Genomic DNA, 352,750 nt, shown 5'->3' on the forward strand with positions numbered 1-352,750 from the left:
CGACTTCTGGGCTTCGCACCACCGCCTAGACCAACATCGTGAACGCGCCATGGCACTGTTGGTCGACGTCGGCCTGGGGCAGTGGACCGACACTCCTGCCGCTGAGCTGCCCTATGGGCGCAAGCGAGCCCTGGAACTCGCCACCACCCTCGCGCTCGACCCCGAGGTAATGTTGCTCGACGAGCCGTTGGCCGGCATGGGCACAGAGGACGTGGGCCGCACCGCCGAGCTGATTCACCGCGTGGCCGAAGGACGCTCGGTGCTGATGGTGGAGCATAACCTGGGCGTGGTGGCCGAGCTCTGCGACCGCATCACCGTGCTGGCTCGCGGCGAGGTGTTGGTAGAGGGTGACTACGCTACCGTGTCGCGCGACCCACGCGTGATCGAATCCTACATCGGAGGGGCCCGCCATGACTGAAGCCGCCATGGAACACGCCCCCGAACCCATGCTGGCGATCCGCGACCTGCATGCCTGGTACGGTGAAAGCCACGTGCTGCACGGTATCGACCTGGAGGTACCGGCGGGACAAGTGATTACCCTGCTGGGCCGCAACGGTGCCGGCAAGTCCACGACACTGAAAGCAATCATGGGCATCGTCCCGCGGCGACGGGGCAGCATCCGGCTTGCCGGTGTCGAAACCATCAGCCTGCGCCCCTTCCATGTTGCCCGCCACGGCGTGGCCTTCTGCCCCGAGGATCGCGGCATCTACGCCACACTCGACGTCAGGGAGCACCTCGAGCTACCGACACGGATCGACGATAGCGGACTGAGCACTGAGCAGGTGCTCGATCTGTTTCCTCACCTGCGCGAGCGGCTTCACAGCCCGGGGACCAAACTTTCCGGTGGGGAGCAGCAAATGCTCGCCATAGGACGCACACTGCGCACCGGGGCCAGGTTGCTATTGCTCGACGAGCCTACCGAAGGGCTGGCGCCCAGTATCGTCGAGCATATCGGCGACACCATCCGCCTCCTCAAGACGCAGGGCTACACCATCCTGCTGGTGGAACAGAACCTGCACTTCGCCATGAGCGTGGCCGACCATTTCTATCTCATCGACCATGGCCAGGTGATGGCTCGCTACGACCGCAAGGGCATCGAGCAGGACGCTGACGCCCTACTGGCACGCCTAGGCGTCTAGCAATCTACGGACAGGTTCAACAGGTGACGAACTCAAGCGCGGGAGTGCAGGCGAAAGTGCGAGGGCGAGACGCCGTTCATGCGCTTGAAGGTCTTGGAGAAGGCAAAAGGACTGCGATAGCCCACCCGCTCGGCTATCTCCTCGATCGGCAGGTCGCTGGTCGCCAGCAGGTGGGTGGCGTGCTGCATTCGCAGCTGGGTGAGCTGCTGCATGGGACTGCGCCCGAACACCTTGCGGCTGATCCGCCGCAGGTGTTCGGTGCTGACATGGGCAATCTCGGCCATCTCCTCGATGGTCCAGTGCCGCTCTAGCGTCGGGATCACCGCATCGAAGACCGCCACGATGCGCGCATCGCGCCGCCAGGGGTCGGCGAAGCGTGAGATGTAGCGCTCGATAGTGTCGACCCACATCACGCAACTGGCCGGATCCCCCTCCCCGTGGAATACCTCGCTGTAGAGGCCCAGGATAGCGTGCTTCATCGGCTCGGGGTCGAAGTGCTGCATGATCGGGGCGATGGTTCCCACCACCGAGCGAGGTGCGCTGGGCAGGTAGCGCAGCCAGCAATACTGCCAGCGCTTTTCGGGCACGGCGTGGAAGGCGTGCAGCCCATGTGCGGGAGCGAAGGACATCATACCGCCGCGCATGGTGCACCAACGCCCATCGAGCAGCATGCGGCCCTCGCCACCCAGCGAGCCGTGGATGTAGGCGCCACTCAAGCGGGTACGCACGATGCGATAGGGCACCGCGGCATCGCCGAAGCCCACATGAGAAATATGCCGCTGCTCAAGGACGGTGCAGTCGCCGGCGCGCACGGTCCACTGCTGAGTATCGTCACCGACGATGTGGGTTTCGGATAGCTGTTCGTGCTCTGAAGCCATGGCGCATTTGCCCACGTTGGCTCTAACTATTAATGGCAGCAAGAAAACAAACCGTTCGAATAGAGCAAATTACAACAATAGCTCCCCATGAGAACAGGAGAAAAAACAATGCCAGCCACGAACTCCTTGAAAACCCTGGTGGTGTCTTCCGCCGTCCTGAGCCTGGGGGGCCTCTCCAGCGCCATGGCCAGCGATGGCTACAGTGACGGTGTGGTGCGAATCGGCGTGCTCACCGACATGTCCGGTATTTATACCGACCTTTCTGGAGAGGCAGCGGTGGAAGCCGTACGAATGGCTGTCGAGGATTTTGGCGGCGAGGTCAATGGCGTTCCCATCGAAGTCATCTACGGCGACCACCGTAACCGCGCCGACACCGGCGCCAGCCGTGCTCGCGAGTGGTACAACAACGAAGGCGTGGACATGATCAACGACTTGTCCAACTCGGGGGTCGCCCTGGCGGTGGCAGCCGTGGCCGACGAGCAAAAGCGCCACGCCATCGTCAACTCATCGTCCAACATCGGGCTGACCAACGACTATTGCTCGCCTTACGTGACCCACTACACCTACGACGCCCATTCGCTGGCGCAGGGTACCGGTCAGTCGATCGTCGAGGACGGCGGCGACACTTGGTTCTTCCTCACCGTGGATTTCGCCTTCGGCATCGGCCTTGAGGAGCAGGTATCGGACGTAGTGCGCGAAGCCGGGGGCCAGGTCGTCGGCGCCGCTCGCCACCCTCTCGACACCACCGACTTCTCCTCTTATGCCCTGCAAGCCCAAGCCTCCGGTGCAGAAATCATTGGCATCGCCTCCACCGGCGCCGATGCCATCAATGCGATCAATGCTCTGTCCGAGTTCGGCGTGACCCCCGAGCAGCGCCCGGCCGCATTGTTGCTGTGGTATGACGATATCGTCAGCCTGGGCTTGGAGACCGCCCAAGGCCTGATGCTGACCAATGCCTTCTACTGGGATGCCAACGACGAAGCCCGCGAGTTTTCCCAGCGCTTCTACGAACGTACCGGACGCATGCCCAACATGGCCCACGCCGGTAACTACTCCTCCACCATGCATTATCTGAACGCCATCGAGGCCGCCGGCAGCGACGATCCCGATGCGGTATCCGAGAAGATGCGCGAGCTGGAGATCAACGACTTCTTCGCCTCGGGCGGCTACATCCGGCCCAACGGCCGCATGGTCCACGATCAGTATCTGTGGGAAGTGAAGTCCCCCGACGAGTCGGAGTACGACTACGACTTCCTGCGCCTGGTGACCACCATTCCCGGCGAGGACGCTTTCCAACCGCTGAAAGCCAGTACCTGCCGTCTGCTCAACGGCAGCTGATGCCCTGTCGTTCGTGCCCGGCGATAGCCGGGCATGCGCCTCCCTCTTAGCCTGATGAGCAAGTGAACATGGATATATTCGGCATTCCTATTCAGGCCCTGCTGGGGCAACTCATGCTGGGCATCGTCAACGGCTCCTTCTATGCAGTGCTCAGCCTGGGGCTGGCGATCATTTTTGGCGTGCTCAAGATCGTCAACTTCGCCCATGGTGCCTTCTTCATGCTGGGCGCCTTTACCGCCTTCCTGCTGGCCCAGTACATGGGCGCCAACTATTGGGTGACGCTGGCCATCGCCCCACTGGTCGTGGCGCTGTTCGGCATGCTGTTCGAGTTCCTGTTCCTGCGCCGGCTGTACGGGCTCGACCCGATCTACGGCCTGCTGCTGACCTTCAGCCTGGTGCTGGTGCTGGAGGGAGGCTTCCGTGTCGCCTTCGGCTCCTCCGGGCAACCCTTCGCCACTCCGGAGTTGCTGCGTGGCACCATCAATCTAGGCTTCATGATTCTGCCGCTTTATCGCGGCTTCGTGATCGTCTCGGCGCTGCTGCTGTGTTTGTTGACCTGGTTCGTCATCGAGCGCACCTCGCTGGGCGCCAGCCTGCGCGCCGCCACGGAACGCTCGGAGCTGACCCAGGCCTTCGGCATCAACGTGCCGCGCCTGATCACCCTGACCTACGGCGTCGGTGTCGGCCTGGCGGCCTTCGCCGGGGTACTGGCCGCGCCCATCTTCCACGTCAATCCTTCCATGGGCTCCAGCCTGGTCATCATTATCTTCGCCGTGGTGGTGATCGGCGGGCTTGGCTCGATCATGGGCGCCATCGTCACCGGGTTGGGCCTGGGCGTGGTAGAAGGCTTCACCCGGGTGTTCTACTCGGAGTTCTCCTCCACCATCGTCTTCCTGGTCATGGTGCTGGTGCTGCTGCTGCGCCCGGCCGGCCTCTTCGGCAGGGAGGAGGGCTGACATGCGCACTCTGTCCAACACGGCCCTCGCCCTGCTAGTGCTGGCACTGCTGGTCGTTCCGTTCGTGCCCCAGCTCATCTACATCGTCTTCGTCATGAAGACGCTGTGCTTCGTGCTCTTCGCCTGCTCCTTCAACCTGCTGCTGGGGCATACCGGCATCCTCTCCTTCGGTCACGCTGCCTTCTTCGGCACGGGAGCCTACGTAACCGGACAGCTGGTCAAAGCGTACGGCGTACCCACCGACCTGGGCATCCTGGCCGGCGGCCTGGTGGCGGCCGTCCTGGGGGCGATAGTCGGAAGTCTGGCCATTCGCCGCAGCGGCATCTACCTGGCCATGATCACCCTGGCGCTGTCGCAACTGGTCTACTTCTTCTTCCTCCAGGCCCCGTTCACCGGCGCCGAGGACGGCCTGCAGCGGATTCCCCGCGGCACCTTCCTGGGGATGATCGACCTGCGCAGCGACACGGCGCTCTACTACGTGGTGCTGGGTATCGTCGCTGCCGGGCTATGGCTGGTATGGCGTACCGTCCATTCGCCGTTCGGCAACGTGCTGCGGGCCATCCGCGAGCATGAGCCGAGAGCGATCTCGCTGGGCTACCCCGTGGCTCGCTACAAGATCCTGGTGTTCACCATCTCTGCCGGTCTGGCCGGTATCGCCGGCTCGCTCAAGGCCATCGTATTCCAGTTGGCTGCCCTCTACGACGTGCACTGGCACACCTCGGGCGATGTGATCCTGATGACCTTGCTGGGCGGCATGAACACGGTATTCGGCCCTGCGGTAGGCGCTGCCCTGGTTTCCACGCTCAACCACTACATGGACCCTTTCGGCGCCTGGGTCACGGTCATCACCGGGCTGGTCTTCATGACCTGCGTGCTGACCTTCCGCCAGGGCGTGGTCGGCCAGCTCGGCCAATGGCTCCGCTCACGCCGCACCCCGTCACCTTCCGCCAAGGTTCAGCACCGCTCACATGCTCAGCAGCACTGACAAGGAGTACTTACATGCCCGTTTTCGAACGCAACACCCTCATGTCTCGCTTCCAGGAGATGGTCGCCCGCGGCCAGCCGATCATCGGCGGCGGCGCCGGTACCGGCATCTCAGCCAAGTGTGAGGAGGCCGGCGGCATCGATTTGATCGTGATCTACAACTCCGGCCGCTACCGCATGGCGGGCCGCGCCTCTTCCGCCGGCCTGCTGGCCTACGGCAACGCCAATCAAATCGTGCAGGAGATGGCGCTGGAGGTACTTCCCGTGGTCAAGCGCACCCCAGTACTGGCCGGGGTCAACGGCACCGATCCCTTCGTGATCATGCCCAAGCTGCTGCGCGAGCTTAAGGAACTGGGCTTCTCGGGAGTGCAGAACTTCCCCACCGTGGGCCTGATCGATGGCACCTTCCGCATCAGCCTGGAAGAGACCGGGATCACCTACGGCAGCGAAGTGGACATGATTCGCCAGGCTCATGAAATGGACATGCTGACTACGCCCTACGTGTTTTCGGCCGACGAGGCCGTGGCCATGACCGAGGCCGGCGCCGACATCATCGTGACGCACATGGGCGTTACCGTCGGTGGCACCATCGGCGCCGAATCCGCCAAGAGCCTCGACGAGTCGGTGCGGCTGATCGACGAGTGGGCCGAGGCGGCCAGGCGCGTGCGTCGGGACGTGCTCGTCCTGTGTCACGGCGGCCCCATTGCCACCCCCGAGGATGCCACTCACGTCATGCAGAAAAGCGAGCACTGCAACGGCTTCTATGGCGCCAGCAGCATGGAGCGCCTGCCCACCGAAGTGGCACTGACCGAGCAAATCCGCCGCTTCAAGGCCATTGCCTGACTACCGAGGAGACGCCACCATGACCAGGGTCTACGTCAGCGCCGTCATGCCCATCACGCTTGAGCAGGCCTGGAGCGTGCTACGCGATTTCAACGGCTTGCCGGACTACCATCCCTTCTTCGCCAGGAGCGAGATCGAGGCGGGCAAGCCCGCCGACCAGGTCGGCTGCGTGCGCCATTTCCACGATCACGACGGTAACTTCATCCGCGAGGAGCTGCTCACCCTCTCGGACCGCGAACATCGCTGCTGCTATCGCATTCTCGAGGCTCCGGCCCTGCCGGTACAGAACTACGTGGCCGAGATGCGCCTCAAGCCGATCACCACCAGCGGGCAGTGCTTCGGCGAATGGTGGGCGGAGTTCGAGGTGGCCGAGGCCGATCGCGAGGATGTCGTACAGCGAGTCTCGGATACCTTCCGGCTCGCCTTCGAAGGTGCCATCGAGCGGTTCGCACGCTGAAACCAGCATGACGGATAGCACCCCCTTGGCCGATCCATCCGACCAGGGGGCTTGCCTCCGCTAGACCGAGACGCCCAGATAGCGTCCTAGGATGGCTTCGTCAGACATCGACTCGCCGTCGGCGGTTTCGTGAACGATTCGGCCCTCGGCCATGAAGTAGGCGCGATCAGCTGCCAGCACGGCAGCCTTGACGTTCTGCTCGATCAAGAGCACCGCCACCCCTTCACGACTCAGCGCCTTCAAGCTCAGGGCGACATCCTCGACCACCGCCGGGGCCAGCCCTTCGGTGGGCTCGTCGAGAATCAGACAGCCCGGATTGGTGACCAGGGCGCGCCCGATGGCCAGCATCGAGCGCTCGCCCCCGGAGATCTGGTCGCCGTAAGCCCGGCGCCGGCGTCCCAGGGAAGGGAACAGCTCGAACACACGGCTGGTCGTCCACTGCTGGCCGGCCGGTCCCTTGCGGGTGTTGAGCTGCAGGTGCTCATCGACGCTGAGCGAGGGAAACAGTCGGCGCCCCTGGGGCACGTAGCCTACGCCCAGCCGCGCGATGCGATGCGGCGACCAGCCCAGCACCTGCTGGCCAAGCAGCTCCACCGAGCCACTCGCCTGGGGCGGATCGAGCCCCATCAGTGCCCTCGCCAGGGAGGTCTTGCCCACCCCGTTGCGCCCCATCACCGCCACGCACTCCCTGCCCACGTGAAGGTTGAGCTCCTGCAGCGCGTGTCCGAGGCCATAGTGGGCCTCGAGCCCCACCACGCGTATCATCTTTTCAGCCATTGGCACGCCCCAGGTAGATGTCGCGCACGCCTTCGTGGGCGGCGATTTCGTCAGGACTGCCCTCGGCGAACATCTCGCCCTGGTGCAGCACGGATATCTGGTCGCTGAGCGCCAGTACCATCTCCATGTCGTGTTCGATCATCAGCAGGGTCACCTCCTGAGGCAGGTCGCGCAGGACCCCTTGCAGCACCTGGCGCTCGGCATGGGAGAGGCCGGCGGCCGGCTCGTCGAGCAGCAGCAGGCGGGGCCGCTGCGCCATCACCATGGCGAGCTCCAGCTGACGCAGGGTGCCATACGACAGGTTGGCCACCGTCTCGTCGAGCACCGGCGTCAGGCCGAGCTGGTCGGCCGTGCTCATCAGGTCGTCGTCCAGGCGCGACTGCCAGGGCTGCCACAGCGACGGCAGGCGGCCGTTGCCCCGGGCCAGGGCCAGGTTCTCCCTGACCGTGACCGAGGGCACCAGGGTGGAGACCTGATAGGTGCGGCCAAGCCCCTTGAGGGTGCGCTGAATGACCGTGTCGTCACTGATGTCGTCACCGAAGAAGCGGATCGATCCGCGGTCGGGCTTGAGCTCGCCGGCGATCATGTTGAACAGGGTGGTCTTGCCGGCGCCGTTGACACCGATCAGCCCGCGCCGCTCGCCGGGCTGCACCCGCAGATTGACGTCGCTGGCCACCGTCAGCGAGCCGAAGGACTTGGCCAGGCCAGCGACCTCCAGCGCCGGCACCAGGCTCATCGAGGGCTGTACTTCAGTCATAGTAGGGATCCGAACAGTCGCCCGGGGGGAAGTCGCGGCTGTCGGGCTCTCCGGCGAGGTACTCCTCGGGGTCGAAGGGCCCGAACTGGCTGACCTCCTCGTAGGTCTTGATCGGCACATTGACCAGCCGGCCGTCCACTTCCTGAACCTCGTTGATGTAGATGTTCTGCACCGGATTGCCGTACTCGTCGAGGTAGAACGGACCGCGCGGCGCGTCGGGCATTTCGGTCTCGCGCAGGGCGGCAATCACCGCATCGCGATCCCCGCCGTTGGCGCTCTCGAAGGCATTCACCGCCATCTTGAAGGCGACATAGCCGTGCTCGGCCGGCGCCAGCGGCATGACGTCGTCACCGTGCATCTCCCAGAAAGCATCGCGGAAGGCCACGAACTCATCGGTCTCCAGCCCTTCGGCATACTGCAGCGCCGACAGCCCGCCGATGGCCTCCTCGCCCATTTCCGGCAGGTCGCCCACGGCAAAGAAGTTGGAGCCGCCGAGCAGCGGCATGCGCGCATCGATGCCGAAGTCGTGGTACTGCTGGAAGAACGCCAGGCCGTCGCTGCCGGCGCCGTTGTAGAGCACCGCATCGCCGTCCGGCAGGGTCGCCAGGATAGAGCTGTAGTCGGAGGTGCCGGTGGGGTGCCAGATGCGCTCCACCGACTCGCCGCCCGCGGCGCAGAAGCCTTTGAGGAAGCCGCCCAGCTGGTTGTAGGGGAAGGAGTAGTCCTGGCCCACCGCGATGATACGCTGGTGGCCCAGCTCCTCGGCCACGTACTGGCCGAAGGCGAACATCGGCTGCGCCCCGGTCCAGCCGGCCCGCACCACGTTTTCGGCGCGGTCACGCATGGTGATATCCTCGGGCGCCGAATAAGAAATCACCATCGGCATGCCCGACCCCTTGGCCCACTCCAGCCCAGCCAGGCCGGTGCCGCCCAGTACCGGGCCCACCACCAGGTCGATGTCGTCGCGCGACTGCATGGCCCGCAGGCGGTCCACGGTGGTCTCGGCATCGCCCTGGGAGTCATAGAACCGGACTTCCAGGTCGAGCGCCTCGAGGCGGTCGGCAAGCTCCTCCATGGCCAGCTCAACGCCCATGCGCTGCTGCTCACCGAAGAAGGAGAACACCCCGGTGGTGGGGCCGATCACCCCGACACGCAGGCCGTCGTCAGCCTGAAGTTGGGCGGCGGAGCCCACCGCCAGGGCGGACATGCCGCTGATGATGAGCGTCTTGGCGTGCTTCATGGCTCTTCTCCTCGGGTTGTTGTTGTCACGGAAGCCTGTGGCTTCGACTTGCGCTTGAAATACTGCTCGAACACCTCTGCCAGACCGCGCGGCATGAGGAGTATGGAGAGCAGCAGGACCAGACCGATCACCATCATGTGCCGGTCGGTGTACTGGGAGACCAGGGTCTCCAGGGCGATCAGCACGGCCACCCCCAGGGCGGGGCCCAGCAGGGTGCGGTAGCCGCCCAGCACCGCGGCTGTCAGCACCCACACGGCGTGTCCCAGCCCCAGCGGCGAAGGCGACATGATGCCCATGTCGTAGACTAGGAAGACCCCCGCCACGCCGCCGATCATCCCGGCCAGCACGAAGGCGATGAAGCGCGCCAGGTAGACGGGGTGGCCCAGGGCGCGCATGCGCTGTTCGTTCTCCTGGATGCCCAGCAGCAGCAGCCCGAAGGGCGAGCGATACAGCCGCCACACAGCGAGGAATATCGCCACCGTGACCGTGACCACCAGGATGTAGAAGACCCGGGTATCGTTGAGATCGACACCGCCGTAGACCGGCATGCGCACCCCGGCGATGCCGTTGTAGCCGCCGGTGATGTCGACCCACTGGAACGACAGCGCCCACACCATCTGCCCTAGCGCGAGCGTCAGCATCAGAAAACTCACCTGGCGCGAGCGCACGGTGAGCAGGCCGAAGATGACCGCGCTCACCGCGGTGAACAGCAACGCAAGGGTCACCACCAGCGGGAAGGGTAGGCCGTAGCGCACGCCGAGGATGGCGATGGTGTAGCCGCTGATGCCGGCGAAGGTGGTCTGGCACAGCGAGAACCAACCCAGCCGCCCCGCCAGCAGCGAGAAGCTCAGCGCCGCCAGGGCGTAGATCATCGCCCGGTTGGCCTGGGACACCGCATAGTTGCCCATCAGCAGCGGCCAGACCACCAGCGCGGCGACGATTGCCAGAATGATCAGGTGCTCACGTTTCATGCGGTCCTCCCGAACAGTCCCTGGGGCCGGAAGACCAGGATCAGCGTCATGGGTAGAAACAGGAAGAAGAGGGCGAACTGCGGCAGATAGCCGGTGGCGAAGCTCGACACCATGCCGGTGATCAGCGCCCCCACGGCCGCGCCCTTGAGCGAGCCCATGCCGCCGATGATGATCACCACCAGCGAGAGCATCAGGACCCGCACGTCCAGCCCCTGGGTCAGCGACATGTAGGAGGTGCCCACCACGCCGGCGATACCCGCCAGGAAACTGGCCACGGCGAAGACGCCGCCGAACAGCAGCGGCACGTTGATGCCCTGGGCCATGGCGGTCTCGCGGTCGTCGACCCCGGCGCGGATGGCCGCGCCGATGCGGGTGTAGGTCATCACCAGCCACAGCGCGATGCCCAGCAGCACAGCGAAGACCATGATCAGGACCCGGAAGTAGGGATACATCATGACGCCGAGGTCCACCGGCGCACGCAGCTCGCGGGGTAGCGGCAGGCTCACCGGTTGCCCGCCGTAGACCACCAGCAGCGCGTCGGCGATGATCAGGCCCACGGCGATGGTCAGCAGCGCCTCGGAGAGGTCCATGCCGCGCACCCGCTGCAACAGAAAGCGCTCCATCAGCAGCCCGCCTGCCAGGGCGGCGAGGCCGCCGGCCAGGATGCCCAGCGTCAGGCTGCCGGTGTCCCGAATCACCTGAACGCCGATATAGCCGCCCAGCAGATAAAAGGCGCCGTGAGCCAGGTTGACCACCCGCATCAGGCCGAAGGCCAGGGTCAAGCCGCTGGCCATGATGAATAGCAGCGCGGCCATGGTCAGGCCGTTGAGAGTGAGGAAGTAGAAGGTGTTCATGGTGTCACCTCCCGCCGGATGGCGTGTGGCGCCGACGTGCCGTTGTTGTCATTGGTGCACATGGCGGCTCAGCCTCGACGCACGTTCTTGAAGGCGCGGGTCTGCTCGGTCAGAGCGCGCTCCGTGGGCAGCCGCTCCATACTCGAGGCGCCGTAGAAGCCGTGGCAGTGCGAGCAGCGCGCCAGCACGTATTCGGCATCCTCGGGGTCGGCAATGGGCCCGCCATGGCAGAGCACGATGACATCCTCACGCACCGCCCGGGCCGCCGCCGCCCACTCGTTGATGGCCGCAACGCAGTCGTCCAAGCTCATGGCAGTCTCGGCGCCAATGCTGCCCCCGGTGGTAAGGCCCATGTGGCAGACGATGATGTCGGCACCGGCCTCGGTCATGGCCCGGGCATCCGCGGCACTGAAGACGTAGGGCGTGGTAAGCAGCCCGGCCTGACACGCCAGGCGGATCATCTCCACCTCCTGGGCGTAGCTCATGCCGGTCTCTTCGAGATTGGCGCGGAAAGTGCCGTCGATCAGGCCCACGGTGGGAAAGTTCTGCACCCCGGCAAAGCCCATCGCCTTGAGCTCGGCGAGAAACGGCTCCATGAAGACGAAGGGGTCGGTGCCGCAAACGCCCGCCAGCACCGGGGTCTTCCGGGTCACCGGGAGCACCTCCCGGGCCATCTCCTTGACGATCTCGTTGGCATTGCCATAGGGCATGATGCCGGCCAGCGAGCCACGCCCCGCCATACGATAGCGCCCCGAGTTGTAGATCACGATCAGGTCGATGCCACCGGCCTCCTCGCACTTGGCCGACAGCCCGGTACCGGCCCCGCCGCCCACGATCACCTCACCGCGCTCCACCATGGCGTGAAACTGCGCCATCAGTTCTTCTCGATTCCACTTTCTCAAGGATGCCTCCTGGGGTCTGTCGCTATGACTTCCTGAAAATGCTCGACCAGGGCGGCGGCAAATTCGGGATCGTTTATATGGAAGGGGTAACGGATCAGCTGACGCTCGGGGGTCTGCACCACGGTCTGCTCCAGCGCCTCGAACAGGGCGACATCGGCGGTTGGGTCGTGAAAGGGCTGGCCGGGCGCGTCGAGCATCGAGACACCGCCCTCCGGCAGCAAAAAGCGCACCGGCCCCTGGCAGCGGTTGAGCTTCTCGCCGATCCAGCGACCCATGCGCGCATTCTCTTCCGGCGTGGTGCGCATCAGCGTGATCTGGGGGTTATGCTCGTACAGCAGACGCTGACGATACGCGGCCGGCACCGTGTCCAGGGCACCGAAGTTGACCATGTCCAGTGCCCCAACCGAGCCCACATAGGGCACGGCGAAGCGGGCCACGGCGTCGAGTCTCTCCTCGCCGGCACTGAACACACCGCCCATGAACAGGTCGCAAATCTCGGTAGTGGTGACATCCAGCAAGCCGGTGATCATGCCGCTGGCGACCAGCTTCTCCATGGACTGCCCGCCGGTGCCGGTAGCATGAAAGACCAGGCAGTCGTACTCCGAAGCCAGCTCTCGCGTCACCTGAGTAATGCAGTCGGTGGTCACCCCGAACATGCTCAGGCCGATAGCCGGCTTGCCGCCTTCCCCTTCCGGAATGCGGCCCTGCAACATGCCAGCAAGGGCATTGGCCGCATTGCCGAGGACCCGTCGGGAAATCCGGTTGAGGCCGGCCACATCGGTGACCGAGTACATCATGGCGATATCGCTGGGACCGACATAGGGCCCCACGTTGCCGGACGCCACCGTCGAGACCATGACCTTGGGCACGCCGACATCCAGATCCCGCATGGCCGGGGTGATAAGCGCCGTCCCGCCCGAGCCGCCCAAGCCGATGACGCCGCCGACGTCGGGGCGGCTGGCAAGCAGCCGACGCAAGGCTTCGGACATGGCGGCGACCGCTCGACCGCGGTCGTTGACGAACACCTCTTCGGGTCCGTCGGGGTGGCTGGCCGCGACATCCGCGGCGCGTATATCGGCGGTATCGCTGTCTTCACCGCGGGTACTGACGTCGACCACCACGGTATCCAGGCCTGCCGCCTGGAGCAGACTGCGAACGTAGCGCAGCTCAGCGGCTTTCGTGTCGCAGGTACCGATGATGTAAGCTTTCGAACTCATGGCATGTCTCCTTTTTGCCGCCGTCGCTGCAGCGGTCTCCTTGTTTTCGTTTCATGACGTTGCAGTAAGCGTGCCAAGTTGGCTTAGTCCGCCCCGGCGCGGTTTTCTGCCCTATGGACACCTGACGAAACGGGTAATACTGAGTAGCCATTACCCGAAATGACACGACTTGACCCATGGGTACCCGATGATCTTGCCAAGCCCTGCTGTCTTCGGACGGTTGGTGGCCAGCCTCGAAGAGGCACGCCGCCACGACGATGTCGCCACGCTTTTGAGCCCCATCACCTCCCGCCTCCCGGCGCAGCTGGCCGACTTGGCCAGCAGCTTGCCGATCGGCGATGCCAACGGCGAGCTGCTGGAGGCGCTGCGTAGCCATGGCGACTTTCCCACGCGAACCGTTGCCGGGGTACTGGCCACCGACCCGTTTCGTCTCGCGGACGACCTGCTCGAGATGCTGCGCCAACGAGGCTGCAACCGGGTGGCCAACTGGCCTAGCACCGCCATGCTCGGGGGCGAGCTTGGGCAGGCGCTGGCCCATTCGGGGTTGGGCTATGCGGAGGAAATGGCGTTCTTGGCCCGGGCGCGTCAACAAGGCTTCGAGACCCTGGCGGTCATCACACAGGAGCAGCAGCTCGTTTCAGCCTTGGCGGCCCAGCCCTCACGGCTACTCATCGCCGTTGCGCTTGAGGCCGCCGAGGGCCCGTCGGAGCGGGAGAGCGCCCGCCTGGCGAGCTTGGCGGAAAGGATTCGGGACGCGGGCTACCCGCTGTGGCTTTATGAACATGACGAGGTAAAAGCCGTAACGGCGAGCCTCCACCACTGGGCGGAAGTCCTGATCCGTCACTCCGACAGGGCCGACGAGGGCAGCATGACGGCTCCCTTGTAGGCCCCACCTTGTAGGCCCCAGGCGCAGACGCCGTTCAGTCAGGCCTAGAGCAGGCCATAGCGCCGCATCTTGTTGTAGAGGGTTTTACGCGACAGTCCCAGCTCGACCGCCGTGGCCTGGCGGCGGAAACGATTGCGCCGCAGCGCGTCGAGAATCCATTCACGCTCGCTCTCGGGCATCGCAACCGCAGAGGCGGCATGCCCGGTGCCGGGCCGAGGACTCGGTGGTGGCGGCATGCGGCTGTCCAGCAGTGGCAGGTCGTCGACCGTGACCACAACGTCATCGCACATGACCACGGCGCGCTCGAGCACGTTGCGCAGCTCACGCACATTGCCCGGCCACGGGTGCTGCATCAACACCCGGTAAGCCGAGGCATCCATCTCGCGCACACGCGGGTTCACCTCATCGGCGATGCGCGGCAACAAGTGGCGCACCAGCAGTGGGATGTCCTCGATGCGCTCGCGCAATGGCGGCAGGCGTATCTCGACGCTATTGAGGCGGTACAGCAGGTCTTCACGGAAGCCCCCTTCGGCCACCATGGCGTGCAGGGAGCGATTGGTGGCACAGATCAGCCGGGCATCGGAGTGACGCGGCGTATTGCTGCCCAGCCGCTCAAAGCTACCATCTTCCAATACCCGTAACAGCTTGGCCTGCAGTGCCAGCTCAAGATCGCCGATCTCGTCAAGCATCAGAGAAGTGCCATGCGCCTGTTCGAAGCGTCCGATGCGGGCCTTGTGGGCTCCGGTGAAGGCGCCGGCTTCATGGCCGAACAGCTCGCTTTCGAGCAACTCCCGGGGAATCGCCGCGCAATTGACCGCCACCAGCCGCTGGTGGCGACGCGGGCTGCTGAGATGAATGGCGCGTGCCGCCAGCTCCTTGCCGGTGCCGTTCTCGCCGGTCACCAGCACCGAGATGTCGCTCTGGGCCACCTTGCGAATCATCTTCACCACTTCGGTGATGGCGGCGGAACGGCCAATCAGACCGAACTCATGGCCATCTCCCAGCCACTCGCTCTTGAGGTTGTGCAAGCGGTGCTGTAACTGGGCAACGGCCTTGTAGGCGGACGTCGTCTCGGCCACTGCCGCTTCGAGGGGGATGCGGTCGATGGTGGAGCCCCCGATGTAACCATTGGCCCCGGACACCTGCGCGACCTTCTTGGCCTCGTCGGGTGTGGTGATAGGCCCCCCCTCGACGGTACAGCGTACTGCCGGATGCCGGGCTCGCACGGCTTCACAGATCACACGGGCGTGTTCGGCCGCTTCGTCCAGGCTGAAACGGCTGGGCACGCCGCTGACGCCGCCAGCGTTCCAGCCGTAATTGATGCACAGCATGTCGACGCCGGCATCGGCCATCGCCAGCGCTTCGCCCAGCTCGCGTACGTAGCCGCAGGTCTTCAGCCCCACCTGCCGTGCGAGCTGGAGCAGGCGCACCTCCCTGGCCAGCCCCACCCCGTTGCGCTCGAGTCGGGCGCGCATGGCGCCGTCGAAATGGACCACGGTGGGGAAATTGCAGATGCCCTGAAAGCCGGCTTCTGCAACCTGCTGCACCAGCCTCTCGAGATCGCAGTCGGGGTCGAAGACGCAGGCGCCGAAATAGACCGGCAGCGCCACACGCGTGAGAATTTCCGCTCGTGAGAAGCTCATCACCGCGCGATTGTTATCGGCGAGCGGCAGCATGCATGAAATGGAGGGGCCGCCCTGCACACGCAGGCGGCCGGCGTTGAGTGCCAGCAGGAAGTCGGCGCCTCCTTGGGCGGCAGCCTTTGCCGTCATGCCGGTGCCAATGGCGGCGCCCACCAGGAAACGACGGTTGTCGAGAGTCGATGCGTTGGCCATGAGCGCCATTAGAGCCCGGCAGCGGCTCCTTCACAAGAGCGGCCCGAGGTCAACGCTCCGGCAGCCCCTCCCGGCGAGCGAACCAGCTCTCCAGGATCAGCACCGCTGCGATGCCATCGACGCCATCGTCGCGGTAGCTCTTGCGCGGGTTGCGCAGCAGCCCTGATTCGCGGGCGATCGCCTTGGCCTCGCGGGTAGAACCACGTTCGTCGACCAACTCGCAGGGCTTGCCGTAGCGGCCGTAGAGGCGCTTGCCGAACTTGCGCGCCCTGGCGCTCATCTCCGATTCGCTGCCGTCCATGTTGAGCGGCAGCCCAACCACGAACAGGTCCGGCTGCCACTCCTCAACCAGCCGCGTGACGACGTTCCAATCGGGGATGCCGTCGCGGGCCGGCAGCGGTTCGAGCTGGCGGGCGCTGGCGAGCAGCTCGTTGCCCACCGCCACGCCGATGCGGCGGGTGCCGAAGTCGAAGGCCAGGATCAGGCGCTCGCTGGACATAGCCCCTCCTCGGGCCGACATTCGATGCGGCAACGCGATGAACGAAGGTCAGATAGGGCGGGCAACGCAGTATGACCGAGTGCAGGCCGTTGCAGCGCGAATGTCAAGAATGTCCGGCCTCCCGCGACATTAGATTCAGGTCGACCCCCAGGATGCCGGCGGCGGCACTCAAGCGCTGCTCCGCCGGGACCCTGAACAGAATATCGCCCTGCGCCTCGACGGTGAGCCAGGCGTTGTCCTTGAGCTCCTGCTCGAGCTGACCCGCTTCCCAGCCGGCACAGCCCAGGCACACCAGAAACTCCTCGGGGCCACGACCGGCGGCCAGCGCCAGCAGGATGTCCATGGAGGTGGTCAGGGCGATGTCGTCGTCCACCTGAATGCTGGAATCCCACGGCGTACTGGAGCCACGATGCAGGATGAAGCCGCGGTCCTTGTGGGTCGGACCGCCGTAGTAGACCGGCGCGTTACGATGCGGGCTCTCCTCGCCGTCGAGTTCGAGCTGCTCGAACAGCGCCTCCAGGGTGATCTCCAGCGGCCGGTTGACGATCACGCCCATGGTGCCGTTCTCATCGTGGTCGCAGAGATAGCTGAGGGTGCCGGAAAAATTGGAATCCTCCAAGTGCGGCATCGCCAGCAGAAAATGATGTCTCAAGCCTAGGTTTTGCACGGATTGCATGGGACTCCCGGGCGGCGGCGAGATCCGAGGAAACGCGGTATGCGTCGTTCCCTTTAGCGCACGCCAAAATGATTACCTTGCCCGAACCGCCAGACGCGGGTGATGGAAAGGCTGTCCAGCCCACCCATGGCGCTGTCGAAGGGCCGGTAGGGCCCGGCTCCATGCACGGTATCGAGTGCCGCCTGATCGAGTTCGGTATGTCCTGAGGATTGTACCACCTCCGCCTGGCGAAGCTGACCATCTCGTCCGATCACTACGCGAATGCGCAGCTGTCCATGCAGATGGCTCGGAGCGGGATGAACCCGATTGCCGTAATCCTCGACACGGCGGGTCCAGTCATGGATATAGCGTGCCTCGGCGGCCCGCTGGGCGGCGGAACGCGGTGTGTCGTCGGCTTCGCCCGCGAGGTTGGCATCGAGCTGCTGACGGATGCTGCCGGTGGCCTGGGCCAGCAGGTCGCGCCCCGATGTCGAAGGTACATTGGCAGCCGACTCCGCCAGTGATTCCTCCGGTGGGAGGGTGCCTTGCGACTCCGCCTGTGGCTGGGCTTCGCTCTCCTCGGCGGCTTCGGCCGGCCCCTCCTCGGCCACCTCGGGTTCGTCAGCGGGCCGTTCGGCCGACGCCGCCGGTGCCGCACTACTATCCGGTGCCTCGAGGTGCGGCAGCTCGTCGAGCGGTACCGATCGCCCGGGAGTCTCCGCAGTCTCTTGGCCGGCGGCCTCCTGGTCCGTATCGGCAATGGTCTCCGCCTCGACCGGCGCCTCGGCAGGTCGGGTCACCAGCACCACGTCCAGGCTGGTGCGCTCCGCAGGCATCGGCGTGAACTGCCAGCTTGCCACTATCCCGATCAGCAGCAGGTGCAACAGCAGCGCAGCCAACAACGCCGACCAGCGCCGGTAGGGTCGCGTGACCGGAGCGCAGCGGATGGAGTCGCTGATCGAGGCCGCCATGAACGGAGCCCAACCTCCCCTTGCCCTATGCGTTACGAACGCTGCGCCAGGCGCCGCTCGATGGCATCCATCAGCAGGCCGGCAATGTCGGTGCCGCGCTGGTCATCGATCTCACGCACGCAGGTGGGGCTCGTCACGTTGATCTCGGTGATGTAGTCGCCGATCACGTCGAGCCCCACGAACATCAGCCCCTTCTCGCGGATCATCGGCTGCACCTGCGAGATCAGCCAGTGGTCGCGTTCGGTCAGCTCGCGGCTGACTCCGGTGCCGCCGGCAGCCAGGTTGCCACGGGTCTCACCGGCCATCGGCACCCGGGCCAGGCCGTAGGGTACCGGCTCGCCGTCCACCAGCAGGATACGGGTATCGCCGTCCTTGATCTCGGGGATGTAGCGCTGGGCCATGATCTGGCGCTGGCCGCGTTCGGTCAGCGTCTCGATGATGGCTCCCAGGTTCCGCCCCTCGGGCTGCACGTGGAAGATCCCGCTGCCGCCCATGCCGTCCAGCGGCTTGAAGATCACGTCCCGGTGCTCGGCATGGAAGGCGCGCAGTACCGACTCACTGCAAGAAACCACCGTCGGCGTGCAGCACTGCGGGAACTGCTGGGCGAACAGCTTCTCGTTGCATTCCAGCAGCGCCCGTGTGGGATTGACCACCAGCACGCCCTCGCGTTCCGCGAAGCCCAGCAGGTGCACGGCATTGAGGAAGTGCGCGTCGACCGGCGGGTCCTTGCGCATCAGGATCACGTCGAGCTCGGCCAGCGGACGCTCCTGAGGGGCCCCCAGCGCGTACCAGTCGTCGGGGTTGCGGAAGGCGGCGAGATCGCGCATGCGCGCGTGAGCCCGACCGTCACGCAGGTAGAGATCTTCCTGCTCCATGTAGTGCAGCGACCAGCCACGCTCCTGGGCCGCCCACAGCATGGCCAGGGTAGTGTCCTTCTTGTAGGTGAGGTGGGCGATGGAATCCATCACCACGCCCACGCGCAAGGGTCGTTCGCTCGTCTGTTGGCTCATCGGCAGCGTTCCATCGTGATACGGGAAATGAGCGCAGTATGACCCAGGGCTTCCGGCAACACCAAGGCAGCTTGACAGGGCACGCCAAGCCCCTCTATTTTAGTTTCAAATGAAACTAAAATAGAGGCTAAAAAAGCCCGCGCAGGACCCTGGCGCTCCTTCGGCCACCCTACGAGACCCACCATGATCGATATCCAGCAGATCCACCATGTCGCCTATCGCTGTCGCGACGCCAAGGAAACCGTTGAGTGGTACCAGGACAAGCTCAACATGGAGTTCCTGGTCGCCATCGCCGAGGATCGGGTGCCCTCCACCAAGGCACCCGATCCCTACATGCACCTGTTTCTGAATGCCGGCAACGGCAACATTCTGGCCTTCTTTGAGCTGCCCAACTCCCCCGAGATGGGCCGCGACCCCAACACCCCGGAGTGGGTGCAGCACATCGCCTTCCGGGTGGCCGACGAGGCCGCCCTGCTGTCGGCGAAGGAGCAGCTCGAAAGCAAGGGAGTGGAGGTGATCGGCCCCACCGAGCACGGCATCATCCGCTCGATCTACTTCTTCGATCCCAACGGCCATCGCCTGGAGCTGACTTACGTGAAGGGCACGCCGGAGCAGATGCGCCAGCTCAAGGAAGTGGCGCCGGCGATGATCGAAGAGTGGTCGAAGACCAAGCGCGCCCCCAAGCATGCCGCCTGGCTGCACGAGGAGGAGTTCAAGGCGCTCGACTGAGCGCCAGGATGATCTGCGCTTCGATATGTCGGTTACGCTCACCGCGAGACTGTACTCGCCATCTCAAGGCAAGTTCCGCTGGGTTGGCAATTGGCATGGTGATTGAGTCACGCTGTCACCCGAACAGGTGACAGTGTGAGTGCAAGGCCTACCTCGTCATCACATCGGGCCGGAGAGAGTCCACCCCGGTGCTGTAAACCTCGCGCGCAAAAGAAACCACCTCCATACCCCATATGAGCAGAGTGAAGCTTCACACATGGAGGTTCACCTCAGAGCTGATGGTCCATCTCGCTGAAAGGCACAATCCTCTCCCGTGAACGGGCAATATGATCTGCCATTGCCCACTTGGCATCCTCAGTCTTCCCATTCAGCAAGGCGTCAAGCAACACAATATGTTCGGACACCGCTTCGTGTGTGATTGTAAAGTGCTGACGGGAGCGGAATAGATGGGTATGGATTCGAAGACGGTCGAGAGTATCCACGATAAGTGAATTCCCCGAGGCTTCTGCAATAATGGCGTGAAACTCAGCATCGAAGCGAGCAAACTGGCTGTAATTTCTTTGAGCTATGTCATTTTCTAGTTCGCACATATGGTCATGTGCCTCCTGCAATCTTTCCGCTGTCTCCTGTGTCATATTGCGAGCCGCCAGCTCGGCGGCGGCTGGTTCAAGCAACATTCGCATCTCATAGATTTCTTCAAAGTGACGCGCATTGGGAACGGGCGCAGCACTGTAGCCTACGTTGTGCTTTTTTACGACGAGCCCTTCGGCTTCCAAGCGGATTAGCGCGGCTCGTATAGGAGTCTGTGATACTCCCAGCTCACGGGCAAGAGCGTCGACTGAAATCCGCTCCCGAGGGGCAATCTTAAGTGAAATGATCTGCGACAGCAGCACCTCGTAGACGTCCTCCCCCATTGCACTTCTAGCCTTTAGACGACTTTGTGCTGTCTCTCCTGAACCTAAAAATCGAGTCATCTCTGCTCTCCTTTACCCCTTGACCCCGAATCTTGTTGGAGCTAGGCTGGCCCAACAATATCAAATCCGATCGGAAATGTGAAATGTCACTGATACCTGTCGACAAGATTCGAAGCACGGCGGAAAAAGCGTTTATCCAAGCCGGTGTTTCGCCTAGCTTTGCGGCTGTTCAAGCCGATCTTCTCATCGAGGCCGAGCTGCGCGGCCACGCATCTCATGGCCTGCTGCGCCTCCCTCGGCTGGTTGCACGGATCAAGGCCGGTGTAGCGGATCCGGCAGCGACCGGGCAGCAGAGCTGGCGTGGAAGCGCCTTTCTTTCGGTCGAAGGGCAGAACGGACTTGGTCCAGTGGTTGCCATGTCTGCACTAGACGCTCTTTGCGACCGGGTAAGCGAGACCGGAGTAGCCCTCTCGGCGATCCGGAATTGCAACCACCTCGGTATGCTCGCGTGGTACGCCCGAAAGATTGCTGAGCGCGGCAAAGTTCTTATTGCGCTTACCACAAGCGAGGCGCTGGTACATCCCTGGGGCGGACGATATGCCATGATCGGCACTAACCCAATTGCCATCGGCGTGCCTGCCGATCCGCAACCCTTCGTGATGGACATGGCTACGAGTCAAGTCTCCATGGGTAAGCTGCATGACTATGCCAACCGTGGGAAATCCATCCCCGAGGGCTGGGCACTTGATGAAGCGGGTAACACCACCACCGATGCCGCCGCCGCGACGAAGGGTTCCATTGCCCCGTTCGGCGGCCCCAAGGGTTACGCCCTAGGACTGGGTTTCGAAGTGCTGGTAGGCGTGCTAACCGCCTCGGCACTCGGCACTGACGTGGAGGGCACGCTGGACGACGATATGGTCTGCAACAAGGGCGATATCTTTATAGTTATGGAACCTGCCTCTCGTGACTTCGCCTCCATCTCGGCCTATCTCGACACGATTCGCAACATGCCGGCCGCCGATCCTGACCGCCCGGTGGCCATCCCCGGAGACCGCGCTGGCGCGGAATACAATCGATGCCTAGAGACCGGACATGAGCCAGATCCAGAGATATGGCGGACGATCTGTGCCCTCGCTAACGATACTGTAACGGAGTTCTGAACATGCAATACGATTACGGGCTCACCCGATCACCAGGTCGTATCTTGTTTGGCGCAGGCCAGATCAATGCACTGCCTCATCTCGCTAGAGATTACGGGCGAAAGGCGCTGCTCTGCACCGACGAGCGACTTGTCGAATCCGGCATAGTGGCCGGGATCAAGACTGATCTACGGCGGGTGGGGGTTGAGGTGCGCGTGTTCGACGGCACTGAGCCCGAGCTCCCGGTATCCTGCGTCTACGCTTGCGCCGATGCACACCGTGATTTTGCTCCAAACGTTATCATTGGGCTCGGAGGTGGAAGTTGCCTGGACCTCGCTAAGCTGGTGAGTCTCGTCCTCAGCGGACATGACGACCTCGCCGCTCTTTATGGTGAATTCAAGGTAGAACGCCCAACCCTCCCCGTCATTGCGATCCCAACCACCTCGGGCACCGGCTCGGAAGTAACGCCCGTGGCCGTTCTCGGCGACAAAGGTCGCGATCTCAAAGTCGGTATATCGGATCCTGCGTTAATTCCCGATATCGCCATCTGCGATCCCCAATTGACGACCACCTGCCCGCCAAGACTTACCGCTGTGTCAGGGATTGATGCGATGGCTCATGCAATTGAGGCCTACACAGCGATCCGTCAGGACACCGGGCCGAGGGCCGCCTGCGAACGGGTATTCGTCGGCAAGAATGCACTTTCGGATCATCATGCGATCGGAGCAATTCGGCTAATTTACGCGCACCTAGCCGACGCGGTAGATAACGGCGAGGATGACACCGCCCGCGCCGCACTGATGTTAGGCTCGACTCTCGCCGGGCTCGCCTTCGGCAGCGCAGGCACCTCTGCAGCGCATGCGATCCAGTACCCCATCGGCGCGTTGACACACACCGCCCACGGACTCGGGATCGGGATTTTATTGCCGCATGTGATGCATTACAACGTGGTGGCAGCCGAGGACAGCTTTGCAGAGATTGCACGTGCCATCGGCATCGTTAGCAGTGACACCTCCAATGCCGAGGCCGCCCAGACCTTAGTCCAGGCGGTACAAGATCTAGTCATCCGAATCGGATTGCCGCGCGACCTGTCGGCGATCGGCGTACCCGCAGATAAGGTGCCTTGGATCGCGGAGCGCTCCCTCGATGCCACTCGCCTTGCCAACAATAATCCTCGCCCGCTAACCGCCAAAGGCGTTGCGACCATCCTACAGGCGGCACTCGGCGGCGCCGGAGATTCTACAGGAAAGGAAGTCACCCATGCTTGACGTGAGCAAACTAAGTACAAACCTCTTCATTGGCGGCAAGTGGGTCAACAGCGAGCGCGGCACCCCGATCGCCGTCTTCAACCCATCTACCGAGGAGCGGATCACAACAGTAGCCGACGCTTCCGAAGCCGACGCAACCCGCGCAGTCGATGCCGCCGCCGAGGCCGCGCTGGGCTGGGCCACCACCCCGGCCCGCGAGCGCGCCGAGATTCTGCGTCGGTGCTTCGAAGTGATAACCCGTGATACCGATCGACTGGCAGAGCTCATCTCGCTTGAGAACGGTAAATCACTGCGCGATGCAAGAAGCGAGGTTGCTTATGGCGCTGAGTTCTTCCGTTGGTTTGCAGAAGAGGCGGTGCGACCGTTCGGTGACATAGGAATTGCCCCCAGCGGCGCGAACCGAATCCTGGTGCAGTACCAGCCCATCGGAGTCTCAGTACTGATCACGCCATGGAATTTCCCTGCTGCCATGGCGACCCGGAAGATCGCACCAGCGCTGGCGGCAGGCTGCACCTGTGTCTTGAAACCGGCAACCGAAACGCCACTCACCGCCTACGCCATAGCAGAGCTTTTAGCCGAAGCCGGGGTGCCGGACGGGACGGTAAACGTAATCACTAGCTCGACCACTGCCCCAGTAGTCAATACTATGCTCGCCGATCCTCGTGTCCGTAAGCTGTCGTTCACTGGCTCTACAGAGGTCGGGCGCTTGCTGCTTCGGCAGGCGGCCAATCAGGTGATCCATTCTTCGATGGAACTGGGCGGAAATGCGCCTTTCGTGGTCTGCGCCGATGCCAATCTGGACGATGCCATCGAAGGCGCAATGATCGCCAAAATGCGCAATGGTGGTGAAGCCTGCACCGCAGCCAACCGCTTCATCGTGCATGAAAGCATCGCCGAAAATTTTACTACACGGCTTGCAGAGCGCATGTCGGCGCTCAGGATTGGTCCGGGCAACGCTCCCGATACCGATTGCGGGCCGCTCATCAATGAGACAACAGTTTCGAAAGTCAAGGCACTGGTCGACGAAGCGGTCGAAAAGGGGGCGCGCTTGGTCTGCGGCGGCGAACGACTGAACCAGCCCGGCTTTTACTACACTCCGACCGTAATCTCGAACGTCCCCCCAGAGGCACGCATCGCCCGAGAAGAGATCTTCGGCCCGGTCGCTCCAATCTATACCTTCCGCGACGAAGCAGACGCCATCGCCCATGCCAATGATACTGAGTACGGGCTGGTAGCCTATCTCTATACCTCCGACTTGTCTCGCGGGTTAAAACTCTCCGAACAACTCGAGGCGGGTATGATCGCACTCAACCGCGGCTTGGTCTCGGACCCAGCAGCTCCTTTCGGCGGCGTCAAACAATCCGGCCTCGGCCGCGAGGGCGCGCACCATGGGATGCTGGAATTCATGGAAGCAAAATACGTGGCGACCAGTTGGTAAGCCGAGGGGGAGACAGCATGGCGAAATACAATATCGCAACTATCTACGGTGATGGCATCGGACCGGAGGTCGCCCGATCGAGCGTCCGCGTTCTCAAGAACGCACTCGGCTCAGATGCGCTGCATTTCGAGGAACTCCCAGGCGGAGCCGAGCATTATGTAGATTCTGGTGAGGTGCTTCCAGAAGATACCTTCACCGCCTGCCGCGACATGGACGCGATTTTGCACGGTGCGGCAGGGCTTCCGGGCGTGACCTACGAAGATGGCACCGAAGTGGGCAACGACTTGCACCTACTGTTGCGCTTTAAGCTCGATCTCTACGCTAACATGCGTCCGGTCAAATTGCTCAAAGGCGTCACTTCGCCGCTAGCGGCGTTTCGGGACGGAGGGGCGATCGATTACATCATCGTTCGCGAGAACACAGAAGGGCTCTATGCCAGCCGCGGCGCTGGTGTGGTACTGCGTGGAGAGATCGCCAGCGACAGCCTGATCGTCACCCGCAAGGGGACAGAAAGGGTGGCGCGCTTCGCTCTCAATGTGGCGCGTAAGCGCAATGGTGCACCACGCGACGGAGTGAGTCGCCTGACGGTTTGCGACAAGGCCAATATCCTACGCAGCTTCGCATTTTTTCGTGGTATCTGCGATGAGGTGTCTACCGACTTCCCTGATGTCGAGATCGACTACGCCTACGCTGATGCGATGACTGTACATCTGGTAAAGAAGCCTGATTTCTATGATGTGATCGTAGCTGAGAATATGTTCGGCGATATCATCTCCGATCTCGGCGCAGTGACAGTAGGCGGGATGGGGGTCTCACCGTCAGGCGAAATCGGCGATAATCACGCCCTTTTTCAGGGCGCGCATGGCTCGGCCCCCGACATTGCCGGCCAGGATGGCGCGAGCCCCGTAGCCACCATTCTCTCGTCGGCCCTGATGCTCGACTGGCTCGGCGAGCGCCATGACGATACCAACCTCGTTGAGGGCGCAAACCGGATTAGAAACGCGGTCAACGCCGTTCTGTCTGCGGGAGAGTTTATTCCCCGGGATCTTGGCGGCTCTGCCCGCTGTAGCGAAATGACAGAAGCTATTTGCCGCGCGCTGGATTAGAGTGCGGCATTTACCCAGTGCCGGAATGCCGGCGCATTACAAATACACATAAGATGGGAGCATGCCAGTGAAACTTAATAGGCATAACTACAAGAGTAAAATTCTTGGCGCCGCGGTCGGTTTTGGCCTCGTCCTAGCCCTGCAACCCGCCTTCGCGCAGAGCGAAGACTATCCCAGCAAACCAGTGAACTACATCATAGTGTTCAATGCCGGTGGAGCCTCGGATATCGCAGCGCGGATGCAACAGAAATATTTCGAGGAAGAGAACGGCATGCCAGCTGTAGTGCAGTATATGCCCGGCGGCGGTGGCGCTCAGGGTTGGTCCCGACTCAATAATATGGAGCCTGACGGCTATACTATTATGGGAACTAATCTGCCACATAACGTGCTACAACCGATGGCGGGGGATGTAGGATACGAGACAGAAGATATCACCACCGTGAACTTCTTCCAGTATACACCCAACATTATTGCCGTCGCGGCTGATAGTGAATTCGAGACGTTACAGCAGCTTATTGATCATGCCAAAGAAAATCCGGGTGCCGTCACTTTCTCTGGATCTGGCTCGCGCAGTGGGGACGAGGTGATGAAAGCTCGCTTCGACCAAATCTCAGGCGTAACAACTACTTACATCCCATTCTCGGGAACTAGTCCTGCTAGCGCTGCACTCCTCGGCCACCAGGTTACCGCCTCGGTCACCTACACGACCGAAGCCGTAAACCAAAGCGACAACATCCGAGTGCTGGCGGTCGCCGCCGAGGAGCGCCTTTCCTCTCTTCCGGATGCGCCGACCTTTAAGGAACTTGGCTTCGATCTCGTTGGCGGGGCCTATCGCGGCGTGGGCGTCCCCAAGGATACACCTGAGGAGCTTCGTCAGGCTGTCTCTGATGCCATCTCGCGTATTAGTGCCAACGCAAAGTTTCGCTCTGAAATGAGTGAGGCGGGATTTGTGCCGATCGACATTCCCTACAGCAAGGTTGAAGCCTTCATTGTCGACCAGAAAGAAATTTACCAATCAGTCGAAGAGCCACTTGGGTTGACCTCTAACTGAGCTGCCTACCATGGCTCCGGCTGCAAGAGCGGCTGGAGCCCTTAATCCTAGGTGAGAGCCGAATCATGGAAATACTAGGGTATCTCCTCAACGCGCTGACTCCGAGCAATCTGATGCTCGCGCTCTGTGGCGTTGTCTTAGGAACAATCATCGGTGCCCTGCCGGGCCTTTCTGCGACCATGGCCGTTGCTGTGCTCGTGCCTTTTACTTTCACAATGGACCCAGCCTCTGGCCTCGTTATGCTAGGAGCAATCTATACCTCATCACTCTATGGAGGAGCCTTCGCGGCTATCTTGGTAAATACTCCCGGTACACCCTCTGCCATCGCCACCACTTTCGATGGATTTCCCATGGCACGGCGTGGTGATGGCGCGTTAGCCATCACCATTGCAACAATTGCATCAGTTGTCGGCGGCGTTGTGGGGGTGACGCTTCTGCTACTTCTTGCTCCGCCCTTGGCTAAGATCGCCCTTCAGTTTGGCCCAGCCGAATATTTCTGGCTGGCCATACTCGGATTAACTATCGTTTCGGCACTCTCTGCAGGCAACCAGCTCAAGGGCCTAACCGCGGCACTTCTAGGCCTTGCCCTGTCCTTAGTCGGGGTAGCCACAGTGGGTGGCGACGTTCGGCTAACCTTCGGCAATAGCAATCTGGTCAGTGGCGTCAACATCATAGCGGGGCTTATCGGTATTTATTGCATCCCAGTGTTGCTCGACCTCGTCATGTCCCGCGACCCACACCTACAACCGGCAACCGAGAGAGGAGGCTTCCGCCTATGCGAAGCAGGCTCTACGATCATTCGCGACAAGGTCAACCTGATCCGCAGCTCGATTCTTGGAACGCTGATAGGAATCCTACCGGGAGCGGGCGGCTCAATCGCCAGTCTGGTGACCTATGCTGAGGCACGCCGAGCTTCGAGCGACAGCAAGAGCTTTGGCAAGGGTAACCCTTCGGGCATCATCGCAACGGAGTCCGCCAACAACGCTACCGTAGGCGGCGGCTTTGTCCCGACCTTGGTCCTCGGGATACCCGGCACTCCACCAGACGCTATTATTCTTGGAGCGCTTATGGTGCAGGGGATTAAGGTAGGCCCGACCCTATTTGTCGAGCAAGCCCCGATTACCTATACCTTCATCTTCGGCCTGCTGATTGCAACCCTATTCATGCTGCCGGTCGGTCTTATTATAGGCCGCTTTGCCTTCCGGGCAATCTCTTCAATTCCCAAGGCGGCCCTTGTCCCTGCGATCGCTTTTCTAACTGTAGCAGGCAGCTACGCAATCCAGAACAGCATCAGCGATACCGTGATTATGTTTGTGCTGGGCTGCTTCGCCTGGGTGATGAAATCCTTCAGCTACCCTATCTCACCCATCGCGCTCGGCCTAGTGCTCGGCTCCATCGCTGAACAGGGATTCGTCCAGAGTTACCTGATAGGACAAGCACAAGGTGATGTTCTTGGCCGTTTCTTCCATGGCCCGATTTCTCTAGCACTGGTGGCACTCATCCTCCTAGGCCTGCTTTATCCGACTTTCAAGAAGTTGATTAATCGCCGTGGGAATACATCCCGGCAGGGGAACGATATATGAATGATCTGAAAATAAAAACCGCTTTTGGCTCCATATTTTTTATTTCTCTAGGCGCCATCGTTTGGTGGCAATCTCTCAATCTCAGTGTAATGGGGGCTGTATTTCCTCGGGTGGTTTCAATCACAATGATGCTGACCTCTGTGCTGATCATTCTTCGCATGTTACTTTCAAAGGCACCCCTTTGGAGTGAAGCGACGAGAGAAAAGCCCAAGAATATCTGGCGCGGTATTTTGCTTGTCATGACGATCGGGATCTGGCTCATGCTGTTTAGACCACTGGGGATGATACTGTCGAGCATACTCGCCTTCGCTGTACTCATGCTTATCGCTGAACAGGACGAGCTGCGCCCACTGCGTACGACTCTCATCCTGATTGGCGGTGCCATTGGTATCTTCGCAGTGACCCTAGCAATGACCGAAGTGCTTATGATCCCGGTGCCTAAGGGTATATTGTCATAACCTTGACCCTATGTACTTTCATGCTTCCCAGAGGAGAATTGGAGCTTTCTTTACATGTGGCACCCTACCTCTTAACCTATTACAATTTCTCGAAGTAGGCTGCACTAGCACGTGCCAGATGCTTACGCAGCCCCTAGGTCTCAAAAAAGTCGCTCATCCCATCCGGGCTATATTCCAAGCGGCGGTCAAGGCAGCACACAAGCGCCGCAGGGGAAGATCCTCTTGCTTGTCGAAGGTTTGGTCTTCGTAGGCATGGGTCGACACTTATCTAATCGGCATCGACTCGATCAGATCTAGCCCGGCTCGCTGGTGGCCCCCGGCACCAAGCGGATGCCGTGGGCCTCAATGACGATCAGGCGTCGCTTGTAGAGCCGCCCGATGGCCTGCTTGAAGGCGTTCTTGCTCACCCCCAGGCGCGCCTTGATCGCCGCAGCATCGCTGCTGTCGGAGAGCGGCAGGTAGCCACCGCTCTCGCGCAGCGCCTTGAGCACCTGCTCGCCCACCACGTCGAGACGTGCCGGCCCCGGCGGCAACAGCGAGAGGTCGAGCCGGCCGTCGTCGCGCACGCGCTTTACGTAGCCCTTGGCCCGCTGCCCACGGCGCAGCGGTCGGGTGACATCATCGCGGTAAAGCAGACCCCAGAAGCGATGATTGACCACCGCCTTGTAGCCGAGGTCGGTAGCGTCGGCGACGATCAGCTCCACCTCGTCACCCGGCGCCAGCCCCGTTGCCTCGTCCTGTACGAAGCGGTCGAGCTTCTGTGACGCCACCGGACGCCCTTGCTGGTCCTCGTAGAGCCGCACCAGCACCCGCTTGCCCGGCGTGGGGCGGAAGCGTTGCTCGCCGAAGGGCAGCAGCACGTCACGCACATGGCCCCAGTCGAGAAAGGCACCAGTCTCGTTCACCGTAACCACCTCCAGGTAAGCCACCTCGCCCATCTGGGCCTTGGGCGTTCGCGAGGCGCGTCCGCGACCACGGTCCGATGAGGGCCTTGGAGAATTTGGGCGACCCTGGCGACGGTCGTTGGGAGGAGAGGCCATGATAGCTCCGCAGGATATAGGAGCGTCCATTATGGCAAATCGTGGCGTAAAAGGCGGCCCGAAGGCCGCCAAAGGTTCCAGGGAGATGCCTGAGAGTGCTTGCGCCGGAATTCGGCGATGGTCTTGAAGTCCGGGGTCAATCGGTTGAGGAACGGCTCAGCGGCTTAGTTAGCGTCACCATCACTCGTGTAACCGGTGAGCGCCAGATATTCACTGCTGAGGTCGGTATTCGCTCCGGCATCGGCCTTGAAGAAAGTCTTCTCCAGCAGAGCTTCGCGCTCTTCCATCAGTGCCTGGGCTGCCTGCATATGGTCGCTGACGATCCGGCGTGCCGCAACGCCGTCTCGCCGGCGCAAGGCGTCGATCAACTGACGCTGATAGTGGTAACCGCGCTGGCGCAATTCCGGGTAGGGCTGGTCATAGATTCGCTGGCAGACAGTCATGCTCATCAGCAGCCGGATGGGAAATCGGCACATCAGGGCGAGCAGCGGGTTAGGGCAGTAGTCTACCAGGACGAGGTGGAACTCCAGTTCCTTGATACGCTGAATGCGCTCCTCATCGAGCGAAGTTGGAGGATGATCGTAATAACTCGTTACCGCTTCAAGTCGCGTGAAGGCTTCGTCGTCCAGAACGCCCTCAAGGCTGGTCACCAGCGCTGGCCAGAGCGCCTTGCGCACCTCATAGATATCATGGATGGTCGGCGGCCTGAAAAAAAAATAATTGCCTAGCAGCTCCATGGCTCGATCATCACTTACTTCGCTGATGAAGGCACCGCCACCCGGGCCCGTGCGGGTCTGGATAAGGCCCTGGGCTTCCAGGCCGCGCAGCGCCTCGCGAATGGTTCCCTTGGCAGCGCCTAGAGCTTCGATCAGCTCCGGTTCTTGAGGCAGGCGATCGCCGGGGCTGAGCCCGTGGCGGGCGATGTATTCCTTGACGGCATCACCGATGACCTCGGTACGCTTGCGTCGGCCTGGCTGGCGTGCTCGCTTCATGAGGCTCTCTATCACTGGTCTGCATGTTGTCAGCCGTGGGATCTCTGGCCGGGGTGGCCACGATGATCCACGGGCCTGGCTGAGATGTCCACCCTGCCATATTCGAAGGAAGGTTTTGTCAATGGCTGACTTGCTGACCTTCGAGGCGCTAGGCTATAGCTGGTGAATTTTATAATGATAAAAGATGCCGTTGCGCAGCCAAGTGAACCCCGGAAGCGAGACTCCCATGACCTTCAGCCTGATCGCCCTGGATATCGACTCAAAGACTCTCGGCGTAGCCTGCGCCACCGGAGGACCAGCGCTTGGCGGCTTCGTACCGCACTTGCTGCCTGATGTCGGCGCAGCTATTACCCAAGGCTTCAGCACCAGCGTGATGGCTGCCGAGAAGGGGCTCGCTTGGTTAGCCGAGGGCAAGAGTGTGGAGGCGGCCGTGACCGAACTTCGTCGGCAGGATCGAGGCGAGGCCTGGCGCCAGGTGGCGCTGATGAATAGGCAGGGGCGGGTTGCCGGCTGGACGGGAGAGCAGAACGTTCCCGTTGCAGGCATGCATCTTGAGCCGGGGCTGATAGTGGCCGGTAACATGCTTGCCAGCGACGAAGTGATACCCGCGATGATGGCTGCCTTCCGGCATGCTCGTAACGAGAGGGGGCTGACTGAGGCTCTACTTGCTGCCTTGCTGGCCGCCCAGCGCCATGGAGGAGATCGCCGGGGTACTCGCTCGGCTGCACTCAAGGTGCGAGCGCCCGGTGACCTGCCTCTCGACCTACGCATCGACCATGCGCAGGATGCTGTCACTGAGTTGCAGACGCTTCACCAACATATCCAGGATGACACCGAGTACCAAGCGTTCTTGGCCCGCCTGCCTACAGCAGACAACCCGCATCGTCATTAGCGACAGGCCATATGGGCCGTTTCAGGAACCAAGGCCTTTCCCTCGAAAAACCCCTCCCCGCCACTCCTTTCAACTGTCCCGCTCATGATGAGTTGACACATACCGAATGTGTCACCTAGCCTAATTTATCATCATAAATTAGGCGGAGCGTTCCAAAGACGCCCAAGCGACATTGAGGTGAGCATGACGCTATCCCTAGATCAGGCCGGCCGGCAGGCTTGGCAGTGGCTGGAAGCCGCAGCGGAATTCAGCGAGACCCGAGACGTAGATCACGAAGGGGTGACACGCCGGTGCGCCACTGGCGAGCACAGGAGAGTGCTGGAAGCCTTGACCGAGTGGATGGAAGCACTGGGCATGTCGGTGAGGCTTGACAATGCCGCAAACCTGATCGGGCGACATGCCAGCCACTCGCCAGATGCCCGGACGCTGCTGATCGGTTCGCACCAGGACACCGTACCCCATGGTGGCAAGTATGACGGCATGATGGGCGTGATCTTGCCCTTGGCCTTGGTCATGTATTTGCGCGGGAACGACATTTCACTGCCCTTCCACATCGATGTGGTGGCCTTCAGTGACGAGGAAGGCACACGTTTCAGCTCGACGCTGCTGGGCTCCAAGGTGCTGGCGGGAACCTTCGAACCCGAGATGCTCAAGACTACCGATGATCAGGGCGTAACGCTTCATGCGGCTTTGGAAGCCTTTGGCTGCGACCCGACACGTATCCCTCTCGATCGCTACTCCCCCGAAGAAGTCGTTGCCTTTCTCGAGGTGCATATCGAGCAGGGCCCTCAATTGGAACACGCTTCGCTGCCGGTCGGGGTAGTCAGCGCCATCACCGGTATCGAGCGGCACCAGGTCAAGATTCACGGTATGGCCGGCCATGCCGGTACCGTCCCGATGTCGCTACGCCGTGATGCCCTGGTTGGAGCTGCCGAGGTGATCCGCCTTGTCGATGTCCTGTGCAAGGAGACAAAGGATCTGGTCGGCGTGGTGGGCAAGATCGAGAACGCGCCCAATGGTGTCAATGTCATCCCTCAAACCACCACACTGAGCATCGAGCTGCGCTCCCCCCACGACGAGGTACGCCAACGGGCCAGGAAATATCTGATCGAACAGATTGGCGTCGCGCTCGAAACGCTCGACCTGGCTTTCGGCCATACCCTGACCTATGAGCAATCCGCCGTGCAGTGTTCGTCATGGTTGACCGCCACTCTGGAAGAGGCGGTACAGGACTGTGGCATCGAGCCGCTGGTGCTGTTCAGCGGTGCCGGCCATGACGGTCTGGCCATGGCAGACCTCTGCGATATCGGCATGCTCTTCGTGCGCTGCCGAGAAGGGGTCAGTCATCACCCCAGCGAAGCTATCGAACCCGAGGACCTGACGGCTGCCGTCGAGGTACTCGTCCATACATGCCAGCGCCTGGCTCGTCGCCAGCCACTGGCATGACGATTTTCACCCACCATTCCAACAAGATCGGATAACGACCAAGGGTTTACCATGAACCAACAACAGCAACAGACCAGCAAGGCAACCGCCTCGGCGGTGCGCAAGTGGTACCAGCAGGTGCCGGACCCCATGGTCCTGATCTTCCTGATTCTGGTGGCCGCATACTTGATGACTTTCGTCGTGCCCGCCGGCGAGTTCGAACGACAAACGGTCGATGGCCGCACGACGGTCGTGCCGGGTTCCTTCGAATACCTAGCAGATGTGGCGAATCTGCATGTCTTTCGGGTATTCGTCGCCATTCCCGAAGGGCTGATAAGTGCCTCCCAGTTCCTGTTCATCGTGTTCATCGCCGGCGGCCTGTTCCATATCCTGCAGCGCACCGGAGCCTTGGAGAATGCTATTGGGGTGGCTGTTCACAAGGTCGGCGCCGAGGACAGTGTGAAGAGCCGCAATCTCATCATTGCGGCTGGGACCTTCATCTACGGTTTCTTCGGCGTAGCCGTGGGGTTCGAGAACAATATTGCTCTGGTGCCCATCGGGGTGCTGATTGCCACGGCTATAGGCTGTTCACGCCTGGTGGGCGTGGTAATGGCGGTGGGCGGCATCGGCATCGGTTTTGCGCTCTCGCCTATCAACCCTTACACCGTAGGGGTGGCACAGGGTATCGGTGAGTTGCCGACCTTTTCCGGTTGGTGGCTGCGTACGCTGATGGTGCTGGCTTGCCTGGCAACGTTGACCGTATTCATCTGTCGTTACGTGGTGCATGTAGATTACCAGGACGATCAGCCGGCGGAGCTGACCAAGCAGCTCAAGGACTACACCCTGACCCGCGCCAATCTCATGACTTTGGGTATCTTCTTGATCGGCCTTGTAATCATGCTGGTGGGAGTCTTTACGCGCGGCTGGTACATCAATGAGATTGCCGCCATGTTCTTGCTCATGGCGATCGTAATCGGCTTTGCCAATGGCCTTGGGGCCAATGAGCTGGTGAAGCAGATGATGGAGGGGGCCGCCTCCGTCACCGCCGGTGCGCTGGTGATCGGTGTTGCCGCCTCGATCCAGGTGATTCTGGAGGATGCCCAGATCATCGATACCATCGTCAACTCGCTGAGCACCCTGGTGGGTGACATGCCAATTGCGCTGGCGGCCGTAGCATCGAGCGTTATCCAGGGTGTGATAAACCTGTTCGTGCCCAGTGGATCGGGGCAGGCGTTGGTGACCATGCCGATTCTCATCCCGCTGTCCGACCTCATCGGCATGAGTCGTCAACTGATGATCACCGCCTTTCAGGTAGGCGATGGTCTGACCAATCTCATCGTGCCGACCTCGGGCGGCACACTGGCCATGCTGGCGTTGGGCAAAGTCTCTTATGCGCAGTGGCTGCGCGTGATCATGCCTCTCATGGTGCTCATCTATGCGATGTGCTGGATTGCCTTGATAGCAGGACACTACCTGGGCTACTAAACTTGCTCGGTTATCGAGCTTAATCACCATTTTCGAAATGGCAGGCGAGACGCCGTGATCGAATAGCAGGGGCGGGTTCCCTCAACGGGACTCGCCCCTGTCGTGCTCGTTCCCGCCAATCATGCAAGGAGAGTTGCACCATGAGCTTCCTCGCTGACGGTGATACGTGTCGTGGCCAAGCCCTTGATGAGATCCATGCGGCAGTCATGGCACGGCCCTGTGACGGCAAGGTCGCCGATTATATTCCGGCCCTGGCCAGCGTGGATGCCAACCGTTGCGGTATCGCCTTCGCTACCCTGGACGGCGAGATGCATGCCGCCGGCGATGCCAACATCCCTTTCTCGATCCAGAGCATCTCCAAGGTGTTTGGCCTTGTTCTGGCGATGCAGCGCATGGGCGACGATATATGGCAGCGGGTGGGAATGGAGCCTTCCGGGCAACCATTCAATTCCATCGTCCAGTTGGAGTGGGAGCACGGCATCCCGCGCAATCCCTTCATCAATGCCGGTGCCATTCTGGTAGCTGACACCCTGGTGTCGCACTTTTCTTCCAGCCGCCAGGCTTTCCTCAGCTTTGTGCGACGCCTGGCCGGCTGCGAACGCTGCGACATCAACGAAGAAGTGCTTGCCTCGGAGAGCCGTCACGGCAGTCGTAACGCTGCCCTGGCCCATCTGATGAAGAGCTTCGGAAACATCGAGGCGGAAGTGGACGACGTGCTGTCCCACTACTTCTTTCAATGCTCTCTGGAGATGAGCTGCACCGAACTGGCACAAAGCCTGCTATTTCTGGCCAACCGCGGGGTGCACCCACTGAGCGCTGAGCGGGTCACCACGCCTCGAGATGCACATCGAGTCAATGCCATCCTCTCCACCAGTGGCATGTACGACCAGTCCGGCCAATTTGCCTTCTCCGTCGGGCTGCCCGCCAAGAGCGGTGTCGGCGGCGGTATCGTGGCCATCGTGCCGGGGCTGGGCGTCATCAGCGCCTGGAGCCCGGCGCTCAACAAGCATGGCAACTCCACCCGTGCGCTCACCATGATCACCGAGCTGGCGGGACGGTTGGGATTATCGATTTATTAGGCTGTTTTTCCAGTTCACTAGCGCTTGATCTCCCCCTCAGCTACGGCAGTTGACGTGAGCAGGACCTTGGTGTCGCGTACATCATGCCTCGCGTTTGCCGTCCACCAAACGAGACACACCCCAGGGGTTGCCGTCACGCAGCGGTTCCGGCAGCAGGCCTTCCGGCAGCGCCTGGTAGCACACCGGACGCAGGAAGCGGAAGATCGCCGCGCTGCCCACCGAGGTAGTGCGTGAGTCGGAGGTAGCCGGGAACGGGCCGCCGTGGACCATGGCGTGGCATACCTCGACCCCGGTGGGCCAGCCGTTAGCGAGGAGCCGCCCTGCCTTGCGCTCGAGGATCGGCAGCAGCGCTTTCGCCGCGTCCAGGTCGCCGTCGTCCATCTGCAGCGTGGCGGTGAGCTGGCCTTCGAGCTGGGCCGCGACCTGGCGCACTTGGGCCTGATCGGCGCACTCGATCACCAGCGAGGCGGCGCCGAACACCTCCTCCTGCAGCTCGGGCTCGGCGAGGAAGTCCTGGGCCGTAGTGACGAACAGTCCCGCCTGGCAAGGGTGGGCCGATTCGCCGACCTGGCCACGAGCCACTTCCCTGACCTTGTCATTGCTGGAAAGCCGGCCCACGCCCTGCTCGTAGGCGTCATGGATGCCCGGGGTGAGCATGGTCTGGGCGGCGCTGGCCTTCACCGCGTCACTTGCCGCCTCGACGAAGGCGTCGAGCTCGGGGCCCTTCACCGCAATGACCAGGCCCGGGTTGGTGCAGAACTGCCCGGCGCCCATGTTGAGCGAGGCGACGAAGCCCTCGGCGAGCTGGGCGCCGCGAGCACGCAGCGCCTCGGGCAGCAGAAACACCGGGTTGATCGAGCTCATCTCGGCGTAGACCGGGATCGGCTGGGGGCGGGCCTGGGCAGTCCTCATCAAGGCCGTGCCGCCGCCGCGGGAGCCGGTGAAGCCCACCGCCTGGATGCGCGGGTCGGCGACCAGGGCCTGGCCGATCTCGTTGCCCGAGCCGAACAGCAGCGAGAACACGCCTTCCGGCAAGCCACTTCTCTTGATCGCTTTCTGCACGGCACGACCGACCAGCTCGGAGGTGCCGGGGTGGGCGGAGTGGCCCTTGACGATCACCGGGCAGCCGGCAGCCAGTGCCGAGGCGGTATCGCCGCCGGCCACGGAGAAGGCCAGCGGGAAGTTCGAGGCGCCGAACACAGCGACGGGACCGAGCGGGATATGACGCTGGCGCAGGTCGGCGCGGGGCATCGGCTCGCGCTCGGGCAGGGCCGGGTCGATGCGTACGTCGAGCCACTCGCCGGCACGCACCACCGAGGCGAACAGGCGCAGTTGGCCGCAGGTGCGGCCGCGCTCGCCTTCGAGGCGCGCCCGGGGCAGGCCGGTCTCGGCCATGGCGCGCTCGATCAGGTCGTCGCCGATAGCCTCGATCTCGCTGGCAATCATCTCCAGGAACTTGGCCCGCAGCGTCGGTGCGGTATCGCGGTAGGCGTCGAAGGCCTGCCGGGCCAGTTCACAGGCTTGCGCCACCTCGGCGGCGGTGGCGCCCGGGTAGGCGGGCTCCAGGGCGATGCCGGTGGCGGGGTCGATGGCGCGTATCTCGCCGCCAGTGCCACGCACGTCCTGCCGGCCAATCAATGAAACGCCTCTTAGCGTCATGTCACTCCTCCTGGTCGCGATATTTCGCATACATGGTCTTCGCCCGGTTGAGATGTTGGAACATGGTTTCCCGTGCCGCCTCGGCATCCCGCGAGAGGATCGCCTCGAGAATGTAGGCATGCTCTTCCTGCACCCGCTCCAGGTAACGCACCGATGTTGCCGGGTTGATCTCGATACTGAGCAGCTTGGCGCGAGGAATCACGCCCTGGCTGAACTGCTCGAAGAAACGTTCGAAAAAGGGGTTGTGGGTCGCCTTGGCGATGGCGTGGTGGAAACGGTAGTCCTCCTCGCGTGCCTGGGATTTCGCTTCGCACGCCGTAATAAAGGTCTCCTGGGCATGCTCCAGCGCCCGCCGGTCCGCCGCGTCATGACGCAGGGCGGCCAGCTCCGCCGCCGCCGGCTCCAAAGTCAGGCGTAGCTCCAGCACATGCAGGATGTCCTCCACAGTGGTGGGGCTGATGCGCTCGGCGGGCTTGGCCTCGATGGTGGTGGCACGCAGCACGGTGGTACCCACGCCGCGCCGCGTCTCGACCAACCCCAGCGACTTGAGATGCGTGATCGCCTCGCGGATCACGGTACGGCTGACGCCGAACGACTCGCACAGGCGGTTCTCGGTGGGCAGCTTCTCGCCCACGGCCACCTTGCCTTGGGTAATCAGCGCTTCGAGCTGCTCTGCTACATGTATAGGGAGCCCTCCTTCACGCAAGTTTTTCTTGAATTCAAACATATTTTTTCCGTAAATTAATGAACACTGTTCAAAAGGCTAATTGCCGTCGAGAAATATTTGAACAACTCCTTTTCAACTTTCTATTACTATAGAGGCTTTCTCAAGACCTTGTCGAATAAAAGAAATATCACTCCCCATAAGAATCATGTTCACCCCCATATTTTTCAAAGTATTCAAAGACCTTGAGTCCAAGGGTGAGCATACAGCCATGACTTGAATATTTTTTCTATCGCACTTCTTTACAAGTATCTCAAGATGTTCTCTTACTAAAGAAGAGTCTATGCTATAGTCTACAGACACTCCTCGAGACAAAGCAAAGTCCGCAGGCCCAAAATGGACTGCATCAATTCCCTCCACATCCAATATTTCATCTATATTATCAAAAAACTCAAAGCTCTCCGCCATTGGAACTATAAATGTCGATTCATTCTCCCTTTCAGTATATTTTTTCCAATCAAATCCTCGACCACCAAAACCAGCAGATCTTACAGAGCTGTCTCCACCTCTTCTTCCTAATGGAGGGAATTTTGCAGCCTTAATAACATTTTTCATTTGATCCGCAGTGTGAATCTGTGGTATCAGAACCCCACTTGCTCCCAGTTCCAGTGCTTTTCTTATTTCACTCGGGCTGTCCCCCGTAACCCTCACCAGAGAGTCAATATTGGATGCTCTAGCCGAAAGAATCAGCTTCTCCATATTGCTATCTATAGCTATAGATGTATGCTCAGAATCTATGAACACAAAGTCAAAACCATATGCAGACGAAAGTTCAATTGCCATAGGGGAAAGGGTATATACGTTGATACCAAAGACCGCACTTCCCTTGATCAAGTTTTCTCTGATTTTATTCATTTATTCCCTTCCATATGCACTAGATAAGACTCTGGAATACGATCCCTAAACGGGTGAATTTCGTAAACCCCCGGGTAACGTATAATCGACTTTTTCCTTGCTTTTTCAACATCAACGTTCGAGATAATCAAATCTCCGTCAGAGTCGTATTCCAAAACACTTCCATCAGGGCCAACGATATGGCTCATCCCCATAAATTCAACATCATTTTCAGCATCTGCGCGATTTGCCGCAACTAAGTAGACAAAATTTTCAGCAGCACGTACCTTTGTGAAAACCTCTGGCAAGAGCTTCGCTTCATAAGGCCATGCTGCTAAAAGCAATACTATATCGGCTCCTTTTAGCGCTAAAGTTCTAACAACCTCAGGAAAGCGAATTTCATAACATATGGCTATGCCAATTTTTCCAAGTTCCGTATCATAAACTTTGGCCGGAGATTTATCCTCAGGAATATCGGAAAACCTATCCCCTATCATGAATGGCAAATGTCTTTTATAATAATAGTCTATTACCCCACCAGGGCCAATAAAAGCCGCACAATTTAATACTTTTCCATCCAGCTTTCTGTAAAACCCTATCGCCGTATACATGTTCTTATTTTTACATACTTCTATAATGGGGGATAGTGCCCCATTGTTTACATCTATTGCTGCTGCTTCCAAGCTCTCTCTATCATCAAAGCACCCACCCGTAAGAAAGCACTCAGGAAATACAACTAGCCTACCTCCTTTTTCAGCAGCGGATTTTAGCTCTCCCACTGCAACTGCTATGCTTTTCTGCAAATCACCTTTGACAGGGGCCGCCTGTGATATAGCAATCTTCATACAACATCCTCAAACCTTGATGAAATTAATTTTACCTAATTAAAAAATTATTCAGAACAATGTTATCTATACGAGCTGAGTATTTCTCGATAACCGGTTCCACAGCTTGTCTAAATTCCAGCACCTGTTCTTCATCTAGGTAATTCACGCTCATGCCCATAGAAGCGAGTGCATTCAAAGCTTCTTCATCCGCCTGTCGGGATACTTCACGTTGCTCTATTCGCGCATCAAAAGCCGCCTGCTGAATCAAATCCCTCTCACTTTCATTCAGCTTATTCCATGTAGGCTTCCCAATAAGAACCACTTGAGGGTTATAGTTATGTCTAGTTACTGTCAGGTACTCCTGGACTTCATTGAATTTAGCTGCCATTATCAGCGGTGCAGGATTTTCCTGTCCATCCACCGCACCTGTTTCCATGGCAGTATAAAGTTCCGTAAAGGCCATAGGTACAGGATTTGCCCCCAGAGCTGACCACATATCCATGAACAGGGGGGTCTCTTGGACTCTAATATTGAGACCACGAAGATCTTCTAAATCTTCTATTGGTCTGGAGCGGTTAGTCAAATAGCGAAATCCTTGTTCCCAGTATGCCAGCCCAACCAACTGATGATTTTCTAGTTTGGATAAAAGTAGGCTTCCAGTATCGCCATCTACAATTTCGTCTACCTCCTCTGCGTCATCAAATATGAAAGGAAAATCAAAAATTGCGAAATCAGGTACTATATTGCTTAAATTACCGGCATTCCAAACCATCATATCAATGATCCCCCCTTGTAGAGAGGATAGCACCTGACTATCTCCTCCTAATACACCATTAGGAAATAGCTGGATTTTAATATTACCTTCACTCCTGGTTTCTACCAGATCTTTGAAAACACTCATTCCTTCATATTGAGGTGTTCCCTGAGGACTGGTAGAAGCAAATCTCAGGGTCATGTTTCTTACATCTTGTGCCTGGATTTGCGCTGAGAAAATCATTGTCAACGCTGAGACCGCCATGAGTGTTTTACGCATGTCATTCAACTCCTTTTTTGATATTAGAGGTTATAGCCTCATGAGAGCCACGCCAATGGCAACGTGACAATTTGTGGAAGCAGAACAATCAACAAAAGCACGATTAGCTGCGCAAGAAAAAAGGGCAGGGTCCCTTTCACAAGCTCTTCATATCTCAGCTTTCCAACACCACTAACCACATTTAGAACAGTTCCTACTGGCGGTGTTATCAAGCTCAGTGAGCAACAGATGACAAAAACAACTCCAAAATACACTGAGTCAATACCCGCAGCCGAAACGATAGGAACGAGAACAGGGCCTAGCAGCAAAATTGTTGGTGTAAGGTCCATGGCTGTTCCAATAAGGATAATCAGCACAACAATAACCAGCATCAAAAAAACTGGATATTCCATAAGGGGCGAAATTAAATGAATAAGCTGCCCAGGTATGTCAGCTATAGTAATCATCCATGCTGGGATTGAGGCTGCAGCAACCAAGAACATAACTGCCGCCGTGGATTTTCCTGCAATATAAAACACATCCAACAAATCCAAGGGCTTTATTTCTCGGTATATAACCACAGATATAATTATTGCATAAACAGCAGCCACAGCTCCTGCTTCAGTTGGAGTCACCACTCCAAACCTAAGACCGACCACAATAATAATGGGTAGCATCAATGCCCACAAGCTGCTAACAAAAGCTTGAACCCTTTCTTTAAAGGAGCTTTTTTCGAATATTGGGCCAGGCTCTTTTCTCACAACAAAATACCAAGCAATACATATGCTTATTGCACACAAGATGCCTGGCACAATTCCTCCTAAGAAAAGACGAGTAATTGAAACTCCTGTTGTGACTCCAAACACAATAAAAGCAATACTTGGCGGTATAATGGGAGCTATTATAGAAGCAGAAGCGATCAACCCTCCTGCTCGATTTTTCTCATGCCCAGCAGCCACCATCATTGGCAATAGCAAGGCTGCCAATGTAGCAGCATCAGCTAACGCCGACCCAGACAAGCTAGCCAATATGACACCCGCAAAGATAGCGACATAGCCTAAACCACCTCTTTTATGTCCAACCAATGCCTGAGCTAATGCAATGATGCGCTTTGACAACCCACCTCTATTCATTACCTCACCGGCCAAAATGAATAGAGGAATAGCAAGTAGGGGAAAGCTACTAGCAGAATTCAGAATATTTTGCGCTACAATTTGTCCAGAAAACATATCCATATGCCACATTAATGCGACACCACATAGAATCAAAGCATATGCAATCGGCAAACCAATAGCGACAAAAAACAGCAGTGTTAAAACAAAAATCAAAACTGTCATAACTGCCTTTCCTCATTCTTCAAGACTTCTCCACCTCTTGAATACTTTAGCACCACCTCAAATGAAGCAATTATTTGCACCCAAATGCTGAGAACAGAAAATATTACACCGGTTAGATAAAAATACCCCATCGGCATGCCAACTGTCGGAGAAAGAGTACTCCAATTGAGCATCATCTGCTTCCAGCTACCATCTAAAAGCAAGACTCCAACGAAGATCATGCACAGCTTTGCCAAGATTACTACGCTAAGAGCCCCAAGTCTTGGCAGCTTTCTTACCAGGGCCTCTACTGCCACATGCCCATTCTCATGAAGTACTATTATTGCACCAGAAAACACCATCCAAACAAATAAGAATCTAGATAGCTCAACCGAGATATTTATCCCGCTATTAAATCCATAGCGCAGCACAACGTTAAGAAAAATTAGGCATACTATGCTTATAAGGCAAAAAACCAAAAAAAATTTTAGCGCATTAAAATATAATTGTATTAAAATCCGCATACTCTCCCCTTGTAATCTTTTCGTATAAGTCTATCCCACGAGGCCCAAGCTTAAACTTAACTTGGGCCTCATGTCTTAGCCTTATGCGTAGCTACGCTGTTTTACAACGCTCACCAGCTTTTCAAGCTGTCGGCACTCTTCAGCAGCAGGCATCTCCAGCGGCGCCCTCGCCGCCCCTGCCGGCCGGCCAATGATGGCGGCGCCGGCCTTGATCAGGCTGACCGCATAGCCCGGCTTGTTGTCGCGCAGCGCGACGAAGGGAATGAAGAAATCGTTGGTGATCCGCTTCACGGCTTCCTGGTTGCCCTTGCGCAGTTCCTTGTAGAACGTGACCGCCATCTCCGGCACGAAGTTGAACACCGCCGAGGAGTAGGTGTTCACGCCGATGGCGAGATACGCCTCGGCGAAGATCTCCGCCGTAGGCACGCCGCCCACGTAGGTCAACCGCTCACCGACCCGCTTGACGATGGTGTTGAGCAGTTGCATGTCGCCCTTGCCGTCCTTCAGACCGACCAGGTTGGGGCAGAGCATCGCCAGCTTGTGCGCCGACTCGGCGTTCAGTACCCCATTGGCGCGGTTGTAGTAGATGACAGCCAGGGAGGTCGAATCGCAGATCTGGCGGGCGTATTCCACCAGGCCGTCCTGGGGGCATTCGGTGAGATAGGGCGGCATCAGCAGGATGCCGTCCGCCCCCGCCTCTTCCGCCGCCCGGGCAAACGCCTTGCCACTCTCGACGCTGAGTCCAGCGCTGGCGATCACCGGCAGCTTGCCGTCCACTACTTCCACAGCGGTGGCCACCACCTCGCGAAACTCTTCCAGCGAGAGATTGAAGAACTCCCCGGTGCCTCCCGCCACGAACACGGCGGAAATCTCGTGGCTAATGAACCACTCGAGGCGACGGCGGTAGCTCTCGGCATCGAAGCGACCCGCGCTGTCGAAATCGGTGATGGGAAATGACAGCAGGCCATCGCCCACGGCTTGCTTCACAGCGGTTGGAGAAAACTTCACGGACTCATCCTCTCTGGTTTTGATGCTTTGTCATACATCATACAAATAACAACCTAAAGGAGCGGAAAGCGCCCGCGCAAGGGGAAATGGACCGACCTCGACTAAAGAACTAGGCGCAGCAACGGCGCGCCGGGAGGGCTCGTCGAGAAAGTACGGTGGCGGACGAGGCTCAGGCGGCGGGTGGCCCGAGGTCGCCGAAGCGATATTGCAACAGGGACAGCGCCACCACCGGCGCGGTCTCGGTGCGCAGGATGCGCGGCCCGAGGGAGAGAGGCAAAAAGTCGCTGGCCACGGCGGCCTCGACTTCACTGGTGGAAAAGCCGCCTTCGGGGCCTATCAGCAGTGCCACGGAGGCCGGGGCATCGCTACGCTCGAACGCGCCCGCAGTGCCGGGATGCAGCACCAGGCGCAGCGCCTCGCAGCGCTCGCCTAGCCACTCTGTCAGCGGCCTAGGCGAATGCACGGCAGGCACCACGGCGCGACCGCACTGTTCGCAGGCGCTGGCGGCCACCGCCTGCCAGTGGGCGAGCTTCTTCGCCTCGCGCTCGCCCTTGAGACGCACGTCGCCGTGCTCGGTGTAGAGCGGCGTGATGGCGGCGACACCCAGTTCGACGGCCTTCTGGATGGCATAGTCCATGCGATCCCCCTTGGAGATCGCCTGCCCCAGGTGCACCGGCAGCGGCGATTCGCCACGGCCCCCCTCCACCGCCTCGATGCGGGCCACCACGCGTTTGCGGCCGGCCTCGACGAGTACCGCCCGGGCCTCCAAGCCGGCGCCGTCGAACAGCCGTACCGGCGCGCCTTCACCCAGGCGAAGCACCCGGGCCACATGGCGTGCCGGCCCTTCGGGTAGAACGACGTCGCCGCCGACGGAGAAGTCGGCGGCGACGTGAATGCGCGGGCCGGTCGACACGCGACGCGCCCTTACTGGGTGGTTTGCTCGCCCTGCTGCTGGGCCTGCTCGGCCTCGCGCTTCTTCTTCTGGGCGAAGATCGCCTCGAAGTTGACCGGCGCCAGCATCAGGGGCGGGAAACCGCCGCGGTTGACCAGGTTGTCGATGCACTCCCGGGCGTAGGGGAACAGCACGTTGGGGCAGAAGGCGCCCAGGGTGTGCTCGAGCTGCGCCCCTTCGATGCCACTGATGCGGAACAGGCCGGCCTGCTCGATTTCGGCGAGGAAGGAAGTCTGACCGCTCTCACTGTGAGAGACCTGGGCGGTCACTTTCACCACCACCTCGTAGAGCCCCTCGCCAACCTGGGCGCTGGAAGTGTTCAGATCCAGGCCAACCTTGGGCTTGAACGGTTGCTGGAACACGGCGGGGGAGTTCGGCGCCTCGAAGGAGATGTCCTTGACGTAGATACGCTGAACGGCGAACTGGAGCTGTTGCTTGTTTTGCTGGCCCGCGGCGGCCTGGTTGCCGCCGGCGGCGTTCTGGCTGTTCTCATCGGCCATGGGAAGGTTCCTTTTGCGTCGTGCGTCTTGTGTATTGGCTATTTCTTGACCACCGGCAGACCGTCGGCCTGCCACTGCATCATGCCGCCCTTAAGCTTGAAGGCCCGCGTAAAGCCGGCCTTGGTCAGCTTGGCCATGGTAATGCCCGATGCCTGGCCGCTCTTGCAGACCACGATGATCGGCTTGTCCTTGACCTTCTCGAGTTCGCCCATGCGATCATCGATGCGGCTCTGGGGAATGTTGCGCGCGCCGGCGATATGGCCGGCCTTGAAGTCATTCGCCTCGCGGGTGTCCACCACCACGGCGTCCTCGCGGTTGATCAACTGGGTCGCCTGGCTGGAAGATACGCCGCTCGCGGCGCTGTTGCGAACCTCATAGGCGATCCAGGCGGTCAGCACCATGAGGAAGGCGCCCACCAGGAGCGGATGATTCTGCACGAATTCGAACAGTTGATCGATCATGGGTCCGGCACACTCTTGTCGGGAATAGCGGAAAGTCGTTGGGGCAAGTCACCCGGATGGCGGAGTATACACCATGAGGCATCCCCTGCGGCATGGTCTCCCGGCCATGCGCCAGGCCATGACGCTCGCCTGACCGTGCGTTATGATGCCGCAAGCCGACTCAAGTCGCGACCCCGTCGTCCAGGTGCTTGTCCCGTGCGGCCCTCGAGCGACTCAGAAAGACCCGCCGCCCATCGCCGCACAGGCGAATCGGCCGAGGACAGCCTCCCGGACGGCCCGATGTCGCGCCCATCATGCTCAAGAGGCCCATTGCTCCCATGACGACAGAGAACGCCCCGCGTCCCGTTGCCCTGATCATTCTGGATGGCTACGGCCATAATCCCGATCCCACCGATAACGCCGTCACCGCAGCGCACACGCCGAACATGGATCGGCTGTGGCAAGAGCACCCCCATGCCCTGCTGCACACCGACGGTAAGTACGTGGGCTTGCCCGAGGGGCAGATGGGCAACTCCGAGGTGGGGCACATGAACCTGGGCGCCGGCCGGGTCGTTTATCAGGAGCTCACCCGTATCTCCAAGGCCATCGAGGATGGCGATCTCGACCTCATTCCTGCCCTGACCGATGCCATCGATGCCGCCGTGAGCGCGGGCCGCGCCGTGCATCTGCTCGGCCTGCTCTCTCCCGGCGGCGTGCACAGTCACGAGGACCACATCCTGGCCATGGCCGAGCTGGCCGCCCGCCGTGGTGCCCAGTGCATCTACGTGCACGGCTTCCTCGATGGCCGCGACACCGCACCGCGCAGCGCCCTGGCCTCCATCGAGCGCACCAACGCCCGACTAGCCGAGCTGGTCGGGGCCGACCACGGCTTCGTCGCCTCTATCATCGGTCGCTATTTCGCCATGGATCGCGACAACCGCTGGGACCGCGTCGAGAAGGCCTATCGCCTGCTCACCGAGGGGGTGGGCGAGTACCAGGCCACCAGCGCCGAGCAGGGGCTGCGGGATGCGTACGAGCGCGGCGAGAACGACGAGTTCGTCTCGGCCACCGTGATCCAGACCGAACAGGGGCCTGCGTCCGTGGCAGACGGCGATGCCGCCATCTTCATGAACTTCCGCGCCGACCGTGCCCGCGAGCTGACCCGCGCCTTCGTCGAGGATGGCTTCAACGGCTTCGAGCGTCGCGTACGCCCGGCGCTGGCCGGTGGCAGCCTGGTCACCCTGACCCAATATGCCGCCGACATACCCGCCCCGGCCGCTTTCCCGCCGGCCGACCTGCACAATACCCTGGGCGAAGTGATGGAGAACCGCGGCCTGACTCAGCTGCGCATCGCCGAGACCGAGAAGTACGCTCATGTCACCTTCTTCTTCTCCGGCGGTCGCGAGGCCGAATTCGAGGGTGAGACCCGTGTGCTGGTGCCCTCGCCCCAGGACGTCAAGACCTACGACGAGAAGCCCGAGATGAGCGCCGAGGAAGTGACCGACCGCTTGGTGGAAGCGATCGACTCGGGCCGCTACGACCTGATCGTGTGCAACTACGCCAACGGCGACATGGTCGGCCATACCGGCGATTTCGACGCTGCGGTCAAGGCCATCGAGGCGGTTGACGCCTGCGTCGGCCGCGTGGTGGAGGCCATCGAGCGCGCCGGCGGCGCCTGCCTGATCACCGCCGACCACGGCAACGCCGAGCAGATGGTCAACCCCGACACCGGCGTGGCCCAGACCGCCCATACCACCTTCGAAGTACCGCTGATCCATGTCGGTCCCCGCGCCGTGAAACTGCTCGACGACGGTCGCCTGTGCGATATCGCGCCGACCCTGCTGACGATGATGGAGCAGCCGATTCCCGAGGAGATGACCGGCCGGGTGCTGATCGAGCCGGCATGACCAGCGCTTGCGAGCCCGTACAACCATGAATCGGCCTCGGTGGCGCCCCCCATTGAGAGCCCTGCTGGTGGCTCTCGCCATGCTGCCAGGGCTGGTCGGGTTGGGTTCGGCCAGTGCGCAAGCCCAGCCCAGCGAACGCGAAGCACGCGCGCGTCTCGATGCCATCGGCAGCGAGATTCAGGCGCTAGGTCGACGCCTGAGCCAGACCCGCGAGGCCCAGGACGAGGCCACCCGGGCGCTGCGCCAGGCGGAAACCGCTCTGGCCGAGACGCATGCCCGGCTGGACGCCATCCAGACCGACCGCCGCCGGCTCAGCGACGAGATCGAGACACTCGGATCTGCCCGCGAAGCACTACGGGCCGAACGTGCCGAGCAAGTCGAGGCGCTCAACGTGCAGTTGGATGCGCTTTATCGACTGGGCCTCTCCCCGCAGCTCAAACTGCTGCTCAATCAGGACGACCCGGCACGGCTCGACCGCCTGCAAACCTACCTCAACCACCTGGCCCGCGCCCGCAACGCGCGGCTGGACGAGATCGCCCGGCTCGATGCCCAGTTGAGCGAGAACCGCCGTGAGCTGCAGGCGCGCGGCGAGCGAATGGACGCCTTGGCCGACGAACTCGCCACGCGCAGCGCCGAGCTTGCCGAACATATGGCCGAGCGCGAACGTCTGGTCGCGGAGCTGGACGCACGCTATAGCGACGAGCAGTCGCGTCTGGCACGCCTCAACCGCGACCGCAGCGAAGCCGAGCAGGTGCTGGAGCGTGTCCGCGAGGAGCTCGCCCGGCTGCAGCGCCCGCCACCCTCCACTGCCATAGAGCGCACCCGGGGCGATCTGCCCTGGCCCGTACAGGGCAACGTGACCTCGAGCTATCGGCGCGGCGACGGAGTGCACTACAACGGCATCCTGATCGAGGCCCGGGAGGGCACACCGGTACAGGCGGTGCATGCCGGGCGGGTGGTCTTCGCCGACTGGATGCGCGGCTTCGGCAATTTGCTGATCATCGATCATGGCGACAATGTCATGACCCTTTATGCCCATCTGCAGCAGTTCGGCACTGGCGTCGGCCAGGCTGTCTCGCGAGGTGATACCCTGGGTACGGTGGGCAAGAGCGGAGGCCATACCACGCCGGCGCTTTATTTCGAAGTTCGTCGTAACGGCGACCCCATCGACCCTCAGGCCTGGATTGCACGGAGATGACAATGACAGGGATTTCACAAGCCCGGGGCCTCGGGCTATGCTGGTCAGCCTCGCCTCGTAACAGCGGAGTTCGCATGCCCTCACGTCCCGCCCGCCTACTGTCCGCTCCTCGACGATCGATGGCCGCTGTGCTGGCGACGACGCTGCTGGCACTGCCCCTCATCGCCCCGCCGGCCTACGCTCAGGCAACTCCGCCCGTCGACACGCTGCCGCTGGAAGACATCCAGACCTTCGCCGAGGTGTTCGAACGGATCAAGCGTGCCTATGTGGAGGAGGTCGACGACAGCACCCTGCTACGCAACGCCATGCGCGGCATGCTTAGCGAACTCGACCCGCATTCGGCTTACCTCGACCGCAGCGAGTTCCAGAGCCTGCGGGAGTCCACCGAGGGTGAGTTCGGCGGCATCGGCATCGAGGTCGGCCTCGAGGACGGCCGCCTCACGGTGATCACACCGATCGACGACACGCCCGCCTCGCGCGCCGGCCTGCAGGCCCGCGACGTCATCCTGGAGATCGACGGTACTCCCACCGAGGGCCTGTCGCTGCAGGAGTCCGTGACCCTGATGCGCGGCGAGTCCGGCAGCCGGATCCAACTGACCATCCTGCGCGGCGGCGAAGAGGCCCCGCTCGACATGACCCTGACCCGTGAGGTCATTCGCACCGAGAGCGTGCGCAGCGAGATGCTGGAGCCGGGCTACGGCTACCTCCGTGTCAGCCAGTTCCAGAGCCGTACCGGCGAGCAGGTCAACGCCGCCATCCGCCGCATGGAGCGTGACGGGGCGCTGCAGGGACTGGTGCTCGACCTGCGCAACAACCCAGGCGGCATACTACAGGCCGCCGTCGCCGTGGCCGACGCCTTTCTCGAAAGCGGCCTGGTGGTCTACACCGAGGGGCGCCTGCCCGATGCCCAGATGCGCTTCTCGGCCAGCCGCGAAACCGCGGCTCCCGACGTACCGCTGGTGGTCCTGATCAATGGCGGCAGTGCTTCCGCCGCGGAGATCGTCGCCGGCGCGCTCCAGGATCAGCGCCGCGGAGTAATCATGGGTACCGAGAGCTTCGGCAAGGGTTCGGTGCAGCAGGTCATGCCGCTGGGCAATGGCGAAGGGCTGAAGCTGACCACGGCGCTCTATTACACGCCCAATGGCCGTTCGATCCAGGCGCTGGGCATCGAGCCCGATGTCGCCGTGGTGCGCGGCCGGCTCGAGGTCACCGAAAGCAGCCGTCAGCTGCGCGAGGCCGATCTCGAGGGGCACCTGCGCTCACGCGGCGAACCGCGGCTTTCCACCGAGATGGCCGAACGCCTGCGCGAGGACTACCAGCTCGGCGAGGCGCTCAACCTGCTCAAGGCACTGAACGTGCTGGAGCGGCGGGATAGATGACCGCGCTTCGCACCCCGGCCGCTGACCAGCCGGGGCACGGCTCAGCGGCAGGATGCCGGTAGCTGGCCACGTTCGCCGATTGCCTGGCGCATGAGCAGTCGCTTGAGCGGCACCAGCCGGTCTACGCCGGCAAGCCCCAGGTTGCGTGCCAGTGTCAGTGCCGGGTGGCGGGTACCGAACAACAGGCGAAAGCCATCCATCAGCGCCAGCATGGCGGCGTTGTCGCCGCGACGGCGACGAGCGTAGCGCGCCAACATGCGCACCTCGCCCAAGGGTATGCTCCGCCGCCGCGCGACGAGCACCTCTTCGGCCAGCACCGCCACGTCCATCAGCCCCAGGTTGACGCCCTGTCCCGCCAGCGGGTGAATGCTATGCGCCGCATCGCCCACCAGGGCGAAGCCCGATGCTACGTAGTGCTCGGCATGACGCTGGGTCAACGGCACCGCCAGGGCACGATCGACCACTTCCACCACCCCCAGGCGCGCCTCGAAGGCCGCTTGCAGCTCGCGGGCCAGCCCCTCGGGAGCCAGCGCGACCAGCCGCTCGGCCTCTTCCGGCGAGGTCGACCACACGATGGAGCAGTAGCGCTCATCGCCATCTACCGTCAGCGGCAGGAAGGCCAGCGGACCGCTTTCCCGGAACACCTGACGCGCCACGCCGCCGTGCCCGTGCTCGGTGCGCACCGTGGTCACCACCGCCACATGGCCGGTATCGTGGGCGTGCACCGGAATGCCCACCATCTCACGCAGCGGCGAGAGCGCCCCATCGGCCGCCACTACCAATGGCGCCGAGAGGCGACGGCCATCGTCGAATTCCACCACGCGTCCCGCCGGCCCCGCTTCCAGCCCCGTCACTCGCGTGCCGAGCTGCACGTCAACCGTGGGCAGCTCGGCCAGCAAGCGCTCCAGTGCCGCCAGAATGACGTCGTTCTCGACGATGTGGCCCAGTAACGGCACGCCGGCCTGTTCCGCCGAGAAGCCCACTTCACCGCTACCCTCGCCATCCCACACCTGCATGAAGCGATAAGGCGTCACTCGGCGCTCCGTCATCCAGGACCAGGCTCCCAGGCCTTCTAGCAGCCGCTGGGATACCGGCGTCAAGGCGCTGACCCGCATCGCCGGTAAACCACGCCCCACCTGGTCGGCGGCGACCGGCTCGGGGCGGGCGTCGAGCAAGGCCACGGCCACCTCCGCCCGGCCCAATAACGCGGCCAGGGCGGCGCCTACCATGCCGCCCCCCACGATGATGACCTCATAGTGCGCCGTCGACCGTTGCGCCGTTTCCGTCATTGCTCACTCCCTCACCCATCCATCACCCGCCGAGATAACGGCAACGTGTCGCTGTCCATCCGTCGCGGCCTTGTTTCAACGTTCCAGCCCCATGGCTCGGCGCGCCAGCCCCCGGCGCAGCGGGCCGATGAGGTTGAGCCCCACCAGCCCAGCGGCGCGGGCATGGGCCAGCAGGCCGCTGTCGATACCGAACAGGCGTACCAAGCCATCGCTGAAACGAATCACCCGATGCCTATCGACGATACGCCTGGCCTCGAAGTCGCGCAGCGTCAGCATGCCGCCGAGCGGCTGGCCATCGGCGATGGCCAGCTCCAGAGCTGCGACCAGATCGGTCACGCCGCGCAGCGCCAGGTTGAACCCCTGACCGGCCACAGGATGCAGCGAGTGGGCGGCATTGCCCAGCACTGCCAGCCCCGGGCGGATGGTTTCCCGGGCGGTGACCAGGGTGAGCGGATAGGCATGGCGACTGCCGACGCGCCGAAAGCGTCCGGCCCGATCGCCGAAGGCACGCTGCAACTCGGTCAGGAAATCGCCGTCACCGAGCGCCAGCCGTGCCTGCTCACGTCCTGCGGGGTGAGTCCAGATCAGCGCCATTTGCTGGCCCGATAGCGGCAACAGGGCAATGGGGCCCTCGCGAGTGAAGCGCTCGTAGGCGACGCCGTCGTGCGGACGGCTGACCTCGACGTTGGCGATCAACGCGACCTGATCGTAAGGCGTCGCATCGCTGGCGATGCCGAGCTGCTCCTTGAGCCCCGAGCGACCGCCGTCAGCCAGCACCGTCAGACCGGCCTGCAGCGTACAACCGTCGGAAAGCGAGAGGCGATACCCTTCCTCCGCGGAGTCGATCGCCTCCACGCTGGCAGGGCAATGCCACTCGATGGGCAACTCGGCCAGGCGGCGGTGCAGTACGCGCCCCATCCAGGCATTGGGTATCACATAGCCCAGCGCCGGCTGGTCGAGCTCGGCGGCGGTGAGCCGGGTTACCCCCAGATGCCCCTTTTCGCTCACATGGATGCGATGGATGGCCGCGGCCTGTTCGGACATCGGCTCCCATAGCCCCATGGCACGAAAGCGCTCTGCCGACCCTTGGGCGATGGCACTGGAACGCGCATCGAAGCTGGGCTGCCAGGGCGTACTGGCACTATTGGCCAGGGGCGCGGCTTCCACTACCGCCACCTTGATGCCGTGGCGCTCGGTCAGTGGCGCCAGGGCGCAGGCCAGGCTGGCCCCCACCAGACCGCCGCCGACGATGGCGATATCCACCTGATGCGGACCGACCGCCGTCATGAGGCCAGACCTGGACTACAGTCCATCATTTCGTAACGTAAATTACGTAATGTCATGAAGAAAACATCCTTCGCTGGTTACTCGCTAGCCATCAATGCTTCGATATCCGCCACCCGCTTGGGTACGTCGGCGGTCAGCACCTCGTACCCCTCGGCGGTTACCGCCACGTCATCCTCGATACGGATACCGATACCGCGAAACTCGGGCGCGATGTCCTCGTCAGATGGGATATACAGGCCGGGTTCCACCGTTAGCACCATGCCCGGTTCCAGCGGTAGCGGCTCACCCTGGAGGCGATACTCCCCCACGTCGTGAACGTCGAGCCCCAGCCAGTGCGACGTCGAGTGCAGGTAGAAGCGCTTGTAGCTCTCGTCCGTGATGCGCGCCTCGACCTCGCCTTGCAGCAACCCCAGACGGATCAGGCCGGCAGTGAGATCGCCTACCACGCCGTCATGGATTTCGGCCAAGGTCGCGCCAGGACGAATCGCCTCCACAGCACGCTCCTGCGCCGCCAGCACCAGCTCGTAGAGGTCACGCTGGGCATCGCTGAATCGACCGTCGACAGGGAAGGTGCGGGTAATGTCCCCGGCATACAGCTCGAACTCGACCCCAGCGTCGATCAGCACTAGCTCACCCTCACGTAACGGCTTGTTATTCTCAATGTAGTGCAGCACACAAGCGTTCGCGCCGCCACCTACGATACTGGCGTAGGCCGGCCCGCTGCCGCCATGCCAGCGAAACTCGTGCTCGAGCTCCGCCTGGAGGTGGTATTCGGCAAGGCCGGGACGGGCGGTGCGCATCGCACGCAGGTGCGCCAGGGCCGAGATTCGTGCCGCATGGCGCATCAGGGTGAGTTCGTGTTCGCTCTTGATCAGCCGCTGTGCATGCAGCAGTGGCGCCAGGTCGGCATAGCTGCGCGGTGGAAGGGCACCGCGCCGTACCCGCGCGGCCAGGCGCCCGCGCACATCATCGGCCAGTGCCATGGCTTCAGCATCGTCGAGCATCAGGTAAAGCGTCGTGCGGCCGTCGAGCAGCGTCTCCAGACGCGCGTCGCGTTCGGCGTTCTCGTAAGCCTGATCGACACCATGCTTGCGCACGGCCCCCTCGGCCCCCAGTCGAATACCTGTCCAGGCTTCCAGGCTGGGGTTGCGCTCCTGGCAGAACAGCACACTTTCACCTTCGGTGCGTCCCGGCAGCAGCAGTAGCAGGGCATCGGGCTCGGGAAACCCGGTCAGGTAGTGAAAATCGCTATTCTGGCGAAAGGGGTAGTCGCTATCACGCGAGCGGGTGACGAGCCCGGCACCGAGCAGCAGCACGGCGCTGTTTTCCGGCAGTTGCCGCATCAGTGCCTTCCGGCGGGCACGGTATTCGTCGTTGCCGATAGGGGCGGGGCGGGGCAGGGGATCGGGCAGCATCATGGCTCCTTGCGTGCTATGGAAAAAGGAATCTCGGGCTTGGGCAAGGCCTGGACTTCCTAATGCTGGATGGGCTCGCCGCTCTCCACCTGCGGCTGACCGGGATGCTGCTCGGTGTACAGCAGCATGGCGGCCATGCGGGTATGCTCGGTCAGCGCGAACAGGTCGTTCTCGTTCTCCGTGCTGTCCTCGAGATCGGTCTCCATACCGCCCAGCGCCTCGAGGTCCTCGATGGCCTCGCGCAGCGCCGGCGACCAGCTTTGACGCGGCTTGTCGCCGGCATCCTCGATCACCTCGAGAAAACCGAGCGTCCACTCCTGCAGGCCCCGGGCCCGTTCGGCCAGCGAGAACAGATCGTCGGGCAGCAGCGGCTCGTAGTTGAGGGCGGCATCGGCAAGGGCATCCAGGGTCTGGCGGCGCCAGGCCAGCAGCGTCTCGCCGCTCTCGCGATCGCGGGGCTGCTCGATGCCGAGCCCATGACAGACCTCTTCCAGCCAGGCTTCGGCGGTGAGATCGTGAAGCGCCAGCTCGGCGCATAGGCGGCCGTCGAGAAAGGCGGGCGACTGCATGCTGCCGTGGGAGAGGAACAGATCGGCAATGGTGGAAAAGTCCGGGCGGTCTTCGGTCGTTGACATGCAAGAACCCCTAGGTCGGATTGCGGTGAATGTCCTCCTGCGAACGGCGCTGCGTTGACCGTCTGCGAAGGGCTCTCTTATAGTGAGTGACTGAATTGATCCGTCTTGTTTCACCCGATGTTAACGCATCGGGCCAACAAGCCGACACCGGAGCCCGCCATGAGCGAAGACGCCTCTCGCCCCACCGCCCAGGTGACCCTGCTGGGCCGGCACTACGTGTTCGCCTGCAATCCCGGCGAAGAGCGCAAGCTGGAGCGCGCCGCCCGCTACCTCGATCGCGCCATGCAAGGCATCCACTCCCAGAACAACCTGCTCGGCAACGAGCGCGTGGCGCTCATGGCGGCCCTGAACATCGCCCATGAGCTGCTGGAGGTGCTGGATACCCGCCGCCACGAGGAGCAGCAGCTCGACCAACTCAGCGAGCGTCTGGAGCAAGCCACGGCGGGCGCCTCATCACGCAGCCGAACTTCCGCCGAATGACGTTGGACCCGCCTGCCAGCTCTGGTACGATGAGGGTGTTCCCTGGGGTGTTGGCCAGTCGTTGAAGTCCCTCGAGCCTATGAGCAATACCCAGGGCGGCCATTAGCTAGCCGGACCCGTGTGCATGTCCGTGCGTCGGAAAGCCTGACGGTTCGGCTGCGGCCACCCACCTTGAACCAAGGGTTCAAGGGCCAGAACGACAGCGGCATTCTGGGGAACCCCACCGCATATCATGAGCGACCAGCACGACGCGCTTTCCTCTTTGACTTTCGCTTCCCGACGCCAACTGCGCCAGGAGCTGCGCCGCAGACGCCGAGCACTGAGCCCCCAGCAGCGACGCCAGGCCAATCGCGCGCTGTGCGACAGGTTGCGCCAGTTGCCCGAGGTGCGCCGCGCCAGGCGCGTGGCACTCTACCTGCCCAACGATGGCGAGGTCGATCCCCGTCCGCTGATTCCTTGGCTGGCCCGCCGCGGAGTCCGTGTCTACCTGCCGGTCTTGAAACCGCTGTCGGAAAACAGCCTGTGGTTCGTCCACTACCATCCGGGCACGCCCATGCGGCGTAACCGCTTCGGCATACCGGAGCCTCATACCCGCCACGGCGCTCATCGTGCTCGCCGCCTGGCGGCCTGGGCCCTGGACCTGATCCTGCTGCCGCTGGTGGGCTTCGACGATCAAGGCCAGCGCATGGGCATGGGGGGCGGCTTCTATGACCGCAGCCTGGCCTTCACCCGGCGCCCCGGCCCGCGCCCCACCCTGATCGGGCTGGCGCACGACTGTCAGCGGGTGGACCGCCTGCCCGTCGCCCCCTGGGACGTACCGCTGGACGCCATCGTCAGCGACGCACGGGTCGTGCGCCCCTGAGCGACGACGTGGCCGACAATGAAAAAAACCGGTCGAAGCAGGGCTCCGACCGGTTGCGAGATCATCTACTCATGGCACTGTCCGCCGACTCAGCCGCCTGTCAGCGCCTGGGCATAGCCGGTGACCACCACACCAATGCCAAACGCCAGCATCAGTGCCATGACCAGATCGGGCTTACGCTTCATTGTTACCTACTCCCTGACGTTCCCGTGGTTGAAGAGCATCGCTGACTATAGAGCTTGAGACGGTTTGATGACAACCGATTCAAACCGCGATTACAAAAAGAAACCCAAGCCAATTCGGCGCTTTGGCGTAAGTCAACGCTTACCTACCAAATCGCCGGGCATTCAGGCCATGAACAGGCGGTAGGCGTCGTTGTCCGACTCCTTCCAGTAGCGATAGCCGATCTCGTCGAAATGCTCCTCGACGTGGGCGCGATCGCCATTGGGCACCTGCATGCCGACCAGCACGCGACCGAAGGCAGCGCCGTGGTTGCGATAGTGGAATAGCGAGATGTTCCAGTCCTGGGGTAGGTGAGTGAGGAAGTTCATCAGCGCGCCGGGGCGCTCGGGAAACTCGAAGCGATAAACTTCTTCGGCGAAGTGCTCCCTGGGACGGCCGCCGCCAAGGTGGCGAATGTGCAGCTTGGCCAGTTCGTTGTCGGTCAAGTCGACCACCGGATAGCCGGCCTCGTGCAGCTTGTCGATCACCGCCTGGCGATCCTCGCCACCCGGCTTGACCTGAACGCCGACGAAGATATGTGCCTCCTCGGGGTCGGCGTAGCGGTAGTTGAACTCGGTCACCATGCGCTTGCCGATGGTGCGGCAGAACTTCTTGAAACTGCCGGGGCGCTCGGGAATGGTCACGGCCAGGATCGCCTCACGCTGCTCGCCCAGCTCGGTACGCTCGGCAATGTGCTGCAGGCGATCGAAGTTGGTATTGGCGCCCGAGTTGATGCACAGCAGGGCCTGGTTCTCGACACCGGTCTGCTGGATATATTTCTTCAGCCCGGCGAGCGATAGCGCCCCCGAGGTTTCCGCCACCGCCCGGGTATCATCGAAGATGTCCTTGACCGCAGCGCACATCTCGTCGGCGTTGACGGTGATGACATCGTCGACCAGATCGCGCACGACCTTGAACGGCACTTTGCCGATCTGCGCCACCGCCACACCCTCGGCAAACACGCCGACCTGATCGAGGGTCACGCGCTTGCCGGCCGCGAGCGCCGCCTTGAGACAGGCGCTGTCCTCGGCCTCGACGCCGATCACCTTGATATCGGGGCGCAGATACTTGACGTAGGCCGCCACGCCGGCGATCAGGCCGCCACCGCCCACCGGCACGAAGATCGCATCCAGCGGCCCGGTGTGCTGGCGCAGGATCTCCACGGCCACGGTACCCTGGCCGGCGATCACGTCGATGTCATCGAAGGGAGGAATGTAGGTATATCCGTGCTCGGCGATCAGCTCCTGAGCATGCTCGGCGGCGGCAGCGAAGGCATCGCCCTTGAGCACCACCTTGGCCCCCCGGGCACGTACCGCCTGGACCTTGATCTCCGGCGTGATGCGCGGCATGACGATGACCGCCTTGACTCCCATCAGCTTGGCTGCCATGGCCAGCCCCTGGGCATGGTTACCGGCCGAAGCGGCAATGACACCCTTGGCCTTCTGCTCCTCGGAGAGCTGCGCCATCTTGTTGTAGGCGCCACGAATCTTGAACGAGTGGACCGGCTGCAGATCCTCGCGCTTGATCAGGATCTGGTTGTTGAAGCGGCGTGACAGGAAGGGAGCCGGAGAGATTGGCGTTTCACGTGCGGCTTCGTAGACGTGAGCCTGGAGGATCTTCTTGACGGTGGCTTCGAGCATCCTGACGTTTCCAAGAGTGGCGCAGAGGGGGCGGCAGCCTGTGCTGCACTGCAGAGAACCCCTATAGGTAGCATTTCCGCTACCTTGTCGTCCAGCGGACGCGTCGGCAGCAAGCGCAACGTGGCCTATAATGGCGCGGCACCCGCCATCCACTGATACGAGCAAGACATGACCCAGGACGAACTGAAGGACGCCGTGGCCGCCGCCGCCATTGCCGAGATCGAACCGTGGCTCAAGCGCGATACCATCCTTGGCATCGGCACCGGCTCCACCGCCAACCTGTTCATCGACCGCCTGGCACGGCTACGCGACGACTTCAAGGGCGCCGTGGCCAGCTCCGAGGCCAGCGCCGAACGTCTGCGCCGCCATGGGATCGAGGTGTTCGAACTCAACAGCGTGGGCACGGTGCCTTTCTACATCGATGGCGCAGACGAAGTGAATGCTCACTTACACATGATCAAGGGAGGCGGCGCGGCACTCACCCGCGAGAAGATCGTGGCCGCCTGCGCCGAACGCTTCATCTGCATCGCCGACGCCTCGAAGCGCGTCGAGCGCCTGGGCGCCTTCCCGTTGCCCGTGGAGGTGATTCCCATGGCCCGCTCCTATGTCGCACGCGAGCTGGTCATGCTGGGTGCCGACCCGGTCTATCGCGAGGGTGTGGTCACCGATAACGGCAACCAGATCATCGACTGCTTCGAGTTCATGATCGACGACCCGGTGACCATGGAGGCACGCCTCAACGCCATCGTCGGGGTGGTCACCAACGGCCTGTTCGCCGCGCGCGGCGCCGACGTGCTGCTGCTGGGCACCGAGCAGGGCGTAGAGCGCCTTACTCCTGCCTGATCACCGCCAGAGGGGTAAGTAGAGGCTCACTCACTGGGCAGCAGGCGTTCCAATCCGGCCAGAGTGAGCGCCAGCGCGCCGCGATTGGCCGCCACCACCGCCAGGCCGGCCTCGGCCAAGCGGTGGCGCTCGGCCTCGTCGAGGAACAGGGTAACGAGAGTATCGGCCAGCATGGCGATACCACTCACTTCGACCAGCGCGCCGCCCTGGCGCAAGGTCTCGGCCACGTCGGCGAAGTTGGCCAGCTCGGGGCCGGTCAGTACCGGCACGCCCATCGCGGCCGGCTCGAGCAGGTTGTGTCCTCCCACCGGCACCAGGCTGCCGCCGACGAAGGCCAGGTCGGCAGCGCCGTACAGGGTGAGCAGTTCGCCCATGGTATCGCCCAGATACACCGCGGTACGCCCATCCGGCCATTCGCCACGGGCACGCCGCGCCAACGCCATGCCGCGCTCCTGGACGAGCTCGGCCACCGCCTCGAAGCGCTGCGGATGGCGCGGCACCAAGATCAACAGGGCATTGGGATAGTGCTGACGCAGGCGGGCATGGGCCTCAAGCAGTTGCTCGTCTTCGCCGGGGTGGGTCGAGCCAGCGACCCAGACGGGGCGTGAACCAAGGCGCGTGCACAGTAGCTTGCTGGCCTCGCTCGTCGCAGCGTCCGGCGTCAGGTCGTACTTGAGCGACCCTACCACGTCGATACGCGTCGTCGGCATGCCCAGCGCACGGAAGCGCTCGGCGTCACCGCGGGACTTGGCGGCCAGCCAGTCGAGCTGGGCCAGGGCCGACGCCATCAAGGGCCGCAGGCGGCGGTAGCTACGAAAAGCACGCGGCGATAGGCGGCCGTTGACCACCGCCGTGGGCACGCCGCGGCGGCGGCATGCCGTCAGCAGGTTAAGCCAGATTTCGGTCTCGAAGAAGATGGCGAGCTCGGGCTCCAGCCGCGCGACGAAGCGCTGCGCGGCACCAGGGAAGTCGAGCGGCAGGAAGCGATGCTTAATGCGTTCGGGCTCCCCGGCCAGGCGCTTTGCTTCCACCAGAGCCTGTACCCGCTCGGCGCCGGTGGCGGTCATGGTGGTGATCACCAGACGGCGATTCGGATAGTGCGCCAGCAGCGCCTCCACCAGCGGGCGGGCGGCTTGTACTTCGCCCACCGAGGCACAATGCAGCCATATACTGGGCATTCCGGCCGGCTGACGCGGTATCAGCCCCAACCGCTCACGCCTCAGGTTGGTGAGCGCATGCTCACGCCAGACCCGCTTCCAGATCAGAGGCGAGAGCAGATAGAGCGCCGCCGAGTAGAGCCAACGAGGCCAGCGGCTAGGGGGCCTGGGCATCAGCTCTCGCGATCGAGAATGGTAGCGATCATGGCAGTGGTGGAGACGCCGTCCTCGAAGCCCAGCACCTTCACTTCCCCCCCTGCGGCGCGCACCGCATCGCCACCGGCGATCTCGTCGGCACGGTAATCGCCGCCCTTCACCAGCACGTTGGGCAACACCGTCTCGATCAGGCGCTGCGGAGTGTCTTCGCTGAACGGTACCACCCAGTCCACCGCACCGAGGCCGGCCAGCACTTGCATGCGACGGGCGAGTGGATTGATCGGGCGCTTGGGTCCCTTGAGCCGGGCGATGGAGCCGTCGTCGTTGACCGCTACCACCAGCCGGTCGCCGAGTTGCCGGGCGTGCTCCAGGTAGGCTACGTGACCGGCATGCAGGATATCGAAGCAGCCGTTGGTCATCACCACCCGTTCGCCACGCAGTTGGGCGGCGCGCACCGCCTCGATCAGCGGCGTCTCCTCGATGACGCCGAACTCGGCCAGCTTGTCGCCATGCACCGCCGTGTAGAGTTCGGCGATGGAGAGCGTCGCGGTACCGGGCTTGGCCACCACCAGGCCGGCCGCCAGGTTGGCCAGGGTCATTGCCTCGGGGAAACCATGGCCGGCCGCCAGCGCCAGCCCCAGCACGCCGATCACGGTATCGCCGGCGCCGGTGACGTCGAACACTTCGCGCGCCCGGGTCGGCAGGTGCAACGGCTCGTGATCGCCACGAATCAGGGTCATGCCCCGCTCGCTGCGGGTAATCAGCAGCGCCTCTAGCTCGAGTTCGGCACACAGTGCCGCTCCCTTGGCGGCTAGTTCATCCTCATCGCGGCAGTGGCCGACCACCGCCTCGAATTCGGCCAGGTTGGGCGTGATCACGCTGGCGCCGCGATACTTGATGAAGTCGTTGCCCTTGGGGTCGATCAACACCCGCTTGCCCGCACCGCGCACCAGTGCGATCAGTTCCTCGACCCGGTTGAGGGTGCCCTTGCCGTAATCGGAGAGGATCACCAGGTTGCAGTCGGGCAGCCCCTGCTCGACCCGTGCCAACAGCCCATGGGTATCGAGTTCGCCCAGGCCATCCTCGAAGTCGAGCCGGATCAATTGCTGGTTGCGGCTCATCACCCGTAGCTTGGTGATGGTGGGAATGCCGGAGCTGCTCTCGAAGTAGGTGTCGACGCCAGCAGCCTCCATGCGCTCGACCAGCCGGCGGGCGTTGTCATCGTCGCCGACCATGCCGCTGAGCGCAGCGTGGGCGCCCAGTGAGGCGATGTTGAGCGCCACGTTGGCCGCTCCACCGGGGCGGTCCTCACACTCGTCCACCCGCACCACCGGCACCGGGGCTTCCGGGGAAATACGCGAGGTGGCGCCATGCCAATAACGGTCGAGCATCACGTCGCCCACCACCAGCACGTGCGCCTGCTCCAGCGCGGTCAGGTCAAGCTTCATCGGGTCGTTCCTCTTCCTTGCGATCGTCGTCCGAACGCATCAACAGCGCATCGAGCTGCTGAACGACGTCGTCAATGCGAATCAGTGACATGGCATCAGGGTGGCGCACGCGCTGTCCCCAGGTGATCCCGTCGAGCTCGCGATGCATGTAGGTCCGCACGGCGTCAGGGTAGCGGTTGACCACGAAATCGCGCCATAGATAGGGGGCCGCGCGATCCGGATTGGTCGTGGCAAACAGGCCTACCACCGGTGTGCCCATGGCATTGGCCATGTGCACCGGCCCGGAGTCGGGAGCGATCACTACCCGGGCACGGCCGATCAGGGCCAGCAGCCCCTTGAGCGAGGTGGCGCCAATGGCATCGATCACCGCCTCCGGACGTGACAATACAGCGATGCGCTCGCCCATCTCCCGCTCCTGCGTACTGCCACCGCCGGTGAGCACGGTCTTGAGGCCGTACTGCGCCCAGGCATGCTCGATGACGGCAGCGTAACCCTCGGCCGACCAGTTGCGGAAATTGCGCAGTCGAGGGTTGGCACATGGGCTCATCAGCAGATAGGCCGCGGCACCGGTCAGCGCCGCAGCCTCCTCAAAGGCCGCATCAGGCACCGGCAGGTCCCATGTCAGCGAGAGATCCTTCACCCCCAGCAGGCGGGCAAAGTCGAGAAACGACTCCAGCACATGGGCACGCGGATGTGGTGCCAGCTGGCGATGGGTGAACCAGTGCTGGGCATCCTTGGCGCGCGCCTTGTCGTAGCCCACCCTCACGTCGGCCTTGAACCCCAGCGAGAGCACACTGGCCCGCAGCGCCTGCTGCATGTGCAGCAGCACGTCGAAGCGAGTGTCGCCGAGCTCACGCCAGAGCCGGCGCATACCGGCAAGCCCCGAGGCCTTGTCGTAGACGACGAACTCGACCCCCGAGAGGCCGGCCAGTAGACTGTGTTCCGCCTTGCCGATGATCCAGGTGATACGAGCGTCGGGCCACTGGCGCTGCAGTGCGCGTACGGTGGGTACCAGATTGCACACGTCGCCGAGGGCGGAGAGTCGCAGCACGGCGATATGGCACGGTTGGGCAGGCAGAGGATGCTTCATGCACTTGGCAACATGTCGAACGGGAAAGGTTTTCATTCTATATGATGCGGACAGTGTATGTGACGCCGAGTCGGCGCCACAAATCGGACCCGCACTGTTCGAGCCCGACCATTGGCACCGCGCAGGAGGGGTAATCGGTGCCGCCCCCGGCCGCGGCAGCAGTCTGTTTCTCGATATTGGAGGCGAACAGTGGGTGCTGCGCCGCTATCGCCGCGGCGGGCTGATCGCCAAGGTGAGCGAGAGCCGCTATTTGTGGACAGGGCTCGAGCGCACCCGTGCCTTTCGCGAGCTGCGTCTCACCGCCCATCTCCACGCTCGGGGCCTGCCGGTGCCACGGCCGGTGGCGGCCAGCGTCACCCGTCATGGGCCGACCTACACGGCGGCGCTGATCACCGTGCGCATTCCCGGCGCCCGCACCCTGGCCGAGCACCTGGAAGGCATCGAGCCGTCGCTGCTCGAACGGGTCGGGGCCACCGTACGCCGTTTTCACGATGCCGGCCTCGACCACGTCGATCTCAATGCGCGCAACCTGCTTGTCGATGCTGCCGACACCGTCTGGCTGATCGATCTCGACCGCTGCCGGCTGCGCGCCCCCGGCCCGTGGCGCGAGACCAACCTCGAACGCCTCGCACGCTCGCTGGCCAAGTTCGGCGGCGCCGAGCACATGGCGGCGATCCGCCGCGGTTACGCTTCCGAAGAGACCGACTGACGCACCTTGCCACGCTCGGGCCGTTTCTAGCCTCTGCCAGAGTGCCCCTCTTCCGCAGCATACGCTTCGATCAAGGCTTTAACGTGTGTCGTCACATCGAAATGAAGTGAGGCCCTGGCACAGGCGGCCTGGCCCAACCGCTGCCGCAACGCCGCGTCCTGCCCCAGCTCAGCCAGGGCTTCGGCCCAGGCCACCGGGTCATGCGGCGCTGCCAGGCGCCCGCAGCCGGCCTCCAGCAGCTCGGGAATCGCCCCGCTGTCGGCACCGACGATCGCCTTGCCGGCGGCCATGGCTTCGACCACGGTAAGGCCGAAGGCCTCGTTGCGCGATGGCACGCAGACGATGTCCAGCGCTTCGAAGAGGCGCGGCAGATCGGGGCGGAAGCCGGTAAAGGTTACGTGCTCCACTAGCCCCAGTTCGACCACCCGCGCACGCAACCGTGCCACATAGACCTCATCGCTGCCCTCACGGGCCGTCAGGCCACCGATCAGTACGCCGTGCCAGCTCAAGGAGGGGGCGCATTCACGCAGCCGGGCAAGGCCTTCCAGCCATACCTCATGTCCCTTGCCATCGGTCAAGCGGCCCGGCAGGCCAATCGCCACCTGGCCAGTGGCCACGCCCAGTTCCTGGCGCAACGCCCTGCGTGCCACTTCGTCCAACTGTGGACCGTAGGGTGTCAGGTCGATGCCCAGGTAGAGCCGCCGAATCCGCTCGGACGGCAACGGAAAGGCCGCCAGGTTGCGCCGGCGCGTTGCCTCGCTGATGGCGAACAGTCGTGTGACGCGGCCATAGGCCCAGCGATGGTAGAAGTCCTTCTTCGGCCGAGTAACCCCCATGTGATCGGTAAAGAACAGCCTGAGCGTCGGTCGCAGGGTTGCCAGCAGCGCTCCCAGGCGCAGATCGCTGGACTTGTGGCAGTGCAACACCTCGATTCGATGGCCTCGAAGGTAGGCCAATATGCGCCCCGCCTGCAGCAAGGCCCGCCCCCGGGAAGGCATCGTCAGCGGCTCGATGCCAGCCGCCGCCAGGCTCTCGGCGACCCGAGAACCGGCCAGCGCCAGACCATGGGCCTCCCACCCCTGACGTTGCAGCTCGGGTATAATCCGCGCAGGATACATTTCGAGACCGCCCCAGCCATCCGAGAGGCAGATGTGCATGACCTTGTACGACAAGGCTGTCTCCTTCGTCGGTCAACCGGGGCTCGGGAGCCCAGATGACGTCTTCTTCCAGCGTGGCCGGTCGCCACGCAACGGATCAGTCGCCGCACATCCTGGTGGTGCGCAACGACAAACTCGGCGATTTCATGCTCGCCTGGCCGGCGCTCGCCTGCCTCAAGGCTGCCGCCCCGGAGGCGAGGATCAGTGCCCTGGTGCCGGCCTACACGGCACCGCTGGCCCAACAGTGCCCGTGGATCGACGCGACCATCATCGACCCCGGTGACGGAGCCGGGAAGGCGGCACAGCGCAAGCTGCTGGACCGGCTCCGCGACGAGCGCTTCACGGCCATGCTGACGCTGTTCTCCACCCCACGCGTCGGCTGGCTGGGCTGGCGCGCCGGCATTCCGCGTCGCGTGGCGCCCGCCACCAAGTGGGCGCAGCTATTCTACAACCATCGTATCGTCCAGCGCAGGTCGCGCTCGGCCAAGCCGGAGTACCTGTACAATATCGAGCTCGCCGAGGCCCTGCTCAAAGCCGTAGGACGCGCCCCGGCTCCCCGCCCGACCCCACCTTTCTGGCCACTGCCTCCCGCCACGGCAACCGCCCGGCGCGAGTCGATCGCCGCCGAGTTGGCCCTCGATACGCGCGTTCCCTGGCTGTTTCTGCATGCCGGCAGCGGCGGCTCGGCGGTCAACCTGACCCCGGCCCAGTACGCCGAGCTGGCGATGACCGTCGATTCGCGTCTTGCCGACCAGGACACCCGCCCGCAGTGGCTGCTCACGGCCGGCCCCGGGGAGGAGTCGGTCGCGCAGGAACTACGCGATTCGCTCGGCGCCAGGGGGCTCCAAGCCGTGGTGCTGCCGCCGCGCCAAGGCCTCGCCGACTTCGCCCTGGCGCTTGCCGCCGCTGACCTGTTCATCGCCGGCTCCACGGGGCCGCTGCATATCGCCGGCTGCCTGAACCTTCCCACGGCGGGCTTCTACCCGGCACGGCGCTCGGCCACGGCGCTGCGCTGGCAGACCTGCAACGACGAGTCACGCCGGCTCGCCTTCAGCCCTCCCGCAGCAGCCGGCGAAAGCGACATGGCAGCCATCGATCTCGAGGCCGCCGCCGCCGGGATCAGTGCCCTGGTGCATCGTCGGGTGGCGGCGGAGTCCGCGTCCTGATCCACAAATCGGCATACTTGGCGAAAGTGGAATGTGCCGAAAGCAACGCCAGCAATAGGCCTTGGCGACCATCGAGGAAACCCGCGCGCAGCAGGTACATGCGCAGGAAACAACCCAGGCCGTGTACGAGCCCGGCCGAGAGGCTGCCCTGCTTGCCACGCGCAGCGCGCTGCTCGGCCCAAGCCTGGGCGTAGTGGGCCGATTTCTCAAGGTAATGGCGCAGGTCGCGATAGGTATAGTGCAGCAGGTCACCTTCGAGCGCCTTGACCGGTAATCCGCCCGGGTTCTGCAGTTTTTCGTGGACCAGGGCATCATCGTAGCCCGCCTTGCCTCGGGGATAGAGGCGTGCGACCCGGTCGGGATACCAGCCGGAGTGGCGAATGAAATCGCCGAAGCACCAGGAGAGGCGCGGCAACGTGTGAATCGCCGGCTCGCCCTGGGCCACGGCGGCCTGGATGCTGTCGCGCAGTTCGGGCGTCACCCGTTCATCGGCATCGACCATCAGGATCCAGTCGCTCTCGACCATGGCCTCGGCACGCTGACGCTGCACACCGAAGCCCTGCCAGTCGGCATTCACCATGACCTTGCCAGTGAACTCGCGGGCAATGTCACAGGTCGTATCGACGCTGCCGGCATCCAACACCACGATCTCGTCGGCCCAGCGTAGCGTTTCCAGGCAGGCGCGCAGGTGGTCGGCCTCGTTCTTGACGATCAGTACGACAGCCAGGCTCATCGGCCATTCCTCGTCGGTTCGCGGCTGGCCAGTGTACTGTTGCAGCCATGAGAGCGGCAAACCGGCGGGTTGCCCATCGGCCTGACGATTCGTGGTACAAGTCGGGAGCGGCTTGTAAGCTGGGAGTCGAATTCAATGGAAGAATCCGCCACATGACGATTCCGTCTACCCTTCTCGAGCTGGCCCGCCCACGCTGGCTGTCGCTGCTGGTCATCGGGCTGTGTCTTGGCTATGCCATCATCGTGCTCACCCGGGTTCCCCAGTGGGGACTGCCCCTCCTGGCGCTGGCCTGGATAGGGCTGGGTATCGTCTTTCGCTGGGGAGCGCCAGACTCGGTATCGTATGCGTCCCCATCACGCCGATGGCCCTGGGCACTGCTGCCCATCGCCCTGTGGGGGCTCTACCTCTATCTTGCCGAGAGCTTCGGCATCGTCGATCTGAGTGCCGTGTTCTTCCACCTGCAGGCCGGCATGGCGGATCATGGCGGCGTCAGCCGAATCGGGGCAGCGTTTTTCTATACGCTGTCGATGGCCGCCCTGCTGGCTTCCTTCACCTGGCTGGTGCGCCACGATCATCGTTGGCGCCGCGGCGAGCCACTGCTCGCCCTGGTCCTGCTGGCAAGCAATCCCCTGCTGTATGGCGTGGGCCAGCGTGGCGCCGCCATCGTTACCAAGCCTGGGGCCTGGCTCGAACGCCAGTACGTCGAACCGATACTGCTCGAGACGCCCAGGGACCCGCCCAACCTGCTATTGATGTATCTGGAGAGCATCGAGCGTACCTACGCCGATCGCGACCGATTCGGCGACGCCTATGCCGACCTGGATGCCATCGGCGAACATGGCCTGGTCATCGAGGGTGTCCGTCAGGTCGACAACACCGGCTGGACCATGGCGGGAATGATCGCCAGCCAATGCGGCACTCCCCTGATGCCGGCCGGGCTGCTGCATGACCGGCAATTTTCGCCGCTGGAGAAAGTGGTACCCGGCGTCGACTGCCTCGGCGACCTGCTGTCGGAGCAGGGCTACCGGCTGACCTACATGGGTGGCGCAAGCGTCAACTTCGCCGGCAAGGGGCTGTTCTATCAGGGACACGGTTTCGATACCGTACTCGGTCGCGAAGAGCTGCAGCCTTTGCTCGACGACCCCGAGTACGTCAACAACTGGGGGCTCTATGATGATTCGCTCTACGAATTCAGCCTGGAGGAATTGCGTCGCCTCAACGCCGGGGATGCCCCCTGGGGCCTGGTCAGCCTGACGATTGCGGGGCACGCCCCTCACGGCTATCCCGCTCAGGCCTGCCTCGACCACCAGGGTGAGTTCGACGGCACTGACATCCTCTATTCGGTGGAGTGCTCGGCCTGGCTGGCGCGGGACTTCCTCGAGCGGGCCAGCGCCGAAGGCCTGCTCGACAATACCGTGGTGGTCATCGCCAGCGATCACCTGACTATGCGGGTCTCGGCCTGGGAGCAGTTGATCCAGGGCGAGCGTGACAATACCTTCATCCTGCTGGGCCCCGGCATCCCCCAGGGGCGCCAGCAGCGCGAAGCCGCCATGATGGATGCGTTCCCCACCATTCTCGAGGCAATGGGCTTCACCATCGACTGGCATCGTGCCGGCCTTGGGGTTTCGCTGCTGTCCGACGAGCCGACCCTGCTCGAGGAGCACGGCAAGGAGTTCTTCAACGCCCGCATGCGTGAGGAGATCGCGTTGCAGGAGCGCCTCTGGGAGGGGCTGGCACCGCCGCGCCAGGACCCCGAGCCGGAGCCCCAGGAACAGGTCGTGGAAACGCCCGAGGATGCCACTGGCGAGGAACCCGCCACGGTGCAGTAGGCAGCAGCCTCAGCCGTGCGCGAATACCACCGGAGAAGCGGCCAGTACGGCGGCCAGCACACGCTGGGGCGAGAGCTGCACCAGGCAGTTGGTATGTCCCAGCGGGCAATGGCGTTCGAAGCAGGGCGAACAATCCAGGCCCAGATAGTGGATCACGGCGTTATCGGTCAACGGTGGTGTATAGCCTGGCGAGGACGAACCGTAGAGCGCATGGACGCGTGTGCCCACCGCGGCGGCCACGTGCATCAGGCCGGAGTCGTTGGTCACCACCTGCCGGCAGTCGGCCAACAGGTCGACTGCATCGGCCAGACGCGTCTGGCCGCACAGATTATGCACCTGAGGCAGCCCTTCGGCGATCATCTCCCCGGCAGCGGCATCCTTGGGCCCGCCCAGCACGCGTATTTCGAAACCTTCGGCCACCAGGCGCTCGGCCAGTTCGCGAAAATGCCCCAACGGCCACTGCTTGGCCGGGCCGTATTCGGCGCCGGGCATCATGCCGATGGCCGGACGAGAAGTCAGTCCCAGGCGGATGCGCAGCTCGATCAGGTTGTCGGTATCGACCCTCAGCCACGGGCGGGGAATGGCAAACTCGCCATCCCGCACCTCTTCCGCCGCCAGGCCCAGTGCGACGAAGCGCTTGACGGTCTGGTCCAGCACCGTCTTGTCGAGTTCGCGCCTATCGTTGATCACGCCATAGCGCTGTTCGCCAGTGAACCCCGTACGCCGGGGTATACGGGCCAGGAACGGCACCAGTGCCGACTTCCACGAGCGCGGCAACACGATGGCCCTGTCGAAGCGTCCCCGCAACTGCCGCGCCAGGGCGCGCCGGGTTCCCCAGCCGAACTCACCGTGACCGACATCGAGGGTCGCCACCTCGTCGACCTCTTCCATGCGTTCGAGGATCGGCTGCGACCAACCTGGCGCCACGACACCGATGCGACACTCGGGCTGGCGCTGTTTCAGGCTCTTGAACAGGCTCTGCGCCATGACCATATCGCCGACCCAGGAAGGGCCGACGATCAGGATGCGAGATGTCGGCGTTGCCGCCTGTCTCATCCCTGCGCCCCGCTCAGCCACTCGAGATACGCCTTCACGCCTTCGGCAACGGTACGGAACTCGCGCGTGTAGCCCGCCTCACGCAGGCGCGAGATGTCCGCCCGGGTATAACTCTGGTAGCGCCCCTTGAGCTCCTCGGGAAAGTCGATGTACTCGATGCGACCACGGCCGTAGAAATCGATGACCGCCTCGCCGATGGCCTTGAACGGCTCGGCCCGGCCGGAGCCGAGGTTGAAGATACCCGATTTGCCGGGGTTGTCGAGGAACCACAGGTTGACGTCCACCACGTCGCCGACATAGACGAAGTCGCGACTCTGCATGCCTGCCTCATAGCCGTCCCAAGCACCGAACAGCCGGAGGTCCTGGCCTGCCCTGACCTGGGTGTGGTTGTGGTAGGCGACGCTCGACATCTTGCCCTTGTGCTGCTCGCGCGGGCCGTAGACGTTGAAGTAGCGGAACCCCACCACCTGGCTGGAGAACTCATCCCAGTGCTGGCGCACGTACTGGTCGAACAACAGCTTGGAGTAGCCGTAGACGTTCAGCGGCTTCTCGTACTCGGGCTCCTCGCGGAATACCTGGCTGCCGCCGTAGGTAGCCGCCGAGGAAGCATAGAGGAAGGGAATGCCCTGCTGCTGGCAGTAATGGAGCAGCACCTTGGAGTACACGAAGTTGTTGTCGAGCATGAAGCGCCCGTCCCACTCGGTGGTGTCCGAGCAGGCGCCTTCGTGGAAGATCGCCTCGATCGGTGGCAAGCGGGAAGGCTCGCCGCGCAGCGCTGCCTCGATTCGCGCACGAAAGTCGTCCTTGTCGAGATAGTCGCCCAGGGTGCAGTCCGCCAGGTTGACGAACTTGGTGCCGTCGCGCAGGTCATCGACGACCAGCACGTCATCCCGCCCGCGCTCATTGAGTGCCTTGACCAGATTCGAGCCGATGAAGCCGGCGCCACCTGTCACTACGATCATTGTGAACCTCGCTGAGGCGCAACCGTTGCGCCTATAACCGATGTGCCTGTGATTGTATACTTGACGCCCTGTGAATTCATGGCCAACGGTGCTTCCGCAATGACTCCCTCGTCAAACCCGTCGCAGACGCTCTCGACACCTTCGTCGACCTCGGCTCCAGGGTCGACGCCAGACGCGACCACATTTCAGGGCCTGATACTCGCCCTGCAACAGTACTGGGCCGAACAAGGCTGCGTGGTGCTCCAACCTCTGGACATGGAGGTCGGGGCCGGCACCTTCCACCCAGCCACCTTCCTGCGCTCCATCGGCCCGGAGACCTGGAATGCCGCCTACGTGCAGCCCTCCCGTCGCCCCACCGATGGCCGCTACGGCGAGAACCCCAACCGTCTGCAGCACTACTACCAGTTCCAGGTCGTCATGAAACCCTCTCCGGCCGACCTGCAGGAGCGCTTCCTCGGCTCGCTGGTGCGGCTGGGCATCGACCCGCTGGTACATGACATTCGCTTCGTCGAGGACAACTGGGAGTCGCCGACGCTGGGCGCCTGGGGCCTGGGCTGGGAGGTGTGGCTCAACGGCATGGAGGTGACGCAGTTCACCTACTTCCAACAGGCCGGCGGCCTGGAGTGTTACCCGGTCACCGGCGAGCTCACCTACGGTCTCGAACGCATCGCCATGTACCTGCAGAACGTCGACAGCGTTTACGACCTGGTATGGACCATCGCCCCGGACGGCACCAAGGTCACCTACGGCGATGTCTACCTGCAAAATGAGCGCGAGCAGTCGGCGTACAACTTCGAACATGCCGAGGTACCGGTCCTGTTCAACGCCTTCGACCACCACGAGCGCGAGTGCGCCAAGCTGCTTGAGGCGGGGCTGCCGCTGCCGGCCTATGAGCAGGTGCTCAAGGCCTCCCATACCTTCAACCTGCTGGATGCCCGCCACGCCATCTCGGTGACCGAACGGCAGCGCTTCATCCTGCGTGTGCGCACCATGGCCCGCGACGTGGCCCATGCCTATTACGCCTCGCGCAAGGCCGCCGGCTTCCCGCTGGCCCCCGAAGCCCTGCGCCAGGAGCTGCTGGCTCAGGACATGAACGCCGAACAGGGAGACGCGTAATGGCCACCAACACCTTCTTGATCGAACTAGGCGTCGAGGAACTGCCGCCAAGCGCCATCGACGCGCTCTCGGACGCGCTGGCCGAGGGCATCCGCCGTGGCCTGGACGATGCCGAAGTTGCCTTCAGCGACATTCGCGCCTATGCCACCCCGCGCCGCCTGGCGGTACAGGTCACCGAGCTGGCCGACAAGCAGCCGGACCGCGAAGTGGAGCGCCGCGGGCCGGCCCTCGCCGCCGCCTACAAGGATGGCCAGCCGACCAAGGCCGCCGAAGGCTTTGCCCGTTCCTGTGGCGTCGAAGTGACCGACCTGATCCACCTGGAAACCGACAAGGGCACCTGGCTCGGTTACCGCGAACAGCAGCAGGGCGAAGCCACCACACGACTGCTGCCGGCCATCGTCGGCAAGGCGATCTCCGCCCTGCCAGTACCCAAGAACATGCGCTGGGGCTCCTCGCGGGTCGAATTCTCGCGGCCGGTGCACTGGCTGGTGATGCTCTATGGCAGCGAGGTGGTCGAGGCCGAAGCACTGGGACTCAAGGCCGGCCGCACCACTCGCGGCCATCGCTTCCATGCCCCCGAGGCCATCGAACTGGCTCACGCCGACGACTATCTGACTGCCCTTGAGCAGGCCTGGGTGCTGGCCGATCGCGAGCTGCGCCGTGAGCGTATTCGCGAACAGGTACTGGCCGAGGCCGAGGTCCAGGACGCCCAGGCGGTGATCGACGAGGCCCTGCTCATCGAAGTGAGCGGCCTGGTGGAATGGCCGGTGGCACTGGCCGGCAGCTTCGACGAGCGTTTCCTCGAGGTCCCAGCGGAGTGCCTGATCTCCTCGATGAAGGCCAACCAGAAATACTTCCACCTGCTCGACGACCAGGGCCGGCTCAAGCCGCAGTTCATCACCATCTCGAACATCGACAGCCAGGATCCGCAGCAGGTGATCGAAGGCAATGAGAAGGTAATTCGACCGCGCCTGGCCGATGCTGCCTTCTTCTACGACACCGATCGCAAGCAGCCGTTGGCCTCACGCATCGGTGGCCTGGCCAACGTGGTGTTCCAACAGCAGCTCGGCACCCTGGCCGACAAGGCGCACCGCAGCGCCGCGGTGGCCGCCTTCATTGCCGGGCGTATCGGCGGCGATATGGCCAAAGCTCGCCGTGCCGCTGAACTCGCCAAGTGCGATCTCGTCACCGAGATGGTGCTCGAGTTCCCCGAGCTGCAGGGCATCATGGGACGTTACTACGCCACCCATGACGGCGAGCCCGCCGAAGTGGCCCAGGCCCTCGAAGAGCAGTACCTGCCGCGCTTCGCCGGTGATGAGATCCCGACCAGCCCTACCGGCCAGGCATTGGCGCTCGCCGACCGCCTGGACACCCTGACAGGCATTTTCGGTATCGGCCAGCGGCCCAGCGGCACCAAGGACCCGTTCGCCCTGCGTCGTGCCGCCATCGGTGTGCTCAACATCATGATCAAGGGCGAGCTGGACCTCGACCTGCGCGAGCTGCTCGAACTGGCCGCCGCACAGCATCAAGAGCTGCCCTATGCAGAGAACCTGGTCGAGGAAGTACTCGGCTACATGCTCGATCGCTTCCGCGCCTGGGGGCAGGACGAAGGCATCCCCGCCGAGGTCTACCTGGCGGTGCGGGCCCGCCCGGTGACCAAGCCGCTGGATTTCTCACGCCGCCTGCGTGCCGTGCATGCCTTCACTCAGCGCGAGGAAGCCGCTGCACTCGCGGCCGCCAACAAGCGGGTTTCCAACATCCTGGCCAAGCAGGCCGATGAGGTCGGCAACCAGGTCGACGCCAGCCAGTTGCAGGAAGCCGCCGAGCAGACCCTGTTCGATGCCGTCTCGTCGAGCCGCGAGCGCGTCATGCCACTGTTCGCCGAGGGGCGCTATCGTGAAGCGCTGGACATTCTTGCAGGGCTGCGCGCTCCAGTGGATGGCTTCTTCGATGATGTCATGGTCATGGCCGACGACGATGCCATTCGTCGTAACCGCCTGGCACTGCTGGCCCAGCTCCAAGGCCTGTTCCTCGAGGTTGCCGATATCGCCCTGCTGCAGCAATAAGACGCTTGGTACCCCCACCGGCCGAGGCATTTGCCCGGCCGGTTTTTTATTGCACTCATGACGTTTCACGTGAAACCCATCGCCGGAGACAGCGCTTTCAACGCCCTGCTTCCGATGCACATGAGGCAATGACTTGGCAGGAAGTGTTTCACGTGAAACACTTCCTCCTTCTTCTCCGACCCCTTAGCTTTTGGTGCGCGACATGCCCGATGCCTCCAGGCTCGTCATCCTCGACAGGGACGGCGTCATCAATCGAGACTCCGACGCCTACATCAAGTCACTGGACGAGTGGATCCCCTACCCCTCCTCAATCGAGGCCATTGCACGCCTGACGCGTGCCGGCTGGACGGTGGCCGTTGCCACCAACCAGTCCGGCATTTCCCGCGGCTACTACGATGAAGCAACGCTGGCAACGATGCATGCCGAACTCGAAAGACGGGTTGGCGATGCAGGAGGAAAGATCGCGCATATCGCTTACTGTCCGCATGGACCCGATGACGGCTGCACATGTCGCAAGCCATTACCAGGCCTGCTCGAGGAAGTTCGTGCCGCCTTGGGACTGGAGAGCCTCGCAGGCAGCTGGATGGTAGGCGACAGTCTGCGCGACCTTCAGGCCGGCGAACCCATGGGCTGCCGCCCGGTGCTGGTCAGAACCGGCAAGGGAAGCAAGACCGAAGCCAAGGGCGTGGGCCTAGAGGGTGCTTTGATTTTCGACGACCTGGCCGGCTTCGTCGACTGGCTGCTCGCAAGCCGCTGAGCGTACGAGCGCGTAGCGGGACTGGCCGTAGTGCAGCAGGTCTCACGCTGCGACAAAAAAGGGCCAGTTCAAATGAACCGGCCCTTTTCTTTTGAAGCGGTGTTTCACGTGAAACACCGCAGCGGCTCAGACGTCCAGATTGGCCACCAGCGCATTGCTCTCGATGAAGGCGCGACGCGGCTCGACCTCGTCGCCCATCAGCGTGTTGAACATCATGTCAGCGGCCACCGCGTCTTCGATCGAAACCCGTAGCAGGCGGCGGGTCTCGGGATCCATGGTGGTTTCCCACAGCTGGTCCGGGTTCATCTCACCCAGCCCCTTGTAACGCTGCACCGAAAGCCCCCGCTGTGCTTCGGCCATCAGCCACTCGAGAGCCTGGTAGAACGTGGTGACGTTCTTCTTGCGCTCGCCGCGGGCAATGTAGGCGCCCTCCTCGAGCAGGCCTTCCAGCGTTTCTCCCAACGCAGCCATGGCACGGTAATCGGCACTGGTGAAGAAGTCGATTCCCCAGACGTAGTCGGAGCTGACGCCGTGCGCCGTGAGCGTTACTGCCGGCAGGAAGAGTTCGCGCTCGCTGTCCTCCTCCAGGCGGAAGGTATAGCGAGGTCCACCCTCGTAAGCGACCAGGGCATCCATCTGCTCCTGCAGATAGGCGATCCAGTTCTGCATGGTGACACGATCCTTCAGGCTCGCTTCACCCTCGAGGCGTGCCGCATGCACGACCTTGCGCAGGACTTCGTTGGGATACACCCGCGAGAGTCGGTCGATGCGCTTCATCACATCGCGGTACTGCCCCACCAGCGCCTCGAGCTGCGCACCGGTGACGGGCGGGGCATCCGGATTGACGTAGAGCCTGGCGCCGTCCATTGCCGTGGTCGTCAGGTAGTCGATCAGCGCCTGTTCGTCCTTGAGGTAGGTCTCCTGCTTGCCACGCTTGATCTTGTAGAGCGGCGGCTGGGCGATAAATACGTGCCCACGCTCGATTAGCTGCGACATCTGGCGGAAGAAAAAGGTCAACAACAGCGTGCGGATGTGAGAGCCGTCGACGTCCGCATCAGTCATGATGATGATCGAGTGATAACGCAGCTTGTCGGGATTGAACTCCTCGCGGCCGATGCCACAACCCAGCGCCGTGATCAGCGTTCCCACCTCGGCAGACGACAGCATCTTGTCGAAGCGGGCCTTCTCGACGTTGAGGATCTTGCCCTTGAGCGGCAGGATCGCCTGGGTACGACGGTCACGGCCCTGCTTGGCACTGCCTCCGGCCGAGTCACCCTCGACCAGGAACAGCTCGGAGAGGCTCGGGTCCTTCTCCTGACAGTCAGCCAGTTTTCCGGGCAGGCCAGCGATGTCCAGCGCCCCCTTGCGGCGGGTCATGTCGCGCGCCTTACGCGCCGCCTCACGCGCACGGGCCGCGTCGAGCATCTTATTGACGATCGACTTGGCGTCGTTGGGATTCTCGATCAGATAGTCCGAGAACAAGCGGCCCATCTCCTGCTCCACCGCGGTCTTGACCTCGGAAGAAACCAGCTTGTCCTTGGTCTGGGAAGAGAACTTGGGATCCGGCACCTTGACCGAGATGATCGCCGTCAGGCCCTCGCGGGCATCGTCGCCCGACGTAGCCACCTTGGACTTCTTGAGCAGCCCTTCGGACTCGATGTAGCCGTTCAAGGTGCGAGTCAGCGCGGCACGGAAGCCAGCCAGGTGGGTACCGCCGTCACGCTGCGGTATGTTGTTGGTGTAACAGAAAATATTCTCGGAGAATGAGTCGCTCCACTGCATCGCCACTTCGACGACCACCCCATCTTCGCGCTCGGCTTCGAAGTGAAACACGGGGTTGAGCACGGTCTTGTTGCTGTTGAGGTGGTTGACGAAGGCCCTGAGCCCGCCCTCATAGTGGAACAGTTCCTCCTTGCCGCTACGCTCGTCGACAAGACGAATCGCCACGCCGGAGTTGAGGAACGAGAGTTCGCGCAGCCGCTTGGCCAGGATATCGTAGTGAAACTCGATATTGGCAAAGGTATTGGCAGAGGGCTTGAAATGTACCCGAGTGCCGGTCTTTTCCGTCTTTCCGACTACGCTGAGCGGTGCCTGGGGCACACCGTGGTGGTAAACCTGTTCATGAACCTGCCCGGCCCGCCAGATCGTCAGCTTGAGTTCCTCGGAAAGCGCGTTGACCACCGACACACCGACGCCATGCAGTCCGCCCGACACCTTGTAGGAGTTGTCGTCGAACTTACCGCCGGCGTGCAACACCGTCATGATGACTTCCGCCGCCGACACGCCCTCTTCCTCGTGGATGTCGGTAGGCACGCCGCGACCGTTGTCACTGACGGTGATGGACTCGTCCGGGTGAATAATGACGCGGATTTCGCTGCAGTACCCCGCCAAGGCTTCATCGATGGAGTTGTCCACCAGCTCGAACACCATGTGGTGAAGGCCTGTCCCGTCATCGGTATCGCCGATATACATGCCGGGACGCTTGCGCACGGCATCCAGTCCCTTGAGAACCTTGATGCTCGATGAGTCGTAAGCCTGCTCGCTCATTGACTACTCCGTCATGAAGTCTATCTGTGCCTGGGGCACTAGCTGCCCGGTTCCAACTGGCGACTGTTTCACGTGAAACATCGCGGCTGGCGTGTGGGACTCCCAGGGGCCCACCAGGGCATCGTGTTCGACACTTGTGATGAAAGCCTGGCAACGCATCGACTCCAGCAGCCGGCAAAAGACACGCCGATGCTTAGCGTCGAGTTCGGCCGGCAGATCATCGACCAGATAAAGACAGCTGCGGCCGGTCATCCGTTCCAGCAGTCTTCCTTGCGCCAGCTTGAGCGCGCTTACCACGAGCTTTTGCTGGCCCCGTGAAAGCACCTCGATGGCAGGGCGTCGACCCAGCCGAATTCGCAGGTCGGCGCGCTGCGGACCGTTCTGGGTAAATCCCATCTGGCGATCCGTCATGCGCCCCTGCTCAAGTACGTCGAGCAGTGAACGCTGCTTGTCCCAACCTCGGGAGTAACGCAAACTCAGCGCAGGCAGCTCAATCAACCTGCTCAGCGTTTCCTCGAAGACGGGAACGAACTGGGTCATCCATTCCAGCCGCAGGGCATCGATTCGCTCGCCCCATTGGGCCAGTTCCTGCTCCCAGGCGGCCATGCTATTGGCATCCATTCTATCATGCCTGAGGAGTGCATTCCGATGCTTCAGTGCACGTTTGGCGCGCCTCCAGGCATCGTAGAAGCCGTGTTTCACGTGAAACACTCCCCAGTCGAGAAATTCGCGCCGACCGGCAGGTGGCCCCTCGAGCAGTCGAAAAGCATCGGGGTTGACCAACTGCAACGGCAAGGCCTCGATCAATTGCGCCAGGCGCGGCACTCGTTCACCACCCATGCGCATCTCAAGCTCGACCGCCTCGCGTGACCGGCGTATGCCGATAGGCATGGGAGTCTCCCCGGCCAAACGGGCGAAAAGCGTCATCTCCGGGGCCTCGTGGGAAATGACGTGTTTCAGCTGCCGGGTGCGGAAGGAGCGCCCCATGCCGAGGATGTGCAGCCCCTCGAGGAGGCTGGTCTTACCGCTGCCGTTGGGCCCCACGATCAGGTTGATGCCAGGGCTCGGCGTGAGGTCGAGCGCCTCGAGGTTCCTCAGGCCGGTAAAAGCGAGGCGATCGATCAGCATGAAGCACTATGCAGCGTACGAACGTGTCCGACTGTATCGCACGACAGCCGGGCACGGTGAGAGATGAGACCCCTGGGTACTTCAGAGACGCATGGGCATGACGACATACAGAGCATCGCCCCCGCCGGGCTCTTCCATCAAGGCGCTGCTGTTCGAATCGGCAAGTGTCATCTGCACCCGATCCTCGCCAATAACACCAAGAACATCAATGAGATAACCAACATTGAAGCCTATCTCGAGGGTTTCCCCGCCATACTCGACCGCCACGTTCTCCTCAGCCTCTTCCTGCTCGGGGTTGTTGGCCATGACCTGAAGGTTACCCTCCTGAAGATGCAGCCGAACGCCACGATACTTCTCGTTGGAGAGAATGGAAGTCCGTGAGAGCACCTGGCGCAGTTCGGTGCGATCGGCGATGAAGACCTTGTCGCCACCACGCGGCACCACGCGCTCGTAGTCGGGGAATTTCCCATCGACCAGCTTCGAGGTGAAGGTGAAATCGCCGGTATGGGCACGCACGTGGCTGGCACTCAGTGTCAGGGTCACCGGCTCGTCGCTATCGTCGAGCAGGCGCACCAGCTCGAGCACGCCCTTGCGGGGCACGATGAGCTTGCGTGCCGGTTCGACCTGGATCTCTGCAGGGCGCGAACAGACGGCGAGGCGATGGCCGTCGGTCGCGACGGTGCGCACCAGGTTGGAGCGCAGCTCCAGCAACATACCGTTGAGGTAATAGCGCACGTCCTGCTGGGCCATGGCAAAGGAGGTGGAGTCGATCAGGTGCTTGAGCGTTCCACGCGGCAGGCTGAGTTCGACATCGCCAGCGCTGTCCTCGATATTAGGGAACTCGGCGACCGGCAGGGTCGACAGGGTGAAGCGGGAACGACCGCTACGCAGCACGGCACGCCCTTCCTCCAGGCTGAACTGAAGTTCGGCCTGGTCGGGCAGCGATTTGCAGATGTCCATCAGCTTGCGGGCAGGCACGGTAACGGCACCCGGCACCTCGACCTGAGAGGCGGCCGTGCGGCCGATCAGTTCGACCTCGAGATCGGTGCCGGTCAGGGCCACCTGATCCTGATCGACCTGGATCAGCACGTTGGATAGTACCGGCAGGGTCTGGCGCCGCTCCACCACGCCAGCCACCAGTGCCAGCGGCCGGAGCAGCGCTTCGCGGGTAATGGAAAATCTCATGTCGGCTCCACGTCTAGTCCTGTAATTGGGTGTCGGGCATTGGGTCAGCTGGTCAGCAACCGCAGCAGGTTCTTGTAATCCTCACGGATATCGGCACTTTCTTCTTGCAGCGCCTGAACCTTGCGACAGGCATGCAGCACCGTGGTGTGATCACGCCCACCGAAGGCATCGCCGATTTCCGGCAGGCTATGATTGGTCAGTTCCTTGGCCAGTGCCATGGCCACCTGCCGAGGCCGCGCCACCGAGCGCGAACGCCGCTTGGAGAGCAGGTCAGCCAGCTTGATCTTGTAGTACTCGGCAACGGTGCGCTGGATATTGTCAACGCCCACCTGCTTGTCCTGCAGCGCCAGCAGGTCCTTCAGCGACTCGCGGATGAAGTCCTGGGTGATCGGCTTGCCCATGAAGTGGGAGTCGGCGATGACTTTCTTCAGCGCCCCTTCGAGTTCGCGCACGTTGGAGCGGATCTTCTGGGCAATGAAGAAGGCGGCATCGTGCGGCAGATCCACCTTGGCCTGGTCCGCCTTCTTCATCAGGATGGCGACCCGGGTTTCCAGTTCAGGCGGTTCGATGGCCACGGTCAGCCCCCAGCCGAAGCGCGACTTGAGACGCTCCTCGACACCGCTGATCTCCTTGGGGTAGCGGTCCGAGGTGAGAATCATCTGCTGGCCACCCTCGAGCAGGGCATTGAAAGTATGGAAGAACTCCTCCTGGGAGCGCTCCTTGCCGGCAAAGAACTGGATGTCGTCGATCAGCAGCGCATCGACACTACGGTAGAAGCGCTTGAAGTCGTTGATGGCGTTGAGCTGCAGCGCCTTGACCATGTCCGCCACGAAACGCTCGGAATGCAGGTAAACGACACGAGCATTCTCGCGCCGCGCCGCCAGAGCGTTGCCCACGGCGTGCATCAGGTGGGTCTTGCCCAGGCCGACGCCACCATAGAGAAAGAGCGGGTTGTAGGCGCCGCCGGGGTTCTCGGAGACCTGTCGCGAGGCAGCCCGGGCCAACTGGTTGGACTTGCCCTCGACAAAGGTTTCGAAGGTGAAGCTGGGGTTGAGGCCGCTGTTGTGCTTCAAGCTGCCTTCGACTTGCACCTCACGTTCCGCGCCGGAGCGGCGTGACGAGGCCCCCTCCTCGCGCAGCTGGTCGATTTCGCGCTCGTCACCGATATCGCCACGCGGCGGCACCTGAACCGCTGGCGACAGGGGCGAGTGGGGGTTGGCCGAGACAGGAGCTCCCAGGTCGCGCGGCTGCGGCTTGACTGCCGCCGCCTGGCGGCTACCCACGGTCAGCACCACACGCGGCGGCTTGGCAGGTGACAGATCCCTGAGCAGCTCGTTGATACGCTTGGCATACTTGTCGCCAACCCAGTCGCGAACGAAGCGATTGGGTGCCAGCAGACGCAGCTCGTTGGCGCCCCCCTCCTCGGCTTGGAGCGGACGAATCCAAGTATTGAACTGCTGGGCGTTCAGCTCGTCCTGCAGGTAATCCAGACACTGTTGCCAGAGAGCAAGAGACACTCGACCTCACCATACCCGTTGATGCATGACCGGCCATTGTATCCTTCGGCCGGCGGGTTATCCACATGCCAGGCAATGCCGAACGCTCCTGTGGAAAACGTCATCACGACTGGCTACGGGTTCCCCTTGGCTTCGCTACACATGGGGGAAGCCGATTTCTCAAACCACCACCCAGCCAGCCCCACCCACTGCCTGGCCACTGTTTACAAAAGGCTTTTCCACATACCAAAATCCAATCTATCCTATTGTTTCAAATATGGTTTTATTACTTATCAACAGTTATCGCCCACAGTATTAACCACAATAACCCACAAAAAACAGGAAATTACGCCGTTCACCGGCCCCGCTTCCACTCGCGGCATGGAGCGTAACAATTGCGTCGGGCTGCCGAAGTCTCTACAATTTCCGGTCTTGAACCGAATCTGTCCTTGGTTCCTGTCGGGAGCCAGGGCGTTCCTGTAACGACGTACCGTCAAAAACCACGTGGGAATCGAGTGTTATGAAACGTACTTTTCAACCCAGCGTTCTGAAGCGCAAGCGTGTCCACGGCTTCCGTGCACGCATGGCTACCAAGAATGGTCGTGCCGTTCTGGCCCGCCGCCGCGCCAAGGGCCGCAAGCGTCTGAGCGCCTGATAGCGGATTGCGCGTGTCCGGTCATGGTTTCCCCAAGCAGTTGCGCTTGCTGACTGCCGGGAATTATCGATACGTTTTCGATCACGCTACATTCAAGGTACATGGCAAGGGGCTGATGGCCCTGGCGTGCCCCAATGGACTGGACCACCCCCGCCTTGGCCTGGTCATCAGCAAGAAGAACGTCCGCAGGGCCGTGGACCGCAACCGCCTCAAGCGGTTGACTCGTGAATCCATTCGTCTTCAGCAATGCTCGCTACCCGCTGTCGATATCGTCCTGCTGGCGCGGCGAGGCGCGAGCGAGCTGGACAAGGCCATGCTGCATCGCCAGCTTTTCGGCATGTGGCGGCGCCTGGAGCGTGATGCACGAAAAGCGATGACCTCCTGACCGGATGCGGTACTCGTCTCCGCCCTGATAGCCTGCTCGGCAGGCTATCGCCCTCTTTCACATGGCAGCGGATTTCGTTCCAGCGGCATGTTCACTACCCACCGGGCAGAACCCTCATGGACGTAAAACGACTCCTATTGCTGATTCCACTGGCCGTGCTCACCTATCTGTTGGTCGTGCAGTGGAACCAGGACTATGGCCAGGTTGCTCCTGAGCCCGAAGCTCCCACCATCACGGCACCGGCACCTGGTGAAGCGCAAGCGCCCGACGATGATGGCCTGGCGGTTCCCGCCGCTCCGCAAGCAGAGCGCGACGTGGCAAGCGAAATGCCAGCCGAGACGGAGCAGCCGAGCGGAACGCGCGACCTGATCGCCGTCGTGACCGACGTACTCGACGTTCGCATCGATCCCCAGGGCGGCGACATCGTCTATGCGGCCCTGCCGCAGCACCGCATGACGCTGGGTTCCGATCGTCCCTACGTGCTGCTCTCGGACAACGAGACTCGCAGCTACGTGGCCCGCTCCGGCCTGCAGGTGGATGGTCACGGAGGCCGCATCGCATTCACCCCGGAGTCCACCAGCTATCGGCTGGCCGACGGCGAAGGCCGCCTCGACGTCAATCTGCACGGCGAAGTGAACGGAGTCGACGTCATCAAGCGCTTCTCCTTCGCGCGCGGCAGCTACGCCGTCGACGTCAGCTACTACCTGGCCAATAACACCGAACAACCGGTCACCGCACGCTTCATCGGCCAACTGGCGCGGGACAACAGTCCCGACCCCTCCAGCGGCGTGGCCATGGGCATGAGCTCCTACCTGGGCGCCGCCTACTCGTCGCCGGACGAGCGCTACCAGAAAATCGGGTTCGACGACATCCAGCGCGGTCGCTTCAACAACCGTGATGTCCAGGGCGGTTGGGTCGCCATCATCCAGCACTATTTCGTCTCGGCCTGGGCACCGCCGCAGAACCAGCAGAACCTGCAGTACGCCACCACCGATTCGCGCAATCGCAACGTGGCGGCGTTCGCCGGCCCGGTGACCACGGTGGCGGCGGAAGGGGAAGCCCGCCTGGGCGCCACGCTCTACGTGGGCCCCAAGGTTCAGGACTACCTAGAACAAGTGGCGCCCCACCTGCGCCTGACCGTCGATTTCGGCTGGCTGTGGTTCATCGCCAACCCGCTGTTCTGGCTGCTCGACCAGATCCACAGCCTGATCGGCAACTGGGGCTGGTCCATCGTGCTGCTGACCGTTCTGGTCAAGCTGGCCATGTGGCCGCTCTCCGCCAAGGCCTACAAGTCCATGGCCCGCATGCGCAAGCTGGGCCCCGAGATGCAGCGCCTCAAGGAGCAGTACGGCGACGACCGTCAGAAGATGTCCCAGGAGATGATGAAGTTCTACCAGAAGGAGAAAATCAATCCTCTGGGCGGCTGTCTGCCGATTCTGGTGCAGATGCCGGTGTTCATCGCCCTGTACTGGATGCTTCTGGAATCGGTGGAGCTGCGCCATGCGCCCTTCATGTTCTGGATTCAGGACCTGTCGATGAAGGATCCCTACTTCATCCTGCCGATCCTGATGGGGGCTTCGATGTTCGTGCAGCAGTTGCTCAACCCGACACCGCCCGACCCCATGCAGGCGAAGATCATGAAGATGCTGCCGATCGTCTTCACCTTCTTCTTCCTTTGGTTCCCGGCCGGCCTGGTCATCTACTGGGTGGTCAACAACATCATCTCGATCGCCCAGCAGTATGTGATCACGCGCAAGATCGAGAACGACCCAAGCGTCGGCAAAGGGGTGAAGGCGAAGTAATCTCGCCCCCGAACGACACCAGACCCCTGCCTCGGCAGGGGTCTGGCGTTTGTGCCGTGTGAAACGGACAATGCCGCCATACCGCTGCAATCGAGAGGATGCCGCATGGCCGACAGGCTCTATCAGCAGGACACCATCGTCGCGCTGGCCACCCCGCCCGGGCGTGGTGGCGTCGGCATCATCCGCGTCTCGGGCCCTCTGTGCGCGGCGATCGCCGAAGCCGTGGTAGGTCATTGCCCCGAGCCGCGGCGCGCCCATTACGGCCCCTTCCGTGGCGTCTCGGTGACGATCGACGAGGGCATCGCCCTCTATTTCACCGGGCCCCACTCCTTCACCGGCGAGGACGTGCTGGAGCTACAAGGCCACGGCGGCCCGGTGATCATGGACCTGCTATTGGAGCGCTGCGTGCAGCTCGGTGCCCGCCTGGCCCAGCCGGGGGAATTCTCCGAGCGCGCCTTCCTCAACGACAAGCTCGACCTGGCCCAGGCCGAGGCCATCGCCGACCTGATCGAAGCCAGCTCGCGCGCCGCCGCCGAGAACGCCCTGCGCTCGCTTCAGGGGGAGTTCTCACGACGGGTGGAAGCGTTGGTGCAGCGGCTGATCGAGCTACGCATGTACGTAGAGGCGGCCATCGATTTCCCCGAAGAGGAGATCGACTTCCTCGCTGATGGCAAGGTGGCCGAGATGCTCGGCGCGGTCCAGACGGAACTCGTCGAAGTACGCGCCGCCGCCGGCCAGGGCGCGCTGATGCGCGAAGGGATGAGCGTGGTGATCGCGGGCCGCCCCAATGCCGGCAAGTCGAGCCTGCTCAATGCTCTCACTGAGCAGGAGACCGCCATCGTCACCGAGATCGCCGGTACTACCCGCGACGTGCTGCGCGAACACATCCATCTGGACGGCATGCCGCTACACGTGATCGATACCGCCGGACTGCGCGACACACCGGATGCGGTCGAGCGGATCGGTGTGGCCCGCGCCTGGGCCGAGATCGAGAAGGCCGACCGTGTGCTGCTGATGGTGGACGCCGCCACTACCGACGCCACCGATCCCATGGCGATCTGGCCCGAGTTCGTCGCGCGCTTGCCCGACCCCTCCCGCCTGACCCTGGTGCGCAACAAGATCGATGCCAGCCACGAGGCGCCGACGGCGGACTTGTCCACATCCCCGCCAGTGATTCGGCTCTCCGCGCGCACCGGAGAGGGTGTGGATAACCTGAAGGAGCATCTCAAGACGGTGATGGGCTACTCCGCCACCACCGAGGGACGCTTCTCGGCACGGCGAAGGCACCTCGATGCCCTCGACCGGGCGCAGCGCGCGCTCAGCAACGGCGAGGCGCAGTTGTCCGGTTATGGCGCCGGCGAACTGCTGGCGGAGGATTTGCGCGACGCCCAACAGGCGCTGGGCGAGATCACCGGTGAGTTCAGCGCCGACGACCTCTTGGGCGAGATCTTCGGCAGCTTCTGTATCGGCAAGTAGCCGGCCCTGTCAGCCCCTACTCCTCCACCCACCAGCCGCCGCCATAGCGGGTCGTCTCGCCCAGCAGCGGCGTGAGCCGCACCATGGCGGCGGCGAGGCGCTCTTCCAACCCCCAGGGCGGATTTACCACCAGCATGCCGCTGCCGTACATGCCGCGCTCCTCGCCCGGCTCGCGCAGCGTCAGTTCGCTGCGCCAGATCTTGCGCAGGCCGCCGTCGCGCAGCCGCTCGAGTAGCTCGAGGTGACGCGCCGCCGGTAGCAGCGGATACCACACCAGCACGGCGGCATGACGCACCTTGCGCATCGCCGCCAGCAGCGTCTCGGCGACTTCGCCATACTCCGCCTTGCGCTCGTAGCTGGGATCGACCAGCACGCACAGGCGTGGCGTGGCCACCGGCAGGCCGGCGAGCAGGCCGGCCAGACCGTCGGCATGGAGCCTCCTGACGTTGGCGGGAAGCCGCTGCAGGGCCAGACGCTCGTGCTCTCCCCGATGAAGCTCGAACAACTGCAACCGATCGTTCTGACGCAGCCGCTGGCCTAGCCACCAGGGCGAGCCGGGGTATTGCTCTAACCGGTGAGAATCGGGCTGCACGCTGGCGATCGCCTCGAGCCAGCTCGCCAGCAGCGGATCATCGGCCAGCCCTCGGCGCGCCTCCCAGAGCGGCAGCACACCCTGGCGGTATTCCCCTAGGCGCTGGGTCTCGCTGGCGTCCAGTGGGTAGAGGCCACGGCCGGCATGGGTATCGACGAAGGTGATCGGCGCTGCCTTGTGCAGCAGATGATCGACGACCGCATGCACGGTGAGATGCTTGTGGACATCGGCAAAGTTGCCGGCGTGATAGGCATGCTGGTAGGAGAGCATGTCGGGTCAACCGTCTGTCGTGAATAACGTGGAAAAGCCTGGGCCCGCCAGCGAGTGGCGGGCCCAGGCAGTAGCGTCGCGCAGCCGCTTACTGGAACTGCGACTCGATCGGCGACAGAGTGATCTCGACGCGACGGTTCTGGGCACGGCCCTCTTCCGTATTATTGCTGGCGATTGGCTGGCTGGGCCCGTAGCCGGTCATGTAGAGGCGGTTGCGCACCACCCCGGACTGGGCCAGGTAGTTACCGACCGACTCGGCCCGCCGCTCGGAGAGCTGCTGGTTGTAGCTGACGCTGCCGGTGCTGTCGGTATGGCCGGCGATGTTGACCCGGGTGTCGGTGTATTGGGTCAGCACGTTGGCCACGTCGTTGAGAGCATTGCGCGCCTGCACGGTCAGTTCGCTGGAGTCGAAGCCAAAGGTCACGCTGCTCGGCATGTTGAGCACGATGTCGTCACCACGCCGCTCCACCTCGACTCCTGTGCCGCGCATGCTCTCGCGCAGTTGTTGCTCCTGGCGATCCATGTAGACGCCAATGCCGGCACCTGCCGCTGCACCTACGGCCGCGCCGATCAGCGCACGGTCGCGACGGCTGGTGCTGCCGCTGCCGGAAAGTGCGCCGGCGGCGGCACCCACGGCCGCGCCGACGCCGGCACCGGTCATGGTGCTGGAACGCTGGGTCTGGCCCGAGTAAGGGTCGGTCGTGGCGCAGCCGGCCACCAGGATGGCAGCCGCCAGAGGAACAACGAGTCGGGAAGCTTTGAACATGGACACTCTCCAGGTCAGGGAAACGCGATCATTCTGCGCCGGACTCGCTCACGAGCGCCAGCAGCTCGTTCAAGAATAATAGACCTTGGGGCGAAGCCTGAAGCCTCTGCGCATCTTCCACGAGAAGTCCTTTATTCCGCGCCGTCTCGAGCCGCCGCTCCAGAACCGCAAGAGGCCGCGCCGTATGCGCCGGCCAGTCGCGCATGGCCACGCCTTCGACCAGGCGCAGTGCGTTCATGGCGAACTCCAGCGGCAGCTCGTCGTCGCCGACTTCGATGTGACCGGCGACGAAGCCGCGAGGATCATGGCGACGCCGCAAGTAGGCTTCGGGCTGGCGCGCCTTCCAGCGCCGTTCGATCCGCAGCCGTCCCGACTCGTCGAAGCCACTCAGCTTACCGTGACTGCCGGCACCGATGCCCAGGTAGTCGCCGAAGCACCAGTAGTTGAGGTTGTGCCGCGAACGCCGGCCCGGCCGCGCATAGGCAGAAATCTCGTAGCGCACGAAGCCCGCTGCCTCCAGCCGCTCGTGGCCCAGATCCTGGATGTCCCACAACATCTCCTCCTCCGGCAGCGCCGGTGGCCTGGAGTGGAACTCGGTGTTGGGCTCGAGCGTCAGTTGGTACCAGGAGAGATGCTCGGGTGCGAGCGCCAGAGCGCGCTCCAGGTCGTCCAGGGCCAGTTCGGGGGTCTGCTCTGGCAGGCCGTGCATCAGGTCGAGGTTGAGATTGTCGAAGCCGGCAGCACGCGCCTCTTCGATCGCCGCCACGGCGTCCTCACCGCTATGGATGCGGCCCAAGGCCGCCAGTTGGGTCGGCTGGAAGCTCTGTACGCCGAGCGACAAGCGATTGATACCGGCCCGACGATAGCCGGCAAAGCGCCCACGCTCCAGCGTGCCGGGATTGGCTTCCAGAGTGATCTCGATGTCCTCGGCAAGCGGCAGGCGCCGGACCAACCCATCGAGGAAGCGCTCGTAGAAGCCTGCCGACATCAGGCTCGGCGTGCCGCCACCGATGAAGATGCTGCCGAGCCGACGGCCAGCCGCCAGCGGTAAGTCGGCGTCGAGGTCGTCGAGCAAGGCCGCCAGATATTCGGCTTCCGGCAGTTCAGCGGCTCTGCCCACACCATGGGAATTGAAATCGCAGTAGGGACACTTACGCACGCACCAGGGTACATGCACGTAGAGCGCCAGCGGCGGCAGTGCCGATGCGTCTCGAGTCAGGCCGGTCATCAGCGTTGGGACGCCTCGCGCAGCGCAGCGACCATGGCCTCGAGAGCCCGGCCGCGGTGGCTCAGGCGATTCTTCTCCTCGGCCGCAAGCTCGGCGACGCTCAGGCCAAGCTCAGGCAGCCAGAACAGCGGATCGTAGCCGAACCCACCCTCACCACGAGGCCGCTCGAGGATCTCTCCTTCCCAACTGCGCTGAACGATCAGCGGCACCGGGTCGTCGGCATGACGCAGGTAGACGAGGGCACACCAATAGCGCGCGCTGCGCTGATGACCGGAAAGGCCATCCAGGGCCTCGAGCAGCTTGGCATTGTTGCGTACATCGCTCTTGGGCTCGCCAGCGTAGCGTGCCGAATAGATACCCGGCTGCCCCGACAGGGCATCGACCTCGAGTCCCGAATCGTCGGCCAAGGCGGGCAGGCCACTGCTGCGACTGGCCTCGCGCGCCTTGAGCAGAGCATTCTCGACAAAGGTGAGGCCGGTTTCCTCGACGTCGAACACGCCGTATTCCGATTGAGGCCGGATACGTAAGCCAAGGGCCGCGAAAAGCTGACTGAATTCCCGAATCTTGCCGGGGTTACCGCTGGCCAGTACCAGCTCATCGGTAGGGGACACGATGCCTCCTCGCTAAAAGAAGTACAGCAGGCAATCATTTTACACGAGCCGGGACCTGGGCTGAACCAATCTCTCTTCCGGCCCGTGGCTGGCGTTCCGCAATAGGAGGCCAGGAACAGGTGACAAAGCCAATACGGCACATTGGACGGGCAGGCTTGTTGTACGCATTTCTGTAACCTATCTTTACATCCAACCTCGAGGCGATGCCCTGCAGGACATCACTGCAAAATTGCCGTGATGCCAGGCACCGGAAGCGCACAAGCCTTCACGCAACCGCTGGACCAACGAGGTTACATCAAGCAATGACGTTTAATCAGTGAAGCCTGTATGGCCATGGCACAGGATTATCTAATTTAGAAAACGTATCGGCAACGTAAAGAAAAGATACCCAACGCTTGCTTTAATATCGAAGGTTTCGTAAAGGGACGAGCGATAATGGATAACAAGGCAAGACTCTTGATGGTCGGCTCGCTGGGCAACGACCAGCTAGAGTTCGTTGAGCGCATGGAAGAAAAAGGCTGGCACATCAGCACGGTAGATAGCCTGTTCCAGGCGGCGACTCGGCTCAACGAAACCGAACATGAAGCGGGCATTCTTTGCCTGCATGAAAGCCATGAAGACCTTGGCCAGATCGAGCGACTCGTCACTCGCTCGGACATGGAGTGGATGGCGCTATTGCGCGAACCGGCACTCGACGACCCGGTGCTGTGCAAGTTCCTGGGTAATGCCTTCATGGCTTTTCAGTCGGAGCCCATCGACATCAATCAGATTGATTGCCTCATGCAACATGCCACGGCCATGAAGCGGCTCAGGACCGAGAAGAACGCTGCCAAGCCCCAGGAGACGGAGTTCGAGATGGTGGGGACCGTACCCGCCATGCAGAAAGTGTTCGACACCATCCGGCGTGTCGCCTCCGTCGATGCACCCGTACTCATCAGCGGCGAATCAGGAACGGGTAAGGAGCTTGCCGCCCGTGCCATTCACGCCCGATCGATGCGCGCTTCGGCGCCCTTCGTCGCAGTAAACTGTGGCGCCTTGCCCAGCAACCTTATTCAGTCCAAGCTATTCGGACACGAAAAGGGCACTTTCACCGGAGCCAGCCAGCAGAAGATCGGGCAGATCGAGGCGGCGGCGGGGGGGATACTATTCCTGGATGAAATAGGGGATCTCTCCCTGGAGCTGCAGGTCAACCTACTAAGGTTTCTGGAGGAAAAAACCATCCAGCGCATCGGCGCCCTCGACGAGATCCATATCGACGTCCGTATTCTATCCGCCACCCACGTGAATCTCGAGAAAGCCGTGGAGGAAGGTCGCTTCCGTGAGGATCTCTATCATCGGCTCAACGTGCTTCAGGTCGATATTCCTCCGCTCAGGGAGCGCCAGGAGGATATCGAGATCCTGGCCAAGTTCTTCTTCGACAAGTTCATCACAGAAAAATCCATGATGGTTCGCGGCTTCCGCCAAGAGGCCCTGGCACTCATGCGTCAATATCACTGGCCAGGCAATATCCGCGAGCTGATCAACCGGGTGCGTCGTGCCATGATCATGTGCGAGCAGCGCCTGATCAAGCCCGCCGACCTAGGGCTGGAGCGACGAACCTTGAACCGATACCTCGTCACTCTCGAGGAGGTACGCAATAATGCGGAAAAGGAAGCATTGATCTGCGCCCTGCGGCGCAACAAGCACAAGGTCAAGAAGGCGGCCGATGAGCTGGGCGTGTCCCGTGTGACCCTCTACCGCCTCATGGAGAAGCATCAACTGACGCGTAATAGCGACACTTCCATTTCCCTCTCGTCCGCCTGACGCCTCCCCCAGGAGTTCCATGCTCCGTACCGTCGGTATATCCCGGTGCGGGTGTAGCCTCACATTAGATTCGGCTACGTCACATTTTCGGATTTAAAAAATAGTTAAATAAGAATTCATTGAAGGACTCGTCAGTAGAAAGAAGGGAAACAGCCATGCAACCAGCTGTTGTATATGTATTTCTCTCGTGCCGCATGAGTCTGTAAGAGTACTTCCATCAGCAGGCTGGTACCAGCAGGATGGAACCGATCAGCAAAAAATAGATCCAACGAGAATAAATACTGACTTCCATATGAAAAAGATATATTAACAACTTAGTCATTTATGATCGAGACTCCCATACGCAAGGGGTTTTTACATTTACAGATTCGAATAAAGGGAGGTGCGAGCATGACAACCACTGATTACCGAATTCTTCTCGTTACCGCCATAAACCCTCAATCGAAGCTGTTCATCGAACACCTGCAACATCAGATCGGCCATGAAATCATTGCTGTCGGCACCGAAGCCATGCCCTCCATGGCGGACGATGAGATGGTACTGGTGATTCTGGATCTGGATCACTTGAGCGAGGCGAGCATGCAGAAATGGCACAACGCCGCGGATGGCAAGGAAAACGCCAGCCTTGCCGCATTCAATGTCCGTGACGAAAGGCACGCCGTCGAACTGCTTTCCTTGCTCAATCTACAAGGTATCTTTTACCTAAATGACAGCGTCGAGCTGATCTGCAAGGGAATCGAAGCACTTCGCAGCGGGAACCTATGGATGTCTCGCACCTTGATGTCACGCATGATCCAGCTCCTGCGCCGGCAGCAGATGAATTCCTATCGTCCCGCATGCGGCTTGACGCAGCGCGAGCTGGAAATCATCGGTTTGCTCGGTACTGGAGCCACCAATTCGGAAATTGCCAAAAAACTATTCGTCAGTGAGCATACCGTAAAATCCCATCTCTACAATATCTTCAGAAAAATCAAGGTGCACAACCGTCTACAAGCCATGCACTGGGCAAGAAGGAACCTGTTCATCGTTCCCCCCAGCTACAAGCGGGAATCGAGGCACTGACCGGTCGGGAAAGCAGAAGCATGTTGAGTGCTCCTAACCATGACGCTCATGCACTTCGCTCGGATTGGTCCTAGAAAAACCGTTTCTTCTCGCCTTTTTATCTGTTGCACATGCAGAATCCATGGTCGCAGGATAGATGAATTTTTCTAGTCAAGGGACGGCTTTCCTGAGCAGGTTCATCAGAAAAAGTTTCGCCAATATTCCAACTATTTTCCAAGAACCCTCAACGCAAGGCACAAGCTATTCAATCCCATTGCTTTAAGCAAAAAAACATCAAGCAACCAATTGTTGCACTACAGCAAGACAGAAAAGTGTGGGAGATACCACTCTCTCAGACAACCTTGGACTAATAGCCTGCTTATGTTTCGCATGAAAATTTCAAAGCTTCACAAGTGTCAGCCATATGAAACATGTTCTAAGCAGAAAAGGCATTATTTCCAGCTATCACAGGGAGCTGCGACCATAGTCTGGTAGTGTATCCTTCGTGAAACAGAAGAGAGAAGTCGCAAGGAGGCTCCGTAGGCTTTACTTAAACTACCCTTTAAAAAATCGTAACAATTCGGCCTTTCAAGTGAATTTTATTCAAGAAGATTTCATTTTCTACGAAATGTATCGATCTTTCAAGAAACCCATTTCCTTTATACCTCATTGAAAAACATATTTTTATACTCATAAGGATGAGATATCTCATCCCACCCAACTAAAAAATACATGCCGAAACATAGCTTTACATAGTGACTCTAATTGAACCAAGCTATCCCGTGCTTTCCATGAGGTTTGAAGAAGATCACTCCAAGAAAAGCATACTTTTTAGGAGACAACGGCATGGAACTTGGAAGAGGGATTATCCTGCTAGCTACCGAAAGCAACCCACAAACTCAGCTCTTTGTCGGTTACGTTCATCAGCAATTGCAGCGTGACTTGTATATCGTATCACCAGAAACGCCTAGTGAAGCATTCGGCCTCGTTGGAGAAGACAGCGACTCGCGAACAGTCGTCCTATTGGACCTCGATCATCTCGAAGAGACGACCATGCAGGAATGGCAGGCACAGTATCACCAGCAGCCGGGCTGGATATTGACGGCCTTCAATCTCAGGAATGAAGACCATGCAGCTCAGCTGTTGAGTCTCATGCAGCTGAAAGGCGTCTTTTACCGTAGCGACAGCCTCGAGCTGATCTGCAAGGGCCTTCAGCTCCTGCTGGCTGGAGATTTCTGGCTGTCGCGCTCCCTGATGACACGCTTGATTGACTTTTATCGTCGTCAGCAGATCAACTGCTACCGTCCCGCTTGCGGCATTACGCAGCGCGAGCTGGAAATCATCGGCCTGCTTGGCTCCGGCGCTTCCAACACCGAAATTGCCGAACTCCTTTACGTAAGTGAACATACGGTGAAATCGCACCTCTATAACATCTTTCGCAAGATCAATGTCAACAACCGCATGCAGGCCGTGAACTGGGCCCGGCAGAACCTGGGACCTCCTCCCCCGCTGGCGCTCCAACGGTACGACAGAGTCTCACCCAGTCACTGATTCGAGAGCGAAGGACAATGGCTTTCTTTCGCAAGAAATCTCCAATGGCCCTTTTCCTAGTGGCACTTGGTTCCCTTTCCTTGGCCGAGGTGGAGACACCAAGTTCCAGCCTGCCCGCAGCCCCAAGGGAGCCGCAGATGTCTCAAGGCACAATCGAAGAGGAAGAAGCGCTGGAAGAGGGAGAGGCAACGGAAGAGCTGTCGCGTCAGTTCCGCCTGGGCGAGCCCGGATTGTCAGGTGTGATCGTCGATCGCACCATCACCATGATGGGCAAGACTTTCTACCGGAGTTTCAGCCAGTTGAGCTCAGAAAGCCACATTCTGTCCAGCACGACCCTGTCCGTGCACGAGCGCCCCGATGCGCGCTGGGGAAGTCAGGTCTGGGTCGCGGAGAACAATCGCATTCTCTTCCAGGCCGCGCTCCCACCCCGGCTGAGCGATATCGACCGATATGCCGAAGTAGCCGTGGAACAGGTGGAGCAGCTCCTCGTGCAACGCAGCATCATGCAGGCGCTCGAGAGCGACCCGGACCTGGCCGACGAGGAAATCTAGCGGAAAGGATGTACTAGAAGGAGAACACCATGAAGCATCCACGTTCACTACTGCTGAAGCTCTCTCTTGTCGGGTTGTTCCTATCCTGCTCGGTAGGTGCCCAGGCAGGGGAACTCATCTATCGTCCCATCAACCCTTCGTTCGGAGGGGACCCCCTGCTGGGCAACCACCTGCTCAACAAGGCTCAGGCACAGGATACGCACAAGGATCCCAACGCCCCGGACTTCGGTCGCTTCTCCGAGGTTGACTTCTTTCTTCAGGACCTGCGTGCCGACCTCATCAATCGCGCCATCGACGATGCCCTCGACCCCAACAACCCCGGGGGAAGCGAAAGCGTCATCGACAATTCTTCGCTCAACGTCAGGTTCGTCAATGTAGGTGGCGGCGCTTTCCAGATGGTGATCACCGACAAGAGAACGAACGAAGTGACACGCATCGATTTCGGAACGCCATTTTAAGGGGCCTGAACATGAAAGCACTCAGAATCGGTTGCTTGTCCGGGCTGATCTTCCTTGGCGGATGCGTCAGCATGGTCACCTCTCCCGAAGGGCTGGAGGGAGCACCGGCTACCCTCGTTCCTCGAGCAGGAACCTATCTCGACCTGACCAGCCTGCCACGCCCAGCGGCTCCGATATTCGCGGCCGTCTATGACTTCAGGGACCAGACCGGCCAGTACCGTCCCCAGCCTGCCAGCACCTTCTCGACAGCGGTGACCCAAGGCGGAGCCGCCATGCTTAGCTCCGCGCTAGCGGATTCGGGCTGGTTCGTGCCGCTGGAGCGAGTCGGGCTGCAGAACCTGCTCACGGAACGGCGCATCATACGCGCGAACCTGGAAAGAAACGGACGCGAACACGAGCTGGGCTCTCTCAACGCGGCCCGTATCCTGATGGAAGGGGGGATCATTGCCTACGACTCCAACATGAAGACGGGCGGCGTAGGTGCCGAGTATTTCGGCATCGGATCGTCCGGTCAGTATCAGGTCGACCAGGTTACCGTCAATCTTCGCGCCGTGGATATTGCCACCGGCGAAGTCCTGGCCAACGTAACCACCAGTAAGACGGTTTATTCCTATGAGGTTCGTGCCGGAGTATATCGTTTCGTCAGTTTTCGTCGCCTACTAGAGGCCGAGGCAGGGTATACGCACAATGAACCCGTACAAATGGCGGTAATGTCGGCCATCGAATCCGCCGTCATACATCTCGTTACGCAAGGAGTCGATCGAGGACTATGGAACCTGGCCAACCCCGGTGATCGCAATCATGAAGTGCTGATGACCTATCGCGAATCTGCTCCGCCCCTGCTGTGAAAACCCAAGAGCTTCAAGGCGCCATATTCTGGCGCCTTTTTTGTTTCATATCACTGAGGACAAAAGGTTTAATTTTTACGTCAGATAAGGTCATTCTTCAGCAGCGTACCAGGGACTAAAAAATCAATACTGAAATTGAAACTTATGAATTATGGAAGAAACTTTCACGCAATCCGACACTGCTGTTACTTAACGTAAAATCCAAAGAATGAGTCGCCATGAAAAACTACGGAATCGTTACACTTGTGATAGGGATGACTCTTCTGGCAAACGCCTCCAAGGCGACCGATCTCATGCCGGGATCTGAGCTCCACCCTGAGCCAGAAGATTCACTTTCTCAACAAAATTCAACGATTTATCAGACTGGCTACGGCAATGATTCCGTCATCGTACAGAGCGGTAGTTACAATAGCGCAAAAATCGTTCAGCAAGGCTCGGCCAATATCGCCAGCGCCAGGCAGTTGGGAACGGCAAATGAAGCTCGGATAGTACAGGCCGGCGCTAAGATGGAAGCTTCGATTCTGCAGAAGGGCCACGGACACGATGCCGAAATCGTGCAGGCCGGATACGGCAAGGAGGCCATCATCAACCAGCATGGCGTATATGGTAGTGCCGAAATTCACCAGTTGGGGACCCATCGTACCAGCCCCATTACTGTTACCCAGTTCTCACGTGGACAGGCCTCCGTGCAGGTCTATCGATATTAAGGCTTAGCTCGTGGCTCACGGGGAAGGTGCAGGAAGCATGACCAACGAAACAGGATGTAGAGACGCTTGAAACCGTAAATGGAAAACGGAAGTGATAGCCTGGCTATCGTTTCTCGAACTCCGCCCTGGAGGCATCGGCTCAACCAGGGATTTCAACGAGAGGGAATGAAAAATGAAGTTCAAGATGACTGTAATGGCAGCGGCTGTTGCCTTCTCAGGTACGGCTCTGGCCAATGGCAACGTATCGAATGTCGACCAGGTAGGTTACGACAACGATGTGAGCGTATCCCAGTACACCCAAGGCTGGGGTGGGAACAATACCTCGGGCGTCAGCCAGGACGGTGTCGGCAACGGTGCGACCGTTCATCAGCAGGGATGGTGGGGCCATAACGTATCGGATATCGAGCAGGAAGGCATGGCCAACAATGCCGACGTCTTTCAGGATGGTACGAACAACAGCGCCGCCGTTACCCAATCCGGCCAGTTCAACACATCCGATAGTCAGCAGATTGGAACGCAAAACGTCCTTCAGGTGAATCAGGAAGGCACCAAAAACAGTGCCTCCACCTACCAGAACGGATGGAACAACTTTGCCGATATCAGTCAGAGCGGCTTTGCCAACAGCTCCGATACGGTACAGGACGGCAGGAACAACATCGCGCAGGTGCGGCAGGATGGGGTCAAGAATGCCTCCGACATCACCCAGTCCGGCATCAACAACTATGCCGACGTCGATCAGGATGGCAGCTTCAACGACTCCACCATCGTACAGGCAGGTACCAGAAACGTTGCCGAAGTCCTTCAGCGAGACATGAAAAACACCGCCGACATCACCCAGGACGGCAAGTACAATACCGCTACTGTCGACCAGAGCAACTTCAACAACGATGCGCTCATCGTGCAGTCCGGCAGCCACAACACCTCCGAGGTGGTACAGAGCGGCTACAACGACCTGGCCGACTCCTTCCAGTCCGGCAATGGTCATTACTCTTCCATCACACAAGCAGCCTCATCCGGCTATCTTGGCGGCCTGATGAGTCTTGCCACCAACACAGCCACCCATGTGCAGATGGGCCACAACAACGCCGCAATCACCTCACAAGTGGGTGGCGCCAACACTGCCAACGTCTATCAGAACTGATAGCGCCCTGTGCCACCGGGCCCCGCGCTGCGGGGCCTTTTTGCGCCCCTTGTCACCGTTCCCGGAATCCGGCCGATGAAACTCACCCCCGCCGCCGTCTTGCTACTGTCGCTCGCATTGTCCCTCGCCGCCCATGGGCAAGCCCCCGTGGAAACGCGCCGCGAGGCCCTGGTGGGGCAAGCCGACGCCGGAGAGTTGTCCACGGCGATCGACGGCCTCGAAGCGTTGTATGCCGAAACCGGCGCCGCTTCGGTGCGTGCCGATCTCATCGCGCTGCTGATCCGGGCCCGGCGTCCCACGGCGGCGCTGGAAGTCTGTCCCGGGTGCCCGATCGATAGCTTGTCCGCCGGTGAGCTGCTCGACCTGGCCGGCGCAGCCCGCGACGCAGGAGAGCCGCGCCGCGCACTGGACTATTTCACGGCCTTGGGCCACCGCCACCCCGAACATGCGGAAGCCTGGCTGGGCCAGGCCCTGGTTTACGTCGACCAGGGCCGCTACGTGCTCGCCGAAAGCACACTGAAGCGCTACGAGATACTTGCCGGTCCCACGCTGGAAGCGATGGAGGCGAGAGGCTATCTGGCCGCCGAAACGAATAATGCCCTGGCCGAACTGCAGGCACGCCAAGCGCTGGTCGAACGCCAGCCGGAGCGCGTCAACGAAATACGCGCGCTCTACCGCCTCGCGGTGGGCCTCGGTGCCAGTGAGCCTGCCCGCGAACTGCTCGAACGCCAGCCCGGCCTATTCAATGCCAGCGACGCGCTATGGCTACATTACTACGAGGGGGTAAACGACATCCGCCTCGGGATTCATGTCGACGATCACCGAAGCATCGAACGGGGCCTTGGCCGGCTCGACCAGGTGCTGGAGTCGGAGGATGTGGACCACGATCTTGGCTTGCTGGCCGAGCGCGACAAGATCGTGGCGCTGGCGCAACTGCGCCGCTTCACCGAAGCCGAGGCAATGAGCCAGCGGCTGCTGCTGCAGTACGGCTCCCTGCCCAACTATGTGCTGCGGGCCAGGGCTCATGCCCTTAGCGGGCTGGGGCGCCCCGAACAAGCCATCCCGATCTACCAGGCCATTCTGCACGACGAGCCGCAGCGGGGCGACGACCTGAGCGATCCTCTCTACGAAGGGCTGTTCTTCAGTTATACGGATGCACGACGCCACCGTGAGGCACAGCGCCTGCTGGAAGCGTGGCGGCACGCCGAGCCTCTCTACCGCAGAGACTTTACCGGCACGACGCAGATCGAGAATCCCAACCTGCAGAAGGTGCTCCTGCTCGACACCATGCTCATGGCCTGGCGCGGTAATGAACGCGAGGCGCGCGCACAGGTCGATGCCTACCTCGCCGAAGCACCTGCCAACCCTTATCTGTGGCAGCTGAGGGGCGATATCAGCCGCTGGCGAGGCTGGCTCGAGCAGGCCCAGGCCGACTACCAGCGTGCCGCATCGCTGCTTGGCCCCGAGCAACGCGACACGGCGCGTCATGGCGAGCTGATCGCCAGGCTCCAGCAAGGCCGTTGGAGGGGCACGGTTGGACAGGTCCGCCATGAACTCGACAGCGCCAAGCCCAGCGTATCGAGGGACAACCTCGAACGAGAGTGGCGGGAGCAGCGCGCAGCGGAGCTAGCCCTCTCCGTGGAGCGCAGCGATGGGCAAGGCGGCGGTAGCACTCAGGCCTCACGGGAATGGCTCAGCGACATCGTGTTCCGCTCGCCACGCGACGACAACGGCTCGCGCTACTATGTGCAGCACCGCCACCAATACGGCACCTTCGAAGAGGAGTCGCTGCGGGCGGGATACGTCATCGCAGGCTATGAATGGAACCTGTTTCCCAGCCAACTGACGCTGTCAGCCGGGCATGGCATGCAGCGCAATGACGAGCCGCATTTCGGCGCCACATTGCGCCACGATTTCACCGATCACCTCGCCGTCACGCTTGGCGCCGAATACAACAGCCTCACCACTCCCCTGCGTGCCCTCAACGACGACGTCCACGCCGACCGTTATCGCGCCGCCGTGTCCTATCGTCATGACGAAAGGCGCACGCTAGGTACGGAGCTGAGCCTGACCGACTTCGACGATGGCAACCTGCGTCGCAGCATCCTCGGCTACTGGCAGGAGAGGCTGTACCAGCGCGACCGCTGGCTGCTCGCCGCAACGGGCTGGATCGGCGGAACGCGCAACGACGACGTGCAGGCCAGCTACTACAACCCCGAGCGCGACACCCACCTCAGCGGGGAGCTGCTGCTCGAGTACGCCCATCCCCTGGGTTACCGCCAAACCTTTACCCAGGGCGTCACGCTCGGTGCCGGTCGCTACTGGCAGCGTGGCGAAGCCAGCGAAGAAACCTGGAGTCTCGGCTATCACCAGCGCTGGGAGTTCCTGCCTAGCGTCTCCCTGGAGTACGGCATTGCCCGGGAGCGGGCCGTGTATGACGGTCAGGCGGAACACGACACGGTACTGACAGGAGCCTTGGTGTGGAGATTCCCATGAGCGCCAGATCGGCCCTTCTCTTCGGTTTGCTGGTCATCGCGAGCCTAATGCAGCCGGCTCTGGCGGCACGGGAGTCTGGCGATTACGTAGTGATCAGCTATCACGACGTGGTCGACCTGAGCGTATCGCCGGGGGTGGCCCTGCTGCCGCAGACGATCACCCGGACCCGCCTCATCGAACACTTCAACCTGATCCGCTCCCGCGGCTACCAGCCCGTTTCGTTCCAACAGGTGCTCGACGCCGAAGCCGGCATTGCTGCGCTGCCCGACAACGCAGTCCTGCTGGTCTTCGACGATGGTTACCGAAGCTTCTACGACATCGTCTACCCATTGCTCAAGCTGTATGGCTATCCCGCGATCACGGCCGTGGTGGGCAGTTGGATCGACGTGCCTGCAACAGGTTGGGTCCCCTACGGCGAAACCCTCCTCGAGCGCGATCGCTTCATGACCCGCGAACAGCTGCGGGCGCTGCACGACGACCCACTGGTCGAGATCGCCTCCCATACCTACGACCTCCACTACGGCCTGATGGGCAACCCGCAAGGCAACCAGCAGGCCGCCGCCGTCACCAGCCGCTGGCAATCCTCCGGCTACGAAAGCGAAGCGGACTATCTGCAGCGCATAAGCAACGACATGCGCAGGGCGAGTCACCAGTTGGAGGAGATTACCGGAACGGCGCCGCGCATCATGGTATGGCCCTATGGCGCCTACAGCCGAGCCACGCTGGACATCGCTGCCGAACATGGCATGCCCAACAGCTTCAGCCTGCTCAGCGAGCCCAACCGGATCGGCCAGGGGACAGCGGTCATGGGCCGCTATCTGATCGACCAGGAAACCAGCCTACAGACCTTCGAGGAGATACTCGGCAATCGCATCTGGGAGCGGGACGAGCTGAGGATCGTCCATGTCGATCTCGACTACGTCTACGATCCCGATCCCATCCAGCAGGAAGCCAACCTGGACCTGTTGGTCGACCGAATCTACCGCTTCGGCGTCACCACGGTCTATTTGCAGGCCTTTGCCGATCCCAACGGCAATGGGGTGGCCGAGGCCCTCTACTTTCCCAACCGCCATCTCCCCATGCGCGCGGACCTGTTCAACCGGGTCGCCTGGCAGTTGAAGAAGCGTGCCAACGTCAAGGTCTATGCCTGGATGCCGGTCCTCGCATTCGACCTGGGTCCAGGCCACGAATACGTGACGGATGCGCGAACCGGACGGGTCGCGAGCGAACATTACCTGCGCCTGTCACCCTATTCCGCAACCAACAGACGCATCATTGGTGAGATCTACCAGGATCTCGGCAGGCTGACCAAGTTCGACGGCCTGCTATTCCATGACGATGCCTATCTCACCGACTACGAAGATGCCGGCGAAGACGCCTTGGAAACCTATGAAACGGCGTGGCACCTGCCCCGCGATATCGACACGATGCGCCGGGACGCAACGCTAATGGACGATTGGACACGCAGGAAAACCGCTTTCCTGACGGATTTCACTCTCGAACTGGCGCAGTCGGCCGACTACTACCGCCAGGCGGACAACAAGCGATTCACGACGTCACGCAATATCTACGCGCTTCCCATCATCGAGCCGCAGAGCCAGGCGTGGTTCGCCCAATCCGCGGAGAATTTCGCCGCCGCCTACGATTATGTGGCGGTCATGGCGATGCCGTATATGGAAGAAGCGGACGACCCTCAGCGCTGGCTACAGGAACTGGCACAGGTCTCCCTGGCGAACGTGCCGGCCGATCAGCTCGTTTTCGAGCTGCAGACCCGAGACTGGCGCGACGCGAGCCCCATACCCAACGAGACCCTGACGAGCTGGATCGACACCATCAAGCATGCCGGCATCCAGCATATCGGCTACTACCCGGACGATTTCCATAACAATCAACCCGACATGAATGCCTTGCGGCCGCACTTTTCCATAGGACGAAGATTTGGAGTGAGCAAATGAACATCATCGACGCGCTCTCCATCTTCACCTTTTCCTACCCTAGCGTCATGGCGACGGTATGGATCTGTGGGGGAATCTATTTCTATCTCCACTGGGAGATAAAACAGCCATGGCCGGACAGTTTTCATTGGGATGCCGAATCTCCCAAGGTCACCATTCTGCTTCCGTGCTATAACGAAGGCGCCAACATAAACGAAACCGTAGGGCATCTGTTCCAGCAGAATTATCCCAACGTCGAAATCATCGCTATCAACGATGGGAGTACCGACGATACGGCAGACAAGCTGGAGGCTTTGAAAACGTTTTCCCAAAGCCTGCGGGTCATTCACCAGCTCAATAGAGGCAAGGCAAGCGCACTCAACCATGGCCTGTCCGAAGCTACAGGAGACATCATCGTAGGGATCGATGGCGATGCCATTCTCGACTACGACGCCATAGGCTACATGGTAAGTCATTTCGTTCAGAGTCCCCATGTCAGCGGCGTTACCGGTAATCCCAGAGTGCGCACACGCTCGACTGCGATTGGCAAGATACAAACGGGAGAGTTCTCCTCTATCATCGGCTTGATCAAGCGGGCCCAGCGAATCTACGGCATGGTCTTTACCATTTCCGGCGTCGTATGCGCCTTCCGTCGCAGCGCCCTCGAGGCCATCGAAGGCTGGAACACCGACATGGTGACGGAAGATATCGACATCAGCTGGCGGCTTCAGCTCGCAGGAGGCCAGGTCAGGTATGAACCGCGGGCCATCTGCTGGGTACTGATGCCGGAAACGCTGCGCGGCCTGTTTCGCCAGCGGCTACGCTGGGCCCAGGGTGGCGCGGAAGTCTTCCTGAGGTACTTTTCGCAAACGGTGAGGTGGAAGAACCGTCGTTTCTGGCCACTACTATTGGAATATATCGTGAGCGTAGCCTGGTGCTACTCCGCGTTCTTCATGATCTGTCTATGGCTGATTGCCCTGTCTTATGCTTCGCCATTGACGGACTACCCCAATCTTCTTTACTCATACTTTGGCGGTGCGCTCATACTGATTGGACTCACCCAGTTCATCGTCAGTTTCACGATAGACAGCAGATACGAGAGGGGAATGTTGCGCTGCGCTTACTGGTGCATTTGGTATCCCCTTGCCTACTGGATGCTGAACATGGCAACGGTGGTCATTGCCTTTCCCAAGGCCCTGAGAAGGCAAAAAGGTAGGTTTGCCACTTGGAAAAGTCCGGACAGAGGAGAAATCTTCCATGAATAAACTCGCTCCCGTCGTCATTCACAACCCCACCAAAAAGAGCCTGGTTTACAAGGCACGGGATGGGCTCATGGTTGCCCTTACCTTCTTTCTATGGGCCGGACTGTTTTTCAAATTCTACCTGACGATCTTCGAAGGAGAGATGCTGGCCCTGAGCATGATCACGGTGACGCTGGCCAAGCTCATCGTCGTGGGGTTCTTCGTGACCTTCCTCATCTTTCACTGCTGGGCGATCTACAACCGCTACCTCTACAACCAAAGCAGATAACGCGCTAGCCAGCCTTTAGGCTGGCCCGAAGGGCAAGCCGCCAGGGAGGGCGGAGCGCAGCAGTTCTTAGCGTACGCGTAGCCTCACCACACTACCCTGCCCGCTGGTACTGGAACGGCTGACGCTCCCTCCCTTGCGAACTTCCACCGTCAAAGCCCCCTCGCGACTCATCTGGCGCACGCTGGCTTCCAGCGCTTCTCCTTCGTAGATACGTTCGATGGGAACGGTTTCTTCCAACTCATGTGTCATCGAGCGATCTGCACCCTCTATCGTCAACGCGGCTTGAAACCTCGTGCCGGGTTCACCATCGAACCGCACCTGAATCGTGTTTGCCGAACCGCCGTGAGATTGATGCGCTTCCATTGACATCCGGTTCTCTCCTGCTGCGCCAAGGCCCGCGCTCATCCCTGCCAGTCCCGCCACAAGAAGCCATAAAGGTCGTTTCATGACGCTCCCTCAGCTGTAGCTCAGACTGACCCGTTTCTCGACCAACAGCGCCAAGGTATCGCCGACATGCTCGGCGGTGGTATCGATTCGCAATAGATGAGGACGCTCCTCGTCGCGGAATTCTTCGAATAGCGCCTGCTGCCGTTCGAGCACGTCAAGGCTCATGACCGGGTTGCTCCCCTGCCGCTTGGCGCGCTTGGCGATACGTGCCCGCAGGGTTTCCTCGTCGGCCTCGAAGCTGACGATGAGCACCGGCAGGCCGCGCGCCTCGCCCTGCTGCCGCAGCAGCTGCCGCTGGACATAGGTCAGGCAAGTGGCATCGATGCAGGTCGGAATGCCGGCGTTGAGCAGCAATCCGGCCAGGCTGGCCAGACGATGATAGGTACGCTCGGTCGTTTCCGCACTGAAGATATCCACAGCCGGATCTTGCACTACCGCCTGTGGAGAAAGTCCGAAGAGGCGCCGCCGCTCGGCATCCGAGCACAGTCTCACGGCGCCTAGCCGCTCGACGATCTCGGCCATGAAGCGGCTCTTGCCGCTGCCGGACACGCCAACACCGATGATCAGCGGAGGAAAGCGAAAATTGGAGACCCGCTCGGCCAGATCGAGATAGCGCCGACATTCGGTCATGATCTCGGCGACCCGAAACGCTGGCTTGCTCTCCGGCTCCCAGTGCTGCAGCGCTCGCCGGGCACCAGCAAGCGATCGGCATACCGCGAACACCGAGATGAGCCGGGTGAGCGCATAATCGCCCGAAAGCCGCAGGTAACGGTCAAGGGCATAATGGGCAAGCCGCGTCTCATCGCGCACGTACAGGCCCACCAGCAGCGATACCAGGTCGAAGCCCGGATCGAGGCAGCGCTTGGCCAGTGGATCCGTGGCTTCGAGATCGAGGGCATTGGCCATCACGAGTCGCTGCCGATCACACAGCGGCATGGCCTGGCGCCCCGCGACCCAGCTCGGGCGCGGTTCGCCGCGCTCTTCGAACCAGGGTTCGAGTCGCAGCATTTCCTGCTCCAGCCAGTCTCTCAGCCGCAACAGGCAGCGCCGATCCTCCTCGCCCGTCAGCCGTGCCTCTAGCGCGCTCACCTCGTCTTCGACCAGCGCGCGCGTGGCGGCCAGGCAAGCCGACGAGGCTACGTAGGGAAGATCGTCGACGAAGGTCCGATGGGACGCCACCAGCGAATCGATCAGTTCATCCACGCCGATGGCGCTCGATGAAGAGGTCGGGCAGGGTGCTGAAGTAGCGTCCATGTTCACTCCCGTTAACGGTTGAGCTTGGTCAAGGCCGACGTACCAGGGCAAAGGCCTTCTCGGCAGCGTCCAGCGTCCATTGAATGTCTTCCGGCGTATGGGCACTAGACATGAAGCCCGCCTCGTACGCGGAGGGTGCCAGGTAGACGCCTTCGTCCAGCATCGCTGCGAAGAAGCGACGGAAGGCATCGGCATCGCAAGCCGTGGCCTGAGCGAAGTTGTCGACCCGGGACTGCCCGGTGAAAAACAATCCGAACATTCCGCCGGCACGCTGGGTGATCATGTCAACGCCGGCGGCATCGGCACGCTCCTGCAGGCCATGGCAGAGCGTCTCGACGCGCTGCGCCAGGGCATCGTGGAAGCCGGGCTCGCGCAGCTTGGTCAACAGCGCGATGCCCGCCGCCATGGCCAGGGGATTGCCCGCAAGCGTCCCTGCCTGGTAAACCGGCCCCAGCGGTGAGATCTGCTCCATGATCTCACGCTTGCCACCGAAGGCACCCACCGGCATGCCGCCACCGACGATCTTACCCAGACAGGTCAGGTCGGGCTCGATGCCGTAATGCGCCTGGGCACCGCCCATGGCCACCCGAAAACCGGTCATCACCTCGTCAAAGATCAGCACACTCCCGTATTCGGTGCAAACTCGGCGCAGGGTTTCGAGGAAGCCGGGCTGCGGTGGGATGCAGTTCATGTTGCCGGCCACCGGCTCGACGATGATGCAGGCGATCTGGCTGCCGATCTCCTCGAAGCAGGCCTCCACTTCGTCGAGATCGTTGTAGGAGAGGGTGATGGTGTGCTCCGCCAGCGCAGCGGGCACGCCGGGCGAGCTGGGCTCGCCGTGGGTCAGGGCGCCGGAGCCGGCCTTGACCAGCAGCGAGTCCGAGTGGCCATGGTAATTGCCCTCGAACTTGACGATCTTGTCACGTCCGGTGAAGCCGCGTGCCAGTCGAATCGCCGACATGGTGGCCTCGGTACCCGAGTTGACCATGCGCACCAGGTCGATCGACGGGATCATGTCGCAGATCAGGTCGGCCATGGTGGTCTCGATCGCCGTCGGGGTGCCGAACGAAAGACCGTTGTCGAGCCGGCTGCGCACGGCACCCAACACATCGGGGTCGGCATGGCCAGTGATCATCGGGCCCCAGGAACCGACGTAATCGACGTAGCGTTTTCCTTCCACGTCGAACAGATAGGCCCCCTGCGCTCGCTCGATGAACACGGGCGGCCGCTGCAACCCCTTGAAGGCGCGCACCGGAGAGTTCACGCCGCCGGGAATATGACGGCAGGCCTGTTCGAAGAGCGTTGCGGATGTGGTCATGTGAGCCTCATTGCGGTCGCGAGTGTGATGGCGTTCCATGGCGGGAGGGACATCGCTTGCCACCTCCATGCTGTGGATAATTTCTTGGATAACCTTGGAGTGTGCGGTGAAGTTCCGGTGATTTTCGCTCATTGAGGGGGGTAGGGTCACGTCCTGCCCGATGCCATGCATCCCCCCCGTCACGGCAAGGCGGCGCGGCAACGATTGTGCCTTGCCCGGCTGCCAAGCGTGCGCCAGCGCCTGCCAGGCAAAGCGCTGGGCTCGCTCGCAGGCAAGCTGCAATGGATCGCCCACCGCCAGACGCGCAGCAAGCGCCGAGGCCAAGGTACAGCCCGAGCCGTGAAAACTCCCTTTCAGCCGCCTCCAGCGCCAGGCGAAGCGTCCGTCGGCGCTGTACAGCGCCAGCTCGACCTCGTCGCCGGGAACGCCGACATCGGGATCGTCACTGCCACTCACCAGTACGGCACGACAACCGAGCGAGAGCAGGCTCCGGGCTCGCTCACAGTCATCCTGGGCTTGCGGATCGGCCAGGCGCGCGAGTTCAAGGCGGTTAGGCGTCATGATATCCACAAAGGGAAGCAGCCGGGCGCGGAAGGCATCGACCAAGGCGGTTGTGGATAACTCCTTGCCGCCTCCTGCCTTGAGTACCGGGTCGACCACCACCGGCACCCCGGGATGCGCCTTGACGATGTCCACCACGGCATCGAGCGTCTCGAGACTAGCCACCAGGCCGACCTTGATCGCCGCCAGACGAAATTCACCGAGCCGCCGAGCCATGTCACCGATCAGATTGGCCGGTACCGGTATCACGCGATGCACGTCACGACAGTCCTGCACCGTCAATGCCGTAGGCACCGTCACTGCCCAACCACCGCAGGCGGCTATCGCCTCGCCATCGGCGGTGAGCCCCGCTCCACCGGTGGGGTCATGGCCAGCCAGCACCAGTACGACCGGGAGTTGTTCGTTCATTTCACTCGCCATGGTCAGAACGGCTTGAGCACGACCAGGATCACGATGACCAGCAAGGCAATCACAGGTAGTTCATTGAACCAGCGGAAGAACACATGAGAGCACTGGCAGCGACCCGCGGCGAACTGCTTTAGATAGACCAGACAGACATGGTGGTAGGCCACCAGCAACACTACCAGCAACAGCTTGACGTGCATCCAGCCCATGCCGAGCCAGTGGGGCATGAGGTAGAGCAGCCAGATCCCGAACGCGATCACGGCGATCATCGATGGGGTCATGATGCCCCGATAGAGTTTGCGTTCCATCACGAGGAAGGTGTCAGCAGCCTGCCGTTCCCCCTTGTCGCGCGCCATGGCATGGTAGACGAACAGGCGCGGCAGATAGAACAGCGCAGCAAACCAGGTCACCACGGACACGATGTGCAGGGCCTTGATCCACAAATACATGCTGGCTCCTCGGGCTGGTTTCTCAAGTAAAGTGGCGATGGCCGTCTGAATCGGCGGTGGCGATCGCGCAGAGAATCATTTCAGCGAATAGTAACGCTCAATGGCGCCGCGGGTGATGATACCCGAAATCCGCTTGTGCTTCGGGCGCCGGCCATACTCCACGTAGAGGGCGTCGACGGCCTGATCGTTGAGCCGCGTGAACGCCTCCGACAGGGTCGCCTGCAAATGAATAGGCGCCATCTCCAGGCGTAGCCCCGGCACTTCCAGCAGATCGATCAATGCCTCCTCGAAAGCGATCTCCTCGAGTTCCTGCTCGTCGATCAGGGCACGGGCCAGATCCGCGGCCTTGAGCGCCAGCGTCGGCTTGTCGTCGGTCGAGCGCAGGATCAGGATCCAGGCCGGCTTGGCATCGAGCAAGGCACGGGCCTGGTCGCGCGTCACCATACGCGGCGTGGTGACGAAACTGCGCTCCATTACCGCCGGTACTGAAACCCGCGAGAGCGCCTGCATCAGCGGCTGCTGCAGCGGATGCAGGCCGTGGCGGGTCATGCTGATGAAGAAACCGTCGCAACGGCACAACTGACGTGCCGTCAACCCCGACACCACCACTGCCAGCATGCCCGGTAGGATGATGTTGGGGTTGTGGGTCAGCTCCAGCAGCGCCATCAGCGCGGCCAGCGGTGCCTGCAGCACGGCCCCCATCATCGCCGCCATGCCGAGCATGGCATAGAAGCCGGGCTCTGAACCCAACTGCGGGAAGAGCCAGGCTCCCACCAGATCCGCCAAAGCTCCAGCGGCGGCACCGACCACCAGCACTGGACCGATGATGCCGATGGGAATGCCGCTGGCCACGGTGATGGCCGTCAGCAACAGCTTGGCCACTACCAGTGCCAGCAGTACGTCCACGGCCAGCTCGCCTGCCAGCGAGGCATCCAGGCTGTCGTAGCCGATGCCCTGCACGGCAGGATACCACCACGCTACCGCCGCGGTGGCTAGCGCCACCAACGCCAGGCGTGCCACCACCGGCAAGCCAGCGATGCGCTCGCTTCTGGCCACGTGGATGAAGAGTCCGGCCAGCAGACCGATGAACAGCGCGGTAATCACGATCCATGGTAAATTCGCCAGCGAACCGAGACTGACGCTAGGCACCTGGAAGGCCGGCTCCGAACCGTAGACCAGCATTGCCACCAGCGCGCCCATGGTGGAAGCCAGGATGACCGGCATGAAGCCGGCGATGGTATACTCCATCATCACCACTTCCATGGCGAAGATGACCCCAGCGATCGGCGTGTTGAACGATGCCGAGATTCCCGCTGCCGTACCGCAGGCCACCAGTACCCGTAAACTGTTGTGAGGCAGGCGCAACTGCTGGCCGAGGCCACTGGCCGCCGCCGCGCCAAGATGGATCGCCGGCCCTTCGCGACCGGCGGAGAGCCCGCCCAGCACCGTGGCCACCCCCACCCACCACTGGTTGATCCAGTTGCGCAGGGGGAAGCGCCCCTGGTGATACGTCAGGCGTTCGATGACATGGCCGACTCCCAACTTTCGGGTCGCCGCTGGCTGGCGCCACAGGAAAATGCCGATCAGGGTCACGGCTACCAGCGGCAGGCTCGAGCGCACCAGCGGCGCCAACCTCTCGAAGGCCTCATGATCGCCGCCGGGCATGAACAAGACTCCACCCAGTTCGAGCAGCAGCCGGAAGGCGACCATTACGGCACCGGTCAGCAGCCCCGACAGCACCCCCAGTACGCAGAGTTGCGGCAGGGCATCGACACTGGCCAGCTTGCGGCGAAAACCTTCCAGACTGAAGGTGGGAAACGAGAGGCGCGGCACGATTCGTTCCTGTGCTGATGATTCCTTGGACGCGATGGCAAGCGGTTGGGTCGCCAGCCTCTCTCTTGTGTATCATATCCGGACAGGGCGGTCCCGTTGACGATCGCCCCTGCCAGACCAACTTCGAAGGAGTCGCGTTGTGATCAAGGTCGGAATCGTCGGCGGTACCGGATACACCGGGGTCGAGCTGCTCAGACTGCTGGCCCAGCATCCCGAGGTCGAGATCGAAGCCATTACCTCGCGTTCGGAAGCCGGCGTTCGCGTCTGCGACATGTACCCTAACCTGCGCGGTCACTACGATACGCTTGCTTTCAGCGAGCCCGACCCCCGCCGCCTGGGCGCCTGCGATGCGGTCTTCTTCGCCACGCCGCACGGTGTCGCCCATGCCCTGGCCGGCGAGCTGCTCGCTCAGGGCACTCGGGTGATCGATCTCTCCGCCGATTTCCGCCTGCGTGATGCCGAAGAGTGGGCTCGCTGGTACGGCCAGCCACATGGCGCCCCGGAACTGCTCGACGAAGCCGTATACGGGCTGCCGGAAATGCATCGCGAGCGCATTCGCCAGGCGCGTCTGATCGCCGTACCCGGCTGCTATCCCACGGCGGTGCAATTGGGACTGCTGCCGCTGCTCGAGGCCGGGCTGATCGACGCCGGGCACATCATTGCCGACTGCAAGTCCGGCGTGACCGGCGCCGGCCGCGGCGCCAAGGTCCCTTCGCTGCTGGCCGAGGCCAGCGAATCGATGAAGGCCTATGGGGCCTCCGGACATCGCCATCTTCCGGAGATCCGCCAAGGCCTGGACGACGCTGCGGGAGGTTCAGTTGCCCTGACCTTCGTGCCGCACCTGACCCCGATGATCCGCGGCATCCATGCTACCCTCTACGGTCGCCTGAAGGGTGAACCGGGCGATCTCCAGGCGCTGTTCGAGCAGCGCTTCGCCGACGAGCCCTTCGTCGACGTGATGCCTGCCGGCAGTCACCCCGAGACCCGCAGCGTCAAGGGCGCCAACGTCTGCCGTCTGGCCGTACACCGCCCCGGCGATGGCGACACCGTGGTGGTACTGTCGGTAATCGACAACCTGGTCAAGGGTGCTTCGGGCCAGGCGATACAGAACCTCAACCTGATGTTCGGACTCGCCGAAAATGCCGGGCTTGCCGCTCCTGCCCTGATGCCCTGATGCCCTGAGGCAAAGAATTCCCATCCCCGGTAATAGTTGACCCTTTTACTGGGGATTAGGGATAATCCCCAGTTACCCATTCATTCAGCTCACGGGAGGAAACCCATGAGCGGCGCACAATCCTTCGTGCCCACTCCCATGATGCTCTCCGAGGCTGCCGGCAAGCGGCTCAAGGCGCTCATCAAGGAAGAAGGCAAACCCGACCTCAAGCTGCGCGTCTATGTGACGGGAGGCGGCTGTTCGGGTTTCCAGTACGGCTTCGACTTTGCCGAATCGGTCGGTGAAGACGATACCCTCATCGAGTTCGGCGAGGTCGCCCTGGTCGTCGACGAACTCTCCTATCAGTACCTCGTCGGTTCCACCGTCGACTACGAAGAGGGGCTGGCCGGTGCCCGCTTCCTGGTCCAGAACCCCAACGCGACGACCACCTGTGGCTGTGGCGCTTCCTTCATGGTGTGATTCTCTAGCTTACACCGCCAGAACAGCACAGAATCGGCCCAACTTGACGCTTCCCTGTAGACTCGCCATGGTTTAAAGGCGTAATGCCACAACAATTCACCATGGGGAAACGTATGAAACGACACGTGAAGACGGCCGCCCTAGTTACCGGCATCACCTGTGGACTGGGTCTTTCCAGCCTGGCTGTCGCCAATGAAACGCTCGACGTGGTCACCGACCCGAGCTTCGTGCCCTTCGAGATGATGGATCAGGAAACTGGCGAGATGGTCGGTTTCGACATGGACATCATTGCCGAGGTAGCCGAGCGGGCCGGCTTCGATTACGAACTGCAGACCATGGACTTCAACGGCATCATTCCCGCCGTCCAAACCGGCAACGTGGATATCGCCATCGCCGGTATCACCATCACCGAGGAGCGCGCCCAGATCGTCGACTTCTCGGATCCCTACTACGACAGCGGCCTGAAGATTCTGGTACGTGCCGACGAGGATGGCGTCGAAGAAATCAGCGACCTCGAGGGCAAGACCATCGCCACCAAGGTCGGCTCCACCAGCTACGACTTCCTTCAGGAAAATCTCGGCGACAGTGCCGATATCACGCCCTACCCCGGCAGCAGCGACATGTACATGGCCCTGCTCGGTGGCAGCGCGGACGCCGTCTTCTACGACGCTCCCAATGTCGCCTACTTCGCCCAGACCCGCGGCGAAGGCCGGACCAAGGTCGTCGGCCCGCTCTACGAGGGCCAGCAATACGGCATCGTCTTCGTCAAGGGCAGCGAATGGGTCGAGCCCGCCAACGAGGCCTTGGCCGCAATGCGCGAGGACGGCACCTACGATGACATCCATGCCAAGTGGTTCGGCGACACCGACGACGAGTGAGTCATACCGCGCATCGATATAGCGGGGCCGGCCGAGCAAGCCCGGCCCCGCCGCGCTGTCCCACTGTCCCGGGCGCTCTTGCCCTGCCAAGTCCCCCGACGGGAGAATCCACGTGGATGTCACCTTCCAATTCGACTGGGAGGCGGCCTTCGCCTCCATTCCCTTCCTGCTGAAAGGGATTCCCTACACCCTGCTGATCTCCTTCGGCGGTCTGGCCATTGGCTTTCTCATCGGCATTCTCTTCGGCCTGCTGCGCATCAGCCCGCTCGTCTGGCTACGGGTACCGGCGATCGCCTATATCGAGATCTTCCGCGGCACCCCGGTACTGGTACAGGTGCTCTTCATCTTCTATGGCCTGCCCCAACTTCTCGGCGGGCCGATCAATGCCCTGGTCGCCGGTATCGCCGCCATCGCGGTGAACTCCGGCGCTTACATCTCGGAGATCGTGCGCGGCGGCGTGCAATCGATCGAGCGTGGCCAGCGCGAGGCCAGCCTGTCGCTAGGGCTATCGCGGGTACAGTCGTTTCGCTACATCATCTGGCCCCAGGCCTTTCGCCGCATGATCCCGCCGCTTGGCAACCAGGGCATTATCAGTATCAAGGACACCTCGCTATTCTCGGTGATCGGGGTCGGCGAGCTGGTCCGCCAGGGCCAGGTCTACATCGCCACCACCTTCAACGCCCTGGAAGTCTACTTGATGGTCGCCCTCCTCTATCTGGCGATAACCCTGAGCCTGTCATTCGCCCTGCGCCTGCTCGAGCGCAAGGGCCTGGTCGGACAATAAGGAGCGCGACATGAGCCGAGACGATACACACGCCGACGCTGTCCCCATCGTGCGCCTTGACAGGGTCAACAAGCACTTCGGACAACTGCACGTGCTCAAGGACATCGTGATCGAGATCCAGCCTGGCGAGGTGGTGGTGGTGATCGGTGCCAGCGGCTCGGGTAAATCCACCCTGATCCGCTGCATCAATGGCCTTGAGGAGTTCCAGGCTGGCCACATCGAAGTCGATGGCAACGAGCTGCTACCGGACGGCAAGAGCGGTCGCGCGCTGCAGAGAATCCGCACCGAAGTCGGCATGGTGTTCCAGCAGTTCAACCTGTTTCCACATCTCAGCGTGCTCGATAACGTCACGCTGGCGCCCATGAAGGTGCGCGGCTGGAGCCGAGCCGATGCCACCGAGACTGCCTACCGCCTGCTCGAACGCGTCGGCATCGCCGACCAGGCGGACAAGTACCCATCCCAGCTCTCCGGCGGGCAGCAGCAGCGCGTCGCCCTGGCTAGAGCGCTGGCCATGGAACCGCGCCTGATGCTGTTCGACGAACCCACCTCGGCGCTCGATCCGGAAATGATCGGTGAAGTGCTCGATGCCATGCGTGAGCTCGCCCGCGAGGGTATGACCATGGTCATCGTTACCCACGAGATGGGATTCGCTCGGGAGGTCGCCGATCGCGTGGTCTTCATCGATCGCGGCGAGATTGTCGAGCAGGCTGCCCCAGACACCCTTTTCGACTCCCCGCAGCACGAGCGCACCCAGAGCTTTCTGTCGCGGGTGCTCAAGCACTGAGGGATCCACAGAAGGCCGCTGCTGTCCGCCCTGGCAGGCCCTGTCGCACTCGACAGGGTTTTTTCGGCCTGTGGATAAGAATTTTTCCTCTACCCTCGATTCGTTGCTCCAAGCGGCATGGTTGCCGCCTTTTCGTTGGCTTCGCGTGACTGTTCACAGTCACGGTGACAAGCCAGGTAGGCAACGGTGGAAAAAGGGTGTAGCGTCCTGGCTGTGGAAAACGTTAGGGTTCATCCACAGCCCCCACACTGGCAACTCTCAGCTCGTCACCCTCTTCTCCGCATAGAAGTTAACAAAGCAAATCGTTAACCCTGCTTGATTTTTTCTTCTTATCCACAAATATTGTCCACACCAGTAGTCACAACCACAGCAGAACTTCTTTCTTTTTAGATACTTTGTTTTGGTTATTTGGTAGGAAAGTGATCCTGCTGGCAGAGACGGTGTGGAAAACCCTGACGCTTACCCACAGGAGGTTTATACTGGCAGGCTGTTTTTCGTCACTGGCAACATCCGCGCACTAGCGCAACGAGGTGCACCTTGGAGTATCCCGACCGCTTTGACGTCATCGTCATCGGCGGCGGCCATGCGGGAACCGAAGCCGCTCTGGCCTCCGCCCGCATGGGCTGTCAGACCCTGCTGCTGACCCACAACATCGAGACCCTCGGGCAGATGTCGTGCAATCCCGCCATCGGTGGCATCGGCAAGAGCCATCTCGTCAAGGAGATCGATGCGCTGGGGGGAGCCATGGGCCTGGCCACCGATCTCGGCGGCATCCAGTTCCGCGTACTCAACGCTCGCAAGGGACCGGCCGTGCGGGCTACCCGTGCTCAGGCCGATCGCGTGCGCTACAAGGCCGCTATCCGCGGCATGCTGGAGAACCAGCCGAACCTGACGATCTTCCAGCAGGCGGCGGGAGATCTGCTGGTGGAAAACGACACGGTGCGTGGGGTAGTCACCGAGACCGGCATTCGCTTCCATGCTGAAACCGTGGTGCTGTGTACCGGCACTTTCCTCGGTGGGGTGATCCATATCGGCCTGGATCGGAGCCGCGGCGGTCGTGCCGGCGATCCTCCCTCCAATGCCCTGGCGGAGCGTCTGCGGGCGCTGCCGTTCCGGGTCGACCGGCTCAAGACCGGCACTCCGCCACGGCTGGATGCCAAGAGCGTGAATTTCGCCGTGCTCGAGGAGCAGCCGGGCGATAGCCCGACACCGGTAATGTCCTACCTGGGGCGTCGCGACATGCACCCACGCCAGGTGAGCTGCCACATTGCTCACACCAACGAGCGCACCCACGAGACCATCTTCGCCAACCTCGACCGCTCACCGATGTATTCGGGCGTGATCGAGGGCGTCGGACCGCGTTACTGTCCGTCGATCGAGGACAAGGTGCATCGCTTCGCCGACAAGGCGAGCCACCAGGTGTTCATCGAACCGGAAGGGCTCGATACCCATGAGCTCTACCCCAACGGCATCTCGACTTCGCTGCCCTTTGACGTGCAGCTGCAGGTGGTGCGCTCGATCAAGGGATTGGAGAATGCCCACATCACCCGGCCCGGCTACGCCATCGAGTACGATTTCTTCGATCCCCGCGATCTCAAGCACTCGCTGGAAACCAAATTTATCCACAACCTGTTTTTCGCCGGGCAGATCAACGGCACCACCGGCTATGAGGAGGCCGGCGCCCAGGGGCTGCTCGCAGGCCTCAATGCCGCGCGTCGCGCCAAGGGGCTCGAGGCCTGGTGGCCACGCCGCGACGAGGCCTACCTCGGCGTACTGGTCGACGACTTGATCACCTTGGGCACCAAGGAGCCCTACCGCATGTTCACTTCACGCGCCGAGTATCGGCTGTTGCTGCGTGAGGACAACGCCGACCTGCGTCTCACCGAGGCCGGTCGTGAGTTGGGCTTGGTGGACGAGGCACGCTGGGCTGCGTTCAGTACCAAGCGCGAGGCGATCGAGCGCGAGAGCGCCCGGCTCAAGGCCAGTTGGGTGCAGCCCGGCACTGCGGCAGCGGCAGCCATCGAGGAGAAGACCGGCAAGCCGCTGTCCCGCGAATACAGCCTGCTCGACCTGCTCAAGCGGCCCGAGTTCGGCTATGGCGACGTGGCGCACCTCACGGGCGAGCCCGTCGACGACGAAGCCGTGGCAGAACAGGTCCAGATCCAGGCCAAGTACCAGGGCTACATCGACCGTCAGCAGGACGAGATCGACAAGCTCAAGCGCCACGAGGCCACGCCGCTGCCGGCCGATCTCGATTACGCCCAGGTCGAAGGGCTCTCCCATGAGATTCGCCAGAAGCTCGCCGAAGCGCGGCCCGGGACCTTGGCGCAGGCCTCACGGATCTCCGGCGTGACGCCGGCGGCGGTGTCGATCCTGCTGATTCACCTGAAGAAACGTCGCCTGCTCGAGGACAATCGGGTGGCCAACGGATGAGCGATGCCATCACGTCACCGGTGACAGCACGGCTCGACCAAGGACTTGCTGCGCTTGGTCTCGATATCGACGGCACACAACGCGAACGGCTGCTGCGTCTGGTCGGGCTGTTGCACAAGTGGAATCGCGCCTATAACCTCACGGCGATACGCTCACCGGAAGAGATGGTGGCCAGACACGTGCTCGACAGTGCGACGGTTCTGCCTTTCGTCGTCGAAGGCGTGCTGCTCGACGTAGGCGCCGGTCCCGGTCTGCCCGGGCTGGTGCTGGCGATTCTTGAGCCGGGCCTCTCGGTTACACTGCTCGACAGCAACGGCAAAAAGGTGCGCTTCCAGCGTCAGGCGGTGTTGGAACTGGGGCTTGTCAACGCCACGCCGGTACAGGCTCGGGTCGAGGCCTTTGCAGCACCGGACGGCGGTTATGCCCAGGTGATCTCGCGGGCTTTCGCCAGCCTGGCGGACTTCACGCGGCTGACCGACCATCTGGTGGCGCCGGGCGGCCGCTGGCTGGCCATGAAAGGGCCGGCTGCCGACGAGGAACTGGCCGGCCTGGACGCCGGACTGGCCTTGCGCGAGCGCCACATGCTGGCGGTACCGTTCACTGTGGGGGAGCGTCAGTTGCTGATCGTCGAGCGAACCGATTCCAACCCAGGCCGCCTGTGAGCGTGCCTTCGACGCAAGGAAGTCGCCCGTGACCCAAATCATCGCCTTGACCAACCAGAAGGGCGGCGTGGGCAAGACCACCACCGCCGTCAACCTGGCCGCCAGCCTGGCAGCACTGGACCGCCGCGTGCTGTTGGTCGACCTCGATCCCCAGGGCCATGCCACGATGGGTAGCGGTGTCGACAAGCACTCGCTCGAGGGCAGCGTGCTCGACCTGTTGCTGGGCGAGAAGAGTGCGCCCGAGGTGATGTTGGATTGCCCCACCGCCGGTTATACCCTGCTGCCGGGCAATGGCGACCTGACCGCCGCCGAGGTGGAACTGCTCGACCGTGCCGAGGGGCGGGAGCGCAGTCTGACCGAGTCCCTGGCCAGCGTCGCCAGCGAATACGACGTGGTGTTGATCGACTGTCCGCCCTCACTCAACATGCTCACCGTCAACGCGCTGACCGCCGCTGACGGCGTGCTGATCCCGCTGCAGTGCGAGTTCTACGCCCTGGAAGGGCTCTCGGCACTGCTCGACACCGTGGAGCAGATCAAGGACAGCGTGAACCCGAACCTGGCGATTTATGGCATCCTGCGTACCATGTTCGATGGTCGCAACAGCCTGACGCGGGACGTTTCCAAGCAGCTGCGCGATTACTTCGGCGAAGCGCTGCTCAAGACCACAATACCGCGCAACGTGCGGGTGGCCGAGGCGCCGAGCCACGGCCTGCCGGTGACCAAATACGCCCGCTTCTCGCGTGGCAGCCAGGCCCACCGGGTGCTGGCCAAGGAACTGATTCGTCGCCTGTCGCTGTGACGCGACCGGTGAAAACCGCCTGTCGTGATCCGCTCGTTGTGATGAGGGAATGCTGATGACGCGTAAACGCGCCCTGGGCCGCGGCCTGGATGCCCTGATCGGTGCCGGCGCCCGTCGCCGCGAGACTCTCGAGCTGCCCGAGGTGGAAGGCCAGCCCGATGACGAAGACGAGGCCAGCGTCGCCCAGCCCGCTGCCGTCGAGGAGCGGCTCGAGCGCCTGCCGCTGGGCCAGCTCTCGCGTGGCAAGTACCAGCCGCGCCGCGACATCCAGCCCGAGGCGCTGGAGGAATTGGCCGACTCGATCCGTGCCCAGGGCGTCATGCAGCCCATCGTGGTACGGCCGGTCGGTGAATCGCGCTACGAGATCATTGCTGGCGAGCGCCGCTGGCGTGCCGCCCAACTGGCCGAACTCGACACCATCCCGGCAGTGATCCGCGAGGTCAGCGACGAAGTTGCCCTGGCGCTGGCGCTGATCGAGAACATTCAGCGCGAGAACCTCAATCCGGTGGAGGAGGCGCTGGCGCTGAAGCGCCTGATCGACGAGTTCGAACTCACCCAGCAGCAGGTCGCGGATGCCGTGGGTAAATCTCGCGCCCAGGTCACCAACCTGCTGCGCCTGCTGGCGCTCGACCCCGAGGTGCAGACGCTGCTCGAGCGCGGCGATCTCGACATGGGACACGCCCGCGCCCTGCTCGTGCTGCCCGCCGCCAAGCAGCGCCGCGCGGCGCATGAAGTGGTCAACAAGGATCTCACCGTGCGCGATACCGAGGCGCTGGTGAAGCGCCTCGCCCAGGGGGAGCCGAAGAAAGCCGCCGCCCCGGCGCCCAGCCCCGATGTGGCACGCCTCGAAACCCGTCTTGGCGAGCTGCTCGGGGCGCCGGTCAAGATCCAGCACGGTCGTGGTGGCAAGGGACGTGTGACCATACGCTACTCGAGTCTGGACGAGCTCGACGGTATTCTCGAGCACATTCGCTGAGTCGACCGGCCTGCTGCCGCTGTCGACAATTGCTCCGCCTTTGGTCGCAAAGCCGCGTCATTCGTACGTAAAAGCGCCTTGTTCGGTTGAACCGGTTGAGGTGCTTCCCTATAATCCGCCGTTGTTTGCCTGAGCGACACGCTCGATTCAGTCGGCGCTTGGCCGCCTCAAGTCAGGGCAGGACTGTCAACAGATGCACCGACACACTGCCAGAAGACGCGGAGGGGTTGCCATTGCCCGGCTGGTACAGGTGCAAGGGCTCGTCACGCTCGCGATGACAGGCATCGGCGCGTTGATGTCGGGTAGCGGCGCAGCGCTGTCAGCTCTGCTGGGCGGGCTGGTTAGCCTGATTCCCTCCCTTTACTTTGCTTGGCGCATCGGCTCGGTTCGTGGAGGCAGACAGGCACGTCGCTTCGTCTCGAATTTCTACCGGGCCGAGGCGGGAAAGTTCGGTTTGACGGTGGCACTGCTTGCCGCGGTGTTCGTGACAGCGCCTCCCTCAAACCCAATTTACTTCTTTGTCGCATATATGGCGGTTCTGCTCGCGCACTGGCTGGCTCCTTGGCTCATGCGTGACAAACCGGCTCCCTGAATCGAGGTAACGACAGCATGGCAGCAGGAAGCGAAGTCACGGCAACGTACTACATCCAGCACCACCTACAGAACCTGACCTTCGGCCGTCACCCCGAGAACGGCTGGTCGTTCGCCCACTCCTCGACCGAAGCACAGGAGATGGGGTTCTGGGCCATCCACGTGGACACCATGGGCTGGTCCATCGCCATGGGCCTGCTGTTCATCTGGCTGTTCCGCAAGGCCGGCAAGATGGCCACCACCGGCGTTCCCGGCGGCCTGCAGAACGCTGTCGAAATGGTCATCGAATTCATCGAGGGGCTGGTTCGCTCCGCCTTCCACGGCAAGAATCCCATCATCGCCCCGCTGGCGCTGACGCTGTTCGTGTGGATTCTGCTGATGAACACGCTCAAGATCATTCCGGTCGACTACTTCCCGGAGCTCTTCGCTCGTCTCGGCGTCGAGTACATGAAGATCGTACCCACTACCGACCCCAACGCCACGTTGGGCATGGCCCTGGGGGTCTTCATCCTCATTATCTACTACAGTCTCAAGGTCAAGGGCGCCAGCGGCTTCGCCAAGGAGCTGTCGCTGACCCCCTTCAATCACTGGCTGCTGATCCCCTTCAACCTGTTGCTGGAAGTGATCGGCCTGCTGGTCAAGCCTTTCAGCCTCGCCATGCGACTGTTCGGCAACATGTTCGCCGGCGAGGTGATCTTCATCCTGATTGCGCTGCTGCCGTTCTGGGCGATCTGGGTGCTGGACGTGCCGTGGGCCATCTTCCACATCCTGGTGGTCACCCTGCAGGCCTTCATTTTCACGGTGCTGACCATCGTGTACCTGAGTGCCGCCCACGAGCACCACTGAACCGAGCAACGCTTGAAACGCTTCAACCCCTAACCCGCTGAAACCTCAACTCAATACCAGGAGTAACATCATGGAAATGGTCTACATTGCAGCTGCCATCATCATCGGTCTGGGCGCTCTGGCCACCGGCATCGGCTTCGCCATCCTCGGTGGCAAGCTGCTCGAGTCCACTGCGCGTCAGCCCGAGCTGGGCGACCAGCTGCAGACCAAGACCTTCATCATGGCCGGCCTGCTCGACGCCGTGCCGATGATCGGCGTCGGTATCGCGATGTACCTGATCTTCGTCGTTGCCGGTTAACGACCTGCCGAGCGCCAAGGCGCTCGGTTTGCTCGTTTCCGGTCGCCACGAACCTGTCAGAGGTACATTCCCGTGAATATCAACATGACGCTAATCGGGCAGACGATCGCCTTTGCGATCTTTGTCTGGTTCTGTATCAAGTATGTGTGGCCGCCGATCAGCACCGCGCTTCACGAGCGCCAGAAGAAGATCGCCGATGGTCTCGATGCGGCCAGCCGGGCGTCACGTGACCTCGAGCTTGCTCAGGAGCAGGCGGCTCAGACGCTGCGTGAGAGCAAGGAGCAGGCTTCGCAGATTCTCGAGCAGGCCCACAAGCGCTCCAGCCAGATGATCGAGGAAGCCCGCGAACAGGCTCGCGCCGAAGGCGAACGTCTGGTCGCCAGCGCCCGCGCCGAGATCGACCAGGAGATCAATCGCGCCAAGGAAGAGCTTCGCGCCCAGGTGGCGACGCTTGCCATCACCGGTGCCGAGCGCGTCCTGGAAGCCTCCGTCGACGAGAAGGCACACCGCAAGCTGCTCGACAAGCTCGCTGCCGAACTGTGAGGGAGGTGATCCATGGCGGAACTGTCTACCGTCGCACGACCCTACGCCAGGGCAGCGTTCGAGTTCGCACGCGATCACCAGGCGCTGGAAAGCTGGTCTGACTGGTTGGGCAAGCTGGGAGCTGTCGTTGCCGTGCGCGACGTACAGAAGCTCCTCGCCAGCCCCAGTCTGACCACCGAGCGCAAGGTCGAGCTGATCGTCGAACTGGCCGAGGTCGAACTCGATGAAGCGTCACGACGCTTCATCGACACCCTGGGCGAGAGCGGACGACTGGCCACGCTGAGCGCCATTGCCGAGCACTTCGAGCAGCTGCGCGCCGAGCACGAAAAGCGTATCGAGGTCGTCGTCGTCTCGGCATACGAACTCGACGACAAGCAGCAGAACAAGCTCGCCGGCGCGCTCAAGAAGCGGCTGAATCGCGAAATCTCCATTACCACTCAGGTGGATCCGAAGCTTATCGGGGGCGCCATCCTGCGCGCCGGCGACACCGTCATCGACGGGTCGGTGCGCGGTCGACTGAACCGCCTCTCCGAAGCCCTTACCGCCTGAGTCTGAGGGACATGGCATGCAGCAACTGAATCCTTCCGAGATCAGCGACATCATCAAGCAGCGAATCGAAAAGCTGGATGTCGCATCCGAAGCCCGCAATCAGGGCACCATCGTCAGCGTCTCCGACGGCATCGTGAAAATCCACGGCCTCGAGGACGCGATGTTCGGTGAGATGATCGAATTCCCCGGCAGTATCTACGGCATGGTGCTCAACCTCGAGCGCGACTCCGTAGGCGCGGTGGTGCTGGGCGACTACCTGCAGCTGGAAGAGGGCATGACCGCCAGCTGTACCGGCCGCATCCTCGAGGTGCCGGTGGGCCCCGAGCTGGTCGGCCGCGTGGTCGATCCGCTGGGCAACCCCATCGATGGCAAGGGCGACGTGGGCGCCAAGCTGACCGACGCGGTGGAAAAGGTCGCGCCGGGCGTCATCACCCGCCAGTCGGTGGACCAGCCGATCCAGACCGGTCTCAAGGCGATCGACGCCATGGTGCCGATCGGCCGCGGCCAGCGCGAGCTGATCATCGGCGACCGTCAGATCGGTAAGTCGGCCATCGCCGTCGACACCATCATCAACCAGAAAGGCAAGGGCGTCATCTGCGTCTACGTGGCCATCGGCCAGAAGCAGTCGACCATCGCCAACGTGGTGCGCAAGCTCGAGGAGCACGGCGCGATGGAGCACACCATCGTGGTCGCTTCCGGCGCCGCCGATCCGGCCCCGATGCAGTTCCTGGCGCCCTATGCCGGCTGCACCATGGGCGAGTACTTCCGCGACCGTGGCCAGGACGCGCTGATCGTCTATGACGATCTGACCAAGCAGGCCTGGGCCTACCGTCAGGTCTCCCTGCTGCTGCGCCGTCCGCCGGGCCGTGAAGCCTACCCGGGTGACGTCTTCTATCTCCACTCGCGCCTGCTCGAGCGTGCCGCTCGCGTCAACGCCGACTACGTGGAGAAGTTCACCAACGGTGAGGTCAAGGGCAAGACCGGCTCGCTGACCGCGCTGCCGATCATCGAGACCCAGGGCGGCGACGTTTCCGCATTCGTTCCGACCAACGTGATCTCGATCACCGACGGTCAGATCTTCCTCGAGACCGACCAGTTCAACGCAGGTATCCGTCCGGCCATCAACGCCGGTCTGTCGGTATCCCGCGTGGGTGGTGCGGCCCAGACCAAGATCATCAAGAAGCTCGGCGGCGGCGTGCGTCTGGCACTCGCTCAGTACCGTGAGCTGGCGGCCTTCTCCCAGTTCGCCTCCGACCTGGACGAAGCCACCCGCAAGCAGTTGGAGCACGGTCAGCGCGTTACCGAGCTGATGAAGCAGAAGCAGTATTCGCCGCTGTCAGTGGCCGAGATGGGGGTGTCGCTGTATGCCGCCAACGAAGGCTTCCTGGATGACGTCGACGTGAGCAAGGTGCTGGACTTCGAGCGTGCCCTGCACGAGTACATGAGGTCCGAGCATGCCGAACTGCTCGACAAGATCAACCAGACCGGCGACTACAACGACGAGATCCAGCGAGGGCTGAAGCAGGGTCTCGAGCAGTTCAAGGCCACTCAGAGCTGGTAATTCCGCCGGCCCGCCCCGACGGGCGGGCCCTGGACATCTTCTGAGGGCCACGAACGAGGTAGATCGCTATGGCAGCTGCAAAAGAGATACGCACCCAGATCGGGAGCATCAAGAATACGCAGAAGATCACCAGCGCCATGGAAATGGTCGCTGCGTCGAAGATGCGTAAAGCGCAAGATCTGATGAAGGCCAGCCAGCCTTATGCCCGGCAGATCCGCAACGTGGCCAGCCACCTGGCCGACGCCAATCCCGAGTACAAGCACGACTACATGATCGAGCGCGGCGAGGTGAAGCGGGTCGGCTACATCGTGGTTTCCACCGACCGCGGCCTGTGCGGCGGCCTGAACGTCAACCTGTTCAAGGCCGTCATCAAGAGTGCCGTGGCATGGCGCAACGAAGGGGCGGAGCTCGATTTCTGCGCCCTGGGCAGCAAGGCCGGCGGCTTCTTTCGCAACTACGGCGGCAATCTGGTCGCCGCCAAGAGTGGCCTGGGCGAGTCGCCCGAAATGGAGGACCTGATCGGCAGCGTCAAGGTGATGCTCGATGCCTACGACGAGGGGCGGCTGGATCGTCTCTACGTGGTATACAACGAGTTCGTCAACACCATGACGCAACGCCCGGTGGTTCGCCAGCTGTTGCCGCTCGATCCCAACATGGGAATGGATGCGGAAGACGAGGACAACAAGCGTCCCGGTAGCTGGGACTACCTGTATGAGCCGGATGCCAAGGCGCTGTTGGATAGCCTGCTGGTTCGTTTTATCGAATCCCAGGTGTATCAGGCTGTGGTCGAGAACGGAGCCTGCGAACAGGCGGCCCGGATGATCGCCATGAAGAACGCCACCGACAACGCCGGCAGCCTCATCGACGATCTGGAGATGGTCTACAACAAGGCCCGTCAGGCCGCCATCACCCAGGAAATTTCCGAGATCGTCGGCGGCGCCGCTGCCGTATAGCGCCCGGGGAGAGCCCAAGGCTCTCTCGGCAAACAGGTTTCATTTGCAGGTATTTGAGAGGATCGCAAGATGAGCGGACGTATCGTACAAATCATCGGCGCGGTGATTGACGTCGAGTTTCCGCGGGACTCGGTTCCCAAGGTCTACGACGCGCTCAACGTCGCCGACTCCGAGACCGTGCTCGAAGTCCAGCAGCAGCTGGGTGACGGCGTGGTGCGTACCATCGCCATGGGCTCCACCGAGGGCCTCAAGCGCGGCCTGGAGGTCGTCAACACCGGAGCACCGATTTCCGTGCCGGTGGGCAAGGAGACCCTGGGTCGCATCATGGACGTGCTGGGCCGGCCGATCGACGAGGCCGGTGACATCGGTGAGCAGGAGCGCATGCCCATTCACCGTCCGGCACCCACCTATGCCGAGCAGGCGGCTTCCAACGAGCTGCTCGAGACCGGCATCAAGGTCATCGATCTGGTCTGCCCGTTCGCCAAGGGCGGCAAGGTCGGCCTGTTCGGCGGCGCCGGCGTGGGCAAGACCGTCAACATGATGGAGCTGATCCGCAACATCGCCATCGAGCACAGTGGTTACTCCGTGTTCGCCGGCGTGGGTGAGCGGACCCGTGAAGGTAACGACTTCTACCACGAGATGACCGAGTCGAACGTTATCGACAAGGTATCGCTGGTATACGGTCAGATGAACGAGCCGCCGGGCAACCGTCTGCGCGTGGCCCTGACCGGCCTCACCATCGCCGAGAAGTTCCGCGATGAAGGCCGCGACGTGTTGCTGTTCGTCGACAACATCTATCGTTACACCCTGGCTGGTACCGAGGTATCCGCACTGCTGGGCCGTATGCCCTCCGCGGTGGGCTACCAGCCGACCCTGGCCGAGGAGATGGGGGTGCTGCAGGAGCGTATCACCTCCACCAAGGTGGGCTCGATCACCTCCGTGCAGGCCGTCTACGTGCCCGCGGACGACCTGACCGACCCGTCGCCGGCCACCACCTTCGCCCACCTGGACGCCACCGTGGTATTGGCGCGTTCGATCGCCGAGCTGGGTATCTACCCGGCCATCGACCCGCTGGACTCCACCTCGCGCCAGCTCGATCCGCTGGTCGTCGGCGAGGAGCACTACGACACCGCCCGCCGCGTGCAGGGCGTGCTGCAGCGCTACAAGGAGCTCAAGGACATCATCGCGATCCTGGGCATGGACGAACTGTCCGACGAGGACAAGCAGACCGTGGCCCGCGCGCGTAAGATCCAGCGCTTCCTGTCGCAGCCGTTCTTCGTCGCCGAGGTGTTCACCGGCTCCCCGGGCAAGTACGTGTCGCTGAAGGACACCATCCGCGGTTTCCAGGGCATCCTCGACGGCGAGTACGACAACCTGCCGGAGCAGGCCTTCTACATGGTGGGTAGCATCGACGAGGCCGTCGAGAAAGCCAACCAGATGAAGTAATCCCGTCCATTGGGGGACTTCGCTATGGCGAAAAGCTTCACATGCAACATCGTCAGCGCCGAAGCCTCGATCTTCTCCGGTGAAGTCGAGCAGATCGTGGCCTCGGGCATCATGGGCGACCTGGGCATCCTGCCCGGGCACGCCCCGCTGCTGACCGAGCTCCAGCCGGGGCCGATTCGCGTGATCCATGACGGCGGGCAGGAAGAGAACTACTACGTTTCGGGCGGCTTCCTCGAAGTGCAGCCCGATGTGGTGACCATCCTGGCCGATGCGGCCTCCCGTGCCGGCGATCTCGACGAGGCCGCCGCCGAGGAAGCTCGCCAGCATGCGCTGAAGGCATTCAACGACAAGTCGTCGGAGCTGGACTACACCCGCGCCGCCGCCGAACTCGCTGAAGCCGTGGCTCAGTTGCGCACGATCCAGCAACTGCGCAAGAAGGGCGGCAAGGGCTGATTCCAGCCTGGCTGCCATGAAACGCCCCCCGAACGCTGTTCGGGGGGCGTTTTCGTCTCTGTTATCATGAGTGCGCTGGACCGGAAGTGCCCGAGCCATACTCATGCCGCCACGCGGGGTTTCTCATCCTTGCGTCAGGGTCTCAGGAGAATGCCATGTCGTTGAGCGAACAGCTGCAGGAACACAAGGAAACCCTGATTCTCGCCGTCGAGCAGGACGATCGAGAACGCCTCGACCAGTGGCTTCCTGAGCTGCGCGCGGCAGACCTCTCCGAGATTCTCGAGGAAATGGCCGAAGAGGACGGCGATCTTCCTACCGTACTCAAGCTGCTCGACTGCCTGCCGTTGGAGCGCCGCGCCAATGTCCTTGGCTATCTCACCGGCGAGGTACAGGTCGAGGTGGCGGCAGCCATGTCCGACGAGCTGCTGCTCTCGGTGCTGGAGGAGATGGGCTCGGATGAGCGAGCCGACCTTTTCAACCTGCTCGACGAGGATCGTCAGGAGACGCTGCTGCGGCGCATGGCGCGCCAGGAGCGCGAGGACCTGAAGCGGCTGGCCAGCTACGAGGAGGGCACCGCCGGGGCGATCATGACCTCCGATTACGTCGCCATACCCAGCGGTATGACGGTATCGCAGGCGATGATGCGGGTACGCCAGACGGCCCCCGACGCCGAAACGGTCTATCAGCTCTACATCATCGACCCGGAGGGCAAGCTGGCAGGCACGCTGTCGCTGCGCCAGTTGATGGTGGCGCGTCCTGGCGCCAAGGTCGACGACCTGATGATCAAGGACGTGATCAGCGTGCCGGTGGATGAGGCTCAGGAGGAGGTGGCCCGGCTGGTGGCCCGCTACGACATGCTGGCGGTACCTGTCATCGATCACGATGAGCGCCTGGTCGGCATCGTCACCCACGACGACGCCATGGACGTGGCCGAGGAGGAGGCCACCGAGGACTTCCACAAGGGGATGTCCATCGGCCAACTCGAGGACGGTGTCAGCCGGGTGCCGATCTGGAGCCTCTACCGCAAGCGCGTGACCTGGCTGGTACTGCTGGTGTTCGCCAACCTTTTCTCCGGTGCTGGCATTGCCTACTTCGAGGACACCATCGCCGCCCAGGTGGCATTGGTGTTCTTCCTGCCGCTGCTGATCGGCAGTGGCGGCAACGCCGGCGCCCAGGCTGCCACGCTCACGGTACGCGGCATGGCTACCGGCGATGTCGGTGTCAAGGACTGGGGCAAGCTGCTCGGCCGCGAGCTGCTGGTGGCCGGTTCCCTGGGCCTGACCATGGCCTTGGCGGTGGCGCCCATCGGCGTGATGCGTGGCGGCGAGGCGGTGGCCATGGTGGTGGCGGCAAGCATGGTGACCATCGTACTGTTCGGCAGCCTGCTCGGCATGTGCCTGCCGTTCATCCTCAATCGCGTGGGCTGGGACCCGGCCACTGCCTCGGCACCGCTGGTGACCACGCTGATCGATGCCAGCGGGGTGGTGATCTATTTCACCATTGCCACGGCGGTGTTGACGGGACTGTAAAGCACTCGTTCAGCGGGGCGGTAAGTCGCGTGACATACGCATCCCGACATGGCATTGGTCTTCTTGAGCAGGGTTTTTCGGATACTCGTGCTGTCATCGAGACGCGGCGGACAAGCGGCGAGCGTCCGTGTATCCTCTTCGCGTTCTGCCGTGCGTTTGCCGTCAGGCTGCGCATGTCCTCGCCATAGGAGATCGCCACATGGATTGGCTTCAGGTCGTCGTACTGTCAGTGGTCCAGGGACTGACCGAATTCCTGCCCATCTCGAGCTCGGCTCACCTTATTCTGGTGCCCGTGCTGACCGAGTGGACCGATCAGGGGCTGGTCTTCGACGTGGCGATGCACCTGGGCAGCCTGCTGGCGGTGGTGCTCTACTTCCGCCATGATTTGCGACGCATGAGCGTGAGTTGGGTAACATCGTTGCGTGGAGGCGCTACGGGACAGGCCGGGATCGATCGAGATGCCCGGCTGGCCTGGTGGGTGCTGCTGGCGACCATCCCGGTCTGTGCGGTCGGTTTCGCCTTTCACGACGTCATCGAAGTCAGCATGCGCTCACCGATCCTGATCGGCTCTTCCCTGATCGGCTTCGGTCTGCTGCTGGGCTATGCCGACTGGCATAAGCGTGAAGGGCGAAGTGAGTATCAACTTACCTTTCGTGATGCCATGTTGATCGGTCTTGCCCAGGTACTGGCACTGATCCCTGGCACGTCGCGCTCCGGGATTACCATTACCGCAGCGCTGCTGCTCGGCATGAGCCGCGAGGGAGCGGCGCGCTTCTCCTTCCTGCTGTCGATCCCGGTAACGGCCCTGGCCGCTGGCCTGGAGATCGTCGGGCTGGTGCAGATGCCGCGTGACATCGACTGGTCGGCGATGACGGCAGGTGTGGTACTGTCGGGGGTGAGCGCCTACCTCTGCATCCACTATTTCCTTGCCTTCATCAAACGGATCGGCATGCAGCCCTTCGTTGTCTATCGCATCGTGCTCGGGCTATGGCTGCTGTGGGCCTTCTGGTAGCCATGCAACACTCGTCGAGGAGTCCTGTTACCATGAATCCTGCCCTGCGTCCTGTGGTGACCTTCCTGCTGCTCTTGGGGCTGCTGCTGACCGGTTGTTCCGAAAATGATCGCCCGCTCGATTCGCCAGCCCAACTGGAGGGTGGCATCTTCGGCTCCTTCTACCAGGTGACCATCGCCGACAACCTGACCCAAGGCCGGGCGCGCGAGTTGGAGGAGGGATTGCTCGAGGTGCTGGAGCAGGTGGATGCCGCCATGTCGATCTATCGCGAAGACTCGGAGCTGATCGCCTTCAACCAGGCGCCGGTAGGCGAATGGCAACCGCTGTCCAACGAACTCATCGAGGTGCTGGCGATCAGCCAGTCCGTTGCCGAGGCGAGCGGCGGTGCCTTCGACATGACCGTCGGTGGGTTGGTCAACCTGTGGAGCTTCGGTTCCGAGGCACGTCCGCGCGAAGTGCCCGATGACGAGACCCTGCAGGCGCGCCTGGACGAGATCGGTCCCGGCAGCATAGAGGTCGACGAGAACGCGCTTCAGGCACGCCGGCTACGCGATGTATTCGTCGATCTCGGTGGCGTGGCCAAGGGGCACGCCACCGACCGGGTTGCTGCCTACCTCGACAGTGAGGGCATCGAGCATTACCTGGTCAATCTTGGCGGCGACCTGATCGTACGCGGTTACCGCGACAGAGAGGGCGAGCCTTGGCGCATCGGTATCGAGGCGCCGTTGGACGATCGCCAGGAAGCCACCCATATCGTGCCGCTGCACGACATCTCGGTGGCAACCTCCGGTGATTACCGCAACTATTTCGAAGAGAATGGACAACGCTTCTCGCACACCATCGACCCGCGTACTGGACATCCTATCGAGCATCGGGTGGCATCGGTGACGGTGGCGCATCCTTCCAACGCCTGGGCCGATGCCTGGGCCACGGCAATGATGGTGCTGGGTGAGGAGGGGCTGGCGCTGGCGCGCGAGCAGGACCTCAAGGTGCTTTTACTGGTGCGCGAGGATGAAGGCTGGAGCAATGTGGCGAGCCCCGGCTTTGCCGATTTTCTCGGCGGGGAACTGAGCGACGACATGGGCCTGGAGGTGCGCTGAGCCGCCATGGCGGAACGCTACCTCGTGCGAGGCGTCACTCGTACGGACGAGTTCCCTGGCCCCGATGACTGGAGCCATTCGAATGGACAAGGAGTCTTCGATGACCCTGGATGTGGTGATTCTTGCTGCCGGGCAGGGCACACGAATGCGATCGACCCTGCCCAAGGTGCTGCATCGCCTGGCCGGCAAGCCAATGGTGCGTCATGTGCTCGATACCGCGCGCAAGCTCGAGGCGGAACGCCTGCACGTGGTGGTCGGCCATGGCGCCGAGCGGGTGCGCGAGGCACTCGCCGACTATCCGGTGCGTTTTGCCCTGCAGGCCGAACAGAAGGGCACCGGGCACGCGGTAGCGCAGACGCTTGATGGCCTGGGCGAAGGCAAGGTGCTGGTACTGTATGGCGACGTGCCGCTGATTCGTCGCGAAACCCTGGCCAAGCTGCTGGAGGAAGTGGGCGAGTCGCGCATGGCGCTGCTCACCGTGACACTGGATGACCCGACCGGCTACGGGCGTATCCTGCGCAACGCCGATGGTCAGGCGGTGGCCATCGTCGAGCAGAAGGATGCCAGCGAGAACGAGCTGGCCATACGCGAATGCAATACCGGCATCATGGCCATGACCGCGGCCCAGCTCAAGCGCTGGCTGCCGCGGCTCTCCGCCGACAATGCCCAGGGCGAATACTACCTGACCGACGTCATCGCCATGGCCGCTGCCGAGGGGGTGGCCATCGCTACCGCCCAGCCTGCCGACCCGCTCGAGGTGGAAGGGGTCAACAACCGCCTGCAGATGGCACGCCTCGAGCGTGCGTATCAGGCGCGCATTGCCGATGAACTCATGGTGCAAGGGGTGGCGCTGCTGGATCCATCCCGCATCGACGTGCGCGGCCGCCTGACCTGCGGTCATGACGTGGAGATCGATGTCGGCTGCGTGTTCGAGGGCGATGTGGAACTGGGCGAAGGCGTGCGTATCGGCGCGCACTGCGTGGTTCGCAACAGCCATATTGGCGCCGAGAGCGTGATCGAACCCCACAGTGTGGTCGAGGGCGCCGTGGCGGCCGGTCATAACCGCGTCGGGCCCTTCGCCCGACTGCGTCCCGGCACTCGCCTGGCGGTGGGGGCCAAAGTGGGTAACTTCGTCGAGACCAAGAACGCCGAGGTGGGCGAAGGCAGCAAGATCAACCACCTGAGCTATGTCGGCGATGCGCGGTTGGGGCGTGAGGTCAACGTCGGGGCCGGCACCATCACCTGTAACTACGATGGTGCCAATAAGCATCGTACCGAGATTGGCGACGGCGCCTTCATCGGCTCCAATACCGCCCTGGTGGCCCCTGTCAGCGTCGGTCATGGCGCCACGGTCGGTGCCGGTTCGACCATCAGCAAGGACGTGCCCGACGAGGCTCTGGCCGTCTCCCGTGGACGCCAGATCAGCAAGACCGGCTGGGTGCGTCCGACCAAGAAGACTCGAGACTGATCGACAAGCGCGAGGAATCGTCATGTGTGGAATCGTCGGTGCCGTTGCCCAGCGCAACGTGGAAGGCATCCTGCTCGAGGGCCTCAAGCGGCTGGAATATCGCGGCTACGATTCGGCCGGGATGGCTGTGCTCAGCGCTGCCGGCGAGCTGCAGCGTCACCGGGCGGTGGGCAAGGTGGCTGCGCTGGAGGCCATGCTCGAGGAGGCCGCCCTACCGGGGCATTGTGGCATTGCCCATACTCGCTGGGCGACCCATGGCAAGCCCAGCAAGGAGAATGCCCACCCGCACCAATCGGGTAACCGGCTGGCGCTGGTTCATAACGGCATCATCGAAAATCATGAGCCGCTACGCCGTGAACTCGAGGCCGACGGCTACGCCTTTTCCTCGCAGACCGATACCGAGGTGGTAGCCCATCTGCTGGAGCGTGAATACCGTCATGGCGGCGGCCTGCTGGCCGCCGTGCAGCGAGGGCTCGCACAACTCGAAGGCGCCTATGCCCTGGCGGTGGTACACGCCGATGAACCCGATGTCGTCGTCGGTGCGCGCAAGGGCAGCCCGCTGGTCGTGGGGGCAGGCATCGACGAGGCCTTCCTGGGTTCCGATCCGCTGGCCTTGCTGCAGGTCACCGACCGCTTCATCTATCTTCAGGAAGGCGACGTGGTGCGCCTCGCCGGTGGAGGCAAGATCGAGGTCTTCGATGCCGGAGGTCAGGCCGTACAGCGCCCGATCCAGACTTTCGAGCACGGCGACGGCGCGGCCAGCAAGGGCGAGTATCGCCACTTCATGCAGAAGGAGATCTTCGAGCAGCCCGCTGTGATCGCGGCAGCCCTCGAGGGGCGGCTGGGTGAACGTAGCGTGCCTTCCGAGTGCTTCGGCCCCGACGCCGAAGCACTGTTCTCACGGGTCGAGCAACTGCATATCGTGGCTTGCGGCACCAGCTATCATGCCGGCTTGGTGGCCCGCTACTGGCTGGAGCGCTATGCCGGTATCCCGGTACAGGTGGAGGTGGCTTCCGAATACCGCTACCGCACCGTAGTGGTACCCGACAACACCCTGTTCGTGACCCTGTCGCAGTCCGGCGAGACCGCCGATACTCTCGCTGCGCTGCGCTTCGCCCGTGAGCAGGGCTATCTCGGCAGCCTGGCAATCTGCAACGTGCCGGGCAGCTCGCTGGTGCGTGAATCCGACCTTACCCTGATGACCCAGGCGGGGCCGGAGATTGGCGTCGCCTCCACCAAGGCCTTCACCACCCAGTTGACCGCACTGATGCTCTTCACCCTGGCGCTGGGGCGGGTCAAGGGGCTGGACGCCGAGACCCAGGCCGAAGTGGTCGCCGGCCTGCGTGGCCTGCCGCAACTGGTGAGCCGGGTCCTCGAGTTGGATGACGCCATCGAATCCCTGTCGACCGAATTCGCCGAGAAGCACCACGCGCTGTTCCTCGGGCGTGGCGCGCATTTCCCCATCGCCCTGGAGGGAGCCCTAAAGCTGAAGGAGATTTCCTACATTCACGCCGAGGCATATCCCGCCGGAGAGCTCAAACACGGGCCGCTGGCGCTGGTCGACAGCGAGATGCCGGTGGTGTCGGTCGCCCCTAACGACGAACTGCTCGACAAGCTCAAGTCCAACTTGCAGGAGGTCCGGGCGCGTGGCGGCGAACTCTTCGTTTTCGCCGATGAACGGGTTGGGATCGAAGCGCAGGAAGGCGTGCGCGTGCTGTCGCTGCCTCATGTTCACGATGCCCTGGCGCCTATCCTCTATACCGTCCCGCTGCAACTACTGAGCTATCACGTGGCGGTGCTCAAGGGCACCGATGTCGATCAGCCGCGCAATCTGGCCAAGTCGGTCACGGTGGAATGAAGCCGGGAATAACCCGTATTTCAATTAAGCGAAGAACGAGAAAAAGGACATCGCCGTGGGGAAGAGACAAAGTCGTCAGGGAAGCTTCCTGAAACGCTTGCTGGTGATTGCCGCGGGGCTTGCGCTTGTCGTGGGCCTGGGAGCTCCCTATTGGTTGGGTCAGCAGGCGGAAAAAAAGTACGCCGAGTATCTGCAGCAGTTGCAGAGTGTTGGCTATATCCAGGTCGAGAACCTGACTTATGAGCGTGGCTGGTTCGACGCACAGGCCAGTTATGAACTCGTTCTCGAGCCCGGGTTTGCCCAAGCGTACGAACAGCTCATCGCGACGAGTATCGGCGTGGAGTTCGAGGAAGAGCCGCTGCGGGTCTTCGTCAGCGACAGCATCACCCATGGCCCCTTCACGGGAGCCCTGGCCAGCCTCGATGGACGAATCGACGGTTCGGGTTGGTTGTTCGAGCAACTGATCCAACTGGAGGAGAGCGAAGCGATGTCTCGCTATACCGCCAGGGTAGGCTTCGACCAGGTGGTGACCGGAGAGTGGGCGCCTATGGCGATGACGCTGACGGCAGGGCCGATGCTCAGCGATATCGGTCTGGAGATGCGCTACGAAATCGACTACCTGGGCGGTGAATTCCGCTACGACCCGGCCGGGGGAGAATACCGCAGCACCAGCCGTTTGGGGCAGGCCCGGCTGGAGGAGCCCAGCGCCGTGCATACCTTCGAAGGCGCCACGTCGAGCCTCGTGGCCTCCTTCCCCCAGGGCGTACTGCGTGAGGTCACCTTCACCTCGGATGACGGTCCGATGCTGACGAAGAGTCGTGACCCGGCGCAGGCAGGCGATTCGCGGATCGATAGACAGAACATCGAGGTCCAGCTCGACTTCGATGAGCAGGGGCGTTTCGAACGCTTCGCGACCCGTTTTGCCATGCAGGGCTTCGAGACTGAGGAGCCTGAGCTGTTCCTGGCCCTGCAAGGTATCGAGGCCGACTTCACGGCGACTCGCCAGGGCGAGGCCAGTTGGTATGGGCAACTTGGGCTAAACCTCGATGGAATGACGATGCGCGAGCAGCATTCGCCAGGCTTCGAGGCGCAGAGCGTGAATTTCCGCCTGGGCCTGGAGCCGGAATCCGAGTCGCACCTGCGAGTCGCGCAACTGGTGGCCGCAAGCGATCTTCGCATTCAGGGCGTAAACGATCCGATCGCGTTCCATGTCGAGTCGAGCTATGGGCAACTTCCGCGTGAGGTGTACGACACGCTGTGGCAACTGGTCTACGAAGCGATCAATGTCTTCAGCCTGGACGACCCCGACGCCATGCTCCCCGTGTTCGAACGTATGGAGCAAGCGGGCGAGGCGCTAATGGCAGGTCGCTCTACGCTGATCCTCAAACCGGTCACGTTCAGCATGGGTGATGCTGGCCTCGATCTGGAACTGGAGGCCGATCTGGCGCTACAGGAGATGTCGAGCTTCGATGAAAGCAGTCTGCTCGCTCCCGAGAACCGCCTGGATCTCAACGTGGAGGCGTCTGCCATGCTGCTGCACCGGGTAGCCCGCGAGGCCCTGCGGCAGCAGTACAACGGGATGATCAGTGGCAACGAACTCGACGCCATGGCCAAGGAAGTGGTGGCAGGCAGCCTGGAACCAATGCTGGAACTTGGTGTGGTGAGTCGCGAAGAAGGCGAGCGTTATTCGCTCGTGGTGCAGCTACGCGATGGCCAGTTGCTGGTGAACGGCGAACCTGGCGAGTGGCTGCTGGGTCAGTTCTGACCTGCCGCAGCTGCCATTGATGCTGGGTGGGCGCTTAGCGCTCCACCCAGCCGCGGCGGATCAACGGAGCGAACAGCAGGCGATAGAGCCGCATGGCGACGTGATGATAGAACGGCAGGACCAGCCAGGTGCGGCTGGCGCCGACCAGCGAGGCCATGACGGCGGCCAGCAGCAGGGCGCCGAACATGTCCTGGGGGAAATGCACGCCAAGGAAGACCCGGGCCCAGGCCACCGGGATCGCCAGCAGCAACAGGTAGCGACCGATACGCCGCGTACCGGCATGCAGTAGCAGGCTGAAGGCCATGGTCAGCATGATCGTTGCGTGGTTGCTGGGGAATGCGGGAGTCGGGGCGTGCTCCAGGAACGTCTGGCCGACCGGGACCATGAAGGGGCGCGGGCTGGGCCAGAGGTGGCCAACCATCCAGCTTGCCGCCAGGGCGAGCAGGGTGGCGACGAACGCCTCCAGCAGAGGGCGTTTCAAGCGCTCGCTCCCCCGTAGCCAGCCGACGACCAGCAGGGCCGGCACCATCCAGATCAGGTACACGGCCAGCAGCTCGGCCATCCACAGCACGCGAGGATCGCTGTCGGGGGCGGCGTTCAGCCAGGCGAACAGGGCAAGATTCAGCGTGTTTTCCATGTGTCCTGGGCGCGTTGGGGCGCCGTTTCCTCGTGCATTCAAGCGGGAGGCTCATGCTGCCACTCGCCAAGCGGCGTTTCCGATGATTTTTGTTACAGGAGAATGACAAGGATGTCCAGACTGTATCTGGGTTTGCCCATGTGGGCCAACTCCGAGTGGTGTGGCTCCCTGTATCCACCATACGGAGGCCAGGAAAGCTGGCTGGCCGACTACGCCCAAGTCTTCTCTGCCGTGGAAGGCAACACGACCTTCTACAGTGGTGCGCCCAGGCCCGAGACGGTTGCTGCCTGGGCGCGGTTGGCGCCGCCAAACTTCCGCTTCTGTTTCAAGCTACCGGCGTCGCTGACCCACGAGCGGCGCCTCCAGAGCGTTGAAGCAGACTTTGATGCCTTCATCGATTCGCTTGCCCCGTTGCACGATCGGTTGGGCCCCCTGCTGGTTCAGTTGCCGCGCAATTTCGGTCTTGTCGAGCTGCCACGGCTCGAGGCGTTGTTGGCACGCTGGCCGCAGGGGGTCGCCTGTGCGGTTGAGGTGCGCCACCCTGAGTTTTTCCACAAGGGTACGGCCGAAGTGGCGCTGAACCGCCTGTTGATAACTCATGGTGCAAACCGCGTGATGCTCGATGTTCGCGCGCTGTTTTCGACCTCGGCCACGGGCAGCCCAGCCCTTGCACACGCTCAAAACGAAAAGCCAAGATGCCCATTACACGTGCTTTCCACGGGCGAGCAGCCGCTGATTCGCTTCATCGGGCACTTGGATGAGTCCATCAACCTGGATTATTTCCAACCTTGGGTGAAGCAGCTCAAGCTGTGGATAAAACAGGGGAAAACCCCTTTCTTGTTTGTGCATACCGCCAACAATCGCTACGCCCCTCAGCTGGCTAAGCGGATCCATCAGGTACTTGCCGACGAACTCGGCTTGCCGCCGCTGAATGAATTTGCCGGCGAATACCAGTCCCAGCTTTTCTAATACAGCTTTTGCAGAGCACGAAGCACTCCAGTTGCTGGCCTTCGAGCGTATGATCGGATAGATTTGCCGACATTCGAGCCAAAGACGAACCTATATTCTGTGTTTTTGCGCTTGAGACATATCAATAACCGGATACACAACAACAGGTGAACCATGTCTAAACTTGTTCATGCGCAATGGTCATCGAAGATGACCTTCGTGCTTGCGGCCGCCGGTTCGGCCGTGGGGCTGGGCAATATCTGGCGTTTTTCCTATATGGTGGGCGACAGTGGCGGTGCCGCCTTCGTACTCGTCTACCTGGCCTGCGTGGCAGTGGTCGGCCTTCCCATTCTGGTAGCCGAATGGCTGATCGGCCGGCGTGGCCAGAAGAACCCCATCAATGCCATGGCGGAGTTGGCCAAGGCCAACGGACAGCCGAAGGCCTGGGCACTGATCGGGGTCAGCGGGGTGCTGGCGGCGTTCCTGATTCTCTCCTTCTACAGCGTGATCGGCGGCTGGTCGCTCTCCTATACCCTGAATTCGGTCACCGGTACCTTCACCGGGCAGGATGCCGACGGGGTCGGCGCTATCTTCACGGGCTTGCTGGGCAGTCCAGGACTGCTGCTGTTGTGGCATACAGCGTTCATGGCCCTGGTGGTGTGGATCGTGGCGCGTGGCGTGACCAAGGGCCTGGAAGGTGCAGTTCGCACCATGATGCCGGCGCTGGTGGTATTGCTGGTGGTGCTGGTGGGCTACGGCATGACCACCGGTCACTTCGGTGAGGCGCTCGCCTTCATGTTCCGTCCCGACTGGAGTGCTCTGACGGGTGGTGTCGTGCTTGCCGCCATGGGCCAGGCTTTCTTCACCCTGTCGCTGGGCATGGGCATCATGATGGCTTACGGCTCCTACCTGGGCGAGGACGTCAACCTGCTGGGCACCGCGCGTACGGTGATCATCCTCGACACCACCATCGCCCTGCTGGCCGGCCTGGCGATCTTCCCCATCGTCTTTGCCAACGGCCTGAGTGCGGGTGAAGGGCCGGGGCTGATCTTCGTGACCCTGCCGCTGGCATTCGGCAACATGACCGGCGGCATGCTGCTGGGACTGATGTTCTTCCTGCTGCTGACCTTTGCTGCACTGACCTCTGCCATCTCCCTGCTCGAGCCGGTAGTGGAATTCGTCGAGGAACGTACGCCGCTGACACGTGTCATGGCCGCCTTGGTGAGTGCTGTGGCGGTGTGGCTGCTGGGCATTGCCGCGCTGATGTCATTCAACGTATGGCCCGAGCCGGTGATGTTCGGCCTCAACGTGTTCGATCTGCTGGATACCTTCACCAGCAAGATCCTGCTGCCGCTGACCGGATTGGGAGCAATCGTGTTCGTCGCCTGGTGCCTGGATCGTCGCAGCGTGGCCGCCGAACTCAATCTGAGTGGGAGCACCGAACAGCTGTGGCAGTTGGTGGCACGCTACCTGGCGCCGCTGGGGGTGATACTGGTGTTCGTCAACTCCCTGCTGGGATGACTTGTTGTGTGGCTACTCAGGTGACGAACCTAGAGTGACGAGCCCACCTGGCCCCGAAGTCGGGGCCGGATAGCGCCTTCTTTAAACGGCCGCCTGTGGGCGGCCTCTAGTGTCTCTCGTCGTCGGCCAGCACGGCGATGTCGCGCTCCAACTGCTTGAACTCCTGATGCAGTTCGATGCCGCGCCGGGCGCGCAGGTTGCGCTGTGCGGCGCTACGAGAGCGCTTCTCGTGTTCGGCGACGTTGATGCTCATGAAGATGTCGAGAAGTTCGTTCTTGACGGTAGTGACCCGTTCGACCTTACTCATGATCGACTCTCCCTCTTCTTTCTGTGCCTTATCTTCTCTAGAGAAACACTGCACAAATGCCTGCGCGAGCGAATTGCTGCGTTGCGCGGAATCCTCACATATACCGCATATGCTCCGGTTCTGTGCTCCGTGCGCCTTGCACTTCATCTCGCTCGTCGATTTGTTCAGCGTTTCCCCTAGTGCAAGATCAAATCACAGCATCTTTACTATACCCTACTTGACAGTTTCGTGACGAAGTGGGCCATTCCACGTTCGCACAGGGAAACTCCCCCAAGCGAGTCGGGATCAGGCATACTGACCTTCGCATTCGTCAACCAAGGAGTCCAGCGTGAGCCGCGCCCTGTTCGATGAAATGAGACGCCGCATGGAGCACTTCCGTCGCTCCGAGCAGAAAGTGGCGCGCTTCGTGCTGCGCAATCCCGACGAGGTCATCCACATGCGCATCGTCGACCTGGCCACCGAGGCCAAGGTCAGCGAGCCGACCGTGGTGCGCTTCTGCCGGGCCCTGGGCTGCAACGGCTTCCAGGACTTCAAGCTCAAGCTGGCGCAGATGCTGGCCTCGGGCAGCCAGTTCGCCCAGTTCTCGATGAACGACGATGACTCCGTTGCCGAATTCTCCCAGAGCATCTTCGACTCCACTGTGGGCACCCTGCTGTCGGTGCGCGACCGCCTCGACAACGATGCCCTGAGCCGGGCGATCCAGGCGCTGGCGATGGCCAACCGGGTCGAGTTCTACGGCTTCGGCGCTTCCGGTGCGGTGGCCTTCGATGCCCAGCACAAGTTCTTCCGCCTGCAGATATCCACCGCCGCCTATGCCGACCCCCACATGCAGAACATGTCGGCAGTAACCCTCAAGGAGGGCGACGTGGTGGTGGCGATCTCCCAGACCGGCCGCACCCGTGCCCTGGTGGCCAGCGTGCGCCTGGCTCGAGAGGCCGGGGCCACGGTGATCGGCCTGTGTCCCAGCGGTTCGCCGCTGGCCGAGGAGGTGACCCTGCCGCTGTACATCGACGTACATGAGGACACCGAGATCTATACGCCGATGAGTTCGCGCATCGCCCACCTGGTGCTGGTCGACGTACTCGCCGTGGGCGTGGCCAAGACCCGAGGGCCGAAGCTCGCCGAGCAGCTCAAGGCAGTCAAGAGGAGCCTGACGCCGTTACGATTTCCGGAGCAGGAAGGCAAACCCTGAGGAAAGGCTGATTTATTGCTGCGCTCCGGCGGCGACCAGCCTCTCATCGCTCGCGACATAAATCAGTTCTTTCCTATAGAGAACGGATTGTTTGCAGTTTGTCATGGGGCGCCGGCGGAACAGCCGCGAACGATGACTTCCGCCGTGTAGCGCTGCTCGTGTCGAGGATTGGACGGGCGGATATGCTAAGCTGGGCGCTCATTTTTCCAGCGGCAGACCCCTTCCATGGACGACGTCACGGCGATTCTCGATCAGTTGAACCCGGCCCAGCGCGAGGCGGTAAGCGCCCCCCAGGGCAACATGCTGGTGCTGGCCGGGGCCGGCTCGGGCAAGACCCGGGTGCTGGTGCATCGCATCGCCTGGCTGATGCAGGCCGAGGGGCTGTCGCCCTATGCCGTGCTGGCGGTGACCTTCACCAACAAGGCGGCGCGCGAGATGCGCACGCGCCTCGAGGCGTTGCTGGGGTTGTCGCTGCGTAACGTCTGGGTCGGTACCTTTCACTCCATCGCTCATCGCCTGCTGCGCACCCACTGGCAGGATGCTCGGCTGCCGCAGCATTTTCAGATCATCGATACCGACGACCAACTGCGCCTGATCAAGCGTTTGCTCAAGGATCACCAGATCGACGACGAGCGCTACCCGCCGCGCCAGGTGCAGTACTTCATCTCCGGTTGCAAGGAGGAGGGGCTGCGCCCGCATCAGGTCGACGTGCATGGCGATGCCTACATGGCTCAGATGGTCGAGCTCTACGAGCGCTACCAGCTCACCTGTGAACGCGGCGGCCTGGTCGACTTCGGTGAGCTGCTGCTCAGAAGCCTCGAGCTGCTGCGTGACACGCCGGCACTGCTGGCTCACTACCAGGAGCGCTTCGCCCACGTGCTGGTCGACGAATTCCAGGATACCAACACCCTGCAATACGCCTGGCTCAAGCTGCTCACCGGCATGAAGACGCCGATGACCGTGGTCGGCGACGACGACCAGTCGATCTATGGCTGGCGCGGAGCAAGGATCGAAAACATCCGCCGTTTCGAGCAGGAATTTCCGGGCACCCATACCGTGCGCCTGGAGCAGAATTACCGCTCTACCAGTGCCATTCTCGATGCCGCCAATGCCCTGATCAGCCACAACGCCGATCGCATGGGCAAGGAGCTGTGGACGGCCGGTGCCCGCGGCGAGCCGATCTCGGTGTATGCCGGTTTCAACGATCTGGACGAGGCGCGCTTCATCGTCGACACCATCAAGGAGAAGGTCGACGAGGGTTACCGACGCCGCGACGTGGCCATTCTCTACCGCTCCAATGCCCAGTCGCGGGTGCTCGAGGAGACCCTGATCCGCCAGGGCATGCCGTATCGCATCTACGGTGGCCAGCGCTTCTACGAGCGGCTGGAGATCAAGAACGCCCTGGCCTATCTGCGCCTACTGCTCAACCGCGACGACGATGCCTCGCTCGAGCGCATCATCAATGTGCCTCCGCGGGGTATCGGAACCCGTACCGTGGAGCAAGTGCGCGAGCGCGCCCGCCTGGCCGGTGTGTCATTGTGGCAAGCGCTGCACGACGGCCTCATGGACGGTGCGCTGAAGGGTCGTGCCGGTGCCGCGCTGCAGGCGTTTGCCGACCTCATCGAAGGGCTCGACAACGATACCGCCGGCATGTCGCTGCACGCGATCATCGATCATGTGAACGAGCGCTCCGGGCTGATCGAGCATCATCGCAACGAGAAGGGCGAGAAGGGGCAGGCCCGGGTCGAGAACCTGGAAGAGCTGATCAACGCCGCCCGCGCCTTCACCCAGAGCGAATCCTTCGATCCACCCGAGGCCGGCGAGGGCGCCGTGGCGTTGGAGGCCTTCCTCGCCGAGGCGGCGCTCAATGCCGGCGAGCACGAGGCCGATGAGTTCGAAGATAGCGTACAGCTGATGACCTTGCATTCGGCCAAGGGGCTGGAGTTCCCGGTAGTGTTCATCGCTGGTGTCGAGGAGGGACTGTTTCCGCACAAGATGTCGCTGGAGGAGCCTGGTCGCCTGGAGGAGGAGCGCCGCCTCTGCTACGTCGGCCTGACCCGCGCCATGCGCAAGCTCTACCTCACCCATTCGGAAATTCGTCGCCTGCACGGCAAGGAAACCTTCCAACGGCCGTCGCGCTTTTTGCGCGAGATACCCGCCGAGTACCTGGAAGAGGTGCGCCTGCGCGGCCAGATCTCGCGCCCGGTGACGGCCACGCGCCCGGCGGTGGGGCTCTCGCGTCAGACCTCGGTCGACGGCGGCGCTGACCTGCCCAGCCTGAGCCTGGGCCAGCGAGTGCAGCACCCGGTCTTCGGCGAGGGCGTGATCCTCAACGCCGAGGGCGAGGGACCCCGCGCCCGGGTACAGGTTAGCTTCGAGGGGGAAGGTGACAAGTGGTTGGTGCTTGGGTTTGCCAAGCTCACCCCTCTATAGGAATGGTGAGGGGGTACGTTGGCGTCTACGTCAAAAGGCGGCCTTGCTGCCCAAATGGTCATTAAGCATACTCACAGGCGGACACATCGCGTTTGATGAGGGAAGCGCTTCGCTCGCGCAGGCATTTGTACAGTGTTTCCTTAGACGCGACTCAGAATAACCACCCCGGAGTCATGCCATCCATGCAACGCCGTAAATTCCTTAAAACCGCCGGCCTGGGTGCCGTCGGTGTCGCCGCCGCGCCCTTCGTTTCCACTGCCAAGGCACAGGAAACCATCACCTGGGACATGGTCACCTCCTGGCCGACCAACTTCCCGGCCCTGGGTACCGGTGCCAACGATTTCGCCAAGCGTATCGAGCAGCTCTCCAACGGCCGCATGCGTATTCGCGTGCACGGTGCCGGCGAGCTGGTGCCGCCGCTGGAAGTGTTCGATGCGGTAGCTGCCGGCACTGCTGAGATGGGCCACTCCGCCTCCTACTACTGGCGCGGCAAGGTTGCCGCCTCGCAGTTCTTCACTGCCGTGCCCTTCGGCATGAACACCACCGAGACCAACGCCTGGCTCTACCACGGTGGCGGCCAGGAGCTGTGGGATGAGGTCTACGGCAAGCACAACCTCAAGCCGTTCGCCGTGGGCAACACCGGCGCTCAGATGGCCGGCTGGTTCAAGAAGGAGATCAATTCGCTCGAAGACATGCAGGGCCTCAAGCTGCGCCTGCCGGGCCTGGCCGGTGAGGCCATGAACGGCATCGGCGTGACCACAGTGAACATGCCGGGCGGCGAGATCTTTACCTCGATGCAGACTGGCGTGCTCGACGCTGCCGACTGGGTCGGCCCCTACAACGACATGGCCTTCGGCCTGCACCAGGTCGCCGACTACTACTACACCTCGCCGTGGAACGAGCCTTCCGCCGTGCTGGAAGGTACCGTCAATCTGGATGCCTGGAACGAACTGCCCGACGATCTCAAGGCGGTGGTGACCGAGGCAGCGCGTGCCTCCAACCTGGCGATGATCAGCGAGTTCGCCTATCGCAACGCCCAGGCATTGGCCACCCTGGTGGAGGAGCACGGTGTGCAGTTGCGCAGCTTCCCCGATGACGTCATGGAAGCGCTCTACGAGTCCTCGCAGCGCGTCATCCAGCAGCAGGTGGAGAGCGACCCCGACTCGGCCAAGGTCTACGAGTCCTACATGGCGTTCCAGCGCCTGGTGCGTCCGTTCAACGACGTGGGTGAGTTCCACTACCTCAAGACCCGGGAAAGCGTCGGCGTCTAAACGCCGAGTGAAAGCGAACAGGGGCGCCGCATGGCGCCCCTGTTGCATTCGAGTCGGGTCAACTGGCCTGATGCACCGCGCGGATGCGGCCCTTGTCGTCGAGCGCCACCATCACGAAGCGGGCTTCGGTGACCTTGTGCAGCTCGCTGGTATCGCGCTCGTGGGGCTGGCGAATCCACACCTCTACGTCGATCTTGATTGAGCTGTGGCCGATCTCACGCACGGCAGTGAAGATGTTGACCATCGAGCCGATGCGTACCGGACACAGGAAATCCATGGTCTCGATGGCGACGGTGGCGGTGCGGCCATGCGCCTCACGGCCTGCTGCCAGCTCGGCGGCCTGGTCCATGTGACGGACCAGCCAGCCACCGGGAATGTCGCCGTAGAGGTTGGTATCCTGACGATTGGCCAGTAACTTGAGAGTGAGTTGTCCCTGAGGTGCGGGAACGTCGTCGAGGTCGGTCATGGAATGTCGTAAGCTCGGCTTGTTGTTGTGGTGGCGATATTGCATTGCAGCGACTGCTGTGGGCCATCTTATACGCCAAGGCTTACCCTCACCAGAGCTGCGACAACCTGTCATCGTGAATGCCGTCAAGCGACGGCGCTTGCCCAGGCGGTATTGCAAGTCTTCACGAAACGCTCATTGTCTTCCTGTAAGCTCCGCCTGTTTCGACGGATGCCTCCTTGAGTCTGGCCCATGTTCGCCACGTTGTCGGCATTTCCCTTCATCACCTCGATATCTAGGAGTTCAACATGGTCTTCCTGCGTGAAGCGCTTGGTCAGGCCAGGCTACGCGTGGCGGGCCTGGCGGCACTGTTGGCACTGGTGTCGCTGACGGTCCAAGCGGACGAGCCGGTCGGCACGCTGGGGATCGTGGGTTCCGACACCATGGCGGGGCTGATGCTGCGCTGGGGAGAGCAGCTCGGTGAACGTCACCCTGGCATTCGCCTACAGCTGCAAACCAGCGGCTCGTCCAGCGCCCCGCCTGCCCTGGTGGCCGGCACCACCCGACTGGGCCCCATGTCACGGCCGATGAGCGAAGAGGAGCGGCGTGCCTTCGAGCAGCGTCACGGTTATGCCCCGGTCGAAGTGGAAGTGGCCCGGGACGCGTTGGCGATCATCGTCCATCGTCACCATGCATTGGAAGCGCTGCGCCTGGAGCAGGTCGATGCGATCTTTTCGCGCACGCGTCACTGTGGCGCCGAGAACGCTCTGGCCCGCTGGGAGCAGCTCGCCGGCGCTGGCCTCACGGGACGCATCGAGCTGCACGGGCGTAACCCCGCCTCGGGCAGCTACGAACTCTTCCGCCAACGTGCCCTGTGCGGCGGCGACTACCTGTCGCGTCTCAACGAACATCCCGGTTCGGCAGCCATCGTGGCGGCGGTTACGGAGAGCCGCGAGGCGATCGGCTATGCCGGTCTCAATCACCTGAACCCGGGAGTCAAGCCACTGGCCCTCGAGGATGCCGAAGGCAACCGGGTCCTGCCGGGGGCCGAGCAGGTCCGCCAGGGCGCCTACCCGCTGAGCCGGGCGCTGTTCCTGTACGCTAACTTGCCTCCCGGGCAGGTGCTGTCGGGGCCGGAGCGCGCGCTGCTCGAGCTCATTCTCTCCCCGGAGGGGCAGCGTACGGTCGGCGAACTGGGTTTCGTGGCGTTGGCGGAGGCGGACCTGGCGTTCCAGCGTGAACGGCTGGGATTGGACGTCTCGCCGCCGTGATGCTGTCATCCAACTGTCATCGAGTCGTTATACGCTGCCAATCATGATAGAGCCCTCTTCCGCTTCCTCCTCTCGGTCCCTGTGGCGTCGGCAGCGCGATCGGCTGGCTACCGCCCTGATCATGGCTGGAGGCATCGGTGTGATAGTGGCCGTGCTCGCCATAGGCGTGTTTCTGGTGCTGGAAGTCCTGCCGGCCCTGCTGGGGGGCGTCTTCGACCCGGCGCGCATTCGCCTGGAACTCACACCCATGGCCTGGGGCACGCTGAAGGCGGCCCTGTGGGCGATGCTGTTTGCCATTCCCCTGGCCTTGGGCGCCGCGATCCATTCGGCATTGTTCATGTCGCAACGGCTGCGCAGTCGCATGAAGCCCACCCTGGAGATGATGGAGGCGCTCCCCGGGGTGGTGATTGGCTTCGTTGCCGGACTGGTGCTGGCGCCCTGGGTGGAGCGACACCTGGCCGGCTCGTTGGCATTGCTGCTCGTACTGCCCTTGGGCGTGCTGCTGGCCGCCGCCATCTGGCGCCGGCTGCCTGCGGTCTGGCGGCGGCACTTTTCGCTGTCACGTGCCGGCCTGTGGCTGGTGCCCTGGCTGATGCTGCTGGTATTCGCCACCTTCTCGCTGGCGCCCGGGCTCGAGGCGCTGCTGTTCGACGGCAGTCTGCGCAACTGGCTGGACCGTGAACTGGGGCTCGACTATGCCACGCGCAACGCCATGATCGTGGGACTGGCCATGGGCTTCGCAGTGATGCCGAGCGTATACGCGCTGGCCGAGGATGCGCTCTCCGGCGTGCCGTCTCGGCTCGGCGAGGGCGCCCAAGCGCTGGGGGCCACTCGCTGGCAGACGCTGTGGCGGGTGGTGTTGCCGGCCGCGGCTCCCGGGATCTTCGCCGCGATGATGATCGGCACGGGGCGTGCCGTGGGTGAGACCATGATCGTGCTGATGGCCAGCGGCAATACCGCCCTGATGAGCCTGAGCCCCTTCGAGGGCATGCGCACCATGGCGGCAGGCATCGCGGTGGAGTTGCCCGAAGCGGTGCCGGGCAGCGAGGCCTATCTGCTGCTGATACTGGCGGCCCTGCTGCTGTTCCTGTTCACCTTCCTGGTCAATACATTGGCTGAGGTGGTAAGAAGTCGGCTCCGGCGCCGTTATCGCTGGCTCGACGGTGCGCCATGAAAGTGGCCCGCACCAAGCGTCGCCCAATCCGCTCGGAAGGACCCTGGGCCTGGCTGGCTGCTGGTAGCGTGGCATTGTCGCTGTTGATGCTGGGTGGGCTGCTGTTGCTCATCGCCACCCGCGGGCTGGGCCACTTCTGGCCAGCGATGGTAGCGCAGGTAGAGATGGCGGATGGCCGGCTGCTGGCCGGACGGGCGGTGCGTGAACTGCCGCTGGAGCAAAGCGCAGGGCGTGAGCGGCTCTATTTCACTGCCAACCGCGATCTCGATGGCCAAGCATGGCACTGGCTGCCGGTGAACGACATCGTCGCGAGCGAGACTCCACAGGACCTGATCGTGCTGGAGCGACGCCGGCACGGAGAGTTCATCGGTCGTCTGGTGGCACTGGGCGACGCCGAAAGCGTGCGGGAGCAGCAGGCACGGGAGGCGACCTGGGAGCGACTGCAGGCACGCCTGGCGACGCTACAGGAGCTGCGTGGCGAACGCGAACGGTTGCGTCGGGAGGTGCTCAGGCCGCTGATTCGACGGTTGGATGCCGACCCGAGCGATGCCCAGGCGAGGCAGGCGCTGGCCGAGGCCAACGACCGGGTGCGTGTCCTGCAGGAGGCGATGCGTGGCGAGGTGGCACTACTCGAGAACGTCGACGGGCGGCGCCTGGTACAGCCGCTGGAAGAGGTGCTGCGCGCCTGGCGACCCAACGCCATGTCGACGGTCGAAAAGCTGGGGATCTGGGGGCGTGGCGTATGGCGTTTTCTCGCCGAGGGGCCGCGTGATGGGAACGCAGCCGGTGGCGTATGGCCGGCCATCTTCGGCACCGTGCTGATGGTGCTGCTGATGTCGCTGCTGGTGACCCCCTTCGGCGTGCTGGCGGCGATCTACCTCAATGAGGTGGCGCATCAGGGCCGCTTGACCCACCTGGTACGCATTGCCGTGCGTAACCTGGCGGGGGTGCCGTCGATCGTCTATGGCGTGTTTGGCCTTGGCGTGTTCGTCTACGGCATTGGCGGCTCGCTGGACGAGTGGTTTTTCAACGATGCCCTGCCTTCGCCCACCTTCGGCACCGGAGGGCTGCTATGGGCCTCGCTGACTCTGGCACTGTTGACGCTGCCGGTGGTGATCGTGGCCACCGAGGAGGGGCTGGCGCGGATCCCCGTGCAGCAGCGCGAAGGCGCCCTGGCGCTGGGTGCCACGCGGCTGGAGACCCTGACCCGGGTGGTACTGCCGATGGCGGTACCGGCCATGCTTACCGGGGTGATCCTGGCGATCGCTCGCGCCGCCGGGGAGGTAGCGCCGCTGTTGCTGGTCGGAGTGGCCAAGCTGGCCCCCCAGGTACCGGTGGACGGTGAGTTTCCGTTCCTCCATCTTGAGCGCAAGTTCATGCACCTGGGCTATCACATCTACGACACCGCCTTTCACGGCAACGATGTGCAGGCGGCCATGCCGCTGGTCTATGCCACTGCGCTATTACTGGTACTGGTGGTTCTGGTGCTTAACCTGACTGCCATATTCCTGCGCCATTATTTCCGCGCGCGTCACGGCGTGCAGCCGCGCCCATGATGAGGAAATGTCCACCGATGACCATGCCGCCGCGCTTTCAGCCGTCTGCCACGGGTTCGATCATCGACTTCGCCCCCGAGGCCAGCTGCTTCCAGATAGAGGGGCTGGGCCTGGCTTATGGCGACAAGCGGGCGCTGCGCGATATTTCTCTGCGCGTCCCCCGGCATCGTGTCACGGCGTTCATCGGGCCGTCGGGTTGCGGCAAGTCGACCCTCCTGCGTGCACTCAACCGCCTGCACGATCTCAACGAGGAGGTGAGTCACGAGGGCAGGATACTGCTCGAAGGAGAGGACATCCACGCACCGCAAGTGGCCGTGGACGAATTGCGCCGACGCGTCGGCATGGTGTTCCAGGTACCCAACCCCTTCCCCATGTCGATCTACGACAACGTGGCCTTCGGTCTGCGTCTGGAGGGAGGACTGACGCGCCGGCGCATGGACGATATCGTCGAGTGGGCGTTGGATGCCGCAGCGCTGTGGGGGGAAGTGAAGGATCGCCTGCGCGCCTCGGCCTGGTCGCTTTCCGGTGGCCAGCAACAGCGCCTGGTGATCGCCCGCTCACTGGCGGTGCGCCCCGAGGTGCTGTTGCTCGATGAGCCGGCCTCGGCGCTGGACCCGATCTCGACGCTCAAGATCGAGGAACTGATTCGCGGATTGAAGTCGCAGCTGACCTTGATCCTGGTCACCCACAACATGCAGCAGGCGGCGCGAGTCTCCGACTACACCGCCTTCCTGCAGGATGGCGAACTGGTGGAGTACGCCCCCACCGACACCCTGTTCACCAACCCCAGCCTGCGCCGCACCGAGAACTACATCACCGGTCGCATGGCCTGAACGGGAACGTCTACCGCGACCCGAGGAGAGTACGATGGAAATCACCAGCGAAACTCATAGCCAACACATTTCCCGCCAGTTCAACCAGGAGCTGGAGGCGCTCAAGACCCAGCTGATGACCATGGGCGGGCTGGTCGAGCAGCAGGTCCAGGAGGCGATCCAGGCGCTGCTCGACAGCGACAGCCGCCTGGCCGAGAAGGTGCGCGACCGCGACCGCGACGTCAACGCCATGCAGCTCAAGATCGACGATGAGTGCACGCGGGTCCTGGCCCGGCGCCAGCCGGCCGCCTCCGACCTGCGCCTGGTGCTGGCGGTGATCCGTGCCACCGCCGACCTGGAGCGGATCGGCGACGAAGCAAGCAAGATCGCGCGCAACGCCCTGACGCTGATCGACAGCGGCAACAACGTGAGGGGTCTGGTCGAGGTGCGTCACATCAGCGAGCACGTGCGGCGCATGCTGCGCGATGCGCTGACGGCCTTCGCGCGCTTCGATACCGAGCTGGCGCTGCAGGTGGTGCACGAGGACGACTCGGTGGACGACGAGTACAGCAGCGCCATGCGCTCGCTGATGACCTTCATGATGGAGGACAATCGCGCCATCGGCCCGGTACTCAACGTGATGTGGATCTTGCGCGCGCTGGAGCGGGTCGGCGATCATGCCGACAACCTCGCCGAGTACGTCATCTACCTGGTCAAGGGGCTCGATATCCGCCACATGGACCCCGACCAGATCGATGAAGATGCGCTGACGCGCAAGGAGTGATGGGAAGAGGATTCCTATGCTGGATGCCTTCACGGCACTGACCCGCGGGACGCGGCTGGTCTACGGCCGCGGCCTGCGTCGCTACGTCTACGCCCCGATCGCCGTCAACCTGACGGTCTACTCGGCCATGCTCTACTACGTGGTCAGCCACTTCGGGGGTTGGCTGGAAAGTTGGATGGCCTTGGTGCCGGCCTGGCTCGGCTGGCTGGAATGGTTGATCTGGCCGCTGTTCGTGGTCAGCCTAGTGCTGATCGTGTTCTTCACCTTCACCTTGGTGACCCATCTGATCGCCGCGCCCTTCTATGGCTTCCTGGCGGCCAAGGTGGAAGTGCAGGCCACCGGCCGGCCGCCGCTCGACGATCGTGGCCTGGCGCGTACCGCGGTGGATGCCCTGGGGCGTGAGCTGGTCAAGCTCGGCTACATCCTGCCGCGGGCCCTGGCGCTGTTCATCCTCAGCTGGGTGCCGGCGCTCAACGTCGCCGCGCCCTTCCTGTGGGCACTGTTCTCGGCCTGGATGATGGCCATCACCTACCTCGACTACCCCATGGACAATAACAAGGTGAGCTTCGCCGACATGCGTCGTCGGCTCGCCTCGCGTTCCTGGCAGACCCTTACCTTCGGCGGCTGGGTGACGCTGATCACCTGGATCCCGCTGGCCAACCTCTTCCTGCTGCCCGGCGCCGTCGCTGGCGCCGTGCTGATGTGGGACCGCCACTATCGCGGTGAGCGTGACGTCGCCCCGACCTGAGCCAACCAGCCGGATCAGCCGGAACGATGCACAGCCCCGGCCGAGGTTTGAGCCGCCACCAGCCGTTCGACAGGGAACACGCAGCGGAACAGCGCGCCCTGGTCGGGGTGGGATTCGATTTCCAGGTAAGCGTCGTGGCGCAGCAGCACGTGCTTGACGATGGCGAGGCCCAGGCCGGTGCCGCCGGTCTCGCTGCTGCGGCCCTTGTCGACCCGGTAGAAGCGCTCGGTGAGCCGGGGGATATGCACCGGGTCGATGCCCTCGCCGTCGTCCTCCACCTCGAGGCAGGCGCCCTTGGGGTGCGATTTCCAGCGCAGCACGATGTGGCTGCCCTCGGGGGTGTAGCGCACCGAATTGGAGGCCAGGTTGGACAGCGCGCTGTGAATCTCGCTGTCGCTGCCTAGCAGGCGGCGCTCCTCCTCGAGCTCCACGCGAATCTGCTGGCGGCCGGCCGCCAGCGCCTCGGCGTCGCGGCGTACTTCTTCCAGCAGCGTGGCCATGGCCAGCGGCAAATGGTCCTCGCCGCCGCGGTCGATCTCCAGGCGTGACAGCAGCAGCAGGTCGTTGACCAGGTTTTGCATGCGGGTCGTCTGCTCCTGCATGCGGGAAAGCCCCTGAGCGAGCCGTGGCGGCAATTGCTCGGCATAGGTGACGTAGGTTTCGAGGTAGCCGGCCAATACCGTCAATGGCGTGCGCAGCTCATGGGAGACGTTGGCGACGAAATCGCGGCGCATCTCCTCCAGGCGGTGCAGTCGGGTGATGTCGCGTGCCATCACCAGGCGCTCGTCGTCGCCATAGAGCGTGATCTGGAACTGTAGCACCATGCGTTCGTCCACCGGCGAGGGGAGCGTCAACGGCTCGCGGTAATCGCGGGCGTTGAAGTAGGCAACGAAGCGCGGGTCGCGTACCAGGTTGGTGATGTGTTGGCCGCGGTCATGGGCAGCCTTGAGTCCCAGCATGCGCTCCGCGGCGCTGTTCCACCACTCGAGGTCGCCGTATTGGTCGAGCATTACCACGCTGTCGCGCATCGCTTCGGATGATTCCTGGATGCGCTTCAGGGTCGCCTGCAGGCGATGCTGGGTAAGCCGCTGGCCCTTCTGGTAGCGGTATAGCCGGTCGAACAGCTCGCCCCACAGTCCGGTGGCCGCGGGCGGTTCGCTATGGGGGTTGCGTGCGAGCCAGCGGCGCAGGGAGTGGAGCTGCTGCAGATGATAGGCCAGGCGCAAGGTGAGGCCGGCGGCGAGCCCGAGCCCGGGAGCGCCCAGCAGCCAGCCGAATAGGGCGCCGGCGGCGGCGAGCAGGCCGAGGCGCCAGAGTTCGTGGCTCCAGGGGCGCAACGTCAGACCTTGTTGGAGAAGCGATAGCCGGTGCCGCGCACGGTCTGGACCAGATGCTGGTGGGCATCGCCCAAGGCCTTGCGCAGGCGGCGGATATGCACGTCCACGGTGCGCTCCTCGACATAGACGTTGCCGCCCCATACCTGGTCGAGCAACTGGCTGCGAGTGTAGGCACGCTCCTGGTGCGTCATGAAGAACTGCAGCAGACGGTACTCGGTGGGTCCCATTTCCAGCGCCTTGCCATCGGCACTGACGCGATGGCTGACCGGGTCGAGTACCAGGCCATCCACCTCCACCGGCTCCTCGACTCCCTTGGGCGTGGTGCGCCGCAGTACCGCCTTGAGCCGGGCCACCAGTTCGCGCGGCGAGAAGGGTTTGGTGATGTAGTCGTCGGCGCCAGCCTCGAGGCCCTGGATCTTGTTGTCCTCTTCGCTCTTGGCGGTGAGCATGATGATGGGCAGTTCGCGGGTGGCTTCCTCGCGCTTGAGCCGGCGTGCCAGCTCGATGCCGCTGGTGCCGGGCATCATCCAGTCGAGCAACAGCAGGTCGGGCTGGTTGTCGACGATCATGCTGTGGGCGCTCTGCGCGTTGGCAGCTTCCAGCACCCGATAATCGGCCATCTCCAGCGCCACCGCGATCATTTCGCGGATTGGCGCTTCGTCATCGACGATCAGTACGGTCTTGGCGGTCATCCCGAAGCCTCGCGGTCAGTGACGGGTCGGTGACGATCTCACCACGTCATCATGACACTTGGATGACAATGCCGCCATAGCGAGGCTAGATCCCGACCGTGGGCCACAGGCTAAGGCAGATGCCGGCGAACACCAGCAGCCCCGCCCAGTGGTTGTTGAGGAAAGCCTGGAAGCAGCGATCACGCTCACGATGGCGAATCAGGAACTGCTGATAGAGAAAGGTCGCGGCCATGCCCGCCAGCCCCAGCCAGAAGAACACGCCCAGCTCGAGGCGCAGCCCAATCCAGCCCAGCAGGCCCAGGGTGACCAGCTGCAGCACTCCGATGGCCACCTTGTCGGCATGGCCCAACAACACGGCGGTGGACTTGATACCGATCTTGAGGTCGTCGTCGCGGTCGACCATGGCGTACTCGGTGTCGTAGGCCACCGTCCACGCCACGTTGGCGGCGAACAGCAGCCACGCCTCGAGGGGCACGTGTCCCAGCACCGCGCCGAAGGCCATCGGGATCGCCCAGGAGAAGGCGGCGCCGAGGAACAGCTGCGGCAGGTGGGTGTAGCGTTTCATGAATGGGTAGACGAAGGCCAGCGCTACCCCCACCAGCGAGAGCAGGATGGTGAACAGGTTGGTGAACAGCACCAGCACGAAGGCCGAGGCAACCAGGGTGGCGAACAGGACCCTGGCTTCGCGCTCGCTGATGCGTCCAGTCGCCAGAGGCCGGTTTCGGGTGCGCTTGACGTGGCCGTCGAAGTGACGGTCGGCGTAGTCGTTGATCACGCAGCCCGCGGCACGCATCAGGTAGACCCCAGCGACGAAGATCAGCAGCAGGTGGCGTTCGGGAACCCCGGCGGTAGCCACCCACAGCGCCCACAGTGTGGGCCACATCAGCAGCCAGGTGCCGATGGGGCGATCCAGCCGCATCAGGTGCAGGAAGTCCGGCAGGCGGGCAAGCCCCTTGGGGCGCATCAGGGAGCGATCCATCGTATTCTCCTCAAACGATCGCGCTCATCCTAACGCGATGGCAGCGCCAGATCATCCGCCATCTGGTCGAGGAAGAACTCCTGCACCAGTACCGCGAAACGGCCGTGACGAAACACCGAACGCCGCCCCCAGGGGCCATCCAGCGGATGGAAGGGGGCCGAAGCGGTGGTGACCTCGATGGGGCTACGCTCCAGGTCGGGTTGACGAAACAGCCAGTTGCCCAGCGAACGCTCGCCCAGCCGCTCGAGGCGTTGGCCGCGCAGCTGTGCCAGTGGCGCTACCGAGCGCGCCACCACCCAGGGGCGTTCGTCGAGACACAACGCCACTTCCCGCAGCCAGGCGAGACGGCCATGGGGCTGGCCCAAGGCCTTGGCTTCATCGAGACTTGGCTGGCCCAGACGCTGGGCGAGCAGGCGCACGCGGAAGGAGCGTTCCGCCCCGGCGTCGATCAGCCGGGCGGTGAGCGAATCCCGCGTGGCCACCCAGGCCCACCAGGCCGGACTCATCGCGGGTTGGCTTGCGGCCAAGGGGCGCCAGATGGGAGCGCGGGGGGGCTTGGCGTGGCGCTCCGTGTCGTTCCGGGTCACCGGCACCTCCGGGTCGAATGTGGGGCGCATAGTGTAACATGCGGTCCTGACGCACTTGCGTGCGTCATGCAGCGTTTCGCCCGTGGTACGGACAGCGTTTTCCAAGGAGGCCCATGAGCGCACCTCTCACTATCATCGGTTCCGGGATGGCAGGCATCGGCTTGCTCAAGCAGTTGCGCATGCTGGATGCCGACTGCCCCGTGACGCTGATCACGGCCGACAGTGGCGACGATTATTCCAAGCCGTTGCTCTCCACCGGTTTCGCCAAGCGCCTGGCCCCCGAGAAGCTGGCGGCACGCTCGGCGTTGGAGGTAGCCGCTCAGCTGGGTGCGGTGGTACGTACCCATACTCGGGTCGACGCCATCGACGTGCAGGAGCGTTGTCTGCACATCGGTGAAGAGCGTCTGGCCTACGGTGAACTGGTGCTGGCTACCGGTGCCGCCCCGAGCGCGCCATTTACCATCCCCGAGGCGCTTGGCGGCCGCGTGTTCAGCATCAACGACCTGGATGACTATCGCGACTTCCATACCGCGCTCGAGGCGTTCGGCCAGCGAGCCCGGGTAGTCATCATCGGCGCCGGCCTGGTGGGTTGCGAGTTTGCCAACGACCTGGCGGCGGGTGGCCACCGGGTCAGCCTGGTGGCGCCGGAGCAGGCGCCGCTGCCGCGTCTGCTGCCGGAGCCGTTGGGGCGGGCGCTGGGCGAAGCCTTCGCCGCGGCCGGCATCAGTCTGCGTCTGGGGCGCGGTGTGGAACGACTGGAGCGGGTCGGCAGCGATGTCGGCGTGGCGCTAGACGACGGCAGCCAGCTCGAGGCCGACCTGGTTCTGGTGGCAACGGGGCTGCGTCCCCGAATCGAGCTGGCGCAGGCTGCCGGACTGGCCGCGGGGCCAACGGGGATCCAGGTCGATCGTTACCTGCGAACGTCGGCACCCGGCATCCATGCGCTGGGCGACGTGGCCTGCGTGGCTGGGGTCAACGCCATGTACGTCCAGCCACTGCAGGCCAGCGCCAAGGTATTGGCGCGCACGCTTGCCGGTAGCCCTACCCAAGTGAGCTATGGCGCCTGGCCGGTACTGGTGAAGACCACCCTGCTGCCGGTGGTGGCCTTGCCGCCGCTGCAGACGCCGGCACGCTGGCGGGTCGAGGGTGAAGGAGGTGACCTGGTTGCCTTTGCCGAGGATGTAGACGAACGCTTGCTCGGCTTTGCGTTGACAGGAGCGTGCGTGAAGCGGAAAGTTGAGCTGGCGCGAGCGACGCCGCCATTGCTAGGCTAGTGACGTCATCGTTCCGGCCGGTTTTCCCGGTACGCCGAACGCATGTCATGCTACTTGGCGCTTCAAGAGCAAGGGACGAACCGGGCAAGGGGACGGTCTCTCCCGGAGGGAAGTGGCAGGCGGCATGAGCTTGAACCTTTGATGAATAACAAGTCACCGGTATCGTTGCCGGAACATAGCCAATACCAGGAGGGCTTTATGCGTAAGCCAGAACTTGCTGCGGCAATTGCCGAGCGCGCTGAACTTTCGAAAGACAAGGCCAGCCAGGTGCTCAACGTCATTCTTGACGAGATCACCGGCAGTGTGGCTCAGGGGCAGGACGTTTCGTTGATCGGGTTTGGTACCTTCACCGTGCGCGAGCGCGCCGCACGTACCGGCAAGAACCCTCAGACCGGCCAGCCGCTGGCCATTCCGGCCAGCAAGACCGTTGCCTTCAAGCCGGGCAAGGGGCTCAAGGACGCCGTCGGCAAGCGCTGATCCTGTCAGCGGTTCCTCTCGTGGCGCGGCCTGTCCCGTCAGGCCGCGATACCTCATTCCCTCGCTCGAATCGGACTCGACATGAAGCTGCGACTGATGCTGTGGCTGTTGGGGGTGATGCTCAAGCGAGCCCGGCGCCGCAAGCCGGGTTTCCGCCAGGCCCTCACCGACGCGCGGCGGCTCGATTGGGGGATCGCTACCGAAGATCTCTCCATCGCGCGGCACTACCGAATGTCGCCACAGGCAATCCAGACCGGAGCGGGACTGCCGGTGGATCTCGACCTCGAGCTGCGCTTCGCCGACACGGCCAGCGCCATTCGCGTGCTGCGCAAGCCGACCCAGCGGGCCTTCCTCGACGGCATGATGGCGGGCAAGGTCCGTCTGGTCGGCGATTCGGCCGATCTGCAGAAACTGCAAAAGCTGCTCAAGCAGCTTTGATGGACCCGACAGACCCTCCACATGGTATGACGTGACGTGGACATTCCCCACCAGCGGCTGGTCTACTTTCGAGTCACCCTCGAGTCCGGCTCGGTGCGTCAGGCTGCCGCGCGGCTCGACATTGCCCCCTCGGCGGTGAGCCGGCAACTCAATCTGCTCGAAGAGGCGCTAGGGGCCACTCTGCTGGAGCGCAAGCGTAGCGGCATCCGTCCTACGCCGGTGGGCGAGATGCTGCTGGAATACTGCGAGCGGCGTGGCGCCCTCGACGAGAGCTTCATCGCCTCGCTGGAGGCCTACCAACGGCTGGAGACCGGCACCGTGTCGCTGGTGGTGGGCGAGGGTTTCGTCGGCGACCTGATCGCCAAGCCGCTGCGCGAGTTTACCGAACGCTATACCGGTATCCAGCTCGACATTCATCTGGCCGGCACCTCCGGCATCATCGAGGCGATCATCGATGAACAGGCCCATATCGGCCTGATGTTTCATGAACGTACCCACCATCAGCTGCGCTTCTGGGTCTCGAGCCCGCAGCCGCTGATGGCGATACTCCCGCCCGAACACCCGCTGGCCGAAGAGGCGGAGCCCCTGACCCTGGCTCAACTGAGCGAGGAGCCGATGGCGATGTGGGATCCCAGCCACCAAGTGCGGCAGATGGTCGACCAGGCCTTTCACCAGGCGCGGCTGCGTCCGCGCATGAGCATGAATACCAACTCCATGGCGGTATTGGCGCAGTACGTGCGCAGCGGCATGGGCATCACCCTGCTGCCGGCCTTTGCCGTGGCCCGCGATCTCGAAGCGGGAACGCTGGTGGCGCGTCCGGTCGACGATCCCTTGTTCCTGCGTTCCCAGGCGCACATGGTCACGCGCATTGGGCGCCAGCAGCCCAAGGCCAGCGTGCTGCTGCTGCGCCATCTGCAACGCTGGATGCAGGCCTTCCGTGGCGCCGAAGCGCCTTCCCTCGAGAGCGCTCCGGCGGGCGGCGATCAGCCCACGCCGTTGCCGTAGCCCATCGCCACGCTGGCTTCGCCGGCGGTTTCCACCCACACGCTCTGGGGCAGGGTGTACTCACGCAGGCCGTCGAGGCCGCTGGAACGGCCGAAGCCGCTGTCGCCGAAGCCGCCGAAGGGCGACATCACGCTGATCGCCTTGTAGCCGTTGATCCACACCGTGCCGGCGCGCAGTTGGCCGGCCACCCGGTGAGCGCGGGCCGGGTCCTGGGTCCACACTGCGCCGGCGAGACCGAAGCGGGTGGCGTTGGCCAGGCGTACGGCGTCCGCCTCGTCGTCGAAGGGCATCGCCACCAGCACCGGGCCGAACACCTCCTCGCGGGCGATCTCCATCTCCGGGGTGACGTCGACCAGCACCGTGGGCGCCAGGAAGTAGCCCCGTGCCTCCTCGGGCAATCCTACCGGACGGTTGCCGCCGACGATCACCCTCGCCCCGGCGGCCACGGCGTCCTCGATCATGCGCGTCACGTGAGCGTACTGGCGGGCGTTCTGCAGCGGCCCCATGCGGGTCGCCTCGTCGCCGGGCAGGCCGACTTCGATCCCGGCCGCGGCGCGCGCCAGCCGCTCGGTCACCTCCACGAAGGCCTCGCGCTGAACCAGCAGTCGCGAGCCGGCCACGCAGCTCTGTCCCGCCGCGGCGAAGATCGCCGCCTGGGCGCCGGCCACGGCGTCGTCGAGCCTGGCGTCAGCGAAGACGATGTTGGCCGATTTGCCGCCCAGCTCCAGCACGCTCGGTACCAGCCGCCGCGCGCCGGCCTCGGCGATCAGCCGGCCGCTGTGGGGCGAGCCGACGAACACCAGCTTGCTGATGCCCTCGCTACCGGTGAGTGCAGCGCCGGTGCTTGGCCCCAGGCCGTTGACGATGTTGACCAGCCCCTTGGGCAGGCCGCCTTGCTCCAACAGCCGGGCGATTACCACCGAGGTGAAGGGGGTGAGTTCGGAAGGCTTGAGCACCACGCCGTTGCCGGCGGCGATGGCCGGGGCGAGTTGCCAGGCGCAGGTGAACATCGGCGCGTTCCACGGCGTGATCTGTCCCACCACTCCATAGGGCACGTGACGCACGTAGTTGAGGTGGCTGGTGGGTACCGGGATTACCTCGCCGTGCTGCTTGTCGCACCAGCCGGCATAGTACTCGAACATCTCGCGCACCTTGCCGACCTCGCCGCGGCAGTCGCGGATCGGCTTGCCGGCGACCACGCTCTCGAGCTGGGCCAGTGCTTCCTCGTGGCCTTCGAGGCCGCGTACGGCGGCGTTCATGCGCCGGCCGCGCTCGCTGGCGGTAAGTGCCATCCACGCCTGCTGTGCCCGGGTGGCGGCGGCAACGGCACGCTCGACCAGGGCCGGGCCGGCATCGCGGTAGTCGAGCAGCGCCTCGCCGGTGGCGGGATCGATCAGCGTGATCGTCTCGCCTTCGCCCGGGCAGGGCGCGCCGTCGATCCAGTTGGAGAGCGGTGTTTCGCCCTGCAGGCCGAAGCCATCCAGTAGCGTCGAGATCCATTCACGGGCCTGTTGGTTGAGACGATTCATGGCGCAGTCTCCTCGGCGGGGGTAGCAGCGGCCAGCAGCGCGCCGGCGATACGGTTGAAGTCGTCGCCATCGGCGGGGTGCTCGGGGTCGGCGTGCCACGCCTCGACCACGGCTTGGAGCAGGCCTGGCGGCATATCGAGGCGTTCGGCGGCGTCGCGGGCCAGGCGCAGGTCCTTGCGCATCAGGCCGGTAGTGAAACCGGAGTCGAAGCGCCCGGAGAGAATCCACTCGGGGAAGTTGACCTCGCTGACAGCGCTGCGCCCCGAGCCGCTGTTGAGTCCGGCCAGGCAGGCGGCGGGGTCGACCCCGGCGCGGGCGGCCATGGCCACCGCCTCGGCGGTGGTCAGCAGGTGCGCGGCGCACAGGTAGTTGTTGGCCAGCTTGACCACATGGCCGCTGCCCGGCCCGCCGACATGGGTGTAGCGGGCCGACATCGCCTCGAGCATCGGCGCCAGGCGCTCGATGGTGGCCGCCTCGCCGCCGAGCAGCATGCCGAGCTTGCCCGTCGCTGCCCCCTTGGGGCCGCCGCTGACCGGGGCGTCGAGCCACGCCAGCCCGACGGCCTGAACCTTGGCGGCCAGCTCCCGGCTGACCACCGGATCCGAGGTCGAGGTATCGACGATGACACTGCCCTTCGGCGCCAGGCCGAGCAGGCCGGGCGAGGTCTCGATCACCTCCAGGACCTGAGCCGAGGTGGGTAGCGACAGCAGGTAGACGTCGCTCGGTGGCAGTTCGTCGGGGGCGACCACAGGCAGCCCCCGTTCGGCCAGGCGCTGGCGGGCGCTCTCGAACAGGTCGCTGCCGGTGATGTCGAAGCCGGCGGCTTGCAGGGTCAGGGCCATGTTGCCGCCCATCTGACCGAGGCCGATAACGCAGATTCTCATGGTCGTTCCTCAAGAAGATGCAGGATGTCGTGTTTGGCAGGCGCGTCGATCCGGGCCGCAGCAGCGCTGCGGCCATGAAAGCCGTGGCGAAAAGCGCCGTCAGTCGTCGAGCAGGGTCTTGACCAGTGCCTGCCAGTACGCCACGCCGAGCGGGGCGATGGCGTCGTTGAAGTCGTAGTGCGGGTTGTGCAGTGCCGCGCTCTCCACGCCGTTACCGAGCCAGATGTAGGCGCCGGGACAGGCCTCGAGCATGAAGGCGAAGTCCTCCGAAGCCATGCTCGGCGGCAGGTCGCGATGCACGCGGGTGATGCCCGGCAGCGTTTCGAGCACCCCGGCGCAGCGCGCCGCATGCTCGGGCGCGTTGATCGTGGCGGGATAGCGCGACTGGTAGTCGAGTTCGACCTTGAGGTCGTGGAACCCGGCCAGTGCCTCGACGGCCTGACGAAAGCGTCGCTCCAGATAGGCGCGCAGCTCGCCATCGAAGCAGCGCAGGGTGCCGCGCAGCTCCACCGTTTCCGGAATCACGTTGAAGGCGTCGCCGGCGTGGAACTGTGTGATGCTGAGTACCGCGCTCTGGTGGGGCGGCGTCTCGCGGCTGATAAGCCCCTGCAACTGGCTGGCCAACTGACAGGCGGCCAGGATGGTGTCGCTGCCGAGGTGGGGCATGGCGGCATGGCAGCCGCGCCCGCTGAGTCTCAAGGTGAAGACGTCGAAGGCGGCCATTACCGCGCCATCGTGCACCGCCGCCTCGCCTACGGCGAGTCCCGGCCAATTGTGCAGGCCGTAAACGGCTTCCATGGGAAAGCGCTCGAAGAGCCCCTCCTCGACCATCACGCGGCCGCCGCCCTCGCTCTCCTCCGCCGGCTGGAAGATGAAGACCACCCTTCCGGCGAAATCGGGGTCGGCGGCCAGTGCGCAGGCCGCCCCCAGCAGCATGGTGGTGTGCCCATCGTGACCGCAGGCGTGCATCTTGCCCGGCATGAGGGAGGCGTGGTCGAAGCGATTGGCCTCCTCGACGTCGAGTGCATCAATGTCAGCCCGCAGCCCGATGGCACGCCCGGGGCCGCGCCTGCCGTCGAGAATCGCCACGACGCCGGTACCGCCGCCCAGCCCGGTCACGACCTCGAGCCCGGCCTGGCGCAGCAGCTCGGCGATGCGCCCGGCGGTACGATGCTCCTCGAAGGCGGTTTCCGGGTGGCGATGGAAGTCGTGGCGCCAGGCCGTGAGGCGCTCGGGTGTCGGCAGCAGGCGGTCATCCATGAGCGGCTCCTCAGATAATCAGGTGGGCGATGAACGCCGAGGCGACGAAGGTGCCGGTGAACACCAGCAGCGAGACGACCACCAGTTTCCAGCCGGTCTGGCGGAACATGGTGAACTCGCGGCCGGTCAGTGCCAGGCCGGCATAGGCCAGTACCGGCGTCACCACGGCGAGGAAATTCACATGGGCGAGCTGGCCGACGATCCAGCCGTTGCCGGGAAAGAAGGGCAGCGTCATGACGATGCTGACTAGCGAGACCCAGGCCACGCTGGGCAGGTAGAACGGGGCGAAGCGTCCGATGACCAAGCCGATCATGACCATGACGTAGAGCAGGATCATGCCGGGCAACGCCTGAAGCAGCGGGGCGCCGTTGATCATGTTCGAGAACCAGGCTGCTACGCACACCGCAGCCAGCAACAGGGCGGTCTTGCCGAGCTGCTGCTCGGGGCGCAGCTCCTCGAGAGCCTCGGCGTTCAGTGCGGAAGTGGTATCAGCTTTCATGGCGAACCTCCTGCAGGGGGGCGCCGCCCAGACGCTTGTAGAGCCATTCGGCCGCGGGCAGGGCGATGAACAGGGAGACGTAGAGACCGGTGGCGTAGGTCAGCAGGTTGCTGGCGCCGGAGAAGGCCAACAGTTCGTCGCGCAGATGGGGCGCGGCTTCGGCCAGGGCGCCGGAACAGGCCGCCACCATGCTGCCGCTACCCACGCCGCAGGCCATGGCCAGGGCGCGGATGTCGAGCACGTCCAGCGAGGCCAGGTAGCCGGCCATCAGCGCGAAGTAGAGGGTGCCGAACATGGTACCCACCACGTAGACCCCCATGATGCCAATTCCCTCGGGGCTTCTCAGGCCGTACTTGTCGGAGATGATGGCGATGTTGGGTTCGCGGGCGATGGAGTAAGTGGCGCCAATGGCCTCGCGTCCCATGCGCAGCACCAGCACGGCGAAAGGCAGCGCTAGCAGCATGGTACCGAGGTTGCCGAGCTCCTGCAGGATCAGCGCGGGGCCGGCGGCGATGATCTGCTCGATGGCCGGGCCGATGGTGGAGCCGAACTTGGCGATGAAGGGCAGGATGGAGATCATGATCAGCGGGCCGGCGGCGTTGCTGACCCGTTTGGGAATGATCCGCTGCATGCCCGAGAACAGGTGCGGATTGAGCAGCACGCCGATCAGGAAGGCGTAGAACAGCGGCAGTAGCAACAGCGTGCCGGGACCGAGAGGTATGCGCAGGATGCCGATTGCTTCGGCCAGCAGCGACGCCAGCACCACCGTCAGGTGCAGACGCCAGTCGAGTAGCAGTTTCATGTCCATGGAGTTGTCCTTGTCGTGGTATGGGACACCTCCGAGTATCGAAAGGAGAGTGTTCCAATGATAGGCGGCCTATGTTCTGATTTTTTGCACGTTCGTTGCGATGCCCGGCGTTCCAGGCCGGCGCGAGGTGCCCGGCGCCGGCAAAGGCGTTGGGCTTATACGAAAGTCGAGTGTCGAGTAGAATGATCGTGGCCATCCAACAATAAGCCGAGCATCCATGCCGACTTCGCTCTCCCTGTCGCTGCGGCGTCTGTGGACGCTGGACAAATTCGCCTACAGCCTGCGCGTGTTCCTCGCCTTCAGCGGCGCGCTGCTGCTGAGTTGGGCACTGGCCGACATCGGGCTGGTGATCCCGCTGTTCCTCGGCATCATCGCCAGCGCCCTGTCGGAGACCGACGACAGCTGGCAGGGGCGCCTGCAGGCGCTGGCGGTCACGCTGCTCTGCTTTGCCACTGCCTCTCTCGTCGTGCGCTGGCTGTTTCCCTGGCCGTGGCTGTTCGCCCTGGCCCTGGGAGGCGCAACCTTCGTGCTGATCATGCTGGGTGCCATCGGGCAGCGCTACGCCACCATTGCCTCCGGCACGCTGATCCTGTCGCTCTACACCATGATCACGATCGAGCACCATGGCGGCGTGCCGCAGCAGGACGACTGGAGCCAGACACTGCTGATTCTCTCGGGGGCGGCCTGGTACGGTGCGATCTCGGTAGTGTGGTGTGCGCTCTTCTCACGCCAGCCGGTCAAGCAAAGTATGGCCCGGCTCTACCGCGAGCTGGGCAAGTACCTGATTCTCAAGTCGACGCTGTTCGAGCCGCTGCGCGGTGTCGACGTCGAGGCGCAGCGCCTGGCGCTGGCGCGGCAGAATGGCCAGGTCGTGGAAGCGATGAACCAGGCCAAGGAGATGCTCTTCCGCCGGATCGAGGGGCAGCACGGCAGCAGCAAGCTCAATCGCTACCTGCGCATCTACTTCATCGCCCAGGACATCCACGAGCGGGCCAGCTCGTCGCACTACCCCTATGCCCAGTTGACCGAAGCCTTCTTCCACCACGACGTGCTGTTCCGCTGCCAGCGCTTGCTCGACCAGCAGGGCCAGGCGTGCAAGCGGCTGGGCAAGGCGCTGCTGCTCAACCGTCCGTTCGAACATGACCAGAGCGAGCTGGCACTCGCCGATCTGCGTGCCTCGATCGAGCACCTGCGGGCGATGCGCAACCCGGCCTGGCGCGAGCTGATGCATCCGCTCGCGGCCCTGGCCGACAACCTTGCCACCCTCGAAGGGCAGCTGGCCTCGGCCGACAACCCCGACACCGACGATGCGCCGGGCGACGTCAGCCTGTTCGATCGTTCGCCCGGCAGCATCAAGGATGCCTGGGAGCGCATTCGGCTCAACCTGACGGTGGCTTCGCCTACCTTCCGTCATGCCATTCGCCTGCCCATCGCCCTGCTGGCGGGCTACGGCCTGCTGCATCTGATTCACCCCACCCAGGGCTTCTGGATCCTATTGACCACGCTGTTCGTCTGTCGCCCCAACTTCGCCGCCACCCGGCGCTTCCTGACCCAGCGCATCGCCGGTACCGTGCTCGGGCTGGTAGTCGGCTGGGCGTCGATTACGCTGTTCCCGCACCCGCTATTGCAGACGCTGATTGCGGTGGCGGCCGGGGTGACCTTCTTCGCCATGCGCGAGAGGCATTACGTGATTGCTACCGCCGCCATCACCCTGCTGGTGCTGTGCAGCTTCAACCAGGTCGGTGACGGCTTCGACCTGATCTGGCCACGGCTCTTCGATACCCTGATCGGTGCGCTGATTGCCGGTGTGGCGGTATTCTTCATCCTGCCCGACTGGCAGGGCAGGCGCCTGCATCGCGAGGCGGCCAGCGCGCTCACCGCCAGCCGTCGCTATCTGGAGGAGATCCTGCAGCAGTACCAGAGCGGCAAGCAGGACGACCTCGCCTACCGGCTGGCGCGGCGTAACGCCCATAATGCCGACGCCGCGCTGTCGACGATGCTGGCCAACCTGCTGCAGGAGCCTGAACACTACCGCCGTCGCGATGCCGACGAAGGCTTCCGCTTCCTGGTGTCGTCCCACACCCTGCTGGGGTATCTCTCGGCGCTCGGCGCACATCGCCACCGGCTGGAAGACGCCGGAGCCGATCGGCTGCTGGGCGTTGCACAGCGCGTGGCGGACTATCTGGGCCAGCTGGCGGATTGCCTGGCTCGGCGCGAAGCGATGGGCGACGGGGAAGCGCTGCGCGCTGCGCTGACGCAGGAGCTTGAATTCGAGCCCCAAGTGCCGGAAGAGGGGGAAGAGGAGCGCTACTCGCCGCTGCGCACGCAGCTGCAGCTGCTCGTCCGCCAACTGGCGCCACTGACCGAGGCCGCCAATCGGCTGGTCGTCAGCGATGAACCTTCGACTGCTGCGGCGCCCGCGGCACCAACGCGATGACCCGGGCTCATACCTGCCCGTAGCGCCCCGCCTCCTCGCCCAGCCAGCGGCGGATCAACGGCCGGCTTGCCTCGGGATGGCGGGCCAGTAACGCCTCGGCCAACGGCGCGACGCGCTCGAGCAGATCGGCATCGCGCTCCAGGTCGGCGATCTTCATCTGAGCGAGCCCTGTCTGACGCGTGCCGAGCACCTCGCCGGGACCGCGCAGTTCGAGGTCCTTTTCGGCGATGCGGAAGCCGTCGGTGGTCTCGCGCATCACCGCCAGGCGCTCGCGGGAATGGGCCGACAGCGGCCCATGATAGAGCAGTACGCAGAAACTCTCGCTGGTGCCGCGGCCGACCCGGCCGCGTAGCTGATGCAGCTGCGAGAGCCCCAGCCGTTCGGGATTCTCGATGATCATCAGGCTGGCGTTGGGCACGTCGACCCCCACCTCGATCACCGTGGTGGCCACCAGCAGGTCGAGTTCGCCGGCCTTGAAGGCATCCATTACCGCGGCTTTCTCGGCCGCTTTCATGCGCCCGTGCACGAGGCCGATGGCAAGCTCCGGCAGTGCTTCGGTGAGCTCGTCGCGGGTCGCCTCGGCGGCCTGGCATTGCAGCGCATCGGACTCCTCGATCAGGGTGCAGACCCAGTAGGCCTGGCGGCCCTCGGCGCAGGCGTGGCGGATGCGCGCGACCACCTCGGGGCGGCGTTCGTCGGGTACCACCACCGTCTTCACCGGAGTGCGCCCTGGCGGTAACTCGTCGATGATCGAGACATCGAGGTCGGCGTAGGCGCTCATCGCCAGGGTGCGGGGAATCGGCGTGGCGGTCATCACCAGTTGGTGCGGTGTGAGCCCGCCGGCTTCGCCCTTCTCGCGCAGCGCCAGGCGCTGGTGCACGCCAAAGCGGTGCTGCTCATCGACGATGGCCAGCCCCAGGCGCTGGAAGTGCACGTCGTCCTGGAACAACGCATGGGTTCCCACCACCATCCGCGCGCGGCCGTCGAGAATGGCGGCCTTGGTGTCGAGCCGTGCCTTGCCCTTGAGCTTGCCAGCCAGCCACGCCACCTCGATGCCGAGCGGCGTGAACCACGCCTTGAGCATACGGTAGTGTTGCTCGGCCAGTATCTCGGTGGGCGCCATCATCGCCGCCTGGCAGTCGCCGGCAATCGCCGCCAGTGCCGCCATGGCGGCCACCACCGTCTTGCCCGAGCCGACGTCGCCCTGCACCAGCCGCAGCATGGGCACCTCGCGGGCCAGATCCGCCCCGATCTCGTCAAGCACACGGCGCTGGGCGCCGGTCAGCGAGAACGGTAGATGGGTCAGGAAGCGTGCCTGCAGTCCGCGCCCGCTGGGTAGCGCCGGGGCACCGTCCTCCTGAATCTTCAGGCGTACCTGCTGCAGGCTCAGGCGATGGGCCAGCAGTTCCTCCAGTGCCAGACGCCGCGTGGCCGGGTGCTTGCCGCTGGAGAGCCGGTCGGGGTCGGCGTCGGGGGGAGGCTGGTGGAGGACGTGCAGGCAGTGGTGCAACTCAGGCAAGCCGAAGCGCGTGCGCAGCGCTTCGCCGATCCAGTCGGGTAGCGCCTCGGGGGCCTCGTCAAGGCGGGCCAGTGCCTGTTCGATCAGTGCCCGCAGGCGCGCCTGATTGAGTCCCTCGGTGGTGGGATAGATCGGCGTCAGATGATCTTCCACCGGCGGGACGTCGACGCTCAGCAGGCGATACTCGGGATGATAGATCTCGAGCCCAGTGGCGCCGGCTCGTGCCTCGCCGAAGCAGCGCACTCGGGTGCCGGGGCGGAACTGCTGCTGCTGTGCCGGGGAGAAATGGAAGAAGCGCAGGCTGATGATGCCGGAGCCATCGCGCAGCCGCACCAGCAGGCTGCGACGACGCCCTTTCACCACGTCGCTGGCCGAGACCTCGCCCTCCACCACCGCCTCGTGGCCGGCCCGCAGGGTGCCGATCGGTGTGATGCGGGTGCGGTCCTGGTAGCGCAGCGGTAGATGAAAAAGCAGGTCGGCCACGGTTTCGACGCGCAGACGTGCCAGCTTCACGGCTACCGCTTCCCCGACGCCCTTCAGGGCGGTGACCGGCGCGTCGAGGTCGCTCATGCCGGCTCGGGAAGCGCCTCGTGACACTTGGTAATGGCATCCGTCACCGCATCGATCGCCTTGGGCCGTGGAAAGCTGGCGCGCCAGGCGATCGCCACGGTACGCGATGGGGCCGGTGCCTTGAACGGCCGGCTGGCGAGCAGCCCGCTTTCGTAGTGCCCGGTGCCGATGGCTGAGCGCGGCAGCACGGTGATGCCGAGCTTCGAGGCGACCATGTGGCGGATCGTCTCCAGCGAGCCGCCCTCGGCGGTGAGGGTGTTGCTCGGGCTGTTGAGCTGCTGGCTGATGGCGGGGCAGGCCTCGAGAATCTGATCGCGGAAGCAGTGACCTTCTCCCAGCAGCAGCAGGCGCTCCTTGAGCAGGTCTTCCTTGTCGATGAACTCGCGCTGGACCCAGGCGTGGTCGGCCGGCATCAACACCTCGAACTGCTCCTCGTAGAGGGGCTTGGTCACCACGTCGGTTTCGGTGAACGGCAACGCAATGATGATGGCGTCGAGTTCACCGCTGCGCAGCTTGCGCCGCAGGTTGGCGGTGAAGCCCTCTTCGATATAGAGCGGCATTTGCGGGGCGCTGCGTGTCAGCGCCGGCACCAGGTGCGGGAACAGGTAGGGGCCGATGGTATAGATCGCGCCAATGCGCAGGGGGCTCGCCAGCTGATCCTTGCCGGCATTGGCCAGTTCCTTGATCACGCTGCTTTGTTCCAGCACGCGCTGCGCCTGCTCGACGATCTTCTCGCCCAGCGGCGTGACCTGAACGGTCGACTTGGAGCGCTCGAACAGCGCCACGCCGAGCTCTTCCTCGAGCTTCTTGACCGCCACCGACAGGGTGGGCTGGGAAACGAAGCAGCGCTCGGCCGCCCGTCCGAAGTGGCGCTCTTGCGCCAAGGTTACGATGTAGCGAAGTTCTGTTAGAGTCATGTCTGGTGCCCTGTGGGCATCCTCTCGGACGATAGATGACTTTCAATAGGGACTTTTTATCAGGGGGCGAGAGAAAGTTGAAGAACACGATACTGATTCTGGGCTGTGGTGACATCGGAATGGTGCTGGGCCGAGAGCTGCTGGAGGCCGGCCATCGAGTGATTGGCGCGCGCCGCAGCGCCAAGGCGCTGGAGGGAAGCGGCATCGAGCCGCTGCCGCTGGACCTGCACGATGAAGAGGCCCTGGCAGCACTGCCCGACGTGGATTACGTGGTCTATATCCTGAGCGCCGATCGCTTCGACGAAGCCGCCTATCGGGCCGCCTATCCCGATGGCCTCAAGGCGGTGCTACGCACCTACGAGGGACGCAACGAGGCGCCGAAGCGGCTGCTCTTCGTTTCCTCCACCAGCGTCTATGGCCAGAAGGAGGGCGAGCGGGTCGACGAGGAGACCCCTGCGGAATCGGCGGGCTTCGCCGGGGCACTGATGCGCGAGGCCGAGCAGGCCCTCCAGCAGAGTTCGCTTCCCGGTACGGTCGTGCGTTTTTCCGGGATCTACGGACCGGGCCGGGATCGCCTGATCCGCCAGGTTCTGGAGGGCCGCATCGCGCCAAAAACGCCGCCCATGTACTCCAACCGCATTCACCGTGACGACTGTGCCGGCGTGCTGGCTCACCTGATCGGTCTCGATGCGTCTGGCCAGCCTCTCGATACGCTCTATCTGGCCAGCGACAGCGCGCCGGAACCGCTTTACGAAGTCATGGCGTGGCTGGCGACACAGCTCAAGGTGGAGCCCACCGAGGTGATCCAGGCGCCGCTGCGCAAGCGCTCGAGCAAGCGCTGCGACAACGCCCGCCTGCGTGCGACGGGCTATGCGTTCCGCTATCCCAGCTACCGTGAGGGATACGCTCAGGTGATGCAGGAGGGCGGCTACCTACCCGAATCGGTATGACCCCGGTGATGGCTCCGGCGTCGCGAGTCCGTCGCGCCGGAGCCATCGGTTGGGCACTGGCATGCAATCGCGGTCAATGTTGAGTCCATGGGCAATATCATCCATGTACACGCCGCAGGAATCTCCATGGCACTCGCTGGATCTCTCCGCGCAGCTGGGTTATCCGCTGATTCTTGAGATTCAAGGCTGGTACGGCCCCAGTCCCTTCGCCTGGAGAAGCGTCAGCGAAGGCGCCATCATCGCGGAAAGCCGCTTTCTCGAATCGCCCGGTCTTCCTCTGGAATTCCTGCTTGCCCAAGACGACGCCATCGACCAAAACGTACCGCCGGAACTCGTCTCCCTGGCCGATAACGCACCTTTCCTGCGTTATGCCCTCTACCAGGCCTGCGCCTGTCTGCCCGCCGCGCAACAACTGGCCGAGGATTGCCCGCTACTGCTGAGCCTCACCCTCGAGTGGGCGCAACGGGTGAATATTGAACAAGCCGAACTGGCGGCCTGGCTTGCCGGCAAGCGCGCCCGGCTGCTGGAAACCATCGGCCTGCCCGGCTCCGCTTCCCTTGCTCGGCTACTGCGTCGTATTCCGCTGACACCGCTCACGAGCTGGCAGCTGGACGCCGTGCGGCAATGCCTGCAACAGCCCGACGCCCTGGCACTACTGCGGCATCTCGACCGCCCCAGTCTCAATCATCTGTGGTTCCTGAACCGCTTTCCCGCCGCCTGGCCGAAGCTGCTGGAGATGATCGAGCCGGACACGCCATTGCACCAAATCGTCTGGCTACAGCGCATGGTGGTGGACATTCAACGCCTTGCGCCCAACGGCACCCAGCTCCACCGCGCCAGCGATCCCCAGGCATTGCAGCAACTACATGATGATGAGGTAAGACGTTTCAATGCCTTGAACCGGGGGAACCGCGCCGCTGCACTGGCCCTGCAATATGGCGACTATCCCGAGGCACCCATTCCCGGCAATGCCGATATCGTCGCGCTGGAAAGCTGGGACGCCCTGCTGGCCGAAGGCAAGCGAATGCATCACTGCATTGGCAGTTACGCGGCACAAGTCGCCGCACGCCAAGTGTTTGTTTACCACATGCAAGCGCCCGAAGCGCTGACCATCGCGCTGGCTCCGCAAGGCGGCCAATGGGGGCTGCAAGAAGCACGTGGTTATTGCAACGCCTCGCCAAGCGAGGCGTCATTGGCAGCGATACAGAAGTGGTTGGCAGCTCGCTAAGGATTTTTCGGGAAAGCGTTGTCATCCACCCACTTCGCCAAATCGCCCAGTGCCTGCATCGCGCCTGCTTTGGTGTACTCGCGGGGCCAAGCACTCAAAGCTAACCAGCGTCCTTTGATTTCGTACCAAGTGTCATTGTCATTGCCATCTCGGTACCCACCATCTCTGTACCAAGTATAATCCGGCTGTTTGGTGACAGGCGTTACCTTCAGAAAGGTCTGTTCGATTTCTTGCAGCCAAGGGTCGTGGCTTTCCTGACTTTCCAAATACGCCCGCACCTCGAAACCGATGCTTTCATCGCCTTCTGACTCTGCTGACGGGTAATAAATCAAGCACATCTGAGAGCCTTTACCATTATTTGCACCCCAAGTATGAGGGAAAAAGCGCCATACCCTTGTCTGCTCTCCCCAATCCTCCGGCTTTTTATTGGTGCCAAGCTCGCTGGTGTCTATCTGCAACGCAGCAGCAATAAGGCTTTTGCCTTCCGCCATCAACTCCTGCTCGAATTTATCCAGACGTTGAGAGGCTTCGTACAGGTCGTTGAAGTGCTTCAGCGAAAAATCCAGCTCTTCTTCCGTCATTGTCTTTGCTTCCTTCGGGTGGGCGATAGCTTCGAGATGCTGCAACAATTCCTGATAGAAGATTTGCCATTTCGTCTGATTGAATGCCGCGACATCTTGCCCATACAGTTCGTAAGCCGACTTCAATATTGTCGAGTAGGGAAGCACTACCCAACCTGCTTTTTTTGCATACTCTGGAACATCCTCCTCGGAATCGTCCGGGCGCAGGATGCACTTGTAGACTTGAGTCGCACGACGGTTCAGCAAGTCATCATAAACGTTGAACGGGTTATATTTCGCGGACGACCACACTTTATGCTCGATACCCAAAACGAAGTCGTTTCCCGAAACCACCAGGTCCAGGCGTTTCGTCGATTCGCTCTCGGCACTCCAGCTTCCCACTTCCCGCTCGGTAGTGACCGTTTCCCAGTTGATTCGCTGTAGATGTTCGTAATCGAAGCCACCTTGACGTACGAGTGCATGCAACACGGCCTTGGCCAACCAATGGGGCGAGCCGGGATAACCGCCCATAAAGAAGGCCATCAGGTCCGATAGGCGGTTCTCGTTCGTCCTCGGCCCCGCCTCGGAAAACAGATTGGGAGTAGGGGGCTTCGGCGGGGGAAGCAGTGCCAGTTTCTCGAAAAACCGCTCCAACGCCGCCAAATCGGTCGCTTCTGAAGACATCACGCAATGGCTCATATGTAGTGTGAGCCGTCATTTTGACGCAAAGCGTTTACATTGACACACAGAAAAGGCACCTTGCCACGTATCGTCGATCAGGTCAGCCTCCGCCGAGGGCTACTCACCATGCCCGGCAGACAACAGAAAAGCACCCGCAGGCGCTTTGTCATGGATATCAGTAGCTTGGCGATCGATATGACCCCGGTGATGGCTCCGGCGTCGCGAGTCCATCGCGTCGGAGCCATCAGCTGGCGTGGTCACAGCGCCAGCCGATAGCCCAGCGTCAGGGTTTCGAAACCGTCGTTGGGGCGCTTGATACTGGCATTGGAGTAGTGCGTCAGGCTCAGGGCGAGTTCGCCCGCTCCCAGCGGTGCCCCCAGGGCCAGGCGATCCTGGAACTGGAAGGCGCTGCCGAGTTCGCGCGATTCGAGACGCGACTCGAGGAACAGCGCCGCACCGACGCCGCCTTCGACGAATACGCCACGCTCACCGCCAAAGGTCCAGCGCAGCGCCGGTGTCACCAGCCAGGCTGCGTTGTGCTGCTCCTCGCGTCCCTGCAGCAACAGCAGGCCGGTGGCCAGGCGCAGGGTCAGCGGCGGTGGCAGGGGCTCGAAGGTGATGAACGTATCGAGTTCGAGGCGTGCGACGGCGGTCGATTCGCTGGTGATGCCGCCGTCGAGGTAGAGGTCGGCGAGTCCGGCAGGGCTGCCGATCAGCGCCAAGCCGGCCAGCAGTCCGGCAGCCACGTTCTTCCTGCGATTCAATGTGTTCCCCCTTTTTCTTTTGTGCCAATCTGGCGTTGGCTGACCTGATGCACCTTCATCCCTGAAGATCACCCCCGTGATACGGCCAGGGTCCGGTAGTGCGCGCCTTGCTCATTGATGGTCGATCTCATCAGCTCGATCTGATGATAAGTCCATGCCAAGTCCATGGCAGGAAGATCTTCCAGCAGTTGGCTGTCGGCGCGCCGCAGCAGGGTGACGTGCGGGATGTACCTGGCGGGGCGTGCCCCGAGGCCGTTTGCCTCGAGAACTCCCCAGAGCCTGCCGTGCAGTCGCTCTAGGGCGGGATCGGGCCGGCTGGCGCCGACCCAGACGATGCCGGGGCGGCGGAAGCCGCCCCAGCGGTCGATGTGCCACACGCTGGGTTCGAGGGTCAGGCCCTGCACCCACTCGACGAGTTCGGTGGCCTTTGCCTCCTCCATTTCGCCAAGGAAGGCGAGCGTGACATGCAGGCTTGCGCCGGGCATGCGGCGCCCGCCGCACTGGGCATGGGCGATATCCGCCAGCGACCCGAGCCGCTCTCGCAGCTCGGGCGGCGGGGTCAACGCCAGGAAGAGCCTCACGGCTCTTTAATCTCCAATTACCATGACCGCTTCGGCTTCGAACTGGGCGCCCTTGGGCAGCGCCTTGACGCCTACCGCGGCGCGGGCCGGGTAAGGCTTGGAGAAAAACTCCTCCATGACCTTGTTGACCACCGCGAAGTTGTCCAGGTCCACCAGGTAGAGGTTGAGCTTGACGATCTCGCCCAGCGAGCCGGCGGCTTCCTCGCATACGGCCTTGAGGTTGGTGAAGACCTGGCGGGCCTGGGCCTCGAAGTCGTCGGAGACGAGCTCCATGGTGGCCGGGTCGAGGGGGATCTGGCCGGAGAGGTAGATGGTGTTGCCGGCCTTGATGGCCTGGGAGTAAGGACCGATGGCGGCGGGTGCCTTTTCGGTGTTGATCACGGCCTTGTTGCTCATGACGGTCTCCTTGCGATGTCGATGCGTAACGAGGGTCAATGCAAGACCCATTCGCCGCGCCGGGGCGGCGAATGGGCCGGTAACGGTTCAATTGCCGACGCGAGTGATCTTGCCGACGTGCGAGAGGTTACGGATACGCTTGATGATGCGTGCCAGGTGCACCCGGTCGCGTACCGCCAGGGTCAGGTGCACGATGGAGAGCCGGGCATCGCGCTCCTCGATACCGATGCGTTCGATGTTGGCGTCGGCATCGGTGACCAGGCTGGCAAGCTCGGCCACCAGCCCACGGCGGCTTTCGATCTCGATGCGCAGGGCCACCGGGAAATCTTCGGTGATCTCGTCGGACCACTCCAGGGCGAACAGCTTGTCGGGGTCGCCCTTGAGTTCGTCGAGATTGCGGCACTCGCTGCGGTGCACCACGATGCCCTTGCCCACCGACAGATGGCCCACCACCGGGTCACCGGGCAGCGGATGGCAGCAGCGGGCGAACTTGATCACCATGCCCTCGGCGCCGCTGATCACGATCGGCCCCTGGGCGGCGAGGGCGCGTTCGCCGGCCTCGGTCGCGTCGCCGTGCAGCAGGTCGATCAGGCGCCGTGCCACCACGTGGGCTACCCGCGTGCCGAGGCCGATCGATTCCAGCAGGCTCTCCTCATTCTTTAGCGTGAGCTCGTTCAACAGCTCCGGCAGCACGTGTTCGGGCAGCTCTTCCAGGCTGGTCTCGAAGTCGGCTAGGGCCTTGTTGAGCAGGCGCCGGCCGAGCTGTACCGCCTCGGTTTGCTGTTGGTGCTTGAGCGCATGTCGGATCGCCGAGCGCGCCTTGGCGGTGACCACGAAGTTGAGCCAGGCCAGGTTGGGACGCGCCCCGGGGGCGGTGATGATCTCCAGCGTCTGGCCGCTCTCCAGGCGGGTCGAGAGCGGCGCCAGGTGACGGTCGATGCGACAGGCGATGCAGCTGTTGCCGATGTCGGTGTGCACGGCGTAAGCGAAGTCGATCACCGTGGCGCCCTGGGGTAGCTCCATGATGTCGCCGCGGGGCGTGAACACGTAGATGTCGTCGGGGAACAGGTCGTTCTTGACGTGCTCGATGAACTCCAGCGAGTCGCCGGCGTGGCGCTGCATCTCGAGCAACCCCTTGACCCATTCCCGCGCCCGGGCATGGCTGCCCTCGGCGATGGGATGCTCGGTCTGGCCCGCCTTGTAGAGCCAGTGGGCGGCGATGCCGTTGTTGGCCATGGCCTCCATCTCGCGGGTACGAATCTGTACCTCGATGGGCATGCCGCCGCTGCCGAACAGCGTGGTGTGCAGGCTCTGGTAGCCATTGGCCTTGGGGATGGCGATGTAATCCTTGAAGCGCCCCGGCACCGGCTTGTAGAGATTGTGCACCACGCCGAGGATGCGGTAGCAGCTGTCGACGTCCTCGGTGAGGATGCGGAAGCCGAACACGTCCATGATTTCGGCGAACGGCTTGCGCTGGTCGCGCATCTTCTTGTAGATCGACAGCAAGTGCTTCTGGCGGCCCACCACGGTGCCGGATAGGCCTTCGTCGTCGAGGCTCTTCTGCAGCGTGGTCTGGATCTGGCGGATCGCCGAGCGGCGATGGCCGCGGGCGCTGGAGACGGCGTGCTTGATGCGTTCGGCGCGCATTGGGTGAAGCGCCTGGAACGACAGGTCCTCGAGCTCGACGCGAATGGTGTTGATGCCCAGGCGGCTGGCGATGCGGGCGTAGATCTCCAGCGTCTCGCGGGCGATGCGGCGCTTCTTCTCCGGGCGCAGCGCGCCCAGGGTGCGCATGTTGTGCAGGCGGTCGGCGAGCTTGACGATGATGACGCGAATGTCCTTGGACATCGCCAGCACCATCTTCTGGAAATTCTCGGCCTGGGCGACGGCCTTGTCCTCGAAGGTGATCTGGGTCAGCTTCGAGACGCCGTCGACCAGCTCCGCCACCGGCTTGCCGAACTGATCGGCGAGGGCCTCCTTGGAAACCCCGGTATCCTCGATCACGTCGTGCAGCATGGCCGACATCAGACTCTGATGGTCCATGTGCATGTTGGCGAGGATGTTGGCCACCGCTAGCGGGTGGGTGACGTAGGGTTCACCGGAGCGCCGGCGCTGCCCGTCGTGGGCCTGCTCGGCGTAGTAGAAGGCGCGCTTGACCTGCTGGATCTCGTCGGGAGGAAGGTAGCCGCCGAGTCTGTCGGCCAGGTCGTCGATCGTGAACATTAGCGCGCCTTGAGTGACAGCCTTACTCCTCGATGGCCATGCCCGGTTCGCCTTCGCGGCGAATCCGGACCGGGGCCTCGATCGGCTCGTCCAGTACGCTGTGATCCACCAGACCGGCAGCGATCTCGCGCAGCGCCATCACGGTGGGCTTGTCATTCTCCCACGGCAGCTGGGCATCGCGAGAACCGCGCGACAGCTGACGCGCACGCTGGGTGGAGATCATCACCAGCTTGAAGCGGTTTTCGACGTTTTCCAGACAATCTTCGACGGTGACACGCGCCATATTGGGTACTTCCCGAAACTGTTAGGGGCCCCGGCCACGGCCGGAAAACCGAAATGGAACAGGACAGACTAGATTACTCGACGCCCGGCGGCTGTGACAAGCATTGGCAGCCAGGGCAGGCGCCTGCGGCTGGGCTCATGATAGCAGCGCCGCCAGCAGCGGGCCGTGGCTCTCCTGCACCCGGGCCAGGCTCAGGCGGCGGCTGATCACCAGAGCCTGTAGCTCGCGCAGGGCGGTGGTGAAGTCGTCGTTGATCACCAAGTAGTCATATTCGTCGTAGTGCGACATCTCGCTGACGGCGTCGCGCATGCGCCGGGCGATGGTGGCATGCTCGTCGGTACCGCGGCTGGCCAGGCGGCGTTCCAGTTCATCGCGCGACGGCGGCAGGATGAAGATCGACACCGCATCGGGCAGCTGTTCGCGCACTTGGCGTGCGCCCTGCCAGTCGATCTCGAGGATCACGTCCTGACCGGCCTCGAGCAGCGCCTTCACCGCTGGTCGCGAGGTGCCGTAGAAGTTGTCGAACACGCGTGCGTACTCGAAGAACTCGCCGCGTGCGATCATCGCCTCGAATTCGTCCACCGTCACGAAGTGGTAGTTGACGCCGTCCACCTCGCCACGGCGCTGGCCCCGGGTGGTATGCGACACCGAGACCTGGATGCCGTCGAGGCTCTCGATCAGCTCGCGCACCAGGGTGGTCTTGCCAGCGCCGGAAGGCGCGGAAATGATGAAAAGCGTACCTTGGGACATATAGGGCTCCGGATCGCAAATGCCCCCGTTCGCGCGAAGCGAAAGGGGGCGAGCGTCATGGCTGCGCATTCAGGCGGAACAGTATACCTGCCCGGCCAAGGGCGCGTCATGGGCGAGGTGCAAGCCGTATCCGTGCCTCATGCCATCGGGAGTGGGGTATCGAACTCTTCGGCCAGCAGCTCCAGGGCCGTACTAGGCGGTAACGGAGTTGCCGCTGTCATCGAGTGCCGAAGACCAGTGCAGACCGACAGGCGGTTCCAGAAAACGCGCCGTTGGATGCGCGTGCACACCACTGCTAGTTACAAAAAATTACAAAAAAGACACCAAGAAGCGTAAAGTTATACCACTTGACGCCGATATGCGGTCATCCTGACGGTTTGTGCGACATTGCAGTCCGTAAAATCATAAAAATATTGAACCGTGCCATCTTAAGGGTGCTGAGAATAGTCATGCAAGCCCAGAGGATAGCATTGCCATAACCAGGTGAAACGGGCATGTCGAAGAGTAAAAGAATGAAAAATCAGCTGTATATCAAAGAGGGGATTGTTGGTGGCCTTAAGTGTCATGGTATTGGTAGGACTGCCCACCAGCGGGTTGGGATCCTATAGCCAGCATGTCAATAACCAGCATTTGGTCGCCTGTACAACCTGGCCGTCGGCCGTGCGCCTTACATGAACCGTACTATATCGGTTGCTTGAATGTCGTTCACGGTTGGTTGAGAGAATACCAGGATATGCTCACCGCGAGAAATCAGCAGGAAGCGCAGCGGATGTAGTAACCGCCGGAAAAGCTGGCGGCAACATCGCTCGCGGTGTTCGTCATCCTTTTCGGAAGCAACAAATATTCACGTCCGGTTTCAAGAATATCATCGTAGGCCGATCAGGGCGGCTAGCGATTCAATCTACGCCGGGAAGGTTCGGCGGACATCAATTCCATAGGGGGAAGGAATGGGGAACATACTACGTAACCTTTCGGTCAAGGCCAGCTTGACGGTGGCTTTGATTGTCATGGCGGCCATGAGCATGGCCATCAGCGGCTTGGGCTTCTATGCCTCGGGCGAAAACGGCAAACAGACCGCCCAAATCCATAGCCTGGGGATCGAGGAGGGGCTCTCGCTGAACCGGGCGATCAACCGGGTAAGCGTGGCCAATTCCTGGCTGCGGGCCTATCGTGCTGCGCTGCGCAATGGCGACCAGGCTGAAGCGGCGCGGTTGAAGGCCGAAATCGAGGGCGTTCTGGAGCGTGCCGACGAGTCCTTCCAGGGATTCATGGCGGTGCCGAAACAGACCGCAGAGGGCGAGCAAATGGCCCAGCACCTGCAGCAGAGCTACATGGCCGCGTACGATGAACTGTTAGCCCTGTTGGCGGAAGGGTTGTCGGTCTCCAGCGAGGAGTACACGGATCGCGTTGCGCCTGTGATGGAGACCCTGATCCGCGCCTCGGGCGCATTCGCCGACCAAGTCCATGAGGTGGTAGAGCAAGTCGAGGCGGAAGCGGCTGCGACCGATCGCCTGCTCTTCACGCTGTCGGTAATGATGCTGGTGCTGATCGTCGTGGTGGCGCTCGTTGTCTACTTCGGCCTGATACGCGGCGTGGTCAAGCCGCTGGAAGAAGTCGTGGGCTATTTCGCCAACATTGCCAAGCTCGACCTGACCCACACGATCCCCGAGCGTGGCACCAATGAAATTGGCAAGTTGTTCAGCGCCATGCGGAATATGCAGCAAGGTTTGGTTGAATCGACATTCAAAGTTCAAGAAGCCAGCGATTCCATCAGTATTGGAAGCAATGAGATTGCGACCGGAAACGCGGATCTCTCTTCCCGTACCGAGCAGCAGGCTGCATCGCTTGAAGAGACGGCCTCGAGCATGGAAGAGCTGACCTCCACCGTGAGCCAGAATGCGGATAATGCACGTCAAGCGACCCAATTGGCGGCAGATGCCTCAGTGACAGCGGTACGCGGAGGCGATGTCATGCAGGAAGTCAGTGTGCGTATGCAGGACATTGCCAACAGCTCAACGAAAATCGCTGACATTACCAGCATGATCGATTCGATTGCTTTCCAGACCAACATTCTGGCGCTGAATGCCTCCGTAGAAGCGGCGCGCGCCGGTGAGCAGGGGCGTGGGTTTGCAGTAGTGGCGAGTGAAGTCCGCACGCTGGCTAGCCGCAGCGCGGATGCCGCTAAAGAGATCAAGGGGCTGATTGAAGCCTCAACGGTGCAGGTTCAGCAGGGAACGGAGCTGGTCGACAGTGCCAACGTCACCATCCAGGAGGTCGTTCAGGCGGTTAAGCGGGTAAGCGATATCATGGATGAGATATCTGCCGCATCGCAAGAGCAGAGCGATGGCATTGGGCAGGTCAATCAGGCCGTGGCACAAATGGATCAAGTAACGCAGCAAAATGCCTCGCTCGTGCAGGAAATCTCCAGTGCCGCTGCTTCGTTAGCCGAGCAGGCTAAGCGTTTGGATGGTGTGGTGAGGACGTTCCGCCTCCCCGAAAATGACGGTCTTCGTCATCAACCGGCCTTTGTTTCTAGGGCAGAGAGCCCCCAGGTGGCTAATAGCGCAGTCGGGGGGAATACGGATGTTAAAAGGCTGCCATCACCTGCCTACCGGCAAGCAATGGAAGATTGGGAAGAGTTTTAAGACAGGTACTGATGGAGGGAAAGCGATGGCCGTTGTCAGTGGCAACGGTAGGGATTGAAAACTCAACCGCCGAGCGTAGGCACGGCGGTTGAGGTAATCCAGATGAGTGGTTAGTTGGCGCAGGGCATCTTGCTATCCTTAACCTACTCTGGCAGGTGCTGATAGAGGTGCACGTCGCGTTGGGGGAAAGGTATAGTGATGCCCTCGCGGTCAAAGCGGCGCTTTATCTCTTCGGTGAGGTCCCAGTATACGTCCCAATAGTCTGCTGCATTAACCCAGGGCCGCACGATCCAGTCGATGCTGGAGTCGGCCATAGCATGCATGCGCACGGTAGGCGCTGGTTCTTGGAGGAGTCGTGAATCGTCGGCTAGGGTTTGCTCCAGCACCCGGCGTACCGTGTCTATATCATCATCGTGGCCAACGCTTACTACTAGATCGACTCTCCGCGTAGGGTGGGTGGAGTAGTTGACAATGGCACCACCGAGCATCTGTGAATTGGGCACTATGATGTGCTTGTTGTCTGGCGTCTTCAGCTCGGTATTGAAGATCTGCACACTATCTACTACGCCGGCGATGCCACCCGCTTCGACGTAATCGCCGATCTTGTAGGGGCGGAAAATAATCACCATGACACCGGCGGCGAAGTTAGCCAGTGAGCCTTGCAGGGCCAAGCCCACGGCCAGGCCGGCGGCACCCAGCACTGCTATCAGCGAGGCGGTCTGAATGCCGATGCGGTTGATTGCTGCCAGCACCACGAAGATCAGCAGCAGGGTGTAGAGGATGTTGCCCAGGAACTTGATCAGCAGCGGATCTACCTTGGCACGCTCCATGCCTTTGGTCGTGATGCCGAGCAAAATTTTGGCTACCCAGCGCCCAACAACGAAAATGATGACTGCTGCCACGACATTAATGGCAAAAGCAGCTCCGGATGTCTGCAGGTACAGCCAGAACGCGCTCACTTCTTCCATAATTGAAGCCCTTCTGTTTTTCTCGAATGTTAATGCTGTGACGCGCATCGTTGGTAGGCGCCTAGATGCAGATTTTATCATACCGCACAGCCCCGAGAGGTGGGTGACAATCAGTTTTGCTCTTGGGCACCTACGGGGTTGCTGCTGACGTGGCGGTCATTGAACTTGATAGCCCTGGCGCGGTTCGACGCTGAGCTATCCCGAGGCTGCCAACGGGCCCGGCGACGGCCGAGGCCGTATGCTCGAACGCACGCGATGACTGGACCCGCGCGATCGCTGAGCTCGAGCGAAGGATGCAGCGATGAAATGCTTACGGTCTGTCCATGGTGTGCCCGGGGTGCATCGTTTTCGTCGAGAGCTTCGGGGCTGATGCAAGGTCGGCAGCGGATTCATTTATTCACCTTCAGATACAAATTTCAACAAAAAGGTTGCGAAACAGTCTAAACTAACCTTTTCGCAATGCCGATAAGAGGAAAGCATCACTATTACATCATATTCAACCGATCATTAGTTAGCTGGCAAATAAATCGCGAGCTTACACTTGGCACGAGTAGAGCGGTCTCAACCTATGACATCTCGCTAAGCACACTGCTCGGTAGCCGAGTGGGGCCGCTTGGCGGTACAAGCCAAATCCACCTGAAAACGTCAAAAATCTATAAGAAGGCCATAAGGATCGTATGTGATGCACGCAGGAAGGTCCATCTTGGTCGTTGACGACGACCCGCAAACTCGAAAATTGCTACAGACCTACCTGAGCAACGTCGGCTTTCGGGTCCAGGCTGTCGCCAACGGCAAGGAGTTTCGTCGGACCCTGGAAAAGGCGGGAGCGGACCTGGCCATCCTGGACGTCACCCTGCCCGATGAAAGCGGTTTCAAGCTGTGCCAATGGATGCACGAGCATCCGGATTACCTCCATATCCCCATCATCATGCTGACAGCTCGCGTCGACGAGGGAAATCGCGTTCTCGGGCTGGAACTCGGTGCCGACGACTACCTGTGCAAGCCATTCAGCCTGCGCGAGCTGCTGGCCCGGATCAACGCCTTGCTACGCCGCACCAGCATTAGCCCGAAGTCGGCAATGGTTAGCGGCCAGGTACTGGCTTTTGCCGAATGGCAGCTGGACACCGTGAGCCGTCGTCTGACTCATCTGAGCGGAGAAGAGGTGATACTCACCGGTACCGACTTCACCTTGCTGAAGCTCTTCCTCGACCACCCACAACAGGCGCTTGGTCGAGACACCATCGGCAATGCCATTTATGGCCGCGACATGCTTCCGCACGAGCGCGGGATCGACACCGCTGTATATCGGTTACGTCAGCGCTTGTGCGACACCGCCAAGCCTCATCGGCTGATTCTCAACGTGAGAGGTAGAGGCTACCTTCTGGCGGCGGAAGTCACGATACGCAACCGGGCTTGAGCATCCTTCGTCAGGCTCCTTGTAGCGCGCTCTGCATTCGAGTGGCTCGGGGTGGGGGGATTCGACACGTCTTCAATCCGGCTGGTGGGCCTACTCCAACTCCGCTTCTTCCACCTCGATAGGCGCCACCACGATGCCGATCAGTCGCCATACCTCGTCGCGCACCTCGAAGGCGAAGTCGAAACGCACCGGCAGCGGCCGGGTGGGGAAGGTACCGGCGACCCGCAGCAGGCCATTCTCGTCGATGATCGGCATTTCGGCGATCTCCGGCTGCATCGCCGTGGTCGCCTGCAGATTGATTCCACGGCGACGAATGGCGGCGAAGCGCTCCGCCAGGTCGGCGGCGGTATTGCGCTCGCGGAAGCTCGGCGCGCCCAGGTCGCGCAGCACGGTGTAGTTGGCCACTAGAGATAAAAACTGGGAAATTCTAATCAACCTTAAATATTTAGGTGCCATCCCACCCTCCCTATGTGCTTTATTCAATTAGCGAAACCTCATTTACCCTTGTCGTCACTTCATGGCCAACGGAGTTACGGCATATGCAGTTGGCGATACAGGCTATTACAAGCTATAGATCACTGGGCCAGGGCGACACGTGATAGTAATCGGTTAGCCTTTACCTGTAGGGTTCCGGATGATCAAATGAGCCAAAGCCCATTGCAGCAACGAAAGAATGGCAGGCCAAGCGGCCTGAGCTACTTACCAAACGGGTAATAATAACCCGGAATCCGTCACGTAATAGTAAAACAAACAACATTTACTGAATTTAGCAATGACGCCGCTATTGTTTGTCTGAAAAGCTAAAGAGAAATAATCCGAACCCTTGCAGATTCAATACAGCCGTGCCTTGATGATCGGCTTGAGCAGGTAGCTCAGCAGGGTGCGCTTGCCGGTCTGGATATCCACCTGGGCGACCATGCCGGGGCGGATCGGCAGCACCTCGCCGTGACGCTCCAGGTGGGCCTGATCGGTGCGGATCAGCACTTCGTAAAATGCCTCCCGGCCACGCGGCGTCTCCTCCTCGATGGTGTCCTCGCTGATCTGTTCCACCACCCCCTCCAGGTCGCCGTAGATGGTGTAGTCGTAGGCGCTGATCTTGACGCTGGCAGGCATGCCGGGGGCGACGAAGGCGACGTCCTGGGGCCGCACGCGGGCCTCGATCAGCAGTTGGTCGTCGATGGGGGTGATCTCCATGATCGCCTCGCCGGGCTGGATCACCCCGCCCCGGGTGTTGACCATGATGTCGTTGACCCGACCGCGCACCGGCGAGTGGAGTTCGGTGCGCACGAGCTGGTCCCGGCGTTGCAGCAGGGTCTGTTCGAGGAAGTGCAGCTCCGCCTGCTTGTCGGACATTTCGGTGTAGGCATCCTGCACGTAGGTGTTGCGGATCTCCGCCAGGCGCCCGCTGAGGCTGGCGATGTCCTGCCCCAGACGCAGGGCTTCCATCTCGCTCACCGAGCGCGAGCGCACCAGCGGCTCCACTAGGGCGAGTTGCCGCCGCGCCAGCCCCACCTCTTCACCGATGGAGTGCTCCGCCTCGCGCAACCGTTCGCGGCGGGCGCGGAACAGTGACTCCTGCAGGCGGATCAGTTCCGTTTCGCCGTTGAGTTCCTCGGGGAACGCGATGTTTTCGGCTTCCAGCACCTCCGCTTCCAGCCGGGCGATGGCGGCGCGCAGTTCCTTGATCTGGGCGCTGGTCTCCAGGTAAGAGCTGCGGAAGCGGGTGTCATCCAGACGCACCAGCGGCTGGCCCGGCTCCACCTGCTCGCCGCGCCGCACCAGCAGTTCGGCGAGAATGCCGCCCTCCAGGCTCTGGATGGTCTGCATGCGGGTCAGCGGCACCACCCGTCCTTCGCCACGGGTCACTTCGTCCACTTCGGCCCAGGCTGCCCAGGCCACGAACGACAATAGTGCCAGCAGGCTGCACCAGAGAATCGGCCGCGCGGCACGGTGTTCGAGACCGCCACCGGGGTCGCCCAGTTCGCGCAGCACGTGTAACTCACGCCGGCCCGGCCGGTGCTGGGTCAGGCTACTCATGCGTCGGCCCTCCCCGCGACGGCTCCCCCGTCGCGGCAGCTGCCCGGCGCAGAGAGGGAGAGACCGCCTTCGCCGCTATTTTCGCCGCCGTGCCCGAAGCGCGTACCAGGTTGCCGTTGACCACCTTGTCCACCGGGCCATCCATCACCAGGCGTCCGTCGCGCAACACCAGCGCCCGTTCGGTGAGGGCGAGCAGCGCTTTCTTGTGGGTGGCAAGCACCAGGGTACGCCCGGCCATCCAGCCGCGCAGGTAGCTCAGTACGCGGCGCTCGCTGGTCTGGTCGAAGGCGGCGGTGGGTTCGTCCAGCAGCACGATGTGCGGATCCTGAAGCAGCAGCCGGGCCAGGCCGATGGCCTGGCGCTGGCCGCCGGAGACGCTGCCGCTGCCCTGGATCGGCAGATCCAGCCCCAGCGGGTGACGGCGCACGAAGGGCGCCAGTCCCACGGCGTCCAACGCTTCGAACAGCGCCGCGTCGTCGTGGGCGGCGCCATCCAGCAGCAGGTTGGCCCTCAACGAGCCGTAGAACAGCGCGCCGTCCTGGGGCAGGTAGCCGATGGCGCGGCGGCGGTCCGCCGGCTCTATCTGAGCCAGGCTGACATCGTCCAGCAGCAGTTGCCCCTGGCTCGGTTCGTTGAGCCCGGCCAACAGCCGCAGCAGGCTCGACTTGCCGGCGCCGATGCCGCCGAGCAGGGCGATGCGTTCGCCGGCCTGGATTTCGAGCGCCTTGAGGTTCAGCGCCGGCGGCCCCTCCTGGCCGCTCTGGAGCTGGCCCTGGAGATAGCTCAGGCGCACCTCCTCGAGACGGTAATCGCCACGCAGCATCGGTTTACGGGTGAAAGTGCGCCCTGCCGGACGCTCCACCGGTGCCTTCATCAGTTCGTCGAGTCCTTCCAGGGCCACCTTGACGTGCTGCCAGCGTGCCAGCAGGCCGGCGACCTGGGTCATCGGCGCCACGCTGCGCGAGGCTAGGATGGTGCAGGCGATCAGCGCGCCAACGGTCAGCTCCCCGGCGCTGATGAGGTAGACGCCGACGATCACCACGCCCACGTAGCAGAGCTGCTGGACCGCCGTGGCGCCATGGCCGAGCAGCGCCGAGAGGCTGCGGCTCTTGCTGCCGGTATCGGCGATCTCCTGGGAGAGTTGCTCATAGAGGCGCAGGCTGCGGCCCTCGGCGCGGGTCGCCTTGAGCGTTTCCAGGTGTTCGATGGACTCCAGCAACACGCCGTGACGCACCGCGCCCTCGCGCAGCGTCTCGCGGGAGAGTCGCGCCAGCCGGCCCTGGGCCAGCAACCCGGGCAGCACCATCAGGATCACCGCCACCAGCGGTACCCAGGCCACCGGCCCGCCGATCCAGGCAATCACGCCGAGGAACAGCAGTACGAAGGGCAGGTCGCTGATGGCGCCGATGGTGGAGGCGGTGAGGAACTCGCGTACCGACTCGAATTCGCGTAGTTGGGAGCTGAAGGCGCCGGTGGAGCCGGGCTTGGCGGCGAGGCGCAGTTGCATCACCTGTTCGAAGAGTCGTGCCGAGAGATGCAGGTCGAGCCCCTTGCCGGTGATGTCGAGCAGGTGCGCGCGCAGGGTGCGCAGCACGAACTCCAGCACTACCGCCAGGGCCACGCCGCTGGCGAGAATCCAGAGGGTATCCAGCGCCGCGGTGGGCACCACCCTATCGTAGACCTGCATGGCGAAGATCGCCGTGGAGACCGCCAGCATGTTGGCCACTAGCGCGGCGACGCCCACTTCGGCATAGTTTTTCCAGCACCGCTTGAGTGGTCCCTTGAGCCAGTGCTCGCCGCGCGCCTGGGCGAAGTCGCCGGCACGGCCATCGCCACGCCAGGCCGGCCGTGCCACCACTGCCATGCCGCCGTAGGTGGCGGCGAGCGCCTCGAGCCCCAGGGTCTCGGCACCACCACCGGTTTCCGGCAGCAGCACCTCGCCCTCATCATCGTCGAGCGCTACCAGCAGCCGGGTGGCGCCATCGGCCATGATCAGCAGCGCCGGCAACAGCCCGGCCAGGCGCTCCAGTGGCGCTTGCAACACGCGCCCTTCGATCTCGACCCGGCGCAGCGCCCGGGGCGCCAGTTCCAGCGGCAAACGGCCCCGCACCAGGGCCAGGCCGTCGCCCAGCTCCGCCTCGCTGGTGTCGCGGCCCAGCCGGTGGCAAAGCAGTGCCAGGCCGCTACGCAGCGGGTCGTCGCCGTGGCCCGCTGCGCGGGCGGGGTCGTCGGCGCAGGGCCCGGCTTGGGCTTGGGCCTGGGATGTCGCCATGGGGAGTCCTCCGTGATGTCCTTATCGTCGTTCGCCTGGTTGTAGCTACAGAGAGGAAGGGTTACAAAGGTCAAGCGCAGTCGTTTGCAATCCCCTCCATTACTTCTCCAGCAGCACGGCGAGTTGTCCAAGCTGGGCCGCCGCGCGGTAGGGGATGCGCAGCCGCTCCGTTTGCAGGTCGGTGTGCTGTCGTTTGGCCTCGAAGCGGTCGCGGGCCACCGTCAGCAGGTCGGCGATATCGCGCAGCCCCACCTCGAACTGTTCCTGGTAGGCCACCGCCACCTCGTCGGCGCTGGCGAGCTGCGCTTCCACCGCTTGCAGCCGCCAGCCGATCATCTCGTCGAGTTCGAGAAGGCTCGCCAGTTGGCGGCGCAGGTCGCGGCGGGTGGCGTGGCGGCTCCACTGCGCCGCCTCGATGCGCTGCTGGGCGGCGGTGACCTGGCGCGCGCTGGAGAGCCCTTGCAGGGGTTCCATGCGCAGGCGCAGCGCCACCACCGCGTCCTCCTCCATGCGTCCGCCGATCTCCCGGCGTAGCAACGAGCCTTCCAGGTTGAGCTGCGGCAGGCGCGCGGCGCGGCGCTCGCGGGCTTCGGCGCGGGCCGCGTGCAGGGCTTCCCGGGCCTGGCCCAGCAACGGGGCCTCTTCCAGCGCCGCTTCCAGCCGCTCGGGCCGGCGCAGCGCCTCCAACCAGGGCGGCGGCGAGGGCCAGTCCAGAGCCTCGGGGGAGCGCTCCACCAGTTCACGAAATTGCAGCGCGGCGTCGCGCAGGTCGCCCCTGGCCAGGGAGCGCTGCTCGCCGGCCCGGGCCAGTTCCAGTTCGACGCGCTCCACTTCGCCGCGCCCGACGAAGCCGCCCTGGCTGCGCCGTCGGCTCACCCCGGCCAGTGCTTCCAGGCGCTCGATGTGCGCGTCCACCACCACCAGCCGCTGCGTGGCGTGGAGCACGTCGAGGTAGGTTTCGACGATATCCAGCGCCGCCTCGTCACTGGTCGCCTTGAGCGCCTCCAGGCGCTGGCGTTGCGCGGCTTCGGCGTTCTCCACCCGCGAACGCACCCGGCCCCAGTCGTAGAGCATCTGCGCGGCGGTGATATCGTAGCCGACATCGCCCCAGAGCGAGTTTTCCGGCCCGGCGGAGGCTTGCAGGTTGGGCCAGTAGCCATCCCGGGCAATGCCGACCTGAGTGGCGGCCTCCATGGCTTCGGCTTCGGCGGCGCTCACCGCCGGATGGATCGCCAGCCCCTGATGCACCGCTTCGGCCAGGGTCAGCGCCCAGGCGCCGGGGGCGCTCAAGACACCCAGGGTCAGCAGCCCCGCCGCCCATTGTGTGTATCGCCGTTTGTTCAATGCTGCTCCTCGATCGGATTCTCCTTGGCAGGAGGACTCACGCCGCCTCCATGCCGCCATCCTGCCGCTCCTCCTCGAACGGCGCGGGGAGGTAGGCCGTCTCCGCCAGCGCGGCGGCCCGTTCGTCATCCGCCGCGTCGTCTGGCCCCGCGGGGGAGAGATCGAGCCACAAGACACCATTGTTTTCGTCCACCAGATAGAGTTCGCTGTGGCCCTCGCCCTCATCGATATAAAAATCCACGATCCTGAGCGTGCGGCCGTCCGCCAGGGTCACGACCAGATCGCCACCCTCCCGTATCAAGGAAGTCACCTCGTCGGGATGCAAATTCAATAGAAAATTGCTGGGTCGCTCGACAATGATATCGCCCACAACTTCCCAGGCAGCGCCGACGGTTACGTCCTCATTCAATAGGCTGATCTTGACGGTGATGCTCATGGCAAGCCTCCCTGTCCTCCATGTTTGTCTTTATCCGCCCATGCGACGTTGACGATGTAATACCCTCGGTTTTGCGAGTTGCTCCCATGCGTTGGCATTATTTCATCGCAGACAGGCCGTACATTGCGCAGCAAATTTCCCCTCGCGCCATGCCTGGCCCGACAACGAGAAACTTAAATTTATATCCAATGAAATGAAAATCGGTCCGAGTTCCCCCTAGCACTCATAACCCGAAATGAACGCTCCATGCACACCGCATAAAGCCACCTCATTCTTATCCGAAAATATGCGGGCCCCCATAGCATGCCGGTTACATCCATCGAATATTCGGATCACAGGAATTAACAAACATGATAATCTATAGAAGAAAAGCGAAACCCTTTCAAAGCGTTTTTCGGATGCCAAATTGCGACTTTAAAGTTTATCTTCTCATCGTTATCTCATCGGTTGTGCCGCAGCGACCTCTTCTATTAAAAACCGTGAACAAGATTTCTAAATTTCAGTACATCGCAGTCGTACACACGAATTTATGACTCCGGCCCGCTGGCGCTGGCCACGTACCGCCACCCCTTGCCGGGGTGGCGGTCGGCCCGTGGCGAATCAGGATACCTCCAGGTTGGCGCTCTCCCGTACTTGTAGTGTCAGGTCCTCGAAGGTGTGGTAATAGGCCAATCCATCGAAGGACGACGGCCCACCCCCCGCCTCGCTCACCACCTCGGCATTCAAGGCATCCTCCATCGCCTCTCCCTGGATCGTCAGGCTATCGTCGGAGTCACTGAGCTCGATGGTCTCGATGTCGCCCAGAGCGAACACGTCACCCTGCTCATCCTCGCTCGCCAACGCCATCTCGACATCGCCCGACAAAGCCAGTAGCCCCACCTCGCCGCCATCCGGTTCGAGCAGCAGAGCTGCACTTTCGACATCCTCCACCCCGGCACCGGAAGGACGCACGAAGAGCGTCAGTTGCGCCTCTTCGACAGTGCCATCAGGGTACGCCAGCCGATACGTGAAGCTCTCGCTCAGCGGCTCGGTGAAGTGTCCCAGATCGCTGTTCGGCACGTAGACATAGCTACCATCCGCGCTCACGGTGAGTTCACCGTACTGCCCCGAGAGAGTCGCCCCGCCGGCCGTATCCAGGAACTCGTCGCCATCGAGGGATACCGAAAGCGTGAAGTCGTCCCCACGCAGGACATCGTTCTCCAGCAGGTTCCCGACCGCTTCGCTGGTGCCGGCAAGCTCGAACTGATCCAGCAAGGTCACGGTGGAACGGAAGCCGGCACTGACACTGCCCAGAGCGCTGGCCAAGCCGGTATCGACCTCCATTCTGATTCGGTAGTCGCCTTCGGCAAGGTCGGTCAGCACGAATTCGCCATCCCCGCCGATACCCAGCAGACCGATCAAGCGTTCGCTACTCAACGTTTGATAGTTCTGCCAGCTACCGTTTTCGTCCCGGACCTCGACGAAAAGAGTCATACCACCGCCGAGGCTCAGCAGGTCGCCGCCGTTGACCGTCAGGACCACATCCTGGGTGGTGCCCGCCTCGACCTGCAGAATCTCGCTTACCAGATTATTGCCTGGAGCAGGAACCACAACGCCGCCTATTCCCAGCAGCCAGCCGTAATTCACGGCCTCCTCCACCTCGCTGCCCGTCAGCGTGGCATGCTCGAACTGCACGTCGGCGAAGGCGATATCTCCCGCCGCGCCCTGGCCGTCGATATGGATGATCAACTCGGCCGTGGCAGTACCGATACCATCGGAGACGGTATAGGTGAAGCGCTCCTCCTGGCCCAACCCAGCACGCGCGCCGGTGGCGCTGTAGGTGTAACCGCCATCCTCGTGGATCGTCAGCACACCGTAGAGGCCAACAAGCGTCACCCCCGCGGCACCGCTGCCCAGCACCGTCACGCTCTCTCCTTCGCTGTTGGCGACTTCGGTCACGACGCTGCCCCGGGGCAGCTCATCCTCGACGTTGCCTTCGCCTTCACCGGTGATGACATTGCCACTGACCGCCGTGTCCCCCTCGAAGCGATATTCGGTCAAGGTGGCCTCGACGGTGGTGGACTGCAGCAAAGTCAGCGTATTGCTGACCAACGCCACCGCCACCGCATCGATCACGTCGTCCAGCAGGCCGGTGAGACCCAGCGCGCCCAGGGTATCGGTGAGTACATCCACCAAGCCGCCCACACCCGTGCCGTTCAGGGTGTTGAGGGCCAGCTCCAGGACACCGCGCACGGGACCGCCCAAGCCACCCAACGCATCGCTGACCGCATCGAGTATCAGTTCCTGATTGTCCGGCCCCAGGATGACGCCGCTTTCTCCCAGCTCATCCAGCGACATGCCGGTCAGGAGGTCGGCTATGGCGCTCTGGTCGTTGCGCACCACCACGGTATAGTCACCCGGCGCCAGGCCAGGGACCGTGACGGCCAGCGTATCGTCGCCGATCAACCCAAGCAGCCCGATACCCGCCACATCGCCAATCAGAGGGCTATCCGGCGTGGTGGCGGCGAACACCCGGTTGCCCGAGGCATCAAGGATCTCGATGAGGTAGCCATCCGCCACCGCCGCCAGGGCCGTCTGGTTGACCTGAAGCATGACCTCGCCGGTATAGCCTTCCGCAACGCTCAGCGGCATGCCGACGATCCCGCCCGATCCACCCTCGAGCAACCCCAGTACCTGAACGTTCCCCTCGACCTCGGGCGAATGGACCACCGCCGCCTGGGTCCCCATATCCAAGGTGACGGTGTCATCGGCGGGATTGAGTTCCGGCAGGGGCGTTCCCTGGATCTCGATGGACAGCGTGGCTTCAGCCGTATTGCTGCCATCGGACACGGTATAGGTGAACACCTCCACTTCACCCACGGATGCGCGATCTCCGTATGCCGCATAGTGATAGCTGCCATCGGCGAATAGCGTCAGCACACCATGAAGCCCGGCCAGTTCCACACTCCCCTCGGCGGGCACATCAACGCTTTCGCCCGCGCTGTTGGTCACTTGCGCGACCACGCTACCGGGAACGAGCTGGTCCTCTCCAGCGCCATCCGCATCCCCGGTAATGACGTTGCCCTCCACGGGCTGGTTCGTATCGAAGCTGTACTCGGTCAAGCGAGTGGTGATATCGGTGAATTGGAGCAATGTCAGCGTATTGCTGAGCAGGGCTTCCGCTACGGCATCGAGTACCTCATCCACTGCAGCGGACATGCCCAGCGCATCCAAGCCACTGGTCAGGATACCCACCAGTTCCCCGGCTCCCAATGTCGTGGTGGTATCGAGCACCGGTTCCAGAATCCCCGTGACGATCGGCCCCAAAACGGGGCCCAGCGCCCCCTCGATGGCACCCAGTACCAAGTCCTGGTTGTCGGGTCCGAGCACCACCCCGGCCTCGCCCAGTTCCTCCAGAGTGAGCCCATCCACGAGCTGCTCCAGCGCGCTCTCGCCATTACGCACCACCACACTGTACTCACCGGCGGGCAGCCCCGTGACAGTGGCGGTAAGCGTGTCGTCGCCCAGCAGGCCAAGCACCTCCAATCCCGCCACGTCGCCGACCAGCGAATTTTCCGTTGCCGCCGCATAGACGAGACGGCCTTCCGCATCATAGATTTCCAGGATGAAGGCATCGGCCACCGCCACGAGAGCGGTCTGCTGGATCTCGATGACAACGTCGCCGGCATGGTCTTCACTCACGTTCAGCGCCATACCGGTGATATCGCCCTCTCCCCCCTCGAGCAATCCCAATACCTGAACGTTCTCCTCGGTTTGAGGCGGATGAACGACCACCGTAGGCTCGCCCATGTCCAGCACGGCATTATCATCCGCGGCGCTCAAGTCGACGATCGCTACCTCACCCAACGTGCCCTCGGCGCTGGTAGTGCCCGCCTCATCGGTTTGGCGAACCCGAACCTGTCCGTCGGCGTACTCCCCGGCCTCCAGCACAAAGCCATTGCCCTCTCCGACGATCCAGTTTTCACCGCCGTCGAGGGAATACTCCCAGGTTGCTCCCGCCACCAGTCCGCCAACCTCGACAGAGCCATCGCTGGTGATGCCATCGCCCTCGATGCCGGTATCATTGGCCAGGGTCAAAGTGGGTGGTAACGGCCCGTCCTCCACCCCTATACCGTCCGGGACCGTGCCGGTCACGCTCTCGCTGACGTCGGTGCCGGGACGTGCCGCTTCCACCACGATTTCCTCACCCTCGCTGACCGGCGAATCCAGCTCGATGGTGAACTGGCCGTCGGCGTCGGCGATACCCGTGCCCAGCACCTCGCCGTCGCGGCTGACCGTGACCTCGCTACCCGGTTCGGCGCTGCCGCTGATCTCGCTGCCGTCCTCGGCGTAGTCGTCGATGGTGGGTGGTGTCATCGGTCCGATGCCGGCCGGCACGGTGTCGCTCGCACTCTCGCTGACGCCGGTGTCGGGACGCACCGCTTCCACCACGATTTCCTCACCCTCACTGACCGGCGGGTCCAGCTCGATGGTGAACTGGCCGTCGGCGTCGGCGATACCCGTGCCCAGCACCTCGCCGTCGCGGCTGACCGTGACCTCGCTACCCGGCTCGGCGCTGCCGCTGATCTCGCTGCCGTCCTCGGCGTAGTCGTCGATGGTGGGTGGTGTCATCGGCGCAGGAGACAGAGCATCGCCAGAATATTCGACGACCGTTGGCGGGGAGACATTGCCGTGGGAATCAACGGCAACGACATCGTATTCCACATCGGGCTCGAGGGCGGGCTCGATGAGGAGTCTCCAGCTTCCATCCTCCTCCACAGACACCTCCCCCAGCACACTGCCATCGCGGGCTCGTACTTCCACGACAGTCCCAGGCTCGGCGGTACCCGAAAGTTCGGTACCCACCAGGAGCGTAGCCGAATCGTCAAGGACGTTCTCCAGGCTATTCACCGTCGGTGTCTCGGGGGGCGTGGTATCCCCAACCACGGTGACGGGGTCGGATACATTACCGTCTTCATCGACAGCAACGATGGTGTACTCCTCTCCATCGGACAACGCGGGCTCGACTACCAGACTCCAGTTGCCTTCCGCATCCGTGTCGACCGAATCCACCAGTGCGCCCTCGGCATCGCGCACTTCCACACTGACGCCAGGCTCGGCGGTGCCGGATATCTCGGTGCCGATGGGGTCACCATTGTCATCGAACAGGTTGGTGGCGCTACCAATCTCCGGCTTGTCAACCACTGCATTATCGCTCTCCCCGGGTTCCCGGGGGCCGGGAGAGGAATCCCCGGAGCTACTGGAACCGGCGGCGATGGCCACGCCAGCAATCGCGCCACCCAGCAACAACGCGCCCGGCAGGAAGCCTGCCTCTTCTTGCGCGGCGGTCAGCATTTCGAACCCGGCCAACTCGCCCTGGGGCACGTATTGGGCCATCACCAGGCCATCCGGCCCCGCGGGGGAGAGATCGAGCCACAAGACACCGTCGTTTTCGTCTACCAGATAGAGTTCGCTGTGGCCCTCGCCCTCATCGATATAAAAATCCACGATCCTGAGCGTGCGGCCGTCCGCCAGGGTCACGACCAGATCGTCACCCTCCCGTATCAAGGAAGTCACCTCATCGGGATGCAAATTCAATAGAATATTGCTGGGCCGCTCGACAATGAGATCGCCCATAACTTCCCAGGCAGCGTCGGCGGTTACGTCCTCATTCAATAGGCTGATCTTGACGGTGATGCTCATGGTAAGCCTCCTTGTTCACATTGCGCAGCAAGTTTCCCTCGCGCCATGCCTGGCCCGACAACGAGAAACTTCAATTTATATCCAATGAGATGAAAATCGGTCTGAGTTCCCCCCTGGCACTCATAACCCGGAATGAACGCTCCATGCACACCGCATGAACCACCTCATGCTTATCCGCAAATATGCGGGCTCCCACAGCATGGCCGGTTACATCCATAGAATGTCCGGAGCCCTACGCTAGGTGTCATTCCGCCCACCCTGTGCGCTTATTTTCATAGCGCAACCTCGTTTATCCTTGTCGTCACTGTATAGCCAATGGAGTTACATCATATGTAGTTGGCGATACAAGCTATTACAAGCTATAGATCACTGGACCAAGGCGAGCAAGTATTAGTAATCGATTACCCTTTACGAGTGCTCAGTCGGTCGGCTTCTAGTACTGAGGTATGGAATTCGTGGTGTTGGCGCGATGGTCGCTGTGCAGCTACGCCGCCTTGCGTCTCAGGCCGTACTCCGGCGCCTTGGTAGCGGCCGCTCCGTTCGGCACATCCTCCTTAAGGCCTTGTCGCCGTGCCAGTTGTCAGCCTAGAGGAGCTTGCCTTGATTGCGGCAGCGCACACGACTGTGGCGTCCGGATACCGTTGAGCTGGCGACCCCGTGTCGCTTTACATGAACGATACCGGCGATGCCGCCCTTTAACCCAGTAGAAATTTTAAGTGACAAAAACAAACAAAAATTTACTTAATTAAAAAGTGATGCCGCCATTGACTGTCTGCAAAGCTAAAGAGAAAGAATCTGAGCAAGATGCGATACAGACGCGCTAAGCGATCGGCTTGAATAGGCACTCAGCAGTGTCTGTTTGCCCGTTTGGACATTCGTGCCAAGCCTCATCGGCTGATTCTCAACGTGAGAGGTAAGGGCTACCTTCTGGCGGCGGAAGTCACGTTACGCAACCGGGCTTGAGCATCCTTCGTCAGGTTCCTTGTAGCGCGCCCTGATACGCTGGATATCCTCCAGGCTGGCCAGAAACACCTCGATGACCTTGGGATCGAAGTGCCGGCCGGATTGCTCCCGCATGAAGGCGACGGCCTGGTCAACGCTCCAGGCCGGCTTGTAGGGACGTGCCGAGGTCAAGGCATCGAACACGTCGGCCACCGCGGCGATCCGCGCTGACTGTGGGATGTCGTTGCCGGCCCGCCCCTGAGGATAGCCGCTGCCGTCCCATTTCTCATGGTGGTTCAGTGCGATTTCCCGTGCCAGGTTGAGCAGGGGAAAATCGTCGTCCCCTAGCAGTTCGGCGCCGATCTCGACATGACGCTGCATGATCCGCCGCTCTTCGTCGTCGAGCTTTCCCGGCTTGAGCAGGATGGCGTCGGGAATGCCGATCTTGCCGATATCGTGCATCGGACTGGCATGCAGCATCAGTTCGACGTCGGCCGGCGCCCAGCCCAGCCGCTCGGCGAGCAGCGCGGCGATGTGGCTCATGCGGATGACGTGTTGGCCGGTCTCGTTGTCCCGGTATTCGGCGGCACGCCCCAAACGCTGGATGATCTGCAGACGGGTGGCGACGATTTCTTCCGTACGCAATCGAACCATTTCCTCGAGCACGATGTTCTGTTCGTAGGTCATGCGGTGCGCGCGCCGGGCATCGAGCAGATTGCGCACGCGCATCAGCAGCTCGGTGCGATCGAACGGTTTGCTCAGGTAATCACGTGCTCCCATACTGAGCGCCTTGAGCAAAAAGCCATGGCCGTGTTCAGCGGTCAGGATGAGAATCGGCGGTAACAGCGGATCATCGAGCGCGCGCAATTGTTCCATGACCTGGAAGCCATCGAGGTGTGGCATGTTGATATCCAGCAGGATCAGATCCGGACGCAGTCGCTCATAGGCGGATAGCACCTCTCTTGGGTCTTCTATGCAGGTGCGCCGATCATAGCCCTGGCTCCCCAGCAGTTTGTCCAGCAGCTTGAGATTGGCCGGTTCGTCATCGACGATCAGGATGTGCGAATCGCTATGCGGGTTCATGGATGCTCTCCTTTGAGACGGTGACGGTCGATACTTTCCAGAAAACGGCCGATGTCGATCGGCTTGGTCAGATAGTCGGTGAATCCGGCCGCGATACCGCGCTCGATGTCTTGAGGCATGGCATTGCCCGACACTGCAATGACCGGCACATGCCGCAGTTGGAGATCGGCTTTGAGGGTCCTCAAAACCTCATAACCGTTCATCCTGGGCATATTGATATCAAGCAGGATCAGGCAGGGTTTGCGAGACTGCGCCAGCTCGATGCCCAATTCAGGCGTATGTGCCGTTACCAGGAGGATATTGCGCAGCTTGCCAAGCATCTGCGTCACCAGCTTCAGGTTGATAGGATTGTCGTCAATGTACAGCACGTGTTCCTGCCCATCGTCTTCGCGTTTGATTTTCCGCGGTAGTTTCGAGAGCTGGAGCTTGGCCGTTTCCGGGTCGGCTTGCGGCAGATCGATCCAGAACCGGCTACCCTGGCCGAGCGTGCTGTCGACACCGATTGTGCCCTCCATGGCCTCGACCAGACGACGAGAGATCACCAGTCCGATACCGGTGCCTTCGGTCTTGCTGTATTCGGCATCGAGTCGGTTGAAGGGCTGGAATAGCTGGGCCAGGTCCTCGGGGGCGATGCCGTTGCCCGTATCCGCGACAACGATGCGGAAATATCCCTCGTTCCCCTCCACGGTCAGCCGGACTTCGCCCTGCGACCGGTTGTACTTGATGGCGTTGGACAGCAGGTTGATCAACACCTGCTTGAGCCGCACCCTATCGGCCCACACCGCTGCCTTGGAGGCGGCAGGCATGTGCAGCGAGATTTGCCGCTCGGATACCAGCGGCCGGAGGAGTTGCTCGCATTCGTCGAATACCGATGCCAGAAGAACGGCCTCGATGGATAGGGTCATGTGGCCGGATTCGATCTTGGCCAGGTCGAGCAGCTCGTTGATGAGCCCCAGCAGGTGGCTCGCCGCCTTGAGGATCTCCCGCACGCTGTCTTGCTGATCTCCGTCCAGCGACTCGTCGAATTCGAGGAGTTGAGCAAAGCCGAAGATGGCATTCAGCGGCGTGCGCAGCTCATGGCTCATGCTCGAAAGAAACTCGGTCTTCGCCTGATTGGCCCGCTCGGCCTCTTGCTTCAAGGCTTGCACGGCCTGTTCGTTTTCTTTCTGGCGCGAGATGTCGAGCACAGTGGTCAAGCGTAGTTCGCGCTCACCGACCATCTGATTACGCCCCCGCACGATGGCCGGAAACGTCGTGCCGTCGTGACGCAGCATGACGGATTCATACGGCTCGGCCCATTTCGACTCGATCAGTTGCAGCGCCATCGGCACCACGCTGGGTGCCGTGAAGGACATCACCGGCTGGCCGATGGCATCCTCGCGCCGGCAGCGGAACAATTCGAACCAGCGCTCGCTGGCATCGACGATGATGCCTTGGTCGCACACTACGATGCCTTCTTCGACATGGTCGATGAAGAACTTGTAGCGCTGTGTATTCTCCTGCAGCTCTTCCTGGGTCTGCTTGAGCAGGGTAATGTCGCTGCGAATGGAGACATAGCCCGCCGGCTGGCCGGCCTCGTCCGCCATCGGCATGATGGTCGCGCTGACCCAGTAGATCTCGCCGTTCTTTTTACGATTGCAGACTTCGCCGCGCCATGTGTCGCCGCCGCGGATGGTGCGCCACAGGTCGGCGTAGAATTCGCGGGAATGCCTGCCGGACTTGATCAGACCGTGGGTCGCGCCGAGCAGCTCTTCGCGGCGGTATCCGCTCAGCGTGCAGAACTTGTCGTTGACATAGGTGATCCGACCGGCAATGTCGGTCATGCTGATGATGGCGTGGTGGTCGGCCGCCGCGTGCAGTGCATCCCGTTGCCAGCGTTGTATGTCTCCCACCCTTTCCGGAGCCCCATGGCCTGACATCGTTTTGTCCTTCTCTATTGGGTCAATGTCTGCGGAGATAACGTATCCGTTACCCTGCGCGACCATTAAAATGTGATACACATAGTCAAAGCATTCTGGAAGAAACTTTCCTTTGGAAATAGAGAGCGTATCGATGAAACCCCATCGAATTCTTCCGGAGGAGCGCTTCTCGACCCTGCTCCTCGGCGATGTGCGGGTCCGCGCGGCGCGGCCCCAACCCGTCATCAACCCTGCCTACGGCACCGCCTTCGCCAGCGTGCCACAAGCCGACCCGGAACACCTGGAGCGCGCGGTCGGCGTGGCCCAGGATGCCTTCCGCCGTTGGCGTGCCTTGTCCTGGGAAGAACGTCAGGCCCATCTCGAGGCCCTGGCCGATCGCATGGCACAAGCGCGGGATGAGCTGGCCGACCTGTTGACGCTGGAGCAGGGCAAGCCGCGTCATTCGGCGGCGATCGGCGAGGTCGACTACGCCATTGGCTGGCTCAGGGGCATTGCCGGACAACGTCTGAACGGCAGAGTTCTCGAAGAGTCGCTCCATCATCATGTCGAGCAGTCCTACGCCCCGCTTGGCGTTGTCGGCTTGATCGTGCCCTGGAATTTCCCGTTGTGCCTGGCCATCTGGAAACTGGCCCCCGCCCTGATGACAGGCAATACCGCCATTCTCAAACCGTCTCCTTACACGCCGTTGACTGCTCTGCGGTTGGCGGAACTGGCCGAGGATATCCTGCCGCCCGGTGTGCTCACCGTATTGACCGGAGACGATGCACTGGGCCAGTGGATGGTGGATCATCCCGGCATCGCCAAGATCAGTTTCACCGGCTCGGCCGCCACCGGACGCAAGGTCATGACCGGCGCAGCTACCCATCTCAAGCGGGTCACGCTGGAACTGGGTGGCAACGACCCGGCCATCGTACTGCCTGACGCCGATCTCGATGCCTGCGTTCCCCAACTGTTCTGGGGCGCCTTCGGCAATTCGGGGCAGTGGTGCGTGGGCATCAAGCGGCTCTACGTGCATGACGATATCTATTCGCAACTGCTCGACGCCCTGGTGGCCTACGCGCGCAGCGTGCCCATGGGCGACGGCATGGATCCCGTCAACCAGCTCGGGCCACTGCAGAACGCCCGGCAGTACGCCAAGGTGCGGGATATCCTCGACGACTGCGCCCGGCAGGGCCTGCGCTTCGCGCTTGGCGGCGAGCGTGCAGCGCCGGATCAGGCGGGCTATTTCGTGCCCGTCACGCTGGTCGACGACCCGCCGGATGACAGCCGCGTGGTTGTGGAGGAAGCCTTCGGCCCCGTTCTCCCCGTGCTGCGCTACAGGGATTTCGACGACGTGGTGCGCCGTGCCAATGACACCGAGTACGGTCTCGGCGCCTCCATCTGGGGGCGCGATACGGCATTCGCCCAAACGTTGGCCGAACGGCTCGAGGCCGGCACTGTCTGGATCAACGAAGTCTATGTCCATGGCGTGGACTTTCCCTTCGGTGGGCACAAGCTGTCGGGGCTGGGTGTCGAGCATGGTGCCGAGGGACTGGCGGCTTATGCCAATCTCAAGATCCGCATGACGGCACGTTGAGGGCAACGGCACCCATTCACTCCCTGATTTTTCCCGCATGGTTGCCGCCATTGGCCAGGGGGGGGGGATTTTAGCCTCCCTGCCGCCAGCGACTGCCTCAAGCCGGAGTAGAATCGAACTGCGTCAGCAGCGCCGGACCGGCGTTGCGGGACGCCGGGACGCTGCCTACCTTGAAGCGGCGCACCAGGTCGGCCATCTCCCGCGCCTGTTCGTTCAGCGAACCGCTGGCGGCGGCCACCTGTTCCACCAGGGCGGAGTTCTGCTGGGTCACCTGATCGAGCTGCGACATGGCTTGGTTGATCTGCTCGACACCGGCGGACTGTTCCTGGGCCGAGGAGGCGATATCGCTGACGTAGCTGGCGATGCGCGTCACACCGCCGACGATGGCTTCCAGTTGCGCACTGGAGTCCTCCACCAGACGGCCCCCCTCGTCCACCTTGGCCACGCTCTCGCCGACCAGAGTGCGGATGGCGTTGGCCTCGTCGGCGCAGCGCGAAGCGAGCTTGCGCACTTCGGCAGCGACTACGGCAAAGCCGCGACCATGCTCCCCGGCTCGCGCCGCCTCCACCGAAGCGTTGAGCGCCAGCAGATTGGTCTGGAAGGCAATCTCGTCGATGGCGGTGACGATGCTGGTGACCTGCTCGTTGGACGTCTTGATGTCGGCCATCGCCCGGCTGGCCTGGCTGGAGACCTCGCCGGCCTCGCGCGCCTTACCTTCCAGGTCGCGCGCCAATTCTCGCGCCTGCTCGGCGTTTTCCGCGCTGTGGCGCACGGTGGCGGTGATCTGCTCCAGAGCGGAGGCGGTTTCCACTAGTGAGGTGGACTGCTCCTCGGTGCGCTGGGCGAGATCCTGGTTGCCCTGGGAGATCTCATTGCTCGCCACGTCGATGCTCTCGGCATTGGTCTTCACCGCGACGATGACCTTCTCGGTATTCTCGAGGGCGGTATTGAAGGCGCCGTTCAAGCGCGCCATCTCGTCGCTGCCGAGCACCTCGACGCGCTTGGTCAGATCGTTCTCGTTGGTGGTGATGACCGTCAAGGTGCGGTCGAGCGGGCGCACGATGCTACGGGTGATGACCCAGGCCAACAGCACGGCGACGCCGATCACCAGGAGAGAGAAGATGAGCTCGGAGATCAGCGCCGCCCGCGCGGCGGCGTAGAGCCTGTCGCTCTCCGCGATCAGGTTGCCGATCACCATGGCCTCGATATCTTCGAGCAGGGCGGTGCGCTGATTGTGCGCCTCGCTGTACTCCGCCACGTCGGCGCCGAAATTGCCGGTGGCGTATCGCTCCAGGGCCAGATCGCGGAAGCGGTTGGTGGTCGCCACCACGGGCTGGGCGTAGTACTCGGCGTAGGCGGTGCGCACCGTGCGATGGGAGAAGGCCAGGAAATTCTCCTCGTAGGCCTCTTCGGCGCCGATGGTGGTACGCAGCATGCCATACATGCCGCCGATGAACTCATCCAGCGTGAAGGCGCTAGTGAGGATCGAGCGCTCCAGGCCGACCATGTCCTTGGCCCGCACCAGATTGAAGATGGCGGCGATCTGGCCGACGATTGCGCCTTCGTCGGTGAAGCGGGTCAGGCGCGGCATGATATCCGCCAGTTCCTCACCGATCGTATTGTATTCCCGCAGCGCCTCGTAGGCGCCGATGTCGTCCCGGTCGACACGGTTGCGCAGGGCGTCGATGTTGCCGAGCAGCGCCAGCGCCCGCCAGCGCCTCGTCGATCTCGCGCCGGGTGATGGCGTCCAGGGAGCCACGGTCGAGGCCGGCGATCTCGCGCTCGAACGCCTCCCGGGCGCGATCCACTCCGCTGCGCCGGTCGGCGAGCTGCGAACGATATGTTTCATCGTCGGTGTTGAGCCAGGTGGCGGTGACGCCACGCTCGCTCGTCAAACGCGCGAGCAGGTCCGTGGCTTCGCGCACGGTCACGCTGGCCTGCTGCACTTGCTCCATGTCCTGCATCAGCCGCCAGCGCTCATTAATATCGATAGCGGCGAATGCCACCACGGCCAGTATCGGTAGCGCGAGTACCAGCAGAAACTTCATGCCCATGGGCACACGGTGTAGCCAACTCATAGGACTCTCCCTAAACGGTCATTGATTGATTCAGCTCGATCGGCCTCCATATGGACCTGGCCATGTTTGGCACTCTTGGCACTAGAGCATCGCTCGGTAGGCACGAAGCCAGGGGTGGGCCCGGGAGCCGCCGCCCCGCCTTGCGGCAGGCGGAAGGTATTCACCGCGGCCATCAGTTCATCGGCGGAGGCGGAGAGCCGCCGCGCCATGGTGAAGTTCTCGTCGAGCTGCCGGGCCGAGGCACTCAGTGAGGTGTGGAGCTTCTGCACGCTCTGTTCGAGATATTCGATGCCGACCACCACGCTCTTGGCCGGCATCCACAAGAGCCGGTCCACGCGCCGGAAATGGCTGCTGCGCAGGGTGTCGTCGGGGTTTGGAGCATGGTTGTCGTTGGTCGATGCGCTGTGGTCAGGGGTACCGCTGTTCATGGTTGCACTTCTCTCTGAGGCCACTGCGTATCACCCCGCCCGACCCGGTGCATTCCCTGAACCGGGGCAGGCAGGCGCAAGGCCATTTCATGCGGCAGGTATTAGAAAGAATCCCACTCTCCGCTATCGTCGGTTTGCGCACCGCGCGCGTTGGCTTGCTGGCCCTTGGGCAACGGATCGCGCGTTGGGTGGTGTGATGAATCGCGCGTCGGAGCCGACGCGGCTGGCGTCCACATGGCGGCGTGCGGCAGTCTGGCCGGCGTTCCGAGCGACTCGCCGCGCATCGTGGCCCGTGGCGGGGCGAAGGCCCGGGCGCTGTGGCCCAGTGAGGCGACTTCGTGTCCCAGCTCGTGGGTGGAGGCTTGATAAGTCTGCATGGCGGAGGCATTGGCCTGGATGTCACGATCGATCTCGGCCACGGCCTGGTTGATTTGCTGCACGCCGTCGTTCTGCTCGCGTGCCGCTGCACTGATCTCGGCGATCAAATCATTCAACCGTTGGCTGGCCTCGCGGATGCGCTGCATGGCGTCGTCCGCCTGACCGGCCTGGACCTCGCTCTCACCGATGGCCTGGCGTGAGTGCTCGATCATCGACTGTACCCGATGGGCGGCGTCGGCGGATTGCTGGGCCAGCTTGCGAACTTCGCCCGCCACTACGGCGAAACCGCGCCCGTGCTCGCCGGCCCGGGCCGCCTCCACCGAGGCATTGAGCGCCAGGATGTTGGTCTGGAAGGCGATGCCGTCGATGGTGCCGACCATGCTCGACATGTCCTTGGCTTGCTCAGCCATGGCCTGCATGGCCGCGCTCAGTTGCTGCATCACTTCACTGGCCCGGGAGACCTCGTCGCTGTTGCTCTGGGCCGCCAGACTCGCCTGGGCGGCGTGTTCGGCGGTCTGCGCCACGGTGGAGGCGATCTGCTCGGTGGTGGCGGCGGTCTGCTGCGCCGCCGAGGCTTGGCGTTCGATTCGCTCCCCCATCTCCTGGTTGTTGCGCACCAGGCCGTCCACCGTGGGGGTGACGGCGCCGACGCGCTCCTCGAGTTCGTGGATCAGGAATTTCAGCGAGCGACCCATGAAGCCCAGGGCGGCCATGGCCCGGCCCAGCTCGTCGCGGCCCTCCTTGGGCAGCTGCGCCTCGAGGTTCCCGGCGGCCACCTGCAGGGCGTAATCGCGCGCCTCGGTCAGGCGCCGGACCAGGCGGCGCTTCAAGCGCCATGCCAGCACCGCCACCAGCAGGCCGCCCAGAATGCCCGCCAGCGGCATCGCCCAACTCAGCGTCGACGCCACACCCGCCTGACGCAGTGCCCAACTGGCCCAGCCGCCCACTAGCACCGGCACCGCCAGCCCCAGCGTGGCGATGGCGCCCAGAGGGAAGCCCAGGCTGTGGCGGTTGCGCCGCAGCAGCCGACGCCACAGGGCGCGCCGCACCACCTGGCCGCGACGCACGGCGTAGCGCCCGCCACCTTCGCGGATATCGGCGTAGACCTTCTCGGCGAAGCGCACCTCCTTCTCGCTCGGCTTGACCCGTATGGAGGCGTAGCCGGTGACACGCTCGCCCTCGCGCAGCGGCGTCACATTGGCCCGCACCCAGTAGTGGTCGCCGTTCTTGCGCCGGTTCTTGAGCACGCCGCTCCACGGCGTGCCGCTCTTCAACGTGGCCCACAGGTCGGCGAACACCGCTTCCGGGATGTCGGGGTGGCGCACCAGGTTGTGCGGCTCGCCGTACAGCTCCACATAATCGAAACCACTGATCTCGATGAAGCGGTGGTTGGCGTAGGTGATGTAGCTCTCGGTATCGGTCTTGGAGATGAGTACGTCATCATCCGACAATGGATGATTGACGTTGGTGACTGGCCCCGTGTCTCTCATTTACGCGACTCTCTCAAATGACACTCGTCAAAAGGAATCCCACTCTCCGGCCTCGTTGGCCGTATCGCGGGCAGGCGTGCGGCGTGCGGCCGCGGTAGGCATGGGCGCGGTGCCGTGAGTCGTCCGCGCCGCTGCCGCCGGCGTGTTGTCGCCCCGCGCGACGTCACGCCCTTGTTGTGTGCGGTCAGGGGATGATGCATGCGGGAGAGCCGGCCGGAGATCTGCCTCCCGGCGCGGCGCCAGGGTGTAGCCGGCCACCAGTTCGGTGAGCAGGTTGGCCTGCTCCTCCAGGCGGCCGGCGGCGCCGGTGGATTCCGCCACCAGCGCCACGTTCTGCTGGGTCATGCGGTCGAGTTCGGCTACGGCGATGTTGACTTGGTTGATGCCTTCACTCTGCTCGTTGGCGGCCAGGGTGATCTCGCTCAGCACTTCGGTGACGCGGGTGATGCTGGCGACGATCTCGTCCATGGTCGTGCCGGCGTCGTTCACTAGTTGCGTGCCGGCGTTCACACGCTTGCCAGAGTCCTCGATCAGCGTCTTGATCTGCTGGGCGGCATCGGCACTGCGACCAGCGAGGTTGCGCACTTCCTGGGCAACCACGGCGAAACCGCGCCCCTGCACACCGGCACGGGCTGCCTCGACGGAGGCGTTGAGCGCCAGCAGATTGGTCTGGAAGGCGATGCCGTCCACCACGTCGACGATCTCGCCGATCTTCTTCGAGGAGGCGGCGATCTCATCCATGGTCGCTACCACTTGGCCGACCACCTCGCCGCCCCGGTTGGCGACCTGGGTGGCGGCCTGGGAGAGCCGGTCCGCTTCCTGGGCGGAATCGGCCGTCTGCGCCACGGTGCTGGTGATCTGCTCCATGGCCGAGGAGGTCTGTTGCAGGCTGGCGGCGGTAGTATCGGTGCGCGCGGCGAGGTGCTCGCTGCCGTCGGCGATCTCGCTGGAGGTGACGCGCACCTGGCCGCTGCTGTCGCGCACCCTGCCCAGCACCTCCTCCATCTTGGCCACGCAGCGGTTGAAGGCGGAGGCGATGCGCGAGACTTCGTCGCGACCCCGCTCCGGCAGCCGCCGGGTGAGGTCGCCGTTGCCGCTGGCGATGCCCTCGGCGATACCGTCAATGGCGCCGCGCATGGCCAGCAGCGGGGCGAAGATGCGCTTGAGCAGCACACCGATGACCAGGGCGGTGATGCCCCCCACCAGGGCCAGGGTGATAAGCGAACTGACCAGGATGCCGCGCAGTTCGGCGGTGGCTTCGGCGTGGTCCAGTGCCACCACCAGCGTCCAGCCGGTACCGGCACCCACCTCGGCCGCTTCCAGCAGGCGTGTGCGCCCGTCGATCTCCAGCGCCTGGGGCGCCCCGGCCTCCAGCAGCCCGGCGATATAGGCGGCATCCAGTTCGGGGGCCAGCTCGGTGGTGGGCTCCAGGCTCAGGCTCTGGTCGGGGTGCGCCACCAGGGTGCCGTTGACCATGGACAGCAGGAAGGCGAAGCTGGCCGGCGTGGGGGCGATCTCGCCCACGCTCTCGGCCAGTTCGTCGATGACGATGTCGCCGCCCACCACCGCAACCAGCGTGCCGTCATCCTCATAGACGGGAGAGGCGATGGTAACCATCAACGCGCCGGTGCTGGCGCTGGCGTAGGGCCGGGTGACGACGGTAGCACCTTGCTCCACCGCGTTTTGGTACCAGGGCCGCTGGCGGGGATCATAGCCGTCCGGACGGGTCCAGCCCGGCGTGGTGATGACGAAACCGCCATCGGCCGGGTTGGCCACGTAGGTGGCGTAGAAGCCACCGGATTCCATCCACTGGCGCAGGAAAGGCAATGGCTCCTCGGCATCGCGCAGCGCCTCGGCAGCGGCCTCGGTCATCTGCATGCGCGCCTCCACCCATTGGCCGATGGTGCGGGCATTGCTCTGGGAGGTGAGGGCAAGCTGTTGCTCGATCTCCTCATCGCTGAAGGACTTGACGGTGAAGTAGCTAGCGAGACTGTTGATCACTAGCGACAGAGTCACCACCAACAGCGTGGCAGCGAGGATGCGGGTGCGGAGCGAAGAAGCCATGGTTGGATTTTCCTAGCGTTTATAATGTTTCTTTGTATTTCGTTATGCTTGCCTGTGTTCTCGATAGAAGAATGGCAGAGCTTTATGTGAACTTTATATGAACGAAAAAAACGTCCAGCCAAGTCACTTCCCTGTGAAATGGCTAGACTAAGCGAGTGCCACTTGTCCCAAGCGAGTCTGAGCCGAAGATAAGTCTTCTTATCTTGTGCCACCCGACCCGCAGTCATTCGCCCAAGCCGTTTATTTCCCTGGTTTCGCCTGGATGGAAGGCGACGGCGATACGCCGTATCCGTACAAGGCACCGACCCTGTTTGCCTATGACCTGTAAATTGATGGGGCCATTATTGGGGAAAAGGGCAAGGCATAAAACACCTTGTGACACTACGTGACAATCTGTGATCATCAGTGAAATACCGTGCGCTTCCCCTTCGCCGACAAGGGTGCCTACTTCGCACAGAGCTGGACCTCTTACCAGTGGTCGCATGAACCTGCTCGGCTTTCGGAAGACGCCAAGACTCGCTTCGCAAGCGGGCCAGCGCGTGCAGGGTGGGGCATATCGAGTTTCCTGTGCTTGTCCATCAAGCCCGGGGAGGGCTCAGCTCACAGGAGTGATATAGGGCTGTCTGCTCGTTGCGGAAAGGCCTTTCCGCAACGAGCCCGAGTGTGGCGAAGATGCCGAGGTGACGTGCTACACCTCCGAGGGCGGGCAAGCACAAGGGGGGCCGCCAAGGAAGGCAGCCATAATGGGAACCGCCTATCAGACTACCCTATATATCTTCCAAGTCTGCATGTAGTTCGCGCACGACGGAACGCGCCTGATCAATCAGAACCTGATGATGGAGGCTAAGGTCGGCATCCTCTTCATAGGCAAGCGTATTATAGAGAAAGGTCACAGTGGAGTTTTCGATGCCGCAGTAAGTGGCGATGCCATTGTTAAGCAGGTCTTCCATATAACGGTCCTTGTGTTCACGAACAAAGCGTGTTTGACCTCCGCCGACAAGCGCCACCCAACGAATTGCGGAGAAAGGGAGCCGCTTTCCATTGCCATAAAAAAGACCATAATTCCACACGCGATCAATATATCCCTTGAGCATCGCGGGTAGCGAATACCACCAGACAGGGAAAACAATGATGGCGGCATCGGAGCCTGTCAAAGACTCGGCCAACCTTGTAACTTCATGGGAATACTGCTTGTTGGGATTGCTGAAGTCGGGTTCATCCTCAAGGCCCAGCACCGGATCAAACCCTGAGCGATATAGGTCCAGCTCAACGGTGCTCATTCCCTGCTGCTGCGCTTCGGACATGATTGCATTGACAACTCGCCCGGTCAGGGAGTCATGCCGAGGGTGGGCCCAGATAACATGAAGCTTCTTGGAGTGGTCATTCATGGCCATTCAAATCCTAATCTGAGAGAAGTGCCGTGTGCCTGCCGCGCGATGCCGGGACGGTTGCGGCAGGAGGGAGCAATATTAAGATTGATTGACTGTTACTCCAATGCGCCTTATCTTTACTTGATTGATAAGAGATATTTAACAATTAAGCCTTCATTAGCTGAGTTACAGACGTTCATGTCGATTGTCCGGACAGGAAGCTTCCGCGCTGCTAGCGTGGAGCTTGGCGTCTCGCCACCCGCTGTGAGCCTATCGCTCAAGCAGTTGGAGGATCGGCTAGGTTTGAAACTCATCAATCGCAGTACGCGCAGCATGTCGCTGACGGAAGCCGGAGCCAAGCTGTATGAAGAGCTCGCGCCTGCGCTCTCAAATATCGACCGAGCCGTTAAGAACATCGCGGATCTTCGCGACCGTCCTACGGGGACGCTACGCATCGTGGCGTCGCGACTGGCTGCACGTCTGTATGTGGCGCCCCTGGTGCGGGGGTTCGTCGACCGTTATCCCGAGATGAAGGTGGAGTTGTGGGCAGACGATAACCTGACGGACTTGTCCGAAGATAATTTCGATGCCGGGGTGCGACTCGGCGCCATCGTGGATGATCGCATGGTCGCGATTCCGATCGGGCCCAAGGCGCGCTTTGTTGTGGTGGCGACTTCGGCATATTGGCGCGATCATGCGCGGCCATCGCATCCGCGAGAGCTATTAGCGCACGAATGCGTGAGCTTCCGCTTTCCGACCAGCCGCCGCCCTTATCAATGGATGTTCCGTCGTGGTAACGAGGAGCTCTCGATTGAGGTGAAGGGCAGCACAATCGTCAACGACATGGATGTAGCGGCCACACTGGTGCTCAAAGGGGTAGGAGTGGGCTATTTGCTATATGACCAGGTCGCTGAGGAAATCGAGTCGGGTCGTCTAGTAACGGCATTGGAGGCTTGGCTGCCCCCTCGTGCTGGCCACTATTTGTACTACCCCAGCAACCGGCTTGTATCGCGAGGCTTCCAGGCGTTTAAGGAGTTCGTCAGGGAGACAGCATGTTGAGTCACGGCGACACTGAGCGCGTCCCTTCTTTCATCGTAGAAGTTCAAGAAGTGTCGATCGCATGAGTTCGCGTGATGGAAATGCTTCGTCGATCAGCACATAGGCCGCCATCCCATCGACTAGGCAAATGATTTTCCAGGTTTCAGTGTCTCGCCTACGCACATCCTCCAATGAAGGAAGTTCGGAAACGAGTCTGTGCCATCGTGTCAGTTGGCGGGCCAGAACCTCTGCTATTTTGGATTCGCGTCGAGCAGCGTCCTTTACATCGAGCCAGAGCGACCAGTAGGCATCTTTTACTTCAGGCACCATCCAGTCCACCAATAGTGTCCTTGCCTCGTCCGGAGGGGCATTCGAAAGGCGTCGCTCAACCTCACAGATATCACGATCGAGCGCGTGCTCGATGGCTTCGAGGCGGAGGGTCTCCCAACTGTCAAAATAATGAAAAAGCAGGCCGGTCCCGACATTGAGGCTGCGCGCGACCTCGCGGCTGCTCGCGGCTCCAATGCCGCGCTCGATCATCATTGATGCTGTCGCTTCGAGAATCTGTGATCGCCTCTCCTCGCGCGGCATTCGACGTAACTGGGTGGCTTTCACTCCAGGCTCCCATGTTGAGCATGTGATCAAAAAGCGCTACGATCCTTACTGAGCAGTTGCTCAAAAAGGAGTCTATATGAAAATCGAACGCCCCGGAAGCGCTATCGATGCAGACGTCGTTGTCGTCGGAGCGGGGCTTGCGGGTTTGTCCGTTGCGTCCAAACTGGCAGCGTGTGGTCGGCGCTGCATACTGGTTGAAGCTCAGGCGCGAGCGGGTGGGAGGATTCTGTCAGTCACCGGACCACGAGGGAGTTATCTCGAAGCAGGCGCCGGGTTCTTCAATGCCGACATGGCCAATATCATCGAACTGGTGCAGCGTGCTGGATTGAAGACGCAACGCGGTGTGTTGGATGGTGCGCAAACTGTACTCGTTGATCTGCATCAGCCCAAGCTAAGGGAGGCGAACCTCTCCAGTCTTCTCGACTGGGAGAGCCTGCTTGAACACCGAATCAGCAAGGGTATGTCACTGCACGAACTGTTGGATCGGGCACTGTCGGGGGCGGAGGACGTGAGGACTGTTCAAAGCATGATGACGGAGCTCATGAGTCAGGAACCAACTCGGCTGAGCGCTGCAGCCACTCTGGAACTCACACGGCATATTCCATCAGATCGAAGCGATATGGAACTTCGCGCGGACGGGCCGCTCGGTCAGGTGATCCAGTATTTGGCTTCGCACCTGACTGAGCCTCCGCGTTTCAATTGGCCAGTTCAGCGCATCAGCATCGAAGGCGATGTCGTGGTTGTAGCCAACAATGCACGATCACTGCGCGCCCGTACAGTAGTCCTCGCTGTTCCACCGACAGCGGCAAGGCGAATTGTGCTACCTGACTCTGTCGCACGTCTCGCCCATTCCGCGCTCAACAGCTTTATTGCCGGCGCAATCGTCAAGATCAATGCTACTGTGGCGTCACCCGGGGCGTCCGCCCCCGAATCCGCTGCTGGACGACACGTCGTCTGCCTTGATCCTCCCGGCCTCGTCGCCATTGAGACGGCGCTGTTCAGGGACAATGAGCGAAGTTTCATTATTTTCGCTGGGGGCCAGATTGCGCGGGATCTCTCCCGCTTGGGAGAGACTGAGCAAACTGCTTTTACGCGCAAACTGCTGAGGGTGGCATACGCCTTGAGTGATACTGATTTGTTAGAAGTCATGACGACTGCCTGGATAGATGATCCCTGGACCGGTGGAGGATATAACGCCTACATTGGCAGAGGCAGAGAAGTGAACGCGGCGGCACAACTCCGTACCATCGATGGTCCAGTTATTTTTGCCTGCAGCGAAATCGCCGACCATTTTCCTGGTTATATGGAAGGAGCGATCCATGCAGGGCACCAAGCTGCCGATGCGGTGCTGGCGACTCTGGACGGGCACGTAGGCAAGTAACTCGGGGGTAGTTCTCACAATCCAACACTCCTGATGTGTGATGTGTCAATGTGAAAACTGACCCTGTTCGGCTCTATGATGTTGGTATGTGGCGGCAACGTGGCGATTGCCAGTTCCGAGCGTGTCGGGAAGTTTCTTGAACTCTATGCTGTCATCGACCAGTGGGTGCTCCAATCCTGCTGCAGTACCAAACAGCCTCTGTCCAGGAAGAGGATGGCCAGGGTGCTGCGTCGGAGGCAGCACCTGCCTTCGATTGCCGCACCGAGCACCGCAGGGACGCGCGAATCCACTTGCCTCCTGCGTATGGAACGAGGCTGCGAGATCCGCATCCCTACGTGTGGCAAGGATGCGTATTCTGTCTCGGGCTTGGCAAGGGGCAAGTATTCTGCAGCCAAGGCCGACACCTATCGGCAACACCAGCCTTAGGGCTTGTTTCGCGAGCGGGAGGCAGTGGCATCTCCGCTATACGGTCATGATGACTCGGCCTATCCGGCCGCGCTCTTCGGCGCGCCGGTGGGCGGAGGCCGCATCAGACAGGTGAAAGCATGCATCGATAGGGGCGCTCAATTGCCCCTGGCGCGCCATGTCGAAGACCTCAGTGACGACGCGGCGTGGCTCTGCCTCGCCTATCTGGTTGCCGAGCAGGCAACCGATAATCGTCTGTCGACGCATCAGCAGGCGCCCCGCATCGATGGGTGTGCTGCGGCTACCGAACACGCCGATCAGAACGGCGATGCCACCCTCCTTGAGCACGTCCAGCGCATCGACCAGTGTCGCGCCGCCGACACTGTCGATGATGGCATCGACCTTGTTGCCATCCAACAGGTCCCGAATCTGTTCGCTGGCCGGTGTACTACCCACGACGATGCCATCATCTAGGCCATAGTCGCGGAGTTTGGCGAGGCTTGCCTGGCTGGTCCCTGTGCCAATGACGCGAGCACCTAGCCGCGCGGCAAGCTGCACGGCCGCCAGCCCGACGCCCCCGGCAGCACCAAGAATCAGCACGGTCTGGCCGGGTTGTAGCCTGGCCAGTTTTATCGCCCAGGCTGCGGTTCCGGGGCCAACGAGAAGCGTCGAAGCGACCTTGATATCGAGGCCATCCGGAACGAGGAAGCAATGGGCTGCGGGTACGGCGCGCAGTTCTGCATGTGAACCTTTCCAGTCGAAGGTCGCGACTTTCTGCCCGATAGAGAAGCCTTGCACGGCCTTGCCGACCTGGATGATCTCGCCCGCCGCAGCATAACCGGGCACTTCGTTCGGTTTGGGAGCAATGTCACGACGGTTGGCAAGATCACCGCCCTCGATGCTGATCGCTTCGACGCGGATCAGGAGGTCATTGTCGCCCGTGGTCGGGGCTGCGACGTCTCCATAATGAAAGACATCCGGAGGCCCTGCCTGGTAATAGATCGCTGCTTTCATGAAGGAAATCTCCTATGGCCCGGTTTGATCGGCCATTGTAGTGAGGCAGGAGATATCCGCGTAGTATGGTATCGCCACTATCAGATATGGTCTTAACATGATATCAGACGTGCTTGATCCAGCGTCGCTCAGGATGTTCGTTTCCGTCTGCCAGCACGGCAGTCTCAGTCGGGCTGCTGCAAGCGCCGGACGCAAGCAATCCGCGCTCAGTGCTCAGGTTCGCCGTCTGGAGGATGCGCTGGGTCAACGACTGTTGCGGCGCACAGGACGTGGCGTCATACCGACAACCGAGGGCGAGTTGCTGCTGGGCTATGCCAAACGCCTGCTGGCGCTCGGTGAAGCCGCGGCCGCACATCTCAGCGAGAGGAAGGTGACGGGAACGGTTCAGATCGGTCTTTCCGAGGATGTCGCCCTTGCAGCGCTTCCATCGGCAATGGGGCGGTTAAAGCGCATCTGTCCGCAGCTCCATCTCAATATCACGGTCGATGAAGGGACAATACTGGGTGAGCGCTGGAAGAACGGCGCCTTCGATATCGCCATCGGGGCGAGCTCTGCCTTCGATGCAGAGCCACTGCATACATGGGATATCGAATTGAATTGGGTCAGTGCGATCGATCTCGATCTCGACCCCGACCAGCCACTGGATGTCATTGTCTATGCCGAGCCGTGCTCATGGCGCCGGGCGATGTTCGACGCTCTGGCCAGTGCGGACCGCGACTACCGCGTGACGGTGACCAGCTCCAATATCGGAGCCATCAGGGCAGCGGTCGAAAGCGGCCTTGGGGTAGCACTATTGACGCCCGACAGCATGAGCGAAACGACGATGAAAGCCGTCCGCCTTTCCGACGAGCAGGACGGGCGCCTAGTCGTTAACTATGGTCTTTTCGCCAGACACGTCAGAAACGACAACATTCAGACCACGGTGGAGTTGCTGCGAGAAGGTCTGCACTCGCTCACGCTGCCGCAGCGGGGTAGCTACGCCAAGGCGTGAAGGACGAGGCAGCCCCTGTCCCGCACGCCATTCGCCGGTCACGAAGCGGTAGCCAAGGCGGTGAGCGCCGCGATTTATTTTTGTGATCCCTACTGCTCTAGCCAGCGTGGTAGCAACGAGAACACCAATGGCCTAGTGCGGCAGTATTTCCTCAAGGGAACGGACTTCCGATAGGTCACCGACATGAGCTGCGCAAGGTGGTCAAGAAGCTGAACGACCGCCCTCGAAAGCGCCTCGGCTATCGGACACTGGCACAGGTGTTCCTGGGGAAGTACTCAGGAGCGCTGGACACCGCAGGTGCTGCACTTATTGCTTGAGCGAAAGGCCCCCTTCTCAATCAGGCCATATCATGAACCGTTGAAGCTCTGAAAAAAAGCCTAGCTCATTCATTGTTAGCTATAACCGTGAACGCCTCTACGTTTGGGCAGAATTCACGACAGACCTCAGTTCCAGCATGGTCACGCATGGCTCGCCAGCAGTGCCCGACCCTCCTGCAGATATTGCAAACAGACTCAAGGCCTTCCAGACTCGATTTGTTCAATTTATGAGGTGAAAAGGCGAAGGTCTTCATCATTGCAGGCAATAGCACCTCAGCAGCCCGGAAGTCAGGACAACGCCGTTCATCCAAGGTGCATGCCACGACTCGTTCAAGTGGCGGGCTTATTGGATAATCTAAATCGTAGATCATCTCCTTTATGACCTCGGGGGCATGGAGTCGAAGCTCGCGAAAAGTCCGCATTCCTTGAAAGTAATCATTCATTCTTTTCATCTTCACTCTCCCTTGGCTACCTTGGCGGTATCAAGACACCGCTGACATTGAGCATAAGGTAAGGATGTTTTGACTGGATTGATAGAGATCAAGTTTGGTTAATTCTATCCGCATAAATCCAGGTTTACCGCATTTATATTTTGCTTAGCTGACGACAGAGGAGTTTCTTCCTGAATAACCAGTTTTATTAACGATGGCCAGTTTTGACACTGTTTATTTCAAAAGTCTCAATGAAGCATGGGCTATGGATTTTTCAGCTAATAATCCCCTGATCACGCCTGGCTTTAGCTGCACAAGAAGTATCGAGATCAGGGGAGAGCCATTACAGACGAGCGGGTAGCCAGGTAACCAAGGCTGGGAAGGTGTAAGTTAGAGCCATCGTAAGGACAATCAAGCCGATAAAAGGCCAGGCTGCGGCGTAAATTTCCTTCAGACTAACCTCGCTAGGACTCGAAGCGCTGAGGGTGAACAGAGCATAGCCGAAGGGGGGGGTGATAGCTCCCAAAGTGAGGTTCAGCAGGAAAAGTGTCCAGAACACAAGCGGATCGAACCCGAAGACGGCAACCAGCGGGGTGTAAATCGGGATGAGTATCAACATTAGTGCTATCTGATCCAGGAACATGCACAGCACGAAAGGTATCAGCATCAACAATATTAGAGCCGCTAGCATCGAAAGTTCCATAGCCGTGAGGAAGGCTATCAGTTCGTGGGTGAAGCCGGAGAAGGCCAATAATTGGGTGAGAATCTTTGAGGCTGCCATGATCAGTAAGATCATGGATGACATCAGCACAGCTCCCTTCAAGGCATCGACCACCATCTCTACTGTGAGCTTGCGGTAAATCGCTGAGACAATCAGGGCGCCCACGACGCCGCAGGCGGCAGATTCGCTGGGTGTGGCGATGCCGAGCAGAATCAATCCCAAGACCGAGAAGATCACGAGGGAAAACGGCATCAGTGAGATAATGGCTTTCCAGAGTGGGCGCCGTAAGCGGCTCTCATTGCGCTCAAGGTCCCGGCTAGGATCGAGGTGAAGTTGCACCTGGACATAAAGAAAGAAGAGTAGCCCCGCGAGGAGGCCCGGCAAGACACCGGCAGCGAGTAGAGCTGAAATTGAGGTACCCGAGAGCATGCCGATCAGCACGACGAGGAAGCTAGGAGGTATGATCGGGGCTAGGCAAGAACCTCCAAGGATGAGGCCCGCAAGCAAGCGGCGATCGCCACCACGTTTCATACCCTCGACCATAACGGTGCGGCCTAGCATGGCGGCTACGGCGACAGCTGATCCAGAGAGGGCGCCAAGAAGCACCGAAATTACTACAACAATGACATATTGCCGGCCGCGGATTCGGCCGATGATGTCGTCCACTGCGTCGAAAAGAATGGCAATGCAGCCTGAGCGGAAGAGCAGCTCCCCCATGAGAATAAACAGCGGCACCGTGACCAGTTCGCCTGTGGTGACAGTATCAAGTATCGACGCTGAGAAGAGCGACAGCATTTGCGGGCCCATCAGCAGGATGGCTGCGATGATGTTGAAACCGAAGAAAGCAGCAAAGACGGGAACGCCGATGATGAAGAGTCCCGCTAAGGTGAAGAATCCGGCATAGATCGCCATGTGTCAGGCTCCTTCGGTAGGCTCGGAGGTATAGGCGGGGTACTCAGCGCAAAGGGCGGCGATGCCTGTCCGCAAGACATGGAATCCTGAGGAGGCCAAGCCGTACAGGATGAGCGCAAATAACCACCATCGCGGGATCGGATAGGCAGCAGCAGTGGTCGTGCCGGAGGCCCAGGCGTCAGCTAGACTACGCGTCAAGAGCCAGCTGAGTATGGCGAGAATTGTGCAAGTCAGAGCTGAAGCCAGGACGGTCGCAGCCTTCCGCAGGGTGGGTGATGTCAACAACGATGGCAGGATATCCATACTGACATGCAGCCCACGTCTGGTAACCGCAGGGGCGGTGACAAAGACAGAGACTACAAGCAGATAGTTTGACCAATCCGATACCCAACTGATTGGAGCACCGAGGAAATAGCGAGACATCGTGCCCATGAAGATGAGCAGGGCGATCAAGGCCAGGGCAAGCAGCCCGGCATAGAGTCCTATTTCGCTGATGGCGTCGTGGGTTTTCGTGAGCAGGGGTAGCATGTGGTAAACCTCTCATTGACATGCCGGGTCGTGCTTCTCGGGGCACGATCCCGACACATCATCGCTTCAGTCGAGCAGCCCGGCCGCTTCGACTATGGCGTGCAGCGCTTCAGTGGCATTCGGGTTGCGTGTCGCCGCGAAACTCCAGGCGCCGTTGACGATGGCCTCGGACAGGGTATCGGCGACCTCGGCCTCGAGAGTCAAGAACTCCATACCGGCAGCGGCCATCTTGTCGTGCTCTTCTGCATTAAGGCGCTCATAGGTGTCAGGCACCTCGTGTTCGAGCACTTCCGCTTGGGCCTCGAAAATTGCCCGAACTTCCTCGGATAACCCATCCCAGAAGGCGGCATTGGCTACGATGATATGGGGTGCGGAAGCTCCGGCATCGAAGTACTTGTCAGTGGCCTCAGAGAAGCCGTAACCTGCCGCTCCCGCAGCCGGGAAAAGTGCTCCATCCACCACACCACGCTCCAAAGCACTGAACATTTCGGCTGGAGACATTACTACCGGCGTGCCACCAATGGAGGTGATGTAGGGGTGCTGGGGGGGAAGAGCGCGGATTTTCAGGCCCCTCAGATCGCCGTCGCTCGACAGGTCGCGATTGAGATAGATCCAGTAGCCATGGGCCAGTGGCACCGAGATGGCATGCACGCCGAGGCTAGCATAAGTTTCTTGGATCACCTCCATTGCCCCACTTTCACGAAAAGCCTTAGCGTCGGGGCGGATGCTCTCCAGGCCAGTCAGCAGGGTTGCGGAGCCGGTGTGGAACCCGGGATAGGTGCAGAGAACTTGGAAGATGCCTTGGCGGGTGGGTTCCAATTGCTCTAATGGCGGAATAGTCTCGGGGCCCATTGTCTGGACCTGGATCTCACCATTCGAAGCTTCCTCGAGCAGTTCGGCGTAGCGATCACAGATTACGGTGGAACCGGGATAGCGGTCGTCCCAGGTCTTGAGCATTCGAACCTGCGTGGTGGCTTGGGCCGTAACGGCGGTCACAGTCAGCACTGTGGCGGCAAGAAGGGTTGTGATTGTTTTCATGACTGCCTTACCTCTAGTTTGTTGCCGGACTACCGGCTGTTTGGGTGTAAGGGTAATTCGTGCAAGGGGGCGTTAGACCGACGCCACCGCTTCGGACAGGATGGCACCCGCATTCGGGGCCACCGGCTCCAGCCGCATGGCCTTGAGCATCGAACGGACCGTGCAGGCTGCGGCTGAAGTCACCGGTATGCCCAGGCGCGCCTCGACCTGTGCCAGTGCCGCCAGTGACGGCATCTGGACACAGGCCGAGAGCACCACGGCGTCGACGCCCTTGGTGTTCAAGCGTTTGACATCTTCAGTAAGTGCCATCGGGTCGCGCGCGGCAACGGCTAAGTTATCCTCGATCTCCAGTGCGAGGCTGTCCTGGATTTCAAACCCTTCGCTCTCGATGTATTTGGTGACCTTGGCGGCCAGTGGCTTCATGTAGGGCATGAGGAGGCTGACTCGCTTGACGCCCAGCGCCTTGAGTCCCTCTACCAGCGCGCCGGCTGAGGAGATGACGGGAATCGATTTCCCTTCTTCGACAGCCGCCCCCTCCAGCCTGGCCTTGGAGGTCCGGTGATAGCCGAGTCCCTGACTCATGATCGCCACGAGACAGGCGTAGCCCATCACGTCGACATTGGCATCCGCGAGCTCACGCGCGCAGCGCAGGGAGTCATGGTCCATCGCGGCCAGCTCTTCCGGGGTCACCTTCTTCATGCGCATCCGACTGGAATGAAAGGTGAAGCGCTCCGGGCGGATGGCCTCCCGCTGCCGGAGCATCGCGGGGATCTCGGTTTCCATGGTGATATTGGAAGAGGGCACGATCTGTCCGATTCGATAGGTTCTCATGGCGATTTCTCCGCATGCAGGAGGTGGGCGTCGGCATAGGCCGCGATTCGGGCTCTCAGCGCGTCAGGCAGGGGCACGGCGGACCAGCTGGCTCCATCGACGGTGACCGGACTGATGCGGGCGAGAAAGGCGACCGGGCCTGGATGTTCAACGGTGACCCTTGTAGCCGTGACGTGGAGATCGAAAGTGCGCGAGCGGATCTCACCGACTCGCACCTCCATGTCGAACTGGGTATCGACTGGCAGGGGGGAGCGAAAGTCGAGTTCAACACCTCGCACCGGGAAGCGCACCCCGAGGCCCGACTTTGCACTATGGAGCGGTCCGCCCAGCATCAAACTAATGAATGCTTCATGAGCAGAAATGGTGTAATCGAGGAAGCGCGGTGTATAGACGATTCCGGCTGGATCGCAGTCCCCCCAGCGTACCACGCGCCGAATGATCAGCGGTGCATCACCAATGACTGTTTCCGTCGAGGGGAAAAAAGAGTAGGACGTCATTCGGTTAATCTCATGCGTTCAGCCTCGAGGGCCTTCATGAAAGCGGGGTACTCGGACGCGACGCGCACCGTGTCGACTCGGCTGGTGCGCGTCAGGTAGTCCAAGGCGAAAGCGTGGGGGGTGTCGGCTTGTTGCATGTGCCGACTCATCTCCTCGTACCAGGTGTAGCTCTCCTGGGCCGCGCCGATCAGCTTGTCGGCGGCTGGCTTGCGGGTGGCCACGTAGGTGGCAAGTGCCGCCTGGATATCACCCTTTGTCTCCAAGGCCTGGACCAAGGCAATGGAGTCCTCCATTGCTATTCTTGTGCCCGAGCCAATAGAGAAATGCGCCCGCCGTACAGCGTCTCCGATCAGTACCCGGTGACCGTACGTCCAGTGGTCATTCCAGACCGGCTGGAAGTTCCGCCATTCGGATTTGTTGGAGATGAGCGGGACACCCTGCAGCTCTTCGGCGTAAAGCTCTTCCACAAAGGCTTGCCGCTCATCCTCGGTCATCTCGCCGAAGCCGCAGCCCTCCCAGGCGGCGCGATCGCACTCCATGACGTAGGTACACATACGATTCGTATAGGGGTAGTAATGCGCACAGAAAGCGCCTCCTCCAGCGTTGCGGAAGCTTAGCGTTGGGCGGTCATGCACACGCTCGGCGCCGTACCAAGCGAAGGAGTTGGAAAGCTGGCTGTCATGGGTGCCGAAGGAGTGGGAATAGGTACGCCGCAAGGTGGAGTTTGCGCCGTCGGCACCCACCAGCAGGTCGGCATCCTCTAAGGCTTCGACATCTTTAATGTCGTCATGGTGGCTGACATGCACACCGACTTCTGCGCAGAGTTCTTGCAGTACCTTGAGTAGTTGCAGCCTTTCGACGGCGCCGCCATACGCTTTACCACCGATTGAGACGGCCTGTCCGTTCAGGATAATTTCCTGATTGCCGAGCCGCTTGGTGATGCCGCAGAGCCGGGCGAAACTCTCGGTATCCGCCTTTTCCAGTCGAGCAAGGCCTGAACCGGCGAGGACGACGCCGAAGCCGAAGGTGGCGTTGGGCGCATTCCGCTCATGTACATGGACTTCTACCTTACCGAGGCGCTTACGGGCGAGATAGGCGAAGTAGAGGCCTGAGGGGCCACCACCGAGAACACTGATCTTCATTTTGTCACCCAGTCAATTATTGGTGATATTTATGCGCTTATGTATCAGGTCAAGTGCTTTCGGAAACCCCAGAAGCCTCGCCCTCTAGTGTCGCCTCGATACGCTGTCGCAGGATGGCCTTGTTGAGCTTGCCAACTTTGGTTAAAGGGAGCGCATCGATGATTTCAATGCGTTCGGGCCATTTGAAGATCGCAAGCCCCGCTTCCTTGAGGAAGGCACCGAGTTCCTTGACGCTTGGTGGGGTCGTGCTGGGCTCCACTACTGCGTAAAGGCAAATGCGTTCTCCATGGGTGGGCGAGGGCATACCCACCACTGCAACATCTATGAAAGCGGGATGGGCCATGACGGCACGTTCGACCTCCTCGCAATTCACTTTTTCGCCGGCACGGTCTACAACGTCCTTTATGCGGCCCTCGAAGGAGTAATATTCCTGACCATCTATCCGGTGACGCAGCATTAGATCACCGGAGCGGTAGAAGCCATCGCTGGTGAAGGTTTCCGCGTTGCGCTCCGGGGCATTGTAATAGCCACGGATGGTGTAGGGGCCGCGCACGGCGAGTTCACCAATCTGGCCCTCGGTGACTTCGTTCTCGGTCCCCGGCTCGAGTAACCTAACCTCGTCATGCTCCGATATTGGGCGACCGCAGGTACCGAAGCGGATAGCCTCGCTGTCACCATGGCGGGTGAACATGATGGTGCCCTCGGTCATCCCGAAGATGTGATGACCTTCTACGCCCATCGTGCGGGTTACATCTTCGGCGGCGTCGGTGGAGAAGATTTCACGCAGTGCGTCGGTGGGGATATGTCCTTGGGATATTTCTGTCTTCATGCGCATGATGATCGGCTTGGCGGCGCCCATGATCGTGGGCCGCAGGGTGTTGTGTACCTCGCGCATCGCCTCTTGGTCGACCCGCGGCGTGGCAATGACCGTGCCGCCGTTCATGAGGAAGGGGCCCCAACCGCAGCCCATGTTGAGGTTGTGGGCAAAGGGCATGGGGACGAATAGACGGTCTTGTGTATTCCAGCCCTTGAAGTTCCAGGCTTGGCGCATGTTGTAGAGGTATTCTGAGTGCATCCGCGGGATGATCTTGGGCACCCCGGTCGTGCCACCCGAGAGCTGGAAGGCGGCTACCTGCCAGGGGTCCTGGGGCACGGCCTCGAGCCCGGCGAGTGCCTCGTCCAGGACTTCCGACATTAGCGTCGCCAGGTCGATAGCACCCTCACCGGGGATGCCTCGGGTCGAGACGATCAGCTCAAGTCCTTCTACCTCTTTCTGCATCTTCTTGGCGAAGGCATGGAAGTCGAACTTTGTCTCGTCGCTTTCGATGAAGTGGGCCTTGGCGCCACCGAACGCGGCGAGATAGCCGATCTCCGCCTCACGGTGAGCGGCCAGGGTGCAGATCGGGATGATTCCAGCCTTCCAGCAGGCGAGAAAGGCAATGAGCGTCTCCGGCTTGTTGGTGAGCTGAAAGATAACTCGATCGAGTGGCTTTAACCCCTGCTGAAGGAGCCCCTGGGCGACCCTATCAGTCGTCGCATCCAGCTCAGAATAGCTTATCTGGCCGTCGAGCCAGAGGATGGCGGGACGCTCGGCATGCTGCCGGGCCGCTGCGCGAAAACCGTCGGCTAGCGTCTCAGCGGTAATGGTGCCGGACGCGTGCCAGCGCTCGAGGTCGGCGGCTGGCGGATAGACGACACCGGCCATGGGGTGCTGTGGTTGGTAGGTCATGATCTCTTCCTGCGGTGTAACTCAGGTGACGAGCCGGTCCTGTAACCAGCCGCGGATCGCCTCGCCGGCCAGGGCTTGCCCACTGGGCTCGCCAGCCGCGAGGGGCTGACCGTGATGAGTGCCGCGGACCGTCGCCTGGTCCTTGTCAGAGGTGCCCAGAGCGTCGAAGATCGCGGAGATCTCCTCGGGAAAGACACAGGCATCCGCGGTGTAGCGCACGACGAAGGTCGGCTGATCGATAACCGGGGCACAGCGCAGTACCCCAGCCTTCGAGGAGAGCCCTGACCAGGTCGACAGCCAGCTCTCCGGCGTACAGACCTTGCCGAAGCCGACCCCGTTCATATTGGTCTTGAACGGGTCACGTCCCCAGAGTGAGCCGAGCGTGCGGTCGGTCGGATCGAGGGAAAGATCCCAGTTGCGCAGATCGGCATCCGTACGCGGCACCTCGAAAATATGCTGCCAGCCCGCCAACAATTGCTCATGGTCGGAAGCCTCGCCGGCTTTCACCCGGGCGCGTGCCTCCATACGTTCGCTGATCATGTCCCGAGCAGTTTGGTCGATTCGGTCGACACGGGCTCTCTGGGCAGCCCGGTAGCGATCGATGAAGTCGGGAGCGTAGGTCGCTCCATTCGGTGTGAAGCCGTTCTCGGTGGAGAAAGGAAAGAGGGCAGGATCCAGGGAGAGCGGGTCACGTTCATCGGTGACGGAGGGATCCAGCGAGTTCATGAGCAGCAGGCCCTGACCAGGGTGCGGTGCTACCAGCACCAGCAGGTCGGGCCTGGCCATCGGAGCTTTGGAGAGCTTCACCGGTCGTCCGGCGGGCGTGTGCGTCTCGCGATGTGATGGGGGCAGGTTGGCCTGCTCAGTGTAGAAAGCATAGAGCCCGCCGCCGCCCGAGTTGCCGACGAGTATAAGCTGCTCGTAGCCCCGGTCCTTCAGAAAGGCCGTCCCGGTATCGACGTCCAGCAATGCTAGTTCGTGCTCTAGCCTCAGGTCGTTGCCTGGGTTGCGGGATCCCTGGACCCATACCGCGGCGCCAGCGTCGAGCAGCTCAGGGACAAGGTAGTGGGTGGCTAGGATCTCGCGCGGGTGCATCAGGCAGCAGACGGCTCGCTCGCCACCGCGACGATAGAGATAGCCGGTGATGTTGGCGCCATCGACCGTCGTAAGGGTGTGGACCGAGGCGATCATGTCAGTTGGCAGCCGCGCTGGGTCCCACTGCGCGCCCCGGAGCCCGGCCAGTGGCTTGAAGTCTACAGAAGACATCGTGGCCTCCTTGTGTTGTTGTCTTATGAGACTACCCATTTATTGATATGATATCAATAAATGGGTGCAGAATGAGAAATGAGTCTACGCCTGTTGCCGGTAGATAGTTGTAAACCGGCAGTATGGACGGGTCAGAGTGCTCTCTTGGTCCCGACGACACGCACCTCGTCGCGCCCCCAGTGGGCGATCTCGCCGTTTAGGCCGCCGGTGAAGATGCCGTACCAGACCGCGGGCTTCATCTTCATCGCTTTGCGGTCGAAGGTCAGCTCGTCCGGTGCGGATATCGTCCAATAGCCCTTCACGGGACCGGTAATCGTCACGGCTGTTTTTTCACGCATGGTGTCGACCATTGCCTGGAATTCGGGGACATCGATGACATGTACCTCGATCATTTGGCGTCCTCCTTCTTGTAGGTGTCGACCAGTTTGGCTTTGCGGCGCCATACGGCATCGATGTCATCCATCAGTCGACTCGCGGCGCGGGCTTCGGACTCTACCTCCATCGCGGCCTGCATCGTTAGGCGGGCGTCCACCTCGTCGATCTCCTGGGTCTCGCGAAGACGCCGGGTGATTTCCACCGGATAGCCGTTCGGGTCGGTGAAATAGATCGACTCCAGGATCTCGTGCCGGGTGTAGGGCGACACTTGGATGCCACGCTTCTCCAGCGTTTCCTTCCACGAGACCAACTCTTCCTCGCTGTCTACGGCCCAGGCGGTGTGGGTGGCGAAGTAGAAGTGGTGTCCCTCGGGGGTGTACTTCTCGGGGCGCTCGCTGCCGATGTAGTAGAAGAAGGCGATGGTGGCGTCTTTCCCCGCATCGAAAAAGAAGTGCAGGAAGTCGTGGTGTCCCGGGGGGCCCCAGCCGCGCGCCGTGATAGCATGTACCAGCGGTAGGCCGAGCACATCGCGGTAGAACTCCACCGTCTCGTTCAGTTTCCAGGTCGGGCGGGCGGTGTGATCGACCCCGTGCAGGGCCAGCTGGATGCCATCATCCACGGCGTGCCTCACACCAGCGAGGTCGCCCGTGCCGATGCCCATCGCCTCGTTGAAGCTCTTCGCCGAGGAGGCGTCGTCGCGCGTTGCAAGCTTCTCGGTCATTGCAGTCGCTCCTTTCGAATCTTCGTGTCAGTAGAATACTGGCATTTATTGAGGCTATGTCAATAAAAAGAGACTTGCAAGGAAATTTGATAGTGTGGCAATTTTAGTGCATGGAAAAGACATTAAAAACGAAGCGGCGTGGCCGCGGGCGGCCGCGGTTGGACGGTGGCAACGGTGAGGGGATCGTCAGCCGGGAGGCGGTGATCGACCTGGCCTACGAGCTGGCCCGAAGCGAACCCCTTGAGGATGTCTCCTTCGTTAGGCTGGCCAAGGTGCTGGGCGTGGTCCCTGGTGCGCTGCACTACCATATCGGCACTAAGGACGATCTGACCTCCGCCATCCTCAACCGCTTCTATAAGCAGTTGCTGGCACGGCTGAGAGAGATCCCCGAGGACCTGCCCTGGCGGGAACGCCTTCGCCAGTTCGCCTGCATCCTGATGGCCAGCGAACGCGATCATCGCGGTGCGGCCGAGTATATCCAGACGAAGGCCAGGTTCCGCGTATTCCAGAAGGTCCGGGCGGGGGAGACTGACTACGGGGCCGCTTACCTGGATCATGTCTTTAGTCTGTTCCGTGAGGCGGGCTTCGACGCCGAGCAGAGCGCGATGTTCTACCATGTGCTCGCCCTCCACTGTTTGGCCGCTGCTAATTCCCACGTGGCACGCCTGGAACCGGCGGAGCATGAGCATTTCCTGCTTAAGCAGGCGAGTACTTTTTCTGCAGGGACAATGCCTGGCCTCGACTTTGCCATTAAGGCCTTTACTGGTATCCGGGCAGACGATGCCTTCGAATTCGGTTTGGAGGCGCTGCTGGATCGTTTCGCCGCCGTCCGCGGGGGTTAAAAACAGCGTTCAGGTGGTGCACGGTAGCGTGCCTTTCAGCTTGTGATTCAGACAACGCTCGCGACATGACCGGGCACTCCAGCGGCAGCCAGCAAGCTGCGGCAGGTGCGGCGCAGGTCATGCACGGTGATGTGCGTGAATATCACTCGATATTCTGGATCTGCTCCCTCATCTGCTCGATCAGCACCTTGAGCTCCACCGCGCAGCGGGTGGTACTGGCCACTGCCGACTTGGAGGAGAGGGTGTTGGCCTCGCGGTTGAGTTCCTGCATCAGGAAGTCGAGGCGGCGCCCCTTGGGGCCCTTCTGGTCGAGCTGGCGTGCCACTTCGCCGACATGGGTCTCGAGCCGGTCGAGCTCCTCGTCGACGTCCGCTTTCTGGGCGAGCAAGACCAGCTCGGCCTCCAGACGCTGAGGCTCCAGTTCGGCCTTGACCGCTTCGAGCCGCTCCAGCAGCAGAACGCGCTGGCGCTCGAGGATCTCCGGCATCAGCCGGCGCACCTCGGCAACCTGCTCGCGCACGCCGGCCAGGCGCTCGCGAATCAGGGCGGCGAGCTTGTCGCCTTCGCGGGCGCGAGCCTCGATCAGTTCGTCGAGTGCGGCTTCGAACAGTGCCGTGGCTTCCGCCTTCACCGCATCTAGGTCGACACCTTGCGACTCGAGCACGCCGGGGTGGTCGAGCAGCGAGAGGGCGTCGGGCATGGCGACTTGGGGCAGTGTCTCGCGAATCTCGCCCAGCGCTGCGGCCAGGGCGGCTAGCCGGGTATGGTTGACGGCCAGGGTCTCGCTCACGTCGGTGGGTTCGAAGCGCAGGTGGCATTCCACCTTGCCGCGCGCCAGGCGCGTTCGCAGCGCCTCGCGAAAGGCGGGCTCGAGGTCGCGCAGTGCCTCGGGGAGCCGGAAGAAGGGCTCCAGGTAGCGCTGGTTCACCGAACGCAGCTCCAGTTGCAGGCTGCCCCAGTCGCTCTCGCGGCTCTGACGGGCAAAGGCGGTCATGCTGTGTACCTTGCTATGGGCGACCATGGCGACTCCTCGTTCGATCGGCTGCGCCGTTGCTGGCCAGCCCGGCGACATCTCGGGACAAGGAGTGTAACCGATTCCCTGCCCCGACCGTGTAGAATGGCCAGCCATTCGATGCTTCGCTTATGCCGCGACATCGTCCCGATCGTTCTTCGTCTTTCGAGAGGTACCATGGCTTCCCAACCCTCACGCCCGAGCGGGCGGCGCCCCGACCAGCCCCGCGAGATCCGCCTGACCCGCGACTACACGCGCCACGCCGAGGGCTCCGTGCTGGTGGAGTTCGGCGACACCAAGGTGCTGTGCAACGCCAGCGTCGAGGCCGGCGTGCCGCGCTGGCTACGCGGCAAGGGACAGGGTTGGGTCACCGCCGAGTACGGCATGCTGCCGCGCGCCACCCACACCCGTGGCGGTCGCGAGGCGGCCCGTGGCAAGCAGGGCGGGCGCACGCTGGAGATCCAGCGCTTGATCGGACGTTCACTGCGCGCCGCGGTGAACCTGAAGAAGCTGGGCGAATTCACCGTCACCGTGGACTGCGACGTGATCCAGGCCGACGGCGGTACCCGCACCGCCTCGATCACTGGCGGCTGCGTTGCGCTGGTGGATGCCATTCGCTATCTGCAGCGCAAGAAAATGATCAAGGGCGACCCCTTCGTGCAGTTGATCGGCTCGGTCTCGGTGGGGCTCTACAAGGGCGTGCCGGTAGTCGATCTCGACTACCCCGAGGACAGCGCCGCCGAAACCGACATGAACGTGGTGATGGCCGAGCCGGGCGGGCTGATCGAGGTGCAGGGCACCGCCGAGGCGGGGGTGTTCTCCCGCGAGCAGCTCAACGCCATGCTCGAGCTTGCCGAGAACGCCGGCGCCCAGCTCTTCGAGCATCAGCGCGAGGCCTTGGGTATTCGTCGCTGAACCAAAACGCAGTGCGCCGGCATCCAATGCCGGCGCACTGCAGCCCGAGTCGGGCGCGACGAAGGGGCGAGCTTACAGCGTCAGGTCGTACTCGACGAACAGCGGGGCGTACTCGCTGAAGGTAGCATCGTAGTCGATCCAGGCATCGACCACATGGCGGCGCAGATTGGGCCCGACGATCTGATAGTCGATCCGCCAGCCTTCCTGGCGCGAGCGCGGCATTTCCTGGTCGAGCTTGGGCCAGTAGGTGTACTCGCCGGCGTCGCGGTTGATCTCGCGGAAAGTGTCGATGAAGCCGGTGGGGCCGAACACCTGATCCATCCAGGCCCGCTCCTCGGGCTTGAAGCCCGGCGTGGTCTGGTTGTCGGCCCAGTTCTCCAGGTCGATGGTCTTGTGGGCGATGTGCCAGGTGCCGCAGATGATGTACTCACGCCGCTTGCGCGCCATCTTGTTCAGGTATTCCTGGTACTGGGCCATGAAGGCCTGCTTGGCGTCATAGTCGCTGCCATCGGGCATCAGGAAGCTGACAATGCTGAAGCGGTCGTAGTCGGCCTGCAGGAAGCGCGCCTCATGGTCGCACTGGGGGAAGCCGAGGCCGTACATGATCGCCTTGGGTATCTTGCGGCAGTAAAGACCCACGCCGGAGAAGTCGTCCTGTTCGGCGTCCAGGAAGTAGCCTTCGTAGCCCTCCGGGTACAGAATGCTGTCATCGAGTTCGAAGCTCTTGGCTTTGAGATTCTGAACGCAGATGACGTCGGCGTCCTGTTCGGCCAGCCAGTCGAGGAAGCCTCGTCCGACAGCCTCGCGGATTCCGTTGACATTGATGGTGGCAATTTTCATACATGGTCCCTTTGACGTCGCGCGTGTATGATACCCGACGTTTCGACGTTTGGGTAAATGGCTCGCATGGATATTCATGGTAGGACACAGATTCCACATCCATGGGGGCGTAAACCGGGCTTGTGAACAGCGCTTTGAACAGAGCCTTGAACAAGAGTCTTATGAATAGCAGGGGGAGTGCCGTGTCGGCCAGCATGCAAGCCTACCAGCGGGAGTTCATCGGGTTCGCGATCGAACAGGGCGTGCTGAAGTTCGGCGAGTTCACCCTCAAGTCGGGCCGCGTCAGCCCCTATTTCTTCAATGCCGGCCTGTTTCGTACCGGCAGCTCCCTGGCGCAGTTGGGGCGCTTCTATGCCAATGCCATCGAGGCCAGTGGCGTGCCGTTCGACGTGCTGTTCGGCCCCGCCTACAAGGGCATCCCGCTGGCGGCCACCGCCGCGGTGGCGCTGGCCGATCATCACGGTCGTGACCTGCCCTTCGCCTTCAACCGAAAGGAGGCGAAGGACCACGGCGAAGGCGGCAACATCGTCGGTGCCGAGCTTGCCGGGCGCATCCTGATCATCGACGACGTGATTACCGCGGGCACCGCCATTCGCGAAGTGATGGCGTTGATCGAAGCCGCCGGTGCCGAGGCCGCCGGCGTGGTGATCGCGCTGGATCGCCAGGAGCGTGGCCAGGCCGAAAAGAGTGCCATCCAGGAAGTCGAGTCGCGCTACGGCATGCCGGTGGTCAGTATCGTTACGCTGGACATGGTGCTGGCCTACCTCGAGGAGCGGGGCGGCGAGGCTTTCCAGCGCCACGCCGAGGCGATCCGTGACTACCGGGCGCGCTATGGCGTGAGTGTCGATCAAGAATTAGACCTGTAAAAGGAGCCAATCTATGACGTCTCTCGTCAATCACATTGCCAAGGCCGCCCTGGTGGGCGGCGCGCTGCTGGTCGCGGCCAGCGCCCATGCCGCCGGCGGTCTGGATCTCAATCTGGGGCCCGACGCCGTGCAGTTCGAAGCCGCCGGCGAGATCACCCATGGCATAGCCCTGGGAGGGGGAGTGATTCACAGCGACTATCGCGAGGACGCCACCATCTACCATGCCCAGCTGCTGGGCGTGCAGCGCAACCGCGAACGCGACGTGGGCATCGGCGCACGTTGGACCCAATTCGATACGGACCATGGTAACGGTGGCGGTCTGGGCCTGGGCGGCTACGGCTACGTCTATCTTCCCCAGGCGCCGGCCGTCTCGCTGGGCGGCTACGGCTTCTACACGCCCGGTGCGGTGACCAGCGGTGACCTGGAGGACGGCTATGAGGTAGGCGTGCGTGCGCGCTACGCCTTCACGCCCAACGTCGATGGATACATCGGTCTGCGCCAGGCGGCGGCCGACTTCGACAACCGACACGGTAACCGTACCCTCGATCGTGGCGCACAGGTCGGCGTTCGCCTGAGCTTCTGATCGCTCGTTCACCGAGCCAGCGGGCCCCTGCGGGGGCCCGCACGCGTTCCGGCAGGCTTACCCATGCTCGATGTCGTGCTGTTCGAACCCGAGATCCCGCCCAATACCGGCAACCTGATTCGGCTGTGCGCCAACAGCGGTTTTCGCCTGCACCTGATCGAACCGCTGGGCTTCGTGCTCGACGACAAGCGCCTACGCCGTGCGGGGCTCGACTACCACGAGTGGGCCGCCGTGCGCGTGCACCGCGACTGGCTGGCCTTTGTCGAGGCCGTGAAACCGGAGCGCGTCTTTGCCGTTTCCACCCGCGGGCGCACCGGCTACCATGAGCCCAGCTATTGTCCTGGTGACGTGCTGTTGTTCGGTCCCGAGACCCGCGGCCTGCCCCAGGCCATGCTCGACGCTCTGCCGCCGGAGCAGTGCCTACGCATCCCCATGCTGCCCGACAGCCGCAGTCTCAATCTCTCCAACGCCTGCGCCATCCTGGTGTTCGAGGCCTGGCGTCAGCTCGGCTTCGCCGGTGCGGCGGAGTTAGACAGGCCAACCGAGGCACGCCCATGAGCATTCAGCAGCGCCTGGCCAAGCTCAACCCTCGCCAGCAGGAAGCGGTGCGCTACATCGACGGCCCCTGCCTGGTGCTGGCCGGTGCCGGCTCCGGCAAGACCAGTGTGATCACCACCAAGATCGCCTATCTGGTGCAGGTATGCGGCATGAGCGCACGGCGCATCGCCGCGGTGACCTTCACCAACAAGGCGGCCCGCGAGATGAAGGAGCGGGTGGGTCAGATGCTCAAGGGCAAGGAGGGCCACGGGCTGACCGTCTCGACCTTCCACACCCTGGGGCTCAACATCATCCGCGGCGAACTCAAGGCGCTGGGCTACAAGCCGGGTTTCTCGCTGTTCGACCCGGAGGACGCCAAGGCGCTGCTGCGCGACTTGATGAACAAGGATGCCCAGGTCGACGCCGAGCAGATCAACGCCGTGCAGCACCAGATCTCGGAGTGGAAGAACGACCTGGTGCTGCCGGGCCAGGCGCTGTCCCATGCCGTGGACGAGGACGAACAGTACGCCGCACGGGTCTACGAGGCCTACATACGCCACCTCAAGGCGTACAACGCGGTGGACTTCGACGACCTGATTCTGCTGCCGGTAGTGCTGTTGCAGCGCGACTCTGAAGTGTTGGCTCGTTGGCGGCGCAAGATCCACTACATGTTGGTGGACGAGTACCAGGACACCAACGTCTCGCAGTATCTGCTGGTCAAGCTGCTGATGGAGGAGCGCAAGACCTTCACCGTGGTGGGCGACGATGACCAGTCGATCTACGCCTGGCGCGGTGCGCGACCCGAAAACCTGGTGACCCTGGGCGAGGACTTCCCGCGGCTCAACGTGATCAAGCTGGAGCAGAACTACCGCTCCACCGGCACCATCCTGCGCGCAGCCAACACCCTGATCGCCAACAACCCCCACGTCTACGAGAAGACGCTGTGGTCGGAGATGGGCCAGGGCGCGCCGATTCGCGTGGTGGTCAACCGTCACGAGGAGGCCGAGGCCGAGCGGGTGGCCAGCGAGATACTCACCCGGCGCATCAAGGAGCGCGCCGAGTGGCGCGACTTCGCCGTGCTCTATCGCGGCAACTTCCAGGCCCGGCTGCTCGAACTGAAGCTCCAGCACTACCAGATTCCCTACAAGCTCTCTGGTGGCACCTCGTTCTTCTCGCGCAACGAGATCAAGGACGCCATGGCCTACCTGCGCCTGCTGATCAACCCGGCCGACGACAACGCCTTTTTGCGCATCGTCAACGTGCCGCGCCGCGAGATCGGCCCCGGCACCCTGGAGAAGCTGGCCAACTATGCCACCGAGCGCGGCGTCTCGCTGTTTGACGCCTGCCACGAGCTGGGCCTGGAGCAGCAGCTGCCGGCGCGGGCGGTGGAGCGGCTTTCGCGCTTCACCCACTTCATCGACGGCGTACGCCGGCGCATGGACGAGGGCGACGCCCTGGCCGCGATCCGCGGCATGCTGCACGAGATGGACTACGAGGCGTGGCTCTACCAGAACGCTAGTGCGCCGACCATCGCCGAGCGGCGCATGGCCAACGTCTGGACGCTGATCGACCAGCTCGAGAAGTCGATGAAACGCGACCCCCAAGAGAGTGCAGAGCAGATCGAGGCGGAAGAGAGCGCCGAGACCGACGACGTCGAGGCGGCCATCTCGCGGCTGGTGCTGCGCGATATCCTCGAGCAGCAGGCCGAGGAGGACGACACCGACCGGGTGCAGCTGTTGACCATGCATGCTTCCAAGGGGCTGGAATTCCCCCACGTTTACCTGATGGGCCTCGAGGAGGAGCTCTTGCCCCACCGCAATGCCATCGAGGCGGGGACGGTGGAGGAGGAGCGTCGCCTGGCTTATGTCGGCATTACCCGGGCGCGCCAGACCCTGACCCTGACCCTGGCGCGCCAGCGCAAGGCCTTCGGTGAGCTGATGGACTGTACACCGAGCCGCTTCCTCGACGAGTTGCCGCCGGACGATCTGGAGTGGGAAGGACGCGCCGACAAGGAGGACCCGGAGAAGAAGCAGGCGCGGGGCCAGGACGCCATCGCCGGGTTGCGTTCTTTACTTGGCTGAAGGCCCTCTATCCTGTTCCACCAACGTAAACGGGGCGCCATTGGCGCCCCGTTCGTATCGCTGCGAGCTTTGCTCAGCGCACCGGCTCGATCAGGAAGTCGGTGGCTGCACGCACTTCGTCATCGGAGAGATTGGTGTGTCCGCCCTTGGGCGGCATGGCGCCAAAGCCGTTGATGGAGTGATCGTAAAGCGTTTCGATGTCCTGATCGATACGGCCTTCCCACTCGCCGGCCTCGCCACGGCGCGGAGCGCCGGCGGCACCGGTCATGTGGCAGGCCATGCAGGCCTGGTTGTAGATCGCCTCGCCATCGATACCGGCATGGGCCGGCTCGTCGGCGGCGGCTTCCTCAATGGCCTCTTCATCGGCGGGCGCGTCCTCGGTCGCCACCGCGGCAGCTTCGGCCTCTTCCTCCACCGGTCCTTCTTCGGTCACGGCTTCTTCCGCCACGGCCTCCTCGCCACCGATTTCCGGTACGTCCATCACCGGCTCGAGCAGATGGGCGGTGGCGGCGGCCACCTCCTCGTCGGAGAGGTTGGGATTGCCGCCGCGGGCCGGCATGGCGTTGAAACCATTGATCGAGTGGTCCAGCAGGGTCTCCCAGCCCTGGCCGATACGCTCGGCCCAGTCGCCCTCTTCGCCGCGGCGCGGAGCGCCGGCCGCGCCAGTGTCGTGACAGGCCATGCAGACCTGGTTGTAGATGCCCGCGCCATCAATACCGCCATCACCGTTGCCATTGCTGCTTTCGGCGGCGGCGGCTGTGCCGCAGTCCTCGCCCTGCAGGCAAAGCTGGCCGATGGGCTTCAGACGTTCGGCGATAGCGTCGCGGTCCACTTCGGCCTGAGCGGACATGGCACCCGCAGTCAGGCCGACGGTGGCCAGACACCCCAAGATCAGTTTGCTGGATTTCACTCTCACCACCTCTCGACGGTCCTGTAATAATCGTAATCTGTTGGCGATGTCGGCTCGCGACGGCCGGCGCGCCACGCACACAATGGGCAATAGTATACCGATATCGCAAACTGCTGGAAAACGCCGTTGCCCACGCCTTTGGCATGAGGAAGCGAAGCGTCCCGGGCCAACTGGCCAGCGCAGCGGCCGGCGGGTATCGTAGTGAGAATCCTTCGGTGTGTTCCACTGGCGACGCGAGGCCCGCGTGTACGATTTCATCATCCTCGGTGGCGGCATTCTCGGCCTCTCCACCGCGATGCAGCTCATCGAGTGCCATCCCGACAAGAAAATGCTGCTGCTGGAGAAGGAGAGCGGTCCCGCGCGGCACCAGACCGGACACAACAGCGGCGTGATTCATGCCGGCGTGTACTACACGCCGGGCAGCCTCAAGGCGCGCTTTTGCCTCGAGGGTAATCGTGCTACCCGGGAGTTCTGCGACCGCCATGCGATTCCCTACGATGTCTGCGGCAAACTGCTGGTGGCTACCAACCCGCAGGAGATGCAGCGCATGGAGGCGCTATGGGAGCGCACCGCCGCCAACGGACTGGAGCGGGAGTGGCTCTCCGGTGCGGAGCTGAAGGAGCGCGAACCCAACATCACCGGACTCGGTGCCATCTTCGTACCCTCCAGCGGCATCGTCAGCTACGCCCGGGTGGCCGAGGCCATGGCCGATGTGTTCCAGCGTCGTGGCGGTCAGATTCGCTACGGGCACGAGGTGACGCGCCTCGAAGAGCGCACCAGCGAGGTCATCGTCGGTACATCGCAGGGCGAGTTCAACAGCCGCTATCTGGTGACCTGCTCCGGACTAATGGCCGACCGCGTGGTACGTTTGCTGGGACGCGACCCCGGCTTCACCATCTGCCCGTTCCGCGGCGAGTACTATCGCCTGCCCGACCGGCTCAGCGATATCGTCAGTCACCTCATCTACCCCATTCCCGATCCTTCCATGCCTTTCCTCGGCGTACACCTGACGCGCATGATCGACGGCTCGGTCACCGTGGGCCCCAACGCGGTGCTGGCATTCAAGCGTGAAGGCTACCGCAAGGCGGACGTGTCGCTGCTCGACATGGTGCGCATGTTCAGCAATCCGGGCATCCTCAAGGTGCTGGGGCGAAACCTGAAGCCCGGTCTACATGAGATGAAGAATTCCCTGTGGCGCCGCGGCTACCTGGAAGAGGTGCGCAAGTACTGTCCCAGCCTGACGCTGGACGATCTCGAGCCTTGGCCCGCCGGCGTGCGCGCCCAGGCCGTTTCCCGCGATGGCCGGTTGGTCGACGACTTCCTGTTCGTCAACACTAAGCGTACCGTCAACGTCTGCAATGCCCCTTCGCCGGCGGCCACCTCGGCGCTGCCCATCGGCCGGCATATCCTGGAAAAGGTCGGCGAAATGGTGCGGGCGAGCTGAGTCTGATGAAGGGCCGCCAGGCTGGACAGTTTCGGCCCCGGCGGTTACGATGTTGGCCGCTTCTCAGCAAGCAAAGCGCCCGTAGCTCAGTTGGGCGTAGCCCGATCGGCAGAAGCGCAGCTTCTGCCCGGCGAAGCGACCGGTGCGATGCAGCGCACCGGGCCGGACCCGAAGGCGAAGCCGGAGGGGAGTGTTGTGCAGCGCAACGCGCTGCCGGCGTGCGGAGCCGACAAAGCTTTCAGCGCCACCTTGCATAAGCGCCCGTAGCTCAGTTGGATAGAGTGTTGGCCTCCGAAGCCAAAGGTCGCAGGTTCAAATCCTGCCGGGCGCGCCACGAATTCGAAGCCCCACGGTCTCACCGTGGGGCTTTTTGTTAGTTTCTACTCCGACACTTCCTTTGCAGCAGCGTGCCAGGTAGCCACAGGGCGCGGGCCTGTTCGCCGACCCGCTCGGGGGTTTGGCCGGGCCGGTGTATGTAGTGTCGCGGCGCGCTTGGTACTGCCTAGAGCACAGGCTGGCATCGGCTTCGATGCTGTGCTGATGGCGGCTGGCGCTAAGGGCTCTGTGCGACCGGGTCAGGGCTCGCCTTGTGAAGCCGTCAAGACTCATACTCAATCGGCCAAAGTGGTGGCAGAACAGAAGGTTTACTGATGGCCTACGATCGACCCTGGAAGTCCTTTGAAGAACAGGCTGCGCTTTTGCAATCCCGAGGAATGGAAGTTGCCGACGAGGCAGCTGCCTTGGAGTATTTGGAGCGCGTCGGCTACTACCGGTTGAGTGCCTACTGGTACCCATTCCGGGTTTTCGAGATGATGAACCATGACCGCCACGGTCGGCCGACCACCCAGGCAACTGACCGGTTCGTTCCTGGCTCCCAGTTCGTTGATTCGGTGCGGCTCTACCTCTTCGACAAGGCGCTGCGCCTGCGCCTGACCGATGCGCTGGAGCGGATCGAGATCGCCCTGCGGGTCGATATCGCTCACCTGCTGGGTGAGCGAGATGCCTTCGCCCACTTGCACCGCGACACCTTCCATCCCTCCTTCGCCCGGAAGAAGTTTGGGCGTGATCCGCGAGACAGCTTCGAAAAGTGGCAGGTGCGCTGCCTGGACATGGAAAGGCGCTCCAAGGAGGACTTCGTCAAGCACTATCGACAGAAGCACGGCCCGCGCCTGCCCATCTGGGTTGCTGTGGAAACCTGGGACTTCGGTACCCTCTCACAGCTGTTAGCGATGATGAAGGTGCCGGACCAGCGGCGCATCGCCAATAAGTACGGCGTGCCGGAGTGGGAAGTCTTTCAGAGCTGGCTGCGCTCGCTCAACTACCTGCGCAATGTCTGCGCCCACCATAGCCGGCTCTGGAACCGCAACGTCATCGACCAGCCCAAGCTGCCCGAACTGGGCACTCTGCCATGGTGCGATGATTTCCATGATCAGCCGCAGTTGATCGCTCGGCCCTTCCTGCTGCTGAGCATTGCGCGACATATGACCAAGGTGATCTGCCCGGATACTGGCTGGCACCTTCGTCTTCAGAAGCACCTGACGGCCTTCCCCGTACTGCATGCCCAGCGCCAGCTCTCGCTAGAGGATATGGGCGCCCCGCCCGGCTGGGAGCGATGGTGGTCGTCTTGAGAGGGAGGAACAGCAGACAAATAAGAACCCCCGCGTAAGCTCGTGAGAGCCAAGAGGCGGGGGCCGTGTTACCGAGCATGATAGGGCATTGCCCCGGCAACGACAAGAATCTCTGCCACCACGGCCGTAATCTAGATGCTGGCGGAGAGCGTCGGCGAGCCACCTCTCGCAAGCTGACGTCTGCACGTAAAGTCTGCTGTACTACAAGCCGTCTGAATGACTCGTCGTATAAAAAACACCCCGAAGGTTGGATTGGGTGGCCCAACTTTCGGGGTGCTGTTCACGGCCGTAGGTCTTTTGCGTTACGGGCTCAGTTCAACTGCCGTCGCCAGCGGTTCTCGATGGTATCGAGTTCGGCGGGGCCGTAGCGGGCTTCGGCGTGACCGCCGTAGTGCGCCCACAGCTGGTCGCCGAGGTCGTAGTGCCACCATTCGCTCGGCAGGTTGGTGAAGCCCTGCCCGGTCATTACCCGGTACAGCAGGCGGCGGTTGTCGCGGGCGCTGCGCTGCGCTGGGCTCAGCGTTTCCAGGCGTTCGAAATGGTCACTGTGCGAGGCAGGCAGCGCCTCGTCGAACAGCGTCCCCATGTCCAGCGGCAGGCCGTCGGCATTGCATAGGGTGACGTCCACGGCGCCGCCAGTGAGATGCGGGCTCGGCGCTGACGGATCGCGGCTCGGCAGCGAGACGAACTCGCGGGTGCGCTCCAGCAGTTCCTCCTCGCCGAGCTCAGGATGGCGCAGGTGGATTGCTTCGTGCAGCGTATCGAACAGGTACTGCTGGACCCGCCAGGGGCGCCAGCCGTCGAGTACCAGCAGGCCGATGCCCCCGGGCAGCGCCCGGGCCGCCGCCAGCAGCGCCCGGTAGACCCCCTCGCGTACGAAGCACTCCGGCACGGCCCCGGGAATGCCCAGCCGGGCATAGGCGGGAAACACCTTGATTGGCGACGGCGCCAGGCTCATCGGCACCAGGCGTTCGCCGTTATCGCGAATCGGCAGGCGGCTGACCGACTCCCAACCGGGAAACGGCTGGCTGGGTACGGCCTCGGAATCAGGCAGGGTATGACGGGGCATGGGTCTATCCAATGGCAGCGGGCAGCCAGAGTGTCAGCTGCGGAAAGAGAATCAGCAGGAGCAGCACGCCGATGGCCGTCAGCACGAAGGGCCAGATGGTGCGGAACAGGGCGACGATCTCGATGCGGCTGACGGCGGCGGCGACGAATACGCAGGCGCCCATGGGCGGCGTGATCAGGGCAATGGTGATGTTGAGCGTGATGACGATGCCCAGGTGCACCGGATCGATGCCGGCCATCATCGCCACTGGAGCGAAGATCGGCGTGAGCAGCATCAGCGCCGACACCTCCTCCATGAACATACCGGTGACGAAGGTGATGACGCTGAGCAGCAGCAGGATCAGCACGGCATTGTCGATGTACGGCGCGAGCAGCGAGACGAACTGGACCGGCACCTGGGCGTAGGAGAGCAGCCAGCTGATGGTGGCCGAGGCCGCCATGATCAGGAAGATCGCCGAGGTGAGGCGGGCCGTGTCCAGCAGGGCGCGCCAGAAGTCGCCGAGGCGCAAGCCGCCGAGCAGGATACCGCACAGCGTTACGTAGAGCGCCGTCAGCGCGCCGGATTCGGTCGGCGTGACGAAGCCGAGCACGATGCCCGCGACGATGATGAACGGAGCGATCAGTGCCGGCAGCGCAGCCAGGGCGGCGAGGCCGAGTTCGCCGAGGCGCGGCAAGCCGCCGCGCTTGGGCAGCCCGTGGCGCCAGGCGTACCAGGCGTTCATGCCCATGAAGGCGACCCCCAGCAGCAGCCCCGGGATCACGCCGGCGAGGAACAGGTCGCCCACCGAGGTGTTGGTCAGCGATGCGTAGAGGATCATGAAGATGCTGGGCGGGATGATTGGCCCGATCAGCGAGCTGCCGGCGGTGAGGCCGGCGGCGAAGGCGCGCGAGTAGCCCTCCTTCTGCATGGCCGGTACCAGCAGCGAACCCAGCGCCGAGGTGTCGGCCACGGCGGAGCCGTTGACCCCGGCGAAGAACACGCTGGAGACCACGTTGACGTGCCCCAGGCCGCCGCGCAGGTGGCCGACCATCAGGCGCGCCAGGCCCATTAGGCGCTCGGTCAGCCCGCTGGCGTTCATCAGGTTGCCGGCCAGGATGAACAGCGGAATGGCCATCAGCGAAAAGACGTTGATGCCGCCGAAGAACTGCTGCGGCAGCATGCGCGCGATCATCGCAGGGTCGACGAACAGGAAGCCGACCACGGCGGTGGCGAGCAGGGCAAGGAACAGCGGCAGGCCGAGCAGCACATGGGTGAGGAACACCGCGAGCATGGTAAGGATCATGCGACCTCCTCGGTGATCGTCGGCAGCGGTGCCGGGCCGTACCACAGCGCATGCCAGGCAAGCAGGGCGAAGCCCAGCGGCAGCGACATCAGCGGTATCGTGCGACTGATGCCGAGCCCAGAGGTGGTGAACATGCCCACCGACAGGGCGTAGCGGTAACTGAACCAGGCGCCGCCCAGGGCCAGGACCAGAGTGAGCAGCCACTGATAGAGGTTGAGTACCCGCGCCAGGGCACGCGGCAGCAGCCGCTCGATCAGCGCCACGCGCATGTGACCGCCCTCGACCCATACGGCCCCGGCGGCGAGCATCACCGTGGCGATGATCAGGAAGCGTGCGAGCTCATCGGTCCAGATCGGCGCCCCGCCGGCCAGGTAGCGCATGAAGACGCCGTAGAGAATGGCCGCCAGGTTGATCAGCAGCAGCGTGGCCGCGAGCGTCAGGGTGAGTGTCCGGCTCACGGCCAGCACCCGTTGGCGAAGCGAAGGCATGGAAAACTCCGGCCGTCACGGGCGAGGGCCGGGTGGCCCTCGCGACATTGCGGGGTGGGTTCAGTCGAGCAGCTCGGTCACGCCGGCATCCTCCAGCGCTAGGTCGATCCAGCGCTGGTCGATGCCGCGCTCGCGCAGCCACTCCAGGTAGGCCGGCTGGCCCACGTCGCGGAAGGCGGCGATGTCATCCTCGGAGGGGCGGATCACTTCCATGCCCTGCTCCTCGAGGAAGGCGATGCGCTCTTCCACCTGTGCCTCATTGTGCTCGCGGGCGTTGCGGTTGGCCTCGGCCACGGCTTCGAGGAAGGCCTCGCGGGTGGCGTCGTCCCAGCCCTCGATCATCTCGGCGTTGCCGACCAGGAACTGGTTGGAGTACTGGATGTTGGCCAGGGTGAGATAATCCTGCACTTCGTAGAGGCTGCCGAGGATGATGTACATCGGCGGGTTCATCTGCCCATCGGCGACCCCGGTACGCAGGGCCATGTAGACCTCGGTCCAGGGAATCGGCGTGCCCGAGGCGCCGAAGGACTCATAGAGCGCTACCTGGCTTGGGTCCATGGCGCGGAAGCGCAGGCCCTCGAAGTCGTCGGGATGGGTGATCGGTGTCTTGTTGTTGGTGAAGGCGAGGAAGCCGCCCTCTTCCACCACGGCAAGCATCTCGATGCCGGCACGTTCGTGCAGGGCGGCCTCGATCTCGTTCCAATATTCGCCTTCGTCGAAGAAGGTGCGTGCCGCCTCGAAGTCCTCGAACAGGAACGGAATGGCGCTGACGAAAATCTCCTCGACCAGGGGTGACACGCCGGCGAACGAGGCCACGTTGAGGCTCGGCGTGTTCATGGTCTGCTCCATGCGATCCTCTTCCTCGCCAAGCATGCTGTTGGGATAAAGCTCGAGTTGAAGTTCGCCGCCCGTCTTCTCCTCGACCAGTTCCTTGAGGTTGGTGGCAAAGACATGCACGGCATTCTTGTCCGGGTCCGGGGCGCCGTTGTAGCTCAGGTTGATGGTCGTGGCCGCCTGAGCGGTGCCGGCCACCAGGGCGCCGGCCAGCATGCCGGCACTGGCGAGTCCCTTCATTACGGAGGGCAGGTCGCGGGTCATGGTTGTTCTCCTCGTGTTGTTGTTGAGGCTGTCGTTGAAGCTGTTGCTGAGACTGTCGTTGACGGCATGAGCCGATGCCGTGCGCCTGGCACGGCATTCCATTAGCAGCCTAGAAATTGATGCGTTGACTATGCAATACCGCAAGCGTTGCTTTTTCAGCAACGCTTGCTACGACTCGGCCAGTCTGGGGGCGTCGCCTCGGAAGAAGCGCATGCCTTGGCGTAGATGCTCGACGCAGGCTTTGGCCGCCAGGGTGAGCTCGCGCCCCTCCAGGCTGACAATCTGCGCTCGGGCGCCGTTCATGACCGGGTAGGCCATGGGCAGGGCGAGGATCTCGCCACGCTGGATCTCGTCGCTCACGGTCAGCTCGGGCATGAACGTCACACCGATGCCGGAGCGCACGAAATTCTTGAGTACCGCAACGGAGTTGGTATGCAGGCGGGCATCGAGATGGACCCGCTCCTGGTGAGCCACCATGTTGACCATCTGGCGCATGCCGAAGGGATTGTCCATCAGTGCCAGGGGCGCGCCCTGCAGGTCACGCAGCCGTACCGGCCGTGCCAGTTCGGCCAAGTAATGCCTCGGCGGCACGATCAGGTCCAGCGGCTGGCGGGTCTCCACGTGGCAGCGAATCAACGGGTCCACCGGCGGTGCATAGAGCAGCGCCAGGTCGACCTCCATGTCCTTGAGCAGCGACATCGCCTCGTTGACTCCCGCCATGCGGATTTCCACCTCGATGCCGGCGAAGGCGGACATGAACGCTCCCAGTGGTGCGGCGATCAGGTCGGCGATGAAACCCTCACCCACGGCGATGCGTACCTCACCGCGCGCCAGACCCTGGATCGCCATCAACTGCGACAGTACGGCCTCTTCGGCGGCGCGCTGAGAGTGGAAGTGGCGGACCAGCAGGCGTCCCGCCTCGGTCGGGCGCATGCCGCCTCCGTGCCGCTCGCACAGCTTGACGCCGAGGTCTTCCTCCAGCGCCCTGAGCTGACGGCTGATCGCCGAGGCATCCACGTCGAGCCGGGCGGCGGCGCGGCGTAGCGAGCCATGGCGGATCACTTCGTTGAGATAGGCAAGGGCACGCTGATTGAGCATGCGGGGCTCCGGTAAAAGACTTGAAAGAAATGGTAACCGATCGCCACGAGGGCATAGCGTGATTTGTGCCTTCGTGCATGTGAGCCCCACTCGCGCAAGCAGTAGTCAGGGTGTGGATACCCTGCGACGATTGACGCCAAACTGGCCCAGCCGGGACGCAGTGGTGGCCTTTGGCCGGACTCGTCGCCATGAGCTTGAACACACGGCCATGCCGTGGGGCTCTTTTGCTTGCGCCAGAATTGCCGAGCTGCTGTGCAGCGGTCAGAAGACTAGGCTGGGCAGGAACGTCGATATGAAGGGAACGTAGGCCAGCAGCACGAGACAGGCGATCAGCGCCAGCAGAAAAGGAACGATCATCCGAGATAGCTGGCCTATCGAGACGCCGGATATGCCGCAGGTGGCGAACAGCGTGATGCCGACCGGCGGGGTTGCCATACCGATTGCCAAGGCGACCACCGTAATGACGCCGAAGTGAACCATATCGATGCCCAACTGCTGTGCAACTGGGGCAAAGATAGGCACGATGAGGAGGATAATAGCCCCAGTTTCCATGAAAGTGCCCAGGACCAGATACATGATGATCATGAGCATGAGAATCACATAGACGTTCGTGGAGAAGCCAAGCAGCGCTGACGATGCCATCTGCGGAACTTGTTCGACGATCATGATCCAGCCAAAGGGACTTGCCATGGCGATGAGCAAAACGATCATGGCGGAGTTGAGCGATGCCTTGTAAAAGACCGGTATGAGATCTTTCCACCCCAGTTCGCGATAAATGAAGATACTGACGAAAAGTCCGTAGAAAACGGCGATCCCGGCCGACTCCGTAGGTGTGAAGATGCCCGTCATAATCCCGCCGAGAATTATGGCGGGAAGCATTAACCCCCACAAGGAATCGACGAAGGTACGCCAGCGCTTGCTCCAGTTCTGCCTTTCCTCGGTGGGATATCCCAGCTGTCGCGAGCGCAGTACGCTGACAACTATCAGCGCTAGGGACAGCAGTGCGCCAGGCACGATACCGGCGATGAACAGTTGCCCAATAGACACGTCGGCAACGATGCCGAAAATGATGAAGGTGATGCTGGGGGGCACCACCACGCCAAGGCAGGAGGCGGAAGCGACGACCGCAGAGGCATAGGCGTTGGAATAACCGCGCTTGACCATTTCGGGTATGGTCAATTCGCCCACGGCGGCCGCGGTGCCGGGAGCTGACCCCGAGATTGAGGCGAAGAACGTACAGGCCAGTACGGAAACTGCGGCCAGCCCCCCTTGTACGTGCCCTAGCAGGGCACTGGCCAAACCGACAATACGCTTGGAAATGCCTCCGCGCTCCATGATGGTACCGGCCAGCATGAAAAGAGGAATCGCCAGCAGAGGAAAGGAGTTCATACCGGCCACCATGCGCTGCGGCAACATGGCGATAGGCATGGCACCTGAAGCGATCAGACTGGCAAAAACGGCGATCCCCATGGCGAAGCCTATGGGAACATTGATCATGAAACAGAACACAAGGGCAACGAGCAGTGTGAGTAACATGGCGATGCCCTCCGTTATGGCTTCTTGAACTGGCGCATAAGGCTAAGAATTTCCAGAGCACTGTAAAAAATGACCAGTACGCCCATGGTTGGCACGGAAAGGTAGACCCAGCTCATGGGCAGGCCCAGTGCGGGAGATGTCTGGTATTGGGTGGAGAGCACGACTTTCGTGCCGTAGAATACCAGACTTCCGGAAAAAAGGAGTATTAAGAGATAGGCGAAGATTTCAATGGTTCGCTGGGTTACGTGCGAAAACAGCTGTACGACGATGTTGATACCGATATGTATCTTCTCACGTATTCCGATCGAAACGGAAAGTAGACTACACCAGATAAAAATGAAACGTATGGCCTCTTCGCTCCAGGAGCTGGATTTATTGAATCCATAGCGCATTAGCACTTGGTAAAAAGTCAGAGACGCGATTGCCACCATCATGGCGACCAGACACGACTTTATGACGTTATTAACGAACCCGACGAAACCAGTGTCCTGCGACGTCCTCACCTTGAATCCCCTTCATCTATTGGCGGAAGGTATGTGGCCGGGGCCAACGGATTGGCGCCCGGCTTCTCTCACTCGACGTCCATTATGGCCTGGACGAGAGATTCCCCGACAGCCGCATCTCCTCCACCCAGCGTTTCGTAGTAGCTGGGATAGATTTTTCGCAAGCCAGCTTGAATGAACTCATCCTTGCTTACTTCGTTGATGCTCATACCATTCTCTTCCAATACCCGGCGCATCTCGACCTCGTAGTCCGCCAGTGCCGAGCGCTGGATATGGCTCGCCTCGATGGCTGCTTGTGACAGGATTTCCTGATGCTCTTCGCTCAGGCTTTGCCACCAAGACTCACCAGCAATGTACTGCCGCGGATAGTAGAAGTGTCCACTAAGCGAAAGGTAATCCTGCACTTCGTAGAATCGCTGGCTGTAGATGTGATTCATGGGGTTTTCCTGGCCGTCGACGACCCCCTGCTGCAGCGCTGTGTAGAGTTCGCCGAACGACATGGGAACCGCTGAGGCACCGAAGGCATTGAGCGTATCGATCATGACCTCGCTTTCCATGACGCGGATCTTGAGTCCCTCCAGGTCTGCCATGGTGTTGATGGGGCGTTCGTTATTTGTGAAATAACGAAAGCCTCCGTCGTTATAGGCCAAATGCCGTATCCCGACACTGGGATATTTGGCCTGAACGGCCTGGCCTATCTCACCGTCGAGTACCTTATGGGCGTGTTCGATATTGCGGAAGATAAAAGGCAAATCCCAGAGCATGGCTTCGGGTACGAATCGGCCCATTGGGCCGTTTTCCACATCTGCCATCTCGATAGTGCCTAACTGGATGCCCTCGACGATGGTACGAGCGTCGCCGAGCTGGCCGGCGGGATAGATCTGTACGCTCAACGTGCCGTCCGAGCGCTCCTCTACCATCTCCTTGAAGGCCTGAACGCCGACGTTTTGAGGATCGTTGGGGTTGGTGTTGCCGTTGTGCGCCAGCTTGATATTGATCGTAGATTGCGCAAGCGTGCCCATGGAGACCAGGCTGGAGAGTAAACTAACCACCAATAGACATCCTGCGCGCTTGAGGTTTCGCGAGTCCATAGTGTCACCTTTGTACTTGTAAGAATTGCTTTAATTCGGTTGAATACTTGGCTAAACGTTGTCAATTAATTTGGTGTCTGGGACTTCCCTCCTTCAACGTGCGAATGATTTCCAAGGATGCCTTCTTGCGGAGCTCGGCCACGGAGCTCTCTGAGAGGAAGGCGGTATGCGGTGTAATGAGCGTATTCTCCAGCTTCGCCAGTTGGGGGATGCCTTGAGGAGGCTCGACTTCGAGAACGTCAAGAGCGGCACCGGCAATGGTTTTATTTCTCAAGGCTGAGTAAAGGTCCTCTTCGTTTATCAATCCACCTCTTGAGGTGTTGATGATAAGAGCAGTCGGCTTCATTCTACTCAGCGCGGAGCGAGCGATAATGTGTCGGGTTTCATTCATCAGTGGCAGGTGCAGCGAAAGGAAATCGATACACTTCAGAAATTCATTGAAGTTCTCCACCTTATGGATATCGTGCCGCATGAGGTCGCTGGCGGCGGCATAAGGATCGTACCCCACCACACGCAAGCCGAAGGCCGACGCCCGCTTGGCGACCTCCAGGCCTATGGCGCCACATCCCAGCAGGCCCAGGGTTTTGTTCCTGAGTCGTGGAGCCGATTTGGCCAGGTTGGCATCCCACGCTCCCTGCCGAACCTGCTCGTGCAGAAAGCGGATTTTCCTAGAGAGGGAAAGCAGCAGCGCGAAGGTATGATCTGCCACTTCGTCATGACAGTAGTCGGGAACGTTGGCCACCATGATGCCCCGTCGAGATGCGGCCTCCAGGTCGACATTGTTGAAGCCGATGCCGGCCCGGACGATCACCTTGCAGCGTGGCAAGCGTTCGATGACTTCCGCTGTGACGGGGGCGTATACGACCAGGAGCGCATCCGCCTCCAAGCCATTCTCCACTAGTGTCTCGGTATCACTGGCTGGGCTTAGCGTGAACGCCATGCCCTCCCGAGAAAAACACTCCTTTTCGATAGATGTGTCGGGGAAGATTGTATCGGTCATAAGTATATTATATTTCACTGTCGTCTCCCTTGAGCAGGCCGCAGACTGCCCTCGGGCCTTTAGGCCCGCTTGTTTTTATTTCTAAGCACTTAACGTTTTATACGATTTGAAGCGTATTGCTAAGACTGCCGATACCGTCAATCGAGACAGTCATTACGTCACCATGATTGACAGGCCCTACGCCATGGGGTGTTCCTGTCAGTATGACATCACCCGGTAATAGCGTCATATGTCTTGAAATATAACTTACGACTTCAGGGACGTTGAAAATGAACATATTGATATTGGATTCTTGCCTCAACTCTCCGTTGACCATGAGTGTGATCCGCGCGTCGTCATGGTTGACTCGCTTTACAATGCCAGGCCCCAGAGGACAGAAGGTGTCGAAGGACTTTCCTCGTGTCCACTGTTTGTCGGAAAGCTGGATGGCACGTGCCGTAAAATCATTGGCACAGGTATAACCAAATATCGCCTGGGTAGCGTCGGAGGTTGGAATATTTTTGGTCTCCTTGCCGATTACAATGGCAAGCTCGGCTTCGTAATCCAGCCGCCCCGCATCTTTGGGCGCTACGATATTGTCGCCATGGGCGATTACGCTGGTGGATGGCTTGAGGAAGAGCAGTGGCGATTTCGGTAGGGTTTCGTTCATCTCCATCGCGTGGTCGCGATAGTTGAGGCCCACGCAAACGACTTTGCTTGGCTTGCATGGTGGCAATAGGTCAACGGATGCGAGCTCAGTGTGCGCTTCACCTAGGCCATCATGCTTGAACATGGTGCCATTAAGGTGCCGTATCGAGTCGCCATCCACGAAACCTTCATGTGCTTCATTATTGTAGTTGTAACGAACATACATTGTTTATACTCCTGATTTTATAATATCTTTTCCGATCAAGTGATTGATGCGCTCCTGCACGTCAAGCAAGTGTGATTGCATCTCTTTTTCCGAGAGTTCCGCGTCGCTGTTCTTGAGCGCTTCCAGGATGTTGCGGTGAAACTTAATCGATTCTTTCATGACGGGTTTGTCATACCCGACGCTCTTCTGGGCTCGAAACACGAGCGTTATAATGGAGTTGTAGAGGCTCGCCAGCACTCTGCTCCTAGAGGCTTTGGCGATCTGCTGGTGGAAAGCGATATCGGCCAGTATGTAATCATCGTTGTTGTCTGCCCTCTCCGCCTCGATCATCAGTCCGAGCTGGCGGGCCATAATATCGATGTCTTTCTGCTCGATTCTCTTGGCTGCCAGGCTGACCATGGTCTTTTCGAGAAAGAGACGCGCTTCGGTAATGTCTTCGTAGCTGCAATCGTCCAGCAGGATTTTCAGCGCCAGCGTCTCTTCGAGGATGGAGGTGAAATTGGCAGTGATGACAGTTCCGGCGTTGGTTCTTCGTAGCAGGCCCTGCAGCGAAAGGATCTTCAGGCCTTCACGCACCGAGGCTCGGCTGACGCCAAACTGATCGCATAACTCCCTCTCGCCTGGAATTCTGTCGCCCTCCTTGAGTTCGCCACTCACGATCAAAGCCTTGATCTTGGCAACGACATCATCGCTAAGGCTCTTTTTTTCGAGAGGCTCGATCTTCATAGGGCATGGGCTCGGTCAGTGATAGGTGTGGTCATATGCTCTGATGGTCAGACCACTTGCTTGGTTCGAATTTAGCCTCTCCCCAAAGGCACGTCAAGTGGATTCCTGTTCGGCCTGTGGTTATCGTGACTTGCCTGCAGGCGACCTACAGCAATCCCGGTTGCGACATCGGAAGGCCGCTCATCTAGCAGCTTTTCCGTGAATGACCGATTTTTAACGTATCCCGGAGCGACATCTTGGAATATTGTAAGGAGCAGGCTTGCCTGATCGCGACATTCGAGGCGCCGCCCCCGGACCCTGACAGCAACAAATGCCGATAACCATAACGACTTACGGCATCGGAGTAATTGAGTATGGCCACGTACAAGGAACCGGTTCCCCAGACGCTGGGCTTCCTGCTGCTGGACAACTTCACTCTGTTCTCGCTGGCCTCGGCCATCGAACCGCTGCGCATGGCCAACCAACTGGCCGGGCGCGAACTGTATCGCTGGTTCACGCTGAGCGTGGACGGTGGTCCCATCTCGGCCAGCGATGGGCTGCGGGTCACGCCGGATGGCGCCATCACCATGCCGCTGGCGCTGGACATGGTCATCGTCTGCGGTGGTGTGGGACCGGCGCGTGCCGTACAGCGCGAACATATCAGCTGGCTGCAGTCCCAGGCCCGCCTGTCACGCCGGCTGGGCGGTATCTGCACCGGCAGTTGGGCGCTGGCCAAGGCGGGGCTGTTGGACGGCTATGAAACCAGCGTGCACTGGGAGTGTCTGGCGGCGATGCGCGAGTCGTTCCCCCGCGCCGTGCTCACCACGCGGCTGTTCTCCATCGACCGCGACCGGGCCACTGCTTCCGGTGGCACCGCGCCGCTGGACATGATATTGACCCTGATCGGGCGGGAACATGGCCGCGAGCTTTCGGCGGGCATCTCCGAGATGTTCATCTGCGACCGCATGCGCGGCGAGAACGACCATCAGCGGATACCGCTCAAGCATGTGCTGGGTACCACCCAGCCCAAGCTGCTGGAGATCGTCGCGTTGATGGAGGCTAACCTGGAGGAACCCATCGGGCTTGAGGAACTGGCCGATTATGTCGATGTTTCGCGGCGCCAGCTCGAGCGGCTGTTCCAGAAGTATCTGAACTGTTCGCCTTCGCGCTACTACCTCAAGCTGCGGCTTACCCGGGCGCGTCAGCTACTCAAGCAGACCTCGATGTCGATCATCGAAGTGGCCTCGGCCTGCGGTTTCGTCTCCACCCCGCACTTTTCGAAGTGCTACCGGGAGTTCTTCGGTCTGCCGCCGCGGGAAGAGCGGCTGGGTATGAGCCCGCTGCGCACCCCGGTGCTTCCTGAGCAGCCGTCTCAGGGCCTCCTGCTGCAGCAACCGCTCGAACTGCAACCCATTCCGGAGCAGCCCATTTCCGCTGCGCTGGTAGCACTCGACAACGCTCGTGGTGAACCGACCTACGCCAGCGTACGCCTGGACCATTGATCTGAACCTACAATGGCTCGTGGCCATGCGCCGCGAGCCATTCCTCAACTTCCCCGTTGGTGTTGCAGCCTCCCGCTGAAGCGGGAGACGGGTTCTTCGTGCTCGCATTCCCTACGTGGCCACTGGTGATACGGTGCTGCTGGACGGTGCCGCTCGTCGCAGTCACGACAGAGATGACGCTTTTGGAATTATCGTCGTCGCTTCCAGAAGTCGGGGTACGCCTGGCCGGCGCTATGCTGCCGTCAAGCCAACCCGATCTGGAGCACGCCCCATGACTGCCCAAGACCTGCACGACGATGCCATCGTCATCGACGGCCTGATTATCGCCAAGTGGAACCGCGAGCTGTTCGAGGACATGCGCCGCGGCGGACTTACCGCCGCCAACTGCACCGTCTCGGTGTGGGAGGGTTTCCAGGCCACCGTCGACAACATCGTCAAATCGAATCAGTTGATGGCCGAGTGCAGCGACCTGGTGCGCCCGGTGCGCACTACCGCTGACATCACCCGGGCCAAGGAAGAGGGCAAGACCGGCATCATCTACGGCTTCCAGAACGCCCACGCCTTCGAGGACCAGATCGGCTATGTCGAGATCTTCAAGCAGCTTGGCGTCGGCATCGTACAGATGTGCTACAACACCCAGAACCTGGTAGGCACCGGTTGCTACGAGCGTGACGGTGGCCTGTCCGGTTTCGGTCGCGAAATCGTCGCCGAGATGAACCGCGTGGGCATCATGTGCGACCTCTCCCATGTCGGTTCCAAGACCTCCGAGGAGGTCATCCTGGAGTCGAAGAAACCGGTCTGCTATTCCCACTGCCTGCCATCCGGTCTCAAGGAGCATCCGCGCAACAAGTCTGACGAGGAGCTGCGCTTCATCGCCGAGCACGGCGGTTTCGTCGGCGTGACCATGTTCACCCCCTTCCTGCGCGCCGGCATCGACGCCACCGTCGATGACTACGTCGAGGCCATCGAGTACGTGATGAACATCGTCGGTGAGGACGCCATCGGCATCGGCACCGACTTCACCCAAGGCCACGGCAAGGACTTCTTCGAGTGGCTGACCCACGACAAGGGCTACGCCCGCCGCCTGACCAGCTTCGGCAAGATCATCAATCCCGAGGGCATCCGCACCATCGGTGAGTTCCCTAATCTCACCGAGGCGCTGCTGCGCCGCGGCTTCAGCGAGCCCCAGGTGCGCAAGATCATGGGCGAAAACTGGGTGCGCATATTGAAAGACGTTTGGGGTGTCTGACGATAGCGGCTGAGTAAGCGAGGAGCGCCGGCCCGAAGACGCGGCTCAACCGGCGATAGGTCTATGAGGGGGCGCTGTAAACCCTTCCTTGGGCGCTACTTTTGCCATCCATGGCAAAAGACCCCCTCTACGACCTATCCCCGGCGCCGCTCACCTTGCATAACAACGATTTCGAGGAAAAAGACCGTGACCAAACTGGCCCCTGAGCTGCCCATCGAGGTGGATAGCGAAACCGGCGTGTGGACCACCGACGCCCTGCCGATGCTTTACGTGCCTCGGCACTTCTTTATCAACAACCACACGGCTGTCGCCGAAGCGCTGGGTGTGGATAAGTATGCCGAGATTCTCTACCGCGCCGGCTACAAGAGTGCCTGGCACTGGTGCGAGAAGGAGGCCGAATTGCACGGCTTGGAAGGCGTCGAGGTGTTCGAGCACTACATGCGGCGGCTTTCCCAGCGCGGCTGGGGCAAGTTCGTGACCGAAAACATCGACCTTGATGCCGGTAGCGCTCGGGTACGCCTGGAGCACAGCGCTTTCGTCTACCAGCTCGGCAAGACGGGGCACAAGGAGGAGTACATGTTCACCGGCTGGTTCGCCGGGGCCATGGACCAGATTCTCGCCGCTCGCGGCAGTAGCCTGCGCACCGTTGCCGAGCAGACCCAGAGCGCTGCCGAGCCTGGCTGCGACGTGGGCATCTTCATCGTCAAGCCGTTGCCCGACACCTGGGGTTGAGGAGGTTTCCATGGCATTCGAAGCGATCTTCCAGCCGATCGAAATCGGCAAGCTGACCATCCGCAACCGCGTGGTCAGCACCGCCCACGCCGAGGTGCATGCCACCGACGGCGGCATGACCACCGCGCGCTACGTCAAGTACTACGAGGAGAAGGCCAAGGGCGGCTGCGGTCTGTGCATCTGCGGCGGCTCCTCCGTCGTCTCCATCGACAGCCCTCAGGCCTGGTGGAGCTCGGTGAACCTCTCCACCGACCGCATCATTCCGCACTTCCAGAATCTCGCCGATGCCGTGCACAAGCATGGCGGCAAGATCATGATCCAGATTACCCACATGGGGCGGCGTTCGCGCTGGGATGGCTATAACTGGACGACTCTGCTTTCGCCCTCCGGCATCCGCGAGCCGGTGCACCGCTCCACCTGCAAGACCATCGAGGAGGAGGAGATCTGGCGCATCGTCGGCGACTTCGCCCAGGCGGCCCGCCGGGCTAAGGAAGGGGGGCTCGACGGCGTCGAACTCTCCGCCGTGCACCAGCACCTGATCGATCAGTTCTGGAGCCCGCGGGTCAACAAACGCGAGGATCAATGGGGCGGCAGCTTCGAGAACCGCATGCGCTTCGGTATGGAGGTGCTCAAGGCGGTGCGCGCCGAGGTGGGCGAGGACTTCGTCGTCGGCATGCGCATCTGCGGCGACGAGTTCCACCCGGACGGTCTCTCCCACGACGACATGAAGCAGATCGCCGCCTACTACGATGCCACCGGCATGGTGGATTTCTTCGGCGTGATCGGCTCCGGCTGCGATACCCACAACTCCCTGGCCAACGTCATTCCCAACATGTCCTTCCCGCCGGAGCCCTTCCTGCACCTGGCGGCGGGCATCAAGGAAGTGGTCAGCGTGCCGGTGATCCACGCTCAGAACATCAAGGATCCCAACCAGGCCCAGCGTATCCTCGAAGGAGGCTACGTCGACCTGGTGGGCATGACCCGGGCACACATCGCCGACCCGCACCTGATCGCCAAGATCAAGATGGGCCAGGTCGACCAGATCAAGCAGTGCGTGGGCGCCAATTACTGCATCGACCGCCAGTATCAGGGCCTCGACGTGCTGTGTATCCAGAACGCTGCGACCGCCCGCGAGTACATGGGCCTGCCGCATATCATCGAGAAGTCCGAGGGGCCGAAGCGTCGCGTGGTCGTGGTCGGTGGCGGCCCCGGCGGCATGGAGGCGGCCCGCGTTGCCGCCGAGCGTGACCACGAGGTGACCCTGTTCGAGGCCGCGGAGCAGCTCGGTGGGCAGATCACCATCGCCGCCCAGGCGCCGCAGCGCGACCAGATCGCCGGTATCACCCGCTGGTACCAACTCGAGCTGGCGCGCCTGAACGTCGACCTACGCCTGGGCACGCGTGCCGACGAGGCCTCCATCGAAGACCTGCGTCCCGATGTCGTGGTGCTGGCCACCGGCGGCCAGCCCTTCCTCAGTCAGTATCCGGAGTGGGGCTACTCGGAGAATCCCGAAGAGAGCTTGGTGGTCAGCACCTGGGACGTACTCTCCGGCAAGGTCGCTCCGGGCAAGAACGTACTGATCTTTGACGCCATCTGCGAGTTCTCGGGGGTCTCGACGGCGGACTATCTCGCCGACAAGGGGGCCAAGGTCGAGATCGTCACCGACGACATCAAGCCGGGTGCGGCGGTGGGTGGCACCACCTTCCCGACCTATTACCGCAGTCTCTACGAGAAGGAGGTGATCATGACCTCCGACCTGATGCTGCACAAGGTCTACCGCGAGGGCGGCAGCCTGGTGGCGGTGCTCGAGAACGAGTACACCGGCGCCCTGGAGGAGCGGGTGGTCGACCAGGTGGTGGTGGAGAACGGCGTACGCCCGGACGAGGCGCTCTACTACGCGCTGAAGGAGCGTTCGCGCAACCGTGGCCAGGTGGATCTCGAGGCGCTCTACGCCGCCAAGGCGCAGCCCTGTCTCGCCGAGGAAGGCGACGGCTACCTGCTGTTCCGTCTGGGTGACTGCACCGCGCCGCGCAATACGCATGCGGCCATTTATGACGCCCTGCGGCTGTGTAAAGACCTCTGAAAGCTATTGCGCTCGGCCAGGCGTTGTTGAAGTTCGGCTCGTCATGCTCATGGAGCAAGCAGTCCACTCCGCTGACTCGCCGAACTTCGCCTAGCCTGGCCGTCGCTCATGACGCTTTCACGGTGCCGGCCTCTGTTGTCGCCGGTACAACCCCGAAGCCAACGACAACGCCAAAGCCAACGGCTTATGAGACGAGGTGAGCACCATGCTCGACACCCTCCTGCCGATACTGATCTTCTCCGCCCTGGCGCTGGCCGTGATCGGCGCCGTGCGGCGCATTCGCCTGTGGCGCCGGGGGCGGCCCGCTCGGGTCGACCTGCTGCGCGGGCTCGCCGCCATGCCGCGGCGCTACCTAGTGGACCTGCATCATGTGGTGGCGCGCGACAAGGTAATGTCCAACACCCACGTGGCCACCGCTGGCGGTTTCGTCGCGGCGGCCGTACTAATGATCCTGGTGCATGGCCTTGGGCTGGCGCAGGGAGTGCTCGGCTGGCCGCTGTTGGCGGCCAGTGCCGCCATGTTCGTCGGTAGCCTGTTCGTTGCCAAACGACGGCGTAACCCGCCGGCGCGGCTCTCCAAGGGACCCTGGATGCGTCTGCCGAAGAGCCTGATGGCGTTCTCGCTGAGCGTGTTCCTGATCACCCTGCCGACGCTGGACATTCTGCCTGCCGGAGCGGGCAACTGGATCCTCGCCCTGGCACTGTCCGCGGTGCTGGTGTGGGGGCTGGGTGAGATGTTCTTCGGCATGACCTGGGGCGGGCCGATGAAGCACGCCTTCGCCGGCGCCCTGCATCTGGCTTTCCATCGCCGCCCCGAGCGTTTTTCCACGAAAGGGGGTGAAGGCAACCGCTCCACCGGTCTCAAGGCACTGAACCTGGACGATTCCAAGGCCCCCTTGGGTGTCGAGACGCCCAGCGACTTCACCTGGAACCAGTTGCTCGGCTTCGACGCCTGCGTGCAATGCGGGCGCTGCGAGGCGATGTGCCCGGCTTTCGCCGCCGGTCAGCCGCTCAACCCCAAGAAGCTGATTCAGGACATGGTCGTCGGCATGGCCGGCGGCAGCGATGCCCACTATGCCGGTAGCCCCTACCCCGACAAGCCCATTGGCGAGCACCGCGGCCATCCGCATGGGCCCATCGTGGCTCGCGAAGGCACTGCCTTGGTCGATGCCGAGACGCTGTGGTCGTGCACCACATGTCGTGCCTGCGTCGAGGAGTGCCCGATGATGATCGAGCACGTCGATGCAATCGTCGACATGCGTCGCTTCCTGACCCTGGAGCATGGCAATACGCCGGGCAAAGGCGCCGAGGTCCTCGACAACCTGATCGCCACCGACAACCCCGGCGGCTTCGATCCCGGTTCGCGCATGCACTGGGCCGCGGACCTCAACCTGCCCCTGATGCGTGACGTAGGGGAGGCCGAGGTGCTGCTGTGGCTGGGTGACGGGGTCTTCGACATGCGTAACCAGCGCACACTGAGAGCCCTGGTGAAGATCCTGCGTGCGGCCGGCGTCGACTTCGCCGTGCTCGGTAACGAGGAACGTGACAGCGGAGACGTGGCGCGCCGCCTGGGCGACGAGGCGACCTTCCAGTCGCTCGCCAAGCGCAACATTGCCACCCTGGGCAAGTACCGCTTCCAGCGTATCGTCACCTGCGACCCGCACAGCTTCCATGTGCTCGGCAATGAGTACGGTACGCTGGGCGGCGTGTATGCCGTATTCCATCACAGCACCTACATTGCCGAACTGTATGAGGCTGGGCGGCTGCACTTCGCGCCCTGGAAGGGGGGCTCGGTTACCTATCACGATCCCTGTTACCTGGGTCGCTACAATGGCGAATACGAAGCTCCACGCAACGTGCTCAAGGCACTAGGCATCGAAGTGGCCGAGATGCAGCGTTCAGGGTTCCGCTCGCGCTGCTGCGGCGGTGGCGGCGGTGCGCCAATTACCGACATCCCCGGCAAGCAGCGAATTCCCGACATGCGCATGAATGACGTCAAGGAGACTGGTGCCGAGCTGGTCGCAGTGGGCTGCCCGCAGTGTACCGCCATGCTCGAGGGGGTGGTCGATGCCACTGCCGAAGTGCGCGACATCGCCGAGCTGGTGGCCGATGCCCTGATGGAGCGCTCCGCTGACTCCGGTGACGGTAACGATAGCACTCGTACCCCGCAGCCTGTCGCCGAGGCCCGGCCGGTGGTGAAGGAGGTGACACCATGAGCGAGATCATCCGCCGCGATCCGCGCAAGGAATGGATCGCCCGCAATCGCCTGCATCCCGACCACTTGAGCGTGCTGGCGGAGCTTGGCGAAGGTGCCGCAGCGACCGAGTGGATGGGCCCCAATGGGGTGATCCGCAAGAATCCCCATGCGGTGGGCTTCGTCGGACCCAACGGGATCAAGCGCATTGACCGTAGCGGTGTTCAGCAGGCTGCCGTGGCGGGACGCGGAGCCGGCGCCGGTCACAAGTCGGCCGCCGAAGAACGTCGGCAGGTCACTATCGAGGCCCCGGCTTTCCTGGTCGCGGTGGTACCGGACATGCCCGGTGGGCGCCTCTCCAGCCACGACCGCGACCTGTTGGGCCTGGCCCGGCAATTGGCCGATGCCGATGGCGAGCGGCCGGGTGCCGTGCTGGCCGTGGTCTTTGGCAGTGGCGAAGGCTTCGGCGAGCTGAAAGTGCGTGAAGGTTTCAGCGAGGCTGGCATCGACCGGCTGATCGCACTGGGCGGCGATGATTTCGACGGCTACGCGCCGGAGGCCCGCCTGGCGGCCCTTACCGCCGTTGACGGCGAGTTCTCCCCGCGTCACTGGCTGTTGCCCGACTCCAAGCTGGGCGGTGCCGACCTGGGGCGGCGCTTGGCCGCCCGCTTGCGGGAGCGGCCTGCCACCGGCGTCTGGCAGATCGAGCAGGACGATGCTTGTGCGCTGGGCTGGCGTTGCACCGGGCGGGGTGCCGCTGGCACCACCGATATCCAGCGTGCCCTGCCGCGTGTCGTACTGGCGTTGGCTGAATGCGCCGAGCCCGTTTCCGAGACTCGTCATGCGGTGCAGCCGCTGGCCTTGTCTCAATCGCTGCCTCCGCTGCTGGGCCGCATCGACGACCTGGGCCAGGTGGCCGTCGACCCGGCCGGCGTGGCCCTGGCCGAAGCCGAGTTCATTCTCTCCGCCGGCAACGGCGTCAAGGACTGGGAAGGCTTCCATCAAGCCGCCAAGGCGCTGGGCGCGACCGAGGGTGCCTCGCGGGTGGCGGTGGACGACGGCTTCATGCCGCGCCACCGCCAGGTGGGTGCCACCGGGACCTGGGTTACCGCGCGGGTCTATGTGGCGGTGGGCATCAGCGGGGCCATCCAGCACCTTCAAGGCATTCAGAGCTGCGACAAGGTGGTGGCCATCAATCTCGATCCGGGATGCGACATGATCAAGCGCGCCGATCTGGCGGTGATTGGCGACTCGGCGAGCATACTCGCGGCACTGGTCGAGATGGTGCAGCGGCAACGAGAGGAGAAGCGCGATGCGGCCTGACACCCAGGTACCTGGAGCACAAAAGACAGGCACACAAGCTACTGGTGCTCAACGAGATGGTGCGCTCGAGGTGGCGGTGCTGGTCTCCGTCGGCCGCCACCCCGTGACCGGACGCGCCCGGCGTGCCGATCAGGATGCCCGTGGCGTGGAACTGGCCCTGTCGCTCGACAGGGCGCGCATCACGCTGCTGCACGCCGGGGGGTTCGACGAAGAGAGCGAGAGTGCTATACGCGGCTATCTGGGCATGGGCTTTCCCGCCATGACCCTGGTCGAGCAGCCGCAGGGCGCCGATGTGATCCCCGCCCTGGCGGATAAGCTGAATGAGGCACGGCCGCAACTGGTGATCGCTGGCGAGCGTGCTGAGCGGGGAGAGGGATCCGGGCTGTTGCCCTACCTGCTCGCCGAACGCTTAGGCTGGCCGCTGGTCAACGGCCTGGCCGATGTGGAAAAGATCGAACATGGCGTGGCCACGCTACTCCAGGCTCTGCCCCGCGGGCAACGCCGCCGGCTCCAGGTGAGGCTGCCGGCCATCGTGACCGTTGACGCTGCCGCCTCGGCGGCGCGCCAGAGCGCTTTCGGCCCGGCCCAGCGAGGTGAGATCGAGGCCGAGCCGGCAGCGGTCGAGTGGGACGAGGCCCCGCCGGAATGGAATGTGGCGCCGGCGCGCAAGCGCCCCAAGCGGCTCAAGATCGTCAAGGCGGCATCGGCTCGGGACCGCTTCAAGGCCGCTGCGGCCAAGGCCGAAGGCGCTGGAGGCCAGGTGTTGACCGATGTGACGCCGGAGCAGGGTGCCGAAGAGATCTTCAAGTTGCTCAAGGATGAGGGTGTCCTCCGATAGCTCTGCCTGAAACGCCCAACCAAACGCAACGACCCCGGCCAAGGCCGGGGTCGCGTGGTTGCTTCTTGCGTGAGGTTGGCGGTGTATCAGGCCGACTTGGCGAGCGCCAGCCCGCGCTGCTCATCCCGCAGCCCTTTGACCAGACAGTAGGCCATGCCCAGCAGCACCAGGGTGAAGGGCAGCCCGGTGGCCACGGCGCCGGCCTGTAGTGCGCCCAGCGCGGTGCTGCCGCCGCCGTAGAGCAGAATGCCGGCGATCACGCCTTCCAGAACCGCCCAGAACACACGCTGGCCACGGGGCGCGTCGGTTTTGCCGCCGGCGGTGATGTTGTCAATCACCAGTGAGCCGGAATCCGACGAGGTGATGAAGAAGATCAACACCAGCAGGATCGCCAGGCTGGAGGTCAAGGTGGTCAACGGCAGGTGCTCGAGCATCTGGAACATCGCCAGCGAGACGTCGCTGATGCCATCGGCCAGGGCACCGATGCCGGCGGCCGACTGGTCAAGGGCGGTGCCGCCGAAGACGCTCATCCACACCAGCGTGACCAGGGTCGGCACCAGCAGTACGGCGATCAGGAACTCGCGTACCGTGCGCCCGCGGGAGACCCGTGCGATGAACATGCCGACGAAGGGCGACCAGGAGATCCACCAGGCCCAATAGAACACCGTCCAGCCATGGTACCAGGTGGTGTCGTCGCGACCGATCCAGTTGGAGAGCGGCACGATATGGCCCGCATAGGCTAGGGTGGTGCTCCACAGGTTGTTGACGAACAGCAGCACGCCGCCGGTCGCCAGCACGAAGGTGAGCAGCCCCAGGGCGATCACCATGTTGATATTGGAGAACAGCTTCACGCCGCCGTCGATGCCGCGCCACACCGAGAACAGTGCCACGGCGGTGACCACCACGATGATCGCCAGTTGGGTGCCGATGGTGTTGGGCACGCCCCACAGGTAGTTGAGACCGCCCGCCGCCTGGGAGGCGCCGAAGCCCAGCGAGGTGGCAAGGCCGAAGATCGTCGCCAGCACCGCGACGATGTCGATGACGTGACCGAACCAGCCGCGCACCCGCTCCCCGAGGATCGGCGTGAAAGCCGAGCGCAGGGTCAGCGGTAGGCCGCGATTGTAGGCGAAGAAGGCCAACGACAGTCCCACCACGCCGTAGATCGCCCAGGGGTGCAGGCCCCAATGGAACATGGTGGCGCCGATGGCCGCGCTGGCCCCGGCCGGGGTGTGCGCTTCGGCATTGAGCGGAGTGCCGTACCAGTCGGTGTAATAGGCCACCGGTTCGGCCACGCTCCAGAACATCAGGCCGATGCCCATGCCCGCGGCGAACAGCATAGCGAACCAGGAGGTGGTCGAATATTCCGGCCGGGCCTGGCTGCCGCCCAGGCGAATACGCCCCATCGGCATGGCGATTAGCGCCAGACACAGCAGCACGAACAGGTTACCGGCGATCATGAACAGCCAGTCGAAGTATTCGATCGACCAGCCGCGGGCCGTGGAGAGGTGACTGTTGGCAGCGTCGGGGTAGATCAGTGCGTAGAGGATGAAAGCTAGAATGGCCAGGGCCGAGAGAGGGAATACGGGATGATGGAAATCCATCCCCAGCACCTGGGCATTGTCCTGCCCGGGTCTGAGGATCGGGGCATCGTCATGCATCATGGGGATTCCTCGCGTTGTTGTTGGAGTCCGCAAGCGACAAGCGCTCCCGGGCGGACCATTGTTGGGCCAGGTCGGCGCAGGAAATGTCGTGAAAGCGACCTCCAGCTATCCGCTGGCTCATCAAGGCGGCGGCGTGTCTCTGGCAGGTAAGTAGATGTCTCTGTCGGGCAAGTGCCTCATGGTGGAGGGCATAGGCTGAAGCGGCGGAATGTACCGCACCATGACAACAACGATTGGAGCCTGACATGAGCCAAGCCAACCGAGGAGTCGTCTACAAGGGCCCGGGTAAGGTCGACGTCGAATCCATTCCCTATCCGGAACTCGCCCTCGGCAATCGCAAATGTGACCACGGTGTGATCCTGAAGGTCGTCACCACCAATATTTGCGGCAGCGACCAGCACATGGTGCGCGGCCGTACCACCGCGCCGTCTGGCCTGGTGCTGGGCCACGAGATCACCGGCCTGGTGATCGAGTGCGGGCGCGACGTGGAGTTCATCAAACCGGGCGACCTGGTCTCGGTGCCCTTCAACATTGCCTGCGGACGCTGCCGCAACTGCAAGGAAGGCAAGACCGGTATCTGTCTCAACGTCAACCCGGCACGTCCCGGTGCCGCTTACGGTTACGTCGACATGGGTGGCTGGGTCGGCGGCCAGACGGAATACGTCATGGTGCCCTATGCCGATTTCAACCTGCTGAAGTTCCCCGACACCGACCAGGCCATGGAGAAGATCCGCGACCTGACCCTGCTCTCCGACATCTTTCCCACCGGCTTCCACGGCTGCGTGACGGCCGGCGTCGGACCGGGCAGCACCGTTTATATCGCCGGAGCCGGCCCGGTGGGACTGGCGGCAGCGGCGTCGGCCCAACTACTGGGGGCGGCCTGCGTGATCGTCGGCGACATGATCGAGGAGCGCTTGGCCCAGGCCCGCAGCTTTGGCTGCGAGACCATCGACCTGACTCAGGACGGCGACATGGCCGACCGGCTCGAGGCGATCCTCGGCGAGCGCGAGGTCGACTGCTTCGTCGACTGCGTTGGCTTCGAGGCCCACGCCTGCGGTTGCAACCATGACCAGGAGGCGCCTGCCACCGTGCTCAACTCGGCGATGCAGATGACTCGGGCCGGCGGCCAGATCGGCATCCCGGGCCTCTATGTGACCGAAGATCCCGGTGCCGTTGACGATGCCGCCAAGCAGGGTGCGCTGAGCATGCGCTTCGGCCTTGGCTGGGCCAAGTCCCACTCCTTCCACACTGGGCAGTGCCCGGTAATGAAGTATCACCGTCCGCTGATGCAGGCGATCCTGTTCAACAAGATCAAGATTGCCGATGCGGTCAATGTGCAGATGATCTCACTGGATCAGGCGCCGCAGGGCTATGCCGATTTCGACGGCGGTGCGGCGAAGAAATTCGTCATTGACCCTCACGGCAGCGTGGCCGCGTAAGTCAGGAGAGGACCCGAACTGGTCGACGCCGCACCTTGAAGGCGGTGCGGCGAGCCATTTCAGGGTATCGCCCCCATGGCAGCGTGGCTGCCGGACGCCCGAACGGGTAATCTACAGGAGCAAATGACGGTAACGGCAGCAGGAGGTAGGAGAGATGATGTACGCCGACTTGATCGATGCGGAGGACTTCCGTCAGCGCCTGGCGGCGCTGGGCATCGACCTGCCTGCCGATGCCGAACCCGATACCTGTGCTCGACTTGCCGCTCAGCGGCAAGTCGAGACGGGAGTGCCCGGTCTGGCGGCGCTGGTCGCCGAGCTGGAAGCTCAGGCCGGCGTCATGCTGCCTGAGGTGCGCGAAGCGCTGGTGAACCATCTGCGGCCGGTCGTCGACTAGTCACCGGCACACGCCCGCAGCGCTGTTGACATCCGATCGTCCGATCGAGCCCGAGTGAAAAGCAATCGCCCCCGGCCTTGGCCGGGGGGCGATTGCTTTTTACATCACGAGGAGTAGGTGACGCCTAGCCCCTCACCAACTGCAGGTGGGGGGCGCTGTTCCCGAGGTTCTCCTGCAGCCGCTCGCTGTACCAGTCGATGAAGTCGATCACGCCGAACTCGTAGGTCTCCGAGTAGGGGCCGGGCTGGTAGGCCTTGGAATTGATGCCGCGCTGGTTCTCCTCGGCCAGGCGCTTATCCTGGGCGTTGGTGGCATCCCACACCCGACGCATCTCTTCGGGCTGATAGTCGACACCTTCCACGGCATCCTTGTGTACCAGCCACTTGGTGGTCACCAGAGTCTCCTGCGGGCCCAGCGGCAGCACGCGGAACACGACGGCGTGGTCGCCCATGAAGTGGTTCCAGGAGTTGGGCAGGTGCAGGATGCGCAGCGAACCCATGTCGGGGCTGGTCAAACGGCCCATCAGCTTGCGGCAGGCCGGCTTGCCGTCCATGGTCATCGAGACCACGCCATCCAGCAGCGGCGTGCGGGTCAGCCGGTTGCGCTTGCCGAAGCGCTTGAGCTGCCAGGGAACCTGTTGCTCGTCCCAGTCGGACTGCTTCTTCGCCACCAGCGCCTTGTAGGCGGGCGTGGCGCGGGGATCGTCGGTGTCGTCGAATTCCTGCAGCGAGTTGAGTAGCTCCGGGTGGGAGCCGTTGCAGTGGTAGCACTCGCGATTGTTCTCGATCACCAGCTTCCAGTTGGCCTGCTCGACGATGTTCGACTCCACCGCGACCTTGAGGTTGCCCATCTCGTAGGGCTCGAGATAGTGCTCCAGGGTGATCAGGAAGTCATCGATGGCGGCGGGCGGTTGCTCGGCCAGGCTGATGAAGATGAAGCCGCCGCCGGTGCGCACGTGGACCGGCTTGAGACCGTAGGTGGAAAGATCGAAGTTCTCGCCCATGTCGCTGCCGGCGAACAGCAGGCGACCGTCGAGCTCGTAGGTCCACTGGTGGTAGGGGCAGACCAGCTTGGCCACCTTGCCCTTGTCGCTGACGCACAGCCGCGAGCCGCGATGGCGGCAGACGTTATGAAAGGCATGGATGGTACCGCCGTCGCCGCGTACCAGGATCACCGGGTTGTCGCCGACCTGCAGGGTCATGTAGTTGCCCTTGGCAGGGATCTCGCAGGTCATGCCAGCGAAAAGCCACTCCTTGCCGAAGATTTCCTGCATGTCCAAGGCGAACAGCCGGGCATCGTTGTAGAAGGGCTGGGGCAGCGAGAAGTTGTGCTCACGTTCGGCGAGCATCGTGGAGACGGCTTGCCGCGCCGGGTCCAGGGGGTCGTCCAGGGCAGTGGGTGAGATCGGGTCCATGGGAATACATCCTCATAGCTGGCCGCGGCTGCGGCATCGGTCGAATTGTTGGGTGTCGCCAAGGGTTCGGCATTGTGATTGTGTAGGGTGCCGGATACGAGTAGGGCGAGTGTGGATCAGGCGCTGAATGCTCAGTTGTCTGCCGACGACAAGCATGAATGCAGGCGCGACGCGCGGAAGGAGGAAAGACATATCTGATGGGAGTCATGGGCATGCCCGTGTCGCAGTCAGGCAAGTCGGGGCCTTGTCGCCTGGCGCAGAATTCGTTCAACGGCAGGCGGTGTTCCGCAGTCGGAGCCTTCCACGCTGATCAATGCCAGGCGACACGACATGACCATGAACTTTCTCAACCCCGTCACGACCCAGACCTGGACCAACGGCCGCCACTTGGTGCGCTGTGTCAAGGTGATCCAGGAGACCTGGGACGTTCGCACCTTCTGTTTCATGGCCGAGCAGCCGGTGCTGTATTTCTTCAAGCCGGGGCAGTTCGTGACCCTGGAGCTGGAGATCGAAGGCGAGCCGATCATGCGCTCCTATACCATCTCCAGTTCGCCGTCCGTCCCCTACAGCTTCTCGATCACCGTCAAGCGGGTGCCCGGCGGCAAGGTGTCCAACTGGCTCCACGACAACCTCAAGTCGGGTGATGAGCTGGCGGTGCACGGTCCGGTGGGTAACTTCAACGCCATCGACTACCCGGCGGAGAAGATCCTGATGCTCTCCGGTGGAGTGGGCATTACGCCGCTAATGTCCATGGTGCGCTGGTTCTTCGATACCAATGCCGCCGTGGATATCGCGTTCGTCCACAGCGCGCGTACCCCCAAGGACATCATCTACCACCGCGAGCTGGAGCATATTTTCTCGCGAATTCCCGAGTTCAAGCTGCATATCGTCTGCGAGCGTAGCGACGAGTTGGGCGAGATCTGGTCCGGCTTCCGTGGTTATCTCAGCCAGGCGATGCTGGAGCTGATGGCGCCGGACTTCCTCGAGCGCGAGATCTTCTGCTGCGGCCCCACGCCCTACATGAATGCCGTCAAGCAACTGCTCAAGGACAACGGCTTCGACATGAGCCGTTACCACGAGGAGTCCTTCGGTGCCACGCCGCTCGAGGTCAAGGAGGAGGCACTCGAACTTGCCGAGATAGCCGGCGCCGAGGAGCCGGACCTGGCCGAAGCGCTGATGGTCGAGTTCAGTGCCAGCGGCAAGAGCGTGCGCATCCAGCCGGGCGAGACGGTGCATGCCGCCGCCGCCAAGCTGGGCCTGCACATTCCAAAGGCCTGCGGCATGGGCATCTGCGGCACCTGCCGGGTGCCGCTCGCTTCCGGTCAGGTGGACATGGAGCACAACGGCGGCATCACCGACGAGGATGTCGCCGAGGGCTACATCCTCTCCTGTTGCAGCAAGCCCCTGGGCGACGTGGTGGTGGAGTACTGATCGGGTCCGGCACGGCTCAGGAGGCCTGGTCCGTGCCGAACAACTCATCGACGCTGCACACCTCGCCGCAGCGGTCCAGCGTATAGCCGGGTAGCTCGCGGACGGCCGCCTGAAACGCCTCGCCGCGGATCATCTCGAGCAGACGCTTGACGCTGGGTTCAGTCAGGCTCCTGCGCTGGCACAGCAACAAATAATGCTCGCTGGCCAGCGGCAGGTAATCCAGGCCGAACTGGCATGCAGCGGCCTCGACGCCGAAGCCGACGTCGGCCATGCCGGCGGCGATATAGGCGGCAACTGCAGAGTGGGTGTACTCCTCGAGTTCGAAACCCGGGATGCGCAGGGACGAGAGCCCGGCGTCGCGCAGCAGGATGTCGAGCAGGGCGCGAGTGCCCGAGGCCTGCTGGCGATTGATGAAGCGCACGTCGCCGCGGGCCAGGTCAGCCAGGCCGGCGATCTCCCTGGGGTTGCCTGGCCCCACCATGAGCCCCTGGCGACGGGTGATGAAGCGGATGATGCAGTGGCTGCGCGGACGCAGCTGACGGCGATAGTTCTGCATCAACGGGCCCTGGGTCGCCGTGGTCGGCATGTGATAGCCGGCCACGTCGCAGACGCCACGGTTGAGTGCGGCTAAGGCCTCCGCGGGGCTGCAGTACTGCAGGTCGAGCTGGAAATCATGGGCGAAGCGGGGCAGCAGCGCCACCGCATAGCCGTGACTGGCGTGCATGCGCAGCACCGGCTCGACCCCTTCGAGCAGTTGCTGGAGTTCGAGGTTGAGTTCCGAGCCCAGGCTCTCGAGCTGTGGTCCGAGTCGGGCGGAAACCCGCTGGCGAGCCCACAGCAGCTTGTCTCCCAGCGGCGAGAGGCGCGCTCCACGCCCCTTCTGCATTTCCACCAGGGGGGCGCCGAAGAACTCTGCCCACTTGTTGAGCAAGTTCCAGGCGTGGCGATAGGAGATGCCAGCCTCGGCGGCGGCCTCGGTCAGCTTGCCGCTGCGATGGATGCCCTGCAGCAGCCCGAACAGCTGGGGATCCAGGCGGTTACCCGCCTCGTCGGTGAAGGACCAGGCTGGCTCGATTCGAATACGCTTCATATGCTGTATTTTTCATATTTCGAAACGAAGGCAGTGCTGCTACTTTCACAAGTAGCGCACCAGTACGCGAGACTACAGAACCTTATTCTATATATGCACTGTAGTACATAACCAGACCATAACTAGCAGTTTCGAACGTACCGACGCAATGACGCGCCCTACGTTCGTTTCGAGGCCAGACCATGCCCATTAGCGCTTTTCCCCAGTGGACACCGGCGTTGCTGCAGGAACAGATCGACGCCCACAAGCACAGGCCCGGTGCTCTGTTACCGATTCTGCACGCGATCCAGGATCGTTTCGGCCATATTCCCCGCGAGGCGGTGCCGCTCATTGCCGAATCGTTGCAGCTCACCCGTGCCGAAGTGCACGGAGTGATCAGCTTTTATCACCACTTTCGTACCAGCCCTCCGGGGCGCCATGTGGTGCAGATCTGCCGTGCGGAGGCATGCCAGGCGCGGGGCTCCCGTGCGCTGGAGATGCATGCACGGGAAACCCTCGGCATCGACTACCACCAGACCTCCGTTGACCGTGAGATCACCCTGGAGCCGGTCTACTGCCTGGGCAACTGCGCGTGTGGCCCGTCGCTGCGCGTCGATGACCGCATTCTCGCCCGGGTCACTCCCGAGCGTTTCGATCGGCTGGTCGACGAGCTGACCACCCAAGTGCTGAAGGTGAGCTGATGACCACGAGACTCTTTGTCCCCCGTGAAACAACTGCGCTGGCATTGGGCGCCGACGAGGTCGCCGAGCGCATCGTGGCCGAGGCCGAGGCCCGCGGCGTCGAGGTCGAGCTGGTGCGTAACGGCTCGCGCGGGCTGTTCTGGCTGGAGCCGCTGGTCGAGGTCGAGACCGCCGCCGGGCGCATTGCCTACGGGCCGGTGGCACCCGAGGACGTGGCCGAACTGTTCGATGCCGGCTTGCTCAAGGGCGACGAGGCATCGTTGCTTTGCCAGGGGCCGGCCGAGGAGATTCCTTATCTGCAGGCCCAGCAGCGTCTGACCTTTTCGCGCATCGGTGTCACCGACCCGCTGTCGCTGGAGGACTATTGTGCCCACGACGGCTTCCGCGGATTGCGCCGGGCGCTTGGCCTCGATTCCCAGGCCATCGTCGACGAGGTCAAGGCCTCCGGCCTGCGCGGCCGCGGTGGGGCGGCGTTTCCCACCGGCATCAAGTGGCAGACCGTGCTCGATGCCCCCGCCGCGCAGAAGTACATCGTCTGCAATGCCGACGAGGGCGATTCCGGCACCTTCGCCGACCGCCTGGTGATGGAGTGCGACCCCTACCTGTTGATCGAGGGCATGGCCATCGCCGGTCTCGCCGTGGGCGCTACCCAGGGCTACGTTTACCTGCGTTCGGAGTATCCCCTGGCCCAGGAGATCTTCAACGAGGCCATCGCCCGCGCCGAGGCCGCCGGCTATCTCGGCACCGACATCCTCGGCAGTGGCCGGCGCTTCGATCTCGAGGTGCGCCTCGGTGCCGGCGCCTATATCTGCGGCGAGGAAACCTCGCTGCTCGAGAGTCTCGAAGGCAAGCGCGGCATGGTGCGCTTCAAGCCGCCGCTGCCGGCCATCGAAGGCCTGTTCGGCCAGCCCACCGTGGTCAACAACGTGCTGTCGCTGGCGGCGGTGCCCTTCATTCTCGGCGACGGCGGACAAGCCTACGCCGACTACGGCATGGGCCGTTCGCGGGGCACCCTGGCATTGCAGCTGGCCGGTAACGTCAAGCGCGGCGGGTTGGTGGAGCTGGCTTTCGGCACCACCCTGCGCCAGCTGATGGAGGACTTCGGCGGCGGTACTTGTACCGGACGGCCACTACGCGCGGTGCAGGTGGGCGGCCCGCTGGGCGCCTATCTGCCGGAAAGCCAGTGGGACCTGCCGCTCGACTACGAAGCCTTCGCCGAGGTTGGCGCGGTGCTCGGTCACGGCGGCGTGGTGATGTTCGACGATACGGTGGACATGGCCGAGCAGGCGCGCTTTGCCATGGAGTTCTGCACGGTGGAGTCGTGCGGCAAGTGCACCCCCTGCCGCATCGGATCGGTACGCGGCGTCGAGGTGATCGACCGCATTCGCGCGAGCGACCGCCGTGAGGCCAACATCGAGCTGCTCGCCGACCTGTGCGAGACCATGGTGGACGGCTCGCTCTGCGCCATGGGCGGCATGACGCCCTTCCCCGTGCAGAGCGTGATGAAACACTTTCCCGACGATCTGCAGCGCGACGCACAGCCGCATTGAGCGGGAGGAGGCCCGACATGTTGCACTATTACGATCCCAAGCAGACGTCCGCTCCGCAGCATTTCCTGCCGGAGCGCGACTACGGCACCCCGGCTCGGCTCTCCGAGACGCTCGTCAGCCTCGAGATCGACGGCGTCGAGGTCACGGTGCCGGAGGGCACCTCGGTGCTGCGCGCCGCGGCCCTGGCCGACATCAACATTCCCAAGCTGTGTGCCTCGGACAACCTCGAGGCGTTCGGCTCCTGCCGCCTGTGCGCAGTGCAGATCGAGGGCAGGCGCGGCCTGCCGGCTTCCTGCACCACGCCGGTCGCGGCCGGCATGAAGGTCACCACGCAGAATGCACGGCTGGCCAAGCTGCGGCGCAACGTGATGGAGCTCTACATCTCCGATCATCCGCTGGACTGCCTGACCTGTCCGGCCAACGGCGACTGCGAACTGCAGGACATGGCCGGTGCGGTGGGCTTGCGCGAGGTGCGCTACGGTTTCGAGGGCGAGAATCATCTGGACGCCGAGACCGACGACTCCAACCCCTACTTCAGCTTCGATCCCAGCAAGTGCATTGTCTGCTCGCGCTGCGTGCGCGCCTGTGAAGAGGTGCAGGGCACCTTCGCCCTGACCATCGAGGGGCGCGGCTTCGAGTCCAAGGTCGCCGCCGGCCAGAGCGAGGCGTTCATGGATTCCGAGTGCGTCTCCTGCGGCGCCTGCGTGCAGGCCTGCCCGACCTCGACGCTGATGGAGAAATCGGTGATCGAGCAGGGCCAGCCGGAGCACAGCGTGGTAACCACTTGCGCCTACTGCGGCGTGGGCTGCTCGTTCAAGGCCGAAATGCAGGGCGACCGGGTGGTGCGCATGGTGCCGTACAAGGGCGGCGACGCCAACCACGGCCACTCCTGCGTCAAGGGCCGCTTCGCCTTCGGCTACGCCACCCACCCCGACCGCCTGAAGACGCCAATGATTCGCGAGTCGATCGACCAACCGTGGCGCGAGGTGAGTTGGGAGGAGGCGATTGCCTTCGCCGCTGAGCGGCTCAAGGCGATCCAGGCCAAGTACGGTCGCGAGAGCATCGGCGGCATCACTTCCTCTCGCTGCACCAATGAGGAAACCTATCTGGTGCAGAAGCTGGTGCGCGCCGCCTTCGGCAACAACAACACCGACACCTGTGCCCGGGTCTGCCATTCGCCCACCGGCTATGGCCTCAAGACCACCCTGGGCGAGTCCGCCGGTACCCAGACCTTCGATTCGGTGATGAAGGCCGACATTATCATGGTCATTGGCGCCAACCCCACCGATGCCCACCCGGTGTTCGCCTCGCAGATGCGTCGTCGCCTGCGCCAGGGCGCCGAGCTGATCGTCGTCGACCCGCGCCGTATCGACCTGCTCAAGACGCCGCACCATCGCGGCGCCCAGCACATTGCCCTGCGCCCCGGCACCAACGTGGCGATGATCAATGCCTTGGCTCACGTGGTGATCAGCGAAGGGCTCGAGGACCGCGAGTTCATCGCCGAGCGCTGCGACGCGGCGGGCTACCAGGCTTGGCGTGAGTTCATCCTCGATCCGCGCCATGCGCCGGAGAACGTCGAGGCGATCACCGGCGTGTCTGCCGAGCAGGTACGTCGTGCCGCGCGCACCTATGCCCAGGCACCCAACGGCGCGATCTACTACGGGCTCGGCGTCACCGAACACAGCCAGGGCTCGAGCATGGTGATGGGTATCGCCAACCTGGCCATGGCCACTGGCAACATCGGCCGTGAAGGGGTAGGCGTCAATCCGTTGCGCGGACAGAACAACGTTCAGGGTTCCTGCGACATGGGTTCCTTCCCCCACGAGCTGCCGGGCTACCAGCACGTCGGCGACCCCGCCGTGCGCGAGCGCTTCGAGGCGGCCTGGGGCGTGCCCATCGACGATGAGCCGGGCCTGCGCATCCCCAACATGTTCGACGCCGCCGTGGCTGGCGACTTCAAGGCACTCTACGTGCAGGGCGAGGACATCGCCCAGTCCGACCCCAACACCCAGCACGTCGAGCTGGCGCTGCGCTCGCTGGAGTGCCTGATCGTGCAGGACATCTTCCTCAACGAGACGGCCAAGTTCGCCCACGTGCTGTTGCCGGGCTCCTCCTTCCTGGAGAAGGACGGCACCTTCACCAACGCCGAACGGCGCATCAACCGCGTGCGCAAGGTGATGCCGCCGTTGGCTGGCAAGCAGGATTGGGAAGTGACAGTGGATCTGGCCAATGCGCTGGGCTATCCCATGCACTACGATCATCCGTCTCAGATCATGGACGAGATCGCCGGCCTCACGCCAAGCTTCGCCGGGGTCAGCTACGCGCGACTCGACGAGCTGGGCAGCATCCAGTGGCCGTGCAACGAGGTCCACCCCAAGGGCACCCCGACCATGCACATCGAGGACTTCCCCATCGGCCTCGGTCAGTTCGCCATCACCGACTACGTGGAGAGCGACGAACTCAGCAACCGCCGCTTCCCGCTGCTGTTGACCACTGGGCGGATCCTCTCCCAGTACAACGTTGGCGCCCAGACCCGACGCACCCACAACCAGGCCTGGCACGACGAGGACGTGCTCGAGCTGCATCCTTCCGATGCCGAACTGCGTGGCGTACGCGACGGCGACTGGGTCGGTATCACCAGCCGTGCCGGTCAGACGGTGCTGCGTGCGCGAGTCAGCGATCGCATGCCGCCGGGAGTGGTCTACACTACCTTCCACCATCCGGGCAGCGGGGCCAACGTGATCACCACCGACAGTTCCGACTGGGCGACCAACTGCCCAGAATACAAGGTGACCGCCGTGCAGGTCGAGAAGGTCAGCCAGCCGTCCGCCTGGCAGCGCCAATTCCAGACCTTCGACCGGCTGCAGCTCGAGCTATTGCGCGGCGGAGCCAAGGACGAAGCGGGCCAGGCTCTCAGTGGAGCGCGTGAATGAGAGACGACCACAGCCGCTGCCGGGTTCCGGTGGACGTGCGCCAGGACGGCAGCGCCGAGCGGCTGGAGGACAGCATCGCGGTGGAGACGGCGGTGGCGCTGGTCTACAACGGCATTTCCCACGCCGTCATGATGGCCACGCCGGCCGACCTCGAGGACTTTGCCCTCGGTTTCAGCCTCACCGAGGGCATTCTGCAGACGCCGGATGAACTCTACGGTATCGAGGTGTGCGAAGAAGCCGCCGGCGTCAGTGTGCGGATGGAGATCGCCACCCAGCGTTTCATGGAGCTGAAGCAGCATCGTCGCAGCCTGGCCGGGCGTACCGGTTGCGGGCTGTGCGGCACTGAGTCGCTGGAACAGGCGATTCGCCCAATCGGCCGGGTGACGGCACCTGCCGTTGGCGATGGCGCCATCCAGCAGGCGCTGGAGGCGCTGCGCTGGCACCAGCCGCTGCAGCGCGAAACCGGGGCCACCCATGGTGCCGCCTGGTGCGGCCTCGACGGGCAGGTGCAACTGGCCCGTGAGGATGTCGGGCGCCACAACGCCCTGGACAAGCTGATCGGTGTCATGATGAGGCGCCGTCTTGCGATGGCGGACGGCTTCGCTCTGGTCTCCAGTCGTGCCAGCTACGAGATGGTGCAGAAATGCGCTGCCGTCGGTATCGGCTGTCTGGTCGCGGTGTCGGCGCCCACCTCGCTCGCCATCGAGCAGACGCGTCAGGCGGGCCTGATGCTGGTCGGTTTCGCCCGCACGGGGCGCCACGTTATTTATCATCAGCCGACAAGCGAAAGCGTGCCGGCCATTCAAGCCAGCGGAGGTTGATTCGCCATGAGCCGCAGCCTGCTCGATTCCCTGATCCACATGGCGAACCAGATCGCCGCCAACAACGCTCACTACGGCGATGACGCCACCGAGCGTGTGTATACCCACCTGAAGAAGTTCTGGGCGCGCAGCATGAAGCGCCAGATCGTCGAGTACCTTCAGCAGGACGGCAGCGAGCTGTCGCCTCTGGCCCGGCAGGCCATCGAGCGGCTGGCACAGAGCCAGAGCGAGACACATTCGGCGAGGGCCTGACACCCGATATCGGCCTTTCCCGTGCTGTTTCAACGAAAGGGAGCGAGTCTCTCTTTCGCCTTGGCCTGCCTATGGTATATTCGGCCCACGCGTCTCATGGGTCGGTCGGCGGCCTTGTCGTTCCCAGCCCCATGTGACGAGATCCCCTCGAAGGGAGGCGTGCCATATCCTCATGGCGCGGGCCATGGCCGGTCCGATAATTCGATCGACTCGAGTCGGCAATAATTCCATTACGCACGGGACAGGGGCTCATGAACAGGGCATTCTTCCAGGCTGCCGCCTTGATGGCAGGCTTTTTCGCGCTTGTGCCGGCGGCGCAGGCCAATATTCCCGATTCTTCCCATGAACTCGACGGCATGCTGGCCGGTCAGCCGATGCTATGGCAGGTGCTGGATGCGACGGTCATGCCTGAAGGGCTGACGGCCGAGGAAGTATGGCTCAGCATCGACCTGCGCAGCCGCCAGGTACGGGTGCTGCGCGGCGAGACCGAGATCAAGCGCATCGAGCACCTCGCCTTCGGTGCTGGTGGTGCGGCACCGCTGCGTGCCAAGGGCAGTTCGATGACGCCGCTGGGTGAATTCCGCGTCGATCGCATCAATCGCGCCTCGCGCTTCGGCCTGTTCTTCGGCTTCGACTATCCCAACGCCCAGGTCGCCGAGGAAGCGCTGCGCAGCGGCAAGATCTCCCTCCAGGAGTACTGGTACATCGAGGAGTACCGGCGACGTCATGGCCGGGCACCGCACACCACCTCGCTGGGCGGACTGATCGGTATCCACGGTCTGGGCCGCGGCGACCCCGACGTGCATCGCAACTTCGACTGGACCGAAGGCTGTGTGGCGGTCAGCAACGAGGAGATCCGCGCGCTCGACCCTTGGCTGCGCATCGGCACGCGGGTGGTGATCACCGGCTAGGCATAGGGGAGACTGGCGGAAGAGCGAGGGAGTCGAACCCTCCAGGGACCGCTGGCAGCCCCTACTAGATTTGAAGTCTAGTCGCCCCACCGGGGGTCGATCCTCTTCCCTGAGTGTCACGTCGTAGAATGTTCAACGCCACATCTCGGCGTTGCGTATCACGCGCTCGTCGCCGATGCGTCGTGTGAATCCCACTCTATCAAAGAATTCAAGAATTTGAATGGCGAGTTTACGGCCGGTGCCGATGCGATCGCGAAAGGCGGCCGTGCGGACCCGGCCATGCTCGCGCTTGAGCGACTGCACGACGGCGGCCATCTCGGCCACTGTGGCGGCCGGATAGAAGTGGTCGCGACGCACCTGGTAGAGCCGACCGAGACGGGCGCAGGCGGTGAGCACTTCACGGATGCGCGTCTCGTCGAGATTCTGGCTTTCGAAACCCTCGTTGGCGGCCAGGTCGCGTACTCGCGGCGGCTGGAAGCGCACTGAGGCGATGAGCGGCTCGAGCCGCGCCCATAGCGCTTCGTCCTCCTCGCCGAGGCTGGCATGGTGACCGGGCAGGGCGACGAAGGGGCCTTGGGCCTCCAGCTTGCCGCCCGCGATCAGGCGCTCCAGCAGTTGCCGGCCCGTCGCTTCGGACAGTTCGGGCATGGCCTGGCGGATCAGGCGGGCGCGCTCGGTGCCGAGCATCGAGGGCTCGCGTTCGTGATTGGCGGCGACGGCATCGAGCAGCCGGGCCTCCAGTGTCTTGATGGCCTCGGCCGAGAAGGCGCGGCTTTGCCCCCGGCTCTCCAGTGTCTTACCGCCCAGCGCCGATACGGCCTCGACCAGTGCCGTCACCTCGACGTTGGCATTGCGCGCCAGGGCATCGAGATCGATGCCGGCAGGCTGCTGATGCAGTCCCTCCCTCAGCGCCGGGGTCAGCTCTAGCGGTGTGTTGGCGGCGCACTCGGCCAGCGCGCCGAGCCAGGCCAGCCGTTGGGGGCGGCGCTGGCCGCGCCGCGGCGGGTCGCCTTCGAGCACCGTGCCACCGCCCAAGGTGATCCCTGCCGCAGGATCGCGAACCACGCAGCGGTCGCCCAGGCAGGCGTGCACCGGCTCATCCAGCACCAGTTGGCCCAGCATGCGCTCGCCGGGGGCGAGACGCAGGCCCTCGAGCAGCGCGACACGACCGTTATAGCGGCCCACGCCGAGGTGCACCTGCACCGGCGACCAGTGCTTGAGCGGGTGGGCGGTTTCGAGCAGTTGGAGGTCGACGTCGAAGCGCTTGGAAAGCGGCGTTTCCAGAGCCTCGGCCACGACCCAGTCGCCACGCTGCACGACCTCGCGGCTGACGTCGGCACCGGCCAGGTTGAGCGCCACGCGGTCGCCCTGGCGAGCGTGGTCGCTGTCGCGATGCTGACGGCGCAGGCTGCGTACCCGCGCGCTAATGCCGGAAGGCTCCAGGCGCACCGTGTCCCCCCCGTGCACCCGCCCGGCGAAGGCCGTGCCGGTCACCACCACCCCGGCGCCGCTCTTGGTGAAGACGCGATCGACGGCGAGGCGGAAACGGCCCTGGATGGGGGCAGCGTGCTGCCTGGCAGCGAGGGTCCAGAGGCGGTCGCGTAGGGCCTCCACGCCTTCGCCGGTGTGGCTCGAGATCTCCAGGATCGGTGCGCCATCCAGCGGGGTGCCGGCCAGCAGAGCGGCGATCTGCTCGCATACCTGGCGGCGGCGCGCCGTGTCGACCCGGTCGATCTTGGTCAGGGCCACCAGGCCACGACCGAGCCCCAGCAGGGTGAGAATCTGCAGGTGCTCGAGGGTCTGCGGCATCACGCCGTCGTCGGCGGCCACCACCAGCAGCACCGTGTCGACGCCGGCACTGCCCGCCACCATGTGATGCAGGAAGCGCACGTGGCCGGGTACGTCGACGAAGCCGAGTTCGATGCCGTCGGCTACCTCGGGGTAGGCGAAGCCGGGCTCGATGGTCAGTCCGCGGGCCTTCTCCTCCTTCAACCGGTCGGTATCGATGCCGGTGAGACATCGGATCAGGGCGGTCTTGCCATGGTCGACGTGGCCTGCGGTACCGACGATCACGGCGAATCTCCGTGGTCCTGTCGGTGGGTGGCGGCATAGAGGTCGGGCAGGCGTTCGAGCTGTTTGAGGAAGGTCGCCTCGTCGGCCGGCGTGGCCAGGCAGCGCAGGTCGAGATGCAGGGTGGCGTCGCCGATGCGGCCAATGACCGGGCGCGGCAGCTGGCGCAGGGCGCTCTCCAGGCGACGCAGGTCGCGCTCGCGCTGGCGTCGCTGTCCGGCCCGGGAGCGCCAGGCCAGCGCTCGGCTGGGTAGGCGATCCACCGGCAGTGAGCCGCTGCCGAGCTGGCTGGCACAGGGAGCGAGCGTCACCTCGAAGTCGGCCAGCAGGCCGCGCACGCGGGGCAGCAGGCGCTCGCCGGTAGCGGCAATCTCCTCCTCGGTACGAGTCAGCAGCGCCAGGGTGGGGATGTCGCGCTCGGGGGCGTCGCTGTCGCGGTAGAGGCGCAGGGTGGCCTCCAGTGCCGCCAGGGTCAGCTTGTCCAGGCGCAGGGCGCGCTTGAGCGGGTGGCGTTTGATCGTCTCGATGGCCGTGCGGCGGCCGACGACGATGCCGGCCTGGGGGCCACCGAGCAGCTTGTCGCCGCTGAAGGTGACCACGTCGGCACCGGCGGCGATGGCATCATTCGGCTGAGCTTCGTAGGGCAAGCCGAGGGTGGCGAAGTCGGCCAGCGCGCCGCTGCCCAGATCGACCAGGAAGGGAATGCCGTGGGCGTGGGCGATCTCGGCCAGCCTGGCTTCCGGTACGCTCGCGGTGAAGCCGGTAATGGCGTAGTTGGAGGTGTGCGCCTTGACGATCAGGCCGGTGTGTTCGCCGATGGCGTCCTCGAAGTCGCGTGAGTGGGTGCGGTTGGTGGCGCCGACCTCGCGCAGCCGGCAGCCCGCCGCCTGCATGATGTCGGGCATGCGGAAGGCGCCGCCGATCTCGATCAGCTCGCCGCGTGAGATCAGCGCCTCGCGGCCGGCTCCCAGGGCGCCCAGGGCCAGCAGCACGGCGGCGGCGTTGTTGTTGACCACGGTGGCTGCCTCGGCACCGGTCAGCTCGCACAGCAATTCCTCGACCAGACGATCGCGGTCGCCGCGACTGCCATCCGCGAGGTCGTACTCCAGCGCTACGGGATGGCGTGCCGCCTCGGCCATGGCGGCGATGGCGGCTTCGGCAAGCGGCGAGCGGCCCAGGTTGGTGTGGATCACCGTGCCGGTGAGGTTGAAGACGGCGCGGGAAGCCGGGCGTGCCAGCTCGGTGAGCCGCACGAGGGCGGCATCGGCCAGGGCGTCGCTGTCGTCACTACCGGGTGCGGTGGGCTCGGCGGCAAGCCGCTGGCGGGCTTCGTCCAGGGTCTGGCGTACCGCGCGCCGCACGAGGCGATGACCATGCCGGGTACGGGCGGCGGCCACGGCGGGATGGGCCAGCAGTGTGTCCACCGCGGGCAGGTTGCGTCGAACGTCCATTGTCGTCTTCAAGTCCATGCCGAGGTCGGTCGTTCCTATTGCAAAGCGGTATCGGGCGTCCTTATGGCATAGCATGACGCACCGGGATGCGTCCAACCCTGGCGCTTAGCCCTCGGCGATCAGCAGCGGATTGAAACCGCTGCGCCGGTAGCGTCCCTCCTCGCCGAGCAGCAGGTCCAGCGCCAGGCTGGCCAGGTCGTCGGCCAGCGGCTCGACGTCGGCATCCAGCGCGCGGGGAAAGATCTTGAGGTAGCTGCCGCAGTCGCCACAGGCCTCGGCCTGGGCTACGGTGGCGTTGTCGTCTTCCTCGTCCGTGTTCGGTGTCAGGCTCAGGTAGTCGAGCTTGCCGCTCTGCTCGCACACGCTGCAAATGGAGCGCTCCAGGTACCACTGGGTCGCGCACAGGCTGCACTGCAAGTAGCGTACGCCGCTGCAACTGGCATCGGTTTCGATCAGGCTGGCCACTGGCGGCGAGCCACAGCAGGGACATAGCGTACGGACTTCGGCGCTGGGGCGGGCCGGGGCCTGTGGCAGCCGGTGTGCCAGGCGATGCCAGGCCACTTGCAGGGCGGCGCCCACCAGCGGCATCAGGCCGCGAGTGGGCGCTTCGCCGGACTCGCCGGCCAGTACCTGGCCGGCGAGTTGCCTGAGCGACTGTTCAGACCGCGTGCGCAGGGCAGCGAGCAGCGGCCGCTGGGCCTCACCGGCGTGCAGCTCCAGCGCGTCGAGCAAGGCCTCGAGTTCGCCTTGAATATCGATGTCGCCCTGCAACGCCTGGATGTTGAGTGGCGGCACGCCATGCTCGAGCGCCAGGTCGAAGGCCGCCGGTTCGGGCTGCCAACTCGACGAGGCCCGCTCCAGCGCGGCCTGCTGGGCATGGGCCAGCCGGGCCATGAAGCCGAGAAATTCCCCTAGCGGTTCGTGTCGCTCGGCGAGCTGCTGCAGGCGCCGGGCGCGCCGGGCGAAGTGATCCTCCGCGGGCAAGCGCACCTCGGACGGGTGCATGATCCCGGTAGGGGCGTTGCCGTAGGCGTGGTTCACGGCGTCTCCTGTTCGCTGTGGTCATGACGACGGCTGATCTCACGGTGCTTGCGCTCTTTTTCCATCTCCTCCTCGTACCACAGGTCGTGATGATGTCTGGCCCAGGCCTTGCTGACCCTGCCCCGTACCATGGCCTGGAACGAGCCCTTGACCCATATGCCCGAGTAGATGTGGATGATCAGGGTAATAATGGCGAGAAAGGCGAGGTAGGCATGGCCCATCGAGGCCAGCCGGCGCAGGGTGATGGGCATCGCCTCGCCGACCAGGGGTTGCCAGATCATCACCCCAGTGATCAGCAATAGGATGATGCAGCCCAGCATGATCCAGTACACCAGTTTCTGGCCGGCGTTGTTTTTGCCCACCGGCGGCAGCTTTTCGTCGCGGTTGGCGAGTACGTCGTCGATCTGCTTGAGCCACTGGATGTCGTGGCGGCGGATCAAGCTTTCCTTGAAGAAGCGCACCGCCATGATGGCGAACATCAGCACCATGAACAGGCCGATCCAGGGGTGCAGGATACGGGTCATGGTCGGCCCGCCGAACAGTCCCGTCAGCGACCAGAAGAAGGGGTGGAAGAACGGCAGCCCGCTGAGGACCAGCAGCACGAAGCTGATGGCCACGAGCCAGTGGTTGAGCCGCTCGCCGAGGCTGTAGCGGCGCAGGTAGGGATCGGATTTGGCCAGGCTCATGGGCGTTCCTCCCTGTTGTCCTGCGCTTCCCCGCTTTCCCGCTCTCTTTGCCGGGCCTCGTCGTCACGCACCGCCTGTTCGTCCTCCTCGCTGTACTCCTTGGGCCCGGCGGTGACGTAGTGGAGGAAGCCGGTCAGTGCGGCCAGCCCGATCGCTGCCGAGGCCAGCGGTTTGGTCACGCCCTTCCAGGCGCTGACCATTGGGCTGATAGTCGGGTCTTCCGGCAGGTCGCTGTAGATCTGCGGCTTGTCGGCGTGCTGCAGCACGTAGATCACGTGGGTACCGTCGACTCCCTCGGGGTTGTAGACCCCGGCGTTGTCGTAGCCGCGGCTCCTGAGGAAGTCGGTGCGGGTCTCGGCCAGGTCGAGCATGTCGTCGCGAGTGCCGAACATGATCGAGCCGGTCGGGCACGATTTCACGCAGGCCGGCTCCAGGCCGTGGAACACCCGGTCGGAGCACAGCGTGCACTTGTACGACTTGCCGTCCACTTCCGAGATCCGCGGTACGTCGAAGGGGCAGCCGGTGACACAGTAGCCGCAGCCGATGCAGTGCTCGGAGTTGAAGTCGACGATGCCGTTGGCGTACTGCACGATGGCGCCGGGCGCGGGGCAAGCCTCGAGGCAGCCCGGCTCGGCGCAGTGCATGCAGTTGTCCTTGCGGATCAGCCACTCCAGGTTGCCCTGTTCGTTTTCGTACTCGTCGAAGCGCATCACCTGCCAGGTGTTGGGCGAGAGGTCGAGCGGGTTGTCGTACTCGCCCACGTTGTTGCCGACTTCGTCGCGCAGGTCGTTCCATTCGGCGCAGGCGACCTGGCACGCCTTGCAGCCGATGCAGCGCGATACGTCGATCAGCTTGGTCACACGATCGATGCCGCCGGTACGCTCCTGGGGCGAGGGCACCTGGCTTGCCGAGCGGGCGATGACGTTCTGCAGATTGATTTGTTCTCCTCGCATCGTGTTCGACTCCTTGGTCCTTTCCCTGGCCCTATAGCTTGTCGACACGCACCAGGAACGACTTGTATTCCGGTGTCTGGGTGTTGGCATCGCCGACCGACGGCGTCAGGGTGTTGGTCAGGTGCGACTTCTTCGTCTCGCCGAGGTAGCCCCAGTGCAGCGGAATGCCGACCTGGTGGATGGTCTGGCCGGCCACCTGTAGCGGGCGGATGCGCTTGGTCACTACCGCCACGGCGTCGATGTGGCCGCGTTTGGAGCTGACGCGTACCCGGTCGCCCTTGGCGATGCCCAGCTCCTCGGCCAGAGCCTCGCCGATCTCGACGAACTTCTCCGGCTGGGCGATGGCGTTGAGCCGGTTGTGCATCGTCCAGTAATGGAAGTGTTCGGTCAGACGATAGCTGGTCGCGGCGTGGGGGAACTCCTCGAAGGTGCCGAAGTTCTCACGGTCCTGTTCGAACACCCGGGCCCCCGGGTTGTGCTTGGCCAGCGGATTGTCCGGGTGCAGCGGGTTGTCGGCGATTGGCGTCTCGAACGGTTCGTAGTGCTCCGGGAAGGGACCCTCCTTCATGCGGTCGCGGGCGAACAGCTGGCCGCGCCCGGTCTGGTTCATGATGAACGGCCCCTGGTTTCCGCCGGGGGCGGACTCGACCGGGAAGTCGGGCACGTCGTTGCCGACCCAGCGCTGGCCGTTCCACCACACCACCGCCTTGTTGGCCGCCCAGGGCGTACCGTCGGGGCGGGCGCTGGCGCGGTTGTAGAGGATGCGGCGGTTGGCCGGCCACGACCAGGCCCAGCCCAGGGTCTGCCCGGTGCCGTAGGGGTCGGAGTTGTCGCGGCGGATCATCTGGTTGCCGGCCTCGGTCCAGCAGCCGGCGAAGATCCAGCAGCCGCAGGCGGTGGAGCCGTCGGCGCGCAGGAAGCCGAAGTCCTCGATCTGTTCGCCGGCGCGCACCACCAGGTTGCGATCTTCGTCGAAGACGTCCTCCAGCGCCCAGCCGTTGTACTCCCGTGCCAGTTCCTCGGGGCTCGGCTCCTCGGGCCGGCGGTAGGGCCAGTGCAGGTTGAGGATGGGATCGGGGAAGGCGCCGCCCTCCTCCTGATAGAGCCGCTGCAGGCGCAGGAAAATGCCGGCCAGTATCGCCGTGTCGGGTAGTGCCTCGCCCGGTGGCGGGGCCGCGCGCCAGAACCACTGCAGCCAGCGTGAGCTGTTGACGATGGTGCCGTCCTCTTCGGCGAAGGCGGTGGTGGGCAGGCGGAACACCTCGGTGTCGATGGTGGCCGGGTCGACGTCGTTGTATTCGCCGTGGTTCTTCCAGAACTCCGCCGTTTCGGTGCGCAGTGGGTCGATCACCACCAGGAATCTGAGCCGCGACAGTGCCGCAGTGCTCTTGGCCTTGTGTGGGAAGGCGGCCAGCGGGTTGAAGCCCTGGCACAGGTAGCCGTTGATCTCGCCATGATGCATGCGCTCGAAGGTATGCAGAATGTCGTAGAGGTCCTCGCCCAGCTTCGGCAGCCAGTCGTAGCACCAGTCGTTGGCTTCGGTGGCGGCGTCGCCGTACCACGCCTTCATCAGGCTGACGTGGAAACGCTCGTAGTGGCGCCAGTAGGATACTTCCTCCGCCACCAGAGGCGGCCGGGCGCGTTCGAGGATGTACTCTTCATAGTCCTGTTCGTCCTCGCTGGGCAGCGACAGGTAACCCGGCAGCAGATCGGAGAGCAGGCCCAGGTCGGTCAGGCCCTGGATGTTGGAGTGTCCACGCAGCGCATTGACCCCGCCGCCACGCAGGCCCATGTTGCCCAGTAGCAGTTGGACGATGGCGGCGGTGCGGATGATCTGCGAGCCGATCGAATGCTGCGTCCAGCCCAACGCATAGAGGAAGGTCATGGTCCGGTCGGGGGCGGCCGTCTCCGCGGCCATGTCCCACACGCGCTGGATCTTCTCGCGCGGGGTGCCGCAAACCGACGAGACCACGTCGATGGTGTAGCGGCTGTAGTGCTGGCGCATCAGTTGGAACACGCAGCGCGGGTGCTCGAGAGTCGGGTCGCGCAGGGCGTGGCCATCTTCGTCGTACTCGTACTGCCAGGTGTCCATCTCATACTCGCCATTGTCGGCGTCGTAGCCGGTGAAGAGGCCGTCCTCGAAGCCGAAATCCTCGCGCACGACCAGGCTGGCATCGGTATAGGCGAGTACGTAGTCGCGCTGGAAGCGGCCACTCTCGATCAGGTAGTGGATCAGGCCGCCGAGGAAGGCGATATCGGTACCGGTACGGATCTCGGCGTAGTAGTCGGCTACCGCGGCTGTGCGATTGAAGCGCGGATCGACCACCACCAGCCGAGCGTCGTTGTGCTCACGCGCTTCCATCACCCAGCGGAAGCCCACCGGGTGTGCTTCGGCGGGGTTGCCGCCCATGGCGATGATCAGGTCGGCATTGCGAATGTCGACCCAGTGATTGGTCATGGCACCGCGACCGAATGTTGGGGCAAGACCTGCCACCGTCGGTCCGTGTCAGACGCGCGCCTGGTTGTCGAACACCACCATGCCGAGGCTGCGGGCGATCTTGTGGGTGCAGTAGGCCGTCTCGTTGGTCGAGGCCGAAGCCGCCAGCATACCCGTCGTGGTCCAGCGATTGACCGTATCGCCAGCCTCGTTCTGGTCCACGAAGTTGGCGTCGCGGTCATCCTTCATGTGCCGGGCGATGCGCTCGAAAGCTTCGTCCCAGGTGATTCGTCTCCACTCGTCGCTGCCGGCCTCGCGTACCTGGGGGTAACGCAGCCGGGATTCGCTGCGAATATAATCGAGCAGCCCGGCGCCCTTGGGGCACAGCGAGCCGCGGCTCACCGGGTGGTCCGGGTCGCCCTCGACGTGATAGATGTCGTCGACGTTGTTGATCGCTGCGTCGCCGCGGCTATAAAGCAGTACGCCGCAACCCACCGAGCAATAAGTGCAATTGCTGCGCGTGATCTTGGCGCCGGTCAGCTTGAAGTGGCGAATGGAAGCGACGGCGGGCTCCGGAGAGAACCCCATCATGGCCAGGCTGGACGTTGCCATGCCTGCCGCGCCGAGCTTGAAGAATTGTCTGCGTGTTACCCGTAGGGTCATGAGGCCTCTCCTGCCTGATTCTTCCGCCCTCTTTGTCGTTGGTGTCGTCACTGGTCGCGTTAAGGTCACGATAGTGGCCGGCTCCAGGCCGGTCTATGTCGTACAGCAAAGCGTCATACAGCAAAGCGTAGTGGTTCCGGCTCGGATTGAGCGGTGCGTATTGTTTCTGTTTGTAATCTAGGCCTCATTCCGGTGTACGTCCCGTGCTGCTTTGTGGCTCGCCATCCTCGCGGCGCCCGCTGTCATCGGCGCCCAGCGGTTCATCGGGCAGGGCCTGTTCGTCCTCTCCTTCGTCTTCCCGCTCGGGGCTCTGGGTCTCGTAGGCGGGGCCGGCATCCGACGCGGCCGGCGGCGTTTGGAACAGTTCGTCGCCCTGGGTCTCGCCGCTACCGCTGCCCTGATCCTCCTCATCCATGTCCGAACCGGTGATACCGCTGGTGGTGCCGGCGCCGCCGGGTGTGATGTCGGGCGCTTCGGTGATCTCGGCCGGGTCCATGCCGGCGGCGCTTTCGTCTGGTGTGGCCGGGTCGGCGGCCAGGGCGGTGGTGGCCCAGCCGGTGACCAGCAACAGGCAGGCATGGCGGAGCGTGAGTCGTGTCATGGAGTGCCTCCTTGCGTACTACTTGAACTACCAGCGTAGCCCCTCGAGTCTCATGCCGACAGCGAAGGACGATGCGGCGGCACACTGGCAGGATGACCGCCGGCCTGCCAACTGGAGTTCCATTCGAGGAGGGGCGTGACGAAGAGGAGCGCGAAGAGAAAGTGCGCGAAGAGGTGGCCTGATACTGCCGGGCGCCGGCAGATGCGTCATGATGGGGCAGCCCCGAGAGGAGATACCGATGCGTCGTTCGTTCGCCCCGTCCCGTATGCTGGCGCTGCTGGCCTGCCTGTTGCTCGTTCCGGCGATCCCGGTGCGAGCCGAACCCTGCCTCGTTCCGGGACAGTGGTATCAGCCCGGAGGTGAGCGTCTGAATGGCGTTGCGCTGTTCGCCGAGCTGGCCGGGCGCGACGTGGTGCTGCTCGGCGAGCAGCACGACAGCATGGATCATCATCGCTGGCAGCTGCATGTGTTGGCCGGGCTGCATGCTCTGCGTCCGAAGATGGTAATTGGCCTGGAGATGCTGCCGCGTGAAGCCCAGCCGGCACTGGAGGCCTGGGTGGCGGGTGAGCTCGACGAAGCGGAGTTCCTGGCCGCCAGCGACTGGCACGCCGCTTGGGGCTTCGATCCGGAACTCTATATGCCGATCCTGCACTTCGCGCGTCTCAACCGCGTGCCGCTCAAGGCCATCAATGTCACTCCCGAGTTGCGTGGACGGCTGGTCGAGGAGGGCTGGGAGGCGCTTCCCGAGGCCGAGCGCTTCGGCATCTCCGCCCCGGTCGAGGCCCTGCCCGAGTATCGTCAGCGCCTGGCCGACATTCATGCCCAGCATGCCGATGGGGGTGGCGGCGAGGAGGGGCTCGAACGCTTCATTGCCGCTCAACTGGTGTGGGACCGGGCCATGGCCGCCGGACTTGCCGAGGCTACGGCCGAGGGCGGGCTGGTGGTTGCCTTGATCGGTCAGGGGCACTTGCAGTTCGGCCTCGGCGTGCCTCACCAGCTCGATGACCTGGGCATCGACGATCATGTCACCCTGCTGCCCTGGCCGGTGGAGGAAGCTGAGTGCGAGCCCCTGCCCGATGGGTTGGCACAGGCGGTGTTCGCGCTCACCGAGACGCCGGCACCAGTTTTGCCGCCGGTGTCGCTGGGTGTTTTCCTGGCGCCCGACGAGAGGGGCGTGACGGTGCATTCGGTCATGCAGGGCTCGGTAGCTGAAGCGGCCGGGCTCGAGGAGGGCGATGTCCTCATGCGGGCCGCCGGTGAGCGTCTGCTGAAGCCTGCCGACCTTACCCGGCTGGTGCGGCGCCAGCCCCCCGGCACTTTGCTGCCGCTCGAAGTGCGTCGGGGTGACGAACAGCGTGAGATCCTGGCGCGCTTTCCGTCGCGTGAAGATACCGGGCACTGACCCAGGTCAGGCGAGGGAAGGGTGAATACGCTATCGTATCCGGTGCGCCGGCCAGTCCGGTGCCAGCACATTTCGCCCCATGTCGAGAGTTGCAACCTCTGGAGGTCCGTCTTGGCCATTTCCCATTTTGCCGACCTGCTCGCCGAGGCCCGTCGCCAGCCCGAACCGCAGCGGCTACTGTTCGTCTTCACCCGTGCCGAGCTGCCGGATGACCCTACCGAGGAGCAGCGCCAGCGCTTCGAGCAGGGCGAGGGTGGCGCGCTGACCCCCGTGCTGTGCGTCGACAAGGCGTCCGAGGAGCTCAGCGATATGTCCTCGCTGGTCGAGGAGTCGCGGCGCACCGGGATCGAATGGGATATCGTCTTCGTCGGTGCGCTGTCGGGCAGCGGTCGGCAGGCTCTCACCAGCGACGAGGCCGAGCATCACCTCCAGCGCATGGTCGAGTCGTTACAGATGGGCAATACCCAGCGCTTTCTGGCGCTGAATCGACAGGGTGAGGCAATAGCCTTGCAATGAGTCATCGGTGCCACCATAGACTGGTCTTATCGGAACCATGGCGGCAATCAATTTTCGCCTATGAGTTGCGATGGATAAGATAGGTCCCGTATTCGGATCACCCACCCATGACATGGAGCATTACGGAATGTCCCTGATCAACACCGAAGTCCAGCCGTTCAAGGCCAGCGCTTTCCACAACGGCGAGTTCGTCGAAGTCTCCGAAGAAAACCTGAAAGGCCAGTGGTCCGTAGTGATCTTCATGCCGGCCGCGTTCACTTTCAACTGCCCGACCGAGGTCGAGGACGCCGCCGAGCACTACGAGGAGTTCAAGAAAGCTGGTGCCGAAGTCTATATCGTCACCACCGACACCCACTTCTCGCACAAGGTGTGGCACGAGACTTCCCCGGCGGTGGGCAAGGCCAAGTTCCCGCTGGTCGGTGACCCGACTCACCAGCTGACCCGCGCCTTCGGTGTGCACATCGAAGAAGCCGGTCTGGCCCTGCGCGGCACCTTCGTGATCGACCCGGAAGGCGTGATCAAGACTCTGGAGATCCACGACAACTCCATCGCTCGCGATGTCTCCGAGACCCTGCGTAAGCTGAAGGCCGCTCAGTACGTTCGTAACAACCCGAACGAAGTCTGCCCGGCCAAGTGGAAGGAAGGCGAAGAGACTCTCGCTCCCTCTCTGGATCTGGTCGGCAAGATCTAAGGAAACACTGATTCATTGCTGCGCTCGCGTCATGAATCAGCAGTTCCCTGAGTAGAATCATCGCGAGGCCGCAAGCTGGCCTTGCGATCCCCGCCCGGGTATATGCTGCCCGGGCGATTTTCCGATACGTGCAAGCCCATGCCTGTGCCGACGCCACGTCAGCGCTGAGAGCATCGTCTTGCCTTTTTCCAGCCCGGACATGAAGGAAACCGCTGTCATGTTGGACGACAATCTGAAAAGTCAGCTAAAAGCCTATCTGCAGAAGGTCACGCAGCCGTTCGAGATCGTCGCATCCCTCGATGACGGCGCGAAATCCCAGGAGCTGCATGGGCTGCTGAAGGACATCGTCGCTCTGAGCGACAAGATCACCCTGCGCCTGGACGGTACGGATGTGCGCAAGCCCTCTTTCGCCCTGAACCGTCCCGGCGAGGAGACTGGCCTGGTCTTCGCCGGCATTCCCATGGGCCACGAATTCACCTCGCTGGTACTGGCTCTGCTGCAGGTCGGCGGCCATCCGCCCAAGGTCAGCGACGACACCCTCGCCCAGATCAAGGCGCTAGAAGGCGAGTTCCACTTCGAGACCTACTACTCGCTGTCGTGCCAGAACTGCCCCGACGTGGTTCAGGCGCTCAACCTGATGGCCATCTTCAACCCAGGCGTGCGCCACGTCGCCATTGACGGCGCGCTGTTCCAGGGTGAGGTCGAAGAGCGCCAGATCATGTCGGTGCCGAGCATTTACCTCAATGGTGAGCCCTTCGACCAGGGGCGCATGAGCCTAGAGCAGATCCTGGCCAAGGTCGATACCGGCGCGGCCCAGCGCGAGGCGGCCAAGCTCAACGAGAAGGATGCCTTCGACGTGCTGGTGGTGGGCGGCGGCCCGGCCGGCGCCGCGGCGGCCATCTACGCCGCGCGCAAGGGCATCCGCACCGGCGTGGCGGCCGAGCGCTTCGGCGGCCAGGTGCTCGATACCATGGCGATCGAAAACTTCATCTCCGTGCCCTACACCGAAGGCCCCAAGCTGGCCGCGGCGCTCGAGCAGCACGTCACGGAGTATGAGGCCGACATCATGAACCTGCAGCGTGCGGTCAAGCTGATCCCAGCCTCCGACCAGGGCGGCGAGCACGAGGTGGAGTTCGAGTCCGGCGCGCGCCTCAAGAGCAAGACGCTGATCCTCTCCACCGGCGCCCGTTGGCGCGAGATGAACGTGCCCGGCGAGGCTGAGTACCGCAACAAGGGCGTGGCCTACTGCCCCCACTGCGACGGCCCGCTGTTCAAGGGCAAGCGCGTGGCGGTGATCGGCGGCGGCAACTCCGGCGTCGAGGCGGCCATCGACCTGGCTGGCATCGTCGGCCACGTGACCCTGATCGAGTTCATGGATGAGATGCGTGCCGACGCGGTGCTGCAGAAGAAGCTGCGCAGCCTGCCCAACGTCGAGATCATCCTCGGCGCGCGCACCACCGAGGTGAACGGCGACGGTACCCGGGTCAACGGCCTGACGTATGAGGAGCGTGCCAGCGGCGAGATCAAGCGGCTCGAGCTGGAAGGCATCTTCGTGCAGATCGGCCTGGTGCCCAACACCGAATGGCTCACCGACTCGCCGATCGAGCTGTCGCAGCGCGGCGAGATCGTCATCGACGAGCACGGCATGACCTCGGTGCCCGGCATCTTTGCCGCCGGCGACGTCACCACCGTGCCCTACAAGCAGATCGTCATCGCCATGGGGGAGGGATCCAAAGCCGCCCTGGGCGCCTTCGACTACCTGATTCGCCACTGAGCCGGCGCGTCCTCGACACGCCCTGGGCAAGCGAGCCCTCTACCGAAGACTACGCCTCCACAGGCTGCACCTGTGGAGGCGTTTCGTTACCTGGCTAAGAATTCTTCGTTGAAGACAAGCGCCTTCCGCGTCGCACCGCACCGTGCAAGCGCTGGGGGGATGCGCTAATCATGGAGCGAGGCCTACCGATGGTCTGCCATGATTGCCAACAACGAGGAAACGACATGATCCATGACGATAGGCTGGCGTGGCTAGTGCCGGCGGCGTTGATGCTGGGCGGTATCGGCTCGGTTCAGGCGGCAACGCTCGACGATGTTCTCGAGCGCGATCAGGTGCGCTGTGGTGTCAATGCGGCCCAGCCGGGTTTTTCAGCGCTGGACGATGAAGACGTCTACCGGGGCCTGGACACCGATGTCTGCCGGGCCATTGCCGCAGCGGTGCTGGGCGATGCCGAAAAGGTACACTTCGTGCCGCTCGATTCGGTGGAACGTTTCACGGCCCTGCAGTCGGGTGAGGTGGATGTACTCTCGCGCACCACTACCTGGACCTCGTCCCGCGATACGACGCTGGGCGTCAATTTCACCGGCGTCAGCTACTACGATGGCCAGGCCTTCATGGTCGCCAGCGACCTGGGCGTGGAGAGCGCCACGGAGCTCGACGGTGCGGCGGTATGCACCCAGTCGGGCACTACCAGCGAACTCAATCTGGCCGACTACTTTCGCGCCAACGGTATGGTGTACGAGCCGGTGGTATTCGACTCGCCGGAGCAATCGATAGCAGGCTTCGAGGCCGGGCGCTGTGACGTGCTCAGTTCCGACGCATCCCAGCTCTACGCCCAGCGCATGCAGCTCGCCGATCCCGACAGTGCGGTGGTACTGCCCGAGATCATCTCCAAGGAGCCGCTGGGGCCGGCCGTACGCCAGGGCGATGACCAGTGGTTCAATATCGTCAAGTGGTCGCTGTTTGCCATGCTCAACGCCGAGGAACTCGGTGTCACCAGCGAGAACGTCGACGAGATGCTCGACTCCGAGGACCCGGACATCGCCCGCCTGCTGGGCCGAGACGGCAGCTACGGTGAAGGCATGGGGCTCGCCGCCGACTGGGCCTACCAGATCGTCAGTCAGTTGGGGAATTACGGCGAAATGTACGAGCGCAACTTGGGCTCCGGCTCCGGTTTCGACATCGCCCGCGATCATAACGCCCTATGGACGGAGGGTGGGCTGCATTATGCGCCACCGGTGCGCTGAGCCGCGCTGGCTGCACCAAAAAGGGGCTGTAAGGCAGGCCGGATCGCCTTCGCTGCGAGCGTTGAATAACAGTTTTGCCTGCGCTATCCCCGCCTTGGAACAATCCTTGCTAAGGTGCAGGGCACATGCTCCGGCATGCTGCGTTCAAGAACACCAAAAATCATCTATGAGGGATCCTTCATGCGCGATAATAAAAACAAGTGGGTGCTACTCACTTCCGCAGCCGCACTGGCTCTGGGTACCGCTTCTCTGGCTTCGGCCAACACTCTACAGAACACCATCGAGCGTGGCGCCGTGCAGTGTGGCGTCAGCGACGGCCTGCCGGGCTTCTCCGCGCCGGACGACCAGGGTGAGTGGCAGGGCCTGGACGTCGACGTCTGCCGCGCTGTGGCGGCAGCGGTGTTCGGTGACGCCGAGGCCGTGCGCTACATCTCGCTGAACGCGGTCGAGCGCTTCACCGCGCTGCAGTCCGGTGAGGTCGACGTGCTTTCGCGCAACACTACCTGGACCACCACCCGCGACACCACCTTGGGCCTCAACTTCACCGGCGTGACCTTCTACGACGGCATCGGCTTCATGATCAATCGCGATCTCGGCGTTTCCAGCGCCAAGGATCTCGACGGTGCGGCGATCTGCGTACAGTCCGGTACCACCACCGAACTCAACGTGGCCGACTACTTCCGGGCCAACGACATGGCGTTCGATCCCATCGTCTTCGATACCTCCGAGCAGACCGTGGGCGGTTACGAGGCCGGCCGTTGCGACGTGCTGACCTCTGACACCTCCCAGTTGGCGGCGCTGCGCATCCAGCTTTCCGACCCGGATCAGTCGGTGATCCTGCCCGAAATCATCTCCAAGGAGCCGCTGGGCCCGGTGGTCCGTCAGGGCGACGACCAGTGGTTCAACATCGTCAAGTGGTCGCTGTTTGCCATGCTCAACGCCGAGGAGATGGGCATCACTCGGGACAATGTCGACGAGATGCTCGAGTCCGAGGACCCGGACATCGCCCGCCTGCTGGGCCAGGACGGCAACTACGGCGAAGGCATGGGTCTCGACGCTGACTGGGCCTACAACATCATCAGCCAGGTCGGTAACTATGGCGAAAGCTACGAGCGCAACGTAGGCATGGGCTCACCACTGCAGATCGAGCGCGGCATCAATGCGCTGTGGACCGAAGGCGGCATCCAGTACGCTCCGCCGATTCGCTGATCGTACCGCCCGGGGTATCGCGGGATGCCCCGATCCTCGTACTGCCACGGCCCGGATACCCCGGGCCGCTGGCGGATACCTGCTTGACGGATCCAGGCGGAGAGTCCCTTCATGTCCGTTCGACCCAAGGCCCATTCGCTAGGCCCAAAACCGCCGTTCTGGCGTGATCGCGCCAAGCGTGCGCTGATTTTCCAGGCCCTGCTGATTGCCGCGGTGGTGGTCTTTCTGTTCTACATCATTGGCAATACCCAGGCCAACCTGGCGGCGCGCGGCATTACCACCGGCTTTGGTTTCCTGACCAATACCGCCGGCTTCGGCATCGTGCAGAGCCTGATCGACTATTCGTCGCAGAGTACCTACGGTCGTACCTTCGTGGTAGGCCTGCTCAACACGCTGCTGGTTTCCGCGCTGGGTATCATCGCGGCCACCATCATCGGTTTCATCGTCGGTATCGCCCGGTTGTCGCCTAACTGGCTGATCGCCAGGCTGGCCAGCGGTTATATCGAGATATTCCGCAATATCCCCCTGCTGCTGCAGATATTCTTCTGGTACTTCGCCGTGCTCCGTGCCATGCCGGCCGCGCGGGACAGCTATTCGCTAGGTGAGGTGATCTTTCTCAACGTGCGCGGCCTCTACGTGCCGTCGCCGCTGTTCGAGTCGGGGTTCGGCCTGATTCCGCTGGCCTTCGGCGTGGCCATCGTGGCCAGTATTGCCTTGACGATCTGGAACAAGCGGCGCCATGAAGCCACCGGCCAGCGCCTACCCGCCGGCTGGATCTCCCTGGGGCTGATCGTCGGCTTGCCGCTGCTGGTGCTGTTCGTCACCGGCGTGCCGGTCACCTGGGACGTACCGGAGCTGCGCGGCTTCAACTTCCGCGGTGGTATCACCGTCATTCCTGAATTCCTGGCCCTGTGGCTGGCGCTGTCGATCTATACGGCCTCGTTCATCGCCGAGATCGTGCGCTCCGGCATCCAGGCGATACCCCACGGCCAGACCGAGGCGGCCCAGGCATTGAGTCTGCCGCAGAACCTGGTGCTGCGCCTGGTGGTGGTGCCTCAGGCCCTGCGCGTGATCATTCCGCCACTGACCAGCCAGTACCTCAACCTGATCAAGAACTCCTCGCTGGCCACGGCCATCGGCTATCCGGACCTGGTCTCGGTGTTTGCCGGTACCACGCTCAACCAGACCGGGCAGGCGATCGAGGTCATCGCCATGACCATGGCGGTCTACCTCACCATCAGCCTGCTGGTGTCGATGTTCATGAACTGGTTCAACGCCCGCGTGGCGCTGGTGGAACGCTAGGAGAGGCGCCATGACGATACAACACAAGATGATAGAGGCGCGTCCGGCACCCAGAAGCACCGTGGGGCCGATAGCCTGGCTGCGTGCCAACCTGTTCAGCGGGCCGGTGAATACCGTCGCCACCCTGATCGGGATCTACCTGCTCTACCTGCTGTTGACGCCCACCATCCAATGGGCCTTCATTAACGCCGACTGGATCGGCACCAGCCGTGACGATTGCTCCCGAGAGGGGGCCTGCTGGGTGTTCGTCAGTGCCCGCTTCACCCAGTTCATCTACGGGCTATATCCGCGCAGTGAACTCTGGCGGGTCGATGTGACGTTCATTACCTTCGCCGCTCTGATTGCCTGGCTGGCGATACCGCGGCTGCCGTTCAAGCGCTGGGTGGCACTGGCAACTCTGGTGGCCTTCCCGATATTTGCCTATTTCATGCTCTATGGCGGTCACTTCGGCCTGCCGCAGGTGCCAACCCATCGCTGGGGCGGCCTGATGCTGACCCTGGTGCTGGCTGTGGTGGGCATGGTTGGGGCATTGCCGATCGGTATCCTGCTGGCGCTTGGGCGCCGTTCGCAGATGCCCATCGTCAAGAGCTTCTGCGTGGTGTTCATCGAGTTCTGGCGCGGCGTACCCCTGATTACGGTGCTATTCATGGCTTCGGTGATGCTGCCGCTGTTCATGCCAACCGGGGTCAGTGTCGACCGCCTGATCCGGGCCTTCATCGGTATCACGCTGTTCCAGAGCGCCTATATGGCCGAGGTCATCCGCGGTGGGTTGCAGGCGATCCCCCGTGGCCAGGAGGAAGCGGCGGCGGCGCTGGGCATGAGCTACTGGATGCGCATGGGCCTGATCGTGCTGCCCCAGGCGCTGAAGATGATGATCCCCGGCATCGTCAACACCTTCATCTCGCTGTTCAAGGACACCACCCTGGTCATGATCATCGGGCTGTTCGACCTGTTGGGTATCGTACAGGCGGCGCTGTCGGATTCTCGCTGGCTGGGCTTCTCGCTGGAGGGCTACGTGTTCGCCGCGTTCATGTTCTGGGTCTTCTGCTTCAGCATGTCGCGCTACAGCCAGTACCTGGAGCGGAAACTCCACACCGGCCATAAGAGATAGGAATGAGAACAATGACTGAACAGGCAACCCAGGCCGGCACCGAGACCCTCATGGTCGAGATGCGCGGCGTCAACAAGTGGTACGGCGACTTCCATGTACTTCGCGACATCCACCTCGAAGTCAAGCGTGGCGAGCGGATCGTCATCTGCGGCCCCTCGGGCTCCGGCAAGTCAACACTGATCCGCTGCATCAACCACCTGGAGGAGCACCAGGCCGGCGAGATCGTGGTCGGTGGCGTGCCGCTGACCCAGGACGTCAAGCGCATCGAGCAGATTCGCCGCAGCGTGGGCATGGTGTTCCAGCACTTCAACCTCTTCCCGCACCTGACGGTACTGGAGAACTGTTGCCTCTCGCCGATGTGGGTACAGAAGAAGCCGCGCCGCGAGGCCGAGGAGCAGGCCATGCGCTATCTCGAGCGGGTGCGTATCGCCGAACAGGCGCGCAAGTACCCCGGGCAGCTCTCGGGGGGGCAGCAGCAGCGCGTGGCGATTGCCCGTTCGCTGTGCATGCATCCCGACGTGATGCTGTTCGACGAACCGACTTCGGCGCTCGATCCGGAGATGATCAAGGAGGTGCTCGACGTCATGGTGGAGCTGGCGGAGGAGGGCATGACCATGCTCTGCGTGACCCATGAGATGGGCTTTGCCAAGACGGTCGCCGACCGGGTGATCTTCATGGACCAGGGGCAGATCATCGAGGAGAACGCGCCTGAGCCCTTCTTCAACAATCCGCAGTCCGAGCGTACCCAGCTCTTCCTCAGCCAAATTCTCGGCCACTAAAGTGCAGGCTTGCCGGATCCGTAGCTTCCCGCGGATCCGGCACATTCGCATGCTGCCCAAGCAGCAGCACGCGATTGCGTCCGTCATGCTTGGCGGCATATAGCGCCTGGCCAGATCGATCACCCACTCATGACTGAATTGTACATACGCGTTACATAAGGAGGCGCGGCGAAAGGAGGCCGGGCCTTCAGGAGCGCACCATCAGGTGTCTCCTTGTGGTCTCAAGGGATCGGCGGGACGTGTTACCCGTGCACTGCCGAGAACGCTGGGCTCGATTTCGATCGAACGTGCATCGCTGGTCCAGGCTGCCTGGGCATCGTGTACGGCTGGTCGGCGTTCGAAGGAGCGGGTCACCATGTCGCTGGGGGCGAAGCCCTCCCGGGGGCCCAAATGGTACGGCAACAGGCAAAGCTCGATGAGTAGACGTAAGGTAAGTGCCGTAGCCAACCAGAGCCCGGCCCCCACCGCCAGGCTCGGCCAGACTTGGCTCCACTCAACGGCGGTGAGCCAAGGCGAGCGCGGCAGCAGCCACAGCGCGGCGGCAGTCAGCAGGCCGAGTTGGAGCAGAGCGTGGATGAAGAGCAGGACGCCGCGGGACATGGGGCGGCGGGGAAAGAAAAACTGTCGCATCGGGGTCCTCCCGTTGAAGCATCGCAGTACGATGATGTGACCGACCTCCCTGCCAGTGTCTCGATGCTACCTCAGTTGGAGGACGAGCGTCAGCCGTTACATCGGGAAACCGAGTGTCTGCGCTCAGTCGAGCATAGTGATGCTGGCGGGCAGCAGCGGCTCACGGGCGCGGTGTTCGCTCAGCAGGCGTCCCTCAAGGGCGGTCAGCATGATCTGCAATGGGTCGCCATGACTCACCAGCAGGATGGTTTCGTCACGCAGCGTCTGCTCCAGTGAGGCGATGACGCCCTGCATGCGGGCCGCCACGCTGGCCACGCTCTCGACGCCGTATTCGCAGTGCTCGGGGCTGCGTGCGTCATGAGCCCAGACCTCTTGGTAGCGGCTATCCGGGAGCCCCTCGAAGCTGCCGAAATCGCGCTCGCGCAGGCGTGGCTCGGGCTGCAATCCGAGGCCGAAGTGATCGGCCACTCGCCTGGCGGTTTCGGTGGTGCGCAGGAAGTCGGAATGCAGGACACGGGTCGGGGACGGCCAGCGCCAGTTGGTGAGCAGTTCGTCCAACTGCACCTGACCTGCTGCCGAGAGCCCGTAGCCCGCGAGCCCGCGGGCTGGAGTGCTGATGATGAGGTGCTCGGCATTGGCCTGGCTATAGCCGTGGCGCATCAGGAGATAGCGGTTGTTGCGTTGGCCCGAAGCAGAATGAAATCGAATTGACATCGTATTGTCATATTACCTAGATTGTTGGTTAGTTTCGTTTGCGATCATTTGGAGCCTCCCGTGTTCGCTTTCGAGCAGATGAGCGGCTTCTCCGGCATCTTCGCTCCCGCCATCGCTGAAAACAACATAATGACAGTGATACAGAGAGACACGCCAATGACAATAGCCAAGCCTTTCTTACCGTCCCCCCTGGCCACCCTGGCCTTCTCCTCGCTGCTGCCGCTGGCCCTGCTGTTATCGGCTCAGGCTCAGGCGCAAACCGATTGCCCGCGCGGTGACCTGGATACCCTCTACTGCGACGAGGATGGTGACATGGTCGCCGACCGCCCCGCCGACGAATCCGAGTGGGCCGATCCCGATACGCTGATCTTCGCCTACACCCCGGTAGAGGATCCGGCAATCTACTCCGATATCTGGCAGCCCTTTATCGATCACCTACAGGAGGTGACTGGGCGCAACGTGCGCTTCTTCGCCGTGCAGTCCAACTCGGCCCAGGTCGAGGCCATGCGCAGCGGGCGGCTGCATATCGCCGGCTTCTCCACCGGCCCGACGCCCTTCGCCGTGAACCTCGCTGGAGCGGTGCCTTTCGCGCTGATGGGCTCCGACGATGGCCAGTTTGGCTACACCCTGCAGGTCTACACCCATGTCGACTCCGACATCGAGGAGATGGAGGACCTCAAGGGCAAGCGGGTCGCGCATACCTCGCCAACTTCCAACTCAGGCAACCAGGCGCCGCGCGCCCTGTTTCCGGAGCTCGGCATCGTACCCGACGAAGACTACGAGGTGGTCTACTCGGGCAGCCACGACCAGTCGATGCTGGGCGTGGTCGCTCGTGACTACGATGCCGCGCCGGTGGCTTCCGAGGTGGTCGAACGCATGGCCGCGCGCGGCCTTTACGACGAGGACGAGGTGCGCCTGATCTACGAGTCCGATCGCTTTCCTACTACCTCCTACAACTATGCGCACAACTTGCATCCCGACCTGGTCGAGAAGATCGAGGAGGCTTTCTTCTCCTTCGATTTCGCCGGCACCGAGCTGGGCGACGAGTTCGAGGGCGTGGAGAAGTTCATTCCCATCAACTACCAGGAACACTGGGAAGTGATCCGCACCATCCAGTCCGCCAACGACGTGCGCTACACCCGCGAGGATCTGGAACAGGAATGAGCCTGGCGCGTGGCGCCAGCGCCCCCGGCATGGCCGGGGGCGCACCTGTCCCTTGTACGTGAGGTGGATGAATGCTGGAAATTTCGAAACTGGTCAAGCGTTACGGACGTGACAAGCCAGTGCTCAAGGAGCTGGATCTGACGGTGGAGGGCAGCAGTGTGGTATCCATCGTCGGTGCCTCCGGGGCCGGCAAGAGCACCATGCTGCGCTGTATCAACCGCCTGGTGGAGCCGACTTCCGGCTCGATCAAGCTCAATGGCACCGAGCTGGTGAGGCTCAAGGGGCGCGAATTGCGTCGGACTCGGCGAAAGATTGGCATGGTCTTCCAAGGCTTCAACCTGATCGACCGGCTCACGGTGATGGAGAACGTGCTGGCCGGTCGGCTCGGCTACGTCAACCTGTTCCAGGCGATCACCCGGCGCTATCCCCAGAGCGACATCGAGCGCGCCTTCCAACTGATGGAGCGGGTGGGCATCGCCCACTACGCCAACAAGCGGGCCGACGAGCTTTCGGGCGGCGAGCGGCAGCGGGTCGGCGTGGTGCGGGCGCTGATGCAGGAGCCTGAGATCCTGCTCGCCGACGAACCCACTGCCTCGCTCGACCCGCGCACCTCCGAGCAGATCATGAAGCTGCTGCATAGCCTGGCTCACGAACTCTCGTTGCCGGTATTGATCAACATCCACAACGTGGCCCAGGCCAAGGCCTATACCGAGCGAATCGTTGGGCTGCGTCACGGGCGGATGATCTTCGACGGTGCACCGGCCGGTTTCGGCAAGGAGGCGCTCGATGCCATTTATGGCGGCATTGAGACGGCCGAGGAGGAGATCACCGCGGAGCCCGGCCGTTCGACACAAGGGGTGGCCCATGACTCCACCTGACCACGCCGACGTGCCGCGCACTTGGCGCAAGCCGCCGTTCATCGCCAATCCGGCGCTGCGCTACGGGCTGTGGCTGGCGGTGATCGTCTACCTGATATGGGCCTTCGGTTCGCTGCCGTTCAACTGGGAGCGCATCAGCGAGGGCTTGCCGCGGGCGGCGCGCATCTTCGGCGGCGGCTTTCCGCCGAGCTTCGAGCGCAGTGGCCTGCTGATCACCGGCTTCAAGGAGAGTTTCCAGATCGCCATCCTGGCCACCCTGCTCGGTGTGGCGCTGTCGATTCCGTTTGCGGTGATGGCGGCCAGGAACGTGGCTCCCAAGCCGATCTACCTGCTCGGGCGCGCAGTGATCATCGTCTCGCGCAGCTTTCATCCGGTGATCGTGGCCATCCTCTTCGTCGCGGCGGTAGGCTTCGGGCCGCTGGCCGGCATCCTTACCCTGACGGTCTACTCGATAGGCTTCGTCGGCAAGCTGCTGGCCGAAGAGATCGAGGAGATCGACTGGGGCCAGGTCGAGGCGATGAAGGCAGTCGGGGCGGGTTACTTCGCGACTCTGGTCTATGCCGTGTTCCCGCAAATCCTGCCGCGCCAGGTAGGGCTCTCCATGTATCAGCTCGACAGCAATCTGCGCGCCTCGGCGGTGGTCGGCATCGTCGGCGCCGGGGGGATCGGCGGCACCCTGATGAATGCCTTTGGTCGCTACGACTACGATTTCGCTTTCGCTATCCTGCTCACGATTATCGCCGTGATCCTGGTCAGCGAAGGCATCAGCGGCTGGGTGAGGAAGAAAATATGGTAGATCACGCCGGTGCCATGGCCGACCGCGTGTGGCGGCGCTACGACCGCAAACAGCGCCTGACTCGCTATGCCGCGCTGCTCATCACCGTGATGGTGGTCTACTGGGCGGTGCGCGACATCGACATCTTCTGGCCCTGGGTATGGGATGCCCCCAACCAGATCTCGAATCTGGGTGCGCGCATGTGGCCGCCCGATCCCTCGCGCTTGGCGGCCATCACCAATGCACTGCTGGAAACGGTGCACATCGCCACGTTGGCCACTGCGCTGACGATTTTCATCGCGCTGCCGGTCTCCTATATCGCCGCCCAGAACACCACGCCCAATCGTGCCTGCCTATGGCTGGGACGCTTCATACTGGTTTCCAGTCGTTCGGTGAACACCATCATCTGGGCGTTGCTGTTCGTGGCCATCTTCGGCCCGGGAGTGCTGGCGGGGATTCTTGCCATCATGTTCCGCTCGGTGGGCTTCATTGGCAAGCTGATGGGCGAGGCGATCGAGGAGATCGATCGTCGGCCGGTAGAGGCCATGGAAGCCACTGGCGCCTCCAAGGCCAAGGTGATCGCCTACGCCATCGTGCCGCAGGTAATGCCGGCATTCTTCGCTATCGTCATCCTGCGCTGGGACATCAATATCCGCGAGTCGACGGTACTTGGGCTGGTCGGCGCCGGCGGCATCGGGGTGATCCTGCAAGGGGCCATCGACACCTTCGCCTGGCCCACGGTGGCCACCATCCTGATCGCCATCATCGTGCTGGTACTGATCGGCGAAGCGGTGACGGGACTACTGCGGCGCAAGGTGCTCTAGACAAGGACTCTGGAGACAGGCTCGAGGGACGGCCGGTTGACCTTCCTGGCGGCCCTTGCCATGTTGAAGTCGAGAGCCCGCCGCGGGCGTTCCCATATACTGCATCAAGGAGAGGCTATGACAACGTATATCGTGGTCGCCGATGCCGCTCGGGCGCGCGTGTTCACTCGCGATACGCTCAAGCTCGAGGAAAAGGAAAGTCTGGTGCACGCTGAAGGGCGCCTGCACGAGGGAGACCTGGTCACCGGTACTACGGGAAGCGTCGACGAATCGACATCCCATGCGCGGCGTGCCAGCCGCGGCGACAGTGTCGCCCTGGAGCATGAGGCGGAGATCTTCGCCAAGCAGATCGCCGAGCGCATCTACAAGGCGCGGGTCGACAACAGCATGGACAAACTGATCCTGGTGGCCCCGCCGCGTTTTCTGGGCGTGCTACGCGGCAAGCTCGATGGACCCACCACCAAGCTGATCATCCACACCTTGGACAAGGATCTGTCCAAGGCGCCGATGAACGATATCCAGGAGGCCGTCAGCGATATGCGCTGAGCGAGCCACAACTTCCGCTCAAGGCGTGGGCGTTCTTGCCGATAAGGTAGGCATGGCCGTGAAGTTTACTTCGCTGCAACATGCTTCCCCTTTCTGCGAGAGCGCCCAATGCATCTCAAATCGATCCGTCAATTCGTAGTCCTGCTGGCCGGACTCTGCCTGTTGGCCGTGGTCGTGGCCCTGGTCGTCTATGGTCTGTTCTCTTCGGCACGTACCCAGCAGACCGTCGAAACCCATACCCGGGAACTGCTCGAGGGAGCGATCGAAGAACGCCTGGCGGTGCTGGCCGATGCCGAGGCCGGCCGTATCCAGCGTGAACTCGAGCACGCACTGACGCTGGCCACCCAACTGGCCGACACCAATGCGCTGATGGGCCAGCAGGACGCCAGCGGACGTCGAGCCCTGTCCTTGAGCCGCCGCGAGCTCTCCAACCTGGTGCGTCAGAGCGTGGTCGAAAATCCCTCGCTGCTGGACGCCTTCATCGGCTGGGAGCCCGATGCCTTCGGCCGCGATGCGTTGTATGCCGACCTCGGCGAAGCCGATGGTTACGACGGCAGCGGTCGCTTCATGCCCTGGTGGTATCGCACTGGAGAAGGCCGCGTCGAGGTGTTGCCACTGGGCGAGACCATGGAGAGCACGGCCGTGCTCGCCAGCGGTGTGCGCGAAGGTGAATATTACCTCTGCCCACGCGAGACGCTCGCGCCTTGCATCATCGACCCGGCACCCTACGACTATGACGGCGAGACGCTGCTGGTTACCTCGTTCAACGTGCCGATCGTCGTCGACGGCGCGTTTCGTGGTGTCGCCGGGGTCGACCTGGCACTCGATTTCATCCAGGCACTGCTGCTCGAGGCCAACCAGTCGCTCTACGGCGGGGCGGGCGAAATGGCGCTGGTGGCGGGGCGCGGTGGCCTGGTGGCCCATACCGGCGATGCCGACCGGCTCGGTGCGGCAGCCAGCGAGGCTTTCGACGCCGAGGTGCTTGGTGCCATCGAACAAGCCCGTGAACGGGGCGAGAGTGTCGGTCTGGCGCGGGCCGGCATGCTGGAGCGTTATCAGCCGTTCACCATTGGGGCTAGCGAGATGCCCTGGACGCTGCTGATCCGCCTGCCCGAGACGGCCGTGATGGGTGAGCTGACAACGCTGCAGGAGGTGCTGGGCGAGCAGCGGCGCGCCGATACCCTGGGCATGGCGCTGGTCGGCCTGCTGCTGGTGGCACTGGGCCTTGCCGCCCTGTGGTGGGTGGGCTCGCGTGTATCCCGGCCGCTGCGCCTGCTGGCCGAGCGTATGCGCGAGATCGCCAGCGACAATGGCGATCTGACCCAGCGGCTGCCGGTGCGCGGGCGTGACGAGGGTGCCGAGCTGGCTACCCAGTTCAATGCCTTCGTCGACAAGATTCACGACGTGCTGATCGACGTGCGCGAAAGCAGCGAATCGGTACGCATGGCGGCCAGCGAGATCGCCAGCGGCGGTGAGGACCTGTCGCGGCGCACCGAGCAGGCCGCCGCCAGCCTGCAACAGACGTCCGCTTCGATGGAGCAGATCTCGGCCACCGTCGAGCATACCTCGGCCTCGTCGCGGGAGGCCAACGGCCTGTCGAAGTCGGCCGCCGAGGTCGCCCAGCGCTCTGGCGACACGGTTGGCCAGGTGGTGGATACCATGCAGGAGATCAGTCGCTCGTCGGAGCGGATCGGCGAGATCGTCAAGGTCATCGACGGCATCGCTTTCCAGACCAATCTGTTGGCGCTCAATGCCTCGGTCGAGGCGGCCAGGGCCGGTGAGCACGGCCGCGGCTTCGCCGTGGTAGCGGGCGAAGTGCGCCAGCTCGCCACGCGCAGCGCCGAGGCCTCACGCGACATTCGCGCGCTGATCGAGGCATCCAGCCAGCGTGTCGTCAACGGCACCGAGCAGGTGGGCCGTGCCGGCGAGAGCATGGGCGAGCTGATGGCCAGCGTGAACCGGGTGGCCAACATGCTCGGCGAGATCAGCATGGCAGCCGGCGAACAGAGCGATGGCATCGGCCAGGTCAGCGTGGCGGTGGCCGACCTTGACCGCATGATCCAGCAGAACGCCGCGTTGGTGGAGGAGTCGACGACCGCCGCCGAGAGGCTCAGCGAGCAAGCCGATCGCCTGGCTCGGGTGGTGGGAAGCTTCCGCCTGCGCGATCGCTGACGGACAGCGGGTAGGAAACTAGAGGGTCAGGATACCGGTGGCAGGTCGATCTCGTCGCTGCGCCTGACCCCCTCGGTCATCTGCCGGCACAGGCGCAGGAACTCGCGCATGCCGGTGGCCAGATACTTGTGACGGTGCCAGATGAAGGCGAACTGGCGGCTCAGGTCGAGCTCCGGCGTGGGAATCGGCACCAGGCTGCCACGCCGGAAGGCATCGCGTAGCGCCAGTTTGGATACACAACCGATGCCGAGGCCCGATTCCACCGCCCGCTTGATCCCTTCGGTATGCTCGAGCTCCAGTAGCGTGTTGAAGCGTCCGCGCCGGTGACGTGCGGCCTGCTCCAGGGTCATGCGGGTACCCGAGCCCTGCTCGCGCATGATCCAGGCCTCGCGCAGCAGTCGGTCGAGTTCCACCGGCCCCTGCCCGGCCAGCGGATGGCGGGGGGAGCAGAACACCGATAGTTCGTCCTCCACCCAGGGCTGGGTGATCACGTCCTCCTCCTCGCAGTGCCCTTCGATGAGCCCCAGGTCGAGCTCGTGCTGACGCACGCGGTCGATGATCTCCCGCGTGTTGCGCACCGCCAGGCGTACCCGGCTCCCCGGGTGGCGTTGCATGAAGTCACTGATCAACAGCGTTGCCAGATAGTTGCCGATGGTCAGGGTGGCGCCCACGTCGAGCGAGCCGATTCCTTGCTGGCCATGCAGGATCTCCTCGATCTCCTCGGCACGGTCGAGCAGCGCCACCGCCTTGGGCAGTAACTGAAAACCCAGCGCATTGAGCCGCAGCCGCTTGCCGACACGGTCGAGCAGTTGACAATCGAACTGGCGCTCGAGCTCGGCCAGGGCGGTGCTGGTGGCGGACTGTGACAGGGATAGTGCCCGTGCGGCACGGGAAACGCTCTCGTGCTGGGCGACGGCGACGAAGACCTCGAGCTGGCGCAGGGTGAAGTGCATGAAACGGCTCAAATTTGATCTATATCAGTAGTATAGATAAAGGATATCCATACAATCCAATTAACAGATAAACCTTGCGCTCTTATAATGCAAGCAAATCGTATTGCCCTGTTAGTTATTCGATTAAGGAATATTCAGGAGTCGGCATGAGCAAGTTTGCATTGGAAGATGTTCTCAGCGTTCATCACTGGAACGACACCCTGTTCAGCTTCCGCACCACACGCGAGCGCAGCCTGCGCTTCAAGAACGGTCAGTTCGTCATGATCGGCCTGGAAGTCGACGGCAAGCCGCTGATGCGCGCTTACTCCATCGCCAGCCCCAACTACGAAGACCACCTCGAGTTCTTCAGCATCAAGGTGCCCGACGGCCCGCTGACCTCGCGCCTGCAGCACCTCAAGGTGGGCGACCAGATCATGGTCAGCCGCAAGCCCACTGGTACCCTGGTCACCGACGACCTGCTGCCGGGCCGCAACCTCTACTTCCTCTCCACCGGTACCGGCCTGGCCCCGTTCATGAGCCTGATCCAGGATCCGGAAGTGTACGAGCGCTTCGAGAAGGTGATCTTGGTGCACGGGGTGCGCAGCGTCAGCGAGTTGGCTTATGCCGACTTCATCCAGAAGGAGCTGCCGGCCCACGAGTACCTGGGTGACGAGATCAAGGAGAAGCTGGTCTATTATCCCACCGTGACTCGCGAAGAGTTCCACACCATGGGTCGCCTCACCGACCACATCCGCAGCGGCAAGCTGTTCGAGGACACCGGTATTGCCCCGATGGACCCCAAGCAAGACCGCGCCATGATCTGCGGCAGTCCGGCGATGCTCGACGAGACCAGCGCGCTGCTCGACGACCTAGGCTTCAACATCTCGCCGCGCATGGGCGAGCCGGGGGATTACGTGATTGAACGCGCCTTCGTCGAGAAGTAAAAAAAGGGCGCTCGCTCACGTTTCGGTGCTTGCCGAGCTTCAAAAAAACCACGGCCTTACGGTCGTGGGTTCTTGTATGTTTGGGCTTTGGCTCGGGTTATACCGCATCCTTGCCGGTTTCGCCGGTGCGGATGCGAATGACCTGCTCCAGCGGGGTGATGAAGATCTTGCCGTCGCCGATCTTGCCGGTGTTGGCCACTTGGGTGATGGCGTCGATCACCTGCTCGACGAGATCGTCGTCGATGGCGATCTCCACCTTCACCTTGGGCAGGAAGTCGACCACGTACTCGGCGCCCCGATACAGCTCGGTATGGCCCTTCTGGCGGCCGAAGCCCTTCACTTCGGTGACGGTGATACCCTGTACCCCGATCTCCGAAAGCGACTCGCGTACGTCGTCGAGCTTGAACGGCTTGATGATGGCGGTCACCAGTTTCATGATCTGTTCCTCATGTCCATTGAGCGCGGCGAAGCGCGCCGTCGCGATGTCGACTCATTGCCTCCAAGCATACACCGCTATGTGGGCAAATAAAAAAGCGTCGGCAGCGATTCCAGGCGCTGCCGCCAGCGGCGGACCGCAGGGGAGGCGGGCATAAAAAAGGCCCTCCGAAGAGGGCCAGGGGAGCACGCCAGCTCACTCGGTTCGTCGCGCTTACTTCTTCGCGACGTTGAATTCGGGATAGGCTTCCAGGCCGCACTCGGCCAGGTCGACCCCTTCGTACTCTTCCTCTTCGCTGACACGGATGCCCATGACGGCCTTGAGGATCAGCCATACCACCAGGCTGGCGAGGAAGACCCAGGCGAAGATGCCGATGATGCCGATGATCTGCGAGCCGAAGGAGGCGTCGGCGTTGGACAGCGGCACCACCAGCACACCCCAGATGCCGACCACGCCGTGCACCGAAATGGCGCCCACCGGATCGTCGATCTTCAGCTTGTCCAGAGTGACGATGGAGACCACCACGATCAGGCCGCCGATGGCGCCGATGAAGGCCGCGCCCAGGGCGCTGGGCTCCAGCGGCTCTGCGGTGATGGCGACCAGACCGGCCAGGGCGCCGTTCAGTGCCATGGTCAGGTCCGCCTTGCGGAACCACAGCTTGGCCAGGATCAGCGCGGCGAGCACGCCACCGGCGGCCGCGGCGTTGGTATTGACGAACACCTGGGCCACATTGTTGGCGGAGATGGCGTCCGAAACCTTCAGTTCGGAACCACCGTTGAAGCCGAACCAGCCCATCCACAGAATGAAGGTACCCAGGGTGGCCAGCGGCATGTTGGCGCCGGGAATGGCGTAGATGGCGCCATCCTTGCCGTACTTGCCCTTGCGCGGGCCGAGGATGAGTACACCGGCCAGGGCCGCGGCCGCGCCGGCCATGTGCACGATGCCGGAGCCGGCATAGTCGCTGTAGCCCAGCGCGTCGAGCCAGCCCTCGCCCCAGGTCCAGTAGCCGGAGATGGGATAGATGACACCGGTGAGCACCACGGCGAAGGCCAGGAAGGCCCACAGCTTCATGCGCTCGGCCACGGCGCCGGAGACGATCGACATGGCGGTGGCCACGAACACCACCTGGAAGAAGTAATCGGAGCGCATGGAGTAATAGGGCGCGTCCTCGTCACCGGCGATGATGGCGCCCAGGGTGTTCTCGGCGCCGATCAGAAAGCCCAGGTTGGGCAGGAAGCCGCCTTCCGGGCTGGAGTACATGATGTAGTAGCCGATCAGCAGGTACATGGTACAGGCGATGGCGAACAGGGCGATGTTCTTGGTCAGGATTTCGGCGGTGTTCTTGGAGCGCACCATGCCGGCCTCGAGCATCGAGAAGCCGGCGGCCATCCACATCACCAGCACGCCGCAAAGTAGGAAATAGAAAGTGTCGAGCGCATACATCAGCTCGGTCAGCTCGGTCAGTTCTGTCATTTTTGCTGTTCTCCTGAACCCGCATATAAGGGCGAGGCGTTATTGCTATGGGTATGGCGTACCCTGTCATGATCCCTGCCGGTCGGCTTAGACGGCGTCGGCGCCCCGCTCGCCGGTACGAATCCGAATCACGTCCTCCAGCGGGGTCACGAAGACCTTGCCGTCACCGATCTTGCCGCTGTTGGCGGCGCTGCAGATGGCATCCAGCACGCTCTCGACGCGGGAGTCGTCCACGGCGACCTCGACCTTCACCTTGGGCAGGAAGTCGACCACGTATTCGGCGCCGCGGTAGAGTTCCGTATGGCCCTTCTGGCGACCGAAACCCTTCACTTCGGTCACGGTGATACCCTGAACGCCGTTGTCGGCCAACGCCTCGCGAACGTCGTCGAGCTTGAATGGCTTGATGATGGCGGTGATGAGCTTCATCGTGTCTCTCCCTGCTGGAAATAGGGGCGGCGGGGGTCGCCAGCCGGCTGTAGACCGCTTAAGCGCGGATCGTGCCAATTCTTTTTAATTTTCGTGGAAACATGATGTTGCATAGACCTCACGGCATGTCTTGCGCCGCAATGGCGCAGCCGGTGCAACCGTCGTGCACCGGAGTGGTGCTGGATCGTGGTGCGGCTGCGCCATGAGGGGGCGAGAGAAGGGAATGCGCCGTGGCGGGGCCTTGCGTATGCTGTAGGGCAACATGAGCAGGCCAACAGGAGAAGCGCACCATGGCGAATCAGGACCCCATCAGCCGACTGGCGCAACAGCTGGGCGAACGCCTGCAGGGAGCGGCCCAGGCGCCGGAGGAATTGCAGAAGGGCATGCAGCAGATCGTGCGCGGCGCCTTCGACCGCCTGGAGCTGGTGTCGCGGGAGGACTTCGACATCCTGATGGACGTGCTACAGCGCACGCGGATTCGTGTCGAAGCGCTGGAGCAGCAGGTCGCGGCGCTGGAACAGGCGCTGGCGGCCCGAGAGACGCCCGCAGCTCAGGCAACCCTCACGCCGTCCAGACAGGGCACTGCGGATACCTCGCCCAAGCAGGATGAGCCGGGCGGACCGGAGGGCGACCAGGCCGAGCGCTGAGCCAGCGTGGAGAGCCCGTTGCGGTACAGTGCTAGTATCTAGCCCTTACGCTAATGAACTGCGAGGGATTGCACGATGCTGGCGATCGTTGCCACACGGGCTGGCTTGGGGCTGGAAGCGCCCGAGGTCCAGGTCGAGGTACATCTGGCCAATGGCCTGCCGGGAATGACCCTGGTGGGTCTGCCCGAGGCCGCCGTCAAGGAGAGCCGCGAACGGGTGCGCAGCGCCCTGGTCAACGCCGGCTTCGATTTTCCCAATACACGTAGAATCGTGCTCAATCTGGCGCCCGCCGATCTGCCCAAGGTCGGCGGGCGCTTCGATCTGCCCATCGCGCTGGGTATTCTTATCGCCTCCGGCCAAGTGCCCGGCGAAGCGGTCGAGGGTATCGAAAGCGTCGGCGAGCTGGCGCTGGACGGTCGCCTGCGCCCCATCAACGGGGTGCTGCCCCTGGCGCTCGCCGCACGCAAGGCCGGGCGCAAGCTGATCGTGCCCAAGGAGAACGCCGACGAGGCGGCCCTGGCCGGCGACCTGCAGGTGCTGCCGGCCGAGCATCTGCTCGATGTGATGGCCCATCTGCTGGGACAGAAGCCGATCGCCGCGCACCGCCTCGAGTCGCCGCCCATCGCCGATAGCCGTGAAGGCGACCTGGCCGAGGTGCGTGGCCAGCACCAGGCCCGGCGCGCGCTGGAGATTGCCGCGGCGGGGTCGCACAACCTGCTTTTCGCGGGGCCTCCCGGCACCGGCAAGACCATGCTGGCAAGCCGCCTGCCGGGCATCCTGCCGGAACTCACCGAGGACGAAGCGCTGGAAGTCGCCGCCATCCGTTCGGTGTGTGGCCTGCCCTTGGCCGAGCAGTGGGGGCGCCGGCCCTTTCGCGCCCCGCACCACACCGCCAGCGCCGTGGCCCTGGTCGGCGGTGGCTCCTGGCCGCGACCGGGAGAGATCTCGCTGGCCCACCACGGCGTGCTGTTTCTCGACGAGCTGCCCGAGTTCAGCCGTCACGTGCTCGAGGTGATGCGCGAACCAATGGAGTCGGGGCGCATCCATATCGCTCGTGCCAACCACGAGCGCCGCTTTCCTGCCCGTTTCCAACTGGTGGCAGCGATGAACCCGTGTCCCTGCGGCCACCTCGGCGACCCGCGCCAGGCTTGCCAGTGCACCGCGGCACAGATCCAGCGCTATCAGTCGCGTCTCTCCGGGCCGCTGCTCGACCGTATCGATCTGCAGATCGAAGTGCCGGCGCTGCCGCCGGAGCAGCTGACATCACGCGAGGTAGGCGAGAGTTCGGCGGAGGTGCGCGCCCGGGTCATGGCGGCACGCGAGCGCCAGTACGCCCGCGGTGCGCTCAACGCCCATCTGGGCGGGCGCGAGCTGGAAGCGGCATGCGCGCTCACCACGGCGGATCGTGCCTGGCTGGCTGGCGTGCTCGAACGCCTGCGTCTGTCGGCGCGCGCCTACCATCGGGTGCTGCGTGTGGCGTTGACCCTGGCCGATCTTGCCGCCAAGCCGCATCCGGAGCGCGGCGAGCTGATGGAGGCGATCGGCTATCGGCAGCTCGATCGCCAGTTGAGGCAGAGTTAGTAAGGCTGCGGTCTGGGGGCTACAGCGCCGTGGCGTCGAAGGCGCCCTCGATCTCGGTCTGCCATAGGGCACTCTCCATGTCGGGGCGATAGAGCGACAGGGTGAGGCGGTAGGGCAGCAGGTCGCGATCGGTCAGTTGCAGGCGTGGCGCCGTGGCTTCCAGGCGGCTCTCCATGCGCCACTGATGGTCGCCTCCTTCGCCGCTCATGGCCGGGCGCCAATCGAGCACCTGGGGCCCGTCGCTTGCGCCCAGCAGGGCGCGGGTGAGGCTCTCCAGGAAGCGTTCGCTGCCGATCTCGAGGCTGTTGTCCACATCCGGGGACACCAGTAGCAGCACCTGGTCCGCAGGTGGTTGCAGGGCCTCGACCTGCATGACCCGAGCGACGGCACGGTCGCCCAGGTTCTGCAGGGCACGGCGAATGGGGTCGGGTTCGGGAGGCTGGGCGGCACATCCGGCGAGAAACGCCAACAGGGCGAGCAGGGCGAGATGTCTCAGCATCGGGAGAGAGGCTCCTGGGCGATGGTCGAGAGGCTTGGTTCCAACTCGGCCAGAAACTCGTCGAGGGCCGTGAACAGCGTGGTGCGAATGGGTTCGGCCTCGTTGACGAGATGATGGCGCGCGTCCGGATGGCGATGAATGCGGGCATTGGGGAACTTGCGCTCGAGCACCGTCAGGTTCCACTCCCAGTCGACGGTGAGGTCCTGCTCCCCCTGTAGGATCAGGGTCGGCAGGTCGCTCGACGGCAGGGCCAGCAGCTGAGGCATCCAACGGCGCATGGCGCTGACCCAGTTGAGCGACAGGTGGCCCGGTTGTAGCGGGTCGTGCTCGCGCAGGAAGGTGGCAAATTCGGCATCGGTGGAGTTCGCGCCGAAGCGTCGCGGCAGCGTCTCGACGAAGGGGCCCACCAGGGTATGCAGCCAACCCGCCTGGGGCCAGCCGCACGGGCGCACCAGCGGTGCAAGCAGAGCCAGGCCCGACCAGCGTTCCTCGTCCGGCCGGCTCAGGGCGTCGGTGGCGAGAATGGCGGCGCCGGTGCTCTGGCCGATGCCCAGCCATGGGCGAGGGGCCAAGCCCCGGGCGTTCAACTGTTCCTGTAGCGCATGCAGACATTCGCCGTAGTGAGCGAAGTCATCGATGCAAGCGCGCTTGCCGCTGGACAATCCATGACCGGGCAGATCCCACAACACCACCCGCCAGCGGTGCTCCAGCAGCCGTTCCAGGAGATGGCGGTACAGGCCGAGATGGTCGAAATACCCGTGTACCACGAAGGCCGTGCCGATCGGCTCCGCCGGGCTCCATACCTGGCTCCAGAGCTGGTAGCGCTGGGCGTCCACGTAGCCCACGTAGAGCCCGACCTGCTCGGTGAGCAGCGGAGCCAGACCATAGTGAGCGAGGTAGTTGGCCAGCGATGGCTCTCCCTCGGCGCAAAAGGGTGCGATCGGCCCCAGCGCCTGTAGGGGAGTGAAGTCGGTCATGGCGTTCTCCAACGAATCAAGACAGGCATTCCCCTCGAGTCCTTTCGTCATTGGCGGCACTAGAGTGTGCAGCAAGTTTACCTACCGACCATTCTGTAGGGTGAGCGATCGTTGCGATAGCTCGTGTTTTTTCTGACCAATCGGTCAGAATGTCGGATATTAACCCTATGTCTAGTAGGGTAGACCCTCCTTCGGGTTTACATATGGAAGAGTTTTCCACAAAATTGGCGCCTTCACAGTGGTATCACCCCCACGAATTGCGGCGGCCGAGCGTATGTCATCGGCCGCCACGCAGGAGGAGACTTCCCATGTCCGAACGTGTTACTCGCCATCGTCTCCAGGTGGCCGCTGAACTGGACCGCTTCATCAACGGCCAGGCCCTTCCCGGTACCGGCCTGGATGCCGAAAGCTTCTGGGCCGGGGTCGATGCCATCTTTCATGATCTGACACCGAAAAACCGAGAATTGCTCGCTGAGCGTGAGCGCCTGCAGGAACAACTGGATACCTGGCACCGCGAGAACCCTGGCCCGGTGCGCGACATGAGCGTCTATCGCGCCTTTCTCGAGGAGATCGGCTACTTGGTGGAGGCTCCCTCCCAGGTTACCGTAAGCACCGCCAACGTGGATCGCGAGATCGCCGTTCAGGCTGGCCCGCAACTGGTAGTGCCGGTGAGCAACGCCCGCTATGCGCTCAACGCCGCCAACGCGCGCTGGGGCAGCCTCTACGATGCGCTCTACGGCACCGACGCCATCCCCGAGGAGGATGGCGCCGAGAAGGGCACGAGTTACAACCCCAAGCGCGGCGAGAAGGTCATCGCCTACGCCCGCGGCGTACTCGACCTGGCCGCTCCGCTGGCCACCGGCAGCCATCGTGACGCGGTCAAGTATGCGCTGCGCGACGGCCACCTGGTGGCGACCCTCGAGGGCGGTCGCGAGACCGGCCTCGAGGAGCCGGGCAAGCTGATCGGCTATCAGGGCGACGCCGCCAGCCCCGAGGCGATCCTGCTGGCCAACCATGGCCTGCACCTGGAGATCCAGATCGACCCCAGCCATCCCATCGGCAAGACCGACCCGGCCGGCGTCAAAGACCTGCTGGTCGAAGCCGCGCTGACCGCGATCATGGATTGCGAGGACTCCGTGGCTGCCGTCGACGCCGAGGACAAGGTCGGCGTCTACGCTAACTGGCTGGGCCTGATGAAGGGCGACCTGGAAGAAGCGATCGAGAAGGGTGGCAAGACCTTCACCCGTCGCCTTCACCCCGATCGCACTTACGCCACCCCGGATGGTGGCAGCCTGACGCTGCCCGGCCGTTCGCTGATGTTCGTGCGCAACGTCGGCCACCTGATGACCACGCCGGCGATCCTCGACGCCGATGGCAATGAGCTGCCCGAAGGCATCCTCGACGGCATCGTCACCAGCCTGCTGGCAATGCACGATCTCAAGAAGGACGAAGGCGAGGCGCGCAATTCGCGCCAAGGCTCGGTTTACATCGTAAAGCCGAAGATGCACGGTCCCAAGGAGGTCGCCTTCTCCAACGAGCTGTTCGGCCGTATCGAGGATCTGCTGGGCCTGGCCCGTGACACCCTCAAGATGGGCATCATGGACGAGGAGCGTCGCACCTCGGTCAACCTCAAGGCGTGTATCGCCGAGGCCAGCTCTCGCGTGGTGTTCATCAACACTGGCTTCCTCGACCGCACCGGCGACGAGATGCACACCGCCATGGAAGCGGGCCCGATGATCCGCAAGGGCGACATGAAGAATGCTGCCTGGATCGGTGCCTACGAGCGCAACAACGTGCTGGTCGGCCTGGCCTGCGGCCTGCGTGGCCGGGCTCAAATCGGCAAGGGCATGTGGGCCATGCCGGACCTGATGGCTGCCATGCTGGAGCAGAAGATCGGCCATCCCAAGGCTGGCGCCAACACCGCCTGGGTGCCGTCGCCCACTGCTGCCGCGCTGCATGCGCTGCACTACCATCAGGTCGACGTCACCGAAATCCAGCGTGAGCTTGAGGCCCAGGGCGAGCCTGCCCTTCTGGAAGAGCTGCTCGACGACCTGCTCAGCGTGCCGGTGGCCGAGAAGGCCGCCTGGTCCGACGCCGAGCTGCAGCAGGAGCTCGACAACAACTGCCAGGGCATCCTCGGCTATGTGGTGCGCTGGGTCGAGCACGGCGTGGGCTGCTCCAAGGTACCCGACATCCATGACGTGGGCCTGATGGAGGATCGTGCCACGCTGCGTATCTCCAGCCAGCACATCGCCAACTGGCTGCACCACGGTGTGGTCGATGCCGAACGCGTGCAGAAGACCCTGGAGCGCATGGCCAAGGTGGTCGATGGGCAGAATGCCGGCGACCCGGCCTACACCGCGATGAGCGCCGACTTCGAGGCCTCGACAGCGTTCAAGGCGGCCAGCGACCTGATCTTCAAGGGTCGAGTGCAGCCCTCCGGCTACACCGAGCCGCTGCTGCACTACTGGCGGGCGGTGCACAAGGCGAAATAACGTCTTCGGGCTTCGGGCAGCGCAGTGGATACACTCATAGCTCGTAAGCAACAGCTACGCCATGAAGCGCCCCGGGTACCCGCCCGGGGCGCTTTGGGTTATGTTGGGCTCCACGATCACAACTGCTTGCCACGACCACAACCAGCAGGGAGCCCGACGATGACCGTGATGACCGCCGCCGCCATTGAAGATTTTCTCGACGAGGTCTTTCCCCAGCGTGCCGGCACCATCGAGGCGGTCGATCACATGCGTGCCACCATGAGCCTGGCCATCGAAGACGAGCACCTGCGGCCCGGCTCAAGCGTTTCCGGGCCGACCATGATGGGGCTGGCCGATGTCTGCCTCTACGTGGCTATCCTGGCCCAGATCGGCCCCGAGCCGATGGCCGTGACCACCGATCTCAACTGCCACTTCCTGCGCCGCGCCCGCGGCGACCGCGATCTCATCGCCAATGCGCGAGTGATCAAGCTGGGCCGCCGCCTGGCGGTAGGCGAGGTGCAGCTCTTCTCCGCCGGCGACGAGCGACCGGTGGCCCACGTCACCGCCACTTACGCCATTCCCGACCCCGACTGAGCGTCGCGCCCGGCGCGCAAGGCACCCACGGCAAGCGTCAGCCAGCCGGCGATCATCAGCACGCCACCGAACGGGGTGACCATGCCCAGGCCGCGCAGCCCGGTCAACGCCATGGCATAGAGCGAGCCGGAGAACAGCAGCACCCCCGCAGCCCACAAGCCCAGCACGATGCCGAACGCGCGCTGCGGATGCGAGGCGCGCCAGGCGAGCACGCCGAGTATCGCCAGGGTGTGCCACATCTGATAGCGCACACCGGTCTCGAAGGCGGCCAGTAGCCGCTCCGGCAATTGGCCTTGCAAGGCATGGGCGGCAAAGGCACCGGCCATGACCGCCACTCCGCCCGACAGCGCCGCCAGGCACCACCATCCGCGATCGCGCATCTTGTACTCCTTCGGGGATTGGGATTGCCGCCTACCGTACCCCGAGAGGCGTTAAGGGGCTACAATATGGGCCCGCGACACTCGTCAACTGAAGAGGGACGCCATGCAGATCCAACTCAACGGTGAGCCCCGAGACCTTGCCCCCGGCCTCACGGTGGCGCAGTTGGTCGACGACCTTGGCCTGACCGGTCGGCGTATCGCCGTCGAACGAAACGAGGAGATCGTGCCGAAGAGTGAGCACGATGCCACGCGCCTGGCCGACGGCGATCGCATCGAGATCGTTCACGCCATCGGCGGCGGCTAACCGCCACCTGCCGACGATTTCCACTACAGACCCGCTACAGACACAGGCCCACGCGATGACAGACTTCTTTCAGGATCAGCCGCTGCGGATTGCCGGCCATGCCTTCACCTCACGCCTGCTGGTCGGTACCGGCAAGTACAAGGACTTCGACGAGACCGCCGACGCGATCGCTGCCTCGGGCGCCGAGGTCGTCACCTTCGCTGTGCGCCGTACCAATCTCGGCCAGGAAGACGGCCCCAACCTGCTCGACGTGGTGCCGCCGGAGCGTTTCACCCTGTTGCCCAATACCGCCGGCTGCTACACGGCCAAGGATGCTGTGCGTACCTGCAAGCTGGCCCGCGAACTGCTCGACGACCACAAGCTGGTCAAGCTCGAGGTGCTCGGCGACGACTCGACCCTCTACCCCAACGTGGTCGAGACCCTCAAGGCGGCGGAAGAGCTGCTCAGGGATGGCTTCGATGTGATGGTCTACACCAGCGACGATCCCATCGTGGCCCAGGAGCTCGAGCGCCTGGGCTGCTGCGCGATCATGCCGCTGGGTTCGCTGATCGGCTCCGGCCACGGCATCCAGAACCCGCACAACATCCGCCTGATCATCGAGCAAGCCAACGTGCCGGTGCTGGTGGATGCCGGCATCGGCACTGCCTCCGACGCCGCCATGGCCATGGAGCTGGGCTGCGACGGCGTGCTGATGAACTCCGCCATCGCCCATGCCCGCCAGCCGGTGCTGATGGCCAGTGCCATGAAGAAGGCCGTCGAGGCCGGACGTGAGGCGTTCCTGGCCGGGCGCATGCCGCGCCGCCAGAGTGCGGATCCCTCCTCTCCCTTTGCTGGCCGCATCAATGGCTGAATCCACCGGAGCTGCAACGAATCCATGAGCGACCCGCAACGCGACCCCTCGACTACCGGTCCGGAAGGGCCGGACGCCCCGCTGCATCGTCGCGGCATCAAGAGCTACGTGCTGCGTGCCGGCCGCATGACCCAGGCCCAGACCCGCGGCCTGGAAGAGGTCTGGCCGCGGCTGGGTCTGACCCTGGCCGAGGGACGGCAGGATCTCGATGCCTTGTTCGGACGCCGGGCGCCGCGGGTGGTGGAGATCGGCTTCGGCATGGGCGCCTCATTGATCGAGCAGGCCGAGACCCATCCCGACACCGATTTCATCGGCATCGAGGTGCACGCTCCGGGCGTGGGCAAGCTGCTCGACGAGGCCGACAAGCGCGGCCTGACCAACATTCGCGTCTACCGTGAGGACGCCCTGGCGGTGCTTGAGCAGTGCCTGCCGGAGGCCAGCATTGCCACCCTGCAGCTGTTCTTCCCCGACCCCTGGCCGAAGAAGAAGCACCACAAGCGGCGTATCGTCCAGCCCGCCTTCGTCGAGCTGATTCGCAGCCGCCTCGAGCTGGGCGGCAAGCTGCATATGGCCACCGACTGGCAGGCCTACGCCGAGTGGATGGCCGAGGTGATGGAAGCCGCGCCGGGCTACGTCAATACGGCGACTCCCGCGACGGCGCCCTATGTGCCGCGCCCCGAGTTTCGTCCGCTGACCAAGTTCGAGGCCCGCGGTGAGCGCCTCGGTCACGGCGTGTGGGATCTGATCTTCGAGCGCTGCGAATAGCCAGGCTGGCGCCTGCCCCGGCGAGCGCCATTCCCGCAAGACCGGTGGGGCCGAGGCGTTCACCGAACATCGCCGCGGCCCACAGCAGTGTCACTCCCGGCGTCAGATGCACTAACGCCGAGGTCAGCGTGACCCCCAGCCGGCGTAGGCTGGCAACGAAGAAACCGTAGCCCCCGAGGCTCGACAGCACCACTAGCCAGCTCATGGTCACCAGCACGGCAGGTTCGAAGCCGGGAGCGGTCAGCTTGCCGCCCCCCATTGCCCAGGCGGCAACCAGGAAGATGCCGCCGGCCGCGAGCAACTGGGCCAGCAGTGCTACCGGCAGCGGCAGTACCGAAGGCTGGCGCACCGCCAGCAGGCTGCCGAGCGTCACTGCCGCGACCGATAGCAGCGGCAGCAGGTAGGCCCAGCCCGGCGCAGCCAGCGAGCGCTGCATGTCGTCACCCACGCACAGCGCCACGCCCAGGGTGGCCAGCACCATCCCCAACCAGCCGTATGTGCCCAGGCGCTCGCCCAGCCAACGTCCGGCCAGGGCTGCCGCCAACAGCGGCTGCAGAGCTGCGATCAGCGCCGTGATGCCGGCGCTGACGCCGAGATCGATGGCTACGATCACCCCTAGCAGATAGCCGCCCATGGTCAGGCTGCCCACGAGCATCTCCCGTCTCATGTCGCGTATTGCCGGAAGCGCGCCAAGCGTCAGGCGACACCACAGTGCCACCAGCAGCGCGGCGAGCAGGAAGCGCCAGGCGAACAGGTCGAGTACCGGTGTGCCGAACTCGCTGGCCAGCCGGCCGCCGACGAAGCCCGAACTCCAGCACACCACGAAGCCGGCGGCTATCAGTAGTGTGGGGACTTGTGCTGGCATCGTCGTGCTCCTTCTCGATGACGGTGCTTGAGCTTGACGGTCATCCCGGCTTCAATAAAGCGATATATTTTGTAGGCAGAGTTCAATATGACTGAAGCCTTGCCGGCAACGCTGGATCTCGAACTGCTGCGCAGTTTCCAGGCTGCGGCCCAGCTCGGCTCACTGGCGGCGGCGGCCGAGCAGCGGCACCGCACCGTCAGCGCCATCAGCATGCAGATCAAGCGCCTCGAGTCGTTGCTCGATGTCCGCCTGCTGGAACGTGGCCCGCGTGGCGTGGTGCCGACTACCGCCGGGGAGGCACTGCTGCAGGAGGCGCGGGAACTGTTGCGCATGCACGATGGAATCCTGGCCCGCTATGCTGGGCGCGGGCTGCGGGGAAAGGTGCGCTTCGGCCTGCCCGAGGATTACGCCCGCGAGCTGCTCGGCGATGTATTGCCCGAGTTCACCTCGCGCCACCCCGAGGTACTGCTGCAGGCGGTGACGGCCACCAGCGGTGAGCTGGTGCGGCAGTTGGAGCGCTCGCGGCTGGACTTGGCAGTGGTGCTGGACCGGCCCATCGCACTGCCCGGCGGCGAGCCGCTGTGGCGCACCACGCCGGTATGGGCCGCGCCGCGTGCCGCCAACCTGGCCGAGCGGGAGAGCCTGCCGCTGGCCCTGCACGAGGTCGACTGTCCCTACCGGGCATTGGCCACTGAAGCCTTGGAGCGACTGGGCAGGCCCTGGCACGCGCTGTTCACCAGTACCAGCATCCATACTATCGAACGCGCGGTGGAGACGGGGCTGGCGGTCAGTGTGCTCGACCGCGAACGTCTGACCCCCGCCATGCGTGAACTGGGCGAGGCCGAAGGGCTGCCCGCTCTCGGTCGCTGCGAGGCACGGCTGCACTTCGCTCGTACCATCGAGCCGGGTTCGCGACCCGCCGCCCAGGCCCTGGCTGAACTGCTGCGCGAGCGGCTACGCGGACGCGGCCCCTGGCGCGGTGCAGCGACGGGATGATTGGGAAGCAATGAGGAAGATGTGTTTCTTTGAACAAAAAAAGCGCCTCCAGGGGAGGCGCAGGCAAGACCGTGACTAGCAATGAGGGGGAGAAACCATAGCGGGAAACTGGCGGTTCCCCTAATGGCCGTGGTGTCTCATCAACACCACGTCTTCAATGTAAGTCATTCTCATTCTCTCTGTCAACACGAATGCGAATTTTTTTTATTTCAGCTCCCGGCAAGATGCAGCCATAGGGGCAGGGTCGCCATGGCGAGCAGCGTCTGGCCGGTGATCAGGGCGGCCATCAGCTCGGCGTCGCCGCCCAACTGACGAGCCAGGATATAGGCCGAGGTGGCGGTAGGCAGGGCGGCGAACAGCAGGGCCACGTCGCGACTCACGGCATCCAGACCCAGCAGTAGCGCCGCGGCGAACACCAGGGCTGGCATCAACACCAGTTTGACCAGGTTGGAAGCCCACACCCCGCGATCTACCCGCAGCAGCGCCTGGGGGCGCAGGGCGACGCCCACTGCGACCAGCCCGAGCGGCAGGGCGGCGCGGCCCAGCAATTCCACGGCGGAGCCGCTCCAGCCGGGCAGGCCGATGCCCGAGAGGTTGAGGCCGATGCCGGCCAGGCAGGCGAGGATCAGCGGGTTGCGCCCCAGGGCTGCCAGGCTCTTGCCCAGGCTCGAGGGGCCGAGCGTGCCGGCGGCGATGAAGCTGGCGACGCACAGCACGTTGACCATCGGCACCATCAGCGCCACGGCGACCGCCGCTACCGTGGCGCCGGCGGTGCCATGCAGGGCGGCTGCGCCAGCCACGCCGACATAGGTGTTAAAGCGCAGAGCGCCCTGAAAAACCGAAGTGAAGGCGGCCGGCTCCAGGCCCAGCCTGCGCTGTACGGCCCACAGCAGCCCGGCGAATGCCAGCATGCCGCCGAGCAGGGCGAGCGCCAGACGAACCACCGGAACCTCGCCGACATTGGCGGTCGCCAGGGTAGCGACCAGCATGGCGGGAAAGAGCAGAAAGTAGATGACTTTCTCGAGCTGTATCCAGAAGTTACCGTCCGGCTGGCGCAATCGTCCCAGGACGGCGCCGAGCAGTATCAGCAGGAACAGGGGACCCAGGGCATTGGTGACGCCTTCCATCTCGCTATCCTTATGGCTTTGGCCAGGCCGCTGCGACCGTTTAACCCTGCGACAACGGTACACGCCAGGCCGGTAGGCAAATGCTGTTAAGCTTACCCTTTATCGCTGTCCAGTGAAGTGCTGCGTTCGCCACATGCCCTCGCCCTCCCTGCCCGAAGCCGGCGAATCCCGCTTTCCGGGGCTTCGCCTGATGATGCTTGCCACGCTGCTGACGCTCAGCGTGGCGTTGTGGTATCTGCTGTCGCACTTGGTGCGTGGTGACGGCGATGTCGACTGGCATCTCGCCACGCTGCCCTGCGAACTGCACCAGGCCGGTTGTAGCGCCAGTCTTGGCGAGGGGCGTGCGCTAACCCTGAGCGTCGCCGCCTCCGACGGTATCCATGCCCTGGAGTTGCTGCCGCTGACGGTCCGGGTGGAGGGCGTGGAGGCGCGGTCGGTCAGCGTCGACTTCGTCGGACGTGACATGGACATGGGCTTGCATCGCTTCCCCTTGAGCAAGCAGGATAATGGTCATTTCGAGGGGATTGGCCAAGTGCCGATCTGCACCGAGTCGGTCATGCCCTGGCAGGCCCAGGTCGTGGTGGAGACTGCGGAGGGCCGGTTGGGCAGCCGATTCGATTTCACGGTGGAGCGGAGTTCGCCATGAAGCGGCAACGTATCTGGGTGGTATTGGGCGCACTGGTGATCGTGGTGGGCCTCGGCGGACTGGTCGGTTTCCAGCAGTTCCAGCAGGCCGACGACGGCAGCCCGAAGGGCGGCCCGGTGGAGCTGCCCTCGACTCAGGGCGATTTTTCGCTGACCCAGCTCGAGGGTGACCAGCTGGCGGTACTGTTCTTCGGCTACACCTACTGCCCGGACGTCTGCCCGATGAGCATGGCCGTGATGCGTCAGGTCATGCAGGGGCTGGACGACGAACAGCGGCAACGGGTGGTGCCGGTACTGATCTCCGTGGATCCAGAGCGCGATACGCTGGAGCGCCTGACGGAATACGTGGGCTATTTCGGCGACGACTTCATCGGCGCTACCGGCAGCCAGGCACAGCTCGAGGAGCTGGCTGCCCGGTACGGGGTCATCTGGCGGCGAGTGGAAACGCCCGACTCGGCGATGGAGTACACCATCGACCACAGCTCATCGATCTATTTGGTCGACCGCCACGGCACGATCTTGCAGCGGGTGCTCTACTCGCCGACGCCGCATCCGCTACGCTCTGCATTGGAGCAACAACTCGACGGATAGCGGGGCGAGCTTCGGCGCTCGCCCCGCTTTTTACCTGCACGGTTCAGGTCCTACTCCTCGGGGGCTTCCCCGAGTCGTTCGATCATGGCCATCAGCGCTTGGACCTGGACGCCTTCCCGGGTGTCGTGCAACGGGTCGAGCTGCCAGGTGCTCTCGGCAAAGCCCCACCAGTCCCAGCAACCCTGGGGATTGGCCAGGCTACTGGTGGCCTGGGGATAGAGCACGACGCGACGGTTGGCCGCGGCCCATTCGTTGAGGCCGCTGTAGCGTACGAAGGCTTCGTCGATCTGCTCCTCGGTCATGCTGCAGCCGTGCAGCGCCACGGTCAGGCCGCAGCCTCCCGCCTCGCAGCCCTTCGGAACCAGCACGTAGCCGGCATCGCCCAGGCCGCGGGCGTCGAATGGAGCCTGGTCGAAGCGCAGCAACTGGGCCAACGACGTGGCTTGCGCAGGCTCCTGCGGTCCATGCAGCCACGCCAGCGCCTCGCCCGCGATATCCAGGCCGCAGGCCAGCATATGGGTACCGCCGCCGGTGCGGCACTGGGCCAACTGGCTTGGCGGAATTCGCTCATCGGCCTCGATGGGCCAGCCGTGGCCGACGCCGGGGGAGCGAACCACCTTGAGCTGTTCCTCGGGGTTTGCCAGCCATTCGCCTAACTGCTCGGCCAGTGCCAGGCCGAGCGAGGGATCCACCACGCTGTCCTCGTCCCCGTGCCAGACGAAGGCACGCAGCGCGGCAAGTGCTTCGCTCCCGCCCACCAAGCCACGCGCCTGGTAGTCGCGCAGGCGCACGTCCAGGCTGGCAAGGTCAGGTGGCCCGCGACGTGTCGCCATGCACTGGCCAAGCGCTTGGCCCAGGCCGCCCTGGGCGCAGCTCCACGGGCCTGCGGCGAGTACGGCCACGCCCTGGAAGCGTTCCGGCCAGGCCACGGCCAATTGAGCGGCCATGTAGCCTCCCGAGGAGACGCCGATCACACTGGTCGCGCTTGGCTCGACAGCGAGCCGGGGCAGCTCGGGCAATAGAGTCTCCGCTTGGGCGCCGTGGCTCAGCAGCAGTCCGGCGGCCAACAAGGCCAAGGCTTTCATGCGGCAGGTTTCATTCCATGACATCGAGCAGTTCGACACGGAAGATCAACGTCTCGTTGGGGCCGATGGGACCCTGGCCCTGGGCGCCGTAGCCGAGCTCGGGGGGGATGAACAGCATCCAGGTGTCGCCCACGCTCATCAGTTGCAGCGCTTCCTGCCAGCCTTCGATCACTTGGTCCACACGGAAGCTCAGCGGCTGGCCGCGTTCGAAGGAGCTGTCGAATACCGTACCGTCGACCAGGGTACCCTCGTAGTGCACTTCGACGTGGGAACTGGGGCCGGGGCTGTCGCCATCGCCATTTTCCAGCACCTCGTACTGCAGCCCCGAATCGGTCGTGGTGACTTCCTCGCGCTCGGCGTTCTCGCTCAGGAAGGCCTGCCCTTCGGTGAGATTGTGCTCGGCCATTTCCTCGGCCTCGGCCTGGCGTGCGGCCAGCGCATCCTGCTGGAACTTGCTCAGGGTCGCGGCCATGTCGTCGGCCTCCATGGCCAGGTCGTTGCCTTCGATAAGGTCGCGAATGGCGTCGGTGAAGGCCTCGACGTCGAGGTTGGGATACTCCTGAGCAATGCTTTGGCCGTAGGCGACGCCCAGGCTGTAGCTGAGACGCTCGTCCTCTGTCTCCGGTGCGGCCAGTACCCACGGCGGCGCAGCCACCAGGGCAACCAAGGAGGCGGATGTCAGCAGTGTCTTCATGCAGAGTCCTATCGATTAGTCATTGAGCGGCGTGCAACAGTACTCGGACTCTATCAGGGTGGGGCCGGTTCCGCACCCGCGGTACGGCGCCGGCCCCGCGGCTCATACCACCAGCGTGGGGCAGTGCGCCGAGCCCGCGACACGCTGCGCCACGCTGCCCAGCAGCAGGCTCTTCTCGCCGTTGGTGCCCTGGGCGCCGATCACGATCAGGTCGCACTCCCGCTTGCGCGCGAAGCGTACGATGGTGCGCGAAGGGCGCCCGCCCTTGACGAAGGCGCGTAGCCGGGCGGGGTCGGCCCCCAGTTCGACCGCTTCGCTCTTGGCGTGCACGGCGATCTCGGTGGCGTACTCCTTGAGGGCATCGTCGGGAATGTCGAGCTTCTCCGAGCGCACCATGGAGAGCGATGCCTCCAGCAGGCTGTGGTGCTTGAACACGCACAGGATATAGAGTTCGGCGCCGGTCAGCAGATGCAGGCCCACGGCCTTCTCCAGCGCCTTGAGGGCGCCCTTCGAACCGTCCACCGGCACCAGTATGCGATTGAACATGTCAGCGTCTCCTCTGCATCGTGCGACTGGCGTCACAGGTAGGCCATGTCACGCAGGAACAGGGCGATCTGCGGGAACATGATGATCAGCGCCGCCGACAGGATCAGCATGAAGATGAAGGGGGGCGTGCCGCGTATCACCTCCCAGTAGGGTCGCTTGAAGATGGCGATGGCGGTGAAGATGTCGCAGCCGAAGGGTGGCGTGGCCGAGCCTATCGCCACCTGCAGCGTGATCAGTACCCCGACCAGCACCGGGTCGAGCCCCGAGGCGGCGATCGCCGGAGCGAAGATCGGCGTCAGCACCAAGATCACCACGATCGGGTCGACGAACATACAGGCGATGAAGAAGGCCACTGAAATGGCGACCAGTACGCCGATCGGCCCCGCCTCGTTGATGCCGAACGCCGCCAGCAGTGTCTGGGGGATCTGGGCAAAGGAGATGATCCAGGAGAAGCCGTTGCCGACCGCCACCAGGATGAATACCACCGCGGTGATCAAGCCGGTGGACTTGGCGATGGCGTACATGTCCGGAAGCTTCAGCGAGCGGAAGATCACGAACTCGAGCAGCACCGCATACAACACGCACGCCGCGGCGGCCTCGGTGGGACTGAAGATGCCACCGTAGATACCGCCCACGATCAGTACGGGAAAGCCCAGCGGCCATAGCGCATCGCGTACGGCGAGGGTTCGTTCCTTCCAGCTCGACTTGGGCTCGGTCGGCACCTTGTGCACGATGGCGTAGATCACGCAGTAGACCGAGAACATGGCCAGAATCAGCAGGCCGGGGCCAATGCCGGCGATGAACAGTTCGCCGATCGAGGTACCCGAGATGACGCCGTAGATGATCATGCCGATGCTCGGCGGAATCAGGAAGGCGATATCGCTGGAGTTGATGATCAGCGCCAGGGTGAAGGAATCCTTGTAGCCGGCCTTGAGCATGCGCGGCCGCAGCGGCGAGCCCACCGCCACCACGGTGGCCTGGGTCGAGCCCGAGACGGCGCCGAACAGGGTGCAGGAAGCGGCGGTGCTGACGGCCAGGCCGCCCTTGATGTGGCCGACGAAGCTCATGACCATGTCGATCAGGCGACCGGCCGACTGCCCGCGGGTCATGATGTCGGCGGCCAGGATGAACATCGGCACGGCGATCAGCGCTGTGGGACGTATGCCCCCCATCATCTGCTGGATGAGGGTTTCCATCTGCCCGAGACCACCGAAGGTCATGTAGAAGCCGACGAAGGCTGCCGTCGCCAGCGGGATCATCATCGGAAATCCCAGCAGCAGGAGCACGATCATGATGGAGAGAATGATGGCTGTCATGGTGATTGTTCCTCATGCCCTGCGTCAGACTTCCGTTTCGGTATCCTTGTAGCCGTCGATCACATGGGTCGACAGATAGACGTCACGGGAGGTGAGATTCTTGAAGGCGGTAAGCAGATACTGAATGCCGGTGATGGTGAAGCCGACGGGCACCCAGAGATAGACGGTCCAGACCGGGATGCTCAGTGAGGGCAGCACGCGGCCGCGGCCATAAAGGGTCTGGATATAGCCGATCGAGAAGTAGCAGAGCACGAACATCACCAGTGAGGTGAACAGGCAGATCGCAATCATCAGCCAGCGCCGACCGCCGGTGGGCAGGGCATCGTAGATCGCCGACATGCGAATGTGCCGACCGTGACGAGCGGCATAGCCGAGCCCGGCAAAGGTGATCATCACGATCAGGATGCGGTTGATCTCCTCGGAAAAATGCAGACTCTCACCGAAGGCGAAGCGGCTGATCACGTTGGCTACGGTGTTCACCGCCATCAGGATCACGCCCAGTGCCATGATCGCCGACTCGGTGCGGCTGATCCAGGTATCGACGACGCCGAGTGGGCCGGGGAGGGTGGAACGGTAGTTCTTTTCCGAATCTTCTTCTGTCATGCGACCAGGTCTCCTGGGGGGCTGCCCTGCAAATGGGTAAAGCGCGATTCCCTCGCACAGGGTAAGCAACATGAGGCCGGCAATAACGCACCGGCTTCAACGCTGTTTGGCCGGGAGCGCTCGGGCCGGAAACACGAAGGGGCAGCCGACCGGCTACCCCTTCATGCGTTCACGGTGAGTGGCCCGGGGCTTACTCGCCGGATACGGCTTCCAGGTCGGCCTTGAACTGCTCGAGCAGTTCGCGACCGCGATCGCCGGTCATATCGATGAAGCGTTCCTCGACCTGCGGCGCACGCTCGCGGAAGGCCTGGATCTCGTCCTCGTCGAGGCGGGTCACGGTGACCTCGCCGGAGGCCTCCTGGATCTTCTCGAGTGACTCCTCGGCCAGGCCGGAGATGTGCTCGATGATGTGCTCGTAGGCCGCATCGGCCGCGTCAAGCACCAGTTGCTGATCCTCTTCGGAGAGGCCGTCGAAGAAGTCCTGGTTGGCCATCATCGCGGTGGTGAACCAGCCATGCCCGGTGAAGACCAGGTGCGGAGACACCTCGTAGAGACCGCCGGACTCGATCCAGAAGATCGGGTTCTCCTGGCCCTGGATGATGCCGGTTTGCAGGCCGCCGTACACCTCGCCCCAGGGCAGTGGGGTCGGCGTGGCACCGAAGGCGCGGTAGGTCTCGGAGAGCAGCGGGTTGGTCATGGTGCGGATGTTCTTGCCGCGCAGGTCTTCCGGGGTGCGGACCGGCTCGTCCACGGTCACGACCATCTCGCCTTCCGGGTACATCTTGAGCAGCTCGAGACCCTGCTCGGCGTAGAGTTCCGGGAACGTCTCGTTGATCGCCACGCTCTCGTCGAAGAACTGAAGCACGGTTTCTTCGTCGGTCGGCAGCAGATAGGGAATGAAGAAGATCTGGGCTTCGGGAATCAGTGCGCCGGTGAAGCCGGGCGACTGGTTGACGAACTGCAGGATGCCGGCCTGGGTCTGCTCCATGATATCGTCGGATTCACCCAGCTCGCCGAAGCGGTAAATCTGAACGGTGTGGTCGGAGTTTTCCTCGATGTATTCCTTGAAGGCGACGGCAAATACGTCCTGAACGTCACCCTCGAATTCCTCATGCGCATAGCGCCAGTTATCGGAATAGGCGGCAGCCGACATGCCGAACAGCATTGCGCCGATACTGGCAGTGGTCAACAGCTTGGTTGCCTTCATTATTGTATTCTCCTCGCAGGTTGGGCCCGTGAAAAAAGCGACATCAGCAGGCGTCAGGCAGCCTAAAATGACTGCACAGCTTTTTTCAGGCTAGCGTGCCCCTTAAAGAGGGTCAAGCTGGCATTCGAGGGTTTGAACTGCCAAAAGTTGCACTTTTTTCTGTAATTTCCAGCGACTTGCAAGGTAAATTTCGAGACTTGGGGCTGCCCTGGGGAGCGCCGCCAACCCCTCGGTCTGCTCGGCGAGGCGTTGCAGCCGTTGAAGGGTCTCGCGTTCGGCGGCCAGCTCGGCCTGCTGGATCTTCCGGCGTACCTCGGCGACGCCGGCACCAGGCGAGGCCTCGGCCTTGAGCTGGCGGCGCAGGCTGCGTAGCGGCAGCGTGACATCCCGCTGCCAGCGGCGAATGGCCGCAAGCCCGGGCGGCTCGTGGGCCAGTACCAGGCGGTGGCGGTATAGCCAGCAGTGCCAGAGCAGCTCGCACACGTCGATGCTCGCCTCGTCCTGCAGCCGCAGGCAGGCCGGCTCCACCCCGGGACGGCCGTAGAAAGCCAGGGCGAAATCCCACAGCGGATCGGTCGTCAGCCCGGTCCGCAGAGCGGCGGTCGTTGCGCTAGAATCGTCGTTCATGATCCGATCGTCGCCGGCCGGGCCTTGCTAGCCGAGCCCTGTGCGGCGGCGTCACCTTTCCTGCCAGTTGGAGCCTGCATGATCGCACTGCGCCAGGTTGCCCTGCAACGCGGCACCCAGACCCTGCTCGAGGACGCCGAGCTGACCCTGCATGCCGGTCACAAGGCCGGCATCGTCGGCCCCAATGGCGCCGGCAAGTCCAGCCTGTTCGGCCTGCTGTTGGGCGGGCTGGCCCCCGACCGCGGCGAGATCGAGATGAGCGGCGGGCAGCGTATCGCCCACATGGCCCAGGAGGTCGAGGCGCTGGAACGCGCCATTGTCGACTACGTGCTCGACGGCGACCGCGAGCTGCGAGCCACCGAGGCGGCGCTGGAAGCCGCCCGCGAGTGTGGCGACGACCACCGCGAGGCCGAGCTGCACGGCCGCATCGAGGCGCTGGACGGCTACAGCGCCCCGGCGCGTGCCGCTCAGCTGCTGATCGGGCTGGGCTTCGCCCAGGCCGACCTCATGCGGCCGCTGTCGGCGTTTTCCGGCGGTTGGCGCATGCGCGCCAACCTGGCGCGCACCCTGTTCATGCCCTCGGACCTGCTGCTGCTCGACGAACCCACCAACCACCTGGACCTCGATGCTCTGCTGTGGCTGGAGCAGTGGCTTACGCGCTACCCCGGTACCCTGCTGTTGATCTCCCACGACCGCGACTTCCTCGATGCCGTGTGCGACCACATCGTGCACTTCGAGCGTCGCCGGCTGGTGCTCTATCGCGGCAACTACTCCACCTTCGAGCGCACTCGCGCCGAGAAGCTGGCGTTGCAGCAGGCCGAGGCGGCCAAGCAGCAGGCCCGGCGCGAGGAGATCGAGCGCTTCGTGGCGCGCTTCAAGGCCAAGGCGAGCAAGGCGCGCCAGGCCCAGAGCCGGCTGAAGATGCTCGAGCGCATGGGCGACATCGCCGTCGCCCATGCCGATTCACCCTTCCACTTCACCATTCCGGCCTCGGACAAGACCTCGCATCCGCTGCTGGTGCTGGACCGGGCGCGGCTCGGCTATCGCGATGACTCGAGAGGGGAGCCCGGGGCGGAAAACGTCCAGCTCGACGAGGTCAAGCTGACCCTGCTCCCGGGGCAGCGCATCGGCCTGCTGGGACCCAACGGGGCCGGCAAGTCGACCTTGATCAAGTCGCTGACCGGTGCGCTGCCGCTGCTGGCGGGCAAACGCGTGCCGGGCGAGCATCTCAGCGTCGGCTACTTCGCCCAGCACCAGCTCGAAGGGCTCGACATGGCGGCGACGCCGTTCATGCACGTGCAGCGGCTTTCGCCCACCGCCAGCGACCAGGCGATCCGCAACTTCCTCGGCGGCTTCGGCTTCCAGGGCGACGATGCCTTCGGCGAGGTGGGGCGCTTCTCCGGCGGCGAGAAGGCGCGCCTGGCACTCGCGCTGGTGGCCTGGCGCAAGCCCAACCTGCTGCTGCTCGACGAGCCCACCAACCACCTCGACCTGGAGATGCGTGAGGCGCTTACCGAGGCCCTGGCCAGTTTCGAGGGCACGGTGATCCTGGTCTCGCACGACCGCCATCTGCTGCGAGCCACCGTCGATGAATTCTGGAAGGTGGCCGACCACCGCGTCGAGCCCTTCGACGGCGACCTGGAGGACTACCGCGCCTGGCTCAAGGCGCGGCTGGAGGGCGAGCGGCGCGAGGCGCGGGCCGACAAGGCCGAGCGCCAGGCGGAGGGTGCCGCGCCGAAGGAGGACCGCAGGGCCACCCGCCGTGCCGCCGCCGAGCTGCGCGAGAAGCTGCGCCCGCTGAAGAAGGCGCGTGACCGCGCCGAGCAGGCGATGGAGAAGGCCCAGGCGGAGCTCGCCGCGCTGGAGGAGGCGCTGGGCGAGGCCGAGCTCTACACCGACCCGGGGCGCAAGGCCGAGCTCACCGAGCGACTGGCTCGTCAGGGCGAGCTGAAGTCGCGACTGGAAGAGTTGGAAGCCGAGTGGCTGGCCGCCGAGGAAGCGCTCGAGGCGATGGAGGAAGCCGAGCTTCGCTCGGAGACGTAAGACGCGGCTACGCCGCTCGAAGAGGGAAGACCGGCGCTTCGCGCCTTGAAGATGAAAAGCTGGAGCCAAAGATTGCCTTCCCTCTTCCCTCTTCCCTCTTCCCTCTTCCCTCTTCCCTCTTCCCTTTCAACTCTCCAGCAGGAAGGTCACCGGACCGTCGTTGATCAGCTCGACCTGCATGTTGGCGGCGAACTCGCCGCTCTCGACCCGGGGCCAGGCCGTCCGGGCGCGCTCGAGCAGGTAGTGGAACAGCCGCTCGCCGTCGGCCGGCGGCGCGGCGCTGGAGAAGCTTGGCCGCAGCCCCTTGCGGGTATCGGCGGCCAGGGTGAACTGCGACACCAGCAGCAGCCCGCCATCGACCTGCTGCAGATCGAGGTTCATCTTGCCCGCCTCGTCGCTGAACACCCGATAGCGCAGCAGTTTGTGCAATAGCCGCTCGGCGGCGGCCTCGTCATCGCCCTTCTCCACTCCCACCAGGGCCAGCAGGCCGTGATCGATGGCGCCCACCGTTCGTTCATCCACCGTGACGCTGGCGCGGCGCACGCGCTGTATCAGGGCCTTCATGCGGCGATTCTCCTCCCCACTGTGACTACGCCGGGAAGAGTATCACGCAGTAGTTTGTAGGCACCCTCTTTACCAGGCGCGGCACAACATGATGTCACAATGCGGCTCGGCGAGTAGCGCCTCGGTGATCGGGCTCTGGCGCCCCAACTGGCCGCGACAGCTCAGCGCCAGCAGATCGGGCGGCTGGCGTCGCAGCCGCGTGACCAGCACTTCCAGCGGGTCGCCCTGCTCGAGCACCAGCTCCACCTCCGGCACGCTGCCGAGCTCGCCCATCAGTTGATCGGTTTCGCGCTCGAGCTGGCAGCGCAGGCGCTCCACCTCACGGTCGCGCCAGCGGGCGAAGTCACTGTCGGAGCCCAGCTCACGCTGGCCGGGAATGTCCCAGGCATGCAGCAGCGTCAGATGGGCTTCGGGAAAGCGCTTGAGTACCTCGCGCAGGGTATTGCGGCTGGGCAGCGAGAAGTCCACTGGCACCAGGATCTCCTGCCAGTCGCGGCTGGCCGGCTGGGTCACCGACAGCACCGGGCAGGGCGCGCTGCGCAGCACGCGGGCGAGGGTGGTGCCGGCGACCAGGTCGGGCTGGCCGCGCTTGCGGTGGGAGCCGAGCACGATCATGTCGACCTCGCGGTCGTGTGCCTCACGGATGATCTCGGCGTAGGTGACGCCGGCCACCGTCTGCAGCATCACGCTCGGCTCCGGCAACGCATAGTCTTCGCGTACGTCGGTGAGGATGACCTGCATGTCGGCCACCACGGCCTCTTCCAGATCGTGCAGCACCCGCCGGGGAAGGTAGGGGTCGAGGACGTGGATGACGTCCAGGCGTGCACCGCTCTCGTTCGCCAGGCGGATGGCCCGAGCGAAGGCGGCGCGATTCTCGGCCGAGAGGTCGCAGGCGAACAGCAGGGTCTGGGTCATGACGTCTCTCCGTTGCGGATGAGCCTGGCAGGACAGACTTCAGCATGGGTGGCACTTGGCCAGGGTGCAAGGAGCGTTTCGCTACCACCAGCGATGAAAATGGTGCACCGGCCCGTGGCCCCGGCCGACGTCGAGCCGGCGGCTCTCGGTCAGCGCCACTTCCAGCCACTGCTTGGCCGTTGTCACCGCCTGCGGCAGAGTGTCGCCCAGCGCCAGGCGGGCAGTGATGGCCGAGGAGAGCGAGCAGCCGGTACCGTGGAGGTTGGAAGTGCCGATGCGGGTGCCTTCGATCCACTGCGAGGCGCCATGCGAGATCAGCAGGTCGGGACAGCTCTCGCCGCCGAGGTGCCCGCCCTTGAGCAGCGTGGCGCCGGCGCGCAGCGCTGCCAGCCTGGGCGCCATGGCCACCATCTCGTCGCGCGTGCGTGGCTCGGCATCGCCCAACAGCACCGCGGCCTCGGGCAGGTTGGGCGTGATCAGGTCGGCCAGCGGCACCAGCACCTCGCGCACCGCCGCGATGCCCACATCGTCGACCAGTACGTCGCCGCTCTTGGCGACCATGACCGGATCGAGCACGATCCAGCGCGGCCGCCTGGCCTGCAAGGTGTCGCGGATCGCCTCGGCCACCTCGCGGCTGGCCACCATGCCGATCTTCACCGCATCGATTTCCACGTCGTCGAGCAGGGTGTCGAGCTGTAGCCGGATGAATTCCACCGGCACCGGGTGCACGCCACGCACACCGCGGGTGTTCTGGGCGGTCAGCGCAGTGACGGCGCTGGTACCATAGGCACCCAGCGCCGAGAAGGTCTTGAGATCGGCCTGAATGCCGGCGCCTCCGCTGGGATCGGAACCGGCGATGGTGAGGACGTTGGGAATGGGGCGGTCGTGCGTCATGGCGGCGTCGTCTCGCAAGCGAATACATGGGTGGGAGGCGCTGGATGCTGAGCCTGTTCGTGGTGGCGCTGGTCAGTGCCACCCTGCTGCCGGGTGGCTCCGAGGTTTGGCTGGCGCGACTGTGGTGCCTGGGCGAGCCGGCGCTTGCACTGTGGCTGGTCGCCACCTTCGGGAATACCCTGGGCAGCCTGGTCAACGTCTGGATGGGGCGCTATGCACGCCGCTTCCAGGACCGCCGCTGGTTTCCCGCCTCGCCTCGGGGGCTGGCTCGGGCCGAGCGCTGGTATCATCGCTTCGGCGAGTGGAGCCTGTTGCTCTCCTGGGCGCCGGTGATCGGCGACCCGCTCACCGTATTGGCCGGCATCTTCCGCCTGCCCTGGTGGCGGGCCATCCTGCTGATCACTCTGGCCAAGGGGATGCGCTACGTCGTGGTGCTCCATCTGGCCCAGGCGTGGCTGGCCCCCCTGTGCAGCTGAACCTATAAAACGGACGGCAGCCAGGTCGCCAGCCCCGGGAACAGGGCCAACGCCACCAGCATGCCGAGCTGTAGCAGGATGAACGGAATCACGCCGCGGTAGATCGCCGAGGTCGGCACCGAGTCGGGCGTCACGCCGCGCAGGTAGAACAGCGCGAAGCCGAACGGTGGCGTCAAGAACGAGGTCTGCAGGTTCACCGCGATCATGATGCCGAGCCAGATCGGGTCGAGACCCATCATCAGCAGCACCGGACCGACGATCGGCACCACCACGAAGGTGATCTCGATGAAGTCGAGAATGAAGCCAAGCAGGAAGATCACCAGCATGACCACCAGGGTTGCGCCAACCACGCCGCCGGGCAGGGCCGCGAACAGCTCCGTGACCAGCTCCTCGCCGCCGTAGGCGCGAAACACCAGCGAGAACAGTGCCGCGCCGATCAGGATCAGGAACACCATGCTGGTGACCTTGGCCGTGGTCTGGACCACCTCGCGCAGCATGGGCAAGTCCAACCTGCGGTTGGCCAGTGCCAGCAGGAAGGCGCCCATGGCGCCCACCGCCGAGGCCTCGGTGGGCGTGGCGAAGCCACCGAGGATCGAGCCGAGCACGGCCACGATCAGCAGTACCGGGGGAATCAGACCCTTGACCAGAAGCGGCCACAGGCTGCCGGTGTGACCGAGCTCCTGCTTCAGCGCGTCCCGGTCGGCGGGCGGGGCGCTTTCGGGCTTCCACCAGGCGACCGCCAGCAGGTAGAGGATGTAGACCACCACCAACAGCAGGCCGGGGATCAGGGCGCCGACGAACAGGTCGCCCACCGACACGGTCTTGGGACTCCACACGCCCATGGCGAGCTGGGCGCGCTGGTAGGCGTTGGACAGCACGTCGCCGAGCAGCACCAGGGCAATGGACGGCGGGATGATCTGGCCCAGGGTGCCAGTGGCACAAATGCTGCCGGTGGCCAGCGCCGGCGAATAGCCGCGCTTGAGCATCGTCGGCAACGACAGCAGGCCCATGGTGACCACGGTGGCACCGACGATGCCGGTGGAGGCGGCCAGCAGCATGCCGACCAGGATCACCGAGATGCCGAGCCCCCCACGCAGGTTGCCGAACAGCAGCGCCATGGCATCGAGCAGAGTCTCGGCTACCCGCGACTTCTCCAGCAGCACTCCCATCAGCACGAAAAGCGGCACGGCCAGCAGCGTCTGGTTGGTCATGATGCCGTAGAGGCGATTGGGCATGGCGCCCATCATGCGCGCCTCGAAGGGCACCGGCACGCCCATCTGCACGAGGAGGTGGCCGAGCCCGGCAAAGATCAGCGCAGTGCCGGCCAGGGCCAGGGCAACCGGATAGCCGAGCATCAGCACCGCACAGACGGTGAGGAACAGGAACAGTGGCATGAATTCGAGCAGGGCTTCCACGTCACACCACCTCATCGTGGTTGGGGGTGTTGCCCGGCGCCTTGCCGCGCAAGATCAGCACCTGGCGAAGCACCTGGGCCACGCCCTGCAGCAGCAGCAGCGCCATCATCAAAAGGATCAGCGACTTGAGCAGAAAGACGCCGGGAATGCCGCCGTCCGGCGAGCGCTCTAGAATGGCCCAACTGCTTCTTACGTAGCCGAAGCTCGAGATGGCAATGAACAGCACCACCGGAAACAGCAGGAATAGCGTGCCCAGCAGGTCGATCCAGGCGCGTCCGCGGTCGGAGAGCCTGCGGTAGAAGATGTCGACGCGGACATGGCCGTCGTGGCGCAACGTCCAGGCGGCCCCTAGCATGAACACCATGGCGTGCATGTACATGACCGATTCCTGCATGACCACGCTGTGCAGGCTGAAGGCGTAGCGCATGACCACGATGACGAACTGTACCGTCATCATGATGATCACCAGCCAGGCGATGGAGCGGCCCACGACCTCGGTAAAGCCGTCGAGCCATGCGAGCAGGACCGGTTCGCGGTTCGCGGTTTGCATGGTGGGGTCTCGTGTCGAAGCAAATCAGGGACCGCATCATCGCCGATTACGCGGCGGGCGTCATCTCTGGACCTCAACGCCCGCCCGGGCGACGTGGGCCCTGCGTTTGCCGCCTACGCTACAGGTTCTGCCGCTTGCGCAGTTCGCTGAGCACCGTCAGGCAGGCCGGGGGCAGTGCCACATCGACGGCGATCGGCAGATGGTCGGAGAACAGGTGATCGAGAACGCGCACGTCCTGGGCTTGGAGCGAGCTGGAGATCAGGATGTGATCCAGCGCGCGGCGCGGCTGCCAGGAAGGGTAGCTGAGCAGCGGGCGCACCGGATGCAATGGCAGCGAAGCGCAGAAGCGGGTGTGGGTATGCAACTGGTCCGGCGTGCAGTTGAGATCGCCCATGACCACCACGTGCTGCAGCGGTTGGATGATCTCGCTGAGATAGTCCAACTGGCGTACTCGCGCCCGATGGCTCAGGGCCAGGTGGGCGACGAACAGGTGCAGCGCATCGGGGCCGTCGCCATAGCGGACATGAATGGCGCCGCGCCCGGGCAGAGTGCCGGGCAGGCGATGCTCCTCGACCTGGGTCGGCGCGAGGCGCGATAGCAGTCCGTTGCTGTGCTGGGCGAAGCGGCCCAGGTTGCGGTTGAGCTGTTGGTAGTGATGCGGAAAACCGCCGCGAGTCGCCAGGTACTCGATCTGGTTGACGTGGCTCGAGCGAAAACTGCCGCCGTCGACCTCCTGCAGGCCGACGATATCGAAGCGACTCAGCACGTTGCTGACCATGTCCAGCCGCCGTATCCGCTGTGGATGCGGCAGCAGGTGCTGCCAACTTCGGGTCAGGTAGTGGTGGTAGGCCGACGTCTGGATGCCTACCTGCATGTTGAAGGTGAGCAGCTTGAGGTGCCCACCTTCCAGGGTCGGGGTCCTGGCGTCGACCAGGTGCGAATGCTCTGCGGACACGGTCAGTCTTCGCGCTCCTGACGCACGCGCTCGATCAGTGCATCGGCGATCTGCGGCATGTTCTCCAAGCTGCCGGCGCTGCTTGGGGTCACCAGGTAGCGGCCGTCGACGACCAGTGCCGGCACGCCCATCAGGCGCATGGTGCGCATGCGCGCGTGGGCCTGGTTGACCTGCGACTTGACGCCGAAGGCATCCAGCGCCTGGCGGGCCTCGTCCTCGCTGACGCCGTACTGGCTGAGGAAGCGGGCGATGCTGTCGGCATTGTTGAGGCGCTGTCCCTCTTCGTGGATGGCGTTGAAGATGTCGGCATGCGCTTCTTCGCGAATGCCCAGCGCTTCGGCGGCATAGAACAACGCCGCATGGGTGTTCCAGTCGCCGCCCATGGTAGCCGGCATGTGCACGACCCTCACGTCGTCGTCCAGAGTCTCGTACCAGTCGGTGACGCTGCTCTGCAGGTTGTAGCAGTGCGGGCAGCCGTACCAGAACACCTCGGTCACCTCGACCTGGTCCCCCTCGGCCTGGGTCTGGACGGGCTCCGGCAGCTTCTCGTAGTGCTGGCCCTCGACCAGGTTGTCGGCAACGGCCAGCGTCGCCAGACCCAGGCCGGCCACGGCGAAGGCGGCTGACTGCAAAATACGGAAGGGCTTGAACATGGGGTGAGGCTCCTTGAAAGATCGCCTGTAAGTAGCGGCTTTGTCAGCAAGAACGGATGTATCGCTCACTTTGAGCGCACGAACCGCTCCCGGTTCCCGGTGCGGTTGGCGGTCCAAAACGGCGAAGGCGGCCAGAGGCCGCCTTCCGTGCCAGCCGGAGCCGGCGAGGTCCGCGGTGCTACGCTCAGTGCAGGCCGTGGATGTAGTTGGCGACGGCCTGCATGTCGGTATCGCTCATCTTGGCGGCGATATCGCCCATCATGTTGCTCGGATCGTTGGTACGCTCGCCGGAGGCGAAATCCTGCAGCGTGGACACGATGTACTGGGGGAACTGGCCGGAGAGCCCCGGATAGATAGCGGTGTTGATGCCGGTACCGGTCGGTCCGTGACAGGCTGCGCAGGCGGGTATTCCCTTGGCCATGTCGCCGGCGCGATAGAGCTCCTGGCCGCGCATCAGCGGTTCCTCGTCCGGATCGGCCTGGCCGATGTTGGCATCCTGCTGGGCATAGTAGGCGGCCACGTCCCAGGCGTCCTGGTCGGAGAAGTCGTCGACCTGACCGGCCATTTCCGGCACCAGTCGATCGCCGTCGCGGATCTCGATGATCTGCTTGGCGATATAGCTCATCTGTTGCCCGGCGAGGTGCGGGAACGAGGGCGCGGAGCTGATGCCGTTCTGGCCATGGCAGGCCGCACAGCTTTGGGCTTTCTCGCGACCGGCGGCAGCGTCGGCGTCTGCTTCCAGGTCGGCATGGGCGACGCCAACGGCGCCGAGGGTAATTGCCAGGCTTGCCAGTAACTGTCTCATCGCTGTTTCACTATGCCGTTATGGGTTATACCGGTACGCATCCTGGGAGCTGCCCAGCCTCTCAGGCTCCAGGCCAGTTTCGCCTTGCCGCCAGTCGCGCCGCGTGGGGCGGTCGCTGCCGGCAAGAGCACGGTGGTACACTAGCGCGCCCAGGTCGCAGACAAAAGACATCGCATTATAACGAAACAAGCCGGCATCGGAAATGCAGGTCAAGAACCCCACGGTGCCCCCTTGATCTTCTTTGGCAGGATGTTAGGCCATGACCCGATTGAACTACCAGACCGCGCGCTTCCTGACCAGCGCGCCCACGCTGGCCCAGTGCCCTGCCGACGAAGGGGCCGAGGTCGCCTTCGCCGGGCGCTCGAACGCCGGCAAGTCGAGCGCGATCAACACCCTGACCCGACAGAAGGCGCTGGCGCGCACCTCGCGCACGCCGGGTCGCACTCAGTTGATCAACTTCTTTTCGCTGGGCGACGACACCGGCCGCCGCCTGGTCGACCTGCCCGGCTACGGCTATGCCAAGGTGCCGGAGGCGGTCAAGCTCGAGTGGCAGCGCCACCTGGCCGAGTACCTTCAAGGGCGGCGCTCGCTGCGCGGTCTGGTGCTGGTGATGGACGTGCGCCATCCGCTGACCGAGTTCGACCAGACCCTGCTGGGCTGGGCCGACGACCAGGACATGCCGGTGCATATTCTGCTGACCAAGGCCGACAAGCTGAAGTCCGGTGCGGCCAAGAACGCCCTGCAGCAGGTACGCAGCCGCCTGCGCGAGTGGGAAGACCTGGTGACGCTGCAGCTGTTCTCGTCGCTCAAGCGCGAGGGGGTCGACGAGGCCTGTGCGAGGCTGGACACCTGGCTGGCCGAGCCCGACGACGCCTAGGATCGCCCCAGGCCCAGTTGCCGCAGCAGGGCGCGTAGCTCGCGTACGTGATCGAGGCGGTGGATCCCGGGCGGCATCGGCGAGTCGTCCACATGGGGCGAGATCCAGGCCACCCGCATGCCCAGGCGCCGAGCCGGCTCGACGTCCTCGCGCCAGGAGTCGCCGACGTGCAGCGTGCGGGCGGGTGAGACGCCCAGCCGTGCCAGCGCCGCGAGAAATGGACGCGGGTCGGGCTTCGGTGCCAGCATTTCCCCGGCGGCGATGGCCACCCGGAAGTGGCGGCCGAGCGCCAGGCGCTGCACCGCCACGTTGCCATTGGTGATGCTGGCCAGGCGATAGCGCCGGCCCAGCTCCGTCAGCAGTGGCTCCACCTCCGGGTATGGCGTGACCCGGTGGCGCAGCTCCATGAAGCGCTCCATCGCCGCGCCGGCCCACAGCCGCGCCGAGGCTGGATCGAGGCCATATTCTCCCAGCATTTCCGTGAGCGCGCGTTCGCGTAGCCAGGTGAAATCGCCACGATGCAGCGGATGTGTGCGTGCCAGCACGCGGCGGTGCTGCTCGAAGCTCGCAAGCGGGAAGCGTTCGCTGAAGCGTGGCGAGGCGGAGCGCCCACGCGCCTGCAGCCAGCCGCTGAGTTCGCGGTCGAGCCAGGCGTAGTGACCGGTTTCGGTGGCCACCATCACGCCGTGGTTGTCCCACAGGGTGTCGTCGAGGTCGAAGGTGATGGCCTGGAGCGGCAGTGATTCAGCCATGGTCGGTATCGTGGTTGTCGTCGCGACGTCGGCGAGCCCGGGGATGAGCGGCGTCGTAGCTCGCCGCCAGGTGCTGCCAGTCGAGCTTGGTGTAGACCTGGGTGGTCGAGAGGTTGGCGTGTCCCAGCAGCTCCTGCACTGCGCGCAGGTCCTGACTCGACTCCAGCAGGTGGCTGGCGAAGGAGTGGCGCAAGCGGTGCGGATGCAGGTGCTCGGGCAGGCCGCGGTGGCGGGCCAGTTCGGTAAGCCGCTTCTGGATGGCACGGTGGCCGAGTCGTTGGCCGCGCTTGCCCACGAACAGTGCCGGCTCCCCCGGCGCGGCCAGAGCGGAGCGGCAGGCTAGCCAGGCCTCCAGGGCGCGCCGTGCGCTGCGCCCCACCGGCACCTGGCGCGGCTTGCTGCCCTTGCCGAGCACCCGCACACGGCGTGGCTCCAGGTCGTCGAGGTCGAGGCCGGCCAGCTCCGCCAGACGCAGGCCGCTGGAGTAGAACAGCTCCAGCATGGCCTGGTCGCGGTGTGCCAGCGGCGAGCCGTCATGCGGAGTGTCGAGCAGCCGGGTGAGCTGGTCCACATCCAGCGGTTTGGGCAGATAGGCGCCCTGGCGTGGGGTGGGTACCAGCTCGGCGGGATTGTGTTCGAGCACGCCCGCGCTCACCAGAAAGCTGGCGAAGTGCGAGATGGCCGCCCTGCGCCGCGCCAGGCTGCGTGGCGCCAGGCCGCGGCTGCGTTCGGCGCCGAGGAAACGGCGCACCAGACCGACATCCAGCTCGGCGCCGTCGGCAATGCCGCGTGTGGCCAGGAATTCCGCCAGCGCTTCGAGGTCGCGGCGGTAGGCGCTCAGTGTCGCCGGGCTGGCGGTTCGTGCCAGTTTCTCCAGGCAGGCATCGAGCTGCCGGCGCAACGGGTCGTCAGCCATGGGATGGGGGGCAGTCGTGTGGTGCTGGGGCGTGGCGCACCAGCAGCCGTGCCAGCACATCGCCGAGGTATTCGGTGAATAGCGTGTCCATGCTGGCACGGAAGTGGTCGGGATCGGGGCTGGCCAGCACCAGATAGCCCATCGGCTCGCCCAGGGTCAGGCGGGCCAGAGCGCAGGAGCCGGCCTGGCGCGGCGGCCGAGCGTGGGGCAGCAGGCGCCCCCAGTCGGTGGGCGTGAGCCGGGTGCAGCGGCTGCTGCGGCCGTCGAGCAGGGCGGCCAGGCGCACGCCGACATGCTCGTCGAGCACATGGCGCGGTGGCTGTGGCGGCAGCGGTTCGCTGTCGGTGAGCTGGCCCGGACACCACAGCGCCACGGCTGGGATCTGGAAGCGCTCGGCCATCTGCGTGGCCAGCGCCTGACCCAGGGCGTCGGCATCCTCGGCTTCCAGCAGCGCCAGCACCAGCTCGCGGGTGCGGCGATACTGCACTTCGTTGTGACGCGCCGATTCCAGCAGCTGCTCCAGCCGCCATTCGGCCTGCTCCGCCCGCCGGCGCAGGTCGTAGACCAGGCGCTCCAGCAGCGAGGTGGTGCCATGCGCCTCGGGATGAGGCACCTTGAGCTGCTGCAGCAGCCCTTCACGACCGACGAAGAAGTCCGGATGGCGGGCCAGCCACTCGGCGACCCGATCCGGATCTAGGGTCTTGCGCGGTTCGGGGACGGCTCGGGTCATGCATGACTCCTTCGGTTCGGGTGGGCCCGACAGCTCAGGCCAGGGCAATACGCCCTTCGAAAACGCGTTCGGCGGGGCCGGTCATCATCAGCGGCGCCTCCTCGCCGGGCCACTCGATGCGCAGGTCGCCGCCGCGCAGATGGACCGTGACCGGACTCTGTAACAGGCCTTGGCGAATGCCGCTGGCCACTGCAGCGCAGGCGCCGGTGCCGCAGGCCAGGGTCTCGCCGCTGCCGCGCTCGAAGACTCGCAGGTGGATCTCGTGGGGGGAGACCACCTGCATGAAGCCGACATTGACGCGGCGGGGGAAGCGAGGGTGGGCCTCGATGGCTGGGCCGAGACGCTCGACCGGAGCGGAATCGACGCTCCTGACCCGCAGCACCGCGTGGGGGTTGCCCATGGAGACGGCGCCGATCTCGTAGGTTTCGCCGTCGACCTCGAGAGCGTGTAGCGGACGATCCTCCGTGGCATCGAAGGGCAGTGTCGCTGGCGAGAAGCGCGGGGCGCCCATGTCCACCGTGACCTGATCGTCGTCATTCACCTTGAGCGTCAGCGGGCCGCCCGCCGTTTCTACGCGGATCTCGCGCTTGTGAGTCAGGCGCTGGTCGAGTACGAAGCGGGCGAAGCAGCGCGCGCCGTTGCCGCAGTTTTCCACCTCGCTACCGTCGGCGTTGAAGATCCGGTAGCGGAAATCCATGTCGGGGTCGCGCGGCGGCTCGACCACCAGCAGCTGGTCGAAGCCCACACCGAAGCGGCGGTCGGCAAGCTGGCGGACCTGTTCGTCGCGCAGGCGTGCCCGCTGGGTGATCAGGTCGATCACCATGAAGTCGTTGCCGAGGCCATGCATCTTGGTGAAGTGCAGCAGCATCAGCGCCTCTCTCCGTTCGTTCCCGCAGTCGTGTTGGGCAGCAGCGATTCGCCGGCCCACAGCGCCTCGATGGTCTCGCGGCGGCGCACCACATGGAAGGTTTCGCCATCCACCATGACTTCGGCGGGGCGCGGCCGGCTATTGTAGTTGGAGGCCATGACAAAACCGTAGGCACCGGCGGAGCGTACCGCCAGCAGGTCGCCGGGGCCGATCTCCAGCTCGCGCTCCTTGCCCAGGAAGTCGCCGGTCTCGCAGACCGGGCCGACCACGTCGTAGGTGGCGCGCTCGCGTACGTGACGGGTATCCACCGGGATGATCGCCTGCCAGGCCTGATAGAGCGAAGGCCGGATCAGGTCGTTCATGCCGGCGTCGACGATGGCGAAGTTCTTGGTTTCACCGGGCTTGAGGAATTCGATCCGGGTCAGCAGCACGCCGGCGTTGGCGGCGATCGAGCGCCCCGGCTCGAACAGCAGGGTCAGGCCGGCACCGTGTTCCCAGCGGGCGAGTCGCTCGAGCAGCGAGGCGGCGTAGTCGAAGGGCTGCGGTGGGCGCTCGCCATGGTAGGGCACGCCAAGTCCACCGCCCAGGTCGAGATGCTCCACGCTGATGCCGCGCTCGCGCAGGCGCTCGAGCAGCACCAGCAGGCGATCCAGGGCGTCGAGGAAGGGGGCGAGTTCGGTGAGCTGCGAGCCGATATGGCAGTCCAGGCCGACGACCTTCACGCCCGGCAGGCGGGCGGCCAGTTCGTAGACCTCGAGCGCCTCGTCCACCGGGATGCCGAACTTGTTGTCCTTGAGCCCGGTGGAAATGTAGGGGTGAGTGCCGGCGTCGACGTCGGGATTGACCCGCAGCGATACCGGCGCCACCTGGCCCAGTCGTTCGGCCACGGCGTTGAGCCGTTCCAGTTCGGGGCGCGACTCGACGTTGAAGCACTTGATGCCGACTTGGAGCGCCCGGGCCATCTCGCTTTCCTGCTTGGCCACGCCGGAGAACACCACCTTGGCCGGGTTGCCGCCGGCGGCCAGCACGCGCTCGAGCTCGCCCACCGAGACGATGTCGAAACCGGCGCCCAGGCGCGCCAGCAGGCCCAGCACGGCCAGATTGGAGTTGGCCTTCACCGCGTAGCAGATCAGGTGGGGGTGACTGCCCAACGCCTCGGTATAGGCGCGAAAGTGGCGCGTCAGGGTGGCCTTGGAGTAAACGTAGCAGGGTGTACCGACCGCCTCGGCCACCTGCGTCAACGGGACTTCCTCGCCGTAGAGAACGCCGTCGCGATATTCGAAGTGATCCATGGTTCAGTCTGTGTCCTCGTCGGCGTCGTTGTTGGTCCGCTCCTGCTGCGCTGTCGCGCCGCCGTAGCGTTCCTCGGCGGCTGCGTCATCGGGCAGGTAGAGCGGCCCCTTCTGGCCGCAGCCGGTCAACAGCATGAGCGCCAGCGCGGCCAGCGCCAGCGGGCGTGTCATGCGTATCGCTCCCGTGATCGCCATGTGCATGGTCAGCGGCCCAGGTTCGCCAGGGCCTCGCGGGCGCGGTTTGCCGCAGCACGCACCTGGTCCGGGGCGGTACCGCCGATGTGATTGCGCGCCGCCACCGAGCCCTCCAGCGTCAGCACCTCGAAGACATCGGCCTCGATCACGTCGGAGAACTGGCGCAGCTCGTCGAGACTCATCTCGGAGAGGTCCTTCTTCTTGCGAATGCCGAAGGCCACCGACTGGCCGACGATCTCGTGGGCGTCACGAAAGGCCACGCCGCGGCGTACCAGGTAGTCGGCGAGGTCGGTGGCGGTGGAGAAGCCGCGGCGGGCGGCTTCGTACATGTTTGCCTTGCGCGCCTCGATGGCCGGCACCATGTCGGCGAACGCCTTGAGGCAGTCGCGTACCGTGTCGAGGGTGTCGAACAGCGGCTCCTTGTCCTCCTGATTGTCCTTGTTGTAAGCCAGCGGCTGCGACTTCATCAGCGTCAGCAGGCCCATCAGGTGGCCGTAGACGCGCCCGGTCTTGCCGCGCACCAGCTCGGGCACGTCGGGGTTCTTCTTCTGCGGCATGATCGAGGAGCCGGTGCAGAAGCGGTCGGGCAGGTCGATGAAGTCGAACTGGGCGCTGGTCCACAGCACCAGTTCCTCGCTCATGCGCGACAGATGCATCAGTAGGATGCTGGCGAAGCTGGCGAATTCGATGGCGAAGTCGCGGTCGCTCACCGCGTCGAGCGAGTTCTCGGTGGGGCGCTCGAAGCCCAGTAGCTCGGCGGTGACGTGGCGGTCGATGGGGTAGGTGGTGCCGGCGAGGGCCGCGGCGCCCAGCGGCATCACGTTGACCCGGCGGCGGCAGTCGAGCAGCCGCTCGTGATCGCGGGCGAGCATCTCGTGCCAGGCCAGCAGGTGGTGGCCGAAGGTGACCGGCTGGGCGGTCTGCAGGTGTGTGAAGCCGGGCATGATGGTATCGGCCTCGCGCTCGGCGAGCGCGATCAGTCCTTCGCGCAGGCGCTTGAGCTCCGCCTCGACCACGTCGATCTCGTCGCGCAGGAACAGGCGAATGTCGGTGGCCACCTGGTCGTTGCGCGAGCGCCCGGTGTGCAGCTTCTTGCCGGTGATGCCGATCTTCTCGGTCAGGCTCGCCTCGACGTTCATGTGCACGTCCTCGAGCTTTACCGACCACTGGAACTCGCCGCGTTCGATCTCGCCGCGGATCTCGGTCAGCCCCGCGACGATGGCATCGCGCTCGTCGTCGCTGAGCACGCCCACCCGGGCCAGCATGGTGGCGTGGGCGATGGAGCCCTGGATGTCCTGCAGGGCCAGGCGCCGGTCGAAGTCGACCGAAGCGGTGAAACGTTCGACGAAGGCATCGGTGGGTTCGCTGAAGCGACCGCCCCAGGACTGGTTGGTGCCGGGGTTTGTGGGACTAGAGCTCATCGGCGTGGGCATCCTGCGTGTTGCGTGCTGTGGCGTTCTCGGGAAACCGCGCGAGGCGGCGGAGTCAGGTCTTGCAGTGTACCAGAGTCGGCGTGGCTGGCGAGGGCGGCAGGGCAAGGCGGAGCGGTCAATTTTTCCTGCCTGGCGCGGTGCTTTATGATGAACGTCAATGACCGTCTACCGGCCGTGACCGATAATGTCGCGGCAACTACAACTGAGCAGGGGCCGTCCGGGCCCGCTGCAGGGGAGGACCACGTGCGATCCAACACTACGCTGCGCATTGCCACGCGCAAGAGTCTACTGGCCATGTGGCAGGCCGAACACGTTCGCGACCTGCTCATGGCCGAGCATCCGGGACTCGAGGTGGAATTGGTCGCACTCTCCACCCGCGGCGACAAGATTCTCGATACGCCGCTGGCGAAGATCGGCGGCAAGGGGTTGTTCGTCAAGGAACTGGAGGAGGCGATCCTCGACGGTCGCGCCGATATCGCCGTGCACTCGATGAAGGACGTGCCCATGCACTTTCCGGAGGGCCTTGGCCTGTCGGTGATCTTCGCCGGGGCCGAGCCCACCGACGCCTTCGTCTCCAACCACCACGGCTCGCTCGACGAGCTGCCCGAAGGAGCGCGCATCGGCACTTCCAGCCTGCGCCGTGGCCTGCAGATGCGCGAGCAGCGCCCCGACCTGGAAATCCTCACCCTGCGCGGCAACGTCCAGACCCGCCTGGCCAAGCTCGACGCCGGCGAGTTCGACGCCATCATCCTGGCCACTTCGGGGCTCAAGCGCCTGGGGCTTGGCGAACGCATAGCCCAGGAACTGCCTCCCGAAGTGTGCCTGCCAGCCTGTGGCCAGGGGGCGCTGGGTATCGAGTGTCGCATCAACGACCCGGAGCTGATTTCGCTGTTGGCGCCGCTGGACGATCCCGCCACCGCCACCCGGGTGCGTGCCGAGCGGGCCATGAATACCCGCCTGGAAGGGGGTTGTCAGGTGCCGATCGGTGGCTACGCCACCTTCGAGAACGACGGTCAGACGCTGTGGCTGCGCGCGCTGGTGGGCAACCCCGAGGGCACCAGGGTGCTGCGCGCCGAGGGGCGCGGCTCGATCCACGAACCGGAAGCGCTGGGCGTGCGGGTGGCGGAGGAACTGCTGGAACGAGGTGCCGGCGAGATCCTGGCGCAGGTCTACGGCGCCTGAATGGTTGCCGGACTTCCCGTCCTGATCTGCCGACCGGGCGAGCGGGCTGTCGCCCTGGCGGCGGCCATCGAGGCCGCCGGCTTCCCGGTGGCCAACCTCGACGCCATGGCACTGAAAGCGTTGCCGGAAAGCCCGGCGATGCGTCGAGCGTGGCTCGACTTCGATCTCTTCCACAAGGTGGTGGTGATCAGCCCCTTCGCCGCCGAATGCCTTCACCACGCCCTGGATCGCTACTGGCCGCAGCTGCCGCTGGGCACGGCCTGGTATGCGGTGGGGGCAGCCACCGCCGAGGCCCTGCACGAGCGGCTTGGGATACGCGTGCGCGTGCCACCGGGCGCTGCCGGCGAAGATACCAGCGAAGCGCTGCTACAGCTCGCTTCGCTGCGCTCGCTCGAAGGTCAGCGCGTGCTGCTGGTGGCCGGTGAGGGCGGTCGTACACTGCTGGCCGATACCTTGGCGTCGCGCGGTGCGAGAGTGACTCGGCTGGCGCTCTATCGGCGACGCCTTCAGCCCCCCCCTCCCGCCCTGCAAGATTGCCTTGCCCGGGGCGAGTTTCGTGCGCTGGTGGTGAGTAGCGGAGAAATCCTCGAACATCTGGCAAGATGGTGCACCAGGGCCACCTTGAACCAACCGCTAATCGTGTCCAGTCGCCGGTTGGCTACACTGGCCGATAATTTGGGGTTTCGCACTCCCGTGGTGGCGCCGGGAGCCACGCCGGCGGCGCTCGCCTGCGCAGTGGCCGCGGCCTGTGACCCGCAGGATGCCGATGTCGATCAAGACGATCTCGAAAAGGGCTAGCGACAGATGAGCAAGCAGAGCAACGAGCAGGACGAACAGAAGGCGCCTTCCGCAAAGGGCCAGGACGACAAGGGCCGCGAGGCCGGAGCCAAGGACAAGTCCGGCAGCGACGGCGGCAAGCGTCGCTCCCAGGGGAGCGGCAGTCCGTTGCCGGCGCCTGCCGCGGACAAGGCCGATGAGAAGCCACCGACAGCGTCCGCCGATGCCTCCGCAAGCTCGAGCAAGTCTGCCCCTGCGACATCCGCGGCCACGCCGGGAGAGGTCAAGGGCAGCGACGGTCCCGGCGCTGCTGCGAAGTCGAAAAACGCTGAATCCGATACCGCGAAGCCAAAGAGCGCTGGGCCTGATGCTGCCGCCAAGAGCGGTAGCGACAAGCCGGCCGCCAGTGACAAGCCGGCCACCGGCGACAAGCCCGCCGCCACGGGCAAGGCCTCGGGCGCGAGCAAGCCCGACGACAGTACGGCCAAGACGGCGGCGCCGGGAGGCGGTGGCGGCTCGACTCTGCCGGCCTCTGGCGGCGACGGCAAGGGTGGCGGCGGTCGCGCCGCTGGCGTCCTGGCCCTGATCCTGGTGCTGTTCCTCGGTATCGGCGCGGGGCTTTTCGCCTGGAACGCCTGGGAACGCCTCGATGCTCAGCAACAGCGCCTGGCACAGCTTGAGGAGCGCGCCGGCGATGCCGCTTCCGCCGATGAGCTCGACAGCCTGCGCGGGCAGCTCGAGCGCGGCGAACAGGAGCGCGATGCCGAGCTGGCCGCGGCGATCGAGTCCATGCAGGGCGAGTTCGCCAGCTATCGCAGTGAGGTCGACGAGGCGCTCGATCGCGTGCTCGACGAGCTCTCCCGCGAGCAGGACACCGACGAGCGTGAGTGGCTGCACGCCGAGGCCGCCTACCTGTTGCGTCTGGCCAACCAGCGCCTGCAGCTCGAGCGCGACGTGGAAGGCGCCGCGGCACTGCTGCGCACCGCCGACGCGCGTCTGAACGAGGCCGACAACCCGGCACTGCTCTCCATTCGCCGCGCCATCGCCTCGGAGCTGTCGATCCTCGAAGGCGTGCCCCAGGTCGACCGTACCGGTATCTATCTGGCGCTCGACGCCCAGCAGCAGCGCCTGGCGCAGTTGCCGCTCTCGCGCGAACTTGAAGAAATCCCGGCGCGCTCCGGCATCGAAGAGGCGCCCAGCGGTGGCTGGCAGGAGCAGCTCTCGCGCTTCGGCGAGGAACTCAAGGAGCTGATCGTCATTCGCCACCATGACGAGGCGCTGGAAGGGCTGATCACACCGGAGCAGGAGTCCTACCTGCGCCAGAGCGCACGCTTGGTTCTGGAGCAGGCTCAACTGGCGCTGCTGAAGGAAGAGCAGGAGCTGTACGAGGCCAGCATCGACAAGGCGCTGGCCCTGATCGAGGGCTACTACGACACCGAACGTCGCGAGGTCCAGGCCGTCGTCGAGCGGCTCCAGCAGCTGCAGGGCGAGAACATCCAGCCCGAGTTGCCCGACATCAGCGGTTCCCAGCAGGCGCTGGCCGAATTCATCGAGCGTCGTTTCGGTTCGCGCAGCGGCCGGGGAGATGAGGCATGAGAAAGCTGCTGCTGATCGTTCTCCTCGGCCTGACGCTGGGGGCGCTGTTCGGCCAGTTGATGGTGTCGGTGCCCGGCTATTGGCTGGTGCGGGTGGGCGACACCTCCTACCAGACCTCCTTTTGGTTCGGCCTGGTGTTACTGCTGGCGGTGTTCCTGATCCTGCACTTCGCCCTGCGCCTGCTCATGCGCCTGAGCCATCCTGTCAGCCGTCTCAAGGTGTGGAACCGGCGTACCCGTCATCGCAACGCCATGAAGCGCACCGTGCGTGGCTTGGTGGCACTGGCCGAGGGGCGCTGGAAGCGTGCCGAAAAGTCGCTGGTCAAGGCCGCCGACGATTCCAGCACGCCGCTGGTCAACTATCTTTCCGCCGCGCTGGCGGCCCACTACCAAGGGCGCTACGAGCAGGCCGATACGCTGCTCAAGCGGGCTCATCTCTCCACCGAAGGGGCCGACAGCGCGGTCGGGTTGATGCAGGTCCAACTGATGTTGGACCGCCAGCAGTACGAGGAGGCGCTGGCGATCCTGACCCGCCTCGATCGCCAGTTGCCCAACCACCCCCAGGTGCTCAAGCAGCTCAAACAGGCCTACCTCAGCGTCAACGACTGGGACGGCCTGCGCCGGCTGATGCCGCGCCTGGCGTCGCGCCAGCTGATCTCGCCACAGGAGCGCAACCAGTTGGAGCTGCGAGCCTACAAGGAGCTGCTGGTCCACGAGGCGCGCGACCCGGGCAACGTGGAGCGTATCCGCAACCTGTGGGCCGATATGCCGGATGCGCTGCGTGGCAACGTCGAGCTGGTGGTGCTCTACGCCGAGGCGCTGGTGCGCGGCAACGAGGAGGGCATCGCCGAGCGTCTGCTGCGCCACTCGCTCAAGGAGCACTGGGACAGCCGCCTGGTGCTGCGCTATGGCCTGCTCGACGTCGATCCAGCTCGCCAACTGGTGCATGCCGAGAAATGGCTGCAGGAGCGCCCCAACGACCCCGACCTGCTGCTCACCCTGGGTCGCCTGGCGCTGCGCAACGCCTATTGGGGCAAGGCCCAGGAGTACTTCGAGGCGAGCCAGCGTCAGCGTCCCAGCGGCGTGGTGTGCGCCGAATTGGCGCGGCTCTACGCCAACCTGGGCGAGCACAACAAGAGCCAGCTCTACTATCGCCAGAGCGTCGAGCTGCTCGACAAGTCGCTGCCCTCGCTTCCGCAACCAACGGAAGAAGGAGTGCAGCAGGGCTCGACGGGGTAGGCCGGCTTAAATGGTCGCTATTCCAAGATAGCCGGGCAAGATAGCCGGGCAAGATAGCCGGGGGTGTCGTCCCTCGGCTGTTTTCCATTAGCAATAAACCTCTATCTAAGACAGCCGTAGGCCGGCTTAATAAAAACGCACCCCCACCTTGACGACCTTGTCGCCCTCCACTTCACTGACCACCCAATGTATCCCATGCCAGCTGACGTCGTCGCCAACCACCGGATGGCCGCCCACGCGTTTGGCGATGAAATCTCCGAGGGAAACATCACCCTCTCCGGGGGTGACGGATAGCCCGTACGCCTTGGCAATATCCGCCATCCTGGCCTCGGCATCTATGACGAAAGGACCGAAGAATTCCTGAGCCTTCTTCAATCGCTTCTCTCCGCTGAACAACTTGTTCAGTGCCGGCAGGTCGTGGCTGCGGCCAATGACGCAAACCACATCACCCAGTTGCAATCGAGTGCTACCTTTTGGGTGAAGCATGTTGCGCTCGCGGAACAGTGCCGAAATCAGCGCACCAGAGGGAAAACGCAGCATGCGAATTGGCACATCGTCCAGGGTCGGGTTCTCGACGCGATAGACGAACATTTCATAGTCGTCTTCAGGCAAGACGCCGAGTGGACCGCGCTGGTCGGGCGAAACCCCGGGGGGGACCTCCACCTTCAGCATGCGTGCTACCAAGGGAATGGTGCCCCCCTGGATAACCAGTGACATGAGCACTACGGCAAAGGCTGCGTTGAAATAGAGCGAGGCATTTTCGACCCCGCCGATGACGGGAAAGATAGCCAGCACGACGGGCACCGCGCCGCGGAGCCCAACCCAGGAAATGAAACCGACTTCATGCCAGCGAAACTTGAAGAAGGGCTTGATCGAAAGTACCACGGCCAGCGGGCGTGCCACGAATATCAACGCTAGCCCAACGACGGCGGCCGGCAGGGCGTATTCGAGCAGGTCGCTGGGATTGACCAACAGCCCCAGCACCAGGAACAAGCCGATCTGACTGAGCCACGCTAGACCATCATTGACGGGCAGAATGAAGTTGAGATGCTTGCCCGGTTGATTGCCGATCATCAGGCCGGCCAGATAGATGGCCAGGAACCCGCTGCCCCCTGCGACGCTGGTTAGGCCGAAGACGCAGAAACCGAGGGCGAGAGCGAGCAGGGAGTAGAGGCCGGGCTCTAGACCAACCCGGCGCATGAAACGCGCGATCAGCCAGCCTCCCCCGACTCCCATGGCTACGCCCAGGCCGAACTGCTGGAAAAAAAAGAGCGTGGTTTCGGTCACACCGCCGATGTCGCCTACGAGCAGTTCGATTAGGGTAATGGTGAGAAAGATTGCCATCGGGTCGTTGGTACCCGATTCGATTTCAAGCGTCGCCCCCACCCGCTCGTTCAGGTTGACTCCTTTTCCGCTCAGCATCGAGAAGACGGCGGCTGCATCGGTGGAGCCGACGATGGCGCCGATCAACAGGCCCTCGGTCAGGCTGAGTCCGAACACCCACATGGCAATCAGGCCGGTGATGCCGCTGGTAAAGAATACCCCCAGAGAGGCCAGCGATAACGCCGGTTTGAAGGCAGCGCGAAAGGTCGAAAGCCGGGTGCGCAGGCCCCCGTCGAGAAGGATCAGTGCCAGCGCGAGGTGGCCGATGATGAAGGCGAGAGAGTAGTCGTCGAAGCGGATGCCGAGAATACCTTCCTCTCCTGCCAGCATCCCCAAGCCCAAGAAGAGCACCAGCAAGGGCAGGCCAAATAGCGATGAAAGCCGGCTGGCCAGCGTGCTCAACGCCAGTAGCAGGCCGACTAGCAAGAATAGAGAATTGATGGTGTCCATGCGCTAAGCCTCGAAGGTAGCGCCGCCAGCGTGTCACATCCGTATGTCCATACTATGAGGCCTGGCAGAATGATTTGTCAGATGTAACCTCGGGATCAGGCATGCTTTCGAGCGACGCTTTTAAAGCGTTGATTAGAGTAACGAATTTTGGTTAAGGCGGCAAGCTGAAACCTGGACGATCGATAGGTCTGTGGGGAGGCGCCCGCTTCCATTGAGCTTCTGCGCGGTAGATCCCCGCAGGTCTTGCGTAACGATATCTGCCGCATTCCTTCCAGCGGTGAGGCCTACCCAGTGGTCGGTTGAGGTATGTGAGGAGCCGTTGCTGTTAGTATTGAGGACTTGGGTGGCCTGTATGGAGAAGTGGCGGCATGCTTGAGCAGACCTTGGTGCAAATGCTGTTGTTGTTGGGCGGTACGGTATTTGTGGTTCTGGTGTTTCAGCGCATGCGTATCCCACCGAGCCTGGCCTACCTGTTGGTCGGTGTCATGCTCGGCTCCCACACAGCTGGGCCTGTGGTCGCAGAACAAGGCATTCGGGTCATTGCCGAGTTTGGCATCGTATTTCTTCTTTTCACTATCGGTCTGAGTTTCTCGCTACCGCAGATCTATGCGCTGCGTCACACCATATTGGGGCTAGGCACCGCTCAGGTTGCGCTGACGACAGCGATTGTCGGTCTGATAGCCTGGCTGTCAGGCTTGCCCGCTTCTGCAGCTTTTGTGGTAGGCGCCGTATTCGCGCAGTCATCCACTACCATTATCACCAAGCAGCTGATGGAACAAGGAGAAAACCAGACAAGACATGGGCGACTGGGGACGACCATGTCAGTGTTTCAGGATATTACCGCAGTGCCTTTTGTCGTCGTCATTCCGGTGCTTGGGGTGGCCGCCATGCAAGAAGTCGCGGGGGCCCTGGGGATGGCTCTGCTGAAGGCGGGTTTGGCTTTTGGCATCGTGCTATTATCCGGACGATATCTGCTGAAACCGCTGTTTCACTTGGTGGCGGAGCGCCGATCGGCTGAACTCTTTACCCTGACTGTGCTCTTCGTCTCTCTAGTAGCGGCCTGGACGACACAATCGCTGGGCTTATCCATGGCATTCGGGGCGTTCCTGGCGGGTATGGTATTGGGCGATACCGAGTTTCGCCATCAGGTTGAAGCTACAATACGTCCGTTCCGAGATGTCCTGCTGGGCCTTTTTTTCGTTAGTATAGGGATGTTGATAGAGCCAGCCGCATTGCCTGAGATCTGGCTGGAAGCTCTGCTTGGTACACTATTGTTGCTGGGTAGCAAGGTACTTCTGGTTACGGGGATTGTTCGTTACTCTGGTGTGGACCTACCCACGGCGCTGCGTACAGGTATGGTGCTGGCGGTAGGAGGCGAGTTCGGGTTTGCGCTGCTCGCCATCGGGTTGGAAGGGGGAATCATCGACAGCGCTGCAGCACAGATCGCGCTGACATCGGTACTTTTTTCGATGGTGCTTGCGCCCTTTCTCATCAAGGCCAACCAGCCCCTATCCACTTGGTTGAATCGACGCCTGGGGAACGAAGCGTCCGATCCCGAGTTTCCCTCTGTCTCTATGCTTCAGCCAGCTAGCGGCCGTCATGTGGTGATTTGCGGCTACGGTCGAACCGGCCAAGTTGTTGCCCGTTTCCTGGAAGCTGAGTCGATTTCCTTCATTGCGTTTGATATGGACCCTATCATCGTGAGAGAGGCACGCATGGCCGGTCATCCGGTCTATTATGGGGACACTGCCGATCCTATCGTATTGGAGTCGGCTAGCGTGGCAAGCTCGACGCTGGTGGTTATTACTCACGATGACCGTACCGCTGCGGTAAAAACCATCCAGCTCATCCGGCAGCACCAACCGTCTCTACCTATTATCGTAAGGACGCGAGATGAGGGCGGGGTAGAGGAGCTTCGTCGGGCGGGGGCTACGGAGGTGATTCCCGAAACCCTCGAAGCAGGAATGGTGATGGTCTCGCATTCTCTGTTGGCCTTGCAGGTGCCTCTTTACCGTGTAACCCGTTATCTTCAGGAGCAACGTGCCAGCCGCTACCCGATGCTTAGGGAGCTATTTCGCGGCACGCTAGATGCAATGGCGACACCTGATGATGCTGATGTTGAACGCTTGCATGCCATAAAGTTGAGTGCAGGCAGCCCGGCTGTCGGGCATACGCTGAAGCAGTTGGCTTCGGAAATGCAGGAGGTCATGGTGACGGCGTTAGTGCGAGGACAGCAACGCTATCGTTATCCTGCAGAGGATACTGAGCTCCAGGAAGAAGACGTGGTGGTTCTGCTTGGCCTACCGGACGACCTTCGGCAGGCCGAGCGGAGCTTAACTGAGGGAGTTTGAGGCGGGCTAAGGGTTCGTTGGCGATTTCTTGAGCTCTCTTATATGCTCACTGAGTCCTCTGGTTCGGCTGACGTCCAGTTCCAATGCAATGCCGGTTTCCAAACTCTCGTCAAGTCTGCCAGCTTGAGTGACCGAATTTAGTATGGCGGTAGAGCGGCTCTCCTCAGCAAGAATGAGCACGACACTGCGCGCTCCCATGAATTCCAGACCAAAAAAAGTCAGGTGTCGCCTTAGACCCTGTCCTTGAGCATTGTGAATAACGGTGGCTCCTGTAGCTCCTACGTCACGTGCGGCATTTAGCACGTCTTCCATGCGATCCTGATCGACAAAAACCATGATGAGTTTGAATTTCACGGCTCTTCTCCTTGCATTCATTCATACCTTAATCTTGATCATGGCATAGGACTCGTTACTTGGATATGAGGAAATGTAAGAGCAAAACGGTTTTCGAGCGGCCTGGTGTTGGGTCGCCTCGACCGCAGCCTACCGCAATGGACAGGAGCGTAGCGTCAATCTGGCAGGGCGAAGGCAACCACCTGATCGCTGACCTTGGGCAGTAGAATGGAGTTGCCACCCACCGCGAAGGTGACGTACTGCTTGCCCTCGTAGGTATAGACCGCCGGCATCGAGACGGCGGGAGCATCCACCAGATGCTTCCACAGCACCTCGCCGCTCTTCAGGTCGAGCGCACGCACGCGTGAGTCCATCGAGGCGCCGATGAAGATCAGCCCCGAACGGGTGATCACCGGCGCACCGATGGTGACCGATCCCCATGATTCGGGCATGTAGAAGCCATGCTTCTGCACCTGACCGAACGGCTCGTTCCACAACCGCTCGCCGGTAGTGAGGTCGTAGGCGGCAAGAGTGCCGTAGGGCGGTTTCCAGCACGGCATGCCCGCCCAGTTGAGGAACGTCTCGAGCTGGAAGCCGTAGGCCGTGTCGCCCTGGGCGTAGTAACCGCCCGTCTCGCCCGACTGCTCCAACTGCTCGAACTCGTCGCGCGGGATGAGGCGGTAGATCTGTACCACGCTGTTGGAATTGATCACGAACACGCCGCTCTCGGGATCGACGGCGCCGCCGCCCCATTGTGAGCCGCCGGTCGTCGGCGGGTAGGCGAGGGTTCCCTCGAGGCTGGGCGGCGTGAAGCGGCCCTCGTAGCGCAGCCCTTCGGCCTTGCGGCTGCACTCGCCCAGACCCACCATGTCGGCAAGCCTTGAGATCCCCGGCCACTCGTCGGGAATGACCGGCTCGGGGACGTCGACGAACGGCTGGGTCGGCGCGGCTTCTTCACCCTCGACATCCGAGGCGGGAACTTCGCGTTCCTCGATGGGATAGATCGGCTCGCCGGTCTCGCGATTGAGCACGAACAGAAAGCCCTGCTTGGAGGGCTGGACCAGGGCGGGCACTCGCTCACCGTCCTTCTCGATGTCGACCAGGGTGGGAGGCGCCACGGTGTCATAATCCCAGATGTCGTGATGCACGAGTTGCCAGCTCCACACCACCTCGCCGGTTTCGGCGTTAAGCGCCGTGACCGAGGTCGCCAAAGGCAACTCCTCGGTGCGATCGCCGCCGTAGTAGTTGGGGCTCGGCGAGCTGATCGGAATGTAGAGGAGCCCGGTCTCGGGGTCGAGCGACATCGACGCCCAGACGTTGGCCGTACCGGTCCGGTCGACGACCTCCTCGGGTAGGGCATGAAACGTCCAGCGCCGCTCGCCGGTGCGCGCATCGAGGGCGAAGACGGTGCCGGGCGGCGCGACGGCGTCGGTCCAGTCCTTGCCGGCCCAGCCGAGAAACAGCGTATCGTTATAGACCGTGGGCGGCTGCAACAGCGATAGCGGCCACTTGTCGTTGACGGTGTTCCACTGGTCGACGTCGACCATGCCGTCGTTGCCGAAGTCGGCACAGCGCTCTCCGGTATCGGCATCGACTCCGTAGAGCTTGGCATCCATGGTGCCGATATAGACCATCTTCTGGCAGGCCTCGCCCTCCCGCGGCTCGTCGGCCTGCCAGTAGGCGACGCCGCGATTCTTCATGTTGGGCTGGGTCAGGGCCTCGAGACGCGCCTCGGGGTCGAAGGTCCACTTCTCCTCGCCGCTGCCCGGGTCCAGGGCGATGATGCGATAGAAGGGCGTGCCCAGGTAGAGCGTGTCGTTGACGAACAGCGGCGTGGCCGACCAGACCGACATTGGCACATCGTCGCTGCCATCGGAGACATCGCCGGTATGGTACTCCCAGGCTTGTTCGAGTTCGCCCACGTTCTCGGGCGTGATCTGGTCGGCCGGGGAGTACTTCTGGGCGCGCAGGTCGCCGTTGAACGTCGCCCAGGTATCCGGCGATTCCATCCAGGCATCCGCTCCCGGTCGCGGCAGCGAGGTTTCGCCGTCGCCGCTGGGTGCCTCACCGGCAGGCCCAGTATCGACGCTCCCGCCGGGGCCGGTCGGCGTCACCGAGGAATCTTCGGTGTCGTCCGCTTGCGCTTCGTCGGCGCTGGCATCCTGTTCGGACTCGTCGTCTTGAGTCTCGGTGATACCCTGCGGCTGGCCACCTTCCTCGTCGGTGGAGGTGTCCTCCTGCGCCTGTGCGTAGCCGATGCAGCCCGACAGCAGCAGCGAGGCGAAAATGGCGATGACGTCCTGGCGTGTCATGAAGCGGCCTCCTGACGTTGCGTCATGTGGCGGTCGCGCTTGCCCGTGGCGGGATCGGCAATCACATGGATGAGCCAGGCCACCAGCCCGACCCCCATGCAGGCGAGCAGCCACTCGGCCTGCAGCAGGTAGGCCGCCATGGCCGTGCCCAGCAGGTCGAGCAACAACAGGAAAGTGAGCAGCCCGTCCAGCCAGCGCGGCATGCCGCGTGCCAGGGCCAGCAGCAGCGAGCCGAGGAGCATCAGTGTGGTGGAGGCCAGTACCAGGTAGGTGCCTGGAGTATAGGCAATGCCATTACCTTCGTTGAACGTGGCGGCTGCCGCGAGGATCAGTGAAATGAGCGAGGTCGCGAGCAGCAACCAGGCGCCGTAGGCGGTGCCTTGCGGTTTGCTTGTCATGGTAGTCCCATCCCTTGAACGCCTTCGAAGCATGGAGGGCTGCTGCCGGAACGCGGGCAGCGCTTCGCCAGTGCCCAGGAACAGTATAGGCACGACCCGCGATTCTTCCTGCCGGCGGATAATCGACTCGACAGTGACCTCACAAAAGCGCATCCCCAACGGGATGCGTTGGGGATGCGGGACGCGGTGTCGTTGACGGGCCGGTGCGGGTCAGTCCCGCTCCTCGTCGTAATCGCCCCGGGGGGGCGGATCGGACTTGGCGCGCGGGTCGTAACGATCGTCGATATGGCTGTCCTCTGCCTTGGGCTGGCCTGCAGGACTTCCGTCGATGGTGAAGTCCTGCTGCATAACCCGCAAGTTGGCCGGCGGCGCCGAGCCGGCCTTGTCCTGCCCGAAGTAAAGCGTGGTATGCGGGAAGGGGATCTCGATGCCCTTGGCGTCGAAGTGGAGCTTGACCAGACGGTTATAGGCGCGACCCACGCCCCACTGGGTGCCCGGCGTGGTCTTGATGCGCACGCGAATGTTCACCGAGCTGTCGCCCAGACCGGTCACGCCGGCCACTTCCAGCGGAGCGAGGATGTTCATCTTGTGGGTTTCGTCGGCGGCCAGCTCGTCGAAGGCTTCGCGCAGGGCGACGATCGCCTCGTCGATGCTCTCGCGGTAGGCGATACCGTACTCACCAACGTGGTAACCGAACTCGCGCATGAAATTGGAAACCGTATCGACACTGGAAAAGGGCACGATGTGATAGGTGCCGTTGAGGTCGCGAATGCCCACTGAGCGAATGCTGAGCCGCTCGGCGGTGCCGGTGATGCCGCCCACCGAGACCACATCGCCGGTGTTCATGGCATTCTCCACCTGGATGAAGATGCCGGTAATGATGTCCTGCACCAGCTTCTGGGCACCGAAGCCAATGGCCAGGCCGAGTACACCGGCACCGGCGATCAGCGGGCCGATGTTGATGCCGATCTCGGACAGCACGATCATCGCGGTCATGGTGATCAGGGCAATGGCCAGGGCGTTGCGAAACAGCGTCAGCAGCGTCTTGGCGCGGGCGTCGGGCTCTCCGGTGCCGGTTTCCGGGTTGAGCTTGTGCTCGATCAGGCTGGCCAAGGCCAGCCACACGCCGATGGCCAGCAGCAGGATCATGGCCACGCTGACCAGGGTGCCGATCAGGCTGCGCCCCGCCTCGGAGGCATACCAGGCGCCCAGGTTGAAAGCGCCCCAGGCATTGAGCACCAGCAGTACCACGGCGACCAGGATCACGGTACGCACCACTCGCAGTGCATTGGGCACGTAGCTGTTGAGCCGTGGTTCGAGCTGCGGCAGCTTGCGCCGTAGATCGTCGGAGAGGCGAATGCGCCGGCCGATGGTCTGGGTCAGCAGGCTGGAGAGCAGCATGCCGACCACCACCACGACCACGGTCTTGAGCGTGGCGAAGAGCACGAAGGGCAGGGCGTCCGCCGGGCGCGTCAGGGTCAGGACCAGCACCATCAGGAAGTAGGCCAGGGCGAACAGGTGCCAGGTGCGGGCGAACAGCTGCAGCGAGATCCGAGTGGCGGTGAAATCGGCGCGAGCCGCCATCTGGTTCAGTTCGTCGCGGATACGGGTGCGGTTCTTGAACACCACCGCCACAGCGTAGAAGAAGGCGGCGAACATGATCAGGGCGCCGACCGCCTGGCCCATTGCCGGGGACAGGTAGGCGCTGATCAAGGGCGCCACGACCAGCAGGCCATAGCCCACCAGGCCGACCAGGCGTGCCAGCCAGCGATTCCAGTAGGAAGCCTCTGCGGCCGAGATGGGCAGCAGCCGGAGGCCTTCATAGCGCGAAGAGAACAGCATGCGCATGGCTGCCTTGATCAGTTCGATGATCAGGAAGGCGTTGAGGAACAGCGAGGCACGGGTCGAAAGCTCGCCGGTCTCGCCGATGGCGAAGGTGGCGATCAGGTTGCCGCCCACGTAGGCCAGCGCCACTACCAGTGCGTCGGCCAGCGCTGCGAAGACCACGCATAGCACTAGGCGAATGGTTGGATTGAGGCCGCTGCCCTCCTGCCGCGACCACTGGCTCAGGCGAGAGAAGAGGGGGCGTGACAAGCGTCGGAACACCAGGAACAGGGCAAAGGTAGCGAGAATGACCAGTCCCAGGTTGATCGCCGCCGTGGCGAAATAGCCCCAATCGAAGGCGGTGGCATCGGTATCGGCCGAAAAGAGAGCCACTACCACCTCGAACAGGTGGCGTATTTCGCCACCGATATCGCTGACGACGCGGCTGGTCAGTTCGGCCAGCTGGCGGGGCAGCGTTATCTCGCCCGGCGCCGGGTCGGTCTCGGCCAACGCCGGATCGGCGGCGGCCTGGCGCCGCAGATGGTCGATCAACTGTTGGCGGGTCTGCTCGTTCTCGAGCAGGTCGGCAAGGGCTTCCGGGGCAGGAACGGCGGCGCTGTCAGCAGGCTGGGCCAGGGCTGGTGAGGCCAGCATGGCAAATAACAGCCAGCCGAACAGCCAAGGAAGAAACCGGTGTGGTATCACGCGTGACCTCCATCTCGAGCGTGTCGGCGGGAACGGTGTGTCTTTCGTTCGCTAATGATAAGGCGTTAAGCCCTGGGGGACGAATCGAGGCGATTTAGTTGTGCAGATATTGTACATAAAGATTAATTTGTGTCATATTTTATCTGCGCCCTTCCCCAGGGCGCGATTCCCTGAACGAAGCTCTACATCCCCTTGGCCATCCGCCCCCCGGATGGCTTCTTTTTTTGTTTGCACTTGCCGACTCGGCTAGCATCGGCAGGCGAGCGGCTAGGGCTGGGGGATACGCGTGAACATGGGGATGCTGCTGATCGTGGCAATGGGGGGCGCACTGGGCGGTATGGCGAGGTTGGCGGTGTCCGACCTGCTGGCCCGGTGGGCGGGCACGGGGTTTCCCTGGGGCACGCTTGTGGTCAATCTCAGCGGTGCGCTGCTGGCTGGCGCGGTGGCCGGCTGGTACGGCATGGCGCACGAGGCCGGGGTGCCGGTCGGCTGGTCGCTGCTGGTGGTGGGGCTGTTGGGGGGTTATACCACCGTCTCCTCGTTGAGCCTGCAGAGCCTGACCCTGTGGCAGAGCGGGCGTTGGCGAGCGGCGCTGGCCAGCGTGACGGCGACGCTCTTCGCCGGACTGGCATTGGCGGCGCTGGGCTGGTGGCTGGCCAGGGGGCTGGCATGATCGGTTGGCAGCGCTATGTGGCGGTCGGCGTCGGCAGTGCGCTGGGCAGCGTGCTGCGCTGGCTGGTGTCGCTGGGCTCGCTGGCGGCCTTGGGCCCTGCCTTTCCCTGGGGCACGCTCGCCGTGAACCTGCTCGGTTCGTGGCTGATCGCGGCCTTTACCGCTCATGCCGTCCATCGCAGCCGGGGGCGGATAGCGCGCTGGCAGCCGTTCCTGGTGGCCGGTTTCTGTGGCGGTTTCACCACCTTCTCGCTGTTCAGCCTGGAAACGCTGCATCTGCTCGAACGCGGCCGCCCCGGACTGGCACTGCTCTACGTCGTGCTTAGCGTGCCGCTGTGGCTGTCGGCGGCCTGGTGGGGCGATCGCTTCGTGCGGGCCCGTCACGGCTGACGGGCCCACGCCTACTCCCGGCGGCGCTGTCAGCGCCGAGCCTTCGCCGTCTTCCTTTCCGCTTTGTTTTCCTCTTTGCCGGCCTTGGTGGGCTCTTCTGCCTCGGGGGCGGAGCGGAAGTGTTCGCGCACCAGCGCCAGCAGGCCCTGGGTCGAGGCATCGAACTCCTGGCTGCGCTCGTCGATGCGCTCGCTGATCTCGCCGGCGATGCGCTTGCCGAGCTGAACCCCCCACTGATCGAAGGAATTGATGTTCCAGATCACCCCCTGCACGAATACCTTGTGCTCGTAGAGCGCGATCAGTGCACCGAGGTTGCGTGGCGTCAGCTCGTCGAGCAGCAGCACGCTGGAGGGACGGTTGCCGGGGCAACTGTAGGGGTCGAGCTGGCTGCCTTCCTGGCTGCCCATCATGAAGGCGTTGGCCTGGGCCAGCATGTTGGTGAGCAGGGCGAAGTGGTGTTCCTCGACCCCGGGTTCGGGCTTGAGCGAGGCGATGAAGTCGATCGGCACGTAGCGGGTGCCCTGATGCAACAGCTGGAAGAAGGCGTGCTGGCCGTTGGAGCCGGTCTGGCCCCACACGATGGGCCCGGTCTTGTAGTTCACCGGATGGCCGAAGATGTCCACCGATTTGCCGTTGGACTCCATGTCGAGCTGCTGCAGGAAGGCCGGCAACTGATGCAGTGCCTGGTCGTAGGGCACGATGGCGTGGGTCTCGGCGCCGTGGAAGTTGATGTACCAGATGCCGATCAGCGCCATCAGCACCGGCATGTTGCGGGCGTTGGGGGCCTCGATGAAGTGCTGGTCCATGGCGTAGGCGCCTTCCAGCATCTCCATGAAGCCATCGAAGCCGATGGAGAGCGCGATCGGCAGGCCGATGGAGGACCACATCGAATAGCGCCCGCCGACCCAGGCCCAGAACTCGAACACGTTCTCCTCACGGATGCCGAACTCCATGGCCGCCTTGCGGTTGGTCGAGGCGGCAACGAAGTGAGCGCCCACATCGGCGCCCTCACCGGCATTGTCGAGGAACCAGCGTCGCGCGGTCTTGGCGTTGAGCAGCGTCTCCTGGGTGGAGAAGGTCTTGGTCGAGACGATGAACAGGGTGGTGGCCGGGTCGAGGCGCGACAGCACCTTCTGGATATGGGCGCCGTCGACGTTGGAGACGAAGTGGAAGTTGAAGTCGGCCTGACGATACTTGAGCAGCGCGCGGCAGGCCATGTTGGGGCCGAGGTCCGAGCCGCCGATACCGATGTTGACCACGTCGCGAATGCGCTCGCCGCTATAGCCGCGCCATTCGCCGCTGCGCACTGCCTCCGAGAACTGCTTGATCTGCTCACGGGTGCGCTGGATCTCGGGCATCACGTCCTTGCCGTCGACCATCAGCGGCCCCTCGCCGAGGTTGCGCAGGGCGGTGTGCAGTACCGGGCGATCCTCGGTGACGTTGATGATGTCGCCGGAGAACATCTGGGCGCGGCGCTGGACCAGTGCCGAATGATCCGCCAGCTCGAGCAGCTTGGCCAGTACCGCCTCGGAGACGTGATGCTTGGAGTAGTCGAGGAACAGCCCGCCGACGCGCAGGCTCATCTTGTCGAAACGCTGTGGGTCGGCGGCGAAGTAGTCGCTGATGCGATCTTGGGCGGTGGCTTGGTGCAGCCGCTGGAGGGCCTGCCAGGTGACGCTGCGGGTAAGTTGGAACATGGTGTCCTCGCACGGTTTGCGGGCTTGAGCCCGCCTGTCACGCGTTGTTCTGGTTACGCTGCCGGGCCTGCGCTTCACTCCGGATTGCGTGAGGCAACCCAGGCATCGGCATCGGGTATGGCCATTTCATAGGGCTTGTCGAGCCAGGGCGAGCTGATCAGGAAGTCGGCGCTGGCGGCATTGCACGCCACCGGCACGTTCCACAGCGCTGCCAGGCGCAGCAATGCCTTGACGTCGGGATCGTGGGGCTGAGGGGCGAACGGGTCCCAGAAGAAGATCAGCAGGTCGAGACGCTGCTCGGTGATGCGCGCGCCGATCTGTTGGTCGCCGCCCAGTGGGCCGCTCATCAATCCCTCCACCTCGAGCCCGAGACTGGCCGAGAGGCGTCCGGCAGTGGTGCCGGTGCCTACCAGCTGGTGCATGGCCAGGGTATCGCGCCAGCGCTCGGCCCACTCCATCAACTCTGCCTTCTTGCCGTCGTGGGCGATCAGGGCGATGCGCTTGCGTGCCGGCAGGGTGCGGCGCACGCTGCGCCGGGGACGGCTATCGGTCATGGCTGGCCTACCTCGAGTATCTTCAGGGTATTGGTTCCACCGTGGGCGTTCATGTGGTCGCCCCGGGTCAGAATGACATGATCTCCCGGTTCGGCAATCCCCTGTTCCACCAGCAGCGAAAGCGCCCGGTCGTTGAGC

General features: G+C 63.2%; 320 protein-coding genes, 2 tRNA genes, 1 other RNA gene and 4 pseudogenes (1 of these 327 cut by a window edge). 159 read left to right on the top strand and 168 right to left on the bottom strand.

All coding sequences use genetic code 11. The features are described from left to right. Both HOP51_RS00260 and HOP51_RS00265 read left to right on the top strand, forming a co-directional pair. Positions 1-418: the 3' portion of an ABC transporter ATP-binding protein gene (locus HOP51_RS00260; RefSeq protein WP_234271949.1), read on the top strand. Its footprint begins 338 nt before the window's first position; only the last 418 of its 756 coding nucleotides appear in the window; its start codon lies off the left edge, out of view; its stop codon occupies positions 416-418. Continuing rightward, positions 411-1,139 carry an ABC transporter ATP-binding protein gene (locus HOP51_RS00265; RefSeq protein ID WP_234271950.1) on the top strand — a complete coding sequence of 243 codons (729 nt, stop codon included), beginning with the start codon at positions 411-413 and terminating at the stop codon, positions 1,137-1,139. The genes HOP51_RS00260 and HOP51_RS00265 overlap by 8 nt, the downstream gene beginning before the upstream one ends. Before the next feature lie 32 nt (positions 1,140-1,171). On the opposite strand, the gene HOP51_RS00270 is transcribed toward HOP51_RS00265, so the two are convergent. Next, complete coding sequence (locus tag HOP51_RS00270) at positions 1,172-2,017, bottom strand: helix-turn-helix transcriptional regulator (protein ID WP_234271951.1); 846 nt, start codon at positions 2,015-2,017, stop codon at positions 1,172-1,174. Between the two features lie 108 nt (positions 2,018-2,125). Here HOP51_RS00270 and HOP51_RS00275 point away from each other — a divergent pair, with 108 nt between their 5' ends. The 5 genes from HOP51_RS00275 to HOP51_RS00295 all read left to right on the top strand — a co-directional run bounded on the left by HOP51_RS00275 (position 2,126) and on the right by HOP51_RS00295 (position 6,595). Then, complete coding sequence (locus HOP51_RS00275) at positions 2,126-3,355, top strand: ABC transporter substrate-binding protein (RefSeq protein WP_234271952.1); 1,230 nt, start codon at positions 2,126-2,128, stop codon at positions 3,353-3,355. 68 nt (positions 3,356-3,423) lie between these two features. Continuing rightward, positions 3,424-4,311 (top strand): branched-chain amino acid ABC transporter permease, encoded by an 888-nt coding sequence (locus HOP51_RS00280; RefSeq protein ID WP_234271953.1) that lies wholly within the window; start codon positions 3,424-3,426, stop codon positions 4,309-4,311. A gap of 1 nt (position 4,312) precedes the next feature. After that, positions 4,313-5,296, top strand: coding sequence for a branched-chain amino acid ABC transporter permease (locus HOP51_RS00285; RefSeq protein WP_234271954.1), 984 nt, complete (start codon positions 4,313-4,315; stop codon positions 5,294-5,296). 14 nt (positions 5,297-5,310) lie between these two features. Continuing rightward, positions 5,311-6,138, top strand: a complete 828-nt coding sequence (locus HOP51_RS00290) for a phosphoenolpyruvate hydrolase family protein (RefSeq protein ID WP_234271955.1) — start codon at positions 5,311-5,313, stop codon at positions 6,136-6,138. A gap of 19 nt (positions 6,139-6,157) precedes the next feature. Further along, the gene (locus HOP51_RS00295) at positions 6,158-6,595 is read left to right on the top strand and encodes an SRPBCC family protein (protein ID WP_234271956.1); all 438 of its coding nucleotides are present in this window, start codon (positions 6,158-6,160) and stop codon (positions 6,593-6,595) included. A 60-nt stretch (positions 6,596-6,655) separates the two neighbouring features. Here the strand turns inward: HOP51_RS00295 and HOP51_RS00300 are convergent, their stop codons facing one another. The 7 genes from HOP51_RS00300 to HOP51_RS00330 form a co-directional block, all read right to left on the bottom strand. Continuing rightward, positions 6,656-7,372 carry an ABC transporter ATP-binding protein gene (locus HOP51_RS00300; RefSeq protein WP_234271957.1) on the bottom strand — a complete coding sequence of 239 codons (717 nt, stop codon included), beginning with the start codon at positions 7,370-7,372 and terminating at the stop codon, positions 6,656-6,658. Then, the gene (locus HOP51_RS00305; RefSeq protein ID WP_234271958.1) at positions 7,365-8,129 is read right to left on the bottom strand and encodes an ABC transporter ATP-binding protein; all 765 of its coding nucleotides are present in this window, start codon (positions 8,127-8,129) and stop codon (positions 7,365-7,367) included. The genes HOP51_RS00300 and HOP51_RS00305 overlap by 8 nt, the downstream gene beginning before the upstream one ends. Beyond that, positions 8,122-9,369 (bottom strand): ABC transporter substrate-binding protein, encoded by a 1,248-nt coding sequence (locus HOP51_RS00310; protein WP_234271959.1) that lies wholly within the window; start codon positions 9,367-9,369, stop codon positions 8,122-8,124. The genes HOP51_RS00305 and HOP51_RS00310 overlap by 8 nt, the downstream gene beginning before the upstream one ends. Then, positions 9,366-10,340: a branched-chain amino acid ABC transporter permease gene (locus HOP51_RS00315; RefSeq protein WP_234271960.1), complete on the bottom strand. Its 975-nt coding sequence runs from the start codon at positions 10,338-10,340 to the stop codon at positions 9,366-9,368. Before HOP51_RS00315 ends, HOP51_RS00310 begins: the two co-directional genes overlap by 4 nt. Further along, the gene (locus tag HOP51_RS00320) at positions 10,337-11,194 is read right to left on the bottom strand and encodes a branched-chain amino acid ABC transporter permease (RefSeq protein ID WP_234271961.1); all 858 of its coding nucleotides are present in this window, start codon (positions 11,192-11,194) and stop codon (positions 10,337-10,339) included. The genes HOP51_RS00315 and HOP51_RS00320 overlap by 4 nt, the downstream gene beginning before the upstream one ends. Positions 11,195-11,262: 68 nt before the next feature. Beyond that, positions 11,263-12,096, bottom strand: coding sequence for a phosphoenolpyruvate hydrolase family protein (locus HOP51_RS00325; protein WP_234271962.1), 834 nt, complete (start codon positions 12,094-12,096; stop codon positions 11,263-11,265). Beyond that, positions 12,093-13,313 (bottom strand): Tm-1-like ATP-binding domain-containing protein, encoded by a 1,221-nt coding sequence (locus HOP51_RS00330; RefSeq protein ID WP_234271963.1) that lies wholly within the window; start codon positions 13,311-13,313, stop codon positions 12,093-12,095. Before HOP51_RS00330 ends, HOP51_RS00325 begins: the two co-directional genes overlap by 4 nt. A 169-nt stretch (positions 13,314-13,482) precedes the next feature. On the opposite strand from HOP51_RS00330, the gene HOP51_RS00335 reads away from it, so the two are divergent. Next, entirely contained in the window at positions 13,483-14,199 is a 717-nt protein-coding gene (locus HOP51_RS00335; protein ID WP_234271964.1) for a phosphoenolpyruvate hydrolase family protein, read from the top strand. Positions 14,200-14,243: 44 nt separating this feature from the next. Here the strand turns inward: HOP51_RS00335 and HOP51_RS00340 are convergent, their stop codons facing one another. The 5 genes from HOP51_RS00340 to gshB all read right to left on the bottom strand — a co-directional run bounded on the left by HOP51_RS00340 (position 14,244) and on the right by gshB (position 19,169). Further along, on the bottom strand, positions 14,244-16,034 hold the full coding sequence (locus tag HOP51_RS00340) for a phosphoenolpyruvate hydrolase family protein (protein WP_234271965.1): 1,791 nt from the start codon (positions 16,032-16,034) through the stop codon (positions 14,244-14,246). Between the two features lie 49 nt (positions 16,035-16,083). After that, the gene (ruvX, locus tag HOP51_RS00345) at positions 16,084-16,533 is read right to left on the bottom strand and encodes a Holliday junction resolvase RuvX (protein ID WP_234271966.1); all 450 of its coding nucleotides are present in this window, start codon (positions 16,531-16,533) and stop codon (positions 16,084-16,086) included. Between the two features lie 103 nt (positions 16,534-16,636). Beyond that, positions 16,637-17,209 (bottom strand): YqgE/AlgH family protein, encoded by a 573-nt coding sequence (locus HOP51_RS00350; protein WP_234271967.1) that lies wholly within the window; start codon positions 17,207-17,209, stop codon positions 16,637-16,639. Positions 17,210-17,262: 53 nt separating this feature from the next. Then, complete coding sequence (locus HOP51_RS00355) at positions 17,263-18,159, bottom strand: energy transducer TonB (RefSeq protein WP_234271968.1); 897 nt, start codon at positions 18,157-18,159, stop codon at positions 17,263-17,265. 32 nt (positions 18,160-18,191) lie between these two features. Next, a complete protein-coding gene (gene gshB, locus HOP51_RS00360; RefSeq protein WP_234271969.1) occupies positions 18,192-19,169 on the bottom strand; it encodes a glutathione synthase in 978 nt (325 codons plus the stop codon). Between the two features lie 183 nt (positions 19,170-19,352). Between gshB and HOP51_RS00365 the strand changes: the two genes are divergently transcribed. After that, positions 19,353-19,898, top strand: a complete 546-nt coding sequence (locus tag HOP51_RS00365) for a VOC family protein (RefSeq protein ID WP_234271970.1) — start codon at positions 19,353-19,355, stop codon at positions 19,896-19,898. A gap of 269 nt (positions 19,899-20,167) precedes the next feature. On the opposite strand, the gene HOP51_RS00370 is transcribed toward HOP51_RS00365, so the two are convergent. Beyond that, the gene (locus HOP51_RS00370) at positions 20,168-20,872 is read right to left on the bottom strand and encodes a GntR family transcriptional regulator (RefSeq protein ID WP_234271971.1); all 705 of its coding nucleotides are present in this window, start codon (positions 20,870-20,872) and stop codon (positions 20,168-20,170) included. A gap of 83 nt (positions 20,873-20,955) precedes the next feature. Here HOP51_RS00370 and HOP51_RS00375 point away from each other — a divergent pair, with 83 nt between their 5' ends. The 7 genes from HOP51_RS00375 (at position 20,956) to HOP51_RS00405 (ending at position 28,855) form a co-directional block, all read left to right on the top strand. Beyond that, complete coding sequence (locus tag HOP51_RS00375; protein ID WP_234271972.1) at positions 20,956-21,972, top strand: Ldh family oxidoreductase; 1,017 nt, start codon at positions 20,956-20,958, stop codon at positions 21,970-21,972. A 2-nt stretch (positions 21,973-21,974) separates the two neighbouring features. Continuing rightward, a complete protein-coding gene (locus tag HOP51_RS00380) occupies positions 21,975-23,219 on the top strand; it encodes an iron-containing alcohol dehydrogenase (RefSeq protein ID WP_234271973.1) in 1,245 nt (414 codons plus the stop codon). Next, on the top strand, positions 23,212-24,657 hold the full coding sequence (locus HOP51_RS00385) for an NAD-dependent succinate-semialdehyde dehydrogenase (protein ID WP_234271974.1): 1,446 nt from the start codon (positions 23,212-23,214) through the stop codon (positions 24,655-24,657). Before HOP51_RS00380 ends, HOP51_RS00385 begins: the two co-directional genes overlap by 8 nt. Positions 24,658-24,674: 17 nt before the next feature. After that, positions 24,675-25,763, top strand: a complete 1,089-nt coding sequence (locus HOP51_RS00390) for an isocitrate/isopropylmalate dehydrogenase family protein (RefSeq protein ID WP_234271975.1) — start codon at positions 24,675-24,677, stop codon at positions 25,761-25,763. Positions 25,764-25,824: 61 nt separating this feature from the next. After that, positions 25,825-26,814, top strand: coding sequence for a tripartite tricarboxylate transporter substrate binding protein (locus HOP51_RS00395; protein WP_234271976.1), 990 nt, complete (start codon positions 25,825-25,827; stop codon positions 26,812-26,814). A 65-nt stretch (positions 26,815-26,879) separates the two neighbouring features. After that, positions 26,880-28,397 (top strand): tripartite tricarboxylate transporter permease, encoded by a 1,518-nt coding sequence (locus HOP51_RS00400; protein ID WP_234271977.1) that lies wholly within the window; start codon positions 26,880-26,882, stop codon positions 28,395-28,397. Next, complete coding sequence (locus HOP51_RS00405) at positions 28,394-28,855, top strand: tripartite tricarboxylate transporter TctB family protein (RefSeq protein WP_234271978.1); 462 nt, start codon at positions 28,394-28,396, stop codon at positions 28,853-28,855. The genes HOP51_RS00400 and HOP51_RS00405 overlap by 4 nt, the downstream gene beginning before the upstream one ends. A 293-nt stretch (positions 28,856-29,148) precedes the next feature. Here HOP51_RS00405 and HOP51_RS00410 read toward each other — a convergent pair whose 3' ends face one another. Further along, positions 29,149-29,895, bottom strand: coding sequence for a CvfB family protein (locus HOP51_RS00410; RefSeq protein WP_407061765.1), 747 nt, complete (start codon positions 29,893-29,895; stop codon positions 29,149-29,151). 164 nt (positions 29,896-30,059) lie between these two features. After that, positions 30,060-30,887, bottom strand: coding sequence for a FadR/GntR family transcriptional regulator (locus tag HOP51_RS00415; protein WP_234271979.1), 828 nt, complete (start codon positions 30,885-30,887; stop codon positions 30,060-30,062). A 226-nt stretch (positions 30,888-31,113) separates the two neighbouring features. Here HOP51_RS00415 and HOP51_RS00420 point away from each other — a divergent pair, with 226 nt between their 5' ends. The 4 genes from HOP51_RS00420 to HOP51_RS00435 all read left to right on the top strand — a co-directional run bounded on the left by HOP51_RS00420 (position 31,114) and on the right by HOP51_RS00435 (position 35,768). Then, positions 31,114-31,779: a DUF1028 domain-containing protein gene (locus HOP51_RS00420; RefSeq protein WP_234271980.1), complete on the top strand. Its 666-nt coding sequence runs from the start codon at positions 31,114-31,116 to the stop codon at positions 31,777-31,779. Positions 31,780-31,962: 183 nt separating this feature from the next. Beyond that, positions 31,963-33,225: an allantoate amidohydrolase gene (locus tag HOP51_RS00425; protein WP_234271981.1), complete on the top strand. Its 1,263-nt coding sequence runs from the start codon at positions 31,963-31,965 to the stop codon at positions 33,223-33,225. 51 nt (positions 33,226-33,276) lie between these two features. Continuing rightward, positions 33,277-34,689 carry a YfcC family protein gene (locus HOP51_RS00430; RefSeq protein WP_234271982.1) on the top strand — a complete coding sequence of 471 codons (1,413 nt, stop codon included), beginning with the start codon at positions 33,277-33,279 and terminating at the stop codon, positions 34,687-34,689. A 140-nt stretch (positions 34,690-34,829) separates the two neighbouring features. After that, a complete protein-coding gene (locus HOP51_RS00435; protein ID WP_234271983.1) occupies positions 34,830-35,768 on the top strand; it encodes a glutaminase in 939 nt (312 codons plus the stop codon). Between the two features lie 81 nt (positions 35,769-35,849). Here the strand turns inward: HOP51_RS00435 and HOP51_RS00440 are convergent, their stop codons facing one another. The 11 genes from HOP51_RS00440 to HOP51_RS00490 all read right to left on the bottom strand — a co-directional run bounded on the left by HOP51_RS00440 (position 35,850) and on the right by HOP51_RS00490 (position 45,585). Beyond that, positions 35,850-37,427 carry an aldehyde dehydrogenase (NADP(+)) gene (locus HOP51_RS00440; protein WP_234271984.1) on the bottom strand — a complete coding sequence of 526 codons (1,578 nt, stop codon included), beginning with the start codon at positions 37,425-37,427 and terminating at the stop codon, positions 35,850-35,852. Position 37,428: 1 nt separating this feature from the next. Further along, positions 37,429-38,154, bottom strand: a complete 726-nt coding sequence (locus HOP51_RS00445; protein ID WP_234271985.1) for a FadR/GntR family transcriptional regulator — start codon at positions 38,152-38,154, stop codon at positions 37,429-37,431. Between the two features lie 72 nt (positions 38,155-38,226). After that, positions 38,227-39,006: an HpcH/HpaI aldolase family protein gene (locus tag HOP51_RS00450; RefSeq protein WP_234271986.1), complete on the bottom strand. Its 780-nt coding sequence runs from the start codon at positions 39,004-39,006 to the stop codon at positions 38,227-38,229. Then, positions 39,003-39,830 (bottom strand): carbon-nitrogen hydrolase family protein, encoded by an 828-nt coding sequence (locus tag HOP51_RS00455; protein ID WP_234271987.1) that lies wholly within the window; start codon positions 39,828-39,830, stop codon positions 39,003-39,005. Before HOP51_RS00455 ends, HOP51_RS00450 begins: the two co-directional genes overlap by 4 nt. 31 nt (positions 39,831-39,861) lie before the next feature. Continuing rightward, positions 39,862-40,845, bottom strand: a complete 984-nt coding sequence (locus HOP51_RS00460) for a TRAP transporter substrate-binding protein (protein ID WP_234271988.1) — start codon at positions 40,843-40,845, stop codon at positions 39,862-39,864. Between the two features lie 38 nt (positions 40,846-40,883). Beyond that, positions 40,884-42,161: a TRAP transporter large permease subunit gene (locus HOP51_RS00465; protein WP_234271989.1), complete on the bottom strand. Its 1,278-nt coding sequence runs from the start codon at positions 42,159-42,161 to the stop codon at positions 40,884-40,886. Beyond that, positions 42,158-42,664 (bottom strand): TRAP transporter small permease, encoded by a 507-nt coding sequence (locus HOP51_RS00470; protein ID WP_234271990.1) that lies wholly within the window; start codon positions 42,662-42,664, stop codon positions 42,158-42,160. Before HOP51_RS00470 ends, HOP51_RS00465 begins: the two co-directional genes overlap by 4 nt. An 81-nt stretch (positions 42,665-42,745) precedes the next feature. After that, complete coding sequence (kdgD, locus tag HOP51_RS00475) at positions 42,746-43,672, bottom strand: 5-dehydro-4-deoxyglucarate dehydratase (protein WP_234271991.1); 927 nt, start codon at positions 43,670-43,672, stop codon at positions 42,746-42,748. Positions 43,673-43,841: 169 nt separating this feature from the next. Further along, positions 43,842-44,585 carry a 16S rRNA (uracil(1498)-N(3))-methyltransferase gene (locus HOP51_RS00480; protein WP_234271992.1) on the bottom strand — a complete coding sequence of 248 codons (744 nt, stop codon included), beginning with the start codon at positions 44,583-44,585 and terminating at the stop codon, positions 43,842-43,844. Positions 44,586-44,596: 11 nt separating this feature from the next. Continuing rightward, positions 44,597-45,124: a protein-export chaperone SecB gene (gene secB / locus HOP51_RS00485; RefSeq protein WP_234271993.1), complete on the bottom strand. Its 528-nt coding sequence runs from the start codon at positions 45,122-45,124 to the stop codon at positions 44,597-44,599. 38 nt (positions 45,125-45,162) lie between these two features. Then, positions 45,163-45,585: a rhodanese-like domain-containing protein gene (locus HOP51_RS00490; RefSeq protein ID WP_234271994.1), complete on the bottom strand. Its 423-nt coding sequence runs from the start codon at positions 45,583-45,585 to the stop codon at positions 45,163-45,165. Positions 45,586-45,902: 317 nt separating this feature from the next. Here HOP51_RS00490 and gpmI point away from each other — a divergent pair, with 317 nt between their 5' ends. The 3 genes from gpmI to HOP51_RS00505 all read left to right on the top strand — a co-directional run bounded on the left by gpmI (position 45,903) and on the right by HOP51_RS00505 (position 50,048). Next, the gene (gene gpmI, locus HOP51_RS00495) at positions 45,903-47,471 is read left to right on the top strand and encodes a 2,3-bisphosphoglycerate-independent phosphoglycerate mutase (protein WP_234271995.1); all 1,569 of its coding nucleotides are present in this window, start codon (positions 45,903-45,905) and stop codon (positions 47,469-47,471) included. Between the two features lie 79 nt (positions 47,472-47,550). After that, positions 47,551-48,669, top strand: a complete 1,119-nt coding sequence (locus HOP51_RS00500; protein ID WP_407061767.1) for a murein hydrolase activator EnvC family protein — start codon at positions 47,551-47,553, stop codon at positions 48,667-48,669. 74 nt (positions 48,670-48,743) lie between these two features. Then, positions 48,744-50,048: a S41 family peptidase gene (locus HOP51_RS00505; protein ID WP_234271996.1), complete on the top strand. Its 1,305-nt coding sequence runs from the start codon at positions 48,744-48,746 to the stop codon at positions 50,046-50,048. A gap of 41 nt (positions 50,049-50,089) precedes the next feature. Here HOP51_RS00505 and HOP51_RS00510 read toward each other — a convergent pair whose 3' ends face one another. The 4 genes from HOP51_RS00510 to HOP51_RS00525 form a co-directional block, all read right to left on the bottom strand. Next, entirely contained in the window at positions 50,090-51,337 is a 1,248-nt protein-coding gene (locus HOP51_RS00510; protein WP_234271997.1) for a UbiH/UbiF/VisC/COQ6 family ubiquinone biosynthesis hydroxylase, read from the bottom strand. A 75-nt stretch (positions 51,338-51,412) separates the two neighbouring features. Beyond that, positions 51,413-52,624 (bottom strand): 2-octaprenyl-6-methoxyphenyl hydroxylase, encoded by a 1,212-nt coding sequence (gene ubiH / locus HOP51_RS00515; RefSeq protein WP_234271998.1) that lies wholly within the window; start codon positions 52,622-52,624, stop codon positions 51,413-51,415. Positions 52,625-52,701: 77 nt separating this feature from the next. Further along, on the bottom strand, positions 52,702-54,039 hold the full coding sequence (pepP, locus tag HOP51_RS00520; protein ID WP_234271999.1) for a Xaa-Pro aminopeptidase: 1,338 nt from the start codon (positions 54,037-54,039) through the stop codon (positions 52,702-52,704). Positions 54,040-54,098: 59 nt separating this feature from the next. Next, a complete protein-coding gene (locus HOP51_RS00525) occupies positions 54,099-54,674 on the bottom strand; it encodes a UPF0149 family protein (RefSeq protein WP_234272000.1) in 576 nt (191 codons plus the stop codon). Positions 54,675-54,833: 159 nt separating this feature from the next. Between HOP51_RS00525 and HOP51_RS00530 the strand changes: the two genes are divergently transcribed. From HOP51_RS00530 to HOP51_RS00540, 3 genes are all read left to right on the top strand, one after another. Further along, complete coding sequence (locus HOP51_RS00530; RefSeq protein ID WP_234272001.1) at positions 54,834-55,154, top strand: cell division protein ZapA; 321 nt, start codon at positions 54,834-54,836, stop codon at positions 55,152-55,154. A 36-nt stretch (positions 55,155-55,190) separates the two neighbouring features. Beyond that, positions 55,191-55,375: non-coding RNA, 6S RNA (gene ssrS, locus HOP51_RS00535), on the top strand. An 11-nt stretch (positions 55,376-55,386) separates the two neighbouring features. After that, positions 55,387-56,016, top strand: a complete 630-nt coding sequence (locus HOP51_RS00540; RefSeq protein WP_234272002.1) for a 5-formyltetrahydrofolate cyclo-ligase — start codon at positions 55,387-55,389, stop codon at positions 56,014-56,016. A gap of 347 nt (positions 56,017-56,363) precedes the next feature. Here HOP51_RS00540 and ilvA read toward each other — a convergent pair whose 3' ends face one another. After that, positions 56,364-57,878 (bottom strand): threonine ammonia-lyase, biosynthetic, encoded by a 1,515-nt coding sequence (gene ilvA, locus HOP51_RS00545; protein WP_234272003.1) that lies wholly within the window; start codon positions 57,876-57,878, stop codon positions 56,364-56,366. 168 nt (positions 57,879-58,046) lie between these two features. On the opposite strand from ilvA, the gene rpiA reads away from it, so the two are divergent. Continuing rightward, positions 58,047-58,721 carry a ribose-5-phosphate isomerase RpiA gene (rpiA, locus tag HOP51_RS00550; protein WP_234272004.1) on the top strand — a complete coding sequence of 225 codons (675 nt, stop codon included), beginning with the start codon at positions 58,047-58,049 and terminating at the stop codon, positions 58,719-58,721. A 26-nt stretch (positions 58,722-58,747) separates the two neighbouring features. Here rpiA and waaA read toward each other — a convergent pair whose 3' ends face one another. Genes waaA through HOP51_RS00565 form a run of 3 tightly spaced genes read right to left on the bottom strand, consistent with a single transcriptional unit; the run spans position 58,748 to position 62,572 of the window. Continuing rightward, on the bottom strand, positions 58,748-60,052 hold the full coding sequence (gene waaA / locus HOP51_RS00555; protein ID WP_234272005.1) for a lipid IV(A) 3-deoxy-D-manno-octulosonic acid transferase: 1,305 nt from the start codon (positions 60,050-60,052) through the stop codon (positions 58,748-58,750). After that, a complete protein-coding gene (hldE, locus tag HOP51_RS00560; RefSeq protein WP_234272006.1) occupies positions 60,052-61,482 on the bottom strand; it encodes a bifunctional D-glycero-beta-D-manno-heptose-7-phosphate kinase/D-glycero-beta-D-manno-heptose 1-phosphate adenylyltransferase HldE in 1,431 nt (476 codons plus the stop codon). Before hldE ends, waaA begins: the two co-directional genes overlap by 1 nt. After that, entirely contained in the window at positions 61,472-62,572 is a 1,101-nt protein-coding gene (locus HOP51_RS00565; RefSeq protein ID WP_234272007.1) for a glycosyltransferase family 9 protein, read from the bottom strand. Before HOP51_RS00565 ends, hldE begins: the two co-directional genes overlap by 11 nt. Here HOP51_RS00565 and HOP51_RS00570 point away from each other — a divergent pair. Next, complete coding sequence (locus HOP51_RS00570; RefSeq protein WP_234272008.1) at positions 62,571-63,281, top strand: 3-deoxy-D-manno-octulosonic acid kinase; 711 nt, start codon at positions 62,571-62,573, stop codon at positions 63,279-63,281. The genes HOP51_RS00565 and HOP51_RS00570 overlap by 2 nt on opposite strands. A gap of 26 nt (positions 63,282-63,307) precedes the next feature. Here the strand turns inward: HOP51_RS00570 and HOP51_RS00575 are convergent, their stop codons facing one another. Then, positions 63,308-64,453, bottom strand: coding sequence for a glycosyltransferase family 4 protein (locus tag HOP51_RS00575; RefSeq protein WP_234272009.1), 1,146 nt, complete (start codon positions 64,451-64,453; stop codon positions 63,308-63,310). Positions 64,454-64,494: 41 nt separating this feature from the next. On the opposite strand from HOP51_RS00575, the gene HOP51_RS00580 reads away from it, so the two are divergent. Continuing rightward, positions 64,495-65,604, top strand: coding sequence for a glycosyltransferase family 9 protein (locus HOP51_RS00580; protein WP_234272010.1), 1,110 nt, complete (start codon positions 64,495-64,497; stop codon positions 65,602-65,604). On the opposite strand, the gene HOP51_RS00585 is transcribed toward HOP51_RS00580, so the two are convergent. After that, the gene (locus HOP51_RS00585) at positions 65,558-66,337 is read right to left on the bottom strand and encodes a glycosyltransferase family 2 protein (RefSeq protein ID WP_234272011.1); all 780 of its coding nucleotides are present in this window, start codon (positions 66,335-66,337) and stop codon (positions 65,558-65,560) included. The genes HOP51_RS00580 and HOP51_RS00585 overlap by 47 nt on opposite strands. A gap of 152 nt (positions 66,338-66,489) precedes the next feature. Between HOP51_RS00585 and HOP51_RS00590 the strand changes: the two genes are divergently transcribed. Continuing rightward, positions 66,490-68,166: a sulfatase-like hydrolase/transferase gene (locus tag HOP51_RS00590; protein WP_234272012.1), complete on the top strand. Its 1,677-nt coding sequence runs from the start codon at positions 66,490-66,492 to the stop codon at positions 68,164-68,166. A 9-nt stretch (positions 68,167-68,175) separates the two neighbouring features. On the opposite strand, the gene waaF is transcribed toward HOP51_RS00590, so the two are convergent. Together waaF and rfaD are read right to left on the bottom strand one after the other, a co-directional pair. Further along, complete coding sequence (waaF, locus tag HOP51_RS00595) at positions 68,176-69,222, bottom strand: lipopolysaccharide heptosyltransferase II (protein WP_234272013.1); 1,047 nt, start codon at positions 69,220-69,222, stop codon at positions 68,176-68,178. After that, positions 69,219-70,184 carry an ADP-glyceromanno-heptose 6-epimerase gene (rfaD, locus tag HOP51_RS00600; RefSeq protein ID WP_234272014.1) on the bottom strand — a complete coding sequence of 322 codons (966 nt, stop codon included), beginning with the start codon at positions 70,182-70,184 and terminating at the stop codon, positions 69,219-69,221. The genes waaF and rfaD overlap by 4 nt, the downstream gene beginning before the upstream one ends. 99 nt (positions 70,185-70,283) lie before the next feature. On the opposite strand from rfaD, the gene glyQ reads away from it, so the two are divergent. The 3 genes from glyQ to gmhB all read left to right on the top strand — a co-directional run bounded on the left by glyQ (position 70,284) and on the right by gmhB (position 74,123). Further along, positions 70,284-71,300 carry a glycine--tRNA ligase subunit alpha gene (gene glyQ / locus HOP51_RS00605; RefSeq protein WP_267957550.1) on the top strand — a complete coding sequence of 339 codons (1,017 nt, stop codon included), beginning with the start codon at positions 70,284-70,286 and terminating at the stop codon, positions 71,298-71,300. Then, positions 71,300-73,366 (top strand): glycine--tRNA ligase subunit beta, encoded by a 2,067-nt coding sequence (gene glyS, locus HOP51_RS00610; protein WP_234272015.1) that lies wholly within the window; start codon positions 71,300-71,302, stop codon positions 73,364-73,366. Before glyQ ends, glyS begins: the two co-directional genes overlap by 1 nt. A gap of 202 nt (positions 73,367-73,568) precedes the next feature. Then, positions 73,569-74,123 (top strand): D-glycero-beta-D-manno-heptose 1,7-bisphosphate 7-phosphatase, encoded by a 555-nt coding sequence (gmhB, locus tag HOP51_RS00615; RefSeq protein ID WP_234272016.1) that lies wholly within the window; start codon positions 73,569-73,571, stop codon positions 74,121-74,123. A 126-nt stretch (positions 74,124-74,249) separates the two neighbouring features. Here the strand turns inward: gmhB and gyrB are convergent, their stop codons facing one another. The 4 genes from gyrB to dnaA form a co-directional block, all read right to left on the bottom strand. After that, a complete protein-coding gene (gene gyrB, locus HOP51_RS00620; protein WP_159547788.1) occupies positions 74,250-76,670 on the bottom strand; it encodes a DNA topoisomerase (ATP-hydrolyzing) subunit B in 2,421 nt (806 codons plus the stop codon). 3 nt (positions 76,671-76,673) lie between these two features. Then, a complete protein-coding gene (recF, locus tag HOP51_RS00625) occupies positions 76,674-77,798 on the bottom strand; it encodes a DNA replication/repair protein RecF (protein ID WP_234272017.1) in 1,125 nt (374 codons plus the stop codon). Positions 77,799-77,879: 81 nt separating this feature from the next. Then, positions 77,880-78,983 (bottom strand): DNA polymerase III subunit beta, encoded by a 1,104-nt coding sequence (dnaN, locus tag HOP51_RS00630; RefSeq protein ID WP_234272018.1) that lies wholly within the window; start codon positions 78,981-78,983, stop codon positions 77,880-77,882. Between the two features lie 44 nt (positions 78,984-79,027). After that, complete coding sequence (gene dnaA / locus HOP51_RS00635; RefSeq protein ID WP_234272019.1) at positions 79,028-80,500, bottom strand: chromosomal replication initiator protein DnaA; 1,473 nt, start codon at positions 80,498-80,500, stop codon at positions 79,028-79,030. A gap of 499 nt (positions 80,501-80,999) precedes the next feature. Here dnaA and rpmH point away from each other — a divergent pair, with 499 nt between their 5' ends. From rpmH to mnmE, 4 genes are all read left to right on the top strand, one after another. Further along, positions 81,000-81,134 (top strand): 50S ribosomal protein L34, encoded by a 135-nt coding sequence (gene rpmH, locus HOP51_RS00640; protein ID WP_010626003.1) that lies wholly within the window; start codon positions 81,000-81,002, stop codon positions 81,132-81,134. 13 nt (positions 81,135-81,147) lie between these two features. Then, entirely contained in the window at positions 81,148-81,519 is a 372-nt protein-coding gene (gene rnpA, locus HOP51_RS00645) for a ribonuclease P protein component (RefSeq protein ID WP_234272020.1), read from the top strand. A gap of 116 nt (positions 81,520-81,635) precedes the next feature. After that, the gene (gene yidC / locus HOP51_RS00650) at positions 81,636-83,321 is read left to right on the top strand and encodes a membrane protein insertase YidC (protein WP_234272021.1); all 1,686 of its coding nucleotides are present in this window, start codon (positions 81,636-81,638) and stop codon (positions 83,319-83,321) included. Between the two features lie 105 nt (positions 83,322-83,426). Next, entirely contained in the window at positions 83,427-84,797 is a 1,371-nt protein-coding gene (mnmE, locus tag HOP51_RS00655; protein ID WP_234272022.1) for a tRNA uridine-5-carboxymethylaminomethyl(34) synthesis GTPase MnmE, read from the top strand. Positions 84,798-84,813: 16 nt separating this feature from the next. Here the strand turns inward: mnmE and HOP51_RS00660 are convergent, their stop codons facing one another. The 4 genes from HOP51_RS00660 to rdgB form a co-directional block, all read right to left on the bottom strand. Further along, a complete protein-coding gene (locus HOP51_RS00660) occupies positions 84,814-85,659 on the bottom strand; it encodes a 23S rRNA (adenine(2030)-N(6))-methyltransferase RlmJ (RefSeq protein ID WP_234272023.1) in 846 nt (281 codons plus the stop codon). An 88-nt stretch (positions 85,660-85,747) separates the two neighbouring features. Next, on the bottom strand, positions 85,748-86,425 hold the full coding sequence (locus HOP51_RS00665) for an OmpA family protein (RefSeq protein ID WP_234272024.1): 678 nt from the start codon (positions 86,423-86,425) through the stop codon (positions 85,748-85,750). A gap of 28 nt (positions 86,426-86,453) precedes the next feature. Further along, positions 86,454-87,653 carry a radical SAM family heme chaperone HemW gene (gene hemW, locus HOP51_RS00670; protein ID WP_234272025.1) on the bottom strand — a complete coding sequence of 400 codons (1,200 nt, stop codon included), beginning with the start codon at positions 87,651-87,653 and terminating at the stop codon, positions 86,454-86,456. Beyond that, positions 87,653-88,264 (bottom strand): RdgB/HAM1 family non-canonical purine NTP pyrophosphatase, encoded by a 612-nt coding sequence (gene rdgB / locus HOP51_RS00675; protein ID WP_234272026.1) that lies wholly within the window; start codon positions 88,262-88,264, stop codon positions 87,653-87,655. Before rdgB ends, hemW begins: the two co-directional genes overlap by 1 nt. A gap of 435 nt (positions 88,265-88,699) precedes the next feature. Between rdgB and HOP51_RS00680 the strand changes: the two genes are divergently transcribed. The 12 genes from HOP51_RS00680 to HOP51_RS00735 all read left to right on the top strand — a co-directional run bounded on the left by HOP51_RS00680 (position 88,700) and on the right by HOP51_RS00735 (position 102,324). Continuing rightward, positions 88,700-90,067, top strand: a complete 1,368-nt coding sequence (locus HOP51_RS00680) for a sigma-54 dependent transcriptional regulator (protein WP_234272027.1) — start codon at positions 88,700-88,702, stop codon at positions 90,065-90,067. 390 nt (positions 90,068-90,457) lie between these two features. Continuing rightward, positions 90,458-91,129, top strand: coding sequence for a LuxR C-terminal-related transcriptional regulator (locus tag HOP51_RS00685; protein ID WP_234272028.1), 672 nt, complete (start codon positions 90,458-90,460; stop codon positions 91,127-91,129). A gap of 825 nt (positions 91,130-91,954) precedes the next feature. After that, a complete protein-coding gene (locus tag HOP51_RS00690; RefSeq protein ID WP_234272029.1) occupies positions 91,955-92,659 on the top strand; it encodes a response regulator transcription factor in 705 nt (234 codons plus the stop codon). Positions 92,660-92,796: 137 nt separating this feature from the next. Beyond that, entirely contained in the window at positions 92,797-93,210 is a 414-nt protein-coding gene (locus HOP51_RS00695; RefSeq protein WP_234272030.1) for a curli production assembly/transport protein CsgE, read from the top strand. A gap of 29 nt (positions 93,211-93,239) precedes the next feature. Then, a complete protein-coding gene (locus tag HOP51_RS00700) occupies positions 93,240-93,668 on the top strand; it encodes a curli assembly protein CsgF (protein ID WP_234272031.1) in 429 nt (142 codons plus the stop codon). An 11-nt stretch (positions 93,669-93,679) separates the two neighbouring features. Further along, positions 93,680-94,516: a CsgG/HfaB family protein gene (locus HOP51_RS00705; protein ID WP_234272032.1), complete on the top strand. Its 837-nt coding sequence runs from the start codon at positions 93,680-93,682 to the stop codon at positions 94,514-94,516. 218 nt (positions 94,517-94,734) lie between these two features. After that, on the top strand, positions 94,735-95,223 hold the full coding sequence (locus tag HOP51_RS00710) for a hypothetical protein (RefSeq protein ID WP_234272033.1): 489 nt from the start codon (positions 94,735-94,737) through the stop codon (positions 95,221-95,223). A gap of 172 nt (positions 95,224-95,395) precedes the next feature. After that, positions 95,396-96,364: a hypothetical protein gene (locus HOP51_RS00715; protein ID WP_234272034.1), complete on the top strand. Its 969-nt coding sequence runs from the start codon at positions 95,396-95,398 to the stop codon at positions 96,362-96,364. 75 nt (positions 96,365-96,439) lie between these two features. Next, a complete protein-coding gene (gene pgaA / locus HOP51_RS00720) occupies positions 96,440-98,860 on the top strand; it encodes a poly-beta-1,6 N-acetyl-D-glucosamine export porin PgaA (RefSeq protein WP_234272035.1) in 2,421 nt (806 codons plus the stop codon). Beyond that, positions 98,857-100,815, top strand: a complete 1,959-nt coding sequence (gene pgaB, locus HOP51_RS00725; protein ID WP_234272036.1) for a poly-beta-1,6-N-acetyl-D-glucosamine N-deacetylase PgaB — start codon at positions 98,857-98,859, stop codon at positions 100,813-100,815. The genes pgaA and pgaB overlap by 4 nt, the downstream gene beginning before the upstream one ends. Then, positions 100,812-102,059, top strand: coding sequence for a poly-beta-1,6-N-acetyl-D-glucosamine synthase (pgaC, locus tag HOP51_RS00730; RefSeq protein ID WP_234272037.1), 1,248 nt, complete (start codon positions 100,812-100,814; stop codon positions 102,057-102,059). Before pgaB ends, pgaC begins: the two co-directional genes overlap by 4 nt. Beyond that, positions 102,052-102,324: a hypothetical protein gene (locus HOP51_RS00735; RefSeq protein ID WP_234272038.1), complete on the top strand. Its 273-nt coding sequence runs from the start codon at positions 102,052-102,054 to the stop codon at positions 102,322-102,324. Before pgaC ends, HOP51_RS00735 begins: the two co-directional genes overlap by 8 nt. Before the next feature lie 66 nt (positions 102,325-102,390). Here HOP51_RS00735 and HOP51_RS00740 read toward each other — a convergent pair whose 3' ends face one another. From HOP51_RS00740 to HOP51_RS00765, 6 genes and pseudogenes are all read right to left on the bottom strand, one after another. Beyond that, complete coding sequence (locus HOP51_RS00740) at positions 102,391-102,771, bottom strand: hypothetical protein (RefSeq protein ID WP_234272039.1); 381 nt, start codon at positions 102,769-102,771, stop codon at positions 102,391-102,393. Between the two features lie 9 nt (positions 102,772-102,780). Next, a complete protein-coding gene (locus HOP51_RS00745; protein WP_234272040.1) occupies positions 102,781-104,025 on the bottom strand; it encodes an AAA family ATPase in 1,245 nt (414 codons plus the stop codon). Positions 104,026-104,053: 28 nt separating this feature from the next. Beyond that, positions 104,054-105,343 (bottom strand): glutamate-1-semialdehyde 2,1-aminomutase, encoded by a 1,290-nt coding sequence (gene hemL, locus HOP51_RS00750; protein ID WP_234272245.1) that lies wholly within the window; start codon positions 105,341-105,343, stop codon positions 104,054-104,056. Between the two features lie 219 nt (positions 105,344-105,562). Beyond that, positions 105,563-106,324 (bottom strand): annotated as a pseudogene (gene thiD / locus HOP51_RS00755) (bifunctional hydroxymethylpyrimidine kinase/phosphomethylpyrimidine kinase); the annotation flags it as partial. 2 nt (positions 106,325-106,326) lie between these two features. Further along, positions 106,327-106,758 (bottom strand): protoporphyrinogen oxidase HemJ, encoded by a 432-nt coding sequence (gene hemJ / locus HOP51_RS00760; protein WP_234272041.1) that lies wholly within the window; start codon positions 106,756-106,758, stop codon positions 106,327-106,329. Between the two features lie 75 nt (positions 106,759-106,833). Continuing rightward, positions 106,834-108,591 (bottom strand): chloride channel protein, encoded by a 1,758-nt coding sequence (locus HOP51_RS00765; protein WP_234272042.1) that lies wholly within the window; start codon positions 108,589-108,591, stop codon positions 106,834-106,836. Positions 108,592-108,730: 139 nt separating this feature from the next. Here HOP51_RS00765 and argC point away from each other — a divergent pair, with 139 nt between their 5' ends. The 24 genes from argC (at position 108,731) to HOP51_RS00885 (ending at position 133,512) form a co-directional block, all read left to right on the top strand. After that, a complete protein-coding gene (gene argC, locus HOP51_RS00770) occupies positions 108,731-109,765 on the top strand; it encodes an N-acetyl-gamma-glutamyl-phosphate reductase (RefSeq protein ID WP_234272043.1) in 1,035 nt (344 codons plus the stop codon). 105 nt (positions 109,766-109,870) lie between these two features. Continuing rightward, on the top strand, positions 109,871-110,224 hold the full coding sequence (erpA, locus tag HOP51_RS00775; RefSeq protein WP_234272044.1) for an iron-sulfur cluster insertion protein ErpA: 354 nt from the start codon (positions 109,871-109,873) through the stop codon (positions 110,222-110,224). 113 nt (positions 110,225-110,337) lie between these two features. Continuing rightward, positions 110,338-111,102: a transporter substrate-binding domain-containing protein gene (locus HOP51_RS00780; protein WP_234272045.1), complete on the top strand. Its 765-nt coding sequence runs from the start codon at positions 110,338-110,340 to the stop codon at positions 111,100-111,102. 112 nt (positions 111,103-111,214) lie between these two features. Continuing rightward, entirely contained in the window at positions 111,215-111,886 is a 672-nt protein-coding gene (locus HOP51_RS00785) for an amino acid ABC transporter permease (protein ID WP_159555599.1), read from the top strand. Positions 111,887-111,896: 10 nt separating this feature from the next. Continuing rightward, positions 111,897-112,670, top strand: a complete 774-nt coding sequence (locus tag HOP51_RS00790; RefSeq protein WP_267957552.1) for an amino acid ABC transporter ATP-binding protein — start codon at positions 111,897-111,899, stop codon at positions 112,668-112,670. Between the two features lie 537 nt (positions 112,671-113,207). Continuing rightward, the gene (gene mnmG, locus HOP51_RS00795; protein WP_234272046.1) at positions 113,208-115,103 is read left to right on the top strand and encodes a tRNA uridine-5-carboxymethylaminomethyl(34) synthesis enzyme MnmG; all 1,896 of its coding nucleotides are present in this window, start codon (positions 113,208-113,210) and stop codon (positions 115,101-115,103) included. Continuing rightward, entirely contained in the window at positions 115,100-115,765 is a 666-nt protein-coding gene (gene rsmG, locus HOP51_RS00800; protein WP_234272047.1) for a 16S rRNA (guanine(527)-N(7))-methyltransferase RsmG, read from the top strand. The genes mnmG and rsmG overlap by 4 nt, the downstream gene beginning before the upstream one ends. Before the next feature lie 28 nt (positions 115,766-115,793). Beyond that, positions 115,794-116,564, top strand: a complete 771-nt coding sequence (locus tag HOP51_RS00805; protein WP_159555596.1) for a ParA family protein — start codon at positions 115,794-115,796, stop codon at positions 116,562-116,564. A gap of 55 nt (positions 116,565-116,619) precedes the next feature. Continuing rightward, positions 116,620-117,540 carry a ParB/RepB/Spo0J family partition protein gene (locus tag HOP51_RS00810; protein ID WP_234272048.1) on the top strand — a complete coding sequence of 307 codons (921 nt, stop codon included), beginning with the start codon at positions 116,620-116,622 and terminating at the stop codon, positions 117,538-117,540. 193 nt (positions 117,541-117,733) lie between these two features. Further along, a complete protein-coding gene (locus HOP51_RS00815) occupies positions 117,734-118,132 on the top strand; it encodes an ATP synthase subunit I (protein WP_159555595.1) in 399 nt (132 codons plus the stop codon). Positions 118,133-118,149: 17 nt separating this feature from the next. After that, positions 118,150-118,977, top strand: a complete 828-nt coding sequence (gene atpB / locus HOP51_RS00820) for a F0F1 ATP synthase subunit A (protein ID WP_159555594.1) — start codon at positions 118,150-118,152, stop codon at positions 118,975-118,977. A gap of 70 nt (positions 118,978-119,047) precedes the next feature. Further along, positions 119,048-119,275, top strand: a complete 228-nt coding sequence (gene atpE / locus HOP51_RS00825; protein WP_159555593.1) for a F0F1 ATP synthase subunit C — start codon at positions 119,048-119,050, stop codon at positions 119,273-119,275. A 72-nt stretch (positions 119,276-119,347) separates the two neighbouring features. Beyond that, positions 119,348-119,818 (top strand): F0F1 ATP synthase subunit B, encoded by a 471-nt coding sequence (locus tag HOP51_RS00830; protein ID WP_159555592.1) that lies wholly within the window; start codon positions 119,348-119,350, stop codon positions 119,816-119,818. A gap of 12 nt (positions 119,819-119,830) precedes the next feature. Then, complete coding sequence (locus HOP51_RS00835) at positions 119,831-120,367, top strand: F0F1 ATP synthase subunit delta (protein WP_234272049.1); 537 nt, start codon at positions 119,831-119,833, stop codon at positions 120,365-120,367. 16 nt (positions 120,368-120,383) lie between these two features. Then, the gene (gene atpA, locus HOP51_RS00840; RefSeq protein WP_234272050.1) at positions 120,384-121,928 is read left to right on the top strand and encodes a F0F1 ATP synthase subunit alpha; all 1,545 of its coding nucleotides are present in this window, start codon (positions 120,384-120,386) and stop codon (positions 121,926-121,928) included. Between the two features lie 68 nt (positions 121,929-121,996). Next, positions 121,997-122,881 carry a F0F1 ATP synthase subunit gamma gene (gene atpG, locus HOP51_RS00845; RefSeq protein WP_234272051.1) on the top strand — a complete coding sequence of 295 codons (885 nt, stop codon included), beginning with the start codon at positions 121,997-121,999 and terminating at the stop codon, positions 122,879-122,881. Between the two features lie 69 nt (positions 122,882-122,950). Then, entirely contained in the window at positions 122,951-124,327 is a 1,377-nt protein-coding gene (atpD, locus tag HOP51_RS00850; RefSeq protein WP_159555588.1) for a F0F1 ATP synthase subunit beta, read from the top strand. A 24-nt stretch (positions 124,328-124,351) separates the two neighbouring features. Next, on the top strand, positions 124,352-124,780 hold the full coding sequence (locus HOP51_RS00855; RefSeq protein WP_159555587.1) for a F0F1 ATP synthase subunit epsilon: 429 nt from the start codon (positions 124,352-124,354) through the stop codon (positions 124,778-124,780). Between the two features lie 155 nt (positions 124,781-124,935). Next, the gene (mgtE, locus tag HOP51_RS00860) at positions 124,936-126,309 is read left to right on the top strand and encodes a magnesium transporter (RefSeq protein WP_159555586.1); all 1,374 of its coding nucleotides are present in this window, start codon (positions 124,936-124,938) and stop codon (positions 126,307-126,309) included. A gap of 199 nt (positions 126,310-126,508) precedes the next feature. Further along, a complete protein-coding gene (locus tag HOP51_RS00865) occupies positions 126,509-127,321 on the top strand; it encodes an undecaprenyl-diphosphate phosphatase (protein WP_234272052.1) in 813 nt (270 codons plus the stop codon). Positions 127,322-127,353: 32 nt separating this feature from the next. Beyond that, on the top strand, positions 127,354-128,421 hold the full coding sequence (locus HOP51_RS00870; RefSeq protein WP_234272053.1) for an FAD:protein FMN transferase: 1,068 nt from the start codon (positions 127,354-127,356) through the stop codon (positions 128,419-128,421). Between the two features lie 100 nt (positions 128,422-128,521). Next, a complete protein-coding gene (gene glmU, locus HOP51_RS00875) occupies positions 128,522-129,889 on the top strand; it encodes a bifunctional UDP-N-acetylglucosamine diphosphorylase/glucosamine-1-phosphate N-acetyltransferase GlmU (protein ID WP_234272247.1) in 1,368 nt (455 codons plus the stop codon). Positions 129,890-129,911: 22 nt separating this feature from the next. After that, positions 129,912-131,747 carry a glutamine--fructose-6-phosphate transaminase (isomerizing) gene (gene glmS, locus HOP51_RS00880; RefSeq protein ID WP_234272054.1) on the top strand — a complete coding sequence of 612 codons (1,836 nt, stop codon included), beginning with the start codon at positions 129,912-129,914 and terminating at the stop codon, positions 131,745-131,747. A gap of 55 nt (positions 131,748-131,802) precedes the next feature. Next, entirely contained in the window at positions 131,803-133,512 is a 1,710-nt protein-coding gene (locus HOP51_RS00885; RefSeq protein ID WP_234272055.1) for a DUF945 family protein, read from the top strand. Between the two features lie 34 nt (positions 133,513-133,546). On the opposite strand, the gene HOP51_RS00890 is transcribed toward HOP51_RS00885, so the two are convergent. Next, positions 133,547-134,149 (bottom strand): phosphatase PAP2 family protein, encoded by a 603-nt coding sequence (locus HOP51_RS00890; RefSeq protein ID WP_234272056.1) that lies wholly within the window; start codon positions 134,147-134,149, stop codon positions 133,547-133,549. 102 nt (positions 134,150-134,251) lie between these two features. Between HOP51_RS00890 and HOP51_RS00895 the strand changes: the two genes are divergently transcribed. Then, on the top strand, positions 134,252-135,118 hold the full coding sequence (locus HOP51_RS00895; RefSeq protein ID WP_234272057.1) for a DUF72 domain-containing protein: 867 nt from the start codon (positions 134,252-134,254) through the stop codon (positions 135,116-135,118). A 153-nt stretch (positions 135,119-135,271) separates the two neighbouring features. Further along, positions 135,272-136,618 carry a sodium-dependent transporter gene (locus HOP51_RS00900; RefSeq protein WP_234272058.1) on the top strand — a complete coding sequence of 449 codons (1,347 nt, stop codon included), beginning with the start codon at positions 135,272-135,274 and terminating at the stop codon, positions 136,616-136,618. 106 nt (positions 136,619-136,724) lie between these two features. Here HOP51_RS00900 and HOP51_RS00905 read toward each other — a convergent pair whose 3' ends face one another. Further along, the gene (locus HOP51_RS00905; RefSeq protein WP_234272059.1) at positions 136,725-136,925 is read right to left on the bottom strand and encodes a PA3496 family putative envelope integrity protein; all 201 of its coding nucleotides are present in this window, start codon (positions 136,923-136,925) and stop codon (positions 136,725-136,727) included. Between the two features lie 328 nt (positions 136,926-137,253). Between HOP51_RS00905 and hexR the strand changes: the two genes are divergently transcribed. The 3 genes from hexR (at position 137,254) to HOP51_RS00920 (ending at position 141,821) form a co-directional block, all read left to right on the top strand. Next, the gene (gene hexR, locus HOP51_RS00910; RefSeq protein WP_234272060.1) at positions 137,254-138,117 is read left to right on the top strand and encodes a transcriptional regulator HexR; all 864 of its coding nucleotides are present in this window, start codon (positions 137,254-137,256) and stop codon (positions 138,115-138,117) included. Between the two features lie 225 nt (positions 138,118-138,342). Beyond that, positions 138,343-140,550, top strand: coding sequence for a DNA helicase II (uvrD, locus tag HOP51_RS00915; protein WP_234272061.1), 2,208 nt, complete (start codon positions 138,343-138,345; stop codon positions 140,548-140,550). A gap of 182 nt (positions 140,551-140,732) precedes the next feature. Beyond that, complete coding sequence (locus tag HOP51_RS00920; protein ID WP_234272062.1) at positions 140,733-141,821, top strand: TRAP transporter substrate-binding protein; 1,089 nt, start codon at positions 140,733-140,735, stop codon at positions 141,819-141,821. Positions 141,822-141,879: 58 nt separating this feature from the next. On the opposite strand, the gene HOP51_RS00925 is transcribed toward HOP51_RS00920, so the two are convergent. Next, positions 141,880-142,287, bottom strand: coding sequence for an acyl-CoA thioesterase (locus HOP51_RS00925; protein ID WP_234272063.1), 408 nt, complete (start codon positions 142,285-142,287; stop codon positions 141,880-141,882). Positions 142,288-142,574: 287 nt separating this feature from the next. Between HOP51_RS00925 and HOP51_RS00930 the strand changes: the two genes are divergently transcribed. From HOP51_RS00930 to cysZ, 6 genes are read left to right on the top strand one after another with little or no spacing between them, the layout of a single operon-like run. Then, positions 142,575-143,537 (top strand): phosphate ABC transporter substrate-binding protein, encoded by a 963-nt coding sequence (locus HOP51_RS00930; RefSeq protein ID WP_234272064.1) that lies wholly within the window; start codon positions 142,575-142,577, stop codon positions 143,535-143,537. Positions 143,538-143,580: 43 nt separating this feature from the next. Beyond that, a complete protein-coding gene (locus HOP51_RS00935; RefSeq protein WP_234272065.1) occupies positions 143,581-144,711 on the top strand; it encodes an ABC transporter permease subunit in 1,131 nt (376 codons plus the stop codon). Next, the gene (gene pstA, locus HOP51_RS00940; RefSeq protein ID WP_234272066.1) at positions 144,708-146,267 is read left to right on the top strand and encodes a phosphate ABC transporter permease PstA; all 1,560 of its coding nucleotides are present in this window, start codon (positions 144,708-144,710) and stop codon (positions 146,265-146,267) included. Before HOP51_RS00935 ends, pstA begins: the two co-directional genes overlap by 4 nt. A 17-nt stretch (positions 146,268-146,284) precedes the next feature. Beyond that, complete coding sequence (pstB, locus tag HOP51_RS00945; RefSeq protein ID WP_234272067.1) at positions 146,285-147,100, top strand: phosphate ABC transporter ATP-binding protein PstB; 816 nt, start codon at positions 146,285-146,287, stop codon at positions 147,098-147,100. 34 nt (positions 147,101-147,134) lie between these two features. Next, entirely contained in the window at positions 147,135-147,863 is a 729-nt protein-coding gene (gene phoU / locus HOP51_RS00950; RefSeq protein WP_234272068.1) for a phosphate signaling complex protein PhoU, read from the top strand. A gap of 16 nt (positions 147,864-147,879) precedes the next feature. Then, a complete protein-coding gene (cysZ, locus tag HOP51_RS00955) occupies positions 147,880-148,611 on the top strand; it encodes a sulfate transporter CysZ (protein WP_234272069.1) in 732 nt (243 codons plus the stop codon). 14 nt (positions 148,612-148,625) lie between these two features. Here the strand turns inward: cysZ and phoR are convergent, their stop codons facing one another. From phoR to HOP51_RS00975, 4 genes are all read right to left on the bottom strand, one after another. After that, positions 148,626-149,948: a phosphate regulon sensor histidine kinase PhoR gene (gene phoR / locus HOP51_RS00960; protein ID WP_234272070.1), complete on the bottom strand. Its 1,323-nt coding sequence runs from the start codon at positions 149,946-149,948 to the stop codon at positions 148,626-148,628. Between the two features lie 2 nt (positions 149,949-149,950). Then, positions 149,951-150,640 (bottom strand): phosphate regulon transcriptional regulator PhoB, encoded by a 690-nt coding sequence (phoB, locus tag HOP51_RS00965; protein WP_159555555.1) that lies wholly within the window; start codon positions 150,638-150,640, stop codon positions 149,951-149,953. A gap of 85 nt (positions 150,641-150,725) precedes the next feature. Further along, the gene (ubiA, locus tag HOP51_RS00970) at positions 150,726-151,619 is read right to left on the bottom strand and encodes a 4-hydroxybenzoate octaprenyltransferase (RefSeq protein WP_234272071.1); all 894 of its coding nucleotides are present in this window, start codon (positions 151,617-151,619) and stop codon (positions 150,726-150,728) included. A 29-nt stretch (positions 151,620-151,648) separates the two neighbouring features. Next, on the bottom strand, positions 151,649-152,206 hold the full coding sequence (locus HOP51_RS00975) for a chorismate--pyruvate lyase family protein (RefSeq protein ID WP_234272072.1): 558 nt from the start codon (positions 152,204-152,206) through the stop codon (positions 151,649-151,651). A gap of 113 nt (positions 152,207-152,319) precedes the next feature. On the opposite strand from HOP51_RS00975, the gene HOP51_RS00980 reads away from it, so the two are divergent. The 4 genes from HOP51_RS00980 to HOP51_RS00995 all read left to right on the top strand — a co-directional run bounded on the left by HOP51_RS00980 (position 152,320) and on the right by HOP51_RS00995 (position 155,400). Beyond that, positions 152,320-153,480 carry an FAD-dependent oxidoreductase gene (locus HOP51_RS00980; RefSeq protein WP_234272073.1) on the top strand — a complete coding sequence of 387 codons (1,161 nt, stop codon included), beginning with the start codon at positions 152,320-152,322 and terminating at the stop codon, positions 153,478-153,480. A gap of 198 nt (positions 153,481-153,678) precedes the next feature. Then, positions 153,679-153,957 carry an HU family DNA-binding protein gene (locus tag HOP51_RS00985; protein ID WP_159555549.1) on the top strand — a complete coding sequence of 93 codons (279 nt, stop codon included), beginning with the start codon at positions 153,679-153,681 and terminating at the stop codon, positions 153,955-153,957. An 81-nt stretch (positions 153,958-154,038) separates the two neighbouring features. After that, the gene (locus HOP51_RS00990; protein WP_234272074.1) at positions 154,039-154,395 is read left to right on the top strand and encodes a hypothetical protein; all 357 of its coding nucleotides are present in this window, start codon (positions 154,039-154,041) and stop codon (positions 154,393-154,395) included. Between the two features lie 36 nt (positions 154,396-154,431). Then, positions 154,432-155,400, top strand: a complete 969-nt coding sequence (locus tag HOP51_RS00995; protein ID WP_234272075.1) for a LysR family transcriptional regulator — start codon at positions 154,432-154,434, stop codon at positions 155,398-155,400. On the opposite strand, the gene HOP51_RS01000 is transcribed toward HOP51_RS00995, so the two are convergent. From HOP51_RS01000 to HOP51_RS01020, 5 genes are all read right to left on the bottom strand, one after another. Then, positions 155,379-156,929, bottom strand: a complete 1,551-nt coding sequence (locus HOP51_RS01000; RefSeq protein ID WP_234272076.1) for an aldehyde dehydrogenase family protein — start codon at positions 156,927-156,929, stop codon at positions 155,379-155,381. The genes HOP51_RS00995 and HOP51_RS01000 overlap by 22 nt on opposite strands. Beyond that, positions 156,926-157,813 (bottom strand): NAD(P)-dependent oxidoreductase, encoded by an 888-nt coding sequence (locus HOP51_RS01005; protein WP_234272077.1) that lies wholly within the window; start codon positions 157,811-157,813, stop codon positions 156,926-156,928. Before HOP51_RS01005 ends, HOP51_RS01000 begins: the two co-directional genes overlap by 4 nt. Positions 157,814-157,912: 99 nt before the next feature. Beyond that, positions 157,913-159,073, bottom strand: a complete 1,161-nt coding sequence (locus tag HOP51_RS01010; protein WP_234272078.1) for an amidohydrolase — start codon at positions 159,071-159,073, stop codon at positions 157,913-157,915. A gap of 10 nt (positions 159,074-159,083) precedes the next feature. Beyond that, on the bottom strand, positions 159,084-159,572 hold the full coding sequence (locus HOP51_RS01015; RefSeq protein ID WP_234272079.1) for a hypothetical protein: 489 nt from the start codon (positions 159,570-159,572) through the stop codon (positions 159,084-159,086). Further along, positions 159,562-160,380, bottom strand: a complete 819-nt coding sequence (locus HOP51_RS01020; RefSeq protein ID WP_159555537.1) for a DUF3100 domain-containing protein — start codon at positions 160,378-160,380, stop codon at positions 159,562-159,564. The genes HOP51_RS01015 and HOP51_RS01020 overlap by 11 nt, the downstream gene beginning before the upstream one ends. Before the next feature lie 217 nt (positions 160,381-160,597). Between HOP51_RS01020 and yccS the strand changes: the two genes are divergently transcribed. Then, positions 160,598-162,817 (top strand): YccS family putative transporter, encoded by a 2,220-nt coding sequence (yccS, locus tag HOP51_RS01025; RefSeq protein ID WP_234272080.1) that lies wholly within the window; start codon positions 160,598-160,600, stop codon positions 162,815-162,817. Positions 162,818-162,824: 7 nt separating this feature from the next. Here the strand turns inward: yccS and recG are convergent, their stop codons facing one another. Together recG and HOP51_RS01035 are read right to left on the bottom strand one after the other, a co-directional pair. Beyond that, a complete protein-coding gene (gene recG, locus HOP51_RS01030) occupies positions 162,825-164,906 on the bottom strand; it encodes an ATP-dependent DNA helicase RecG (protein ID WP_234272081.1) in 2,082 nt (693 codons plus the stop codon). Next, positions 164,903-165,823, bottom strand: a complete 921-nt coding sequence (locus tag HOP51_RS01035) for a hydrogen peroxide-inducible genes activator (protein WP_234272082.1) — start codon at positions 165,821-165,823, stop codon at positions 164,903-164,905. Before HOP51_RS01035 ends, recG begins: the two co-directional genes overlap by 4 nt. A 77-nt stretch (positions 165,824-165,900) precedes the next feature. On the opposite strand from HOP51_RS01035, the gene HOP51_RS01040 reads away from it, so the two are divergent. Together HOP51_RS01040 and HOP51_RS01045 are read left to right on the top strand one after the other, a co-directional pair. Next, positions 165,901-166,773, top strand: coding sequence for an NAD(P)H-binding protein (locus tag HOP51_RS01040; protein WP_234272083.1), 873 nt, complete (start codon positions 165,901-165,903; stop codon positions 166,771-166,773). Between the two features lie 103 nt (positions 166,774-166,876). Then, complete coding sequence (locus HOP51_RS01045; protein ID WP_234272084.1) at positions 166,877-168,001, top strand: PcfJ domain-containing protein; 1,125 nt, start codon at positions 166,877-166,879, stop codon at positions 167,999-168,001. Here the strand turns inward: HOP51_RS01045 and HOP51_RS01050 are convergent. The 7 genes from HOP51_RS01050 to gmk form a co-directional block, all read right to left on the bottom strand. Further along, positions 167,998-169,245, bottom strand: a complete 1,248-nt coding sequence (locus HOP51_RS01050) for a PD-(D/E)XK nuclease family protein (RefSeq protein WP_234272248.1) — start codon at positions 169,243-169,245, stop codon at positions 167,998-168,000. The two genes, HOP51_RS01045 and HOP51_RS01050, sit on opposite strands and share 4 nt — an antisense overlap. Before the next feature lie 254 nt (positions 169,246-169,499). After that, a complete protein-coding gene (locus HOP51_RS01055; RefSeq protein ID WP_234272085.1) occupies positions 169,500-170,006 on the bottom strand; it encodes an acyloxyacyl hydrolase in 507 nt (168 codons plus the stop codon). Between the two features lie 68 nt (positions 170,007-170,074). Beyond that, positions 170,075-170,587 carry an RNA 2',3'-cyclic phosphodiesterase gene (thpR, locus tag HOP51_RS01060; RefSeq protein ID WP_234272086.1) on the bottom strand — a complete coding sequence of 171 codons (513 nt, stop codon included), beginning with the start codon at positions 170,585-170,587 and terminating at the stop codon, positions 170,075-170,077. Positions 170,588-170,593: 6 nt separating this feature from the next. Then, positions 170,594-170,983 carry a RidA family protein gene (locus HOP51_RS01065; RefSeq protein WP_159555521.1) on the bottom strand — a complete coding sequence of 130 codons (390 nt, stop codon included), beginning with the start codon at positions 170,981-170,983 and terminating at the stop codon, positions 170,594-170,596. Between the two features lie 87 nt (positions 170,984-171,070). Beyond that, positions 171,071-173,206, bottom strand: coding sequence for a RelA/SpoT family protein (locus tag HOP51_RS01070; protein WP_234272087.1), 2,136 nt, complete (start codon positions 173,204-173,206; stop codon positions 171,071-171,073). A 22-nt stretch (positions 173,207-173,228) separates the two neighbouring features. Next, on the bottom strand, positions 173,229-173,489 hold the full coding sequence (rpoZ, locus tag HOP51_RS01075) for a DNA-directed RNA polymerase subunit omega (RefSeq protein WP_159555517.1): 261 nt from the start codon (positions 173,487-173,489) through the stop codon (positions 173,229-173,231). Positions 173,490-173,624: 135 nt separating this feature from the next. Then, entirely contained in the window at positions 173,625-174,239 is a 615-nt protein-coding gene (gmk, locus tag HOP51_RS01080) for a guanylate kinase (RefSeq protein WP_234272088.1), read from the bottom strand. A 947-nt stretch (positions 174,240-175,186) separates the two neighbouring features. On the opposite strand from gmk, the gene HOP51_RS20950 reads away from it, so the two are divergent. Further along, positions 175,187-176,884, top strand: coding sequence for a methyl-accepting chemotaxis protein (locus HOP51_RS20950; RefSeq protein WP_276574338.1), 1,698 nt, complete (start codon positions 175,187-175,189; stop codon positions 176,882-176,884). Between the two features lie 143 nt (positions 176,885-177,027). Here the strand turns inward: HOP51_RS20950 and HOP51_RS01095 are convergent, their stop codons facing one another. Further along, positions 177,028-177,852 (bottom strand): mechanosensitive ion channel family protein, encoded by an 825-nt coding sequence (locus HOP51_RS01095; protein WP_234272089.1) that lies wholly within the window; start codon positions 177,850-177,852, stop codon positions 177,028-177,030. Between the two features lie 703 nt (positions 177,853-178,555). Between HOP51_RS01095 and HOP51_RS01100 the strand changes: the two genes are divergently transcribed. Next, positions 178,556-179,269, top strand: coding sequence for a response regulator (locus tag HOP51_RS01100; protein WP_276574339.1), 714 nt, complete (start codon positions 178,556-178,558; stop codon positions 179,267-179,269). Positions 179,270-179,359: 90 nt separating this feature from the next. Here the strand turns inward: HOP51_RS01100 and HOP51_RS01105 are convergent, their stop codons facing one another. From HOP51_RS01105 to HOP51_RS01140, 8 genes are all read right to left on the bottom strand, one after another. Next, positions 179,360-179,725 carry a hypothetical protein gene (locus HOP51_RS01105; protein ID WP_234272091.1) on the bottom strand — a complete coding sequence of 122 codons (366 nt, stop codon included), beginning with the start codon at positions 179,723-179,725 and terminating at the stop codon, positions 179,360-179,362. A gap of 375 nt (positions 179,726-180,100) precedes the next feature. Continuing rightward, complete coding sequence (locus HOP51_RS01110; protein WP_234272092.1) at positions 180,101-181,306, bottom strand: HlyD family efflux transporter periplasmic adaptor subunit; 1,206 nt, start codon at positions 181,304-181,306, stop codon at positions 180,101-180,103. Then, positions 181,299-183,578 (bottom strand): type I secretion system permease/ATPase, encoded by a 2,280-nt coding sequence (locus HOP51_RS01115; protein WP_234272094.1) that lies wholly within the window; start codon positions 183,576-183,578, stop codon positions 181,299-181,301. The genes HOP51_RS01110 and HOP51_RS01115 overlap by 8 nt, the downstream gene beginning before the upstream one ends. Positions 183,579-183,677: 99 nt before the next feature. After that, complete coding sequence (locus HOP51_RS01120) at positions 183,678-184,922, bottom strand: TolC family protein (RefSeq protein ID WP_234272095.1); 1,245 nt, start codon at positions 184,920-184,922, stop codon at positions 183,678-183,680. A gap of 37 nt (positions 184,923-184,959) precedes the next feature. Next, a complete protein-coding gene (locus HOP51_RS01125) occupies positions 184,960-185,358 on the bottom strand; it encodes a BapA prefix-like domain-containing protein (RefSeq protein WP_234272096.1) in 399 nt (132 codons plus the stop codon). 600 nt (positions 185,359-185,958) lie between these two features. After that, positions 185,959-191,040 carry a BapA/Bap/LapF family large adhesin gene (locus tag HOP51_RS01130; RefSeq protein WP_234272097.1) on the bottom strand — a complete coding sequence of 1,694 codons (5,082 nt, stop codon included), beginning with the start codon at positions 191,038-191,040 and terminating at the stop codon, positions 185,959-185,961. Between the two features lie 945 nt (positions 191,041-191,985). Then, positions 191,986-193,065, bottom strand: a complete 1,080-nt coding sequence (locus HOP51_RS01135) for an HD domain-containing phosphohydrolase (RefSeq protein ID WP_234272098.1) — start codon at positions 193,063-193,065, stop codon at positions 191,986-191,988. After that, positions 193,062-194,984: a PAS domain-containing hybrid sensor histidine kinase/response regulator gene (locus tag HOP51_RS01140; RefSeq protein WP_234272100.1), complete on the bottom strand. Its 1,923-nt coding sequence runs from the start codon at positions 194,982-194,984 to the stop codon at positions 193,062-193,064. Before HOP51_RS01140 ends, HOP51_RS01135 begins: the two co-directional genes overlap by 4 nt. Positions 194,985-195,117: 133 nt before the next feature. On the opposite strand from HOP51_RS01140, the gene HOP51_RS01145 reads away from it, so the two are divergent. Then, positions 195,118-196,560, top strand: coding sequence for an aldehyde dehydrogenase family protein (locus tag HOP51_RS01145; protein ID WP_234272101.1), 1,443 nt, complete (start codon positions 195,118-195,120; stop codon positions 196,558-196,560). A 97-nt stretch (positions 196,561-196,657) separates the two neighbouring features. On the opposite strand, the gene HOP51_RS01150 is transcribed toward HOP51_RS01145, so the two are convergent. The 6 genes from HOP51_RS01150 to HOP51_RS01175 all read right to left on the bottom strand — a co-directional run bounded on the left by HOP51_RS01150 (position 196,658) and on the right by HOP51_RS01175 (position 204,386). Continuing rightward, positions 196,658-198,265 (bottom strand): methyl-accepting chemotaxis protein, encoded by a 1,608-nt coding sequence (locus HOP51_RS01150; RefSeq protein WP_234272249.1) that lies wholly within the window; start codon positions 198,263-198,265, stop codon positions 196,658-196,660. After that, positions 198,168-198,638: a hypothetical protein gene (locus tag HOP51_RS01155; RefSeq protein WP_234272102.1), complete on the bottom strand. Its 471-nt coding sequence runs from the start codon at positions 198,636-198,638 to the stop codon at positions 198,168-198,170. Before HOP51_RS01155 ends, HOP51_RS01150 begins: the two co-directional genes overlap by 98 nt. After that, complete coding sequence (locus tag HOP51_RS01160) at positions 198,635-199,066, bottom strand: hypothetical protein (protein ID WP_234272103.1); 432 nt, start codon at positions 199,064-199,066, stop codon at positions 198,635-198,637. The genes HOP51_RS01155 and HOP51_RS01160 overlap by 4 nt, the downstream gene beginning before the upstream one ends. Positions 199,067-199,167: 101 nt before the next feature. Next, positions 199,168-200,934 carry a methyl-accepting chemotaxis protein gene (locus tag HOP51_RS01165; RefSeq protein ID WP_234272104.1) on the bottom strand — a complete coding sequence of 589 codons (1,767 nt, stop codon included), beginning with the start codon at positions 200,932-200,934 and terminating at the stop codon, positions 199,168-199,170. Between the two features lie 27 nt (positions 200,935-200,961). After that, entirely contained in the window at positions 200,962-202,998 is a 2,037-nt protein-coding gene (locus HOP51_RS01170) for a methyl-accepting chemotaxis protein (protein WP_234272105.1), read from the bottom strand. Between the two features lie 767 nt (positions 202,999-203,765). Continuing rightward, entirely contained in the window at positions 203,766-204,386 is a 621-nt protein-coding gene (locus HOP51_RS01175; RefSeq protein ID WP_234272107.1) for an NAD(P)H oxidoreductase, read from the bottom strand. An 87-nt stretch (positions 204,387-204,473) separates the two neighbouring features. Between HOP51_RS01175 and HOP51_RS01180 the strand changes: the two genes are divergently transcribed. After that, positions 204,474-205,427: a LysR family transcriptional regulator gene (locus HOP51_RS01180; protein ID WP_234272108.1), complete on the top strand. Its 954-nt coding sequence runs from the start codon at positions 204,474-204,476 to the stop codon at positions 205,425-205,427. A gap of 30 nt (positions 205,428-205,457) precedes the next feature. Here HOP51_RS01180 and HOP51_RS01185 read toward each other — a convergent pair whose 3' ends face one another. Then, complete coding sequence (locus HOP51_RS01185; RefSeq protein WP_234272109.1) at positions 205,458-206,021, bottom strand: TetR/AcrR family transcriptional regulator; 564 nt, start codon at positions 206,019-206,021, stop codon at positions 205,458-205,460. Positions 206,022-206,097: 76 nt separating this feature from the next. On the opposite strand from HOP51_RS01185, the gene HOP51_RS01190 reads away from it, so the two are divergent. Next, positions 206,098-207,402 (top strand): flavin monoamine oxidase family protein, encoded by a 1,305-nt coding sequence (locus HOP51_RS01190; RefSeq protein WP_234272110.1) that lies wholly within the window; start codon positions 206,098-206,100, stop codon positions 207,400-207,402. Positions 207,403-207,864: 462 nt separating this feature from the next. On the opposite strand, the gene HOP51_RS01195 is transcribed toward HOP51_RS01190, so the two are convergent. After that, positions 207,865-208,821 (bottom strand): quinone oxidoreductase family protein, encoded by a 957-nt coding sequence (locus tag HOP51_RS01195; protein WP_234272111.1) that lies wholly within the window; start codon positions 208,819-208,821, stop codon positions 207,865-207,867. A gap of 97 nt (positions 208,822-208,918) precedes the next feature. On the opposite strand from HOP51_RS01195, the gene HOP51_RS01200 reads away from it, so the two are divergent. Then, complete coding sequence (locus HOP51_RS01200; protein WP_234272113.1) at positions 208,919-209,812, top strand: LysR family transcriptional regulator; 894 nt, start codon at positions 208,919-208,921, stop codon at positions 209,810-209,812. Positions 209,813-209,842: 30 nt separating this feature from the next. Continuing rightward, positions 209,843-210,129, top strand: a pseudogene (locus HOP51_RS21135) (IS30 family transposase); the annotation flags it as partial. 65 nt (positions 210,130-210,194) lie between these two features. Here HOP51_RS21135 and HOP51_RS01205 read toward each other — a convergent pair. From HOP51_RS01205 to HOP51_RS01255, 11 genes are all read right to left on the bottom strand, one after another. Beyond that, positions 210,195-210,581 (bottom strand): hypothetical protein, encoded by a 387-nt coding sequence (locus HOP51_RS01205; RefSeq protein WP_234272114.1) that lies wholly within the window; start codon positions 210,579-210,581, stop codon positions 210,195-210,197. Positions 210,582-210,903: 322 nt separating this feature from the next. Then, positions 210,904-212,193, bottom strand: coding sequence for a TRAP transporter large permease (locus HOP51_RS01210; RefSeq protein ID WP_234272115.1), 1,290 nt, complete (start codon positions 212,191-212,193; stop codon positions 210,904-210,906). Between the two features lie 3 nt (positions 212,194-212,196). After that, positions 212,197-212,721, bottom strand: coding sequence for a TRAP transporter small permease (locus HOP51_RS01215; protein WP_234272116.1), 525 nt, complete (start codon positions 212,719-212,721; stop codon positions 212,197-212,199). 66 nt (positions 212,722-212,787) lie between these two features. Then, positions 212,788-213,759 (bottom strand): TRAP transporter substrate-binding protein, encoded by a 972-nt coding sequence (locus HOP51_RS01220; protein ID WP_234272118.1) that lies wholly within the window; start codon positions 213,757-213,759, stop codon positions 212,788-212,790. Between the two features lie 72 nt (positions 213,760-213,831). Beyond that, positions 213,832-214,590, bottom strand: a complete 759-nt coding sequence (locus HOP51_RS01225; RefSeq protein ID WP_276574340.1) for a maleate cis-trans isomerase family protein — start codon at positions 214,588-214,590, stop codon at positions 213,832-213,834. After that, a complete protein-coding gene (locus tag HOP51_RS01230) occupies positions 214,587-215,087 on the bottom strand; it encodes an acyl-CoA thioesterase (protein WP_234272120.1) in 501 nt (166 codons plus the stop codon). Before HOP51_RS01230 ends, HOP51_RS01225 begins: the two co-directional genes overlap by 4 nt. Continuing rightward, positions 215,084-216,229, bottom strand: coding sequence for an FAD-dependent monooxygenase (locus tag HOP51_RS01235; protein ID WP_234272121.1), 1,146 nt, complete (start codon positions 216,227-216,229; stop codon positions 215,084-215,086). Before HOP51_RS01235 ends, HOP51_RS01230 begins: the two co-directional genes overlap by 4 nt. Positions 216,230-216,278: 49 nt before the next feature. Next, the gene (locus tag HOP51_RS01240) at positions 216,279-217,958 is read right to left on the bottom strand and encodes an AMP-binding protein (protein ID WP_234272122.1); all 1,680 of its coding nucleotides are present in this window, start codon (positions 217,956-217,958) and stop codon (positions 216,279-216,281) included. Between the two features lie 21 nt (positions 217,959-217,979). After that, positions 217,980-219,224 (bottom strand): alpha/beta fold hydrolase, encoded by a 1,245-nt coding sequence (locus HOP51_RS01245; RefSeq protein ID WP_234272123.1) that lies wholly within the window; start codon positions 219,222-219,224, stop codon positions 217,980-217,982. Between the two features lie 131 nt (positions 219,225-219,355). After that, complete coding sequence (locus HOP51_RS01250; RefSeq protein WP_234272124.1) at positions 219,356-219,616, bottom strand: hypothetical protein; 261 nt, start codon at positions 219,614-219,616, stop codon at positions 219,356-219,358. Then, positions 219,613-220,320, bottom strand: coding sequence for a VOC family protein (locus HOP51_RS01255; protein ID WP_234272125.1), 708 nt, complete (start codon positions 220,318-220,320; stop codon positions 219,613-219,615). Before HOP51_RS01255 ends, HOP51_RS01250 begins: the two co-directional genes overlap by 4 nt. Positions 220,321-220,430: 110 nt before the next feature. Between HOP51_RS01255 and HOP51_RS01260 the strand changes: the two genes are divergently transcribed. Beyond that, a complete protein-coding gene (locus HOP51_RS01260; protein ID WP_234272126.1) occupies positions 220,431-221,162 on the top strand; it encodes a TetR/AcrR family transcriptional regulator in 732 nt (243 codons plus the stop codon). A 142-nt stretch (positions 221,163-221,304) separates the two neighbouring features. Here the strand turns inward: HOP51_RS01260 and HOP51_RS01265 are convergent, their stop codons facing one another. After that, positions 221,305-222,183 carry a YicC/YloC family endoribonuclease gene (locus HOP51_RS01265; RefSeq protein WP_234272127.1) on the bottom strand — a complete coding sequence of 293 codons (879 nt, stop codon included), beginning with the start codon at positions 222,181-222,183 and terminating at the stop codon, positions 221,305-221,307. A 168-nt stretch (positions 222,184-222,351) separates the two neighbouring features. On the opposite strand from HOP51_RS01265, the gene rph reads away from it, so the two are divergent. Next, complete coding sequence (gene rph, locus HOP51_RS01270; protein ID WP_234272128.1) at positions 222,352-223,089, top strand: ribonuclease PH; 738 nt, start codon at positions 222,352-222,354, stop codon at positions 223,087-223,089. Positions 223,090-223,161: 72 nt separating this feature from the next. On the opposite strand, the gene HOP51_RS01275 is transcribed toward rph, so the two are convergent. Beyond that, a complete protein-coding gene (locus HOP51_RS01275; RefSeq protein ID WP_234272129.1) occupies positions 223,162-223,929 on the bottom strand; it encodes an exodeoxyribonuclease III in 768 nt (255 codons plus the stop codon). 194 nt (positions 223,930-224,123) lie between these two features. Between HOP51_RS01275 and pyrE the strand changes: the two genes are divergently transcribed. From pyrE to rep, 4 genes are all read left to right on the top strand, one after another. Further along, positions 224,124-224,795, top strand: a complete 672-nt coding sequence (pyrE, locus tag HOP51_RS01280) for an orotate phosphoribosyltransferase (protein WP_407061768.1) — start codon at positions 224,124-224,126, stop codon at positions 224,793-224,795. Positions 224,796-224,808: 13 nt separating this feature from the next. Beyond that, the gene (locus HOP51_RS01285; protein WP_234272131.1) at positions 224,809-225,378 is read left to right on the top strand and encodes a YfaZ family outer membrane protein; all 570 of its coding nucleotides are present in this window, start codon (positions 224,809-224,811) and stop codon (positions 225,376-225,378) included. A gap of 63 nt (positions 225,379-225,441) precedes the next feature. Continuing rightward, positions 225,442-225,936 carry a tRNA (uridine(34)/cytosine(34)/5-carboxymethylaminomethyluridine(34)-2'-O)-methyltransferase TrmL gene (trmL, locus tag HOP51_RS01290; RefSeq protein WP_234272132.1) on the top strand — a complete coding sequence of 165 codons (495 nt, stop codon included), beginning with the start codon at positions 225,442-225,444 and terminating at the stop codon, positions 225,934-225,936. Continuing rightward, on the top strand, positions 225,933-227,996 hold the full coding sequence (gene rep / locus HOP51_RS01295; RefSeq protein WP_234272133.1) for a DNA helicase Rep: 2,064 nt from the start codon (positions 225,933-225,935) through the stop codon (positions 227,994-227,996). The genes trmL and rep overlap by 4 nt, the downstream gene beginning before the upstream one ends. Positions 227,997-228,069: 73 nt before the next feature. Here the strand turns inward: rep and HOP51_RS01300 are convergent, their stop codons facing one another. Next, entirely contained in the window at positions 228,070-228,906 is an 837-nt protein-coding gene (locus HOP51_RS01300) for a c-type cytochrome (RefSeq protein WP_234272134.1), read from the bottom strand. Between the two features lie 244 nt (positions 228,907-229,150). On the opposite strand from HOP51_RS01300, the gene lhgO reads away from it, so the two are divergent. The 3 genes from lhgO (at position 229,151) to HOP51_RS01315 (ending at position 231,978) form a co-directional block, all read left to right on the top strand. Next, positions 229,151-230,350 carry an L-2-hydroxyglutarate oxidase gene (gene lhgO / locus HOP51_RS01305; RefSeq protein ID WP_234272135.1) on the top strand — a complete coding sequence of 400 codons (1,200 nt, stop codon included), beginning with the start codon at positions 229,151-229,153 and terminating at the stop codon, positions 230,348-230,350. A gap of 257 nt (positions 230,351-230,607) precedes the next feature. Beyond that, positions 230,608-230,684 (top strand) — tRNA-Arg (locus tag HOP51_RS01310). 316 nt (positions 230,685-231,000) lie between these two features. Then, positions 231,001-231,978 (top strand): Abi family protein, encoded by a 978-nt coding sequence (locus tag HOP51_RS01315; RefSeq protein ID WP_234272136.1) that lies wholly within the window; start codon positions 231,001-231,003, stop codon positions 231,976-231,978. A gap of 310 nt (positions 231,979-232,288) precedes the next feature. Here HOP51_RS01315 and HOP51_RS01320 read toward each other — a convergent pair whose 3' ends face one another. The 11 genes from HOP51_RS01320 to HOP51_RS01370 form a co-directional block, all read right to left on the bottom strand. Next, positions 232,289-233,047, bottom strand: coding sequence for a M15 family metallopeptidase (locus HOP51_RS01320; RefSeq protein ID WP_234272137.1), 759 nt, complete (start codon positions 233,045-233,047; stop codon positions 232,289-232,291). Positions 233,048-233,051: 4 nt separating this feature from the next. Further along, positions 233,052-234,329, bottom strand: a complete 1,278-nt coding sequence (locus tag HOP51_RS01325) for a TRAP transporter large permease (RefSeq protein WP_234272138.1) — start codon at positions 234,327-234,329, stop codon at positions 233,052-233,054. Then, positions 234,326-234,817: a TRAP transporter small permease gene (locus HOP51_RS01330; protein WP_234272139.1), complete on the bottom strand. Its 492-nt coding sequence runs from the start codon at positions 234,815-234,817 to the stop codon at positions 234,326-234,328. Before HOP51_RS01330 ends, HOP51_RS01325 begins: the two co-directional genes overlap by 4 nt. 60 nt (positions 234,818-234,877) lie before the next feature. Beyond that, positions 234,878-235,891, bottom strand: a complete 1,014-nt coding sequence (gene dctP, locus HOP51_RS01335) for a TRAP transporter substrate-binding protein DctP (protein ID WP_407061769.1) — start codon at positions 235,889-235,891, stop codon at positions 234,878-234,880. Positions 235,892-236,083: 192 nt separating this feature from the next. After that, positions 236,084-237,013: a LysR family transcriptional regulator gene (locus HOP51_RS01340; RefSeq protein WP_234272141.1), complete on the bottom strand. Its 930-nt coding sequence runs from the start codon at positions 237,011-237,013 to the stop codon at positions 236,084-236,086. Between the two features lie 261 nt (positions 237,014-237,274). Further along, a complete protein-coding gene (locus tag HOP51_RS01345; protein ID WP_234272142.1) occupies positions 237,275-238,549 on the bottom strand; it encodes a TRAP transporter large permease in 1,275 nt (424 codons plus the stop codon). A gap of 14 nt (positions 238,550-238,563) precedes the next feature. Next, on the bottom strand, positions 238,564-238,983 hold the full coding sequence (locus HOP51_RS01350; protein WP_234272143.1) for a TRAP transporter small permease: 420 nt from the start codon (positions 238,981-238,983) through the stop codon (positions 238,564-238,566). A 137-nt stretch (positions 238,984-239,120) separates the two neighbouring features. After that, positions 239,121-240,143 carry a TRAP transporter substrate-binding protein gene (locus HOP51_RS01355; protein ID WP_234272144.1) on the bottom strand — a complete coding sequence of 341 codons (1,023 nt, stop codon included), beginning with the start codon at positions 240,141-240,143 and terminating at the stop codon, positions 239,121-239,123. Between the two features lie 61 nt (positions 240,144-240,204). Then, a complete protein-coding gene (locus HOP51_RS01360) occupies positions 240,205-241,161 on the bottom strand; it encodes a C-terminal binding protein (protein ID WP_234272145.1) in 957 nt (318 codons plus the stop codon). 79 nt (positions 241,162-241,240) lie between these two features. Continuing rightward, on the bottom strand, positions 241,241-241,996 hold the full coding sequence (locus tag HOP51_RS01365) for a fumarylacetoacetate hydrolase family protein (RefSeq protein WP_234272146.1): 756 nt from the start codon (positions 241,994-241,996) through the stop codon (positions 241,241-241,243). Positions 241,997-241,999: 3 nt separating this feature from the next. Then, positions 242,000-242,722: a FadR/GntR family transcriptional regulator gene (locus HOP51_RS01370; RefSeq protein WP_234272147.1), complete on the bottom strand. Its 723-nt coding sequence runs from the start codon at positions 242,720-242,722 to the stop codon at positions 242,000-242,002. 353 nt (positions 242,723-243,075) lie between these two features. Between HOP51_RS01370 and gbdR the strand changes: the two genes are divergently transcribed. From gbdR to etfB, 7 genes are all read left to right on the top strand, one after another. Further along, positions 243,076-244,203 carry a choline metabolism transcriptional regulator GbdR gene (gene gbdR, locus HOP51_RS01375; RefSeq protein WP_234272148.1) on the top strand — a complete coding sequence of 376 codons (1,128 nt, stop codon included), beginning with the start codon at positions 243,076-243,078 and terminating at the stop codon, positions 244,201-244,203. Positions 244,204-244,474: 271 nt separating this feature from the next. After that, complete coding sequence (locus HOP51_RS01380; protein WP_234272149.1) at positions 244,475-245,452, top strand: dipeptidase; 978 nt, start codon at positions 244,475-244,477, stop codon at positions 245,450-245,452. A gap of 186 nt (positions 245,453-245,638) precedes the next feature. Further along, positions 245,639-246,184 (top strand): DUF5943 domain-containing protein, encoded by a 546-nt coding sequence (locus HOP51_RS01385; protein ID WP_234272150.1) that lies wholly within the window; start codon positions 245,639-245,641, stop codon positions 246,182-246,184. A 10-nt stretch (positions 246,185-246,194) separates the two neighbouring features. Then, the gene (dgcA, locus tag HOP51_RS01390; RefSeq protein WP_234272151.1) at positions 246,195-248,267 is read left to right on the top strand and encodes a dimethylglycine demethylation protein DgcA; all 2,073 of its coding nucleotides are present in this window, start codon (positions 246,195-246,197) and stop codon (positions 248,265-248,267) included. A 205-nt stretch (positions 248,268-248,472) separates the two neighbouring features. Further along, entirely contained in the window at positions 248,473-250,482 is a 2,010-nt protein-coding gene (locus HOP51_RS01395) for a (Fe-S)-binding protein (protein ID WP_234272152.1), read from the top strand. Next, on the top strand, positions 250,479-251,783 hold the full coding sequence (gene etfA / locus HOP51_RS01400; protein ID WP_234272153.1) for an electron transfer flavoprotein subunit alpha: 1,305 nt from the start codon (positions 250,479-250,481) through the stop codon (positions 251,781-251,783). Before HOP51_RS01395 ends, etfA begins: the two co-directional genes overlap by 4 nt. After that, positions 251,773-252,621, top strand: a complete 849-nt coding sequence (etfB, locus tag HOP51_RS01405; protein ID WP_234272154.1) for an electron transfer flavoprotein subunit beta — start codon at positions 251,773-251,775, stop codon at positions 252,619-252,621. Before etfA ends, etfB begins: the two co-directional genes overlap by 11 nt. A gap of 86 nt (positions 252,622-252,707) precedes the next feature. On the opposite strand, the gene HOP51_RS01410 is transcribed toward etfB, so the two are convergent. Next, on the bottom strand, positions 252,708-254,282 hold the full coding sequence (locus HOP51_RS01410) for a BCCT family transporter (RefSeq protein WP_234272155.1): 1,575 nt from the start codon (positions 254,280-254,282) through the stop codon (positions 252,708-252,710). A 245-nt stretch (positions 254,283-254,527) separates the two neighbouring features. Here HOP51_RS01410 and fdhA point away from each other — a divergent pair, with 245 nt between their 5' ends. Together fdhA and HOP51_RS01420 are read left to right on the top strand one after the other, a co-directional pair. Beyond that, positions 254,528-255,721, top strand: a complete 1,194-nt coding sequence (gene fdhA / locus HOP51_RS01415; RefSeq protein ID WP_234272156.1) for a formaldehyde dehydrogenase, glutathione-independent — start codon at positions 254,528-254,530, stop codon at positions 255,719-255,721. Positions 255,722-255,875: 154 nt separating this feature from the next. Continuing rightward, a complete protein-coding gene (locus tag HOP51_RS01420; RefSeq protein ID WP_234272157.1) occupies positions 255,876-256,115 on the top strand; it encodes a hypothetical protein in 240 nt (79 codons plus the stop codon). Between the two features lie 124 nt (positions 256,116-256,239). Here HOP51_RS01420 and HOP51_RS01425 read toward each other — a convergent pair whose 3' ends face one another. Further along, positions 256,240-257,529 carry an aromatic ring-hydroxylating oxygenase subunit alpha gene (locus HOP51_RS01425; RefSeq protein ID WP_234272158.1) on the bottom strand — a complete coding sequence of 430 codons (1,290 nt, stop codon included), beginning with the start codon at positions 257,527-257,529 and terminating at the stop codon, positions 256,240-256,242. Between the two features lie 330 nt (positions 257,530-257,859). Between HOP51_RS01425 and HOP51_RS01430 the strand changes: the two genes are divergently transcribed. Further along, on the top strand, positions 257,860-258,960 hold the full coding sequence (locus HOP51_RS01430) for a hybrid-cluster NAD(P)-dependent oxidoreductase (RefSeq protein WP_234272159.1): 1,101 nt from the start codon (positions 257,860-257,862) through the stop codon (positions 258,958-258,960). 16 nt (positions 258,961-258,976) lie between these two features. Here the strand turns inward: HOP51_RS01430 and HOP51_RS01435 are convergent, their stop codons facing one another. Beyond that, positions 258,977-260,050 (bottom strand): substrate-binding domain-containing protein, encoded by a 1,074-nt coding sequence (locus tag HOP51_RS01435; RefSeq protein ID WP_234272160.1) that lies wholly within the window; start codon positions 260,048-260,050, stop codon positions 258,977-258,979. A 182-nt stretch (positions 260,051-260,232) separates the two neighbouring features. On the opposite strand from HOP51_RS01435, the gene HOP51_RS01440 reads away from it, so the two are divergent. The 6 genes from HOP51_RS01440 to HOP51_RS01465 all read left to right on the top strand — a co-directional run bounded on the left by HOP51_RS01440 (position 260,233) and on the right by HOP51_RS01465 (position 267,197). Next, positions 260,233-260,730, top strand: a complete 498-nt coding sequence (locus HOP51_RS01440) for a formate dehydrogenase subunit gamma (RefSeq protein WP_234272161.1) — start codon at positions 260,233-260,235, stop codon at positions 260,728-260,730. Beyond that, on the top strand, positions 260,730-262,280 hold the full coding sequence (locus tag HOP51_RS01445) for a formate dehydrogenase beta subunit (protein ID WP_234272162.1): 1,551 nt from the start codon (positions 260,730-260,732) through the stop codon (positions 262,278-262,280). Before HOP51_RS01440 ends, HOP51_RS01445 begins: the two co-directional genes overlap by 1 nt. 17 nt (positions 262,281-262,297) lie before the next feature. Continuing rightward, complete coding sequence (fdhF, locus tag HOP51_RS01450) at positions 262,298-265,213, top strand: formate dehydrogenase subunit alpha (protein WP_234272163.1); 2,916 nt, start codon at positions 262,298-262,300, stop codon at positions 265,211-265,213. Beyond that, the gene (fdhD, locus tag HOP51_RS01455) at positions 265,210-266,034 is read left to right on the top strand and encodes a formate dehydrogenase accessory sulfurtransferase FdhD (RefSeq protein WP_234272164.1); all 825 of its coding nucleotides are present in this window, start codon (positions 265,210-265,212) and stop codon (positions 266,032-266,034) included. Before fdhF ends, fdhD begins: the two co-directional genes overlap by 4 nt. Positions 266,035-266,040: 6 nt before the next feature. Continuing rightward, positions 266,041-266,286, top strand: coding sequence for a formate dehydrogenase subunit delta (locus HOP51_RS01460; RefSeq protein ID WP_234272165.1), 246 nt, complete (start codon positions 266,041-266,043; stop codon positions 266,284-266,286). 251 nt (positions 266,287-266,537) lie between these two features. Beyond that, positions 266,538-267,197: a L,D-transpeptidase gene (locus HOP51_RS01465; protein WP_234272166.1), complete on the top strand. Its 660-nt coding sequence runs from the start codon at positions 266,538-266,540 to the stop codon at positions 267,195-267,197. A 13-nt stretch (positions 267,198-267,210) separates the two neighbouring features. On the opposite strand, the gene HOP51_RS01470 is transcribed toward HOP51_RS01465, so the two are convergent. The 8 genes from HOP51_RS01470 to HOP51_RS01510 all read right to left on the bottom strand — a co-directional run bounded on the left by HOP51_RS01470 (position 267,211) and on the right by HOP51_RS01510 (position 277,099). Then, a tRNA-Sec gene (locus tag HOP51_RS01470) sits at positions 267,211-267,306 on the bottom strand. 23 nt (positions 267,307-267,329) lie between these two features. After that, the gene (selB, locus tag HOP51_RS01475; RefSeq protein WP_234272167.1) at positions 267,330-269,270 is read right to left on the bottom strand and encodes a selenocysteine-specific translation elongation factor; all 1,941 of its coding nucleotides are present in this window, start codon (positions 269,268-269,270) and stop codon (positions 267,330-267,332) included. Then, positions 269,267-270,718, bottom strand: a complete 1,452-nt coding sequence (gene selA, locus HOP51_RS01480; protein ID WP_234272168.1) for an L-seryl-tRNA(Sec) selenium transferase — start codon at positions 270,716-270,718, stop codon at positions 269,267-269,269. Before selA ends, selB begins: the two co-directional genes overlap by 4 nt. A gap of 105 nt (positions 270,719-270,823) precedes the next feature. Continuing rightward, positions 270,824-271,759 (bottom strand): formate dehydrogenase accessory protein FdhE, encoded by a 936-nt coding sequence (gene fdhE, locus HOP51_RS01485; protein WP_234272169.1) that lies wholly within the window; start codon positions 271,757-271,759, stop codon positions 270,824-270,826. Continuing rightward, positions 271,756-272,445, bottom strand: a complete 690-nt coding sequence (locus HOP51_RS01490; protein ID WP_234272170.1) for a formate dehydrogenase subunit gamma — start codon at positions 272,443-272,445, stop codon at positions 271,756-271,758. Before HOP51_RS01490 ends, fdhE begins: the two co-directional genes overlap by 4 nt. Then, on the bottom strand, positions 272,442-273,398 hold the full coding sequence (gene fdxH / locus HOP51_RS01495; RefSeq protein WP_234272171.1) for a formate dehydrogenase subunit beta: 957 nt from the start codon (positions 273,396-273,398) through the stop codon (positions 272,442-272,444). The genes HOP51_RS01490 and fdxH overlap by 4 nt, the downstream gene beginning before the upstream one ends. A gap of 31 nt (positions 273,399-273,429) precedes the next feature. Continuing rightward, positions 273,430-276,498, bottom strand: a complete 3,069-nt coding sequence (gene fdnG / locus HOP51_RS01500; protein ID WP_267957553.1) for a formate dehydrogenase-N subunit alpha — start codon at positions 276,496-276,498, stop codon at positions 273,430-273,432. 184 nt (positions 276,499-276,682) lie between these two features. Then, positions 276,683-277,099: a hypothetical protein gene (locus HOP51_RS01510; RefSeq protein ID WP_234272174.1), complete on the bottom strand. Its 417-nt coding sequence runs from the start codon at positions 277,097-277,099 to the stop codon at positions 276,683-276,685. A gap of 238 nt (positions 277,100-277,337) precedes the next feature. Here HOP51_RS01510 and HOP51_RS01515 point away from each other — a divergent pair, with 238 nt between their 5' ends. The 9 genes from HOP51_RS01515 (at position 277,338) to HOP51_RS01555 (ending at position 287,130) form a co-directional block, all read left to right on the top strand. Further along, the gene (locus HOP51_RS01515; protein ID WP_234272175.1) at positions 277,338-278,501 is read left to right on the top strand and encodes a ChaN family lipoprotein; all 1,164 of its coding nucleotides are present in this window, start codon (positions 277,338-277,340) and stop codon (positions 278,499-278,501) included. Positions 278,502-278,612: 111 nt separating this feature from the next. Further along, complete coding sequence (locus HOP51_RS01520) at positions 278,613-279,017, top strand: ribonucleotide reductase subunit alpha (RefSeq protein WP_234272176.1); 405 nt, start codon at positions 278,613-278,615, stop codon at positions 279,015-279,017. Between the two features lie 127 nt (positions 279,018-279,144). Further along, positions 279,145-279,708 (top strand): alkyl hydroperoxide reductase subunit C, encoded by a 564-nt coding sequence (gene ahpC, locus HOP51_RS01525; protein WP_234272177.1) that lies wholly within the window; start codon positions 279,145-279,147, stop codon positions 279,706-279,708. Positions 279,709-279,925: 217 nt separating this feature from the next. Beyond that, positions 279,926-281,482 carry an alkyl hydroperoxide reductase subunit F gene (gene ahpF, locus HOP51_RS01530; protein WP_234272178.1) on the top strand — a complete coding sequence of 519 codons (1,557 nt, stop codon included), beginning with the start codon at positions 279,926-279,928 and terminating at the stop codon, positions 281,480-281,482. Between the two features lie 224 nt (positions 281,483-281,706). Continuing rightward, complete coding sequence (locus HOP51_RS01535; protein ID WP_234272179.1) at positions 281,707-282,729, top strand: amino acid ABC transporter substrate-binding protein; 1,023 nt, start codon at positions 281,707-281,709, stop codon at positions 282,727-282,729. A 180-nt stretch (positions 282,730-282,909) separates the two neighbouring features. Further along, positions 282,910-283,938 (top strand): amino acid ABC transporter substrate-binding protein, encoded by a 1,029-nt coding sequence (locus tag HOP51_RS01540; RefSeq protein ID WP_234272180.1) that lies wholly within the window; start codon positions 282,910-282,912, stop codon positions 283,936-283,938. Positions 283,939-284,049: 111 nt separating this feature from the next. After that, on the top strand, positions 284,050-285,240 hold the full coding sequence (locus HOP51_RS01545) for an amino acid ABC transporter permease (RefSeq protein ID WP_234272181.1): 1,191 nt from the start codon (positions 284,050-284,052) through the stop codon (positions 285,238-285,240). A gap of 10 nt (positions 285,241-285,250) precedes the next feature. Continuing rightward, positions 285,251-286,351: an amino acid ABC transporter permease gene (locus tag HOP51_RS01550; RefSeq protein WP_234272182.1), complete on the top strand. Its 1,101-nt coding sequence runs from the start codon at positions 285,251-285,253 to the stop codon at positions 286,349-286,351. Positions 286,352-286,401: 50 nt separating this feature from the next. Continuing rightward, positions 286,402-287,130: an amino acid ABC transporter ATP-binding protein gene (locus HOP51_RS01555; protein ID WP_234272251.1), complete on the top strand. Its 729-nt coding sequence runs from the start codon at positions 286,402-286,404 to the stop codon at positions 287,128-287,130. 201 nt (positions 287,131-287,331) lie between these two features. Here HOP51_RS01555 and HOP51_RS01560 read toward each other — a convergent pair whose 3' ends face one another. Together HOP51_RS01560 and HOP51_RS01565 are read right to left on the bottom strand one after the other, a co-directional pair. After that, positions 287,332-287,760 carry a hypothetical protein gene (locus HOP51_RS01560; RefSeq protein WP_234272183.1) on the bottom strand — a complete coding sequence of 143 codons (429 nt, stop codon included), beginning with the start codon at positions 287,758-287,760 and terminating at the stop codon, positions 287,332-287,334. Positions 287,761-287,883: 123 nt separating this feature from the next. Then, on the bottom strand, positions 287,884-288,474 hold the full coding sequence (locus HOP51_RS01565; protein ID WP_234272184.1) for a histidine phosphatase family protein: 591 nt from the start codon (positions 288,472-288,474) through the stop codon (positions 287,884-287,886). Between the two features lie 156 nt (positions 288,475-288,630). Between HOP51_RS01565 and phnD the strand changes: the two genes are divergently transcribed. The 6 genes from phnD (at position 288,631) to HOP51_RS01595 (ending at position 294,833) form a co-directional block, all read left to right on the top strand. Further along, positions 288,631-289,638, top strand: coding sequence for a phosphate/phosphite/phosphonate ABC transporter substrate-binding protein (phnD, locus tag HOP51_RS01570; protein ID WP_234272185.1), 1,008 nt, complete (start codon positions 288,631-288,633; stop codon positions 289,636-289,638). 71 nt (positions 289,639-289,709) lie between these two features. Continuing rightward, positions 289,710-290,516 carry a phosphonate ABC transporter ATP-binding protein gene (gene phnC, locus HOP51_RS01575; protein ID WP_234272186.1) on the top strand — a complete coding sequence of 269 codons (807 nt, stop codon included), beginning with the start codon at positions 289,710-289,712 and terminating at the stop codon, positions 290,514-290,516. Continuing rightward, positions 290,503-291,312, top strand: a complete 810-nt coding sequence (phnE, locus tag HOP51_RS01580; RefSeq protein ID WP_234272187.1) for a phosphonate ABC transporter, permease protein PhnE — start codon at positions 290,503-290,505, stop codon at positions 291,310-291,312. The genes phnC and phnE (HOP51_RS01580) overlap by 14 nt, the downstream gene beginning before the upstream one ends. After that, positions 291,306-292,115 (top strand): phosphonate ABC transporter, permease protein PhnE, encoded by an 810-nt coding sequence (gene phnE / locus HOP51_RS01585; protein ID WP_234272188.1) that lies wholly within the window; start codon positions 291,306-291,308, stop codon positions 292,113-292,115. The genes phnE (HOP51_RS01580) and phnE (HOP51_RS01585) overlap by 7 nt, the downstream gene beginning before the upstream one ends. A 117-nt stretch (positions 292,116-292,232) precedes the next feature. Beyond that, the gene (locus HOP51_RS01590; RefSeq protein WP_234272189.1) at positions 292,233-292,661 is read left to right on the top strand and encodes a host attachment protein; all 429 of its coding nucleotides are present in this window, start codon (positions 292,233-292,235) and stop codon (positions 292,659-292,661) included. A 108-nt stretch (positions 292,662-292,769) separates the two neighbouring features. Continuing rightward, entirely contained in the window at positions 292,770-294,833 is a 2,064-nt protein-coding gene (locus tag HOP51_RS01595) for a methyl-accepting chemotaxis protein (RefSeq protein WP_234272190.1), read from the top strand. 26 nt (positions 294,834-294,859) lie between these two features. On the opposite strand, the gene HOP51_RS01600 is transcribed toward HOP51_RS01595, so the two are convergent. Next, positions 294,860-295,786 (bottom strand): LysR family transcriptional regulator, encoded by a 927-nt coding sequence (locus HOP51_RS01600; RefSeq protein WP_159555406.1) that lies wholly within the window; start codon positions 295,784-295,786, stop codon positions 294,860-294,862. 146 nt (positions 295,787-295,932) lie between these two features. On the opposite strand from HOP51_RS01600, the gene HOP51_RS01605 reads away from it, so the two are divergent. Beyond that, complete coding sequence (locus HOP51_RS01605; RefSeq protein ID WP_159555404.1) at positions 295,933-296,709, top strand: ferredoxin--NADP reductase; 777 nt, start codon at positions 295,933-295,935, stop codon at positions 296,707-296,709. 97 nt (positions 296,710-296,806) lie between these two features. Here HOP51_RS01605 and glnK read toward each other — a convergent pair whose 3' ends face one another. The 3 genes from glnK to HOP51_RS01620 all read right to left on the bottom strand — a co-directional run bounded on the left by glnK (position 296,807) and on the right by HOP51_RS01620 (position 299,044). Beyond that, a complete protein-coding gene (gene glnK, locus HOP51_RS01610; RefSeq protein ID WP_086509163.1) occupies positions 296,807-297,145 on the bottom strand; it encodes a P-II family nitrogen regulator in 339 nt (112 codons plus the stop codon). Between the two features lie 213 nt (positions 297,146-297,358). Beyond that, on the bottom strand, positions 297,359-298,609 hold the full coding sequence (locus HOP51_RS01615; protein WP_234272252.1) for an ammonium transporter: 1,251 nt from the start codon (positions 298,607-298,609) through the stop codon (positions 297,359-297,361). A gap of 96 nt (positions 298,610-298,705) precedes the next feature. Next, the gene (locus tag HOP51_RS01620) at positions 298,706-299,044 is read right to left on the bottom strand and encodes a P-II family nitrogen regulator (protein WP_234272191.1); all 339 of its coding nucleotides are present in this window, start codon (positions 299,042-299,044) and stop codon (positions 298,706-298,708) included. A 290-nt stretch (positions 299,045-299,334) separates the two neighbouring features. Between HOP51_RS01620 and HOP51_RS01625 the strand changes: the two genes are divergently transcribed. Both HOP51_RS01625 and HOP51_RS01630 read left to right on the top strand, forming a co-directional pair. Beyond that, the gene (locus tag HOP51_RS01625; RefSeq protein ID WP_234272192.1) at positions 299,335-299,691 is read left to right on the top strand and encodes an accessory factor UbiK family protein; all 357 of its coding nucleotides are present in this window, start codon (positions 299,335-299,337) and stop codon (positions 299,689-299,691) included. A 75-nt stretch (positions 299,692-299,766) separates the two neighbouring features. Beyond that, a complete protein-coding gene (locus tag HOP51_RS01630; RefSeq protein ID WP_234272193.1) occupies positions 299,767-301,272 on the top strand; it encodes a YifB family Mg chelatase-like AAA ATPase in 1,506 nt (501 codons plus the stop codon). Between the two features lie 19 nt (positions 301,273-301,291). On the opposite strand, the gene HOP51_RS01635 is transcribed toward HOP51_RS01630, so the two are convergent. Together HOP51_RS01635 and HOP51_RS01640 are read right to left on the bottom strand one after the other, a co-directional pair. Next, entirely contained in the window at positions 301,292-301,771 is a 480-nt protein-coding gene (locus tag HOP51_RS01635; RefSeq protein ID WP_234272194.1) for a hypothetical protein, read from the bottom strand. Next, positions 301,765-302,748: an alpha/beta hydrolase gene (locus HOP51_RS01640; protein ID WP_234272195.1), complete on the bottom strand. Its 984-nt coding sequence runs from the start codon at positions 302,746-302,748 to the stop codon at positions 301,765-301,767. Before HOP51_RS01640 ends, HOP51_RS01635 begins: the two co-directional genes overlap by 7 nt. A gap of 308 nt (positions 302,749-303,056) precedes the next feature. Here HOP51_RS01640 and HOP51_RS01645 point away from each other — a divergent pair, with 308 nt between their 5' ends. Beyond that, on the top strand, positions 303,057-305,243 hold the full coding sequence (locus HOP51_RS01645) for a malate synthase G (RefSeq protein ID WP_234272196.1): 2,187 nt from the start codon (positions 303,057-303,059) through the stop codon (positions 305,241-305,243). A gap of 159 nt (positions 305,244-305,402) precedes the next feature. After that, complete coding sequence (locus tag HOP51_RS01650) at positions 305,403-305,816, top strand: PaaI family thioesterase (RefSeq protein WP_234272197.1); 414 nt, start codon at positions 305,403-305,405, stop codon at positions 305,814-305,816. Here HOP51_RS01650 and HOP51_RS01655 read toward each other — a convergent pair. Then, positions 305,792-306,196: a DUF423 domain-containing protein gene (locus tag HOP51_RS01655; RefSeq protein ID WP_234272198.1), complete on the bottom strand. Its 405-nt coding sequence runs from the start codon at positions 306,194-306,196 to the stop codon at positions 305,792-305,794. The two genes, HOP51_RS01650 and HOP51_RS01655, sit on opposite strands and share 25 nt — an antisense overlap. A gap of 103 nt (positions 306,197-306,299) precedes the next feature. Here HOP51_RS01655 and thiS point away from each other — a divergent pair, with 103 nt between their 5' ends. From thiS to trmB, 3 genes are read left to right on the top strand one after another with little or no spacing between them, the layout of a single operon-like run. Then, entirely contained in the window at positions 306,300-306,500 is a 201-nt protein-coding gene (gene thiS / locus HOP51_RS01660; RefSeq protein WP_234272199.1) for a sulfur carrier protein ThiS, read from the top strand. A 55-nt stretch (positions 306,501-306,555) separates the two neighbouring features. Then, complete coding sequence (locus HOP51_RS01665; RefSeq protein WP_234272200.1) at positions 306,556-307,350, top strand: thiazole synthase; 795 nt, start codon at positions 306,556-306,558, stop codon at positions 307,348-307,350. Positions 307,351-307,374: 24 nt separating this feature from the next. Continuing rightward, on the top strand, positions 307,375-308,115 hold the full coding sequence (gene trmB / locus HOP51_RS01670; protein ID WP_234272201.1) for a tRNA (guanosine(46)-N7)-methyltransferase TrmB: 741 nt from the start codon (positions 307,375-307,377) through the stop codon (positions 308,113-308,115). 10 nt (positions 308,116-308,125) lie between these two features. On the opposite strand, the pseudogene HOP51_RS01675 reads toward trmB, so the two are convergent. Next, positions 308,126-308,980: pseudogene (locus HOP51_RS01675) on the bottom strand (DMT family transporter); the annotation flags it as partial. Positions 308,981-309,067: 87 nt separating this feature from the next. On the opposite strand from HOP51_RS01675, the gene HOP51_RS01680 reads away from it, so the two are divergent. Next, positions 309,068-309,976 carry a LysR family transcriptional regulator gene (locus tag HOP51_RS01680; protein ID WP_234272202.1) on the top strand — a complete coding sequence of 303 codons (909 nt, stop codon included), beginning with the start codon at positions 309,068-309,070 and terminating at the stop codon, positions 309,974-309,976. Between the two features lie 209 nt (positions 309,977-310,185). On the opposite strand, the gene HOP51_RS01685 is transcribed toward HOP51_RS01680, so the two are convergent. Beyond that, entirely contained in the window at positions 310,186-311,103 is a 918-nt protein-coding gene (locus tag HOP51_RS01685) for an AEC family transporter (RefSeq protein WP_234272203.1), read from the bottom strand. A 133-nt stretch (positions 311,104-311,236) separates the two neighbouring features. Between HOP51_RS01685 and HOP51_RS01690 the strand changes: the two genes are divergently transcribed. Then, complete coding sequence (locus HOP51_RS01690; RefSeq protein WP_234272204.1) at positions 311,237-311,749, top strand: hypothetical protein; 513 nt, start codon at positions 311,237-311,239, stop codon at positions 311,747-311,749. Next, a complete protein-coding gene (locus HOP51_RS01695; protein WP_234272205.1) occupies positions 311,746-312,339 on the top strand; it encodes an SCO family protein in 594 nt (197 codons plus the stop codon). The genes HOP51_RS01690 and HOP51_RS01695 overlap by 4 nt, the downstream gene beginning before the upstream one ends. Positions 312,340-312,389: 50 nt before the next feature. On the opposite strand, the gene HOP51_RS01700 is transcribed toward HOP51_RS01695, so the two are convergent. The 7 genes from HOP51_RS01700 to HOP51_RS01730 all read right to left on the bottom strand — a co-directional run bounded on the left by HOP51_RS01700 (position 312,390) and on the right by HOP51_RS01730 (position 318,417). Then, on the bottom strand, positions 312,390-313,424 hold the full coding sequence (locus HOP51_RS01700; RefSeq protein WP_234272206.1) for a PHB depolymerase family esterase: 1,035 nt from the start codon (positions 313,422-313,424) through the stop codon (positions 312,390-312,392). A gap of 10 nt (positions 313,425-313,434) precedes the next feature. Beyond that, positions 313,435-314,118 (bottom strand): FKBP-type peptidyl-prolyl cis-trans isomerase, encoded by a 684-nt coding sequence (locus HOP51_RS01705; protein ID WP_234272207.1) that lies wholly within the window; start codon positions 314,116-314,118, stop codon positions 313,435-313,437. A gap of 102 nt (positions 314,119-314,220) precedes the next feature. Beyond that, complete coding sequence (locus HOP51_RS01710) at positions 314,221-314,664, bottom strand: universal stress protein (protein WP_234272208.1); 444 nt, start codon at positions 314,662-314,664, stop codon at positions 314,221-314,223. A gap of 32 nt (positions 314,665-314,696) precedes the next feature. Further along, complete coding sequence (locus HOP51_RS01715) at positions 314,697-315,980, bottom strand: TRAP transporter large permease (RefSeq protein ID WP_234272209.1); 1,284 nt, start codon at positions 315,978-315,980, stop codon at positions 314,697-314,699. Positions 315,981-316,004: 24 nt separating this feature from the next. Continuing rightward, the gene (locus HOP51_RS01720; protein WP_234272210.1) at positions 316,005-316,583 is read right to left on the bottom strand and encodes a TRAP transporter small permease; all 579 of its coding nucleotides are present in this window, start codon (positions 316,581-316,583) and stop codon (positions 316,005-316,007) included. A gap of 190 nt (positions 316,584-316,773) precedes the next feature. Further along, positions 316,774-317,790 carry a TRAP transporter substrate-binding protein gene (locus HOP51_RS01725; RefSeq protein WP_234272211.1) on the bottom strand — a complete coding sequence of 339 codons (1,017 nt, stop codon included), beginning with the start codon at positions 317,788-317,790 and terminating at the stop codon, positions 316,774-316,776. A 102-nt stretch (positions 317,791-317,892) separates the two neighbouring features. Beyond that, complete coding sequence (locus HOP51_RS01730; protein ID WP_234272212.1) at positions 317,893-318,417, bottom strand: TIGR02444 family protein; 525 nt, start codon at positions 318,415-318,417, stop codon at positions 317,893-317,895. Positions 318,418-318,495: 78 nt separating this feature from the next. On the opposite strand from HOP51_RS01730, the gene HOP51_RS01735 reads away from it, so the two are divergent. After that, positions 318,496-320,460, top strand: a complete 1,965-nt coding sequence (locus HOP51_RS01735; RefSeq protein ID WP_234272213.1) for an ABC-F family ATP-binding cassette domain-containing protein — start codon at positions 318,496-318,498, stop codon at positions 320,458-320,460. A 126-nt stretch (positions 320,461-320,586) separates the two neighbouring features. On the opposite strand, the gene dtd is transcribed toward HOP51_RS01735, so the two are convergent. The 3 genes from dtd to thiD (HOP51_RS01750) form a co-directional block, all read right to left on the bottom strand. Further along, positions 320,587-321,024 carry a D-aminoacyl-tRNA deacylase gene (dtd, locus tag HOP51_RS01740; RefSeq protein ID WP_234272214.1) on the bottom strand — a complete coding sequence of 146 codons (438 nt, stop codon included), beginning with the start codon at positions 321,022-321,024 and terminating at the stop codon, positions 320,587-320,589. Between the two features lie 69 nt (positions 321,025-321,093). Continuing rightward, the gene (locus tag HOP51_RS01745) at positions 321,094-321,939 is read right to left on the bottom strand and encodes a universal stress protein (RefSeq protein WP_234272215.1); all 846 of its coding nucleotides are present in this window, start codon (positions 321,937-321,939) and stop codon (positions 321,094-321,096) included. Between the two features lie 81 nt (positions 321,940-322,020). Then, the gene (gene thiD / locus HOP51_RS01750) at positions 322,021-322,833 is read right to left on the bottom strand and encodes a bifunctional hydroxymethylpyrimidine kinase/phosphomethylpyrimidine kinase (protein WP_234272216.1); all 813 of its coding nucleotides are present in this window, start codon (positions 322,831-322,833) and stop codon (positions 322,021-322,023) included. Positions 322,834-322,877: 44 nt separating this feature from the next. On the opposite strand from thiD (HOP51_RS01750), the gene HOP51_RS01755 reads away from it, so the two are divergent. Beyond that, a complete protein-coding gene (locus HOP51_RS01755) occupies positions 322,878-323,309 on the top strand; it encodes a YqaA family protein (protein ID WP_234272217.1) in 432 nt (143 codons plus the stop codon). 2 nt (positions 323,310-323,311) lie between these two features. Here the strand turns inward: HOP51_RS01755 and HOP51_RS01760 are convergent, their stop codons facing one another. From HOP51_RS01760 to HOP51_RS01780, 5 genes are all read right to left on the bottom strand, one after another. After that, positions 323,312-324,715 carry a TRAP transporter large permease gene (locus HOP51_RS01760; RefSeq protein ID WP_234272253.1) on the bottom strand — a complete coding sequence of 468 codons (1,404 nt, stop codon included), beginning with the start codon at positions 324,713-324,715 and terminating at the stop codon, positions 323,312-323,314. A gap of 10 nt (positions 324,716-324,725) precedes the next feature. Next, positions 324,726-325,274, bottom strand: coding sequence for a TRAP transporter small permease subunit (locus HOP51_RS01765; protein ID WP_234272218.1), 549 nt, complete (start codon positions 325,272-325,274; stop codon positions 324,726-324,728). Between the two features lie 118 nt (positions 325,275-325,392). Then, positions 325,393-326,148 carry an endonuclease/exonuclease/phosphatase family protein gene (locus tag HOP51_RS01770; protein ID WP_234272254.1) on the bottom strand — a complete coding sequence of 252 codons (756 nt, stop codon included), beginning with the start codon at positions 326,146-326,148 and terminating at the stop codon, positions 325,393-325,395. Positions 326,149-326,231: 83 nt separating this feature from the next. Further along, positions 326,232-326,882, bottom strand: coding sequence for a thiol:disulfide interchange protein DsbA/DsbL (locus HOP51_RS01775; RefSeq protein WP_234272219.1), 651 nt, complete (start codon positions 326,880-326,882; stop codon positions 326,232-326,234). A gap of 184 nt (positions 326,883-327,066) precedes the next feature. Beyond that, the gene (locus tag HOP51_RS01780) at positions 327,067-327,687 is read right to left on the bottom strand and encodes a c-type cytochrome (RefSeq protein WP_234272220.1); all 621 of its coding nucleotides are present in this window, start codon (positions 327,685-327,687) and stop codon (positions 327,067-327,069) included. Between the two features lie 259 nt (positions 327,688-327,946). Between HOP51_RS01780 and yihA the strand changes: the two genes are divergently transcribed. Next, positions 327,947-328,564, top strand: coding sequence for a ribosome biogenesis GTP-binding protein YihA/YsxC (gene yihA / locus HOP51_RS01785; protein ID WP_234272221.1), 618 nt, complete (start codon positions 327,947-327,949; stop codon positions 328,562-328,564). On the opposite strand, the gene HOP51_RS01790 is transcribed toward yihA, so the two are convergent. From HOP51_RS01790 to argH, 7 genes and pseudogenes are all read right to left on the bottom strand, one after another. Beyond that, entirely contained in the window at positions 328,561-329,316 is a 756-nt protein-coding gene (locus HOP51_RS01790) for an HAD family hydrolase (RefSeq protein ID WP_234272222.1), read from the bottom strand. The two genes, yihA and HOP51_RS01790, sit on opposite strands and share 4 nt — an antisense overlap. Continuing rightward, entirely contained in the window at positions 329,309-330,232 is a 924-nt protein-coding gene (locus HOP51_RS01795; RefSeq protein ID WP_234272223.1) for a tyrosine recombinase XerC, read from the bottom strand. Before HOP51_RS01795 ends, HOP51_RS01790 begins: the two co-directional genes overlap by 8 nt. Continuing rightward, positions 330,225-330,962, bottom strand: coding sequence for a DUF484 family protein (locus HOP51_RS01800; protein WP_234272224.1), 738 nt, complete (start codon positions 330,960-330,962; stop codon positions 330,225-330,227). Before HOP51_RS01800 ends, HOP51_RS01795 begins: the two co-directional genes overlap by 8 nt. Positions 330,963-330,996: 34 nt before the next feature. Continuing rightward, entirely contained in the window at positions 330,997-331,830 is an 834-nt protein-coding gene (dapF, locus tag HOP51_RS01805) for a diaminopimelate epimerase (RefSeq protein ID WP_234272225.1), read from the bottom strand. Continuing rightward, the gene (lysA, locus tag HOP51_RS01810) at positions 331,830-333,122 is read right to left on the bottom strand and encodes a diaminopimelate decarboxylase (RefSeq protein ID WP_234272226.1); all 1,293 of its coding nucleotides are present in this window, start codon (positions 333,120-333,122) and stop codon (positions 331,830-331,832) included. Before lysA ends, dapF begins: the two co-directional genes overlap by 1 nt. Positions 333,123-333,182: 60 nt before the next feature. Continuing rightward, positions 333,183-333,293: pseudogene (lptM, locus tag HOP51_RS21140) on the bottom strand (LPS translocon maturation chaperone LptM); the annotation flags it as partial. A 32-nt stretch (positions 333,294-333,325) separates the two neighbouring features. Further along, positions 333,326-334,738 carry an argininosuccinate lyase gene (argH, locus tag HOP51_RS01820; protein WP_234272228.1) on the bottom strand — a complete coding sequence of 471 codons (1,413 nt, stop codon included), beginning with the start codon at positions 334,736-334,738 and terminating at the stop codon, positions 333,326-333,328. A gap of 255 nt (positions 334,739-334,993) precedes the next feature. Between argH and hemC the strand changes: the two genes are divergently transcribed. Genes hemC through HOP51_RS01840 form a run of 4 tightly spaced genes read left to right on the top strand, consistent with a single transcriptional unit; the run spans position 334,994 to position 339,543 of the window. Then, positions 334,994-335,932, top strand: a complete 939-nt coding sequence (gene hemC, locus HOP51_RS01825; protein WP_234272229.1) for a hydroxymethylbilane synthase — start codon at positions 334,994-334,996, stop codon at positions 335,930-335,932. Beyond that, positions 335,933-336,730 carry a uroporphyrinogen-III synthase gene (locus HOP51_RS01830; RefSeq protein ID WP_234272230.1) on the top strand — a complete coding sequence of 266 codons (798 nt, stop codon included), beginning with the start codon at positions 335,933-335,935 and terminating at the stop codon, positions 336,728-336,730. A 6-nt stretch (positions 336,731-336,736) separates the two neighbouring features. Beyond that, positions 336,737-338,305 (top strand): uroporphyrinogen-III C-methyltransferase, encoded by a 1,569-nt coding sequence (locus HOP51_RS01835; protein ID WP_234272231.1) that lies wholly within the window; start codon positions 336,737-336,739, stop codon positions 338,303-338,305. Then, entirely contained in the window at positions 338,302-339,543 is a 1,242-nt protein-coding gene (locus tag HOP51_RS01840; protein ID WP_234272232.1) for a heme biosynthesis HemY N-terminal domain-containing protein, read from the top strand. Before HOP51_RS01835 ends, HOP51_RS01840 begins: the two co-directional genes overlap by 4 nt. Before the next feature lie 126 nt (positions 339,544-339,669). On the opposite strand, the gene HOP51_RS01845 is transcribed toward HOP51_RS01840, so the two are convergent. Continuing rightward, positions 339,670-341,376 carry a potassium/proton antiporter gene (locus HOP51_RS01845; RefSeq protein ID WP_234272233.1) on the bottom strand — a complete coding sequence of 569 codons (1,707 nt, stop codon included), beginning with the start codon at positions 341,374-341,376 and terminating at the stop codon, positions 339,670-339,672. 368 nt (positions 341,377-341,744) lie between these two features. On the opposite strand from HOP51_RS01845, the gene HOP51_RS01850 reads away from it, so the two are divergent. After that, positions 341,745-343,727, top strand: a complete 1,983-nt coding sequence (locus HOP51_RS01850; RefSeq protein ID WP_234272234.1) for a cation:proton antiporter domain-containing protein — start codon at positions 341,745-341,747, stop codon at positions 343,725-343,727. Between the two features lie 6 nt (positions 343,728-343,733). Here HOP51_RS01850 and HOP51_RS01855 read toward each other — a convergent pair whose 3' ends face one another. The 4 genes from HOP51_RS01855 to ybiO all read right to left on the bottom strand — a co-directional run bounded on the left by HOP51_RS01855 (position 343,734) and on the right by ybiO (position 349,248). After that, complete coding sequence (locus tag HOP51_RS01855; RefSeq protein ID WP_234272235.1) at positions 343,734-344,081, bottom strand: P-II family nitrogen regulator; 348 nt, start codon at positions 344,079-344,081, stop codon at positions 343,734-343,736. 155 nt (positions 344,082-344,236) lie between these two features. Next, a complete protein-coding gene (locus HOP51_RS01860) occupies positions 344,237-346,372 on the bottom strand; it encodes a pyrroloquinoline quinone-dependent dehydrogenase (protein ID WP_234272236.1) in 2,136 nt (711 codons plus the stop codon). Continuing rightward, on the bottom strand, positions 346,369-346,770 hold the full coding sequence (locus HOP51_RS01865) for a hypothetical protein (RefSeq protein ID WP_234272237.1): 402 nt from the start codon (positions 346,768-346,770) through the stop codon (positions 346,369-346,371). The genes HOP51_RS01860 and HOP51_RS01865 overlap by 4 nt, the downstream gene beginning before the upstream one ends. Before the next feature lie 210 nt (positions 346,771-346,980). Further along, positions 346,981-349,248: a mechanosensitive channel protein gene (ybiO, locus tag HOP51_RS01870; protein ID WP_267957577.1), complete on the bottom strand. Its 2,268-nt coding sequence runs from the start codon at positions 349,246-349,248 to the stop codon at positions 346,981-346,983. A 343-nt stretch (positions 349,249-349,591) separates the two neighbouring features. Between ybiO and HOP51_RS01875 the strand changes: the two genes are divergently transcribed. Next, a complete protein-coding gene (locus HOP51_RS01875; protein ID WP_234272255.1) occupies positions 349,592-349,972 on the top strand; it encodes a fluoride efflux transporter FluC in 381 nt (126 codons plus the stop codon). After that, complete coding sequence (gene crcB, locus HOP51_RS01880; protein WP_234272239.1) at positions 349,969-350,361, top strand: fluoride efflux transporter CrcB; 393 nt, start codon at positions 349,969-349,971, stop codon at positions 350,359-350,361. Before HOP51_RS01875 ends, crcB begins: the two co-directional genes overlap by 4 nt. Before the next feature lie 29 nt (positions 350,362-350,390). On the opposite strand, the gene pgi is transcribed toward crcB, so the two are convergent. The 3 genes from pgi to HOP51_RS01895 form a co-directional block, all read right to left on the bottom strand. Next, the gene (pgi, locus tag HOP51_RS01885) at positions 350,391-352,058 is read right to left on the bottom strand and encodes a glucose-6-phosphate isomerase (protein ID WP_234272240.1); all 1,668 of its coding nucleotides are present in this window, start codon (positions 352,056-352,058) and stop codon (positions 350,391-350,393) included. Positions 352,059-352,132: 74 nt separating this feature from the next. Continuing rightward, on the bottom strand, positions 352,133-352,612 hold the full coding sequence (locus HOP51_RS01890; protein WP_234272241.1) for a methylglyoxal synthase: 480 nt from the start codon (positions 352,610-352,612) through the stop codon (positions 352,133-352,135). Next, positions 352,609-352,750 (bottom strand): pyruvate kinase alpha/beta domain-containing protein (locus HOP51_RS01895; protein ID WP_234272256.1); only part of this gene is annotated, 142 nt, incomplete at its 5' end. The genes HOP51_RS01890 and HOP51_RS01895, both read right to left, overlap by 4 nt.

Source organism: Billgrantia zhangzhouensis, assembly GCF_021404465.1.
In the GTDB taxonomy this organism is placed as follows: Bacteria; Pseudomonadota; Gammaproteobacteria; order Pseudomonadales; family Halomonadaceae; genus Halomonas; species Halomonas zhangzhouensis.

Coding starts and splice junctions, on each gene's coding strand:
- HOP51_RS00265 (WP_234271950.1), top strand. CDS start 411: ATGACTGAAGCCGCCATGGAACACGCCCCCGAACCCATGCTGGCGATC.
- HOP51_RS00270 (WP_234271951.1), bottom strand. CDS start 2,017: ATGGCTTCAGAGCACGAACAGCTATCCGAAACCCACATCGTCGGTGAC.
- HOP51_RS00275 (WP_234271952.1), top strand. CDS start 2,126: ATGCCAGCCACGAACTCCTTGAAAACCCTGGTGGTGTCTTCCGCCGTC.
- HOP51_RS00280 (WP_234271953.1), top strand. CDS start 3,424: ATGGATATATTCGGCATTCCTATTCAGGCCCTGCTGGGGCAACTCATG.
- HOP51_RS00285 (WP_234271954.1), top strand. CDS start 4,313: ATGCGCACTCTGTCCAACACGGCCCTCGCCCTGCTAGTGCTGGCACTG.
- HOP51_RS00290 (WP_234271955.1), top strand. CDS start 5,311: ATGCCCGTTTTCGAACGCAACACCCTCATGTCTCGCTTCCAGGAGATG.
- HOP51_RS00295 (WP_234271956.1), top strand. CDS start 6,158: ATGACCAGGGTCTACGTCAGCGCCGTCATGCCCATCACGCTTGAGCAG.
- HOP51_RS00300 (WP_234271957.1), bottom strand. CDS start 7,372: ATGGCTGAAAAGATGATACGCGTGGTGGGGCTCGAGGCCCACTATGGC.
- HOP51_RS00305 (WP_234271958.1), bottom strand. CDS start 8,129: ATGACTGAAGTACAGCCCTCGATGAGCCTGGTGCCGGCGCTGGAGGTC.
- HOP51_RS00310 (WP_234271959.1), bottom strand. CDS start 9,369: ATGAAGCACGCCAAGACGCTCATCATCAGCGGCATGTCCGCCCTGGCG.
- HOP51_RS00315 (WP_234271960.1), bottom strand. CDS start 10,340: ATGAAACGTGAGCACCTGATCATTCTGGCAATCGTCGCCGCGCTGGTG.
- HOP51_RS00320 (WP_234271961.1), bottom strand. CDS start 11,194: ATGAACACCTTCTACTTCCTCACTCTCAACGGCCTGACCATGGCCGCG.
- HOP51_RS00330 (WP_234271963.1), bottom strand. CDS start 13,313: ATGAGTTCGAAAGCTTACATCATCGGTACCTGCGACACGAAAGCCGCT.
- HOP51_RS00340 (WP_234271965.1), bottom strand. CDS start 16,034: ATGGCCAACGCATCGACTCTCGACAACCGTCGTTTCCTGGTGGGCGCC.
- ruvX (WP_234271966.1), bottom strand. CDS start 16,533: ATGTCCAGCGAGCGCCTGATCCTGGCCTTCGACTTCGGCACCCGCCGC.
- HOP51_RS00350 (WP_234271967.1), bottom strand. CDS start 17,209: ATGCAATCCGTGCAAAACCTAGGCTTGAGACATCATTTTCTGCTGGCG.
- HOP51_RS00355 (WP_234271968.1), bottom strand. CDS start 18,159: ATGGCGGCCTCGATCAGCGACTCCATCCGCTGCGCTCCGGTCACGCGA.
- gshB (WP_234271969.1), bottom strand. CDS start 19,169: ATGAGCCAACAGACGAGCGAACGACCCTTGCGCGTGGGCGTGGTGATG.
- HOP51_RS00365 (WP_234271970.1), top strand. CDS start 19,353: ATGATCGATATCCAGCAGATCCACCATGTCGCCTATCGCTGTCGCGAC.
- HOP51_RS00370 (WP_234271971.1), bottom strand. CDS start 20,872: ATGACTCGATTTTTAGGTTCAGGAGAGACAGCACAAAGTCGTCTAAAG.
- HOP51_RS00375 (WP_234271972.1), top strand. CDS start 20,956: ATGTCACTGATACCTGTCGACAAGATTCGAAGCACGGCGGAAAAAGCG.
- HOP51_RS00380 (WP_234271973.1), top strand. CDS start 21,975: ATGCAATACGATTACGGGCTCACCCGATCACCAGGTCGTATCTTGTTT.
- HOP51_RS00385 (WP_234271974.1), top strand. CDS start 23,212: ATGCTTGACGTGAGCAAACTAAGTACAAACCTCTTCATTGGCGGCAAG.
- HOP51_RS00390 (WP_234271975.1), top strand. CDS start 24,675: ATGGCGAAATACAATATCGCAACTATCTACGGTGATGGCATCGGACCG.
- HOP51_RS00395 (WP_234271976.1), top strand. CDS start 25,825: ATGCCAGTGAAACTTAATAGGCATAACTACAAGAGTAAAATTCTTGGC.
- HOP51_RS00400 (WP_234271977.1), top strand. CDS start 26,880: ATGGAAATACTAGGGTATCTCCTCAACGCGCTGACTCCGAGCAATCTG.
- HOP51_RS00405 (WP_234271978.1), top strand. CDS start 28,394: ATGAATGATCTGAAAATAAAAACCGCTTTTGGCTCCATATTTTTTATT.
- HOP51_RS00410 (WP_407061765.1), bottom strand. CDS start 29,895: ATGGCCTCTCCTCCCAACGACCGTCGCCAGGGTCGCCCAAATTCTCCA.
- HOP51_RS00415 (WP_234271979.1), bottom strand. CDS start 30,887: ATGAAGCGAGCACGCCAGCCAGGCCGACGCAAGCGTACCGAGGTCATC.
- HOP51_RS00420 (WP_234271980.1), top strand. CDS start 31,114: ATGACCTTCAGCCTGATCGCCCTGGATATCGACTCAAAGACTCTCGGC.
- HOP51_RS00425 (WP_234271981.1), top strand. CDS start 31,963: ATGACGCTATCCCTAGATCAGGCCGGCCGGCAGGCTTGGCAGTGGCTG.
- HOP51_RS00430 (WP_234271982.1), top strand. CDS start 33,277: ATGAACCAACAACAGCAACAGACCAGCAAGGCAACCGCCTCGGCGGTG.
- HOP51_RS00435 (WP_234271983.1), top strand. CDS start 34,830: ATGAGCTTCCTCGCTGACGGTGATACGTGTCGTGGCCAAGCCCTTGAT.
- HOP51_RS00440 (WP_234271984.1), bottom strand. CDS start 37,427: ATGACGCTAAGAGGCGTTTCATTGATTGGCCGGCAGGACGTGCGTGGC.
- HOP51_RS00445 (WP_234271985.1), bottom strand. CDS start 38,154: ATGTTTGAATTCAAGAAAAACTTGCGTGAAGGAGGGCTCCCTATACAT.
- HOP51_RS00450 (WP_234271986.1), bottom strand. CDS start 39,006: ATGAATAAAATCAGAGAAAACTTGATCAAGGGAAGTGCGGTCTTTGGT.
- HOP51_RS00455 (WP_234271987.1), bottom strand. CDS start 39,830: ATGAAGATTGCTATATCACAGGCGGCCCCTGTCAAAGGTGATTTGCAG.
- HOP51_RS00460 (WP_234271988.1), bottom strand. CDS start 40,845: ATGCGTAAAACACTCATGGCGGTCTCAGCGTTGACAATGATTTTCTCA.
- HOP51_RS00465 (WP_234271989.1), bottom strand. CDS start 42,161: ATGACAGTTTTGATTTTTGTTTTAACACTGCTGTTTTTTGTCGCTATT.
- HOP51_RS00470 (WP_234271990.1), bottom strand. CDS start 42,664: ATGCGGATTTTAATACAATTATATTTTAATGCGCTAAAATTTTTTTTG.
- secB (WP_234271993.1), bottom strand. CDS start 45,124: ATGGCCGATGAGAACAGCCAGAACGCCGCCGGCGGCAACCAGGCCGCC.
- HOP51_RS00490 (WP_234271994.1), bottom strand. CDS start 45,585: ATGATCGATCAACTGTTCGAATTCGTGCAGAATCATCCGCTCCTGGTG.
- gpmI (WP_234271995.1), top strand. CDS start 45,903: ATGACGACAGAGAACGCCCCGCGTCCCGTTGCCCTGATCATTCTGGAT.
- HOP51_RS00500 (WP_407061767.1), top strand. CDS start 47,551: ATGCTGCCAGGGCTGGTCGGGTTGGGTTCGGCCAGTGCGCAAGCCCAG.
- HOP51_RS00505 (WP_234271996.1), top strand. CDS start 48,744: ATGCCCTCACGTCCCGCCCGCCTACTGTCCGCTCCTCGACGATCGATG.
- HOP51_RS00510 (WP_234271997.1), bottom strand. CDS start 51,337: ATGACGGAAACGGCGCAACGGTCGACGGCGCACTATGAGGTCATCATC.
- ubiH (WP_234271998.1), bottom strand. CDS start 52,624: ATGACGGCGGTCGGTCCGCATCAGGTGGATATCGCCATCGTCGGCGGC.
- pepP (WP_234271999.1), bottom strand. CDS start 54,039: ATGCTGCCCGATCCCCTGCCCCGCCCCGCCCCTATCGGCAACGACGAA.
- HOP51_RS00525 (WP_234272000.1), bottom strand. CDS start 54,674: ATGTCAACGACCGAAGACCGCCCGGACTTTTCCACCATTGCCGATCTG.
- HOP51_RS00530 (WP_234272001.1), top strand. CDS start 54,834: ATGAGCGAAGACGCCTCTCGCCCCACCGCCCAGGTGACCCTGCTGGGC.
- HOP51_RS00540 (WP_234272002.1), top strand. CDS start 55,387: ATGAGCGACCAGCACGACGCGCTTTCCTCTTTGACTTTCGCTTCCCGA.
- ilvA (WP_234272003.1), bottom strand. CDS start 57,878: ATGCTCGAAGCCACCGTCAAGAAGATCCTCCAGGCTCACGTCTACGAA.
- rpiA (WP_234272004.1), top strand. CDS start 58,047: ATGACCCAGGACGAACTGAAGGACGCCGTGGCCGCCGCCGCCATTGCC.
- waaA (WP_234272005.1), bottom strand. CDS start 60,052: ATGCCCAGGCCCCCTAGCCGCTGGCCTCGTTGGCTCTACTCGGCGGCG.
- hldE (WP_234272006.1), bottom strand. CDS start 61,482: ATGAAGCTTGACCTGACCGCGCTGGAGCAGGCGCACGTGCTGGTGGTG.
- HOP51_RS00570 (WP_234272008.1), top strand. CDS start 62,571: ATGCACTTGGCAACATGTCGAACGGGAAAGGTTTTCATTCTATATGAT.
- HOP51_RS00565 (WP_234272007.1), bottom strand. CDS start 62,572: ATGAAGCATCCTCTGCCTGCCCAACCGTGCCATATCGCCGTGCTGCGA.
- HOP51_RS00580 (WP_234272010.1), top strand. CDS start 64,495: ATGACGTCTTCTTCCAGCGTGGCCGGTCGCCACGCAACGGATCAGTCG.
- HOP51_RS00585 (WP_234272011.1), bottom strand. CDS start 66,337: ATGAGCCTGGCTGTCGTACTGATCGTCAAGAACGAGGCCGACCACCTG.
- HOP51_RS00590 (WP_234272012.1), top strand. CDS start 66,490: ATGACGATTCCGTCTACCCTTCTCGAGCTGGCCCGCCCACGCTGGCTG.
- waaF (WP_234272013.1), bottom strand. CDS start 69,222: ATGAGACAGGCGGCAACGCCGACATCTCGCATCCTGATCGTCGGCCCT.
- rfaD (WP_234272014.1), bottom strand. CDS start 70,184: ATGATCGTAGTGACAGGTGGCGCCGGCTTCATCGGCTCGAATCTGGTC.
- glyQ (WP_267957550.1), top strand. CDS start 70,284: ATGACTCCCTCGTCAAACCCGTCGCAGACGCTCTCGACACCTTCGTCG.
- glyS (WP_234272015.1), top strand. CDS start 71,300: ATGGCCACCAACACCTTCTTGATCGAACTAGGCGTCGAGGAACTGCCG.
- gmhB (WP_234272016.1), top strand. CDS start 73,569: ATGCCCGATGCCTCCAGGCTCGTCATCCTCGACAGGGACGGCGTCATC.
- gyrB (WP_159547788.1), bottom strand. CDS start 76,670: ATGAGCGAGCAGGCTTACGACTCATCGAGCATCAAGGTTCTCAAGGGA.
- recF (WP_234272017.1), bottom strand. CDS start 77,798: ATGCTGATCGATCGCCTCGCTTTTACCGGCCTGAGGAACCTCGAGGCG.
- dnaN (WP_234272018.1), bottom strand. CDS start 78,983: ATGAGATTTTCCATTACCCGCGAAGCGCTGCTCCGGCCGCTGGCACTG.
- rpmH (WP_010626003.1), top strand. CDS start 81,000: ATGAAACGTACTTTTCAACCCAGCGTTCTGAAGCGCAAGCGTGTCCAC.
- yidC (WP_234272021.1), top strand. CDS start 81,636: ATGGACGTAAAACGACTCCTATTGCTGATTCCACTGGCCGTGCTCACC.
- mnmE (WP_234272022.1), top strand. CDS start 83,427: ATGGCCGACAGGCTCTATCAGCAGGACACCATCGTCGCGCTGGCCACC.
- HOP51_RS00660 (WP_234272023.1), bottom strand. CDS start 85,659: ATGCTCTCCTACCAGCATGCCTATCACGCCGGCAACTTTGCCGATGTC.
- HOP51_RS00665 (WP_234272024.1), bottom strand. CDS start 86,425: ATGTTCAAAGCTTCCCGACTCGTTGTTCCTCTGGCGGCTGCCATCCTG.
- hemW (WP_234272025.1), bottom strand. CDS start 87,653: ATGACCGGCCTGACTCGAGACGCATCGGCACTGCCGCCGCTGGCGCTC.
- HOP51_RS00680 (WP_234272027.1), top strand. CDS start 88,700: ATGGATAACAAGGCAAGACTCTTGATGGTCGGCTCGCTGGGCAACGAC.
- HOP51_RS00685 (WP_234272028.1), top strand. CDS start 90,458: ATGACAACCACTGATTACCGAATTCTTCTCGTTACCGCCATAAACCCT.
- HOP51_RS00690 (WP_234272029.1), top strand. CDS start 91,955: ATGGAACTTGGAAGAGGGATTATCCTGCTAGCTACCGAAAGCAACCCA.
- HOP51_RS00695 (WP_234272030.1), top strand. CDS start 92,797: ATGTCTCAAGGCACAATCGAAGAGGAAGAAGCGCTGGAAGAGGGAGAG.
- HOP51_RS00700 (WP_234272031.1), top strand. CDS start 93,240: ATGAAGCATCCACGTTCACTACTGCTGAAGCTCTCTCTTGTCGGGTTG.
- HOP51_RS00705 (WP_234272032.1), top strand. CDS start 93,680: ATGAAAGCACTCAGAATCGGTTGCTTGTCCGGGCTGATCTTCCTTGGC.
- HOP51_RS00710 (WP_234272033.1), top strand. CDS start 94,735: ATGAAAAACTACGGAATCGTTACACTTGTGATAGGGATGACTCTTCTG.
- HOP51_RS00715 (WP_234272034.1), top strand. CDS start 95,396: ATGAAGTTCAAGATGACTGTAATGGCAGCGGCTGTTGCCTTCTCAGGT.
- pgaA (WP_234272035.1), top strand. CDS start 96,440: ATGAAACTCACCCCCGCCGCCGTCTTGCTACTGTCGCTCGCATTGTCC.
- pgaB (WP_234272036.1), top strand. CDS start 98,857: ATGAGCGCCAGATCGGCCCTTCTCTTCGGTTTGCTGGTCATCGCGAGC.
- pgaC (WP_234272037.1), top strand. CDS start 100,812: ATGAACATCATCGACGCGCTCTCCATCTTCACCTTTTCCTACCCTAGC.
- HOP51_RS00735 (WP_234272038.1), top strand. CDS start 102,052: ATGAATAAACTCGCTCCCGTCGTCATTCACAACCCCACCAAAAAGAGC.
- HOP51_RS00740 (WP_234272039.1), bottom strand. CDS start 102,771: ATGAAACGACCTTTATGGCTTCTTGTGGCGGGACTGGCAGGGATGAGC.
- HOP51_RS00745 (WP_234272040.1), bottom strand. CDS start 104,025: ATGGACGCTACTTCAGCACCCTGCCCGACCTCTTCATCGAGCGCCATC.
- hemL (WP_234272245.1), bottom strand. CDS start 105,343: ATGACCACATCCGCAACGCTCTTCGAACAGGCCTGCCGTCATATTCCC.
- hemJ (WP_234272041.1), bottom strand. CDS start 106,758: ATGTATTTGTGGATCAAGGCCCTGCACATCGTGTCCGTGGTGACCTGG.
- erpA (WP_234272044.1), top strand. CDS start 109,871: ATGAGCGGCGCACAATCCTTCGTGCCCACTCCCATGATGCTCTCCGAG.
- HOP51_RS00780 (WP_234272045.1), top strand. CDS start 110,338: ATGAAACGACACGTGAAGACGGCCGCCCTAGTTACCGGCATCACCTGT.
- HOP51_RS00790 (WP_267957552.1), top strand. CDS start 111,897: ATGAGCCGAGACGATACACACGCCGACGCTGTCCCCATCGTGCGCCTT.
- rsmG (WP_234272047.1), top strand. CDS start 115,100: ATGAGCGATGCCATCACGTCACCGGTGACAGCACGGCTCGACCAAGGA.
- HOP51_RS00810 (WP_234272048.1), top strand. CDS start 116,620: ATGACGCGTAAACGCGCCCTGGGCCGCGGCCTGGATGCCCTGATCGGT.
- HOP51_RS00815 (WP_159555595.1), top strand. CDS start 117,734: ATGCACCGACACACTGCCAGAAGACGCGGAGGGGTTGCCATTGCCCGG.
- atpB (WP_159555594.1), top strand. CDS start 118,150: ATGGCAGCAGGAAGCGAAGTCACGGCAACGTACTACATCCAGCACCAC.
- atpE (WP_159555593.1), top strand. CDS start 119,048: ATGGAAATGGTCTACATTGCAGCTGCCATCATCATCGGTCTGGGCGCT.
- HOP51_RS00835 (WP_234272049.1), top strand. CDS start 119,831: ATGGCGGAACTGTCTACCGTCGCACGACCCTACGCCAGGGCAGCGTTC.
- atpA (WP_234272050.1), top strand. CDS start 120,384: ATGCAGCAACTGAATCCTTCCGAGATCAGCGACATCATCAAGCAGCGA.
- atpG (WP_234272051.1), top strand. CDS start 121,997: ATGGCAGCTGCAAAAGAGATACGCACCCAGATCGGGAGCATCAAGAAT.
- atpD (WP_159555588.1), top strand. CDS start 122,951: ATGAGCGGACGTATCGTACAAATCATCGGCGCGGTGATTGACGTCGAG.
- HOP51_RS00855 (WP_159555587.1), top strand. CDS start 124,352: ATGGCGAAAAGCTTCACATGCAACATCGTCAGCGCCGAAGCCTCGATC.
- mgtE (WP_159555586.1), top strand. CDS start 124,936: ATGTCGTTGAGCGAACAGCTGCAGGAACACAAGGAAACCCTGATTCTC.
- HOP51_RS00865 (WP_234272052.1), top strand. CDS start 126,509: ATGGATTGGCTTCAGGTCGTCGTACTGTCAGTGGTCCAGGGACTGACC.
- HOP51_RS00870 (WP_234272053.1), top strand. CDS start 127,354: ATGAATCCTGCCCTGCGTCCTGTGGTGACCTTCCTGCTGCTCTTGGGG.
- glmU (WP_234272247.1), top strand. CDS start 128,522: ATGACCCTGGATGTGGTGATTCTTGCTGCCGGGCAGGGCACACGAATG.
- glmS (WP_234272054.1), top strand. CDS start 129,912: ATGTGTGGAATCGTCGGTGCCGTTGCCCAGCGCAACGTGGAAGGCATC.
- HOP51_RS00890 (WP_234272056.1), bottom strand. CDS start 134,149: ATGGAAAACACGCTGAATCTTGCCCTGTTCGCCTGGCTGAACGCCGCC.
- HOP51_RS00895 (WP_234272057.1), top strand. CDS start 134,252: ATGACAAGGATGTCCAGACTGTATCTGGGTTTGCCCATGTGGGCCAAC.
- HOP51_RS00900 (WP_234272058.1), top strand. CDS start 135,272: ATGTCTAAACTTGTTCATGCGCAATGGTCATCGAAGATGACCTTCGTG.
- HOP51_RS00905 (WP_234272059.1), bottom strand. CDS start 136,925: ATGAGTAAGGTCGAACGGGTCACTACCGTCAAGAACGAACTTCTCGAC.
- uvrD (WP_234272061.1), top strand. CDS start 138,343: ATGGACGACGTCACGGCGATTCTCGATCAGTTGAACCCGGCCCAGCGC.
- HOP51_RS00920 (WP_234272062.1), top strand. CDS start 140,733: ATGCAACGCCGTAAATTCCTTAAAACCGCCGGCCTGGGTGCCGTCGGT.
- HOP51_RS00925 (WP_234272063.1), bottom strand. CDS start 142,287: ATGACCGACCTCGACGACGTTCCCGCACCTCAGGGACAACTCACTCTC.
- HOP51_RS00930 (WP_234272064.1), top strand. CDS start 142,575: ATGGTCTTCCTGCGTGAAGCGCTTGGTCAGGCCAGGCTACGCGTGGCG.
- HOP51_RS00935 (WP_234272065.1), top strand. CDS start 143,581: ATGATAGAGCCCTCTTCCGCTTCCTCCTCTCGGTCCCTGTGGCGTCGG.
- pstA (WP_234272066.1), top strand. CDS start 144,708: ATGAAAGTGGCCCGCACCAAGCGTCGCCCAATCCGCTCGGAAGGACCC.
- pstB (WP_234272067.1), top strand. CDS start 146,285: ATGACCATGCCGCCGCGCTTTCAGCCGTCTGCCACGGGTTCGATCATC.
- phoU (WP_234272068.1), top strand. CDS start 147,135: ATGGAAATCACCAGCGAAACTCATAGCCAACACATTTCCCGCCAGTTC.
- cysZ (WP_234272069.1), top strand. CDS start 147,880: ATGCTGGATGCCTTCACGGCACTGACCCGCGGGACGCGGCTGGTCTAC.
- phoB (WP_159555555.1), bottom strand. CDS start 150,640: ATGACCGCCAAGACCGTACTGATCGTCGATGACGAAGCGCCAATCCGC.
- ubiA (WP_234272071.1), bottom strand. CDS start 151,619: ATGGATCGCTCCCTGATGCGCCCCAAGGGGCTTGCCCGCCTGCCGGAC.
- HOP51_RS00980 (WP_234272073.1), top strand. CDS start 152,320: ATGAGCGCACCTCTCACTATCATCGGTTCCGGGATGGCAGGCATCGGC.
- HOP51_RS00985 (WP_159555549.1), top strand. CDS start 153,679: ATGCGTAAGCCAGAACTTGCTGCGGCAATTGCCGAGCGCGCTGAACTT.
- HOP51_RS00990 (WP_234272074.1), top strand. CDS start 154,039: ATGAAGCTGCGACTGATGCTGTGGCTGTTGGGGGTGATGCTCAAGCGA.
- HOP51_RS01000 (WP_234272076.1), bottom strand. CDS start 156,929: ATGAATCGTCTCAACCAACAGGCCCGTGAATGGATCTCGACGCTACTG.
- HOP51_RS01005 (WP_234272077.1), bottom strand. CDS start 157,813: ATGAGAATCTGCGTTATCGGCCTCGGTCAGATGGGCGGCAACATGGCC.
- HOP51_RS01010 (WP_234272078.1), bottom strand. CDS start 159,073: ATGGATGACCGCCTGCTGCCGACACCCGAGCGCCTCACGGCCTGGCGC.
- HOP51_RS01015 (WP_234272079.1), bottom strand. CDS start 159,572: ATGAAAGCTGATACCACTTCCGCACTGAACGCCGAGGCTCTCGAGGAG.
- HOP51_RS01020 (WP_159555537.1), bottom strand. CDS start 160,380: ATGGACATGAAACTGCTACTCGACTGGCGTCTGCACCTGACGGTGGTG.
- yccS (WP_234272080.1), top strand. CDS start 160,598: ATGCCGACTTCGCTCTCCCTGTCGCTGCGGCGTCTGTGGACGCTGGAC.
- recG (WP_234272081.1), bottom strand. CDS start 164,906: ATGAGCGACCTCGACGCGCCGGTCACCGCCCTGAAGGGCGTCGGGGAA.
- HOP51_RS01035 (WP_234272082.1), bottom strand. CDS start 165,823: ATGACTCTAACAGAACTTCGCTACATCGTAACCTTGGCGCAAGAGCGC.
- HOP51_RS01045 (WP_234272084.1), top strand. CDS start 166,877: ATGTACACGCCGCAGGAATCTCCATGGCACTCGCTGGATCTCTCCGCG.
- HOP51_RS01050 (WP_234272248.1), bottom strand. CDS start 169,245: ATGTCTTCAGAAGCGACCGATTTGGCGGCGTTGGAGCGGTTTTTCGAG.
- HOP51_RS01065 (WP_159555521.1), bottom strand. CDS start 170,983: ATGAGCAACAAGGCCGTGATCAACACCGAAAAGGCACCCGCCGCCATC.
- HOP51_RS01070 (WP_234272087.1), bottom strand. CDS start 173,206: ATGTTCACGATCGACGACCTGGCCGACAGACTCGGCGGCTACCTTCCT.
- rpoZ (WP_159555517.1), bottom strand. CDS start 173,489: ATGGCGCGTGTCACCGTCGAAGATTGTCTGGAAAACGTCGAAAACCGC.
- gmk (WP_234272088.1), bottom strand. CDS start 174,239: ATGTCCCAAGGTACGCTTTTCATCATTTCCGCGCCTTCCGGCGCTGGC.
- HOP51_RS20950 (WP_276574338.1), top strand. CDS start 175,187: ATGGGGAACATACTACGTAACCTTTCGGTCAAGGCCAGCTTGACGGTG.
- HOP51_RS01095 (WP_234272089.1), bottom strand. CDS start 177,852: ATGGAAGAAGTGAGCGCGTTCTGGCTGTACCTGCAGACATCCGGAGCT.
- HOP51_RS01105 (WP_234272091.1), bottom strand. CDS start 179,725: ATGGCACCTAAATATTTAAGGTTGATTAGAATTTCCCAGTTTTTATCT.
- HOP51_RS01110 (WP_234272092.1), bottom strand. CDS start 181,306: ATGAGTAGCCTGACCCAGCACCGGCCGGGCCGGCGTGAGTTACACGTG.
- HOP51_RS01115 (WP_234272094.1), bottom strand. CDS start 183,578: ATGGCGACATCCCAGGCCCAAGCCCAAGCCGGGCCCTGCGCCGACGAC.
- HOP51_RS01125 (WP_234272096.1), bottom strand. CDS start 185,358: ATGAGCATCACCGTCAAGATCAGCCTATTGAATGAGGACGTAACCGTC.
- HOP51_RS01130 (WP_234272097.1), bottom strand. CDS start 191,040: ATGAGCATCACCGTCAAGATCAGCCTATTGAATGAGGACGTAACCGCC.
- HOP51_RS01135 (WP_234272098.1), bottom strand. CDS start 193,065: ATGAACCCGCATAGCGATTCGCACATCCTGATCGTCGATGACGAACCG.
- HOP51_RS01140 (WP_234272100.1), bottom strand. CDS start 194,984: ATGTCAGGCCATGGGGCTCCGGAAAGGGTGGGAGACATACAACGCTGG.
- HOP51_RS01145 (WP_234272101.1), top strand. CDS start 195,118: ATGAAACCCCATCGAATTCTTCCGGAGGAGCGCTTCTCGACCCTGCTC.
- HOP51_RS01155 (WP_234272102.1), bottom strand. CDS start 198,638: ATGAGTTGGCTACACCGTGTGCCCATGGGCATGAAGTTTCTGCTGGTA.
- HOP51_RS01160 (WP_234272103.1), bottom strand. CDS start 199,066: ATGAACAGCGGTACCCCTGACCACAGCGCATCGACCAACGACAACCAT.
- HOP51_RS01165 (WP_234272104.1), bottom strand. CDS start 200,934: ATGAGAGACACGGGGCCAGTCACCAACGTCAATCATCCATTGTCGGAT.
- HOP51_RS01170 (WP_234272105.1), bottom strand. CDS start 202,998: ATGGCTTCTTCGCTCCGCACCCGCATCCTCGCTGCCACGCTGTTGGTG.
- HOP51_RS01175 (WP_234272107.1), bottom strand. CDS start 204,386: ATGAATGACCACTCCAAGAAGCTTCATGTTATCTGGGCCCACCCTCGG.
- HOP51_RS01190 (WP_234272110.1), top strand. CDS start 206,098: ATGAAAATCGAACGCCCCGGAAGCGCTATCGATGCAGACGTCGTTGTC.
- HOP51_RS01195 (WP_234272111.1), bottom strand. CDS start 208,821: ATGAAAGCAGCGATCTATTACCAGGCAGGGCCTCCGGATGTCTTTCAT.
- HOP51_RS01200 (WP_234272113.1), top strand. CDS start 208,919: ATGATATCAGACGTGCTTGATCCAGCGTCGCTCAGGATGTTCGTTTCC.
- HOP51_RS01205 (WP_234272114.1), bottom strand. CDS start 210,581: ATGAAAAGAATGAATGATTACTTTCAAGGAATGCGGACTTTTCGCGAG.
- HOP51_RS01210 (WP_234272115.1), bottom strand. CDS start 212,193: ATGGCGATCTATGCCGGATTCTTCACCTTAGCGGGACTCTTCATCATC.
- HOP51_RS01215 (WP_234272116.1), bottom strand. CDS start 212,721: ATGCTACCCCTGCTCACGAAAACCCACGACGCCATCAGCGAAATAGGA.
- HOP51_RS01220 (WP_234272118.1), bottom strand. CDS start 213,759: ATGAAAACAATCACAACCCTTCTTGCCGCCACAGTGCTGACTGTGACC.
- HOP51_RS01225 (WP_276574340.1), bottom strand. CDS start 214,590: ATGAGAACCTATCGAATCGGACAGATCGTGCCCTCTTCCAATATCACC.
- HOP51_RS01230 (WP_234272120.1), bottom strand. CDS start 215,087: ATGACGTCCTACTCTTTTTTCCCCTCGACGGAAACAGTCATTGGTGAT.
- HOP51_RS01235 (WP_234272121.1), bottom strand. CDS start 216,229: ATGAAGATCAGTGTTCTCGGTGGTGGCCCCTCAGGCCTCTACTTCGCC.
- HOP51_RS01240 (WP_234272122.1), bottom strand. CDS start 217,958: ATGACCTACCAACCACAGCACCCCATGGCCGGTGTCGTCTATCCGCCA.
- HOP51_RS01245 (WP_234272123.1), bottom strand. CDS start 219,224: ATGTCTTCTGTAGACTTCAAGCCACTGGCCGGGCTCCGGGGCGCGCAG.
- HOP51_RS01250 (WP_234272124.1), bottom strand. CDS start 219,616: ATGATCGAGGTACATGTCATCGATGTCCCCGAATTCCAGGCAATGGTC.
- HOP51_RS01255 (WP_234272125.1), bottom strand. CDS start 220,320: ATGACCGAGAAGCTTGCAACGCGCGACGACGCCTCCTCGGCGAAGAGC.
- HOP51_RS01260 (WP_234272126.1), top strand. CDS start 220,431: ATGGAAAAGACATTAAAAACGAAGCGGCGTGGCCGCGGGCGGCCGCGG.
- HOP51_RS01265 (WP_234272127.1), bottom strand. CDS start 222,183: ATGGTCGCCCATAGCAAGGTACACAGCATGACCGCCTTTGCCCGTCAG.
- rph (WP_234272128.1), top strand. CDS start 222,352: ATGGCTTCCCAACCCTCACGCCCGAGCGGGCGGCGCCCCGACCAGCCC.
- HOP51_RS01275 (WP_234272129.1), bottom strand. CDS start 223,929: ATGAAAATTGCCACCATCAATGTCAACGGAATCCGCGAGGCTGTCGGA.
- pyrE (WP_407061768.1), top strand. CDS start 224,124: ATGCAAGCCTACCAGCGGGAGTTCATCGGGTTCGCGATCGAACAGGGC.
- HOP51_RS01285 (WP_234272131.1), top strand. CDS start 224,809: ATGACGTCTCTCGTCAATCACATTGCCAAGGCCGCCCTGGTGGGCGGC.
- trmL (WP_234272132.1), top strand. CDS start 225,442: ATGCTCGATGTCGTGCTGTTCGAACCCGAGATCCCGCCCAATACCGGC.
- rep (WP_234272133.1), top strand. CDS start 225,933: ATGAGCATTCAGCAGCGCCTGGCCAAGCTCAACCCTCGCCAGCAGGAA.
- HOP51_RS01315 (WP_234272136.1), top strand. CDS start 231,001: ATGGCCTACGATCGACCCTGGAAGTCCTTTGAAGAACAGGCTGCGCTT.
- HOP51_RS01320 (WP_234272137.1), bottom strand. CDS start 233,047: ATGCCCCGTCATACCCTGCCTGATTCCGAGGCCGTACCCAGCCAGCCG.
- HOP51_RS01325 (WP_234272138.1), bottom strand. CDS start 234,329: ATGATCCTTACCATGCTCGCGGTGTTCCTCACCCATGTGCTGCTCGGC.
- HOP51_RS01330 (WP_234272139.1), bottom strand. CDS start 234,817: ATGCCTTCGCTTCGCCAACGGGTGCTGGCCGTGAGCCGGACACTCACC.
- dctP (WP_407061769.1), bottom strand. CDS start 235,891: ATGAAGGGACTCGCCAGTGCCGGCATGCTGGCCGGCGCCCTGGTGGCC.
- HOP51_RS01340 (WP_234272141.1), bottom strand. CDS start 237,013: ATGCTCAATCAGCGTGCCCTTGCCTATCTCAACGAAGTGATCCGCCAT.
- HOP51_RS01345 (WP_234272142.1), bottom strand. CDS start 238,549: ATGTTACTCACACTGCTCGTTGCCCTTGTGTTCTGTTTCATGATCAAT.
- HOP51_RS01350 (WP_234272143.1), bottom strand. CDS start 238,983: ATGATGGTGGCAATCGCGTCTCTGACTTTTTACCAAGTGCTAATGCGC.
- HOP51_RS01355 (WP_234272144.1), bottom strand. CDS start 240,143: ATGGACTCGCGAAACCTCAAGCGCGCAGGATGTCTATTGGTGGTTAGT.
- HOP51_RS01365 (WP_234272146.1), bottom strand. CDS start 241,996: ATGTATGTTCGTTACAACTACAATAATGAAGCACATGAAGGTTTCGTG.
- HOP51_RS01370 (WP_234272147.1), bottom strand. CDS start 242,722: ATGAAGATCGAGCCTCTCGAAAAAAAGAGCCTTAGCGATGATGTCGTT.
- gbdR (WP_234272148.1), top strand. CDS start 243,076: ATGGCCACGTACAAGGAACCGGTTCCCCAGACGCTGGGCTTCCTGCTG.
- HOP51_RS01380 (WP_234272149.1), top strand. CDS start 244,475: ATGACTGCCCAAGACCTGCACGACGATGCCATCGTCATCGACGGCCTG.
- dgcA (WP_234272151.1), top strand. CDS start 246,195: ATGGCATTCGAAGCGATCTTCCAGCCGATCGAAATCGGCAAGCTGACC.
- HOP51_RS01395 (WP_234272152.1), top strand. CDS start 248,473: ATGCTCGACACCCTCCTGCCGATACTGATCTTCTCCGCCCTGGCGCTG.
- etfA (WP_234272153.1), top strand. CDS start 250,479: ATGAGCGAGATCATCCGCCGCGATCCGCGCAAGGAATGGATCGCCCGC.
- etfB (WP_234272154.1), top strand. CDS start 251,773: ATGCGGCCTGACACCCAGGTACCTGGAGCACAAAAGACAGGCACACAA.
- HOP51_RS01410 (WP_234272155.1), bottom strand. CDS start 254,282: ATGATGCATGACGATGCCCCGATCCTCAGACCCGGGCAGGACAATGCC.
- fdhA (WP_234272156.1), top strand. CDS start 254,528: ATGAGCCAAGCCAACCGAGGAGTCGTCTACAAGGGCCCGGGTAAGGTC.
- HOP51_RS01420 (WP_234272157.1), top strand. CDS start 255,876: ATGATGTACGCCGACTTGATCGATGCGGAGGACTTCCGTCAGCGCCTG.
- HOP51_RS01425 (WP_234272158.1), bottom strand. CDS start 257,529: ATGGACCCGATCTCACCCACTGCCCTGGACGACCCCCTGGACCCGGCG.
- HOP51_RS01430 (WP_234272159.1), top strand. CDS start 257,860: ATGACCATGAACTTTCTCAACCCCGTCACGACCCAGACCTGGACCAAC.
- HOP51_RS01435 (WP_234272160.1), bottom strand. CDS start 260,050: ATGAAGCGTATTCGAATCGAGCCAGCCTGGTCCTTCACCGACGAGGCG.
- HOP51_RS01440 (WP_234272161.1), top strand. CDS start 260,233: ATGCCCATTAGCGCTTTTCCCCAGTGGACACCGGCGTTGCTGCAGGAA.
- HOP51_RS01445 (WP_234272162.1), top strand. CDS start 260,730: ATGACCACGAGACTCTTTGTCCCCCGTGAAACAACTGCGCTGGCATTG.
- fdhF (WP_234272163.1), top strand. CDS start 262,298: ATGTTGCACTATTACGATCCCAAGCAGACGTCCGCTCCGCAGCATTTC.
- fdhD (WP_234272164.1), top strand. CDS start 265,210: ATGAGAGACGACCACAGCCGCTGCCGGGTTCCGGTGGACGTGCGCCAG.
- HOP51_RS01460 (WP_234272165.1), top strand. CDS start 266,041: ATGAGCCGCAGCCTGCTCGATTCCCTGATCCACATGGCGAACCAGATC.
- HOP51_RS01465 (WP_234272166.1), top strand. CDS start 266,538: ATGAACAGGGCATTCTTCCAGGCTGCCGCCTTGATGGCAGGCTTTTTC.
- selA (WP_234272168.1), bottom strand. CDS start 270,718: ATGGACGTTCGACGCAACCTGCCCGCGGTGGACACACTGCTGGCCCAT.
- HOP51_RS01490 (WP_234272170.1), bottom strand. CDS start 272,445: ATGAGCCTGGCCAAATCCGATCCCTACCTGCGCCGCTACAGCCTCGGC.
- fdxH (WP_234272171.1), bottom strand. CDS start 273,398: ATGCGAGGAGAACAAATCAATCTGCAGAACGTCATCGCCCGCTCGGCA.
- HOP51_RS01510 (WP_234272174.1), bottom strand. CDS start 277,099: ATGACACGACTCACGCTCCGCCATGCCTGCCTGTTGCTGGTCACCGGC.
- HOP51_RS01515 (WP_234272175.1), top strand. CDS start 277,338: ATGCGTCGTTCGTTCGCCCCGTCCCGTATGCTGGCGCTGCTGGCCTGC.
- ahpC (WP_234272177.1), top strand. CDS start 279,145: ATGTCCCTGATCAACACCGAAGTCCAGCCGTTCAAGGCCAGCGCTTTC.
- ahpF (WP_234272178.1), top strand. CDS start 279,926: ATGTTGGACGACAATCTGAAAAGTCAGCTAAAAGCCTATCTGCAGAAG.
- HOP51_RS01535 (WP_234272179.1), top strand. CDS start 281,707: ATGATCCATGACGATAGGCTGGCGTGGCTAGTGCCGGCGGCGTTGATG.
- HOP51_RS01540 (WP_234272180.1), top strand. CDS start 282,910: ATGCGCGATAATAAAAACAAGTGGGTGCTACTCACTTCCGCAGCCGCA.
- HOP51_RS01545 (WP_234272181.1), top strand. CDS start 284,050: ATGTCCGTTCGACCCAAGGCCCATTCGCTAGGCCCAAAACCGCCGTTC.
- HOP51_RS01550 (WP_234272182.1), top strand. CDS start 285,251: ATGACGATACAACACAAGATGATAGAGGCGCGTCCGGCACCCAGAAGC.
- HOP51_RS01555 (WP_234272251.1), top strand. CDS start 286,402: ATGGTCGAGATGCGCGGCGTCAACAAGTGGTACGGCGACTTCCATGTA.
- HOP51_RS01560 (WP_234272183.1), bottom strand. CDS start 287,760: ATGCGACAGTTTTTCTTTCCCCGCCGCCCCATGTCCCGCGGCGTCCTG.
- HOP51_RS01565 (WP_234272184.1), bottom strand. CDS start 288,474: ATGTCAATTCGATTTCATTCTGCTTCGGGCCAACGCAACAACCGCTAT.
- phnD (WP_234272185.1), top strand. CDS start 288,631: ATGACAATAGCCAAGCCTTTCTTACCGTCCCCCCTGGCCACCCTGGCC.
- phnC (WP_234272186.1), top strand. CDS start 289,710: ATGCTGGAAATTTCGAAACTGGTCAAGCGTTACGGACGTGACAAGCCA.
- phnE (WP_234272187.1), top strand. CDS start 290,503: ATGACTCCACCTGACCACGCCGACGTGCCGCGCACTTGGCGCAAGCCG.
- phnE (WP_234272188.1), top strand. CDS start 291,306: ATGGTAGATCACGCCGGTGCCATGGCCGACCGCGTGTGGCGGCGCTAC.
- HOP51_RS01590 (WP_234272189.1), top strand. CDS start 292,233: ATGACAACGTATATCGTGGTCGCCGATGCCGCTCGGGCGCGCGTGTTC.
- HOP51_RS01595 (WP_234272190.1), top strand. CDS start 292,770: ATGCATCTCAAATCGATCCGTCAATTCGTAGTCCTGCTGGCCGGACTC.
- HOP51_RS01600 (WP_159555406.1), bottom strand. CDS start 295,786: ATGCACTTCACCCTGCGCCAGCTCGAGGTCTTCGTCGCCGTCGCCCAG.
- HOP51_RS01605 (WP_159555404.1), top strand. CDS start 295,933: ATGAGCAAGTTTGCATTGGAAGATGTTCTCAGCGTTCATCACTGGAAC.
- glnK (WP_086509163.1), bottom strand. CDS start 297,145: ATGAAACTGGTGACCGCCATCATCAAGCCGTTCAAGCTCGACGACGTA.
- HOP51_RS01620 (WP_234272191.1), bottom strand. CDS start 299,044: ATGAAGCTCATCACCGCCATCATCAAGCCATTCAAGCTCGACGACGTT.
- HOP51_RS01625 (WP_234272192.1), top strand. CDS start 299,335: ATGGCGAATCAGGACCCCATCAGCCGACTGGCGCAACAGCTGGGCGAA.
- HOP51_RS01630 (WP_234272193.1), top strand. CDS start 299,767: ATGCTGGCGATCGTTGCCACACGGGCTGGCTTGGGGCTGGAAGCGCCC.
- HOP51_RS01635 (WP_234272194.1), bottom strand. CDS start 301,771: ATGCTGAGACATCTCGCCCTGCTCGCCCTGTTGGCGTTTCTCGCCGGA.
- HOP51_RS01640 (WP_234272195.1), bottom strand. CDS start 302,748: ATGACCGACTTCACTCCCCTACAGGCGCTGGGGCCGATCGCACCCTTT.
- HOP51_RS01645 (WP_234272196.1), top strand. CDS start 303,057: ATGTCCGAACGTGTTACTCGCCATCGTCTCCAGGTGGCCGCTGAACTG.
- HOP51_RS01650 (WP_234272197.1), top strand. CDS start 305,403: ATGACCGTGATGACCGCCGCCGCCATTGAAGATTTTCTCGACGAGGTC.
- HOP51_RS01655 (WP_234272198.1), bottom strand. CDS start 306,196: ATGCGCGATCGCGGATGGTGGTGCCTGGCGGCGCTGTCGGGCGGAGTG.
- thiS (WP_234272199.1), top strand. CDS start 306,300: ATGCAGATCCAACTCAACGGTGAGCCCCGAGACCTTGCCCCCGGCCTC.
- HOP51_RS01665 (WP_234272200.1), top strand. CDS start 306,556: ATGACAGACTTCTTTCAGGATCAGCCGCTGCGGATTGCCGGCCATGCC.
- trmB (WP_234272201.1), top strand. CDS start 307,375: ATGAGCGACCCGCAACGCGACCCCTCGACTACCGGTCCGGAAGGGCCG.
- HOP51_RS01680 (WP_234272202.1), top strand. CDS start 309,068: ATGACTGAAGCCTTGCCGGCAACGCTGGATCTCGAACTGCTGCGCAGT.
- HOP51_RS01685 (WP_234272203.1), bottom strand. CDS start 311,103: ATGGAAGGCGTCACCAATGCCCTGGGTCCCCTGTTCCTGCTGATACTG.
- HOP51_RS01690 (WP_234272204.1), top strand. CDS start 311,237: ATGCCCTCGCCCTCCCTGCCCGAAGCCGGCGAATCCCGCTTTCCGGGG.
- HOP51_RS01695 (WP_234272205.1), top strand. CDS start 311,746: ATGAAGCGGCAACGTATCTGGGTGGTATTGGGCGCACTGGTGATCGTG.
- HOP51_RS01700 (WP_234272206.1), bottom strand. CDS start 313,424: ATGAAAGCCTTGGCCTTGTTGGCCGCCGGACTGCTGCTGAGCCACGGC.
- HOP51_RS01705 (WP_234272207.1), bottom strand. CDS start 314,118: ATGAAGACACTGCTGACATCCGCCTCCTTGGTTGCCCTGGTGGCTGCG.
- HOP51_RS01710 (WP_234272208.1), bottom strand. CDS start 314,664: ATGTTCAATCGCATACTGGTGCCGGTGGACGGTTCGAAGGGCGCCCTC.
- HOP51_RS01715 (WP_234272209.1), bottom strand. CDS start 315,980: ATGACAGCCATCATTCTCTCCATCATGATCGTGCTCCTGCTGCTGGGA.
- HOP51_RS01720 (WP_234272210.1), bottom strand. CDS start 316,583: ATGACAGAAGAAGATTCGGAAAAGAACTACCGTTCCACCCTCCCCGGC.
- HOP51_RS01725 (WP_234272211.1), bottom strand. CDS start 317,790: ATGAAGGCAACCAAGCTGTTGACCACTGCCAGTATCGGCGCAATGCTG.
- HOP51_RS01730 (WP_234272212.1), bottom strand. CDS start 318,417: ATGAACGACGATTCTAGCGCAACGACCGCCGCTCTGCGGACCGGGCTG.
- HOP51_RS01735 (WP_234272213.1), top strand. CDS start 318,496: ATGATCGCACTGCGCCAGGTTGCCCTGCAACGCGGCACCCAGACCCTG.
- dtd (WP_234272214.1), bottom strand. CDS start 321,024: ATGAAGGCCCTGATACAGCGCGTGCGCCGCGCCAGCGTCACGGTGGAT.
- HOP51_RS01745 (WP_234272215.1), bottom strand. CDS start 321,939: ATGACCCAGACCCTGCTGTTCGCCTGCGACCTCTCGGCCGAGAATCGC.
- thiD (WP_234272216.1), bottom strand. CDS start 322,833: ATGACGCACGACCGCCCCATTCCCAACGTCCTCACCATCGCCGGTTCC.
- HOP51_RS01755 (WP_234272217.1), top strand. CDS start 322,878: ATGCTGAGCCTGTTCGTGGTGGCGCTGGTCAGTGCCACCCTGCTGCCG.
- HOP51_RS01765 (WP_234272218.1), bottom strand. CDS start 325,274: ATGCAAACCGCGAACCGCGAACCGGTCCTGCTCGCATGGCTCGACGGC.
- HOP51_RS01770 (WP_234272254.1), bottom strand. CDS start 326,148: ATGCAGGTAGGCATCCAGACGTCGGCCTACCACCACTACCTGACCCGA.
- HOP51_RS01775 (WP_234272219.1), bottom strand. CDS start 326,882: ATGTTCAAGCCCTTCCGTATTTTGCAGTCAGCCGCCTTCGCCGTGGCC.
- HOP51_RS01780 (WP_234272220.1), bottom strand. CDS start 327,687: ATGAGACAGTTACTGGCAAGCCTGGCAATTACCCTCGGCGCCGTTGGC.
- yihA (WP_234272221.1), top strand. CDS start 327,947: ATGACCCGATTGAACTACCAGACCGCGCGCTTCCTGACCAGCGCGCCC.
- HOP51_RS01790 (WP_234272222.1), bottom strand. CDS start 329,316: ATGGCTGAATCACTGCCGCTCCAGGCCATCACCTTCGACCTCGACGAC.
- HOP51_RS01795 (WP_234272223.1), bottom strand. CDS start 330,232: ATGGCTGACGACCCGTTGCGCCGGCAGCTCGATGCCTGCCTGGAGAAA.
- HOP51_RS01800 (WP_234272224.1), bottom strand. CDS start 330,962: ATGACCCGAGCCGTCCCCGAACCGCGCAAGACCCTAGATCCGGATCGG.
- dapF (WP_234272225.1), bottom strand. CDS start 331,830: ATGCTGCTGCACTTCACCAAGATGCATGGCCTCGGCAACGACTTCATG.
- lysA (WP_234272226.1), bottom strand. CDS start 333,122: ATGGATCACTTCGAATATCGCGACGGCGTTCTCTACGGCGAGGAAGTC.
- argH (WP_234272228.1), bottom strand. CDS start 334,738: ATGAGCTCTAGTCCCACAAACCCCGGCACCAACCAGTCCTGGGGCGGT.
- HOP51_RS01830 (WP_234272230.1), top strand. CDS start 335,933: ATGGTTGCCGGACTTCCCGTCCTGATCTGCCGACCGGGCGAGCGGGCT.
- HOP51_RS01835 (WP_234272231.1), top strand. CDS start 336,737: ATGAGCAAGCAGAGCAACGAGCAGGACGAACAGAAGGCGCCTTCCGCA.
- HOP51_RS01840 (WP_234272232.1), top strand. CDS start 338,302: ATGAGAAAGCTGCTGCTGATCGTTCTCCTCGGCCTGACGCTGGGGGCG.
- HOP51_RS01845 (WP_234272233.1), bottom strand. CDS start 341,376: ATGGACACCATCAATTCTCTATTCTTGCTAGTCGGCCTGCTACTGGCG.
- HOP51_RS01850 (WP_234272234.1), top strand. CDS start 341,745: ATGCTTGAGCAGACCTTGGTGCAAATGCTGTTGTTGTTGGGCGGTACG.
- HOP51_RS01860 (WP_234272236.1), bottom strand. CDS start 346,372: ATGACACGCCAGGACGTCATCGCCATTTTCGCCTCGCTGCTGCTGTCG.
- HOP51_RS01865 (WP_234272237.1), bottom strand. CDS start 346,770: ATGACAAGCAAACCGCAAGGCACCGCCTACGGCGCCTGGTTGCTGCTC.
- ybiO (WP_267957577.1), bottom strand. CDS start 349,248: ATGCTGGCCTCACCAGCCCTGGCCCAGCCTGCTGACAGCGCCGCCGTT.
- HOP51_RS01875 (WP_234272255.1), top strand. CDS start 349,592: ATGGGGATGCTGCTGATCGTGGCAATGGGGGGCGCACTGGGCGGTATG.
- crcB (WP_234272239.1), top strand. CDS start 349,969: ATGATCGGTTGGCAGCGCTATGTGGCGGTCGGCGTCGGCAGTGCGCTG.
- pgi (WP_234272240.1), bottom strand. CDS start 352,058: ATGTTCCAACTTACCCGCAGCGTCACCTGGCAGGCCCTCCAGCGGCTG.
- HOP51_RS01890 (WP_234272241.1), bottom strand. CDS start 352,612: ATGACCGATAGCCGTCCCCGGCGCAGCGTGCGCCGCACCCTGCCGGCA.